Raw genomic sequence first — 461373 nt, 5'->3', positions numbered from 1 at the left:
GAATCTAACCACTATAATGAAATTTTCAGTACGCATGGTGTTATCATGATCATCTTCATGGCAATGCCTTTCGTATTCGGTTTATGGAATGTCGTAGTACCATTACAAATTGGTGCACGCGACGTAGCATTCCCAGTATTAAATAGTATTAGTTTCTGGTTATTCTTCTCTGGTATGGTGTTATTCAACCTATCATTCATTATCGGTGGTTCACCAGCAGCTGGTTGGACTAACTACGCACCACTTGCAGGAGAATTCAGTCCAGGACCTGGTGTTAACTATTACTTAGTAGCCATACAGATATCCGGTATTGGTTCACTGATGACCGGTATTAACTTCTTCGTAACGATACTAAGATGTAAAACACCTACAATGAAATTTATGGAAATGCCAATGTTCACAGTAACAGCATTCATCACAGCATTAATCGTTATCTTGGCATTCCCAGTACTTACAGTTGCGTTAGCATTATTTACAACTGATAGAATATTCGACACTACATTCTTTACAGTTGCAAATGGTGGTATGCCAATGCTCTGGGCAAACTTCTTCTGGGTATGGGGGCACCCTGAGGTTTATATCGTTATCTTGCCGGCATTTGGTATATATTCAGAAATCATACCTACCTTTGCCCGTAAACGTTTATTCGGACACCAAAGCATGGTTTGGGCAACAGCAGGTATCGCATTCTTAAGTTTCTTAGTTTGGGTTCACCATTTCTTCACAATGGGTAATGGTGCTTTAATTAACTCATTCTTCTCAATCACAACAATGTTGATAGGTATACCAACTGGTGTAAAATTATTCAACTGGTTATTCACTTTATATCAAGGTCGAATTACTTTCGAATCACCAATGTTATTCTCATTAGCTTTCATCCCTAACTTCTTATTAGGAGGAGTTACAGGTGTCATGTTAGCGATGGCAGCAGCCGATTACCAATACCACAATACGTACTTCCTAGTGGCACACTTCCACTACACATTAGTAACAGGTGTTGTATTCGCGATGTTAGCTGGTTTAATATTCTGGTATCCTAAGATGACTGGTCATAAGTTAAATGAAACATTAAATAAATGGTGTTTCTGGTTATTTATGATTGGCTTTAACGTTTGTTTCTTACCACAATTCGTATTAGGTCTTGATGGTATGCCACGTCGTTTATACACTTACATGCCTGAAGACGGCTGGTGGTTATTAAACGCAATCTCAACTCTAGGTGCCCTAATGATGGCACTAGGATTTATGTTCTTAGTAGCAAGTATCGTATACAGCTTCTTCAAATCACCACGTGAAGCAACTGGTGATAACTGGGATGGCTTAGGACGTACTTTAGAATGGTCAACTGCTTCAGCAATGCCACCTAAGTACAACTTCGCTATTACTCCAGAATGGAATGACTATGATACTTTTGTTGATATGAAAGAACACGGTAGACATTATTTAGATAATCACAATTACAAAGACATCCACATGCCAAACAATACAATTGTTGGTCTATTGATGGGTATATTCTTCACAATCGGTGGTTTCTTCTTTATCTTTGAAACTATGGTTCCAGCAATTATTTCATTACTTGGTGTCTTTGGTACTATGATTTACCGCAGTTTCCAAATTGATCATGGTTACCATATCCATGCATCAGAAGTTAAAGAAACTGAAGAACGTTTACGTCAAGCACGTATTAAAGAACAGGAGGCTGTAAGACATGAGTCATAATGCAAATACGATAGATTCTCGTTCGCATGAAGGAAATTTAAACAAACTTGGATTTTGGATTTTCCTTACAGCCGAATTCTCACTATTTGGTACGTTATTCGCAACATTAATTACGTTGCAACACGGCGGTGATTACGCAGGCAAATTAACTACCGAATTATTCGAATTACCACTTGTTCTTATAATGACATTCTCATTATTAATTAGTTCTTACACTTGTGGTATTTCAATTTATTACATGCGACAAGAAAAACAAAATTTAATGATGATTTGGATGATCATCACAATCTTACTAGGTGCTGTGTTCGTAGGATTCGAAATTTACGAGTTCGCCCACTATGCCCATGAAGGTGTTAACCCTACTATTGGGTCATTCTGGTCAAGCTTCTTCATCCTATTAGGAACACACGGTGCCCACGTAACATTAGGTATCTTTTGGATTATTTGTTTATTAATTCAAATTGCAATGAGAGGTTTAAATAAAGATAACGCTCCTAAATTATTTATAGTAAGTTTATACTGGCACTTCTTAGATGTTGTTTGGATCTTCATCTTCACAGCCGTATATATGGTAGGGATGGTGTTTAGCGGATGAATACAATAGTAAAACACACAATCGGTTTTATCGCCTCTATTGTTTTAACGATTTTAGCAGTATACGTAACACTGTATACGTCAATGGCACTTAACGCTAAGATTACTATCATCTTTGGTTTTGCTTTCATTCAAGCTGCAGTTCAATTATTAATGTTCATGCACTTAACTGAAGGTAAAGATGGTAACTTACAAGGTTTCAAAGTGTTATTCGCAATTATCATAACGTTAATTACTGTTATTGGTACTTATTGGGTTATGCAAGGCGGACACTCAGGTCACCTTTAATAAAAGACGAACAAACCAAATGCTTTAAGCATTTGGTTTGTTTTTTTATGTATATACATCTTTTTAGACTTACACCTATAAATGATATAGTGGATGTATAAACTTTAATACTATAGGGGGATGAAACGTTGAAACAACCAATCATTATTGATACAGATCCAGGAATTGATGATGCAGCCACATTAAGCATCGCTTTAAATCATCCGAATTTCGACCTAAAAATGATAACAACTGTAAATGGAAATGTAGGTATCGAAAAAACTACAGCAAATGCATTAAAACTTAAAAAGTTTTTTAACAGTGATGTGCCTGTACATCGCGGTGCTTCTCGCCCATTGTTAAACGATTTGTATGATGCAAGTATTGTTCATGGTGAATCAGGTATGGACGGTTATGATTTTCCAGAAATTAATGAAAAAGATTTAGCCTCCTCGCATGCAGTAGAAGCCATGCGTCAAACTATACTTAATTCTGAAGACCCTATTACATTGATTCCTATAGGGCCACTTACAAATATAGCGTTACTATTATCTACTTATCCTGAGGTTAAAGATTATATAAAGGAAGTCATATTAATGGGTGGATCAACTGGCAGAGGAAATGTGACTCCCCTAGCTGAATTTAATATATATTGTGATCCAGAAGCAGCCAAGATTGTGTTTGATTCAGGATTGCCAATTACGATGGTAGGCTTAGATGTTGCTAGAAGTTCAACTTTAAGTCACGATAGTTTAGAAAAACTCAAATCACAAAACGACGCAACACAAATGTTATATAAAATTTTCAAACATTATAAAGGTGATGACTTCGAAAAAGGATTAAACTTATACGACGTTTATACAGTGCTTTATTTATTACATCCGGAAGAATTCGAAGTTGAAGAAGCAGATGTTCAAATTGAAATTTCCGGCGAGTTAACTCGTGGTGCTACAGTTACAGATTTCGCAAGTCATTTCCCTAACTGTTCTGTTGTAAAATCAATTCACCCTCAAACTTTAGAAAAGCTATTTTTCGAAGCACTAGAATATTGCTAAATATTAACTTTAGATATATTTAAACTGAGAAATTTAACAGAAATTAAAATTCTCAATATCAAGTTTTCAAAATGATTTTGACAAAAACTTTAATAAATCTATATAAAAACGAGTCTGAGACAAAATAGGTGTCTCAGACTCGTTGTCAACTTGGCAGTAGATCAGTAGATGTCTGAATTGAAAATGCGCTTATATCAAGCTTTTTCAATCCTAGTCATCTTTGCCGGGGGTGGGACTATGAAATCTTTATTAAAAATTCGATTTCTGTCTTCCTCCCCTTTTTATTGTTATATGAATATTTAATTTTAACTTAGTCAATGGAGACAAGCGTTTCACACATAGTGAATTTTATACAGTCTCAATATATTCTTTCATAAATTGGTCTGTAATTTCATCTATATTTTCTGCTTTTAGTGAAAAATACACTTTTAACTTTGGCTCTGTGCCTGATGGTCGTAATGCAATAAAACCATCATCAAAAATAAATCTAACCAAATTCGTATTTGGTAATGTAAGTGATTCTGTCTCCCCTGTTTCAAGATTTTTAACAGAACCTTTTTGATAGTCTTCTATTTGTTTAACGTCTATACCACAAATTTGAGTTTGTGGTTCATTTCTAAATCTTTCCATGATATTCACTATTTTACTTCGACCAGCTTCACCTTCAAACTCTGGCGCTAATGTACGATTCTCAAATTTACCAATATTTTGATAAATATCATTCATTTCATCTTTAAAGGTAAGACCATTTTTTGCAAGTAAGTTTTTATATTTGATTAATAAAGGCGCAATTTGTATTGCATCCTTATCTCTAGAAATTGGTTTAGCTAAATATCCATGACTTTCTTCAAATGCAAGTAGTAATTGGTCTTTCCCGTCGGATTCTTTTTCCTCAATTTTATCTGAAATAAATTTAAAACCTGTCAACACATTGTTTACTTCTACATCTAATGCATGTGCAAGTCTATCAGCAAGTTCACTTGTTACGATAGATTTCACAATATACAATGGTTTACCTTCATCCACTAGTACTTGGAATCTTAACTTCATCAATAATAATCCAATTTCATTACCGTTAAAATATTTATAATCATTATTGCCATATCTTTCTATAAATCCTAAACGATCGGCATCAGGATCAGTAGCTATGATTAATTGTGCATCTCGTTCTTCTGCTAATTTTAAGCTACGTTCAAATACTGCTTCTTCTTCAGGATTTGCTGCTTTCACTGTTGGGAAGTTTCCATCAGGTTTTGATTGTGTGTCTTCTATTACATATTGATTGAAGTCAAGCTCATCTAAAATTTCAGAAAGTATCGGTAAACTCGTTCCATGTAAACTCGTTAATACCACTTGTGTTTCATTACCTTCAATTGTACCAACTAAATCTTTAACTTCTTGTTTATATTCTTCGATTAAATCCTGATTAATAAATACAATCGCATTTTCATCTACTAATGCATTGAAATTTCCCTTTTCGATCGTTAAAGGCTCTTTGATGTTATTAATATACTCACTCAATGCTTCTGAAGTATCTGGAAGTAATTGGCCACCTTTTTCATTGTAAACTTTTATTCCATTATATTGTTTAGGATTATGACTTGCTGTAATCATTACACCTGCATCAGCTTTTAAATGTTTTACTGCAAATGATAATTCAGGTGTTGATTTATAGCTGTTAGCAAGTATAACTTGAACACCAAAAGTGCCCATTACGCTAGCCATTTCTACACTGAATTCATCAGATAGTAATCTTGTATCATAATATATTACTGCTTTAGGTTCATCAGTTTGTGCCTTTAAATACTTTGCTAATCCTAATGCAACTTTTCGAACTGTGAATGCATTCAAATAGCCTGGTCCTAAACCGATCTTGCTACGTATACCAGCCGTACCAAAACTTAAAATATTTTCGAATCCTTCATGTTGTTCATTTTCTGATTGTTGATCATAAAATGATTTCACTAGACTTTCATCAATCTTGTCCAACCACTGTTGTTTCATAATTATCCTCCTTATATTTTAAGCACAAGGTTTATATATCATCTATATAGATCTTCTCAATTTCAAAGTCATTGCATTCCCCATTATATCGTAAGTTACGCAAGAAATCATTTTATACTAACACCTCGATTAATTAAGATGATTTTCACCTAAATTGAGATATTTATTTGACAAATTTTATTTCTTTATTGATAAATTACTCTATTAGTAATAGAATAATAAGTTATAGCACATTTATACTTTACAATAAATTTACATTCTTAACATTGTATAAAAATTCCAAATCAATCATATATTTAAGGAGCTTCAAACATGAATAAATTTTTTAAATACTTTCTTATATTACTCTCATTAATTCTTGTAGTTGTTCCAATTATCTTTGCTATTACTATACTAAAATCTTCTGAAAAAGCATTTGAAAACTCATATAACCAAGATGATTCTGATCGAACTTCAAATGTAAGAAAATCAAAAATAGATCCTTCTAAGGACCCTTTTACAATTTTATTTTTAGGAATCGATGAAAATAGTGGTAGAGAAGAAAATGGACAGACAACTGAACATTCTAGAAGTGATGCAATGATCCTCTCTACATTTAACGCAGATAAAAATAGAATAAGATTGTTAAGTATTCCAAGAGATACGGTAAGTTATATTCCTAAAGTTGGCTACTATGATAAAATCACACATGCTCATGTATTTGGTGGACCTACTTCCTCAATGGACGCTGTAGAAGCAACATTAAATGTGCCTGTCGATTATTATATAAGAATAAATATGGATGCCTTCGTTGACGCAGTTGATGAACTTGGCGGTATCAAATACGATGTACCTTATAATTTAGATGAACCAAATACGAATGACGATGGCAATATTAAAGTTAAAAAAGGTTACCAAACATTAAATGGTGATCAAGCGCTTGCTGTAGCTCGAACAAGACATCATGATTCAGATCTAAAACGCGGCGAACGTCAAATGGAACTTATTAAAATATTATTCGCCAAAGCACAACAGACAAATTCATTCGATAAATTGGATAACGTCATTAGCATTGTAGGTAAAAATTCTAAACATAACTTTAGTCAGAAAGAAATGGAAGGCTTTGTTTCAACTTACATGCGTCATGATATGGATATAAAAAGTAAACAACTCAAAGGTAAAGATGATTATCTAAAAGGTATTTACTATTACAATCCTTCAATAAAAAGTATCCAAAATACTTCAAATTTATTGCGTAATGATTTAAATCTCCCTAAAATTAGTGATAAAGATGCATTTTTAAATCAACGTGTAACTGATTTTTATGGTACACTCGTGCCACAGACTAAAATTGATAGTAGTTTACTTAAAAAGAATCAGAACGATACTTCTGATGATGAAAATAATAATAACGAAAACGACAATGAATCAAATCAAAATACTAATAATACTCAAACTAACGACAATCAATCTATGGATTCACAAACACAACAATCCACTGGTAATTCAAACTATCAAGAAGGTCAGACACAGCAACAAAATGCAGTTTACTAATTTTCAACTTTAATACTCAAAGTAGAGAGGAGTACGCGACATGTCACGTAAAACATATGAAAAAATTGCTCATATCAATGGTATGTTCAATATTCTGGAACAACAATTAATCCACAGTAAAGACATGGCTCTATTTAGAAATGAATTCTTTTACGTCAACCATGAACATCGTGAAAATTATGAAGCCTTAAGAATTTATTATAAGGATAGTGAACACAATCCAATCGTTGATGGCGCATGTTATATCGTAGCATTACCAGAAATCTTCGATAAAGTCGATGTGTTTGAAGCAGAGTTACCATTTTCTTGGGTTTATGATGAAAATGGTATTACTGAAACGATGAAACAGATTAGTATCCCAATCCAATATTTAGTTGCTGCTGCTTTAGAAGTTACTGATGTGAATATTTTCAAACCATCAGGTTTCACTATGGGAATGAATAATTGGAATATTGCTCAGATGAGAATATTTTGGCAATATTCAGCGATTATTCGTCAAGAAGCTCAATAATTTAATGGACGTTGCCCTATCATAGCTACTATGGTAGGGTTATTTTAATTATATTAAACGAGGTGTTGAAGTATGTTTCAAAAGGTAACAACAAATAAAATGCTGGAAGACGCTTTCGAAGTACGTAAAAAAGTCTTTGTAGAAGAGCAAGGCGTTCCACTAGAAAATGAACTTGATGCACATGATAAAACATCCACTCATTTTATCGGTTATGAGGAAAACATCCCTTTTGCTACAGGACGATTACGTGCTGTAGATGATAAAGCAAAGATCGAAAGAGTCGCAATCACAAAGCAATTTCGTAAATCAGGTAATGGTAAAAAATTAATGAATTTTATCGAACAGTACGCTAAAGATGAAGGTTTCTCTAAAGTAACACTCAATGCCCAATGTCAAGCGCAGAAGTTTTATGAAACTTTAGGATATCAAGCGGAGGGTTCTGTTTTTATGGAAGAAAACATTGAACATATCGTTATGTCCAAAAAATTTTCTTAATATATTACACAATTTACAAATTTTATAAAACAATGACCCCCTAGCGTTTACATAAAATTAATAACATCTATTTAACCTACACCATGTTCAATAATTCACCAACATACCTTAACCGAAAACATTACTTTTTTATTACAAAACGATGAAATCAAACCACGTACGATTTAAACGTATTATAATGACACTAAATTAATTTTGTTAAAGGGGCATTAATTATGACTAATAAAAAGTTTAATTACAAGGTACCGTCAATCTTAGCTTTAACTTTGGCTGGTACTGCGTTATCAACACATCATGCACAAGCATCAGAAAACACTCAAGACCAAACTAAAAATACGAATGTTTTAAATGATGAAAAAACGCTTAACGACAGTCAACAAATTAAATCTGAAGTGAGTAAACCAACAAATAATATTTCAGGGACACAAGCTTACCAAGACCCAACACAAGTCAAAACTTCTGATAGTGACGAGTCAAATTACGATGCTCAGTTAGATGATTTAAATAATGAAAGTGCTCAAACTACTCAAGATCAAACATCTACTACTCAACAAGACAGTAAAGACAACAGCACTCAAGCTTCTGAAGATAGTCAATCTACTGACGGTGATGCGACTTCTTCTAGTGAACAACAAGATGATGTGCAATCTCAATCTAACCAAGATTCTACTGTAGCTGATCAAAACGACAGCGAAGATAACAGCACTCAAGCTTCTGAAGATAGTCAATCTACTGATGGCGATGCGACTTCTTCCAGTGAACAACAAGATGATGTGCAATCTCAATCTAACCAAGATTCTACTGTAGCTGATCAAAACGACAGCGAAGATAACAGCACTCAAGCTTCTGAAGATAGTCAATCTACTGATGGCGATGCGACTTCTTCCAGTGAACAACAAGATGATGTGCAATCTCAATCTAACCAAGATTCTACTGTAGCTGATCAAAACGACAGCGAAGATAACAGCACTCAAGCTTCTGAAGATAGTCAATCTACTGATGGTGATGCGACTTCTTCTAGTGAACAACAAGATGACGTGCAATCTCAATCTAACCAAGATTCTACTGTAGCTGAACAAAGCGACAGCGAAGATAACAGCACTCAAGCTTCTGAAGATAGTCAATCTACTGATGGTGATGCAACTTCTTCTAGCGAACAACAAGCTGACGTACAATCTCAATCTAACCAAGATTCTACTGTAGCTGATCAAAACGACAGCGAAGATAACAGCACTCAAGCTTCTGAAGATAGTCAATCTACTGATGGCGATGCGACTTCTTCTAGTGAACAACAAGATGATGTGCAATCTCAATCTAACCAAGATTCTACTGTAGCTGACCAAAACGACAGCGAAGATAACAGCACTCAAGCTTCTGAAGATAGTCAATCTACTGATGGCGATGCGACTTCTTCTAGTGAACAACAAGATGATGTGCAATCTCAATCTAACCAAGATTCTACTGTAGCTGACCAAAACGACAGCGAAGATAACAGCACTCAAGCTTCTGAAGATAGTCAATCTACTGATGGCGATGCGACTTCTTCCAGCGAACAATTAGCAGAAGCAACATCAGAAAATACACTTGCACGTAAAGTTGCAAATAGTACTGATGATTCAACTCAACAAGAAAGCACGAACTCAAGTGAAGCACCAGTTTTCAAAACATTCGCAGCTTATAGTGCTCCTGAAGCTGGTTCAACAACTGATAGTTCTGAAAACAAAGTTTCAACACGCTCAGCTTCCCTAACTGAAGAAGCTGCGACAACAAGCAGTCTTCCTAAATATACGCCAACAGTAAGTTCAAAAATTAATGATTACATCCGTAAAAATAAATTTGAAGCGCCAAATTACGAGAAAGATATTGCAAGTTATTTACCACGTTACAACTACCGTTACGGTTCTCCAGAAGGTATTGTAATGCATGATACTGCGAATGATAACTCTACAATTACTGGTGAAGTCAACTACATGAAAAACAATTACAATATGGCTTTTGTTCATGCTTACGTCGATGGAAATCGTATAATTGAAACAGCTAATACGGATTACCTTGCTTGGGGCGCTGGCCCAGCTGCAAATGAACGTTTCATCCATGTTGAACTTGTTCATACGCACGATTACGATTCGTTTGCTAGATCTATCAATAACTATGCTGACTATGCAGCAACAAATTTACGTTATTATGGTTTAAAACCTGATAGTGCTGAGTATGATGCAAAAGGTACTGTTTGGACACATAGAGCAGTAAGTAAATATTTAGGCGGTTCAGACCACAGTGACCCTCATGGTTACTTAGCTCAACATGGCTACACTTATGATGAATTATACGACTTAATCAGAGAAAAATACTTAATCCAAACTGGTCAAGTTGCACCATGGGGCGCTTCTTCTTCTGGTAGTACAGACGGCAGCAGTAACGATCAACCTAAAACAGGTGAAGTATCAGTAAATACTACGAATGGAATGGCACGCATTGGTTCTACAAATGATGGATTATATACAACAATTTATGACCATGATGGTAAAGAAACGAGTCGTACAAACCAATCGTTAAAAGTTACAAAATCAGCATCAATTGGTGATGAAAAATTCTACCTTGTATCTGACTACAATAAAGATAGTTTATTAGGTTGGGTCCACCAAAACGATGTAACTTATAAATCAGCAAACAAAGTACAATCAATCGATAAAGCATATAAAATCGAACCTGGTTCAAACGTATACAGCGTACCGTGGGCAACTTCTTCTCAAAAAGTTGGCTCTGTATCTGGATCTTCAACACAAACATTTAATGGAACAAAAATGCAACAAGTTGGTTCAACTAACTATGTATATGGTAAAGTCAATGACCTATCTGGCTGGGTAAGACTAGATAAACTTACAGATTCAAGTTCTGATAGTGATGATACACCATCAACTGAAAATCAATTAACTGTTACACCTTTAACAAATACTCAAGGTATCGTGAATCGTACAAACAATGGTGTGTTCACTTCAGTGTATAATTCAACAGGTACTCAAAAATCTTATGTTAATGGAAATACTTATAAATTAAGTAAGAAAGCTACATTAGGTGATCGTTCTTTCTACTTACTTACTGACAACGCTTCAAGCGATAATATCGGTTGGATGTTAACGGGTGATGTTGCAGTTAAAGTTAACAATGATTTATCTGTAACTGAATTATCAAATACACAAGGTACTGTTAAGAATACTAACAGCGGTGTTTATGGTTCAGTTTATGATAAGACAGGTACTCAAAAATCTTCAGTTAATGGCAACACTTACAAATTAAGCAAGAAAGCTAACTTAGGTGACAAATCTTTCTACCTACTTACTAATAATTCAAACGAAAATATCGGCTGGATGAAAACTGGCGATATCACTGTTAACGAAGCAGCAACTGCTACTAATTCAACGCAATCAGTAAGTCAAATCGGTCAATTAAATACGACTAATTCAGGTATCAGAACAACTGTTTATGACCCACAAGGTAAAGATGCAACAAAATATGCAGGAAAAACGTATACAGTAACAAAGCAACGTACACAAGGTGATAACACTTATGTATTAATTCAAAATGCGCAACAAAATACACCAATTGGTTGGGTAAACAAAAATGATATTAATACTCAAAGTTTAAGTAAACCAACTACTAACAATAACAAATATATTGTAAAATCAACTAATGGCGGTCTTTATGTCATTCCATGGGGAACTACTAAGCAACGCTTAGACGACTTACAAAATCTTGAAGACAATAACTTCAACGCTTCTAAGTCAATTTACGTTGGTAAAGATGAATATGTTTACGGTAATGTAAACAATAAAACTGGTTGGATTGCAGGCAAAGATTTAACTAAAGCTGATGATCAAGATGTAAATCAATCACCTGTTACAGCGAAGAATTTCAGTTATATCATATATAACGAAAATGGTGATTATTACACTGATCCTACTTCTAAAACACCAGCTGGTTCATTAAAAGATTTCTATACAGGTATTTTCACTGTATTTGAACAACAAACTATCAATGGTGTAACTTGGTATCATGGTAAATTAGCTAACGGCCAAGTAGTTTGGATTAAAGCAAGTGATTTACGTAAAGAATTAGTACAATATAATCAATCAGGCTATACATTAGATCAAGCCGTAGCTAAACAAAAAGCACTTTCTGCAAAACCACAAATTCAACGCATTGCTGGTAAATGGGAAGATGCTACTTCAAGTGAAATCAAACAAGCTATGGATACTACAAAATTAGCTAATGATCCAGTTCAAAAATACCAATTCTTACAATTAGATAAAGCCCAAAACATCCCTTCTGAGGATCTAAATAAGTTATTAAAAGGAAAAGGTATTTTAGAGGGGCAAGGTGAAGCGTTTAGTGAAGCTGCTAAACTGAATAATATCAATGAAATTTATTTAATCTCACATGCATTATTAGAAACAGGTAATGGTACTTCAACATTATCTAATGGTGGAGATGTAATTGATAATAAAGTGGTTACAAATGTAACACCTAAATACTATAATATGTTTGGTATAGGTGCGATTGATCGTGATGCAGTTAAAGAAGGCTTTAAAACTGCGAAAAACAATGGTTGGGATACAGTACAGAAAGCAATCGTTGGCGGTGCCAAATTCATTGCCGGTTCTTATATCCACCAAGGTCAAAACACACTTTACAAAATGCGTTGGAATCCATTAAACCCAGGTGTACACCAATACGCTACAGATATTTCTTGGGCTGAGAAAAACGCAACACGCATGAAAACTTTTTACGATTCAATTGGTCAATTAGGTAAATATTTCGATATTTCAACATATAAAAAATAGGATTGAAATTCAAAGAGGTCGGGACTTGATGTCCCGACCTCTTTTTCTATTTTATAAATACATGTTTATGACTTAATCCAGTATTTTTTTATTTACTACTCAAGAGATATACGTCTTCTGATTGTTCAGTTTATATAGTAGCTGATTTAATAATTCAACATCTATAGATGTCATACTTGTACATCTACCCTTTATTAATGTAATCCTTGTTTCATAAATTTGTTCAACTAATCGATTCGCCTTCTCAGTAAGTACTAACTCTTTACATCTTAAATCTGTATTCGATTGTTTACTTTGGATATAGCCTAAATGACACAGCTTCTTCACCCATCTCGACACAATAGATTGCTCTTTATTCAACTGCATCGTCAAATCATATTGTGTTAATATCTTATTGTGATACAAAATTCTTAGCATTTCTATTTGTTCAGAAGTTAAATTTGCACGTTGACCATATCGTTTACTCACTACATTTAAATCATTGCTAATTTGAGTAAGTAATATTTCCAGCTGTGTGTACATGTTGTTCATCTCCATTTATAATTTATCATCAATCCATGCGATTAATTAACAATATTATTTATTAATATTATAAGGTTATTTTTCAACATATACAATATCAATGCAACAATCTGTCTGATTTGTTGCATTTCCCCTATCTTTTATAATAAATTAGAATGAATAAAGGATAATATCGCTGTTTAAAGGAGAAGCTTAATGACGAAATTACAAAACAGGGATTATTTTTTTGATAGTGCAAGAGCTGTACTCATTATGTTAGTCGTCTTTGGACATTTATTGCAACCTTATAAAGATGAAAACATATATCTATCAGTATTATATTTAACAATTTATAGTTTCCATATGCCAGCTTTCTTATTTATTTCTGGTTATTTTGCTAAAAATGCTGGCAAAGAAGGTTATTTAGAGAAAGTATCAAAAAAATTACTAGCCCCTTACTTTATATTTTTTGTATTTTTCTCTATATATTATTACCTAACAGGTAAAGAAGATAAAGTTCAATTGGATCCATTTGATCCTGTCTTTGCGTTATGGTTTTTACTCACCTTGTTTTTCTTTCATATTATATTGGTAATTGTAAAAAACTATAAACCCTATTATGTACTTCCCATAGCCATTATTATTTCATTATTAGCTGGATATTCTCAGGACATCAACAATTACTTAAGTTTTTCACGTACAATCATGTTCTTTCCAGTATTTTATATTGGCTTTCTATTTGATCAACGTTACACGAGCATCTTTAAAGATAAAAGATTAGTAATCATTGCTATAGAGGTACTAATTCTGTTCTATCTTATTTACCTCAATCACCCAATCAACCCAGATTGGTTACTTGGAGATTCTCCATATATGTCATTAGAAGGTAAGCATGATTTATACAGTCCGTTCAAACGTTTATTACTCTACTTCATCATATTTACATCAATGTTTGCATTTTTCGTTTTAATACCAACAGGAAAGTTATTCTTTACTTATATTGGTAGAAGAACAATGCAAGTTTACTTATTACATGGTTTAATCATAGGTGTTTTACGTGGTTTTAAAATATATCCGTTTAAAGAACATATTAGCATATTAACTATAATTTACCTGATTACCGTTACAGCGCTCATTGTATTTGTACTATCTTCTCGGTTCGTAGCAAAATGGACGAACCCAATTATTCATTTGAAATCCCCTGCAAAATTTAAGGAATAATGTAAAATTTACCGAATTGTTTTTATTTTCTTATGTTATGATGGAAATAAAATAATTCGGTATTTTTCTGAGGTGAAAAGATGAAACTTTCATTAAACAATAATTCAAAACATTTAAAAGCACCAAGTATACGTCAATTTTCAAGTCGTATAAAAAATATAGATGACTGTATTAATTTAACTATTGGTCAACCTGACTTTCCAATGCCAGACACTGTAAAAGATGCATACATACAAGCGATAACAGAGGATCAAACACGATATTCTCACAATAAAGGATTATTAGAAACTCGAGATGCAGTAAGTCAGTATTTCGAACATAAATATGGGTTTAAGTATACAAATGAAGAAATTATCATTACGAATGGTGCCAGTGAAGCATTAGATACTGCACTCCGAAGCATCATTGAAGAAGGTGATGAAATATTAATACCAGGCCCGGTATACGCAGGTTATATACCATTAGTTAAGACTTTAGGTGGTACCCCAGTTTATATAGATACTACTACCACGAATTATAAAGTTACACCAGAAGCCATCCAATCACACGTAACACCTAAAACTAAGGCCATCTTACTAAATTACCCAACGAATCCAACAGGTGTCACGTTAAGCTATGAAGAAGTTCATGCCATCACTGAAGTACTTAAAGAGAAAGAAATATTCATTATTAGTGATGAGATTTATGCTGAAAATACATTTTCAAATCAACATACTTCATTTGCCGAGTTTCATGAAATTCGTGACCAGTTATTGCTCATCGGAGGTTTAAGTAAGTCACATTCTGCTACTGGTATTCGTATAGGATTTTTAATTGGACCTGAGTATTTAATTGAAAAATTAACATTTATGCATGCTTATAATTGTATTTGTGCGAATGTTCCTGCACAAATTGCTTGTATTGCTGCTTTAACTCAAGGTCTTGAAGCTCTTCAACACATGAACGAAGCTTATATAGAACGACGTGATTATTTAATTGAACAACTAACATCAATGGGCTTTGAATTAAATGCACAACCAGAAGGTGCATTTTATATTTTCCCTAATATTGAAAAATTTACTTCAGATGATTATGCATTTTGTGTAGATGTATTAGAAAAAGCACATGTAGCGATTGTACCTGGTTCAGCATTTACCGATGTTGGCAAAGGCCATGTTCGAATTTCGTATGCATATGATTTAGCCTCATTAAAAGAAGGAATGCGTAGATTAAGTCAATATTTAAAACTGCATTATAGTTAATACATGTAACAATATCACCAAAACATAAATACCTAGCAATAAGCCCACCAAAGGTTCTTCAAACTTTGATGGGCTTAATTTATATATCGATATTTAGTTTTGAATTTGTTCGTTACCTAAGGGGCTAGGTTGAGTCTCGGTCTCAACACATATACTCCTCCTTACGGTGTCTCGCAAACAATACTCTATTTTTATAAGTTATTACTACAAAAAATATTACATACCACTTTATTTATATCTTATTCCTGATTATATATATTTTTCTTAGCGAAGGTTTTTAAAATTTCATAATAAGCAAGCGAATCTTCTTTATCCATTCCAAATTCATCAACGACATCGTCTGTAATTTGGCTAAAGTGTTCCTTTAATTCGGCACCTTGCTCAGTGAGTTTAATCATCACACGACGCTCATCCTCTTCTGCTCGAATGCGTTGAATGAGCTTCTTCTTTTCTAAGCGTTTCATAATTGGACTAATTGTTCCTGAATCTAAATAGAGTTCTTTGCATAGTGTATTAATATAAATAGGTTTGTCTTTTTCAATATATAATAAAACAATGAAATTAGGAAAACTAATACCATATGCTTTTAGTTTGTTATTATATTGACTGATTACCTCTTTACTCGTTATATAAAACAAATAACTCATTTCTTGCTTCATTTGATTATATGATTGTGCTGTCATATTTCTCCCTCAATCCTTTTATAATAATGTCATTATACATTTTAAATAGTTTCAAATACAATAATAAGTACTAAAAAAATTGTAAAAAGATTAGTTATTTAATTTTATTGAGTCGAACTCACGCTCTATTAAAACAGAGCTATAATTGTTAGGATATTTTTAATCTGAAAATATAACGTATTCAACTTAATTTTAACGCATAATAGAAAAAATTCAACTGATTAAAGTGTTTTTAGCATTAATCTAATTTATATTCATTTAGCATTTTAGATAATTTGCACAAAAAATAAAAAGCTGGGTTATACTTTCCTAGCAAAAAGCCCATCAAAGATCTTCAATCTTTGACGGGCTTTACTTATATATATATCTATAATGAGTATTAAATTTGCTCGCTTACTTAGGATGCTAGGTCGAGCCTTGCTCTTGACACGATTACGGTGTTATACAAATAACCATTACCAACTAGTGGGACGACAAAACCTCTCACAGAAATTTCGATTTCTGTCCCAATCCCTACTTTAACTCTATATTTTATTAAGGGAATTTAGGGAATTGGTCGAAGTCTGGTTGGCGTTTTTCCTTAAATGCGTCTCTACCTTCTTTAGCCTCATCAGTTGTGTAATAAAGTAAAGTAGCGTCGCCTGCCATTTGTTGTAAACCAGCTAAACCATCTGTATCGGCATTCATTGCTGCCTTCAAGAATCTTAAAGCTGTTGGTGAATGAACCATCATTTCTTTACACCATTGAACTGTTTCATCTTCAATTTGGTCTAAAGGCACAACTGTATTTACTAAGCCCATATCTAATGCTTCTTGAGCATTATATTGACGGCATAAATACCAAATTTCACGAGCTTTTTTATGACCTACGATTCTAGCTAAATATCCTGAACCATATCCAGCGTCAAATGAACCTACTTTTGGACCTGTTTGTCCGAAGATCGCATTATCAGCAGCAATTGTTAAGTCACATACTACGTTTAATACGTTTCCGCCACCAATTGCATAACCACGTACCATGGCAACAACTGGTTTTGGTATCACTCGAATTAATCTTTGTAAATCTAATACATTTAAGCGTGGGATTTCATCGTCACCTACATAACCACCGTGTCCACGTTTCTTTTGATCTCCTCCAGAACAAAATGCTTTGTCCCCTTCACCAGTTAAGATAATAACAGAAACACGTTGATCATCACGCGCTCTTGAAAATGCATCTATCATTTCTTGAACTGTTTTTGGAGTGAATGCATTGCGTACTTCTGGACGATTAATCGTCACTTTCGCAATACCTTCAAAAAATTCATATTTGATTTCATCATATTCTTTAAGTGTTTCCCATTGTCTAGTCATTTTGCTCCTCCTTTTGAATAAAACCTAATACTATTTTATCAAATTCTACTTCATCTTCCACGTGAACTGTATGTCCACTATTTAAAACTTCATGAATTTGTACTGTATTAAGTTCTTTTTCCATTTTACTGGCAATATCGATAAATTTTTTATCTAATTCACCTACAATTAAGCATGTTGGAAGTGTAAGTTGGCTTAGTTTTGGCCATAAATTTGGCATTTGTCCGGTACCATAACCTCTTAAAGCTTTAGCAAGTCGTTGCGGTTGTTGGCGCATACGCATATCACGAATGCGTTTCCTCGTTTCTTGTGGTAATTCATATTGTGTATAAAATAAAGGTAACTTCTCCCAATCATTTACAAATATTTCTAACCCTGCGATATCAAGTACTTTCGCTCGTGCATTATCGACTTGCATTCTTTCTTCTCTATCATCTGCTTGAGCAATACCCGGCGATGTACTCTCTAAAATGAGTCCTTTTAACTTATCTGAATATGTGAGGGCGTAATTCAAGGCGACGCGTCCTCCCATGGAATAACCATGTAAAAAGAGTTGATAACTTTCAAATTGTTGTAACGTGTCGTCTAGCTGTTGATTAATGAAATCAAAGCTCCAATCATATTCAAAGTTAGAATTATCCTCACCATGGCCCGGTAAATCAATCGTCACAATATTCATTTGATTTGATAACACGTCAACATGATAATCAAAAGCATGTTGATCGCTAATAAAACCATGTAACATGATTAACAACGTATTTGATTCTTGTTTCGACTCATAAAAATTATAATGTAACATTAATGATATCACTCAACTTTTTGTATAATTTTTGATGTTGCGCATGATTCTCTTCTCTTGAAGTTACGACTTCATAGATATGGGCACCAAAACTTGAAAGCTGTGTTTGTTGAAATGCCGAAATTGATTCGAACCGTTCAAATGTAAAGCCATATAATAACGCTGTATGTTCAAAGTTCAAACCAATTGGTGTTCCAAATAAGCGCTCGAAATAGCTTTCCGCTTCTTGCTTTTGAGGTAGATAGGAGAATATACCTCCTCCATCATTATTTAGTAATACGATATTCAATTGGATATCATGTAGTTTTGACATTAATAAGCCATTCATATCATGATAAAACGCTAAGTCACCAATGAGTAGCGTAGTTGGTTTGTGGACTGCCATACCTAAAGCAGTGGAGGTTACCCCATCTATACCATTCGCGCCACGATTTGCATATACTTTAGCCTGGCAGTCAATCAATAAATTATCAACGTCTCTGATCGGCATACTATTACTTACAAATAATGTATCCGTGTCAGAGAGTTTCTCTAAAAGTGCACGCACATAGGCCGATTCATCTGTAGCATATTTAACGTATTCTTGGATTTCAAGCTTGGCATGATGCTCTAATGATTGCCATTTTTTTAACCATTGTGTACGTTCAGCAGGCTGAACTTCAGTTGCCTGTCTGAAAAAGTCATTTGCAGACATTTCAAAGGATCTGTGCGGTGCAATTGGAAATGCATCTGGCAAATCAGTATTTTGTACTAAAATTTGATAGGCAGGCGTTACTTTCAACCATTGGTTTACCTTTTTAGAAATCACTGGCTTACCAACTCGAATGACATAATCTAATTCGACTTCCATCCCGGCTCTAAACAATAGATCATACGTCGTTATTACATTGGGATGAGATGCTTGTCTTAACTGACTTAATGGATCTGCTAACACAGGGATATCATGCACTGTAGAAAATGTAAGAATTTGGTCAACATCTTGATGTTGCATATCACCAACGATAATCAATCCTTTTTGTTGTTGGATAATCGATGCAATATCATCGATGTTTGTCATTTTTTGATAATGAGGTAGTTTTATTTCATCACTTGTTAACCATTCTACTTTTTCAGTATCAGGAGTTAAAGGCTCTCTAAATGGTAGATTAAAATGAATGGGTCCACGATGAGGTCCAGTAAGAAATTGACTTGCTTTTTGCATTTGAAAATCAATAGTATTAACCATATGGTTATTATTTTCATCCGTATCAACGATTGGGAAGTCAAACTGATATTGTACAAAGTTAGCATACATTTGGTTTTGATTAATAGCTTGAGGTGCGCCAATACCTCTTAATTCATGTGGTCGATCACTCGTTAATACGACTAAAGGTAAATGACTTAACTGACTTTCTGCTATCGCAGGTGTGTAGTTAGCTGCAGCAGTTCCAGATGTACATAAAATAGCGACAGGACGTTCATTCCCTTTCATTAGCCCTAACGCAAAAAATGCTGCACTTCTTTCATCTGGATGAATCCAAGATTTTAAATTTGGATGTGCTTCTATTGCAATCGCTAACGGGGTTGAACGTGAACCTGGACTAATCACTACTTCACGTACCCCATAGGCATAGAGGTGTGATACGAATGTAAAGACTTGTTTAGTTAAAGCTTCTTTATGGTTGGTCATAATTATCGACTCCTAATGCTCTCATCATTGGGATAAATTTCATTGCTGTTTCATTCACTTCGCTATCTGCATCTGAATCACTTACGATACCGCAACCTGCAAATAATGTTGTTCTATTTTTCTTTATCAACATTGATCTTATAGCAACGATAAATTCGCAACTATTGTACATATCTATATAACCTACAGGCGCGCCATAAAGCCCGCGTGTACCAAATTCAAGTTGCTCTATATATTCGACGGCTTCATCTTTAGGATAACCACCTAATGCAGGTGTCGGATGTAAACGATCAAGTAGCCCAATATATGATTTCTTACTTAAGTTACCGTGTATCATTGTATATAAATGATACAAATGATCATTAGCCAAGATTTGAGGACGCTTGTTAAATGACACTTCTTCTACATAAGGCTCAATGTCATTTAAAATACTTTCCACTACAAAACGATGTTCGTTTAAGTTTTTCTCATCTTGTAAAAACTGTTCAATGTTTGCATTATCCAGTTGTTCTTGATGTGTGCGTTTAATCGTACCTGCAACTGCTTTTGTTGATAATACATCCTCATTAACTTCCATCAATTGTTCTGGTGTTTGTGAGAAAAAGACACTATTCTGTGATTCTAAAACAAATAAATAACTATTATGCTCCGCTTGAAGTGCTTGTCTTAAAATAGTAGGAATACTTATATCTTTATCAAACTGAACAATTCTTCTTCTCGCTAATACAATTTTCTTCTTATCATCTAACGTTTCTATGGTTTCTTTAACTAAATCACGCCATTCATCTTTATAGATGTCTTCAATCCGCTTAACATTTCCCATTTCTTGATCAAGCGTTATATCTGTTTGTGATAATTGTCTAATGACATGCTTAAATGATTCAATATCGAATTCGCTCGTTTCAACCGTATAAGTTATAAATGTACAACCATCTTCAATCGTCACTAATACTTCAGGTAACACAAAATGATTTATTCCAAATTCTCGCCATTCATCACCTGATTTATGAGCAGTAAATTGAAAACCACCACAAATTTTAAGGTGATGTTTATCTGATTCTGGATGAATGAGCTCAATATCGTTTCTATATTTTTCCCACTCACGAAAAATAGATTGTTTATTCTCAAAATCATTTTTGAACCTTTTTATTGCATTATAGCCAAAGAATGCAGTTTCGTTGTCATTTTTTTTGAAATAAAAACGGTCGCCCTTATTATCTTCTGTAATATGAAACAGTAACGTTGGGTCTAACTCGAAATTTAATTTCGCTTCTACAGAAACCCAGTTGCGTTTACTTTCATATACCGCTTCGACAATTTCACTTTCCTTGACATCAAAAGTCATCTATTTCACTTCTTTCATTTAACTGATTACGCTCGTTATCCTATTGTATCATTTTTCGATATTGATGTGATAAATATAGCCTATTTCATTATATAATTTTGAAGTGATTTGACCACGTTTTAAACTTCATTTAAAATAAATATGATTATATTATTAAAAAAGGATAAGAGGTAAATAACATATGTCATCTCAATATCAACAATACTCTACAGTCAAGAAATATTGGCAACTCATGAGACCTCACACATTAACTGCTGCAATTGTTCCTGTACTTGTAGGTACTGCAACAGCAAAGATTTTTTTACTTGGTAGTGAAGACCATTTGAAATTAAGTTTATTTGTAGCGATGTTACTCGCATGTTTATTAATACAAGCAGCTACAAATATGTTCAATGAATATTACGATTATAAGAAAGGGTTAGATGACCATACCTCTGTAGGCATAGGTGGCGCCATTGTACGTAATGGGATGAGCCCTAACCTAGTTATGAACCTTGCAATTGCTTTTTATGTGATTGCTGCCCTATTGGGTATCTTCATTGCAAGCCAAAGTTCTTTTTGGTTACTTCCAATCGGGTTACTTTGTATGGCAGTCGGCTATTTATATACAGGAGGTCCTTTCCCAATATCTTGGACACCTTTAGGAGAACTATTCTCAGGCATATTTATGGGAATGTTCATCATACTTATCGCATTCTTTATTCAGACAGGTAATATTCAAAGCTTAGCCGTATGGATTAGCTTACCCATCGTCATTACGATTGGCCTGATTAATATGGCGAATAATATACGTGACCGCGTAAAAGATAAGAAGAGTGGCCGTAAAACATTGCCAATATTATTAGGTAAAAAATTAAGTCTTCTATTCTTAGGATTCATGTACCTAGTGGCTTATTTATTAGTCATTTATATCGCATTCTTTAAAGATGGAGGCTCAATATTTTTCTTACTCGCATTATTATCATTCCCATTCCCGATTAAAGCATTTAACCGGTTTAAGAAGAATGATACCCCTTCATTAATGATGCCAGCTATGGCCGCTACAGGTAAAACCAATACATTCTTTGGTTTTTTATATGCACTAGGTATTTATATTAGTGCCTTACTCGGTAATATTTAATTTATTCTAAAAAAATCACCCCTTCAAAGTACATGTTCATTGACTTTGAAGGGGCTTTATTTATGCTTGGAAAATCATATGATAGTGTGGCAAACCATATAAATCAAACTCGGATTGACTTTCAAATCCTAATTTACGATAAATATGAAGTGCGCCTTTATTATTTACATCACAGTTTAAACTAAACTTTTCACCTTTTTTATGATCCATTATAAAATCCATTAATTGAGTAGCTACACCTTGTCCTCTATACTCAGGAAACGTAACTACTGTTTCAATATAATATTCATCATTGTTAGCCTCACGTTGTGGCATGGGCGTACCAAATTGACGGATATCTTGATCCAAATCTAAATCTAACCATGCTTGTTCTAATGCTTCTTCTTGATCTCCTGAATATGCAATAAGACAACCTGCAATTTTATTGTCAATTTCCTTCACCCAAATGTGACTGTAGTGTTCACGATATTTTACATCGACAATACCTTTTTCTATAGCCTTTAGCAAACGTGACTTTTCAATGTGCTTAACGACATCAACTTCTAACTCGTGCCATATGATATAACAAAGTTCAGCAAGTTGATGACTGTCCTCTGGTCTTGCTTTTCTTATCATAATTTGCACCTCTTTTATATATTTATTATTAATTATAATTCAACTTTTCATAAAATGCTAAAACCACGGTGCATTTTTTGAAATGATAAATTCAGTTAATTGTATTATTTCGCCCTTTCACTTATCATAAAAATAAGTTAGCAAGTTACATGAAAGGATTTTCATTACAATGAAAGTAAGTAAAGTCATTTATGTCGTATTAGCCTTTACACTCGGGTGGATGGGCATTCATAAATTTTATTCTAACCAACTGAAACAAGGCATGTTACATTTAATTTTCTTTTGGACAGGTATTCCTCTCGTTGTTTCAATCATAAGCGGTTTCCTCACATTGTTCTTGCACAAAGCAGATGACGAAGGTTATATCATACTTGAGAAGTAGATTTCGCAATATACTACAAATAATTTAAATAAATACCCTTAATTTGATAAAATTCGGGTAATAATTAGAAAAGTATATTCTATATACGCAACGCTTTAAGGAGGTACAATCATGAAAGAAATTATTCAACGCGTGTTCAGAGCGCTTCTAGTTGGTTATATTGTTAAGGCAATTAGAAATTTAATCAGCAGAGCAACCAATAAATAAAAATATGAAATTGTTTAATCGGGTATAATTATGGTCGATATCAATTTTGAAAAATACTCTATATTATAGAAGGCCAATCAGTATAACTTCACTGATTGGCCTTAGTCTTTTTAATTTTCTTGTTCTTTTTTAAACTGTTTTATTTTCTCTCCGATTTCGTCTCTTACACGTTGAAATTCAGCCCATGGTTGTCCGGCAGGATCATCGAATCCCCAATGCATTTTATTTACATTTGATGGTAAAATTGGGCAGTTCGAATCTGCATCGCTACACAAAGTAATAACATAATCTGCTTTGTTTAATATTTGTTGATCGATTAAATCCGATGTGTGGTCAGATATATCTATGTTGACTTCTTTCATAGCTTGTATTGCATTTGGGTTAACTCCATGTGTTTCAATGCCAGCAGAATACACTTCCCAGTTATCTCCTAATAGTTGTTTCCCCCAACCTTCTGCCATCTGACTTCGACAAGAGTTTCCGGTACAAATAAAGTAAATGATTTTATTATCCAATTGATATGCTCCTTTTTAAAAAATAATAAGTGTTAAATATAATCCCAATAAAGTGATAAAAAGGACCGGAATAGTAATAACAATCCCGGTTTTAAAATATGTGCCCCAAGAAATTTTCATACCTTTTTGTGATAACACATGTAACCAAAGTAAGGTTGCTAAAGAACCTATAGGCGTAATCTTTGGACCGAGATCTGAACCAATGACATTAGCATATATCATGCCTTCTTTTACTATATTTGAAGTGTGCGTGTGTCCAATCGCAATTGCGTCTATCAATACTGTTGGCATATTATTCATTATTGAAGATAAAAATGCTGAAATAAAGCCCATACCCATGACACTACTAAATAATCCATAATGTGAAATATTTGTGAGTACATCTCCGAGCACCGTCGTAATGCCTACATTTTTCAAACCAAAGACGACGAGATACATTCCAATTGAGAAAATCACGATATTCCATGGAGCACCTTTGATGACTTGTTTCGTATGAACTGCATTTGATTTCCTAGCCAAAACGATAAATATTATTGCTATAATACCCGCTATAAATGAAACAGGAATATGAATAAATTCGCTCATGATATAGCCAACAAATAATGCACCTATAACTAACCATGACACATTGAAGAGCTTTTGATCTTTGATTGCTTGTTGTGGAGTTTTAAGATTTGTTGTGTTTACTTTAGCTGGGATTGATTTTCTAAAATATATCCACAACACTACGACACTTGCTATAAATGAAAATAAGTTCGGTATAATCATGCGTGCCAAATATTCAATAAATTCAATGTTAAAATAATCGGCAGAAACTATATTCACTAAATTACTGACTACTAATGGTAACGAAGTCGTATCCGCTATAAATCCACTTGCAATGACAAACGGAAATATGGTCTTTTGGTCAAAACCTAAATGACGAACCATCGCTAATACGATAGGTGTTAGTATTAAAGCTGCACCATCGTTCGCAAAGAAAGCAGCAACGAATGCACCCAATATCATAATATAGATAAACATCTTCAATCCATTTCCTTTAGATGCTGCTACCATATGTAGTGCTGCCCATTCAAAGAATCCTATTTCATCTAATATGAGTGATATGAGAATGACTGCAACAAATGTTAAAGTCGCATTCCATACAATACCTGTAACTTCTATTACATCACTGAAACTAACAATACCAGTAATGATTGCTAATATTGCACCAATTACTGCTGTGATTCCTATATCTAGTCCTTTAGGTTGCCAAATCACAAAGGTTATTGTTAATACAAATATTGCAATCGCTATGCCTGTCATCATGATTGACATTCACCTTTCTCTATTTGATTACAAATACATAAATGATTAGATGTATTGATTAAATCTAAGTTATATTTTACTTCGTTTAACTTCTCGCGATTGAGTTTGTATAATCGCTTATTCCCTTCCTTTCTGGAAGAGACTATTCCGCTATCTACTAACGATTTCATATGATGACTCAAAGTCGGTTGTGAAAATTGAAAATGCTCCAGTAAATCACAAGCGCAAAGTTCTCCACATGAAAGAATATCTATTATTTCCAAACGTTTAGCATCTGCTAAAACCTTTAAAATAAGAGCTATCTCTTGATAAGACATTTAAACGCCTCCTAATTTTTATCACTATATAGATTACCATCTATATATAATATTGTCTATGTAGTTTCGGGTACTCGGTTAAATAATGATTTTTCACAACAACATAATAAATTTCATCGTTAAAATTTATATATATGGGTTTTATTTTTCATGTCTTTATGTATATACTTGAGAAAATGTTATATACAATGATTTTAAATTTTATTTTTCAATTTTGAATATTTTTACTAATAAATAATGATATTCTTATGTTTTAGAATTCAACAATCATTCCATTTTTGCTCGACTGAATTTAGAATCATATTCATTAATTAACTATATGTATTAATCCACACACTTATTTACATTTTTTTAAATTTAATACTAGAGGTGACTGCTATGAGAAAAATCGTACTATCATTTTTTGTAATCGCTATCATTTTAACTGTCGGTTATGGCGTTTTCTATTTTACCCATAGTGAAAAAATCAAGTTTGTCGCTGTTGGTGATAACCTAATCCACCCCGTCGTTTATAATGATGCAAAAACGAACAACAACTTTAACTTTGATAAAATGTATCACCCTATCAAATCATACATAAAAAATAAAGACATTGCTTATATTAATCAAGAATCACCAATGGGAGGAGATGATCGACCCTTCCATGGATTTAAACAGTTTAATACCCCGAGTGCAATTGCTGGATCACTCGTAGATACAGGATTTAATTTAATTAATGGTTCTAATAACCATGCATTAGATCAGGGACTCTCTGGCGTCAATGCACGAATAAAAACTTGGGAGAAATATAAAGATAAAGTTTTGTTTACTGGTACGTTTAATTCACAAGAAGACCGTGACAAAACACACGTATTGAACATCAAGGGTATAAAGGTATCTATGTTAAGTTACACCTTTGGTACGAACGGATTGAAACCAGAAAAGCCGTACTTAGTTAACTATTTAAATAAGCACACAATGAAAAGGGATATTAAACGAGCTAAAAAGCATAGCGACATGGTCATTGTTTCTACACATTGGGGTAATGAAGGTAAACATTTTCCAAATAAAACACAACAAGATTATGCTAAATTTTTAGCTCAACAAAATGTAGATGCTGTGATAGGCACACATCCACATGTCATTCAACCAGTCAAATGGATTCAAGGTAACGGTAAACATAAAACTTTAGTTGCTTACTCTTTAGGCAACTTTTTAAACGGGCAACAAACAGGAACGGAAAGTAATCACCTTGGTGGAAGTGTACAATTCGATATCACTAAGCAAGCAGGTAAAATTAAAATTGATCATGTAAAATGGCGATCAATTGTCAATCACTATGAAATGCCGAACCCATATGATGTTAATAGTAAGAGAAACTTCAAATTATACATGTTAGACGACTATACGAACGAACTTGCAAGAAAGCATGGCGTACAATTCAACAGAGGTGCTCAAATGTCGAAACCTCGCTTAGTAACACTCACGAAAGATATTATAGATGATCAGTTTTTAGATGATTCAAGCTATTAATTGTCTGGTGGCTTTGTTTACATTTTACAACCAAACCCATATACTTATAGTATTGAATACTTTTTAAATTCGTTAATATCAATTTGTTTTCCTAGTTAATGATGAATATTTTATTATGGAGGGATTTTAATGAAAGTTTCGTGGATATTGTTTTGGATTGTTTGTGTACTAGAAATTGCGACATTTGCAATAATTTCGCTATTTTTATGGTTCCGTGAAGTAGATGCAACGGGCGCAACGCAAACTTTTGAGTTAAAATTAATCAACATTGCAGTCATTGCAGCATTCTTCATCATTCCGTTTATCATTCAAATTGTTTGGGCCATTGTTAATATTATGGTTTCAAAAAAGCACGCTCACGCCCAAATATAATCAAATAAGCCCTTGGCAGTCATATTGCCAAGGGCTTTAGTAATTTAGAAAGAGAGTTCTTTCCTGTTGATTATTATAGAATTGGACTTAAATATTCACAATATATCGCGCAAATTATTAAAAATTAAGCGTTAAATATTAATAAAACAACAACTGCAACAATTTGTGCAATCACTGTCGTAACAATACGTCGTGAATATAAATAACTAAATGAAAGGATAACTTGTGCAATAAAAACAAATAATACAATCCATAAATTACCTAAGTAGTAAAATAAAGATGCTGAGCAAATAGCAGTAATTAAAACTGCTATCCAACCAGGTATTTTTAACTTTAATAGTTCCTTTTGTAACACTGTTCTCATATAGAGCTCATGACACGGCACTACTAAGAATAAAGTTACAAACATTTGCCATTTGAAAGCAACGCCTGTTTTCGTTAATAATTTAACGAGTTCAGCATACTTTAACTCTGGTGCAATTGCAGACATAACCAATTGAACAATAATCAGTACTAGTCCTGCTAACAAACCAATACCGATCGAATTCAATAAGCGTTTAGATTCTAAATCTCGCTGATAAAATACATAGCTAATGCCAGCAAACAGCATTATTCCTGTATATAAATTCCAATAAACTTGATGTTCTCCTCTCATAATAAAGAGAATCACATGAAAAACAATAAAACTTACTATAAACCAAATTAATGCTTTTGATATTTTATTCATTAAATTTATCCTTCTTGTTCAACAATTGTGTATCGTTTATGATTGATCACTGTTTTTTCTGGCAAATCTAGTTGATTGAAATTCTCCATAATTGTTAAGTCTACAATTACTGAATTATCATTTATTTTTTCTACACGACCTTTTAAACCGTCATAAAATTCTACAATATTTCCAACTTCTGCAATAGTCATGCTTTATCCTCCCTAGAATTGCTTACTAGAAAACATTATACAAAAAATCTCACAACAAATAAACAAAAAACTATTAATTCTTATTGTTTTAATGGTAATTAAAAGTTTCATATTATGGAAGTATATGATTGGTAATTTTATAAAAAATGTAGGATAACTAGTAGTGAAAGTATTTTAGACGGCAAGGAGTGTTTTCATGAAATTTATTAGTAATAAAGATATCACTGACCCATCATTAAATTTAGCGATGGAAGAATACGTTTTAAAAAACATGCCTAATGATGATAGTTATTTTTTATTTTATGTTAATCGCCCTTCTATTATTGTAGGGAAAAATCAAAATACACATGAAGAAGTAAATAAAAGTTACGTCGAATCACACGGTATTGATGTTATACGCCGCATTTCAGGTGGAGGCGCTGTTTATCACGACACGGGAAACTTGAACTTTAGCTTTATTACTGACGATGATGGTAATAGTTTCCATAACTTCCGAAAGTTTACAGAACCGATTGTACAAGCGTTGAATAGTCTCGGCGTTGACGCAGAGATGAGTGGGAGAAATGACATTCAAGTTGGCAACGCTAAAATTTCAGGAAATGCAATGGTGAAAGTAAAAGAACGTATGTTTAGCCATGGCACATTGATGTTAAGTAGTGATTTAAACGAAGTACAAAACGCTTTAAAAGTGAACCCAGCAAAAATTAAATCAAAAGGAATTAAATCAGTTCGAAGTCGCGTTGCAAACATTGAAGAGTTTTTAAAACAACCACTTAATATTGATACATTTAAAGATATCATTTTAAAAACGATATTCGGTAATGAACAACCTGTTGAAGAATATATACTTTCAGATGAAGATTGGGAAAATATCGAGCAACTCAGCAATGAAAAATATCGAACTTGGGAATGGAATTACGGTAGAAATCCTAAATACAACTTCGAACGTGAAGAAAAATTCGATAAAGGATTTGTGCAAGTAAAATTTGATGTAAAAAAAGGACGTATTGAACACGCTAAAATATTTGGGGATTTCTTTGGTGAAGGTGATGTGACAGAATTGGAAAATGCCTTAATTGGTTCATTACATGAATTTAATCATATAGAAGAAGCGCTTTCTCACTTCGATTTACATCATTATTTTGGTGCAATCGATCGATATGAGCTCATTCGTTTAATGGCTTAATAAAAATAAAAGGTCTATACAGTCAATTAACTCAGTTAACTTCTGTATTAACCTTAAATGTTATCATTCGTATATAAATTATCCAACGAGAAATGCCTCCAACTTTTTATACTCGTTTGTATAACGGTTAAAGTCTTCCTCGTTCTTTCTTTCAAGCGCACGATCGATTAACGATTCCAGTTCATCTTTTCGAACATTTCTTAATGATTCATCAATAATTAACTCAATCCCTAAATCATTAATTGTCGAAACAAATGATTCTACTGTATGATATTTAATATTCGTATTGTGTTTCATACTCAGCACAACCTCTCTATTAATATTTACGAATAGTATACAGGCTTTTAATTTTAAAATCAATGAATTTTCTGACTTTTTCGAAAAAAGATATGAAGAACTTACTTTTACCAAAAATGATTAATCTCAATAATTGCATACTCAAAAATCAAATACTAGTAACCAATAAAATATTTTTATTATAAAAGTTGATTTTTATCATAGCTGCGTATATTATTTAGTTAGCGTCACAATACAAAGGAGGCAACAACAATGAATCAACAATACATTATTAAAAAAGGAGACATGGTGCTCCAGCCATGTAATTTAACCATTGGCCCTTACGCAGGAACATGTATTTACAGGTATCAAGAAGATAATTACACCGTAAAAGACCGTACACATAAAATAATAGAGAGGTCTTGCCGATTTTATGGTAGCAGTTATGTCTTTAAGAAAGAAGATACGATTCGAATTACAGGCATTAATAGTAAGCCCCCTATTTTATTCACTCCACTTTTTCCTACTTATTTTTTCCCTACACACTCTGACAGAAAAGAAGAAAACACTTGGATTAACATTCATTACGTAAGTCATATTAAGCCTATGAAAGAGAAAAAATGTAAAGTGATTTTCGTCGACAAACAATCTATCACAGTAAATATTTCAGCTCACAGTATGCAACATCAATATTTAAATGGCATTTACTATTATTATATGATGGATCGTGCAGCAAAAGTTGCAACTTTTGATCCCGAATCCCCTATTGATTATTCTAAATCTCAGATAAATATCTACGAAGCTTTAGCAAAATACTCATTGTTTGAACAAAAGTAATTGTAGCACTATTACTTAATAGTAAAATCATATATGTGGAGTATTTTGTTAATACAGTGTAAATATTCCACATATTTTTTAACATTAACCCTTGAAAAAATTACTGCAATTGATATAATTATATTTGTGCTTGATAAGAGATACATATTAATCCACAGTAGCTCAGTGGTAGAGCTATCGGCTGTTAACCGATCGGTCGTAGGTTCGAGTCCTACCTGTGGAGCCATATGGAAACGTACTCAAGTTGGCTGAAGAGGCGCCCCTGCTAAGGGTGTAGGTCGCGAGAGCGGCGCGAGGGTTCGAATCCCTCCGTTTCCGTTAATAATAGATACTTAAAGGATAGAACTTCATTGTTCTATCCTTTTTTGTTAAAAAATTGTAAGTAGTTTTAATTTATTATTGAAATGACAAAAAAGCTAAGACAAATACGTCTTAGCTTTTTTATTATATTAATTTGTCAGCATTTGCTATTAAGTTAAAACATTAAATGTTTGTTTGCACTCTATACGATAGTCTTTATCTTTTAGATTATTAGCAATTAATTCTACCATTGTGGTTTCCCCTTTATCGTGTATGATTGCATCTTCTAACAATTGTCGATAATTACGGAAACAGTAGTCTGTCATCGTTACGCGATAAACATAATCTAAATTGATGTTATTTAACGTAACACGTTCGAAAGGTTCGGCATTCATATCAATCGTATAATCGACCCCTTGCCAGAACGTGCATAACGTCTCATCAATAATTGTAGAACTCAATGCTTTATTATGAAAGGTAATATGCGCATAGCTATATTCCAATAGCATTTTAATATGTTTGCCCTTGATGGTTAAATCCATTGGCACATCTGGGGGTGGATAGGCTTCATATAATTCTTTATTAGTTACACTTTCAGACAATCCCTTCTCCCCATTGGTAGGAAGATGTACACATGAAATATCATAATTATATGCTCTATGAATACTATCATGCAATAATTGCGTGAAAGGATGCGGTTGTGTTATCACATCATCTAAACCTTCTATCTTCGTAGACTGAATGTGATCTGTTAACGTCTCATCGCCCCAGTGTTCCACAGCTTTACGATCATAATACGTTAAGTTTAACAACGTTGCGTCTTCTTCATAATTATTTAAATCAATAATGTCTGAATCAACGTGTTCCAATTCATAAGAATTTGTACGCTTTTTAAAATTTATTTTTACGTGAATAAGTTGTTCAGCATTTTGTCCTGCTTGCACATATAACGTTTGATCATCTCTTCCCATAAATGTTTGATGTTGGTGCCCAGTTATGAGCAAATCGATAACACCTAAGGACTGCATAATTTTTTCCGCTTCATTTACATTTTGTTCTCTTTCATCAGTTGATTTATTCAATTGATTTAAGCCACCATGATAAATGACAATGAGAAAGTCAGGTGCTTCAGTTTCATGGATATATCTAATCCAACGTTTTGAAGAGAGTAATGTTTTTTCAATGATGACGTCTTCTTCCATTTCAAAATGTTCACGTTCCATCAAGCCATCAGAAGTTAGACCAACAACTGCAATTTTGACGCCCTCTTTTTCTGTAACTATGTATGGTGTAGAGAAATATGGTTCACGCGTTTGTTGGTATTCAATATTCGCTGATAACCATGGAAATCTTGCTAGGGATACTGACTTTGAGAAAAATGATAAGCCAAATTTAAACTCATTAGGACTTATGCCACTCGCGTCATAATGCATAGCATTCATCAATTTGATCATTGGATGACGTTTATAAGGCGCCACGATGGCATAATAAAATGCCGCCAATGAACCTGCTAAACTACCCCCACTATCTAATAAGATAAGATTTTCATTTTGTTCTCGAACTTGATTGACATATGTACCTGCTCTATAAATATTTGATCCGTTATCACCGTTTAGAAAGTAACTGTGCATATCTGACGTTGCAATGATATCAATATCAATAGTCTCGCTTTTTGTCATATTTACCCTCTCCTCATCACCCACATTTTAACATGTTTTTTTAATATTTTGATACTATGAAAAAATTTAAGTAAGTCCATCTTTGATTTTCAGATAAAAATAACGAGGCAAGGATTTGAGTTATAATCCTTACCTCGTTCAAATTAAGTTAACCTATTTGTATACGTTCTTTCGGATAATGGAATTTATCTGGTTCTTTCCGTCCACCTATCATAATGATAAAACTAATCAAACCGACACGGCCGATAAACATTAATAGCATTAATACTACCTTCGTTAAATCATTACAATCAGATGTAACTCCTACTGATAAGCCACAAGTTCCGAACGCTGACATGACTTCGAATAAAACTTGTGTTAATCCGATACCTTCCTTTTCAGTAACTAAAATAACGACAACACTCGTAAACGTAAGTATAATCGACATAATAAATACAGCAAATGAACGTTGTACATCCGTAATATGAATTTCTCTGTTGAATACTTTGATGTCTGTCTTTTCGGAGTTATTATTGAAATTCAAAATAAATAATATAAGAATCGCAAATGTAGTCGTTCTTATACCACCGCCAACAGAGTTTGGTGAGGAGCCTATAAACATCAATATACTCATAATCAAATTCGTACCATCACCAAAATGACTCACATCGATCGTTTGAAGGCCAGCACTTCTCGTCGTTGAAGATTGGAATAATGCTGAAAACAATGCTTTATGCCAGGACATACCTTGAAAAGCATGATTATGTTCCAATAATAATAGAATAAGCACACCAAAAATAAACAATCCTAAATAAGTGATTGTTGTAATTTTCGCAAACAATGAAAATCTAAAGTTTGTTATTCTATTCAGTATATATGCCTTAGCTTCAAGTAACACTGGAAATCCTATTGAACCTAACACAATTAAGAACATTACGATTGTTTGTACAAAATAATCATTAGCATACGGAATTAAAGATTCTCCGGTTATATCGAGACCACCATTTGTCGTCGCAGAAACAGAGACGAAAACACCTTGAAGAATCGCGTTTTTCAAATCTGGATTATCTCTGTAAAAATAGAAAGTTAATAATGCGGCTCCTACTAACTCAATAATTATAATCGTACGAACAATATCTAATATTAACTTTACCGTTCCACTCATCGTATGTTTATTATTATCTAACATAATGAGTTGACGTTCTCTCATACCTATATGTTTACCCAATACAAGCCATAGCATTGTACCTATTGCCATAACGCCAATGCCGCCGATATTTAAAATAATTAAAATAATAATTTGACCAAAAGTTGAATATGTATCAGCAATCGTCACGGGTGTTAAACCTGTTACACTCACTCCTGACACTGCAACAAACAATGTGTCTATCGGTTTAACATCTACACCAGGTTTATGTACAAAGGGTAAATTAAGTAATAAAAATGCCACAATAATTGCAAATATATAATAGATTGCAATCCCTTGTTGAGGACTTGATTTCTTTAGCAATTGATTAAAAATAGACAATTTCTTTTCACCCCAACATTACTCCAATTTAATTTTTCTCTTTATAACTATTCGATTTTACCATTTTTCATATAATGCTCATTCATGATTTCAATAAAACAATACTTTGTCAGTAGCCTAAGTTAGCATCAACTTGTTTACCATCCAATTTTACTATGACATTATTAATTTGCAAACCTGTAACAGCACTTAATGATTTTTTGACTAACCGATTATGTGATTTTACCGATATTTCCGGGGTACAGTTTGATATATATCATTTATACTATCAATCATAACAATTTTATGCCTGTAATAGGATAATTGACTTTTCGATTTTGTGCAAGCTCTTCATATTAATGATGGTACAACATGCATTTTTGCGACAAAGCTATAACTTAAAAAGGGAGTGGGTCAGATATCTAGTTTTCTAATGGATATTACGTAGTCCCACTAATTGACAAAGAGTCTGAGACATCTATTTTGTCCCAGACTCTTGTACCTAATTCATTCTGTTGTTGACTATTTTTTCTAAATTGTTTATCTGAATTTTTTGTATCATCCGTAGCGTTTTTAATTGTCACTGCAGACGCTTCAGAACCTTCAGTATGATTCATCGCAGTGGTTTGATTTGTATTTATCTCATTATTGTATGCAGTTTCGTGAGCATGTTTATTATGATGTACTGCACCAAATATCGCTTTAATTAATAATAATAGTATGATGACCGCTACAACAATCGCAATTTTCGGCCAATGTTTAGCAAAAAATCCTTGATTATGTTCTTTTGAATTAGCATCAGTGCCTTGCTGATTCTCATTTTCGGTTTCTTTATACGTAGATTGTTTGTTATTAGTTTTAGTGTTAACAGGCGATGAATCTTCGGTAGACTTTTTATGTTCGCTATCTTCATTTAAATTAGCATTTTGCTCTGTTTCACTTTGCGTTTGATTCACCGTATTTAAATTTTTCTGTTTGTCTGAAACACCGTGCACTGACGAGTCATTTGATTGATCATCCACTTTGTGCGTCTCTTCTTTATTTTCGCTTTGGTTTTGATGATCCTTGTCATATGTCGTTTGTTGTGAACGTTTCGCAGCTAAAGCTTGCTGTTGTTGGATTTCTTCTTGAGTCAGCTTTTCAATACGGGCTTTACGTAAATTATCTTTCACGCGTTCTTCGTTATTTTTTGCTAATTGTTCCTCTTTTATTGCTTGTTGTGCTTTTCGTTGTTGTTCTTCTTTTACGCGCTGTTCCCTTTCTTCATTATGAAAGTATTCTCGTCGTTTGCGCTTATATTCATTTTTTGGGATAACGTGTTTTTCATCTTCTTTAGACATAAGTTTTCCCCCTTACTTACAAAAATTCACATCAATTATAATCTAATCATATGAATATTGCTATCTCCCATATTCTACTGCTTAATATAAATTATAATCATTTTTACTCTAAATTACTAATTTATTTTGATATCCGAACAAAATCATTAAAAAAAGACCTAGCTATTATGAACCAATCTCATTGATTGTCATAATTAGCGTAGGTCTCTAACATTCTAGTTTCTACTTTTCACTTTTTACTTTTTTTCTGCTTTCTTATTCTTTCTCGCTGAAGCAATCCAACCGATAATTACGAGAAGAATCATTACACCCCAGAAAATACATTGCCATAATAGTGAATGTGGGAAACTTTCAGGGATAATATGAATGTCTTTATGTGCTAACACCATGACGATTAATTTAATACCTACCCATCCTACGATTGCGAAGGCAGCACCTTCTAAACCTGGGTATTTATTTAATAAATTAACGAACCATGACGCAGCGAAACGCATGATAATTACACCAAGCATACCGCCCACAAACATAACACCAAATTGACCTATGTCCATTCCGCCAAATGGAATTCCAATTTTAGGTAAAGTTTGGGCAATGGCTAATGCTGCCAACATAGAATCAATGGCGAATGCAATATCTGCAAATTCGACTTTAAATACTGTACCCCAGAACTCTTTAGGGCTTGCTTCAGATTCTTCACCATCTTCATTATAGTGATGATCATCATTATCTTGTTGATCATCCTCATCTTTATGTTTGAAGAAATCAAATAGATTTTTACCAGACATATAAAGTAAATAAAGGGCTCCTGCTGCTTGAATCCACCAGAATTGAGCAATAATACTAATAATAAATAAAGAAATGAATCTAAAAATCATAGCTCCTAGCAATCCATAGAACAATGCCTTTTTACGTTGTTTAGGTGGTAAATGTTTAACCATAACTGCCATTACAACAGCATTATCTGCAGCCAATAATCCTTCTAAAAAGAAAAGTACAACTAATACCCATCCATATGATAATAAAATACTCGGATCCATTAGTGACAACTCCTTAAGTTTTTTTACATAAAAATAGAGACCTAGCTAAATATGCATGCACTGCATCCAATCAACGTTGAACAGACATTCATAATTAGCAAAGGTCTCACTCGACAATAAATGTATTGCCCACATTACCGGAAGTGTCTTGCACTTCGTAATGACGATAAAATGACTACATTGTTTACGTATATATAAATTACATACTGTAAATAATAGCTAAGTTACTCCCCTCTGACTATTAAGCCATAGGTATTCTATTTATAAAGTCATTATACATAAATCCAAAAGTTATAACAAACTATATAATTTGATTTCTGGGAACTTTTCTTCGAACCAACGAGTGGCAAATTCGTTTTCAAATAAAAATACAAAATTATCTTTAATATCTTTCACTAAAATTGAACGTGATGAACTCATACTATCTTTAATATCTTCTTCATTTTCTATCCATCTGGCAATTTTTTGGCCAACTGGTTCCATCACAACTTCTACATTATATTCATTCTTTAAACGGTGTTCGAATACTTCAAATTGTAGTTGACCGACTGCACCGATAATAATTTGATTTGTATGAAGTGCTTTATAATATTGAATCGCACCTTCTTGAACTAATTGTTCAATACCTTTATGGAAATGTTTTTGTTTCATCACGTTTTTAGCTGAAACTTTCATAAAGATTTCTGGCGTAAACTGTGGTAATTCTTGGAAACTGAACTTTTGATTACCACCAATTAATGTATCACCGATTTGATAATTTCCTGTATCGTATAAACCGATAATATCACCAGCTACAGCATGGTTGACTGTTTCTTTATCATCAGCCATGAAAGATGTTGAACGTGTGATTTTTTGTTTTTTCTTAGTACGTTGTAACTTCAGGTCCATACCTCTTTCAAATGCACCACTGACTACGCGCATAAAAGCGATTCTATCCCGGTGTTTAGGGTCCATGTTAGCTTGGATTTTAAAAATAAATCCTGAGAAATCTGTATCATATGGACTTACTTCAATATCCTCTACCGTTTGTCGTGCATCAGGCATAGGTGCATTATCTACATACGCATTTAAGAAGTTTTGAACACCGAAATTAGCTAAAGCTGAACCAAAGAATACAGGTGTCAATTCACCTTGTAATAATGCTTCGTTATCGAATGATTCGCCCGCTTCTTCGACTAACATCAATTCTTCAATCGCTTGTTCGAAAGCACTATCGTTTGTTACTTCATGCTCCTCTTCTAATTCGTAATCATCATTTAAATGTAAGATATTTTCTTCATCTCTAAATGGTTCAATTGTACGTGAATCACGATCTATAATACCGAAGAAATTTTGGCCCATACCAACTGGCCAATTCATCGGGTATGTTTCAATATTTAAAGTAGATTCAATTTCATCTAATAATTCAAATGGTTCTTTACCTACTCGGTCCAACTTATTAATAAATGTAAAGATCGGTATACCACGCATCTTACAAACTTTGAAGAGCTTTAATGTTTGAGGCTCGATACCTTTCGCACAGTCAATTACCATGACAGCACTATCGACAGCCATTAACGTACGATACGTATCTTCTGAGAAATCTTCGTGTCCTGGTGTATCTAAAATATTAATTTTATAATGATCATAATCAAATTGCATGACTGAACTTGTAACAGAAATACCACGTTCTTGTTCAACTTTCATCCAGTCACTTGTAGCGAACTTTCCACTTTTCTTCCCTTTAACTGTACCTGCTTCTCTAATCGCACCACCGAAAAGTAATAACTTTTCAGTAAGTGTAGTCTTTCCGGCATCAGGGTGAGAAATAATCGCAAAGGTCTTTCTTGATTCTACTTCTTCCTTAATACTCATTTATAATCTCCTTTAGTCCTCGAATATCCATTGGATGATTGCGTTTGCTATATCGTTTGATAATGATTCATCCAGTAACGTAAACAAGTGTATCACAAGTTCATCTTTGAAATCATCATCACTTAACGATTTATCTACCTCTAATGACCAGTTTAATTCTGGTATTGCAATCAAATACATGTCATTCTCATTATTTAAAGCAATATATACATTACTTGCGATATCATTAATCGACAAAGATTTAATGATCAACTGGTCCACCGCCAAACTTTTCGTAAGCAGCCTCTAAACCGATTAAATCATCTCTATGTGGAACTTTAACGTGACCTGGCATAATTTGATAAGGCTCTCTACCTTTAGATGCGAGCACAACAGTATCGCCTGGTTGCGCAATTTCAATCGCGTGACGAATACCTTCCGCTCTATCTTCAAATTCAACGTATTGATCATGTGTCGCACCTTTAGCTAATTCTGACGTTAATTTCTTTGGATCATCATTAGCTGGATTATCAGGTGTGAAAATAACATAGTCAGCACGACTTGCAACGCGACCCATTTCTGGTGTTTTCGTCATATCACGCTCACCTGCCATACCACATAGGAAAATTAATCTCTGCGTTGCGAAAGGTTTCACAGCATCTATTAATTTATCCATACCATCAGCCGTGTGTGCGTAATCAATAATTAAATCAATTGGTAAAGAAGGATCTAAGACTTCTAAACGACCTTCTACAGGTTCAAGTGTTTCAACCGCATTGATAATATCCTCTAAAGCAATACCCTTACTCCATACCGCAATCATTGCTGCCATTATGTTAGAGACATTAAAACGACCTACATAAGGTGATTTCACTTGATACGTACCTTCTGGTGTATCAAAGTTAAACGTTACTCCTTGTAATGATTCATTTATATCTTTAGCCATAAATTGAGCTTCATTTTCAATGCCATAAGTAAATGTTTCATAAGGTGTCACTGAAGCTAAGTAATCAGAGAAAGCATCATCATTATTTAACACAGCATATTTATCTTTGGATAAATCTTCACCTAATTGACTGAATAGCAATGATTTCGCATGACCATAGGCTTCCATTGTGCCATGAAAATCTAAATGATCTTGTGTTAAATTTGAAAAAATCGCAACATCAAAGTCAACACCACTTAATCTTCCTAATGACAGTCCATGACTAGAAACTTCTAATGTCATTGCTTCAGCTTTTTTAGTTACCGCTTCTTGCATTTTTTTCGTAAGTGAAACGGTCTCTGGTGTCGTATTGGCACCTTTAGTAATCTCTTCATCGATTTGGAATCCATTTGTACCTAAATACGCACTATGTTTGTCTAACTTCCTATATATATGATGTATCATTGTTGCAATCGAAGTCTTACCATTCGTTCCGGTAACACCATATGTAATCATTTGTTGGCTTGGGAAATCAAATAGAAAATTAGCTAGTATACTTGCAACGCGTAACGTGTTAGGAACAACAACCTGAGTCACGTCACCTTCAAGTGATTGCTCTTGGTTCACGACTACAATCTTACTTCCTTTATCAACAACATCCTGACAGAATTTATGACTGTCGACGGTATACCCTTTAGATGCCACAAAAATACTACCAGCCTTCACAGTACGTGAATCAGTAGTGATATCAATCACATCTCTATCTAAAGTACCTATCACTTGTTTTACTTTGATTTTTTCAAACAATGCATTTGCATCCAAAATATATCGCTCCTTTATATCCAGTAGTTCTATTATACACATTTTTATAATGATTTATATGAACAAGATGCTTCATTAAAACACTTATTATTTTAACAGATTACGAATAACATATATCAATCTTTTAAATCTATACCCATTTTATTAAAGGCTCAACAAAAGATTCAGGCGATTATTAATTTGATGTTATGAATTTGTTAAAATTTTCTATATAATTTCTTAAATCGCTCTGAATTAAACACAACTTCCTATATTAATGGTATTGTATAGGTGTAAATAGATATCTTTTCGCATTAAGTATGATTTATTTCAATTCCCTGTATAAAATGATATATTATTTAATAAATGTGTTTTTTCTTTCACTTGGGAAGAAAATGCGTTAAACTATGTACGATATAATTACTCTATTGGAGGGTGGCTTTAATGGTTACTCAAAATAAAAAAATACTGATTATTACTGGATCGTTTGGAAATGGTCATTTACAAGTTACACAAAGTATCGTAAATCAATTTAATGAAATGAAATTAGATAACTTAACAGTGATTGAACATGATTTATTCTTAGAAGCACATCCAATCCTGACATCCCTTACTAAAAAATGGTATATAAATAGCTTTAAATATTTTAGAAATATGTACAAAGCATTTTACTATAGTCGCCCAGATCAGCTGGATAAATGCTTCTATAAATATTATGGAATTAATAAACTCATCAACTTACTGTTAAAGGAAAAGCCTGACCTTATTCTTCTAACGTTCCCAACTCCTGTAATGTCAGTATTAACTGAGCAATTTGATATGAACATTCCAATTGCAACAGTTATGACAGATTATAGAATGCATAAGAATTGGGTAACCCCTTTCTCTCAAAGATATTACGTAGCAACTAAAGATTTGAAACAAGAATTCAAAGATATTGGTATTCCTAGCGAGAGTATTAAAGTAACTGGAATCCCAATCGCAGATAAATTTGAAGAAGAGATTGATAAGACATCTTGGTTGCAGCAAAACAATTTAGATCCTTCTAAACCAACAATTCTTATGTCTGCAGGTGCCTTTGGTGTTTCTAAAGGTTTCGATCAAATGATTAAAGAAATTCTTGCTAGCAGTCCACATTCTCAAGTCGTAATGATTTGTGGTAAGAGTAAAGAATTAAAGCGTACGTTATCAGCGCAATTTAAAGATTATGATAATGTGCTCATATTAGGCTATACTAAACATATGAACGAATGGATGGCATCAAGTCAATTAATGATTACTAAGCCTGGTGGCATCACAATCTCAGAAGCGTTAACACGTCAAATACCAATGATTTTCCTTAACCCAGCACCAGGTCAAGAACTTGAAAATGCAATTTATTTTGAAGAAAAAGGCTATGGACGTATTGCAAATACACCTGAAGAAGCGATTCAACAAGTCTCAAAACTAACACATTCACCAACAAAATTATCATCAATGTCACAAACAATGAGTGAAGCACGCATTCAATATTCTACATACAAATTGTGTAAAGATCTTTTAGATTTATTGAATCATTCATCTCGTTATGAAGATGTGTACGGAAAGGTTCCATTATATGCAAAGCTCTTCGTTAAATAATCAACATATTTCTAAAAACTTCATAATTATGTTAGTCATCTTGTTTCTTATGGAATTTGCGAGAGGCATGTATGTACTAAGCTACTTATCATTATTGCCAACTGCGACTTCTGTTGCAGTTGGTATTACATCTACCGCAATATCTGCACACTTTATTTCGGATGCAGCAACTAATTTTGTCATCGGATTTTTATTAAAACGATACGGATCAAAGTTAGTTCTAACGACAGGATTCCTTCTCGCATTCCTCAGTTTATTTTTAGTTATTTGGTTCCCAACCTCACCGTTCGTATTAATCGCGAGTGCGATTTTATTAGGTATCGCAGTTAGCCCGATTTGGGTGATTATGCTTGCGAGTGTAGATGATGAACATCGCGGTAAACAGATGGGCTATGTTTACTTCTCATGGCTCATCGGTTTAATGGTCGGTATGGTTGGTATGAATCTTATATTTAAATTCCACCCTACACACTTTACTTTTATGATGGCATTAATGGTGTTAGTGGCTTGGATTTTATACTATTTCGTTAAAATTAAACTAACGAATTATAATACGCGACCAGTGAAAGAGCAATTAGGTCAAATTGTTAGCGTAACAAAGCGACATAAGATTCTGTTCCCAGGTATATTACTACAAGGTACAGCGATTACCGCGTTAGTACCTATTTTACCTAAATATGCCAAAGAAGTTGTTCATGTTTCAACTATAGAATACACAGTCGCACTAATACTCGGAGGTATTGGTTGTGGCTTCTCAATGTTATTTTTATCTAAGATTATTGATAACAATAGCAGACAATTCATGCATATTATGATCTTTAGTGGTTTTGTTATTTATACAATCATGATTTTCTTATTCTCAATTATTAATAATATTATTGTTGTGTGGATATTAGCAGCCTTCCTAGGTTTAATGTACGGTTTACTATTACCAGCATGGAATACATTTATGGCTGGCAATATTCATAAAGAGGAACAAGAGGAAACTTGGGGCGTGTTTAATAGTGTTCAAGGTTTCGGATCTATGATTGGTCCTATCGTCGGTGGTATGATTTACGAAGTATCTAAATCATTCGACTTACCATTCTATTTCGCCTCACTCGTTTTCTTATTCTTAACGGTATTCTACGGCATTTATTTCATGAAACAACGCCGAGCTATTCAGAATAAATAACATATAAAAAACGCCACGCATTATCTTATTACAGATAATGCGTGGCGTTTTATGTTGTAGGTAAAGTAAGTATGTTAAATTTCGTAGTTTATGTTAATCACTTAAATCGATATTTTGCTACACTTTGTCTTTACCTCGTTCAATTATGCTAAGTTATAGTTTTCAAGTAGTTGCCACTTTTCTTCTTCTTCATTGAAGTAAACAAGTGATAACTGATCTATTGTTTCTTTATAATCAATACCAGCTAATTTTAATTGACCATAAACATCTTCAAATTCTTGGCTTGTTAAACCTTGTGCAATTGTAAAGTGTGGAACGAATGGGTGATCTGGTTCACCATAGAAGTCACCTTTGTTAAAGTTATTAAATAGTTTTTCTAATGCTTCTGTTTTTGCAACTTTAAAATAAATTACATTTGTGATTGGAGCAAATGTTGAAGCTTTTGTAGCGTGTACATCTACAGCTGAAACACCTTCAACACGTGCTTTAATTTCTTCTTTTACAGACTCTAAATCACTATCTTTGATTTCAAATTGCCCTTTTATTGTGATATGAGGCATAATAATAGCGTAGTGATTATCATAACGCTTACGATATGCATTCACTTCATCTTGAAAATCTTTTGACGGAATTAATGCTAATCCTAAAATCATTTAAATTCCTCCTTTGTTTAACATAACTCTATTATATCAAATTTTCGAAAAATTCGTTACTTTAAACCACATTCTCTTTATGAATTTTCAAAAGAAATGTTTTCAGATAAGAAATATATTAATAAATCATCTAATAGATTTTTCCAATATTTCCATCGATGTCCGCCTTCAAACTCCTCATAATGGTAAGTAATATCTTGACTTTCAATAATTTTGTTGAGTTGTCTATTCGGTGTTAAAAAGTCTGCCCTTTTGCCAGTTGTTGGTAATTCGAAATCCTTTTCGTCTAAACCTACGACATGCCAAATGTTCAATTGTTCCTTAAACTGACATCTATCAATAAGTGTGTCAATGACTTCATCATATTGTGGGCTTAGCATACCGACTTGGCTAAAGACATTTGGATAACAAAGTACTGACATTAACGCAACACTACCTGCAAGGCTATCACCAAAGACAAGTCGACCATTGCCTACTTTGAATGTGGAAAATGTTTTATCTACATATGGTAAGATTTCGTTTGCTAAGGCTTTAACTGTTTGTGGCGTACGCTCGCCTCTTGGATGAAACTCTTCACGTCGTTTTTCAACAGTTTCATAATGAAAACCTACAAATATTGCTCTTTCTATTTTATCTTCATCTCTTAGACGTTCATAAGTTTGATGGATTCTGCCATATCTGAAAAAATCTAGACCATCAAAACAAAAAACGACTTTATGTTTGAATAATTCCGTATAATCTTTCGGTAAATAGATAGATAAAGTAATGTCTCTATCTAAAATTTCGCTTGGAAAATTTATTTTATTTACGATACCTGGTTGAAATTCACTCATCAGCCATGTGCCTCCCTTTGTTGTCTTATTGTAATTGTATCAACTGATTAAAAAATTTAAAATAAAACAGATTCAAACACGGTCTATTGTCATTTTTATGAATTTTGTGGAATAAATTTTCCAATATTAATTATTCCTTCTTTTGTTCTATTCATTTATAAGCTATACTTGAAATTACTAAATCAATTTATTCAGGAGGAACTTTCCAATGCTCAATAAAGTTTGGTTCAGGACAGGCATCGCATTGTTGATCCTATTTTTACTGATCAAATTAATCATGGAAGTCCACAGTGTGTTTACTCCCCTATTGGTTATTATTCAATCAGTATTAATTCCTATGTTACTTAGCGGTTTTTTATTTTATATATGTTTACCGTTTCAAAAGTTATTAGAGAAATATAATATTCCACGGTGGGGTAGTATTAGTATTATCTTCCTCGTGTTAATTATTATTGTAGGGGTAATTATTGGTTTCGTTGGTCCAATGATTGTGAGTCAAATCGAAAACTTAATCTCACAAATTCCATCATTACAAAAAGATATCCAGAAAATGGTTAACTTTGGCTTAGATCAAATGAAACGTCTACCTCCAGATGTCACTGAACGTATTAACAAAATGGTTCAATCTATGAGTAAGACATCAACGAATGTATTGTCTAATTCATTAAGCTATGTTACATCATTTATTTCAACATTATTCTTACTCATCATGGTTCCTTTCTTCTTAATATATATGTTAAAGGATCACGAGAAATTCATTCCATTTATCGCTCGTATTTTTAATGGCGATAGAAAAATCTTTGTAGTTAATCTTTTAAAAGATCTTGATTTCACTTTAAGATCTTATATTCAAGGACAAGTTACAGTCAGCCTTATACTCGGTGTGATTTTATTTATTGGTTATTCAATCGTTGGTTTAAAATACACATTGTTACTCGTACTATTCGCATGTGTAGCAAACATGATTCCATTCTTAGGACCTTGGTTAGCATTCACACCAGCGGCAATCATAGCAATCATTCAAAGTCCTGCAACATTTATTTGGGTATGTGTCATTACTTTAATCGCACAACAATTAGAAGGTAATGTCATCACGCCAAATATTATGGGTAAATCATTAAGTATTCACCCACTAACGATTATCGTAGTTATACTAGCTGCAGGTAACTTAGGTGGCTTTGCTTTAGTACTCGTGGCTGTGCCATTATATGCCACAATCAAAACGATTGTTAAAAATATATTCCAATACAGACAACAAATTATGGAAAAAGCAAGTAGCGACGTTAAAGATTAATACAATATATTGAACGAACAACCCAAATGCGAAACGCATTTGGGTTGTTTTTGTTTTAAATAAAAAACTGGGAGCGGGACAGAAATCGAATTTTCTAATAGAGATTTCGTAGTCCCACCCCGGCAAGGATGACTAGGATTGAAAAAAGCTTGTTCTAAGCGTATTTTCAATTCAGACATCTACTGCCAAGTTGAAAAAGAGTCTGAGACACCTATTTTTGTCTCAGACTCAGTTTATTTTAATAGATTTCATTTCACGATATGGTAACCACTATCTACGTGGATGTTCTCACCTGTAACACCACTTGAAAGCTCGCTTAATAAGTAAGCAGCTGTTTTACCTACTTCTTCTTGGTCTACATTACGTTTAAGTGGTGCACGTTCTTCAATTTCTTTAAGGATTGTGTTGAAGCCTCCAACACCTTTAGCACTTAATGTGCGGATAGGTCCAGCAGAAATTGCATTTACACGAATGTTATCTTCACCTAAATCAGAAGCTAAGTAACGTACATTCGCTTCTAAACTTGCTTTAGCAACACCCATAACGTTGTAGTTTTGAACTGCAAATTCTCCGCCTAAATATGTTGTAGCAACGATGCTACCACCTTCTGACATTAACTTCTTCGCTTCTCTTGCAACAATTGTTAAAGAGAAAGAACTAATGTCTTGAGCTAATAAGAAACCATCACGTGACGTATCTGAAAAACGTCCACGTAAATCTTCCATATTAGCGAACGCGATTGAATGATAAACACCGTCAATTGAGCCAATGTCTTTACCAATTTGTTCGAATCCATTTATTACGTCATCATCACTTTGAACGTCAATTTGGTACATTTTTGGTTCTTTTTGGTTAAGTTGTTCAACTAATTTTTCTAATTCTTTTTTACTACGTTCTTTACGGTAAGTAAATACTAAGTTCGCACCAAATTGATCTAGTACTTTCGCAACACCGAAACCGATACTGCGTTTATTAGCGATACCCATAATGACAAACGTTTTATTTTCTAAATTAAACATGAATGACTTTCTCCTTTTTGTTAATTCATAATATAAACTGGTTCGAAGTTTTAGAGTTGTTTTCCTTATTTCGACGCCAATTCTTTTATCCTCATTTTAACATTGGCTTACCTTGGAAAACAATTTATATTACATATCACAACGATTTCAACGTAAATATGCCAACAAATTTTAAAACATTATAATCATTTTCTCTTTTTTACAGAATACATACGTGAACTTAATAATACAATTCTAATTCGCGTTTTAATTCATCCACATATTCTTTCGAGCCTGTAACGATTAATCTGTCACGATAACGCAATTGCGTGTCTCCATGAGGTACGATAGATTCATTATTTCTAATAATTCGCACGAAGATAATATCTCCATCGAACGGGAAATTTCGTAGTTGAATTTGATCATACTGATGATTTAACATCGCAATTTCATAAAGTGATGTTTCTACGTTACTTAAGATGTTAAGCATATTTGGTGTTTCAATTAAACCTTTGAGTAAAATCTTATTACTCATATAACTACTGAATACTTCGACACCTTGACTTTGTAATGCTTCATCTTCTGATCTAGACTCTAGTCTGCAGATAACACGTTTAACACCGTGCTTTTTAGCCATTAAGGCAACTTTACGGTTGATATCATCATCATTTGTAGAACAAACAACAATATTTCGTGAGAACAGACCTAATCGCTCTAACAAATCCTCTTCGTAGTCTGCGATTTCTATCATTGATATCGCATCTGACAACTTACGTTTATCGCTGAGGTCATTTCTATAATATAGAGAAACTTGGTATAATTGCGAGGATAAGTTTTGCGCAATTGGTATCGTTAGTTGGTTTTTACCAATCATACTCACTTCAATTTGTCGTGCAGCTTCGTCTGGTATAGGGAATAGCTTTTTAAATACCATAGGCACGAATACACATGTGATGACTGCACTTAAAATTAATATACCTGAAACCTCTGACGAAATCGTCTTCAACTGTTCAGCAATTTTCGCTGATGCGATAACTAACGATAACGTCGATGTTAAAAGAAATGCTGAAGCAGTGGTCGTTTTTAAATCGAACCATCTACGTATATAAAAGACTGGAATGAGCTTAGAAATTAAAAATGCTAAGATCAGTATTGGAATAATGATTAATAACGATGGTTCCTTTATTAATTGTGGAATATTTAAATCCACACCTACCATTATGAAAAATATAGGAATGAAGAAACCGTAACCAAATGAATCTAATTTCTCCACCATATCTTCCTCAGGTCCAAGTAACGAAACAATAACACCTGCTAAAAAGGCGCCTAATATGTTTTCAGCACCTACGCCTTCAGCGAGTGCAACTAATAATAAAATCAATGCAAACACGGCACGTATACCAATTTGCGTCGTACCATCCATCAACTTTTTTAAGAAATTGGCTTTTTTAAATTTAACACCAATAAAGTAGAAGATAATTGTAAATACTACAAGAATACCGATTAACCATAACGAAGCGCCACCTTTAGCGTGCATCGCCCCATACGCTGTTAAAAGTATCATTGTAAATAAATCTGCTAATACGGCAACAAGTAATATAAATTGGCCTATTGTCGTACGCATAATATTCATTTCCTTTAAAGTAGGAACGACAACACCTAAAGAAATCGTAGAGATGATAATCACCATTAAGAGTACATCATCAATAAGTCCAAACAGTTTAAACATATATGCTAATATGATTGAAATTATCATGATAAACATAAAGACAATCATAGCAATCTTCAAATGACTTGGTTCTTTTTTCTGTTGTTGCTCGGCAGGTTCATTTTTATCTTTTTTAAAGGCTTTAAAATCAATTTCCAAACCACTTAAAAACATTAAAAATATAAAACCGAGTGTAGATAAGATATTCAGCATCTCATCTCGCTCGACTAATTTTAAAAATGAATCACCGATAATAATACCCATTAAAATTTCTGCAACGACGACTGGCAGAAACGAAATTCTTAATCTATTAACTAAAATGGGCGTCAAAAATGCACAAATAACGACGACCACGAGTGATATAAATTCCATATAACCCCCCCTATGTTAAGTAAGTCATAAATGAAGTTGCTAAACCAAAGTAAATTAGCATACTTACAATATCATTGATAGTCGTAATGAATGGACCACTCGCCACAGCGGGGTCAATATTTAATTTATTCATTACAAGTGGAATCATCGAACCAACTAACGTACCAACAGTCATAGCAATCGTTAAACTTGCGCCAACAATCATTGCTAAAATTGGTTGATGATAAAGTACGATGATAATTAACGATAGTAAAATGGCACAAACTAAACCACTAAAGAAGCCACTACCCGCTTCTCTTAATGCGACTTTAAATTTGCTCTGTTCATCTATTTCACCAGTTGAAATATTACGAACCGATACGGCAAGTGACTGTGTCCCTGAATTTCCGGACATCCCACTGATAATAGGTATAAATGCAGCCAACAATGCAACTTTTGATAAAGTCTCTTCAAAAGAACCTAATATTGTAGCTGTAATCATACCAAGGAATGTAAGAATTATGAGCCAAGGCAAACGTTTAAATGCAGTCTTAAATACTGAGTCATTGGTTGCATCGACATCTGATACACCGGCTAAACGAGAGTAGTCTTCACTTGCCTCTTCATCCATGACGTCTAAAATATCATCGATAGTAATGATACCTAATAAATGATCTTGATAATCTACAACAGGCATGGCAATGAAATCATAATCTCGCATTTTTTGTGCAACATCTTCTTGGTCATCCGCTGCATTAGCCGAAATCACACGTTCGCTCATAATGTCTTCAATATAAGCATCATTTTCTGCAACAATTAAATCACGTAAAGATAAGACCCCTGCTAATTGCTTATCGTCATTTACTGTAAAGATGACATAAATCGTCTCAGCATCAGGTGCTTGATCTTTAACTTGTATCATTGCTTCTCTAACTGGCATCGTTGCCTTTAAAGAGATGTACTCAGTGGTCATAATACCACCGGCTGTATCCTCTTCATAATGTAACAATGCTTTTATTTCTTTAGCATCTTCACGTTTCATTAATGTCAGCAAACTTACTACCTTTTGCTTAGACAAATGATTCATAATATCAACGGAGTTATCATAAGACATGTTCTCCAGAACTTTACTCGCGTAATTTGCATTCATCTTATCAAACAAATCTTCATATTCGTCTTTATCAATTTCTAATTGTTCGAAGAAATCTGCAACTTCTGCTGGAGATAACACTTCATAGATGCGTTGACGAATTTCTTCATCACTGTCTTCAAAATATTCACTTTGCTCATAATTGTGCATTGATAAAAATTCATCACGAAATTGATCAATGTCGTTATCTTTTAATAATTGATCTAGTAATGCTTGATCGTATACTTGTTCATCATCTAATGTAATAGATTCTTTTTCATTGGCCACATTCCCACCTCCATGAATGGTTAAATTATATCATATTAAATATTGATTCTATCGCTTTATAACGATCAACCACTACAATATTTTCATGTGTAATTGGATGTTCAAACTCAACTTGAACACAACGTAACAATTGATGTTTATACTGACTATGTAAACCATTATATAACGAATCGCCTACAAGTGAATGCCCAATATGTTTAAAATGTACACGAATTTGATGTGTCCGACCTGTTAATAAACGGACCTCACATAAACTATATTGGTCTGTGCGATCTAAACATCGAAACATTGTTTTAGCTTGTTTGCCATTTTTGTCTACTCGTCGTTCTATAATACTTGAAAGGGCTCTAGCAATTGGAGCATTGATGATACCTTCTTGTTCAATTTGACCATAACAAATACAATAATAGCGTTTATCTATATTTACTTTTGACATTAAATAGTGTATGAAACCATGTTTTGCGAAGATGACGATACCTGCCGTATTTCTATCAAGCCGTGTAACAATATGAGGGTTGTACACTTGTTCAGTTTGGTTAAAGTATCCGAGTACTTGTTCTACTAAACTATGATGCTTATGTTCACGTGAAGGTGCACAGTTTTGGTTAGGTGGTTTAGATACAATTAATAAATATTGATCTTCATATAATATTTTTAACGAATCCGTATAAGGAATCAGATTTTGACTCGGTACTTCTTTATTAAGATGAATATCTAATTGATCATCTATTTCTAACTGTTTTCGCACTGTTACTGGCTCATTATTTACAAATATAGCGCCATTATTTTTAATGGCGCTTATAGTCTTCTTTGAATAATCATTATTTTGTAAAAATGTTCTTAACAGTATTGGAGATTTAATTTGATATGAAAACTTCATTACTCTCCATCACCACTTGAAATAAATGAATCATGCACCCTTTTCCAAAATGGAAATGGTCTAAATCGAGCAAATCTAATTTTCTCATTAGCAACACGGAATTGAATGGCATTAACATTTTTATGCTTGACACTGACATGATCAATCGTCGTTAAAATAGAATCGTGGTTCACTGGTGTGATTAAACAAGTATGATGTTTTGGTAGCACGAGTGGTGCCCCTACTGTTCTAAATACGCGATTATTAATCGATGCAATTTCTGCCATCTGAATTGCTTCTAATGAAGGATGTATTAAAGCGCCACCTAAAGCTTTGTTATATGCTGTTGAGCCTGAAGGTGTGGATATACACAAACCATCTCCTCTGAAGCGTTCAAATTGGTTGCCACGTATATTGACGTCAACAACTAATGTCGTACCATTTTCAGTTTTCATTGTCGCTTCATTTAAAGCTAAATATCTCGTCTCATAACCATTATTATTATATCTCACAATAATTTCCAACAATGGGTATTCTATCACTTGGAATTCAGAGTTGTTAATTTCTATAATCAATTTTTCAACTTCATGTGGTAACCAATCCGCATAAAATCCTAAATGTCCAGTATGTACCCCGACAAAGGCACATCGTGAAAGCATGTGACTATAGTGATGAAACGCTTGGAGCAACGTGCCATCTCCGCCTACCGATATGACTATTTCAGGATTCTCAGTATCTTCCACCATTTGAAAATCTTTCATGTAACTTATCATCTTATGCTTAAGTGCATTGGATTTTGAATCGCCTTTAGATAAAATCGTATATCGCAAGATGCCACCCCTAGTCATTATTATGCTTCTTAGCACGTTTTTTAGAATAATACTTTTGCGCTTCTTGAATTTCTTCTTTAATTTCTGACATTTCTTCATCAAGTAAGTAAGCCGCTTCAGCAGCACGCTCTAAACGATGTTGTATTTCTGGAGGATAATCTCCATCATATTTATATCGCAATGTGTGTTCGATGGTTGCCCAAAAATTCATCGCTAACGTTCTAATTTGAATTTCAGCTAATATCTTCTTCTCGCCATCTAAAGTTTCAATTGGATACTCGATAATGACATGAAATGAACGATAACCGCTTTGTTTTGTATTACTAATATAATCTCGCTCTTCAATCACTTTAAAATCTTGGCGTTGTCTCAATAAATTAACTACGTTATCAATATCATCAACAAATTGACACATTAAACGTAGACCGGCAATATCATACATTTCTTCATGCAAACGATCAAACGGAATACCACGTTTGTTCGCTTTATCGATAATACTTGTCATTGGTTTCACTCGACCAGTAACAAATTCAATTGGCGATGCATGATCAACAACATCATATTGCTTCCTGAGACCCTTTAATTTAACTTTTAACTCGTCAACTGCCTGTTTATAAGGCGATAAAAATTGATCCCATTGATTCATTGTGCCTCAACTCCACTTCACTCTAGTTCGAATGTCTTTTCAACTGCTGACACAAACTCCTTACCATAATTTGGATTTTCTTCTATACTATCCAATATGTAATTAAATTCTGTATCGAATTGTTTTAATTCTAAATTATCATTTACGATAATCTTTTTACCTTTATTTTCATGAAGCATAGACCACGTTTCTTGCACAAAAATTAAATATGAATATGACTGACCATCATCTAATATATATGCAAAGCTATAATTATCGCTGTCGGCAAGCATTTGACCTGCTTCTTCTAAACCTTCTGTTGATTCCTCTGTATAACATAAAATACTGTCATCAGTAATTTTCATTTCGTTCACATAAATTCGCACGGTTATACCTCCTTATTCCTCATTATTTTAACATAATTTAATTATACATAACACGTGTCAAGGACATATTAAAACCGTTCCACTTTGTATAACAACTATATAATAACCGAACCACATCAATTTAAAATATGTGGTATGTGTTTTAAAATATTATTAAGACTGATATAGAGGAGTGGTACGAAGTGAGTACAAACAATGAAATTGAATTTAAACAATTACTAACTAATAAGGAATATGAAAGTTTCTACAATACATATTTTCAAGGTGAACAACCATTCAAACAAACTAACTTTTACATCGATACACCAGATTTCCAACTCATGTCTAAACTTTGTGCATTACGTATTAGAGTTAAAGATAGTCAATATGAAATGACTTTAAAAACACCTTCAGAAGTCGGACTAATGGAATACAACGAACCAACAGACATTAAACCACAAATAGATGATCAAGTCTCAGCTACTCAACTACCACATTCAATTCGTGAGCAGCTCGACCAATTGCAAATTAACCAAGATAACCTTGTCATCTTGGGCTCATTAACTACCGAACGATTAGAACGTCCTCTTGAAGAAAACTTAATCGTATTAGATAAAAGTACATACTTAGGTTATGAAGACTATGAATTGGAATTCGAAGTAACGGATTACGATAAAGGACTTGAACAATTTAAATCTATTCTTGATCAATTTGATATTGAACACGTTGATCCAGACAATAAAGTAAAAAGATTTTTCGATAGAAAGCAAAAATTAAACAAGAAACCTAACGATAACGGGTAAAGAGTCGAATTACTTCCATATGCTATGATTCGTGTTATATTAGTAATATATTAAATGATACGGTGATAATATGACACAAACACCTTTCGAAATAATCGGACGTGATGCGCTCTATCAAATGATAGATCATTTTTACTATCTCGTAGAAAGAGATGACAGAATCAATCATCTTTTTCCTGGGAATTTTGAAGAAACGAGTAGAAAGCAAAAGCAATTTTTAACACAATTTTTAGGTGGGCCCAACTTATATACAGAAGAACATGGACACTCTATGCTTAAAAGAAGGCACTTAAACTTTACTATTACTAATTATGAACGTGATGCATGGTTAGAAAATATGTATATTGCTATACAACACGCAAATTTCCCTTACGGTGTCGGTGATTATTTATACGAACGATTGCGCATAACAGCAAATCATATGGTGAACTCTGAAATATAATTGTAGGTGAAATAACATGGCTGAAGAATTAAAGTTAATACATGCACAAAGTCGTGAAGATTCAAATCTTTCACCTGTAAGTAAGATAGAAATTTATTCTTTTTTCGACCCATTTAGTAAAGAATGCTTTAAACTATCAGCAATACTTTCTAAATTAAGAATTGAATATAAACAATATGTCAGTATTAGACATATTTTGAACCCTTCGTTACGCGTATTGACGAAATGCCAAGCGCAAAGCACCTCAGACCTCGACAACATTGCCCTATCTTATAAGGCAGCAGAACTACAAGGTCGTTTACGTGCTGAACGATTTATCCATCTCGTACAAAATGAAATTATTCCAAAAAGGGATATTATTACAGAAGCGATGGTCAATAATTGTATCAAAAATGCAGGACTTGATTATGAAGTCTTTAAAGAAGACTTGCATAACAGTAAACTACGCGATAGTTTACAAGTTGACTTGCATATTGCACGCGAAATGGATATTGAAGAAGCACCTACACTTGTATTCTTTAACGAAGATGTGCATGAAGAAGGCTTGAAAGTTGAAGGTTTATATCCGTATCATATTTATACGTATATCATTAATGAATTAATTGGTACTTCTATAGAAAAAGAACTTCCACCCACTTTAGAGCAATATATTCAACAACAACAATTAGTGACAATGGAAGAACTACTAACGATTTATGAATGGCCTGAAAAGTTAATGAATAAGGAATTGAAAAAACTCGCCCTACAACAAAAGGTTGAAAAACTTAAGACACCAGATGGGAAGTTTTGGAAATCTAAAATGAAATAAATTAAAGAAAAAACTGGGAAATAATTGCCAGTAAAAGCCCATCAAAGATTGAAGGATCTTTGATGGGCTTATCTTATATATCAATATTATTTATAAAATTCCTCAAATGCTATATCTAAATTCTGAGAAGCTTTTTGCATTACTTCTTCTTCCGGTAGGATTGCAGTCCCTTCTGCGCGTACTACATAGAATTTATCAAACCCCATTATATTTTCGAACATTTCCTTTAAGTAACGGTATGAAAAATCAAGCGGTGTATAGCGATCATCATTAGTATATATAGATCCACTCGCTTGGAGTAACAGCGCTTTATAATTATCCGTCATTAAACCGACTGATCCCTCTTTCGTATATTTAAATGTTTCTCGAGCAAGCATAATATTATCCATATAGTCTTTCATTTTAGAAGTAATATTAAAGTTATGAAGTGGCGTAACAATTACAATTCGCTGTGCCCCTTTAAACTGTTCCAATAATTTTTTAGATAGTTGTGCTAAATGTTGTTCCTCTGGAGTTAAACTTTGTTTATGACGTTGTTTATCCCAAGTGTTGAGTAATTGTTGTTGTGTTACTTGAGGAATCTCTATATCATATAAGTTTATTATTTCTAATTTATTGTTTGTAAAAACTTTTTGATACTTTTCTATAAACATATTTTCTAACTTAAGTGAGAAAGATTGTTCATTATTAAAATCAGGGTGCGCATTAATAATTAATGTCTTCATCAAATCGACTCCTTTTTTATGATACACTCATTATAAATCGTTAAGGTGTCAGAATAAGTCACCTTTAAAAGGAGAATTTGATGAAAAAATCAGAACGATTAAATCAAGAACTCATTTTTCTGAGTGGCAAAAGTAGTTTTCAGTTAAAAGATTTAATTGAAGAATTTAATATTTCAAAAAGAACCGCAATTAGAGATATTAAAGAACTTGAAAATATGGGGTTAACTATTTATGTCGATCAAGGTCGATATGGTGGATATAAAATTATTAATCAAAATTTATTAACGCCCATTCATTTTAATAACGATGAAATTTTAGCCATATTCTTCGCCTTAAAGTCTTTAAATTCCTTATCAAGTACGCCATTTAACAAAACATACAAACAAATCAGAGAGAAACTTTACGCCACATTACCAAAGTACGCACAAGACAATCTCACAAAAACCCTATCGTTCATCGAATACTATACACCTGATATTATGAATAACTTTAACTATCTATCGGACATTTTATATTCTATTATGTATGAACAGATGATTGAAATCTCATATTCTACTTCTAAATCTAGAAGCTTTCACTTTCAAGTATATGAATTATTTTACAGAAATGGCATTTGGTTTATAGAAGGTTTTGATCTTTCTAATGAAAAATGGGGTATTTTTCGTTGTGATTATATAGCTGCATTAGTGATTAAAGACACTCAGAAAAACTTATTATCGAGAACACAATTAGAAAATTATAAAAAGCAATACGATGAAAGTTATCGAAATATACCGTTTAAATGTCAATTAAATGAGGATGGTGTTGAATCATTCAAGAAAAATCATTACCCAAGCATGCATTTAGAATACATTGATCATATCCCTTTTATCATTGGTTTTTATAATGAGGATGAACTTGAATATATGATTCGATATTTAATTTCGTTAGGACAAAATGTAAAAATCATTTATCCCGCACAACTCAAAACGAACTATTTGAATGCATTAAAAAGCATAATTAGCTCATATGAATAATGAATATGCTTTTATGAAATTTTCAATCAAATATTTCCATTAAATTTAAGTTTCTTGAAGATACTAAAAAATGGCATAAAAAAACGCCGTGTCTGATTACACGGCGCTAAACAAAGGGGATGGGAGAAATTTTTTCACTTCAAACAAAGAGGTATGTTTGTTATGTGATTAATTTCATGTTTACAATATAACACGCTCTTTACACCCTATCAAGCTTTTAAACATAATAAATGCACTTTGTCACAAACTTGTCAAATTGAAAGCGAATTCACTACTGTTAAGCTTTCATAAGTTTTTCAAAAGCATCTAATTTCTCTTCAAATACTTTACAAGCTTGTTCAATTGGTTCTGGTGTTGTCATATCGACACCTGCATTTTTTAAGATTTCAATTGGATAATCTGAACTACCCTTTTTCAAGAATTCATTAATATAGCGTTCTACAGCCGGTTTACCTTCTGTTAAGATCTGTTGACTTAAGCTTTGGGCTGCACTATATCCTGTTGCATATTGGTATACGTAGTAATTCATATAGAAATGAGGAATGCGTGACCATTCTTTGCTGATATTCTCATCAGTTTCAACAGCATCTCCGAAATATTGTTTATTTAATTTAGCATATTCATCATTCATACGTTGTGCAGTAAGTGGTTCTCCCGCTTCTTCAATTTGGTGAATTTTATGTTCAAATTCTGCAAACATTGTCTGTCTAAATAATGTTGCTCTAAAGCGTTCTAATTCTTGATTTAATAATAATAAACGACGGTCATCATCTAAATGTTTGTCCATATAATCACTTAATAATGCTTCATTACAAGTAGATGCAACTTCAGCAACAAAAATTGTATAATCACTTGAATTTGATGGTTGATGCTTTCTACTGAAATAACTATGTGTAGAATGACCAAACTCATGCACTAATGTATAAAGATCGGATACTGTGTTTGACCAGTTAAGTAAGATAAATGGATTTGTTAAGTGCGCACCTGATGAATAACCTCCTGAGCGTTTACCTTTATTTTCATAAACATCGACCCAACGGTTATTAAGCCCTTCTTCAATCACATTCATATATTCTTCGCCCATTGGTTGTAGTGCATTTACCATCCACTCTTTTGCTTCTTCATACGGCATTTCGAAATTAATATCTTTAACCAATGGTGTATATAAGTCATACATTTTCAAATCATCAATACCGAGTAATTCTTTACGTAATTTCGTATATCTATGGAGTAATGGTAAATAATCGTGAACTGTTTTCACAAGATTATCATACACTGTTTCAGGTATATCATTACTATTTAATGCAGCTGCTCTAGCAGTTTCATAGTTGTGCGCTTTTGCACTGAATACATTCTTCTTAACTTCACCTGCTAACGTCGCACTTAAAGTATTATTATAAGTACCATAAGCATTATACAAATTATCGTATGCAGATTTTCTTAATTGGCGATCATCAGACTCTAAACATTTAATAAATGTACCTTGGGTTAATGTGTGCGGGTTCCCCTCACTATCGATGGCATCTTCAAATTCTAAATCTGCATTACTAAACATACCATAAACATTTTCAGGAGTTGATAATGCACCTTGTGCTTCAGTTAATAGTTTCTCTTTGTCTGAACTTAGCACATGTGGGCGTTTTTCATTAATTTGTTTCAAATCAAATGCATAACGTTTCAAATCATCATTAGATTCAATAAATGATTGAATTGTAGATTCATCTATTTGTAAAATTTCTGGTACTAAGAAACTCCAATTTGCACTAAATTTAATGATTAATTGATGTGCACGTGCTTCAAAACCAGTATATTTATCATTTGTTGCATCTTGGTCTTGCTTTAAATGTGCATAAACATAAACCTTTTCGAGTTTAGAACCTAATTCATCTTCTAAAGCGAGTGCTTGATATAATGTTTCTGCGTCATCTCCAAGATGTCCTTGGAATTTTTGTTCTTCACCTAAATGACTTTCTATTTCTTTAAATGCATCTTCGAACGCATCATCATTTTCAAATATAGTAGATAAATCCCATGTATATTGTGGATATTTACGTTCTTGTTCTTCTCTTGTTAATTGTTGACTCATAATCTTTGTAAACCTCCTATTAAACATCATTGATATAATTTTCTCATTTCAACAGTTATTTTGCACGTCATTATGTTTGAATGTGCGATATATTTGAACAAATCGATCCACAATTTTTTGGATAATAATCTCTTTATCGTATGTATTTATGTAATAGCGATTGAAGTTGATTAAACCTTCAAAGACATGTACATCATATTCACGATTGATCAATAAGTTGAGTAATTGTAACTGCCAAAATACTGGATGAGACTTTATAAATATTTGCTCAGGAAAAATATAGCCTACATGTCGGTAAACCCAACGATCTGATAGTTGTAACTGATACATCACACTAAGCGTAGGTTCTAAAACAGAAAATTGTTTTCTACAATTTAAAAGATAACGTTTTATTTCAATTTCGCTTAATTTAAATGTAATCATCGTTTCATAGGAATTTCTTTTTATAGGATCAAACAGTTGTATGAGTTGCGATAAAGGTATGTATTTTCTAAGTGCTAAAAACCGTTTTCCTGATACATACTGTATGTCAGAATAAAGATAAAACCGCTCTCGTATAGTGTCCCATGCAACCAACTCACGTCGAGTTACATCAATAAAGGTCCTTTCAAAATCCGACAACGTTAACGTATGCGTGTGTCCATTATAATGAGGATTTTTAATTATCCAAATGATGTGATAACCCGATTTGAGTAATCCATTCGATCTTTTTACAACATCTTTTATGTTTATTCGAGAAAATTGTATTTCTATCGCAATTGTTCCATTAACAATTAAATCAGGATATTGAAAACACGACGCAACGTAAGGCTCAATATTGACATGATGACCTTGAAGTCTTAACCACTGTGCTAACTGGTACTTTAATTGAAAGTGTTCAACTGTTTCTTGTTTTTGGCAATAAGTAGTGCTACTCACTTTATGTGAAAAATGCGCAACTTTAATAACCCCTCGCTTTAATATCACTTCATTCTGACAATGGGGACAAAAATAACGACTTCGTTCCTTCGCTTGTTGCGCAAAGACAATCTCTCCTGACTGGTTTTTAGCACATAGCATAATCAATCACCTCACTTATATACACGTGAGTACGGTGATGATTACTTTAAATTATCAATACAAATGCGTTCAAACTAAAAAAGAAGGAGTAGGACAGAAATCGAATTTCTAATAAAGATTTCGTAGTCCCACCCCCGCAAGGATGACTAGGATAGAAAAAAGCTTGTTCTAAGTGCATATTCAATTCAGACATCTACTGCCAAATTAATAAAGAGTCTGAGACACCTAATAGTGTCTCAGACTCACGATGAATTCATTATATTAAAAGTAACGACGTACTTGTGCAGCTACATTGTGACTCATAATAATCTTCGCATAATCATTTAGATAAACTTCTGATTTATCACTTGGATGTGCGAATTCTAATAATTGACTGTAATTATCATCAATAACTTCTTGATTTACTGAAGCATCAAAATAAACCGCATAATAGTAAGTGTTATCTAAGCTATATAGTAAATCTTCGTATTCGTCTGTATTTAAATTATTATGATATGCATATTCAATGACTTCTTCTAAATCATTAAATCTCACAATAACAGTATGAGCGTTTGGTTGATTGTGTGTCTCTTGTTCTTCACTTTGGCTGTGGGCTTTCTTTTGTCGTTGACGTTGTTCAAATAGATCTTCTAAGCTATCCTCTTGATTCATTGATTGTGATAATAAATCATTAACTTGATAATCTAATTGGTCATTATCTTCATCAGCCATATTAATTAAATCTTCATTTTTAGATTTAGATATCGTTACTTCTACGCCCTTTTCAAAAGCATGCACTTGTATCCATAATGGACCTTCTACGACGAAATCTTCTTCTTCGTTAATTTCTTCCATCATATTCCAGAAAAATTCTTCGCCACGTTTACGATTAGTCCATAAATCTTCACGTTTAAATCCTCTAACTTCAATGTCACTATATGTTATAAATAATTTAACCGTTGTATCGTCAACACGCTCTATTCTCAAATCATCTCACTCCTTACAGTCGATGAATAGTAATCACTATTTTATTAGACTCTGACTGAAATTACAATTAATTTGTTTGATTAAATTTTACCATTATCTATTTAGTGTTATATGATAACATATTCTATTTTATAAACCAAAGATGTGCGTATGAATTTTATTTTCAAACTATATCATAGAACGTGTTTGTCCGTAAAGCAAATAATCAATATACAAAGACATAAAAAAGCCATAAAGTGACAGGTATGTATCCCTTTATGGCAATCTTGATTATTCAAATTTAGTCAACCATACGTTGCGCTTCTTGCAATTGGAACGTACGAACTTTTCTTGGTAAGAAACGTCTAATTTCGTCTTCGTTATATCCAACTTGTAAACGTTTATTGTCTAAAATAATTGGACGACGTAATAAACCTGGATTATCTTGAATAATTGAATATAAATCTTGAAGAGGTAATGAATCGATATCTACGTTTAGTTTTTGATATGTCTTAGAACGTGTTGAAATGATTTCATCAGTTCCGTCTTCAGTCATTTTTAAAATTTGTTTGATTTCGTCAATTGTTAAGTGTTCAGAAAAAATGTTACGCTCCGTATACGGAATGTCATGTTCTTGTAACCATGCTTTCGCTTTACGGCAAGATGTGCAACTTGGTGAAGTAAATAATGTTACCATACATCTCACTCTCCTATTTTTATGAATTGAATTCATTTGATTTCTAAATTTATGATTAAAAATTTTCAATTGCATTTCCAATTTCTAACCTTACAATCTAAGTATACCCATCCAACATTAAAATTAAATGAGAATCTCTCATATTTTTCCAAAAATCTAAAAATAATTTATTACTCATCCAATCAAGTCAGAATGGCTTTATATACATACTTATAGTCTATCACAACTTACAAATGTTTGAAATACTGTTATAATAAACCCGATGAGAATTGACTAATTAAATATTAAGAAAGTAGGTATTATTCAATGGAAACATTATTTTCAGGAATCCAACCAAGTGGTATTCCGACACTCGGTAATTATGTAGGTGCTTTGAAACAATTTAATGAAATACAAGACGATTATGATTGTTTCTTTTGCATTGTAGACCAACATGCTATTACAGTACCACAAGATCGATTAAAGTTACGTAAACAAATTCGTCAACTTGCCGCTATTTATTTAGCTGCAGGTATAGACCCAGAAAAATCTACTTTATTTATACAATCTGAAGTGCCAGCCCACGCTCAAGCTGGTTGGATGTTAACAACGATTGCATCTATAGGTGAATTAGAACGCATGACACAGTTCAAAGACAAATCGTTAAAGCAAACAGACGGAGTGCCTGCCGGACTACTTACATATCCACCATTAATGGCTGCTGATATCGTTATTTATAATACGAATATTGTCCCTGTTGGTGATGACCAAAAACAACATATGGAATTAACTCGAAATTTAGTTGATCGTTTCAACTCTCGATATAACGATGTATTAGTTAAACCAGAAATACGCGTGCCTAAAGTTGGCGGCCGTGTGATGAGTTTACAAGACCCAACTAAAAAGATGAGTAAGAGTGACGATAACCAGAAAAACTTTATTTCATTATTAGATGAACCAAACAGAGCTGCTAAAAAGATTAAAAGTGCTGTGACCGATTCTGATGGTATTATTAAATTTGATAGAGAAAACAAACCAGGTATTTCTAACTTGTTATCTATTTATGCAAACCTAACTGAGGAAACGACAGATACATTAGAAGAAAAATATAAAGATTCAAACTACGGTGAATTCAAAACAGACTTAGCAGAAATTGTAAAAGAATTCCTTACTGATTTCCAAGAGAAGTATAATAACTTCTACAATTCAGATGAGTTAGACGAAATTTTAGATAACGGAAGAGATAAAGCACAGAAAGCTTCATTTAAAACATTGAAAAAAATGGAAAAAGCGATGGGCTTAGGTCGTAAGAGATAAAATAAAAGGTCACCTCAATCTTTATTGAGGTGACCTTTTATTAATAATTTTACTTTTAATAATATACATAAGATTTGCCTTCTCGCTTCAATTTCGTATTATAGAATATCGCATAAAAAAGTAGAGCAAAGCCAATAATGACTGTAACAACAATGTAAAGTGACATCATCCAAGGTGCAAATATCGTTCCTAATATGAGACTAAAACGGGCTAAAGCTTTAGAGCCATAAAATGAAACCATGCCTACCGTCGCATAAGTACTTCGTTGATCATTGGGTATCATTAAAAATCGCTGTGCATTTTGTATAGGAGAATAAATGAGCTCTCCAATTGTAGCAATTATAGTTACGAGACATAATAACCAAAAAGATGTCGCACTTGTTAATATGCCATATCCCACAGTATATAATACGCCACCAATTAAAAATGCGAGACGTTTTGAGTGATGTTGAATCAATTTGTTAATGGCAAAAGTCATTGTTACAACTACCAATGTGTTTATTATCATAATAATTGAAAACATCCGTACACCATCGATATGAATACCTAAAATATAAAAACTATCAAATTCTTCTTTCAATCGCACAACAACATAGGAATTTAAACTTAGTTCTGCCATAAGTATAAGCATATAACCTAAATTAAATAATAAATAATATTTATCTTTTAGCACTGTCAAATAATTATTGAGTATACGTTTCATTGGTGAACGTGACTCATGGTTTTCAGAGAAGACCTGTTCCACATCATAATATTTATCAAACAAATACCAACTGATGAGCATCGCTACTAAAAAAAGTAAAAAGAGTAAGTGCTTATGCCCTAGATAGAGTAACGCACCTAATAACATCCCAAGTGCTGTACTAATATTAAACATCCAATATTCGAGTTGATAAACATATTCTCTCACTTCCTCATATATCGCATCCATAGTGGCAGCTTCAAATATCGGATTACTCAATGCAAATAGCAATTCAAAAATAAATACGCTGCTACAAAATATAATTAAACCAATACCATTCATATTTACAGTTATCGATAATATGATAAGACATATGGCATATAATGCATGAACGATGTTTACAATTTTCTTTCTGTTGAAATGGTCTCCAATAAATCCTCCTAAAAAGGTAATACCGAAGGTCACAATTATATTCACTATTAAAAAAGTACCAGCAAATATTGCATTTATTTTACTTGTTAAATATAAAGCCATAAATGGGAGAATTGACTGACTTGCAATATTTAAAATAAACTCAGCGATGAGTCTACTTTTTAAGGTTGACGAAAGTGTATTAAACTTTTTCATTTTTGTCCCCCCATTTAAGCAAATATTGTAGTTAATGATGAATTTGAACTCTATTATAGCTTTTTTAAACAGATGACACACCCTATTTTTAAAATTTCCACTTAATAAAGTACATAATTATTTATAAAAATAAAAAACTAGGATACTCAAAAAGTATCCTAGTTAACGCATCTATTTATATATTTATTAATCTTCAAATTTCTTGAATACAAGTACAGCGTTGTGACCACCGAAGCCAAGACTATTACTCATAGCATGTGTGATTGCTACATCTTGGGCTTCGTTTGGAACGATATCAATATCCACCTCTGGGTCTGGTGAATTAGCATGAATCGTTGGAGCTACGCGTTGATCACGGATTGATAATGCTGAGAAGATGGCTTCTATTCCACCTGTAGCTCCGAGTAAGTGTCCAGTCATAGATTTTGTTGAACTTACTTTTAATGATTTTGATGCTTCACCAAATGTGTTTTTAATCGCTTGTACTTCAGTTAAATCTCCAACTGGCGTGCTCGTACCATGCGCATTGAGATATTGTACATCTTTCGCTTCGATACCAGCGTCTTCTAAAGCTGCTTGCATTGCACGTGAGCCACCTTCACCTTCAGGAGCAGGAGCTGTAATATGATAAGCGTCACCTGTTGAGCCATAACCGACAACTTCTGCATAAATTTCTGCGCCACGTTTTTGAGCTGATTCTAATGATTCAAGAACTACAACACCAGCGCCTTCACCCATAACAAAACCATCACGACCTTCTTGAAATGGACGGCAAGCCGTCTCTCTATCTTCATTTGTAGAAAGTGCTTTACTTGCAGTGAATCCTGCAATGGCCATATGTGTAATTGGCGCTTCAGCTCCACCTGTAACCATTGCATCTGCGTCTCCGCGTTGAATGATTTTGAAAGCTTCACCAATTGAGTTTGTACCTGTAGCACATGCTGTAACAGTGGCACCATTTGGTCCTTTAGCACCTAAATCAATAGAAACTTGACCTGTAGCCATATCGGCAATTAACATCGGAACGAAGAATGGGCTAACGCGTCTAGGACCTCTCTTTAATAGTTTATTATGAGCAGTTTCAAATGTTTCCATACCACCGATACCTGAGCCAATCCACACGCCAACATTATTCGCATTGTTGTCATCGATAGTCAATTTAGCGTCATTTACAGCTTCACGGGCAGCAATAACTGCATATTGTGTGAATCGATCCATACGACGTGCTTCTTTTTTATCAATATAATCCTCTACGTCGAAATCTTTCAATTCACCAGCTAATTTAACATTATAATCTGATGTATCGATACGTGTTAAAGTATCAATTCCATTGACACCTTTTAATGCATTATCCCATGAAGTTTTTGCATCATTACCAAGTGGGGATAATGCGCCAACACCTGTAATCACAACTCGTTGTTCTTTGCTCATATTTATACTCCTCCTATTTACCCCATTTTAATGTTACAGCGCCCCATGTGAGACCGCCACCGAAACCTACAAGTACTAAAACATCTTCATCTTTTATTTTACCATTTTCTAATTCCTGAGCGATACTTAAAGGAATTGAAGCTGCTGATGTATTACCGAATCTATCTACTGAAACACTCATTTTTTCTTTAGGAATGCCTAAGCGTTCTCTAGATGATTCCATGATTCGAATGTTTGCTTGGTGTGGAATAAACATATCCACATCTTCTGGTGTTAAGTTTGCTTTTTCTACTGCATTTGTAGATGCTTCACCCATAATTCTAACAGCAAATTTGAATACTTCTCTTCCATTCATAAATATTTTACCGTTATCTGGATTTAAGTATAAGTATTTTCCACCTGAACCATCTGAACCTAATTCATAACTTAGAATTCCTCGACCTTCTGATACTTGTCCAACAACGACTGCGCCTGCACCGTCTCCGAATAGAATTGCAGTCGAGCGATCAGTCATATCTGTAATTTTAGAGAGCTTATCAACTCCGACTACAAGTATATTTTGATAGTCTCCAGATTGGATAAATTGCTTCGCATTGATTAATGAATACATAAAGCCACTACAAGCAGCCAGTTGATCCATAGAGGCAACTTTACCTATACCTAAGCGTTCTTGTAACGAGTTCGCTACAGTTGGGAAAGGATGCTCCCCTGTTGAAGTAGCTACAAGTATCATATCAATCTCTGATGCTTCTATGCCTGCATCTTCAATTGCTCTAACACTTGCCTTATATGCTAAATCAGTTGTGTCTTCATCTTCATTCGCCCAACGACGTTCTTTAATACCAGTCATTTTAGAAATCCATTCATCTGAAGTTTCTAAAAATGATTCAAAATAGGCATTATCTACAATATTTTCAGGTGCATAAGCACCGAAACCTTTAATACCCACATTCATGGTTGTACACCTTCTTAAACTATATTTTTAATACCAGGTATTAATTTAACATAATTTTTCTTTCAATTACAAGAATGTCGATCCTTATGTAGTTGTCTCTTTATAAAAAGAATCTACAGTTACATAATGGCACATTTTTCTTCATCTTAATAGTGTGAAAATGAAATGTAGAATCATAGATAAATGATTGAACTACTTGATTGCTACTATACAAATAGTACTGAGTTATTTATAATGAAGTTATATAAAACTTATTGGAGGCATTACATAATGAGATACCTCGCAGTTCTATTTTGGTCTATTGTTTTAATACAAATGGTCAATTTCGTATTAAATAGTTTACAAGGTGGCGGGACTTTAAATCTAATTACACCACTCATTGTGGCAGTAATATTTACAATTTTTGTAATCTTATTTGATTTAGCCATTAAACCTACTACCAAACATCCAGATAAACAGCAATAGATTCAATATAAATAAAAAAACCATGGTACTTCATCAGTACCATGGTTTTTTGTTATGCATTTTAAGGTTGGTTAACTTCGAATGTTAATCCATCTTCAGATAATCCGACATTAACTGTTGTACCTTCGATTAAGTTTTCTCTAATCATCTTTCTAGCTAATGGAGTTTCTATTTGTCTTTGTACAAATCGTTTTAGTGGACGTGCACCGAATTGTGGTTCGTATGCTTCTTCACCTAACCATTTTTTAGCTTCGTCTGAAACGTTGATAGAGATACGTTGATCCATTAATCGAATATTTAATTCATTAATAATTTTATCGACGATGTGTGACATATCGTTTACAGTTAATGGTTTGAATAATACAATATCATCCATTCTGTTAATAATTTCTGGTTTGAAGTATTGATTTAGACTCGTCATTACAGATTTTTCAGTACTTTCAGTAATAACGCCTGCATCTTTAACATTTTCAAGCAAGATTTGTGAACCAATATTGCTTGTCATGATAATAATTGTGTTTTTGAAATCTACGACTCTACCTTTGGAATCTGTTAAACGACCTTCTTCAAGAATTTGAAGTAATACATTGAATACATCTGAATGTGCTTTCTCTATTTCATCTAATAAAATCACCGAATAAGGGTTACGACGCACAGCCTCTGTTAATTGACCGCCTTCATCATGACCTACATAGCCTGGAGGTGCCCCAATTAATCTAGACACAGAATGTTTCTCCATATATTCACTCATGTCGATACGAATCATATGTTTCTCTGAATCAAATAATGTTGAAGCTAGTGATTTTGCTAATTCTGTTTTACCTACACCAGTAGGACCTAAGAATAAGAAACTACCGATTGGTCTATTAGGATCTTTGATTCCGGCACGCGCTCTTACAACTGCATCCGATACTAAATCTACTGCTTTATCTTGTCCAATTACACGTTCGTGTAAGATATCAGATAGATTTAATAGTTTTTCTCTTTCAGTTTCGACTAATTTAGAAACTGGAATACCTGTCCATGAACTTACGATGTCACCAATCTCTTCATCAGTAACAATTTCTCTAATGATTCGATCTGTGTCTCCATTTTGTTCGTCTTGGAAAGTTGCTTCCATTTCACGTAATTCTTTTTCAATTTGTGGTATTTTTCCATGTTGTAGTTCTGCTGCTTTTTCTAAATTATAGTTCGTTTCAGCTTCTTCTAACGCTTTACGGCTTTCATCTAACTCTGTACGTTTTTCTTGAAGTTTAGAAATTTTACCTTTTTCTTCTTCAACACGTGATTGAATCGCATTTTGTTTTTCTTTTTCATTTGATAATTCTTCCTGTAATTCTTGTAGTCGTTGTTTACTTGCGTTATCTGATTCATTTTTTAATGCAGATTCTTCAATTTCAAGTTGCATTACACGACGATTGACTTGGTCTAACTCAGTTGGGTTAGAACCCATTTCTGTTCGTATTGTCGCACATGCTTGGTCAACAAGGTCGATAGCTTTATCTGGCAAGAATCGATCTGTGATATAGCGGTCAGATAATTCTGCTGCTGCAACTAACGCTCTGTCTTGAATACGTACCCCATGATAAACTTCGTAGCGTTCTTTCAAGCCACGTAATATTGAAATCGTATCTTCTACATCTGGCTCTGAAACGTTAACCTTTTGGAAACGACGTTCTAAGGCAGAATCTTTTTCAATATATTCACGGTATTCGTTTAATGTTGTTGCGCCGATACAATGTAATTCACCACGTGCAAGCATTGGTTTTAGCATGTTGCCAGCATCCATTGCACCTTCTGTTTTACCTGCACCTACGAGCATATGAATCTCATCAATGAATAGTAAGATTCTGCCTTCTGATTCTTTAACCTCTTTCAATACCGCTTTCAAACGCTCTTCAAATTCGCCACGATATTTTGCACCTGCAACAAGTGCACTTAAATCTAACTCAAATATTGTTTTATCAAGTAATGAATCAGGCACGTCTTTACGTACAATTCTTTGAGCAAGCCCTTCTACAATTGCAGTTTTACCTACACCAGGCTCACCGATAAGTACAGGGTTGTTTTTTGTTTTTCTACTTAATATACGAATCGCATTTCTGATTTCTTCATCACGACCAATAACGGGATCCATATTACCTTGACGAACTTCTTCTACAAGGTCACGTCCGTATTTTTCTAATGCTTCATAGTTTGCTTCTGGATTTTGTGAAGTCACGTGATTCCCTCCTCTTATTTTTTTAATAATTTCTTTAATTACTTCATCTTTATTATTTACGAATCTTTTAGTTGTGTCATCTTCTTCCATGGCAGCCAAAGTTAAATGTTCCATCGAAATAAATTCATCTTCATATGCTTTCATATTAGCTTCAGCTTTGTTAAGCAATTGGTTCGCTTTAGGACTAATATATTGGCCATACTGTACATTGTCACCTTGGACAGTTGGATAATTTTTCAATTTCTGATTATAAGCTTCTATCAATTGTTCTGTATCAATATTTGCTCTCTCAAATACACTTTTAAATAAACTTTCATCTTGTTGTAATGCCGCTTTTAAAATGGCTTCTATTTCTACATTTTGGTTTTGATTTTCTTGTGCAATTTCAACAGCTTGTTGTAAAGTGCCTTGCATTGCATAAGTCATTTGATTAATATCCAAATCATTCACCTCACTATGTGTGATAGATCAAAGATTTATTTTTGACTTTGACTTTCTTTGACCTTAATTTAATTATAATACTTACTCATCTATTATTCAACAATTTAAGTTCATAAAACACAAATTTTTTAATATTATTTGTTATTATCATTTCACTCATTTTATAGCATTTAAACTCAATAAAAAATAGACAAACCCTTCTCAAATTATTAAGGGTTTGTCTATTTTCTAATATTATTTTTTATCTTTTAATTGTTTTAATATTTCATCTGATAATGCCTCTACACCTGATTGTTGTAAATGAATACCATCAGATGCAAAGTATTCTGTGTGCCCCTCTGAACGTTTATGCCAATCGACTAATGTGACGTTTTTATGTTTCTTCGCTGCTTGAGCCATAAGCTTATTCACATGGCTTTCGTAGTTACGAGGAACACGTGTATTAACGAGATAAATATCGGCTTTACCAAATTCACCAATTAATTTGTTTAATTGATCTTCATTGAAATCACCATTTGTACCTAATTCTAATATAACTTTATCATCTTTCTTGTTATATTCACCGTACTTACTTTTCGCGTCTGGTAATACATCATATAAATTTCGACCAACTTTACCATCAATTTTGGCTTTCGGTACACGTGTTTTGAAGTTTTCTCCTATATCGACCATTACTGAGTCACCTATTAATAATGGCTTAATTTTTGTATATACCTTAGTATCGCTGTTGCTATCTTTTTGTCCAGTCAATTTCGATACATCAATAGGTAATGGTTGTACAATCTTATTATCTGCCTTTTCAGTATTAAATGTCGTCTTTTTATGTTTCGTTGTATCTTTACCTAAAGAATCAAATGCACCTGCAAAAATGATTAACGTCGGTACTGCAAATATTAATAATACAACTGTACGGATTAACGCTTTCGTTTTGAAACGATTGAACGTAAATGCTTTGAAACCTTGCTTTCTAAACGGTTGTTCAACGTATCTATATGACAGTTCTGCTAAGAGTAACGTTAAAATAATATCTATAAAATAAACATAGAACGGTATTTGACCATCAACAAAATAAGAATGGACAAAACTAATCACTGGAAAATGCCATAAATATAAACTGTATGAACGCTTACCTATATAAACAAATACTGGATTGCCTAAAGCTTTGGCAAAACGTCCTGTAGGATGAACTGCACTTAAAATAATAAATAGAGCTAGTACAGAAATTAAATAAAATCCTCCATTATAAATCCAGTTGCTATTATCATTAACAAAGAAAAATAATAGACATGTACTTAGTAATCCAAATACTCCGATTCCGTCAATTATATGCTTTAATATTGGTGCAGGATTTTTCTTTAATTTAAATGGAGGCCAAATAAACGCAAATAGTACACCTAACAAGATAGTTTGCAAACGTGTATCAGTACCAAAATATACACGTGAGTGTCCAACATTGGGTTGCGAAATAATGACCATTAATAGTAATGAAATCAAAGAAACTATCCAAAATATTAATGCAACATTTCTATATTTCTTTAAAGTAAGTAATAACGTTATCAATATAATAGGAAAGAATATATAAAACTGTTCTTCAATTGCTAATGACCATAAATGTTTTAATGGCATAAATGCAAATTGCTCGAAATAATTTACATCTGATGCAATATACCACCAGTTTGAAACATAAAATATAGCCGCCCAAGCATCGTGTTTAATATCTACAATATGCGCAGGTTTCAATATGAGTGTTGCTAACGTTACAACACTAACTAATACGAGCACTGCTGGTAATAACCTCTTTATACGTCTAATCCAAAAGTTCTTTAAATTAATAATTCCCGTTTGTTCGTATTCCTTCAAGAGTAAACTCGTTATAAGATATCCTGAAATAACAAAAAATGTATCTACACCAAGAAAACCGCCTGTGAGCCATTGTTTATTCAAATGGTAGATAATTATTCCAATAACGGCGATGGCTCTTAATCCATCTAATCCTGGCATATATCTTGAAGGATGTGCCTTGTTCTCACCATAATTTGAATTTTGATTCATGTTCCCCAAACTTTCATTTTTTATATTAATCGTTTAAATTTAATTCATACCATTTATTTATTGTAATATTTTTGTAATATTACTGCAATCTTTTATGTAACGACTCGCTAACTTTTTTAATGATTATTTTTATTTCACATAATAAACAGTATACAAGTAAAATGTTACCTTTTCCAAATAATCGTATAAAAATTAACATATAAAAAACTAGCCTGTTTGAAGTAAAGACTTAGGAAGCAACTTACCACCACATCTTCTGGTCGACAGTTACATTCTCGTACATCTTCCTTCATTCAGGCTAGTCTATATATAATTAAGCAATTATATTAGCCAATACCTAGAGCGATTTTTGCATAGCGAGACATCATCTCTTTACCCCATGGTGGGTTCCATACAATATTTACATCAGTATCTGATATTTCTGGTATTTCAGCTAAAACACTTTTCACTTGGTTAGTAATTTGCGGTCCAAGAGGACAACCCATTGAAGTTAAAGTCATTTCAACCGTACATAATCCGTCATCGTCTACATCGACGTTATATACTAAACCTAAATTTACGATATCGATACCTAATTCAGGGTCAATAACCATTTCTAGTGCATTTAAAATGCTATCTTTTAATCCTTCATCCATTTGTCTCACCTCTCCTTAAAAATATGATAACTACAATATATCAAATATCTTACAAAACGCCAATAAAATGCTATGATATTGATACATTACTGAAAATTCAATAAGGAGCTTTGCATGGAAACTCACTTAATATGTTTAGACCTAGATGGAACACTTTTAAATGATGAAAAGGAAATTTCATCTTATACTAAAAAAATATTAAAACAATTACAATCGCAAGGACACCAACTGATGATTGCTACTGGGCGTCCTTATCGAGCGAGCCAAAAATATTATCATGAATTAAATTTAGATACACCCGTTATAAATTTTAATGGTGCATACGTACACCACCCTAAGAATGATCAATTTGAAACCTTACATGAAGTTCTAGATTTAGAATTATCAAGAAGTATTATTCAATCATTAAATGACTATGGCGTTTCAAATATCATAGCTGAAATACAAGATCGTGTGTTCCTCGATAACTTTGATCAGAAATTATTTGACGGTTTCTCTATGGGTGATCCTAAAATAGAAACAGGTGATTTACTCACAACTTTAACTGAATCACCTACTTCTATTTTAGTAGAAGCTGAAGAAAATATGATACCGCGCATTAAACAAATGTTAACACGTTTCTACGCTGAGAATATTGAGCACAGAAGATGGGGTTCACCATTCCCAGTTATAGAAATTGTTAAAAAAGGTATCAGTAAAGCAACAGGTATCGATTACATCACAGATGAATTAAATATTGACCGAAATCATATCATTGCTTTCGGTGATGAAGATAATGATTTAGAAATGATTAAATACGCGAAACATGGCATTGCAATGGAAAATAGTTTAGACGAAATCAAGCACGTTGCAAACGAAATCACATATTCAAATAATGAAGATGGAATCGGCAGATATTTAAATGATTATTTCAAATTAAATATACCTTATGAAAATCATATCTCGACCCATATTTAATTTATACTTAAGGAGGTATAGATATGAATAAAATTGTTATAGTAGGAGCTGTCGCAGGAGGCGCCACTGTTGCTAGCCAAATAAGAAGATTAGATTCAGAAAGTGAAATCATTGTATTCGAAAAAGATCGTGACATGAGTTTTGCCAATTGTTCATTACCTTATTATCTCGGAAAAGTGGTAGATTCTCGCGATAAAGTTGTCGAAACAACACCTGAAATATTTTTCGATAAAAAACAAATCACTGTTAAAACTCATCATAAAGTAACGAGTATCAATGAAGATGATCAAACTGTAACCGTTCATAACCTTCAACAAGATAAAACATTTGAGGAAAGCTACGATAAACTCATATTAAGCCCAGGTTGTAGCGCAAATACTTTAGGTTTAAATAGCGACATGGCTTTCACGTTAAGAAACCTGGAAGATACAGATGATATTGATGCATATATTGAGCAGCATAACGTTTCAAACGCTTTAATTGTAGGTGCGGGCTATATTAGTTTAGAAGTGCTTGAAAATTTTTATGCACGAGGCATCACACCGACTTTAATTCACCGCTCCACACATATTAATAAACTCATGGATGAAGATTTAAACCAAACGATTATCGATGAATTAGATAAACGTGAAATCAATTATCGATTTAATGAAGAAATCGATAAAGTTGAGGGAAAAAAGGTTTACTTCAAATCTGGAAAAGTCGAAAGCTACGATATGATAATTGAAGGTGTCGGCATTAAACCAAATTCTGATTTCATTGCATCTTCCAGCATACAATTAGACGATCAAGGTTATATACCAGTGAATAATCGTTTCCAAACGAATATACCGAATGTATACGCTTTAGGCGATATCATAAAAGCTTGTTATCGTCATGTAGATCTCGAAGCCCACATCCCACTTGCTTGGGGTGCGCATCGTGCCGCCAGTGTTATTGCTGAACAAATTGCAGGTAATCCAAATATGGTATTCAAAGGATTTTTAGGTGCTAATATAGTTAAATTCTTTGATTATTCTTTAGCGAGCGTAGGTGTTAACCCTCAATTATTAGACCAATTTAATTATGAATATGTAGAAACTACTCAGGGTACACATGCTGGTTATTACCCGGGTAATACTCAAATAACATTACGTGTCTATTTTGATAAGTCTAATCGCCGCATCTTGCGTGCGGCCGCTGTGGGGCAACAAGGCGTAGATAAACGTATTGATATATTATCGATGGCGATGATGAATCAACTTACCATAGATGAACTTACAGAATTTGAAGTTGCATACGCCCCACCTTATAGTAGCCCAAAAGACGTTATTAATATGATTGGTTACAAAGCGCGAAATAAATAATGGTGACATTTATTAAATGTGTATAATGTTATATAAAAAGCCCATCATAAAAAGTTTATGCTTCTTATGATGGGCTTTAATTTATTTATTCATCTCTTATAGGCCGAACATTTGTGTAATTGGGCCTCTTGGTAAAATCGTACCTAAAGTCATTGTAATAAGGATTAACACGATAGTAATCCATAACATCCCATTACTAGGTTGTCCTTTTTTTCTTTTTGCTATTGTCACTTCCATTAAAGCGATAACGCCTACACCGCATAACATTTTAAGTAACAATACGATATGACTACCTGCGTTGTCCATAGTAAATGCTTGAATCCATAACCAAAAACCAGAAATCAGTACTAATACCATAAATAATCTTAGTAACATATGAATTGGTTTGAAGTATGGCGTCGCACCTTGCTTTTCTGAAAAGTTAAAGTAAGTGGCGAAAAATAGTATAATCGCCAACGCCCATGTCATAATATGAATATGTAACATAGTTGGTCCCCCCTACAATTTGAACTAATAAAGTAAAATAAACATGTCTTTGTAGCGTTAGTAAAAACATACAATTGTACATTTAACTCAATATTGTATGTCATATTGTTAATGTAGCAAAACATAAACGATTGCTCCATACACATTCCCATGATACTGAACTGTTAATCATTTTTAAAGATTTTTCTAAAGATATACCTAGCCTTTTCACCAACAATGCAAAAGGTAGATAGTTATTACATGTATTTCAGTATAACTATCTACCTTGTTTATGCGTGATTTAATTTATTTCTCAATATAATTTGTTAATGTACCAATGTTATCGATTGTTACTTTTACTTCATCACCTGGTTGTAGGAATTGTGGTGGTTCCAACCCAGCACCAACGCCTGCCGGTGTACCTGTAGCAATAATATCGCCTGGGTGTAATGCAACGTATTTTGAAATTTCTTCAATTAATTCATCAATTTTAAGAATCATTTCGCTTGTATTGCCATCTTGACGGATTTCATTATTTACCTTCGTTACGATATTTACATTTTCCGGTGTTGGTAATTCATCTTTAGTAACGATGTAAGGTCCAATAGGACATCCACCTGTTAAACTTTTAGAAAGGAATGCTTGATCTTGTGATGATTGCGCCTTACGATCAGTAATATCATTGATGATTGTATAGCCATACACATAATCTAATGCTAAACCTTTAGGTATTTTCTCACCTGATTTACCAATTACTACACCAAGTTCACCTTCGTAATCTAGTTGATCAGTAATATCTTTGTGGTTAGGAATCGTACTATTGTCACCAGTTAATGATGAAGCTGCTTTAGTGAATACATATAAGCGTTCTACTTCATGATTTAACTCGCTTGCATGTTCTTTATAATTACGTCCAAAAGCAATGATGTTATTTGTCGGCGTTACTGGTGGTAAAAATTCAATATCTGAAAATTGTACTTTATAATCTTCTCCTTTACCACTTTCTTCAGCAGCTACAACTGACTTACGTACTTGCTCTTGAAAATCTATCGTTTGATTTTGTTGTAGTCCGTTTAGTAATTGTTTAGGGTGAAATTCTCCTTCTGAAAAATCAGCAAAAACTTTCTTCAAGTCCCAAGCCGCTTCTTCGCGTTTTACTTTCACACCATAAGATGCCTCTCCGTCATGTCTGAATGATAGGAATTTCATTCAATATCAGCTCCTCATCTTTTATTAATATTTATTATAACTTCATCAAGGATGAAATAACAAATAAATACGCATTAAAATTCTTAAAATTCTAACAAATTTGTTAAAGTATGAAATTACTTAAGATAAGTGAATTTTCGCCATATCCATTCAAATGGACCTTTCTTAAATTTCTTCAAATAATAGTAACTCAATATCATTTGAAGTATAAATATTACAATAGCAATCATATAGGACTGATATAGTGCCAAACGGTCATATAAACCGAACCCAAAACCTAAACCGCCGTAAATAAGTGTGAAAATTATACTTTGTGTTAAATAAATTGTGAGACTTAACTTCCCCGGATATTTAAACATTGAAATGAAGCGCACAAAATTACTTTTTTGACATAATATTATAAATAATAATACATAACCTGTTGCAACTAGTGGACCACCAAGCATTGTACTCAAAGTTGACAATGCCTGATTGGCGTAATCTATAGCATATGGCAATTTAACTAAATATCCTATTATGAGAAAGGTACAACCCCACTTCATCGCTTTTCGTTGATTATTTCGTATGTAGTCAATTAAGTTTACCTTTTGAGCAACCATACCTAATAAGACATAAGGCAGAAATTCAAAAAAAGCACCAAACGTCACTAAATCTAAAATGTGCATTGTTTTTTCATAAGTATTTAAAGCAATATTACTCATATAACTTCCATGTTGCTTCGTATTAATAAACTTCGATATAGATGTGCCCGTAAAGTTTGCAGTGTCATAGCGACCATTCAACCAAGTAAAGAGTGATTTTGGTATAGCGATAAGTACTATTTTTACTGTAAATAATACAATCGCTGTAATAAATAAGGCTTTTGGTCTTTTCTTAATTAAAAGTACAGCAATCATCCCAGTAATTGCATAATCAACTAAAATGTCCCCTGAAAATATGAAGTAACCATGGATTAAACCTAATGCTAATAAAAAGGTTAACCGTCTAAATATCACTGGATAGTACCCGTAATCACGTTGCACGCTATGGTCAAACATTATCGCCAGACCATACCCAAATAAAAAGGTAAATATAGGATAAAATGAACTGATAATTAACGTCGTGACAATACGAATAATCAGTTCATCCACCCCATCTACTTTATCAGGTAAAAAAGATTCATCGTATGGAAAACTAAATGGCAAAATATTCATTAATAATATTCCAAATAAGCTCAATCCTCTCAGTGCATCTAACTCAAATACTCTCTTAGATGTTGTCATTTACGTTGCTCCTTTATTAAGATTAATCAATTGAGAGTTGACCAAATTTAAAGAAATAGAGGTATCCTTTTACTTCTTTATTTAATATTGTCTCCAACGTATTTCTATAATATGCCATCTGTATTTTATAACGATCTTTCAATTGTTGACCTATTTCCTCATCTGTCATACTGCGACGTCTATTGAAAGCATCTGTTTTGTAGTCTACAAAGTAATATTCACCGTCACTTACAAAGATTAAATCAATCATACCTTGAATGATTGAAGCATCTTGGTCATCTGGCCTTTTATCTACTTTATTCTGATTAACTACAAATGGAAGTTCACGATAGATTGCATCACTATTTGCAATTTTGCGATATAGCGGACTTTCGATAAAATGCATAATATCATCTATTTGAATATCTTTTTTAGCATCTTCTTTAATAATATTCTTATCAATTAAACGGTCGATGTAATTTAAGAGTTGCTCACGTGTTAAACCATCTTCAGTAAATGGTAAGTGTTGCATTACTGTATGCATCAACGTACCAATCTCATTGGCTCTACGTACTTTTGTATGACTCAAGAAAGCAGGTCGTTCATATGTTCTCGTACCGATACGATATTGACGAACGCGATCATAGTTCGTATCTGTTTGAGCTGTTTCTAATTGTCGTTTCAACTCAGAAACTGATTGTTTAGATGGTTGATGTATAGCAGTTTGATATGGATATCGGAAAGCTAACTGACGTTCGATTTGCATTCTAACTTCTTCGTTACCTGAATTAAATGATTCCATTTCGTTTAATGTATGCGCACGCTCAATCTCACCCACTGATTCAGTTGCGATATCCTCATAAAGATCAATATTTAATTGAACATAAGGTTTCATTGAGGTATCAACCTCATCAATATTCCGTTCAAAACGCAACTCATTGGACAGTTCTGTAGACTGATACTTTGAAAGTATCGGATAAATCATTGAAATTGGACTTTGTGCAGTTAAACGGTAACTCACTGGAAGATGCGTACCTGAAACAGAAACTTGTTCCCAATTTTGTAACTCTTTCTCTGACTTTACACGTCCGATTAAAAAGAGTTGCTCTTTCGCACGTGTTAATGCCACGTAAATTAATCTCATTTCTTCAGAGATCATTTCCTTTTCATTGATAGCTTTATACGTAACTGAAGATAATGATGGGAAAGTTAATTGATGTTCCACATCATAATATTCCATTCCTAGACCATATTGTTGGTTCAAAGTAACCGGTTTATAAAGATCTGCACGACGAAACTTTCTTGATAAACCTGAATAAATGACAAAAGGAAACTCTAAACCTTTACTACTATGAATCGTCATCATACGTACGACATTGTCATTTGGTCCAACGACATTTTCTTCACCAAAATCTTTTCCTCTATCTATCAATTCGTCTATAAATCTTATAAATTGATATAACCCTCGGAAACTAGAATCTTCAAATTCCACTGCTTTATTAAACAATCCATATAAGTTAGCGCGACGGCCTTTCCCACCAGTAATACCACTAAAATATTGAATGACGAAATGGTCATTATAAAATTTATCAATTAATTGATAAACGGCATGTGTTTGACTATATTCTTGATAAAGCTCGATATCTGTTAAAAATGCTTTTAACTTTTCAACGAGATTTTGATCAACATCATCATGTTGAATATAATGTTGAATCGACTGGTAAAAATAATCATCATTCGGACTGATAATTCGAATATTTGAAAGTTCGTCTTCAGTAAACTGATAAATGACTGAACGCATCAACCCGACTAAATATATATCTTGTAACGGATTGTCTATAGTTTTTAAAAATGACAAGATTAACTGTACTTCAGTTTGTTCGAAGTACCCTTCTTTGCTGTTAACATGAAATGGTATATTGTGATCTTTAAACGCTTGTTGAATATTACGTGCTTGGCCGTAAGAACGTTCAAGTATAACGATATCTTTGTATTCAGCTGGACGATATTGCTCAGTTTTAATGTCATAAACTTTATAGTCATTTATAATTTTTTCCACTTGTTGCACAATGTACTCCGCTTCTTGTTCAGAACCTTTTAAATCTGATTGATCATCTTGGATAAGCATATTCAAATGTACATCATGATTTTCCGTATCAAATGGTGCTCCGTAATAGAGTTGTGCTGCAGCATCATATTTTATTTCGCCAACCGCTTCATCCATCATGTGTTTAAATAAATAGTTGGTTGTAGTTAATACCTCTTTCCTGGAACGGAAATTTTGAGATAAATCGATGCGCATACCGTATTCAGAGCCATCAGTTGTAAATCTGTTATATTTTTCAATAAAGAGGCTTGGATCGGCTTGCCTAAACTTATAAATCGATTGTTTTACGTCTCCGACCATAAATAAATTCCCATCAGATTCGGTTCCACGTTTAATACACGTTAGAATTTGTTCTTGCACGCGGTTCGTATCTTGATATTCATCGACGAGTAATTCTTCAAACTGCTTTCTATAAAGGTCTGCTATTTCCGTAGGTTCTCCGTCATCATCCATTAAGATACGTAACGCGAAGTGTTCATAATCTGAGAAATCTAATATGTTACGGCGACGTTTTTTCTGATTAAATTGATTTATTACATCTGATGTGATCTGTGTTAAATATTGTATGCGTGGTGCCAACTGTTGCATATCATTAGTTAAACTTTCCGCATCTCTGGAATAGTAATCTGTTTGTACTTTTGTGACTAAATCTTTGTATTGGTCGTAATATTTTTTAGCATCATCATAGACATCCATCATCATTTCATTCGCTTCTTTGACCTTTTTATTTTTGGCAGGGAAACGTACGATAAATTGATGATCTGCAATAAGTTGTGAATTTAAATATCCATCTTCCATAGCCTGTGCCATAAACTGGCGTTCTGTCTCTATGACTTCTACTTGTTTTTCAACTGATTCTAACATCATAAATAAATCATAACTCTTATTCAGTGCTTCCAATGCAGAGGTCATAAATATAGACGCAATGTCATTTAATAATGTTAGTAATTCTTGTTGCTGCTGTTCATCTTCATATGGATCTGATAAGTGAGCTAACCAGTTTAACGGGTTAGGGTTAGCCACACTAAAGTAATACAGCTCTTTTACAGTGTCGCGCAATAGTTCATCATTACGGTCAGAAGATAAATGTTCCGTTAAATCAATAAAATGCGGGTCTAGTTTGTCATAATGTTGCTCTAATACTTCATCAATTGTTTGCTCGAGTAATAAAATATTTTCCGCTTCACTACTCGTTTTAAAGTTTGGATCTATATCTAATACATCATAATGTTGTTGAATTAATTTCAAACAAAAACTATGTAATGTTGAAATTTGTGCTTGATGAATTTTGATACGTTGATTTTTTAAATGTGTATTCTCTGGTGCTTCCAATGATGCTTCTTGAATGCGTTGATCAACACGATGTTTCATCTCACGTGCACTCGCATTTGTAAACGTCACGACTAATAAGCGATCGACGTCGATCTCATCTTTAATGATACGTTGGATAATACGTTCAACAAGTACTGCAGTCTTTCCTGACCCAGCTGCTGCAGCTACGAGTACATCTTGGCCTTTAGCATAAATACTGCGCCATTGACCATCCGTCCAACGTGTATTTGTCGGCTTTATTGGAATTTGACTCATCATTTACTCACCCTCTTCGCTTTCATCATTTCGCACTGCTTCTAACGGATCAATGGATTCATCTACAACACGATAACGTTTACTATCAATCATCCCGTCCACATGACAAACGGATTTGTAGTTACAAAATTCACACGGTAACTTTTGATCATATTTTAACGGTGCAACTTCTGTATGTCCGTCCATAATATCCGATGCAGTTTTAATAAAATTACGTTTGTTATGCTGGATTAATTTATAAATCGTATCTTCATCAGCAACTTTACTTTGACTTTTTAACCCGCCATCTTTTTTAAGTCCAATCGGAACGATATCAGAAGTATAATTAGGTTCAATTCGCGTATCCACGGCTTCTATAACTGATTCATCATCATTAATTAAACCGCTCAATTTAAATGAATTAATAAACTCTTTGTTACGTTTCTCTTTATCAATTTCACTCCATGCAAGTTTGATACGAGGTTGGTGTACATGGAAGTATAATAATCCACCTGGTTTAGTTTCAGGTGTAAGTCCGAGTCGTTCTTTGTTATTAAGGACGATATCCATATACGTCATCATTTGCATCTGCATGCCATAATACACTTTAGTTAAATCTAACGTGCCACTATATTTTGACGATTTATAATCGATAACATTTACGAAGCTACGACCGTCACGTTGATAAGTATCAATACGATCAATTTGACCGCGGATATTTATTGGTACACCTTGAGAAGTTTTCAGTGTTTCAGCAAGTAATTCTTGGTTATCGCGTGGTTTTCTTCTAAATCCTGCTTCAAAACGCTCTGGCGTAAATTTTGAATAGTTACCTTGATATTTAAGTGCAGTTAGTGTCGTTTCAACGATTGCACCAATTTTCTGTGAAAGATAACGATAGTACGCTGTTGAATTAAGTAAATTAAATTGAACGCCAGGTAAAATATCTGACAGTGCTTCCGCCGTTAATTTATGAATTTGATTCGTATTTAAATTTTTAAAGTCCCCTTGAATTTTATCTGAGATTGCCTTTAATACTCTGTGGAAGATATCACCTAAATCAAAGTTCTCCAATTTATATTTCGTACGTTCATTTAGACGCAGACCATGCGATGCGAAATGTTTAAACGGACATGCTTGATATCCTTCAAAGCGCGATACACTTGCATTTATCGTTGAACCGTATAGTGATTTCGCTTGTTTTTCTGAAAGTTGAACTGTCTCATTATCATAAGTTAATGCAGTTAATAGATAATTAAGTCCTTTGTTGAGTTCATTATTATCACGGATAACTTGATATGTGTCTAACCAAATATCGGCGACAATTTCATCATCTAACCACGACTTTAATGCTTCAAATAAAGAGATTTTTGTCTGGTGCGGATGCTCAATTAACGTTAACGGATGTGCTTGATGATTATATTGAATATTCGTAGCATCTAGATTTGTATATAATGCGCACACTTGGTCTAAAAATGGACTCGGTTCTTTCTCATCACCACTCACGCCCATTAATGAATATGAAAATGTCACTGCTGCTTGACTACGTGTCATCGCAATGTAAAATACGAACGCTTCATCCATTTGCAACACGTCAGAAGTTGGACTCAACTCAATATCTGTTTGTTGTTGGAAATTTTTCTTTTCTTCATCTGTAATTAATCCTGAAGAAGATACTGTTTGTGGCATGACACCATCATTCACACCAACTAGATATACATGTGCTTTATTATCAACTTTGGCTAAATCCATCGTTCCGATGCTCACCTGATCTAACGTTTGAGGAATCATAACGAATTCCAATTGATCCAAACCAATATCTAACAATTCTAAAAATCTAGATTTTTTCATCGATTGATCTTCGAACACAGTTACAACATCATCAAGTGTTTGAATTAAACCATTCCATATTTGATCAATTTCTTCAGCCTTTTGATGATTACCCTCTGCATCGTACGTATCTCTTTCTGTCATTAATTGACTAGGTAATTCAAATGCCTCCATGGATTCATAAAATGCCGTCGCAAAGGATATTGCAGTTGAAGCTTCATTCATTTTACTTTCGAAAATTAATATTTTATCAATAACATTATTTTTCAACTGTACAACACGATTAAATGTTTCGCGTTCTTCGTCTGTCAGTTTATTTCGTTTAATGCCCATAATTCGAAATTGTTCGATATCAAAAAATGAATCATCTAACCAACGCTTACCATATATTCCACGTTCTAATACAAAGTTTTCCAATATATCAATAAGATATTTACTCTCTTTAATAGATTTCGTAAGGACGTTCGTTTTAAATAGTCTCATCATCGGTTCGAAGTTCCAATTTGACTGAATCACTTCAATCATTGACCGAATCATTTCCATAATAGGATGGTGTGTCATAGATTTTTTGACATCGATATTGTATGGAATATCATACTGCTCTAGAATAGATTCCAATAAGAATGCGTATGACTCATCTCGATACAAAATTGCAATATCTTGATACCTTCTATTTTGTTCACGTGTTTCCTTTAATATGCGTCTCGCTATCTCATTTACTTCTTCACGCATCGCTGAAGATTCTAGTATTTCAACACTTTGTTGAGCTGGTATTGTTTGTGGCTGCAACGCATTAAAATTGCTTTCAAGATGTTCCAAATCTTTGTTTTCAAAGCGATACGTTTGGTCAAAATAGGTTTTATTTAATTGAATATTCAAATCTTGTGCAACTGTTTCTAAATGCGTTAACGACTCAGATGGCTTTCTAAATAAACTGAATGGGTCTTTATCACCATCTGTAGTTAATAGTACAGTCACTTTCTTTGCATTCTTTACAAGCCCACGAATCATTTCATATTCAATTGTTGAAAAGTTATGGAAACCATCAATGTAAATTTCACTTTTTTTCAACCATTCTGATTGATCCATCATTTGAATAAATCGTTTTAAACTGTCTTCTGAAGATACGTAATTCCCTTGCATACGTTCTTCTAACTTTTTATATACTAATGCAATATCTTGGAGTTTGTGTTTTGATCGTGTTGGTAATTGATTTTCTGTTATGTATGTTTCTAACGCTTCTGGAGAAACTGAATATTTTTTAAAGTCTTGTATTTGTTCATACAATTTCTCACTAAAACCATAATATTTCACTTGGGATTGATATAAATTCAACTCACTTTGGTGTCGTTGAATAATATCGTAAATCATCATTTCTGTGCCGACTTTAGAAAGTTGCTGTTCTAATATGCCGCCCACTTCTTGAAAAACTCTATGACTTAGACGTTCAAAGTGAAGCACTTCTGTTCTTAAACTGCCATTTAGCGATGAATCATTTACAAACGCTTGTTCAAGTTGAAATGTATTTTGGGTCGGGGCAATTAAAATGATAGGCTCACCTAATGGTTGTTCACGCATTTTTTGTCGAATCTCGTCAATCATCTTTGAAGATTTACCTGTCCCTGCTCTTCCAATATAGGCATTTAATTCCATAACCATCCCACTCCTTTGTTTTCCATTTTAACATATAAAGTGTTACACAATGATAATGATCAACAGCTAATTTCAGCATCCATGCATAAAAAAGCTAGAACATTTTTAACATGTTCTAGCTCTTATAATTCTTTATTTACCGTAATCTGTATCTGGATCAAATCCAAATTTCATACCATTTAATGGCCAATATCTAAACCAAACTTTACCTACAACTTTATCTTTATCAATTAAGCCAAATGAACGGCTGTCTTTGCTGACTTCACGATTATCTCCAAGCACTAGTAATTTGCCTTTAGGAATTTTATTTTTATGTGTTTCTCTATCTATATCTTTTGTTTTAAAGCTTCCAGTAATATAATCATAATGTTTGTGTTTTTCATTATAGTTTAAGTAAGGTTCATCGACTTTCTTACCGTTAACATAAAGTTTGTCTTTTTTATATTCGATTGAATCTCCAGGCGTACCGATAACACGTTTTACGTAATCAGCATTTTTTGTAGCGTGGAACACAATAACGTTACCTTTTTTAATGTCGCCTAGTTTGTAATCAAATAAGTTTACAGCTACGCGTTCTCCGTCTTTCAATGTAGGATCCATTGAATCACCTTTAACTGTATATGACTTTGCAACAAAATTTGTTACTAAAAAAAATATAGCAAGCGCTGCAATTATTGCGACAATCCATTCTATTACTTCTTTTCTCAATTTGTACACCTCATCTATTAAGTTAAAATTAGCCGTGAATTGATCAAATGGATAATACTTTAAACTCACGTTGCCAATCACATCTCGTTTTTTAATCAGTCCGAATGTTCTTGAATCTTTATCATTACCTCGGCGATCATTTAATACAAAATATGTATCGGGTGGTAATATATTGCCTTCGGAGTGTTTCACTTTTCTTAATGATAACGATTCAATTTGTTTGCCATGAGTATAAGGCTCATCAACATATTTATCATCTCGATAAAGTTTACCATGTTTATATTCAACAGATTGACCAGGTTTCCCAATAACTCGGCTTACATGGACTTTGTCACCCTTACGATACAATATAATATCACTATTGCCTAGTAAATTAAAAGTAGTTTTTAGTTTATTTATTATAACACGGTCGTCTTTTTGTAAAGTCGGTTTCATCTGATTATCTTGTATCACAGCACCAGAAATGACAAAGGCTTGTAACATCAGCACAAAAATTAAAGCACATATTAAAGCGATGATATGTTTGATGATGCGTTTCACATAGACACTCTCCTGACGTTTTTTCAACCTTTACACAATAATACAAACTACGGTATTTCATTATAAGTGTAAAAACACCTTATTGGAACCATTTAATATCTTTTTACTTAAAAATCGGTCTCTAGTCCCAGGTAGTTTCGACTATTAAAATTAAAGATTTATAATTTTATTGTGTTATTTATGAATGTTTATATAAAAAACAACCCAATCATCATCGTTTTTGTTAGAATTAGAATATATAAGTAAAATCCAATTACTCATAATAACTTTGATACTTCTTACCTTTGAATAGTAATGACACTTGCCATTGGAATTTATTTTAATTTATCCAACAATTTCTATTTGAATGATGCAATATGTTGAATATTTTTTAATGAAAATCAAGGAGACGATTCAATGAAAAAGTTAGGAGTCATACTTTCGTTTTTAATTTTACTTTCAATCTATGCTCCGCTATATACATTTGCTGGACAATCCCCATACCAAATCGCAGAAAATGAACATATTCATGTAAATAAACAAAATAATCCAAAAAGCGCTCAAGTTACTACCAAAAATGGACAAATTTTATATAACTACAATATTCATAAACAAGTCGATCCTGCTTCAACTACAAAACTTATGACCCTCGCCCTCATTCTTGATGATATCAAACATAAAAAGTTCAATTTTTATGACACAGTTAAAATCGATTTAAGGGAACAAAAAATGTCCCAAATACCTAATTTGACAACTTTCCCTTTAAAAACAGGCCAAACCTTTTCTATACTCCAATTGGTTAAGCAAGCTATGCTTGAATCTAGTAATGCTGCTACTTTAGTACTCGCAGAAGAAATTGATGGAAATTCTTCTCATTTTACAAACCGTATGAACAAAAAAGCGAAACAAATCGGTATGCAAAACACTCATTTTACAAATCCAAGCGGTGCAAACATTAAACTACTCAAACCGTTTGCGCCTAAACAGTATCAAAATCAAACTTATAGTTATACGACTGCCAACGATATGTCATTATTATCACATTATATATTAAACCACTATCCTGAAGCTTTAAAAATCACAAGTCTAAAAAGCGATTTACAATATCACAAGTCTCTACACAATACGAATACATCTCTCCCCTCTTTTCCAGACGGAATGAAAGATGTCGATGGTTTAAAGACTGGAACAAGTGATAATGGATATAATTTAGTATTAACCGCGAAAAGAAATCATTTACGCGTAATTTCTACATTGTTTAATACACAACCTTATCCAAGTGATAAAGCAAAGCATGCACGACAACAAATTTCTAATGGATTAATTAAACATGCTTTTGACCATTATGAATACCGCAAAGTTTTAACTAAAGGTCGACATACAATAAACGGTAAAGTATATAAAGTAAAGCATGACCTATACGATGTCGTTCCTACAAAGTTACATGATTACAGTTTCAAAATTTCAGATGATAACACATTGACTCTCAATTATAAGCGTACATTTTTAAAAGGCGCCCACCCACCTAGTGTTGAAGTTGAACCTGTGATTAATTGGAAACAAATCATTACCTATATATTTATTGCTATATTACTAATATTTATAATCATCATGATATTTGTACTTAAAAATACGTATAAGAAAAAACATAGTTAGCAATGCATGTGCTTTATTTTTAATACAAAGGCCAACCCAAAAGAAATTAATCTTAAGGGTTGGCCTTAATTTTGTACTTATGTCAAAGCTTCTTCAAATGAATTTTTTATAAACGTTCTTCAAGTTCTTGTTTCTTATCTTCAAATCCTGGTTTACCTAATAACGCAAACATATTTTGTTTATATGCTTCAACGCCTGGTTGATTAAATGGATTCACACCGAGTTGGTAACCACTCATAGCACAAGCTAATTCAAAGAAATAAACCAAGTAGCCAAATGTCTCTTCATCTAATTGAGGTACATTTACAACTAAATTAGGCACGCCACCATCAGTATGTGCAAGTAAAGTACCTTCAAATGCTTTCGTATTAACCTCATCAATTGTCTTACCAGCTAAATAATTTAAACCGTCTAGATCATCTGGGTCTGCTTCAATCTTAATATCATGTTTAGGTGTATCTACTTTAACTACTGTTTCAAATAAGAAACGACGCCCTTCCTGAACATATTGTCCTAATGAATGTAAATCAGTAGTGTAGTTAGCGCTTGATGGATAAATACCTTTAAAGTCTTTTCCTTCAGATTCACCAAATAATTGTTTCCACCATTCATTGAAATATTGTAATGATGGTTCGTAGTTAATTAACATTTCTGTCGTATACCCTTTTGTATAAAGAATGTTACGAATTGTCGCATATTGGTAGGCAATGTTTTCTTCTAATTTGTCTGATGATAGTTCCTCACGTGCTTTCGCTGCACCGTTCATGATGGCTTCGATATCAATACCTGCTACTGCAATTGGTAATAATCCTACTGCAGTTAAAACTGAGTAACGGCCGCCGATATCATCAGGTACAATAAATGTTTCGTAACCTTCATTTGTCGCTAATTGTTTTAGCGCACCCTTTTCTTTATCAGTTGTGGCGAAGATGCGTTTTTTAGCTTCTTCTTTTCCGTATTTATTTTCTAATAATTGTTTGAACAGTCTAAATGCAACTGCAGGTTCTGTTGTCGTACCTGATTTAGAAATAACGTTTACAGAAAAATCTTTTCCATCTAAATAATCAACTAATTGTTGAGTATAAGTTGATGATAAATGATTACCGACGAAGACGATTTCTGGATATTCATCACTATTTCTAAATGATGATGTCAACATTTCAATCGCTGCACGCGCCCCTAAATAAGAACCTCCAATACCAATGACTACTAATACTTCAGAATTCTCTTTCACACGTTTAGAAGCTTCTAGAATACGTGAAAATTCGTCTTTGTCATAATCTACAGGTAAATCTAACCAACCTAAGAAATCATTTCCTGCGCCTGTACCTTTATGGATTATATTATGAATCGTAGAAACCACTTCTTGTTGTTGTTGCATTTCATGTTCACCAAAGAACTCTAAAGTCTTACGATAGTCTAATTGAATATGAGTCATGTGAATTGCCTCCCGTGTTTATATTTCAAAACTAATTTTACTAAGTTTAAATTCACTATTCAAACAACTGGCTTTGTACAAAATAAGTTTTCACACAATTGACCCTGAAAACAAATTGTTCACCAAACCTAATATACATATAATATACAATATCCAAACACATTAGAATAGACAAAAACGATTATTCAACTTACTTATAAATTGTTGCCAAAAGATTTTATTTTCTGAAATTTGCATATTTATGTAATTTATTGGTTTTATTCTCCTAACAAATCTGCTATACTCATTTTTAACAAATTAAATTTCAATTAATATATAGAGGTGAAACTTATGAAAGAGAAAATCGTATTAGCATATTCAGGCGGATTAGACACAAGTGTTGCAGTAAAATGGATATTAGATAAAGGTTATGACGTGGTAGCTTGTTGTTTAGACGTCGGCGAAGGAAAAGATTTAGAACTTGTACACCAAAAAGCATTAGATATGGGTGCAGTCGAATGTCATATCATAGATGCTACAGAAGAATTCAGTGAAGACTTCGTAGCCTATGCAATCAAAGGTAACTTAATGTATGAAGGTACTTACCCACTCGTTTCTGCTTTATCCAGACCTCTAATTTCAAAAAAATTAGTAGAGATCGCTGAGAAAACAGATGCAGTAGGTATTGCCCACGGTTGTACAGGTAAAGGTAACGATCAAGTTCGTTTTGAAGTTGCAATAAAAGCTTTAAATCCAAACTTAAAAGTTTTTGCTCCAGTTAGAGAATGGGCTTGGAGTCGTGAAGAAGAAATCGATTATGCATTAAAACATAATATTCCAGTTCCTATTGAACATGATTCACCATACTCAATTGACCAAAATTTATGGGGTAGAAGTAACGAATGTGGCATACTTGAAGATCCTTTCGCAGCACCACCTGCAGATGCATATGATTTAACTCGTGAGTTAGAAGACACACCTGATGAAGCTGAAGAAATCTTACTAACTTTTGAAGAAGGTCTACCTACTTCACTAAACGGACAAACTTATAAACTCAGCGACTTAATTTTAGAATTAAATAAATTAGCTGGAAAACATGGTATAGGAAGAATAGACCATGTTGAAAATAGACTTGTCGGTATTAAATCAAGAGAAGTTTATGAAACACCTGCAGCAGAAGTTATTTTAAAGGGACATAAATCCTTAGAAACCATCACATTGACAAAAGATGTTGCGCATTTCAAACCAGTCATTGAAAAGCAATTTTCTGAGCAAGTCTATAATGGCCTTTGGTATTCACCACTCACAGATAGCTTAAAAACATTTATAAATAGTACGCAAAAATATGTTAGTGGTGAAGTACGCATTAAATTATACAAAGGTAATGCAATTGTTAATGGTAGAAAATCTCCTCACACTTTATATAATGAAAAACTAGCGACATATACAAAAGAAGATGCATTCAATCAAGAATCAGCGGTTGGATTTATCGATATCTTTGGTCTTCCTACTCAAGTGAACGCAATGTTACATGGAGGTTATAACGATGAGCAATAAAGCTTGGGGTGGTAGATTTAGTGAAAAACCCGAAGATTGGGTAGATGAATTTAATGCTTCAGTAGGATTTGATCAAATATTGATTAAATATGATGTTCAAGGAAGTATTGCACATGCGAAAATGTTAGCCAAACAAGATATTATTTCTCAAGCTGATTGTGATGCAATTATCAAAGGATTAACTGAAATACTAAAGGATTACGAAAATGGAAACTTGCCTTTAGATATATCTCTAGAAGATATACATTTAAATATAGAACATGAGTTGATTAAACGTATAGGCGATGCTGGAGGTAGATTGCATACTGGTCGTAGTAGAAATGATCAAATCGCGACGGATATGCATTTATACACAAAAGATGAAGTTAATGAAATAATTTCCCTCATTAACGCTTTCCAACAAACAATCGTTGATATAGCTGAAAAGCACATCGAAACAATTATGCCAGGTTATACGCATTTACAAAGAGCGCAACCAATTTCATTTGCACATCATATATTAACGTATTATTGGATGCTCGATAGAGACAAAACACGTTTCCAAGATAGTTTAAAACGTATCGACATATCCCCTCTTGGAGCAGCAGCATTAAGCGGAACAACTTATCCTATCGATCGTCATACTACGCAAGAATCACTAGAGTTTGCAAATCTATACGAAAATAGCTTAGATGCAGTAAGTGATCGTGATTACATTGTAGAGACACTCCACAATATTAGCTTAACGATGGTACACCTTTCTCGTTTTGCTGAAGAAATTATTTTTTGGTCTTCAGCTGAAGCCAATTTTGTCACGTTATCTGATGCATTTTCAACTGGCTCATCTATTATGCCCCAAAAGAAAAATCCTGACATGGCTGAACTCATTCGAGGTAAAGTGGGGAGAACAACAGGTCATTTAGTAAGTATGCTAACAACATTAAAAGGACTGCCTCTCGCATATAATAAAGATATGCAAGAAGATAAAGAAGGATTATTCGATGCAATCCACACCATTAAAGGCTCACTTCGTATCTTTGATGGTATGATCGCATCGATGACGGTAAACGTAAATCAACTACAAAGTGCTGTTGAACAAGATTTTTCAAACGCAACCGAACTCGCTGATTATCTCGTAAATAAAGGGGTTCCTTTTAGAACAGCACATGAAATCGTAGGTAAACTTGTATTATGGGCTATACAACATAATGTATATTTATTAGATGTCCCACTTACACAATACAAAGATGCCCATGCGAGCATTGAAGCGGATATTTATGAGTATTTAAAACCTGAAAATTGTATAAGTCGTAGAACAAGTTACGGTTCAACAGGACATGATGCCGTAAAAAAACAAATCGAAGTCATCAAACAAAAATTTAAAACTACAAATGAATAATATGGTTAATGCGATACAGAAATAATTTCAAAACTTTTCTGTATCGCATTTTTAGTATTACAGTAAAAATTGAACAAAATTAATCCAATATTTATATTGTTATGGATGAGTTAACATTATTTATTTTAAATAAAGATAGCGTAAATAGTATTCTATTCACTCCTCTTTTTTTGTAATGTGAGAATATAGTAAAAATTTAGGAGTGAACGTATTTATGAAAAAAGCGACAAAATTAATGGTTTCAAGCGTTACTGTATTATCATTATCTTTACTAGGTACTTCTGCTGTATCTCAAGCAAGTACTAACGACAATTCAAACAAAGGTCCAAATGAAAATCGTTATTCTTCAGCATCACAATTAAAATCAAATCCAAACAATGCTAGCCATAAAGAAGCGCATAATTTAACTGGCGAGAAACACACAACTATCGCACACAGAGGCGCAAGTGGTTATGCACCTGAACATACATTCTATTCATATGACAAAAGTCATAACGAATTAGGCGCATCATATATTGAAATTGACTTACAAAGAACGAAAGATGGTCATTTAGTAGCTATGCACGACGAAACAGTGGATAGAACTACAAATGGTACAGGCAGAGTTGACCAATATACATTAGATGAATTAAAAAAATTAGACGCTGGTAGCAAATTCAATGCAACACATCCTGAATATGCTAACGAAAAATACGCTGGTGCAAAAATACCTACTTTAGACGAAATCCTTGAACGTTACGGCCCAAATGCAAACTACTATATCGAAACAAAATCACCAGATGTATATCCAGGTATGGAACAAGATTTACTTAATACATTAAATAGACACAACATGTTAACAAATCAATCACTTAAAAATGGTCACGTAATGATTCAATCATTCTCACAAGCAAGCTTAGAAAAAATGAAGAGATTAAATCCAAGCGTACCTCTTGTGAGATTATTAGATAAAGGTGAATTAACGAGCATGACTCAACAAGACTTCAATACTTTACGTCAAACTGCAATTGGTGTTGGCCCTGAATATACAGATTTAACTGCTCAAAATGTTCAAAACCTTAAAAAAGCAGGGTTCCTCGTTCACCCTTACACTGTAAATACAAAAGCTGATATGGAACGTTTAAATCAATACGGCGTTGATGGTTTATTTACAAACTATGCTGACATGTACGAGCAAGTAAACCAAGAACAATAAACTCAAATACATTTACTATTAATCTATGACATAGACCGTCATATATCATAAACAAAGCCCTACCAAAGATGTTGATTATAAATCTTTGGTAGGGTTTATTTAAATTCTTCAAAATGTATACAAAAGCATTTGGAGACTTTGATTTTATAGTCGAAATGACTATGACGATTTATTCTGTATAACTGATATTAGCAAAATCACAAAAAAGAGTTGGAAACTAGATAAGTTTCCAACTCTTTTTATCTTAAACAAACACTATTAAATATTATGCCCAACCACGGTAACGTGCAGCTTCTGCTGTACGTTTAATACCTACGATGTATGCAGCTAAACGCATATCAATCTTACGGTTTTGTGAAAGTTCATAAATCGTATTAAATGCTGTAGTTAATTTCTCACGTAATTTTTCATTTACTTCTTCTTCAGTCCAATAATAACCTTGGTTATTTTGTACCCATTCGAAGTAAGATACCGTTACGCCACCAGCACTTGCTAATACGTCTGGTACTAATAAGATGCCACGTTCAGTTAAGATACGTGTACCTTCTGGAGTAGTTGGTCCATTTGCTGCTTCAACTACTACATCAGCTTTAATGTCATGTGCATTGTCAGCTGTAATTTGGTTCGCAATGGCAGCTGGCACTAATACATCACAATCAATTTCGAATAATTCTTTATTTGAAATTGTCTCTTCAAATAAGTTTGTAACTGTACCAAAACTATCTCTACGATCTAATAAATAATCAATATCTAACCCTTCTGGGTCATGTAATGCACCATATGCATCTGAAATACCGACTATTTTTGCTCCCATATCGTATAAGAATTTAGCTAAGAAACTACCAGCATTACCGAAACCTTGGATAACGACACGAGCACCTTTAAGCTCTAGGTTTCTTCTTTGAGCAGCTTGTTCAATCGCGATAACTACACCTAACGCAGTTGAACGATCGCGTCCTTGAGAACCACCTAATACTAGTGGTTTACCTGTGATGAATCCTGGTGAGTTGAATTTATCTAATGAACTATACTCATCCATCATCCATGCCATGATTTGTGAGTTAGTAAAAACATCTGGCGCTGGAATATCTTTTGTAGGCCCTACGAATTGAGAGATAGCACGAACATATCCACGTGATAAACGCTCTACCTCATGTATACTCATTTGGCGTGGGTCACAAACGATACCGCCTTTACCGCCACCGTATGGTAAGTCTACGATGCCACATTTCAATGACATCCACATTGATAATGCTTTAACCTCTTCTTCATCTACATCTGGGTGGAATCTTACCCCACCTTTAGTTGGCCCAACAGCATCATTATGCTGTGCACGGTAACCAGTGAACGTCTTAACTGTACCATCATCCATACGTACAGGAATTCTTACTTGAAGGAATCTTAAAGGTTCCTTAACAAGATCATACATACCATCGTCAAATCCCAGTTTGTGCAAAGCTTCTTTAATAATGTGTTGCGTAGAAGTAACTAAACTATTATTCTCAGTCATGATCCTTTTCGCCTCTTTTTCGTTACTAATGTTTTCGCTTTCATGCTAATTGTAACATAAGATAATGCATTTTAAAGTGTTAATAAAACTTATATTACATTTTTTGATAATTATTCAAATACAGCTCTAACTTTATCTAAAGCAAAGTCTAATTCTTCTTTAGAAATGATAAGTGGTGGAGCAAAACGAATTACTGTTTCATGCGTTTCTTTACATAATAGACCTTTTTCCTTAAGTGCTTCACAATATGGTCTTGCATTTTCAGTAAGTTCGATTCCAATGAATAAGCCACGGCCACGTACCTCTTTAATAGCCGGATGGTCTATCTTTTGTAATTCTGATTTGAAATATTCACCAAGCTCTAATGAACGACCTGGTAAATCCTCATCAATGATAACATCTAAAGCAGCATTTGAAACAGCACAAGCTAATGGATTTCCACCAAATGTTGAACCATGTGAACCTGGAGTAAATACGCCTAATACTTCTTTATCTGCTAGTACTACTGAAATTGGTAATACACCGCCACCTAAGGCTTTCCCAAGAATATAAACATCTGGTTTCACGTCATCCCAATCAGTTGCGAATAATTTACCTGAACGACCTAACCCAGCTTGGATTTCATCAGCAATGAAAAGTACATTATGTTCATCACATAACTCTCTGATTTGTTTTAAGTAACCTTCAGGAGGTACGTTAATACCTGCTTCCCCTTGAATTGGTTCGATTAATATAGCTGCAGTATTCTCATTGATACTTTCTTTAACCGCTTCAATATCACCGAAATCTACTTTACGGAAACCATCAAGTAATGGGCCATAACCTCTTTGATACTCCGCTTCTGATGAAAGTGAAACAGGTGCCATAGTACGACCATGGAAGTTACCATTGAATGCAATAATTTCTGCTTTGTTCGGTTCAATGTTTTTAACTTCATATGCCCAACGTCTTGCAGCTTTTAAAGCTGTTTCTACAGCTTCAGCACCAGTATTCATAGGTAGTGCTTTCTCTTTTCCAGAAATTTTACAAATCTTTTCATACCATTCGCCTAAATTATCACTATGGAAAGCACGAGAAACAAGTGTCACTTTGTCAGCTTGATCCTTTAATGCTTGAATAATCTTTGGATGTCTGTGACCTTGGTTAACAGCTGAATATGCTGACAACATATCCATATACTTGTTACCTTCAGGATCTTTAACCCATACCCCTTCGCCTTCTGAAATAACGATAGGAAGTGGTACATAGTTTGAAGCTCCAAAATGATTTGTTAATTCAATGATTTCTTCTGATCTTGTCATGATATCTCCCCTTAGTTTAAATATTAGCGTCTCAAATGCACTTTCAACACTTATCAATAGCATAACTCATTTTACTGTCTAACTGAAACTATATGCTAATTCTAAAAACGCTTTGAATTAGGATTTCAGCTTAATATTTAGAGGCCTTTAATACACCTCTATATTAAGTCATTCAGCGTTATGAAAACCCTTACATATATAATGACATATAACGATATAAATATACAAGTCTATTACATAAAAAATTCAAAATCTTTAAATAACTCTTTATACCAATCTTTTATTAGAATAAAAGAATTATTAGAGCCAATTCATTGGATTAAAATATATACTAAAAACGACTATATATGCTTACAAGCATATATAGTCGTCTCTCATACTCATGAATTATTCTTCTTCATCTGTTCTTGGCAATGGATAGAAACCATTATTGAATTGATCCCATAAATTTGGTGGTAATTGATGTTTGTCTTTTCGCTCTGGATCAAATTTAGAAATAATTTCATCTTCTTTGCCCGCTTGTATTTTTCCAACGAATTCATAGTCTAATAATATTTCTCTACCTAAAGCAATAAAGTCAGCATCTGTATTTTCAATTGCATCAAGAACTTGTTCTGCAGTAAAGATTGAACCGATACCTAGTAATGGCATTTCACCATCTAACCATTGGCTTAATAATTTAATTCGACTTTGATCTTTATATTTTCCTTCGCGAGTTTTTGAATGAATGTCCATAAGTGAAGCGTGAACATAATCTAATGGTTTTTCTTTTAATAATTGAATAAGTGATTCTGTAATCTCCATACTAATACCAGGTTCTTCTGCTTCTTCAGGTGAAAGCCTATAGCCAATGATGAAATCATCATTACCATAGTGACGTGCTGTATTTACAACCTCATCTACTACGAGTGATGGGAATTTAAATTTATCTTTACCCCATTCGTCTGTACGACGATTATAATATGGTGAAACAAATTGGTGTATTAAATAATGATTTGCACCGTGGATTTCCACACCATCAAATCCAGCTTCTATAACACGGCGTGTCGCTTCGCCGAAAGCTTTAATCGTTTCTTCAATTTCTTCCGATGTCATTTCTCTCGCATCGTGTTCTTCTTTTTGTCCGAAACTTTTTAATGAAATTGGGCTTGGACCAGCAACGTCTCCATCTGGTGTTAAATTAGGCAGAGCTTGTACACCACCATGATGTATTTGAACAATGGCTTTTGCTCCATTTTTCTTCATCACTTGGGCAAGTCGTTTTAATCCTCCAATGTCACTATCATGTGCTACAGAAGGTTGTCCTGGGAAAGCTTTTCCTAAATCAGTTACATTACTTGCTGCCGTGATAGCGAGACCTACATCTTGAGAGCGTTGTTCCATATATGCAATCTCATCTTCTGAAGCTGTACCATCATCATTTGATGACACATGCGTTAATGGGGCTAATACAAATCTATTGCGTAACTTAACCTTATTTGGCAACTCCAATTCTTCAAACAATGGGTTAAACTTATCGTTCACGTTACATTCCTCCAAATCAATTGATTGTAATTACTTACTTTCATATTGTATTTAACTAATTCCTATTTTAGTGATACGTTTTATCAAATGAAACTTTTTTGCTTACATTTAAACTCTAATTTTTTAAAGTTATAATATACCTTTATTTGATATAAAAAAATAAGGTTAAGACACAACACATGCCCTAACCTTATTCATTAATTAAGATTCATTATTCATCTTATTTTTTGACTGTTTAATCCAAACCGGTAAGCGTTCTTTTATTGTTTGAAACCCATATTTTTCGGTTTCCTTTATTTCATCTAATATTGATTGTTTTTCTTTCTTACGTTCATAATTTTTAAAATAGTCATTATCTTTTAAAGAAAGATTCAATTTGCCTTCTTTATCAATCGAAATTACTTTCGCTCTAACAATTTGGCCTTCTGATAAAAACTTTTTCAAATTATGGACGTAATCATCCATAATTTCCGAAATATGGATTAATCCTTCAGCATTATCCGGGGTTTCAACAAACGCGCCATACGGTTGAATACCAGTCACACGTACTTTGATATGTTGACCTACATTATAGTGATGATTCAACGTTATAACCCCTTACTTCGTAATACTTAACACTATTATAATAGCACATATTAATTCTCGGCACTAATATTATAAATAATATGGGGTTACCACGCCTTTAAGTTCCAACACTATAAAAAAACAGAATCAACTCCTTCGTTTAATTACACCTCATATTTACAGTGTAGATTAAATTCAAGAATGTTAATCCTGTTATAATTTCCACTTTGCCCCAAGTAATTAAACTTATCATGCTAACACTTAGGACAAAATCATATATTCAACTCTTTACAATAAGTATTGATCACTTAATTCTAGACTTATTCTTCAACTTCAATTTTATCGATAGTAATATCGAAATCGGGTTTATCTTGTGCACCTACTTTAGTCGCTGCGATATCTTCTAATGTAGATTCACCTTCAATAATTTGACCGAAAACAGTATGTTTCTGGTCTAACCATGGCGCGCCGCCTCGTTCACCATAAGCATCAGCAATTTGTTCAGGCCAACCTCCATCTTTCAATTGGCTTAACATTGATTCAGGTACTTCTTTCGCTTGAACGATAAAGAATTGTGATCCATTTGTATTAGGGCCTGCATTGGCCATTGATAAAGCACCATATAAATTGAAAGCTTCTAATGAGAACTCATCTTCAAATGGTCCTCCATAAATACTTTCACCACCCATACCTGTTGCTGTAGGGTCGCCTCCTTGAACCATAAAGTCTTGGATTACTCTGTGAAATGTAATGCCATCATAGTAACCATTCTTTGCATGCGTAACAAAGTTTTCTACTGTTTTTGGTGCGATTTCTGGAAATAGTTTGAATGTCATATCTCCTTTATTTGTGTGCATTACTAATTTAATTTCATTATCTTGTACTTGTTTATTTAATTGAGGATAGTTCGTCATGTTCATTCTCCATTTCATGTTAATATGATAAATGTATTTTAACATAAAAGAATAGAAAGGATGAAATGAATGGAGTTATATAAATTTGCACATAAAACAGGCGTTTACGGTGTAACGATTAAGGAGCAAAATGATGATCAAGTGTTAGTCCAAATCGAACAAGTGATTAAACATCCGAAGCAAGGTGATTTACATAATCCAAAGGAAACAGAAAATGTATTTTTCCATGAACGTAAAGCTTTGAGTCAATATGAAAAGCGTTACACGACAATGGCGCAACTTAAACCATTTAATGTAGAGCAATTACCTTATACCCAATCACTTCAAAATGCGATTACAGAACTTGAAGAAAAATTAAAATCTAAAGATACATTGCACGCTCAAAAATCATTAAACAATTTGCAACAATTGAAACGAGATTATGGTATTCAGTATAAACAAGAATTTGTATAAAAATTGATTTCTTTAACGCGTTTCTTCCTATTTAACAACCTCTTAAATATTGTCAATATGGGGAAGATCGTTGTTTTTCAGATCCGTATAATTCATGTATAATGACGTTATACTCAGTTTTTTTAAAGGAGGATTAAATAATGAGTTTGTTACATTTAGCGGTTCTCTTGCCGTTAATATTTGCACTCATTATTCCATTTGTATATCGATTTCATAAACGAATACATATAGGATGGTTTGTGTTACCAATCCCCGTCGTCTTATTTATATATTTCTTAACTCAAATTTCGACGACGATGTCAGGAGATACCATCTTAAAACAGGCTAAGTGGATGCCTCATTTTGGGATGAATTTTGATTTATATGTAGATGGTTTAGGTTTACTATTCGCACTACTTATTACTGGTATCGGAAGTTTAGTTGTTTTATATTCAATTAGCTATTTAAGTCGACAAGAACAGTTAGGGAACTTTTACTGTTATCTCTTACTATTCATGGGTGCAATGTTAGGTGTTGTTCTATCCGATAATATTATTATTTTATATTTATTTTGGGAGTTAACATCATTTTCAAGTTTCTTATTAATTTCATTTTGGCGTGATAAACAGAAATCAATCTACGGAGCACAAAAGTCAATGCTCGTCACTGTATTTGGTGGCTTGTCATTACTTGGTGGATTGATTTTACTTACAATGTTAGGTGGAAGTACAAGTATACGTACTTTAATTGCACATGCCTCAGAAATACAAATTAGTCCGTTATTTATATTAGCGATGGTATTTGTACTTATAGGTGCAATGACTAAATCTGCTCAGTTTCCATTTTACATATGGTTACCAGATGCGATGGAAGCCCCTACTCCGGTAAGTGCTTATTTACATTCAGCAACTATGGTTAAGGCCGGTCTTTATCTCGTTGCACGAATGACCCCGATTTTTGCAATTTCTCAAGGTTGGATATGGACTGTGACAGCTGTTGGGCTTATCACTCTATTTTGGGGTTCATTAAACGCCACTAAGCAAGAAGATTTAAAGGGGATATTAGCATTCTCAACAGTCTCACAACTCGGAATGATTATGTCGATGTTAGGTATCGGTGCTGTGAGTTATCATTTTGAGGGTGCAGAAAGTAAATTATACGTCGCAGCCTTTACTGCAGCTATTTTCCATCTAATTAACCATGCAACATTCAAAGGTTCATTATTTATGATTACTGGTGCTATCGATCATGCAACAGGTACACGTGACGTTAAGAAATTAGGCGGATTATTAACCATCATGCCAATTTCTTTCACATTAACAATCATTACAACGTTAAGTATGGCTGGGGTACCGCCATTTAATGGTTTCTTATCTAAGGAAAAGTTCTTAGAAAGTATGATTGAAGTTACGCATGCAAATTTATTCAGTCTCAATACACTTGGTTTACTCATACCAATCGTTGCTATCGTTGGTAGTATATTTACATTTGTTTATTCAGTTCGTTTTATCGGCCAAGTATTCTTAGGCAGTCACAAACCAGATGCCTTGCCGAACAAAGCACATGAAGCCTCAAAACTCATGTTAGTTTCACCAATTATATTAGCAGTACTCGTTATTGTATTTGGTTTTGCACCGTCAATTTTATCTAGTTCAATCATTGAACCAGCTGTTAATGCCATAAGTATGAAAGACAATGCACATGCCGAATTTCATATGTTCCATGGATTTACGCCAGCTTTCTTCACTACTTTAGGTATTTATGTAGTAGGTATATTATTAATTTTAAGTTTTGCATATTGGGTGCGTGTGTTAAAAGCGCAACCTACACAACTCACAATAAACTATTGGTACGATAAATTAGGTGAGTGGACACCTCAATTTTCTAAAAAGCTAACTAATAGTTATGTAACTGGGTTTACACGCAATAATTTATTAATTATTTTTGCAGCTTTAATTATACTCACAATCGTTACATTAAGTGTGACCCCTTTCCATATTAACTTTAAAGATGTCAGTGCTGTACGACCATTTGAATTAATTATTGTAGTGTTGATTATTACTGCGACAGCTATGATTATCTTTGCACATTCAAGACTATTCAGCATTATTATGGCAAGTGCTGTAGGTTATGCAGTTGCGATATTCTTTATCTTCTTCGGTGCACCTGATTTAGCATTGACTCAATTTGTCGTTGAAACGATTTCGACAGCACTCTTTTTACTTTGTTTCTATCACCTACCGAATTTAAACAGACATCAAGAGACACAATCATTTAAATGGTTGAATGTAATCATTTCGGTTGGTGTTGGCATAGTAGTAACAGTGATCGGTTTAATCGCATACGGTAATCGACACTTCGGGTCAATTGGTGAATTTTATAAAACGCACGTTTATGATTTAGCACACGGTAAAAACATGGTCAACGTTATTCTTGTTGACTTCAGGGGTACTGATACATTATTCGAGTCCTCTGTGTTAGGTATCGCAGGCTTAGGCGTCTACACGATGATCAAACTTCGTACAAAGAACAAAGCTAACGATCAAGGAGGTAATCACGTTGAAGAGACAGAAAAATAATTTAATCTTTCAATATTCAGCAGTTGTTATCTTCTTTCTTATCGTAATGTTCGGTATATCTTTATTTTTAGCTGGCCATTATACACCAGGCGGCGGTTTCGTCGGTGGTTTGTTGTTATCAAGTGCACTTGTCATTATCGCAGTCGCTTTTGATGTCAAAACGATGCGCAAAATTTACCCATGGGATTTTAAAATTTTAATAGGTATTGGGTTACTATTCTGTTTATTAACGCCAATGGCAAGTTGGTTTTATCATAAGAATTTCTTTACCCATACGCCATTCGAAATCCCATTGTTTATACTAAAACCAGTGCATTTGCATACTGCAATGTTCTTCGATTTAGGTGTTATGTGTGCAGTCATAGGTACAATAATGACAATAATTTTAGCGATTGGAGAGAATGAGTAATGGAAATAGTTATGATTTTTGTTTGTGGTATTCTCACATCAATGAGCGTTTACCTCATTCTTTCTAAAAGTTTGATACGCATCATTATTGGGACTACGATACAAACACATACTGCTAATTTATTCTTAATCACCATGGGAGGATTGAAACAAGGTAAAGTTCCTATCTTTGAAAAAGGAATTAAATCTTATGTCGATCCTATCCCTCAAGCATTAATATTAACAGCAATCGTTATCTCATTTTCTGTAACTGCTTTCTTCTTAGTATTAGCTTTCAGAAGTTATAAAGAATTAGGTACAGATAATGTAGAAAGTATGAAGGGAGTGTTGAATAATGATCGAGAGTAATCTCATTATTTCACTTCTTGCCATACCGATGTTTACAATCATCTTATTAATTTTTATTGGTAAGCGACCAGTGTTGAAACGTTATGTATCATTAATTGGTACAGCAATTACTTTAGTCTTTGCATTTATTAACTTAAATAATGTTTTAAAGGAAGGACCAATCAAATTAGAGCTCGGTTCTTGGGCAGCACCTTATAGTATTGTGTTTGTCATAGATATATTTAGTATTTTACTAGTTATAACGACTTTAATTATCACGCTATTAATTATGCTTTATTCCTATCAATCTGTAGGAATAGAACGCGAAACGTATTATTACTACTTCGCAATACTCTTCATGTTAATTGGTGTAATTGGTGCCTTTATAACTGGCGATATATTTAACTTATTCGTATTCTTTGAAGTATTCTTAATGGCGTCTTATATATTACTCGTCATCGGTGGCACAAAGATTCAGTTAAGTGAAACCATCAAATATGTACTTATAAACGTTACTTCATCTGCATTCTTTGTAATGGCTGTAGCAATTTTATACTCTGTCGTAGGAACGTTAAACTTAGCAGATATAAGTGAGAAACTCAGTCATCTATCAACGAAAGATACAGGAATCGTAAGTATCGTCTTTATCATGTTTATATTTGTGTTCGCAACTAAAGCTGGGGTATTCCCACTTTACATTTGGTTACCAGGTGCTTACTATGCTCCCCCTATTGCAATCATTGCATTTTTCGGAGCTTTATTAACAAAAGTCGGTGTGTATGCCATCGCAAGGACATCAAGTCTTTTCTTTACTGATACATCTAATTTTTCATTCTATACGATACTATTCCTAGCGTTACTTACAATCATCTTCGGGTGCGTAGGTGCGGTAAGTTATTACGATACGAAAAAGATTATTCTATATAATATTATGATTGCAGTTGGTGTCATACTAGTTGGTGTCGCAATGATGAATGAATCAGGTATGATGGGTGCGATTTATTACACATTACATGATATGCTCATAAAGGCAGCACTTTTCTTCTTAGTCGGTATCATTTATAAAATCACAAAATCCTATGATTTACACCAATTTAGTGGATTGATTAAAGCGTATCCTGTACTTGGGTGGACATTCTTTTTCGCTGCTTTAAATTTAGCAGGTATCCCACCATTTAGTGGTTTTTATGGAAAATACTACATTGTACAAGCTACATTTGAAAAAGGATTTTATATTAGTGGCATAATCGTTCTCTTATCTAGTTTAGCGGTTTTATATTCAGTCATCCGTATTTTCTTAAAAGGATTCTTCGGAGAACCTAAAGGCTATCAAGCGAATCAACAAATTAGATATAAAGGCTTGCTCACAGTCGCTATTATATCTGTAATCATTTCTAGTATTTTCGGATTGTCTGCAGATGTGTTAAACCCGATTATCAAAGAAGCTGCGGAAACATTCTACAATCCAACTGTCTATATCGATAGCGTATTGGAGGGAAAATAATATGGCAGTCCAAGTATTCGTAAATATATTACTTTCCGTTTTTTGGTTATTTATTACAGGCAGCTACACTTTGAATAATTTTGTACTCGGGTATTTATTAGGCATCTTACTTGTTTATATACTACGTGGTGTATTACCTGGAAGATTTTACATTATTACAGTTTATAAGATTATTAAACTCGTTTTTGTATTTTTAATTGAACTCGTAAAAGCTAATATTGATGTGATTCGCATCATTATCAAACCGAAGATGGACAATAAGCCAGCATTTTTCACTTATACGACAGACTTAAAACACGATTGGCAAATTGTATTACTATCAAATTTAATTACATTAACACCAGGTACAGTAGTTTTAGGTGTTAGCGATGATCGTACGAAAATTTATATACATTGCTTAGATTTCAGCACAAAAGAAGAAGAAGTTGAAAGTATTAAATCTTCCCTTGAAAAAGTGGTAAGAGAGGTAGGCGAATAAGTATGAATTACAGTATTATTCTCATTATTGCTTTGGTCATCGTTTCGTTATCATTGATTGCAATGCTCGTTCGTGTCATCCTTGGTCCTTCATTAGCGGATCGTGTCGTAGCATTAGATGCTATGGGGATTCAACTTATGGCTATCGTAGCGTTGTTCAGTATTTTTACTGGCACGAAATACATGCTAGTAGCAATTTTATTAATCGGTATTTTAGCCTTTTTAGGAACAGCTGTTTTTGCGAAATATATGGATGAAGGTAAGGTGATACGACATGATAGCAAAGATAGTGATTAGTATTGCACTGATACTCGTGGTCCTCGGATCAATCATTAGTGCATTAGCAGCGATTGGTCTATTGCGTTTAGAAGATGTTTACTCAAGATCTCACGCAGCAGGTAAAGCAGCAACATTAGGATCCATGTTACTCATCTCAGGTGTCTTCTTATTCTTTATCGGTGAGGAAGGCTACGTGAATATGCAATTGTTAATAGGTATTCTATTTATTTTAATTACTGGCCCCCTTTCGAGCCATCTCATCATTAAAGCAGCATATAATTTAAATACACCTTCTTCAAAAAGAACGAAGTACGACGATATTAAAGACGATTTACCAAATACGAAAATATAAAGATGACCCCACATCATACATTATTGATGTGGGGTATTTATTTGTTTAAAAAGGTTAAATTACAATGTAATAAAAAACGCTACAAAGAATGGTTAATGCATCCTTTGTAGCGTTTACTTAATTTATTTTCTTTTCTTAATTGCAATTGTGCCTCTCATCACACTAATTAAACGTTCAGTGTCATCTTTAATTTCGATGTTCCATACTTGAGTGGATTTACCTTCATGTATAATTGTTGCTGTAGCATAAATTGTACCGTCCGTTGTAGAGCTAATATGGTTCGCATTCATTTCTAAACCGAGTGGAATATATTTTTCAGTATCAATTAAATTTGCAGCACCAATCGAACAAGCCGTTTCTCCTAACGCTAGGTTTGCTCCCCCATGCAAATAACCAAACGGTTGTTTTACTGCATCCGAAACTGGCATAGACATGATAACTAAACCATGATTTTCTTTTTCAACTTTCATACCTAATGTTTCTAACATATTAGTCATTACGGACACCCCATTTTAAATAATTACTTCTACATCATTATAATATCATTGCTGCTATCGTTCCAAATATTATTAATGGAACATTATAAAAAATAAAGTTTGGTATACATGTATCTCTAATATGATCATGTTGGCCATCAATATCTAGGCCGGCAGTTGGACCTAATGTAGAATCACTCGCTGGCGACCCTGAATCGCCTAATGCGCTTGCCGTACCAATTAATGCGATTAACGCCATTGTACTTAATCCAAGTTGATCGCCTAGTGGTACAAATAGAGCCGAAATAATAGGTATCGTTGCAAATGAAGAACCAATACCGAGTGTCACGACTAACCCAATGATATACATTAAGATAATACTAAGTAATTTATTATTTCCTGTGATATCACTCAAACCATGCACAAGTTTATTAATGTCTCCTGTTTCGTTCATAACTCCTGCAAAGCCATTTGCCGTTAAAATAACCACGCCAATAAATGACATAATCTTTATACCTTCAATAAATTGATCATCTAGCTCTTTCCATTTATAAGCTCGTGAAATAAAGAAGACGAGCACCCCAGCTAATGCACCAAATATCATTGAATCTGTTAACATTTGTACAACAAAAGTAACGATGATAGCTACAATTGTAACGCCAAGTACATAAGGTTTGAGTTGAGTAATGTTCTCTGCTTTTTCAGTTTTATGCTCTGTATAGCGTCTCGGCTTTCTATAATAATAAAGACCTATCGCTAATCCTACAATATAACCGATGGATGGAATAACCATTGCTTTCCAAACCATACCGATTTCTATTGGGTGATGTGCTTTTTCGAATCCATTTTGAATGATTTGGTGGAATATTTGACCGAAACCAAATGGAATTAATACATACGGCCAACATAACCCGAATCCAATAATTAAAGCAATCTGTCTTCTATCAATTTGTAATTCATTAAATAAGCTAACTAAAGGTGGAATCACAATTGGAATAAAGGCAATATGTACTGGAATTAAATTCTGACTCATGATACTTAAAACAAGTAAAGCTATGACAATAATTATCTTTACTTTCACACGAGAAAGTTTACTATTTTCTGCTTTTATCCCTTTAATAATCTTGTTTACTAAATAGTCTGTAATACCACTATAAGAAATCAATGCTGCGAAACCACCTAATAAGGCGTAACTTAAAGCAACTTCTGCACCATCTACGATATTCTTACCGAATACTGATACAATTTTAGTAATATCCATCCCCGATAATAGTCCACCGACAACTGCACTAATAAATAAACTGATTACAACATTCAATCGACAAAGACATAGTACAATCATCAGTGCTACTGCAATTACTACTGAATTGAACACGCTCCCACCCCCTTTACTTCATTATCGTACTAAAGTATTATAAAAACATACTACCAACTTATAATTGATATGTCAATGTGACTTTTATCAACGTTTTCATACCAAAGCGTTAATATAAAAAGCCAATATATGGGAGTGAGACTGAAATCAAATTTACTAATAAAGCTTTCATAGTCCCACTAGTTGAAAAAAGTCTGAGACAGCTATTTTTTGTCTCAGACTTATGTTACCTCATAAATTGTTAAGTTATTGTTTTCTTAACCAATCCACTATCGTTGCAATCAAGTAACCTGTTGGCCCCTTTGGCCCTAGATGTGTTGCTTTATTAATGGTAGCTGGTCCAGCAATATCAAAATGTAAATGTGGTGTAGCACCTGCAAAATGACTTATAAATGTCGCAGCAAATAATGCTTTACCATGGCCGTTAGTATGATTGACAAGATCTGCGACATCACTTTTTCTAATGAGTTGCTCTTCCGTATCAGTCATAGGTAATTCAAATACGTATTCATTCATAAGTTGAGCTGAAGATAATATTGCGTCTAGTGGGGCTTGTTGGTTGTTTTTAAACACTGCAGCTTTATCTTCTCCTAATGCTGCGACTGCTGCACCTGTAAGCGTAGCGAAATCTAATATCATACTTGGTTGGAATTGATTAGCGTAAAATACTGCATCACCTAATACAAGGCGACCTTCTGCATCTGAATTTAACACTTCAACCGTTTCACCACTTAAAGCAGTAAACACATCATCCGGTTTCATAGCAGCATCATTGATCATATTTTCCGCAGCAGCAATAACCCCGATGATATTCACTTTAAGTTCTAATCGTTGTGCAGCATCTATCATCGCTACAACGTTTGCAGAACCACACATATCATATTTCATTTTCTGCATGCCTACTTTGCTCTTTATAGAATATCCTCCAGAATCATAAGTAACACCTTTACCTACTAAGGCAATTGGTGCCTCATCTTCACTTGCGCCTTGGTACGATAATGTTATTAATCTAGGAGAATGAATTGACCCTTTTCCCACAGCATGAATTAAACCAAAGCCTTCATTTTGTAACGTTTCTCCATCTTTAACATCAACACGAACTTGTGTATCTTTAAAATGATTAATCATACATTCCGCATAATAAGATGGCGTTAAAATATTAGGAGGCATGTAACTAAAATCTTTCGCTAAATTAATTGATGCGCCAATAGACTCTCCCTGCTTGATATCATCATCTATAGCATCGTGTGTAGTTTGAATAGTTAAATTCAATTGATACGGTGCTGCTTTATTGTTTTTATAACTATCAAACTGATAAATAGATTGTACACTTTGACGACCTAGCATCTCTGCTGTATTAGAAGTAGCTATGGCTTGAGATAACATTGTATCAAATAGCAACGTACCTTCATGGATACGTTCTTTTTTTAAAAATTGGAATAAATTCCCAAATACTACAAGTAAGTCACTGACTTTAAGCGACTTTAAATTACCTAATCCAACTGTAATCACTCTTATAGATTGTCCTTTAAGTGGATAATACGTAGACGTCATTTTACCTAAATTACTACTAATGATTTTGTGCTTTTTCAATTCTTCTAATATTTCATTTACTGATTCATTATTGACCGTTACAGAAACAAGTTGATTCAAATGTTCTGGTACCCCTGCTATAATGACTTGATTTTCGAGTTGATCATTTTCTTTAATGTTTAATTGCATAACAAAACCTCACTTCTAAAACAAAATTCAACTTTATATGATAGAACGTTGATTAATAGTAAAAAAAGGCTGAGACATACAATGATGCCTCAGCCCTCGGTATTTCTTAAATATTTGAATTGGATTTAAATTAGAATTTACCTTTTTTGAAAGCTAAGCCCATGCCACCGATTTTGAAGATAGCACGTGTATCGATAACTTTCTTCATGAATGCTGCTTTTTTACCTTGGATGTCTCTACCGTAAACGATACCAACACCATCATTTGCACCTAATGAACATACTGTTCCGCGATCAACGTAATTGAATTCTTGAGTTGGTTGACCTTCTAAAATATTCTTGATGTTTAATGCTGTATGCTCACCTTCTTGCATAGCGATTTGAGCTGTAGTTGGTAATGGACGTTCTTCACCTTCTGGGATGAATGCTGAACAGTCACCAATAACAAAGATGTCTTCGTAACCTTCGATTGATAAATCTTGTTTGTTAACGATACGGCCACGTTTAACGCCTTCGAATGACTCTTCCATTAATTTGCTACCGCGAACACCTGCTGCCCATACAACTGTGTTAGCTTCTAATTGTTGTTCTACATCGTTAACTTTAACTACGAAACCTTTTTCGTTTGCTGCAACGATAGGTGTAGCAATCTTAAACTCAACGCCTTTGCTTTCTAAATAGCTTACTGCGTGGTTAACTAATTCGTCTGAGAATTGAGGTAACATTTTTGGAGCTGCTTCAACACAAGTAATTCTAACTTTGCTTTGTTCAACGCCATATTTGTTACATAATTCAGGAATACGATCTGTTAATTCACCTAGGAATTCGATACCTGTGAATCCTGCGCCACCAACTAAGATTGCTAAATCTTTGTCGTCTTTTTCTTTAGAAGAAGCGTAGTTCGCAAATTTGTCTTCGATGTGACGAGATAATTTACGTGCTGTTAATACGTTTTCAATTTGGAAAGCATAGTCTTTCATGCCTTTGATACCAAATGTTTCGCTTTCGAAACCTAATGAAACTACAAGGATATCAAAATCGAAAATGCCAGCGTCAGTTTCTACTTTCTTAGCATTGCGGTCGATTTTAGTAACTTCTGCTTTTACAAAGTTTACTTTATCTTTGTCTAATACACTTTCAACTGGGTAAAGTACGTCTTCGTAACTCTTAGTACCTGCTGATGCTTCGTGTAACCAAGTTGCTTCATAGTGATAGTCATTTTTATTGATTAAAGAAATTTCCGCTTGGTCTGCTGAAATTTCTTTTTGTAATTTAGTAATAGTTTGTAATCCAGCGTACCCCGCGCCTAGAACTAAAACTTTTTTACGATCTTGAGCCATTTCATTCACCTAAACTTTCATAGTTTTTTTGTTGCTTCAGTCTTTTTCTATACCCTCATTACTCCTATGTAAGTCACAAAAAAGACAATTTTTCATCCAATTCTAATTTTATAGTTTTTAACATTGATTTTCAAGCGCTAGCCCCAGATATTGAAAGGGAATTCTCAATTAAAATAAAAGACTACAACGCCGTCATACTTTATAGCGACGTGTAGCCTTAAAAATCTATATTATTCGCTTAGCAATCTTCTGGAGTGCCTGCGACTTTAGCTGTTCTAAATGAGCTGCCACAACCACAAGATGCAATTGCATTTGGATTATCTATTTGAAATCCTCCGCCCATTAATGATTGTTTGAAATCGATTGTTGTACCTTCTAATACAGGTTTATCTCCTTTATCAACAAGCACTTTTAAACCATGAAATTCTAAGCATTCATCATTGTCTGCAGGTTCATTCTCTGCTGACATACCATAAGTAAGCCCTGTGCAGCCTCCACCTTGTACTTTAAGTTTTAAATAGCCATCTGCCATATCGTTTTTTTCAAGCATATCTTTAACTTCATATGCAGCTGCTTCTGTTACGTTAATTACTGCCATAATCTATTACCTCCTTAGAAAATCCATGTAGATTCTATATGTGCATAAATATTTTGTAATAAGTCATCTGGTGATTCACCTTCAACGATATCACCATTCACCAATGCATACAATTCACTAGAACATAGTCCACAGTTTTGTAAGCAACCATATTCTAAAACATCAACGCCTGGATCATTTTCGAGTTGTTGATATACGTAGTCTCCACCTTTTGCTAAATTTGAGATGCAGAACTCAACTATTGGATTCATAATACACCCTCTCATTAATTAATCAGTTATCCAATTATAACAAAAATAACATCGTACTGACTACAGACTAGCTTAATCGTTTAAATCCATGTTTTATTATGTATATTCCCTCAATACGTATGTTAATCGTCTAAAAAATTTGATATCATGAAAAAGCTATTAATATTTTTTAAATTTAATCTAATTTTCACACAATATGCATTTGTAGTCACTTTTAAAAAAGCATATAATAGAAACAAGTAAGTAGGTTATGAATTTGGTATAATAAAGTAAAATATGACATTACCACATTGCATTTAGTAACTTACAACAACACTTTTTTATTTAATACTACATACGTTATTCAATAATTTAACTGAAGGGGTATCAAAAATGAAAAATTTAGTTCTTTTAGGTGGCGGTTATGGTAATATGCGCATAATGTCACACATTTTACCTAGTGCACTACCTGAAAATTATTCACTCACATTAATTGATCGTATGCCATACCATGGTTTAAAGCCAGAATTTTACGAACTTGCGGCGGGTACTAAATCTGATAAAGATGTTCGTATGAGCTTCCCAGATTCAGATCGTATTAATACTGTTTATGGTGAAATCAATGACATTAATCTCGATGATCAAATCGTATCTGTCGGAGACACAAAGGTAGATTATGATGAATTGGTCATCGGACTTGGTTGCGAAGATAAATACCATAACGTACCTGGAGCAGAAGAGTATACACATAGCATCCAAACGTTATCTAAATCCCGTGAAACATTCCACCATATAAGTGAATTGCCAAATGGTGCCAAAGTCGGTATCGTTGGTGCGGGTCTAAGTGGTATTGAATTAGCAAGTGAGTTACGTGAGAGTCGTGAAGATTTACAAATCTTCCTATACGATCGCGGTGAACGTATCTTAAGTAGATTCCCAGAAAAGCTCAGTACATATGTAGAAAAATGGTTTAAGAAAAATGATGTAACAGTCGTACCAAATTCTGACATCAATCGCGTTGAACCAAACAAAATCTACAATAATGATGTTCCTGAAGAAATGGATCTTATCGTCTGGACTGCAGGTATACAACCAGTTGAAGTCGTAAGAAATTTACCAATCGATATTAGTAAAAGTGGCAGAGTAATATTAAACCAATATCATCAGGTGCCTACATACAAAAACGTCTTTGTCGTTGGTGATTGTGCAGAATTACCTCATGCACCAAGTGCGCAACTTGCAGAATTACAAGGTGATCAAATTGCTGACGTGATGAAATTACAATGGGAAAATAAACCATTACCAGAAAAAATGTCTGAAATTAAAATCCAAGGATTCTTAGGATCTCTTGGTGACAAAAAAGGCTTTGCCTATATTATGGATCGTACTGTAACTGGTCGCCTTGCTTCAATATTAAAATCAGGCGTACTATGGATGTACAAATATCATAACGGTTAAAGTTATTAAAAAGAAAGGCAATGAACGATGGTTCATTGCCTTTCTTTTTTGTGTTGTTAAATTATAAATCGGAATGTTGTTCCATAAATTTTTTAATATCATTTAATTGCACATACCCATCAGAAACATATTCATCATTCATCGTAACTAACGGATAAAATAACTCATCATCTTGGATACGTTCTATAAACTGTTGATCATGATCCGTTAAATTTTCTGTATCGCGCTCAATATCTATATACGTAAATTCAAACTGTACATCCGGATACTTTCTGTTTAATAATGGTTTTAACCAATCATACGTATTCCGTGATGTAGGTGCATTAACACAACTCGCACATATAACGTCCGCGCCATACACAACTACACTTACCTTATCCATATTATTCATCCCTTTAGTTTCAATTATAGATTTTTCTCCACGTATCTATTATAATAGAAAAATAAGTAGAACTTGAAATTATATACTTGAAAGGAGGCATTTCCATGCCAACTGAAAACGCAACGATGTTTGATCAAGTAGCAGAAGTTATAGAGAAATTGCGTCCATTTTTACTACGTGACGGTGGCGATTGCTCACTCGTGGATGTAGAAGATGGTATTGTTAAATTACAACTCCATGGCGCTTGTGGTACATGCCCTAGTTCAACAATTACATTAAAGGCTGGTATCGAACGTGCATTACACGAAGAAGTACCAGGTGTAGTTGAAGTAGAACAGGTATTCTAATAAACTATTTTTCATTTTTAAAATATCATTTATCGGTACGCGATAATGCGACATATATATTTTAAATAGAAAGCCTGAGACAAATCCCATTGTCTCAGGCTTTTAATAATTACAATCATCTTTTATTAATCATCTAACTGGACTGGTGTCTTTGGAGGTTGGTTATTAAGGACTCTTGTAATGTTATCTACACACAATTGAACCATACGATCTCGTGTCGTTACTGAAGCACTACCAATATGAGGTAGGATGACAACATTATCCATCTTTAATAGAGGATGCGACATATCAATTGGTTCTTTACGTAAAACGTCTAAGCCACACCCTGCAATTTCTTTATTTTGAAGTGCATCGATTAATGCCTTTTCATCAACGACGGCTCCTCTACCGATATTGATAAATATCGCGTCACTTTTCATTTTTTCAAATACAGGTTTATCGAATTTATTTCTTGTTTCCTCTGTTAGTGGCGCAGTACAAATAATGAAATCACTATGTTCAATAAGTGTATCAAATGGAACATATAACGCGCCTAGCTTTTCTTCGGCATGTCTATTGCGAGTACGATTATGATACATAACTTGTGTATTAAAGCCTTTGAGTCTTCGCGCAAATGCTTTACCGATATCACCCATGCCGTAAATACCAACTTTTGAATTAAATAAATCCTTTCCAGCAAGTAAATATGGTGCCCAACTTTGCCAATCACCTTGTTGTACATAATGTTCCGCTTCAACGATACGACGTGCGACAGTTAACATTAACGTAAAGCCTAGTTCTGCCGTAGTTTCAGTTAATACTTTCGGTGTGTTCGTTACGACGATACCTCGACTTTGAGCAAGAGACACATCAATATTATCAAAGCCAACAGCCATATTGGCGATGACTTTAAGATTCGGTGCTTGGTCTATCACCGTATCGTCAATCTTTTCACTTAATGTTATAAAGCATGCCGTTGCATCTTTAATACTTTCTAAAAACTGATCTCTTGGCATTGGTTCATAGGCTTCGTCCCACATGTACACTTCATAGCTTTGTTCTAATTGCTCAATAAACTTTTGAGGAATCTTTCTAGTCACAATAACCTTGTCCATATAAACACCCCTATTTTTCTAATTCGTTTATAACTTCATTTAAATCTTTAAAGCTGTAAGTTGGTGCTATATCTTTTTGTTCTATCTCAGATTTTGTAGTAACACCTGTCTGTACATGAATCGTATCGATATTTGCGTTAATACCAGACATAATATCTGTATCATACAAATCTCCGACCATCGCAACATCAGATAAATCCATATTCAATATATCTAAAGCCATGTCCATAATAATCGTTTGTGGTTTACCGATAAAGATGGGTTGTGTGCCTGTTGAAACTGATACGACACTAGTAATTGCACCATTTCCAGGTAAAAAACCTCTCTCTTTAGGTATAGATACATCTTGGTTTGTTGAAATAAATTTCGCACCATTTCTAACGCCTAACGTAGCAGTAGCTAATTTATCATACGTCACTTGTTCGTCTAAACCGATGACTACATAGTCTACGTGCTCATCCTCTTTAAGCACTAACCCTTTATCTGTTAGTGCCTTTGATAAACCTGTACCACCTAACATAAATACAGAAGCACCAGGTGTTAGCTCAGTTATATATTCCGCAGTAGCCAAAGCAGAAGTGATAACTTCCTCTTCTTTTGCTTCAATACCCATCGTTTGTAACTTAGATACTACATCTTTCGGTTCTTTAGTAGAATTATTCGTCACATAAAGATGTGGGATGCGTTGTTGATTTAAATATGAAATAAATTGCTTCGCACCATCTATCGGCTCATCACCTTTATATAATGTGCCATCTAAATCAATTAAATAAGCTTGATATGCTTTCACTCTATATCATTCTCCTTTTTGACCAAAAGCTGTAATCGGTACATTTTCATTGTCTAAAAATTGCACGACCTCTTCAATAAATTGTTGATAATATTGAAGGGCTTCATCAAATAATGGTATTAGTTGTGTCGTATCTAGTTCATCATACTTATGAACAAATTGTTTACGCACATCAACAGTTTGATTGATTTGGGTTTGTGTATCTTTTGATATCACACCTTCAAGTTCCATGATATCAATCACATCTTTATAGTTACCAGGATCCCTTAATATAAAGCCGTCGATAATCATATTACCAATGTCGACGGATGATTCTATCAACATCTGTGCAATTCGTTCAAATGCATAATAATTATCTTTATTTTTTGGATAATCCTTGATGAGTTGTTGTAAATAGTTCAATTTTTTACTAAGTTGTTGTTTATTAACAAAATACATTTGCGTCACTCCTAACACTATTATCTTACCATATCTTTACAGGCTAAATCATTTATGGTTATACTGAAAAGCATGATGAATCTTAGGATTTTCGACCACTTTAATTTAACAGTAAATTAATGGTTCAACCATGATGATAAGGAGCTATTATTATGATAGATATGTTCTTATATGATGATGACGAAACATCACAAGTACAATTTGTCGGTTTCGTCGGTGATCATAGCCGTTATGATCTCATGCTTGTTCAAACAGATCGCCACTTCGGTAAGACCATCGTTCTGAATATGCAAACGAATAAGTTTGGTATTATCGGTACAGATGATTTAGAAGAAGAAGGCTATATCGCCCATATTCTTGGCGTTTCTGAAGAAGAAGGCAATGAAATCACAGAATATTTACAAGAAGTAATTCAATAGTCAAAAAGCTAGGAATGAGATGAAATAACATCGTTCATTCCTAGCTTTTATTTTTTGATCACTTATTAATTATGGGTGCTCATTTTCTTGGATTGTCGGTTTTATCTTTACATCTTGCAGTTTATCCTGCTCCGTCACTACCTCAGTCTCTACTTCCTCAGCATTTTCGCGTTTTAGTTCACGATGGGGTATGCGTTTTACAATAAAGTAAGGACAACCGAAATTACAGTATTCTAGTAAGTAGTCTTGTATAGTAGAAAATCGCTTACTTACCTCTGCTTTCTTATTACTATCTTTGTAAAACCCTTTAAGTCTGAGTTGTTCGTAGCCATAATCACCAACGATAAAATCGTATTTATCTAATATTTCTGAGTAACGGTTCGCAAAATGCGTTTCATCAAAGCACTCTCTATAATCTTCTATCAATTCGAAGTAGAGATTATTTATCTTTATCATATAATTCACCTATTTTAATCCTCTATTTAAACATACCATAGCTTTTTAAGCCTTATTCATCAACTATTTATACTATATCATAATAAAATTTTATCAGTTGAATCGTAATCGTCCAAAGTAATACCTATGTATTTATTGCGAAATAAAGACTTAGTTCATACAAAGCAACACATTTTTATCAGTTGCCTTATAAATTGAACTAAGTCTTCAATTCATTTTATATTTTTATTTCATATTTTGTTCTTTTTGAAGTTGTTCTTCACCCATACGGTGTTTTTCTTTAGCTGCTTCGTTAACTTGTTCGTCTGCATGGTAAGAACTTCTAACTAATGGCCCTGCTTGGCAATGTTTGAAACCTTTGTCCATTGCAATTTTTCTTAATTTACCGAATTCTAATGGTGTGTAGTATTTCTCAACCTTTAAGTGTTTACGTGAAGGTTGTAAATATTGACCAATTGTTAAGATGTCTACATCATTCGCGCGTAAGTCATCCATTGTTTCTAATATTTCTTCATGTGTTTCACCTAGTCCAACCATTAAACTTGATTTTGTAGGGATATCTGGTTGTAATTCTTTAGAACGTCTTAAGAATTCTAAAGTACGATCATACGTAGCACGTGCACGGACTCTAGGTGTTAATCGACGAACAGTTTCAATGTTGTGGTTAAGAATATCAGGTTTAGATGCCATTAACGTTTCTAACGCTTCAAAATCTCCGCCCATATCTGATGGTAAAATCTCGATTGAAGTGTATGGATTACGTTCACGTACTTTACGTACAGTTTCCGCATACACATTTGAACCAGCATCTCTTAAATCATCTCTTGCTACAGCTGTAATAACAACATGCTTCAAGTTCATTAATTCAACTGATTCAGCTACTCTTTCTGGCTCATCTAAGTCTAATTCATTAGGAAGTCCCGTTTTAACAGCACAGAAACGGCAAGCACGTGTACATACCGCACCTAAAATCATAAATGTTGCAGTACGACGTTCACCCCAACATTCGTGTATATTTGGACACTTTGCTTCTTCGCAAACAGTGTGTAAGTTCTTTTCTCTCATCATTTTTTTAAGACCAGTGTAATTCTCGTTAGTATTTAACTTGATCTTCAACCAATCCGGTTTACGTAGAATTTCTTCATTTTTTGTAGCCATATCAGCAAAATCCTCCCGATTTCAAATTTATCCTCATTATAACAAATATAATTTATTTTAAAACGTAAATCGCTTACAAACTATTACGTGAGTAATGCATTTTTAAAAATATCTCGTAAAAATTCTGGCATCAAATATTCTATAGATTGCTCTTTTAACATCGGGAAATAGCGTCCGAATGTATACATATCTACTGTGCCCAATATATATGTTTCATCGTCTTGTATCTCTTCATCCCCAATAAAATATCGCGATTCTGATTCAATTAAACCGATATTATATAAAATATATCCGCCAAAGATATCACCTCTAAATCCTAATCCTTGCGCATGTTCATTTATATATTCTTGCTTTTGACTTTTAATTATAACATCTTTCAATACTTTACCGGAGAGTTTAACACGAACAAGATTAATAGGATGTGGCAACATTTGATGGATATTGTACTCTGTAACTTGATCTGCAATCATATCACGCACAACTAAGCCAGCGTTAATAATTGTACCATCTGCTTGAGTGAATTCGAACACACTTTTAGCTAACATATATGATGCTTGTGAAATAGAATCGGTGTGTCGAGGTAAGTTAACAGGTCTATCAATTACCGGTTCACTCAATAGTCGTTTACTTTCTTCAGCAAAGTGCGTCTCAACATCAGGCAATGTTTCTACAGGATGTATCTTTGCTGTTTTATTTACGACCGTTTTATTTTCAATCTCTAATGTAACTTCTCCTACAAAGTGACCGTATTTTCCGGCTGCAGCCATTAATACACCGTTATTCATTTCTCCATTTTCAAAATAGTGGTGTGTATGACTACCTAATATGAGGTCAATTTCAGGTATTTCTTGGCACAACTTTTCATCGAAGAATATACCAACGTGACTCATCACAATTAGGATGTCGTACTGTCCTTGTTGCGCGTTAACTTCATCTTTTATCGCTTGTAGTGGATCCGTTACGAGCCAATTTAATGCACGATAGAAAGGCGTAAACTGTGCGGTTGCAGCTACAAACAAAATACGAACGCCATCAATTTCTTTAATATATGATGACGAAATATGGTTTGGTAATTGTCCTTGCTCATCAAACACATTGGCACAAGTGATATCAAATTGTGCATCATTATATAGATTGTTTAAAGCTTCATGAGAAATGGTCATGCCTTCATTGTTTCCTATAGTAGCTAAATCACACTGTGCTTTGTTTAATAATTCAACATTTCTTAATCCCATCGTTGCTTCTGTGACGGGAGCGGATAAATCAACATGATCGCCGATATCTAAATAGAGTGAGGGGTGTGTAAGCTTTGGACGTGCTTCGGCTAAATATGCTGAAATCCTAGCATATTCATGGAGATGACTGTGTATATCATTCGTATGAAAAATTGTTAATTTCATCTTGGCATTCCCTCCTCTGATTTATAGCAATGATTTTATAATTAAGTATATACCCATCAGTAACATCATTGTACGTAATAACATCACGACGGTATCAGATTTCACTGATTGATTAATTTTAACGCCAATCTTCGCACCAATATAACTTGAAATGATAAGTACGATAGAGTATAACCATGCCACATGACCAAGTACAATATGACTAGCTGAACTCATGACACTTGAGAAGAAGATCATCATCATACTTGTACCTACAGCTACATGAGGCGGAAATCTAAATACTATAAGCATGAGTGGTGTCATTAATGCGCCACCACCAATTCCGAATAATCCTGTAAGTATACCGATAAAGAACGTTGCCACAAAGGCTACTAAAGGTGGCACACTGTAATGATATGTTTTACCTTCCCCATCGACATATGATTTTCGAAACTTTTCTTTATCAAATACTTTAAATGGTTTAATCTTATGTCTAACCATCAATAAGATTGCCACTAATATAAGAAATATCCCAAAGTATAAATTAAATGACTCAAGTGTTAAATAACGGCTCAATAACGATCCGATTAATGAACCAGGTAACAACCCAAATAGAAAAATAGATCCATTTTTAACATCAACTTGTTTCGTTTTTAAATAACCTAATGTGGAAGAAAGTCCTGTAACTATGAGTATAACAGATGAGGTACCTATCGCTATTTGTGGTGTAATACCCTTTAATAAATGATGGTCTACACCTAAAAATACTAATGTCGGTACGATGATTATGCCACCACCAATACCTACTACGGAACCTATAATCGCTGATAGCCCACCAATTAATATCAATAATAATATTGTTAACATGATATCGCTCCTAGAATAATTTTAACTGTTGCGGGGCCAATCCTTGGTAATCTATACCTAAGATTTGTTGATATGTTTTGGCATTCTGAGCTGCATGACCACCGGAATTATTATTAAACACAACGTATACTTTTTTAGCCTTCTGTTCTAAAATCTTTACTTTATTCGCTAAATCTGTAAGTTCTTGTTTATTGTAATCATAAAGATACCTGACATCGCGCCATGCTTCATCTGTCATATCTTTTTTCGTCCAACCATGTGCATTACGCCCATGATATCGTACAAAAGCGATATTATTAGTTATTCGATTAATAAGCGGTATTGAACCTTGACCCACTTGAGGCTCATCACAAACAGAATGAATAAGGTTCTGTTGTGTTAAGAAAGAGAGTGTTTCTTCTTTAAATTCTTTATTAAACCAAGACTGGTGGCGAAATTCAATACAGACTGGAAAATCCTTTAATTGTTCGCGGACATATCGTATATATGTAATATTTTGCACAGTACAATCAAACCAAGGTGGAAATTGTACTAATACCATTGCCAATTTCTGAGCTTCTTGAAGTGGTTGAATCATGCCGATAAATTGCTCAAATAAAGCCTTGCGAGATTCTGCATAATCTCGGTAATCAGCATGCAAAGTGAGTGCTTGATGTATTTTAACAATAAATTCAAATCGTTGTGGAGTTTCGTTAATCCATTTATTTATATTTCTATCTGGTTGAATTGCATAATAACTTGCATCCAACTCAACGATTGGGAAGTAACTCGCATATGTAATTAATTTGTCTGATTTGCGTTGTAAATCTTCATATAACGAATCGTGATCTCCCCATCCTGTAAGACCAATATTTATCATAGTATCACCAAAACTATGATACCATAGATGTTTTATTAAATTCACTTGTTTCATTTATATTTTCATAACTCAAACAGTCGTAACATGAGTTCTATCCATAGATTGAGTTATGGTAAACTATTCATCATTTTTTTCATTATACCTTTTAAATAAAAAGATAGTGCCACAAATTATAGGTATAAAAGCAGTAGCAATCGTGTAGTAATTTTTATGTTGGATTACACTTGGTAAACAAATGAGTATTATGAGAATACACAGTATTTGAATCATTATCACAATTTTCGTTGATTTATCCATTTTGATCATTACTCCTCTAACTTTAATTTGTATTAGAAAAGAGAGTAGAACAGAAATCGAATTTTCAAATGGTGATTTCGTACTCCCACCTCATCAAGGACGACAGGGATTGAAAAAGCTTAATATGAACGCTTTCTCAATTCATTCATCTACTGCATAGTTGACAAAAAGTCTGAGACATCTATTTTTGCCTCAGACTCTTTTTTACTTATTTTATTAAATCAGATGATTCCTTAATTATATTTTCAACTAATGTCGCAGCTGCTATAGCTCTAGCAAGTCTAGGACTTTGGCCACTCCATAAATGCGTCCATTCTTCCTTTCCTTCTTTAGCTGCTTTTTTTCGAATTGGATTGGTAAGTTGGTTTTGAATTGGATAATCTGGAATTTCATCATTGTATTCGTTCATTTCTTCAATAAAGGCATTTTTAATACCTCTTGCTGGCTTACCACTGAATACTTTAGTTACTACTGTGTCGGTTTCTATACTGTTTTCGATAGCATTTTTATATAAGTTTGAAGCACCGCTTTCATCAGTTGTTAAAAATGCAGTACCTAGTTGAACACCTTGAGCACCTAAGGCCATACTTGCTGTAAGACCTCGACCATCCATAATGCCACCTGAAGCGATAACTGGAATGTTTACATGATCCACTACTTGAGGTACCAACGACATCGTACCTATCATAGGCGTTTGACCATTATCACTCTCTGTAAAAGCACCACGATGGCCACCTGCTTCACTTCCTTGTGCAACAACTACATCCATACCTGCTTGTTCATTAGCGATAGCTTCTTCAACTGAAGTCGCTGTACCAATAACTTTAATGTTTCTCGCTTTAAGTTTTTCAATCACTTCGGCATCCGGGATACCAAATGTAAATGAAACGACCGGTACACCTTTTTCTATAATAATATCAATCGCATCATTAAATTTTTGTTGTTCATCAATGTTTACGACTGGTTCTTCTAAATCAAGTGCACGGCGATATGGTTTTAACCACGCTTGCATTTTCTCAACATTTTCAGGAATGTAGAGTTGTCCTCCCGGTACAAATAAATTTACAGCAAACGGTAAATCTGTGAGTTCTTGAACGGCTGTTATTTCATCTTCTAATTTCTCGGCGGTAAAATATCCAGCACCAATTGTTCCAAGACCTCCACTATTACTAACAGTAGCCACGAGCTCTGGTGTCGTACTACCAGCCATACCTGCTTGGACGATTGGGTATTTAACACCAAATATACGTGTAAACTCAGTAGTTAAATTCATAATCCTCACTTCCTTTCAAAATAAACATTGAAATTGATATTTATCGTTGACTGTGAGATTTCATTTGTTGACGTAACTTATATTCTTCCTCTTTATCCATTTCATCTTCAATTTCCATACCTAACATTTCTTCAATTAAATCTTCGTGCGAAACAATGGCATCAGTGCCACCATATTCATCTAACACAATCGCTAAATGTTTACGTGTGACAGTCATCTTTCTTAAAACCCATTCAGCCTTATTATGTTCATTAACAAACAATGGTTCAGAAATATAATTCATTATTGTATCTGATTGATTCCGGCTCCACGTAAGCAAATATTTCGAATGAAATACACCAATGATATCATCAATATCTTCGCCATATACAGGATAGCGTGTAAATGGATTAGAAGTAACCGTATCGTATGCTTCCTCATACGAAATATCCGAGGGGAAAGCCGTAACGTTAATTCTTGGCGTTGTATCAACATCTGTTATTTTATATTTTTCAAAATCCATAACGCCTTGAATGCGGTTATGTTCAATCTTATTGAATGCACCTTCGCTTTCAGCAATCGTAACAATTTGACGAATTTCTTCTTTAGAAAAACGCTGTTCATCCTTTTGCGCATTTGGTAATACATTCTTCATCGCATTCGTAAATCCATGTACAACTAATGTTAGAGGTGAAAATATAATGATAAATATAGTTAAAGGCCAATACACGAGACGTGAGATGGTATAAGGGTACGTTTCGGCTAGTGCTCTTGGTAATACCTCAAGTAACAGAAGCACCGCTAAAATAGTAATAATTGTTGCCCAAATAATATTAGTATCAGATTTCAATGTTAATATCGTCACTAAAGTAATCAACAAAACATTTGAAATGTTCTTCCCAATTAAAATTGTCGTAATCATTCGACGTGGTTTCGTTAATAATTTAGTAATGTTTTTTGATTTTTTATTTCCTTCTTCAGCTTCGGTTTGAAGTTTCAACCGATTCACTGCTGTTAAGGCTGTTTCACTAATTGAAAAGAAAAAAGAAGCAAATAAAAGTATGATTATCGCTATAATCATATAAGCATAACTCCTTAATTATATTAATTTTGATTACATCAATGTACAATTCCCTTTATCTTACATTATAAACGCTTACCCATCTGTATGCTAATTAACGTATAAACAATAAAAAAGCATGCGATGATGCCATATATAGCGTTATTGTTCTTTTTAATAACACTATTGTTAGCATCACCCATGCTTGTATAAAATATTCAGATGTGAAACATCAATGATATTGATTAACCGATTGAACCTTCCATTTCGATTAAAAATATAATTTATCTAAATCATGAGAATCAGAAACCGTTGTTTTATCGCGGTTTCTTTCTTTTTGTAACACTCTAATTTTTAAGTGCAAAGGTAAAATGGTATCAAAATTGGTATCAAAAAACCACCTAACTTTTTAGGTGGTTTATAGCATATTCGTATAATTTTTCTGTGGTTCTTAATGTTAAATTATCAATTTCACGACTGCCGTTTCTAATTGATGCTAGTGCGTTATGACTAACTCCCGTATCTTTATGGATTTGATAACTTGATAAATCACTATTAATTAACTTTTCAATCATTTTTTTATATTCTGACAAGCTCATCACCCTCATATTTATAACCTAATAAATTCATATGTTTTAAACGCATTAATTTTATTATTTCGGGTAATAACATGATAGTAACCAATATCAATATTAAACTTATTTTTAATTTCATTTGAAATTTACCACCCATCTATTATATAATAACCATGAAAAGAGGGAGGGGCTTACGCCCCTTAGGATTAATCATCTTTCTGATTATCTTTCTTGGCTTTTAGATAATCAAGGTGCCATTTTCTTAGTTGTTTTAAAATATCTGGCGTTTGTCGTATTGTTGCTAATATGATAAACGTCAGTATTTTTATGATGTCGTCCATATTTACCACCTCCTCTCATGGTGGTCTGTAAGGTGTATCTCAACCTTACATATATAATTACATTACACATATGTGTAATAGTCAACACTTTTCTTATATTTTTTATAAAAAAATTACCCACCTAACTTTTTAGGTGGGTTTTAGCATATTCGTATAATATCATTGCTTTTTTAAAAGTTATATTATCAAGTTTAACTTGTCCATTTCGTAATTTTGAAATTAGCGAGCGTTGTAAACCTGTGTCGATTTGAATTTGATTAGCTTTTATATCAGAAGAAAGCAAGCGATTAATTACTTGCTTAATTTCACTTGAATTGATTTGAAACACCTTCTTTCATAAAATCAAACAATGAGAAGAACATTTTTTATTTTTGTTTAAATATTTTTATCAGCTTATTTACATAAATAATTGTAATTATAACGTTGGTTATAATCGTACAAATAGTCAATATTTTAGATTTCTCTTGCATTTTTATCACCCCTATAATATATTATAGGCAAAGGGGCTAAGCCCCTTAGTGCCTATTTGAAAAATTCAACAAGCATGATAACAAGATTTTTAGCGATGTCTGTTATCAGCTGGAACTTTTCAAGTGTAGAAAGTTGGTCTTTATTTCTTTCAGTTCTTCTCATTGTTTGCACCTCCTTTCTACACTTATAATTATACTATTTATGTACCAATATTGCAACATGATATTGTAAGTTTTTCGGCACATTCTTCTAATTTTATGATTTATTTCATAATTTTTTAAGCACAAAAAAAGAGGCCGACCATAAGGCCGACCCCAGTATAATATAGTGTTATTGACAATTTTTTTGTAAAAATACATATCCACGATAATCTATATAGTATGATTATCTGGAAACAAGACATGGTCTGTCTATAGTTATTGTACTACAAATTTTACTTTAATACCACTTAATTGTGCCGAATAAATCTTTTTCATATTTAATTCGCCCTTTTAAATCTGTCATTTTAGTAATCGCACAATATACAAACTCACCATCTTGTTTAAATTTAATCCACCAATAATTATCCTTTTTCGTAATTGAAACAAACTCTACGCTATCATTCTTTTCTAACCATCGATCCCTATTTAATATTTGACCAGCCAAACCAGGTTGTTTACGTACTTTAATTGTTGTACCTGCATTAAACTTGCCTGACCAATCCCATGTTGTTTTAATCGTTTGTGTTTTGGCCACTGTGTTTTTCGTCTTTTCAACTGCTTTTTGTACAACGTTTTTACGTACATTCGGCACCCAGAAGCCAGCACAACCATAATAATTATCGACACGACGTTTAGGTGGTAAATTGGCTTGTCCGTTCAAATTTTGCTCTATAACTGTCTGCGTATTTCTATTTGCTTTTTCCACTATCCAAATGTGGCCATATTGATTAAAAGCAGGAGTTCCAAAAGTTGCTATACCGATTGAACCTTTAGGCGGTACAAAGCTAGGTGTATTTTTATGCCAAGTGAAATAAGGTTCAAGATTGTTATTGACATAATCTCTGGCATTACCCCAAGTTTGTAACTTACCGTCTGAAATAGCTATGATGTAATCTTTAACCACATCCACGCATTGTGCATTAAATCTGCGGTCCACATCAATTGCCCCCTTTTCCATCGGTAAAAATCCAGGTTCACGATATGTGCGTGATTTAACTCGATTAGGACTGTCTACAGTACCGTTTAAATAAGTTTTTAAACGCTTATTAATATAGCTTTGCGTTTTACCAATGGTTGTTTTGGGCTTTGATTTTGTGTCTGGTATTTCTATAGGCTTAACTTTTACATCTTTTTTATAATATTTAGCTACGATTTTATCAAGGTTTGATGTAGCACGTCCATAACCTGCAGCCTGTAACACATTGCCAGGGTCTTGCTTATTAGATTGAATATCTTGATGACCTGGCATCTCTGTCTGATAATGGATGTCATTTTTTTCTGCTAAATAGGCTAAAACTTTTGCGCCGTTTTCAAGTGATTTTTGAGAACGTTTTTTGTCAGTAAAATAACAGATTTCAACGCCAACGGCACCGTCGTTAGCGTCTACGCCATACCATTTATTATCTGTCGTTGCATTATATAAGACGTGCCACGCTTTCTCGTTTAAAGGTACACAGACAATCGCATGTTTATCATCCACAAACACATGAGCACTAGCTGTTTGACTAATATCAATATTGTAGGAATTACGATAGTAATCTACATTGTTTTGTGCTGTTGTGTTTATATTACCTGTGTCATGTGCAACTAAGAATTCAGGTTTTCCTTTACGTAATTTCTGACCACTTCTACGTGTACCTTTTGGCAATAACTGAAATTCAACAGGTACGCCTTTCCAACTTTCTTGACTCATCTATATCACTCCTTATTTTAAATCATTATTTTTTAATAATTGTTCTTGCGCTTTTGCTTTGCCTTTAATTAAATACGTGTTCTTATACACACCATACGCAGCGATAACGAAAGGAATTAACGTTGTTGCGAAATTTTGCCATGCTTCTAATTTTGATGGATCTAAAAACGGAACATCTAAACCGCTTGCTTTCAACGCTAAATATAAAGCACTCAACATCCCACCAATTAAACCAATCCATTGTTTTATTTTATCTGCAGACATTTTTTCACCTCCTTAAAATAAAAAAGCCGACTAACTGAATAGTCGACTTCAAACATTTACGCGTGTGCTTTTTCAGGATCATATTCAACACCTGTTAATTCTTTGTATTTTTCTGGTGTCACGTAACCTGTTTTAACAAATAATGCAAATTGTTCATTTGTATAAAAACCTAATTTATAATAACGGATTCCAATTTCACCCATTCGTTTCACCTTCCAACATTTTTAATGTTAAACTTGCCATTTCATTTTTTAACTGTTCAAATTCCTCTTTCGATTGAATTAATTGCATTGATAATTCTGCTATTTCTCTATCTTTTTTTAGACTTTCATTTTCTGGAGCGTCGGACGGTGGTTGTGATTTCTTCCATTCTTCATAAGGTGTACCAACCCATTCGCCACCGTCAAAATGTATCGGTTGATATAATCCATTAGGTGGTTGAATCTCTGTGTATTGTTCTGTATCGAATATGCCTGTTTTGATTAACTTCGGTGCTCCATCTGATTTATTAAATATTTGTTTATACATTATTTTCCTCCTTAAATATACCAAGTACCTGAAAATTGAACTATATCATCAGTAGACATTGATGTACTTGCATAATATCTCAAACTCCCATCGTTTGTTGGAAATATTAATATATTCTTACTTAAAGTAGAAACTCTTACTGAGAAAACAGGTATATTATTACCTATTATCTCCATTGGTAGTTTACTTAAAGTACCATTAAACCCACTAACATTTGTAATTGCTCCCCTTACGGTTACACTTTTTATTGTACCTATGGTTACAATTCTATAACTAGTTACTTGACCAAAACTGAAATTAGGTTGTGTTGAATTCTGTATATTATTTAAAAGTGTAAGTGGTATCCACCCTGTATCAGAGATATTTACATCACCTTTAGGTCCTTTCAATGCGTCTAATTGTGATTGTGTAAAGTCAGTATATTTAAATGGGTCACCTTTAGGTCCTTTTAAATTATTTAATTGCTCTGTTGTAAAATCAGTGTATTTAAAAGGTTCACCCTTTTCTCCATCTTTACCATTAACACCATCTCTACCATCTTTTCCAGGTGGGCCTTGTGGACCAGTTGGACCAATCGGACCAGTAGCACCTACAGGACCTTGAGCGCCCGTTTGACCTGTTGCACCAGTATCACCTTTAACCCCTTGTAAACCTTGGTCACCTTTTGGACCTTGCTCGCCTTTTGGTCCTTGTGGACCTGTTGCGCCAGTGTCTCCCTTGTCGCCTTTAGGTCCTTGTATACCTTGCTCGCCCTGTATTCCTTGAATACCTTGAGGGCCTTGGAATTGCTCATTATTATTTGAAAGATATGTTTGTAAGTCTGTCGTTAATTCCGTTTTAAATCCGTTATCAAGTAACACCGTTAAATCTTGGCTCATAATACGCTTTACAGTGTCTTCTACAAGGTTTACACTGATTTCTTTTTGTACAGCGTCCTCGATACCACTATCAACAATATTAAAAGCAAAATTTGCAACGTGTACACTTTCGTCTTGTGATTCTAAAAATAATTTACAGTTAACTGTGCCAGCGTGTTTTATAACGTTATCTCTGATGTCATATTGAACGAGCCCAACCTCAGGATTAACCAACTTTAAAGGCTCATCAATAAAGATTGAACCATCTTGTAAAAATAAATCTAATTTAGGTTTAAAGTTTGTTGTTGTTAAATTTACAGGCTGTTTATTCCAATTAATATAGATTCTGATAGATGCGGTTTGTTTATCTTCGGTGTAAAAATTAACGCCTATATTCCCAATTTTTACAGTTTTTTCGTTGATGTTAGTTATGACGTCTTTGGTTTTGTATATGGTCATTTGAACACCCTTTCTATATTAAACTAGGGCCACCCGCTGCCAGCGGATAGCCCTGTTATTGTTTGTATTTATCTCTTAAGAAGTATAAACCTCTTAAGCCTATATCATGATAAAGATTGTAAATTGTTGTAGCTTGGTGCTGCGCCCATCTGACGTCTGTTGCATATTGATGTGTGCCAGGGTGTTGTGGATTCCAGCGCATTCTGTAAAGCGTTTGTTGACCTTTGTCAATGAAATCTTGTCTTACGAACTTAGCGCCGCCGATAATACCCTTAGCGGGCGTTGTCCACCCTCTATTACGTGCTAAGGTGATTGAATAATTAGGGTTCCAGTCGTATGCACCTATACCAAAGTAATTATAAATACCATAGCGACCGCTCGCATAATTAGAACGGCCGTAGCCACTTTCTAGGAACGCGTGAGCAATTAAATAGATTTCATTTAACTGGTACTTTTTACAAGCGTAAGCGAATGCCTCGCCTTGTCCTGATAAGGTACCCTTACCTCGTAAGATTTGGTTGAGTTTGCTAACTGGTACACCTTGATACTTACCTAAGTTCAACATTTGATATTTTTGAACGCTACTATTCCAAATATCAAGAGAGTTCATTGCATTTAATGTCTGTGAGTATGACGCCCTGTACCAACCATTACCGTAGTTAATTTGTGGGTTTACATTTACTTGTATATTGACTGCACGGTTGAATGTGTAATTACTGTAAACTACTGTAACTTTAGGGGTTGTTGAAGTGCTTGAAGAAGTATCACTTTTACTTGTAGATGAATTGATATTGTCCCTATTTTTATTCTTAACTTCAACGTTAATTTTAGAACTTTTACTATTGTCTTTTGTAAGTTCAGCTAATAAAGTATCACGCTTGTTATAAAGCTCTAACAATGCGATACCTACCTTGTCGTACATTTCTTTTTGTGGGATACCTTTCACTACCATATCCCAATCGACATGTTCCCACATCGTACGCCAAATTTTAGGGTCAATATTGATATTGCTACGTTTGATTTCAACTTTCTTCTCTTTCATTCTAAAAACTGCCTCAATCATCGCATGTACTTCATTCAAAATAAAATCGGCTTTACTTGCACTTAAATCTTCACATACTTCAAGCACAATATTATCAGGATCACTAGGTACCTCAAAAACCATACGACGCGGAGCCCATATGTGATTACGATCTACATAAAAATGCGGATATTCTCGAATGCTTTTATATTTTTTTCTATCGTTATATAAATCTTCGACTGAGCTCATCATTTGCGCGTTACGTACTGTAATACCCTTAGGATTGTGTGGACGTTCCTTGCCTGTTGTAATGTAATGATCTATCGTTTTAGGGTATTTTGGTTTGAAATCGACAGCGCTTACTGTGATTTCTTTAACCTCTTTCCAATCTTTTTTGGTTGGTTTCTTTTCATCATCATCTTTAGTTGGTGTATTCGGTTTTGCACTGGTTGCACTCTCGGCTTTATACGGAGGTCTTACGAAATGCGTAACCATACCACCAGGTCCACCGTCGTAAGGGTGTTTGATTCTATAGCAAGCGCTACCCGTTGAGTTAGCAGTGTACCAATTCTGATCAGCCGAATAGAAAAAACTTTTAGTAGATGGACCAAGTACTATCGCTACATGTCCAGGGTTGGAGTTCGCCCACACTGCAAAATCACCAGGTTTAGGTATAAAGTCTCGCGTATTTCTATAAATTTTAAAATCATAACCGCGATAGTTACTTTTTTGTGCCATCGCATTCGCATTACCCCAAGTTATAAAACCCCAGTACCTTTTAAGAATGTAGTTAGGTAAGTCCCAGCATTGTGTAATATTATATTTAACGTCTTTCCCTGTAACCATTTCTGATTACGCTTGTATAACGTCAAATAGCTCTAATAAAAGAGCCTTACGCTTTCACGTAAGACTAGACTATATCATGGTATTATTTTAATTCATCTTTTTTCTTTAAATAGGCATTATAGGCATCTTCTGCAGTATCATAAACTCCAATATAATAAAATTTTTTATCTTTATAATACCTAGTGCGCAGTCCATCAATTGATGGCACTTAGTCGTTGAACCTTCCTCTACTATTACCGTAGAGGCTTGGCTGCTGATTGCCCAATCTTTAATATTTTTTAACTGTCACGCTTATCGTTACCGATTACGTTGTAGTTATTAAAGCTCTAAGGGGTTTCCAGCAATTCACACTATTTTACGGGCGCCAATTTAACGCCCGAACCGACCATCGACATCGGTACCTATACCGTTTTTAATAAGGTAATTACACCAATCGACGACATCACTCGCGCGAGGTTTACCGCTATCAGGTAATCCCATATATCCACCTCCAAAATAAAAAGCCAGTTACACATGTAACTGACTTAAAAAAATATTTTTGCTGCACCAATGGCGGCACTGATAACCCCAAAAATACCGGTTAAAATAATACCAATTATCTGAGCGTTACCTTTTTCTTTTTCATTGATAACACCTTGTACAATAGATAATTTTTCATCATGAGATTGTACTTTATACTTAATATCAAGAAACTCGGAACCAATTTTTTCCATCGTTGTATTTAATTTTTCGCCATTCTTTTCTTGTCGTTCTTGGGAGTCCAACATACGTTGTTGCAGGTCTGTTTGTCTTTCAATTTTGTTATTTAGTTCTGAAAATTTTTCATTGTATTTTATTTCATCATGGTTAAACCTTTCGTATATTTTACCTTTATCACGTTCGTACTCATGCTTTAAAACGAATTTAGTGTCGTCTGTCATAAATTTCGGCACCTCCCATAAAACCTATAGCGCCGCAAACCACTGTAAGTACAGAAAACTGTGCTGTTGATAACCAGTTGATTGAATTATAAATACTTGCACTTGTCATTAAAAAGTACAAGATTGCATTACCTAACCCACCTATGAGCATTAAAGTATTACATACGTTATTTACTTTCTGTCTTGGGATAAACCAAGCACTTGATGCTAAAATTAAGCTTAAAATCATCGCAATAATGCCCCAAACCCAAATAGGCATAATTTCATGTAGTGCTACATAAAACGGACTATCATTTAATACTTTTTCTTGTTCAGCAAACCAAAATAACCCACGGAATAATAAAAAAACGCCTAACCCGAAAACCAGGATAAACGTTTGTAGCTCATTAAAAGATGATTTACGCAAAATAATACACCTTCTTTCATATTAATTTACGTAACTTAGTGCTTTAGCTATTGCATTCGCATAATTTCGGAGGTCGTCGCTCCAATTTATACGACTTTCACGATTTGCACGACTAAAATCATTATTATTAAATAACGCTTTACGTTGCGCAGTAGATAACTCAAGTTGAACACCTGCACCACGTTTATTTTTATTTGTTACATTATCAATATCAACCCCACCTAAGTTTGATGGTGCGATTGTATTTTTAAAACCTGCTGTCGTTAAATATTGGCTAATCAACGTAACAAGTTGCTTATCACTGCCACCTATATAGGTGTTTTTCTCACTATCACCATAGCCGTGAATAGATACCGTGTGGTTCATTTGACTATTTAACGTTAGTAACAAAGGATTATCATAATGCGTTGATGTTACATGCAACTCTGTATTATCTGAGCTTTTTAAACCTTTGAAACTAAAATAATTAGAGTTTGTTATTTCTGCAGTATATTGTGCGAGTTCGGAAGTACCCGCTTCAATTCCACCGCCATGAATCGCTGTAATTAAGTTACTAGATTCACGATAATCTACACTAAACATAAAATCATTACTATCGTTATGCGTTCTTACCAACTCAGTCATAGAATTATATAAATCAGACATTTGTAGAACCTCCATCACTTAAACTGTCGCTCATGCTTACCGATTCGCTTGTACTTTATGATTCACTTTCTGAGGCATTTGCATCAGCATTTTCTAAATCTTCAGCTATAGCCTCCTGGTCGCTACGTGTAGTCACACTGTAACCGCTTGTGATTTCGACCCAGTCGCCCCAACCTGTAGTACTTCCCATCTTATTACGTGTGTACATCTTATGACGGTTATAAGGCATAAATATCACTTTCATATACGTTGAACTTCTCGCAAATACTTGTAAATAACCGTTATTACTATCTTCCTCAGGTGAGTTAATAGGCGCATAAACGTAATACCAACCTGATTTACTAATCCCATTCATTGTATACATGTCTAAGTTGTCAATTCGTGGAATATAACCATTTGCATCAGTTAATTGATAATTTTGTACAGCTAAACCGTTAAATTTTTCTTCAACTTTTTGAGCGATTAACGTATCAATATCAGTAAGTTCTGATTTACTAACAACATCGCTCGTATTTGCTTTTGTGTCGTTTAACGTTTGTATTTGTGCGTTTGTTGCATAAGTTCCCAGTATTTCATTTAACTTAGTAACTGTTACTAGACTATTTTCAGTACCATCAATATTATTATTTAAAGTTCTAATATTTTCATCGACTTCATTTGCTTTATTTGTGATGTTCTGTTGTGTTGCAGTAATGAAGTTTTTAACATCTTGAATCTGTGTATTAATTTCTGCTTTAAAATTTTGTATTTCGGCTTGTAGCATGGCGTCAGTTCGTTCGTCGATGGTGTCGAGTTGTTGCTCAATCTCATTGATGCGCGCGATTTTATTGCGTATTTCAGTTTCTAACTCATCAAACAAACGTATTTCTTTAATTTTGATTGAACCATCAATCTGATTAATTAACGCATCTTTTACATAAAACGTAAATTCATTTAATACCACTGTATCAGGTCGGCCAATAGCCTTAATATATATCTGACCTTTAACGTTGGTATTTGTTGCTGCAAGTAGAAAATTTTCATCTAAGGTTACGCGAATAATGCCGTTCAATGGGTCAATAAATTCAACTTTGACTTTCCCTGTCGTACTACCATTAGATGAAACAAAAAAAGCATAAGTTTCTGTATTTTGTGCACTAATTTCTAACGGGTACTCGTCGCGTTTGACCTGAAAAGTAAGTACGGCCGTATTAACGTCCATATTATAAAAGCTAATACCTTGCCCCGTCACTGGCTTTAGATAAGGTTCATCATGTACGAGTAACTTCGCCTCTTTTTGCATTCCGTCCATTTAAAAACCTCCTTAACGTCTATTAATTTTAATATCGTTTCTAATGTCGTAAGGCGTAGGTTTGTTAGGGTATATTTGTTTAAATGTTTCTTCTTTTTGATTGCCCATTGTTGCCGAAGTGAACATTTGTACTGCGTTATGACTGTGACTCGGTGTAAATTTAACGTTTAAAATCATATTTCTTACTTTAGCAACACCTTCCTTACGCATTACATCAACAGCAGGAAATACCTCATTTGTTCGATGTACGCCAGGTGGTGCAGTCGTTGAATACTGAACGGCTGCGACTGCGTTTATTGGTATCGTGTGTATCCCTTTTGTTAAACGATGTTCGACTTTAAACAATTGACGTCGTCGTGTTTTACCATTTCCAAAGAATGGATTATAGTTTTGAACGATTCCCGGATTTACACCGAACTTTGTGTCGCGATCAACTTCTACTGTGATAGAACCATTTAATTCTACAAAGCCATTAGCCGTTACTTTAAAACGTTGTTGTGTCATCAACATACGCTGGTAACTATCTTTAGCAATCAATGAAAATGGTTCTACGCCCGGTCCATTATAACGACTACTGTAAACAAAAGATTTTACGATAGGCTCGTTTGCTGTACGCCCATCCTCGCGTGATTCTGCTTGTGCTATTTTCAATATGATATTGCCAATAAAGTAAACAGAGCGCCACATTTCAGCAGCACCACGTGGAACGCCTGCACGTCCTTCATAGATTTCAGGAAGGAATGAAGTAATATCTTTTGTGATACCTACCCAGTTACTAAATGATGCTAATGTACTAGAGCCCCAAGTCACATAATCACCTGTGTCTTGCATCTCGTGCATCATTTCAGTTAAATCATTATTTTGTTGATTGCCAAAACGTGGATAAAATAGGCAGTAATCAGATACTTGACTTACAATATTATGACAATCCACATGACCAGTAACATGATCTATATTGCCGAACATATTACGCATGTTCTTAGATTCCGCTTCAGAAAATGCTTTAGAACCTGTACTACCGCCACCAGCTTTACTTGTACCGTATTTCCAGTTGTAGTCAAAGTTTCTATTTAAATCGACATTATTGACGTTCTCACGTTCGCTATTTGCAAAGCCCCAAGGGTTTACAATAGGTACTATAATCATGCGTACATTTTTACGTAAATAAGCAAGTTGTGAGTTTTTATACCATTGGTTTATAACTAAATCCATAAAATGGTAATTAGCGTAAAATGCGCTGTACTCATTACCGTGTATACATGATGTTAATACAATCGTTTTAGTGTAGTTCTCAGGTTCAAATATATAGCGATAAACACCATATTCACCCGATTGGTCTTTTCCTACATATTCCTTACGGCAGTATTGATTATCAACAAATGTGTCATAAGTTGCTTTTAAATTTTCAGTAGGATCATTAGTTGAAGGCATACCATTTACACCCGGTTCAGCACTCGGGATAAATGGCGGAGTGAATAAATAACTGTTATCATCAGCAACATTTAACTCTTTTTGTACTGAATCATCCATTTTGGTTAAATCATGGCGCAATCTTTCAGATAATAACGGATGATTAACACCGTCTAAGCTAGTACGACTATCACGTACTTCTTGTTGACCGTTTCCAATTGTTCCAAGTACTAAATTACGTATCCGTTGACTTTGATAAACTAACTCCTTAGCAACCGTAGTATCAGGTCCAGTTTGTAATTTATATAAAATTTGATGAGCATTGTGACTTGTAACATCACGATTTACATGTTTGTATTGCTCTTCTTCGAGTGCGAATAACATGTCGCGTATTGCCTTATAATTCAATTCGTTTTCATTTACAAACCGATAACCAAATAAGTTACTGAGTTTTGTATATATGGTTTTTCTCATCAATTAACCTCCTTACAGGTTATTTTGTATTTGTTCTAAAGTTTGCTCGATTGTTGCAAGTCGTTTTTTGTCAGTGGATGACATCAACCCTGATGATGAGTCAGTGGCTAGTGGTATAGCTGATTTATTTAACCCTTTACCTGTGATGATTGTTGTAAAATGTGCTCCTCCGTCATCGCTTATCTTTATCCCGTCTTTTTCGAAGGCAACAATCTCATCACCATCTACACCACGCAACCCACGACCGCTTGCATTTAAGGCTTGCGTCGAAGATATAGCATTCTGTGTACTACTTCGTATAGCATCGACCTGTGTCTTTGTACTTTTGAAATTACTTGAAAAACTTGTACCACCTCCAAGACCACCTACAACCTTGGCAGCATCACTAACACGACGCATATACCTATCACGGCGACTAAACTCACCAAGCACTACATCTTGTTTATAAATGCGGTTATTTTCATCGCGCTTAGTTTCAACTTCAACAATACGTACTTTATCGTTAATACCTATAATAGAGTGTTTAACGGGGACAATGTCAGCCACTTTAGGTATTGCCTCTTTAAAGTGTTCACGTAATACAATGAAGTCTAATGTTAGTGATGTTTTAGTAGTTTTTAATAGTCTCGCTTGTAGTTCTCTTTTCATAAGGTCCTGGTCTGTTATTTTTCCATTCATAAGAGGCTCAGCCTCGTATTTACCATATTTCTCAATGTCTGGGTGTTCATATTTCATGATAAGACCCGCTTGCTTGTAACCTTCTTCGTCGGTGTAGTCACCATAACCAACAACGTAATTAGCGTATTCGCCTGTATCTTCTTCGAGTTTCACGCTATTCGCGTTAACCTCGTCGGAAATATAATAGTTGGCTTTCTTTTGGACTTGAGGCGTTAAAACAAACTTATATTTTTCGGTTTTATTATCGAATTCGATATCATATTCAAGTCCGAAATGATCAAGGCCTTTTTTCAGCATTTCCTCAACCGTCGAACCTTCACCAGCATCTTCAAATTTTGACGCTGAGACATCGTGAGTTAATTCAAAATCAAGTCCTGTATTTTCAAAAATCATTTTGAAGTAATTTTCAGCAGTAAAACTACCACTTAAACTATCGTAAATGCGTTTACCTTTAATTAAGTCGGTTGCTTTATCACGACAAGCAATAGTAACAAATTGCTTTTTACCTCGACTTTCGCGGTCTACCATAAACACAACGTAAGGCCGTTTATCTCCAGCGCCCTCAACGTTAGTTATAATCCATTTGCTACCAATCGCACGTATAACATCGTAGTTATATTCATCTTCGAGCATTTCAAACTTAACAATAGTATCTTCGTTTAATTTATTTGTCTGTGTTGTGTTTGTATAAACGGGAATACCACGCCCTCTTGGTGGACTTATCAAAATTGGCAAATTTACCACCTACTTATAATAAAATTTCATATCAAAAACAACCTTTTTTACAACTTGATTGAACTCGAAATCATTCCAGCCATTTTTAAATTTTGGTTGAGCTAAATTACTCTCGTTGTTAATAGGTATACCGTTTCGATACGTTTGAATTCCGTCATATTCGATTTTATCGCCTTTTTTCAGTTCTATATCATCAATCGTCATTAAATCCGAATGAGTTAAATTCCATTGAAATGATTTAGTATCTTTACCTAAAATAATCGTGACTTTTTTATATAAATTAAATTGGTCGTTAGGTACGTCGCCATGATAGTAAACATAAAAACTATTCGTATTGTTAAATGTATATTGTCTTCTGTTATTCAATTCGTTAAATGGAAGTGAAGTATCATAAGCCCAATAAGCACCGTCTAAGTCACGTTCTAAATCGAGGCTAGTTCCAATACTTTCAGCGAAAGGTAACTCAACAGTCTCAAACTCTAAATCAAAAGCGACAATGTCGTCTGTTTTTTGTTCCGGGTTAATAACGCCAGTACATTTAACTTGATACCTTTTACCTGAAACAAGCACTTCATAATTATCAGGAGTATCGTTATATATAGGGTCACCAAATTCATTTATAGGTTGATATTCTTCTTCGGTCGGTTGAATAAAATCATAATTCTGACGACTTTTTCGACGTATCTCACGTACATAATATTGGTCTGTATCAACAACTAAGCTATAAAGTAAATCACGCATTCGAGGAATATCATTCATTTTTGTAACTTTAAAAAAAGCCGGCACCGTAATTTTACGTTTACGGTACTGGCTCGATAATAATAATCTTCCGTTATGATTTTCTTTATCTTCGTAATTGTCATCAATTTCAATACTTTCCACGATAATGTCTTTAACAATGATACCGAATTCACTCAATCGAAAAGGAGTTTCGTTCTTTCTTGTAATTTCTAAATCCATTCATTAACCTCCTTTAAAATGAGTATGTTCCGTCTCTATCAGCGTTTACACCGTTAACAATGGTAGCGATAGCCTCATTGTCGACGTCCATTTCAATCCTTACAACACGTTGGCTAGGTTGTGCGTTTATAGTATGTGTGTGTTCAACTTGCTGATTAACAGACCCCTTAATATTACTTAAGTTTTGTGTAATATCAGGTACTTGTAGCGATGCGTCAAAACCTTTACTAACTGATCTAGCAATAGCTGAAGTGTCACGCACTACATTACGTCCTTCCTTAACTAATCCTATGCGCATTCCAGCCATTGTATAATAACCGATATCTTTAAACACACGAGAAGGTGAATGTATTTTAAGCATGCTTTTTGCAGCTTTTACTGCATTACCTACAACAGATTTTGCAGCACCCATAATTGCGCCAGCCATAGATTTGATTCCGTTAATCATACCTTTAATCATATCGGCACCTGCTCGAACCATGTCACCGATAAAGCTACGCGCTGCATTTACTGCTCTTGAAACACCTTGAGTCACGCTACTTACAACGCGTGACATACCATTCATAACGGCGCTAACCATTCTACTCATGGCAGAAGTGACTGCTGAAATCATACGATTCCAACCATTTACGACAAAGCTGACCGCTCTTGAAACGGCATTCGAGATAAAGCTAACTATGCGAGACCAAGCGCCTGAAATAAAACTAACTATCGCACTCATAATTGATGAGGTTACTGACATTAACGTAGACCAACCAGATGATACGAAACTAACGACTCTGCTAACTACTGAACTAATAAATGAAACAATGCTTGACCAAATAGACGATATTACACTCATAATCGCTGTCATGATAGAAGAAGTTACTGACATTAATGTAGTCCAACCAGCAGAAACAAATGTAATGATAGATTGAACTATCGTAGTTATCGTAGTAACGAGCGTTGTCCATATGGCTGAAGCCACTGAAACAAGCGTAGTCCAAATTGTGGTAGCTACTGTAACAATTCCCTGCCAAATCGTTGCAAGTATCGTACCTAGTGTTGAAATTATCGTTGTGATAGTTGTAACGATTAAGCCCCAAATCGTAGATGCTACGGTTACTAATGTTGTCCAAATCGTGGTTGCAACAGTAACGATACCTTGCCATATGGCTGCTAGAATTGAGCCTAATGTCGAAACAATTGTTGTAATTGTGGTAACAATAAAGCTCCATACAGTACTTGCTACAGAAACTAATGAATTCCAGATTGTTGTAGCTACAGTAACGATGCCTTGCCAAATAGCTGATAAAATTGAGCCTAGCGTACTAATGATTGTAGTAATCGTAGTGACGATGAAGCCCCATATAGTTGACGCGGCACTTACAAGCATGTTCCAGAAATTAACAGCTAACGAAACAATACCTTGCCACACGCTTGATAAGAATGATCCTAAGCCTGTAACAACAGCTTTGATTACATTGACAATAGCATTCCAAACTGTACTAGCTACTGAAACCAATGCTTGCCATACGGTCGACATATTTTGCGAAATAGCATTCCACAAGTTTGATAACCATTCTTTTAGAATGTTGAAAATATTTTTAGCGGCTTCAACAATAGCTTTCCAGATATTTTCAGCCATCGATTTAATCGTTTCCCAGGCGCCCTTCCAATCACCTGATAAAAATTGAATGTAAGCCGTAACAATACCTAGAATAAGCTCCATCGCAACCTTAATTACTAACTTGATAGCCTCCCAGATTACTTTAACTATAGCAATTAAAGTCTGCCAGTTTTGTTTGACAATAGGTGCTATAAGTTTAACCGCAGCCTCAACAACTTTAACGATAGTATCCCAAGCATTTTTAAAAATAGAAACAAGTGGTGCAAGAATTTCGCCAGCTCTTCCAATTAGTTCACCTAAGAAGTCCATAATGGCCTGTATGGCTTGACCTACCGCCTTAGCAATCGCGTTCCAGGCGCTAGTAAGTGCATCTCTGACTACTTCAGAAGAATTCCAAAGTGCAACGAATATACCAATTAAAGCAGCGATAGCAGCAATAACTGCAACTACTGGCCAACTTATTGCACTAAGTGCGCCCATAATTGCACTACCTACACTGGTAACAATGCCTATAATTGCTTCCATGCCACCGAATGCTCCGATTAACTCTATAATAAATCCTATAACTTTCATGATTACTGGACCTATAGATACAAAAAGACCAATTAATGTAGCAATAACGCCCATTATTCCAGCGATAACTGGGTTAGCCTCAGCTAAGCCTGCAATAAATCCAGTAATGGCATCAGCGACTTGTAAAACGACTGAGGCGAATGGTGCCATTGCAGTAGCGACCGCAATAATAATACGTACAATATTACCGATTAAGCTGACTAATCTCGGTCCATTTTCTTGCACATATTGAATGAATTTCTTAAATCCGTCAGATTCAGCAATTTTAGCACTCCAAGCCTCGAATTTTTGTGCCATTTGTGCTAAAGATTTAAATATCGCTTGTGAATTAGGCGCGAAAGCTTTCATTAAGTTAAATATACCTTTGAAAGTACTTGAGAAAATTTTGCCTATTAAAGGTAAATTTGTCTTAACATATTCTATAAACGCTTGAATCGCTTTCTGACCTGCAACACTTTGCGCCCATTTGTTGAATGATTTGCCCATATTAGCAAAACCTTTAGCTATCCAGTCGGCTAATGGTGCGAGTTGTGTAAATATGCTAATTAAACCACTGCCAAATTGACCTGCAGCCGTTAACATATTATTAAATATTGAAACACCTGTCGTTCCCATCATGTGGAAAAACTTTTGCGCTACTTGTGAAGTTTTAGCCCATTTTAGAACGGCAGCGCTTGCCTTTTCCATGCCTTGCGCCACACCTGATAAGAATGGTGTTAAGCCTGATAGTGCAACCTTAGCCGCATTAATACCATTTGCCATAGTATTAAATATTTCGGCTTGATTCGCTTGAATAACACTCTGCCATGCACTTTTAAGACCACTTAAAGCACTTTGATAATTTTGAACTTCTCGCGTTACTGCGAGTGTGCCATTTTGTACCATTTTTAAAGCACTTACTGCCATTGCACCAAAACCTACAACGCCAGCACCAGCTACAGCAAAGGCACTCGCTAAACCAGCAGCGCCACCTGCTAAAACACCTACCGCATTTAATACAGCCATGAGCGCAGGTGCTAATGATGCGATTGCAGGGATTAGTAATAAAATACTTGATAATATAGTACCTCGGAATATACCAGAGAACATTGAACCAAATGAGCTTACACGTCCACCCGCTTGACTAATCGAATTATTAAAATTGCTAAATGCTTGAATGGCTGAACGTATTGCATTTTGAAAAGTATCACTATCAACATCAAGTCGGGTGCGGTGTCTGTTCGGAATTGAGCGGAGTATAGCCTTAAATGCCGATACTTTCGCATTAGCTGCTGCAGAATCAACTTCTAAATTGGCTTTAGCGCGTTGCTTAGAAAAATCATTTAACATCTGTTTAGCCATAATTATTTGTTCTCTTGCACGGTCTGCATCTATCATTAAATCTACATTATATGAATTCGTAGCAATGTCATCTAAACTAGCTTCTAATTTATTTATATGAGCTAATCCTTTTTCTATATCGACATCAGCAATAGTATTTATATCTTTTCCGTCCAAACTATCTATAAAGGTTTGAACTTTTTTGAAATTACTTGAAGCGTCTTTAACATCTGCTTTTACTTCAATTTTAGCTTTTTCTTTATTAAGTTTTTCTAATTCTCCTTCAGCTTTTTCTAATTCTGCTTCAAGTTTATCAATTTCAGCATATATTTGAACTGTCGGATATTTACGCTCTAGGTTGCTCAACTCGGATCGTGATTGGGATATTTTGCCTTCTAACTTTGATATATCAGCGTCTAATTTAGTTTCACTTTTTCTAGTTTTAAAGCTATCTAAATAACCTTTTGCCACCTCACAATTTTGTTTGACACTATCGATGTCTAAAGATAAGTCGGCCTTTGCTTTTTCATCATCAAAAGCTTCTACTTGCTTCTTAGCTATTTCAACAGTCTTTGTCAAACCTGAAGCATCTGCATTTAATTCTGTTTCTTTAACGCTTTCTTGCGTCTTTTTAAAACGTTCAGCCGATTTCTTAGCTATTTCAATCGCACGTTTAAACTTGCTCGTGTTTGCTTCAATCGTTGTACTAATTTTATATTCGTCCATGCACTCACCTCCTTATTATTTTTTGTTGAATTGTTGAATTTGTTTGAGTACGTCTAATGATGGTTTGTTTGCTTCACGTCTTGATTCAGAACCAAATTTCACAGGTTCACCACGATTGAGACGTTTGACATTGTTCTCATAATCTATGATGTCATTTGGACCTTTGAACACGTATTCAACTTCGCCTTTTTTACCGCCGCGCTTTTTTTGTTCAGCCTGTGCGTCTCTTATAGCAAAAGCAAGTTTATACGTTTCAAATTCTTCTTTGAGTTTTTCGTATTCAAGCGAATACATGCGATAATTAAACTCGGTTAATGTCATCATCTCTATTTGATCCAAGTCATATATACCAAATTCACTCATACAAATTACAACAATCCTGTCATAAGTGAGTACGTCATCTACTTCTCTTTTTTGTCTTTTTTCTTCGGTTCTTCTTCCACTTCTGTTGCTTGTTTTACGAGGTTTTGGGTCATAGGTTGCTTTCCCAGTTCCTCGATGACTTCATCGGCAAACGCTTGTAAACCTTGATTTTCTGCAATATCGTTTAGAATTTCATCTAAATCATCTATTGTTGGTGCCTGTTGTTTATAATGACTTGTTGCTGCTAAAATCACACGCCCAATATGTGCAATACTTGCATTTTGTAACATAGGAACAATCATCTCTAAACCATTACCAAAGTTGATACTTTGTCCGTCGTGTTCAATATTTGTACCGTTTGTTCTATCAATTTCGTTAATAAATCTAAATCCAAAAGATAATTTGTATGTTCTACCTTTAAATTTAATTTCCATGTATAAAAACCTCACTTATTGTAATTTAGTCAAAATAAAAAGAGGGGATAACCCCCCTCAAAATTAGACAGTTTCACCTGACGCATTATTTGTTGCAGCACTATCAGCGTCTGAAGGGTCTGGAATGCTTTCTGCTAGACCATCGTCTGCTGGGTCAGATTCTACAGTATCGTGGAATCCGTAAGCTGCTTTATTTGCTTCGATTTCATCAGGTAATGTTGCATATCCGCGTTGTTTCTTAAGGTATACACCATACTCAACTTCAAATTCGGCAATACTATCTGCCTCATTCGTACGTGTAATAGAATTAAAATAACCTTGACGGTATTCAGCTTTATATTTGCCTTCAGAGTTCTTTACGTGCTTATTGATAATCCATAATTCATAAGCTGTAGCGTCCTCAGTCGCGTCTTCTACTTCATCCATTAATGTGTCATCTTGTGTCATGTAGCAAGTTACTGTAACAGTTGACTCTAATGTACCGCCAGAATTAACTGAGCCGTCCATTGTGGCCTCTGTATCGCTATCACGTTCAGTTTCGCGCTCAATTTCAGTCGCATACATCACTTTTTCAGCTTGTACTCTTTCGCCTAATTTACGTAATAGGACAAGCTCATCAGTTCCTTGTTTTATAGCCATAATTTTAACCTCCGTTTTTAGATATAAAAAATAAGCCTTATTCAAGACTTAATGTGATTCGTATTCAATGTTTATAATTGTGTGTGACAATTCTTGATTAGATTCGGTTTCGATTGTTTCATTGACAGTCATTTGAGGTTGAAACAAGTGGTAATGAGGTAACAGCAACTCATCGAGTAGAATGTCTTGCACTTTAGCGAGTAGCATGTCGTTCGTCAGTACCTCTTGCTCAATTCCCCAAATGTGAATCGTTGCGCTAGGTGCGCCCCCGTAGCTATCAAATGTTAAACGACTAATCTTATCGTCTACCGTTTGAATAGCAATAAACGGATAGGGTAGCTCCTGGTTTAAGTCTTTCGTCCTAATCACAGGCACACCTAACGCATTAAATTCACTAAACAAATAATTATATAGTTCTAATTTTGATGATTGCTTAACCATTCAAAGCCCCCTAGTTTATGAGTCTTTCAAGGTCGGCTCTGACCTGTTTTGTGAATTTTTCGTAAACTGGAAACATAAAGGTTTCAGGTTCCATATAACGGGTGCCGTGTTCAAGAAACCCGCTATAATGCGCGTTAGAAGTGATTTCATATTTCAAATGACTTGTTTTTGTGTTTTCAATCATACGAGATAAGTTACCTGTCCAATAACCCTTTTTCATAACTGCTCTAGCACTCTTTTTAGTTTCGATTTGAAATTCTTCGCTGTTTTCCTTTAAAACATTATCCACCTTATCATCAATCGTGTTATTCATTTTAGTAAATCTCTTGATTAAATCGTCCATTGAGGCCATCTAATTAACCTCCTCAATATAATACACCGTATCGTGCATATAAACGATTTTGTCCACGATAAGATATTGACGTTGACCAATATAAGCATGTGTCACTTCGTTTAAAAACTGACCTTGTAAACGTACGATATTAATATCACGTTTTACATCGCCATACTCAAGTGCTGTACGTTGTCGTGACAAAGGACTTAAATTGCAAGGGATGTTCTCATATCGAATACTATTAGTAAGCTCGTATCGGCTTGTTTTAGGGTTGTAAACTTTAGCACCTTGTCGTTCAAATGTGATTCTGTCGCTGTATCTCAATAAAAAACACCTAATCCCTTTTTGTTTTTCGATTCATCTGGGAACAGGCGTTCAATATCATCTAAATATTCGTCGAAATCATTTGCTTGATAGGTGCTACTACGTCCGTCAACACTTTCTGCACTCATACCTTCAGCACCTACACGGTTGTACCTTTTAACTGCAACATCTTCAACAATGTAATTTAGTTTAGTGGGTACTTCTGTGTATTCTGGAGGTAATAAACCAAGTAATCGGCTTTGTGTATTAGAAATGATAACCTCAAGCAATTTATCTTGTTCATTATCTTTAAGTGATAATAATGTCTTAACATTTTCTAATATGCTAGCCATCTACTTCACCAACGCTTTTAGCATTTCAGCTTTCGTATCTTGTTTAGAAACCTCAACCTTATGTTTCTCAGCAATATCTACTAATTCACTTTTTGTAGCATCATCAATCGATTTAATCACAATATACTGCTTATCGTATGGGTTATTACCTAGATAAAGTGCATCAAGTCTATCATCTGCAACATCTTCGATTATGTCGCCTTTTTGATATGACTTTTCAGTCACTTTATCGTTAAATGGATTAACTACTTTATAAACAATTTTAGTCATGAGCCGTGACCTCCTTTAATTAAACAGTTTCAGTTGCTGGTTTTTCTGCTGTTTCACCAGTTGATAATTTTGCGAACGCATTGTCATCTGCAATGTGGAATGCCACATCCATTGTTACACGTAATGCAATAAGTTCTTGTTCAAATAAGTTTACTGGTGAACCGTCTGCGTTTTGTACTGTGGATAACTGACCATCCTCAGAAATCTTGTAGCTCATGTTGTATGGTACGCCGTAGAACATCTTATCGAAGTCACCAGCGAATAAATCGCCTTTCTTAATTTCGTCAGATTTTAAATCTACAACTGGTAGTGAATCTAATGTGTTGCTAGTACGGTCGTAATAACGTTCTTGTGTGTTAATGTCGATCACATCACGTAAAGCTGTACGGTTTTGTGTTTTAGATAAGAAAGCATTAGCCTCTACATCATTCTCAAGTAAAGCATCTTCTAACGCTAATACATTTTCTAAATTAATTGGCCCATTTACAACGTTACCTGATTTAGTTACTGAATCATTAACAGATTGAGCGAATGGATTGTCTACACCTAATAAACCTGCTTCATCAAACTTTTTATAGAATTGTTCAGCGATTTGTGGTTTCATTGCCTCAAAGAAACGTGCATAAGTGTAATTTAAATACTCACGAGATGCGACAATAATTACACCTAATTTATGTGAGCGCATAGACGCTTTAATTAAGCTAGGTTTTGTAGTTTGGATTTTTTGACCTTCACCAACCCAGTACGCTCCGGGTTTATCTGCCCAGTAAGTGAATTCTTTTTCGGATTTTCCGGCCATATCTTCTAATTTACCAAGTTGCATAATTTTAGAGTTTTGTAATACGTCTAATAAAATAGGATCATTGAAGTCGTTTAACAACTCCCCTTCTTTAGCCTCATGCATCATAACATTATCTGGATTAAAATCTTGTGGTGTTACGTTTGCCATAATTTAAACCTCCATTTATTGAATTATTCTGTTTTCTCGAGCAAGCTCCTGAAAACTTTTACTACTCGTTTGCTTACCTGTAAAATTCGTCCCTCTATTTGATGGGGTTGTTTGACGTGTAGCCTCTTTTACTTGCTCTTTGACTGCGTTATCAAATTCAGATTTGATATTTTTTATTGATTCACTAATTTTTTCATTATCATCAAGTAAGATAAGTGATTCTGCAAACACAGAAGGTAAGCCTTTTTCTTTTAAATCAGCCTCAACATCATTTTGTAAATGACGCAGATTAAGCTCTCGTTCACGTGCTTCTAGTTTTTTCTCACGTTCAGTGATTTGTTTTTCACGCTTTTCTTTTTCAGTGAGTTTTGCGTAACTTTCAGCCTCTTTACGTGCTTTTTCTCTCGCATCTTCAAGCTCTTGTTGATGCTTTTTCTCACGCTTTGCAAGTGCTTTGTCTACGGCTTTGCTAACTTGACTATCCACATCTGCTTGTGTATAACTTTGTGGATTACTTTCTTCATCTTGCTGATTACCGCTATCGTTTGCTGACTCATTATATTGTGTATTGTTTTCAGATTCGCCTTCGTCCTCAGCAAAAAATTGTAAATTTAATTTTAAATATTTATCTAAATTCATTATTTTTGTCCTCCCGTCCAGTATTAATACATTTAAAAAACGGCATAAAAAATACGCCCCATACAGTGCGTATAAGCCCCGTACAGTGCGTCTTAGTTTTAATTGGTATATTTAATTGCATTAATCCCGTTCAGTCTGTTTTTAGCCTTTTAACGTCTTGCTAAGGACATGCGGATTATATAAAATCTTTCGGGTCTAAGTGCTTAGGTTCTTTTTTAATTGTTTCTTCTCGAGGTGTGGGGTTCGTTTCATTTAGTATTTTCAGTTGTTTGTGGATACCTTCAAGTGATTTAGCAATATCTTTTAAATATCGATCTGACATATGATTAACCCTTCCTAAATTCAAGCATAAAAATAGCACCTATTAACATTGATTTTGTTAACAAGTGCTTATTTTTTAGATTCTTTTTCTTTTCGTTCTTCTTCTTCTTCTAATTCTTTAATTAGTTTCTCATTTTCTTTTATAAGTTCATCTATATCATATTCTCCGTCAAGTTGCATAAATGGCATTTTCATCATCTCACTTTAAATAATATTTGTCCTAAATGATATAGCATTTTAAGTAATATTTCAATTATATTTGGAGTTATTTGTTTTGGTTTCAATCCTTTTATTATATCATTATAGGCTTTTGCACTTTTTAGCGAATTAAAATCATCAGTTTTATACAAATATTTAACTTGACCTTTGTTAGTTACTATAGTCATTATTTTTAAAGACTTTATACTCAAAAAAGTTTGTATATCAGGAGCAGAAAAACTTGATTGTCCTGGATGATTGTGTAACATAGTTAAACTTTGTTTTTTACTATTTATTAGTAATTGTTGCGCTTTACTACCAGGTTTAAATTCAACGCTTGTTTGATTACCGTATACTTTTTCATACTTACCTGTATCGTTATTCATAATATAAGCAACTTCATTACTATTGTTATTTTCTTTTGCATCTTCTAGCAATTCCTTATGTTTTTCTTGAAGCGTTTTGTTATAAAAAGGTGAATGTCCAGGTATTTCTACTAAAGGTACTTTATCGATCGCTTGATCAGTAATATCTATCTTTTTACCTTCATCTTGTCGCTCAAGTCCAGGTACTTTATCTTCTTTTCGTTGTTCAGTTTTTGGTGTTTCTTCAGGTTCCTCATCTTCAATAAAATCATCAAGTGAATATTTACCTTTATTTTCCTCGAAGAATTTATCACGCCAATCTGTTATAGCAGGACCTGTTGTCGATCTACAAAATGCATGCATTGGAGGCATGTTGACCCCTGGTTTTAAATCTTTTACTTTAATCAGTTTACCGTCCATACCTTTACAAAGTACGGTCGTTTTACTGTCTATTTTTGCCATGTATTCAACATAATCATCTTCATTCATGGTTGCTTGATAATGTAATTTCTGTGCTTCAGATTGTACCCTCGTAGTTTCAGTCAACAACAACCTACGCGCTTCATAATTGCTAACACCAAAACGTCTTGTGAGGTCTTTGACAAATTCGTTAGGGTGACGTCCTCTCAGCATGACATGAGAAACAATTCGCTCAACTTCTTTTTGCGTTTCGCCCATGTTTTTCCACAAACGGGAACTCCACTCTTGACCTTTAAAATCTGAATTAACAATCGCCCTAACCGCGTTAGGTTTCAATCTAACTGTTTTACCAATCACACCTGACTGGCGTTTTGTTTCTCGTTGCGTCGCATCTTCAAGATACTCATTCATTTCTGATTCAAGTAAACCAGTACCATGCGTCATAATTACTTCAATTTGTTTCTTAAGCATGCGTTCACGTGAGACATATTGTTTAGTGTTGTACAAACGTAGTATACGATTAGCCTCTTCACTTTTATCTTTATTTTTAACATATTTTTTAACACGTGCCTCTAAATCTCTGATGTCGGTAGCATCGACTTTTTTCTTGGCATCTTCAATGCTGATACCTTCTTTTTTTGCATACTTTGCATAAAACTTATATATTTCTTTTTCAATTTCGCGTAACATGTCTGATGTTATGTCTTGTACTCGATCAAGGACTTCAGCATCTGATTTTTCTTCTTCCTTCATAATACGCTTGGCACGTTTACGCCAGTATTTTATGTCTTTGCGCCGTTCATCCCGGTACTGCTTACTCTTGGTCATCGTCATCACCTAAAGCATTAGGAGCATAAGCACGTTCATCGGATAATTTAGCCTCTTCCTCGTGTTCCTTTTCAATCTTATCAATCTCTTGTTGAGGGTCGTCAATGAATGAAACAAGCGACATCAGCGTTGACTTACTAAGTTGACCGCCAGCACTTAGGTACATGTCCATTTCTTCCTTAGTAGACTTAGGAAGATTACGCGTAAACGTAAATACAAGGTTATTAAGCTCATCTTTTTGAACTTCCCTGTTAACTCCCATAATCTCACCAACGAGCTTATAACGACGTCTGAGGCCTTTTCTATAAAGCCCTTCTTTAATTGCTGCACGTTGTTCTAAACCAAATAACTTATATTTCATCGCCTGGCCTGATGTAGTACCACTGAAGTTTTCATCTGTCATGTCTGGCGTATTGGTAAACATGTGAATATTTTCATTTATTCTATCCTTATAAGCCTCAACGCCATTTACATCGTATTGCTTGTAAATATATTGCGCGTCAACGTTACCTTCTGACATATTACCAACGTCATTTTCATATTCAGGCGGCTGCAGGTGGAACACATTAGCCTCTTTTTGCATTCTAACTACATCATCATCACCAAGGTCAACATTACCTTTAATGAGTAGCATCGCATCATTTAAATCACTCATATAGTTGGCTGTGTCTGATTGTGCGTTGTCGTATAGGTCAATAAGTGGAATAACCTTTTCGAAATCACCGCGTCGCTTTTCATTGTTCATAAATTCGGTAATGGTTACGCGCCCAAATGAATGTGGTTCTGGTGGCTTACGCTCTTGAAGTTCTAAATTAGTTACTTTATTTGCTAAATAGAAGTACGTAGCGTCTGGTGTGATAACGTCCACATTATAAATGATGTTTTGCTCGTCATCATCACGCTCAGCCTCCCAGTACCTTACTGCGATTAAGCTATTCTGTTCGATTGTATTATCATAAACGACGAATGTATTACGTGCGTCAGATTTATATATCCTAACCTCATCGTCTTGGTTTCTGATTATATATTCGTAAGCACGCCCAAAAATTGACAAATCTAAACCAATTGAACGATTATGACTGTCAATATCATTCAACTCATGTAAGGCGTCTAGCTTGGTTTGTGTTTGCTGTTTATCTGACTGTACTTGAATCGCATGTCCTAAAAAATAACCGTTCACGAAATCAGCAATATATGACGCAAAGTCATGCGCTGCACGATTGTCAGCGAGGTGTTTCTCGCGTCGTCTACGGCTACGCATTAAGTTAAAGTTTAAACCTTCATAATAATCGTTTAACATACGTAATCTTGGTGCTTGTGCCTCAAGGTGATGCATTATAAATCTGCTTATCTGTGGACGGTCATCGAGTAAATCCTCAGTAGTACCTTCATAACTGTAAACCTCTGTAGCATCACGTCGGAATACTGCATCTCTGTGGTGTCTATACTCTAGGTCACGCTCAAAATTGTTTACGTGGCTCATATGTTACCTCCTTATAATCCCATTGCTTTTATGGATTTAATATTCTTTTTAACATTATTGTTACGTGTTTTATTAACATTATAAAAACGCTCTAAACTATAGCGTAATGAATCGATACAGTGATTGTATGTGTCTACTGGTTCATTAGTGTATTCATCTGTGTCTTTATCTTTCTGCCACGTGTAGTTGTCGAACTCTTCTATCGTTTTAAAACAACGTTCATCAATAACGATATCGAATTGCATTAAGAATTGTAAGCCTTGCACAACAGAGCCTTTACCTTTCTTAGTCGGTCTAACTCTGTCTATACCTAGCTTTCTCAATTCTGCGATACTCTTTTGTTCTGCACTGTCTGCTGTTATTTCTTCTTTGCTATAACCAAGTTGTTTAATCACGCTAGCTATCTCGTTATTTAACATACCTTGTTTTACGTATTCTTCAATGATGTATAACTTTTTATTCTTCGTGTCTATCTTGCAATGAATGAATGCACTAGGATCGTTCACGTACCCAAAATCAAGACCGAAGTATGATGGTAAATGCGATAACTCTTGTTTGTTCAGTAATTTCTTTTCATATTTAGGAAACACTAACTTATCTAATGTAGCAAACTCACCTAAAGCGTAAATCTTATAATACGCAGGATTACGTTTCGCTAACATCTCTAAATTATTTCTAGTTATGTCATCTAAGAATTTGTTATCTTTATAACTTGACTGTCTTATCATGACATTTTCCATTTCTTCTCCATGTTCAAAGAAATACTTATAAACCCAGTTCAATTTAGATACCGGGTTAAACATCAAGAATATTTGTTTTTTCATATGCTTTTTCTCCCTTAAACGTAATGTTAATTGTGTGTAATCATTTAGTGTGAACTCAGAAGCCTCTTCCATAACAATGTCTGATATCCCTTTAATAGACTTAATTTTTTCCGGATTGTCTAATCCTTTGAACAGGAATGTTGCGCCATTAGGAAGTACCACTTTGTTATCTGTCTTATTCCATTCGCATAAATCCCATATACCGAAATTGATAAGGCATGCTTTGACATCTTCAAATAAACTATCTTTTATTGTTGACTGAACTTTCCTAAGCCACAAGATACGTCTAGGTATAGGCCACTTCATCAATGCTTTAAGCACAACCTTTTGTATTACGCCATGAGACTTACCACTAGAACCACCACCGTAATGTACTTCTGTAAAATTCTCATAATCAAAAAGCACTTCGAATATATTATGATTGAATACTTTAGCAGGTTTCTCGAAGTTTAATTTAACTTTCGTCATCGTAGTCACCTATCTTGATTTCAAAGTTACGATTAGTGACTTCTTGTTCAACTTTATCTCTATACTTATGAGGTAATCTGTTTTTAAGTGCAAAGATCAATGATGTTGGATTAGCATGTTCATATTTCTTTACCTTAACCACATCCCCAGCATTCGTCACTGTTTCTTCTTCGTAGTAGTAACCAACCGCTCTTTTGTGTAGGGCATTCTCTAATTCATAATCAGATACCTCTTTGCCCTTTTTTATGGTGTCTGAAAAGTCTTGCTTCTCTTTTTTCCATTTGATAAGTGTGTGTTTAGAAACACCTAAATTCTTTGCAATTTGATCATCAGTTAAACCGTCACGTTTCCATCCTTCAACTAATGGTAGTTTAGTTTCGATATCCAACTTTTCATATAATTTTTTTCTAGCCATTTCATCTATCACCTTCTTATGCTAATAGCGTCTCTAAATTTGTGTATAAAAAAAGCACCAATATTTAAAAGGTGCTTTTTTCTTCAATCATTGAATTTTTTGGAATAAAATTCTGCTCATTTCGTATAATGTTTTATTACCTCTATATGTGTGTCCATGCAGCTTAATAGTTTCGTTTATTTCTTCAAATAATAAAAACAAATGATCTAAAGAACTATATTTCCTATATCTAAAATCTGATTCCTGGTTATAAAATGTATAATTAGGCTGAACGTCTTTTATTGTTAATTTTGAAATACCAATTAAATGAGCATGACCATAAATCACTTTACCTAAATCAATAGTATAATTAAAAAATTTATTTCCTTGCGTCAATATACCTATATGCAAACTATCAACTATACCTGCTGGATCTTTAACTAATTTTCTTTTTAATTCACCAGTTTCTTCATCTTCTACTTCTTTTTCTACCAACCTTACATCTCTTTCAAGAAAAAAAGTAAAAATGATATCATTATCACTAAGTTTATGACCTATATCTGCAGTACTATTTGCTATATAATGATATGCGTTTTCGTTATGCTGCTTTTCTTCTAAATCTAGTATTTCAACACTTCTCAAATATGCAATGTTTTGATCTAATAATTCTTGACTCATCGATTCTTTCCCCTTTGTTTATTATTGTAGATATACTAATATTATAACTTTTTATAAGTTTAATTAAAATTAAAAACCTACCCAGTGTGCTACTGGATAGGTCAAAGGAGTAAATATGGTTTGGTGCATTGTTTTTTAGGAGGAAAACAAATGCAAAGAATTACATACGCCGTAAACATTATTTGTTTACACTACCAATATATAACGATTTTAGGTGGACTTATACCCCTTAAAAGTCCGAATTTACAAAATCAATCTTATTAGCAAATTCTCTTAGGTATCTTTCACGTACTCTCAATATGCTAGTTTTAGAGTAATGCATTTCTTCTGCTAACTGTTCCCACGTTTCTAATCCAAGTTTAGGTTCCCAATATTTTAATCGCATTATTTCTTTAACTTCATCATCAGCTTTGTTATATACGTGTTCTACACCTCTGATAATCTTGTCTAAATTAAGATAGTAATCATCATCTAAACATTTCATGGTTTCTCGCTCTATTGGATTAGATGGAATATTTGATTTACCAGCTCCTGGATTTTCTTCTATAGGGTTATCTAATATCTCTAAACGTCTAACCTTCAATCTCATTCGTAACTTTTCAACATTTTTTATATAGCCCTCTAATACTCGCATATCAACTGTGTTCAATTCCACAACTTTGTGATTCATAACCGACAATCAAATCACCTCTTTATTTTTTCGTTTCGCTCTGTAAATAATATACGCAAGTCCTAGCAATGGTATTAATATTGTTATCATTCTTCATAATCCTTTGGTTGATCTACCATATCTTCCGCTTGCATACGACAAATGATTTCGTAAGTGATCTCTTTACTTAGTTCTTCATAGAGTGCAAGTGTTAATAATAGTTTTAGTATTAGTTTCATTTGTCGTCCTCCTTATGTTTAACCTTCTCTATAGTCTGTTATTATTTTAAATATAGTACCGTCTAAATCTTTATCTTTACTCCATTTTTTACTTGTTTGATTAATTCATTCATCTATAATCCTCCTCCAAATCATCTATAAAATGTTTCTGTTTTTCTTTTACTTTACGTTTGATTTTTACCATTCTTCATCTTCTCCTTCTTACGCTCCCTGCGTACTTTGATTAATTCTTCATATGTTATCCATTCTTGACCTGTATATTTAGGTGCTTTACATATCCATGTGAGTTTTACATCTCTGTATAAGTATCTGAACATCTTAGCTTTAAGTTTTGCCGTTTCGGTAGGTCTACCTTTAACATCTATCACTTCGATCAACTCATCATTGAGATATAATGCAAAATCTGCAATATATTCTGCCTTACGTTGCTTACCAAACTTAGGTACAAGCTCGTATCTTGGTTGTATTTCGATACGATCATAGTTAACGCCATTCATCTTACTTTCTAAATGTTGGTAATATTCACACTCTACTTTGCTATCAAATACATGTCCTTTGTACTCAATTTTCTTCGCATTATATTTACTCATGTGCCACCTCTACAAATATTCAAATAGGTTCGTCTGATGACCTTTAGTTAACTTTTCGTTACTGATGAACGTTTCTAATTCTTCATTTGATAAATACCATCGCTTACCTTCGTAGTAAGTTTTGATAATACCGCTTACTCTGTACAAACCAGTTTTGTTATTAGGAATAACTGAAATCATTTTGTTACCCTTACTATCAAACAGATAAAACTTATCTCTTAAAGCCATGTCATACCTCCTAATATTCGACAATAGAGGAGCGTATACGACGTTCTGCAAGTTTTCTATAGTAAGTATCCTCTAATCTCTTTTCGTCGCCCTGTGCGTCGTCTATGAGTTTCTGAGCATATACATCAGAACACTCAAGATTTTGTTTTATTTCTTGTAATGTAATCAAAATTTAAGCCCCCTTGTTCTGTAATCTTGACCGTCCATTTTGATTAGCGTTGTATTACTCATAATTCTGCTAAATATACGTTGCATATCTTTATTTCTAGTCATTTCTTTTTCATCTAGGTTAGTTGTAAATATATTGTGTTTACCTACTCTGCTTTCGACTAACTCGAACATCTTACTTGTTGCAAATTCATTCATGTTGATACCAAAATCATCAAATACCATTAGATCAACATCACTAATAATTTGTGCTAGCTCTTGTTCAGTCATACCATTTCTGTTGTTGTAGGTATTTTTAATTGTGGAAATGAGCTGAGGTACGTTCATATAAAGCACTGTGTAACCTTTTGCCTTAACTTCTTTTACAATACTCATAGATAAATGCGACTTACCTGTACCAAACGATCCCTGAATTAATAGTGATTGCTTATTGTCTAACGTGAAGTTTTGGGCGTACCTTTGACACAAACCTTTAGCGTAATTTAGCTTTTCTGATGTAGGTTGGTAATTCTCAAATGTAACTTGAGCTAAATTGTCGTTTATTATAGATTGTTTAAATATCTTTTCTGCTTTTGACTTGCGTTGTTTCTTTCGATAATTTTCTGTAGATTCTTTGGCTAGTGCAATCATGTCGCAGTCACAACCATCTTTGACCACTTGCCCATTATCAAATTCGTAGTAGTCATATTTACGACCACAATCTTTACAATGTAATTCAAACTCTTGTTTAACTATTTTATTTCTAAAACCTGCTTTTTTAGCTAGGTTCTGGAAAGCCTCCATTTCATCACTCCTTTAGAACGGTAGATTTTCCATATCCAATGGCTGTGCATTTTCAAATGCATTAGCGTATGGGTTATTAGGTTGTGTATTTGATTCTTGGTTAAGGTATCCCTCGAATTTAGTACCGAATAATGTTTCGGGTCTTAGGTACTTACTCATCTTGTTATCGTTTAGCCACTGGTTAGTCATATTGTCAATAACCTTTTTAAAGTCATCTAGCGTAAACCCCTCATTCACTCTTGCTTTAATTAGCGATTGATTCTTTTTAGTAGTTGATCTGAATTGCTTCCCTGTTTGTTTGTTGAGATACTCAATTACTTCTTTGTAAGGATACGTCGTCGGGTTGCCCGACAATATATTATTGTTAGTAATCTCTGTTGTATTCTCTGTAGTAATCTCTGTTAAAGATTGTTGAGTTTCTTTACTATCCATTGTTAAGTTTGTTGACTTTCCATTGTTAAGAAACTTAACAATCCATTGTGAAGTAACTTCACTATCGACTTTATAATGAACTGTAGGCGCACCATTCGCCTTTTTTAAAGCAGTTTCTACAATTCCCATACTTTTCAATTTTTTTATTGAGCGCATTACTTGGTATTTAGATAAATATATTTCGTCTTCCCATTCTTTATAAGATTTATAAAAGTAATCGTCTTTTCTACTTGTTCTATCCGACCAATAAATCAATTGGTTAAGTAATGCAGCAGTTGGATAATCCTCAGTTATTTTTAAGTAGATAGCAGGTATAGGGATAATATTGTTTTGTCCGCTGAATTGAGTGATTATTGAAGAAATGTAATCTCTGTTATTCATTTAACTCACCTCTTAACAGTTATCTTTCTTCTATTGATATAATTTACGTTTTCTACTTCTCTTTCTATAAAACCTAGTTTCTCAAGCTTTTTAATTGATCTTTTAACTGTTGACTCAGAAACTCCATAAAGTTCTGATAACTCTTCATTTGAAATGTCTGTAGAACCTTCAACATTATTCGTCAGTGAATCAAGTTCACATATCAGTATCTTTTCGAAAAAGGTTAAATCTTTTCTAATTCTTACTTCTTTAGTTAAAATGCCTAAACCCACTGCACTTCTTATGATTGTCATTTTATTCTTTCTCCTTTCAACATTTGGTTGAGTCTCTCATCTACATCCACCCAACTGTCATGTAATTTGTATTTCTCGTTGAAACTGTCCATGCCTATTTGATGCTGTTCTCTGTGGTGATTAGGACATAGTGCTAATACTTGATTGCCTATATGATTAATCTTGCGTCTGTTACGTCCTCGTCCTACCGCGTGATAATGTGCAAGTTCTGAATGTGGTTTACCACAAACAATACAATTTCTATTTACTGTGGCTCTATATAAAAATTGCTTATCATTTTTTAACAAATCACTTGTTTTATAGTTAAGTGGAATGTTGTGTATAAAAACCCACTCAATAATTATTTCTATAACTTGTTTAGCTACAGTTCGGCTGCATGTTGCTAGTGATACGCGTTTCTCATAACCGTATATGAACTGAACAAAATCTTGGAACATATACCTCATATATTCTCTGGGTTGCCCTGTATAAGCTTCTATATCGTTCACAAGTGCAAATATCTTTCGACGTTGTTTGCCAGTGATAGAATTAGGGTCTATCACTGAACAATCAACATCTACTGTTTGATTTATATCTAGTAAATCAATAGCTTGATCTGGTATTTCTACATCTGTAACAACTACGTCATACAAACCCTTAGTATTTTGTTTGTATTTTGTGATTTTAGGCATTTACATCAACTTCTCTACTTTAAAAATATTTCCGTGAATGTCTTTCACTTCATTATGACCTTGCCTTAATTTATTACTTATATAGCCGTGACATCGTCCTAAAAATTTACAAGCTCTTGACATGCTTATAAATTCGTATTCAATACCTAAATGATTGATTAACTTTACTTTCATATTGGTGCTCATTAATCCAGTTTCAAATGCATGTCTGTTATTTTCTAAATGATTGCACCATTCAAGATTATTAACATTATTATTTTTAGGATTGCCATCTATATGATTAATACAATTTTTACCGTCAATAGTTGGTATAAAAGCATAAGCTACTAATCTATGGACTAAATAGTGTTTAGGTTTTCCGCCTTTCCATAAAGCAACTCTTACATCTCTGCCATTAGGTGTTTTATTTTTTAAATATCGTTGTTTCCACTTTCTAACACCATGCTTTTTTGTATAAGTTGTTTTATTTTTATGGGTTCTTACATTGCCTTTATTACTAACTTCATATATCCCTTCAAAACCTACAACATCTCTCCAAATTTCTGCCATACTATCACCTCATTAAAATGGGAGCGTCGAATCGTCTAAATCAATCGGACCATTTGCATTAGCGAATGGATTGTTACCATCGTTTACACTAGGTTTGTTAGTTTGTTGTTGATTATTATTATTTTTTTCTGATTCTTTAACTTCATACTTTTCGTAAACTGGTGTACCTTCAAATTTCCAGAAACGTTTTAAAACTGTGTTCCACTTTTCTGTATAGTCGTTGTATTCACGTTTCAATTCAATGTTGATAGGTTTTCCAATAATATCTCGTTCAGTAAAGCTAAATTGACCGTTATTACCTTGCACACCTACTGCTTTTATGAAAGTGAATAACCAGTTTTTTGCAAAGTCATTTGAAGTATCACCATTTGCATAATGAGTGAAATCTCCTTCTTCTTTGTGTGAAAAAGTAATAGCGATTTGTGGGTGTCCATTTTTAGATTCTTTTGATTCAAAGTTTTTAATTTTTACACTGTATTGTCCTGGTTGCATATAATTACCGATTTCTTGTGCACCTTGTAAGTTTAAATTGAAATTCATAATTGATTACCGTCCTTTATTTTTAGTTTCCGTTCCTAATTGCTTCTACTACGTCATTGATACTTGGATTTATAAATACTTTGTTATTAATTGTTATAGAAGGTGAATGTCTGATTTTCGTTTCAAATGTATCTGATGGTTCAGCATTCAATACATAATCTTTTCTTTTAACCCCATCTACTTCATGCTCTAAAACCATCGCTCTAGCCAATACGTCACTTTGTGATGTAATAGCCTTTTTAATTTGTTCTTGCGCTTCAATAGTAATAGTAGGATTTATAGTGCTTCCTTCATCGTCTTTGTCTTTATTAATGCCTTCATGACCAGTAATAACAAAGTGAAATTGATGTTCTTCCTGTTGTTTTGCTAATAATCTATACATACTTACAATTCGTTCAGCTACTTCGCCCCAGTCGTTGAATGTAGGCTTTTTTGATTTGTTTTTCATAACATCTTGCATTGTCATATCGCGTAATTTTTGTATCGTTTCAATTACAACAACATCTATTTGTTGACCTTGATCACGCATTTGTTTCAAAATAGTTGGTAAATATTTAATGACATAAACAAAGTGATCGTAATTTTCTATAGATACATCTGAACCTTCATCAACTACTGTTGTACCATCTTCATTGATATCAATTACAAAAGCATTATTATTTCTAGTAGCAAATGTCGTTTTTCCAGTACCGATTTTTCCGTATACTGCAAACTTATAAAATTTCTTCTTATTCTTGTTTGCTATATTATTGATTTTTAGTTTTTTTAAAATATCTTGCTCTCCACTCATTTATCTCACCCTCAAACTACGTGTTTGTTTCACTTCTACACCAGGAATCTCCTTGCCTTCTTTTAATTCAGCTAATGCATCCTTTTTATTCAATTTAGGTGCTTGTGATATCCAATAATCTTTAGGTATTAGTTTTTCATCTAATACATTTAAACTAGGTGGATTATTTTGAATGTTGTAACTGTTTAATGCAGTTTTAAATTTAGTTTTACCAGTAGATTCCATAGTTTCTTTGAGTGTTTCTTTCAAACGATCAATCCCGTTTTTGTTTGTAGTTTTACGTTGTTGCAACCTTTTAATTTCTTCATCAATAGCAGCGTTGTCACTCTCTAAAGATTTAATCACAGCAACATAACCATCTGCTTTATCTTCAAGCGCGTCATTTATACTTGCTAAAGTGTCATTCAACACTTGTTCATCACCTTGTTCAGCTATTAAGTCATATACTTGTTTATAATCATCTTTCAAATTAAATAATGTACTCATTGACTAATCCTCCTAAAATTGTGTATATTTGACTTGTATATTTTTGTCTTTAATTCTGACTGTTACTTGTTGGCGCAAGTTTCAGTCTTTTTTTGAATCAATAAATTCTTTCATGTCTTTAATTGCTTGTCTGTAACCTTGTACGCATATTTTTTGTTTATCGTCATCAGTATGTTTCGGTATTTCTATGCCATCGTATTTTCCAGATAAGTAATCATTAAAAACACCTTCAACTTTTTCAGTAATTCTTCTATGACCATTTAAAAGTTTGCTAACGTACGCATTAGAAAAGCCTATTAAATAACTAAATTTATTTACACTTAAACCATCTTTTTTCATTTTGTCTCTAACTTTTTCAATTAAATCCATTATCTAGCCCTCCATTCATTTTTTGATAATCAGTCTTTTTTGTATCTAGAAATTCTCTTAAGTCTTTGATTGCTTTGTTGTAACCACTTTTATATGCTTTGTTCATATTTTCGTTTTCGTATTTCGGTGCTTTTATATCATCTCGTTGTCCGTTTAAAAATTCTTTTAATTTATTTCTGGCATTATCAGTAATCCTTCTATATCCGTCTCTGAGCTTAATGTAATATGATCCTGTATGCCCTAATTTGAAACCCATCTCTCTGATTGTTAATCCCTGCTCTTTTCTTCTATTTTCAACTTTTTCTATTAACTCTTTATCAGTCATCTTTACTCCTCCTTTATTTGAAAAAATTCATATTCGAAAAATACAAATGCTGCGATACTGATTAACATTGCGATACCTAATGCAGTTGTGAAGTAGATACCTGCAAATGTAAGTGCTAGTGATAGTACAATCCATGATAGTAATGCGATTAAGAATGATTTGTTCATTTCGATTCCTCCAATGCTTTTAATGTTTCTTGTGAAAAATCTACGTGAGGAAACTTCTCTTGTACCAATTGAATAGGTATCTTTCCTCTTATTGCGATGTATCCTTCTGATTCTAGTTGTTCATTTAATTCTCTAATGATTTTTGACGCAGTTGATTTTGATATTGGCAAAATCTGGCATAACTCTTTTGCGTTAAGATGATTTTTTATCATGATCGGCACTTCCTTTCGTGTATAATTTATTTATCAACCTAAGGAGGTGGATAACTATGTCTGAATTATCTATTGAGCAACGCGCCCATGATTTAGCTTTATTAAAAACTGAAATTTTAGCTAATCAACAAATTGCTGAAACTGGCACTGTTAACATTGAGCTAACGCGCGAATATGCAATTGCTTATGCTGAAGCTAAAGATGCTTTAGAAAAAATTTTTACTAAAGACCAAGATTAACTCTTACTTTTCTTGCATTTTCTTTATTTACAACTCTAGTGAGTATTTCTGGTTTTAAATTTCTCTCAATCTTCATAACCTTCCAAGTCACAACTGCCATTGTGATGAGGAGGGTTGTTTTGTATAAAACGTTCATGCTATGCCTCCTTAATCTGTTTTTTCTATATTTGGTATAATTTGGTTATCTCCTTATAGAAAGGAGGTGTTATTATCAGTTCTAAAATCAAAGGTATGAAAGACTTTGAAAAAGCATTAGACAAAGCAAGTAGATATATTGAAATTCACTGTATAAACTGTGGTAAGGAATACAAAGTGGATTTAAAGAAATCTAAAGCTAAGTGTCCGAAATGAAAATTTCTTAGTCTTTATATGGGGCGACTCTTTAGTTGCCCTATTTGATTTTGTACTTCCATTTAAATTTATTAATCTCATCTAATTTGTTTTCCGTTAATGCTGTTAAACTTTCAAATTCACTCATTACCTCTTTTAATTCCATTTGTTTGTTTTCTGTCATAGCAACTAAACTTTTGAACTCATTAACTAAGCTTTTTAACTCTCTTACGTTTGTATACAATTTGAAATCTTCGCTGCTATTCTTCTTTTTTCTGAACATTCTATTTCCTCCTTTAAGTTGTTTGTTCGAATGTGGGTTATATTTCGATCGATGATGGTCTAATGTCTTTGATAAATTGAATTGCTAAGTCTACATCTTTACGTTTAATGTGATTGTTAGGTGCGTTGCCTTTCATTCCTAGATGTTTTTTAGACTTAACTAATAATTTAGATTTAACTTTTCCTAATTGATGACGATACTCTTCTTTAGCTTTCTTGTTTGCTAATGCTTGTTCATAAACATCTCCGACTAAATATTCATCGATTGTCACTTGGATACCAGCTTTACCTAGAATTTGTTCAGCTTTAGACTTGATAGCAAATTTGATTGCGTCAATGTCTTGTGGCGTTACATATTCGCCTTCGAATTTTTCGTTTAATTCTTCTAATTTCTGATTACTTACTTTTCCTGTTGAAATTAAGTAATCGAGTTTGTCACTAACTAATTGTTCAATAAGTTGGTTCATATCATCTAATGAAGTAATTCCATAAGCACTTGCTAACTCATTATGTTGTCTTTCTACTTTGATGAAATAACCTCTGATTTTTCTTCCTATTTCGCTACGTTGTATCATTGAAATTTCTTTCGCCATATCGAGTGTCATGATATGGTCGAGTTGTTCATAAGTACGTAGTCTTTTTTGACTTTGTACTTTTACACTTTGAATGATATAATCGATATTTTCTTCAAAACCATATAAGTTGTTTGTTCGATTGTGGGTTAAGCGAGTCTTTTTAAGACTTCAAAATCTCCATGTCTTTCAGCAACATCAATTTGATGATCTGTAAGTCTTAAATAATTTTTAGGTAAATCACTTAAAGTCAAACTTTCTGTAAACGCAATAGCAACTTCACATTCCACACGTTTTACTTGATTGTATTTATTAACTTCAAATTTCTTTCTAATAGCTGTGTAAACACCTTTCACAAGATGACCAAACTTTTTAGAATACAACTCTTGAGACACTTCTTCTCCAAAATATTGTTTAGTGAGGTGGTGACCTTTTCTTGTACAAACTGCGTATAATCTATCTGCTTGTGGCCCAGTTAAAGGTACCGTGTTTTTGAAATCTTCAAATTCTTTTTTAATTTCTTTGTATAAAGATAAAAGTTCATTTTTTGTGTGAGCAATATCTGCTTTTGTTTCTCTAATTTCGTTTTTTGTTTCTACAATTTCGTCGTACATTTGTAAAATTGAATTTGCCTGTGTTACCATGTTTTCCATTTGGCTTCTTCTTAATTCCATTACTTGATTAGACATCTATAACATCTCCTTTTTTTAATTGTTTTCTTAATCTGTTTGACATATCTGTTAAATCATCAATGATTTTTTCAATAGGTTTTCTTGCATAATCGTTGTCGATAATATCTTTTGAAAAAGCTAAGTAACAAAGTGGCGCTACTTCTCTAATAACTTTCTCGCTACCTTTGACCAAATCATAAATTTCTTTTTGTGCTTTCAATCTTTGCTGACCATCATTCAATTTCGCATTCATATCATTAATGGCTTTGTTCAGCTCATCATATTTCTGTGATTTCTCACTTACCTCATCTCTGCGTTGTTCCATTTCTTTGATGTCTTTTTCTAACTTCTCATTGCGTTGTTCAATGAGCTTTTGTTGGTGCCTTGATTGGTCAAGTGCATTTTTAGTTTGTTGATAATCCTCAGGCTCCATATACTTCTCAATCACTTCTGGCTCTCTACTCTCTGCATCTTCTAGTTGTTTCTTAGCAATCTCTTCTGAGCGTTGCGCTTGTTCTACTTGAGATTGAAGTTGAGCGTTTTGTTCGTCACGTTGTTTGAGTTTGCGTTCTAATTCTTTGTATTCTTTATGAGTTTTGATGTCGCCGTCTAAAACTTTCTCTTTCAGTTCTGGAATGTGCGATGGTTTAGAAACCTCTAGTTGTAATCTTTTTGGCAACTCTTCGAACGTTTCTAATTGGTCACCGTGCAACTGTTGCACTTCGTTATAAATTTGAATGTAGTTATAAACATTTCTTTGTTTAAAACCTAACGAGCTATACCATTTTTTAAATAAACCACCATTGTTGTAATCACTAAATTCTTGTTGTGCTTCGTAAAATACCTTTCCAACCTCTTTTGCATATCTATGTTTTATTCCATTTAAAATATTTTCTTTTTCAATAATCGATTCTGACAATTTTTGCGGTAAAGAATCGTATTGAAATTCATCAACAGAATATTCCATTTAAAATTTCACCACCTTTTTTAGTTTCTTGTTCAAATAATTCTTTTACTTTTTCGTTTGAAATTCGATAAACCTTGATTCCTTTTTCAAAAAAGAAAAGTTCTTTCATTCTATCTACGATTTGCTGTCTTTCTGTTTGGTGACTAGCTCCGTCTATTTCGATAACTATATGATTTTGAGAATCGTAAAAATCTGCAGTAAATTTTTTAGTACACCATTTCTCTAGACCATTTTTGCCAGTACCAAAAGTAACTTGTCTTTCAAAATTCGGAAACAGTGAGGCAAACATGTTTTCATGTAAAGTGAAATCAAATTTTCCTCGTTTATCAAAAGACTTCAAAGCAATTTTGCTAAGTTGTAATTCGTTCAATCGTTTATGCTCCTTTCTGCTATACTCCTTATAGGAGGTGATATTGTGCTTACTAATGAAGCCGAGTTTGTTTTACTTCAACTTTATCGTTGTTATGAAGACGATATTCAAGATGGTAAAACCAAAAGAGAAGCAAGATATTTTGAAGATGAACATAGTGTTCGTGATAATTACTTTATTGGTATAAATTCAGAAGATTTTCATTTAGCTTTAATGGAACTTTCAAACCGCGGTTATTTAAACACACCGAAAACTACAATGGATGGTTATCCGGAATTTATACTTGAACCATCAGCTATAGCTGAAATGCAAAATCGTTATACAAAGAACCTAAATAAAGTTCTAAAAAGGATTAACGAATTGAAAAAGTTAATTCTTTTTTAGACCCACCACTTCCCAATCATCAGCTAATAAGTCTTCTGCCATTGGTTGCCACAATGGATAGAAGGCTTTTTGTCTTGGATTCACAACTACGTATCCATAACTATTTGTAGGTAAAAGTTCTAAGTTGTCTCCTGGTTTTCTAAATGTTTCAAATTCAGATGAGCGATAAATTGTTTTACCTTTTTCCATAGATAACTTTGTTGCCTCTTGTATATTCATAGCGACCTCCTTTAAGTTGTTTGATGTTCTTTTTCTTTTTCGAAAAGATATTCGATGTCGTACTCTGGAAAATATTTGTTTTTAATAAGTAACGCCTCTCCGAATTTAAAATCAGAAATACCGTTTATCTTATCCGCTACCGTTTGGTATCTGACTTCTAATAAATCAGCTAAATCAACCAGAGATACTTTTTTCTCTTTTCTAATATCGTTGAAGTTTTTCAACATAGTATCCCTCCTAATACGAAAATTCGTATTTATAAATATATTTTTTAGCAATCTTGCCGATTGCTTAACTAAAGTTTATACGAAAATTCGTATCAAGTCAATACTAAAATTCGCATTTTATTTTTAAAATTTTACTTGATATACGATTTTTCGCATGGTATTATATAGGTACAAATTAGAAATGAGGCAAACGAAAATGACTAAAGAAAAAGATTTAAAAAGACTTATGGAATTAAAATCTGGTAGCATAAAAGCTTTTTCAGAAGAAATTGGTTTAGCTTATACAACTGTTAGATCTATTTTAGAAAGAGGAGTATTCAACGCTAAAGTAGAAAATGTCATCAAAATTTGTAAAGGGTTAAACATTAAACCGGAAGAAATTATGGATATTGAACAACCAAAAGTAGAAACCCTACCAGTCAAAAAGATTCCAGTCGTTTCTCAAATATCTGCTGGCTTACCTATCTATAGTGAAGAAAATTTAATTGATTATACTTACATCGCTACTAAAAATTTAAGTGCTGATAAAGAACTGTTCGGCTTAAAAGTATCTGGTGATAGTATGGATAAAGAATTTAAAGATGGCGATGTAGTTATCGTAGAAAAAGATGCAGTAGTAGAAAATGGACAAATCGCAGTCGTTCAAATAAATGGCTACAACGCTACTGTAAAACGTGTGAGATATGAGAAAGATAGAATTATCCTTATTCCTGAAAGTAACAACCCTGCACATTATCCACAAGTTTATTCACAAGATGATGAAGTAAAAATAATTGGTAGGGTTGTGGCAAGTCAGAAATTATTTTAGTAATCGTCCTAGCGACGCTTTAATATAAATTATTTAATTCAGCGATATTATATAGTATTATTAATTCGAGGGTACCGAAATATGGCAACATTACATGATTATGTTAAAATTGATAAATCACGATTTAGTGATATGGTTAAAGCATATTTCTTATGGAAAGAATTAAATAGTTTAATTAAAAACTCACATACTAGAGGAATAAATTTCCCTGAGATTATATCAGAATCACTATTATGCTACGCATTAGATTATAAACTCAATCGTGGTACTGGTGGTGATGCATATGATGAAGGTAATAATAAAGTGATAGAATGTAAAGCCACTTCAAACTTCGATAAAGATACATCATCATTTTCACCAAATGAAGAATTTGATAGATTATATTTTTTAAGATTATATCAAAGAGATGATGAACTCTATATTTATGACACTGAATATGATTCAGAGAAACTTAAATTAGTACAAGTGAGCAAAAAGCAAACATTAGGTGATCAACAAAAACAAGGTAGAAGACCTCGTTTTTCAATTATTAAACAAATTATTGAGAAAGACAATATTCAACCTATTGCAAAAATCGATTTAAGAAAAGAAAAAGTTATTCGTTTAAAGTAAAGGGGTGAGAAGGTACCCTCTTGCCCTTTTATTTGCGGCGAGCTGCGAAAGGATGGTAAATGATGAGTAAATTAAAAATATGTTCTCTGTTTGCTGGAGTTGGTGGTATTGATTTAGCTTTCGAACAAACCGGAAGCTTTGAAACTATTATAGCTAATGAAATAGATGCTAAAGCATCAGAGACATATAAATTAAATTTTAATAATGAATTAATTCAAAAAGATATTAGAGATATAGAACCCGAAAACTTACCTGACTTTGATGTTCTTCTATCAGGCTTTCCTTGTACTTCTTTTTCTATTGCCGGTTACAGAAAAGGATTTGAAGATGAAACATCTGGAGATTTATTTTTTGAAACACTTAAAGTTATAGTAGAAAAACAACCACAAATAGTCTTTCTAGAAAACGTTAAAAACTTAGTTAGTCATGATAAGGGTAATACTTTTAAAGTTATTAGAGAAGCTTTAGAGACAAATGGTTATCATATTAAATACCAAGTGTTAAATGCAAAAGATTACGGAAATATTCCACAAAACAGAGAACGAATTTATATAGTTGGATTTAAAGATATAGAACAATATAAAAACTTCGATTTTCCAAAACCAATAAATTTAAAACAAGGAATAACAGATGTGATTGATTTCTCTAAAAGGGTTGATGATAGTTTTTATTATACTGAAGATAAATATAAGTTCTATAACTTGCTTAAAGAATCTATTGTGAAAAGCGACACTATATATCAATGGAGAAGAAAATATGTGAGAGAGAATAAAAGTAATGTATCTCCCACATTAACAGCAAATATGGGTACTGGAGGTCATAATGTTCCCCTAATACTTTCAAAATATGGTATAAGAAAATTCACGCCTAGAGAATGTTTTGCGTTACAAGGTTTTCCTGAATCATTTAAATTGCCCGATTTAGCCAATTCACATTTATATAAACAAGCAGGTAATTCTGTTGTTGTGCCTGTAGTAAATAGAATTGCGCAAAATATATATAAATCAGTAAATAATGAAGTATGCATATAAAAATGGATAGTCCACCTACCCTTATTATTTTTTACTTTCATTGATTAACAGCGTCCTAGTGACGGATATAAATTAACAGGATAAACACATATGCTGAACTTTATGGAAACATAAAGAAACCACGGATAAAAAACCGTGGTGATAACAATATTGAGTATGATTGGCTCTCCTGCATTTAAGGCGTTTAAAGAAATTGAAAATAGTCGTCCTGAACTTTCTAAAGAATTCGGAATTAATAACTTTAAAGGGGTTGAGGCTATTAATATTCCTTCAGCAGTGAAAGAACAAGCAAGATTCGCACGTAAATTTGCTAAAGATGCCAATATCGGTAATTACATTGCCCTGCTATACAGTAATGTATAGTTTGTATCGGGTGAATTCAAAGGAAGCCTAAGTCTATTGATATGGTGACTTTGAGCCAAGCCTTTTAAGGAAGGTGCAACGCATAGTTTCTGAAATAACGAAACCACGAGCGCCCGATATCCTGTTAAGTTTATTATAACATGAAATTATAGGTATGTATTTTGTTAATAGCTTGAAACTATTAATACCGTTTTTCTAGGGTGCCTAGTACCCTTATTATTTTTTACCTTTTTTGAGGAGGAATGAGAAAAAATGCCAGTATATAAAGATGATAATACAGGAAAATGGTATTTTTCTACCAGATATAAAGACGTTTATGGTAACAATAAACGTAAAATGAAACGTGGTTTCACAACTAAACGTGAAGCAAAAAGTTCTGAGGCTAGCTTTTTAAATGATGTTAACGAAGGTTTTAGCGATTCAAACACATATGATTATATATTTAATCACTATTTAGAACATACTGATTTACGTCCAAAAACAAAGCGACGTAAACAAAACGAATATAAAAAGCATATTCAAGACAAGTTTGGTCACATTAACATGAATAAGATAACTCAAAATCAATGCCAAGAATTCCGTAAGTATTTAATGAATAACATCAAATCAACCAATTCGGCTAGAACTATATGGTCTGGTTTTAAAGTTGTGATTAATTATGCGAATAAATATTTTGGATTACGTAGTGATCCGACTATATCTATTAAGCCAATACCTAGAGTTAAGCCCAAACCTAAATATATGTTACGTGAAGAATTTGACGATAGAATTAATGAAATAGAAGAACAAGACTACAGAGAATTATTCACACTCATGTTTTACACAGGAATGAGAATTGGGGAGGCGATGGCTTTAGTTTGGGAAGATTATAACAAATACAAAAAAGAAATATCCATCAACAAAACGATGGATATTACTAATAGGACTATATACCCTAGAGCTAAAACGGAAAGCTCAGAAGATATAGTACCTTTACCAAAATTCATTAATAATATGTTAGATGAACGCTACCAACGTGAAAAACAAGCTAACAAATATTTTAATGAAAAAAGCTTTTTTGTTTTTGGCGGTCTAGCTCCTAAACATTATAGTCATGTTCACAAGAAATTTCAAAAAGTATTCCCAGAATATAACATACATGTATTAAGACACTCTTACGCGTCTTACCTTGCTAATAATGGCGTTGATATCTTTGTACTGCAATCACTTATGAGACACTCACAAATAACTGAAACAATGGGAACATATAGCCATTTATATACCGAAAAGAAACATGATGCAATTTCTATATTCGATAAGTAAATGGTATCAAAAAGGTATCAAACCATAATACCGTATAGGTAAAATAGCTTGATACCAGTATTTGAAGTTAGCCTATGCTACCTTCCATTTCGAATTTGATTAAACGGTTCATTTCTACCGCATATTCCATTGGAAGTTCTTTTGTGAATGGTTCAATGAAGCCCATTACGATCATTTCTGTAGCTTCTTCTTCAGAAATACCGCGACTCATTAAGTAGAATAATTGTTCTTCTGATACTTTTGAAACTTTCGCTTCGTGTTCTAATGAGATGTTGTCATTGAACACTTCGTTGTAAGGAATAGTATCTGAAGTTGATTCGTTATCTAAGATTAACGTATCACATTCGATATTTGAACGAGCACCTTTCGCTTTACGTCCAAAGTGAACGATACCACGATAAATTACTTTACCGCCATTTTTTGAAATTGATTTAGATACGATTGTTGATGATGTGTTTGGTGCTTTATGAATCATTTTCGCACCCGCATCTTGTACTTGGCCTTTACCTGCAAATGCGATTGATAAGGTACTACCTTTAGCACCTTCGCCCATAAGTACACAGTTTGGATATTTCATTGTTAACTTAGAACCTAAGTTACCGTCAACCCATTCCATATTACCATTCTCATGAACCATTGTACGTTTAGTAACTAAGTTATAAACGTTGTTTGCCCAGTTTTGAATTGTAGTATAACGAACGTGAGCATCTTTGTGTACGATGATTTCTACAACAGCTGAGTGTAATGAGCTTGTTGTGTAAACTGGTGCTGTACAACCTTCAACGTAGTTTACTGATGCGCCTTCGTCCGCAATAATTAATGTACGTTCGAATTGCCCCATGTTTTCAGAGTTGATTCTAAAGTATGCTTGTAAAGGAGTATCTAATTTAACGTTTTTCGGAACGTAGATGAATGAACCACCTGACCATACAGCTGAGTTTAATGCAGCGAATTTATTGTCTGCTGCAGGAACAACTGTTGAGAAATATTCTCTAAATAGGTCTTCATTTTCACGTAAAGCACTGTCAGTATCTTTGAAGATGATACCTTTTTCTTCTAGTTCTTTTTCCATGTTGTGGTATACAACTTCTGATTCATACTGTGCTGATACACCAGCAAGATATTTTTGTTCTGCTTCAGGGATACCTAATTTATCAAATGTACGTTTGATTTCTTCTGGTACTTCATCCCATGAACGTTCAGTATGTTCTGAAGGCTTTACGTAGTATGTGATATCATCGAAGTCTAATTCTGATAAATCTCCACCCCATTGTGGCATTGGCATTTTGTAGAAATGCTTTAATGCTTTAAGTCTATAGTTAAGCATCCACTCTGGTTCTTCTTTCATATTTGAAATTTCACGAACGATATTTTCTGTTAAACCACGTTCTGATCTGAAAATTGAAACATCTTCGTCGTGGAATCCGTATTGATATTCTCCAACATCAGGTGCTTTTTTAGCCATTTCAATCACTCCTTTAATATATTTAAAACACATTTATTTCAAAAGTAGCTAATCACTTTAGTTTCTTAAATTGTTATAGATAGTCTGCCATTTTATCATTGTTGTTACCTTCAGTTTGAATGGAATATTACACAATGTCAATGTTTAGAGACTAATCTTTATTCTGCTTGGTTACCTTCTTTATCAACAGTACCTTTTTCAAGGGCTTTCCAAGCTAATGTTGCACATTTAATTCTCGCTGGGAATTGTGAAACACCTTGTAAAGCTTCGATGTCGCCCATTTCTTCTGTGATTTCATAATCTTCACCAAGCATCATTTTTGTGAATTCTTGGCTCATTTGCATCGCATCAGCTAAAGTATTACCTTTCACCGCTTCAGTCATCATTGATGCACTAGACATTGAAATAGAGCAACCTTCACCGTCAAACTTTGCATCTTTGATTAAGCCATCTTCAATATCAAACGTAAGATGAATACGATCACCACAAGTAGGGTTGTTCATATCAACAGTCATCGAACCATTGTCTAATGTACCTTTATTTCGTGGATTTTTATAATGATCCATAATTACAGAACGATACAATTGATTTAAGTTGTTAAAATTCATAAGAGAAAAACTCCTTCGTTTGTTTCAACGCTTCAACGAATTGGTCGACGTCCTCTTTTGTATTGTATACATAAAAACTTGCTCTTGCAGTTGAAGATTGACCTAACCATTTCATTAATGGTTGCGCACAATGGTGTCCTGCACGAACAGCAACACCTTCAGTATCCACTGCTGTTGCAACGTCATGTGCATGAACATCATCTAAATTGAAAGTGATGACGCCTGCTCTACGATCTTTCGGTGGACCGTAAATGTCTATACCTTCAATTTGTGCCATTTGTTCATAAGCATATTGGGTCAATGTAGACTCATGTTGGTGTATCGCGTCGAAACCAATATTTTCCAAGTATCTGATTGCTTCTGCAAGTCCAATAGCTTGAGCGATTAATGGTGTACCTGCTTCAAATTTGGTTGGAAGATCTGCCCAACTCGCATCGTATTTACTTACGAAATCAATCATGTCTCCACCAAATTCAACAGGTTCCATATTATTGAGTAATTGTCGTTTACCGTATAAGACGCCTATACCTGTTGGGCCTAACATTTTATGACCACTAAAGCTATAGAAGTCCACGTCTAATTCCTGCATATCTAAATCCATATGTGGAGCAGCTTGTGCGCCATCAACACTTATAATTGCGCCATGTTCATGTGCAACTTTAGCAATAGATTGAACATCGTTAATTGTTCCTAGCACATTAGAAACGTGTGCGATAGCAACAATTTTTGTGTTGTCATTAATCGTAGCTTTAACGTCTTCAATGTTTAACTCGCCAGTTTCAGTCATTGGTATAAACTTGAGTTCTGCATTTTTACGTTTAGCTAATTGTTGCCATGGAACAATGTTGGCATGGTGTTCCATCTCTGTCACAACAATTTCATCGCCTTCGTTTACATTTGCATCACCGTAACTATGGGCTACAACATTGATGCTCGCTGTCGTACCACGTGTGAAGATGATTTCTTCGAAGTATTTAGCGTTAATAAAGCTACGTACTGTTTCGCGTGCATTTTCATAACCATCTGTCGCTAACGAACCAAGTGTATGCACACCACGATGCACATTTGAGTTATAGCGTTTGTAATAATCCGCCATCTTTTCAATAACTTGAACTGGTGTTTGACTTGTAGCCGTTGAATCTAAATAAGCCAATCTTTTATTGTTTACCTTTTGGTTAAGAATTGGAAAATCTTTTATAATCTCATTTACATTTAATTCGGTCACAGTATTCACAGACCTTTCTATTTAAGAATCTATATTCAATCTTAAGGTTTGGTTAATAACACATAGTTGGGAAGGTTTACTTAAATAAACTGCAACTACTTTTAACACAAACCTTCTCATGTTTATTGATATGTTCTTAAAATTATTTATTTACTTTCAATTCAATAACTTCGCGTAATTGACGTTTAACGTCTTCAATTGGTAGCTCACGAACAACTGGATCTAAGAAACCATGAATAACTAATCTTTCTGCTTCACGTTGTGAAATACCACGACTCATTAAGTAATATAGTTGCTCAGGGTCAACACGACCTACTGAAGCAGCGTGTCCAGCTTCTACATCATCTTCATCGATTAATAGAATTGGGTTAGCATCACCACGTGCATTTTCAGATAGCATTAATACACGTGATTCTTGGTTAGCCATTGATTTCGTACCACCATGTTTGATTGAGCCGATACCGTTAAATACAGTAGATGCATTTTCACGCATAACGCCGTGTTTTAAAATGTAACCGTTCGTTTCTTTACCGAATTGTACAATTTTCGAAGTAAGGTTAACCTTTTGATCACCTGTACCAACGACAACTGATTTCAATGTACTTTCTGAGCGGTCACCGATTAAGTTTGTTGTATTATCAATGATTTGGCTACCTTCATTCATTAAACCTAATGCCCAACTGATTGTTGCGTCTTCAGCTGTTACACCACGACGGATAATGTGTGCTGTAAATCCTTCATCTAGATAATCTACTGAACCATAATTGATTCGTGAATTAGCACCAGCGTTCACTTCTGAAATGATATTAATTTGGTTGTCATTACCAGCAACTTCTGATAAATAGTTCTCCACGTAAGTCACTTCTGCACTTTTTTCAGTCGCGATAATAACGTGGTTATAGAAGCTTGCATTTTCATCATCGTGTAACACAACGTATTGAATTGGATGTTCTACGACAACATTTTTAGGAACATATACGAAGATACCACCATTGATAAGTGCTGTATGCAACGCTGTTAAACGGTGTTCATCCATTGATACTGTATCTTCATTCATTAAATATTGTTTAACTAAATCAGGATGCTTAACAAGTGCTTCAGAAAGACCTTCTACAATAACCCCATCATTGATTGCTTTGTCTGAAACCTTTGTAAAAGCAAGTGAATTGTTATGTTGTATTACTAAATTTTCTGTATTTTCGACATCAATAATTTCTTTTAATGCGTTTGGGATATCTTCTAATGTATTAAACTCGCTACCTTCTGTGTGTAGTTGTTTAAATGAATCAAAGTCCCATCTATTAATTTTTGTTTTATCTGGTTTTGGCATTTCTAAAGTTTCTGTAATCTTTAAAGCTTCTCTACGAAGTTCTGTCATCCAAGCAGGCTCATTATGGGCTTGTGAATATTCGACAATTTGTGCTTCAGAAATGTTCAAAGTTTCTGTCGTCATACTTTTTTTCCTCCCATTCGATGATTATTTAATAAATTTCATTGATTGTCGGTACAATCTAATGCATTGACTTTACTATTTGAAAGTTGAAGTGAGGCTTATTCTGTCGCACCGTATTCTTCTTTAACCCATTCGTAACCTTCTTCTTCAAGACGTTTCGCTAATTCTGGTCCACCTGAAGTTACGACTTTACCACCGAACATAACGTGTACATGATCTGGCGTGATATAGTTTAATAAACGTTGATAGTGCGTAATGATTAATGAACCGAATGACTCGCCGCGCATTTTGTTGATACCTTTAGATACAACTTTTAACGCATCGATATCTAAACCTGAGTCAATCTCGTCTAAGATTGCGAATTTAGGATCTAACATCATTAATTGAAGAATTTCATTACGTTTTTTCTCACCGCCAGAGAAACCTTCATTTAAGTAACGTTGAGCCATGTTTTGGTCAATGTCTAAGTAGTCCATTTCTTGGTCTAACTTTTTAATGAATTGCATTAAGTTGATTTCATCGCCTTCGTCACGTTTTGCATTGATTGCTGAACGCATGAAATCTGCATTTGTTACACCAGTGATTTCTGATGGATATTGCATAGCTAAGAATAATCCAGCTTTAGCACGTTCATCGACATCTAATTCTAAAATATTAACGCCGTCTAATAATACTTCACCTTTTGTAACTTCGTAGCTAGGGTGACCCATGATAGCTGATGATAATGTTGACTTACCAGTACCGTTTGGTCCCATGATTGCATGTATTTCGCCAGTATTAATTGTTAAATTAACACCCTTTAAAATTTCTTTATCTTCTATAGACACGTGTAGGTCTTTAATTTCTAATGTTGATGGCATACATATTCCCTCCGTAATATATGATATATAATACTTACTAGTTTATAATAATTTTAATTTAACGTCAAAAGACTATAACCTAATTACACCCTCTAATTATAACGTAGTTAAGTTTGAATATAAACCTTTTCAGGCTCTAAATTAAAATAGTTCTTATAATGCAATCATTTTTGTTAAATAAGTCTTTATCATGTTAACTGATAATAGGAGGTGTGTTGTTCTCAATTTCTATTATCACTTTTATCGAAATTTATAGATGTGTAATTAATAAACATATGAAATCTGTTTCTTGCTATTATTACTGTATGAAATCATTTTATGCTATTATCATTAACAACTAAGTCATGAGAGGAGGTTCTTTATTGAAAATTAAATGGTCCAATCTTTGGAGAGGTTTCGCGATGGGTACGTCTGATTTAGTACCCGGTGTGAGCGGAGGAACAATTGCTCTATTGCTAGGAATATATGATGATTTCATAAACTCTATTAGCGGTCTCTTTTCTAAAAACTTTAAGAAAAGCTTAACATTCCTAATTCCTATTGTGATCGGTATGTTATTAGCTATGGGATTATTAAGTAAAGTTATCAATTATTTACTAAGTGAGCACACTGTACCTACGATGTTTTTCTTTGTAGGATTAATTGCTGGAATTATTCCCTTCCTATTAAAAATATCAAAATTCAAACAAACATTTACGATAAAACATTACGTTGTATTATTGATCGGCATTGGTCTTATTGTCTTATTTACTTTATTAAACAATGGTGATAAACATGCGGGAGAAACTTTAACGTTATCTACCGGTTTAGCCATTAAATATTATTTATGTGGAATTTGTGCCTCAAGCGCAATGTTATTACCAGGTATTTCAGGTTCGTTTATGTTGTTAGTATTTGGTGTTTATGGCACAGTGATGTTTGCAGTTTCTGAATTAATTTCATTAAACTTCAAAGCATTACCAATATTAATCATCGTTGGGTTAGGTATTCTAACAGGCTTCTTACTTTCAAGTAAGTTAATCCAATATTGTTTAACACATCACCCATATATCACTTATGCTTTAATTATCGGCTTTGTTGTAGGTTCGCTATTTGCTGTATTTCCTGGTTTACCGACATCGATTTTAACTTGGGTAATTTCAATTATTACACTTATCGTCGGTTTCATTATTAGTTACAAACTCGGTGAAGTCACGCATAAAAACGAAACACTTTAACAAAGTTTTAAATTTAAAAATTTGAGGGAGAGGGACAGAAATCGAATTTTTAATAAAGATTTCGTAGTCCCTCCCCGGCAAGGATGACTAGGATTGAAAAAAGCTTGATATAAGCGTATTTTCAATTCAGACCTCTACTGCCAAGTTGGCAATGAGTCTGAGACATCTATTTGTGTTTCAGACTCATTTTTTTATTTCATTCATTAAAAGTTCAAACAATATATGTTAAAGTTTAAATAAAATATGATATAGGAGTTATGAAATGAATAAACAATAAAACATCGTATTGGATATTCTAATTGTTATTACAATCATAACTACATTGCATGGGGCATCAAACCCATATGATGACATTAAAACTATCATTAATTGTGTTGGTTTTATTTTTATCATATTAATGGCTATCTTTTGTTGGATTTGGACGCGTAGAGATAAGGGGACTAGACTCATTTTTAATAAGGAGTGGATTTTTTTGGAGAAAAAGAATAAACTACTTCCGTTAAATATATCTTTGATTATACATACTATTTTTATAATTACTTCAATCAACACTATTGTGACAAAGTCAAACGTAACAGCTGAATTATTAGCTATAGGTGGCTTAATAGGTTTTACTGCTTTAATGACTGTAACCATCATTGCATTAACACATGAACTCAAGCAAATGTGAGATTAAATACGACAAACAGTAACCCCTTCAATTGAAAATGAAGGGGTTATGTTTATTCTTATTTCGCTGGAACAACTGAACCATCGTATTGTTTTTCAATGTATTCTTTAATTTTTTTCGATTGTAATACATCGACTAAAGCTTTGATTTTCTTATCATCTTTATGTCCTTCTTTAACTGCAATTAAGTTAGCATATGGATTATCTTTCGCTTTTTCGATTGCGATTGAATCTTTTTTAGGATTTAATTTCTGATCAATGGCGAAGTTAGAATTGATAATAACCGCATCGGCTTTTTCTTTTTGGTAAATTTTTGGTAGGTACTCGGCAGATTGCTTATTGTTGAATTTAATATGTTTTTTGTTTTCTTTAATGTCATCGAAAGTTGCGTCTTGGATTTTAACGCCATCTTTCAATTTAATTAATCCTGCGTCAACGAAGAACTTTAAGAAACGCCCTTCTTCAGCTGGGTTGTTAGAAACGTAAACAGTTGCACCTTTTGGTAAATCTTTTAAGTTTTTATATTTTTTTGAGTATACTGCCATAGGCTCTAAATGCACATTACCTGCTGATTCAATTTTGTAGTGCTTGCTTTTCTTATCCTTGTCTAAATATGGTGTATGTTGGAAATAGTTTGCATCTAGTTCACCTTTGTTTAATATCTTGTTCGGCGTCGTATAGTCATTAATTGTTTTGATTTTCAAATCATAGCCTTTATCTTTCAATAACGGCTTAGCTTCCTCTAAAATTTCAGCATGCGGTGCTGGTGATGCCCCAACTGTGATTGACTTATCCTTTTTACCGCCATTTCCACATGCAGCTAATACTAGTACTAAAGCAATAATCGAAGTTAAACTCAATATCTTTTTCATAATAACTCACCCTTTTTATATAAATTTATCTTTTATCTAATTTATTTGTCGCCCAATCACCAACGAATTGAATGACAAATACTAATACTAAAATGAACAACGTCGCAATAAAGATGACATCGTTTTGGTTACGTGTGAAACCTGTCAAATAGGCTAAGTTACCTAAACCACCTGCCCCAATCACACCTGCGATGGCAGTAGAACCTACTAAGGCAATAGCTGTAACAGTAATGCCAGAAATCAAAGCCGGCATCGCCTCAGGTAATAAAACTTTCTTAACCACGGTTGATGTTGTGGCACCCATTGACCACGCTGCTTCAATAACACCTTTATCAATTTCTTTAAAAGCAATTTCCACTAATCTTGCATAAAACGGAGCTGCCCCAATAATTAATGCAGGCAATGCACCCGTTGGACCACTAATCGTTCCTAAAACTAAACTTGTGAATGGTATTAATAGCAATATGAGTATAATGAAAGGAATTGCTCTAAATAAGTTAACTATAAATGATACAACGCTATAAAAAATACGTGCCGCTTTTGATTCACTTTTTGCACTTAAAAATAATAATATGCCTAGAATCAAACCAAATATAAATGCAAATATAGTTGAAATTACGGTCATGTAAATCGTTTCATATGTTGCTACCCAAACTTCGTCCCATTTAACATTAGGCATCGTAAACATTTCTTGAAGGATACCACCCAATGAATCATTCATGTTTTAACACCTCCACAGAAACACATTGATCCGACAAATCACTTTCTAAATTTTCAAATTTTTCAGAATTTAGATTTTGTAAATGTGCGACGAGAAACCCTATTGAACCTTCTTTTGTATGTTTAATATTAGCTTCTAAAATATTTACATTGATGTCATGTGCTTTAGTTATGTATGAAACTAATGGTTTCGTAGTGTTCGTTCCTGAAAAACTAAAGCGAACAATAAAATCATTTTTATCAATTTCAATAAGTTCTGTATTCGTTTTTTCATAATCATCATTTAAATCATCTTTTACAAAGCGTTGAGTGACAGGTTGTCGAGGATTTTCGAACACTTCTTTCACATTACCATGTTCAACCACGCGCCCAGCTTCCATCACAGCGACTTCATCACAGATTCTTCTAATCACGTGCATTTCATGTGTAATAATGACGATGGTTAGGTTACGTTCCCTCTTAATCTTAAGTAATAAATCTAAGATTTCATCAGTTGTTTGTGGATCTAAGGCACTCGTGGCTTCATCACAAAGTAACACGTCTGGTTCATTCGCTAAAGCTCGAGCAATACCGACACGTTGCTTTTGTCCACCTGATAGTTCAGAAGGATAAGCATATTCTTTACCTTTCAATCCAACTACATCTACTAATTGTTTAGCGCGTAGTGCTGCTTCTTTTTTAGAAACACCTGCAATTTCTAATGGAAACATAATATTTTGAACCACTGTACGCGACCAAAGCAAATTGAAATGTTGAAATACCATGCTTAGCTTTTGTCGTTTCTTTCTTAACTGTGCCTTGGATAATTTATTTATCGTTGCGCCATCTATAATAACTTCTCCTGAAGTTGGCGTTTCGAGATTATTTAACAGCCTTATCAAAGTACTCTTTCCTGCACCTGAAAAACCAACGACCCCAAAAATCGTACCTGATTGAATACTTAAATCAACATGATCAACTGCCAAAATGTCTTGATCTTTGGTTCGATATTTTTTGACAATTTGATTTAACTCAATCATTATTACTACCTCCCTATATTTCGACTAATTAAAAAATGCTTTCTCTTTTTATGGAGAAAAAGAGAAAGCATTAAGTCCGCTTCTCTCATCTCCAAAAGTCATTAAGACTTTATGTGAATTGGCACCATTTCTTTTAAAAGACGGTTGCCGGGCTTCGTAGGGCACATCCCTCCACCACTCTTGATAAGAGTTTCATTATTTAATTACCATTAATCCTACCACCATACTAAAGTATAGTCAATAATTATTTTAAATTTTCTAACAAATAGGGAACTGAGCGAAAAGCATAGAATCTTTTTTGCTCTTGTCCTTTTGACATAACCATTAATATAGGGACTGATTGTATTTCGTATTCTTGGCTAAAATCTGGATGTAAATTTAAATCTATCTTTGTTATTGGTAACTTTAAAATGTCATTAGCAATATCTAACATGCGTTCTGACATCTTGCAAGTTCCACAAGTGGGCGTATACCCAAATATTAAATATTTGTCTTTATCTATATGTTCGCGTACATCTACGCGTTGTTGACTTGCGACATTCATGTTAATAAACTTACCCTCTCAGCTATATAATCTAATCGTGCCTTAGCAACCTTTTCTTCGTCACGAACGTCAAAACCATGTTTAGATAAGACCTTTGATAAATACGGTTTTGGACATCTAGCTACTTCGCAATATTGCTTATCGACACGTATATGTTTACTTTCACTTAAATATTTTTTAAACCATTTACGGATTTTTTCACCTTCATCATCTGAATCAACGAGTATATAAACTTGTTTGTCATATAATGATTCAATCATGGCATCCAATTTATCAATACCCATAGTTCCGTTTGTACATATGATATCAATCGGTTGATCTATCACTTGCTTTACACGTTTTTTGTCTGATTTCCCTTCGACAATAATCACTTGGTTTAATATCGTCATGACATCCACCTTCTATAAAGTTGATAATAAATCTACTCTTTAGTTCTTAACAATACAATAAACTTATAAACATCAATTACAAATACGTAAAAATTATTTAATAATCAAGATCATTTTACGTAATTTATCGTCGTAGTCCGTGAGATATAACATATACAAACTCTAATATAGGTTTTTAAAAATAATATATAAAGAAAACTCCAAGATAGTATGTATCATGGAGTTAAATCTTAATATTATTCACCAATCATTTCAGCGTATTGGTCTGCTGATAGTAATGAATCTAATTGACTTTCATCACTTAATTCAACTTTAACCATCCATGCTTTTTCATATGGTGATTCATTTACAAACTCTGGGCTATCTTCAAGTTCGTCATTAACGCTTACTACTTTACCAGAAACTGGTGCGTATAATTCAGAAACTGTTTTGACAGATTCAACGCTACCAAATGTGTCTTCTTCTTTAAGTTCATCGTCTACTTCTGGTAGCTCAACGAATACGATATCACCTAATTCGTTTTGTGCGTATTCTGTAATGCCTATTGTAACTGTTTCTCCATCAACTTTAACCCATTCGTGATCCTTGGAGTATTTTAATTCATTCGGTACTGCCACGAGAATCCCCTCCTAAATAATATTACAAGTTAATAATGCCATATGACTTTATGACATTCAACTATTTACTTAAATCATATGATTACCGTTAATAAGCATCTTAACAATCCTTAGCAACTGTCACAGATCAATTATACATAGGTATAAATGGTGACAATTTATAGCCAAGTTTGTTTATATTCCTCTTCTTTAAAACCTACTGTAACTTTGTCCCCTGATACAGCTAATGGTCTTTTAATGAGCATGCCATTTGATGATAATAAATCAAGTTTCTCATCATCACTTAATGATTTAAGTTTTTCTTTTAAACCGAGTTCACGATATTTTGCACCACGTGTATTAAACAATTTATCTATTTCAATATCTGTACCTTTTAAAATTTCTTTGAACTCACCTTTCGTAGGTGTATGTTGGACGATATCAATCGGTTCAAAGCTAACACCATAGTCTTTTAAAAACTTGGCTGCTTTTTTACAAGTTGTACAATTGGAATATTGGTAAAATTTTATCATAATGCTCAACCTCCTCTAATAACTTATATCTAATATATCAAAAATCGAATGAAAACGCTCTATAAATTAAGCTGAATTTTTTTATTTCCATAAAATGTTAGTTATAATAAAACCAATTAAAAACAGAAAAAGGAGAATTACGATGCAAACTATTAACTCTACAGAGAACTTTAATGAAACTATACAAAGTGACCAACCCGTTATCGTTAAATTCGAAGCAGGCTGGTGCCCAGATTGTAAAGCTATGGACATGTGGATTGATCCAATCAAAGAAAAATATAACGACTATCAATGGTTTACAGTGAATCGCGACGAATTAGAAGATGTAGCTGCTGATAACGAAGTGATGGGTATCCCAAGTTTACTTGTATTCAAAAATGGAGATAAAGTTGCGCACTTACATTCAGCAAATGCAAAATCACCTGAACAAGTTGAATCATTTTTAGAAGAAACTTTTAAATAATATATACTCAACTTTTAAAACTTTAAGGACATTACATTTTAATTTACCCCCATTAGATTTTTAGTTGAAATCTTTTGGAGGGTATTATATTAATCATTCATTTTGTATCATGTATAAAAACGAGTCTGAGACAAAAATAGGTGTCTCAGACTCGTTGTCAAATTGGCAGTAAATGTCTGAATTGTAAATGCGCTTAGAACAAGCTTTTTCAATCCTAGTCATCCTTGCCGGGGTGGGACTAGGAAAACTCTAATAGAAAATACGATTTCTGTCCCACTCCCGTTTTATTCTTATTCTGAAATATTTTTAACAGCTTGTATTCCATCCGACTACTAAAATTTTTGTACGAAATTTTGTTTTTTACGTTTAGGATGAGGCATGTCCACTTCTAAGTCTGTTAAATAAAGAAAACCTACAAGTTTTTCATCTTCAGCTAAATTAAATATCGCACCAATATCCTTGTTGTTGAAAATATATTTTGGTGTCTTCCAACAACTACCTATGCCGGCCTCGTGTAAGAGCAACATTAAGTTTTGAGCAAATGCACCAAAGGCCATATGATTTTCTAAATTATCTTTCACATCAGGTTCTTCTTTTACGATGAGTGCAAGCATACCACCTAAATTCGTAACAGTATCATAATGATCCTTTTGTTTATTTGGTTCGTCTGGAAATGTAATCTTTGTAAGCTGTTTACTCATTTCACCTAATCGATCTTTCGTAATATGAACAATTCGCCATGGTTGTCTCAAACCATGGTTGGGAGCATCTGTCGCATTATCTATTGCTTCATATAAACGATTGTCGTCTATATTCATATCTCTTTTGAAGATTTTGATGCTTCTACGTTGTGCTATCGCTTCTTGTAGTTCCATAACTTAATCTCCCTTTCGTCAAATGATAACTATTTTCAATTATAAATCAGAAAAGGCTACATTTCAAATTACTCATACACTTCAAGTAATTGCTTCAAGCGTTCAACATGTATTTGTCCTGGTGCTTTCGGCTCATCTAAGCAACCATATGAAACGCTTCCACCAAAAAGACCTTGCGCAGTTCTTGAAACGATACCTAAATGTGACATCGCGATACCTATCGCTTTTTGCGGTACATGTTCAGCCGTTATTGCAAGTGCTTCAAGTAGATGAATGACATCAAGTTTATCATTAGGCATCACCGCAACCTTTAAATATGCTGGTGCAAGTTGATGCATTTTAAAGTAAAGGTGTTTAAGTTCTTCTAATGAAGGGGGCTCTTGAAAGTCATGGTAAGATAATACAACTTCGATATCTTTATGATTCGCTTGGGCAATTAATGCTTTTAAAGGGTCGCGGAATTTTGATTTATCAAATTCTACATCTATCATATCCACAGAATCGATTTGAATAATTTCGGTCAATAGTTTCATATATTCATCTTCGTCCAGCTTCCCTGAACCACCTTGTGAAAGTGTTCGGTACGTAACCAATATTTGTTTATTTAATTCTAAAGCGTGGAGTGCCTCTAATGCTTTAATTAATTGTGCCGTAAATGCCTTTTCCCATTGATCTATTCTTAATTCAATGATGTCGAATGATGCTTGAAAAAGAATTAACTGTTCTTTGGTTGTTTGATTTAATAACGATTCAGGTTCAATCGTCACTGCTATTTGTGTATTTGCCATAAAATTAGACTTCCTTTGTAAAAATAGTTCTTCTTACACTTCGATTGGTCTAAGTTTATCAATTTTTCTATAATTAATAAATGCATATGTTCTTTCAGAATGATGATGCTCTGTTTCACTAACGGCTTGAATTTAAATGAAAAACTGAACTGGAATGAAATGATTGGAAAAACGTAAACGTGGGTAATACATATAATGAAGATAAAAGGAGGTTATAAAATGGCAGTAAAATATGAAACTAGTGCAGTAAACACAGGCGGACGTAACGGTCATGTTCATACTGATGATAAAGCAATTGACGTAGCAGTGATTCCTCCAGATCAAGCTGATGCTGAGAAAGGTACTAACCCAGAGCAATTATTTGCAGCTGGTTATGCATCTTGCTTTAATGGTGCGTTTGATTTAATTCTTAAACAAAACAAAGTAAGAGACGCTAAACCAGAAGTAACTTTAACAGTACGTCTTGAAGACGATCCAGATGCTGAAAGTCCAAAATTAAGCGTTTCAATTAATGCAAAAGTAAACAACGTATTATCTCAAGAAGACGCTGAAAAATATTTAGAAGATGCGCATAACTTCTGTCCTTATTCTAAAGCAACACGTGGTAACATCGACGTTGACTTAAACGTTGAAGTTGCAGAATAATAACTAGATGCGTTTATATATAACAAATGGCGAGTGAATGTTTAAGCATTCACTCGCCATATTTTTTTACCTTATGTTTGTTAAATTCACGTTGCACTATCCCCACTCGGGTTAATCATCTTTCTCATTGTAAAATCTTGGCAGAAATAGATTTAATATTAAAAAAGCAATTAACACGAGAATTAATAATGATACAGTAATTGTAATTAAGGACTTCAACAGTTACGCCCCCTTTATATCCAACTCTACATTACCACATTTATGTAACGCAAGACAATATTATTCTAGTTTTCTTATATATAAAAAAATTAAAATATTAAGTTTTCAAAACAATATCATCTTTTTCGAAAAAATTAAACCAAATCAATAATTTCAATTTTATAAATTTTCTGAAATTGATATAATCATATGAATAAGGGGGTTTTTTTATGAATTTAGCAATACTCGGGTTTATTATGATTATTGTATTCATGGCATTGATTATGACACGAAAGATGTCAGCTTTGATTGCTTTAATTGTAATCCCAACTATTTTCGCATTAATTGGAGGTTTCTACTCTGGGCTTGGTAAATATATGCTCGATGGGATAGAAACTGTAGCACCGACAGGCATTATGTTAACATTTGCCATTCTCTATTTCGGTGTCATGATTGACGCAGGTTTATTTGAACCTGTCATTAATCAAATTATTAAAGTTGTTAAAGGGGATCCAGTAAAAATTACTATTGGAACTGTCATCTTAGCTTCAATGGTAGCATTAGATGGTGACGGGACAACAACTTTTATTATCACAGTAACGGCAATGATGCCACTTTATAAAAAGATTGGTATGAGTTTATACACGCTTTCAACGTTAGCGCTATTATCAATTGGCGTAATGAATATGCTGCCTTGGGGAGGACCAACAGCAAGGGCTATTTCTGCTTTACAAGTTTCAACTGAGGATGTATTTATTCCACTCGTTCCAGTGATGGCTGCAGGAATTTTATTTGCATTAATCGTTGCATTTATTTTAGGTAAACGAGCACGTAAAACATTATCATATCAATCTGACATTGAATTAGAAGATGTGAAGAAAGACGAAACGAAAGAAGAATCTTTATTAAAGAGACCAAAGATGATTATTCCAAACGCAATTTTAACGATTTCGCTTATCGTCTGTCTCGTTCTTGAAGTATTACCCATACCTGTTCTATTTATGGTTTGGTTCGGAGTAGCATTATTGATCAACTATCCAAATTTAAGCATCCAAAATTCAGTAGTTAAAAAACACGCTGGCAATGTTTTATCTGTAATCAGTTTAGTGTTTGCATCAGGTATTTTCACAGGAGTAATGGATGGAACAAAGATGGTAGATGAAATGGCAAATACTTTAGTACATATTATTCCAGATGCGATGGGGAGTCATTTCGCAATTATCACTGCAGTACTAAGTGGACCTTTCACATATTTTATGGCAAATGATCCATTTTATTACGGAGTATTACCAATTCTAGCTGAATCTGCACATCAATTTGGAGTGTCCAAAATTGATATGGCTAAAGCGTCTGTACTCGGTCAGCCTTTACACGTGTTAAGTCCTTTATATGCAGCGGGATATTTACTTGTAGGTATGTTAGATATTGAATACGGTCAAAACCAACGTGTCGTAATTAAGTGGGCAATTGGTTCCAGCCTATTTATGATACTTGTCGCATGTATATTAGGCATTATTCCGTGGTAACTCTCAAAATCTATTATGACTATAAATAATAATGATAGAAAAGCTTGGAGAAAAATAAATAAATTAAAGAAGTTAAATTGAAAAGAAAAAGTAGATGATTGGAAGCATGTCACCCACATGTTTCCAATTTTTTAATGGAAATATTGAAAAATAAGGTTCAAACATCTAAAAAAAGGGGAATACATAAATAACGACACGAATCAATGTCAATTATTTCATTAGAATGTATTAATTACACGCCATACATTTCATAATGATTAAATATTTACAGCAAGGCGTTTGTAAAAAAAATATCAAACGCGTTTAACTGTATGACATATATTTTAAGGGGTGTTTATCTATGCAACCACAAAATGAGTGTAACTACATTAACCCATCCAACATTTCACTTGATTGGGAATGCTTTGTATTAAGTAAAAGTGATATGGAACTTGATGGTTTACCTAATGAACTCATAAGTTCCTGGATGGCCCAAAATATAATTGAACCATTTTCAATTATAGATAACGAAATTAATTTTAAAACAGCCGACATCAAAGTCGCATTAGAAAAACAGAATTGGTATTATACGAAATACTAGTGCCTGATTAATGTATTAATTATAAGATACACTAGAACCGTATAAACTCAATGCTCTGTTTGCTGAAGCCAACACTTCACCATCTAGGTAATTGTCATAAAAATAATCGCGCAAGGTATCAAGACAAGTTTCATGTTTAGGAAAACTTTGATTCACCATGATACAATTTGCAAGCTTACCAAGTGGTGTATCATCATCAATAAAGCCAATTACAAAATCATAAAATGTCATTTTTTCAACCTCGATTTTTATAAAATTTAATGAAAATATTTTTATAACTTTGAATGTTAATTGTAATCATATCAAATTTAAATAATTTGTCTATTCCTAAAATATAACTTTAATATTTCGAATTCGAGATATTCCTATTATACCAGTATGTATACTAACTTTGTAAAGATTGTAAAATTTTCGTGACACTAGAAAAATCGTCTCAAAAGTCGACTAAATCATAGGTTATAGACAATAATTACACATCTTTTTTTAATAATTAAGAGCAACTCAGTTCATGTTATTTAATTGAACTCAGTTGCTCTTTGTGCTGAAAATAAATCCGATCAAAGACAAGTCTTCATTAACTTTTAAGTTTTATAGAAAATTAAACAGCGATGTTACCATTTTCATCAGATGGTACGAATAACGTCATAATTGCGCTAATGATTGCGATTAAATGTGGTATAAATGTCCAACAGAATGCTAAATGTAAGAAACCTGAAAGTTTTTTGCCAGCATAAAATTTATGAATGCCGAAACTACCTAAAAATAATGCTAAAACGATGTAAATCACTTTATTTACTTCAGTCATACTTAACTCTCCTTTTTAAGAATCTATTTTTAGTATAACTTAAATACAAATATTTATTAAATAATTGTAACTATACACGAAAATATAAAATAAAATAGTGACTTTTCTTCTAACTTATAGGGAAAAGAAACTTTTCTGCTACTGCTGAAATGGTATAAATGATAAAATAAGGATATTATTTATAGTATTTGGATTGTTTCGAGGAGGTGCGTCAATATGAGCGTTCATTTTATGATCGTATTTTGGTTATCCGTAATATTTTTAGTCAGTGGTATTATCTCTTTAATTATATATAAAGTAAGAAATTCTAGTGAAGCGAAAGAATCTTTGCTCGGCTTAACTGTAATGTTAATCGTTTTCGGAGTCGTGGGTATAGTCTTTTCTCTCGTATTTAGCTAGATTATTATAAATTATAGATATTTCAACACAACTCAGGAGGCATTTACTTTGAAACTAACTTACTTCCCCGATTGGCAAATTGATAATCAAAGTAAGCATGAATTTTCCATTCAAGAAGACCAACATTCTATTTCGATTGTGAGTGCAATTAATGATTTTGCAATGGGCATTTTAAGTGAAGTTACTTTCACCGTTGAAAATAATCAAGTTGTTGCAACACATGTTGAAAATAATAGCAAAGCATTAAAAGTTGAAGTAGATGAACAACATCACAAATTAACAATTGTTGATTTGTAATATTTCAAATGTACCAATAGTATACAAACCGTCGTAAAATGAATGTTTTACGACGGTTTTCTATGTCCCTTCCACTTATGGATAAATTTTTTCAAAGCAACCAACATCCTTATTTCAAACACCATTATTTATTTCGAATTCATTATAATCAAACTGTTGGAAAATAAAATACAAAAAAGTTATCATTAGGATAATACATTATCATTTATTTTATATAATGATGAATGAAATAAAATGTCTATGCGATTGTTTATCTTTATTATATTTGAGTGTTTTGGTTTGTTTTAGAAAAAAGGGTGATGGTATGGAAGTATTGCGTAAAGTATATAAAGACAACGAGCCTGTTTACCACGTTAAAACAGATAAGGGGACCGTTGTAAGAATTAAAGGCTCAGATGAGTTAACTGATAACGAAACAGAAGAGTTATTAACTTTAGTTTCACAAGATATAGATAAAATGAAAAAATAATCAATATACATAAACTCAAAAAATAAAGATTCTATTTAAAATTAAAAGAGACTCGGATAGTGCACATTTTGAATCATGGCGTCTATCCGAATCTCTTTATCCAATTAATTAATGAAATTTTATTGTTCAATTATTTGTATTAAATTACCGCAAGTATCTTTGAAAATAGCATATTTAACACCGCTCATTTCTGAAAGTTCTGTATGAAATTCAACGTCGGCATCTTTTAAATTTTTAACAGTATCTTCTAGATTTTCAACACCAAACATCGTAGCAGGTATTCCTGCTGAAAGTAACCCTTCTTGATAGTTTTTCGCAATCATGCTTTCATTAGGTTCAAGTACTATTTCTACTGGATTGTTTGAATGTGCTTCTTTAACAGTTAACCAAGAAATCCATTTCCTAAATCTTTATCGTGCACTAATTCAAATCCTAATTTTTCAGTATAAAACTTTTTTGCTTTTTCCTGGTCATCTACGAAAATACTCATAGCAATTATTTTCAATTTAATACACTCCCATTACCTTATTTTTATCTATTAAACATCTCACTGTGCGATTCCCTTTCAATATCAAATTAAACTGATATTCTAATTATAAACACGATATATTTTAACCTTGTTTATAAACTACTGTTATAAAATAATCTACACCTTCAACACTATTCGTAACTGTAGGCGTAACGCTCACGACAGAATAATGATGTTGTTTCAATATTTCATCGAGAAATTGATTGACACGTTGATCAAATTCTTCAAAATTTTCTTCATATTGCATATGAAATGTCTTAATTTTCATAATCTCATCCCTTTAATCATACTAATTATTAAATCATGTGTGTATAAATAATTTACCCTAATACACTCATTTCCACACCAGGCCTTTCGCCCTACAATTATTAAGTCTATGCGTATTTCAGTATTTCTTACGACTTCTATTTACAAAACTAGACATCTTACAACTTAATGCATATAATCATATTTAATATACAAAATCAAAACGCTTTCAAATAAAAAGACAATTATTATAACCATAAGTAATCATAATAATCTTAACGATAAATTTATACAATCATTTATCGCACTTAAGTGTAGTACAATATATTTAATCTACTTACGTTATGTTATTACCTGGCATTCAGATATTTCATTTTCCATTGAACAACAGGAGGCTCCAAATTGAATATTTTAGCAATTATTTTTATATTAACCAGCATTATTTTACTTGTTCTCGCATATTTTTCATTCCGTGAAAGTAAACGTGAATTAACTCGAACTACAAACGCAAATGAATATGAAAGTAAAGCGGTTCATACACAATCAAGAAAAGTGCGTATATTCGGTATCATTTTAATTATATTAGCAATTATTTTATTTGTATTTGCACTTACTATGTTATTTTAAATCCCTCTTAATAAAAATTATGAGTCTGAGACAAAAATAAGTGTCTCAGACTCTTTGTCAATTTGGCAGTAGATGTCTGAATTGAAAATGCGCTTAGATTAAGCTTTTTCAATCCTAGTCATTCTTGCCCGGGTGGGACTACGAAACCTTTATTAAAAATTCGATTTCTGTCCCACTCCTCACACATTTCTTTTTATATTAACTTGGTACAGTCATTATGACTAACAACGCAATACCACACACTGCAGCTATCAATAAAGTATATATTCCAGGTTCTAGATTCATTTTTTTGTGACTTTTTATAAGGGCTTTATACATTTCATAACTCATATATATCATTGCACTAATACCAAATACCAAGAATCCGATGGCTAGAAGAGAAGCTGTACTATTAAATAACATTTTATTCCCCCTAGTATTCTATACATTTATATTAACAAAGACACATGGGCAGTGAGCTTACACTTTTGTCACATGGTGAAATATTAAAACTCCCCTCAAATGTCATCTCACACGTACGATAACTTCTAAGGGAAGTTTGATTTTTGCTTAATTATATTTAGGTCTTATAAACCACATTTCGGTATCATAATTATGAACTACCTTATGTGCTACTTCAGTTCGTGTTGCGCCACCGCCGTACCAGTTTTGATCAAGTGACTCAAATTTATAATAATTACCATCTGCATTGCCGTTTGTAACGATTGCCGTGTGTCCAGCACCGTTACCATAGTTATCATTAAATACGACGATGTCCCCTGCCTTAGCTTTAAATTCTGGTGTATTTTTATAAACAGTCGCTTCCCCTGTGAAGTCATTGGCAAATGGTATTTGTTTTGCATAAGCCCCTTTCAAACCATGGTTATATAAATAATCCCATTGTTCATTAACGAGGTCGAAACACTGCCATCCATAAGCGTTATCATAATCCCAACCTTTACCTTCAAGCGTATCAACATGGGTAATTGCTTCATTTTCGGTAGCAGCTGAAACTGTTTCATGAGTTAAAAATATACATATCGAAGTAACAAGTGACATGATTATTAAACGCGATATAACTTTAGACATACATATCCCTTTCAAAAAATATCATTATTAAAGACAAAAACAATTAAGTTGTTTTAAATTACTTCACCTTTAATCCTGGGATAATATATCATAGTCACTTTTCTAAAAGATTACATATAGATGAATGTAATATAACTAAATTTAACTACTTTGTAAAAAACACAATAATCAGAATAACTAAATTTTTAAATTATTCTACAAGTGTAGCTAAAAATTCTACTTCATCATAAACACGTATGTTGTATTCACTTAATAATGCTGATAATACGCCGGGGCCTGCTGTTTTCCCCCCATTAAATTGCCCATTATAAATCGTCCGTGTACCACATGAAGGGCTGTTCGATTTTAAAACTACCGTATCGCACTCAAATGACTGTATTATCTTTAACGTCTGCTTGGCACCTGTTTTAAATGCTTCAGTAACATCTCTACCTGTCACGGTCATCACTTTAGCCTCGTCGTTCCATACATCAAATCCGTCTCCACCTACGATTTCAGACGGTTCTCTTGGAACAGAAAGTCCTCCAAGCAACTCTGGACAAGCAGTAATCGCTTCTCCTTTATCTACGAGGTCTTTCAATCTTTGATCTAATTTATGACCTCCATCATATCGTACCGCTTCTCCTATCAGACAAGCACTAATCAATATCATATCATTTCACACCTTTAAAATAACTACACTTCAATTCCGTACTATTATCAAAGAGAAAACTTTAAAAAGCAATATCAATTGATGTATGTTTAATAATAAATCATTTATGTAAGATATTACGTCTTTCTCTTTTTAAAAAACACGACGGCCACGACAACGATAGCAATGACTTCTAAAATATCAAACGACTTCATTATTGAAGAAGTAACTGAGTGACCTGCCCAAAAAACTCTAATTAAAAATAACAGTATAGAATGCACAATCATAGCAATAATTGTATATTTTAATGATTTATCTAATATTAAATTAAAAATAATTATAAAAAGCACCACAGTCACTGTTAAAAGTAACATAACAATTTCTGCTAATGACATCGTTGGTCTCCTTACTTAAATAAATAGATTTCTACGTTCTCTTTTTATAATAATTTCATATTCTATCTACCTAAACAAGTGCATGCGAATATCTTTCTACGAGGGATTAACACTTTCAAACCCGAACCTTGTAATACATACTCTTTTTTGCACTTTCATTTTTAATTTTGGTAACAAAAAAATTTATATTAGTATATACTGGGTATTATGTTATTATCCTTTAAGAGGTTTTAAATTTTCAATGAATGGTGATTAAAAAATGAGCAAAGTAAATAAACCATTATATTTCTATCTACTCTTATTTCTATCAACGACGATAATAGGAGCATTGTTACTTTATTTACCGTACACCGGTAAAAAACCTATCAATTTTATTGATGCGTTATTTGTAGCTTCGAGTGCATTTACAGTGACTGGCTTATCTCCCGTTGACGTAGGAACCCAATTTAATCTCTTAGGTGAGCTTGTTATTCTCGCCCTGATTCAAATCGGTGGTTTAGGGATTGTAACGGTGACGATGTTGACACTCGTTATTTTAAATAGAAAGATCTCAATAAAAAACAGATTCTTAATTATGGTTACTTGGAATATCGATGAACCGGGTGGCATTATTAAATTAATTAAGCATCTCGCAATTTACAGTATAGTAAGTGAAACAATTGGTGCGCTATGTTTATGTTTAACATTTATTCCTAAATACGGCTTAGGAAAAGGCGTGTTTATTAGTATATTTACATCAATATCTGCGTTTAACAACGCTGGGTTTGCATTATTTAAAGACAATTTAATTCATTTTGCGAATGATCCAGTGGTCATAATTGTTGTTCCGTTGTTAATCATCATGGGCGGTCTCGGTCATTTTGTAATTATAGACTTATTATATTGTAGAAAGTTAAATAAACTATCATTGCATTCAAAGCTTGTACTATCGACAACATCGATTTTGATTGTTTCAGGTATGGTACTCTTTTTCTTACTTGAACAAGCGAATACTTTAAATCACATGGGTATTATTGAAAAGATAGGAAATGCATTCTTACAATCTGTCACAACGCGTACAGCAGGATTTAACACTGTCGATATTGGTAGTATAACGACACCTACTGCCCTGTTATTCATGTTATTGATGTTTATCGGGGGCGCACCATTAAGTGCAGCTGGTGGTGTTAAAGTTACAACTTTCGCGATTATTGTCATATTTGTGCTAAACACTTTAAGAAAAGAACACAGTATTTCATTGTTCAATAAAGAAATATTCGATAAATATATTAAAATGTCTATTGTGATAATCAATATTTCTATCGCATTTATATTTTTCATGACTTTCATTATATCAATGATTAACCCGACGATTTCCTTTATTAAAATACTATTTGAAGTCGTTTCAGCCTTTGGTACAGTAGGATTGTCAATGAACTTAACACCGGAGTATCATGGAATAACTAAATTGTTAATCGTTATTGTGATGTTATGTGGTAAAGTCGGTTTACTCACGATTGCTAGAGCAATTATACCACCAAAAGAACCTAAAAATTATCACTTCCCTAAAGCGCACATACATTTATAACTCATATGTCGTCGCGCTAATCCATTGTTAAAGTATAAAATAAAAGTAGACACAAAGGCGAATCACCTTTGTGCCTACTTTTTTAATGATAAAAAACTCACAACCAATAAAATTGTGCGTCCATCAACCAAATTTTTAATTTTATGAAAGATATTAACGATTATTTTTCTAAAAAATAAATAAAATGCTTTTTAATTATATCAAAGGCCTTTGATATCGAAAGTTAAAATATTAACAAAAATTTTACTTTTATAATCATTTGTTTCACTTTATTATAAAATTACAATTGTTATACTATAATTACCAACCAAGGAAGGAGGTGTTTATTGTGGCTACAAATAATTCAAACAATAATAACAACAACAACAATAATAACAATAGTACAAATAATAACAACTCAAACAATCAAGAACGTACTGGTCAAGTAAAAGATCGTTCTCAAGTTAAAAACCCTCAAAACGATAGCTATGTTAAACGTGATACTGAAACTGGTGAATTCATGCAAGTAAAATCAGATTCAGAACCATTCAAAGGCGTTCGTAAAGAAGACTAATATGTGTGTGGAGCTACTCTATTGCCGTAGAGTGGCTTCTTTTTTGTTGAAAATAGTCTTTTTAGATAACACTAAACGTCACGTTTAACATAGCTTATTTAACATATATAAATATATTTTAAACCTAGAAACGATATTTTGCAAATTCACACAACTTACATACAATTGTGTAGATATCACACCTAGTTTTAACAAAAACTTAAATTTCATAAGTTAAGAGGCTAATATATTTCTCAACGCAAACTGTTAGCTATTATTTTAATTACATTAATATTGAGCATTTTTATGCCAATCGTTGGTTACATTTGCGATATACATATACTCAAATTTGGTTCATTCTTGATGAAAATAATAGATATATTACTCATTATAAGTTTACTGTTTATATGGGTAAAAAGATAAAAAGTAATGATTTTTAAATTAAATTGCCCCTTTACATATAAGAAATTGCTAAATAGTTGTAGCCATTATTCATGTTTGGATGATGGCTTTTTTTATAGGCTCTGTGGCAACAAAAATGAAAAAGCCCACAACCATGCGGGTTGTAGGCTCAATAGTGGAGACGGCGGGATTTGAACCCGCGTCCAGAGGTCCTGATACAGATCTTTCTACGTGTGTAGTCTATCTGTAAGTTTCACATAGTGATAGGAGACAGACAACCAACACTATGCTAGTTTGATTAGTTCTCTTCTAAACAGACTTCAAACGGCAGTGTTTAGCGTATCCTACTAAGGTTGAATCGCGTTAACTGCACATAGGAGATGCAGTTAGGCGATGCAGTGGCTATTACGCAGCTACTGCTAAATTATCGTTTGATTTGTCAGTTAATTTTAACTGTGTGTGTTGATACGGAGACAACCCTCCGACACGCTTAATCAGCTCGGGGGACCCCTGTCGAATCCAAGAACGTCCCCTTAATAAAAATTAACAAGCATTCTCTTAGAAAAAATGCTTATATTAACTGACATTTTTTAGAAAGCATATTCAATATTACCAAAGATTAATATCTTTGGCAATATCTTTCGCTTAATAACGGGCTTTCATCTCTCTGTCCACATCGCGTTTGACTGCTTTTTCTTTCAATGCTTGACGTTTATCGTATTTCTTCTTACCTCTTGCAACGCCAAGTAATACTTTGCAGTTACCATGCTTTAAATATAGTTTTAAAGGAACAATAGAATAACCAATTTCTCTCGTACGGTCGCCAAGTTTTAATATTTCTTTTTTATGAAGTAATAGTTTTCTTGAACGACGTGGATCATGGTTGAACTGGTTACCTTCTTCGTACGGCGCAATGTGCATATTTTGAAGGAAGATTTCACCTTTTGATACTTGTGCGTAACTATCCTTTAAATTTGCGCTACCACGACGAATTGACTTAATTTCAGTTCCTTTCAACGCAATGCCCGCTTCAATCGTATCTTCTATGTTGAAATCATGTCTTGCCTTACGATTTTCAGCTAATGTTCCTGGTGATTTTTTCTTCTTTTTCGGCATTGAGTTTCACCTCTTTGTTGAGTTATTTTTTCTTTTTACGTGCTTTCTTTTTAACCTTTTTATCTTTATAAAATGGTTTATGGTTGGTATTACCTTTTTTATCTTTATTACGTTGGTTTTTACCCTTACGTTGTTTTGATTTCTTTTTACCTTTTCGATCGTCTTTAGACTTATCTAAAGCGTTGCCTCTTGTTTTAGTTTGAATTGTTTTTCCTCTTGCAGGTCTTTGACTGCCACGATCATTTTTCGGTAATGGCATACCTACAATTTGGAAATCAATCATACGCTCATCTACGTCTACATTAACGACTTTAATTTTTACTGGATCCCCAATACGGAATACTTTAGCTTGTCTTTCACCAATCATTGCCATTTGACGTTCATCAAAGTGGTAATAATCGTCAGTTAAGTTTGATACATGAACCATACCTTCAATTGTATTTGGTAATTCAACGAACATACCGAAGTTTGCCACTGAGCTGATAATACCTTCGTATTCTTCACCGATATGTTGTACCATGTATTCTGCTTTTTTCAGTTCATCCGTATCTCTTTCTGCATCAATCGCTCTACGTTCTCTTGTAGAAGTATGATCTGCAATTTCAGGTAACATTTCTTCCCATTTATTAAGGGTTTCATTATCCATGGATTGCTCAATGATATATTTACGGATTAATCTGTGTACGATTAAGTCAGGATATCTACGGATAGGTGATGTGAAATGAGTGTAGAACTCAGCTGATAAACCGAAATGACCTAAGTTTACATCGTCATAACGTGCTTGTTGCATTGAACGAAGCATCATAGTAGAAATCACCATTTGTTCTGGTTGACCTTCAACTTCTTGTTGAATTTTCTGTAATGTCGATGGATGAATGTCTTCACCTGTACCTTTGATCATTAAACCAAAGTTCGTAATAAAGTCGAAGAATTGACGTAATCTTTCTGATTTAGGTTGTTCGTGAACACGGTAAATAAATGGTACTTGTAAGTTGTCAAAGTGTTCAGCGATTGTTTCGTTGGCTGCAAGCATGAATGATTCAATTAGACGTTCACCTTCGCCACGCTGTCTTAATTCGACATCCGTTGGAATACCTTCATCGTTTACTAATACTTTAGCTTCACTAATATCAAAGTCAATTTCACCACGACGTCTTCTCATCGCAATTAAACGATTTGATAAATCTTGTGCTAAATCTAGCATAGGTGTAACGTCTGGATACTTTTGTCGTGTTGCTTCATTTTGATCAGTGATGATTTCGTTTACTTCATCATAAGTCATTCGATGATTAGAATGAATGACACTATCAAAGATGCTATGATTTATAACGTCACCACGCTGGTTAATTTCCATTTGACAACTTAATGTTAAACGGTCGACCTTCGGATTTAGTGAACAAATACCGTTACTTAAACGATGCGGTATCATAGGTATAACGCGATCAACTAAATACACACTCGTGGCACGTTCATACGCTTCTTGATCTAGTGGTGAATCTTCAGTCACATAATAGCTTACATCCGCGATGCTTACTGTTAATTGCGTATTACCATTATCTAGTTTCTTCACACTAATCGCATCATCTAAGTCTTTAGCATCTGCACCATCAATCGTAATTGTTAGTTCATCACGTAAATCTGTGCGTCCTTCAATTTGTTCTGGTTTAATTTCTTCAGGTACTGCTTGAGCATCTTCCAGTACTTTATCTGGGAAGTCAATTTCTATGCCATGTTGATAAATAATAGATAAAATATCTACACCTGGATCATTTTTATGACCAAGTATTGCTGACACATGACCTTCTGGATTATCAGTACCGTCCGCATATTTCGTTATTTGAACTAATACTTTATGTCCATCTACTGCACCTAAGTTTTGACCTTTAGGAACAAAAATATCTTGCATGATACGTTTATCATCCGGCAGAACGAAGCCGAAATGACGCGCCTCGCTATAAGTTCCTACAACCTGTGTCACAGAATGAGTTTCGATGGATTTGACTTCACCTTCAACTTTACCTTTATGTTCACCTTTAGATTTTTGTAATTCAACAAGAACAGTGTCCCCGTCCATTGCTCTGTTTATTTTAGTAGGTGGAATGAAAATATCTTCCATATCATCTTCTTCTGGACGTAAAAATGCAAAGCCTTTTTTGTTTTGGCTTAATTTACCTTTAATTAATTTAGATTGCTTTGATGATTTAGTTTCTTTGCGTTGATATCTATCTGTTTTTGTACGTTCAATCAAACCAGTTTGTTCTAATTCTACTAATATTTTAATTAATTCTCTAAATGAATCAGCACTACTTAAACCGAGCGCATCTTGAAAGTCTGACACTGACATCGGTTCATAATCAGGTTGTTTAATAATTTCTTCTATGGATTGTTTTAAATTCATTTTGTCCCCTCCTTTCTTATTTTCTATCTACTTTATTATTTGGACCAATCTAACGATTCTAAAAATTGGTATACATCTTCAAATACAGTTTCTTTTTCTTTATCAATTGTAATAACATGACCAGAGTTTGCATACCATTTTATATCTTTAATATCTGAATCACTTTCGTTGTATATAATGTTTGCTGAATCAGGATTAATCATATTATCCAATTCCCCTTGGACAACTAATAGTGGATCCATAACTTCATCTACTTGGGATCTAATATCTTTAATTTGGCTTTGCAACTCATGTAATGTAGAAGTAGGTTTAAAGGCAGCCATTTCTTGCTCAATTGTAGACTCATCTTTTCCTTCGTATTTCTTAAAGTTACACGCGTAGTCTAGTACACCTTCAAACATTGCTCCTTCTGTTTTGATATACATAGGAGAACACATGGTTACAATACCCTTTACATCTCTATTTAAGCTTAATTTTAATGCATAACATCCACCTAATGATAATCCGGCCACGACAATTTCTTCATAACCTTGTTCTACGAGAAAATCATACCCATCAAGTGCATCTTTATACCATACATGTGGACTTGATTTTAAAATTTCTTCAGGTGGTTCCGCATGCCCTTCATAATGTGGAGCGTAAGAAGTATAGCCTTTTTTCTGGAGATATCTTCCTAACTGTCTGACATCTGAAGAATTCCCAGTAAAACCATGTAACAATAACACAGCTCGTGGTCCTTCTTCAAAAAAGAATGGTTTTGGTAATTTAATTTGCATCGTTATTCAATCCTTTCGCCTTACAACAACTGTACTTTTATGATAAATGGAAAACTATCTTTTGCTAAACTCACAAATAAAAAAGCCCGACTTTCGAATCGTCGGACCTTATAAACCAAAATAACTTATGCCTACCATTAACAAGAAGAATATAACTGCTAAAACGATCGTCAATCTATGCAAAAATAAATCGATGCCACGTTGTTTTTGTTTACCAAATAACTGCTCGGCACCACCACTTATCGCGCCTGATAATCCATTACTTTTACCTTCTTGGAGTAATACAACAGTTACTAATGCAATACAATCTAATATTAAAAGTATGATGATTAATGTATGCATAAAAATTGTCCTCCATTCATTATATACGAGTGGCATTATACCATACGTGAATTACATTTAGCAAATTACTACTTATTAAATGTACTTTTTCTTTTAATTGAAACAATTAACATATAAATTGCCATAATTATCGATAATAATAAAGCGATGCTCAATGGCAAGATATTCAGTGGCGACTTAACGTCACTAATCGCAACAAATAAAGAACTAATATTTACTAAGTTATACAAGACTTGTGCGACAAATACTGCAAACATGAACCACCATAAGTAAGTATGTTTATTCCATATAGCAATAATGCCGGCTAAATTCGCAAGTACGTACATCACACCTGTGAATTGTAAATTATTTCTTATGAGGCCAATAGCGTTGTCAGTAGGTTTCTGTCCACTATTAGATAACATTTGTTTAACGACATGATCGTCTATTACTACAAATACATGAATCGCATATAATATTGCAATCGCAAGTGAAGTATATGCTAACAAATGCGCCGTTTTCGTAACTCTTGACTTAGTCTGTTCGTCCATATAAGTAAAAAATCCCTTCTATAAATTACAATTCTAATTATATCAGTTCCAATAGGAAATATGAACAATTAAGGTTGATCATTCAGTGTTGAACTTAAAGATACTTTTAAAATAAAAAGCCAGCCAACATCGAAAGACATTGGCTGACGTTACATTAACACTTAAATGTTAGCGTGAACTCATGATTTAAGTTGTTATTATTTAGATAAATTGTAGAATGATTTTAATCCTTCAAATTTACCTGTTTCGTATAATTCATCTTCAATACGTAATAATTGATTGTATTTAGCAATACGATCTGTTCTTGATAATGAACCTGTTTTGATTTGGCCAGCGTTTGTGGCAACTGCGATATCAGCAATTGTAGTATCTTCTGTTTCACCTGAACGGTGTGATACAACTGCAGTGTAGCCAGCTTTTTTAGCCATTTCAATAGCTTCAAATGTTTCTGTAAGTGTACCGATTTGGTTAACTTTGATTAAGATTGAATTACCGATGCCATTTTCAATACCTTTAGATAAGATGGCAGTGTTTGTTACGAATAGGTCGTCACCTACTAATTGTACACGGTCACCGATACGGTCAGTTAATACTTTCCAACCGTCCCAGTCGTTTTCATCCATACCGTCTTCAATTGAAATGATTGGGTATTTGTTTACAAGTTCTTCTAAGTAGTCGACTTGTTGTTCCGCAGTTAATTTAGAACCATTGTCTCCTTCGAATTTAGCGTAGTTATAAACGCCGTCTTCGAAGAATTCTGAAGAAGCACAGTCAAATCCTAAGAATACATCTTTACCTGGTTCTAATCCTACAGCTTTAATTGCTTCTAAAATTGTTTCAACAGCATCTTCTGTACCTTCAAATTTAGGTGCGAAACCACCTTCGTCACCTACTGCTGTTTCTAAACCACGATTTTTAAGGATTGATTTTAAGTTGTGGAAGATTTCTGCTCCCCAACGTAATGATTCACTGAATGATTCAGCACCTACTGGTAAGATCATAAATTCTTGGAATGCAATTGGAGCATCTGAGTGTGAACCACCATTTACAATGTTCATCATTGGAACTGGAAGTTCAGTACCATTGAATCCACCTAAATATTTGTAAAGTGGTTGGCCTAATAAGTCAGCTGCTGCGCGAGCTACTGCGATTGACACACCAAGGATTGCATTTGCACCTAATTTACCTTTGTTTTCAGTACCGTCTAATTGAATCATCATTTTATCGATTGATACTTGTTCTAATACTGAAAATTCACCTTCAACAATTTCTGGTGCGATGATTTCGTTAACATTGTCAACTGCTTTAGTAACACCTTTACCTAAATAACGTGACTTATCACCATCACGTAATTCAACGGCTTCGTGTTCACCAGTTGAGGCACCTGATGGTACTAATGCACGACCAAATGCGCCACTTTCTGTTAATACTTCTACTTCAACTGTTGGGTTACCACGAGAGTCTAAGACTTCGCGTGCGTAAACATCTGTAATAATTGGCATGTTTAAAATCTCCTTTTTAAATGAGTAGTTTAGAAATATGAAATTTCATTTTCATTATAGCCTTTACAACTATAAATACAAAATATTTCACTTATGTTTTGTAGCAATGAAAAGCTTTTATATAAGCCCTCCATTGCTTTGTTTTAAAGAAAGTTATTAATCATTAATTAATGATTCACCTGTCATATCATCAGGTTGATTAACGTTTAATAAGTCTAATAATGTTGGTGCTAAATCACCAAGACGACCTGTTTCACGTAACGTTACGCCTTCTTTAGTAACGATAACTGGAACAGGATTTGTAGTGTGCGTTGTCATTGGCTCATCATCATCTGTTAATACCATGTCTGAGTTACCATGATCAGCTGTAATTACTGCATGACCGCCCATGTCGATGATTTTATCCACGACTTCGCCTAGACATTCATCAACGGCTTCAATTGCTTTTACCGTTGGTTCTAATTTACCACTATGACCTACCATATCTGGATTAGCAAAGTTTAATAAGATTAAATCTAAGTCACCTTTGTCTAATTCTTCTAATAGTGCGTCTTTCACTTCGTAAGCACTCATTTCTGGTTTAAGATCATACGTAGCAACTTTCGGTGAATCAATTAAACGGCGACGTTCTCCTTCGAATTCGTCGTTACGTCCACCACTCATAAAGTAAGTCACATGAGGGAATTTTTCTGTTTCTGCAATACGTAATTGTTTTAAACCTTCATTTTGTGCTACTTCACCGATTGTATTTTTTAAGTCAACTTTTTCAAAGACAACTTCAGCATCGATGTTATCGTTATACTTTGTAAATGTTGTATAGAATAAGTCATTTACGCGTTCTACTTTAAATCCATCAAATGCTTTATCTGTGAAGATCTCTGAAAGTTGTGCCGCGCGGTCAGGACGGAAGTTATAGAAGATGACTGAATCACCATCATTCACACCATTATTTTGACCTTCTACGATAAATGGTTCAACGAATTCGTCAGTAACATCTTTGTCGTAACTAGCTTCGATTCCGGCTTTAGCAGATTCAAATGTTTCTCCATCGAAATTACGAATCGCGTTGTATGCTTTTTCTTCACGATCCCAACGTTTGTCACGATCCATTGCATAATAACGACCTGAAACAGAGGCAAATTGACCTACGCCAATTTCTTTAAATTTCTCTTCTGTTTTTTCTACGTATTTCAATGCTGATTTTTGATCAACATCACGGCCATCTAAGAATGCATGCACATAAACTTTGTCGATGCCTTGTTTTTTAGCTAATTTTAAAATAGCAAATAAGTGTTCATAATGACTGTGTACTCCGCCATCTGATAATAAACCGAATACATGTAAAGCTGAATCGTTATCTTTAACGTGATCCATCGCTTTATTCAACACTTCGTTATCGTAGAAACCTTCATCTTCAATCGCTTTATTGATACGTGTAAGACTTTGATAAACAACACGCCCTGCACCGATGTTCATATGACCTACTTCAGAGTTACCCATTTGGCCTTCTGGAAGTCCAACATCTAAGCCGCTTGCTTCGATTTGAGTTGTTGGATATTTACTATAATAACGATCAAAGTTAGGTTTGTTCGCTTGTTTCACAGCGTTACCATGTTCACTGTCTCTATTTGCGAAACCATCTAAAATGATTAAAGCAGTAGGTTGTTTTGCCATATTACTTAGCACCTTCTAACAATTGAACGAAATCATCTACTTTAAGTGATGCGCCACCAACAAGTGCGCCGTCAATGTCTGATTGAGCCATGTATTCATTGATGTTATGAGGTTTAACACTACCACCATATTGAATACGTGTAGCTTGAGCCACATCATCATTTGCTAAATCAGCAATTGTTTGTCTTACATGTCCGCACATTTCGTTTGCATCTTGTGCGTTAGATGATTTACCAGTACCGATAGCCCAAACAGGTTCATACGCGATGACAACTTGTTTTAGTTGTTCTTCTGATAAACCTTCAACAGCTTTCTTAACTTGATTGCCAACAACTTCGTTAGCTTTACCACTTTCGCGTTCTTCGTCTGTTTCACCTACACAAATAATAGGTGTCATGTCATGGTTGAATACAGCGTGTGCTTTCTTGTTAATTTCTTCATCTGTTTCGTGGAAAATATCACGACGTTCAGAGTGTCCAATAACTACATATTTAACACCTAAATCTGCTAATGCAACTGGAGATGTTTCACCAGTAAATGCACCATTATCTTCATAAAATGCATTTTGAGCACCTATTTGTAGGCCTTCAGCTTTACCGTCATTTACTAAAGTAACAAGTGCATCTAATTGAATAGTTGGTGCACAAATTAATGATTCTACTTCTTTAGTATCTGGTAATACTGGTAATTCATTAATAAAATCTTTCGCTTCTTGAACTGTTTTATTCATTTTCCAGTTACCTGCAATAATTGGTTTTCTCATTATATTACACTCCTATTTATTAGTTTTATATATTCATAAACGAATGATACATATCATTTTTAATATACGTTCGTGTGTAAATTATTTATCTGAAATAGCTTGTACGCCTGGTAATGTTTTACCTTCTAGATATTCTAATGAAGCACCGCCACCAGTTGAAATGTGGCTAAAGTCATCAGCATACCCTAGAGAGATTGCTGCTGCTGCAGAATCGCCGCCACCGATAATTGTGTTAGCGTCTTTTAATTCAGCGATGGCTTCACAAACACCAATTGTTCCTTTTGCAAAGTTGCTGAATTCGAATACACCCATAGGTCCATTCCAAACTACTGTGTGAGCACCTTGAAGTTGTTCTTTGAATAGTTCAACTGTCTTCGGACCAACGTCCATCGCTTCTTGGTCTTCTGGGATTTCATCTACAGATACTTCAGTGATTTCAGCATCATTTGAAAATTCTTTCGCTACTTTACAATCAACTGGTAATACGATTTGATCGCCATGTTGATCTAGTAATTCTTTTGCGAAATCAATTTTATCTTCTTCTAATAGTGATTGGCCAATTTCTTTACCTTGCGCTTTAAAGAATGTGTATGACATGCCTCCACCAATTAATACTTTATCCGCAATTTTTAATAAGTTAGTAATTACGCCGATTTTGTCTGAAACCTTAGCTCCACCAAGTATAGCTACTACTGGTTTTTCAGGATTCTCAACAACACCGCCGATATACTTAATTTCTTTTTCCATTAAGAATCCAGCTACTGTTTCTAAATTAGATGCAATACCTACGTTTGAAGCATGTTCACGGTGAGCTGTTCCGAATGCGTCATTTACAAATACATCTCCAAGAGACGCCCAGTATTTACCTAGTTCAGGATCATTTTTAGATTCTTTTTTACCATCTAGGTCTTCAAAACGTGTATTTTCTACTAATAACACGTCACCTTCATTTAATTCCTTTACTGCTTGCTCAAGTTGTTCGCCACGTGTTTCAGGAACAAATTTAACCTCTTGACCTAATTTGTCAGTAAGTTCTTGAGCTACAGGTTTTAATGTTAATGATTCTTTATCGCTTTCTTCTTTAACTTTACCTAAATGTGAGAATAAAACGACTTTCCCGCCATTTTCAATTAAATGTTTAATTGTAGGCAAAGCTTGAACGATACGGTTATCATCAGTGATTTCTCCGTCTTTCATTGGAACATTGAAATCCGCACGAACAAGAACAGTTTTACCTTTAACTTCTATGTCAGATACAATTTTTTTAGCCATCTAAATTTCCTCCTCTTAATGGAACAATAAAGTAAAATAAGCGGAGAAGCGTTTGTGCTCCCCGCTTACTCCTAAGCTTTTAGTTAAATTTAACACAGCACAATGAGCTTGTTAAATTAATATTTTAATTCAATCTTATTTAGATTGTGATGCTAAGTGATTTAAAGTACGTACTAATTGTGAAGTATATGACATTTCGTTGTCATACCAAGCTGCAACTTTAACTAATTGGCGATCTCCAACTGTCATAACACGTGTTTGAGTAGCGTCAAATAATGAACCGTAAGTCATACCAATTACATCTGATGAAACGATTTCGTCTTCAGTGTAACCGAATGATTCAGTTGAAGCGTTTTTCATTGCTTTGTTTACGTCTTCGATTGTAACGTCTTTTTCTAATACAACAGTTAATTCAGTTAATGAACCAGTTGCAACAGGTACACGTTGCGCACCGCCATCTAATTTACCATCGATTTCAGGGATTACTAAGCCGATTGCTTTAGCAGCACCTGTTGAGTTAGGGATGATGTTTTCTGCTGCAGCACGCGCACGACGTTTGTCGCCTTTACGGTGAGGTGAATCTTGTGTACTTTGGTCACCAGTGTATGCGTGGATTGTTGTCATGAAGCCTTCAACTAAACCAAAGTCATCATTTAATACTTTAGCTACTGGAGCTAATGAATTAGTTGTACATGAAGCACCTGAAACAACTGTTTCTGAACCGTCTAATTGGTCATGGTTTGTGTTATATACGATTGTTTTTAAGTCACCTTTAGCTGGTGCTGAGATTAATACTTTTTTAGCACCTGCTTCGATGTGAGCTTCTGCTTTTTCTTTTTCAGTGAATAAACCAGTACATTCAAGTACTACATCGATGTCTAAGTCTTTCCAAGGTAATTTGCTTGGATCTGGTTCTGAGAATGATTTGATTTCTGAACCATTTACGCGGAAACCATCTGATTCTACTTCAACTTCTCCTGTGAAGCGTCCTTGCATAGTGTCATATTTTAATAGATGCGCTAACATTTCGTCGTCAGTTAAATCGTTAACTGCTACTACGTCGATGCCGTCAACTTTTTGAATTCTTCTGAATGCTAAACGACCGATTCTACCAAAACCATTAATTGCTACTTTTACTGCCATAGATAATAGCCTCCTTTATAATGATATTTAAAAAGTGAAATCACTTTTTATTACTATGATTTACGATAATATTTGCCGCACCTTCATCAGTGATTAACACTGTATTTTTAGGAGCTATTGAAAGATAAGCTTTTATTGCTTCTCCTTTTGACTTACCCCCTGCAACGGCAAAAATAAACTTCTTTGATTCAAGGTCTTCTAATTGAAGTCCAATTGTTCTTGCTTTATGAACAATATTTCCTTGATCATCAAAATAATATCCGAATGCTTCGCCTGAAGCTTTATGATGTTGAAGTTTTTCGATGACTTCGATTGACGATTGACGTCTACGTGCCATCTTCAGCGCATCACCAATTCCATGAACTGTAATATCGGATTCTTTAATCTTACTGAGCGTTTGAATCACAGAAGGTTCCAACATTAACGTATTATAAGTTGATTCATTTACATTATCCGGAACGTATAATGTTGTATAATCGCCACCTGTTTGTTGTGCCATACTTGCGGCAATTGTATTTGCTTGGTAAATCACATTCTCGCCAAGACCACCACGTGCTGGGACGAAAAATACACTATAGGGTTGCCGATGCATAGCATCGCTTAAATATGCCATTGTTGAGCCACCAGTCACTGCAACAACTGCATCTTCGTGTAACACCTCTTCAACGAGCTGTCCACCTTGCGTCGATAGTTCAACTTTAACTGTTTTATCAGAATCAGAATCACCTGGCACAATAAATACATCTTGAATGTTAAATTGCTCTTTAATTGATTGAGCGAGATGATGTTCATCAGAATAACTATTAAAGTAACTTTGCAATTGTCGAATAGTGGATTCACCTTTATCTGTGATTTCCATACCAGTTGGTTTAACCTTTATGAGTGATTGTTCCTTTAACACATCTGTTTCAGAACGTAACACACGCTCAGTTAAATCCATATACTCACTTAAACTTCGTCTCCCCACTGGTTGATATTTTGAGATAGTAGTGAGAATTGAAAAACGTCGATACATTTTTTCAACGAGTTCTGGAACTAGATTCTGTTGAATTTTTATCAAGTCTTTCACTACTATCCTCCTCCTTGTGTAAATAAAGGGTCAAGTTTCAACCACGGATTGACTAATATTGTCCCTGGTGGGACAAAAAAATATAACCTCTACAGTTGCAATCCTACTACTATCGTTATAGAAATGCAAGAGAAAAACTTGCTACAATTTTTTTACCAATACATACTCAGTTTACTTTGTAACTATATTTCATACATTACCCTTTAATTTGAAATTTAATCATAGATGTTTAAAGCCTGATTTAGAGGAAAAGATTATATATAAGAAATTTTAAAACTTAGTCGTATTAATTTTTATATTAAAATAAAAAATTAACGATTACAAAATCTATAAAACATAAACTCAAACGCCTTGTAATTAGAAGGAGGATAGACTATGACTAAAAAAGATGAACCTACTGTAATAGATCCTAATGATCCATCTTATAAAGGATCAGATCACTTTGAAGATGAGAGACATACGTCAGAGCAATTTAGCGAAATGAATGGCACTGGTTTTAGAATAATGGGTTGCGGTCCATTTGGATGTTTTGGCGGTTGTTTAACTAGTATTATACTTTCAATATTACTCACTATTTTATTAAACTTTTTATTCAATCTCCCATTTTAACGTATTAAAAAACTGGCACGTCAGGATGATTTACATTCTGACTGCCAGTTATTTTTTAGTCCTCGTCACTTTGTTCAGAGGATTGTGAACTACTATTTGAGCTAGAATCACTACTTGATGATGGCTCATCACTATTTTGTGATGAGCTTTGGCCACTATTTTGGTTAGATTGTTGTTTGCTTGATTGTTGTTTACTTGATGACTGTTCAGATGATTTTGGTTGTTGCGAAGAAGACTGACTAGTTGATTGTTTAGTTTTTTTTTCCTCTGTCGAAGCTTGTTGTTTCGCACTATTGCCTTCTTGGGATGATTGTTGTTTTGAGTCATCTTCAGCTGTTTTTTCTTTTGTTGAAGGTTCTTGCGTTGAGCGCTCTGTTGTAGAACGTTGCTCTGTTGATTTTTGTTGTGTAGATGGTTTTTCTGAAGTGCGTTTTTCTTGTGTTTTTTCTTCAGTGGATTTTTCTTGTGTACGCTCTTGTGTTGATTTTTCTTCTGTCGTACGTTTTTCACGTGTTGATGGCTCTTGAGTACTACGTTTTTCAGAAGTTTGTTCTTTTGTTGGTTTCTGCTCTGTTGATTTTTCTACTGTTTTACTTGGTTGTTGTTTCTGTTGTGTTTGTTGTGTTTGTTTAGATGAGTCATTATCTTTTTTGTCTTTATCTTTGTCTTTATCTTTGTCTTTATCCTCATCCTTTTTATCGTCTTTTTTCTTATCTTTATCTTTGTTCTCTTCTTGCTTTTGTTCGTTTAAGCGTTCTTTAGCCTTATTAGAATGATCAACGAATGCAAATACTGCAAACACTAAACCACTGATCAATAATAAAACGATAACGCCACTAACAATTTTAGCAAAAGAACTCATTCCACCATTTCGGTTCGACATATGCTCCCCTCACTTCATTTCAATAAATTTATTTCTCAAGTGACATTGTTTCAAAATAACAAAAATATATTCTACACGAATTTTTTTAAACTGCAACAACTTTTAATCTATTATTTTTTAGCCATTAACATGTTACCATGAGTATGTCGCTAATAAAATAGCTACTTCCCTTTTAACTGTTTCAGAAGTACTCAAACCCTGAACAGTATTATTTCTTAAAATAAACACATTTTACACTTTATTAACTATTACAGGAAGTGACCCTTTTAATGACTAATAATAACTACAATCCGCATGATATCTTCAATGAAACAGATAATCACAAGCAAAAAGGATTACGACGTATGATGTCGGAAAACGATGATTATGAATCTCAACCAAAATCGAAGAAACAAATAGTTATTTTATTATTAATAATAGTTACACTTATAATTACTGCTTTAGTTATATCTCAGATCTTTATTCACTAATCTATAACTAACGTTAGTATAAAGAGAAATGGACGACTATGCAAAAAATACACTATTTTTTGAAGTAACATCTAACTCTTCGTAACCACCTTCAGCAATACCCCTTACTTACTCAACTTTCATTTGTAACTTACAAAAGCCTGAAACGTTGTAACGTCTCAGGCTCATTACTAAAGGGAGTTAGATATTTACCTTCGTAAGTATATTATGGGTATACTGAAATAATTAAGAGATGATTAATTTCTATCGAAGGTACTTTAATTATAAATCTATATAACCTCAAATAAAATAGATTTCAACGCAACTTAATGACATATTGATGACTAATTTTTGAACACTATATGTCATTTGCGTATTAAATAAATTGTAGCTACTCACTAACATTCGTATAATAGAATACATAGCGAAGAGGTGATCTATTTGAAAAATTATTTAATTACAGGCGGCACTGGTATGATCGGTTCAGAGTTAATCAATGCCATTGTCCATAGTGAAGCCCATATCACTGTATTAACGAGACAGAATATTCAAACGTCACAATCACAAATAACATATATCAATTGGTCACAGCCAAATTGGGAATCACAAGTTCCAAGTGACATCGACTTTGTAATCAATCTCGCAGGTGCTAGTTTAAATCAACGATGGACACAATCGTATAAACAAGAAATTATGTTAAGTCGACTGAAAGCTACACAAGCTTTATACGACTTATTTAAAGACCGCACACATAAGCCGTCAGTGTTCTTTAATGCGAGTGCTGTCGGGTATTACCCGCCTGATTTATATCGTACCTATACTGAACTAGATCAAACGTTACCTTTTGATTTCTTATCTGAAGTGGTCTATCAATGGGAACGTAAAGCTCGACAGTTTGAGACTTTAGGTACACGCGTCATCATTGGACGATTTGGTATGGTACTCTCAAATCAAGACGGTGCATTACCATTAATGAAACTACCTTATGAATTAAATGTCGGTGGTAAGGTTGGTTCAGGTAGGCAATGGTACTCATGGATTCACATTGATGATGTAGTTCGAGCTATTCTTTTCACAATTAATTCCGATAAAGCTCAGGGTGTATTTAATTTCACAGCGCCTATCATCGAACGTCAAAATATGTTCGGCTATACGATTGCACGTGTGACAGAGCGTCCACATTATACTTGGGTGCCCGCACCATTTCTTAGATTACTACTCGGTGAAATGTCGACAGTCGTATTAGATACTCAAAAAGTAATCCCTAACAAACTTCAAGCGATCAATTTCGAATTTAAATATTCAAACTTAAAATCAGCGTTAGAATCAATATTAAAATAACTAGACAAAAGAGGTGCTAAATGATGAAATATGATGCACTCACGCACATATTATTATTAATTGTAGGCTTGTTACTACTTGCAAATGGTATATTGTCTTTTGATAAAACGATTGCGATGAGCATTGTTTCTATAATCTTCATTATAGTTGGATTAATCATCGTAGCCTTTGGAGGAAAGTTAATTTACGATAATAAATTTTCCAATAGTAAAAGTAAATAAAACGACAATATAAAAAACCTGAGACAATGTATGTCTCAGGCTTTTTATTTCACTAATTATGCTTCAGGTTCCATAACATGGTCTACTAAGCCGTATTCTTTTGCTTCTTCAGCAGATAAGAAGTTGTCACGGTCTGTATCTTTTTCAATTTTTTCTATTGATTGACCTGTACGTTCTGCTAAAATTTTGTTTAATTTAGCACGTGTTTTTAAGATGTGGTTAGCAGCAATTTCGATTTCTGTTGCTTGTCCTTGTGCGCCACCTAATGGTTGGTGAATCATTACTTCAGCATTTGGTAATGCAAAACGTTTACCTTTCGCACCTGCTGAAAGTAGGAATGATCCCATAGACGCTGCCATGCCGATACAAATTGTTTGTACATCTGGTTTGATGTGTTGGATTGTATCGTAAATAGCGAAACCAGCAGTTACGCTACCACCTGGTGAATTTATATAAAGATAAATATCTTTTTCAGCATCTTGAGCTTGTAAGAATAATAATTGTGATACAATTGAGTTTGCTACGTTATCATCAATTTGTGAACCTAACATGATGATACGGTCTTTTAATAAACGTGAGTAAATATCATAAGCACGTTCCCCACGGTTTGTTGTTTCAATTACTGTAGGTATTAAATTCATTATTACTGCCTCCTTAATTCTAACTGATAAATACATTTTAACCTAAAAGTCAAATATGGTCAAAAAATATAACTCCCAGATTTAAAAGTTTTTTATATTTCCATTGACCGACAAAATGATCATTTGTACACTATTACTAATGTCCTTTTATCCCCTCGTAGTGTAATGGATAACACATAAGATTCCGGTTCTTAGAATAGGGGTTCGATTCCCTTCGAGGGGGGTTTTTTATGATAATTTGACTTTATGACTAAATCACAAAATAAGAAATGATTAATATGATGATTGAAATAGCAGTTGTAATGGTGAAAACCGGTGATATGTTGTTGATTAATTTTTTATATTCACTGTCTGGCGCATTTTGCTTTTTGAGGTCAACACATTTTTTCATTACATACAGTGCTTCAATTAATGAAACAATTAATACAACTAATAGTAAAATAAGCATTCATCATGATCCTTTCATCTTGGGAATAAATATGTAAAAAAAGACGGTACGTTTTAACTCAACGTACCGTCTTTACTCTTTCACAATTATTACATTATTGTCAAACTTATAATTCAATAATTTCACCACTGCGGAGTTTATCTGCCATTTCGTTTAACTTTCTTAAACGATGGTTTACCCCAGATTTCGAAATCTTTCCGGTAGACATCATTTCACCTAACTCTTTTAATGAAACGTCTTGATGTTCAACTCTTAACTTCGCAATTTCTCTCAATCTATCAGGTAAGTTATCTAAACCAATTTCTTGATCAATCAGTAAAATGCTTTCAACTTGTTTCATAGCAGCACTTACTGTTTTGTTTAAGTTTGCAGTTTCGCAATTAACTAAACGATTAACTGAATTTCTCATATCACGAACAATACGCACGTCTTCAAATTTCAATAACGCTTGATAACCACCGATTAAACTTAAGAAATCAGAAATTTTTTCAGCTTCTTTTAAATAGGCAATACTGCCCTTCTTACGTTCTAAATGTTTAGCATTCAATCCATAACTATTCATCAATTGCGTTAAACCTTCTGAATGATCTTCATATAATGAGAAAATCTCTAAATGATACGAAGATGTTTCAGGGTTGTTGACTGAACCACCTGCTAAAAAAGCACCTCGTAGATAACTTCGTCTCATTTCATCATCTTGAATCATCGCTTCATCAATCTCATGCGTGAATATACCATTCTTTAAAATGCCTAAATCATTTAGTATTTCACGTGCGCGAGCTTTTATGCGACAGATATAAATATTGTTCTTTTTTAATTTCATTTTCTTTCTTACAAGTAGTTCAACTTCAACTTTAAATACCTTTTTAATTAATGAATAAATTCTACGTGCTGTCGTGGCATTTTCAGTTTGAACATTAATGATAAATTGTTGGTTGGATAAACTGAGTGCACCATTCATTCGGATAAGTGCACTGAGCTCTGCTTTAGCATTGATTTCATCTACTTCGATTCTCGTCAGCTCATTTTTCATATCAGACGCAAAGCTCATCGTATCATCAGGCCCTTCTTTACTAAGCTGAGTGCTTAGATTTATTCATCTGTATTTCTCTTGAATTGGATTGTTGATGTTTCTCTTAACGCAATTTCATAAATCATCTTCGCCAACACTTCGGTATTATGTCTTACATAAATTTCCGATGAAATTTCAATTAAATCTGGATGTGTAAAAACCTTAATACCAAGTCGTTTCATAGCTTCTGAATCGTTTTTAACAGGTGCAGCATTATCTTTTTTATAACGTTCAAGTACATCGTTATTATATGTTTGTGAACCACAAAGTGCATAATCAATACATTTTTCACCAATTTGATTATGAATTGCGTTGACGTGATCTAATACAGTATAGCCATTTGTTTCACCTGGTTGTGTCATAACATTAGACACATACAATTTAGGGGCATCACATTTTAATAATGCTTCTGAAATACCTTTGACACAAAGATTTGAAATCACACTTGTATATAATGAGCCTGGCCCCATAACTATGAGGTCGGCATTTTCTAAAGCCTGTACGGCTTCTTCCATAGGTTCAACATCTTCGGGTTCTAAAAAGACATTTTTTATACGTTTATTTCGTTTAGGAATTTCAGACTCTCCATAAATGACCTCACCATCTTCCATGACAGCATTTAAACGTACACTCGCGTTTGTAGATGGTATGACGCGTCCTTTAATGTTAAGTATTTCGCTTAGCTCTTTCACCGCATGACCAAAGTCATCAGTAATATTTGTCAGAGCCGCAATTAATAAATTTCCTAATGAATGCCCTTCAATTTGATTTTCTTTAAAGCGATATTGGAATAATTGTTCCAATGTCGATTCAGTTTCACTTAATGCAGAAATTACATTTCGTATATCCCCTGGTGCTGGTATATCCATTTCATTTCTTATCTTACCTGTACTACCACCATCGTCTGAAACAGTTACAATCGTCGTAATATCAATTTGATAATCCTTTAAACCTCTTGCTAAAACGGATAAACCTGTACCTCCACCGATGAGGACAAGTTTGATTCTTCTCATAGTATTATTTCACGCCACTTTCTATATGTGCATCACGATGATGAACATAAACATTATAATCAAAGCTCTCTTGTAGTTCTGCCCCAATGCGTTTCGCTAAGGCAACTGATCTATGTTGTCCACCTGTACATCCAATTGCTATGACAAGTTGTGATTTACCTTCCTTCTTATAACCCGGAACCATAAATTTCAACAAGTCCATTAACTTTTCATAAAATATATTCGTTTCTTTCCATTTCATCACATATTTGTATACCGCTTCGTCTTCACCAGTTAATGGCCTTAATTCATCAACGTAGTGCGGATTTGGTAAAAATCTTACGTCGAATACCAAGTCTGCATCTATTTGAATGCCATGTTTAAAACCGAAACTGATGACATTGATATTAAATGTTTGGAAATCACTATCGTTAAAATAGTCACGTATCTGATTACGTAGCGCTTTAGGTTTCATATGTGAAGTATCTATTGTGTAATTCGCAAGACTTTTAATTTCACTCAATAAACTGCGCTCTTCTTCAATTGCATCAATTAATGAACGTTGACCATTATAAGTTAATGGATGTGCTCTTCGTGTTTCCTTATAACGAGAAATAAGCTTATTATTTGTAGCTTCAAGAAACATAATGTCTACAATAACGTCTGTATTACTCTTAATTTGATCAATTTCTTGAATTAACGCTTCAAATAATTCCTTACCACGTAAATCAATAGCAATCGCTACCTTTTGTAAAGATGGATTACCTTGATCCATTAAATCTACAAATTTTCCCAATAAGATTGGAGGTAAATTATCTACGCAAAAATAACCAATGTCTTCTAAACTTTGAATGACTACTGATTTTCCTGCTCCTGATAATCCAGTAACAACCAATAATTCGCTTTTTACTATTTCTTTTTCTTCTCGTTGCATTTTCCCACACCATCCATAGTTATTTTTAACTAGAACAAATCGTCTCGTGCTCTATTGAAAGTCTAAGTCGTTAATATATTTGTACATGATACATGCTATCATATTATATTTTACATTAAAATCTGTGACTATAGTAGTCGTAACATCAAAATAAAAAGACTAGTCACTTCATAGATGAATGAACTAGCCTTTTCACTAATGATCTTATAAACAAGCTAATATAAGCAATTTATCATAATCTGTACTTAAAATAAGAGATGCTTAAATTTACTTTATACTTCTAATTTTTCTTTCAACTGTTCGATATATGCAATTGCACTTTGCGCTGCAATACTACCGTCGCCCGTAGCTGTTACAATTTGACGTAACCCTTTGTCGCGCACATCTCCTGCAGCATAAATACCAGGCACTTTCGTGCTCATATCATCATGTGTTTCGATATACCCAACGTCATTTGTGATGCCTAAATCTGTAAATGGCGCTGTTAATGGTTTCATTCCAATGTAGACGAAAACACCGTCAGCATCTAATTGTTGTTCTGAACCATCTTTCGTTGATTCAAGCGTTACTGAGCCTACTTTACCATCTTTTTCATTGATTGTTTTCAATGTGTGGCTCCAAATAAAATCAATCTTGTCATTTTTAAACGCTCTTTCTTGTAAAATGCTTTGGGCACGTAATTCATCTCTACGGTGAACAATTGTTACGCTATCTGCGAATTTCGTTAAGAAAGTACCTTCTTCGACAGCAGAATCACCGCCGCCAATGACGAATAGCTTTTTCCCTTTAAAGAATGCACCATCGCACACTGCACAATAACTTACGCCACGGCCACCAAGTTCTTCTTCACCAGGTACACCGATTTTTTTATATTCAGCACCAGTTGAAATAATTACTGCACGTGCAGTAATTTCGTTGTTCCCTAAATCAATGACTTTGTAATCAACTTTATCTTCGATAGACTTGATATCTCCGTATTGATACTTTGCACCGAACTTTTTAGCATGTTCAAACATCTTAGTTGAAAGGTCAGGTCCTGTTATCATTTCAAAGCCAGGAAAGTTTTCAACCTCTTCGGTATTGGCCATTTGTCCGCCTGGCATACCACGTTCGATCATAACTGTACTTAAATTTGCACGTGATGCATAAACTGCTGCCGTCATACCAGCAGGTCCAGCACCAATAATAGCCACATCAAAATCCACTTGTTCAGTCATTTTAATAGCCTCCTGTTTTCTAAATCAATATGCGAATTATATATGATAATCAACACATTATAAACCTATATGCTCAACAATACATCTATCATTTTATTCAAACGGTATTGTGAAATATCAAACCATTCTTCAACTTGTCGCTTCGTCACTTTGTGCTCATTATTGCGATAATAATTATATACGAACGCAGCAACATAAGCATCTACAGAGCTCAAATCCAGCTTCTCTGCAATCACTGCTTCTGCTTGATCAATCCACGTGACAAATAATAACGAATCATGCGTTAATGAATCAACCTCATAAAGTTTGACCATTCCTCGGTGGATAAAATCTAGCTTATTTAACTTTAAATCTTGAATCAAATAAGTTAAATAAAGCTTTTCATAATCATTCATCGTTTCCAATACCGACCAGATATCTTCGGTCATAAACACTTCTTTACCTTTTAATTGGTTTAATAGAAATATACCATACAATCTGTAATGGCTATCGTCACTGTGCAATAAAGGTAAAATTCTACTCTCAAAAATAGCTTTACTTTCATCAATCACCCAAGGTGCATAACCGACATTAACTTTAGCAATTTCTTGTAATTTGTTCCAGAAGAATTTACTTTCTTCTATATGGTTTAAATGATAATGATTAAAGCTCAATGCATTATACATTTGTAATGAAAGGAACTTGCCTTTTTTATAAAGCGGTTGCAGTATCTTTTGAGAAGCTTCGTATTGTTTCAAATAACAAAGTACAATACCTAATTTAAACGATTCATCGTCATTCATCGGCATCACTTTGTTTAAAATTTTTAAATAACGCTCATATTTTTCAGTATCATTCGTGTTATAAAGTAATAAAGTATAATGACACAATGCATAGACATCTGTACTGTCTTCGGATAATAACCTTTCGAACATGACTTTCGCACTATCAAAATCATTTAAATATAAATAACACATCGCCAATAAGTTACGTACGATACGATGATCTTGTATTGAAGCATCTTGGCGTAAAATATAATTTTGCGCTTCTTCCAAACGCCCTTGTGAAAATAAAAATTGGAAGATAACCTGCGCGACAAATAACTGACTTTCTATTTTAATATCGTTGTTAGATGAATATGAGACCTCAAACATCTCTTCAAGTTCAGTTTTATAATCTTCATCATCCGTCAATATGACGTAATTCATACCAAATAAAAAAGATTTATTCGGATCATTAAGCGTAATATTTAACTGACTTAATTGGTAATAACTTTCAGGAATCATCGTTCCAGCCGCGATATTTTCATAGAATAAATGCTCAGCTTGGTTACTCATGCCTATGTGGGTCAGAGACTCAGCATATTTAACTTTAATATCAAAATCTTGAGGTGACATATCAAGCACTTTGGCATAATACTCAGCTGCTTTTTTATAGTTTTGTTGCGAAAACTTTTGTTCACCCATTTTTTTATAAAACTGACTGTCTAACGTCATAGGTATAATATTGTTATTGCGTGCCATCCATGCTCACCTCCTCTATTACTTAATTTGCATGGGATTGCCATATGCAAATGCTGAATCAGGAATACTCTTTGAAACAACTGTGCCGGCGCCTACTTTCACATTAGAACCTATTGTAACACCAGGCAATATCGTCACATTGGCACCGATTAAAGTATTGTCACCAATATACACTTCACCTGTGCGATATTCATCCACTAAAAATTCATGCGTTAATATTGTTGTATTATAACCTATAACACAATTTTCTCCAACGTGTATGAGACTGGGATTTAGTATATCAGGTACAACTTTATATGCAAAGGCTGAATGTTGACCTACCTTCATGTTTAAAACGTGGCGATATAACCAATGCTTTATTCGTACATCGGGTAAATATCTACATAACTCGACAATAAATGTATTTTTAAAAACTTTTAACCCGTTAACATATTGGTACATATGCCAGAGCGGGTTTTTAGTCTTAACAACTATCTTTTTTAAGTTTCTCATCTCGTTACTCCTTATTACAGTCCTTTTTCAGGCCAAGTTAAAGCGCCTGCATCTTTATAACGCGGTGCTTTATATCTAACTCTACGAAGAACGATGACAGTAATACCTATGATGATTAAAATAATAGACATTAATTGGGCTATTCTGATTTGTCCAAATAGCATAAGACTATCAGTTCGTAAGCCTTCTACGAAAAATCTGCCTAATGAATACCATATAAGATATAAACAAATCGTATCTCCAACACGTAAGTGCTTTCTGATAAATAATAATATGACAAATCCACAAAAATCCCAAATGGATTCATATAAAAATGTTGGTTGGTAATAATGTCCATCTATGTACATATTCTTAATGATGAAATTCGGAAGATGCATATTTTCTAATACGTGTTTAGAAACTTCACCACCATGTGCTTCGTGGTTCATAAAGTTCCCCCATCTCCCTATACCTTGACCTAGAATTAAACTTGGTGCAATGACATCACCAATTTGTAATGGGTTTAAATTCTTTTTCTTACACATGATTACACCTGTAATAAAGCCACCAATTAAACCGCCATGTATCGCTATACCGCCGCGCCAAATCATCGGAATTTCAATCGGATGTTGCATGTAGTATGGCCATTGGAAGATAACGAAATAAATACGCGCTACAATAAATCCAAAGAACGCACTCCAAAAGATAATATCGACTAATTTCTCTTTGTCATGACCTAAACGGACTAAGCTCGATTGTGCGATGAAATACCCTATGAGAATACCAATTCCGATAATAATGCCGTACCAACGTACTGAAATTGGACCGAGTTGAATCGCAACTGGATCAATATAATTTAAAATCATTTGTTAGTTCTCCTTATTGTGATTTCCATTTCGTAAGATTTCAGCATTTAACCGATCGTTAAATTCTTCTGCAGTATTAATACCCATAATATTTAATCGGTAATTCATGGCAGCTACCTCAATAATCACTGCTACATTACGTCCTGGTCTCACTGGGATTGTCTTTTTCGTGATTTTATTATCTAAAATACGTAATTTCTCTTCATCTAAACCAACACGATCATATAATTTACCTTCGTGCCAATTTTCTAAATGTATATTCAATCGTAATCGTTTTTCAGTCAATATAGAGCCAGCACCAAATAACGTCATAACATTAATAATGCCTAATCCTCTAATTTCTAATAAATGTTCAATCAGTTTAGGTGGTTTACCTATTAATTCATCTTTACTAATTTCACTTATTTCAACATTATCATCTGCAACAAGACGATGCCCTCTTTTAACAAGTTCGAGTGCTGTTTCACTTTTACCGATACCAGAGTCACCCGTAATCAAGACGCCTACACCATAAACATCCACAAGTACACCATGAAGCGATGTTGTACGGGCTAAGTTATGTTCTAAAAACGTCGTCAATCGACTCATCAGTTGCGTCGTTGCAGCAGAAGACTCAAATAAAGGCGTATTGTTTTCCTCGGCAGCTTTAATGAGTTCTGTTGGTGGCTCTAAATCTCGCGTTACAATAATGGCAGGGGTTTCTGGACGACATAACTTTCTCATACGCCCTTTTCGTTCCTCATCAGGTAATAAATTATAAAATGATAATTCCGTTGTACCTAATAATTGAATACGGTCAGATGCATAATGCGAGAAATAACCAGCCATTTCCAAACCAGGTCTTGAAATATCAGTATTTTTAATTGTTTTATTTAATCCTGATTCACCAGTTACGAGTCTTAACTCAAACCGTTCGATCAAGCTCTTTGTTGTTAACATAGGTTCACCTCTATTTATAATTCCCTTTCAAAACTACTTGCTTTCATCATATCAAAAAGCGCTAATAATCCATATTAAAAAGTGTATCAGAGCCGGAGTTATATGCACAATTATATTTATTATAACCTATATTCCAATTTTTAAAGCTAAGGTGCTCCTCCCTATACTAAAGGGTTCAAGTATTAAATATGACATAGTTATTTTAAAGAAGCATCATTTCTCACAAAAAAATAATGATTTCCATCACATTCGATAGAAATCATTATTTTTTATTACCTAGGAAATACTTATTTTCTATTCTATTTATCACGTTCTAATACTAGCTTTAAATATTGTCCTGTATAACTATGAGGAACATCTGCTATAGCTTCAGGCGTTCCAGTGGCAACAAGCGTTCCTCCACCATCGCCACCTTCAGGTCCTAAGTCTATAATATGATCTGCCATTTTAATTACGTCTAAATTATGTTCGATGATGACTACAGTATCACCATTTTCAACGAGTTTATTTAGCACCTTTAATAATCTACTAATATCATCCACATGCAGACCTGTTGTTGGTTCATCAAGTATATAAATTGAGTTACCTGTTGAACGTTTGTGTAATTCCGAAGCGAGTTTCACACGTTGTGCTTCACCACCAGAAAGTGTGGTCGCAGGTTGACCTAATGTCACATAACCTAAACCAACATCAACGAGTGTTTGTAGTTTACGATGAATTTTCGGAACATTTTCAAAGAAATGCGTTGCATCTTCAGCAGTCATTGCTAACACATCAGCGATACTCTTACCTTTATAAGTAACCTCTAATGTTTCACGGTTATAACGTGAGCCGCCACACACTTCACATGGTACATACACATCTGGTAAAAAGTGCATTTCAATTTTAATAATACCGTCACCTTTACATGCTTCACAACGTCCGCCTTTAACGTTAAAGCTGAAACGTCCTTTTGAATAACCTCTCACTTTCGCTTCGTTTGTTTGAGCGAAGATATCTCTAATATTGTCAAAAACGCCAGTATAAGTCGCAGGGTTTGAACGTGGTGTACGACCGATTGGAGACTGATCAATATCAATAATACGCTCAATTTGATCTATGCCTTTGATTTCATCACAATCCCCTGGCTTAACTTTCGATTTATTAATAGCTTTAGCTAATGACTTATATAATATTTCATTTACTAAAGTACTCTTACCAGAGCCTGAGACACCTGTAACTACAGTCATTGTTGAAAGCGGGAAGTCAACATCAATATTTTTAAGGTTATTACTTTTAGCACCTCTGATTTGAATTTGTCTGTCAGTTAATGGACGACGTGCTTCGGGTAATTCGATGCGTTTTTTACCGCTTAAATATTGACCTGTAAGAGATTGTTTATTTTGCATGACTTGTTTCGGCGTACCACTCGCAACGATTTCACCACCGTGATCGCCTGCGCCTGGGCCGACATCGACTAAATAATCAGCTGCACGCATCGTATCGTCATCGTGTTCAACGACAATAAGCGTATTTCCTAAATCACGCATCTCTTTCAACGTATTAATGAGTCGGTCATTGTCTCGTTGATGCAACCCGATAGAAGGCTCATCTAACACGTATAGTACACCGGACAATCTTGAACCAATTTGTGTTGCCAGTCTAATACGTTGTGCTTCACCACCAGATAATGAACCTGAAGCACGATTAAGTGTTAAGTAATCGAGACCTACGTTATTTAAAAACTCAAGACGTGCGATAATTTCATTTAAAATTTGTGTCGCGATTTTACGATCTTGTTCTTTCAGCTCAATATGTTTGTATTGGTGTAATGCATCTTTAATTGAATTCTCTACAATTTCACCGATATTATAACCTGCAACATAAACTGATAAAGCTTCACGACTCAAGCGTTTACCATGACACGTTTCACATGGTAACTGTGTCATATATTTACTCATCATTTCTCTTACTAATTCAGAAGGCGACTCATGATAACGACGACTAATGTTATTTACTACACCTTCGAATTCCATCGTTCTTTTGCGAGTTGTACCGTTACGTTGTTTAAATGTAAATTCAATTTCTTTACCGTTTGAACCGTACAAAATAATATTTTTTTGGCGGTCAGTTAACTTTTTAAACGGTTTGTCCATTTTAATCTTATAAACTTCACAAACTCGTTTTAATAAAGTTGGATAGAAATCAGAACTTGTAGGTTCCCACGGTACGATTGCACCTTCATCTAACGTCTTATTTTTGTCTGGAACGACTAAATCTAAATCTACTTTTAGTTTTTGTCCTAAACCATCACAAGTTGGACAAGCTCCAAACGGGCTGTTGAAACTAAACATACGCGGCTCTAACTCACCAATAGAGAAACCACAAATTGGACAGGCATGATTTTCTGAGAATTTAAGCTCTTCATCTCCAATTACATCAACTATGAGGTTGCCATCAGCTAGGTTAAGTCCAGTTTCAATCGAGTCGGCAAGACGTGTTTCAATGCCATCTTTAACTACAAGTCTATCTACTACAACTTCTATCGTATGATTTTTATTTTTATTTAAATCAGGTACTTCATTGACGTCTGTTATTTCACCATCAACTCTTACACGCACATAACCTTTTTTACTAATGTCATCTAATAATTTCTCATGTGAACCTTTACGATGTGACACTACAGGAGCTAAGAGTTGAATCTTACTACGTTCTTCTAATTGTAAGACACGATCTACCATTTGTTGAACTGTTTGCGATTCGATTTCAATACCGTGATTGGGACATATAGGTTTACCTACACGCGCATATAATAAACGTATATAATCATAAATCTCTGTGACTGTGGCAACCGTCGATCTTGGGTTTTTGCTTGTCGTTTTCTGATCGATTGAAATCGCTGGTGACAAACCTTCTATAGTATCTACATCTGGTTTGTCCATTTGTCCTAGAAATTGACGTGCATATGCACTTAAAGATTCAACATATCTACGTTGCCCTTCAGCGTAAATCGTATCGAATGCTAATGAAGATTTACCTGACCCTGAAAGACCAGTCATGACAATCATTTTGTTCTTCGGTATTTCGATATCAACATTTTTTAAATTATGAGCACGTGCTCCTTTAACTACAATGGATGGTTGTTTCATATTTTTCACCCTTCTGCTTTTAATTCAAATAACATATCTCTAAGCTCTGTTGCCTTTTCGAAATCTAAATCTTTTGCTGCTTGCTTCATTTCTTTTTCTATATTTGCAATTGTTTTTTCGCGTTCTTTCTTCGTCATTTTCTTAGGTAATTCAGTTTGCTCTTGTTCGTTTGTCTCGTCACTCTCTACTGTAGCACTAATCACATCATGAATCTTCTTATTAATCGTCATTGGTGTAATACCATGTTCTTCATTATATGCTTCTTGAATTGAACGACGTCGATTCGTTTCATCAATCGCATATTGCATAGAATCTGTGACTTTATCACCATACATGATAACTTCCCCGCCACTATTACGCGCTGCACGACCAATCGTTTGTACAAGAGAACGTTCTGATCTTAAGAAACCTTCTTTATCAGCATCTAAGATGACGACTAACGATACTTCAGGAATATCTATACCTTCTCTTAATAAGTTAATACCAACGATAACATCATATGTGCCCATTCTTAAATCACGTATAATTTCAATACGTTCAAGTGTTTTTATTTCAGAGTGTAAATAATTGACTTTGATGCCCGCTTCTTTCATATATGTCGTCAAATCTTCACTCATTTTTTTAGTGAGTGTAGTCACTAACACGCGTTCATCACGATCAATACGTGTTTGTATTTCACTTAATAAGTCATCGATTTGATTTTCTGTAGGTCGCACATCAATCTTAGGATCTAATAATCCAGTTGGACGAATAATTTGTTCAACCATTTCATCAGTATGTTCTAACTCATACGGACCAGGTGTAGCAGAAACATATACGAGTTGATTCGTCTTATCTTCAAACTCTTCAAATTTCAATGGTCTATTATCTAAAGCACTTGGTAAACGGAAGCCGTGATCTACTAAGACTTGTTTACGTGCACGGTCACCGTTATACATACCTCTAATTTGAGGTAAAGTCACGTGAGATTCATCAATCATAACTAACCAATCATCACCAAAATAATCAAGTAAAGTATAAGGCGTAGACCCTGTTGGACGTAAAGTTAAATGTACTGAATAATTTTCAATTCCTGAACAAAATCCCATTTCTCGCATCATTTCAAGATCATAATTTGTACGTTGCTCCAAACGTTGTGCTTCAAGTAATTTATTTTCGTTACGTAATTCAGTTAATCGTTCTTCTAATTCATTTTCAATACGTTTAATTGCTAATTTCATCTTTTCATCACGTGTTACGAAGTGAGACGCTGGGAAGATAGCAAAGTGATCTCGTTCGCGCAATACTTCCCCTGTTAGGTAGTTCACTTCTCTAATGCGATCAATTTCATCCCCGAAGAACTCAACTCGGATACACATTTCTTCACGAGATGCCGGGAAGATTTCTACAACATCCCCACGTACACGGAACGTACCACGTCTAAAGTCAATGTCATTTCTTGTATATTGCACATCGACAAGCTTTCTTAACAGTTCACTTCTATCCATTTCCATTCCGACGCGAACACTTACAACTAATTCTTTATATTCTTCTGGATTACCTAAACCATATATACAACTGACACTAGCAATAATAATAACATCGTCACGTTCAAACAGTGCACTTGTCGCTGAGTGTCTCAATTGATCAATTTCGTCATTAATAGAAGCATCTTTCTCTATGAAAGTATCCGTTGAAGGTACATATGCTTCTGGTTGATAATAATCATAATAACTCACAAAGTACTCTACACGATTTTCAGGAAAGAACTCTTTAAACTCGCTATATAACTGACCTGCAAGTGTCTTATTATGAGCGATAATTAGAGTTGGCTTTCCAACGCGTTTAATTACATTACTCATCGTAAATGTCTTACCTGTTCCTGTGGCACCGAGTAATGTTTGGTGACGTTTCCCCTCTTCTACACCCTTAACAATTTCATCAATCGCTTGAGGTTGATCACCTTGGGGTTCAAAGTTAGATTCTAATTTAAATGGATAATGTTCCATAATGATCACGCCTCCTACAAAATTTCGCATTAACGTTCCTATGCGATATCCCACATTAATCCTCTATAATTACTTATACTTTTCGTTTATATTAATTGTTCACGATAAACATTTTAACAGATTTACCACTACAAATACAAACATTTGTTCGTTATTGGTTTTGAGAAAATAAAAAACAAACATAGTTATTCCCATGTTTGTCTTATGCGCGTTAAGTTGTTTCTTATTATGATGTAATATGCTAAATAAATAATGAACTTTCGCACTTATATATTAACTAATCGTCCATTTTTTTGTGTAACTCGAGTTGGTCGATAATTAAATATCCTGCTAATAATGACACTACGTCAATAAAGATAATCCACTGACTATGGAAAAATCCTTTTTCAACTGAAACGCCAATGAGTATTAACGCCAAAATCGTTCCAACCCATTTGTTCCTTGTAACTACACTAAAAGAAACTACAAGAATACAAGGGAAAAATGCAGCAAGTAAATACCAAATCATACATCTCACTCATTTCTTTTATTTAGGATGGCCATTGTCGTTTCTCTTAATTCTGAGCGTGGGATAAAGTTTTCAGTAAGCATTTCCGGAATAATATTTTCAATGAAGTCATTTACAGAGCTCAAATGATCGAATTGCATAATCGTTTCTAATGACATCTCATAAATTTCAAAGAATAGAGGTTCGGGATTTCTTTTTTGTATTTCACCAAATGTTTCATATAATAAATCAATTTTGTCGGCTACTGATAGTATTTGCCCTTCTAAAGAGTCATCTTTTCCCTCTTGCAGACGTTCACGATAAATGGCTTGATATGGTTCTGGAATCTCTTCATTAATAAAATGATTGACCATTTCTTCCTCAACTTGTGAGAAGAGCTTCTTTAACTCGCCACTCGCATATTTTACAGGTGTTTTGATATCACCGGTAAATATTTCGGCAAAGTCATGGTTAAGCGCTTTTTCATATAAACTTTTCCAATCAACTTTATTGCCATGATATTCTTCAACCGTACCTAAATATTGTGCAATCTTCGTGACTTTAAAAGAATGTGCAGCCACGTTATGTTCGAAATATTTAAATTGACCTGGCAACCTAATTAACTTTTCCAAATCGGATAAACGCTTAAAGTATTGATGTACGCCCATGACATCGCCTCCTAAATTATTTAGTGTGATTTTACTTGCTTTTATATTATCATTCAATAATCAAAATGTCTTTCGAATTTAATTATAGAATATTTTAATTTCTATAAGAGGTAAAACTTTCATTAAAAACAATTACGGTTCAGTTATGTGCTAACTCAACTTAATTGTTATTATCCATTTGACTACGTAAGTACGCTTCAATAAACGGACCAATTTCGCCATCCATTACTGCATCAACTTTCGCAGTTTCTTCGTTCGTTCTATGGTCTTTAACCATTGCATACGGATGGAAAACATAAGATCTAATTTGGCTTCCCCAACCAATCTCTTTTTGTTCACCACGAATTTCAGCCATCTCTTGTTCTTGCTCTTCAAGCTTTAATTGATAAAGTTTTGATTTTAAAGTTTTCATTGCGGCTTCTCTGTTTTTAATTTGAGATCTTTCGTTTTGGTTATTTACGACGATACCAGTAGGATGGTGTGTAATTCTTATTGCAGATTCTGTTTTGTTGATGTGTTGTCCACCTGCCCCAGAAGCTCTAAAAGTATCTACCGTAATATCGTCAGAATTCACTTCAATTTCTATTTCCGAATTATTAAATTCTGGAATAACGTCACATGATGCGAATGAAGTATGACGACGCCCTGAAGAATCAAATGGGGAAATTCTCACAAGTCGGTGAACACCTTTTTCAGCTTTCAAATAACCGTAAGCATTATGTCCTTTAACGACGAAAGTTACGCTTTTTACGCCAGCTTCATCCCCAGGTAAATAGTCAGCAATTTCAACTTTAAATCCGCTTTGTTCGCAGTAACGTTGATACATTCTAAGTAACATATTCGTCCAATCTTGCGATTCCGTCCCACCTGCACCTGGGTGTAATTCAATGATTGCATTGTTTGCATCATAAGGGCCGTCTAATAATAGTTGTAATTCAAACTGGTCTAGCTCATCTTTGAAAGCTACCACTGTTTCTTCTAAATCATCTTTCATATCTTCGTCATTTTCTTCAACTAATAATTCTCTCGTTGTAGTCATATCTTCTATATCCGCTTCTAGTTTACGATAAGCATTAACGACTGATTTTAAAGCATTGTTTTTATCAATGATATCTTGAGCTTTGTCTTGATCATCCCAAAATGTTGGGTCTGTCATCATTTCTTCATATTCTTGTATGTTCGTCTCTTTCTCTTCTAAGTCAAAGAGACCCCCTAAGTTGTTCTAACTTCTCTTGATAGCTATCTATATTTCTTTTTATTTCTGATAATTCCATAGTGCATCGCTCCTATTTTCTTAATAAACAATGATTTACTTTTATTTTAATTTGTTTTTGAATGAATACAACTATTTTACAAAAGTTAAGGAACACCTTTCAACTTTACATACTGTTCGAACGTCCGTAGTTTGAAATAAGTAGAGTTGTTTCAGTTTCATCCCTAAAATACGCATGTTTCACTCGATAGCTCTATTAATTCACTATCATTATAAAAATTTAGAGTCTGAGACATAATAGGTGTCTCAGACTCTTTGGCAACTTGACAGTAGATGTCTGAATTGAAAATGCACTTATATCAAGCTTTTTTCAATCCTAGTCATCCTTGCCGGGGTGGGACTACGAAATCATTATAAAAAATCGATTTCTGTCCCACTCCCTTTTTAAAATTTATTAATTATGCACCGTGGCAATTTTTATATTTCTTACCGCTGCCACAAGGACATGGATCATTTCTACCAATATCCTCATCTTTAACATAAGGTTCTGCCTTAGCTTCACCTTCTCCATAGTCGTCTCCGCTCGTTACATGTTCAGCTTTACCAAAGTCAGTAGATTTATCACGTTCAACATCTTCTTCTACAGAAACAACTGATTTCAAGATGTATTTAGATACGTCCTCTTCGATTGTTTGCATCATTGTATCAAATAATTCGTGACCTTCGTTTTGGTAATCTCGAAGCGGATTTTGTTGTCCGTATGAACGTAAGTGTATACCTTGTCTTAACTGATCCATAGTATCAATGTGATCCGTCCAATGATCATCAATAGAACGTAATAAAATCATACGTTCAAACTCATCAAATTGTGAGCCGATTTTTTCTTTTTGATTCTTCAATGCTGTTTCAATTTTAGGCCATACATATTCGAACACATCTTCATTATCTTTACCTTTAAGTTCAGATGGTTTTAATTCACCTTCATGTAAGAATACGTCTTCAACGTAATTAACAAATGGTTCATAGTTTGCATCTTCTTCGTCTTCATTAATATAGTAATAGATACTGCGTTGAAGCGTTGAACGTAACATTGATTCAACTAGATCATTACTTGAGTCGCTGTCTATAATATTATTACGTTCACCATAAATGATTTCACGTTGTTTACGTAACACGTCATCATATTCAAGTACTCGTTTACGTGCATCAAAGTTGTTACCTTCAACACGTTTTTGTGCTGATTCAACCGCACGTGATACCATCTTAGATTCTATAGGCGTCGTATCGTCCATACCTAAACGATTCATCATACTTTGTAGACGTTCTGAACCGAAACGTACCATCAACTCATCTTGTAAAGATAAATAGAATCTACTATCACCTTTGTCACCTTGACGTCCTGAACGACCACGGAGCTGATCATCTATACGTCTAGATTCGTGTCGTTCTGTACCTATAACAGCAAGACCGCCAATTTCTTCTACGCCTTCACCAAGTTTAATATCCGTACCACGACCAGCCATGTTTGTCGCGATGGTTACTGCACCACGTTGACCAGCATCCGCGATGATATCCGCTTCTTTTTCATGGTTCTTCGCGTTAAGTACGTTGTGTCTCACACCATTTTTCTTTAAAAGGTTTGAAATATATTCACTGGTTTCAACTGCAACCGTACCAAGTAAGACCGGTTGACCTTGTTTGTGTTTCTCAATAACTTCGTCCACAACAGCGTCAAATTTACCTTTTTGACTAACATAAATCATATCTGATTTATCGATACGTTGTACGGGTCTATTTGTCGGAATTTGAGTTACTGTCATATTGTAAATATTTCTAAACTCTTCTTCTTCCGTTTTAGCAGTACCTGTCATTCCTGAAAGTTTATTGTACATTCTGAAATAGTTTTGGAATGTAATAGAAGCCATCGTTTTTGATTCGTTTTGAATCTTAACGCCTTCTTTAGCTTCTATCGCTTGGTGTAACCCTTCTGAGAAACGACGACCTGGCATAGTACGACCTGTAAATTGATCGACGATAAGTACTTCACCTTCATGCACCATATAGTCAACATCTTTTTGAAGTGTCACGTGGGCACGTAACGCCGTATTGATATGTGTAATAATATCGACATTTTTAACGTCATAAAGGTTATCAATTTTAAACATACGTTCAGCTTTATCGATACCTTGTTCTGTTAATTGTACAGATTTCGTCTTTTCATCTAAATTATAGTCTTCTTCATTTTTAAGCATTTTTGCAAAGACGTTTGCTTGAGTATATAAAGAAGTCGATTTTTCTGCTTCACCTGAAATAATTAAAGGTGTACGGGCTTCGTCAATTAAAATAGAGTCAACTTCGTCAATGATTGCGTAATGTAATGGTCTCATTACACGCTCTTCAGCATAGTTCACCATATTATCACGTAAGTAATCAAAACCAAGTTCATTGTTAGTACTGTAAGTGATATCACGTGTATATGCTTCACGTTTCTCATTAGTAGACTTACTATTTAAATTGACACCTACTGATAAACCTAGGAATTCGTATAAGCGTGCCATGTCTTCACTTTGACTACTTGCAAGATATTCGTTGACTGTGATGACGTGTACACCACGACCTGCAAGTGCATTTAAATATGTTGGCATCGTCGCTGTTAATGTCTTACCTTCACCGGTTCTCATTTCAGCAATGTCACCGTTCTGAATAGCGATACCACCCATAACTTGTACTCTGAAAGGTACCATGTTATACACACGTTTTGAACTTTCTCGAACAAGTGCAAATGCTTCTGGTAATATTTCATCTAATATTTTATTTTGTTTCTTTACGTCGTCTTCTGCTTGTACTTTTTGTTGCAACGCTTTTGTTTTTTCTCTAATTTCTTCATCTTTTAAAATCGACATATCCTCTTCTAGGGCAAGGACTTTGTCGGCTAACTTACCAAGGCGTTTTATTTCTCTTTTATTGCCATCTGCAATCTTTGATAAAAAACCCATTTTGTTCGCTCCTTTAGCATTTTAACTCTTTGCTTACAACAATTAATCTTATCATTTATATCGTGAAATTTACACTTATTAAGTTCACGGTTAATATTAAGACTCTATTACTAACGTCTATCTCCCATAATTCTTCCGTTAGATATAATCTTATTTAAAATATACATGTTTTGATTACGTATTTCCAAATGTTTGGACCTTAACAACATAATAGGCTAGAAACATATGATTGTTCCTAGCCTATTCTCTGTATTAAGACGTACATTGCATATGAATCACTATTCAGTTGTTTCAATCAATCCATATTTGCCATCTTTTCTTTTATAAACAATGCTTGTACCATCAGTTTCACGATCTGTGAAAATAAAGAAATCATGCCCTAATAAATCCATTTGTAACACCGCTTCTTCTGAGTCCATCGGTTTTAAACTGAAGTTCTTTGAACGGATGATTTCAATATCACTGTCATCATTGTCCTCTTCATCTTGAAGTGATGGGACCTCATTTTCTTCTGGTAATGAAGCAAATGCCTCTTGATCATGACGATTGCGGTTCTTTCTATTGACACGAGTTTTATACTTTCTCACTTGTCTTTCTAATTTACTATTAATTAAATCAATACCTGCATATAAATCATCATGTCTTTCTTCCGCTCTTAAAGTAACATTCTTCAATGGAATTGTTACCTCAATCTTAGTAGAAGAGTTTTGATACGTTTTAACTTTAACGTGCGCAATAGCATTTGGCACATTATTAAAATAGCGTTCTAATTTACCAATTTTTTCCTCAATGTAATTACGAATTGCGTCAGTAATTGTGAGGTTCTCTCCGTGAATTTCAAATCTAAGCATAGTAATCGACTCCTTTAAAACCTCTTTATTGGTAATATTGCTTATCCTTATCATACCACTTAATACTACCGTGCAAAAGTAAATACATCTAATTTTCTGATTTTTCTAACAAATATTTTACACGCAGCATGATGAATCGTCAATCCAGTTGTATAAATATCATCTATGAGTAAAATGTTCTTATCATCTAGATCGATAGAATCGTTAATAAGGTGAAATGGATTCGGTTGTTGTGCTCGAGTAAGCTTATCTAATTCAGATTGCTTTGCCCGTAACTGTGTAGAAAGTAACCGATGATAACGAACACCTAAATGCTCCAACACCATTTCAACTGGATTAAAAGTACGCATTTGATCTCGTTCGATGGGTGAAGGAATAGGTATATTGTAATGATAATCTTGTTTCGGTAACTTTAATTTGTATGCTAATAATTCACTAAGCGCTACATCTTTTAAAAATTTATAGTTATGCAAGATTTCTTTCATAACACCATCATATCGATAATCACAATACAGTTGATCCATTAATTTGAATTTTTGAGCTAAAAACTGACAATCTAAACACTGTGTTTCCTTTATAGCTAATGTCTTTAAGCAAGTTGGACAGCAATTTGTCTTACTTATCCCAATTTCCTTCCATTGTGATTCACATTTACAACAAAGCTTTCGTCTTCTTTTAAAAAGATTTCGTGCGTGCAAAGTTTCATTAATGGCAGAATGACATTGTAAGCATCTATTCACGAACCCACCCCCGTTGAGTAGCAAGACGATTCATTTTCACGATTTCGCGTTTTGCTTTCATCATCTTTAACGTAATCCCTTCATGCAAAAACATAACAGACCCTGTAGGTGCATCGATCTTTCTCCCTACTCGACCAGCGATTTGTACTAGCGCACTGCTTGTGAATGTATGACTATTTAACACTAAGACGTCCAAACAAGCTTTAGTGAAACCACGTTCTAATATTGTAGTCGTAAATAATATTTGAATTGTTCCTTCCCTAAATGCTGCTACTTTGTCAAACCTTAGTGGATCTTCACTATAAACGTAATCCAGGTGTTGGATTTGAGTTTTATATACCTTATACATCTTTAACATTGAGTCTATATGATTGAAAAACACGAGGGTAAATCGTTGTTGGTGAATTTGTATATTGAAGTAGTTCGTTAATGTACGTTGGGGCTTGTTATAATTTACCTTAAAATATTTAAACCGAGGCTCAGGTAGTGGATAGCCATGATAACGTGCTGGAAGTCTAACGATGTGAGATTCTGTCATTTGTTGAACAAGGGACCGAGGCGGCGTGGCTGTCATATACACATGACAATGTTGGGGTTTTGAAGCGGAAGTGATATTTTGCATTAAATTCTCATCCATTGACAATGGAAAGGCATCTACCTCATCTACGACTATGAAATCGAAATGCGCTTTATACCGATATAGTTGATGTACAGTTGAAATAATAAAATGCCCATCATATTGCTGACTTTGACCTTGATAAAGTACATCTATATTCTCTTTCTTGAAAGCTTCTTTAACACGCTTCGCAACTTCTATCACGACGTCTACACGTGGTGAAACTATCGCGACATTATCACCACGTCTCCGTGCATACTGTATACTTTCAAAGATCATTTCAGTCTTCTCAGCACCTGTAACAGCATATAGCAATAATGGCTGATAGTGCTTAAGTGCCTTTAATATATGATTGGATGCAAATTGTTGTTGTTCTGTTAATTCGAAATCAAGTTGATAGTGTGCCAAGGATGGTTGTTGATGCGATTTCGTAATGATGATATCTGAAACGTTATCCATCCTTCCTAAATTGATACAATGTCTGCAATATACGATATGCTGTTTCTGAATCCTTGAATAATACTGATAAAATAGTTGTTGGTTTTGATTATTACACTGCACACAGAACCACTTTTCATCTACTCGGGTCACACCTTTCGATCGTGTGTGTATGATTTCATCAGTCAATGTTGAAATATCTGAAATTAATTTACCGTAATTTTTTATAATACTTTCCTCCAAAAAAAGAGATCAGCAACATCTATTGTTATTAGAAACATTACTTTATTTCTTAATAACGGATGTCATTACTGATCTCTATCTATATATTAATCAAGTCTAATTTTTCTACCAGTGTAACCTAAGCCCATTCCGCCTGAACCTAAATGTGCAGCGACAACTGGACCTAGTTTAGAACGATGTACACGATATTGCGGATAATTTTGTTGTAACTCGTTATACAACCAATCACTATCTTCAGTAATATCACCTTCTACGATATACAACGTTACTTCTTCGTAATCTTTAACGCGTTCTGTAACCTTTTCAATGATTGTTTTTAAAGCACGTTTTTTAGTACGTACCTTTTCCTCTGGGACAATGAGACCGTCTTGGAACTTTAACACGGGTTTCATTTTCAACATAGTACCTATCCATGCTTGTGCTCCTGAAATACGCCCGCTTTTTTGAAGATTTTTCAAATCATCTACCATTAAAATTGCTCCTGATACTTCTCGCATTGATTGTAACTCATTAATAATCGCTTGAGGCTCATAACCTTCTTCAATCATTTCTAAAGCTCGTAAAACGTACCCGCCTTCTATCATTGCAGCTAATTCAGAATCAAATGTGTGGATATTAATACCTTCAACGATATCAGCAGCTTGCGTAGCTGTCTGATAACAACCACTAATACCTGATGACAAGAATATTCCTATAACATCTGTGTAACCTTGATCACGGAAATATTCATAATGTTCAATAAACTCCCCTATTGCAGGTTGACTCGTCGTTGGAATGGACTTTGACGTTTTCATACGTTCATAAAATTCCGAGCTAGAAATTGCCCCATTTTCTGTATAATTATCACCATTATCAAACGTAACACTAAGCGGTGCAATTCTTATATCGTATTTATCTATTAAGTTTTGGGGTAAATAACTTGTTGAATCAGTCAAAACTGCGATTTTCATATATTATCCTCCTCAATTATCCTCACTACTATAATACAGTATAATGAATTAAAAGAAAATTCATATTTTATTTAATATATCAATGTACACAGTGTATAATGAACTACAATGAATCAGTGCGAACGATATCAATCTCATTCAATACTGAATAAAAGAGGTGAACAACAAAATGAGTGAACAATTAATCACAATTAAAGAAGCACATACAATTGAAAATGTTATTAGTAAATCACGTTTTATTGCACATATTAAACCAGTAACAACTGAAGAAGAAGCTAAAGCTTTTATAAATGAAGTCAAAGCTGAATACCGTGATGCCAACCATAATTGTTCAGCATATACAGTTGGAGATCAAATGAACATTCAAAAAGCGAACGACGATGGTGAGCCAAGTGGTACTGCAGGCGTACCGATGTTAGAAGTATTAAAGAAACTAGAAATTCATAACGTATGTGTAGTAGTGACACGTTACTTTGGTGGAATTAAACTAGGTGGTGGCGGTTTAATACGTGCTTATAGTGGTGCTGTACGCGATGTTATTTATGATATAGGACGCGTCGTTTTAAAACCAGCCTTACCAACAACAGTAACAGTATCTTACGATCTATCTGGCAAGTTAGATTATGAATTGGAAGCCACACCTTACTTATTACGTGATAAAGCTTACACAGATAAAGTAAGTTATCAAATCGATGTTGTAGAAACGGATTATGACCAATTTGTTGAATTTTTAAATCGAATCACTTCAGGTAACTACGAACTAAATGCAGATGATACATTACTCCTACCATTCGATATAGAAACTAAATAACAGCACAGGACTTAAAATCCTGTGCTGTTATTTTTATAGTTACTTTTATAATAAAATTTTATCTTTCAATCCGAAACCGAAATAATCCAATTTTCACCCTTAACAGCTGTTTGGGCCGACTCCCGTGGGATTAGCACGTGCCGAAGACTACAGGCTGAGGCTGTGCCCACGGAAAGCGTGCCCAAATACTTGAATACTTAATAACTTTTTCACAATAAAAAAATTATTCTTCATGACCTTTATTTTCGATCAACTTTAATAAAGGTCGATAGTTGTCGTCAATCAAACCTGTAAATTCCACAATCAACTCTATCGTAATCAGGATTAGGATGAACATCATCAGTACACCCCATGGTTGTGATAAATATAAAACGATACTCGAAAGACTAAACAATAAAGCAATCGAATATATTAACACAACCGTTTGTCGATGAGAGTATCCTAATTGTAGTAACTTATGATGTAGATGTGACTTATCTGCTTGCATAATATGCTGACCATTCTTCACACGTCTTACCATCGCAAACAATGTATCGATAAATGGTACTGCTAAAATAACAATTGGGAAGAATAAAGATGCAAAGGTAATATTCTTAAAACCTAATAAAGATAAGAATCCAATAATAAAACCAATTAATAATGCACCACTATCCCCTAAGAAAATTTTAGCCGGGTGAAAATTAAAGCATAGAAAACCTAATAAAGCTCCAATTAGTACACAGCAAATCATAATAATAAAAATATTCGCTTGTAACATTGCTATAAAACCGATTGTCATTAACGCAATCACCGACACACCAGAAGCTAAACCATCTAGCCCATCAATTAAGTTAATTGCATTCGTAATAGCAACAATCCAAATAATTGTAATAGGTACACTGAAAATTCCAAAGTGTATCGTCGGACCCATTGGTAAAGAAATAAAATCAATGGAAACGCCATAAATAACTACAATACTTGCTGCAATAATTTGACCTATTAACTTTAACACTGGTTGTAAATCATAAATATCATCAATTAAACCTACGACATACATAATGAGTCCACCTAATATAAGTGGCTTTACCTCGGTTTCAATAGGATGGCCTAGCCATATACCTATTAAAAATGATAATAATATTACGGTCCCTCCTAAAACTGAAATCGGTTTAGTATGAACCTTTCTAAAATTGGGTTTATCTACAATCCCAAATTTATGTGAAACTTTTATGATTAACGGTGTGATTATTAAACTGACAATCATCGTGTAAATAATTAATAATAATGTATACATCAGTTTCACCTTCAATAAAATAACCTTGATTATTTTGATTTTAATTTTTAGCATTTATTATATAATAATATTAAACGATTGCAAACACATTTCATATCATACTTACTGACCATTTTTAAAATTCAGCTTCGTTCGACATAAACTGTTCTCTCTTTCCTATTCATACTTATTTATAAAAATTAGAAGTAATACGAAAAATTCATCGTTAATTTTTTTATTTAATAATTCAATTGTGTTTTTAGTATAATAAAAAACTATTTTAACATGAAATCATTGTGAATTATAATGAAATTATTTTTGCATTTTGATGACAAATTGTAAGTTTTCACTTACAATAACTAGTGGTTTAATTAAAAGGAGCGTAAAGTAAATGTTTGAAGCAATTATTTATAATATCTCAGTGATGGTTGCTGGAATCTATTTATTTCACAGATTACAGTACTCAGAAAATAAAAAAATGGAATTTTCAAAAGCATATGTATTCGTATTAATGACGGTTCTAGCTTTATTATTATCATCTTATCCTATTTCAATTTTTAACGAATATACGCTTTATCTAACTTTCGTACCTATTTTATTTTTAGGTCGTTATACAAATCTAATTTATACAGTTATATCAGCTTTGATTATTTCTGTAGTCAATTATCTCATAGGTGATTATACATTAATTTCAAGCGTGATCCTTGTAGCTATTGCAATCATCTCTGGAGCCATAGGTCCATTTATCAAACAGACTGATGCCATTGCAATTCAAATACTTAATGCCATTTCGTTATGTATCCTAGCAATATTGTCGCTCATCAGTCCGTATTATGAATTAATGCAAGTGGTCTATCTCATCCCATTATCATTTATCTTAACAGTGACTTCATCAATTACCTTTATCGATAATTGGCATTTCTTTTCACTCGTTAATCGCTATGAAAATGAAGATCGTCTCGATTATTTAACAGGTTTAGGTAATGTTAAAGAATTCGACAGACATTTAAATGAAGTTACAAAAATCGCTGAAGATAATCATGAAAGTTTAGGGTTGTTACTTATTGATATTGACGGTTTCAAAGAAGTTAATGATTCTTACACCCACAATGCCGGTGATGCAGTATTAAGACAGATGGCTCAATTGTTAAAAAATTATGTGCCACAACAATTTAGTATTTATCGTAATGGTGGCGAAGAGTTCTCAATCGTTTTAAATAACTATTCACTTGATCAATGTGTAAAGTTAGGCGAAAGCATTCGAGAAGGTGTTTCCCAATCTACTTTCCACCTACCAAATAATGATGTCATTAAATTATCTGTGTCTATCGGTGTAGGATACATTACGCAAGAAGATCACAAGTCTCAACGTACCGTCTTTAAAATTGCCGATGACATGTTACACATGGCTAAAAATGAAGGTCGAAACAAAGTAATGTTTAACCCAATCGTTAAATTGTAAAATCAAAGTAAGACAATTGAAATAAATACTATCCGAAATTTGCGAAGCCAGTTGATCAAACCAAGATCAACTGGCTTCATTTTTTATTTAAACCCCTATCCTTCACTAGATAAGAGATATTGGATTCATTAATACGTGTTACGATATAATAAAAAATATAACTGACATAAAAATACTATTGCAAGTTATACTCGTACACTGTAAACTTTCAATTGTTCTATAATCAATTTAGGAGGTGGGTCGTCAATGTCTGATTCAATTACTATTATCGATGAAGATAAGGTAATAGATGTTGTTCTCATTGCTGGAAGAATATTACTCGAGAGTGGCGCCGAAACATATCGTGTAGAAGACACAATGAATCGTATCGCCGCAAGTTTTGGTCTAGATGATACATATAGTTTTGTTACTTCGACAGCAATCATCTTCTCATTAAATAATCGTACGAATACACGACTCATTCGAATTCGTGAACGCACAACGGATTTAGAGAAGATCGCATTAACTAATAGTCTCTCACGTAAAATCGCAAATAAAGAACTCGATATCGATGAAGCGAAAACAGAACTCATCCATCTTCATCACGCTTCGTTACAGTTCTCATCTATTTCAAAGTTCTTCGCCGCTGCGATTGCTTGTGGTTTCTTCCTCTTCATGTTTGGTGGTGTGATGCAAGATTTTATCTTTGCAATAATCGCTGGTGCAGGTGCATTCTTAACGTTTGATTTCGTTCAACGTTTCATCCAAATTAAATTCTTCTCCGAATTTATAAGCGCAACTGTCGTTATTACCTTAGCTGTTGGTGCCACTAAATTAGGTTGGGCCCAAGATGCGAATATTATAACCATTGCTGGGGTTATGCCGTTAGTCCCTGGTATCCTCATAACCAATGCAATACGTGATTTAATGGCTGGCGAATTACTTGCTGGTATGTCACGTGGCGTCGAGGCAGCACTTACCGCGTTTGCGATTGGTGCCGGTGTTGCTTTAGTATTATTAATATTTTAAGAAAGGTGCGTACATATGGTCTTTGGTTATTATTTTCTACAGTTTATCGTAAGTTTTTTAGCGACGATGATGTTTTCTGTCATATTTAATGCACCTCGTAAACTATTACTCGCCTGTGGTTTAGTTGGTTCAATGGGATGGATGATTTACAAACTAACCATCGATTTAGAAACGAGTGAAGTCGTGGCAGCATTCTTAGGAAGTTTTATTTTAGCTTTAATGAGTCATATCATGAGTCGACGTTATAAACGACCTGTAATTATTTTCATAGTACCAGGCATCATTCCTCTTGTACCTGGTGGACTTGCTTATGAAGCGACACGTTATCTTGTGAGTAGTCAATATACACACGCTGTGAACACGTTTCTAGAAGTTACCCTTATTTCAGGAGCGATTGCCTTTGGAATCTTATGTGCAGAAATTTGGTATTACCTTTACACGAAAATCAAACAGTATTTTGGCAAATTAAATGGCAAAAGATACAAAAAGTCTTATAATATGAATAATAGAGTGTAAGGGGTGTTATATATGAAAAAAGATTTAATAGAACGATTAACAAGATATGTAAAGATTGATACGCAATCTAATCCTGAATCGACGACTACACCATCAACGGAAAAACAATGGGATTTACTTAATTTATTAGATCAAGAATTAAAGGCATTCGGTCTTGAAACAGAACTAGACGACAATGGTTATTTATTCGCAACATTAGAAAGTAATGTATCACGCCCACTTCCTACAGTTGGTTTCCTGGCACACGTTGATACATCACCGGATTTTAATGCTTCAAATGTAAATCCTCAAATTATCGATAAATATGATGGTGAAACGATTCAACTTGGTGAAACGAACCGTACATTAACACAAGCACAGTTCCCCCTATTAAAAGCAGTTGAAGGTCATACATTAATGGTTACTGATGGCACTTCACTTCTAGGGGCTGATGATAAAGCAGGAATTACTGAAATTATGGAAGCAGTGAAATATTTAACTGAGCATCCTGAAATTGAGCACGGTCGCATTCGTATTGCCTTTACACCGGACGAAGAAATCGGTAAAGGACCACATGCCTTTGATGTCGAGCGTTTCGGTGCTGACTTTGCATATACTATGGATGGAAGCGAATATGGTGAGCTTCAATATGAAAGCTTTAATGCTGCAGAGGCAAAGGTAATATGTCATGGTGTTAACGTTCATCCAGGTTCGGCTAAGAACACACTCGTCAATGCCATTCTTTTAGGTCAACAATTCAATGCACTATTACCGCAAAATGAAGTACCTGAAAGAACTGAAGGCTACGAAGGGTTCTATCACTTAATGCAATTCCAAGGCGATGTAGAACGTGCACAGCTCCAATACATCATTCGCGACCATGATAAAACAAACTTCGAACTACGTAAAAAACGTATGATTGAAATTAAATCAGATATTAATTCACATTATGAAGACGACCCAATCGAAATTGAAATCAATGATCAATACTATAACATGGGAGAAAAAATTGAAGCACAACCCCATGTGATTGAAATTCCTAAACGCGTATTTAAAACTTTAGACATTCCAGCAAACACAGAACCCATTCGTGGTGGTACAGATGGTTCGCAATTATCATATAAAGGATTGCCTACACCAAATATCTTTACAGGTTGTGCGAATTTCCACGGCCCATATGAATATGCTTCTATTGATATTATGGAAAAATCAGTCGAAGTTATTCTTGGTATCGTCAAAGAAATAGCTAAAGATGATACTCTAGCATAGTTCAAAACATAAAACATTAGTCAATCTTATTAAGCCCATCAAAGAGATTAATTATCTAAAATCTTTTTGACGGGCTATTTTGATATCTACGATTTGTATTTTCCTTAGCTGTTGGGACGTGACTTTATCACACCACCTGCTCAATAAATCTTTTTAAAATAACATAGTTAAAATAAAAAACGATGACTTCTATGTACATTTTCATAGAAACCATCGTTTTTAATTTATTCCTGTCTTTCTACAATAAACCCTAGAATTATTTTTGAGGGTCAAACTGTGTCTTTAACAGTTTAATTGCTTGAACCATATAATGTCTGATTTGGATACCCATTTTAAAATCAGTATAGTGTTTTGGCATTTCCATAAAGGTATTAAACATAGACGTTACACCCATTGATTCAAATAAATCAAACTTATCATTTGTCGCACAAATTGCAATTGACGGTTTGTGATGTTTCGTTGCGAGTTCTGCAATGCGAATCGTCGTAGTTTCTAGTAATTGATCTTCCTCATTAACACCTTCACCGAACACAATTAAATCAGCTTGTTCAATCAGTGATTCTAAATGAGTAATTTGATCTACTAATTCATGACTTGTCATAATTTCTGCATTATATAAGCCATTTAAAACTGCGGCAACGCCACCCCCTGCGCCACCTTTTTCAATTGGACCTAACGCAAGTTGCAATTCACTTTTAAATATTTCACTTAAATACCAAATTAAATTGTCTATTTCTGATGCTTTTTCACGATCGAGTCCCAACGCTTCGTATGATTGCATAATTTCACTGTGTTTGCCATATAACTTACTTTCAAAGTCAGTCATGACCTGTAAGCGAACATCTTTTAACTTAGGATGTAAACCACTTGTATCCACTTTACGAATATATTTTAAAACTTTAGCACCTTGTCGAACATCTACTTCTCGTGCTTCATCATCGTAAAATTTCATACCTAACGCTTGCAACATGCCCGCACCTGCATCGAAACTATCCATACCGCCAAGTGAGATTACAATGTGTTTCGCATCCTTCTCTAATGCATCCACAATAATTTCTCCTAAGCCGTAACTTGTACGTTCATTAATCGGTTTATTCCCTTTCATAAACAAATTACTTTCGATTACAGTGGTTTGATCATCTGTAATACCGTATACTGTTTCTACTTGATTCATATCAGCATCGTGCGTTTGAATGCGATACTTTGTACCAGATTGCCATAAAAATACAAAATCCATTAATTCATGACGTCCGTTAAATAGTGGTACTTGTACAATATCCGCTTTATCTAATTGACTGGCTACCGCTTCTTCGGCATAACGGTTTGCTTGGTAACTTGAAATGATACCATTAAATTCATCCATTGCCACTAAAACTTTCATTATGTCACCTCAAATATTTGTTTAAATTACTATAAGCTATAAATTTAATATGGATCGTTCACCTTATCCTAAATCGTTTAGCAAAGTGCCGTTTTAATCCCAAATAACTTTCCTAAACATTGTTACATTTACACTGTATTATACATGGCAAATAAGATTTTTTCACATAATAAAGAAACGCTTGCAATACCCTTCTTTGCTTTCGAGTATAGCAAGCGTCCCTTAATTAGTTTATTTCGTTTATTATTCTTCAGCGTTAGCTAAAGATTTCACATTGATATCTTCGTGATTAGCATGCCATATAGCTTTACCTTTAACAAAGTAAAATGCTTGTGGCGATTCATGTTTGATGTCAGTTTTTTCAGCTATGTAGTCTGACAATTCTCTTTCTTGTTGTACTACTAAATAATAGCCATCCATATCTCTTTCATATAAAAATTTGTTAAATTGATCTATTGCATTTGAAGAAATTGGACATGTTTCGCTATGTTTTAATACGAATACATACTTATTTTCATCAATAACTTGTTCAAACTGGTCAATCGAACTCAGCTTTATAGCCATTCTATTCACCTCTAAAAATATTTAACACACTCACATTTAATAAGTGTGAAATCCCCTCAAAAAAATGTCGTATCACTGCTTACAATTATACACAAATACCTTTTTATTGTTAACCGTTTATTAAAAATCAAGTTCTATTATAGTGCTGTCACAGTATTTTATTCGTATTTAACTTTAATGCTTTGATACTTTTCCTTGAATGACTCGTTGTAATGCTCTAAATCTTCACCATTTTTCAATAATTTGTCTCGATTAATTTTATCAATCTTCTCGCCGTTTGCTATCGTTTCACCGCGTGTTTCATAATAATTTTGTAAACTGTAATACATTTCAATTGCATTTTTACGTGCATTATTTGCATACCCATCTTTTAACTCTAATTTATTTAATTCTCTAATTTGGTCTGTAATTAAAGGCATAATTTCGTCATCGATCGCTTGTTGAGAGCCGTGTGAAACAGAATCACCTAACGTATTTTCAGATTTTGCTTTTAATTTTTTGTTTGTTTCAGCTATTTTATGCTTTAATTTGTTCACTTCATCGCTTTCCCCTGCTGAATTGGCTCTTTTAATATCATCTTCAACAAAGGCTCTATTTTTTTCAAATAGTTTCGTATAATCTAAAATATCTTCATTTGCTTTAATAGATTGATTATATAAATCTACATAAGATTTAACTTCATATATAGCATCTTTTTTTCGATTAACTGTTTTCATATATTCTTTTTTTAATGTCTTCGTATCTTCTGAAGTTGCAGGTAACTTTTCCGCTGATTGTTTATATTCATCAAATTTCTTTATTAATTTTCTATTTACTTTGTTTTGGATATCATTAAACTCTTTTTTATTTTTATCAGTTAATTGCGATTCACTTAAATCGTTTAATCGACCTAATTGTATATCATCAACCGTATTCTGTAATTCTTGGTCTTTTTGCTCAACTTTGGCATATGACTCTTTAAACTTTTTAAAATCAGAGCCATTCCCATTTCCACATGCATTAAGTATGATTGCCACAGAAAATAATAACGTGATATAAACTATTTTTTTCATATCTGCACTCCTTATCAATAAGTATTATACATAAAGTTATTTATATTGGAAATCAAATATGATATATTGTTTCAGAATTTATAGTTGTTAAATTACTATTTGTGTAAGGAGACGTAACATGCACTCAAATATTCAAACTTTTATAACTGAAGATGACGATCAATACTTTGCAACTCAATATAAAACGATACGTCAAGTTCTATTTAATTTACTTGATACGCCCGTGCAAACAACCTTTCACATAGGAGGTACAAAGCATTTTAATTACCCGACCGAACCCATCTTAGATATATTAGTCGGTGTGAATAACCTGCACGATATAACTGCTTTAGACGAAAAACGCTTAAACTATGAAGGCTTTTACCGTTTACATCATCCTTATAAGAAGAAAGTGGTAATGGCAAAATTCAATAATTTAATTGATTTAAGACAAACTGTACGTTTACACATAATTCAAAAGGATTCACCGCTTTACAATGCATACCTAAATACTAATGAAGCACTATCAACAAAGCCCGAATTAGCAGAACAATTCGGACAACAAAAGCAACAAATCACACAACATGTGACGACGATACGTCCATATGAAAATCAAAAACAGCAACTATTTACCAAATTAGCCAAACGCTTAGGCACATAGTAGATAAGACATTTTCAAAATGTATTGACCTGTATTGGGTTTAAATGAATTTTTTATCGGTAATATAAACCATACTATTTAGCATATTTAATGAAACATTGCTATAATAAGACAACGAATTAAATATGAAAGGATGTTCTATAATTGCATAAAGATACGATCTTAAAAGAACTCGAAGCAATTATCCCAAAAGAAATTATAAAAGTTGATGAACCATTAAAACGTTATACATATACAGAAACTGGTGGGAAAGCAGACTTTTATTTATCTCCCACACAACATGAACACGTTCAAGAAATTGTACATTTTGCGTATAAAAACGATTTACCGGTCACATATTTAGGCAATGGTTCAAATATCATCATTAGAGAAGGCGGAATTAGAGGTATTGTTATCAGCTTATTATCACTTGATAAAATAGATGTATCAGATGATGCAATTATTTCAGGTAGCGGTGCAGCAATTATCGACGTTTCGCGCACTGCACGTGATAAAAGTTTAACTGGTCTGGAATTTGCTTGTGGTATTCCTGGCTCAGTCGGTGGTGCTGTCTTCATGAATGCAGGTGCATATGGCGGTGAAATCAAAGACTGTATCGATTATGCTCTTTGCGTGAACCATAAAGGTGAACTTATCACACTGACAAATAATGAACTCGAGTTAGATTATCGTAGCAGTGTCGTTCAAAAAGATGATCTCGTTGTAGTTGAAGCTGCGTTTACGTTAGAACCGGGTAACCAAGAAGAAATTCAATCAAAAATGGATGACCTCACTGAACGTAGAGAAAGTAAACAACCTTTAGAATACCCTTCTTGCGGAAGTGTGTTCCAAAGACCACCAGGCCACTTTGCTGGTAAATTAATTCAAGATTCCGATTTACAAGGTCATCGTATTGGTGGCGTAGAAGTCTCTAAGAAACATGCTGGATTTATGGTAAATGTAGACAAAGGAACTGCGACAAATTATGAAGATTTAATACATCACGTACAAAATGTCGTTAAAGAAAAATTTGACGTAGAGTTACATCCTGAAGTAAGAATCATTGGTCAGCACCCAGACGAATAACTAGGAGCGAAACATTTTGATAAAAATTAATGGCCCAACAGTAGATAACGAAAGTCGATGTATTCATTACCAAACACCTTTAGATATCATTGCAATTAAATTTAAATGTTGTAATAAGTATTATCCTTGCTACAAATGTCATGAAGCTAATGAAGATCATGACATTAAACGTTGGAAACATGAGGAATATGATGAAAAAGCTGTCCTTTGTGGCGTATGTCAATATGAAATGACCATCAATGAATATATGATGGTAGAAGCATGTCCGAAATGTAATGGCCATTTTAATAATCGTTGTAAATTTCACTATCATCATTATTTTTCAGTATAATTCAAGTTATAAAATAAGAAGCGAGACAGAAATCTATTTGAAGTTAATAGATTTCGAAGTCTCGCTTTTTTAATTTATTTGTTCATTTACATAGGATACAAATTTTTCTGCATCACCTTTTTTAATATCTTTCATAGGCATTGGTCCGATTTTAAATTTAAAGTGGATCACATTACCGTCGTAAGTAACTGATTCAATTTCATTGTAAGCAATACTTCGGTAGTAAAATTCTCCATTCATATCGACATTTAGAATCAACCTTTCGTTTGTCGCGATGAATGCACCTTCAAATTCCGTACTACCTTGAATTGAATATTCAATGGTACCGAGAACAGTTGGTCCTTTCTTTTCTGTTGGATATAAATCATTCGGATTGACATTATCCAAAACCATAAATAAACCCCTCCCACGCTGTCTTTTTAACTATTATACATGTTGTAATACCATAAATTAATTTAGTTGCTTAAATTTTTATATCTTCTAATCTTTAAGAAGTCTTCGCTTCGATAATGATTATGAGTATAAAAATAGACCGAGAAGTCATATCGCTTCTCGGTCTAAAAAAATTATTAACTTATTTATCATCAAATACGAAGTCTTCATCACGTAATGCTTCTACATTTAAAGCAAGTGTATAACCATCACCTTTAACTGAGAAGAAATCATGGTTTTTCGTTGAAGTATCCAATGCGTTTTCAATGATTGGATTGAATTCTCTTTCTTCAAAGTAAGGTTCAAAGCCTAAATTAGATAAAGCTTTGTTTCCGTTGTAACGAACATAGTTAAGTACATCGTTCGTTAACCCGATATCATCGTAAAGTGACTGTGTATATGAAACTTCATTTTTATATAAATCATCTAATAATTTATACATTTCTTGATCTGCACGTTGCTTTTCACTTTCAGATAGCTCATTACGTAAACTTTGTGCATCCATACCTGTGAATACACCGTGAATAGATTCGTCTAATAAAATCTTACGAATAATTTCACCAGAAGTTGTCATTTTACCTTGTCCAGCAAGGTACAGTGGATAATAGAAACCTGAATAGAATAAAAATGTTTCTAAAAACACACTTGAAACTCGAGCCATATATTGATCAAAGATTGAAGCTTCTTTTGACCATAATTTGTGATAGTTCTCGATAATTTTATCTGATTTATATTTTAAATGTGGCTCTTCAATTACCCATTTATCTAATAAATAGTTTGTTTCACTTGATGGTAATAATGTCGTGAATATATGAGAATAACTTTTTGCATGAATTTGTTCCATCATAGCCATAAATGAATACACTGCTTTTTTACGTAAATCCGTAGTATGCAGCATGATAAGTGGCATACCATCATCTGCTTGGTGTGTATCTAAACCAGTTAAACCTGCTAATGCTTTTTTGAAAGCATTTTTCTCGGCATCGGATAATGTTTTCCAACTTGCGATATCTTTAGATACTTTAAACTCTGTTTCAACCCACATTTGTGATATATTTTGTCGCCAAAACATATTCGTCATATCTTCTTGCGTATTCCAATTGACTGCTTTCATGATTGAAAATGTCTCCTATTCGGTAAAATTTAGTTAACAATGATAGATGAGGCAAGGCCTTAGCACCCAAGAAGCAGTGCATCATCAACCTTAACCTCATTCAAAAAATCGTTTGGCTCACGGTCAATTTATATTAAATTGCACAGCTTGTGCATTCTTCAACGCTTAATAATTTATTTCTAGTGTAATATAGAGATTTTAATCCTTTATGATGTGCGTAAACATATAATCTTGATAATTCACGAGTTGATATTTCTGAATTAACGTAAAGTATCGTTGAAATGCCTTGGTCCACATGTGTTTGAATTGTTGAAATTAAATCAATCAATTTCATTTGATCAGTGTTGAATGCTGATTTGTAATACCACATTGTTTCTGGTGATAAGAATGGCATTGGATAGAATGTTTCAGCATTACCATAAGTACGACGTTCAATTTGGTCCACTATAGGCATTACTGAGCTTGTTGCATTTTGTACGTATGAAATACTTTGAGTTGGCGCAATCGCTAAACGATATGCGTGGAATAGTCCATGTTCTTCAACCTTTTGTTGCAATGCTTTCCAATCTTCTGCTGTTGGGATATCTAAACCATCAAATAATCTAAGTACTTTTTCATATTGTGGTTCGAATGATTGAGAAGTATAGAACTCGAAATATTTACCGTTTGCATAGTCAGACTTTTCGAATCCTTTATATGTCTCTTTACGTGATTGAGCAATTTCCATAGAACGTTCTATTGAATAATAGTTCATCATCATGAAGAACGTATTTGCAAAATCTTTCGCTTCTTCTGATTCATAACCAATTTTATTTTTAGCTAAGTAACCGTGTAAGTTCATAACGCCTAAACCAACAGAATGTAACTCGCTATTTGCCTTTCTAACACCTGGCGCATTTTTAATATCTGCATCATCACTTACTACAGTTAACGCATCCATACCCGTATGCACTGAATCTCTAAATTTACCAGATTCCATGACATTTACGATATTTAGTGACCCTAAATTACAAGAAATATCACGTTTGATTTCGTCTTCAGTACCATAGTCATTAATGATTGAAGTTTCTTGTAATTGGAAGATTTCAGTACATAAATTACTCATTTTAATTTGACCAATATCTGAATTAGCATGAACTTTGTTCGCATTATCTTTAAACATTAAATATGGATACCCTGACTGTAATTGAGTTTGAGCAATCATATTTAACATTTCACGTGCATCTTTTTTCTTCTTCTCGATATTAGGATTTGCGACAAGTTCGTCATAATATTCATCGATATTAATATCGTCTAAAGTCACGCCATATTCTTTATAGATTGTATGTGGTGCAAACATGTAAAAGTCTTTACCTTCTTTTGCTAAATCAAAGAATTTTGAAGGGACGATAAGACCAGTTGAAATTGTAGATAAACGTAGATCTTCATCGGCGTTAACCTTTTTAGTATCTAAGAATTCTTCAACATCGAAGTGGAAGATATTTAAATAAACTGCCCCAGCACCTGGTCTTTGGCCTAGCTGGTCGGCATAACTGAAACCACCTTCAAGTGATTTAGCAACTGGTAATACGCCTTTTGCTACACCTTTTATACCTTTAATTGCTTCGCCACGTGCACGTAGCTTAGATAAGTTAATCGCAACACCGCCACCAATTTTACTTAATTGCTTAGCAGTCGCATCTATAAAGTTGATTGAGTTTAAACTATCGTCAACTTCAAGTAAGAAACATGAGACAAGTTCGCCTCGGCGTGCACGACCTGCATTTAAAAACGTTGGTGTTGCAGGTTGATATCTTTGTTCAATCATCGCTTTAATAAATTGTTTAGCAGTCGCTTTATGACCATTTGCTAAATATAGTGACACGATAACCACATGTTGATTGTAATCTTCTAATAGTTGTTTTTTATCATTCGTTTTTAACGCATAATCTTTGTAAAATTTGCTCGCTGCCATGTAACTTGCAAATTTAAAATCAATGTTTTTTGCAAAATCAGTAATTTCAATAAGGTCTTCTTCTGAATATTTTTCGAACACATCGAAGTAGAAATTATTGTCCACTAAATAATGAAGACGCTCAATTTCAGAATCAAAGAAAATGGTCTTATCTTTAATCTCTTCCATGTATACAGCTAGCGCTTCTTGATCTTTTTCTAAATCGAAAAAGCCATTCTCTTTACGCTTTGTGACTTCATTGTTCAACTCTATATGATTGTATTGTTTCTCGTCCATAACCTTCATTTATGTGCCCCACCTTATCTATAAATTCGCTAATATCTTCGTTAGTGCCTTGAACTTCAAATTTCATTAATAATGGTACTTGAAAGTCTGCTGCAATAGTTCGGCCGGCTTTCGCAAAATTTTGTCCCCAATTGCGATTGCCACTCGCTGCCACAGCTCTTAACAAATCATGATTTACATCTAAAAATGATTGTACGGGTGGCGGGATTTCACCGAATCCTATCGTACCAGTGACCAATATAAAAGGTTCCTTCACACGTTCAGTACAATTCGCTTGCGTAATTTCTAAAGTGTCAGCTATCTCTGTTCGTTGAATAAATCTACGCACATTTCCTGAAAATGAGTAATACGCGACCTTCATTAGACCACCTACTTCCTAAAATTGTCATGATCTTATTCCAAAATATCTATCGTTCAACTTTACGCAAAATCTAAAAATTACACATTGTGCTTAATTATATTAATTTACACAATATATAGAATTACCATAGATATGTATCAATGAAACAATCTCAAATTATATACCAATTTTCATTAAAATTGTCATATTTAAGCATCGTAATAGTGTCTTTTTAATTAAAATTTGATTTATTATAAATAAATTGACCACAAGCTAAAACACAATATCTTGTGATAAGTTTGGGTCATCAACACTATATTATGTGTTTCATTATACATAACTCTTTCTGAGAATTAAAGACATAAAATTGAACTGGTTTGAAAAGATATTTTTAAAAAATGGCACCGAACCACGTGAATAAGCCTTTTGAAAATTTTTTAAATTTTTATTCCCAACTTCAAGCTAAAATTCTTGCAATTTAAAAAACATTATCTTCTGTTATCAACGAACTGAAATAGAACATTTGTTCGCATTTCCATATTATACTACTTCTGAGTTTATTTCAAGGATATACATATTGTATTTCTATGTGCTACTATAGATACGTTAAATTTTAGAAATTGAGGCGATAGTTGTGAATCCTAAAGTAAAAGGAATTATCGCAATTTTAATTTCCGCGATCGGTTTTAGTTTTATGTCAGTATTTTTTAGACTAGCTGGAGATTTACCCGTCTTTCAAAAATCGCTCGCACGAAATTTAGTTGCGATGTTTATACCGTTGTATTTCATATTCAAATATAAACAACCACTTTTCGGTAAGTTGAGTAGTCAACCTTTATTAATATCCAGATCTGCTTTAGGCCTCATTGGTGTATTATTAAATATTTACGCCATTGACCATATGATTTTAAGTGATGCAGATACATTAATGAAGCTTAACCCATTTTGGACAATTTTACTTAGTTTACTCTTCTTAAATGAAAAAATTCGAAAATACCAACTTATAGCAATGATTGTAGCTATATTAGGTATGTTGTTCGTAGTGAAACCAGAGTTTTCTTCTGCTGTGATTCCAGCACTTGGAGGATTACTTTCAGGAATATTTGCTGCCGGAGCGTATACATGTGTTCGTGCGCTAAGTTCACGTGAGGCACCTTACACAATTGTCTTTTATTTCTCATTCTTTTCTATTATAGCATTGATTCCATTTACGATATTTACATTTGAACCAATGTCATGGATTCAAGTGTTATACCTTATTGGTGCAGGTTTATCTGCAGCAATCGGTCAAATTGGTATTACATTAGCATATAGCTTTGCACCTGCAAAAGATATATCCATCTTCACTTACGCTTCTATTATATTTACAGCAATATTTGGATTTATATTATTTAAAGAATCACCAGATTTATTTGCAATATTAGGCTATATTATCATTATTGGTTCAAGCTATTACATGTTTGAGAAAGCACGACGCCAATCTGCTACCACTGAAAAATAAAGTTAAGGAGAGATTTCAATGTCTGAAGGACGCAATAAAGAACAATTAGAAGATATTACACTATTAGGAAATCAAAATAATAAATATGAATTTGATTACACACCTGAAGTATTAGAATCATTCGATAATAAACACCAAGGTCGTGACTATTTCGTCAAATTTAATTGCCCTGAATTTACATCATTATGCCCTATTACAGGTCAACCTGACTTTGCCACTATATATATTTCATACATTCCTCATATCAAAATGGTAGAATCAAAATCGTTAAAATTATATTTATTTAGTTTTAGAAATCATGGCGACTTCCATGAAGATTGTATGAATATTATTATGAACGACCTAATTGATTTAATGGATCCCCACTACATTGAAGTCTGGGGGAAATTCACTCCACGTGGTGGCATTTCGATTGATCCTTACACGAATTATGGACGCCCTAACACAAAATACGAAAAAATCGCAGAACATCGCTTAATGAACCATGACCTTTACCCAGAAAAAATTGATAATCGATAATCACATTTATCAATAATTTTACTCAGGGTATGGGACAGAAATCGAATTTTCTAAAAGTGATATCGTAGTCCCTCTAATTGCCATTGAGGCTGAGACATTTATTTTTGTCTCGGTCTCTTTTAATTTATTTATTCTAATTTCTGCATAAAATTTCCACTTGTTTTTTCAGAATATTCAGTATAAAATTAATCAAACATACATTGGGGGGAGAAGATGAAACAAGTCACATATACACATGAAGAAATAATGGAAAGTACGCCACGAAAAGGTTTTTTCGGTCATCCAAAGGGTCTGAGTACATTATTCGTAACTGAATTTTGGGAACGTTTTAGTTATTACGGGATGAAAGCCATCTTAATCTACTACTTATATTACAGTGTAGCTCAAGGTGGATTTGGATTGAGCGAAGGCGCTGCGATGCAAATTGTATCAATTTACGGTACTTTAATTTATATGTCTGGAATCATTGGTGGTTGGATTGCCGACCGAATTACCGGCACTCAAAATGCAGTGTTTTATGGTGGATTTTTAATTATGTTAGGTCACATATTACTTTCATTACCTAACAATCTAACATTGGTCATGGTTGCTTTAGCAGTAATCATTGCCGGAACCGGCTTACTCAAACCGAACATTTCAACTACAGTTGGGGAACTATACGATCGCAATGACGTGAAACGAGACAGTGCTTTCACGATTTTTTATATGGGAATTAACTTAGGTAGTTTACTCGCTCCACTTATTACTGGTTACCTTCAGACACGCATAAGCTTCCATGCTGGGTTCTTAGCTGCAGCTATCGGTATGTTTTGTGGTCTCGTTGTTTATATTTTAAAGCGAAAAGTCAACCTTGGTCTTGCAGGACGCAATGTACCTAACCCACTGACAAAGCCAGAAATTAAAAAATTGTCTGTCATCACAGTGGCTGTTGTAATTTTATTTTTACTCTATTTATTAATATTACATTTATTCAATGCATTAACTCTAAGCAATTTTAGTTTGCTTGTGACAATACTGGGAATCGTTCTACCGATTTACATTATCATCAACATGTTAGTGAGCAAAGATGTTAATAGAGAAGAACGTTCAAGAATTATCAGCTATATACCACTATATATTACATCTGTAGCTTTTTGGATGATTCAAGAGCAAGGGTCCACTGTTTTAGCAACCTTTGCAGATAAGAAAACGCAATTAGAAATGTCTAAATTAACGAATGGTGCAATTGACTTTTCAATACCTGCTTCATGGGCACAATCTTTAAATCCGATATTTATTGTCATACTCGCACCTGTTTTTGCAGCTTTATGGGTTAAATTAGGGAAGCATAATCCACCAACAGTACATAAATTTGCTTATGGTGTTATCACGGCTGGATTATCGTATTTAATTATGGTCATCCCATTATTAAGTGGCGTCGAATTAGTTAACCCAATTTGGCTCGTTTTAAGTTTCTTATTAATCACTTTTGGTGAGTTATGTATTTCACCTGTGGGGCTTTCTACGACAACGAAATAAGCACCCGTTACATTTACAGCTCGAATGATGAGCTTATGGATGTTAAGTAACGCTACAGCACAAGGTTTAAACGCACAACTTGTCGTCGTATATGAACACATGAAACAAGCAGATTACTTCTTATATTCAGGTTTATTTGCAGTCGCAATTGGTATCATATTATTAATCATTTCGCCAAAAGTAAAACGTGCGATGAAGGGTATTTATTAATTTTATAAAATAGTTTAAGAGGCTAGGACAAAAATAGATGTCTTAGCCTCTTTGTCTATTAATGGGACTACGACATCTCAATTAAAAGATTCGGTTTCTGTCCCACTCTCTTTTATTTCGTATCAAATTAGTGTAAATCGATTAAATATATAAACAGTTATTATATTTATTAACTAATAACACACTTACTTTCTAAATAAATACAAGTCTGTTATGATAAAAACAATAATATAACAGAATATTCTAAATATTGTTATTTTTAGAATATTGTTGAAATTGAAAATATTTACGAGTAAAATACTTTTTATATCTTTTTTGTTTCATTGAATGGGGAGTGATAAAAATGAACAAGAAAGCAACAACTTACGACGAAGCAGTTCAATCAATACCTCAAAAAGGCTTCTTCGGTCATCCTAAAGGTTTAGGTGTTTTATTTTTTGTAGAGTTTTGGGAAAGGTTTAGTTATTACGGCATGCGTGCCCTATTAATCTTTTATATGTATTTTGCAATAAAAGATGGCGGTCTCGGCATGGATAAAACAACTGCACAATCAGTAATGGCAGTCTACGGTGCATTAATTTACATGACTTCCGTATTAGGTGGTTGGATTGCAGATAGAATTACAGGGACACGATTAGCTACTTTATTAGGTGGCATATTCATTATTATTGGACATATTTTTTTAAGTTTACCATTAGCTACAACAGGTTTATTTATCTCTATGTTCTTTATTATTTTAGGTTCTGGTTTAATGAAACCTAATATTTCAAATATCGTCGGTCGCTTATACCCTGAAAATGACGTACGAATCGATGCAGGCTTTGTTATTTTCTACATGTCTGTCAACATGGGAGCGCTAATTGCACCAATCGTATTAAACCAATTCGTAGGGTCAGGTAAATTCCATGGCGGATTTTTAATCGCAGCGATCGGTATGGGACTCGGCTTAATATGGTACTTTATATTTAATAAACGCAACTTAGGTGAAATTGGTTTACAACCGTCTAACCCGCTTAACCAAAGTGAGAAAAAACGTTACGAACTTATTTTCGCTATTGCAATCATAGTTATCGTAGCTATCTTAGGTATTACAGCAGCAACTCATACATTATCGTTCGACATTATTAGTACAACCGTACTCGTACTCGGCGTCGCTTTACCCATAATTTATTTCACAGTTATGATTCGCAGTAAAGAAGTAACTTCAGATGAACGTTCTCGTGTCGTTGCATTTATTCCATTATTTATTTTAGGTGTTTTATTCTGGTCAATCCAAGAACAAGGATCCAATGTTCTAAATATATACGCACTCGAACAAAGTGATATGAAACTGAATTTATTCGGGTGGACAACAGGTTTTGGAGCAGCGTTATTCCAATCTATTAATCCATTATTCATTGTGTTACTCGCACCAGTAGTGTCTATGGTTTGGGCTAAAATGGCCACTCGCCAACCTAGCCTACCTACGAAATTTGTATTAGGTGCAACATTAGCTGGACTATCATACATATTGATAGCAATTGTAGGTTATGCATCTGGTTCAGCACATATTAGCGTAAACTGGGTCATTCTATCATATATTATTTGTGTTATCGGTGAATTATGTCTCTCACCTACAGGTAATAGTAGTGCTGTAAAACTTGCACCAAAAGCTTTCAACGCACAGATGATGAGTTTATGGTTACTTACGAATGCCACTGCGCAAGCTATTAATGGATCATTAGTTAAATTAATTAAACCATTAGGTCAAACCAACTATTTCTTATTTTTAGGTGCTTTAGCAGTCGTTATAAGTATTATCGTCTTGATGTTTGTACCAAAAATTATAAAAGGTATGCGTGGCATAAAATAATTTTTTCAAACTACTATGAATTTCAAAATAAGTTCATAGTAGTTTTTTTGTACTCATTAAGTTAAAATGTGTATACATAAAAATAAAGTTTTAAGGAAATGGTGAAACTATTGGCAAATCATAAATTTAAACATGGTGTGCTTTTTTATCATGAGCATTCCGGTATAAAGGATATATACAGAGGTTTAGGCGACGTTGCAGCTTCACTTACTACATTTTGTAAACACTTATCTATTCAGCTCAGTGAAAATGAAGGAGACATTATTAAATATTGTGAAGAAATCAAAACACAACAATATAGCGATGATGTCGATATCGTATTTATTTTAGGTGGAGACGGAACAGTAAACGAGTTAATCAACGGCGTCATGCAAAACAATTTAGATGTGCCTATTGGCATTATTCCGGGCGGGACATTTAATGATTTCGTGAAAACTTTGAATCTAAATCCACGTCATAAACCTGCCAGCCAACAATTAATGCAATCAGAATTACAAACTTATGATGTAATGAAGATTAATGATCAATATGCCTTAAACTTTGTTGGTATGGGACTCATCGTGCAAAACGCTGAGAATGTACAAGAAGGAAATAAAGATGTATTTGGGAAATTAAGTTACGTAGGTTCTACAATGAAAACTTTACTTAATCCAGAACACTTTGACTATAAAATAACATTTGATGATAAAGAAGTTGATGGAAATACTTCTATGTTAGTTGTAGCAAATGGTCCTTTCATTGGAGGTAGCCGCATTCCATTAACAGATTTATCTCCAAGCGACGGATATTTAAATACATTTATCTTTAAAGAACAAGGTACAAGTGTACTTAATGATATATTCAAACAACGTGATAGTATGAATTGGAACAAAATGACAGACGGTATACAACACGTCTTATCTAAAAAAATCACTATAGAAACCGATCCCCAACAAAAGGAGGATATGGATGGTGAAATCGCGTTAACAACACCATTAGAAATTGAAGTCATCCCTAATGCAATTCAAATCTTAACGTTACCCGAAGAAAAGTTAGAAAATGATGACTTAAATTGATAAATCCACTGAACAGTAGAAAAGGTAATTTCTATTAATTACGTTGAAACGAAAATTTTATAAAAATAGCCACCCTAAAAGATTAATTCAATCTTTTAGGGTGGCTATTTTCTGTAATCGGACAGAGGTTTTACTTACTACCTAAGAAATAGGCTTCGATTTCTTTCCAATTATTCATACGAATAAAACGATCTTCATTTGCATTATGTGCCGCTGAAAACATAATCGAAGTTCCAGTAAAAATACTTAACTGTTTTGGATTATCATCTATTAAGTAATCAGCTTTAACGATATTCTTTCTACCACAAAAGACAAACTGTTGTGGATCTAAGAAAGGAAAATGCTTTCTTAACCAACTGTATTTATCGTCAAATGAAGTTGGTACATCCATTGCTGCTGTAGCGATGTAAATATCATAGTGTTGCGATAACTTTTCAACCACTTCTTGTGCATCTGGCATTACCGACAATTTATAGAAGAAACCAGGTTCTCTTAATAACCCGTTTAAAATGCCTTCATGTTCCGGCATTGCTTGTCTTAACCTTTGGCCTTCAAACATGTCGTATTGCAAGTTTAACTGTTGTCGTCTATTCACGCCTTCGATTAAAGCACCAATAGTATCTGCAAGCACCTCGTCCATATCTATAGCAATAGATTGTCTTGTCATTAATTATTCTACTCCCTTTTTAATTCAACTTTTCCAAAGGCATAGTTATTAAATAGATTGTCACTTTTAAGTATAGCAAATATATTACTGAAACTAAAATGCATTTCTTTAAATAAACAATTGCCTAAAATATTTTAATTAATCTTACTAGTTTATTAAAATTCAAATGACTGAAGCACTTGAATCATTTTTTCATTCTGTTCAGGGTAACCAATCGTCAGACGAATACCTTGTGGAAAGACACGTGTAATACATCCTACCTTCAACAATGCTTCAAACAATGCTTGAGGTTTATCCGTTTTCACATAAATAAAGTTTGTCTGACTTGGGTAGAAATGTTTACTTTCTTCTAACTCGAAGAATTTCTCTCGTTCTTCTGCATTACGGTTTCGAACTTCTTGAATATAACTTTGATCTTTCAGTGCTGCATGTGCTGCATATTCAGATAAACGCCCAACATTAAATGGCGGACGAATGATATTCCATTTTTCAATAGATTCTTGAGCAGCGACAACATATCCAATGCGCATACCTGCTAGGCCATATGCTTTTGAAAATGTACGTAATAAGAATGCATTCTCGAATTGTTGTTGTAATTTGAGCGTGTCAGGAAAATCTTCAGCAGTCGCATATTCTACATATGCCTCGTCAATTAAAACTGGTATTTGTGCAGGAACACGTTCAAGGAACTGTGTTAATTGATTATGCGTCATATAACATCCCGTTGGATTGTTTGGATTACATAACCATATGAGCTTTGTTTGGTCATCTATAGCTTTTAAAATACCTTCTAAGTCGAAGTGTCCATCAGTCAGAGGTACTTGTTCTACATCAGCCGCTTCTACAATCGCGTTATGATAATACTGTCCAAATGTCATTTCACTCGTCACAATCTTATCACCTGGCGTTAACACCGCACGTGAAATCATTAATATCACTTCATCTAACCCTGCCCCAAATAATATACGTGATGGGTCTACATTTAAATGTTCGCTAATCGCTTGTTTAAGGAGTGGTGAGCCTGTTTCGGGATAAAATTGTAGTTCATCCAAATGATTTTGAATGGCTTCTTTAACGTGCGTCGAAGGGCCATAGACATTTTCATTAGAAGCTAATTTATGTAAATCACCTTCAATCTCATATTTATCTTTCAATGCTCTCGGAGATAAACCAGGTTCATAGGCTGATAATTGTTCGATTTGCTGTTTCATAAAATGACGCCCTCCTTAATTTACTGAATTTTCGAAACTTAGTAATTATTATATACCTTATATTTATACGAAATCAATAGCAATTTATTTACCACTAATTCAAAATAACCTAGTATCAATATTTAATGGACGAGCACCATTAATATCAATACTAGGCATTTAGGTCAATCTATTAAATTGTGCTTCTCTAAATACTTTTTCGCAACTTGATATGGGTCTTTGTTTTTCACTGTTACATCGTAATTCATTTTTTGCATATCTTCATTGGAAATTTTGCCAGCTAATTTATTAAGCGGTGCTTTAATTTCTGGATGTTCTTTTAAATATTTTTCTTTAAACATCGGTGCACCTTGATATGGTGGGAAGACGTGTTTATCATCCTTTAATACGACCATATCGTATTGTTTTAATTCGGCATCCGTTGAATAAGCATCAATTAAATTAATATTTCCTTTTTTAACGGCTTGATAACGTAACTTTGGTTCCATTTTTTTAACGTTTGAAACATCCAAGTGGTACGCTTTTTTCACTGCTGGGAAACCATCTTTTCTATCGTTAAATTCCATAGTGAAACCTGGTTTTAGTTGGTCACTCACTTTTTTCAAATCACTTATCGTTTTAATATGGTGTTTCTTGGCAAAGTCCTTTTTCACTGCTAATGCATACGTATTGTTATATTTCATTGGTTTAAGCATAGTCATGTCGTATTTTTTTTGCAGACTAGATTTAGCTTGCTGATACACTTTATCTGGTTCTGTTGCAAAGTTGAATTTATAGTATAATTTAACAAAAAGGAGAACCCTGTATGAACTATTTCAGATATAAACAATTTAACAAAGATGTTATCACTGTAGCCGTTGGCTACTATCTAAGATATGCATTGAGTTATCGTGATATATCTGAAATATTAAGGGAACGTGGTGTAAACGTTCATCATTCAACGGTCTACCGTTGGGTTCAAGAATATGCCCCACTTTTATATCAAATTTGGAAGAAAAAGCATAAAAAAGCTTATTACAAATGGCGTATTGATGAGACGTACATCAAAATAAAAGGAAAATGGAGCTATTTATATCGTGCCATTGATGCAGAGGGACATACATTAGATATTTGGTTGCGTAAGCAACGAGATAATCATTCAGCATATGCGTTTATCAAACGTCTCATTAAACAATTTGGTAAACCTCAAAAGGTAATTACAGATCAGGCACCTTCAACGAAGGTAGCAATGGCTAAAGTAATTAAAGCTTTTAAACTTAAACCTGACTGTCATTGTACATCGAAATATCTGAATAATCTCATTGAGCAAGATCACCGTCATATTAAAGTAAGAAAGACAAGGTATCAAAGTATCAATACAGCAAAGAATACTTTAAAAGGTATTGAATGTATTTACGCTCTATATAAAAAGAACCGCAGGTCTCTTCAGATCTACGGATTTTCGCCATGCCACGAAATTAGCATCATGCTAGCAAGTTAAGCGAACACTGACATGATAAATTAGTGGTTAGCTATATTTTTTTACTTTGCAACAGAACCCATTTAATTCAATTATTTTATTCTCTTATTATATAAGTAGTTTTATACATATTACACTTATATGCTCATTATATTTTCGCTTTATAAGTTTGAATTGTATCTAAAAACTTCGGACAATAATGCTTCAATTTATAGCTTCCGACCCCATCAATAGAAATCATATCTTGTTTAGATTCCGGTTTTCTTTTTGCAAATTCTTCTATCGTATAATCTGAGAAAATACTTACAGGCGCGATACCTAAATCTTCACTCAATCTTTTACGTACTTGGATGAGTTCATCAAATAACACACGGTCAACACCCTCTACTGTATTGATGCTAACGACTTCTTTAGATTTAGGTTTAAATGGTGTCGTAAATATACTTACTTGATCATTGAGTAATGCTTTGACGGAGGTATCACATGTTAATATTTCATCATGCTCATTAAGATAACCTTTAAATCTTAATTCATCAATTAAGTGACTCAGCTCTGAAGTTGTATAATTTTTCATAATACCATGAGTTGAAAGGGTATTGTAATCACAATAACGAATATAATCCGTTTCTTCGCCACGTAACACTTGGATAATTACACTGTAATTCTCTTGTTGATTCATTCGAGCAATACAACTAATAATCATCTTCGCTTCATGGGTCATATCATATGTCTTATTACCTTGAGTACAATTGCTACATTGTCCACATTCAGTTAATTTTTCGTTAGGTTCAAAATAATGAACTAATGTTGCTTCCAGGCATTTCTTCGTTTTCGTATAGAACATCATCTTTGTGAGCTTTTCGCCCATTTTATCTTTATAATCATCATCAGCTTTAGATGAAGAAATAAAGTATTGATGTAAACCGATGTCACGCTCACTAAATAGTAAAATACATTCACTCTTTAAACCATCACGACCTGCACGACCTGCTTCTTGATAATAAGATTCTAAGTCACCAGGCATATTATAATGTATAACGAAACGTACATTTGATTTATCTATCCCCATACCGAAAGCATTCGTTGCTACAACGACGCGTACTCGATCATAAACAAAATCATTTTGAGCGGCTTCACGTTCTTTATTTGATAAGCCTGCATGGTAAATCGTACTATTCACATCTTGCTCAATTAACGCCTCATGTAGTTCTTCAACTTGCTTTCGCGTTGAGCAATAAATTATGCCGGCTTCTTTATCGTGATGCGTAACGTATTCTAAGACAAACTTTTGTCGTTGGTAGGTAGGGTTAACTTGAAATACAAGATTTGGTCGTTTCGTACTTGTTTTTATTTCGTCTTGTTTATCAATATTTAACCGTGCCATTATATCTCTTTGAACTTCAGCCGTTGCCGTAGCAGTTAAAGCTACAACAGTGAAATCTTGAGGCAAAGCAAAGACCTTATCAATAACTTCTTGATAACTCGGTCTGAAGTCATGCCCCCATTTCGAAATACAATGCGCTTCATCAAATGCTACTAAATGAATAGATATTTGCTGTAATAAATGTACAAAATAACCATTATCAAAACGTTCAGGCGCCACATATAAAAATTGAAGTTCCCCTTGCTTCAATTGTGTTTCTATCGTTTGTTGTTCTTTCTTCGTTAAACTGCTGTTAAGGTAGGCAGCGCGAATACCCGTCGCTTTCAATTGATCGACTTGGTCTTTCATTAATGAAATTAATGGGCTAATAACAATCGTTGTACCACCTAACATTAATCCTGGCACTTGATAACAAATTGATTTACCTCCACCAGTTGGTAGTACGCCTAATACATTTTGATGATTCATCACTTTTGTAATTATTTCTTTTTGGCCTGGACGAAACGTGTCGAAACCAAAATAATGCGATAAAGTCGACTCCATGTTTAAAAATCCCTCATTGTTCTTTTAATTCTTCTAATTCAGTCCATCTCATTATATCATTCTCATATGTTTCGTTAAGTTGTTCTTGTAATTCTGTAAGTTCTTTCACTTTAGCGTAATCAGAACTTGCTTCTAAAATATCATTCTCAACTTGTTTTAATTGTTGCTCTGTTTCATCGATGCGTTCAATAATTGTTTCATATTCTTGTTTTTCTTTATATGTTAAACCTTTTTTCTTCTTTTGTTGTTGTGGTTGACGTACACGTTGTTGCTGTTGTTTTTGTTGTTCTTTCGCACGTTCTTGTTCACTTTTATAACTTTGATAATCTTCAAAGTCACCGATGATACGTTCCATCACACCATCGTGTATATACCAATACTCTTGAGCTACTTTATTTAAGAAATAACGATCGTGACTTACGGTAATGACAGTTCCTCCGAATGAACTAATATAATCTTCCAATATTGTTAAAGTTTCAGTATCTAAATCGTTTGTCGGTTCGTCCAAGAGTAATACATTAGGTTGATGTACGAGTAGTCTTAGTAAATAGAGCCGTTTCTGCTCTCCACCAGAAAGTTTGTAAATCTTCTTTCCATGTGTTGAGCTAGGAAATAGGAAACGCTCAAGTAATTGCGTTATAGAAACTGAAGTACCATCTTTTTCTTTCGCTACTTCACTTTCTTCACGTAAATAATCAATCATTCTAATGTCTCTATCTAGTCTATCCTCGGTCTGCTTAAAATAAGCCACTTTAACAGTTTGACCTATTTTTAAGTTACCTTCAAATGATTGATCTTCCCCACTCAAAATGTTTAATAATGTCGTCTTACCTGCACCGTTCGGTCCCACGATACCAATTTGTTGACCATTTTGAATAATTTGAGTGATGTGTTCGAATAATGTTTTCCCTTGAATACTTTTAGATACATCTTCTAATTCAAATACTTGCTTTCCTAATCGAGAATAAGCCAGGTTTAATGAACCTTTATCCTGTGTTGATTGGTTCTTTACGTCCTGCTCCAATTCAGCAAAGCGGTCTTTTCGAGCTTGTTGTTTTGTAGAACGCGCTTTAACCCCTGCACGCATCCATGCTAATTCTTGTTTATATAAAGAACGTTGTTTCGATTGTTGTTTCTGTTCGATGAGTTCATTTTCAGCACGTTGTGCGATGTAAGCTTCATAATTACCTGGGTAAGTTTTGAGCTTTCCGCGATCAAGTTCAATAATCCGAGTAGACACTTCATTTAAGAAATAACGATCATGGGTAACGAACATTACTGTATGCGGATATTGTTTCACGTAATTAATCAACCAATTAATTGATTCAAAGTCTAAATGGTTTGTCGGCTCATCTAACAACAATAAATCGGGTTGTTCAATCAGTGTCTTTGCTAAACCTACGCGTTTTTTCTGTCCACCAGATAATTCATTCACTTGCTTATTTGTATCTTTAATACCAAGTTTAGATAATATCGTCTTAATTTCTGAGCTGTAATCCCAAGCTTGATGAGCATCCATAGCCTCTTGTGCTTGCATCATCTTGTTGAAATTCTGTTCTGTTTGTGAAGCACTGTACTGATTAACTGCATGTTCATAAGTACGAATAACATCTAGCGTTTTCGTTTCTGAACTTAATACTGCATCAAATACTGTCATATCTTCATGAAATTCTTGTTTTTGAGAAGAATAACGTATGCGATATGAATTGGGATGGTTTATATCAGCGTCAAAGTCAATATCCAATCCGCCGATGACTTTTAATAGAGAGCTTTTACCAGTTCCATTAATGCCCACTAAACCAATCCGTTCACCTTCTGAGATCGATAGATGCAAATCATCAAATATTATTTTGTCGGCATAAGATTTATGTAAATGTTCTATTTTATATGCTTCCATCGTTCAACATCCTTTTTAATATCGAAAATTATATATTTTTCTGGTAAAATTAATTCAGTTCTATGTATTATACACCTTTTTGAAATGAAATGATACAAAGGAGACAGACTTATGTCGGAATTTTTCCAAAATCTACCTCCATATGTACAAGCTTTAATCGCAGGTATTATTACTTGGTTACTGACAGCCTTAGGTGCAGCTGGCGTGTTCATGTTCAGACGCATCAATGACAAGGTTCTCAATTCTATGCAAGGTTTCGCCGCTGGAATTATGATCGCTGCTAGTTTCTGGTCGTTATTACAACCTGCAATCGAATATGGTAAACATTCTGCAATACCATGGCTACCTGCAGCAATTGGATTTTTATTAGGAGGATTATTTATTCGTGGATTAGACTTAGTCATTCCACATATCCACCCTAACACACAAGATTCAAGTCAATATCAAGAAGGTGTAGGCACAAAAAAATTAAACAAAAACACCTTGCTCGTCTTGGCGATTACACTGCATAATGTTCCCGAAGGTTTATCTATTGGTGTCGCTTTCGGTGGAGTGGTGTCAGGTAATGGTCAAGCAACGCTATTAGGTGCTTTAAGTTTAGCCATTGGTATCGGAATTCAAAATATTCCTGAAGGTGCTGCACTCTCTATGCCAATACGTGCAGCAGGTGCTTCCAGATGGAAAGCATTTAACTACGGTCAAGCTTCAGCAATTGTTGAACCAATCTTTGCGACAATAGGTGCAGCGGCTGTTTTAGTTATCACACCTATGTTACCTTACGCACTCGCATTTGCAGCTGGTGCTATGATATTCGTAGTTGTAGAAGAACTTATACCAGACTCACAAGCAAGTAATAATACCGATTTAGCTACTTTAAGCTTGATGGTTGGTTTCACTATTATGATGGTATTAGATGTCGCATTAGGATAAAGATTCATCTATATCGTTCATTAACGAATTATTTAAACCTAAATATTAAAGAGCCACGCAACAGGACCTTTGGAAGGTTTGTTGCGTGGCTCTTTTTTATTATACATTTAAGATTATGTGTTTAATACCTTAGGTATTTAAAAAATTAAAAAAGCGACAGGGCTTTTCGTCCCTGTCACTTTGTCTTTGATTTCCGCTCTTGGCAGTGGTTGCCTGTTCTGAATCTTCGTTTTAATCAAACTCGATTCAGTACTAGTCAACTGTGCCGAGGTGCTACTAGAGTTTTGTTAATAAATTATTTAATAGTAGCACTCTTTATTTCTTTTCTGATCCTTTTGGACCTGTTTTGTATTCATAAGTTGACGGTTGTACTTTTTTGAAGTCTGGATTTTTATAGAATCTGAATAAGTCTCCGTTAAGTACTGAGTCACTCATTTCTAAATCTTTTTCAGTTTGTTCTTTACGTTTTTCAAAGTCTTTAGGTTTCTTCGTCACTGGTTTATTTGTCTTGTTGTCGTAGATTTTACCGTTAACATATTTGTAGTCTTTTGTTACGAAGTCACCATTTCTGAATGGTACTGTATCGTTATGTTCTTTAGAGAATAAATCAGTACCCATCATTAAGTAGTTCTTAGAATCAATACCTAATAAGTGTAATAGTGTTGGCATTACATCGGCTTGGCCACCGTATGTTTCGTTAATGCCACCTTGTTTACCAGGAATCTTCATCCATAAACCAGTACGGTTTAAGTCTGTGAATTTCGCTGGTGTAATATCTTCACCTAATAATTTTTCCATAGCTTTGTTATGGTTTTCAGAAATACCGTAGTGGTCACCGTAGATCATAATTACTGAATCATCATATAAACCTTTTTTCTTAAGTTCAGTGATGAATTGTTCTAATGATTCGTCTAAATATCTAGCTGTTTGAATATATCCATCAACTGTTGAATCACCTGTATTTGGTTTATCAATAGTTGCATCATCTGGTGACAATGTGAATGGATAATGGTTTGTCAATGTAATTAAGTGATTGTAGAACGGTTGTTTTTCTTTTGATAAATAATCCGCTGATTCTTTAAATAACTCTTTATCTTTAAGACCTAAGTTTTCAAGGTTGTTTGGTGACATATCATAGTATGTTGCATCGTAGAATTTATCTACACCAAAGTGTTTATACACTTGGTCTCGGTTCCAGAATGTCTTATAGTCACCGTGCATAACACTAGATGTGTAACCTTGTTTCTGATCTAAAATAGATGGTAATGATTGGAATGTGTTATCCCCTTTTAATGAGAACGCTGAACCTTGTGATAATCCGTATAAACTATTATCCATCGTAAACTCTGAATCTGATGTTTTACCTTGTCCAGTTTGATGGAAGAAGTTAGGGAAGTACGTAAAGTCTTGGTTACCTGAAGAAAGTTTGTTTAAGAATGGTGTCACTTCTTCACCATTTACTTTCTTGTTAATTAAGAAAGTTTGGAAACTTTCTAAGTGAATTTTGATAATGTTTTTCTTCTTAGCTGCACCAAAATATTCTTTATTAGGTTCTGTTCGTTTTTGTTTTGTGTAGTTTAATACTTTTGTTAAATCATCTTCATTAGCAAGTGCTTTTTGTTGTTTGTTCTGTACTGTTTTAACACCATCATAAACTGTGAAGTTAAATGGCCCTAAGTATTTAACTAAATATTTATGGTCAAATGTACGTGTTAATAATTGTGGTCTATCTGATTCAGCGAATGCTAAATTCAGGAAGAATAACGCGATTGATGCTCCCATAATGACTGGTACGAATTTCTTACTGAATACGCGTTTATCTAACCTTTTTTGTCTGAAAATCAATACAAATAGATAAACGATTGAATCTAAGAAATAAACAAAGTCGTACCATTTAAATGATGCACCAACGGCGCCACCCATAGAATCAACGTTCCCTACTTGGTTTAATGTACTAAATGTTAAGAAGTCAGAGAAGAATCTGAAATAAACAACATTGGCATATAGTAAGAAACTAAGTAAGAATCCGCCGATAAACATGAACCAATACGCTTTCTTACCTTTAAAGAATAAGAAAATACTTAAGATTAAAGCAATTAAGCTATATGGATTCATCAGTAATATTAAATTTTGAACTAAACCTTTAACACCTAAAGAAAAATCAACATAATATGCAAAGTACGTCTTCAAAGTAACTGTTATCACAGTCAGTATAAAAAACGCAAAAAGAGTTAACTTCTTTTTGTGTGTACTCATGTTTGTTTCCCCCATTATTAATTTATATAGGTTAGAAAATATCTATCCCTTTTAGAAAATATGTGACAAGTTACGATTAACAAATTCTATTGGCTAATGTTATATACATACATTGGTACGTTAATGACAAAAGGTACATACATTAAGATGTGAAATCCATTGTAAACTTATCAATACACTGTGATAGATTCCTTGAATTTCGCTTACTTTTTCTTTTTTAATCGTCGTTATATATCATAAGTTCTTCTACAAATTGAGAGGTTAAGAACATAATCGCTTAACAAATCGGACCATAACTATTTATTGAATGGGTTGTAGTTTCACCATTAAAATGTGCTTTCATACAACTAAAGTTTATTCTTTAATTAAGTAAGAGATCCATATTTGTACGTTATGTCAAGCCCCTAGTTGTTGTGGCAATATTAATGTCACAACACATACGTTTTACTAATTAATATATTATTTACATTCTTTGTTATCTTGTAATACGAATGTAACAAAACGCACATTACTCAATTAACTAATATAAAGGAAAACTTGGTAAATTTCAAGTAAAAAGTCACTTTTACAAAAATACCTTTTCACATCAGAGTATTGTTAATTGGTTATTAATATATCTTTAAGCAATAAGATGCTTATTTATTGTACGTGAATCTCAAAATAAATTAATCAGACTAGAGACTTATATACGTCAAATAATTTCCAATATCCTATAACCCTATTCATGATAACTTTTTTAAAAATAAAAAAATCAAACCTCATTCTTTACTCTTCTTGAATAAAATAAAGATAATGAGGTTTGATTTCTAATTTGAGTTAAATTTGAGATGCGTTTTCACATTTTAAAGTAAACGCTAACATTGTAAATCCATTGCAAAAAAATACGGTAAAACCCAGGAAAAACTTTAAAATAACTAAATAAAGTTATTATTTTAACATTTCTAATTGCATGCGATATTCTATACCGTGAAACAGTTGGTTTAACCAGTTAGAATATTTAACTAAATTTTTCTCCGCTTCTTCAACGTCAATAAACTGAAATTTTAGCTTAGCGCCTTGTTGCTTTTGACCTAGCTTCGTCAAATGGTAGCTCGCAATCGTTCCAATTTGAGGATAACTACCTAAGGTATAGTGGTCATTCAACAATATAATTGGTGTGCCATTTCTTTTTACTTGGATTGTTCCTTTTTGAACTGATTGGTGTGATGGCATATCATCATAGTAAGCTTTAATTGAAGTACCTTCTAAATACATACCCATACGATTTGCTTTACTTGTCACTTTATATTCTCCAAATGTAAAGCGATGAATGACATCTTTTTTGAAATCTTCAGTACCTTTATTTTTAATTACATGAAATACATCAGACATATAATTAAATGATAAAGCATAACCGTCTATACCCCAGTCAGTTTGACGTTCGTGTTCTAGATTTTCGAACAGTTTAATATGACGTTCTGTATAGCTACGTTTCATGTTCACTTCGTCACCGTTCTTTAATCTACGTCCATGGAAACCGCCGATATTAGAATTAAAATCCGTCGAAGTTGAACCTAACCACGATTCAAGTTCGAAGCCTCCGCCAATCGCAAGATATACTCTCGATGTACGCTTCGTCTCAACAAATCGTAGTACATCACCTTTCTCCATTAAATAGAGTTTGTTAGGTAAAATGGTCATATCTTGTGTTGCAGCTTTAAAGCTACCGCCACTTAAAGCGATTAAAGTAGACTCTGTGAATCGGATGCGTGCCATATTATTTGTCATTTCTAACGTTGCTTCGTGCTTGTCATTTGCTACTAGTCTGTTGGCTATTTCATGAGATAGAAAATCCATTGCCCCGCCCGGGATGACACCATCATGTTCATAGCCTACACGACCGAAGTCTTGGAAGCTCGAAAACAAGCCCGCATCTTCTATTATAATTGACATGGTTTAAAGCCTCCTAAATCGATATCCTCTGCTTTAACTGGTTTAAATACGATATTATCTCCTAGTTTTAAAGTGGTAAAATCCTTCTCTTCAGGTTTAAATAATCGTATAGGTGTATAACCGATAACTAACCAATCTCCATATGTATCAGTCGTCGTTATACCTGTCTTTTTACCTTCAATAATAACTGAACCAGCCGGAATAAAACGCTTATGCTTTCCAGTATGATTGACAAATAATTTCTTGTTCATACCTGTTAAATATGGGAATCCTGGTGTATAACCCATCATTGAGACGAAATATATCTTTTCTGAATGTAACTTTACGAACCGATCAAATGAAATTTTATAGTATGATAATAAATTTTTGATATCAGGCCCTTGTTCGCCACCGTATACTATTGGTATCTCTATAGGGATAATTGTTGTATCTTCATGTTTAATTTCAAACTGGATAGACTGTATCAAAGCTTTCATATATAGAAACGGAGATTGAATATTGTGATGCTTAATCATATCTCTCGCATCGTAACAAATCATCATATCAGATTCTGTTGGCACAATTTCAGTTATAAATGGAAATTTTTTGCTATTTAAATACTTTCTTAACGCTAATAAATCTTCAGTCAGACCTCTAGAAACTTCTTTCTCTATCGAAACGACAATCGCTTGGTCTCCCTGGCTATATATCTTCATTGTTTCACCTCATAATAGTTACTCATGATAAAACACATCTAAACCTTTGACTAGATAATGTATAATTTCATTGACCACAAAATAGATAATGATGAATTGGATGATACAACTTATTGTAACGATTAACTGCACCAAACGAACCCGTTTTTGTTGTAATAGTGGTTTGATCAACCGACGCGTTAAGATAATCATTACAACCATTAACATTAACCATACAACCAACATCATTGATATCACTCATTTTCTAAAATATAATAAAATCATTTATTTCATTACTTGTTATGACATTCATTTTATATATAAATCTTCACGTCGGCAACCTCTCGCAAACTATTTATCAAATACACTTGTATCTCATTTTGCTTATATTTCTCTTTAAAAGAGTCAACATCGTAATCACGTTCATATATGTTACCTTGTTCAATTAAAGCCTGTCGCATACATCCCTTCAACATATCTTTATTATATGTAGGTGTATAGAAATGGTCATGCTCTTTAATTAATATATTACCAATATCAAACTCTAAAATTTTACCATTTGCATCATATAATAAAATGAGATCCGTTAGGTGTTGATGAGATAAATGGGCACGGTTTGTAGTCTTGTTCGTCAAAACCGCTTCAGGTATATTTTTCGGCAACTTTTGTAATTGAGCACTAAATAATGCTTTATCTGGTAAATCTGCTATAACTGAATCAAATTTGCCATTTTGCTTTAAAATTATCTTCACGCGATAAACACCTTTAGGATATTCCTCTGCAATACGATTAAGCAATTGGTTCCATTGTTCAAGGTTAAAGTTTATGTCCAAATTACGACTTGATTGTTGAATACGTTTCGTATGAAACTGAATTCTCTTAAAAATTCCATCTTCTAACCGCATCGTTTCAAATAGATCCATTATATACTCTCCAATATTTTGGTTTTATCTTTAAATTCTTCAACTTCTCTTTCGGGAACCGAATCAATCGTTATACCAGATCCTACACCATAAACGGCTTGTTGATTAACATACTGAATCGTGCGAATCGGTACATTAAAAATTGATTTACCATCCGGTTTCATTAACCCTATTGTCCCACAATAAATACGTCTTGGCACTTGTTCTAACGCTTTAATATATTTCATCGTATTGACTTTAGGTGCGCCAGTAATAGAACCACAAGGGAATAAACCGGTAAGTATTTGCAATAAACTCGTATGAGGCTCAACTTGCCCGGCAACCATACTTGTCATCTGATAGACAGTGGGATAAGATTCAATATTAAACATTTTATAAACATTCACTGTTCCCATTTTAGCTATACGCCCAATATCATTGCGTAATAAATCAACAATCATTACATTTTCTGCTTTGTCTTTTGAAGATGTCTCAAGTTGATTGAAATGCGTTATATCCTCTTCTTTCGTTCTACCTCTAGGCATCGTACCTTTCATCGGTTTACTCACAATCACGTCTACCTCACCTTTAAACGGTCCACGTTGAAAAAATAATTCTGGAGACAATGAAGCTACTTGTAATTCTTCTGTATCTATTAGTGATACGTAATGCCCATGTTGCTTACGTTGTAAAGCTTCATAAAGTTGAGCAATCGGTACATGGATTTTATCAGTTAAGCGCGTCGTATAGTTCACTTGATATGTATTGCCGGTTTTAATATTTTCCTGAACAGTGCGTATATGACGTATCAATTGGTCATTAGACAATTGAAATTCGAAGTTACATTGTTTGTGAAATTTATCTGGAGATGAAGAAGCATCCATTGGCTCAGCCTCTTTAAACGTATAAGCTGCCGCGTACACCTCACCTTCATTCAACTGCATGGTAGCCATTTGCGAATTAAAATATGTCGAAGCTTCGTATGGTAAATATAATACTACAAAATTACCCATCTGCTGTTGACGTTCCGCATATGCAACGACCTCGCCGACTTGTTCTAATTGGTAAGCTATCTTTTTGTCTTCACATTGTGTGAAATGATAGCAATATGACTCATAACGTACCTCATCTAACATATATCGATAATTAAACTCTATTCGCATAACACGCCCTCCACTTGTTCAATAAATAATTGGAATTGTTCTATGCCATAGTCACTTAATATCGACTCTGGATGATATTGAACGCCATATATTGGTCTTGACTGATGTTCAAATGCCATAATGATCCCTTCCTCATTCTTTGCTGTAATCTTCAGTTCACGTGGAAAGGTTTCAGAATCAGCCATTAAAGAATGATAACGCATTACTTTAAACCCTTGTGGTAAACCTTTGAAAATGCCTTCGTTATTATGATGAATGCACGTTGTGTGACCATGTACCGGTTTCTTGTTATGTATAATATCCCCTTTAAAAAAGTATACAAGTTGTTGGAAACCAAGACATACTCCTAGAATAGGCATTCGTTCTGGAATCGTCTCATATATATGTAACATATTGCTATACTCAGACGGAGTTCCAGGACCAGGTGAAATAATTAATGCCTCAGGGGAAAGATTACTTATTAAATCACTATTCACTTCATCAACATCGATTACGCGTAATTCTTTATCAGTTGATCGTTTAATATAATCGACAATGTTATAGGTGAACGAATCTTTGTTATCAATCATTAATATCATTGTGTCACCTCAATAAATTCGTAATTAGTTAGGATTGCTTTATATTATCCCAAAGATTAGCTTGATTTTACAATACAAATATATTATTCTTATCCAAGTAAAATTACATCGTATCAGAGGTTCCTAGCTCACACCCTCTATAAAAAACTAGACACCCAAAAACGTCTATCTTTTTATAGAGATAGACGTTTTTTTAGGCGTCATAGTCATTCACAGGAAAGCTAGAGAGTTTAAATTTGAAGGAGAGTAACAAATATGACGCAACAAAACACATTAAACAACAATAAAGCCATTGTCGTTTTTAGTGGCGGTCAAGATAGTACGACTTGTCTTTTTTGGGCAAAGAAACATTTTGACGAAGTAGAGTTAGTTACATTTGAATATGGACAACGACATGATAGTGAGATAGAAGTTGCAAAGCAAATTGCCAAAGAGCAAAACGTTAAACATCATGTATTAGACATGTCTTTATTATCACAACTCACGCCCAACGCACTAACTCAACATGACATGGATATAGAAGAAAACGATGATGGCGTACCAAATACATTTGTACCAGCAAGAAATTTACTATTCTTATCATTTGCGGGCGCTTTAGCATATCAAACTAACACGAAACATATTATTACAGGTGTATGTGAAACAGATTTTTCAGGCTATCCAGATTGTAGAGATAGCTTTATTAAATCGATGAATGTCACACTTTCACTTTCAATGGATAAAGATTTCGTTATTCATACGCCGCTGATGTGGCTCGACAAGAAAGAAACATGGGCACTCAGTGATGAACTCGGCGTACTAGACTATATTAGATACAATACACTCACTTGTTATAATGGCATCGTGGGTGATGGTTGTGGCACATGTCCAGCCTGCAAATTGAGAGCACGTGGCTTAAATGACTATTTAGAAGAAAAAGGAGTACGATAATATGTTTCAACAGCATTATCCGAGCATAACGCATCCTTACCAATTCGAACTGAACAAAGATTTCAACTTCTCTGCCGCACATTATATCCCCAATGAAGATGCAGGTAAATGTATGCGTACACACGGACACACTTACTTTGTGAATTTGACTATTGCAGGTGATACTTTAGATCATAACGGCTTCTTAGCAAACTTCAGTGAACTTAAAAAGTTGGTACACGGTCAATTCGACCATTATTTACTAAATGATTTGCCACAATTTGAAAATAAGATTCCTTCAACTGAACTCGTGGCACAAACAATATATGAAATGATTCAACAAGATTTAGACCAAAGACCCAACAAACCGCAATGCCTACAAGTATACCTTCGTGAAACACCAACAAGTTATGTCATTTATCGACCAAAGGAGCACAATAATGAGTAAGATTCCCGTATTAGAAATTTTTGGTCCTACAATCCAAGGTGAAGGACGTGTAATTGGACGTAAGACGATGTTCGTCCGAACTGCGGGTTGTGATTATCGTTGTAGTTGGTGTGATTCAAGTTTCACATGGGATGGCAGTGCCAAAGAAGATATCCGTATGATGACAGCTGAAGAAGTTTATGAAAGACTATATGAAATCGCTGGTGACACATTTAATCACGTAACGATTTCAGGAGGTAATCCTGCTTTAATTAAAGGTATCCAGTCCCTTGTTGATTTATTTGAAGAAAAGAATATAAAAACTGCTCTCGAAACACAAGGAAGTAAATTCCAACCGTGGATGCGACAAATAGATGACTTAACAATCAGTCCGAAACCACCAAGCTCTATGATGAAACCTAATTTACCATTATTAGATGAAGTTATCGAAGAATGTGTACCTGAATCATTGAATTTAAAGGTCGTGGTTTTCGATGAAACTGATTATGATTTCGCTAAAATGATACACCATCGTTATCCAGAAATACCATTTTACTTACAAGTGGGCAATCCTTATCTTGAGGATGACCATATCGATTCACATACAGAAAAACTATTATCACTTTATGAATCGTTGATTGATCGAGTAATGCAAAGCAGTGATATGAATAATGTATACGTCTTACCTCAATTGCATACATTACTATGGAGTAATAAAAAAGGGGTCTAGTATCGATACTATAAATATATTTCACTTATTTAGAATGGAGTCTGAGACAAAAAATGTCTCAGACTTTTTTTCAACTAGCTGAGATGTACGAAATCTATTTTAGAAATTTCGCTCCTGTTCCACTCCTATTTTTTATGTTTAAAAGGTATGGGTAATGCTAACACTTCTATTTTTAACAACTTAAAATAACACGAACAATACAAAAACAATAATATTACACATTTCCCTTTCAAAAATTATAAATTATGAGTTGTTATCAAATGAATATCTTTATTTTAATTGATATAATATTGGAATGAAGTACATTGGTTAGGAGAGCATCATGCTACAATTTATTATCATAAACATTGCTGTGGTATTTATCATTTTAGGTTTAGATTTATATCGTCAGAAATTTACACAACTTAAGTTCAGCTCTATTCTTATTGCAATTACTATCAATTCCTTTATCAATCTCTTTTTTGCAGAGAAACAAGATTACATAACTATATGCACCGTAGCTCAATTGTTAATTTGGACCATTTTGCATATTTATATTGATAAAACTATTCATTCAGCAACTATTAACAAACATAAATATATGGCGTTTATTATCTCAATTATTTTTAGTTTATCACTCTTGCTTATTTATGGTACGAGCCAAGATTCCTATTATATGTCAGCGCCCTATTTTTCACCGACGATATTTATGTTAGGCTTTATAATTCTTCTTTATAGCACTTTCAAACCAGAAGAAAAGCAATATTTTAAATTAATCAATCGTATTAAAGCACCATTGTACGTTGGACATACACTTATTATTATCTCGTTTACAGTAATGATTATCTTAACACCTTACTGGTACATATTATTATTTATTCATATCATATTTTTATTATATATATATTGGCAAAAGCTCTTTTCAAAGAAATATTGATTATGTTATAACATTTCGTGGTATATAATGATTATCATATTATTTAAGGAGGTTATACCATGGGTTTTATTCTTATGTTAATCATCGGGGGATTAATTGGTTGGATTGCTGGTGCAATTCTAGGTAAAGATATTCCTGGTGGTATTATTGGTAATATCATTGCAGGTATTATCGGTTCAATCATCGGTTCTAAACTATTTGGTCAATGGGGCTGGGAAATCGGCCGTATTCACGTATTCCCTGCATTAATCGGAACAATTATTTTAGTTGCACTTGTTTCACTTGTGTTCGGATTAATTCACAAGAAAAAATAATGGGACATACGTTTAACTAAATATTATTATGAAAGAGATAGATTCTTTTACTAGAATCTATCTCTTTTTTTCTAATGAAACAAGGAATTAAAAAACAATATATTTTCAGTCCATAACTATCTTAGAACTAAAAAAGCGAGATGCAAACTTCTATATTTAATAGATGCTTGCATCTCGCTCTTATTAAATTATTTATGATTGACTAATTTCTTTTCCTCGACAGGTTGTTGTTTTATTTCATGTTGATAATATTTTTGATTAATATTAGTAATTGAAGTGTGGTAATCTCTTTCTCTTTCATCTCTTGATTGTTGGTATGACTGTTTGTTTAAATTGGATGCTTCAACTATATATTTAGGTCGTTTTTTCACTTCATAATAAATACGTCCGATATATTCACCGATAACACCAATTGAAATTAATTGGATTCCTCCTAACATAAGTATAGCTGCTATAGTAGAGAAGTATCCTGGTGTTTTGACACCGTGTAAAATAATACCAGCTAAAATAAATACTATATATAACAAACTGATAAATGAAACAAACATCCCTAAATAAATCATCATACGTAATGGTTTTGTATTAAATGAAATGAGTCCATCTATACCATAATTTAACAGCTTACCAAATGACCATTTGGAGTCACCATCTTCTCTTTCAACATTTTCATAAGTAAATACTTTCGTATTATAGCCAATCCAAGCATAAAGTCCTTTAGAGAAACGCGTACATTCATCTAAGTCAGTTAAAGAATTTACTGCTCTTTTACTTAATAATCTGAAATCTCCAATACCATCTTCAAGTCTAATATCTTCTACAAAGTAGTTGATTGCTCGATAATAAATTCTTGTTAATAATTTACGAGATTTCTTTTCGCCTGTTCGGTCTCTTTTTGCAATAACTTGATCATATCCATCCATATAACCTTCAATCATTTGAGGAATTAATTCTGGTGGATGTTGCAAATCTGCATCAATCATAACGACTGCATCACAATGGCTACTATGTTGGTAACCTGCAATCATGGCTGACTCTTTCCCGAAATTACGGCTAAATGAAATGAATTTAACGTGTTGGTCTTTATTTGCCACATCTTGTATATAATTAATAGTATTATCGCTACTACCATCATCTATAAATAACAAGTCATAATTGTAGTGGTGTTGTTGGCTGTCTTCTGATAAAATTTCAGTTAATCGTTGATACGTTTTTAATATAACTTCACCTTCGTTATAGCAAGGTATGATTACTCTTAATTGCATTCCTTAACACCTTCATTTTAGTTACTTCTTTATTGCTTTATATTACTTTATCAAGTTACTGCATGATAATGCTATCTATAGCAATTAATTTTACATAATTTTTATATAGCCTTTACATTCTTCAATTAAACTTGTTTCCCAATAAATCGGACTAAGGTCGCAATTAAAATCTTTATTTTGTTAAAAATGCTTTTCAAACTATATTTCACCTTATATATTTAGGAAAATGTACTCGCTTTCCTAGGGCACTGCCTCAGCCTGTAGTCTTCGGCTTGTGCTATTCCCTCAGGAGTCGGTACATTTTCATTTAAAGATCTGTCTTCTATTTATTTTAACTTTTATATTTTTTACCTTGGAAAATGTATTCACTTTCCTAAGGTACTGTCTCTACCTGGAGTCTTCGGTCCGTGCTTTCCTCTCAGGAGTCGGTACATTTTCATTTAAAGATTTATCTTCTATTTATTTTAACTTTTATATTTTTTACCTTGGAAAATGTATTCACTTTCCTAAGGTACTGTCTCTACCTGGAGTCTTCGGCCCGTGCTTTCCTCTCAGGAGTCGGTACTTATTAAGTATTTATATATAATAAAACCGATGATACCTTCTTACGAAGATATCATCGGCTATAAAGCATTGGTACTATATTAAAAATACACTGCTTACTATTTTAATGTGCCTATTCTTACTTCATCCGGGTCTTTACCTTGTCTAGCACCTCTGTCTAAACTATCTATTTCAGCTATATCTGTTAATTCTAAATTAAAATCAAAAATATTATAGTTTTCTTCGATACGTTCTGGTGTTTTAGATTTAGGTATGACAATGCGATTATGCGCAAGATGCCAACGCAATACTATTTGCGCAGGTGTTTTATCATAGCGTTTAGCTAAATCAGTAATTAATGGATCGTCTAATAAGCCTTGATTTCTCATTAATGGCATCCAAGCAGTTACTGCAATATCATGTTTATCACAGAACTTTTGTAGTTTGTACTGGTTAAAGTATGGGTGGAACTCAATTTGATTTACAGCTGGTACGATTTCCGTTTCATCCATCAATTGTTCTAAGTGGTGTTGTTTAAAATTGCACACCCCAATAGCACGTACTTTTCCTTCTTTGTATAATTGCTCCATCGCTTTGTAACTTTCAATAAATAATCCATCTTCTTCACATGGCCAATGAATTAAAAACAAGTCTAAATAATCCGTATCTAAATTATTTAGTGTTTTATTAAAATATTCAATTGTTTGGTCGTAGCCTTGATAATCATTCCATAATTTTGAAGTAATAAATAAGTCATCACGTGAAACATCTGATTTTGATAGTACTTGACCTAAAGCTTGTTCATTATTATAAAAATAAGCAGTATCGAAAGCACGATACCCTACCTCTAAAGCATGCATTACTGCTGTTTCCATTTCTGTTTCAGAGATTTTATAGACACCTAGTCCTACTTTTGGCATTGGATAACCGTTATTTAAATAATATATATCTTCAATCATAGGTAATCCCCTTTCTACATATTTCCTAAAATATATTGATCAAATAAACTTTTTTCACAATTCATATGACTTTCTATGTGAACAGTATTATATCTATTTTAATATGCTCAAAAATAAAAATATACCTTTAAGCTTAGAAACGAAAATAAAAAACTGAGACGTTATTACACGTCTCAGTTTTAGCATTTATATTATTTCGTATAAAACATTTATTAATCGTTTGATTCGTCTTCCTCATCTTCTTCAGGTGTCGGACGCGTATCGTTAAACTCATATTTTAAAATAACATGAATAATTTGATGATTATCTATTTCAGAAATGACCCAACGATCATGTTCAGTATCTACATAGTCATTTTGCTGTAAGTTTGTATTGTGGGCTTGTAGCCAACCACCAATCGTATCAATATCTTCAGAGTCTTCAAATTCAATACCAAACTGTTCGTTTAAGTCGTCGAGTAATACACGTCCATTAATTTGGTATTTATCATCAGATAATTTCACAATATCGTTTACTTCATCGTCATCAAACTCGTCACGGATTTCACCTACTATTTCTTCTAAGATGTCTTCCATTGTTAATATACCGGCTGTACCACCGTATTCATCAATGATTAAACTGATATGCACATGTTCACGTTGCATGCGAATTAATGCATCACTAATCTGTGTCGTTTCAGAAATCATAGGTAAATCGTGAATATAATTGCTTACTTTAATCTGTTTACCTGAAGCATATTCCGTTAAAAATTCTTTAACGTTGATAAAGCCTTTAATATGGTCTTTGTCACCATCTTCAGTAATAGGATAGCGTGTGAATTGGTGTTCTTTAATTGTGTCTAATAATTCATCAACATTAAATGGTTCATTCAACGTAATCATTTGTGTTCGTGGCACCATGATATCTTTAGCATGGCGCTCATCGAAAGAAAAAATATTTTGCATGTAAGCTAACTCGGTTTGGTTAATTTCTCCACCGTTGTAGCTGTTATTTATAATAATCTTTATTTCTTCCTCTGACATTGCATCATTATTTGCATCCGGGTCTACACCAAAAATACGGATAATCAGTCTTGCTGAACCGTTCATTAACCATATTAATGGTTTCATCACGAATCCAAAATAATAAAGTGGTCTAGAATATAATAGTGCTAATCTCTCTGTATGTTGAATTGCTAAAGTCTTCGGTGCTAATTCCCCAAGAACTACGTGTAAGTACGTAACGATGATGAACGCTAGAACAAATGAAATCGTCGTAGTGATAGCTTGAGGTAGATGTAATAATTCGAACAAAGGATGTAATAACTTATCGAAAGTTGGTTCACCTAACCAACCTAATCCTAGAGAAGTTACCGTAATCCCGAGCTGACAGGCAGATAAATAGTAATCCAAGTTCTTCGTCATCTTTTTAACAACTTTGGCATTACCATTTCCTTCTGAAGCTAACTGTTCAATTCTCGTAGATCGAACCTTTACTAAAGCAAATTCCGAGCCAACAAAGACAGTAGTTAACGCTATTAATAGAAAAAATATTACTAAATTTATTATGGTCGCAGTTTCCAATTAATTCCCTATTTCTAGGGATTCACCTCCAAATTTTTGTGTCACAATAGGTGACCGTTCATTATATTGATCGTTATTCCAAGTCATCATTAAAGTTACTAAATCCTTCCCATTGTAACACCTCCCTAAAAATACATATTGATTTTTATTCTACCATATTTAAGACGACTATTCTATATTTCAGAATCTTTTTTATTCAAATTACTAATAAACCGTAAATATACAATTCCATTAATGTTTTAACAATCTAAATGTTAAATTTAACATTAGTATTATTTTGAAAAATGATGCATTTTACCTGACTTAATTGTCAATTGCACATTTATATCATTATCTAGCACAACGATATCTGCATCATTGCCAACTTTTAAACTCCCTTTTCTATCATCTATTTTTAGTGCTTTAGCTTGATTTAAACTCGTAACTCTCCATAAGTTTTCTAATGAATCGCCAGTATAATTGATTAAGTTATTTAAACCGTCATTCATCTTCAATATACTACCAGCCAAGGCACCTGATTCTAACCGTGCTTCAGTGCCTTTAACAATCACATTTTGACCGCCTAAATCATATTCACCTTCAGGCATGCCTTTCGCTCGCATCGCATCTGTAATTAAGAAAAATCGACTATTACCTTTTTGTTTATAAGCAATTTTGACAGCTGCAGGGTGTGAATGCACACCATCAACAATGATCTCTGTATGAAGATCATCGTTCGTCCACGCCGCGCCAAACACGCCTGGCTTTCGATGTTCAAATGGCGTAGCTGCATTGTATAAATGCGTCACATGTCTAGCACCATTTTGTGCCGCTTTATTAGTCTCTTCAAACGTCGCCACACTATGACCGATCGAAAAACGTATTTTATCTTTAAATGATTGTAATAACGCTAAAGCACCTTTGACCTCTGGGGCAAAGGTTATAACTTTGATTTGGTTATTTGCACTTTCTTGAAACTGTTGCAGTTTTTCTACGGTTGGTCTTTGTACATATTTAGGATTTTGAGCTCCTACTTTATGTTCAGAAATAAATGGACCTTCTAAATGGACACCTACTACTTCAGCTGCTTGATATCTATCTTGTTGTGACTGATAATCGGCAATATTTTTTAATGCCGCTTTAATGTTTTGTTCGGATTGAGTCATTGTCGTAGGTACATAACTTGTTGTACCTTCAGACAATAGCGATTCAGATAAATGTTTCAGTCCGTCAAACGACCCATCCATTGCATCTTCTCCATAACCACCGTGAATATGCATGTCAATAAATCCTGGTAAGATGTGTCGCCCTTTCATATCATATGTCTCGAGCTCACCTTCATAGTTACCATTACCTAAACCAGCAATTTTGCCGTTTTTTATAATGACATAACCTTTATCTATTTTTTCTCTTTCTGTATATATACATCCATTGATTAAAACATATTTAGACATTATACTTACCTTCTTTATATGTTAATTTAATTATGTTTATCCTACTTTATCAGTTTATCAAAATTAACCTACATATTATATTCAAATGTTTATGTTAAATATATGACAATAGTTAGAAAATCCACTAAACGTGCTTCATTTTTAGAAAATAAAAAAATAGAGGCTGGGATAAAAAATATCTCAGCCTCTTTGTAAATTAGGTGGGATTACGAAATCTCTATTAGAAAAATTCGATTTCTGCATCATTCTCTATTTTTATAAAGTAAAGTGTTAATTATTACATTATATATTATTCATTCATTGACTTTGAAGCGTCAAGTTCATTATCAGTTACTTTAGGTTTAAGTACACCGTAAATGATTGCTGAAACAATTGAACCAATTACAATTGCTATTAGCGCTGACAAAATATGATCTAAATGGTTAATGTTCGTACCAATAATTACAAAGATACCACCATGAGGCGCTTGTATTGTTGAACCTAATCCAAGTGCAATCGCACCAGCTACACCTGAACCAACCATCATTGAAGGAATCACTCTTAAAGGATCAGCTGCCGCAAATGGAATTGCACCTTCTGTAATAAATGAGAGTCCCATAACATAGTTTGGTAAAATTGATCCTCGTTGCTCTTTCGTGAATTTCTTTTTAAAAATTAACATCGCAGTTGCAATAGCCATTGGAGGTACCATTCCTCCAATCATAGCTGCTGTAATTGGCGCTGCATTACCTTCAGTTAAAGCTGCAGTCGCAAAGACATATGCGGCTTTGTTGAAAGGACCACCCATATCGATTGCCATCATTGCACCGATAACTAATCCTAATAACATGATGTTAGAGCCAGATAAACTATCTAAACCGTTAAGTAATGTATTATTTAACCATGATGCAGGTGGGTTAACGACATAAATCATTAGTAATCCACTAATTAGAACAGAAAATACGGGATAAATTAATGTCGGTTTTAAACCTTCCAATGCTTGTGGTAAATAACTCGCAAGTTTTTTAATACCTTGAGTTAAGTAACCAGCTAAGAAACCAGCTAGAATACCACCAATAAAGCCTGAATCACCATTGGCTGCTAACATACCACCAACTAAACCTGCAGCGAAACCAGGTTTATCCGCGATGCTTCGAGCGATGTAACCCGCAAGCACTGGTATAATAAGTAAGAATGCACTGTTTTTACCGATATTCCATAATTGTTCTGCGAAAGCATTATGTTCAGAGCTTTTTGGATCAAAAGAGTTTGGACCTATAATAAATACAAGTGCCATAATGATACCACCTGCTATTACGAGCGGTAACATATTAGAAACACCATTCATGAGATGTTTATAAATTGTTTTTCCGACACTTTGTTTCTCATTGCTTTCAGTATAGCTGCTTTGGCTATCTCCTTTTGCAACAAATGGTTTACGAGAACGATCTTGTGCCATATTTATTAATGTTTCAGGACGTTTAATACCATCAGCCACTGGCACTTCTACAACATTTTTTCCATCAAATCGATCAGTATCTACATGTACATCAGCTGCTACGATAATTCCTGTAGCACGTGCTATATCTTCATCTGTAAGGTGATTTTTGATACCACCTGAACCGTTTGTTTCGACTTTTATTTTAACGTTCATTTTTTCTGCTTGTTTCTTCAAAGCATCACGTGCCATATATGTGTGCGCAATTCCAGTAGGACAAGCTGTGACAGCCAAAATGTATGGTTCATCTTTATCAGTTTCTTCCGTTGAAGAAGCATTGGTTGTAGCTGAAGCTTGTTGTTCTGCTTCTTCATCTTCAGTTGCCTCATCATCAGCTTTATCAATAATTTGTAATACTTCCTATGGAGATTTAGCATCTAATAATTGTGCGCGAACATGCTCATCCATAAGAATACCTGAGAGTTTCGCCAGTGCATCTAAATGCGTTTGAGCACCACCTTCTGGCGCAGCAATCATAAAGAATAAATGTGCAGGTTGCATATCTAAACTTTGATAATCGATGCCCTCTTTAGATTTACCGAATGCTATCGCTGGTGAATCAACTGCAGCTACTTTGGCATGTGGAATAGCAATCCCTTCACCAATACCTGTTGTACTTTGCGCTTCACGGTTATGAATCGCTTCTTTAAAAGCTTTAACATCGTTAAGTTTTCCTGCATGATTTAACTGATTCCCTAATTCTTCAATAACACCATCTTTATCATTTGCAGATAAATCCATCGCAATGGTTGATTGCGTCAATAATTCTGTAATTCTCATGTTTATACACTCCCATCTAATGCGCTAATTGTAACTTTGTCTTTAACTTCTAATATAGATTGATATGTTGCTAAATCATCGTTAAACGCTGTAGCTGATCCCGAAGCCACTGCTTGTTTAAATGATTCTTCGATTGAAAGACCTGATTCTAAACCTGCAACCATGCCTGCAACTGTGCTGTCTCCTGCACCAACTGTGTTGATCACTTTATCTATAGGCACTTCAGCTTTATAACTATTTTTATGATCAACGTAAATTGCACCTGCACCACCGAGCGTGATTATGACTGACTGTGCACCTTGGTCTATAATTTGTCGAGCATATTTAATCACTTCTTCATCTGATTTAATCGTCGTATCAAACATATCTTCGAGTTCATCTTTGTTCGGTTTAATAAATAAAGGCTGATATTCTAATACAGACTTCACTAAATCTTTTTCCGCATCTACTACTAACTTCGCACCTGTTTCATATGTGATTTGAGCTATTTGTTTATACGCATCATCAGGTATACTCTTTGGGACGCTACCTGAAACAATGACAACATCATGTTCTTTCGTTTTTCTCATTTGATTTAATAATGTTTCAAATTGCTCATGACTAACAGTTGGGCCAGGTGCATTTATTTCTGTTTCAACCTGTGTTTTAAGTTTGACGTTAATCCGTGTATCTTCATCAATATGCACAAAATTCTTTGCAATTGATGCATTTTGTAATGTATCGATAATAAATTGTCCCGGAAACCCACCAACAAAACCTAATGCAGTCGAATGGACATTTAATGTTTTCAATACACGCGATACGTTAATTCCCTTACCTCCTGCGAATTTCTGCGTATCTGTAACGCGATTTAACCTACCCAACTCAAAGTCTTCTGACACCATGATATAGTCTATCGATGGATTAAAAGTAACGGTATAAATCATATTGTTCCCCCCGTAAATTGATATTTTTCAAAATAATCTCGTTGTACTGTTGCAACAGCCTTTTTAGAAGTTACAATTTCTATATCTTCTTGAAGTGAAACTTGGGCAAAATAAACTTTATTGAACTTTGAATAATCTGCTAATATAAATATCTGTGAACCCAACTCAATAGCATGAGTCTTTATAAGGGCTTCTTGTTCATCAGGCGTCGTCAATCCATGCTTTAAATCAATACCATTGATTCCCATAAATACTTTGTCAAAGCGGTAACGATTTAAAGTAGATAGTGCGCTGGCACCAACTGCGGCAAGCGTTGTTGATTTAATTTCTCCACCAATCATCAACGTCTTAATCCCTTGCTTTAATAGTTCTTCTACATGTGTTAAACCATTAGTTACAACGATAATATCTTTCGCAGTAATATAAGGTATCATTTCAAGTGTCGTTGAACCGGCATCTAAATAGACACAATCGTTATCATTTATTTGAAGTGCAGCTAACCTACCTATTTCTTGTTTTTCTCTAATATTTGTACTCCGTTTATCTGCTAAATTAGGTTCAAACACTGTAGTTTGATTCAAAGTTGCACCACCATGCACACGCTTAAGTTTCCCCATCTGTTGTAACTTAGATAAATCACGTCTAACCGTTGAAGCACTACAATGCGTTCTATCTACTAATTCATTCAAAGTTAAAAAGTCTTTCTTCGCTAATTCATTTAAGATTAAACTTTGTCGTTTTTCTGAAATCATCGTTTCACCTCATCTTCAAATTCATTATAATGAATCCGCTTTCATATTTCAATCACTTTTTATCAAAAACAATCATAATCAATCATTTTTCTGACAACTTTTTGAACAAATAAAAAATCACAAAGCGCATATTTATTTACGCCTTGTGATTGAATACTATTAAGTTCTTTAATTTATACTTTTCTATAACGTTTCAAACCAATAATATTTAATAAAGTAAATACTCCAATAAATAACAATAGTACAGCAAGATCTACCCAAATATGGGCGAGCCCCTGACCTTTGATCATTACATCAGTTAGTCCTTCACCACCATATCTTAATGGGAAAGCATAACTAATTGAACTAATCCACTTTGGAATATTATCTAAAGGAATAATACCCGATAAGAACACTTGTGGTATAACAACAATAGGTATAAATTGAATCATTTGAAATTCTGAATTAGCAAATGTTGATACAAATATACCGATAGCTAGAGCCGTTAAAGCAATCAGTATGTTAGTAAGTAACACCCAACCGATACTACCGTGAATATCAATTTTTAATAGGTAAATAGAGTACAGGACGATGATAAGCGTTTGAATGATAGCAAATAAACCATAACCTGCCATATAACCAAAAACGATTTCACTTCTTTTAATTGATGTAGCCAACAATCTCTCTAAAGTTCCATTTGTTCGTTCTCTTAATAATGCAATTCCAGAAATTAAAAATACAAAGAAAAATACGAAAACACCTATTAGAATAGGAAATAACTTATCAAAGTATGTGCTATTTGCATCACCATATAAATAGTGATGTTTTAATTTCATATCCTCTGAGGTATGTTGTTTGTTTTGCTTTAGCTGAGGTGGTAGTTTTTGCATGACATGAGCCATATTTTGCATTTTATCTTTCTGAAGAGTGCTTGCTAATATTTGTTTGGTAGAAACAGTATGGTTAGGATCTTCATTTTTATAAGTAATGTTTAAATGTTTACCGTCTTTTTCTATATAGGCATCTAGGTTATCGTCTTCAATCGTTTCTTTAATAGAATTAGGATGGTTAACTGTTTTCGTATCAACTTTATCTGAAGGAAAAGCATTAACTATTTTATTTGGTACATTTCTATTCACGCCAATTTTCAAATCAGATTCAGTATTTGTATCAAATATAAAATACATTAACGTCAAAACTAAGAGCGGCGCTAAAAACATTAACGCTAATGTTCTTTTATCACGTAACAATTCCTTAATAACTCTTATAAAAACTGCTTTTAACCTCATTGTTCCACCTTCTTTTCAGCTTTAATAAAGACTTCTTCAATGGAATCAACTTCAAATTTAGCTTTGAGTGTCTCAGGTGTGCCCATCGTAAATAACTGACCATCAACAATAAGACCGATATAATCACAACGTTCAGCTTCGCTCATCACATGTGTTGTGACGATGACAGACTTATTGTTGCGCGTAAGATGGTTTAACTGTTTCCAAATATCTTTTCTTAAACTTGGGTCGATACCTACTGTTGGTTCATCTAAAATAATGAGGTCAGGATTAGAAAGTAAAGTGATTGCTAATGAAAGTCGACGTTTCATCCCACCTGAAAATGTAGAAACAATTTGGTCAAGTTCTTGTTCTAAATTAACAAGGTTCATCGTTTCAGATATAGCATTTTTTAATACCTTACCTTTGATTCCTTTTAAATTTCCGAAAAACTCCAAATTTTCGCGAGCTGACAATGATTCATATAACGCATCGCTTTGGCCCATATAACCAATGTCATTTAACACTTTTCGATTAGGGATAGTTTGATTAAATAAAGTGGCTTGCCCACCATCCAGTTTCTCCATACCCATCAGGCATTTAATTGTAGTCGTTTTGCCAGAACCACTTGGTCCAATTAATCCTAATATTTCACCTGAAGATAGTTCAATATTAATGTTATTTAGGACCTGTTTCTTTCCATAATATTTCGTTCCATTTATAAGTTGCGCTACATTTTTTGTCATTTGCATCCCCCTCCTATTAGACACCGTGTTTATTTTCTCTCATAATAAGATTATATAATGATGGATAATTTAAGCAATAGTAAATCTTAATTTAATTAACATATAATTAAATATGTCTAATAATGTTTAGGAGGTAAATTATGGAAAATGAAAACACAACAGATATACGGATTTTAAAAACAAGACGTCGCGTACGTGTAGCTTTAATAAAGTTATTAAAACAAAAAAAGTTTGAAGAAATTGATGTGAAAGATATATGTAATGAGAGCGGAATAAGTAGAGGGACTTTTTATAAACATTTTAAAGATAAATATGATTTAGTTTATCAATATCAATTAGAGATAATGAAAAAAGCAAAACAACATATTAGTCAAATCATCAATAACAACCCAGATCAATTATTTATTCAAATGCTAGAATTTTGGAATAATGAAGCCGAATTACTTCTTCTACTTATTTCAAATAACGGTTCTCCAGATATTCAAAATCAAGTTAAAAAATTACTTCAACGATATATGGAACGTTATACCTTTTCTTTAGTGTTTAAAAATAACTTCACTAATCAAGAAAAACATTATTTCACAATATTTTTAACTAATGCGTTATTCGGCATTATCCAAGAATGGGTAAATCAAGGTCAACAAGAATCTCCTGAAGAATTGGCTTTAATCCTCTCGAAAATCATGCCGTCTTCTTTAATGAAGAAAAGTTATACTTAATAAATAATTTCAATGATTGGTATCTAATTTAATTTAACAAAAACAATACTCCCCTTTTCATTTTTAGCGAAAAGAGGAGTATGATTAACAATTAATCAATATCTAATTTTTTAATAAATGATTTCAATTCATCGCGCATTGACTCATCTTTTAAGGCGAATTCTATCGTCGTTTTAACGAAACCTAACTTTTCGCCAACGTCAAAACGATTTCCATCGAAGTCAAATGCGTATACTTGATCATCTTTATTCAAACGTTCAATAGCATCAGTCAACTGGATTTCGCCACCTGCACCTTTACCTTGTGTAGCAAGGTAATCAAATATTTCTGGTGTTAAAATGTAACGGCCCATAATCGCTAAATTAGAAGGCGCTGTACCTTGTTTTGGTTTTTCAACAAATTGTTTAACCTCATACTTTTTATCTACCTTTTCTAAAGGATCGATAATGCCGTAACGATGCGTTTGGCTTTCATCAACTTCTTGTACACCAATCACTGATTTACCTGTATCCTCGTAAGCCTCAACAAGTTGCTTGATTGCTGGGTTATCAGATTCAACAATATCATCACCTAATAACACTGCAAACGGTTCATCTCCAATAAATTGGCGTGCCGAATAGATAGCGTGTCCTAGGCCTTTTTGTTCTTTTTGACGAACATAGAATATATTCGCTAAATCAGTTGAATATTTTACTTGTTCGAGTAAATCAGTTTTGCCTTTTTCTTGTAAAATCATTTCTAATTCTTTTTGATTATCGAAATGGTCTTCAATTGCGCGTTTATGTTTACCCGTAACTATAATAATATCTTCTATACCAGCCTTGGCCGCTTCTTCAACTATGTATTGAATCGTTGGTTTATCTAATATCGGGAGCATTTCTTTCGGCATTGCTTTAGTCGCTGGTAAAAATCTTGTTCCTAATCCTGCTGCGGGTATAATCGCTTTCTTAATTTGCTTCAAGTTGTTCATCCTTTCCGTTGTCATCTATCATCAAATATACTCGTGAGCATGGTCATCATTGTTGAATACTTTAAAAAGGTTTGCTTACCATTACTTTTATAGTACTCTTCTCAAACCGCTTACTCATCTCACTTTTCTTAATGTAATCATAACATTGATCGGTACAACTTTATAATATTTTTTATGTCAGTTGCATATTATTCAATATCTATGTGAAGTTTACCCATATTTTTCTGTATATAAAATAAAGAGTCTGCGACAAAAATAGGTGTCTCAGACTCTTTATCAATTTGTGGGACTACGAAATCTCTGTTAGAAAATTCGATTTCTGTCCCACTCCCTTTGATACTTATTTAATACACTTAATTTATTGTATGTTGATGATTTACGTTTCCATTTTTATCAATAATAATTTGATATGTTTTTGAACCATTTTTACTTTGATACTTATAACACATACCATCTTTCGATTCTTCAACATTACTCAATGTTGTACTGTTACCTAGTTTATCTGTGGCATGTTTTTGTGCAATGACTTCAGACTCCTGTGGTGAAATGCTAGGTTTATGAGATGGTTTGCCACCTTTAATATTAAATGATTTATCAATAATACGAGCTTCATTGTGGTTGTCTACTAAAACTTTATAATAAGTGTGTGGTTTCAGTCTATTTTTAAAGGTGAAAATATAATAATATTTACCTTGGCATGTACTATCGATACCATAATCATTATATTTATTGTTTGCGTGGTTATCATGGTTAACTGTGGAACGCGCTTTACCTAATGCTTCTGAGAATTGAGGTAATTCAGCTTTACCAATTTCATTAAGCTTCAAATTATGTGTCTCTCTTTCAGCAATTGGTATATAGTGCTTTGCATGATAAGGTTTTTTTTGTTCTTTTCCGTTTTTCACTTTATCGATTAAGTTAAGTGAGGCCTCATGACCGTTATTATCTTTTTCTTTTGCATTTGCTATCTTGCTCATATTGGGCACGTTAGAAATTGTATGATGCACTTTCATTAATGCATTTTCATTTGTAGCTATGATTAAAAGAAAACATAAACAACAGGCTAGAAAGAGGGCTGATACACCTAACATCATATTTTTCCAATTCATATTCATACCCACATTTCTTCAAATAATTTACCTTATAGTAACACAAAACAACCTATTTTCAGTTATATAGATTGCAATTTAAAATAAATGTAATATATGTAATATTGGTATTACTAAATTGAAGTATCATTACAATATTCACTAATATTTATTTCACTTTAAATCGCATTATAAGGTAATTTTTGAAAAGTTATGAGCTTAGTTTTTTTACAACGCTAAATCATCTTTCTTTTCACTTTGTGTTGACGAAAATTTCATTACACATCGGTAATGCGAACAATCTTTTAAATATTATGTTTGCTTCTTTTTATATCTCATTTTCTCAATAAAAATTACACCAATACCTATCATCATAACGATAATCGACATATATAAAGGAAATTCAAAGTTGACATCATACAAACTTCCTGCAACGAGCGGACCAATAAAATTCCCCATACTCGTAAATGTGGAGTTGAGCCCACCCGCGAAACCTTGTCGATTACCTGCAATATTTGAAAAATAATTGGTTATAGCAGGGCGAATCATATCGAACCCAATAAAGACTATGAAACTGATCAACATAATTGTCCAATAATTATTCGCAACAATTAATCCTAATAGTACGAGTGATGAATAGAGTAGCGCTACTACTATAAAGTTAAGTTCCTTTAAATATTTCATAAATTTATCAAAGAAGAATACTTGGCATATCGCACCTAGCACGCCCCCACCAGAAATTGCGATAGATATATCTAACGGAGAATACTTTGCTTTGTCTGCAGTATATAGAGGGAACAACGTTTCAAACGCCGATAATCCAAAAGCTAATACAAGAGTAAGGATTATAGGTGTTACAAATACTTTCCAATCAATTTTAGTTAGCATATCGCTTTGATACTTTGTAAAACCGTCTGTTGAATGTTTTTTTAAACTTTTAAGCATAGTGATTGTCATGATTAACGCAATAAAACCACTGACCCCTGCAATAAAGAACGGTAAACGGTGTGAAAATTCTGCTAAAAATCCACCAATTCCTGGTCCAAGAATAAAACCAGAGTTAATAATGGCTGACATATAGCCAAAATTCTTTGCTTTATCTTTAGCTACTGAAATATCAGCAATCATACCTGTCACACCCGGCATAACCATACCTGCACTAAAACCACCGAGAATTCTTGAAATAATAAGTATTGTAAAAGTATGTCCTACTGCAAATAATATTTCAGAAATGGTAAATAACACGAGGCCTATACAGATTATTAACTTTTTACCTAATTTATCTGCTAAAGTACCACCGAAAGGAGAAATAAGCATTTGAGACATAGCAAATACCGCAACTAATATACCTAGGTCACTACCATTGAGTCCCAAGTCTTTTAAATAAATAGGCAATACTGGAATAACTAATCCAATCCCTAAAAAAACTAAAAATATATTAAAATAAAGTATAATAAACTGTTTTTTCATATGTCTCGCCTCATTTCTCTATATAGTACCTTTTCATACAATTATTTATGTACTAAACTCTTTTGATTTATATTTGAATTTTACGTAAATAAGCTTTATTATAAAATTTCACGTCAAATCAACTTAGAAATTCATACAAACTAATTATACTAACTACTTTATTATGAATTTATATAAAGTCAAAACAATCAAACTTACTTTGATTTACGAATGCAATATTTGTTTATATAATTAACCGATAATGAAAAAAAGTGAACATCAAAAACAACAAAGGAAAGTAGGTTTTGTCATGAAAGCACGCTATATAGCTAGAATCACCTTTGTCTTACTGATGATTATATCTATTTGCTTTAATAGTGTATTTAAATTTCTGACATTAAATTTATTTCTAGCTTATATCCCCTTTGAACTGTGCTTACTCTTGAAACTGTTCAAACCAAAACGAAATATCGAATGGCCATTATTTATAATTTTTATGCTCGTATTTTTATTTATGGTTCCAAACACACTATATATGGTGACCGACTTAATTCATTTAAAGCAATTTAACTTTAACTTTTACCAAGGATTGGAAATTCAAGAATGGGTATACTTTACATTCCTAATTATCTCAGTATTACTCGCACTTTATTTACTAACTATTATGTATTTAGAACTTGAACATTTTACGCACAATCTTTTAATGAATAAATTACTGATATTAGTCATTATGTTTTTAAATGGACTCGGCATTTTTATAGGCAGATTCTTAAGGTTACATTCAGTTTATCTCATTAATGAACCTTTACCAATTATTCAAAAAGTGTTGACTAGCTTGAATTTTGAGTCAATTTCTTTTATCTTATTACTCGTCATTTTACAAATCATTATTTATGCTTTTGCGAAGGGAGTTCGAAGCGTCAATGAGTCCTAATATAATGATTCTTATCGTTGTAATCGTTGTTTTGCAACTGATTATCGGACATTTATTACATGATATAGGTTTTTCATATACACAAAGTATTTTATTGATGTTACTTCCTTTAGGTATTGGATTGTTTTTCCTACAAATCTTATATTATGAAAGAAAGTATCCAGAATGGGATGTACCATTCAAATCAAAGGTTCGTTTAAAATACCTTTATTTATTAACATTATTAGAATACATCGCTTTGTATATTTGTATCTTTAAAATGTAAATCATAATTTCAATTCGAGAAAACGAACCATGTCTAGAACATAAATCCTGAAAAAGCCAGTAAATGAGTTTTACATTCATTTACTGGCTTTTTATTTATAATACTTCATAAGCTTATGATTTAAATAGTTAGAATACTTTATAATCCGATGTCACTTTTCCAAAATTATTGTTGTTTCAACGATTGTTTTACTTCTGTAACAGAATCAGCTGAAACCTTAAGTTGCTCTTGTTCCTCTGTGGATAGTTTCAATTCCACAACGCGTTCTATTCCGTTCTCTCCTAATATCGTAGGCACTCCTAAACAGATGTCCGAATACCCATATTCACCATCTAAATAAGAAATGGTTGGGAGTAATCTTTTTTGATCTTTGAGTATCGCAACTAACATGCTATACACCGCTGAAGCTGGAGCATAATAAGCGGAACCATTGCCTAATAATTCAACAATTTCAGCTCCACCTTTTCGTGTACGAGCAACGATACCTTCAATTTGTGTATCATCTAATAAAGAACGTAAAGGGACTCCATTCACATTTGTAGAATTTACTAATGGCAACATCGTATCTCCATGACCGCCAAGCACGAGGCCTTTAACGTCTTTGACAGAAACACCTAAAGCCTGTGCGATGAACGTTTGGTAACGTGCTGTATCTAATATGCCTGATTGACCTATTACACGAGATTTTGGGAACCCTGATGCTTGTAATACAGAATATGTCATCGCGTCTACTGGATTGGTTAACACTACAATCGTACAGTTAGGCGAATATTTTACGATATTACTTGTAACGTCATGCATGACAGATTCGTTAACTTGAACAAGTTCATCACGACTCATACCTGGTTTACGCGGCACCCCAGCAGTAATGACTACAATGTCTGAGTTCTCAGTATCTTCATAGTTAATTGAACCTTTAATGTCAGCATCAAAACCATAAATAGGGCTACTTTGTAAAATATCTAAAGCTTTACCTTGTACCTGACTTTCATTGTGAGGTCGATCAATCACAACAACATCTGCAAGTTCTTGTTGCGCCACAATAAATGCTAATGTTGCACCCGTATTTCCGCCGCCAATAATAGAAACCTTTTTCTTTGCCATAATATCCCCCTCAATCTAATTTACTTGTTATTTTAATTATAACACTAAAAAGAAAGATATTATGGTAATTCACTTGCTTGATTTCTTTGATTTAATTATTCAATGCAATTAAATTTACTTATCATATTAAAATAAATTATTTCCTTTACCATATAAATAAATTAACGAACCAAAAATAGCTAATGTCATTAACGTTAATATCAAAGTAAGTATCATAATACGTTTGTAATGCTTAAGAAAAGATACAAATAATAATCCTGTATTGTAAAAGAAAAACAGACCAAATAATACCATCATCGTATTAATATCTGGATAAATAATATTCAACAATGCTACAACGAGTGCAAAACCTAAAAATGGTAAGATAATTAAATTACGTGCAAACTTAAACTGCTTTTCACGTAACTTATCGTTATTCTCCGTCATAACAACTCTCCTTCTAAATTTTACTTTATGTCATGCCCTAAAGATGCAGTATAGACGTCGAACCACTCCTGTTGCGTCAACTCAATGTTTAAACCTGAAATCGCTTCATCAATACGTTCTAATCGATGTGTGCCTAAAACTGGCATTATCTTTGCAGGTAATTTGCTCAACCAAGCTATCATAATACTACTGTGTGAAACATCATATTTAACAGCTAAAGATGATATAACTTTCATGATACGTCGCGATTTTTCATCTTTCTCATCAAACAGTTTACCGCCTGCTAAAGGGCTCCATGCCATTATTTTAACATCATCTTTCATCATATGACTTAACACTCCGTTATCAATCGTTTCTAAATGATATGGAGAAATTTCTAACTGGTTTGACGTAATATGCAATTGTTCGGACATCAAACGTTTGTTGAGTAAGTCAAATTGTTCATTATCGAAGTTAGAAACGCCAAATGACTTAATCTTACCTTCGAAAACAAGTGCTTTCACCGTTTCCGTTATTTCTTCTGGATCCATTAACGGTGAAGGTCGGTGAAGTAATAGCGAATCGAGATATTCAATATTCATATTTGATAAAGAGCGTTCAACAGATTGGCGAATATGTTGGGCGCTATGATCATAACGATGACCACGTTCATGATATGGCGTTGACGGTAAAATGATGCCACACTTAGTGATAATCTGTAATTCATTTCTTAAATTCGGAGATAATTTTAATGCATTACCAAAAAGCGTTTCACAATGATATCCTCCGTAAATATCTGCATGATCCATAGTTGTAACGCCACGTTCTACAAGGCTATTAAGGTAATAATTTAATTGTTGGTCCGTCCATTGCCAATCTTTAGCTCTCCAAAATCCTTGTATTAATCTAGAGTAGGATATGTGTTTATTAATTTGCACGCTTTCCAATCAAACCATCGCCTTTTTCTAATAATTGAGATGATTGTATCACAAAATGGCTTAAAACGTCATAAAAACACCTTATATCTATACTGATAACAGAATAAAAATAATGTCTGGCAACGCCTGAATGATTTCATGACCATTTACGACACCACGATAAACTGTTATTATTCAGATCGGTTTACTTATATCGCAACAATATGCAAAAATCTCAAGTTTTTAACCTTTATTTTATATCATTATCTCGAAATCGTAAAATAAAATGATAAATTTCAATTCAACTATATTATTACTTGAAAAATCTCCCGTTAAATTTTACGATAAAAAAGTTGGGGATAACATTTTTTATCTCCACGAATCAGATGATGCCCTTTAATATTTTGAATTTGTCTTTGTGCCCAAATGTGAATAATTAATAAAAATGTGTTTTATTGCACTTTTATGATAAAAATGTTTTAATTATTTTATCATGAAAACGGAAAATTTTTATTTTACCGTTAAAGCAATTACGAACTTTGCACGAGAGTATTAATTATAACTTAGTCAATACGAACAATTTATCTGATACATGTGAATTAAAGCGACTTTAATTATAGATTACGATAACGTTTGAAATATCGTTATAATTGGTTTTCAAATTGAAATAATATATAATTAGGTCTTTACTAGGCCAAAATTGCTACCCCTTTATTTATTTACATCACATATTTTAGTGTGATAAAGTGCAAAAGTGTGTTTGAGGAAGTGTCTAACAACATTAGACGGATTCAATCCGATACACAGAGAGAAAAAACGGATAGAATGTCTGGAGGAGAACTTTATGTCTGAAGAAATAAATTTAAAGGAAGAACTTTGTTTTAGTTTGTACAACGCTCAAAGACAAGTAAATCGCTACTACTCTAATCATGTCTTTAAGAAATACAAACTAACTTACCCACAGTTTTTAGTTTTAACTATTTTGTGGAATGAATCACCAGTTAACGTCAAAAAAGTCGTTACTGAATTAGCATTAGACACAGGTACAGTTTCACCATTGTTAAAAAGAATGGAGCAAATGGAATTAATTAAACGTGAACGTTCAGAGGTTGACCAACGTGAAGTATTCATTCACCTTACTGATAAGAGTGAAGAAATCAGACCAGAACTTGATACTGCGTGCCAAGATGTCGCAGTTGCATCATCTTTAAATAAAAAGGAAACAGCTGAACTCAACCGTTTATTAAACAAAATTATCACAACATTTGCTGAAGGTAACAAAGAATAAAAGCTCTAGTATACTAATAAGGGGCACTATTGATAAATCAATATATTTCGATATAATTAAGCGTTCTAGCGAACTAGAACGCTTGTACTTATATTTAAAAAGAGGTCGAGACAACAATCGTTGCATTTAAGAGGGTCATAACCCCTCCTAGCAAGTCATTATTGTCATGACCTCTTATTTTTTGACATATTTTACAAAATTATTGATTCATTTTCATAACCTCAGATAAATATCCTTGAGATTGTATTAATGTTTTATAACTCCCCGATTCAACAATCTGGCCTTCTGAGATTACAATGATGCGATCAAATTTCGGTAATATTCTTAAGTCATGTGTTGCTACTATAAGTGTTTGAGCGTGCTCTTGAATGAGTGCCATAACATCGTCACTATGATTTATATCTAATGATGTCGTAGGCTCATCAAGTACCCATATCGGAGCATTTCTCAGTAATAACCTCGCTATTCCGATACGTTGAGCCTCTCCACCTGACAATGTCTCTCCTGAAATAGTTACGTCTTTATTTAAAGGAATATGGTCTAATCCTAATTGATTCAACACTTTGCGTATCTTCGCGTCATCTGCTTGAGTAAACAAATTATCTTTAATATTTCCATCAAACAGTTGTTGAGATTGTAGCAACGCATTAATGTTTTGATATTTTGACTCATCACTTATTTTATTAATGTCTCGGTTGTAAAGACGAACCTCTCCTTTTTCAGTTTGATATAAGCCTGACATCATTTGAAGTAACGTTGATTTACCTGAACCAGAAGCACCTATAATCGCCACATGCTCCCCCTTTCTTATACTTAAGTTAATATCTTCTAGTACATATTGTTTTTGATTCCAATATTTAAAATGAATATCTGTTATTTCGAGCACGTGAGCAGAATATGGTTCTGATATATTGCCAATTGTTTCTGTACCTTGTTTAACAGGATGTTGAATGACTTCATTAATGTCTTGTAATGCAGCATCTGTATCAGCTTTATAATAAGCCACGTTACTCATCGGAACGGCTTGTTCAAATATCGTCAACATCATTAACACAATACTCGTTAAATAAACAACATCAAGTTGACCGTCGTGAACTTGAAGAATACCTAAACTAAGCGTCAGTATCAAAGCAACCATCGATACTATATTTAAACTATATTCATATACAATTAAAAATCGTTGTTCTTTTGATTGCGCTTCTTCAAAACGATTCAAGGCTTCTGACAAATGTTGATAATAAGCTTCAGTTTGGTTAAAACGTTCTAACTCTTCGTAACCTTCATGATAATCATAAAATGTCGTTAGAAAATGTTGTTGTTGCTCACTTGAATATTTCTTTAAATGTTGGGCTCTACGTGCACTCAACCATGGTATAACCAACAGTGAAATGAGCATACTCACAGCTATAATGAGCGCATGTACCCACGAGAAAAACAGCATTACAACAATAGAAATCATAGCGGTTAAACCAATTACAATTGGTGGATAATATACGCGTAAGTAGATGTTTTGTAATGCTTCTACACGACTAATCATCTTGTTTATAAGGTCACTTGAGTTGTGTCTTCGATAGACATCAGGAATAACAGGCAATAATTTTTCGAAAAATTGCACTCTCACGTCACGTAACATAGTGAAAGTCGTTCTATGGGATAGCAATCGCTCTATATATCTAGCAATTGCTCGCATAAATCCAAACAACTTCACTGTTACGATAATAATCATTAATGAAAATAACGGCGCGCCTAAAGCACTTTGGGTAATCATATAACCTGACAAGAAGAACATGATTAGTGCGACTAAACAACCTACTACGCCCACAACTATCGCTAATACTAAATCTTTATCTGGATTGAACTTTATACGTGGTTTCATGTAAAATCACCACCTATGTTTGGTTTACGTATTGGTTGATAACTATCGTTAGTGATCGTTTGATTTTGAAGATGAATAACTCTATCTGCGTGTTGAATCGTGTGCGGTCTATGGGCAATCGTAACAATTGTTTGGGTACTGAATTGTTTTGCTATCGCTTGTTGAATTATTGTTTCAGTATGAATATCTAAACCGGTTGCAGGTTCATCAAAGATAATAATATCCGGTTGATCTACTAATATTCTACATAACTCAACTCGACGCATTTGCCCTCCTGATAACATCTCTCCACCTTCTCCAATTTGTGTATCGAGTCCATCTTCTAACATCATAACTTTGTCATATAAATCAACGTATTGAAGTGCTTTTACAATGACAGACTCATCTATTTCACGAAACATCGTAATATTGTTACGTAGAGAGCTAGAAAAAATGTACGGTGACTGACTGAGCACACCCATTTTTATATTTGGAGATTGATACGATATTACACCATTATTAGGACGATATCGACTCGAAATAAGTTGGACTAGCGTCGATTTACCTGCACCACTTTGACCTACGAGCGCTATGTGTTCTCCTTTGAAAATATCTAAATTGATATTTTTTAACACGTAAGACGAGGCAACGTCATATTTAAAGCTCACATCATCCACTTTAATTAACGGAGATTGCTGTTGGTTAAAATGTTTCGACACTTTACTTGATGCTTGTTGCTGATCAATTAATTCAAAAACAACATCACTTGCTCCTTCACTTTGTTTCCCTGTGTGGAATGATTGCCCTAAATCTTTAATCGCATTGTAAAATTCTGGCGCTAATAACATTGCAATAGCAGCCACTTTAAAATCAATGCTATGAAATACGATAAGACCCAATCCTGCTTCTAACGCAACAAGTCCAATACCTAGCATTGTTATAAATTCCAACATTAAACCAGAAAGAAATGCGCTTCTTAATATGCGCATCGTCAAATCCCTAAACGTTGTACTTTCTTGAAATAAATTTTGTTCAGTTTGCTTCGTTTGGTTAAATAATTTCAAAGTTATTAAACCTTTAATTTTATTTAAAAAACGCTGGCTAAACTGGTTTAAATAAGTCATTTTATCTTTGGATTCATCACGTGTTTTTAAACCGAAAATAATATAAAACAATGGAATAAATGGGGCTGTTACCATCATAATTAATGCTGTATTCAAATGAATAAAGCACATTGCAATAATAATAAATAACGGTATCATAACTGATTTAAAGAATTGAGGTAAATAATTATTAAAAAATGGCGACATTCCATCAACACTTTCAGTGATTGTATTCATCTGTACACCTAGTGAAGAAGGTCTCCGTTGTGAAATAATTTGTGTTCTTAGAAGATGTTTCACTTTTCCAGATAACAGGTGGCCTAACAATAAATTGAAGCTATTAAATGTAGCGCGCAATATGAGTACAATAAATGCGACGATACATAATTTCACTATATTTTGATACGAATGGTGTAACGTTTCGTTTAAAATCGTTGCAATCGTAATATTTTGTATTATTACAGATAATGCTAAACAAATACTGGCTATTACCATACTCATTGGATAAATTTTGTATTTTTGTGCTAAATTCATTAATCTTTTCACACATATCACCTGTAATTAATTATAGTCTTTATATATATAATTTAAATATATTAACTCATATTTTGAAATCTCTTTGATTTAGAATTCATAAATCTGTCATACATTTTGTTGTAATATGTTGCCAAAAGCTGATTTTTTCCAAGAATGGTTTTTTGTGGTAATTGCTATTTTTATTATGCTATGATTATGTAATGAAAATGATGAAAATTTCATAAACGAATAATTATAATAGTAACTTTATAAGAAAGTAGGTAAAACATGTTATTGCTTGAAATGATAAAAGGTATCATTCTCGGTATTGTTGAAGGATTAACAGAATTTGCCCCAGTTTCATCAACAGGTCATATGATTCTCGTCGATGACATGTGGTTAAAATCGAAAGAATTTTTAGGTTCACAATCAGCGTTCACTTTTAAAATCGTTATTCAACTCGGCTCTGTATTTGCAGGGGCATGGGTTTTCAGAGAACGTTATTTTGAAATGCTACATATAGGTAAATATAAAGCGCAACCCGCTACTGGATCTAGACAACGTCCTAAACGCTTAAACTTATTACACATTTTAGTAGGTATGATTCCAGCAGGTGTTCTTGGCGTACTTTTTGATGATGTCATTGAAAAATATTTATTCAGTGTCCCAACAGTCATGATTGGTTTATTCATCGGAGCACTTTATATGATTGCTGCTGATATGTATAGTAAGAAAGTGCCAAACCCACGCACAGTGGATGAAATAAATTATGTACAAGCCTTTATTATAGGTTTGTCTCAAGCCATTGCGATGTGGCCAGGTTTCAGTAGATCAGGTTCAACAATTTCTACTGGTGTATTAATGAAGATGTCACATAAATCTGCATCTGATTTCACATTTATCATGGCAGTACCAGTTATGTTAGCAGCAAGTGGTTTATCACTCGTTAAGAATATGGAATATATTCATTTAAACCATATCGGTTTTTACATTCTTGGATTCTTAGCTGCGTTCATCGTAGGATTGATTGCGATCAAAACATTCCTATCACTTATTAGCAGAGTGAAACTAGTACCATTTGCAATTTACCGTATTGTCTTGGTAATTATTATTGCAATATTATATTTCGGTTTCGGCATCGGCCAAGGTATTACAGCTTAATATCAATAACACATACACCCTGCAACTTGTTTGGAGGGTGTTTTATTTAGCTTATTAAGAAGCAAATTTACTTTCATAACAGATGTGATTATCGTTTATTTTCATGTATCATAGGGTAATAAGAATATAGTATATTATGATATGGAGGCAACGTGTATGGACAAAAAGCAATTAATTAAAACAACCGTCAGAGTTTTACCTATATTTTTAGTACCGTTAGTTGTTGAGCGTAAACGTATTAAAGACCACCCTGACGTTAAAAAGGCAAGCGAAAAAACTGTCGATGCATCTAAAGTAGTAGCAGACAAATCAGTACAGTTTAAAGATAAAGTCGTAGAAAAATCTTCAAATACTAAAGATTATGTGGCTGAAAAACGTAATGATAGAAAGCAAAAACGTGAACTCAAGCGTATTGCTAAAGAGCATGACCCTGCTTACATTGAGAAAAAAGGCGAAAAATTAGAAAAAGAAAACCGTAAAGAAGCCAATAAATTAGATAAAATTCTTCAAAAAAATATTGATAAACGCCACAAAGAAGAAGATAAATTAAGAGAAAAAAATAAAAAACAACGCATCAAAGATATGAAAAAATCTAATAAGCATATGAAAGAAGTTGGCTTAACACCTGGTAAACTTGACGATGATACACAAGAAAAAGGTGAACAATTAGAAAAAGAAAATCGTAAAGAAACGAACAAACTCAACAAAAAGCTTCAAAAAAATATCGAAAAGCGCCATAAAAAAGAAGAAAAAGCTCAACAAAAAAACAAAAAATCACGTTTATCTGAATTTAAAAACTTCAAAAATAAAAATTCAAAAAGCGTTGTTAAACAAAACAATGACGACCAAGGTAAATAATTAAAATGACAAACGTAATTATTGACGGAGATGCTTGTCCTGTTGTTGATTCAGTGATTGAATTGACACAAGGCACAGGCATCTCTGTACTTATCATGAGAAGTTTTAGTCATTTTTCAACAAAAATAGACCCATCACATGTTCAAACGATTTATGTCGATGATGGACCTGACGCTGTAGATTACAAAATAGTACAACGCGCACGTACTGAAGATATTGTTATAACCCAAGATTACGGCTTAGCAAGTTTATTATTAAATCAAGTTTATATTGTGATGCACCATAAAGGTGAAATTTACACACCTCAAACTATAGATACTTTATTAGAACAACGTCACGCCAGTGCTCAATTTAGAAAAAGTGGTGGTCATACTAAGGGGCCTTCCCCTTTCACAAAGGAAGACAGAGCTATTTTTGAACAAAAATTTTCTACAATCATTCAAACATTAACTGCATCTGAGGAGGATTAACATTGAAAAGAATCGCTGTATATTGTGGAGCTAGTAAAGGTAAAGACGAAATTTATATGAAAGAAGCGTATCAACTTGGAAAGCAATTAGCTTTAGCCGATTATGAACTCGTATTTGGTGCAGGTTCAGTCGGTATTATGGGTGCGATTCAAGATGGAGTATTAGATCATGGAGGTAAAGCAATCGGCGTGATGCCACGTATGCTAGATGAACGTGAAATTACAAGCACGAAATTAAGCGAATTAATTTTAGTAGATTCCATGCATGAACGTAAACATAAAATGGCTGAACTAGCTGACGCTTTCGTTATGGCCCCAGGTGGTGCAGGTTCCCTAGAAGAATTTTTCGAAATGTATAGTTGGGCACAAATAGGTATCCATCAAAAGCCAATCGCAATTTATAATATTAATCAATTCTTTAACCCATTAAATACACTAATCCAACATATGATAAGCGAAGGATTTATCGATCAAAAATATGAAAATCTTGCACCACTCTGCGATACGACAGAGCAATTATTTGAAGTATTGCAAAACTTTAAACCATTAGGTGTTAGAACATACGATTAACTCAAGCACGAACAAAGCTACTGGAATAAAAACATATTCCAGTAGCTTTTTTATTATATATCCCTGTACGCTTTTAATGTAATAAACTTAAGTCTCTGTAATACCTCACACACTCACTTAAATGATGATGTGGACTCACTTCAGGATCTTTAAAGTGATCATAAATTTTCATCCCAATTTTTTCCATCACTTTTCTCGAAGCAGCATTTGATACAGTCGTAAAAGCATAAAGTTCATTAATCCCCTTTGAACGCGCATATTTTAAGACCGCTTCGGCACCTTCAGTTGCTAGACCATTGCCCCATACTTCTGGTATTAAACGCCAACCAATTTCGTAAAATGGTAACTCTTTAAACGTATATTTCGTTTTCTCCGTTACATAATTTAAACCGATAAAACCTAACCATGCACCTGTTTCTTTTAATTCCACGGCAAACAGACCGATGCCAATTTCCTCAAGTACTTTGGCCATATTTTTCATGTCATTTTTTGAACGTTGATAACTTAACAGACTGGAAAAATGCCTTCTTACTTGTGGGTTCGCATTCATCTCTTGGAATAACTTTAAATCCTCATCTTGCCAGTCTCTTAGTAGTAATCTATCAGTTTCAATATAAACAGTCATCCCATCACACCTCTTACTGGTTATGTAAAATTCTATACAAAAGTAACGCGTTATGAGTAAATCATAGCGCGTTACACTTGTCCGTTATCTTTAAATTAAGATTTTGTCATATAGCTAATTAATTTAACATTTACAGCAATTTCAGTTAAACGGTTTCTTTCACGTTTAGGTGCAGTGAAAGTTGCATCGATAAAATCATGTTGATGATTTAAACGATAAGTAGCTACAAATGTATCTGTATCTGATTCAAAATTAGGCAAATGTGCAACGACACGTTTAATTTCGCCTGTAGAATCTTTGATTTGTCTTCCTGTAATGTTCTCTATTTCTCTACCTAATTCAGGTAATGTTAGTGAACGACCTTCTAACATTCTAAAGTCTTGTTCATGCATAATAGTTACCTCTCTCTCTTTGAAAGCTAATTTAATATTATTGAAAAGTGCTCCAATATTTCATAATAAAATTCACAAGTTTAATATGTTCTCATTTGGAAAATGATTATTATTTGTATCGATACCCTTTAAATTAGTGATTAAAACGCAATCTTCATTTCCTAGGAAATATTATACCATATGGCATAAATTTTATTAAATAACGCTTCAATTTATAAGTTATAAAACACTACATAATTTAATAGTAGATTTTCGTCATCATAACACTTTTACAGCTATTATTATGAGTCAGCATTTACTTCTTTCTCTAGGTCTTTTGATTTTTTCTTTAACTCTTTATTTTCTTTATCTAACTGATCTTTTTGTTTTTTTAACTTTTTATTTTTGTCTTCGTACTTTTTAATATTATTCTTCAAGTCTTCTTTTTCTTGACTCTTACCACACCCGCTTAATACGATTGTCGCAGCTAAGAACAATGTGACATATTTCTTCATTTAGGTACTCCTTTATATAACGATATAATAACTTAATTTTATCATTATTTCCTATCGTCTTCACTATTTATAGTTAAATCTTTAACCATATGCACTTTTTCAATTTTGTAGCCCCTCTCTCTATTCATTTGTTTCATCATTTCATTATTATTTTGGACCGTCGTTTCTATACGTTTTACATTTATAGAAAAAGCCTTCTTTTCGAGAGCGTTCTTAAGACTTGTAGCAATACCTTTACCACGATAATCTTCATCAACATATAACATCTCAATTTTCATTGTGTTCGTTTCTTTTAAAATGCGTCCCCAAATAAATCCAATGATTTGATTACCTTGAACTTCTGCAAACACGATATCCGTTTTATATCGTAAGCCACGAGCAAGAGATTCTTCTCTCAAACCAACAGAAAAATCACTATGTTGGTAATCGTGATATTGTTTATCCAATTGTTGTTCATGTTGTAATGCGATTTGTTTAATAAAATTATGTTGGTCTTCACGAATGCTTTCCATCTGCTACACCTCACAAAATATTAAGTTGATTTATAATACATTTTTCTTCATAATAAGCTTTACCAAAGACTTTACTAAAAGGAATGCAAAATCTAAAATGAAATCTACTGAAGCCCTAATGCGTGAAAATAATGTAAAAGCTTTGAGATTAAACAATACAGATAGAGAAACCTTTGAAAATTATATGACCTATGTACGCGCTGATTTAAGTGTGAACCCACATGATTCTGAAAAGATGCTAAACCGTATTCTAAAGCAACTACTTAAGGCCGATGAAGAAGGCACACTCGCTATGGACTATTTTGATTGTGATCCGAAAGCACATGCAAAAAATGAATTGAAGAAATTACCGAACGAAACGATACAAAATATTTTCAAATATATTTTTAGACATTTCATTTTATTTTTCGGTATTTTTTGTTTTATGAAAGGATTTATAGGTTTTTTCATCGGTGAAAAACGATTATATATCTTTACTTTCTTAGTCACTCTAGTTATCGGCATCTTTATTATCTTTTTATTCGTGTGGATGTTATTCCGAACCATCCAACTACATTGTTTTGGCAAATCCCAATGGGTTTGGATTTTAACATATTGTACTATTTTATTATTACTTGCTGCTATGTTTTATGTCTTTTTCATACCTCAATCTTATCTCGCATTTGGTCCTTATGTTCGAATTGGTAATTGGACATTTATTATATTATCTTTCATTATTATACCAATTGCCTTTTACATTAATCATCACTTTATAGATAGTGATTCAAACACAACACTTTAATCAAAAATATAAAATCAGCTAACCACGATTTATTCGGGTTAGCTGATTTTTGTTAATATATTAATTTACGTTGCGAAACGTCCCTCTTTACGTTCTACTTTTATGCTAATGAATAAAAAGATTAAACCAATAAATGTTAATATCGGTGCAATTAATGTTAGTGATGCTAAAGGTAAATTTGTAACAACAACGCCACCAATAAACGCCCCTAAAGCATTACCTAAATTAAATGCAGATTGATTTAAAGTACTCGCTAATGTAGGTGCATCTTGAGAGATTAATGTACTCTTGAATTGTAATGATGGACTCATACTAAATCCAATTAATCCAAAGAAGAAAATACCTGCTACCATAAGGAATCCATTCATTTGGATAAAGTACAATAAGATAAAGTAAAGTATAAACACAATAAAGATACTTTTAAGTGAACGGTTAAGATCTTTATCCGCAAGCTTACCTCCTACTACATTGCCTAACGTTACCCCTACACCGAAAATAATTAATAGATAAGATATTAGATTTTCATGAACATGAGAAACATCAGTTAATACGGATGAAATATAAGTGAAAAATGCAAATACACTACTAAATCCAAATAATGTCACTGCTAACGTTAGCCATAATTGCTTTTCTTTTAATATTTTTAATTCACTGATAACAGATGATTGCACAGTTTGTTTTTGATTCGGAACAACAAATAAAATACCAAACCAAGCTACAATTCCAATAAAAGCAATAATTACAAAAGTCATCTTCCAACCGAAATTTTGACCAATCAGTGTGCCAAATGGTACACCAAATATATTACTTAAACTTAATCCCATAAACATTAACGCCATTGCACTGGCACGTTTTTCAGGTTTCACCATACTTGCTGCTAAAATAGAACCGATACCAAAGAAAGAACCATGTGCCAATGAAGTAATGATGCGTCCCACCATCATTAATGGATAATTAGGACTTAATGAAACTGCAAAGTTACCCAAAATGAAAATAATCATTAAAGCTAATAAGAGTAACTTTCGATTCCATTTAATTGTCAACATCACTAGTATTGGACCACCTATAGCTACACCTAATGCATAACCCGTAATCAATTGTCCAGCTTGACTCACAGTTACATCAAAATCTCTTGCTACATTAGGTAATAAACCCATAATTACAAATTCTGACATCCCAATTGCAAATGCTCCAATAGCTAGTATCCAAATAGCAAATGGATATTTCATACTACATTCCCTCCTATTTCTTTTTTACATGTGTGAGATTATACTAAAAAATGATTGCAGAATACAAGTATACAAGAACAATTTCTTTTATTTTTTTACAAATTTCTAGAGTATTAATCATTTGTAAGTCGCAATTAATTAAAAGCAATGTACAAAGCGACAATAAAAAACACCCCAAAAGATTGATTTAACCTTTTGAGGCGTCTTTATCATTTAATGAATGACCTAAATGTTTTCTCTATTCGATTCATTTTATGCATAAATGGTATTTAGTTGATAAGTAATGCATCAATAAAGAACCAAACTACCATGATAAACATGATGATGGCTTGTGCAATTGAACTCGCTAAGAATGCTACAATTGAACCATAACTTGCCTTTAAAGCTCTTGATACATCTTGCTGTTGCATGAATTCAACAATAAATACTGCAATAAATGGGAAGATGATAATGCCGAATGGTGGTAATAAGAAACACCCGATAATGACACCGATTAAAGCAGCGTATTCACTCATTTTTGAACCACCAAATTTATTAACGAAATATTTATTCATTAAGAAATCTGCTACTATGATAAATAATGTAAACAATACCATCGAGACGTAGAAGACCCATGATAAATTACCAGTTTGGAATCCAAATTGATAAATCAAGAACCCAATCCATAATACGAGCACTGAAGGAATAATCGGTTTCGTTAGACCTACAAATGCTAAAATAAATGCCACTATAATTAAAATCCACAATATAGCTGCCATTTTTAATTCCTACCTTCTGTTGTAAATTTTTGTTCTTTCGTAAAGAACATGAGTATCATTCCTAAAAATAACGATGAAGCTGAAACAAAGAAAACGTTTCCTAGTCCAACCCATTGTCCCATAATACCACCTAATAAATTCCCACATAACTGACCGATGACCATAGCGTTTGCAAATAATGTGGACGCATAACCAGGGAAATCAGGTAAGATATCTTGGAAGTAGCTAATACCTAGCCCTAATAATATCGCTAAAAATGCAGCTAAAAATAATTGACCGATGACCATCATCATGAAACTATCAAAAACACCAATGCTAAAGAAGAACATGCCTCCTAATAAGCCAGCCACCATCAGTAAGGTGCGCGTCTCAAATTTAGCAGCAATGATTCCTAAGATTACCATAAATGGGACCTCGAGACCTGCACATAAACTTGCTAATATTGATACATAACTCTCAGGTTCCTTTAAATACTTTGTTACGAATAAAGGCATATTTAGTGTATACATCCATTGACCAATATGTAATAAGATAAAAGCGATAAATGGTAAAAATAACCTAATATCTTTAAACATATTAGGTGCTGCAACTTCTACCTGATTCGTGTCAGCAACATTATGTTCAACCTTCACGTCTTTAAAGAAGAAGATTTGGAGTACAAGTGTAAATAAAATAACAGAAACTGTACCACCAAATAATCCTGCATAACCGTTGATTTGCAGTAATAAACTACCTACAAGTGGGCCAAATAAAAATCCAAAAGAAAACATTGACCGGAGTACAGTATTAGCAAATTTAGCTCTATCTCGTGATGTAGATGCATTGATCGCCTCACGCGCCGAAGCATACATTTGAGGCATAGCAGGTGCAAAGCATCCTTGTAATATTGCATAAACTACAATAAATATCCATATTTCATGTATATAAAAATAAATTGAAAAACTCAATGCCCCCATAAATAAGGCGGTAATAATAATTAACTTTCTACTGATTTGATATGTATCTGAAAAACGAGCTACAATCGTATTCATCGTAAATTGACTAATCGCAGCCAACGCGAGTAATAGACCAAATTGTGATGTAGTCATTCCTAAATCATTTGTTGCAAATAATACGAGGTAAGGTACAGTAATCGCAATCCCCATTCCTAATAGCATCATATTTACAACAAATAATTTGTAGTTCTTTATATGTAATAATGCTCGAAACATCTTATTCCCTCTATTCTTTATCAAATATATATCGGGTCAAATAAACCATAATACTTAAAATAATTCGCATCGAAAATCTACATGATTAATTCACGTATTCCATCATTAAATTAATAAATGAATCAACTTGAGGGAGTTGTAACATACTCGCATCATAACTTAAAAAGGTTGATCGAATTAGTGGATTATTTTCTATATCGACACGTTTAAATTCAAATTGATCACGGTCTAAATTTTTCATCATAATTTCAGGTAATATTGTTGCACCGACACCATTTAACAACATTTCCTTACATGTAGCAACTTGATCTACTGTAATCATAGCATGATAATCTTTACCAATGTGATACCCGTACCACTCTTTAATTTGATTGATGTACATTGGATCTGCCTGAAATTCAATAAATGGCATTTTATCAACGCTATCATGTCTATGATCTTTTGGATAAATAAAGTAATGTTCATCATTAAATAAATGGGTATTACTTAGGTTCATTATCTTATTTCCTCGGATAATAATGACGTGGTAATCCTTATGATTCGCTTTAATCTGTTCGCTTGAACCAACTTGAACTTGAATTTCTACATTAGGAAATTGACGCGTATACAAATTGAGCACTTCGGGTAACAGTGTTTGCCCTATCAAAGAAGAACAGCCAATGGAGATTGTACCATTGACTTCACCAATGTGAGCTTGCATTTTATCGAAGAATAAACGTTCACGATTTAACATATCTTTCGCATGTTCAATAATCATGGCACCTTCAGTTGTAGTGATGAGCTGCTTTTTAGTTCGAATAAAAATATCCACACCGAAAGCATGTTCAATAGCTTTTAACCTTTGTGTTACAGCAGGTTGTGAAATATATAAAAATTCTGCCGCTTTTCTTAATGTTTTTGTTTCGTCTAAAGTCGTCAATAAGCGATAATCCTCAATCTTCATATAGTCCTCCTCATTTCAACCACAATTTCGCACACCTTTGAAAGGATTGAAATTGCACACACAAAACATATTCGTAGATGTCTTTATAAGTTACTTCATTTCCTATAAATAAATTTGGGACAGATACAAGATTGATTACAAAGCGACAAATAATGTTTCATACGATACCACATTTTAACTTCTCTCACTTTTGTAATATTTCTATAAAGTTAACTATCCCTCTTAAAAATTAGCAAGCGTTATTTTTTATGCTGCTTTTTATTTTTATACTTTTTAGATTTGTGATGCTTTTGTTTTTGTCTTTGTTTAATCTTATAAAAACAATACATAATTTTTTCTTGTAATGATTCAAAATCTTCATCAATTTTGATCATAATTTGATGTGCAATAATATACGCTTCGTGATATTGTTTTTTCGATATTTGCCCATTGTCTAGTGCACGTTGTAAATCGTCTTCGTCTACCAATTCATACTCTCCGCTCGGTAACACGAGTACATCTAAACATAAATCAATTGTTCGGGCATTGCCACGTTGAGTGACATTTTTAATATTAATGTCAAAATAATATTCTAATGGATTACCTTTGTCATCTAACATCACAGTGATACTATAACGCTTCTTTTCAGGTAATATTTGTAGCCATTGGTAATTGTCATCAGCAACGATTATCTCTTTCCCTGCTACCGTAACTTCCAATGGCTCACGTACCTTTTTCATCGTTACAAGACCAATAATACCTTTATATTTATTATTACTTACTTTCACTTCGGTATATTCTCGATCAATAATGCGACGCCAGTGACGTTTATCAATATACTTTACTTTCACTGCCACCCACTCCTTGTCATTATTATATAAAACTCAATTGTTCATGTCATCCTAAGATGTATAAATATGAAAACAATCTTTATATCCAGAAAATTCAATTATGTACATTGTACTATATTTCATTACATAAAAGTAAATTGACAAACTTTTGGAATTCTGATAACTTTTATTTATATTTTTTCAGAAAATTCAATCAATAAGGTGCGTGAACAAATGACAGTACAAAACAGGCCATTTAGAGCAGATCATGTCGGTAGCTTATTACGACCTGCGCGTTTAAAAGAAGCACGAGATGCTTTTCGACAACATCATATTACACAAGCAGAATTAACTCAGATTGAGGATGAAGAAATTGAACGAATCATTGAAAAACAAATAGAAATAGGATTACATAGTGTGACTGACGGAGAATTTAGAAGAAGTTGGTGGCACTTTGACTTTTTGGAGCATTTAGAAGGTGTAGAAGGCTATTACACAGATCGTGGTTTGCAATTCCAAGGTGTAGAAACACGAAATTATAATGTGAAAATCGTCGATAAAGTTAAATTTAACCCTGACCATCCACACTTTGAACACTTTAAATTCCTCTACGATAAAGTAAATGGACGAGCTACAGCAAAGGTCTCTATCCCAAGTCCTAATCAGCTCTTCCATCCTAATATATTAAATGAAGAAATTTATCCAAACATTGAAGATTATGCATCAGATGTGGCACAAGCTTACCATCAAAGTTTATTAAAATTATACGAAATTGGGGCACGTTATATACAATTAGACGACGTTTATTGGGCGAACCTAACTTCAGGTTCACAATTAACACACGGACGCGATCGCAATGAAGATGAAAAAGAAAAAGCGAGACAACTCGCCTACAAAGTAGTCAACGATGCCATTCGTAATTTACCTGATGACCTTTTAATAACGACGCATATTTGTCGCGGTAACTTTAAATCTACTTGGGCCATCACTGGTGGTTACGAACCAATAGCGCCATATTTATTTAAAGAGCAATTAGGTGGTTTCTTTTTAGAGTATGATGATGACCGTTCAGGTGACTTTGAACCTTTACGTTTCTTCCCAGAACATCAATCAACTGTTGTATTAGGCTTATTCACTTCTAAAAAAGGGCAACTTGAAGATAAAAGTACGATATTAAAACGTCTGAAAGAAGCACAACAATACGTGGATCTTAATCAAATTTGTTTAAGTCCTCAATGTGGCTTTGCTTCAACTGAAGAAGGAAATAATTTAACTGAAGAAGAACAATGGAACAAACTTGCATATATTGTTGAAATTGCTGAAGAGGTTTTTGGAACGACACGATAACAGTTGATTTTATAGTATAAAAAAACCACGATGAGATAGGACAAACTTTAATCTCATCGTGGTTTTCTTTATTAAATATTATCTATTTGGGCTTGTGTTAATGCATAGCGCTTACTTATTTTTGAATGTTGACGATAATTTGCATCAAGCCACTCTTTACTTATCATTTCAAAGCTTTCAAATTCAAATCCAGGTTGACACATACACCCTACTAGAGCATATTCTCCCTTTCCTTCTATTGAAGAAGCAAAAATTGTTCCTTTAGGGACTACATATTGTAAGACATCTCCGGATTCAATATTTGGTCCTATTGATACCTGTTGATATTGACCATCCTCAAAAATCATATGAACGGTCAAACTATCGCCTGAATGGTAATACCAAATTTCATCTGAATCAATACGATGAAAATGCGAAATATCTTCCTGAGTAATTAAAAAGTAAATACTTGTATAGGGTGAACGTTGAATTTTATTGTCATAAGGTGCCTTTATTACTTCTCTGTAATAACCACCTTCGGGATGTGGTTGAAGTTGAAGTTTATGAATCCATTGTTTTATGTCTTCATTCATATTATTTCAAATCCACATTATGAAAGACGTTTTGAACATCTTCAAGATCTTCTAAAGCATCAATTAAACCTTCAAATGTCTCTTGATTGTCAGCTGATAATTCAACATCACTTTGAGGTAACATTTCAAATTCAGCTACTTTGAAATCTTCTACTCCATTTTCTTTCAATGTATCTTGAACTTGAGCAAATTGATCCGGTTCTGCGTATACGATTGTTAAACCATCTTCGTCAATAACATCTCGCACATCTATATCTGCTTCCATTAATAGTTCTAAAGTGTCGTCGGCAGATTTTCCTTCGAAACCAAATACAGCTGTATGGTCAAACATATAGGCAACTGACCCAGAAACACCCATGTTACCACCATTTTTACCGAATGCAGAACGAACATCTGATGCTGTGCGATTCACATTATTTGTCAATGCATCAACGATAATCATTGATCCGTTAGGACCGAAACCTTCATATCTTAAATGATCATAACTTTCTTCGCCGCCGCCCTTAGCTTTTTCAATCGCTCTATCAATAATATGATTAGGGACTGAATAAGTTTTCGCACGTTCTAAAGTTAAACGTAACGTTTGGTTAGATTCTGGGTTAGGTTCCCCAGATTTTGCTGCGACATATATTTCTTTACCGAACTTCGCATAAATTCGGCTCGTATTTTTATCTTTTTGGGCTTTCTTTTCTTTAATGTTATTCCATTTTCTACCCATAATTTCATCTCACTTTCTCGATAACAACTAATCATTACACGCTATATTATACATGATATTTTTATTTCGGTGAAATTGAAAAATCTTATACAATTTCAAAAGTTAAGCAATGTATTCTTCAATTTTATCTATTTTACTTTCTCACTCTGTCCGCTAAATATAATACATCTTTAATGATATTGAGTAAGTTAATGAATAAATTGAAGCCCATTTCTCTTGGTTTAAAATGGCCTCTTTTCATACGGTTAAAGTCATAAATCGTATATAGTAAAAACAGTAATAACCCTACAACCGTAATGATTGTATGGAATATTGAATTATGGATAAATATACCAACTAAACTTGCCACAATGAGTGCTATAAAGGTTACAAACAAGTATTTACCCATACCTGCAGCATTATCTATTAAGAAATAACCAATCAGACCAAATGCTATAAATGCTGCAATAGCTAAAATAACGTTTTTATAAAAAACATCTGTACCTAAACTTTGTAAATAATAAGTGAAAGTCGCGTATGACAATAAACCAATAACTATTGCATAAATGTGAGAAATAATTAAACCATACTTACGTGCACGGTTTACGAAAGTAGTTATCAATACTAATACGAGTAAACCAATTGAAAGTGGTTGTCTCCATTGCATTGGTAAAAATTGTCCTAAATAACAACCAATACCAAAGATAAGCCAATAGTAAATAAAGAATAACCATACTTTGCCATAAGCATTAGACTGAGCTTTTGACTTCTGATGAGTATGTGTTGCATTGTGTGCTGTTTTAGACAATAGTTTTTCCTCCTGTATCGCTTTTTATTTCAAATCTCTAATATGATTGACTAATGATTATTTTATCATAATCTTCCTTATCATTTAGTTCAATTAAAAATACATTTAATGCCCCAAATAGCGATTTTTTTATATTTCATTACCTTTTGAAATATTACAAAATCATAAAGTCAAATAAAAAAGTTTAAAAAATAACACCTCTCAAAACCTTTTATACCAGTAATTCAAACAATTGAAAGAAATATGTTGAAAATATTAACAATGTTACATCTCTATAACAATAAACACAGGCTAAATAAATTTTGTTATTATTGAACGTGAATTTAGATTCAAAAAACATTTACATATATTTGATTCATTTATAACGATAAAATATATAGGAATCAGAGGAGGAGTTCTTTTGAAAAAGTTAGCTTTTGCAGTTACGGCTGCTTCGGGTGCGGCAGCATTTTTAGCCAACCACGAAGCTGATGCATCTACGCAACACACGGTTAAGTCTGGCGAGTCACTTTGGACATTATCACAAAAATATGGTGTTTCTGTTGACGAAATCAAAAAGAATAACGATATCAAAAATAACATGGTGTTCCCGGGACAAGTCATTGAAATCAGTGGTGGTTCATCACAAGAACAAGGTAACAATTCAAACTCAAGCCATTCCGTTCAATCTGAATCATCTAATGGTTCAACACATACAGTAAAAGCTGGTGAGTCTTTAAATATTATCGCGAATAAATATGGCGTATCAGCTCAAGAAATTATTTCAGCAAATAACTTAAACGGTTATTTAATTCACCCTAACCAAACACTAACAATTCCTACAGAAAAAGGAACTGGTGGATCAGGTTCAGGTGGTACTGCATCTCAAACTGGTAACACAAGTACACAATCACATGCCAACGATTCAAACCTTTATACATGGGGACAATGTACTTGGCACGTATTCAACCGTAGAAAAGAAACAGGTCAACCTATCAGTACTTATTGGTGGAACGCTGATCACTGGGCAAACAATGCTGCAGCTGATGGTTACACAGTAAATCATAGAGCAACAGCTGGTTCAATTTTACAAACATATTCAGGCGCTGTTGGTCACGTTGCATACGTAGAACGCGTTAACCCTGATGGTAGTCTTTTAATTTCAGAAATGAACTATAATACACCACCAGGCGTTGTTGACTACCGTACAATCCCAGCTTCACAAGTATCAAGTTATAACTACATTCATTAATAATAGTTTATAAAATAAATCCGAGACATTAATGTATTGGTTTATATTAAAACGATGATTTCTATTGAAACAGTAGGAATCATCGTTTTTTATGTATTAGCCTTTAAATACCTTCACGTTTCTTAATTATTTAATACCTGTAAGTGACTTTGCGCTGTAACTTAACCTTTAGCTCATGGCTTATATCAATATTCCCCTATTCAAGCGTTATAAAGAAATATAATTAACCCAACAAAGAAAATTGAGTTGAAAGCCATGTGTTAAGTTGAATATTAATGAATGATAGATCTAGGACTTTTACAATAAATCTTTCGTATGCAGGTGCATATACAACCATAATAAAAAGAGGTTAAGCCATTTCAGTGACTTAACCTCTTTTTTTTATATTAATACTTACAAAAAAATGTTGATAATTAGGTATGTGATTGCTGCGACAAGTGCAGAGATAGGTAATGTAATAACCCATGTAATAACCATACGTTTTGCTGTATTCCATTTAACACCTTTCACACGGTTAGATGAACCTACACCTAAAATAGCTGAAGAAACAGCGTGTGTAGTTGATAATGGGAAATGTAATGATGATGCAACAAAGATTGTTAATGCTGAAGCTAAATCTGCTGATGCACCATTAGCTGGACGTATTTTCATGATGTTACCACCAACAGTTTTGATGATTTTCCAACCACCTACTGCTGTACCTAGACCCATTGCTGCCGCACAGGCAATTTTAACCCATAATTGAGGTTCTACACTACCTGTTTGTACATGCGCAACGATTAACGCTAATGTAATTATACCCATTGATTTCTGAGCATCGTTTGTACCATGTGAGAATGATTGTAACGCTGCTGTGAAAATTTGGAAAAATCTAAAGTTACGATTCGCTTTGGAAAGGTTAGCGTTTTTAAATATTACTTTAACAAGTGAATAAATGATAAAACCTACGCAAAATGCAATTAATGGTGATAATAATAGAACTATGATAATTTTAGTAAACCCTTGATAATGTAATACTGCAAATGAACCTTGAGATGCAATCGCTGCACCAGCAATAGATCCGATTAATGCGTGTGATGATGAACTTGGTATACCAAAATACCATGTTAATAAGTTCCAAAAAATTGCTGCTATAATTGCTGCTAAAACAACTATCAAACCATTTTCAAGCTTGAATGGATTGACGATATCTTTAGTAATCGTACCAGCGACACCTGTGAAAGTAAGTGCCCCTAAGAAGTTCATAACAGCTGCTAATAATATTGCAAGTCTTGGTGTTAATGCACGTGTAGAAACAGCAGTCGCTACCGCATTAGCAGTATCATGGAACCCGTTGATAAAGTCAAATACAAGTGAAAAAATTACGATAGCTATTGTGATGATCAAAATATATTCCATAACTTAGGACTCCTTAGCTATTTTTCATAATAATTGTTTCAAAGTTATTTGCTACTGTTTGACATCTATCAGCAATTTCTTCTAAACTTTCATAAATATCTTTTATTTTGATTAAAGTCATTGGATCTGTTTCACTGTTAAATATATGTTTGATTGATTGACGTAAAATGCCGTCACAGTTTGTTTCAAATTCTTTAATATTGATTGAATGAATACGCATATGTGATAATTTCTTATCTACGAGTAATCCAACTGCTAATTTCATTTCGCCAACAGCTTTTTGAATATTTTCAACAAATTCAGCCATATATTCGTCTGTATACTCAATTGAATACATTTCGAACATAGCTGATGTTTCTTCCATTGCGTCTAATACATCATCAATGGCATTACACAATGAGAGGATATCCTCACGTTCGATTGGTGTGATAAATGTTTGGTTTAAATCAGAAATCACTTGATGCATTAATTCGTCACCATGTGATTCGTAATTCTTTATGTTATCTGAGTACGCCTTTAAATCTAAATGCGTGTTAAAATCCATCTTACCAAATTCATTTGCTGCTCGATCTAAGTTGAAGACCATTTCTTCGAGTTGCACCATGAACTTATCTTTTTTCTTATTAAACATTCAAAAAATCCTCCATTTACAGCGACTGTTTCCAATCACTTTCAATTTAATTTTAAAAATTTAAAATCTTTAGGATAAAAAATTCAAGGTGAACAATCCAACTTTTCTTGTGAGTAAATATAATTTTTTATGTAAAAGTGAGAACCGTTACTTTGTTACCTCAAAATTGAATTATCCTTAATTGAAAATAGCACAAAATTTACATTTCCACAATTAAATTTACAAATTCTTAACAATAGGTATTAATTGCCTTAATACTTTTATGCATGTCATGGTGTGCCTAATACAAATCCAACAATACATATGCAAGTTACATTCATTTTCTTAACCATCTAAAAACATCGTTACACATTTATTATATGTGTTCAAATGATATAACAATAGTTAAATTATTATGCGCGCCATCTATCAATTTATAAATACATCTTTATTACAGTTTATTTTGTACTTTTCATAAACTTTGTAGTAATCAAATATTATGATAAAAGCACATATGTTTCAGCCCAATTCGTTATCCATATGTGCATTGCCTTCGTTGTTTAGAGCAAAAAATAACCTGAGACATTTCGTTTGTCTCAGGTTATTATTCTTACGTAAATTATACTTATCTCGTACCAGGATTGGATAATCTATTAATGATTTCATTTTGATTTGGAAAGTTGAAGGTAACAGAAGTGCCTTCATTTTCTCTAGAAGCTATTTTTACTGCAATACCTAAGTTGTCTTTGACGGTCTTCACTAAATATAACCCTATACCAGAAGAAGTTGTTTCATTTCGATATCGTGTAGATGTAAATCCTTTGTTATAAATACGTGGTAAATCTTTCGCACTTATGCCTCTACCTTCGTCTTTAATATTTAAAGTAACGTGACCGTCCTCTATAAAGGTCTTTACATAAATCGAACTATTTTCACTATATTTAATCGCATTTGATAATATTTGTCTAATCATCATACGACACCATTTCGTATCTGTATAAACTTGATAATCATCTTTGAAGTCTACTTCAAAGGCGATACCTTTGGATTGGCTAATATTGCGCGTTAATTGTATTTCTTCGATAATTAGCGATTTTAAAGGTACATTTTCAAAATACATATCATTATTTTGAGATTCTAATTTAGTTAAATACAATTGACGATCTAACATTTCATTAATTCGAGACCATTCGAAGAGCAAGGCTTTACGTCTTTCAGGATCTTCTTCCTTTTGTAACATAATATTAAGTGCCGTCACTGGCGTTTTAATATCATGGACGAAATCAGTCAATGAAGCAGAAGTTGCGCTAATTTGTTGTTGTTGTTTTGTAACTAATCTCTTTTGTTTCGTAATTTGATAGAAAAGATAGTTTACCATGAGCTTTTGGAAAGGTGTGTCAGCTAAAGACTTATGTTTCAGTTCCTCGGGTTCTAAATTTTTCTCTAAATGTTTATAAAATTTGATTTCTTTTACGAACGTAAATATAAAGAAGAAAATTGATAATATGAAATTTAATACAATAATATAGATTATACTTCCTAAACTGATATCATAATCTATATATGCCACACCAAGGAAGATTAAATGAATAAAAATAATCCATAAAATCCAGTTTAACCTTGAACCAATAAAGATCATTGCCCATTTATAACTACTCATGTGCCATGTATCCTTTACCGATTTTAGTTTCTATAGCATCTTGCATATCAATTTCTTCTAATTTTTTTCTCATTCGATTCACATTTACAGTTAACGTATTGTCACTGACAAACGCCTCATCATCCCATAAGGCAGTAATGAGCGTATCGCGCGTAACAATTTGGCCTTGTTTCTTTACGAGCATTTCTAAGATAATCATTTCTGTTTTAGATAGAACCACTTGAACATCGTCTTTATTGATACTATCTTTAGATAAATCTAACGTAGCTTCTTGCCAAGTGAGTACACGTTTATCGTCTACACTAAATTGATATACTCGGCGATATATCGCCTGTAACTTTGCAATGAGTATACTCGTATTGAAAGGTTTCTGGACATAATCATCTGCGCCCAATTCCATACTCATCACTTGGTCCATCGGATTATCTCTTGAAGATAAAAATAATATCGGTGTGTTTGAAATGGCTCTGATTTTACGTGTCCAGTAAAATCCGTCAAACTTAGGCAGTTTCACATCCATAATCACGATAGAAGGTTGAAGCGTTTCAAATGTCTCTAGCACCGTACTAAAATCTTCTATGCCATGTACCTCGAAATCCCATTGTTCTAACTCATTACTTAATTCATTGAATAATGTCATATCATCTTCCACTAACAAAATATCCATACCTATCACAACTCCATTATTTGGTATATTTGATTTCTTCGCCTGATTGTATTCGCCCATTATAGTGTTTAATTCGACAATCGATTTCAAATCCACGCATCATTAAATTTTGGAATGGGGATTGCACAAGGTAAAATATTGGCCACGTTAGCTTCGGAATATAATCAAATAAGTGAACCATCACCTTCTGGGAATCTTTCAACTTTCTAAATTCCAATTTCCCTTGCTTTTTAAGGTTAGGTTTTACTAAACTGCCACCGACGAGATGTAGCGTAATGATATCGTCTTCGGTATAGCTTTTATTTAAAATCAATAAAGGTTTATGCTTGTCTTTTAAATATACGATATAATTATTATCTTCGTAATCTGTATGTAAGAGTGTTCCATTTGTGGAATTTAACCAATCGAAGTAATAATTAACTAAATGCTTGAGTGTCCAATTCATAGGTAATTGCATGCTTTGGGCACTACGTACATCGTCATATTTAGAACCTTGAATCTCAACTGATACATGTGGACGAGGCACCGCAGTTTTAGTTGTCTCTACAGTAGCTCCATAAACAGACAAACGCTCAATTGTTTCTAAATCGAAACGCCCTCCACTGATGTAGATAATCTTACTAACACCTTGTTTTACAGCAGCACGACCAAAGTTATCTGCTGCAATTAAGTTTAAATCACGTGCACTCGCATGCGTTAATTTGGCTGAATGTTTCGTTGGATCCAAATAAAATATTGCAATGTCAATATTCTGCATAGCTTCAACAACATGATTGTAGTTGAATATATCTTTCTTCAACCATGTTATATCCTGAATCTCTTCCTCTTTCGGATATTTAGACATCGTATAAAGGTTAGTACCTTCTTTAATCGATTGAATTAACGTCTTACCAATTGAACCTGTCACACCTGATAATAAAATATTTGGTTTCATCGTCAAACTCCCTTATTAAAAACTGAACCACTCCAAAATTATAAAAAAACAAATATGCGAATTATCATAAATTGTGGTACGATTAATTATAAGTACAATAGATTAAGGAGTGGCATAAATGGTTCATCAAATTCGTGAAATTAGTATTAAAGATATAGATGACTTTGTAAATTTATTAACAACTATATATGATGAATCCGATTATTTAATGTATAGCCCTGGTGAATACTCACCTTCTACGACAGACGCTATTAATAATTTAGAGCATTTCATTACTTCACCTACAAATGCAATCTTTGTAGCTGAAAGTAACCAGGAACTGGTAGGTTTTGCTACAGTCACTACTAAAAAATTAGAACGTGTGAAACATGAAGCGCACTTCTCTATGGGTGTTATTAAACGTCATCAATCTCAAGGATTAGGACAATCGTTAATCAACTCTGTTGAAGCTTGGTGTGTTAATCATGAAATTCACCGTATAGAAGTCATCATTGTCCCTGAAAATGCATCTGCATTGGATTTATTTAAATCATCGAATTATCAAATTGAAGGCGAACTTCGAGATAAGTTATATATTAATGGTCAATATTATAACCAATACGTCCTCTCCAAGTTATTATTATAATCTACTTTAATTTTCTATTATATTTCTAACTATTTCCATTCTAATACGAAACAATGAAAAGAGCCAAATAACTACATCGTTATTTGACTCCTTTTTTATTAATATGGATTTAATTCAACATTATTTGGATTATTGCTTGATGTTTTCAACTCAGTTTCTACCCCAGATGCGTTCGTATTTCTACTTAAAAATTTCAGTACATCTTTCATGTTCTGTTGTGATTCAGGTAATTCCATATGAAATTGATATTGATGTTTCAAATGATGTGATCCATCATAGAATAATTTATCCACCGGCACATCTTTAGATTTTAACTTTTTATAAAATGCTGTATTTTGACTATAAAATGGGTCAGCATCCCCTACAGATAAAAATGTTGGTGGATAATCTTTAGTCACTTGATTAATCGTTGACATTTCACTGATATATTTAAATTGTCGCTCCCAATCTCGTACGCCTGTATAACTTTCCATAAAGCGTTGGATGCGTGGAAATTCCGTGGCCTTAACTGTCTTCATATCATAGAAACCACCGAAAAGAATGACTGATTTAATTTGATCTGGTTTAAATTGTTGTTTAAAATTCATTTTATTTCTAAGTGACTTATTTGTCTGGATTGCTGTATATTGACTTGATAATTGTGCACCGGCAGAGTCCCCTCCAAACACGACTTGGTCAAAATCAATCGGTAATTCATGTTTATTTGATTTTATAAACCTAACCGCACGATCAATTTGATTAAGTTGCGTCGGATATTTGTAATCTGGGGCTAAAGCGTAGTTTATATTTACTACGATATAACCTTGTTCAGCAATTTTAGAAAGCAACGGGTTTTTATATTGTTTATCACCTGCAATATAACCTCCCCCGTGCATCCAAAATATGACAGGTAATTTATTATTTTCATCTAGTTCAGTTGGCGTTAATATATCTAATTTACTATTCGGAACGCCTTGACTATATGTGATATTCGTAAACGCTTTAACATTTCTGTTATTTATTTGTACTTTCTCTTTTACCCCTTTAGCATGCTCTCGATCGAAGTGTTGCTTTAAAAATAGGCCGATAACAGCTGCAACAATGAGGAAAATAACTAAAGTGATGACCGTCCATTTATGTTTGTGCTTCATGTGCGCTCGTTCCTTTCTGAAGCATTGTAACATAATTACGAATTACACAATAGTAATAATCTTGAGCTTTTATTTCTTAACTTTAAAAATAAAGAAACTGCACATCTCTATAGTAAAAGCCAACCTAAAAGATTAAATCAATCTTTTTAGGTTGGCTTTGTTTATTAGCGCTTTAATTTAATTTCTAGTTAAATTAAGCAATGTGTTTTTTATTATCATTTTTTCTTAAGTAATACTTAATTAATACTGCTACAACTACGATTAATCCGATAACACCCATTACTGGATATAAGAAGTTGATTAAACCTTTGAATCCTACGAAGCTCAATATAAACCCAACTGCTACCATAATCACAATAAATATATGGTATTTTTTACTGTAAGGTTCTGTAAATCGAGCTGCGAATGAGTACATTAAACCTAAAATCGTATTGTACATAACAGCTAACATAATAATTGATAACGCAATTCCAATCCATGGTTGAATGTGATTAGCAAGTGTCAACATTGGAATTGACGCGTCTTTAACCTTTGGATATTCAGTTTGTAAAGCGAAGTTTATAAGTGCTAATAATACAGTGTATATAATACCACCAAATGCAGCACCTGCACCTGCTACTCTACGTTTTGATGCGTCACCACCAATAGCGACAATCGTACTGAATCCTACTGCAAAGGCTAATCCTCCGTAGTTAATACCTTTCAATATACCTAAAAAGATATTAGGTTGTGGTACTGTTTGGTTTACTTTATTTAATGGAATCGTTCCGTTAAATAAATAGTAAACTGCTATGATGACCACAAAGATAATTAAGAAAGGTGTTACAAGTCCTAGAGCTCTAACAATCTTATCAAAGTCCATTAACAATGTTAGGTAAATTGCAACTGCCATTATTAATGCACCTAACCATGTTGGTAAACCAAAACTTTCTTTAAATGTCGATCCTGCACCGGCAATCATTGTTACGGATATACCGAATAAGAAGAATATCAATAGATAATCGACAATTTTACTAAATAAATCATTAAATAAGTAATTTAAAGTTGATTCGTGGTTTTGGGCATCAAATGCTGTCCCTATCTTAGCAACTTGACGTCCAATAAAACCTAAAATTAAACCAGCTAATAATACACCAATATACGACCATAAGCCAAATGGCGTAAAGAACTGTTTAACTTCTTGTCCTGTTGAAAAGCCAGCACCTACGACGATACCGACATAAGCGAAACCAATTTTTATAGCTTCTTTATTCAACCCCATGTAATAAATAACCTCCTCATAGTTAACACATTGAACAATTATAACGTACTCCTAATTATTTGCAACATAGTTATAATTAAATTTACATTTATAATTTCAAATGACACTCGTTAGAAAACTTTAATAAATATGATATAAAATTCTACACATTTCAAAATTTATAACTATATTTGAGTGATTTAATTGATCAATGCACTTGTTCTATACCACTTCCCACGGTTTTTTAAAGATAAAATAATATAAGTATTGTTACAATATATTAAAAATGTAATAAACCATCCGTATATTATGTAAAATGTAACTATAGTGGTTATGATTCATTTCATATTTTAAATTCAATAAAATTAAAACAAGACGATTCGCTTCTCTAACCGTCTTGTTTTAATATTATTTATTTTTCTAAACAGATTTCAATTATTAGTGAGCATTTTTAATACGATTTAATTCGTTGATATCAACAACGACATTGTCCATACGTTTTGCAGTTTCTTTTAAGACTGTACGTGCTACATTATTTGATGGGTCTAATTTGAGTATTCTTCTAGATATATCAAACGCCTTCTTGTCGCTAATTACAGGCTCAGGTACTGCGTGTAATAGTAACATTTGCAGTAAACTCTTCACTTCTTTGCCGTCAGTTAGTTTTATGGATGATTCAGCATGATAGTAAGCAGAAGTTAATGCACCTTCAATTTCACTTAATGGATATACTAATAATAAGAAGGCTAAGTCATGCATTTCTGCTGTTTCCTCTTCTTTCATCATGTCTAATATACACGTATAAAACATAATGCTTTCCACTTCGTGAGCACTTGAAATATAAGCTTCCTCAAACTCCATAAAATCTGTCTCGGACATTAATCGTTTGACTGACTCAAATTCACCATTTAAGACATGTTTTTTGATTAACTCATGCATGCCAATGTCCTCCTAAGTACCCAGATTTTAATTACATATGATAATTAGTCTTTATTTTATCACATTTCTATATAATCTTCATTCAAATAATGTACTTTCTCAGATATATTTTAAGAAAAAACCAGTCCGTCGCACAACCACAAGCTTTACCCAAATTTTTCATTTAGTTCTTGTTCAACATCATCAATATCTTTTCCAACTGAAAGGTTTACTGCCGCTGTAAAACTGCCTTCAACTATCGGTGCTTTCATCTTTTTAACTTGATGATTCCCTTCATACATTTCTATTGCCATGTCTAAATTCATTTCGGCCGATCCTATATCATAGAAACATAACGCATCATCATCTAGTTCGTTGACAAGTTGCTGTATGTCATCATATGAAGTACCGATACCTTCTTCAGTACCTCCTTGTACAATCACTTCAACATCATTAGCCATTTGATTCAATAAATCTTTAACGCCATTAGCTATGTCCTTACTATGACTGATGATTACTATTTTAGTCATTTTATTCATCTCCTATTAAAGCATTTAATATATAAACGCTACTTTGTGCGCCCGGATCAATGTGACCTTTTGATTCTTCTTTAAAGTACGAAGCTCGACCTTTCGTTGCTTCGATATCTTTGGTTTGGTCAGCAAATGATTGTAAGATTGATTCATTTACCGTCTCACCATTTTTCAAAGCATTATTTGTCCGTTCAATTACATCGAACATTGTCTTTTCGTTAAGTTCAACTTTCCCTCTTTGCGCTACCGCTTCGGAAAATGCATTTACTATTTCACCGAGATTATCGTGGTCAATCTCTTCGGCTACGACTTGAGACATCTTTACAAAGCTAAAACCGTACAACGGCCCTGAAGCTCCACCAATATTTGACATTAAAGTCATGCCAGTCGATTTAAATAAAGCTTGCATTGAACTATCATCAATTTTATCAGGTAAAGCTTTAAAACCACGTACCATGTTTACACCATGATCGCCATCACCAATCGCTCGATCTAAATCTATTAATAATGTTTCTTTCTCTTCAAATATTTTTACTAGACCTAATAATTGTTCTTTAACTTGTGCTACGTTCATTTATCATCACTCCTAGAATAAATACTAATTAAAATAAGGACTTGCAGTTGGAGCAGTCAGTGCTTTACTTAGCGTCTCTTCATAAGGCATTAAGGTAACTGACAAGCCTTGCATATCTAATGAAGTCATAAAGTCACCGACGAACCAATGCCCTACTTCAACATTTTGTTGTTCAAATACTTGTGCAATGTATTTAACGGCTATACTGAGCTCAGACTGCGGGGTGCCGCCCATACCATTCACCATGACGATTAATTTATTAGCGCTCACTTCTTTTTGCAATGCATCAATGAGTTGATCTACAATTTGATCTACAGTTTGAATTTTTGTTCTAGAGATACCTCTTTCTCCATGAATACCTATACCAATTTCCATTTCATCGTCATCAATATCAAAACCATATTGACCTGTAGTTGGCACCATAGGAGCTGTTAAAGCCATACCAATCGATTTGATTTGAGGTAAATAGTGTTCGACACGTGACTGAATTTCATCTAATGTATAACCTTCATCAGCTAAATAGCCAGCAATTTTATGAACAAACACAGTACCAGCTACACCTCTGCGTTTCTCTGTATCAGTAACTGCTATATCATCTTTAACAATGACTGTAGCGACTTTGATATCTTCCATTTCAGCCATTTCTTGTGCCATCTCGAAGTTCATAACATCACCAGCATAATTTTTAACAACGAGAAGGACACCATCACCATTGTCTACTGCTTTGATTGCATTTAATATTTTATCTGGTGTTGGAGAGGTAAAGACTTCCCCACATACAGCAGCATCTAACATGCCTTCAGCTACATACCCTGCATGTGCAGGTTCATGTCCACTACCGCCTCCCGATACAATTGCGACACCTTTATCTTTTTTATTCTTTTTCACGACAATCGTTTCGTCTTTAATTTCTAATTGTGGATTTGCTATTGAAAGACCTTTTAGCATATCGGCTAAAAAGTGTGTTTTCTCATTTATTAGTTTTTTCATTGTAGACGCCTCCTAAATAACCTTCCAACTATAGTATACCCGCACAACAAATGTAAACGCTATCATAAAGCTATAAAAATAATCAGGAGATCAGATGATTATTGGTTAGTTGGACAATGTTATGCATGTTCTCAATAATATCTTAATCTCCTGAAAGTCTTTAAAAATTTTTTATTAAACCGATTTTGTTTTGTACATTAAATATAAGAAATAAGGTGCACCGATAATTGCTACAATAATACCTGCTGGAATACCTGATGGCTGTAATATAACCTTACCTACTGTATCGGATAATACTAATAAAAATGCACCTAACAGAACAGATAGTGGTAAGAATAATTGATGACGTGGACCGACAATTGACTTCGCAATATGTGGTCCCATCAGTCCGATAAAGCCTATTGCTCCTGCAACTGAAACGGCTGTAGAAGATAAAATGACTGCAACAATTAATAACACTATACGTTCTCGTTCTATTTTAACGCCTACACCTTTAGCAATATGTGGGTGTGTATTTAATAAATTAAGCACATTCGATTTAAGTAATAAAAATGGAATGAGAACAATTACCCATGGTAAAAATGCAATCACAAATGACCACTCGTCACCCCATATATTACCTGCATACCAAGAAGCGATAAACTCAGATTGATCTTTATCGAACTTAGACATTAATGTAAGTGACCCACCACTTAACGCTGCAGCCATTCCGACACCAACGAGCACCATACTCGCTGGTGTAATACCGCTTCTTTGATTATAACTAAACGCAAAGATGACTAAAGCCGTTACAATTCCACCTATTGTACTGATAATTGGTAACACATAAATAAAACTATCTGCATTCACTTGGCCAATCATGATAAAGAGTGCGATAAAAAATCCACTACCGGCATTAATACCTAGAATACCAGGTTCAGCTAATGGATTACGTGTAACACTTTGAAGGATGGCGCCACTCATCGCTAATGCTGCTCCAGCTAATATTGTAATAAGCATACGTGGCATTCTAAATTGAAGTAATATGAGGGAATCTGTATATTCACCAAATCCAAATAGTGTTTTAAAGAATGTACCGACAGACATTTTATAATCTCCTGCAGTCATACTCCATGCACATGCTAATAATATTAAAATAACTACAATGGCCATACTTATCCATTGTTTATATTTTAACTTTGGATCTATCATGAGAATCGCCCTCTCTTTTTAACTAAATATAAGAAATAAGGCAATCCTATAAATGAAATCATTGCACCTACAGGGGCTTCGCCTAACAGACGTGCTAACGTATCAGCAACAAGCATGAGTAAACCTCCAACCACAGCTGTTAAAGGAATAACACGTGAATAGTCTGTACCAATTAAATAACGTACTATGTGAGGCACCATTAAACCAATAAAAGCTATTTGCCCGACCATGGCTACAGCGATACCTGCTAAGATCATTGAAATGATTAATGTTACAGCACGTGTTACGGCAACATTTTGCCCTAACCCTTTCGCTAATGTTTCACCTAAATTAAGTATCGTGAGTTGCTTACTCATCGCAACGATGATAACAAGCGAAACGAGAATGATTGGTGTCGCCCAGATCAATTGATTCCATGTCGTACCAGATACCCCGCCCGAACTCCAAAAGTTCAAGTTTTGATTTAATCTAAATAGTAATGCTATACCTTGGCTCAATGCCGTTAATAACGCACTGACAGCTGCACCAGCTAAAATGATTCTCATCGGATTAAAGCCATCACTTCTTGATCTTCCGATGATTAAAACGATGAGCCCACCAATTAATGCGCCTAAAAATCCTGCCAACATCATTACTAAGAACGGTGCGCTTGGATAAAACGCATACGTTAGTGCCAACATAAAAGAAGCCCCCGAGTTCAATCCTATTAAACTCGGGTCAGCTAAACCATTCTTTGTCACGCCTTGAATGACAGCACCAGAAGTAGCTAATGCAACACCAACGAGTATAGCGCCAATATCTCTTGGTACCCTTATTTCACTAATTATATTATGTTGTTGGTTACTTGATTTGTAATTAAAAATGGCATCAAAGATTGTTGAAATATGAACTTTAGCATCACCTAATAAAATAGAGACAATTAATGCTAAAAATAACAGTATGATACTAGTAGAAAATATAATAATGAAACGATGTTTTCCGTGGTCCTTTTCCATAGCTTAATACCTATACTTCCGAATAACTTTTCTTACATAAATCATATGTGACTAGCATCGGTTTACCAGTTCTTGGATCTGTACTAATTTCAACATCGATGTTAAATACTTTTTCAAGGATTTCTTTCGTTAATACCTCTTCTGTATCGCCGCTCGCAATAATGTCGCCATCTTTCATCGTTACGAGATAGTCTGAGAAGCGTACTGCTTGGTTAATATCATGTAATACCATAATGATTGTACAACCTTGTTGTTCATTCAATTGTGTAATTAATTCTAAGATTTCTAATTGATGAGAAATATCTAAATATGTTGTAGGTTCATCTAAAAAGATAATGTCAGTACGTTGGGCAAGTGCCATCGCAATCCACACGCGTTGACGTTGTCCACCACTCAGATCATTAATTGAACGGTGTTTAAATTCAAAAGTTCCTGTCACTGACATGGCCCAATCTATTTCTTTTTTATCTTCTGCAGATAAACGTCCAAATCCTTTTTGATGTGGAAATCGACCATATGACACGAGTTCTCCAACAGTTAGCCCATCTGCAACTTCTGGAGATTGTGGTAAAATCGCGATTTTCTTTGCAATGTCTTTCGTAGACTGTGCATGCAACGATTCCCCGTCAAGATTAATTTCACCATTTTTTATTGGAAGTAATCTCGACATAGCTTTCAGTAAAGTTGATTTCCCACAACCATTCGGTCCAATAATTGAGGTGATCTTCCCATCTGGTATTTGAACATCTAAATTGTTTACGATGTCATTATCACCATAGCCAATTGTTATATTTTCTCCGTTTAATCGACTCATAAATACCCTTCTTCCTTTAGTTCAAAATTCATTTCCCTTAACAACGAATCATCTATGTTTTGTTTATATATTTAAATTAAGTAATTTATCGTCTTTCGTAAATGATAATCATTATCATGGATGTTATTATAACATTTTTGAAATAAATTGACTATCGATTGTTCATAATTAGTTGTTTATCCACCATATAAATAACCCCACACAATGATTTATAATTTAAATCATTGTGTGGGGTTTACTTTTCAATAATACTAATATGGTTCGATTAATGTTCTTCCATTAAGAATCCATTTCCATATACATCACGTACATCGTGAATAACAAGGAAAGCATTTTCGTCTATGCCTTTTATTAATCTTTTCGCTCTTGTAACTTGCGTCTTCGTTATCACGACATAAAGAATATCTTTTTCTTCTTGTGAGAAGTACCCTCTACCTTGGAGTATCGTTAACCCTCTTCCTACTTGTTGATCAATCACATCTGCAATTTCATCAGGTTTACTAGAAATGATTGTAATAGCTTTCTTCGTATTCAAACCTTCTATGACAAAGTCCATTACTTTTGTACCAATGTATAATGAAATAATCGTAACTAATGCACTCGCAATTGGAATAACTGTCATAGAGATGGCAACGACGATTAAATCAAAGAATAGCAATGCATACGGTGTACTTACGTCTAAATATTTTGCAGCGATTTTCGCTAAAATTGTAGTACCCGCAGTAGTTCCTCCGGCAAGCACGATAATTCCAATGCCTAAACCAACACATAAACCACCAAATACAGCATTCACTAAAATATTTCCTGTTTCAATGTGCCAACTACCTGTTAGCTCTAGAAAAAGTGATATCAAAATAGTAGCAACGATTGTAAGATACATACTACGTTTACTCAAATATCTATATCCTACAGCTATAAGTATTGCATTTAGCACAAAGTTCGTAATACCAGGAGATAAGTGAAAGGCATAATATAGTACAATCGCTAAACCGGTCACTCCTCCTTCACCTAAATCAGCGGAAATAATGAATGTATTGACCCCCGCAGCAAAAATAAATGACCCAATAAAAATATAGATTAAATCACGAATTGTTTTATTCACCTTCACTACCCCCTTTATTAAGTTCAGTCATAACAAATGTTAGCAAATATTTCCTATTTCTACAACTTCGCTTACAACAATTTAAAATATTCTGAATTTTCCATTTACTTAAAAGAGTAAATTTGCTATAATAATATGCATCTTCTTAATGAAGAATAAGAAGATATCTCCTTTGTGTTGTTTATAGTCACAAACAAATTTTTTTGCTCGGTATATTGATAGTACCTAGTCCTTGCTATCAATTATACTTTTAATTCATTTCCCGTAAAAACCAAGTGGATGAAGATAGCTCTGTCACTTCATTTACTTGGTATTTTTTTGGATAAAGGGAGTGGAACAGAAATCGAATTTTCTAATAAAGATTTCGTAGTCCCATAAATTGACAAAGAGTCTAAGACAACTATTTTGTCTCAGACTCCTACAATTATTATTCATTAAATTATGTCTATAGTTAAAACGTTAATTTCCTCATACTTACCACGCAAATAAACCTACAAAACCTGCTGTCATCAGTGAAACGAGAATACCAGCAAGTAACATCATCGGTACGTATTTCGCTACAAAGTCAGATGTCTTTTGATCAACAATACCTTTTAATGTGCCGACAATCATACCAATAGTTGAGAAGTTAGCAAATGAAACTAAGAATGTCGTTATAATTGCTCGTCTGTGTGCTGAATATGAATCAATGTGTTTCGATATTTCACCCATGACTACAAATTCGTTCGTTACAATCTTCTTCGACATTTGTTGTGCTACATGCCAAGCTTCATCAAACGGTAAACCTAATAATAATGCAAATGGATACATAAAAGCACCTAATATTTGATCTAGACCAAAGCTACCTTTAATGTGCATTAAATGTGCGATACCACCAGTAATTAAATGGATCAAACGATCGATTAAATCAGATAATGCAACAAAACTAATGACGAAAGCGATGATGATTAATATTAATTTACCTGCATTCAATACTGAATCTCCTAAAAATGAGAAGAACGGTTGACGCTCTATTTCGTTGTTGCGAATACTGTAAATAACATCTTCTTTGTCCTCTAATGAAATTGGATTTAAAATTGAAGCAATGATAATTGCGTTAATAATATTTAATGGAATTGCAGTCAACACTAAATCGCCTGGTACCATCGTTACATAAGCACCAACAATTGCCCCAGATACTGAACTCATTGACATCATTGCTATTGTTAAGACACGCGCTTCATTAATACGCTTTAATTGCTCGTTAGATACTGCTAGAGCTTCGGTGTTACCTAGGAACATCATTTCAATACCGAAGAACGATTCAAACTTAGGCTGACGCGTAACCTTAGCAAGCACCCAACCAATACCACCAATGATTTTAGGTAAAATATTGAAATACATCAAAATATCAAACAATGGGACAACTAATAAAATTGGAAATAAAGCACTTACTGCCATATCCATTTGACCACCAGGCTTAACCCAACTAGAAAATGCAAAACCTGTACCAGCATGTGCTGATTCAATCCCCCACGCAATTGCATTGGCTAAACCGTGTACAGCTGCCTTCCCCCATGGAAAGTAAATTAAAAACCACGCTAACACTAAATTCACTAATACAAGTATACCGACTGAACCCCATTGGATGTTCTTTTTATTTCTTGAACATAAAACTGCTATACCTAGAAACACAAATAACCCAATGATATTAATCAACAAAAACATTCTACACCCACCAATTCATATAAATTCAAGTATGTAATGTGTTCTATCAGAATTCCCAAAAGTACACGATAGTTACATGAATAATCGAGATCATTCACAAACAATTCGTTGAACGCACTACAACTTCTATAATTTACAATAATTATAGCATGACTGTACTTTTGAGAAAATAACATTTTTAAAGTTCGTTTATACATATATTTAATAAAAAAACTCAATGAAAATGTACGGAATTATACATTTCCATTGAGTTAAGATCAATTGATTAAATTAATCTGTTAAGTTTTGTGTTGAAACAAATTGTTGATACTTTTCGTGCGTTTCCATTAAATATTGATGCGTACCTTTACCAGTAACTTTACCGCCATCAATAAATATAATTTGTTGTGCTTTTTTAATCGTTGATAATCTATGTGCGATAACAACAGTCGTACGATCTTCCATTAACACTTCTAACGCATCTTGTATTTTACGCTCACTCTCACTATCTAAATTAGCTGTCGCTTCATCTAGCAGTAAGATATCTGGGTTTTTCACGAAACTGCGTGCGATATCGATACGTTGACGTTGTCCACCTGAAAGTTTCAAGCCACGTTCACCAACAACTGTATCGTACCCCTCATCAAACTCTTGGATAAAGTCATGACAATTCGCAAGTTTTGTATAAAGTATCAATTCTTTATCTGTTACTTCTCTATTAATTCCATAAAGAATATTGTCTCGAATTGTACCGTTCATCAATGAATTTGATTGCATAACATAGCCAATCTTTCTTCTCCAATCAGCTAATGTTAAATCGTATATGGATTTACCACCATATGTAATTTGTCCACGTTCAATTTCGTACATACGTTCAATAATGTTGAATATCGTACTCTTACCTGAACCAGATGGTCCAACAAATGCGGTCACTTTATTCGTTGGAATTTTAAAAGACACATCTGACAGTACAGGCGAATCATCATATTTGAAATCTACTTTATTAAACACTAAACTGCCATCTCGAATATTACGTTGTTTCTGCACATCCAATGGCTCAGTAGGTTCAAGCATGATTTCGAAGATTCGACTACTTGCACCGACAGAACGTCTATAATCCGTAACGAGTGTTGATAAATTAATTAACGGTGCAGACAACTGAATGACATAGAATATCATCGCTATTAATGTACCGGCAGAAATCGCACCAGTTGAAATTTCAATTGCTCCGAATCCTAAAATGATTGCGACCGTTAATAGCATGATTAAACCTGAAATCGGTTGAATAATCGCAGTGATTTTAGCTTGCTTTAAACCGAGATGATAAATTTCTTTCAAGTTTCTATGCGCATTATCTAATTCCAATTGCTCCGTATTTGAAACTTTTACAAGTCGCATTTCTGTTAACACACGACCTAATAAACCACTGAAATTCGCAATTTCTGTTTGCGTATTCATTGATACTTTCTGCATTTTCTTACCGAGTGGCATCATTATCGCTACGAAGATTGGAACTGCCACAAATGTTAGCAACGTCATCTTCCAATCCATTATAAATAGCATGATGAGAGAGCCAATAATTGTTAAGACTGATGGTAATAAGTTTGGTAATTTTTGTGAAATAAAGACATTAATTACTTTCGTATCATCAGTCAAACGACTCATTAACTGACCACTTTCATTTTTATCGAAGAAAGGCATCTTTAAATGGATGATATGTCTCCATAATACAGAACGTATATCATAAATAATCTTCTCACCGATTTTACTTAATAAGTATAATCCTAGACCGCTAAGTACAGCATTAAGTATGAATACTCCGATAAATCCTACAATAAACATCCAATTAATGTTTTCTAATGAGAATTTATCTACCAATTTACCTGTGAAAAATGGTACAACGAGTCCTGTTAAACTGCCTAATGAAGAGATTAAAACTGCGATAATAATCAATCCAACAGGCCATTTCAATCTCTTTAATAAGTAAAATAATGGATTTCCATGTTTCACTGTTCGTTTCATTGTGTCTTTCATTATGAGTTACCTCTTCCAGAAAATATTTTTACTGACTCAATTTTTGCAACTATGATGCACAACTCAAAGTTATATTATGCGCTCAAATCATATTTGCAACAATAAAAAAACAATGTGTATATGTATGCTATAAAGCCATATACACATTTGTAAAAGTTGTAATTATATCTCTAATCAAAAAAATTGGGCAAAATCATCCGAACTATAGAACGCATTATTTAATTTATTATGCGAACAAACAAAATTGATTAAGTCGCACCTGCCACACTTTAAAATCAATGTGACATTATATATGTATAAAAAATTAATGCAGACGATATAATATGCATCTGCTCATTAATATTATTATAACACCTTTAACTCACTAGAATATAGTGAAAGCTTTCTCAAATTATCTTCTTTTGTTAAAAACCAACATTGCTACTATATCATCTCACTAATAAAATGAATAGCGCGACACTATGTGCATATATAAATCTTTCCATTTAAGTTATTTTATAGAAGGAAACCAAAATAAAAAACCTATGTCACTGAACTGATAGTACAGTAACATAGGTTCATAAATTTTCGTCAATGAGTAATTATTTAGCGCCATCTCCGTAAAGTTCTTTCTTAATTTTCGTAGTTGAAATACCTTCCGTACGATTTAAGTAAACCACTTCACATTTATCTTTAAGAAAGTCAAACTCACCTTCCCAATCATGACCCATTACAAATTTATCAATTTCATAACGGTCAACATCTTTTTCTTTTTGACCCCAACCATTTTCTGGGATTACAAGATCGACAAAGCGAATTGACTCTAACATGATTTTACGTTGTTCATAATTGTAATATGATTTTTTATTTTTAATACGGTTAAATTCGTCTGTTGAAAGTGCCACGATTAAATAGTCACCCATTTCACGCGCACGTCTTAACAATTCGATATGGCCATAATGTAACAAATCATACGTTCCATAAGTGATTACACGTTTCATTTGTTTATCTCCTTTACATAAAATTAAACTAAAATTTACATTTTTAAAGATTATAGCACATCGAAATCAAGTTTTCGAATATTCTTATTGATTTATTTTCTCAAATATTTTTTTAAAGTCGTTTCACCTTTATATTTCGCGCGTTTAGGTAAGGCATTAGCTTTAAATAAAACATATTTCGGTCTTCCGATACCGACGCTAATTAATGTACTTCTCCATTGATCATAAAGTGCTTTATTCCAATTTTTTGTGCCTTGTTCAACCACTTTCACTATTCTGAACATAGCGTCACCATCATAGTCAGTCTTCTGCATCTCGTTAATATAATTGATGACCGTGTTCAACGTCGCTTGAGTCAGCTTTTCATGTTCTGTTAGATACGCTTGAATTAAATAGCTCACGATGAGTTCATCCATGCGATAACTATAATATAGTCTTGCCTCTCTTAAATGTAATTGATCCATGACACTTGATCTCACCTTAATCGCATCTTTCATATATGCGTCGAAATGTTGTTGACGATTGTATGTCACTGAATCAATTTGTTCATTATATCCGTAAACGACGTCTGGTAACAATTGAATATCGCGTGCCTTTTTATAAAGTTGCACCATAAATTCATGTTCTTCACAGAATACGATATCTTCATTAAAACGCTCACCGGCAAAACGTGCGTTAAACATTTTCGCACCTGGTCCGATAGATTGCAGTATCGCTGGGCACTGTGAAAAATTAACTTTATCTTCCTTTTGAATATCACGATGTGTAGGAATCGCAGTCCAAGTGCCATATACATCTCTAGCTAACTGACCTAAGACAATATCTACATTTTCATCTGATAAATAATAATCTGCCATATAATCGATGCGACTTGTCAAAAATTCATCATCTGCATCTAAAAACATAAATACGTCACCAGTGATCAATTCTAAACCTTTATTTCTACTTGCAGCTGCACCTTTGTTCGTTTGATTAACAATCACCATGTTTGAATATTCTTTACGTAATTGTTCTAATACTTGTTGACTATTATCTGTTGAACCATCATTGATACAAATAATTTCGTGATCATGCTTCGTGTCGATTGATTTTATTGCTCTTTGAATCGTTTGTGCTGCGTTGTATACGGGAACGATAATTGATATTTTCATGATTTCACCATACCCTCTATATATTTTATAATTTGAGTTAAACTGTTGTCGTTATTGAACTGGTGCCATTCTTTGAAAATAGGTTGTAGTGTATTTTCTTTGTATTTTAGTTTCTGTATCATATCATGTTCATTATACACTTTATAGTGAGAAGGTGTTTGGTAATAAAATCTATTTAATCCTCGTTCAGCTTCATATTGCGCTTCATCATATACGTATAACAATGTTGGTTTATTAAGGTAACTCGCTTCAATTGCGAGAGAACTATAATCACTAATAACAACATCAGCCATAATTAATAGAGATTGTATATCTAGTGAACTATCATTCACATCAGTGATGGCAGGATGTAATTTACTTAATAATGTATAATTAGGCAGTTCTTGTTCGAAGTGCTCCTTATTAATCACGCGATTGCTTTGATGATTTTCACGATATGTTGGTACGTATAAAGCAACCTTCCCTCGAATATTATAGTGTGATTTTAATTCTTGCTGTCTTTGTTTAATATCGATGTTTTTATATTTAACCAGACGTGGTAGACCTAATGTTAAAAATTGATGTTCTTTTGCTCCAAATGATTCCTTAAAGCAAATTGACATCGCTGGACCGCCGATTAAATATTTATCAGTCGCATCATAAACACGTTTATACTGTGCTACTTTTTTTGAGTTTGATAAGTCTACTTGATGATCTGTCAAACCAAAATTTTTCAAGGCGCCTGAAGCATGCCACGTTTGAAGTACTGTCTGGCCAGCTTTTTTATGAAATGCACCTAACATTAAATAGTACGTATCTACAATAATCACTTTCGCTTGGCTTAGGGCTTGAATGTGTTTAAAAACGTATTTATTACCCGCCGTAATGTAAGTAACATCTTCTAAATGCTTAATATATTTTCGTTTCTCTTCTTTACCGATGACCGTTATACGATAGCCTTTTTTATATAAAGCTTCAATTAAAGGCAATACATCTTCAACAAACGTCATCATGACGACTACGTTATCATTTTCAACCTTTTTCTTACTAAATAATATATTTAAGAAATGTATGAACCATAAATACATTTTCTTTATGATTTGTCTCAAATCTTTCACCGTCCACATCACGTATATTTGTGCTTTTTGCAAGTGACTAACTACAATCTGTTACTTTTTATACAAACGCAATTTAAATCCATAATGTATAAGCGTTTATTTATTCCTAAATATAGACTAAGCCTGAGACATATTTTCTATCTCAGGCTATTTTTTCTATCTACTTAATTTAAAACGTTTAAAGCAGGCACTTATTACATAAAGTCTGCAAAGTGATCTCTATAACGCATGTGCATAAAGGCACCAACAACAAACATAAACAAGATAAAACCTACATTATATAATGTTAACTCCCAGTGAGTGATGAAATACCATTCTTTATGCAATACCGCTGCACGATATGCTTCCGCTAGGTAATATATTGGATTAAACTGCATGACTTGCTTTACGATGCCATCTGGCGGAACGATCAAGATAGATGACGCAAAGAATACCATACGCATTAATGCTTGAATCGCTTGTTGAGTATCTCTTACTAGCACACCTAATGTGGAAGTAAATAAGGCGATAGACGTGGTTAATACTAATGCCATTGGTACATAAATTAATAATTGTAATGTATAAATAGATGGATAAAACCCACCAATCATACAGAGAATCATGACAATTGCTAACAATCCAAGATGTCCATAGAACCGACTCATAACAATATAAGTAGGTACAATAGATAACGGGAAATTCATCTTCGAGACTTGATTATACTTAGTGGCTATTGATTTTGTCCCTTCTAAAACGCCCTGGTTGATGAAAAACCACATACTAATACCAACAAGCAACCAATAAATAAATGGCACGCCATCAATTGGACCATTACTTCTAATACCTAATCCGAACACAAACCAATAAACTAATATTTGTAGAGCAGGATTGATCAATTCCCACGCCATTCCTAAGTAGTTATTCGTATTTGAAATCTTTACTTGGAATTGTGCTAACCTTTGAATAAGATAAAAATTTCTAAAATGCTCTTTAAAAACTACCCAAACTGCATTCATTTATATAAACCACACTTTCAATCAATAGACTATCTTTTTGCTAAATAAATACTTTTAATTTCAAAATGCAATGCGCCACTTATTTAAGAGCTTTATATTTTCATTACTTACAAGTATGATGATCATCATATCAATCAAATTTATTTTTATAGTTGATTTTATTTCTCATATTCAGTAAAATTTAAAAACTGTATTTGCTCTATAACTTTAAATTATATTTACCAACTTTACAATAGGTTAATAAATTTAACAACTATTATAATATATAATATAATGGAGCTAACTGTAAATAAGGAAGGTAGAAATATGACTGTATCGGTTAACATTGACCATGTAACAAAAGAATACCGAATTTATCGCAATAACAAAGAGCGTTTAAAGGATGCACTTTTACCCTTTAATAAAAATAAAACATTTTACGCATTAAACGACCTTTCACTTACAGCTTATGAAGGTGATGTTGTAGGTCTCGTAGGAATCAATGGCTCAGGAAAGTCTACCTTAAGTAATATGATAGGCGGTTCATTATCTCCTACGCATGGCAAGATTGAACGTAACGGTGATGTGAGTGTTATTGCTATCAACGCAGGTTTAAATGCCCAGTTAACAGGCATGGAAAACATCGAATTTAAGATGTTATGCATGGGCTTTACGCGTAAAGAAATCAAAAGACTCACACCTGAAGTAGTAGAATTTAGTGAACTCGGTGAATTTATTTATCAACCCGTTAAAAAATATTCTAGTGGTATGCGTGCTAAACTAGGTTTTTCAATCAATATCACTACAAATCCTGACATATTAGTGATTGATGAAGCATTATCTGTTGGTGACCAAACTTTCGCACAAAAATGTTTAGATAAAATTTATGAATATAAAGCACAAGGCAAAACGATTTTCTTCGTCAGCCATAACATGAAACAAGTACGTGAATTCTGTACTAAAATTGCTTGGATTGAAGGCGGCAAATTAAAGCAGTACGGTGAATTAGAAGATGTCTTACCGGAATATGAATCTTTCTTAAAAGGGTTCAAAAAGCGTTCAAAGAAAGAACAAAAGGCATTCCGCAAAAAATTAGATAGTTCTAGATTCGAAGTAAAATAACTCAATAATAAATTAACCACCCTAAACGTGATTTTTACGCTAAGGGTGGTTTTTATATTTCCTAATTTAATATTGTTGATTATCACATTTATAGTTCTTAAACGTGTTTACGCTTAAACATATTTTGTGATTTTAACACACTGAATAAATATTTTGGTATGACAGCCATTCTACCGATACGTTTCCAATCAATTAACAAACGATAAACCCATTCCAAGTTTAATCGTCTCATTAACATAGGTGCACGTTTCTTGGTTCCACTAAAGACTTCAATAGCGCCACCTACACCCATAAATAATGTTTGATTAAATGCATGTTGATGCTTTGCAATCCATTGTTCTTGTTTAGGATAACCCATACCAACAAATACATAATCAGGTTGAAAGTCTTGTATTCTCTTTGCAACAATTTCATCGTCTAATTCAATATAACCATGATGACTTGCGATTTCTATATTTGGATATTGTTGTTCAATATTATGTTGTGCTTGTTGTACAATCGAATCTTCGGCACCTAATAAGAAGACCTTTTGCTGTTTATAGTTGGCAATATCAAGACAACTTTCCATTAATTCGATACCTGGCACACGATCTTTCAGAGGTGTCTTTAAAATTCTGGAAGCTAAGACTACACCGATACCATCAGGAATAACAAAATCCGCTTTATTAATTAATTGCTGATATGATTTATGATGAAATGCATAATAAACAATTTCTGGATTTGCAGTTACGATGAACATATTTTGATGTTGCTGTGTATTGAAAAATTGATTAATGTTATGTTGCATATCAAATAAAGTAACATTATCAAAGCTTACAGATAACACATCAACTTTATTTTTCTCATTGATATGTGTCATAATGATTAACTCCTCACTCGCCCCAGTTGGACGACTACCTTTACATATTATTAACAATCTTAACACAAACATTACCTAGAGAAAATAAGTTAATAAAAAGATACATCTAAAGTCTAAATGCACAGATTATTATTTTGGATTATACTTAATGAATCATTAAGGAGTTAAACTTATATGGGAACATTAAAAAGTGATAAATTGGGGTTTTGCTATGACATTACTGAATAATTTTTTAAATACATCAATACAATTACATATTCTGTGGATCTTGTTTATCGCGCTTGCCTATATTGTGATTCACAATAATCGACTTAAACCCGTGAATCAATTTTTAGATATTTATTTAAATTATATCCCCGTACTTACACATGAGTTTGGGCATATTTTATTTAATAAAATAAGTGGCGGGAAAGCGAAAGATTTAGTAATTGTCGCTTTGCCGAAAGAACGTCAAGCTACTTCTCAACAAGGTTATGCGATTACACAATCTAAAGGACTCCTCGGCCAAGCGATTACGACATTAGGTGGTTATATCATGCCACCATTCATGCTTTATTTAAGCTTTTTAGCTGTGGAATTAAAATATCCGAGTATTTTTATATTTACATATTTAGTGATATTTATTTATTTTCTCGTCCTGACCTCTCGAAAGTTTTTACCCATTATTATCATTATTTTGTTAATCATACTATTATATTTTCTATTACAAAATAACGATCCGATTATCATGACTTATATCGTCCCAATTGTATATCACTTTATCGTAGGCGTATTGCTTGGCGAAGTCCTACAATCATCTTGGACAATTGTGAATCTAACGTTTAATGCTCAATCTATTACTTGGGACGGCAGTACATTAAAGGATTTAACCCACATACCAACTTTTATTTTTAGTATTGTTTGGATAGCGATTAACCTTCTAACCGTATACCATTTATTTGGACATTATTTACCTTGGTAGAATTACTTCAAATGCCTACATATTCACTTCATCACAATATAAAATAAGCCTCTCAAAAGATTTATTAAAATCTTTTGAGAGGCTTTACTCTTCGAATTTTTTAAATACACGTTTTTACTCTTCTTTATTATTCGCTGACCTCTGCATAAACATGTTGCGCATTGTCGTAACTTAACAAAATCGTGTCATCTGCTTTCTTTAAGATAATTACACGATTAGTTTCATCTTTATCTATGATTTTAACGGTTTCATCAATGTAAATGTTTTTACTCGTTAAATAAATGAGTAAATCAGTTTTATCACGGACACGTTTGATTTTTACACTTTCACCAGTCTGGTATTGCAATATATTTGATGTATATAACTCTTTATATTGATGATCTCTTGGAATAATACCACCGTGCGGACATGTCTTAGGGTAATCTAACAATTCATCCAATCGTTCGACAAATAACTTCGAAACTTTATGCTCTAATACCTCTGCCTCTTGATGGACCTCTTCCCAATTATATTTCAATATTTTAATTAAAAATAATTCAATTAATCGGTGGCGTTTAATGATATCTAAGGTGTAAGTCAAACCAGTTTCTGACAACTGAACCCCTTTATAAGGCTTGATGTTAACGTAACCTGATTTTTCCAATCGGTTAATCATCTCACTTACTGAGGGTGGCTTTATATTTAAGTATTGGGACAACGTTTTATTAGAAACAAAGGATTGATCACCATCATGCGTCAAAATAGCTTTCAAATAGTCTTCTTTTTCTTCAGTCAGCATTTTCTCACCTCTTAAATCATTCATCTTATTGTATCACGAAATAACTTGACACGCTAAAAGTTTCTGATATATAATAAAATAAATTAGGTTAACCTAAACTTTTAATTAAGGAGGTCTAAAGTGTTATCTATTAAAAATTTGAATTTAACTTTAGGTGTGAAACACGTCTTACATAACGTCACCTTAAACATTCCTATACAAGGAGAAATTATCGGTGTATTTGGTCCAAATGGTGCAGGAAAATCCTCACTTTTCAAATCTATTATTGGTGAATTTAAATATTCTGGTCAGATTAACTACCAAAATAAACCGATAACCAATCATCTCAAAGCCATTACCTACATACCTCAAAAATCACAAATTGATTTGGACTTTCCAATAGACGTGACAAACGTGATTATTTCTGGATCGTATAAAAATATAGGATGGTTTAAGAAAAAAGGACATGAAACGAAAGATAAGCTCAATGAATTACTCAAAAAGATGGAATTAGAGGATTTGAGACATCGCCAAATTTCTCAGTTAAGTGGTGGTCAGTTACAACGTGTATTAATCGCACGTGCATTAATGAGTGAGAGCGATATCTATTTACTCGACGAACCATTTGTAGGCGTGGATTTTCGTAGCGAACAAATTATAATGACCCAACTCAAACAGTTAAAGGAAGCAGGCAAGTTACTACTCATCGTTCACCACGATTTATCATCTGCTGAAACATATTTCGACCGTATCATTTTGATTAATAAAACGGTAAAGTTTTTTGGAGATAGCAAACAGGCAATGGAACCGGAACAAATCAATAGCGTTTTTCTTTCGGCCAACAAGGAAACGAAAGGAAGTTATGCATAGTGGATTTTTTACAACATTTATTCGATTATAAATTTTTAAATCATGCCTTTATTCTCTCGATTATCGTAGGGATTGTGTGTGGCACAGTTGGTTGTTTAATCATTCTTCGAGGACTGTCGTTAATGGGAGATGCGATGAGTCATGCTGTGTTACCAGGCGTTGCTTTATCTTATTACTTCGCAGTCCCGATGTTTTTCGGAGCGTTAGTAACTGGTATGGTTGCAAGCTTTTTTATCGGTTTTATTACAAAGAACAGTAAAACGAAGCCCGATGCCGCCATTGGTATTAGCTTTACAGCATTTCTAGCTTCAGGCGTCATTTTAATTAGTTTGATAAATAGTACAACAGATTTATACCATATTTTGTTTGGAAACTTATTAGCAGTTACAAACGAAACCTTTTGGTCAACGATTGGCGTAAGTGTTTTTGTCATGGTCCTCATCATCGTATTTTATAGACCACTAATGATTTCAACTTTCGATCCAACTTTCAGTAGACTAAGTGGATTAAAAACAACATTTTTACATTATTTCGTTATGTTGTTACTGTCTCTTGTCACTGTAGCAAGTATACAGACAGTAGGTATTATATTAGTTGTCGCCTTATTAATTACGCCCGCTTCAGCGGCCTTTTTAATCGCGAAACGTTTATCCACGATGATGATCATTTCAAGTTTAATTAGTACGATAAGTGCAATCATCGGTCTTTATTTTAGTTATATATACAATATTCCGAGTGGAGCAACTATCGTATTATGTGCCTTTAGTATATATATCATTATTTTTATTTATAAAAAGTTAACTATTTTAACAAGGAAAGGACAAACAACATGAAAAAACTATTCGTAATTATGCTCTTTACTATGCTCATATTAACTGGGTGTAATACACATAAAAATAACGCATCAGACCACGAAAAGTTAAAAATTGTAACAACGAACTCTATTATTTACGACATGGTAAAAAACATTGGTGGCGATGACGTCGAAGTACATAGCATCGTACCCATTGGTCAAGATCCACACGAATATGAAGTAAAACCAAAAGATATTAAGGCGTTAACTGATGCTGATATTGTGTTTTACAATGGATTAAATTTAGAGTCAGGCAATGGTTGGTTCGATAAAGCATTAGACCAAGCTGGTAAATCTACGAAAGACAATTCAGTCATTCAAGTATCTAAAAAGGTTAAACCACTTTACTTAAATAACGAAAAAGGCAATGCGTCCAAACAAGACCCGCATGCTTGGTTAAGTTTAGAAAATGGCATTAAATATGCTAAAACGATTCAAGAAACACTTATTAAAAAAGATCACAAACACGCAACAACGATTAAAAAACGTAGCCACAACTACATAGACAAATTGGAAACGTTAAACAAGAAGAGTCATCGCTTATTCAAAGATATTCCTAAAAAAGAACGTTCTATGATTACAAGCGAAGGTGCGTTTAAATATTTCTCAAAGCAATATGACATCAACTCGGGTTATATATGGGAAATCAATACAGAAAAGCAAGGGACACCTAACCAAATGAAACAAGCAATTTCATTTGTAAAACAACACAAGCTTAAACATCTTCTTGTTGAAACAAGTGTCGATAAAAAATCAATGAAAAGTTTAAGTGAAGATACGAACAAAGATATTTATGGTGAAGTGTTTACTGACTCCATCGGTCCAAAAGACTCAGATGGTAACTCCTATTACGATATGATGAAACATAACATAGACACGATTCATAAAAGCATGAAATAACGAGCAGGCTATTTTAAGAATTGAGACTTAACCACAGTAATCACCTCAAGTTAAATCTCAATTCTGAATAGTTCCATGCCGTACGTTATCCTCCCCTAGTACGTACGGCATGGCGGTATTCAATAGCCCCAATCAATGAGAGCATTACTATTATATAATAATGTTTTTATAATCTAGTACTGCCTAGGCACAGCTAACTCAGTTTGAAATAAGTTTCATATTCCCTTTTTCGTGTAAGTTAGTAGTTGCCAATAAAAAGGCTGGGAAATATAAGATTTCCCAGCCTTTTTATTTAATCTGTTAAGCGATCTACGATAATCATTTCATCATAGTTAATCGTTTCACGAATTTTCAATGCAGTTGCTTCGCTCACCTTTTCATCTTCAATCATTTGTCCTAAAATACGGCGTTGTTCTCTCAATGCTGTGAGTTTAATTTTCGTTATAGAAGTTTCCTTTTGAGGACTTAAGAAGTTTGAAGGCGTTAAGTTTTCAGAACGAATTAAATAACTATCGCCGACCATACCAATTTCAAGTTTATTATCTTCAGTTGTTTCTTCAACTAGTCGTGTAACCACATCATAGTGTACATGACGCATGACAGCTGAAATTTCTTTTAAATTTTCAATAATTGATAAAGATGATGCAGCATTCACTCTCATGTTGCGTTTCATTCTCTTTCTCAAAATAAGTAATTTCCCTTTTAACTTCAATCTTTGCAATAACGTTGCCTGCTTATAAATTTGTGTTCTTTCAGAATATCGAATGTAGTTATCTAAAATACTAGATGTAATTTTGCCTTCTTCGACTAATTTATTAAGCGTTTGATTTTCCACATCGAAGGCTATCGCTTGTAGTCTTTGAAGCTCTTTCGTGTTTTCATCGTCCTTTTCAACAGTTCTTATGAACGCAAGCTTGTCATGATAGTCTTTTATTACATTACCATATTGGAAACTAGATTCGATTGAAGACATTTGATGTAAATTATCTATCACTTTTTCCAATATATAAATACGTGCTTGTTTAAAGTTCATCCCTTTATCTTCTGGTTCTACGATTGAAGGTGTGACGAGTGGCAATACAAACTGTGCCACGATGAGACTTATCAATACCATACCTGAAGATATGAATAATAAATCATCACGGAAAGTAAATGCTTTTTGATTCGCCAATAAGTGCGGTAAAGTCAATGCAATTGCCAATGAGATTGTTCCATGAACACCACATAGTGACATGATAAAAGCATATTTTCTACGTTTAGGTGGTGTTTCAGTTACAGCCTGATCTTCTTCGTTTTGTGTAATCATTTTTTGGAATGGGCTGACAGGTAAGTAGAAATATGGATAGAGCACTAACACCCATAAGAATCTAAACGCATAAACAGCAAGTGCGATAAGACAAGTGATTATAATTAAAAATAACAAATTCTCTGGTTCATGTTTAATAATACGTCCTACAACTTCAGGTATGAGATAACCTAAGATCGAGAATACAAAGCCATTTAACGCATAACTCAATATATTCCAAGTATGATTGTAACTCATTTGAAGTTGTGTCCTAGATTGGGCAATTCGATCACGTTCAAATCCATGGATGAGTCCTGCAACGACTGCTGCAATAATGCCTGACGCATGAAACATTTCAGCTACAAGATAAGTAACGAAAGGCGTCATTAATTGGATAAAGGTAAACATATTAATATTTTCTATACTTCGGCGTGATAACGTCACTCTGAAACGTACCAATGCCATACCAATAATAAATCCTACGACTAAACCACCTATAGAGGAAATTAGGAATTGTTCAACCGCCTGTCCTATTGAAAATACGCCCGTCACTAATGCGCCGACTGCTATTTTAAAAGAAATAATACCAGCAGCATCATTTAACAGCGATTCACCTTCAAGAATTGTCATAGAACCTTTCGGCAAGACTTTACCTTTAGTGATTGCTTGCACCGCTACCGCATCTGTCGGACAAAGAATAGCTGCTAATGCAAAAGCGGCTGCCATAGGTAAATCAGGCCAAATCCAATGTACAAAGAAACCTACGACAATAACAGTTGTAAATACAAGGCCTAACGCCATCATCAACACAGGTTTAATATACCGTTTCAAATGTACTCTGGATACATCGACACCTTCAACAAATAATAATGGAGCGATTAAAACAACCATAAATAATTCAGAATCGAAGTTAAATTCCACGGGGATAGGTGTAACATAAAGTAACACACCTAGTATAATTTGAATAAAAGCAAGTGGGACTTTAGAAAGGAATATATGTACTAAAGAACTAATAATAACTAAAGCCAAAAATATGAGTAGTGTTTCAAATAGTTGCAAAGTTTCACCTCTTACATCTTATTTTGTGATTGATTATTTGTGGAGGTTGAAACAAATATAAACTGCTGAAGCTAAATGTGTCTCAATCTCTAATTTGTCATTTACTGAATGTTCTGACAACAACTATTTAACTTATATTAAGCACAGGCACCTTATATCATTTTTAACCCATGCTAAATTTCTCAATAAATTAAACATACAATTACACTCGAATTAATTTTACCATTATTTTTGTTATTGATTAAATGTCTTGCTCTATTTTACTTATAATTACATTACTTTTAATTATTTTATATTATTTAAATATATATAGAAAAACCTATTCGCAATCTATTATCTCACAGATTACAAATAGGTTATTACATTTTTATTTTAATCTTCATCAGTTGTTTCAGCATAGTCACGTCTTCGCGCCTCGCGTGCTTCCGCTCTTTTCTTTAATTGTTCAAACGTATTATTTTCATTGGAACTTAATAAAATACTCGTTCCTCTAGGTGCATCACTCTTACGGTACATATAGGCGCCATTTCTATAGGCCGCTCGAGCAATCAAATGGCCTCCCACAGGCGAAGTCAAGTTGATAAATACGAGTGCTAATATTAAACGAACACTGATGTATCCTTGGGAAGAGATAAAGTAAATAATAACGCCAACTAAAGTGAGTAATATGGATAGTGTCGAACTCTTGGTTGAGGCATGACTTCGTAAAAATACATCTTGGAATTTAATCAATCCAATCGCACTAATCAAAGCAATAATACTACCTAAAAACATCATAATCGCTGCGATAAGATTAACGCTTTCGTTTACTGTTGGCATGGAAGACGTGCCCCCCTTCGATAAATCGTGAAATCGATACAGAACTTACAAATGAAATAATAGCAATGAGCAATATTGAATCTAAAAATGTGAAAGTCCCAAATATTATACTTAAAACACCCACGATAGACATGAGCACCGCACTAACCGTATCAAATGCGACGACTCTATCTGAAGTCGTTGGACCTTTAATGATTCTGAATAATGTTAACAACAACGCAATACCGAAAATAACAAGTGAACTGGTAATGAAAAAGTTAATTAATATATCTATCATTCCGTCACCTCCAAAATGAGACTTTCATATTGTTGAATGCTTTTAAGTAATTTCTGTTTCTCTTTTTCCGAAATATCTATGGCATGAATGAAGAATTTCTGCTTTTGCTTTGAGATACGCAACACTGTAGACCCCGGAGTAATAATGATTAAGATCGTTAAAAAAGTGACTTCCCAGTCACTAGTCAGCTTTGTTTCATATGCTACGAGTCCTGGATTGATACGCTTTGTTTTAAATAAAATATAATTAATTGTCGAAATACTTGAAGTAACGAGTTGGTATAAATATACTGCTAAAAATTTTACAGCTACCCATACTTTTTTCAGGTAAAATTGTTGTCCAAAAAAACGATGTAATATATAAATTACGATGACACCGATTAAATATCCTGCAAAGAATGTCGAGGCTTTAAATGCTTCTTCGTCTTGGAATAAGACCCATAATAAAGCAATGACAATATTGAGTAAGACTTGTCTCATTATTTAGCCTCCTTTACAAGATGAGGATTGACTGTTTGTTCATATAAACCATCTTTATAATTTAACTCGGTAGCTTTATTAGTGACGCTTAATAAGACAGGTGCAGCTATTCCGATAAACATAACAGCCGTTAATAATATGCCAAAGAGCACTTTACGATATTTAGGAATAGATAGGTAATCTTTGTGCTCTCCTTTTTCACTATTTCCGAAGTACATGACGAAGAAAATTCGGAACAAACTATACATTGCAATCAGACTCGTTACCACCATCATACCTAACGCGACATAATTTCCATTTTGTATCGCACCTTGGAAAATTAATAATTTCCCAGGAAATCCACTAAACGGAGGAACGCCACCAATTGCAAGAATCATAATTACAAATACTACACCGAAGAATGGCTCTTTCTTCGCCAATCCTTTGAGATGGCGAAAATGACGGTGTCCAGTAACGTAAACTAAGCTACCGATAACAAAGAATAGTAGTGTTTTTACGACAATATCATTCGTTAAATAATAGATTGCCCCGTTCGTCCCAGCGAAAGTATGTGTACCAAGCCCTAATATGATGAATCCTATCGATATAATCACTTGATAGGCAGCTATTTTTTTCATATCAGTGTATGCGAGCACACCAAATGCACCAATAATCATCGTCAAACACGACAAGAAGATCATAAGATTGTGCGTAAGACCTACTTTTTCATCAAAGATTAATGTAAAGAATCGAATCAATGCATAGGCACCTACTTTCGTCATTAACGAAGCGAATAATGCTGCAAGTTCAGTATTTAACACTGCATAGGCTTTCGGTAACCACATAAAGAGGACCAACGCAGCTTTAGCACTAAATGCCACGAGAAAAATCATCGAAATAATGAAAACTGCACTGTTGTCATGCATGTTTCCTATGCGTTGTGCAACTAACGCAAAATTGAGTGTGCCAGTTAACTTATAGAGTAATCCAACCCCAAGTAATAACAACCATGAGCCAATAATATTTAAGACTACGTATATAATTGCTGCACGTAGCTGTTCAACTGATTGGCCTAATGTGATAAGTACGAACGAGGCTAATAACATGACCTCAAACATGACATAAACATTAAATAAATCTGCTGTTAAAAATGAGCCAATCACACCAACTGTTAGGAATAAAATAAAACTTGGTAAATAATAACGGATTGCTCTTTTTTCAGCACGACCAAAGCCATATGACAAGATAAGCGTTACGACAAAGCTCGATGTCGTTACTAATAGTAAACTCAACTCATCACCAACAAATTGAATACCATAAGGTGCTTTCCAACCACCGAAATCTAATACAATCGGTTTATATCTCATAACATGTATTAATAAATATAAGGAAATGAGCGTCGTAAGCGCCATTACACCGATAGATAACACACGTGATAATCTACTTTGAGTTCGGACAAAAGCAAGAATTAATCCACAGACGGCTGGAAGTAACAATGGAAAGATTAATAAATTACTAATCATTCTCTTCACCTCTCAACACGTCAATTTCGTCCTCTTTCGTCACACGATACGTTCTATATACGAGCACAAGTAAAAACGCTGTCATCGCAAAGCCAATGACGATCGCAGTCAGCACGATTGCTTGTAATAATGGATCAACATATGCCGTATTACCAGAACCTATCAATGGTTCATTCATATGCTTATTATATTTCCCCATGCTCATAATGATGAGGTTGCCTGCATGAGTAAAAATAGAAATACCGATAACGATACGGATTAAATTCACTGACAGAACCATGTACGTTCCAATAAATATTAAAAATCCTATAACTAATAACAATAAAATATTCATGAACGACCCCCACTTATCGACAACATCACAGTCACTACTACACCAACAACTGCTAAAACGATGCCCGCTTCAAATAGTGTCACTGTAGTCACATGTACTTCACCTAATATAGGAAAATGAATGTGTGCGTCCGTTTGATAGAGGAATGGTTTACCAAAAAACATTGGTAAAACTGCCGTAACAAATGAAATTAACGAACCAATAATCATTAATATTCTAAAATCCAGCGGCAATGAAACTAATACCTTTTTGACATCAAAGGCCAAGAACATGAGTAAAAACGCTGAACTGAAAATCAATCCGCCAATGAAGCCACCGCCAGGATTATTATGTCCTGCTAAAAACAAATAAAATCCAAACGTTAACAGAATAAAAACGACAATTTTTGTCACGGTTTTTAATACAACGTCATTCTCTTTCATCTTGACCCCTCCTATCTTTAAAGTTAAGTAACGTATAAATACCTAAACCAGCGATAATCAATACTAAGCCTTCAAATAATGTATCCAATGCACGGAAATCACCTAAGATAGCATTAACAATATTTTTACCACCTGTTAATTTATATGCTTGATGATAATAAGTAGAAATTGAAGACATCGCATCACTTTGTTGAGCTATAAATACGAGTGTCACGACCGTGATTGCCATCATTAATGAAACACCAATTTTAATAGCTTCTCGACGTTTATGTACCTTGGATCTTGGCACGTTAGGTAATCTAGAGAAACTGACGATGAATAAAATTGTGGTAATCGTCTCAACAACGAGTTGTGTTAAAGCTAAATCAGGTGCTTTCATTAAAATGAAAAAGATTGTGACACAATAACCAATGATTCCATTTAATATGACCATCGTCAGACGTTGACGTATAAATATTAATGCAATACCAATGATAAATACTACCACCAAGGTAATCACTTCTAACGGGCCAAATCCGCTGACATGTATGAGATGTACTTTAGGCATACCTATTTGAATCATTCCATAAAAAACAATGCCAATAAATATGAGCAACGTAAGAATAATATAATGATTCAATCGGTTATTCATTAACCCCCGTATACTTTTACCAGAATAATGTTCAAACTGTTTAAAAGTATTTAAATACATACTAGAGATAGATTGTTCTGATGTAATTGCGCTATACCTTTTCCAGTTAACTTTAAGTGCACCGAGTATACCGATGAGGATAACAATAACACTTAATAATAATGGTAAATTAAATCCATGCCATTGAGAGACATGCGGTGCGAACTTATCTACCTTCTCTCCAACTGTAATACTTCTTAGCGCTGGTAATACAATAAAATGACCAAACACGTTAGGAACCACAAATATGATTGGAAGTAACAACATCATGATGCCGGAAGGTAAGAGGAATTTAAGTGGTTCATGTACAGGTGTTGGCGCTTGCTCGGGCTTTTCAAAATCACCCCAAAATACCTCTTTAATCATGTATAATGCATAAATTAACGTAAAAATACTCGCTATCACGCCGATTGAAGTAATTATAATGGTCAACACAATATTGAATTGTGGTAATTTGGATGCATGCACGAGTCCATCAAAGAACATTTCTTTACTTAAAAAGCCATTTAAAAACGGTATCCCTGCCATAGATAAAGCCGAAAGTAACATAATGATATGCGTTAGAGGCAAGACCTTTTTCAAACCAGATAATTTACGGATATCTCGTGTTCCTGTTTCATGATCAATAATGCCTACCCCCATGAACAATGCCCCTTTAAATAGTGCATGATTCATCAAATGGAAGATTGCTGCAAATAAGATTAAGCTGTAACTTTGTGCTAATGCACCTGTACTATTTTGTGCAAAACCACTTCCTAACCCGACCATGGAAACAATCATACCTAATTGACTGATAGTAGAAAATGCAAGAATGCCTTTTAAATCATATTGTCGGATTGCATTGATAGCACCGTAAATCATCGTTACGAGACCTACAAAAGTGACCACATAAAAATAAAAGTTACTTAGACCGAGTAACGGTGTCAATCTCAATAATAGGAAGATACCGGCTTTTACCATTGTAGCTGAATGTAAATAAGCACTAACTGGCGTTGGGGCTGCCATTGCTTTAGGTAACCAAACATGAAATGGAAATTGTGCAGATTTAGTAAAGGCACCGATTAATATCATAATAATGATTGGTATGAATAAAGTACTATGTGCAATCTCATCACTATGTTTCAATATTGAAGTAATAGTGAATGTACCGGTAATTGTGTAAATCATAATAAAACCGATAAGCATTGCTAAGCCACCAAACACCGTAATGACGAACGACTGCATGGCGCCAAATTGACTTTTACCCTTACTATACCAATATGAAATGAGTAAAAACGAAGCAACACTCGTTAGTTCCCAGAAGATATATAGAACCACTAAGTTATTTGAAGTTACTATTCCTAACATACTTAACATAAACAGTATTAAATAAATATAAAATCGCGGTAAATGGTCATAATCCTTAGATAAATATTGTGTTGCGTAATAAAATACTGCCACGCCTATTAGCGAGATAAGTAAACTGAAAAATAAACTCAACCCATCTATTCTAAAATCAAGGTTAATATTCAAATTAGACATCCAAGGTATATGCACATTAATATAATGTCCATTTAACACCTTTGGTAACTGTACTAAAAAATAAATAGATGTGATTACTGGTGCTAATAATGCAATGTAACCGCTGAGTCGTTGTAGTTGATCATTTAAACAAGTTACTAATAGCACACACATGATTAGCAACAGCATACAAAATATTACGATTAAACTCATCATCTACCCCCTTCCCTAAAGTTTATAAATTTAATGCAATTGTGGTTTTACTTTTTTGAGTAGAAATGCCAATAAATTTCATCGTTTCGAATGTTGTTTGATGACCTAAATATTTCTGAATAATAGAAATAGAGATACCTGATTGGTATGCATGATATGCAAACGTCTTTCTCAACGTAGTCAATCCAATATGTACCATACCTAACTCAGCCGCAGCTGAATGAATAATGCGGTAAGCTTGTTGTCTAGACAAACAGTTTGCAGTTCGATTTGATTGAAATAACAAACCATCATCTTCTAACTGTTCTACTTTAATATATTGGGATAACTCGTCACGGAGTAAGTCAGGTAACTGGATATAGATATCCGGCGCTTGTTGTTCTACCCAATAAGCCTTTACATCCCCTTCTGAATCTTTAATATCATTTACCTTCATATTTAATAAATCACTGAGTTTCACTCCGGTATGTATTGCAAATTTAAATAATAAATAGTCTCTCGTCGATTTATGTTGTAAAACATCATACATCGCAGTAATTTCTTCAATTTCCCTTATTGGATCAACTTGATTCAACTTCGTCACCTCTTTTTTAATGTTCCTTATTTAAGGATATAATATATTTTAGTAACAATAAAGTATTTAAGCTAAATTTTCAGAAATTTATTTGTCCAATTGCGCTATTTTTTTCGATATATATAAGTGAAAGGAGGGAAATCATCATGAATAATATTAATAAGTTAGAAGTTACTATGTCGCGCAATACAAATGATAAAGACGGCAAACCTGTTACTTATAAACGCCACTTCTCAAACTTAAACACTTCAGCAACGCACGACCAATTAAAGAGTTTTCAAGCTATTATTGAAAAACTAACTGGCGAACGATTCGAAAAACTTGAAGTTATTACTACAGAACAAATTAAATAAGGAGGAAAAATTAATGACACAAACTTTAGAACTTTTATTCAATGATGCTGTTAACAAAACAATTAAGTTACAAATTCCTAAAATTGAACACTTCACGCATGATTCAGTGATTAAAGAGAGCATGAAAGATATGCTTGCTTTAGATATACTACGCCCTAAAACAGGCATTCCGACAGATATCCAATCTGCTCAAATTATAGATAAAACGACGAAAGTATTGTTCTAAACTTTATAATACCCAGTCAATAAAATCAGTAATTCATTTATTTAAATTCATAGAAAATAAACGCCCTAGTAGAGAACGCCTATAATCTCTGCTAGGGCTATTTATGTTTAAGTGGTCTCAATCTCACTGTATCTCCAAAGAATATTTTCTTTTCTCCTAACTTTTCGCACATCGCATATTGGTCAAATACCTCAGTGACTTGAGCTAAGTTTTTATAAGATCTACGCGGGTTAAGCACCTCGATAAATTGATTTTTCACAATACCGATGTCATGACCAGCACCAATGAAAAATATATCTTCATTCAAAAGACGTATGATATTTAATTGCTTCAATATATTTTCTCACTCGTTTCTAATGTGATTATGACTATTTTAAATAATAGTATTTACCATGTATTCCTTTGGCAAATTGGAATTTATTAATTACTAACTTAAAAGTAATCACTAATTATATTTTAATGTATTTTGTGTATTGTGTACATCATTTTTTTATTATGTAATTAAACACATCAAAAAAATCGGTTTAATGGGAAATTATTTTACAATAAACTATAATGATTTTACAACTACATATAAAAGGTGATTCTATGTTTTTACTTTATTGTTTAGGTATCATTGCCGGAATGGTGCTACCTTTTCAAACTTCAATCAATTCACGATTAAGTCTTTATACTAAATCTTCTTTTTATGCGTCGACGATATCTTTTGCTACGGGTACTGTTTTCTTAATTTTTTTAAATTTATGTATTAACCCGCACGTATTTACGCCACATTTTTACGAATCACAATCATTCAATTATTTATGGTTTTGTGGTGGATTATTAGGTGTAATATTCCTGACAGGAAATTTATTACTATTACCTCGGTTAGGCGCTTCGTTAACCGTTGTGATCACTGTTGCCGGACAAATTATTATGGGTATCATCATCGATACGTTTGGTTTCTTTGGTGCTAATGTAGAATCGTTTACATGGTTAAAGGCGCTTGGGATAGTGTTATTACTTTTTGGCATTATTTTAATGAATTATGTGCGAGAGCAAAACACTACATCGGTTCAAAATACAAACACGCGCTTATGGCTAATACTAGGGTTTTGCTTTGGATTTTGTCCTCCAGTACAAACTGCCATTAATAGTGCTTTAGGAAAGCAACTACATTCATCTTTTATGGCTTCACTCGTATCATTTGCTGTCGGGACTATTGCTTTATTTATGTTGACGCTTATCTTTAATCGCAGTTTAAAAATGACAAAACATCATAAACAACAAGGACGTTTAAAACCTGTGTATTTTATAGGTGGTTTGTTAGGTGTAGTATTTGTAACTACAAATATTATTTTAATGCCTCATCTTGGAGCTGCTTTAACAACCATCATTGTTATGCTCGGTCAAATGTTGATGGGACTTATCATTGATCATTTCGGTTTATTAGGCACACATGTAAATAAAGTCACTACAAGAAAAATAATCGGTATCACAGCTATTTTGGTTGGCATAATTATATTACGTTTATTTTAAAAATATTACATTTATTTATTGATAAAATCGTTATAAAGTTGCGACTTGCGAATCAAACACAATAAATATTTATCATTATTATTTTCAAAGAAATCCTTATAAACTTTAGTCTTATTGCAATCACATTTTGCTAGACCCTTCGTAAAATTTATTATTGTAATATTTCTTAAAAGAAAAAGTTGATACACCAAAAGTTTATCAGCAATATTAAATTTATAGTAATTATTTTACGATTAAATTATAATTTTATTAAAACCGTTAATCTGGTGTGATAATGGGTATTATTGTTTATATATTAAAGTTTCATTTTCTGAAATTTAGTGATGCTTTAATTAAATTATATGTAACATATGGATAGATTGTGTACACATCGTAAATATAATTTTTTTGAACGTTTTATTTTCTAGTATTATATTTATTGAATGACAAAAAATTGAAATGGTGTGAAATAAATATATATAAAATTTTGGGTAAGTTAATTATTCAATTTATAGCTTATTCCATTGTTGTGTTGCTTAAACATTTTTTTGTTTACTTTTTATTTTCATTTAGTTATAATTAACTAAATAATAGAGGCTTTAATATATTCATCATGAATATAATTAAGCCATAAATTATTGTAGGTGTTTGAATACCTAAACAATTTAAGCTAGGCAATGATACAAAAATATAATTATTATGTATTCTAAAAGGCTATTTCAAATAGGGAGGAATTTCAATGGCTATTTCAAAAATCAATGATTGCTTTGAATTATTAGCTATGGTTACATATGCTGATAAATTAAAAGGAATTATTAAAAAAGAATTTTCAGTCAGTTTTGAAGAATTTGCAGTATTAACGTATATCAGTGAAAATGAAAGTGAAGAATATTATTTAAAAGATATTATTAATCACTTAAATTACAAACAACCACAAGTTGTAAAAGCTGTTAAAAACTTATCTCAAGAAGATTATTTCGCTAAAAAGCGTAATGAACACGATGAGAGAACAGTATTAATCTTAGTTAATAAAAAGCAACGTAAAAAAATCAATGAACTATTAACACGCGTTAATGACCGAATTAAAGAAGCAAACGACAACAAAGAAGTTTAATTAATATCACATTCACACAACAAATAAAACGTGTGTACCTTATAAATACACTATTCATATTTTATAAACGTATATGCGTCTGGAATATCACGTTCACAGACCGAGAAAAGGCAATTTCTATTGAAAAATATAGAAATTGCCTTTTCTATTTTTATACAATGAAAGTATCTTATTTTAATAATTATTAACTATAAGATTTGGTTAAAGTTTGAACAGGACATATTGAAAGTGAAGCTCGTACAAATTATATAAATAAAATAATACAAAGCCCATTTCAAAGATTGAATGAACCTTTGAGATGGACTTTTTTCAATAATTTACTATACATATTCAAGTATAACATTGAAATATTTTTAAAATTGCAAAAAATTCGCATAAAAGGATGTAAGTATAATAATCAATAACATGTATATTATAAAGACTTAAACCTTGACTATCTTGCTATTCTACAACGCCTTGATTTGTAAATTCTAAGTATTTTTGAATAAAATTTTCAGCTTCTTCAATATGCGGGGCATGTCCCGAATGTTCAAAGGTATATACGGTTAATTCATCCCCTGCTATTGATTCTTGATTGAGATTATCTAAATCAACTAACGGGTCATGTTTTCCATAAATCATAAGTGTTGGTACATTTACTGTTTCAATCACTTCATTTTGACTCAATAATGGAAAATTCATTAATGCTCGCGTTGCAATAGCACTATCTTCTGACGTTTGTCTGCTGTAAATTCTTTGATCCTGTAACCACTTACGGGCTTTAAGTTGTTCTTGATAAATATAAGGGAATAAAATAATCAACGCTTCAGATTTATCAAACCCTTCTATTTCATCTTGGTGGTCGATCATTAATTTATTTAAACCACCCACACTATCAAATAGGTTGGTAGCTACCAATGTTAAAGATAAAACTTTTGTGTCAAATTGATTTGTAAAATGTTTAGCGATTAAGCCACCCATATCATGTCCGACTAAATGTGCCGCTTCGATATTTAATTTTTCCATTAAACTATATAAATCTTTAACATGGTCATTTATATCAAAAGATTCATGCTTCGTTGATTTACCGTGACCACGTACATCATAAATGATGACTTCGAAAATCGTCTTTAATTCGTCTTTCAAACTATAAAATGAAGCCATATTACTATCCAGTCCATGGATTAAAATTAAGGGCACTCCATGGCCTTCACGAATATAAGCAATTTCATTGTCGAAACTTGTTTCAACTTTTTTCATATTGGGTCACCTCCCTTTACTCTGATTTATACCCTCAATGCGTATAGGTTACGCTTGATACAGAAAACTCCTATTATCTTTTTACATAAACGTGCTTTCCCTTGAATTTTATAGTGTCTTTTAAAATAAAAAAGGTCGATTCTAACGTAGAACCGACCTTTTTTATTAAGCATTTCTTGAAGAAATACGAATGGTATAATAAATAATTACGATTAACAGTAGAACCCAAATAACGAGTGAAACAATTTGAGCAATATTTGGGTCACGTACCATTGAATCTATTGTTTTTTGACAGAGTAATAAACCAATACCTGTGAATTCTAACCTTTTAAAATAAACACCCGCAATACTAAGAATAATACCTACAAAAAATACAAATTGGTGTGTAACCATCGTCACGGAGACAATGCCTAAATTTAAGCCAAATGTATGTGCTACTACGAGAATAAAGGCGACAACCGCTATAACGGATGCGATAATCCGTTCAAACCTATTACTATATAAATAATTTTTCCACTGTATGCGGAAATAAATAAATATCGATAATGGTAGAATGATAATTAAATAAAATATGTTTAGACCAGGTGTCGCTTGGAATTCAACGTAATGTTTGTCATATAAGTACGAAATCAATATAAAATTGATAATAAAGAATACGACGGGGTTAATTTGTAACGTGAATAAATTCCTTTGAATTGTCAAAATGATTTCAGCTGGAGATTTTGACCGATATTCAATATAATCCATTTTTCGTTCTTCTGATTTTTTCATGTCTTTCTTTAACTTAACTTTGATATCATCTATTAAATTAGGAGAAAGCCCTTTATGAGTAAAATAATCATTAATATTTTCAATTAATACTTTGTCATTCGCTTTCATAATCGTCTCCTTGTCTACTTCAATTGAAACGTGCGCTTTATATTATGTATATCTTATGTTACTACATCCCACATGTAATTCAATTTAAATTTATTATATCAACTATAATAACAAATAAAATAACCGACAAGTCCTATTTATTTAAACTTGTCGGCTATAATATATTTTAATTTATATCTATAAGCGCTCTATTTTGCAATATCAATGCGATATAATTTAATATCTTTGTCTTGTGGTGATTGTGAACTGAATTGGTATGAAACGTTACCGTCTTGGATGTAGCCAAAGTTACCTGTTACACTGTTATAATTTGAACGTGAAATAACATCGTCACCTAGTTGTTTTTTAACATCTTCGAAAGATGGGCCATTTGTTTTATTATAACTCATAGAAATACGTGTAATATGGCCTTTGTTCTTTTTACCGTCTGCTGTAATTACAAGACGACCGTCTTTTTTATTAAATTCATAAAAGTGTTCATTACCATCAGCACTTTCTGAATAAATTGGTGTGCTATTATGTTTCAATACGCTTTGAATTGAATCACCTAATTTGGCATTTTCTAATGTTGTATCACCATTCTGTAATTGTTCAACATTGTGCATTGTATTACCTGTTGCTGCTGAAGCATTGCCCGCACCTACGCCTGTAACTGCTATACCTGTGACTAAAACAGCCGCTATCATTTTTTTCATAGCACTCTCTCCTTCTCTATATGTAATGCTTTATATCCATTTTACTTTTGTCAGTTATCAATACATCTTTTATATTACAGAAGTGTTACAAATAATGCAAATAATTTAATTTGACTTTAGAAGTGCAAAGTGAAAAATATTGTTACTTACTATAAAAAACAAAGATTCATTGAAATTTTCAACGAGATGTATAGTTATCATTACCCAAAATATAGAACATTATACACATAGAGAAATATTACTAAGGACAAGAATGTATTTATTTTTCTTTCACTAAATTATTTTCCAAAAAATGTTTCACTGATGTTACAAACTTTTCTTTTTCTTCGCTAAATGGATATAGACCTGATTTATCAAATACTACAAATTTCACTTCATTATTAATGTAATCTCCTACTTCTTTAGCTTCTACAACTGTTGTACGTTCACCGTGTTGCCCAGCAATAATTAAAGTTGGTAGATCTAATTGACTTAAATAATCCGTAATACGGTTATCATTAAATGAGGCTTTAACAGCATTTCTTTCTTTTTTCGTTAATAAATCATTTGTCGTAGACATATGTTTAAGTTGTTTTTTAGCTTTACGTTTAGAATAATACAAATGTGAATCTAAGAATTTTTGTTGATCATTTTCATCCCAGTTACGTATTTTTTCCGCATACTTGCGATATAAACGTTCTCCTGGGAACATATCATTAAGTAATGTTGGGTTTATTAAGGTAAGAGATTTCACCATGTCTGGATTACGCGCTGCAATCGTTGCGGCAATTGAAGCACCCATTTCATGCCCGATAAATGAACAATGATCTATATATAAGTAATCAAGTAATTGTTTAATATCTTCAGCATATTCTGCAAAATGAATATAATCCTTTTTATCTGAGTAGCCATGACCTCTTAAATCAACGAGTACGACTTGATATTTATCATTAAATTCGGACTCTATATCATTAAAAATAGTTAAATTATCAAAAGCTGTATGAAGCATTACAATTGCTTCACCTTCACCTGTTGTCCTGTAATTGATTACTGTACCATCGTTCGTAGTAAATAAATCCATTCGCTAACTCTCCTCTTTTGAAATTGGTAATATCGTCAATAGCTCTTCTAATGTGGAAATAGTAAAATCTACTTCCTCAGGTAATGGCTCTATTTCAGCCTCACCTTCTTTGAACCAAACGCTAATCATTCCCATTGCTCTTGCAGGGGCGACATCATTTAAGGCATCATCACCTACATACATTGTTTCTTCAGGTAACGTTCCTAATTGGTCTAACATATCTTCAAAAATCTTTGGATGTGGTTTACGATAACCTACTGTTTCAGACGTTGTTAAATAATTGATAGCATCTTCTACACCTAAAGCGTGCATCCGAAATTGCTTGATTTTCGATTTACCATTTGCGATAACACCAGTTAAGTATTCATGTTTATTTAATTTTTCTAACGTATATAACGTATCATAATATGGAAAAACATAACGATAAAAATGCATTTCAAAATCATTAAACAAATCTTTCCAAGTCAGACGATCCACATGGAAATCTCTAATGATAGCTTTATATACTTCAGGCTTATCGTGGTCTTCGTCATCATCTAACTCGATAAATTTGTTTCTGAAATCAGCTTGTTGAATACGAACGAAGTAATCGTGAAAACGTTCATACTGTTCCTCAATAAATTTATCACGTGATTTTTTTCTATCTAAGAGCGTTCCTTCTAAATCGAAAACAACTGCTTTTACTTTTGTTAAGTCCATTATTCATTACCTCTTCATTTAAACAAAGCGTTCTTAATATAAATTCTTAAATACTCACATCAATATCTAAACTAGCTACGTTGCTCTGTTACCATCATATAAAATAAAACTGGAATGCCTAATAATGCCATTACAATGCTCGCAGGAATTTGTAACGGTTGGAATAAGCTACCGCCTATCCAATCTGCAATTACCATTACAATACCGCCAATGGTCACATTTAAAATCATTTGTTGTGTTAAGTCAAAGCTATTACACTGACGCCGTACAATTTGAGGAATAACCATGCCTATAAACCCTATGATACCTACAAATGCAACAATCACTGCTGTTAAGACTGATGATATCAATAAAACACCATAAGTTACAATAGTCACATTTAAACCTAAAGATTTAGCGCTTAACTCTCCTAATTGTAATAATTTAATACTTGGCATCAACGTTAATAGAATGATGATACTTAAGATAAATACAATACTAATATACACGACTTCGTGATATTCTGCAGAAGAAAAACCACCGAACATATAATTAATAATATTATTTAGCTTTCTTTCATTAAAGATAATTAATACATACAGAAATGCATTGAATAAAGCTCCAACCATAATCCCAGATAAAATCAAAGTTCTCATAGGATAACCTTTAGACATCGCCATAGTAAGCGTAAGCACAAGTATTAATGTAAGCACACTAAACATAATTGAAAATATTGGTAACCAGACAAAAGATAACCCAAATACCACCGCTAGTCCTGAACCAAATGTGGCGCCACTAGATAACCCAAGTGTAAAGCTGTCTGCTAAAGGATTATTTAATAAGGTTTGAAACATATGACCTGCTAGCGTTAAGCCCATCCCTGTTATCATCGCTAGTAAAATTCTAGGCACACGTACTTGTACTAAAATCGGTTCAAATAGATTTTTCTCAATACTAGAAATATCCCACATCAAACTCAAAGCCACCGACATACAAAGTACGATAAAACATATTGAAAAGACGCTTTTGAACTTCATGTTTTCCACACTTTCATTGAATTTTTCAATACTCACTATACTATTACTTGTTAACTTTTTTGAATATTTTATTAGTCAATATAGTGTAATAGAGAAATAAATTTCGATAGTTTTGATGAATCATTCATATAATGGTGATTTAAATTGGAATTAAACTTGATCGCTTGTTCTTCATATAAATGATATGTTTCACCCTCTATATTTATTTTCAATTCACCTTTAGTAACAAATAAAAAAATCATTGATTCTTCGTGGTGCGAATTCGTCACTAAACAACTATTCGGCTGCAACTCTGTTTGGAACATTTCAAAGGGTCTATATTTTTTATATAAAAAATAAGGATATATAGCTGTTGTCTTATCATCGTTGTACATCGGTTGAATCTGGGATTTATCAACAATATCAATATCTTCTTCATTATCAGTAATCAGATTACTAAGTGGTATATTTAATCCGTTTGATATTTTCCATAATACAGTAATTGAAGGGTTGGATTGACCTGACTCGATTTGGTTGAGCATTGTCTTACTCACTTCAGTCATTTCTGATAACTTCTGCAAACTCAAGCCAGCTTGCTTTCTATATTCCGAGATATTGTCCGAAACTATATGTCTAATATCTTTCATCTATTTCCCCACCATTTACAATTTAAGTTAATTTATTATATCATAACACTGGACGTTATAGTTGTACATTCGTACACTAAAATGATCAATTGAGGAGTTTTATATTTATGTCTTTTATTCGTAAACATAAAAAGGCGATTTTATTATTAGGTATTTTACTCATTGGCGCAAATTTACGTGCGCCCATTACTTCAATAGGTGTAGCTATCCCTAATATTAAAATCGATTTACACTTGTCTAATAGTGTAATTAGCTTATTAACAATTATGCCATTATTGGCTTTTGCAATCGCTTCGTTATTTGCAGCAAAAACAGGTAATCGCATCGGGTTAGAGCGAACGATGTTTATTGCACTTATACTGATCGTCATCGGCTTGTTAACACGTACTTTTACCAATACTTATTTCTTACTTATAGGCACCCTTTTAGTTGGCATCGGTAACGCCTATGGGAACGTACTTACACCAGCGATAATCAAAGGACGTTTCCCACGTAGAATAGGCGTCGTAACAGCATTGTATACAGTAGTTATGAATCTATGTGGCGCATTATCTTCATTTATTACGGCACCATTATTACATCAGTGGCACTATAACATTGTGTTAAATTTAGTTATTCTTGTCACATTATTTACGATGTTTGTATGGGTCTTTCAATTAGATAGATACCAACTTAAAGTAAAAGGTGCTGATTCATTACAATTTAACGTATGGAAGTCTACGCTTGCTTGGCAAATCACTTTATTCATTGGCAGCCAATCATTAATATTCTACTCATTCCTAAATTGGTTACCAGAATACTTATCCAGTAAAAAGGTCGACTTAAGTGTATCTGGAACATATTTAACGATTTTACAACTTTGTCTGATTCCAATGACTTTCGTAACTCCAATGATTATTGAAAAAATGAGAAAACAAAACTTAATTATCTTTATATCCGGCCTATTATTTATCATAGGTACATTATTAGTCATGTTTAATATCCATCTTGTACTACTAGGTGTCATCTTCATCGGCGTTGCGAGTGGCATCTCATTCGGTATCTTTAATACTTTCTTCGCAATGAAGACTGAAAGCAGTGTTACTGCAGCTAAATTATCAGGTATGGCCCAAGCGGTTGGCTATTTAATCGCAGCAGTCGGACCTTTATTATTCGGTATATTGCATGAACTTACGCATACATGGTTGTTCTCATTCATCTTACTAATCATAACAGCTTGTATTATTATGACTTACTGTACACGTTCAGGACGAAAACAAACTGTTGAAGGTGAATTAAGATCTAAAGGTCAGCCTACGCAATTATAGTAAATAAAAAAGAGTCGAGCGTCCATATAATTATATTATTGGACGGCCGACTCTTTTTTTATTATGTTTAATTGGTTTTTTCTTCATAAATTGCTTTTTCTAATACTTTCAAACCATCATCGATACGTGGACCGGGACGGGATATTTTATCACCATCGACGGCTTTGATTCGGTTATTTTTAACTGCTTTAACTTGGTTAAATCCTCCACGTCCCTTGACTTCTTTCTGGTATGCTTTTTGTGAAATACCACTTGTAGCTATCATCATATCTGGGTTCTTCTTAATAATATCCTCTTTACTTACCTTTGGCCATCCTTCTAATCCCGCAAAACTATTTTTCACTTTCAATTGCTTTAACATATCATTGAAAAACGTATGTTTACCTGCCGTATAAATTTCAGGTTGTGAAGAAATTTCCATAAATACTTGTTGCGATTTTTGAGAATTAGGAATTGATGATTTTACTTTTTCCACATTATGCTTCGTTTCTCTAACTAGATCATTCGCTACTTTTTCTTTCCCAGTAATTTTACCAATTTGTTTAAATGTATCATAAGTTTCATCTATTGACTGAGCGTCTTTAATATAGACAACTTTAATGCCACTCTTTTTTAACGACTTTAATACATCACCAGCTGTTGATTTTTGAGATTCGTGAGCTAAGATTAAATCCGGTTTAGCTTTCAGTAATGCTTCTTTATTAAGTTTCATGGCATTGAATTTCTTCTTATCTTTAACTTGTTTTGGATAGTCATCGACTGTAGATACACCTACTATTTTTTTGCCTAGACCTAATTCATATAAAATTTCCGTATTACTCGGCATTAAAGAAATAATACGATGATATGGATGCTTATTTGACTCGTGTTGTTCTGTAGATTGCTTGCCACCTGAACTACAAGCAGATAACACTAGCATGAGAATCAGTGTTAAATAAATCAATAAATTTATTTTTTTCATTGGCTTAACTCCTCAAAATAACGTTAAGTTTATCATAGCAAAACCACGCACAATTTTAACTACTATTTAACAAAATATTGATCTAAAAAAGTCATCTTTTCTGTATTTTTTCCGTTAAAGTAGTTTTTTCCAAAGTTATCGAGTAAGGCGTGAAATTCTTTTGCATCTTGATTCGTAAAGTCCGTAGGTAATTCAATATGTTTCTTGAACTTATCATATGTTTCTATTTGGTCGTAACCTAATTTTTCATAAATCCTACGTGTATATTTATCGGGGATAAATTCGATACCGCCAAATACGTACACAAATAATACATCTGCAGTTTCACTTCCAATACCTTTAATCTTCAACAATTCATCTCTCATAGATTTGTGATAATAGTTCGCGATGGCTTCATAATCAAAATCGTGTACATCAAGCCATTTTAGTAATGCATGAATTGTTTTTGCTTTATTTTTATAGAAACCACTTGAACGGATGAGTTGTTGCAATGTTTCTAAATCTAAACGCAATATGTGATGAGGGTCGAGATTCGTAGCCTCCTTCAATGATTGTATCGCATAGGCTGCGTTCCGCCAGTTTGTATTTTGTACTAATATCGCGCCTAACATCATCTCTATTTGTGTTTCGGCTGGCCACCAGCCTTGTGGCCCCATATGTTGATATAATTTTTTATACAGTGACGCTGTATCTAACATATTCCAAAATCCCTTTCTCAAAGTTTCATCATTAAACAAAAAGAACCCACGTACCATGCTGCAACGTTCATTTTATTTAAATCGTTGTATTTGCATTGGCAATGGATTCTTTATCATTGTTGTTTATTCAATTTGGATGTAATGCGATTTTAAATCATTACATTGATTCTGGTGCATTGACACCTACTAAAGCTAATGCATTGTGTAATGTGATTTTCACCGCTTCTACAAGTGCAATTAAAGCTTTTGTTTTCTCAATATCTTCTGTTAATACCTTTTCAGCATTATAAAACTTATGGAAATGAGCCGCTAAATCTTGAATATAGTTCGTAATTCTATGTGGTGCACGTTGTTCGGCAGCATTTTGAATCGTTGGTTCAAATTCAGCTAATTTCTTCATCAATTCAATGGCTTTGTCGTTTGTAATTGGTGAGAAATCAACATCAGCTGATGGCGTGATATCGCGCTCTTCTGCTTGCTTTAAGATAGAGCAAATACGTGCATGTGCATATTGTGCATAGTACACTGGGTTGTCTTGTGATTCTTGTTTCGCTAATTCCATATCAAAGTCAAAGTGCGTATCCGGACTACGCATCGTTAAGAAATAACGTGCCGCATCTACACCAACTTCATCCATGATTTCACGTAAAGTAATCGCATTACCTGTACGTTTACTCATCTTAACTTCTTCACCGTTTTGTAAAAGACGTACCATTTGCATGATTTGAATTTCTAGACGTTCACTATCAACACCGAATGTTTCCATTGAGGCTTTCAAACGGTTAATGTAACCATGATGATCTGCACCAAATAAATTGATTAATGTATCATTTCCACGTTCAATCTTATCGAAGTGATATGCAATATCTGGTAGGAAATACGTATAATTACCGTCGTTTTTAATTAACACGCGATCTTTATCATCTTTAAAGTCCGTTGTACGTAACCAAGTCGCATCATCTTGTTCATACGTATAGCCCAACTCTGTCATCTTATTTAACACTGCTTTGATTTCACCTTTTTCATAAAGTGAAGTTTCACTAAACCAGTTATCAAAGTGTGTATTGAAATCAGATAAATCTTTTCTTAATTTCTCCATTTCATAATTTACACCGAGTTGTCTAAACGTTTTGATGCGCTCCTCTTCAGCTAAATCCTTTAACTCTGGTTGTTTTGCAGCTAAATCGTTAGCGATATTGATGATATCTTTACCATGATAGCCATCTTCAGGCATCGTTACTGATGAATCCCCTAACGCTTCGAAATAACGCGCTTCAATTGAACGTGCAAGGTTTGTAATTTGGTTACCTGCATCATTGATATAATATTCTCTTGTGACTTGATAACCAGCTGCAGTTAAGATGTTTGCTAAAGTATCCCCTACTGCCGCATTTCTCGCATGTCCAATATGTAAATCACCTGTCGGGTTAGCTGATACATATTCAAGTAGTATGCTTTGATCTTTCGATGATTCTGCATAACCAAATTTATCGCCTTTATTAATCGCTTCTGGGATAACAGCTGTTAGATAGTGGTTATCTAAATAAAAGTTTATAAAACCTGGGCCTGCGATATCTACCTTTTCAACATTTGCTTTCGCTGTATTTAAATTGTCAACAATTGCTTGTGCGATTTCACGTGGGTTTTTCTTAGCGATTTTCGTTAAAACCATCGCTATATTTGTTGAATAATCACCATTTTTAGTATCTTTAGGAATCTCAACTTTAATTTCTGGTAAACTCTCTGAATCTGCGAGCTCTGAAGTTAAAATACTATGTTTGATTTCTTCAATTAGTGTTTGTTTCACTTGGTCAATAATATTCATCTTTACAGCGTCTCCTTATAAGTTATTTCATATTGGTAAGTGCCCATTTTCTCTTCATCTTGAATTAAATCATAATGTATTTTAAGTTTTCCACCATTATCATTTAAAAAATGGTTAACACGGTGCGTATGCACTGTTAAAGGAATACGTCCACCGCCGATTTCATATAAAGTGATTGTGTCTTCACCTTCTACAAAGTGAAGATTCATATTGATATCGCCTTTGCGAATGATTTTTATTCCACTTTGTTCAATCTTAACCGTAACGTTAACCGATGCATCTTCAATCTGTTCTTCATAACGAATGAACTCAGCATGGCGTTTTTGCCATGTCCCATGTGTGTTAAATGCAAATTTCTGTTTATCTCCATGTTGCTTAACAACTTGCTTGGTCTCGATACTCACATTGTTTTCCAATGAACGTTTCACCCTGCTCTTTAAATTATTACACATTATTATAGCATATTTATACATTGCAAGACAGGTGTGCATACCTAACAAACTTCGATGGTAAGCCCCCATTTAATTTAAAATAAAAAAGACACTTCTTTATCATTGTATTGAAATAAAAGAAGTGTCTTGCTTATAAAAATGATTCAAATTAAAGTTTTTAACTTTCCTATACTAAAAACTTCATAAACAATTATGATTCTGAAAATGCCTGATGTAATTCTTCTGTTGAATTGTCCCACATTTTAATATCATGTTCTTTTAAGAAATCTTTTAATATCGCTCTATTTTCTGCTCCGATATGATCAACAATAATATGTCGTTTCATTGATTTATCCATCATATTCACATGTTCAGGCATACTCTTATAACCGCGTCGAATAGATTTATTTACTAACATATAACAAGCTGTAACACCAGCGTAGTATGGGCCATTTTCACCACGTTCGGTCGTCACCCAACATAACCAGTATTCCTTGGCTTCGTCACCTTCTACAGTTTCTTTATCTTTAATCCATTTAACGCCTTTTTCAACTTTTGCACGTGCATGCATACCACCAATATCAATAAATGCCTCTTTATTTGCAACATCAATAAAGACTGGCGCAACGTTATCTAAACTAATTGAACCAATATTCGTTCCTTTATGCCCATCAAGTGGATCGTTTTTTATAATATTGAAATTAAATCCTTTATTTTCAGCCATTCATTACACCTCCATCTCTGTTATTTAGACATCTAGTGAATATCTTACGCGTTACCATACTTACTATGTCTTTTAAAAATAAATTTAACAAATATAACCCTAATTTCTCAAATAAATGACGTTTTAGTTTAATTCATTCAAAATACCGAAAATAGCATTACGTACTTGTTCATCTTCAATATTTGAGATGAGTTCTTTAGGATAATACAGTTTATAATCTTTACGATTAATACCAGTGATGCTAGCGATAACTAGCGATTGATTACTAATTTCTCTAATATCTCCGTTACGTCTTAACAAATGTATCGGCTGTCGATTTGATCCCGGACGATCATAATCATACGGTAAATCTGAAAAGCCTTCACTCACAAAGTAATAGTTCGGGTCAATATCTGCTTGGATAAATAAATCAGTCAGTTCTGTAATCGTAATAATCGAACCATCGAATGGCATATATTTAAATAAATCTCTATTAATAAATCGGCGCGATAAATCACTCAATATTTCATCTTCTTCATTAATCCATGATTTTAAATAATACACTACTACCGCTTCGTCTAATTCAACATATTGTTCTATCGTCATAGACTCTTCAAAAAATGGTATAAACTCATGTGGTGGCTTGTTAAATGAATAACCTTCTTGATATAACTGTTTCGCACGTTTTAAGCAGTTGTTTAGTAGTACTTCTCCACCACGACTAACGGGATGGAAGTATACTTGCCAATACATTTGATATCTACTCATGATAAAGTTTTCAACTGCATGCATACCACTTTCTTTGATGAGCACCTCATCCTTTGTCGGTCGCATCAATCTTAAGATACGTTCCATATCAAATTGACCATATGTCACACCAGTAAAGTAAGCATCTCTTTGTAAGTAATCCATTCTATCAGCATCTATCTGTGAAGAAATCATCGAAATCACAAGTTTGTTATCATGCGTCTTGTTAATTACATCGGCAACTTGCTGAGGGAAGTCTTCACTTACACGCTTTAATACTTGATTCACTTCGGTCGGCCCAGTAATAATCGCTTGGGTAAAGGCTTCATGATCCGTATTAAAAATCTTTTCAAAGCTATGAGAAAACGGACCATGCCCTAGATCGTGCAACAGTGCTGCACAAAGTGCTAGCGGTCTATCATCATTATTCCATGCCTTTCGCCCATTAAATGAGTCGTCTATCAATCGGCGTACAATCTCGTAAACACCTAAAGAATGCCCAAAACGACTATGCTCTGCTGTATGGAAAGATAAATATAATGTGCCTACTTGCTTAATTCTTCTAAGACGTTGAAATTCTTTGGTCTTTATTAAATCCCAAATCACTTGATCTTTAACATGGATGTATCGGTGAATAGGATCCTTAAAAACCTTTTCTTCATGTAACTTTTGTGTGGCATATGTTGAAAGTGTCAATTTTGTCCTCCTCATTATGCATGTTAAGCAATAGCTAAGTTAATGATTTACACATCAATGCTAAATCCATAGCTTCGCCATACATTTCATGTTGATATGAACGTATCTTTTCAAAGCCTTTCTTCTCATAAAATGAAACTGCATCACTGTTTTTATTGTCTACCTCTAAATAAACCTTACTGTAATTATCCTTATAATAATCTAAACCTTCCGTTAACAAATCAGAACCATAACCGTGGTGTTGCCATGAAGGTCTTACATAATGGGCTGATAAATAAAGTTCTTTACCATTTATAAAATTAGCGAACCCGATAATTTCATCTTCCTCTTCGATTACTAAAAATAATTGGTCGTCTAATCGTTTCAATAAATGTTGTTCATTGTAAGAAGCTGCTAATAACTCGTTCACAGTCTTTGCAGCATAAATATTTAAATATGTGTTATTCCAAGCCTTTGTTGCGACATCTCTTATACCGACAACATCATCTGCTGTTGCTTTCCTCACTTTATGCATGTTGCTCTCCCCTTACTCACAATAGGTATTAATGACTTTATTATATCATAATTTCAATAGTCAAAATACTTAATCTATTTAAGATAAAATAGTTAGGGTAACGCTACAATTTCAGACATTCATTTAACCTGCAAAATCGCCTAATGTTTCTTGCCATTCTTTCGCGCGTTCTAATGCATAGACATCTTTTTTAATATCTCCAGGCTTTTCCGCTCTGCCTATAATATAACCACTTAAATGCGCATTGATATATTCTAAACTATATTTAAATTGAGAAATGCATGGTTTTGCTTTAATCTTAGGCCAATCGCCACCTACCAATATTAATCTTATATCTTTTTTAGACATTTTTTCTTTAAAATCTTTATAGTTAGGATCCATCAACGTCTCAGACCAATGATCTATAAATGCTTTCATAGAGGCTGAAACACTGTACCAATAAACAGGTGACGCAAAAATGATTGTATCGCTTTCTAATACCTGATCAATTAATGTCTTGTAATCATCATTATAAGTCGTGATTTCTCCATTATCGTGTCTCACATCTCTCACTGGGTCTAACTGATATTGAGTTAAATCAATCCAACGGTATTCATGACCAGCAATTGCTTTCTGAGTTATGTAAGCCGTATTACCATCAGGTCTGCTTCCACCAAATAAAACTGTTATCATCATTTTCACCTTCTTAAGTTTTTAATGATTTATTCATATATTCAAAAATAGTTGTACCTATTTTATCAAATTTCTCTAAATTTAATAGTTTGATACAATTTAAATATATAAAACACTACGAACAAAACTGAAAGTTTATTCGCAGTGCTTTGGCTTAAATGTCTTATTTTAAAGGAAATAATGTCTCAATTTTTTCGATATCTGCATCCGTCAGTTGAACATCTAATGTTTTCAAATTATCTTCTACTTGTTCTGGACGTTTAGCACCAGGAATCACAACATCAAGGGATGGTTTTGTTAAATAGTACGCTAATACGACATGAGCTACTTCCGCATCATGTGCTTTTGCGATTTCTCTTAAACCTTCAATTTTTTTCAAGTTTTCTTTGAATTTATCACCTTGGAATTCTGGATTTTTAGCTCTGATGTCATCAAATGTTGTATTTTCGTTATATTTACCTGCTAATAATCCAGAAACGAGTGGGAAATAAGGCACAAAAGTAATATTGTTTTCCGCAGTATATTCAAAGATAGCTTCGTTTTCTCGGTTTAACAGATTATATTCCATTTGTACTACATCTACGTCACCATTTTTATTCGCTTCTTTCAACTGTTCTAATGAGAAGTTCGATACACCAATTGCTTTAATTTTCCCTTCGTCTTTAAGTTCTTTTAACGCTGCTACTGCCTGATCTTTAGGCGTATCTTTATCTGGGAAATGAATATAATATAAATCGATATAATCAAGTTGCAAACGTTTTAAACTTTTTTCTACTTGATCTTTTAAATATTCAGGTTTATTAGACATTTTAATTTCTTTGTTTTCATCGAAATAATGTGCACCTTTTGTAGCGATAGCAAAATCTTCTCTATCAAAATCTTGAACGGCTTCGCCAACAAGTTCTTCTGAGCGCTCTGGACCATAAATATACGCCGTATCAATTAAGTTCATACCATTGCGTATTGCATTGCGAACTGTTTCTTTACCTTGTTCTTCATCTAAATCGTTATAAAAATTATGTCCACCAACAGCATTGGCTCCCATTGCAATTGGTGTTACTTCAACGTTTGATTTGCCTAATTTCACTTGTTTGACCATCTCGACACAACTCCTTTTCTCTTGTATAACGCTTGTTTAAAACTACTCTTATGAATAAAAGGCTGAGACAAAAATAGTTGTCTTAGACGCTTAGTCAACTAGGTGGGACTACGAAAGCTTTATTAGAAAATTCGATTTCTGCCCCACTCCCAATTAGCCATTTGATATAATATACTACATTAAAAAAATATCATTAATCTATGTAGTATCTAAATAATCTGCTTATTACTATGATGATAAGTACTTTTTATAGCTAGAAGATAAATTGAGGTATGAAGCATAAAGTAAGATTAGATTTTAGTAAAAAGTATTGTAATTAAAAAACCAGTAAATGCATTCATTATTCAACATTTACCGGTTTTATCAAATTTATATTTATTATTTTGCACTTTTACGTCGTGCAATTTTTTCTTTTAACTTTCTATCTTGTTCTTCTTTACGGCGTTTACGTTCTTCGTGTCTTTGTCTTAAACGCTCTTCTTCTTCTGGGTCTCTTGGTTTTTGTAATTGCTTAATGACCTTTTCCATGAGTTCATCTTCAGTAAGTGCAGCTAATGGCCGATTATTAATGAATGCAAATGTTTTACGACGTCCAGGACCACAATATGACTGACAACCAATATCGATTTCTGCATCAGGATCTAATTTCGTTAATTTCTTCTCCAAAGATTTACAGTTCACCCCATGGCAGTCATCGCAAATCATAAATTTATTTTGCAAAGACACCCTCACCTTTCTTTAAAATTCATTCTATTTATATAAAAGCAGTTATCTACAAACAACTTATTTCGAAAAATTTATGTACGTTATTACTTACAACTCTAATTATTTTACTCTCTTTGGGAAAAAATTCAAGTTCAATTTATTGGTTATTACACTTTCTCATTATAAAAATCCCGAATCTAATCGAATAGATTCAGGATTCTTTCCCCGTATTATTGGCCATTATAAATATTAAATTCTAACGGTTTCACTTCGTTAACGCGCCATTCACTATAAATCGCTTGTTTATCAATTGCATTGTGAATAATCGTAATACCACAATCGCCGCCACCTGCACCTGATGTTTTAGCAGCACCGCCATATTTTTCAGCAATAGAACATAACGTCTTTAAATGTGCTGTTTCAATTTCAACAGTGGCTTCTGCATCCATAGATTGAATGATTTCTCTATTTTGGCGAATCATCTGTTGGACACCTTGAATATTGTTTGTCTTAAAGGTATGAATTAATTTTTCTACACATGCATGAGATTGTTCTAAAAATCGACTATAAAATGAGGGATCTGATTTCAAACGTTTTACTTCACTCACTAAATGATGTGATGAGGCTGGAGAACCTGTCCAACCGATCAGTACTTCCATATTTTCTGGAGCTTGTAATGGTTCAATATGTAAACCTGGCCAATTTTTCATAACAACTTCATCTACTGACGTATCTTCAATTTGTTGAGATACCCATTCATGATCAAAGGTGCTATATGCTAACCAACCTGTATAGACGCTAACTGCAATATCTCCACACGAACTCAAACTTTGCAATTTCATATTGGCAATGACTGCTAATTTGTAAATGTAAAGGTTAGATAAATGCATCTCATAAAATTCATTTAATGCTTTAATGACTGAGACTAATACCGCTGCACTTGAACCTAATCCGTACTTATGGCCATTTGCATCATCCAAATTACTATCTATAGTTAAATGGAAATGGGTTAAATCGATGTCGTGCGTTAACGCATACTGTTCAAATACGTTGATTGCAGTAATGACATATTTTAATTGTTTTGCTGAATTTGTATCAGAAACAATGATTTCATCTTCATCACGGTAAAATACAACCGGTTCGTGATGCAATGTTTTCGAATGAATCGTGCCTGTACCTTCTACAGAATCTGCTTTTTCTATAGCGGCAGTTACAAAACGATCAACTGCGATGAGTACTGATTTATAACCAGGTTCTGTTACCGCATATTCACCTGCAATATACAATTTACCCGGTGCTTTTACATGAATCATTTTATCTCTTCCTTATTCAATAATTTCTACACCTGAACGCGTGATATCACTCGATAGAACTTGTGTTTCATCAAATACTTTACATAGTTCTTCCATAACTTGTTGTTGGTGTTCTTTCTTAACTAAAATTTTAACGTTGGGACCTGCATCCATTGTAAAGTAACAAGAAAGATTCTGTGCTCTACATTGTTCAACAATGTCCATAACTTGGTAACTTTCATCGACTAAATAAGAAAATGGTGGTTTAGCACCTAAATTTGTAGCATGCATGCGTAAGCCATTTTCTTCAAATACTTCTCCTAATCGGTCGAAATCTTTAACTTCAATGGCCGCCTTTGCTTCAGTTAAATCAGCATCCACATGATCTAACCAGTATTGATAAAAACGTGACGTCTCGCGTGTATGCGACATACCTGAACGACTTGATACTTTTTTCGATTGATTGTTAATCACTACAAATATCATAGCTAATTCATCTTCCCAATGATTTGTATCTAACGGGAAACTGTATGATGTCTTATCACTATCCCCTTTTTCCCATTCAACAAAACCACCGAAAATACTTCTAGAAGCTGAACCAGAACCACGACGTGCTAAACGGGATAAGTCTTTGTCTGATAGGTTCATTTGTAAAGCTTCATTGCAGGCAGTAGCTAAAGCAGCATAAGCACTTGCAGATGAGGCTAGACCAGCAGCTGTCGGTACGAAATTTTCACTTTCGATATAAGCATACATTGAAGTGTTTGCACGTTCTCGCACAACGTCCATAAAACGGCGTATTTTGGCAGATTCTTTATCATTAACCGCTTCACCATTTAAAATCAATGTATCTTTTTCGTAAGATGCATCAAAAGTTACCTTCGTTTCTGTATAAAAACGCTCTAAAGCAACCGATAAACTGTTATTCATCGGTATAATATATTGTTCATCTGCTTTACCCCAATATTTGATGAGGGCAATATTTGTATGTGCACGTGCTTTGCCACTGTTTACCAACTTTTATCCTCCTAAATATTCAATCCAAGTATGATGCGCACCTAAATCTAGTGCATTCTGTGCAATCTTTTCAGCTATATCAATGCTTGCAGCTAGCATAATCATGCTACCGCCACGTCCACCACCTGTTAACTTACCAGCGATAGCACCTTGGGACATACTTGATTTGATTAGTTTCTCAATTTTTTCATGACTCACAGTTAATGTGCGTAAGTAATCTTGGCACAAATTAAATACTGAAGCTAACTTTAAGAAATTAGAGTGTTCTATTGATTCACTCGCTTCAAATACTAACTTACCAATTTGTTTAATATACTGCTTATATGTGTTGTCATTGTTACATAGTTGATGTACGTCTTCTACAGCTTGTTTCGTAGATCCTCTTACACCCGTATCGATCACAATCATATAACCTTTTAAGGATAAAGGTTTAAGTTGTGTGACACGACCTTTATGGAACCAAACTGGTTTATTGGAAACAATCGTTTGTGTATCAATGCCACTCGGTTTACCATGAGCAATACGTTCTGCCCAGTTCGCTTCTTCGATAAGTTGTGCATCAGTTAAAGGCTTGTTGATATAGTCGAAACTTGCACGTACGAAAGCAACTGCCATGGCTGCACTTGAGCCTAGTCCTCTTGAAGCAGGCAAATTCGTTTCAATCGTTACCTTGATTGGTGTATTGATATGATATTGTTCAATAAAACGATCTATGACTGATTTTAAATGCTCTGGCGCATATATTAATTCACCTTCATATACATCGCTATTCACGTACGATTGACTATTCTGTTCTAATTCATCAATCGACGCTCTCACTATTCCAGTCGTGAAGGGGATTGCAATTGCAGGTTCGCCGAATGTCACTGCATGTTCACCTATTAATATTATTTTTCCATTTGCTTCCCCATATCCGTGTTGTCCCATTTTCCTAATCACCTTAATATATTCATTAAATTTATGGTTTAGACATCATTAATTGATGGGCAGTTCAACAGCTTACATTTTACAATGTCCCGTAAATTGCAGTGTTGGGCTAAAACCATATTTTCTTTTATTTATCGATCGATCTAATTACAATTGGTTGTTAGTGCTCGTAGTTATGTAAAATCTTGATAGATACTGTAGAAGATGTTTTTACCATTTTATATTACCTTACATATGAACATAACTCTATACAACTATAGTAATAGATATTATGAAACACATCTCTTGAAAATTAATACCAGATACTAATAATTTTTAACATGTACATATTATAAAACGCTTTAACATTATATTCAAAAAGTACACTTTATTTCGTATGAAAGTGTAAATAATTATTATTTTAGACTACACTTTGTCTATATTACTTTTTTCAATAATATAATTCAACAATTTATCAAAGAATAAGTAGAATTTTTATTGCCATATAAAAACCCTAAAAAGTCGTTGTTTGGGCTCGTACTTTTTAGGGTTTTTGTCATATTTATTATGTGGTTGATGCCATTGTGACTTATAAAGTTTTACTGAATTTAAATTATAAAATATATGTCAATCTTACTACGCTTCGTTCATTTTTTGATTTAGTTTCGCGTTACGCTCAATCATTTTCTCAAAGTACACTTCATATCTCTCATACTCATTGTCCGTCATAGGATCCATATTGAGTTGCCCGCCTAAATCTTTAATTGCATGTAGTAATTTAAACATGACATCTTGGACAGTTAGAGATTGACCTAACAATGTATTGAGAGAAGCCATACATTCAGGATCGATATCTGGGTATTTAAATTTAGTTTCTTCTCCCTTTAATGCATGTTCATAAAACGTCTTCATCATCGCTGCCCGTTCACTTCCATCACCTTCAACACAAAGGTACACTTGGACAGCTATGCCGCCACGCACGCGTCGTTGAGAAATACCTGCAAATTTCTTACCGTTGATACTTAAGTCAAATTTACCTGGACAATAGGATTGTTCAATTTCATGTGTTTCTATTTCCACATCTTCATCTTCGAACATTTTTGCGACTAATAAATACATGACGGTAAACGCTTCATCTATTGTTGTTTCATTCTTTCCTTTAAAAATCAATGAAATGTTAAGAATACCTTGATCTAATACCACGCCAAGGCCTCCGGAATTTCTGACAATCGCATTATAGCCTTGTTGCTCCGTTAAATAACGGATACCATCTTGCAAGTAAGGTAATCTCGAATCGTGGATACCTAATATGACTGTATGTTGATGTACCCATGTGCGAACTACATTACTAGATAAAGACTTGCCAACACTTTCAGAGAAAGTATCGTCAAACGCGAAAGATTGCATTGGCGCTAACCCTGAAGAATGATCAATGTAACGCCAATTAATATGATTAAAATATTTAGCTGCTAAATCCATAATTACAGTGTTTGAGCTGCAGTAATGATTGATAGATTAAATACGTCTTCAGTTGAGCAACCTCTTGATAAGTCATTAACAGGTGAATTTAACCCTTGTAATACAGGACCTACTGCATCATAACCGCCTAAACGTTGTGCAATTTTGTATCCAATATTTCCAGCTTCTAAACTTGGGAAGATGAATACATTTGCGTTACCTTGAATATCAGCTTCTGGCGCCTTTTTCTTAGCTACTTCTGGGACAATAGCAGCATCAAATTGGAATTCACCATCGATTTGGACATCTTCCAGTTGTTCTGATTTAAGTTTATCTTTAGCAAAGTCGACAGCTTGAGCAACCTTTTCAACGTCATCTGATTTTGCTGAACCTTTAGTTGAGAAGCTGAGCATAACTACGCGTGGATCCATGCCAAAGCTTTTAGCCGTTTTAGCACTTTCAACTGCAACTTCTGCTAAATCCTGTGCTTCTAACTTAGGATTGATGGCACAGTCACCAAAGACATATTGTTCGTCTCCTTTAATCATGAAGAAAACACCTGATGTTTTAGAAACGCCTGGTTTAGTCTTAATAATTTGTAATGCAGGACGTACCGTATCTCCAGTAGAATGTGCTGCACCACTCACGAGGCCTTGTACTTTACCAGTGTAAACGAGCATTGTACCAAAGTAATTGACATCATTTAACATATCTTGTGCTTGTTCTTCGGTTGCTTTACCATTACGACGTTCAACAAATGCATTGACTAATTCTTCTTTTAATTCACTTGTTGCAGGGTTAATGATTTCTAATTGTGAAATATCTAAACCTTTGTCATTCGCTAAAGCTTTAATGCTATCTTCATCACCTAATACAATTGGATTTACGTAATCTGTTTGGTGCAACTCTGTAGCTGCTTTTAACACACGCTCATCTTCACCTTCAGGCAATACAATACTCACTTGTTTACCTGATAGCTTGTCTTTTAATACATCTAATAAAGTCATAGTGCCCTCCTAGAATTTAAAATTATTCCTTTTATCAGTATTATACGTCATATTTTTATATAATGCCATGACACTAATTTGAGAGAGGAACAGAAATCGAATTTTCTAAATAAAGTTTTCGAGTCCCACCTAATTGATAAAGAGGCTGAGACATCTATATTTGTCCCAGCATCCTTTTATGATAAAATTTACGTGTATACAAATGTTAAAGAAGGAGCGATTTAAATGCCACAAGCACCAGAAACTTTAGACGGTTGGTACAGTTTACATTTATTTTATGCTGTTGACTGGACAAGCCTACGTTTAGTACAAGAAGAAGAAAGACAACAACTTGTTGAAGAGTTACAAGCATTTTTAAACAAACACGAAGAAGCACGTACAAACAACGTTGGTGATCACGCCTTTTATAATATTACGGGTCAAAAGGCCGACATTTTACTTTGGGCATTACGTCCTGAAATGAAAGATTTAAACCAGTTTGAGAACGAATTTAACAAATTAAAAATCATGGATTTCTTAATCCCTACTTATTCATTTGTCTCAATTATTGAATTAGGCAATTACCTAGCTGGTAAATCTGATGAAGATCCATATGAAAACCCACACATCAAACCAAGATTGTATCCAGAATTACCACAATCAGAATACATTTGCTTCTATCCAATGGATAAACGTCGTAATGAAACATATAACTGGTATATGTTACCTTTAGAAAAACGCCAAGAACTTATGTATAATCACGGCAAAATCGGTCGTCAGTATGCTGGTAAAATCAAACAATTCATCACTGGTTCAGTCGGTTTCGATGATTATGAATGGGGCGTGACGCTTTTCGCTGACGATCCATTACAATTTAAGAAGATTGTATATGAAATGAGATTCGACGAAACAACAGCACGTTACGGTGACTTCGGTAGTTTCTACGTAGGACACATTCTTAAAAAAGAAGAATTGCAAGGATTTTTCGAACTTTAACGTTAAAACTTTATAATATTAACTAAAGCCACATCCAATGTTTAAACATTGAATGTGGCTTTTTATAAATTGCTTCGTATTTACTTTGGAAATATAAATAGTAGCATTGAATTGTCCGAAACAGAAGGGAGTGGGACAGAAATCGAATTTTTAATAAAGCTTTCGTAGTCCCACCCCGGCAAGGATGACTAGAATTGAAAAAAGCTTGATATAAGCGCATTTCAATTTAGACATCTACTGCCAATTTGACAAAGAGTCTGAGACGCCTATTTTTGTCTCAGACTCTTTAAGTGTGTGTTTGGGAGAACTTTAATCACACTTAAACTTATTAACTGCTACTATCATTGTTACATTGTCGCTACTCAATAAACATATAAAACAGTTAACTACTTATATATTATCCGATATAATATTTTTGAAACATAATTGTCTTGTAAAAAGTGGTGACACTATAAGTTAGATGGTAACTTAAAATAATATGTCTGTCATCTTACTTGTTCAAGGCCATTTCTATGTTTTAAACTGCGTTGTTTTCACCATCATCCATCGATTTTAAAAACAAAGCAGGCACTATAATAATCATTAATATTATTATCGAAATACCGAAGCCTAGATGATAAGCAGTAGCTATATTTAAATTTGATACATGTACATATGTTAAGGCCGCGGAAGTGATCGATGCCATTAAAGCAGATCCAAAACTAGAGCCAATATTTTCAATCATATTAATACCTACACCCGCTTCAGATATGGCTTTAGAGTTCAGTCCGATATAAGCAGAATTAGTTAATGGCAACATAATACCTCCAACAAATAAACCACGTATAAACAATGCAATCACATCAAAAATAATAGGTGTAGATTGCGAGATAAAAATAAACGGCAAAGTCCCAATTACTGAACAACTGACACATATAATAATTACAATTTTCGCACCATATTGGTCAGTTAGACGTCCAATATACGGTCTTGCTATAAGCATACCAATACCTTGCGGCATGAGTAACATCGCTGCTTCTGTTTCATTAAAGCCATTAATTTGTTGAAAGAAAATAGGAAATAAAATCATCGGACCGAGGATAGCAATGTTCGCTAAGAATAGTCCTAAACTAGATAAACCGTAATTTCTCTGTTTAAATAATGTCGTAGGTAACACAGTAGCGTAATTTTTCTTACGATTATAAATTAAATAGATAACAGCTAGTACGATAGCACTCAAAAATGTCACTATTGTTTCAAAATTAGTGAAACTTGCTTTTTTCGAAGCTTCGGTCACGCTTTCTATGAATAACACGCTGATGAGTGATAACAAAATCACGCCTAGGATGTCTAACCTTTTAGAACGATTAATCGGTGAAAACGAAGGCAATTCCTTAACCATGATAGGTACTAACACCAAAGTGATTATGACATTAATAAAGAAAATCCAGTGCCATGAGGCCATATGAACGATGAATCCACCTAACACTGGTCCAAATATAGGACCAAGTATCATCGGCGTGCTCACGATTGCCATAACTCGGCCTAAATATTGTTCTCCTGCAATTTTAACGAGCATCGTCGACATTAAAGTCGTAATAATACCTGCACTAAATCCTTGAATTAGCCGTAATATAATGAACATTTGAATCGTCCAACTCAACCCCAAACCAATTGATACGAGACCAAATAGGGTTGCAGCAAAGATGAAAACCTTTTTACTATTAAATTGGTCCATGAACCAACCTGAAATCGGCACGGCAATCGCCAATGCCAATACATAACCTGTTATGCTCCATTGTACGATGTCCAATGGTACTTTAAATTCTTGGGTCAATTGATTCACTGCGATATTCACCATAGTAGAATCTAACATCGGCGCAATTGCTCCCAAGGCAAGTGCCCATGCTGGTTTCATAATATCGGCAGGAATCTTTGTAGATTGTTGAGACAAAAACAACCCTCCTTTTTGTTTCTCCGTCAACAAAATATAACGTATTTTTGTTTCCTATTCAACAAAAAGAAAGGCGATTAATTATTTTTTTGTGTCCCTTTGCCTTCAATTTCTTCAGTTAAATGTTGATTGTATTTTTCAAAAAACGATAACATTACTTCATACTGTTCATCCGTAACTTGGTCAAATACTTCAGCATCTCTTTCACGAAATTGTTGATGCAAACTTTCATGTTTATCGAAAATAGCTGTCCCTTTATCAGTAAGTTTAAAATAGACTTCTTTTTTATTGTGTTCATCTTGGTAGCGTTGAATCGCATCCTTATCTATTAATTTCTTCGTTAATTTACTTATAGCGCCGCGCGTCATAAACATATTGTAAGATAAGTCACTGACATTCGGTTTTGCATGTCTGCCTATTTCTTGGATACAGTGCACCTCGCCTGACGTATATCCAGCTAACTCTTGTTCCATAATCGGTTTATTTAATAATACGATTTTGTTATAAACCTGTCTGATTTCATTTAATAATTGTTCTTCCTTATCCATAAGTTTCACATCCTTTTCATTGCCTTTAACGTGTTTATCATTATTATGACCAATTTTCCATATATTGAAAAGAAGTTCATTTGTATACCTATACAAAAAGAGTCTGAGACATCTATTTTTGTCCCAGACTCTTCATTTATAATTATTTATTTGACTTCGTACCTTTAACCATTTTATTTACTTCACTTTTAGATTTATTTAAAATCAATTTACTTAACGTGTCGTTGTCCATTTTCTTCAATTTAGGATAACGGATGATAAAGAAGATAAGTCCTATTAAGAACCAACCAGCTAAAGCGATATATGATGGCATTGATAAACCTGCTGGTGAAAATGGCACTAATAATAAAATTAAGAATGCTAATGACATGATTGAACCTATAATTGCAAATGTCTTATATATCGGTGCATATGTCGGACTATTTTTATCATAGCTAAATAATCGAACTGCAGACAAGCAAGTAACTAAATAAGCGATAGACACACCAGAAGAAGACATGTTTACAATCCATGTTAATGCTGTTCGACCTAACCAAGGTGCGATTAGAGTTATAGCTACTAAGAAGATAATCGCAACGTAAGGTGTTTTATATTTTCTGTGGAGTTTACTGAACATTGAAGGCATGATACCTGAACGTCCCATTGAGAAGAGTAGACGGCTTGAGCTCATTAAGAAACCGTTTAGTCCAGTAAAGATTCCCATAATTATCGCAATGGCTAAAATGGCTAAACCGATATATCCGAATGCACTTTGTGTCACGGCACCTGTTAACCAAAGGTCACTCTTGCCGCTTGATTTACTGTGCAACCATCCAGTATAAAGTAACATTAATACGTATGTGAAAGCTGCTGCTAATAAACTATATACTATTAGTTTAAATGTCTTATTTGGTGAAAAATCAAATTCTTCTGCTGTTTGTGGAATATTATCGAATCCTACATACGCCCATGGTGCTATCGCAACGATAGAGATGATTGATAAGAACCAACCCTGTTTTTCACTTTTAAGTGGCTGTAAATTATCCAATGAAAAACCATGACCGAAAAATGAGCCAATGAATAATAATACAATTGTAACTACCATAGCCACACAGAAGTAATATTGTAACGATCCTGAAACACTCGTACCTTTAATGGCAATGAACATAAAGATTATTAATAGTACGGATGCAATAAGAATTTCCGTAATATAGACGTCCCATCCTGCAATGGTGTATAACTTACCATGTTCTAACACGCCCGGCATTAAGAATTTAATCAATAAACTAAATGCGGTTGCGTTCAAGGCTACTACACATATGTAGCCAAACGTTAAAAACCAGGATGAGAAGAAACTGACGTATCTACCAAATCCTAAAAAACTAAATGCGAAAGCGCCACCAGAAACTGGAAAGCGTTCAACTAATGCACCATAACTGACTGCAATGAGTATCATCAATAATGCACCAATAACAATACCTATTGCTGATGCGATTGGACCTGCTTTATGAATCCAATCACCTGGTAGGATAAATGCCCCCCATCCTATACAGGACCCATAGGCAATTGCCCATACAAACTTCTCTGATAGATTTTGTTTTAAATCTCCTCTATCAACTTGCCTTTCATTTTTGCCCATAAAAAAATTCACCTCATGGGTTGTATTATAACCAAAAGGTGAATCCTTAAACAACGTAAATTTTACAATTTAAAGGCAGCGATAACGAGTAATAACCAACTCACGATGAATAACACACCGCCGATTGGAGTAATCGCACCTAATATACGGATTTGAGTTAGTGCTAATACGTATAGTGAACCACTGAAAAATACAATACCAAAGAACATTAACCAACCTGCCCAATTAATATGAATGGGTGTTGTACCGGTAATAATTCCAAGTAGGATTAATCCTAAACCATGATACATTTGATATGTTGTGGCTTTCTCCCAAACATTCATGTATTTATCAGACAGTTTTCCTTCCAAACCGTGTGCACCAAATGCACCTGTTCCTACTGCCATAAGAGCATTGAGCGCTCCTAGAATAATAAAAACTTTCATCATAATATGATTATCCTTTCTCTATTAGAAATCAAAAATTGAATCTCCATTACCTATGCCATCGTCCGTCTTAAGGTTAGACGATGTCGTCATATCTGACGAAGAATGGGATTGAGCTGACTTAGATGGTACTTTCGCCCCCATCGCTTTCAGTTCTGCATCAGAAATACTCTGATTCTTAGAAACTTGCTGTTGTGAGGGTTGTGTAGCTGCTAACTCCGTAGAACTTGGTGTTTCATATAAATCAGTATGTTGTGAACGTTGTCCGCTTTTATCGGTAGCAATCAATTCCGTCAATTTATAAATCGCATACATATGCTTTTCAAATTCTACCTCTGATGTGGACTTATCTGCAGAAACGAGTTCTTGTTCTATTAACTGAATCATTTTCTCTTTTTCCATAGTTATTCCTCACCTTCGCACCAATTTACAGGTGTAATATTGTGTGCCTGTAAGTATTCATTCGTCCTAGAATACGGTTTCGATCCTAAAAAACCTCTATGAGCTGATAACGGACTGGGATGCGACGATTTAATAATATGGTGTTTCGTTTGATCAATTAATTTAATCTTTTGTTGCGCAGGTTTACCCCACAAAATAAACACAACATTATTCAACTGTTCAGAAATGGTCTTAATCACAGCATCCGTAAATACTTCCCATCCGATATTACGATGAGAATGTGCCTCTCCTTGGCGAACGGTAAGCACTGTATTTAATAATAATACACCTTCACGTGCCCAATCTTGCAAATGTGGAGACACGCGACAACACCCGATGTCAGCTTCTAATTCTTTATACATATTTCGTAATGATGGTGGAAACTTCGCGTTAGGTTGTACTGAAAACGCCAAACCATGCGCTTGATTCGGGCCATGATATGGATCTTGACCTAAGATTACGACTTTAATATCTTCAAATGGCGTTAAGTCGAACGCTTGATATATATTCTCCCTATCAGGATAAACGACTTGCGTTGTATATTCCTTTTCCAGAAAATCATGCATCTCTTGGAAATCATGTTGGGAAGTAATTTCGTGAAACACCTCTGACCATTCCATTAAACATCTCTCCTTACTTGAATATATTAACATATACGCACTATCCGTGATTATCTTTTATAATTATGGTAATTTCATTTTATGTATAAAACAAGTACCAAGAGAACGATAAGATTTAGAATAGTCGATAATCGTGGTATGATATAGATAAAAATTTAGTGAGGGAGTGATTTTTCATGGCATTGAAAAAAACACTAACAATCGCCGGTTCAGATACAAGTGCCGGTGCAGGCATGCAAGCAGATTTAAAGACATTCCAAGAATTAGGAACTTATGGCATGGTAGCCTTAACATCCATCGTAACTATGGATCCAAAGACGTGGTCACATGACGTCACACCAATTCCATTTGAAACCTTTAACAAACAATTAGAAACAGCTATTTCTATCCAGCCTGATGCGGTTAAAACAGGTATGCTTGGCACACAAGAAATTATTAAACGTGCCGGAGAAGCCTTCTCGGAGTCTGGCGCAACATACTTTGTTGTCGATCCAGTAATGGTATGTAAAGGGGAAAATGAAGTACTTAACCCGGGAAATACAGATGCGATGATCGAATATTTATTACCAAAAGCAACAATCGTGACGCCTAACTTATTTGAAGCAGGTCAATTATCAAATTTAGGCACGTTGAAATCTATTGATGATATGAAAGAAGCGGCTAAAGTGATACACCAACAAGGCGCGCAACATGTCATCATTAAAGGTGGTAAAGCGTTAGATCAAGAAAAATCATACGACCTTTACTTCGATGGAGAGCAGTACTATCAATTAACTACTGATATGTTCCAACAAAGTTATAATCACGGTGCAGGTTGTACATTTGCAGCTGCAACGACGGCATATTTAGCAAATGGTAAATCACCTAAAGAAGCTGTAGTAGCAGCTAAAGCATTCGTCGCTTCAGCAATAAAAAATGGTTGGAAGATGAACGAATTCGTTGGTCCCGTTGACCATGGTGCATACAATCGTGTAGAACACATCGATGTAGAAGTTACTGAAGTATAGAGTTAAGTTATAACCCGTTCACATCCCATGTGGACGGGATTTTTTGTTGATATAAAAATGCGCATTTTAAAAGAAAAAAAGGATGCTTTAATAACGCTATATTTAAACAAAATATAAACTCCGTCGTAAGTACCATCCAAATTTGATACTACGGCCTCATGTTAAATATTGAAATTTGTATTAATCTATAAAGTGTAGAGAGAGAAAGGAGGTTATAACAACATGATTATCTACAAACAGACCATTGAAAACGGCAACCCAATTTATGAGATTATCACCAAGAGTTTTAAATCAATATCTGTTAAATTCGATGAAAGCTTTAGTAAAAATGAGTTATACAAGTTACTCTCTCTACTTGAAGGTGACGTTGATAATATGAAAAGTTTAAATTATCAATAACACTTTCTATCAATCGAATGAGAAATACAGACGAAAGCTCCAGAGACAAATTCATAAGTTTAAAACCCCTACTAAAAATATATGAAGTTAAGATATGAAATTATAGTAATTTTGTCCCTATTACTATAGTTTCACACATATCCCTATAAACACTCACCCTATAAGATAAGTGACACAGAGTCAGACAAAGTTGTCCCCTTTGCTTAGCTTGGAGAGCATCTCGAAGCAATTCTGACTCCAGTGTCACTCTTTTTGTATGACCTTTACCTTACTCAATATTATTCACCTGTAAATGGATTACGCTAAAAAGCACAGAAAAGATATATAGAGTTATGAATCAGCTAAATAAAGTGTTTATAGATCGCTCATTATAAAGCTTTTTATACATAGTATCGCTACACAATTCAAAGTGATAATCACTGTTAGAAACCCTATATTATTTCCACCTCCTGTATAGATAATCGTTTGGTATTCCTACCCACTATGGTGTTATAATTCAAGTAACAAAGATGTCGTGCAGGTATGCACCACCCCCTCACTATGCCAGTAGTGAGGGGATTTTTTTGGTATGACTAGTCACTATTTATCATTGCGTTTGCGTAGCCAGTTCGCAAATAAACCAACGATACAACCGCTTGTAGATGACAGAACTTGTTTACATTCCGTCACCCTTTTTATTAATAATTTGAAACTTTAGCTTTTCTTGAATATCCGAAACTATAATTTTATCTTTTTCTAAAAATTCTACTTTGAATTCTTCATATACATAAATACTTTCAATGTATTTAATCCTGTATTCAGACCAATTGATATTTAAGTTTATAAAAACGCTTTGCACGATCATTTGACCTGGCACCACTTTCGCATGCACAGGGTTTTTATCATTAACTATAGTAAGGTACCTTTCAACTTCTTCGGGAGTAAAATGCATCATTTTAAATCTCCTCCAAAAACACTTGTGTAATAGAAATACACTTTTCTCTATTTTTATTTATTTCTAATTTAAAGGTATATTTCATAAATTGTCTCACCTTTGATTGATTCAAAAAATACAAATGTGCATGATACCGTTCATTAACATATAAGGTTTGTAGTTGCTGAACTTCTGTTTCTCTCAAGATTAAATTTTTATATCTAAATGGTTGAAACAATTGAAACTCAGGCCATAATTTCGCACAAAATAGTGGTGCAACTTGAGTGAGCGGTTGAATACCAAATAATTGATTATATGCTTTAACTTCTGATGCATCGAATTCAATTTCTAATAACTCATGACCATCTTTCAAATAACGCTGCATTGCCAATACCTCCACCGATGCCCATCGTCGCAATCGTCCGATAGTAGTTTTCCATATAAAATAAACGCGTTACGAGTGCTGCACCACTTGCTCCATATGGATGCCCCGTTGCAAGTGCGCCTCCAAACAAGTTTAATTGCTCATCAGAAATCCCTAATAACTGCTTACTTGCCAAGACTTGTGAGGCAAACGCTTCATTCAATTCCACCGCTTCTATGTCATTTATTGTCAATTGTTGTCTATGTAAAAGTTGTTTAACTGCATTTACTGGACCAATACCTAATATTGTAGGATCAACACCAACCGTTGCACTATCTATAAATCTCATTCCTGTTGTAAATCCAAGACTTTCCGCAGTTTCTCTCTCCATAATGAGAAGTAATACTGCCCCATCATTCTTCATACAACTATTACCAGCTGTCACGGTCCCATCCGTTAATAATGGTTTTAACCGACCGAGTAAAGCAGGCGTCAACCTAGATTTAACACTTTCGTCTTGTTGAAATATAGTTGTTTTTGCCTTTACAGGTATAATTTCTTGGGAAATAATATCTTGCTCATAAGAAGCTATCGTTTTTTGGTGACTCTTCCATGCATATTCATCTTGGGCTTGTCGAGAAATATTATAACGTTGCGCTACATTTTCAGCCGCTTCAATCATCGAAACATCTTGCCCCTCAGGAGCGAATGACGCGCGCTCGAAAAACGCAGGCGTTGGTGCATCATAAACAGATTGGGGCCTCTGAATCTTCCAAGGTGCTCGACTGGTACTTTCTACTCCACCTACGATATAAATCGAACCTGCTTGCGCTTGAATCATACGACAAGCAGTCGTAACTGCATCTAACCCTGAACCACACTGTCTATCTATAGTGACACCAGGGATGGATTTAGACATCCCTGCTTCTAACAATGACTTTCTCGCAATATTGCCGTCATTACCCACAACATTCCCTAAAATAACATCATCCACTTTCGCCATTGCTTCTGGATAATAAGACTGAAAGTGTTGAAATAAAGGTTTAAGCAACATTTCAGGCTCTATGTGTTTCAATGTGCCCCCAAACTTACCGAATGCTGTTCGTTTTGCTGCAACAATCACTGCTTCTTTCATGGCTTATACCTCCCATTTAAATACAAAGACTTCATTTCTGAGCGCGCAATTTTACCACTTGCAGTATAGTTCATACGAGGAACTTGAATTATTTTAGAAGGTATTTGATAACGTGCTAATCGATTTGATAAATACGTTCTTAGCGTTGATTTTGAAAGAGTTTCTGAGGCGGTATACAACATACACGCAATTTCACCAAAGCGATGATGAGGCACCCCCATGACCACTACTTCTTCTATTTCGGGATACGTCATCGCTACCCTTTCAATTACTTGTGGGAACACGTTGCGACCTCCAATTATCATGCGATCATGCTTTCTTCCATGTAGAAATAAATAGCCGTTACAATCGACGGACGCATAATCCCCTGTTTCAATCCAATCAAGTGAATGCATCGATCCACTATCTACGTATCCACTAAATACCATATCACTACACACCTGTAATAACCCTATATGATGTTCATCTTGATGAGATAATTTAACTTCTACATTTGAAAATAACTTCCCAACAGAATGGGTAGGCGCTTGATTATCATAGTTATAACTAATAAAACTCGCTTCTGATGTGCCGAAAAATTCTATCAATACACTCTTTGGAAAGGTATGTCTTACTCTTTCTCTAAAATGGTCATGCAATTTATCACCAGTAGAAAAAATATGATGCGTTTGTGTTAGCTCATCTTTTGTAGCCGTGCACGCTGCGAGCATCGTAGGTACTAAAAACATCGCCACGTTTTGTTGTGCTTGCTCAATATTTTGTAACAAACGTTGGGCATTGAAGTGATGCTGGCCTTCAAAGGTTCTACCACTATATAAAGCATAAACACAAGCATAGAGTGATAACGAATGAGATAAAGGACCAGGAGCCACAATCGTTTCAATTTGATTTAACATCAATGATTCATTCTCTTCAAAAGAAATAATCCACGAATATTCATTTCTATAATAAGCCTTAGGTAAACCTGTTGTACCTGATGTAAATCCAATATGTAATAATCCCTCTATGTCGGATGTAAATTGATTTGTTACGTCCTTATTAATATGTACACGCTGTGTATCATCTACTAAATACGATAAACCGTAATGTCGAATCAATTGATCTTGTTGTTCTCGAGACCAACGATGATCTAATAAACACGGCACACATTCATGCATTAATAATGCTAAATAATATATCATCGTATCCATGGGATGACTTAACGTAAGTCCAACATAAGTTTGTTTAGGAATATGTGCTATGCGATGTTTAATCTGCATTACTCTGTCGTACAATTCTCCATAGTTCAAAGTAGCTTGATCAAATCTAAAAGCACATTGATGAGGGCGTTCTTTTGTATATCGTTTTAATCGATTTAATAATTCCATAATCACACCACTTTTGTTAACTTCGATACAAGTTATCTTAACATTAATTTCTACAATTTGTCTTTTCATCCTATGTGGTAACACGTAACATATTAATCCCAAATAAGCATTATATTGAATCAATTTATGGAAACCATATATTGAATAATCCCATTTTCAACCTTTAAAGTGGAACTTCATCCCAAAAGCAATCAATTTAAAAACAAAAAAGGCATACTCACTAATGAGTATGCCTTGTCTATTGATTAATAAAGATTATTCTAAATTTGCGTGATTACTTTGCATCGTTGTTTCATCGACTTTAAGTGATTTCATTAAGTCTAACACAATACTGTCTAAAAATATTTGTGCAGATTGTTCAAATAAACTACCTAAAGGTTGTGAAGAACCTTCTATGTCATATTTCGTGCCTGCAGGTAATTCAATGACTGCATTTGCTAATTCACCAATAGCCGACTCTGGCTTTGTTGTGAGTAATACAACTTCAGCACCTGCTGATTTCGCTTTATCCGCAAGTAAACGTAAGTGCTCTGTTGAACCAGAACCTGATGCTACGACGAATAAATCATTTTCAGAAATCGATGGTGTTGTTGATTCCCCAACAACATGAGCTTGTTTACCCAATTGGTTTAAACGCATTGCAAAGCTGTTCGCTACGAAACCTGAGCGTCCTTTACCTGCAACAAATACACGTTCACTTTCTACGATACGGTTTAAAAATGTCGTTGCTTCATCACCATTTACATGGGATAATGTTTGTTCTAATTCATCGAGAATTAATCGATAATTTGTAAATTCAGTCATATTATTTACCTTCAATCGCATCTCTGCATTGTTTTGCAGCTGCTACTGGATCGTCAGCATTGGCAATACCGCCACCTACAACAACTAAGTCAGGATCTTCTGCTACGACTTCTTTAATAGTTTCTGGCTTAATGCCTCCGATAACAGCTACTTTAGAGTTATTTATTACTGACTTAACTTGACGTAAGCTTTCTAATGGTGATTCACCTTCTGCTTGTAAATCATAACCTGTATGCACTGCGATATAATCTGCACCTAATTCATCTAATTCTTTCGCACGTTTTTGTAAATCTTGTACAGCAATCATATCTACAAGTAATTCTTTATCATTTTTATGTGCTTCTTCAACTGCTGCTTTGATTGAAGCATCTTCTGCAACACCTAAGATTGTAACTACGTCTGCACCAAATTTAACTGCTTGGCTTACTTCGTAGTCTGCAGCGTCCATGATTTTTAAGTCGGCAAGCACTTTAACACCATCAATGTTATCATTTAAATGTTGTACAGATGGTAAACCTTCATTAATCACAATCGGTGTACCAATTTCTACGATATCTACATAATCTTTCACTTTATTTGCAAGCTCTGCAGCTTCTTCTTTATTTAATAAATCAATTGCTAATTGTAATTCCACTTTAATCATCCTTTCCATTGTTTAAAATGTTCCATAAGTCATGATTAAATATCCCTATTAAATCAATGCTTTTACATTGTTTTCGTACCCTTTTGCATACAATTTAAACGCTAGCCACGTTTAAGGCATCGCCTCATCGTCCACATACACCTCAACATTAGGATGCTCATGTAAGATTGTAGCTGGAACATCAGGATTCACTTTACCCTCTTGTAATCGCATCATTGCTTCTCGTTTAGATTTACCAAAAGCTAATAAAATAATACGTTTCGCTTTAAAGATTGAATTCAATCCCATGGAGATAGCTTGTTTAGGTACTTCAGCTTCATTATCGAAATAACGACTATTCGCTTTAATCGTACTTTCAGTTAAATCTACAACATGTGTTGGACTATCGAAAGGTGTCCCTGGTTCATTGAATCCGATATGACCATTTTCACCAATACCTAATATTTGTATATCTACAGGCCCCTGTTGATTAATTAAACTTTCATAACGTTCCGCTTCTTCTTCTAAATCAGGTGCAACGCCATTGGGTACATGTATTAAATCCTTTGAAAAATGAGGATAAGGATTAAATATAATATCTTGCATATAATGGTGGTAACTTTCTGGATGATCTTGAGACAGACCGACATATTCATCTAAATTGAATGTTTCTATTTGTGACACATCTTGCTTATTTTTTAACAATAACTCTACGAGATAATGATAAACTTCTATCATTGTCCCTCCTGTAGCTAATCCTAATATACTTTTTGGTTGTTCACTGATTTGGTTAAACAGTTCACATGCAACATAAAATGAAGCGTGATCACGAGAACCTAAGTTTGTTATTTTCATAAAAGTACAACCCCCTATGTCATTGAATCAACAAATATATTCACAATCTTCTTAATTATCTAAGTTTCGAACTCACCTTCATTATACGTCTTTAACTATGGAATAAAAGCATTGCGATGAGTACTTTAAAGTCTTATCAATATTTTAAAATTCTTTACAGAAATTGAGCAGAGATATACATTTATTTAACTTTTTCTAGTAAAATAGACAGATAAACATTTCACAATTACATTGTATATAATTTGAGTTAAATAATTAAAATGCCAGTTGACAATCAAAGTGATCGAACTCATCATATATATATTACGATAATTATTATTATTTATTGGGAAGATGTCAGGTTCAAACGAGCAAGGAGGCAACACTTTGGAACAAATAAATGAACAGAAAGTACAAGAAATCCTTTCTTCATACGCAAACCAACCTGTCTACTTACACGTAGAAACGACAAACGGGGCATACGCTGCACACTTTGATCAACGTGTTTTTAATGCAGGTACTTTTTTAAGAAATATCCAAGTCACATACGAACATGCGCAACTTAAAGGTGGAGACAAAGACCCATACAGAGTTGGGCTTAAATTAAAGGATAACGGTTGGACTTATGTTCAAGGGTTAACACATTACGAAATAAACGAGAGAGGCGAATTCCTCTTAGCAGGCTTTAACTACGAAGGTCAACTTGCGGCTGCACTCGAAATTAGCACGCAACCATTTCATGTATAAGGAGGTCGAATAATGGCAGAGGACAGTCAAGTATTAGTTATATTTCCACATCCTGATGATGAAACTTTCTCATCTGCTGGAACATTAGCTAGATATATAGATAACGGCGTACCCGTAACGTATGCTTGTTTAACACTTGGACAAATGGGACGTAACTTAGGCAATCCGCCATTCGCAACACGCGAAACGTTACCTGACATTAGAGAGAAAGAGCTAGAAGACGCAATGGACGCAATTGGCATTACTGACTTACGTAAGATGGGATATCGTGATAAAACGGTAGAATTTGAACCTCACGAAGAAATGGATGCGATGGTGAAATCACTGATTGATGAATTACAGCCATCAGTCATCATTTCATTTTATCCTAAATTCGCAGTACATCCGGATCATGAGGCAACTGCTGAAGCCGTGGTACGCACAGTAGAACGCATGCCTAAAGCAGAACGACCACGCTTACAACTCGTAGCATTTAGCAATGATGCACCTGAAAAACTAGGCGAACCTGACATATTAAATGAAATTGGTGAATACAAAGACGTTAAATTACGTGCATTCGAAGCACATGCATCACAAACAGGTCCATTCTTAAAACAATTAGCAACACCAGATGTCGCTGGAGGCGCACAAAGTTTCTTAGAAGTTGAACCTTATTATATATATAACTTTGAATCTTAAGTGGAGGCAATAGCATGACTGAATTTGATTTATCTACAAGAGCAGGTCGGTGGAAACACTTTGGTTCCGTCGACCCAGTAGAAGGTACGAAACCGACAAATAAAGAGCAGATGACAGATTTACAAAGCACACATAAAAATTTCCTATTTGAAATAGAAGAAGTTGGAATTAAGAACTTAGTTTACCCTGTGCTTGTAGATCGTTTTCAAACTGCAGGAAACTTTAGCTTTTCAACAAGCTTAAACCAAGACGAAAAAGGCATTAACATGAGCCGTATTCTTGAAAGCGTAGAGAAACACTATCATAACGGTATAGAACTCGATTTCAACGCACTTTACCAAATCTTACGTAGCTTACAAGAGAGCATGCAACAAAATGCAGCCGGCCTTGATGTCTCAGCAAAATGGTTCTTTGACCGTTTAAGTCCTGTAACACAAATTAAAGGTGTCGGACATGCAGATGTCACTTATGGTTTAGCAATCGACCAAGATCAAGTGACGCGTAAAGAGGTGACGATTGAAGCGGCTGTTACAACACTTTGTCCATGTTCTAAAGAAATTAGTGAGTATTCTGCGCACAATCAACGCGGTATCGTAACTGTGAAAGCCTATATCGATAAAGATACTGAACTGATGGATAACTTTAAAGAGACGATACTAGATGCGATGGAAGCGAATGCAAGTTCTATCCTCTATCCTATCCTGAAACGTCCAGATGAAAAACGTGTCACTGAACGCGCATATGAAAATCCAAGATTCGTTGAAGACCTTATCCGTTTAATCGCTGCCGACTTAGTAGATTTAGATTGGATCGAAGGTTTCGACATCGAATGTCGTAACGAAGAATCTATTCACCAACATGACGCATTCGCGAAGTTAAAATATAGAAAATAAGCAAGAGGTCGGGACAAAAGCGTTTAGAATTTGAGCAGAACCGTACAAAGAGGCGAAACTGTTCTTTAGTTTAACGAATTGTACGAGTTTCTGTCGAAAATTCTGCTTTTGGTACGCCGTATATCGGTTTCCCAGCGCACAAAGTCAAAATGTCCCAGCCCCCTCACAGATATAACAAACGCCATTGAAACAAGCTGTACGCAGTTCCAATGGCGTTTTTTTAGTTTGACTATTTTATTAAATTAATTAACCCGAATAGATTTTAACAACGCATCATAAAGTTGATCCATTTGTTCATGCTGATGTTTGAGCTTATCTATATTAGCTTCAGCGGCATCACTCGCTTCACCTTCGAATAATTCTTTTAAATTATGGTTTGAACGATTCAACATATTAAACATTTCATCTACTGCTCGATGTTTAGAATCCAATCTAATTTCTTCCTCATCAACCATTTGTTCCGTTTCAGCACGCATGGTTTGCTTTAATTGGTCTAAACGTTCAAATTCTTGTCTTTTTTTCGTTTCCTCTTTCGAATCCACCTTTATCACCCCTTAAAATAAACCAAAACGACCACTCGTTTCGATATCCTTTTCTACAAATTGATCTACAACATAATCTAATTTTTCTGCAAATTCCATGAGATTCTTATGATTGTGTTCCACCTCTTGTTTCGCATCTTCCATTAGACGATGATTGTGGAAACGCCAAGAACCGGCTGAACCACTCTGCGACAGACGCTTCATATAACGTTCTAAATCGCCCGGCGTGATGTATTCATGCGAACCACTTCTGAGCTCAGATTCATACTTATCTAATATACGTTCTGCCTTACGCCCCGTATTTTCTTCAAATTGCTCGAATCCATGCATCACTTCATCATACAAATAACGATGACTACGCAACATTTCAACGAGTTCTCGTACACCCTCAATTAAAATTTTGATTTCTCTACCCGAACCACGGGCGCCTCCTGAACCAATGCTAACAGATGATTTTGTACCGCCATTCCCCAAAACGTTGATGACTTCATTATAGAAAGCATACGCATCATTTTTGGTTTCAGATCCTTCATCTTGTTGAGTTAATTTTTTAAAATATGCCATTGCTCTACTCATGAAAAGCGCATTAGGACTGATACTAAAAAGTGATGTCGACAGCATTTTCTTTAATAAAGTGTTCCTGAACTTTTGACGATCCTGTTTAATTTCTGCATCACTCATTTCGATTGCATTGCCCTCTTTATCAAATTGGTTATATGTATTGATTAAATGTTGCTTAATAAAAGGAAAAAGTGATACTGAATCATCAGCAGTATATGGTGTCTTAACATCTTTGCCAATTCTCGGCTGGAAGAAAGTTAGAGAATTTACGATGTCAAAATCATGACCAATATTTTTTATTTTATCATCGTAAACACCTTGATCAATGTCTTTTTGGACATCTGCTGAAAACGCACCATTTGGATTAGGTGCTGCGAAGGTCGTCGTATTTTCAAAGTCGTATTTCACACCATTATATTGTGCCAGATAGCCACCCAAACTGTGTCCACTGCCATAAAATTTACTATTCGGATATTTCTTTTTTACAGCCGCCGTAAATGCCGCACTTTCATCCATTTGATTTGGAGGTTGGCCCCAATTTTTCGCATTGAAATTTAAGTTGTTATGTATAAATGGTTGATTATTATGTGTTAAATCATTATGGAAATCACTAATTAAATCTGACTTATTATAATTTTATTAATTGTTGTATTCTTTAATTTTTATACTCTTTGTCTATTATAATATTTTTTATGTTATAATCATGATAAATAGGTAATTTTGTATCTGTTTTGAGATCGTTTAGACTCAAAGCGTCTGTTCCAGCGTAGCCTATCACAATTTGACTCGTGTCTGGTTTACCATTCACAACAGGAGCAAACGCATACGCACGCAGCCCATTAGTGGTATTGTCACGTTTTTCGATGACTTGAAAATCACCTTGATTATAGGTTGAAATAGGTTCACCTACTTTAATATCATCATACGAATCATTAGCAATATAATTTTTTGTCTTATCTGTTATTTTCATATAACAAACCACCTTTAATAAATAATTATCAGGAGGACTAAAATTTTGAATAAAAATAAGCTTTTCTTTTTCCTCTTTATTGTGTTTATAATAATAATGTTAATTATTGGAGGAATCTATATCATACATAAAAAACAAAAAGATTGTTATACAAATGCACAAGAAAAAAGGATTGATTTATATTTAAACGAAAATCTAAACGGATATAAAAATCTAACTTTAACCAATACTAAAATATCCCCAATGGGAGCATTTGAAATTGAAGGTTATGTTAACCATGATAAAAAGTTAGATTTTAAGGCTTCAATTTGGAGCGAGGATAATAATCAATTTGAATATTCTATGAGTTTTTCACCTGAGTTAAGCGAAATGCTTAAACAATCTAATTCTTCGAGAAAAAAAGCGAGCGAAATCATCAAAGAAAAACATCTCAACAAAGAAGATTATGAAGCTGATCCACCACTCTTTTTCTAATGTAAAAACCACAATCTATTTTTTAGCATAAAATGGATTGTGGTTTTTACTGGAATTATTTGTATTGAACTTTTATTTCTCAACACAATTTGACTCGTGTCAGGTTTACCATTCACAACAGGAGCAAACTCATACGCACGCAGGCCATTTGTGGTATTGTCACGTTTTTCGATAATTTCGAAATTGCCTTGATTATGAGATGAAATAGATTCCCCAATTTTAATATCATCATACGAATCATCAGTAATATTTTTTGTTTTATCTGTTATTTTCATTCAATAAATTATGCTTATTAAATATTATTAGGAGGCTAAAACATTGAGCAAGTTTAAAAAAATCATTTTTATCTTTATTACAATTATGATATTAACAATTATCGCTGGAGGAATCTATACCTTGCATGAAAACCAAAAAAACGATTATATTAATACCCAGAAAAAAAGAATTGATTTGTTTTTAAATAAGAATATAAAAGGCTATGAAAATCTAACATTAACTACTAACAAAATATCACCAATGGGGGCAATTGAAATTAAAGGTTATGTCAATCATGATAAAAACTTATATTTTAAAGCTACAATTTGGGGCGATGAAAATAACCAATTTGAGAATTCTATGAGATTTTCACCAGATTTAAACAAAATACTTAAACAATCTAATTCTTCGAGAAAAAAAGCGAGCGAAATCATCAAAGAAAAACATCTCAATAAAGAAGATTATGAAGCTGATCCACCATTCATTTTCTAATGTAAAAACCACAATCTATTTCTTAGCAAAAAATGATTTTGTTTATTTACTGAATTTATTTGTATGGACCCTTTATTTCTCAACCTGATGATGAAACTTTCTCATCTACTGGAACTTTAGCTAGATATAAAGATAACGGCGAACCCGTAACGTATGCTTGTTTAACACTCGGACAAATGAGGCGTAACTTAGGCAACCCTCCGTTCGCGACACGTGAATCATTACCCGATATTAGAGAACAAGAGTTAGAAGATGCAATGGATGCAATTGGCATTACTGACTTACGTAAGATGGGTTATCGTGATAAAACTGTAGAATTTGAACCTCATGAAGAAATGGATGCGATGGTTAAATCTTTAATAGATGAATTACAACCATCAGTAATCATCTCGTTCTATCCTAAATTTGCAGTACACCTAGATTATGAGTCAACTGCTGTAGCGGTGGTCCATACGGTAGCACGTATGTCTAAAGCAGAAAGACCACGATTACAACTCGTAGCATTTAGCAACGATGCACCTGAAAAACTAGGTTACCCTGACATATTATAATGAAATTAGTGAATATAAAAACGTCAAATTACATGTATTTTTAGTAGATATAGATTGGATCGAAGGCTTCGACATCGAATGTCGTAACGAAGAATCTATCCACCAACATGACGCATTTGCGAAGTTAAAATATAAAAAATAAGCAAGAGGTCGGGACAAAAGCGTTTAGAATTTGAGCAGAACCGTACAAAGAGGCGAAACTGTTCTTTAGTTTAACGAATTGTACGAGTTTCTGCCGAAAATTCTGCTTTTGGTACGCCGTATATCGGTTTCCCAGCGCACAAAGTCAAAATGTCCTCCCCCCCTCACAGATATAACAAACGCCATTGAAACAAGCTGTACGCTATTCCAATGGCGTTTTTTCTCGATTTAAATAAATTGAGTATATCCACTATACAAATGAAGGATGATTTTTAACCTTTTTCGTCGCTATTTTTAAAAATACTATTCATTACAACACAAATCATGAATAAAATGATAACCACCGTAAAACTATGCGGTAGATTTTCTAAACAAAACCAACTAATATCGAAACCTGCATAATGATTTAGATTTTGAATAAAAAACCTTGTTACAAGTAAAAACGTTAAAATTACTGTCATAACACTTGTTAATTTTTCTATAATTTTTAACATGATTAACTTTGCCCCTTAGCTTTAACTTTCACTTTCCAATACGTAAACATTCTTAAAATATATTCTAAAGGCCCATATCTAAAGTATTTTTGATACCATGATGCTAAAAATATTTGAATGACATATATCCCTATAAATCCTAGAGAAGTATAAATTAGTATATTTTTCCCAAATAAGCCTAAACCGTAACTATATAATACGAGTGTCCCAATAATACTTTGCATAATGTACATTGTTAAAGACATCTTCCCCATATTTTCAAGACCTCTGAAAATTTTAAAAGTGGTGTATTTTTGATATAAATATTTGAATAAACATATATAGCCAAAAGCTAATAGTATTCCGAAAATATTATTTAAACTACCACTCACGCCTTCATTGTCTAGCCATAATATGGATGATTTTAATACTAAACTAATAGGTATTAAATATATAAATAGTTTAGACGACCAAAATGATTTTGCAGTTTTTTCGAACCATTTGTATCTTGAAAGACAAATTCCTAAAGTGAAAATAGGAATTTGTAAAAGTATGGCTCCTATAAAGAATAAACCTACTCCTTTTCCATTTCCTAATTGTTGTTCTAAGTCTTCAAACTTAGGATTTTCAGTCAAATTTTCAACATTTCTTATATCTGCATAACTTCCATTACCAAATATTTCTTTAATGTCATGAATATAATTAATTTTATCTTGAGCACTTATTGAACTCTCTGCTTGTCCAAATATTGACAAACTAAATATCAAGACAATTATAGAAAAACCTATAATCGTAAACCATTTAAAGTATTTCTTATTTAACGATATAAAAGGAATAATCATTAACATTGCAAGACCGTAAGTTGTTAATATATCCCCTTCCCAAATAAATAAGCCATGTAGTAAACCAAGTACGATTAAAAAGAACGCTCTTCTCAATAACTTTAATTTCGGTCTTTTCATTTGTCTCCACTTCATTGATTGATATAATTTATCCATTGAAAAACCAAATAAAATGGCAAATATCGGCATAAAACTGCCTTCAAATACAATCAATATCAAATTAAATACACTTTGATTTGCGGTATCTAAATGAAAATATTCTATGAAGCTATGACCTGATAAGCCAAATTGAAATATTAATAAATTGGCCATAAATATCCCTAACAAACAAAATCCTCTTAGTCCATCTGCGACTTCTATTCTTTTCATCTCTCTCACCTCAATGATGATGTTAGCAATCCAAAATAAAATCACACTTATATTAACCTTAAATGTATCTTAAATTTATAATTTCAGGTAGAAATCATTTAATTAGACATATAAAATTAAAAATAGATTGAGGTGTATAAGATGAATGGAAAAATATTAATAATAGAAGATGATCATGATATACAAACTTTAATAAAAATTGCGTTGTCGAATAAACAATTTGGCAATATTTATACTGCCGATGATATACAAAGTGCAGAAAAGCTATTACGCTCGTATACTTTTAACGTCGTACTACTAGATTTAAACTTAAAGTCGGAGAATGGATATCAACTTGTTAAATATTTAAATAATAATGTAACTAAATTAATTGTTGTGACAGCTAAAGATACTGACCTTGATGTCTATAAAGGATTTGAACATGGTGCAGTAGATTACGTTAAAAAGCCATTTGACCCAATTGAACTAGCATTTAGAGTAGGTGTACACATAGAAAAAAACAATATACATAAAAATGGTAATTTAGTCGTTAATTTTGATACTACCGATGTCTCTTTAAATGGCGAACCGATTAGTTTAACTACGAGAGAATATGATTTACTAGAATATTTTATTGAAAATAAAAATCAAATTCTTACTAAAAATCAAATATACGACCGTGTGTGGGGATATTCAGTAAGCGTGGACGACAATACGTTAATGGTACATATAAGGATGTTACGAAAGAAAATTGAAAATGATGCAAATACGCCCCAATTTATTCAAACAATTCGTGGCAAAGGCTACATTTATAGGAGCTAATCATATGAACAAACGATTTACTTTGAAAATTTTTAAATATATTTTTATATTTTTAACTATAACGTTAATCATCATGAGTATTGGAATTGTTTTGTTTTTTACCAATATAACTAAATTAGTTTATTTAGATTTAAATGAAGTAGACGAGTTTTATACAGACCTAGCAATATCTAAAAAAGGTCATACTTATGATCCAGAAGACAACTTCAAACGTATGCTAAAAGAAAAAAACGCAAAATTATATATTACCGACAATCGAGGAAATACAAAATACCCTAGTAAACATAAAAATATAAAAAAATTAATTGTTAATAACATCAATAATACAAAAGCAATTCCCTTCAGAAACAAAAACACCAACGTTATTATTATTTATCCCAAAAAAGAAAATATTAAATTGAAAAATACAAACGAAATTAATACTAAAAAATTAATAAAGAGTCTGTACATAAATAATTTAAATCCATATCAACATCACATCGTAGACGGGAAACTCAAATATACTAAAAACCCTGCAGCTAGAAAAATTATTTATGGTCAAGATGATGACTTATCCACCGTTGAAAAAAAGACACTCATATTTATATTTGTAGTTATCTTATTGTTATTCTTACTTAACTTTCTATTTGTAATTATTTTCGCAATTATTATTTCCAAACGACTTACTAAACCTTTATTTTTCTATACCGATTGGATTGCAAATTTATCAGCAGGAAAGTTATTTAAACCAAGTTCTAAACATTACAATAAAAGAAGTAAAAAGTTATTCAAAGAACTTAATGATTCAGTAGAAACACTAAATACCCAACTTACTCAAAACAGGATATATCAAAATCAAATTAACTACTATAGAGAAAAATGGTTAAATCAAATTTCTCATGATTTAAAGTCACCTTTAACTTCGATATATGGTTATGCTAGATTACTTTCAATTCAAACAGAAGATGTCCACAAACATTCAGAACTCATCGCAGATAAAGCTTCTTACATGAGTAAACTCATAAGCAGTTTGAACGAAAACTTTAAAAATGAAACTGATCAAATGAAATTGCACAAAGAAAAATTCAATGTGACAAAGACTTTCGATGAACTTATTAGATCAATCCAATATGATAAATTCAAATTAAATAACCATTTACACGATGATGAATTTTACGGAAATAAACTTTATTTCCAAAGAATGTTGATGAATTTAATTGACAATAGTATTGATCATAATAAATTCAACCCCTTCATTGAGGTCACTTTAGAAAATGATGGAGATTTTTTACTTATTGATTATAAAGACGACGGCATTGGACTCAAAGAAGATATTTTTGATCAATTATTCAATTCGAAATATACAACTAAAGAAAATAAACAGAATCATGGTTTAGGAACGATGATTATTAAAGAAGTGATAGATTATCATAATGGGAAATTTAAAATTTTACCAACAGAAAAAGGAGTACATTTTAAAATTTACTTAAAACATGATCATTAGCATTTTAACAGTAAATAATCATCCACTAATACACAAACGTAGTATTAATGACGAGTCTCCTGAGGGAGCAGTGCCAGTCGAAGACCAAGGCTGAGACGGCACCCTAAGAAAGCGAAGTCAGAGAATACGTAGTATTATATATAAAAGAAGCACAAAGATGGCTTGAAATTGAAAATCATCTTTGTGCTATTATTTTGGGTTTATGTTCCATACTTTTTTATTAGTTATTTTCAAAAGTAGTTGTGTAATGTCGTCATGAATTGATTAAATACGGGTGTTTGCATCACATCTTCTCGATGTACGAAATAAATAGGTACTTGTTCAAAAGGACTGGAGAGTTCATAAACATCGAAGTCGTTGTGGTACCCTTCTTTTAATACAGATTTGGGCAGCATTGCAAATCCTAATTCAGCTTGCACGCATCCTAGAATACCATCTAAAGTATTTAAGGTGATGTAGTTATTGACTTGAACTTGATGATAGTCGAGCCAATTTTCACAGTAGCCTCTATAGAAACACCCTTCTACAAAGACGATAATGTTATGCGGTTGATGACTTTCCAATGGGTTACCATAACCTTTAGCTGTAATGACGACTAACGTTTCGTTGTATAAATGTAACGCTGATAAAGATGGGTCGTTGACTTCACCTGATAAAAACGCACCTTCAATCTTCCGATGTCTGATTTGTTGCAATAGTTGTGCCGTCGCATTGGTCGAAATTTGTAGTTGTACATCTGGTTTCTCTTGACGAAACGCACTTAGTACATTAGGTAATACCGTAGCAGCAATAGTTTCAATTGATCCAAAATGAAATGGTGCAGATGTGCCACCTAACAATGTTTGCTCAGCCTCATTTATACGATCTAATATTTGATTCGCATAAGTTAACAATACTTTCCCATCAGGTGTAGGCGTTACTGATTTTTTATCACGGTACAATAATTGAGTTCGGTAATGATCTTCTAGTCTTTTTATCTTAGCAGTGACATTAGACTGTACAAAGTTCAATTCGGTCGCTGCTCTCGTAAAGCTCTGCAATTCAACAACTTTTTTAAAGGCTTTGAGATCTTCAATATTCATTTATATCTCTCCACGTTTCTTTATTTTAAAGCTGATTATACTACAAAATAACCCAATTAATAATACGGCTGTTGCGAAGATTAAAGCAGCATTATAGTTATTCCCTTCACCAATGAGCACACCTGCAATCGACGGCGCAATCATCTGGCCAATACTGTATACAATCGTTAAAGTAGCTACAAGATTCGTCTTACTCGTCGTCTGATACATCAATGTTTGACCCTGAGACATAAAGAGTGTCGTTAAGCCTAAAAAGGTACCCCCAAATAGTAAAGCACTTATAATTAAACTGAGACTATGGTGCGATATAACAGGACATATGACACCGATGATTTGCAGTACAAATGCACTATATATCGCTTTGTTGAACCCATACTTTTCAGCGATAATTGACCACACAACTGTTGAAGGTATCGCTCCGAGACCGACAAACATCCAACTGAGCGCTGCATAATTCGATAGTTCAGGAATGGATTTGACTATAGATACTAAGAAAGTACCTGTAACAATGTAACCTGCACCTTCACAGAAATAAGCAATATAATAAAAGCCTATAAATTTCTTATTTAACGTTGTAGTTGGGGTTTTTATACTTTCACTTTGTTGCTCATGTCCAGAGGACTTACGCGTGTTGTTTTGTTGTATCACTGGATTTTCTTTCATAAATAACACTACACATAGCCCTAACGCGAGCGAAATAACGCCGAGGATAACCCATGTGAGCGACCATGTCTTCGTATTAGTAAATAATAATACAAAAATACTACTCAAGAACAATCCGATTCCGACAGCACTATACAGAAATCCGGATATACTACCTTTTCTTGCTAGCTTTAACGCCTCTAACACAACATTTGAAGCAAGTACAAATACTGTCCCGCTCGTAATCCCCGAAATTAATCGTAGGATATTCCAAATAATATAATCATCAGTTAAACCTGTAGCAATTGTCGTTACGATATTAATGATTAAATAAATCTTTATATCGGTTACTTTACTCTTAAACACGTACCACATAGGAATCATCGCGCCAATGAGATAACCTAAATAGTTAACAGACGCCAGTAAACTCGCCTGTTGGTTCGTCATATTTGTTCCATGTTGCATAAATGGCATCATCGATGTATAAACAAACCTTCCAATTGCCATGACGATTAATAATGCACACATGCCTAATAATAATTGTCGATAAGCATGTTTGACCACAGTCATTCCTCCCTTTTATGTATATAAGTTGAGTATACATCTACATAATCATTAATAAAAATGATTGTTTTTGATATTTAGGATTAATAATAATGATTGATAACACCATGGTCGTTCACTAAAATTTTAGACACGTTGCAATCTATAAATAATTGCACATAAAAAAACCAGTAAATGAATTAATTAAACTCATTTACTGGTTGATTAGTCTAGAATTTATATCCTATTATCCATTAACTAAAACAATCACATTAATTAACATTCAATTTATTTTAAATGTTCATATGGACTATTATTCGCAAATGATACGATTTGATCTACGAATAATTTACAACGTAATTGGAATTCGTTGTTATCAAGATAATATGTGCCGTCCTCTAATTTATTATAATCTGAATCATGTGTTGCAATTTGTGTTGGTACTGCAATACCTAATAATGTACGTACGATTAGACGTAAATGTGATAATGGTTCCGCACTCACGATACCACCACTATTTCCAACTAGACCAACAGGTTTCATTTTGAAATCATCCATTGTTAAATGATCTAAAGCATTTTTCAAAATACCTGAGAATGAACCGTGGTAGTTTGGTGTACCTAATACGAAGAAATCAGCTTCTCTAGCTTTAGATTGTAGTGATTTAACATTATTTAAATAAGCTTCACTTGGTTCTGATGCACCTGAAACATCTAATTGATGAATTGGTGTTTCCGCTAAATCAAAGATATCAACTTCGATATCATGCTCTCCAAAGTGTCCTTTCAAATAATGTGCTAATGCGTTTGTATGTGAGCCTGATTTTGCGCTGCCTACGATGATTAAACCTTTCATTATTACTTCCACCTCATATTATAAATTATTATTTTCTTTTAGTAATTTCATAATTGCTTTACCTACGCCACTTTCTTCATTTGAAGTTGTGACAAACTCGGCCTCTGACTTCACCGCTTCTTCAGCGTTGCCCATTGCTACCGGATGACCTACACGTTCTAACATAGAAACATCATTTAAATTATCGCCAATCGCTACGACATCTTTTAAATCAATCTTTAAACGATCTGCTATCGTTTCTAAAGCGATACCTTTTTGTGCATCAGCATGTGTAATTTCTAAATTACCTCTAGATGAAGAAGATACGGCTAAGTTACTCGCTTCTGATAACTGGACTTTAACACGGTCGATCTTTTCTAAATCACTATCAAATGCCAGAATCTTCATTACAATTTCGCCTGGCGTTTGCTCAATCTTATCGTAATTGTCAACGACCTTTAATGTACCATTATCGATACGTTTCTGGATTCCAGCTTGTATCTTTTCAACATCCGCTTTCTGTCCAGCTCGTTCAGCGATATCAACATATATGTCTAAATCACGTTGAGGGTCTTCCGTATATATTCCAAAGTTTGTATAAACTTGATAATAAATATCTTCAGCTTTCAACGTAGTTGTTACTCTTTTAATTAATTCATGATTTAAATTTGAAGTACTCATGATATTGAATGATTCATCTCTAACTTCAGCGCCATTTAAACAGATATACGGAACTTGCAAATCTGTTTGACTGATTGGTGTATTTGCCTCATAAAAAGCTCTACCCGTAGCAATCACTACAGTAATACCTTGTGATTGTGCAAATTTAATCGCTTGAATATTCTCTTCAGAGACTTCGTGTGCTGCATTGAGTAATGTTCCATCCATATCTGTCGCAATTAGTTTTATCATGCATTTTCCTCATTTCTGATGATTATCCATCATACATTTAACGTTATAATGTAAAGATTAATGATGTTGTAACACAAACTATTTTAACAAATTATCAAACATTTATATTATCGTCTGTTTGTATGATTTTTTTATTTTTTCTCAAGTTTTTAAAAAAGTTAGTGAGTAATTGGCTACATTGTTGTTCTAGTACCCCTGTAGTTACTTCAGCACGATGATTAAATCGTGGTTCAGCAATTAAATTCATTAAACTGCCTGCACAGCCGCCTTTAGGGTCTTCAGCACCATAAACGACACGTGGTATTCTACTCATCACAATCGTACCTGCACACATCGCACATGGTTCCAGTGTGACATATAACGTACATCGTTCTAATCTCCAGCTCCCTATCACTGTAGCAGCTCTTTGAATCGCAATATGTTCAGCGTGAGCAGTTGGGTCTTGTAGTGTTTCACGTAAATTGTGTGCACGTGCAATCACTTCTTCATCTCTAACGATGATGGCACCTATAGGCACCTCACCTATTTGCTCTGCTTTCTTGGCTTCTTCTATTGCAATTTCCATATATTTTTGATCAACCCTCATGTGTCTCACACCTCACATATGATACAATATTGAATGTCTATTTTAACATTGGAGTGTTCAATATGAAAAAAACTTTTATCGCTATCGAAGGCCCAATTGGCGTTGGGAAGTCTTCTTTAACTCATAAACTTAGTCAAACTTATCACTTCTATGAAGAGAATGAAATTATAGATGAAAATCCATTTCTATCAAATTTCTACGACGATATTTCAACTTGGAGTTTTCAAACAGAAATGTTTTTCTTATGTAATCGTTACAAACAATTTCAAGATATTGAACACATCAATTCAGGTGTAGTAAGCGACTATCATATATATAAAAATAAAATCTTCGCTAGTAATACACTATCACAAGATGAATTTGATAAGTTTTCAAGAATTTATAATATACTCACCGAAGATTTAGAAATGCCGAATGTAATTATTTTCCTAGATGCTGATTTAAATGTTTTAAAATCTCGTATCGCCAAGCGTAATCGTAGCTTTGAACACCATATTGAAGACGATTATTTGCTCAATCTAAAGCGTGATTATCAACGATTCTATGAGTCAATGAAATCTTCAGAAACACAAGTTATCCGTATTGATACGACTAATCTGGATTTCGTCAATAATGATGCGGACTATCAACAAATTTTAAATTTAGTAGAACCACTCATTGGAGGTTATAAACATGAATAAATATGGTATCCCTCAAGATGCGATTATTACAGTTGCGGGTACAGTAGGTGTAGGTAAGTCCACGTTGACACGTGCGCTAGCCGAGCGATTGAATTTCCGCACTTCGTTCGAAAATGTAGATCATAACCCTTATTTAGATAAATTTTATCATGACTTTGAACGTTGGAGTTTCCATTTACAAATTTACTTCTTAGCTGAACGCTTTAAAGAACAAAAACGCATGTTTGAATATGGTGGCGGGTTTGTGCAAGATCGCTCAATTTATGAAGATGTCGATATCTTTGCGAAAATGCACCAACTTCAAGGAACGATGAGTGAAGATGATTTCAAAACATACTCAGAATTGTTTAATGCAATGGTCATGACACCTTACTTCCCGAAACCTGATGTATTAATTTATTTGGAATGCGATTACGATGAAGTAATAGAACGTATTAATCAACGTGGTCGTCAAATGGAGATGGAAACAGACCCTGAATATTGGAGGAAATTATATACACGTTACGAAGAATGGATTCGCGATTTCAATGCTTGCCCAGTCGTGCGCGTCAATATCAATGAATATGATCTGCTCGAAGATCCTGATTCATTAGAACCTGTTATAGAAAAAATAAGCCGTATTATTAGTGCGTATCGCAATGTCGATCAACGTTAGACAATCTATGAATAAAAAACCAACGCAAGAGATTAAATCAATCTTTTGCGTTGGTTTTTATATATTCAGATGTTTTACTAATAATATTATAAACCCAAAGCTTTGCTCTTATTATTTAATAATTTTAATAATTTCATTTGCGGTTTCGAAGACATAATCTGCTTTAGTGAACTCTTCTTCTAAGCCTACGCCAGTTAATACAGCTACACTCAAACCAAGATGAGCATTTACACCTGTTTGTATATCATTAGCGGTATCACCAACAATCATGACATCTTGTGGTGCTACATCGTAGTGATGAAATAACGGATTCAATACTTCAGCGTTCGGTTTTTCTACCGCATCCGCTTCTGTAGAAATCACAACATCAAAATAATGTTCAAGTTGTGTTGCTTCTAAAAATTGTTCAACACCTACTTTAGAATCACTCGTCACAATACCTAAACGGTAACCATCCTTTTTCAATGTGTCTAAAGTGTCGGTAATACCTTCAACTAAAATATTTTCAGGAACACGTTGATCCACTAAAGTTTGACTTCGGCGTTGTGCCCACTGCGTTACATCTTGACCTGCAATTTCGCAAAACGCCTTGATCATTTCATCTAATGCACCGGAAGCCATGATTGTTCCCGGTTGAATCTCGCCATCAATCACACCAAGCTGACGGTAAGCACGATCCACGTCATTGATATTTTCTCGATATTCATCCATAAAATCATCGACGAGTTGCAGACCTATCTTCATCCAACTACGGTCAAAATAAATTAATGTACCGTCTTTATCAAATAATATCCATTCCATGTTGCTACATCTCCTACATCATTACATATTTCCTCTTTAATTATATTCACCATTTAAGTTTAATACATTAATTTTTGATTTCCTAGAAATGTGACTAATATAAAATAGGAGCAGGACAGAAATCTAATTTTCTAATTGAGATTTCATTGTCCCACCCCAGTAAAGATGACTAGCGTTGTACGAAACTTGATATAAGCTTTAGCTATCTACTGTCTAGTTGATTAAAAAAGTCTGAGACAGCTCATTTTGCCTCAGACTCAATTGATTATTATTCATATCTTGGTACTACAACTCTCCAGCCTTCTGGATCATCCAATTTACCGCTTTGAATGCCTACGTAGTTGTCGTAAAGTTTTTGCGTAATCTCGCCTGTTTCATTGTTGTTGATAACGATTTCTCTATCTTCGTATTTCAACTTACCGACTGGTGAAATAACTGCGGCAGTACCTGTACCAAATACTTCTGTAAGTTCACCTTTATCGTATGCTTCAAATAGTTCATCAATAGATACGTGGCGTGTTTCAACTTCGTAGCCTAATTTTTGTGCTAATTCAATAACAGTCTTACGTGTAATACCTGGTAAGATACTTCCATTTAATTCAGGTGTAACAATTTTTCCATTTTCAACGAAGAAAATGTTCATGCTACCAACCTCTTCGATATATTTACGTTCAACACCGTCTAACCATAGCACTTGGTCGTAACCTTCTTCTGCTGCATTCGTTTGAGATTTAAGGCTTGCTGCGTAATTTCCTGCAACTTTCGCAAACCCAACGCCTCCACGCACGGCGCGCACATATTCATCTTCTACATAAATCTTCGTAGGTGTTAATGACTCTCCGCCATAATAGTTACCAGAAGGAGATAAAATAATTAACATTTGATATGATTTTGCAGGTCTTACACCTAATACGCCTTCAGTTGCAAAGACAAATGGACGAATATAAAGTGATTGACCATCGCCTTCTGGAACCCAGTCACGTTCGACATCTACAAGTTGTTTAAGTCCTTCTAATAATAATTCTTCATCGACTTTAGGCATTTCTAGTCTTTCTAATGAGTTATTAATACGCTTAAAGTTCTGAGATGGACGGAATAAGTCAACTTCTCCATCATGTTTATATGCTTTCAATCCTTCAAACACTGCTTGTCCGTAATGAAGTGCTTGAGCAGCTGGAGATATTTCGATTGATCCGTATGGCACAATCTTTAAATCATGCCATCCTTTATCGGCATCATATTGAAAACTTAACATATAATCCGTGAAGTGCTCCCCAAATCCTAAATCTTTTGGGTCTGGCTTTTCTTTTAATTGTTGTCGCTCTACAAATTGTATTTTTTCTGACATGATTTATCCTCCCAAAGCTTTCAAAGTTTGTATATTAAATTATATCAATGTGAATAACTTGATTCAATGAATTTTCGAAATATTTAAACTTTAACACAATTATCTAATTGTTTTATATACAATAAATGATGAAGTTATTTCTGTTTAATAGCCTCTAACATAACCTCAGTCATTTTGTTGAGATCATATTTCGGGTCGAATCCCCACTCTGCTCTAGCACAACTTACATCTATACTATTCGGCCAACTATCTGCTATGGCTTGTCTTTGCGGATCAACGTCATAACTTAATTCAAAATCTGGTAAATATTCTTGAATAGATGCTTTAACCATTTCTGGTTCAATACTCATCGCACTTAAATTATAAGCATTACGGTTAATCAATTTCACACCATCTGCTTCCATCAATTGAATGATAGCGTCGATCGCGTCATCCATAAACATCATATCCATATAAGTATCTTGTGCAATATAGCTCGTGTATTTACCTTGGCGTACTGCTTGGAAGTATATATCCACGGCATAATCTGTCGTGCCGCCACCAGGTTCTTTAACATGTGAAATCAGCCCTGGAAATCTAACACTACGCGTATCCACATTAAATTTCTCAAAGTAATATTGGCACAATAATTCACCAGCAACTTTGTTAACGCCATACATTGAAGTCGGTCGTTGGATTGTAACTTGAGGTGTGTTTACTTTTGGAGTAGATGGGCCAAATGCGCCAATTGAGCTTGGAGTAAAGAACTGTAAATCATATTCACGTGCTACTTCTAAAGCATTCATTAAACCACCCATATTTAAATCCCAAGCAAATATCGGGTTCTTTTCTGCTTTCGCCGACAATAAAGCTGCCATATGCATTAAAGTATCAGGCTGAAATGATTCAACTAATTGGTTCATATGTTTTCTATCAGTCACATCTAAAATTTCAAACGGTCCATTTGAAAGTGATGATGCTGGTTCAGGTTCTCTTATGTCCGTAGCCAACACATTGTCATTACCATATAAGGATCTACACTTTAACACAAGTTCAGTACCAATTTGTCCTAAAGCGCCAGTTATCATAATTTTTTTCATTATAAATCTCCCCTTTGTTTACTACAGAAACGTGTTGTGTTCTCTAGATGTACAAATATATTATTATTAACTATATTATAGAACATTATAATTGATTTGTATACTTAGAGTGAACAAAAGCGTAATATCAAGGAGATAAGTATCCTTATTGTGTACTATTTTCCATCTTTGTATTTGATACGATACGGAAAAACAACTCTCATTAAATAAAGTTAATCTGAATAACATTAATGCTTTAAATAATCTACAAATGTCTCAATCGTCGTTAAATTATTACTATCTTTATGCGTCATAGCTACAAAGTGAAGGAAATAATCAAACGGCGCTCCAATTGTTACCATTTCTACCATACCACTTGCGATATAAGGATCGTCTTCTAACATTAACCTTGAGACAATACTTACACCTAATCCCTCAGATATTGTTTTAATTAATACACTCGGATTGTTTGTTTTGAAAACAATTTTTAACGGGCCGTTTTTATCTTCAAAGTTCTTTAAGTTCTCATGATAAAAATTGCGATCATAAAGTACAAAAGGATATGGCTGTATCATTGATAAATCTACATTTTCTCGTAATGATAATTTTGACTTTTTCGGTACAATCAAACGAAAGTCTGTCGAAATATTTAATGGGTAACTCGTTAATGTCTTAGCAAATGTTTCAGATTCACGTTTTCCTATTAATCCAATATCAACTTCATTGTTTTCCATCATTTTAATCACTTTATCTTTATCACTTTCGAACACTTGAACTTCAATATGAGGGAAATCTTTCTTAAAAGCAGATAAAGCTTTAGGAATAATCTTATTAAATAACGTCGGTATCGTCGCAATTTTTAGAGATCCTGTTAGATTACTCTTTAACGAATCGACTTCTTGTAATAACTGTGTACGCGCATCTAAGATATCAATAATATATGGAATAATACGTTGACCAATTTCAGTTGCAAAAGTACCTCTTCTAGATCGCTCGAATAATTGGTACCCTAACTCAAATTCTAAAGCGCGCAAAGACTGGTTCATTGCAGACTGGCTTACATGCATTTTATCAGCCGCTTGAATGATAGATTCCAATTCATATATCTTTTTTACATAGGTAAGTTGTTCAAAATTCATATTTAGCTCCTTTATATAAGCTTTACTTATATTAATATCATTAATCTTAATTATACATAAGTATGCATAATTTATTATAATGAAAATATTCAATAAATGTAGGGGTGATTCTGTTTTATGAATGAAAAGTTATGGACGAAAGATTTTATTACAGTAACACTCGTTAATTTTCTAATGTATTTAATACATTATACTTTAATCGTTACAGTAACGACGTATGCAATTCATACGTATCATGCCTCAGAAAGTATGGGTGGTCTAGCAGCCGGCATCTTTATCATTGGGATGTTATTTGGCCGACTCTTATCCGGTCGATTTATCGATCATCTTAAGCCAAGAAAGGTATTGCTATACGGTATTATATTCTCAATTATTACCGTAGCACTTTATTATACAATTAATAGCTTAACGATCTTAATGTTAGTCCGACTCATTCACGGCTTTGCATTTGGTATATCTTCTACAGCTACAGGTACCATTTCTTCACGTATTGTACCAGAAAAACGTAAAGGTGAAGGTATTGGCTACTATGCACTTAGTGTCACATTAGCTTCAGCTATCGGACCATTTTCAGGTATTATTTTAAGTCAACACTTAGGTTTTAAATCTATCTTTAATGTAAGTTTATTATGCATTGTATTATCACTTATATTAACTTTATTTATTAAAAATCTTCCAAAAACAACTAGTCTACAAAATGCACAACAAAGTCAACCTAAAGGTATTGATGCATTCATTCAACGAGAAGCGCTACCTATCTCTATCGTGGTAGCTTGTGTAGGTATTGCTTATTCAAGTGTACTATCATTCTTGTCAGCTTATACTGAACAAATTAATTTAGCATCAATTTCTAGTTTCTTCTTCGTTGTTTATGCTGTAAGTACTTTTGTTACAAGACCATTTACTGGTAAAATCTACGATAAATTCGACGAAAACAAAGTAATGTATCCAGTGATGATTAGTTTCATCATAGGGTTATGCTTGCTAGGCATGACGCACACAAGCTGGTTATTACTTATTTCAGCAGTATTCATCGGTATAGGTTATGGTACGATTGTTCCTAGTGCACAAGCGATTGCAGTGCAACAATCACCTAAGAAAAATATTGGACTCGCAACTTCAACATTCTTTATGTTTGCTGACTTTGGTGCCGGCATCGGACCATTTGTATTAGGTATTATCATTCCACTCGTAGGCTATAGATTCTTATATATCATTATGGGCATATTAGTACTGGTTTCAATCGGTCTTTACTACCTATTACATGGTAAAAATGTCCCGTATCAACACAATCATTAATCAACAAAAAAGCTGAGGTTTACGTACTAACGTAAACCTCAGCTTTTTGCGTTTATAAATCAAGTTGATTTTTAATTTCGTTTGTTACTTCATCAAAGTTGTAATTTTGTTGGTCAAGTGGTGAACCTTTTTCTACTAACTGCTGTATACTTTTCATATGAAATTGCCATCCTGTAAAATCAGCTGCAATATGTGGAAACTCGTGAGGTAAATGTTCTTCAAGTGTTATTTGAGTTGCACCTTGTATTTCAGCTAATACAAACTTCACAGTACCTTTATCCCACGTGAAACCTACTACCTTGTTTGGCTCGTAATGCGTGATTTCCATTTCTTGTCGAGTATCTTCCATATTAAATACCACTGTGCCACCAACTTCTTGGTCTTTAAATGACAATTGAGGGAACCATTGTTGTATCCCTTCAGTCGTACTTAAATAAGGAAATACCTGATCTGTAGTGGCATCAATATGTTGTATGACATTTTGAGTGATACCTTGTTCGCCCTTCAAATATTTTACTTCCATTACATTTACACTCCTTGATTTCATTATAAGGTTCACATCTACTCTATTAGGTTATTCCTTTTTACAAATTACACAAAACCTCTATAAAGAAATTTAGAAACAAAAATTACTCATTCGTAGATTTAGATTTTTTCATCATAAACCAGTAAATAATGCCAAGTAAGATAAACCACAATGGAGATAGAACTACGCCCATGCGTGTATCAGGTGCAATAAATAAAAGCACTAATACAAAGACAAAGAAGAGTTGTACCACTCTCGCACTATGAATACCTCCTGGTAATTTATAATGGCTTTTTTTATGTTTTTCAGGATTATTCTTAATATATTTAATGTAAGCGTAAACGATAAACATCCATACAGCTACAAGTAAAATCGTTGATATCGCAGTTACATAGAAGAATACTTGCGTTGCGTTTGGTATAAAATAGTTCAGCAACACTGTAATCGATAGCAATAAACAAGTAACTAAAATGGAAATTACCGGTACCCCACGTTTATTTGTTTTCATTAAGTAACGGTTCGTCTGTTTTTTCTCGGATAAGCCATGTAGAATACGACTATTTGCGAAAATACCACTGTTACAAGCAGATGAGGCAGCTGTTAATACAACAAAGTTGATAACGCTTGTAGCAAAAGGAATACCAATAATTCCAAATAGACTAACAAATGGACTATCATTTGGATCGATTGTATTCCAAGGCATAATCGTCATCATTACAGCTAAAGCACCAATATAAAATAATAATATTCTCACTGGAACACTATTAATTGCTTTAGGAATTGTTTTGTGAGGATCTTTCGTTTCCCCAGCTGTAATACCTAGCATTTCTAAGCCAGTAAATGAAAAGACTACCATCTGGAATGACATAAAGAAACCAGATGCCCCATGAGGGAAGAAACCATCATGTGAGACTAGATTACTTAAACTAGTCTTACCATATGGCGTGTGAAATGCAAAGACAATCATCACTATTCCAATCACAATAAGAAAGACGATTGTAATTACTTTAATAATAGAGAACCAAAATTCAAGTTCCCCGAATACTTTCGTACTTGTTAAATTAAGTAACATTAAAATTAATACACACGATAGTGAAGTAATCCAGTTAGGTAAATCAGGTAACCAAAATTCTACATATTTTGCAACAGCGGTGATTTCTGCCATCCCTGAAGTAATCCAAGTTAGCCAATATGTCCACCCTGTCACAAATCCTGCAAATGGCCCTATTTCATCATGCGCAACATCTGCGAAAGTCTTATAACCTGTATTAGACAATAATACTTCGCCCATTGCACGCATAAATATAAATAGGAATAGACCTACAACAGTGTAAGTTAATAAGATCGAAGGCCCAGTAATACTTATAGATTGACCTGCCCCTAAGAAGAGACCTGTACCAATGGAACCACCAATGGCAATGAGTTGAACATGTCTGTTACTCAGCTCTCTGTTTAAACTATTCTGCATCTAATTACTCCCATTCACTTTGTTTTAAAAAGCATTATTAAATGACTAAATAGTGTTTACAACCCCCTTTAATATGTAAACGACTATTTTGCATCATTTGAAAAAACTAAATTAATGCTTTGTTGTATAATATTCTTTTTTTCAGAAAATTACAACTACTTTCAAAGTAAAAATGACTTAATTTCATAAAAATCTGTTGGGAATTTAGTCCAATTTCAATAATTTTTCTTTTCATTTTCTAGCATAGCCTTAAATCAAAAGACACAAATTTTTTTAAAAATCAACTAAAACATAAGTATTTTTTATAATATTAGACTAAAGTTATAAATATTTGTAATCGCAAATTTAATTTTATATAATAAATCCATGCTACAGAGAAACAGAATAAAAGCTTGTAGTGAAAAGGTTGGTAAAGATGGAAAAAGAAAAAAAGAAACAATTATTCAAAAATGTAAAGCCATTTGCGAAAACAAATCATAAAAAAAGTGCTATTCAAATAATGAATACATTATTACCATTAGCGATAATACTCATAGCAAGTTTACTTTTATTTCAAATTCATTGGTCACTTGCAGTTATTAGCAGCATCATCGCTTCAATATTTTTAGTTCGAACATTCATTATATTTCACGATGCATGTCACGGCTCTTATTTGAAAAAGCAATCACATAATAAAATACTTGGTAACATTACAGGTTTCCTTACGTTTTTTCCATATGAAAGATGGCGTAGAGAACATCTTATTCATCATGCCGGGAACGGTAATTTAGAAAAACGAGGAACTGGCGACATTTGGGTAATGACTGTCACTGAATATAGTGAAGCCACTAAGTTCAAACGTTTATGTTATAGAATATATCGTAATCCATTTGTGATGTTTGTCATTGGTCCATTCTTCTTAGTATTTGTATCAAACCGCTTTAACGTGAAAGACGCAAAAATGAAAGAACGTATCAATACATGGGCTAATAACGTGCTATTGTTATTAGTGTACGGTGGCTTATTTTATTTGTTAGGTCCAGCTCAATTTTTAGCTGTATTCTTGCCTATGGTATTCATCTCAGGAATGATGGGTATTTGGTTGTTTTACATCCAGCATACTTTTGAAGATTCTTATTTCGAAGAACCTTCTGAGTGGGACTATGTCAAAGCTGCGATTGATGGCAGTTCATACTATAAACTCCCTAAATTTATGTAATGGGTAACAGGTAACATCGGTTATCATCATGTACACCATTTAAATCCTAGAATTCCTAACTATGAATTAGAGACAACACATGAAAACGTCACACCATTGCAGCATGCAACTACGATTTCAATAGCTGAAAGTCTTAAATCGTTAAAATACAAATTATATGATGAAAGTCGTAAACGTTTTATTACTTTTAAAGAGTATACACGCCAATATAAAGCGACTTATTAAAGCAAATTAAAAAAGAGAGCGGGACAGAAATCTAATTCTCTAATAGAGGTTTCGCAGTCCCGCAAGTTGCCAAAGAGTCTGAGACACCTATTTTGTCTCAGACTCTCTTTTTATTTTTCACATAAACCAATAAAAGTATAATATACGTCCCCTTACCCAAATAAGCGTGTTCCAATTTTCAAAATGTGGTTATTATCGGGTTTTAGTTTTCAGACTTATTTGAAATGTCCGACTATTAACTATATAATTGTTTTCAATAAAGGGGATGATTAAATTATGAAACAAAATATTTACGGTAATGTACCTTGCTTTTTAAATGGAAAAAACTTAACACAATCACAATCGTTAGATACAGATGTGATTGTGTACGGTGTCCCATTTGAAGGTGAAAGCACATGGGGTGACTATACAGGCGTTGAACTTGGCCCTAAGCAAATTAGAGTAAGTTCAGCCCGTTATAGTCAATATTTACCTGAACTTAATCACATAGATATTAGTGAGCATTTATCTTTAGGAGATGTTGGAGACGTTCCTTATATTGCGCATAATAACGAAGAAAGCTATAAAAATATTGAAGCATTTGCCAAAAAACTATGGGAAAGTGAAAAATTCTTAGTCGGTTTCGGCGGAGAACACGGCGTCACATATCCAATTTTAAAAGCACTAACAAATACCGGCAAAAAAGTCGGTATCATACATCTTGATGCACACTATGATAATATGCCTGATTATGAAGGCGAAATATATGCCCGTAATACACCTTTTATGCATTTATATAACACTGAAGGTATACGAAATGAAAGTATTATTCACACAGGTATTCATGGACCACGTAATAAACCAGAAACAGGTCGTTATGCACAAGAAGCTGGTGCAGTAACGCTAACGATTAATGACATTAGAAATGCGAATGATTTAAAACAATACGCACGTGACATTTACAAACAGGCAAGTCAAGATGTCGATGTAGTATATCTGACGATTTGTAGTGATGTATTGGACTTCGCCTTTAACCCTGGTGGCCCGGTGGATGGTAATGGCCTCAGCTCTTATGAATTACTCACGATGATTTATGAATTCGCATCATTAGGTATTTGTGGCATGGACTATGTAGAAGTTTATCCAATGAATGATGCAAACCAAAACTCAGCCCATTTCGTTTCAACTGCGGTATTATACGTCTTAGCTGGTCATGTTGCTTATTTAAATAAAAATCAATAATACGAGGAGTGATTACCATGTTGAAAAACACGAGTAAACTGTTGAAGTCACTTGGACCTGGGATGATTATCACTGCCTCATTTATTGGACCTGGTACCGTTACGACTATGTCTCAAAGTGGAGCCGGTTTCGGTTATAGCTTGTTATGGGCTGTACTATTTTCAATTATTGCAACAATTGTATTACAAGAAATGATTATTCGACTATCGCTCGTTACAAGAGAAGGCTTAGGCGAAGCAATTCAAGATTTATTTGCACATAAAGTCGGCAAACTTATTCTCGTCTGCTTTACGTTGATCGCAGTAACAATTGGCTGCGCCGCTTATATTAGTGGAGACCTAATTGGTACTTCCTTAGGTGCTTCATATTTACTTCATTTACCTGAACACGTCGTAGCCCCTATTATCGGACTAATTATTTTACTCATTGGTTTATTTGGGAACTATCAGATACTCGAAAAAATTATGATCGGTTTAATGGTAGTTATGGGCATTATTTTTATCACTACAATGATTATTATCCGTCCCGATGTTATTGGTATTCTCAAAGGGATTTTTATCCCTTCACTACCCGATGGATCATTGTTAACTGTAATCGCTTTAATCGGAACAACAGTCGTACCTTACAATTTCTTTATTCATTCAACTGCAGTTCATGAACGCTTCGATAGTATTAAGGCGCTACGTTTCGCACGATGGGACACAATCATATCTATTTCAATCGGAGGAATTATCTCAGCAGCAGTACTTATTTCGGCTGCTAGATTAATGCACGGAAAGAAAATCACAAGTGTTATCCAACTTGCTGAACCTCTGAAGCCATTATTAGGAGATGCTGCTCCTATCGCAATAAGTATCGGACTATTTGCTGCAGGTTTATCCTCTGCAATAGCCTCTCCAACTGGTGCTGCTGCGACGATTAGTAGTTTGTTAAAATGGGATAAAGGCATGAACAGCAAAAAATACAAAACCGTATTCGCCTGTATCATATTAATAGGTATGATTACCTCTGCATTAGGATTCGAACCATTGCAAGTACTTCTTGTCGCTCAAGCACTCAATGGCATTATCCTCCCAACGGTAGCTATTTTAATATTTATCATTATAAATAAAAAAGGACTCATGGGTTCTCATGCAAACAATATATGGTTAAATATCATTGGTGGTCTCGTCGTTCTCGTTGTTACATTTCTCGGTATTTATAGTTTAGTAGATGCAATCAATAACTTTATTCATGCATAATCGAAATGAAGTCATTTATCTTAATACAACGATTTGAAGGTTGATACATTAAAAATAGCGTCCCAGATTACATTGGACATTGATGTAATCTGGGACGCTATTGATTTGAAGAGATATTGAACAATGAGGGGGATAAACAACCTGTGTCGTTTCAACTGTTTTGTATGTAATATAAATGTAAAAGCAGAATTAAACAGAGCGATACTAATATTCTGCGACTAACCTAAGATAGTTATAAGACATTAACAATTTAAGATGGTATGAGAACTATATAAGTACTATAGCCTTTTCAATAATAGAGATACCATACAATAGCAGCATTATTTCAATCGTCTCTGAAGTTTATATCATGGCTGCAATGCAATAATGGTTATGATTCGATTCAGAATTGAGAACCCCCTACAAGGTTATTATATTATTTCTTCACCTATGATAAAAATACATAGTTGGAATATATTATATTCGTTTACGGCATGCTTTAAAATGTGGAACTTCCATTATATATTTTTTGGACAGTCGGTCGTGGACCCTTTTAAAAATTCAATTAATTCACGTGTAGCAAAGTTCATATAATTACCTTTCTTCCAAATAACACCTAAATTCCATGAATCATCCGCCCCTTCTAAAGGTATACCAACAAGTTCATCATTTAAAATCTTCACGATACTTTCGGGCAAAACAGTTATACCAATACCATCCATAATCATATTCTCTATAAATGTAATCTGAGACATTTTAGCAATCGTTTTCGGTTCGAAACCTACATTTCTACAACTCTCAAAAAATTGATCTTTCAAATAGTAATCATCGTGAAACATTAAAAAATACTCATCTTTCAAATCTTTCAAATGAACAGCGTTCACGTCCGCATATTTAGAGTCTTTATTTACTACAAGTAACAACTGTTCAGTATATAAAGGTATTGAGTCATAAATATCATCGTTCACTGGTAATGTCGTTATACCAACATCAATTTCATCATTATTTAAAAATTGTTTAATGGCCTTTCCGCCACTTTCAATTACTTCATACGTTACATTAGGATATTTATTATGAAATTGTTTCAAACGTCCCGTAAAAAATCTTACATTCAGTATTGCAGATATCCCTAATCGAATATGCCCACTATCAAGATTCATAACATCTCCCATTTCAGATGTCATATCTTCAATTACTGCTAAAGTTTCCACACATTTTTCATAAAACACTTTCCCTACATCTGTTAAGACGATGTGCTTTTTACTACGATCAAATAACTGGATAGAAAATTCATCTTCTAATAACTTTATATTCTTACTGATTGTTGATTGTGCAATAAATAATTGCTCAGATGCTTGAGTCATGCCTCCACGTTTAACAACCTCGACGAAATACTTCATTTGTTTAAATTCCATGCTTGGCTCCTCACAATACACATTTATTTTTCGCCCGTTTAAAATTTAAATAATAATCTAAAAACAAGCACGTCATTGTATCAATATATTAATATTTTATTTTACAATATAATTACTATTACTAATAATTATAATTACAGCGACTTAATAATACAAATGTTATCAGTCCTTATTTCCAATTAATTTCCAAAAAATAGAACCACTTAACGTTAGGTTTTTAAAAATTTTTAATTATTTTTAAATAGCGTTTTTCGATAAAATTTACTCTGTTTTTAACTGAAAATTTGAATATATATTCTACAAAAAATCACTATAAATATCTAAAAAAATTGTCATTGTTTCTACAAGACTCATTTATTGATTTAAATTTAAATTAAATATACAAATCGCTTTACAATGCGATCCATCTGTGTCCGAGTTTTGAAATCCCTACAAAATCACTATATTATAACTGTGTTGAATAAAGTTGAAAAACATCATTAATTGTCACCTTACTCAATTTGTAAAAATTCTAATTACCGTTTAAATATTAAATAAGCGTGATAAAACTTTTTATTAAATTTTCTGAATATCTTGAATTTAAAATGTTTGAATTCGAGATAAATTGGTTAAAGATTACTGCTCAAATTAAACTGTAGAAATAAAAAAGATAAAATCATCTTAAGCCATGATTGTATTTTCAATAACTATACTTAGAGAGAGAAATTAATAGTTACTCTGAACATATTATACTTAGATTATTTTTTATTTTTACAAATTAATATGTTTGAGCTTAAAATCATTGGGTTATATTATTCATGTATGATCATTTGATAAGGAGGGATTTCGATGGTACACCGTTTCTTAACACTTTTAGGTCAATTCTTCTACGATGAGATTGGTTATTATGGTCAAGATAAACCTTATACAAAATAATTTTATTTTGTAACTAATTACAAAGGAGGCTTTACCATGATTGAAGATATTTATGAAGCTTTCATCGGATTCATCAAAAGAATCGGACTTTAATTTTCAAATTGGAACAACGACAAATTCAATCAGTTTTAATCATATAAATTAAAGTATAAGGGGGCATTTATAATGTTACATCGTTTCTTAACACTTTTCGGTAAATTCTTCAACGACGAAATCGAATATTATGGTCAAGATAAACCTTACACTAAATAATTTAAGCTAATATTAGTATTAAATTAATAAAGGAGGCTTTACCATGATTGAAGATATCTATGAAGCTTTCATCGGATTCATGAAAAGAATCGGACTTTAATTTCTAATTAGAATTTTTTTGGGCAAAAATTCTTAATTATTAGGCTGTATAATTTTTGCGGTTGATGGAACACGGATTCCACCAACCGCCTTTTTGTTTCATGTATAACATAATTTTTAATAAAGGGACTGCATTTGCTTCTCAAAATCTTCGTATGATATTTGATTTCTAGATAATTTAGCTATAAGCATATACATCTTTTCATTTTTCGTATATTTCTTTTTCGTTAACTTAGATTCAATATTCTCTTCCCCATTTAATGGTACATCCACATTACTTCTCTCATTAAACGCTTTATAATAACGCATACCAAACTTACGTTGTGATAATGCATCAATATGGATACCGTCAGGATTTGGCGTTAACGCTTGTGCTGTAACGAAATAACAATTGTCTTTTTGTTGCGCAACTTCTTGAATACATGTATTAATATGTTGAAATTCAGGCGCACTGAGACCGAAACCTTGCTGTCCGAGATAATCTCCTAATAACCCCATCACGAAAGGACACTCTGGCTTATTAAACGTTTCTCTTAAATAATCAATGAGACCTTTCAATTTTTCACTATAAGTCGCATAATTACCGTTTAAACTATCACTTTCACCTTGATGCCACAATATGCCGATAAGATCACTCGATTCCATTGCAAACTGAGTTTCTGCAATTGCATGTCTCGTTAACATTTGATCTTTCGCCCATTCATCAATTGATGTACCTCCATCAGCACAAGGAATGAGCCCAATTGTTTCATTTGGGTGCGCATCTACCCACATTTTAGCGAAAGAGGCTGCTGGACCGATACCAGCAACTGCTCGATCACTATGAATCGGTTCATCCATCATTTGCCAACGACCATTGCGCAGTACAAATATACGTTCATCTATAATTGGTTCCACTTGATTTGTGAACCCTCGACCAGCCATATTAGACTGCCCGATAAGTAACACTGATTTCATATTTTTCTTCCTCCAAACAATCTATTTCATAAAAACTGTTATTGACCTTTACGATTCATTTTGTTGTTTGAACTTTTGATAAAAATAGTTTGCCACTACAATATCAACAATAGCTAAACCTACTGATTTAAATACTGTCTTCTCTTCCTCTGAAGTTCGTCCATCGAGCTGGCCTGAAACGATACGACCTAACTCACCATATAAATCGTCTTTATTAAATTCACCTTCAGAAATAGGCGTCACTAAATCACCAGTTTCCTCTAAAGCTGCTTCAGCCGATTCAACGACAACTTTATCTGCAGATGAAACCACATGTGTCGGTAACTCTTGCATTTCAGGTTTAAACGATCCTACTGCATTCACATGTACACCTGGTTTCAACTCATTATTGAATACTGGTTCTGAGGCATTCGTTGCAGTAACAATCACATCGGCTTGATGAATAGCGTCTTCCACATTTTCAAAAACTTCAACGTCTAAATCTGAATGTTGACTCTGCACTTTCTCTGAAAATTTAACTGCTTTATCATATGTGCGATTAAAGAATTGAATGCGTTTAATATTTCTTTCTGCAAGTACTGCTTCAATTAATCCTTCAGCTTGATCTCCCGTACCAACTACACAAAGTGTTTCAGCATTTTCTTTCGCAAGGTAACGTGTTGCAACGCCTGAAATCGCACCTGTACGAATCTTCGTTAAGTATGAACCTTCTAGAACTGCTAACGTTTCCCCCGTTTCATAATCTGACAAAATGACCGAACCAACAATTGTATTTTTACCAATCTTCGTATTATTCGGTGCCATCGTAACCGTTTTTAGACCAACGATCTTTAGTTCATCAGATAAAGCCGGCATAACAAGATATCGATTATCCTCATTAAATGGCAAAACATAACGCAACGGTGTTTCGGTTTTACCTTCCGAATATGCCTGTAACGATTCTGCTACCGCATCCACAACCTCTTTCATATTTAATAATTCTGCTTGTTTTTGTTCATCTATAAATAACATCATTACACCTCTTTAACTTGAATTTTATCATTTAAAACTTTCAAAAATTTTTCTTTATATTCATAATAGCAATTATATAAATTTCAAATGACGTTCTCCTTCATTATCATATGAATATGAAACAGACACAATGATAATGTTTATGGTAAATATAAAAACCCGACAACATGACGTTGTCGGGTTAAGTTGAAAAATGATGGTGTTATTTTAAATTTAAATTTTTCTTATACGCATTGATAATGGCATCATTATTACCTGGATAGAAATAGTAAATACCATCTTCACCTTTTTTATTTTGTCCTTCTAAAGTGTGACGATTCACTTTATTTTGTGCATTTTTATAATCCGAACGAATACCATTTAGCTCAGTGATACTTAAGTCTGTCTTAACGTTATCGCCTGCTGCATCAAATATACCGTTCATCTTAGGAATAGAACTTGGTTGTAATGCTTTCTTCGCTACCGCTTCAATCACGAGTTGTTGACGTACCTGACGCCCTTCATCGCCACCAGCACCTGGTTCCTTTCTACTGCGCATAAAGTTCATTGCTTCTTTACCATCCATATGATATTTCTTCCCTTTTTTAAAATCATATCCTTTGATAAAGAAAGAAGCATTGCTGACTACATCTACGCCATCTAACTCATCGATGACAGTGGATACGCCGTCCATATTAATTGCGGCATAATGATCAATCGGCACATCCATTAATTTTTCTACTGATTTAACCGCCATGTCTGGCCCGCCATATGCATAAGCATGATTGATCTTATCTTCTTTATGCTTTCCTACAATTTCAGTTCTTGTGTCTCTTGGTACACTAATCATTTCTACTTTTTTATTTTTCTTATTAATTGACATTAAGATGATAGAATCCGAACGCTGACCTTCATTCTGTTGATGTCGCACCTTGTCATCATCAATACCAAACAAAGCTATAGAAATCGGTTCACCCTTTTTCACTTTGCCCTGCCTTAATTCAGAGTGATCTCCACGGTCAAGCGGATTATTAATCGCAGTATTCAAAGCTGTTAACTTGTAGAAAATAAAAGCAGCTACTAATAACACACCAATCGCTAAGATAATGAAGCAAATGAGAATAATCTTTTTAGTTTTGGATTTTTTCTTCATATTGGTGACAGCTCCTTACTTGTCACTATTTAAATCTTTAATTATTTGAATAACTCGATCCTGTTGTTCAGCTTGCATGTCAGAACTTGATGGAAGACAAATACCATTTTCGAATAAAGCTTTTGCATTATCACTATTTAATTTTATGAAGTCATAATTTGAATACAGTGGTTGTAAATGCATTGGTTTCCATACTGGACGAGCTTCGATGTTTTCTTTTTCTAAAGCTTCAATAACATCCTTAGATGAAAAACCAGCTTTTTCAGGATCAATCGTTAATGCAGTAAGCCATCTATTAGATTTAGAATTTGTAATCTCTGGTTGGAATTCGAACCCATTAATATTTCCTAATGATTGTTGATATTTTTCAAAAATGCTACGTCTTATACTCACCCTGTTATCTAAAACTTCCATTTGTCCTCTTCCAATACCTGCAGAGATATTACTTAATCGATAATTATAACCTAATTCACTATGTTCATAATGAATGGCTTTATCTCTAGCTTGAGTTGATAGGAATAATGCGTGATCTCTTGAAACCTTATCATTAGTAACTAACATACCACCGCCACTTGTAGTGATAATCTTATTACCATTAAATGAATAAATGCCGTAGTCACCAAAGCTCCCACTTTTCTTACCGTTATATTCTGAACCTAAAGACTCCGCTGCGTCTTCAATCAACACAACATCATATTGATTACAGATTTCACGAATTTCATTTAATTGAGCTGATTGCCCATATAAATTCACAACTATTACAGCTTTAGGTTTTTGTCCTAATTGTTCATACTTTTCAAAGGCTTTTTTTAATGCTTCTGGAGACATATTCCATGTATCTAGCTCGGAGTCAATAAATACTGGTTGAGCCCCTTGATAGAGAATTGGATTTGACGTAGCGCAAAACGTTAAAGAAGAACAAAATACGATATCGTCTTGACCTACATTACTTTCTATAAGTGCAAGATGTATTGCTGCTGTTCCACTACTCACTGCTAAAGCTTCTCCAACGCCTGTATAACGTTTGATATCATTTTCAAATTCTGTAACATTTTCACCTAATGGAGCTATCCAATTTTTTTCAAAAGCATCTTCTATATATTTTTGTTCATTACCGCCCATATGTGGTCTCGATAAAAATACTCTTTCTTTTTCCACTATATTCACTCCTTTGGTTTGGCAGGTGTACCTATAACTGTTTGTTCTGAAGGTACATCTTCAATTACAGTAGCTCCTGCACCGACAATACTATTACTGCCAATTTTCACTTGAGGTAGTACGTTAGAACCAATTGCGACATGTGCTAATTCACCTACTGTTACACCACCAGCTAAAAGTGCGCCTGGTGAAATGTGGACATAATCCTCAATTACATTGTCATGCTCTACAACTGCTCCTGAATTCACAATTGCATGATTTCCTATACGAGTATCCGCATTTATTACAACGAGGGGCATTACGACTGTACCTCTCCCTATTGAACTAAATGGACTTATAATGGCTGAAGGATGTATAAGCGTAGCGAACTGTTCTATATTCAAACCATATTTCAAAACAATTTTTTCTCTAACATGATTATTACCAATCGCTATAATAAAAAAATGGTCCGATGAATACTTATTAATATTGTTTAAATTATCAAAAAATAAATCATCTTGTTCATAATAAGATTCAATCGCATTATCTAAGTAGCCAACTAACTGATATTCACCTTGAGCTAAAATAATATCCCTAATGACTTTAGAATGACCACCTTTACCAATCATAATAAGTTGTTTCATTAGCTATTACCTTTAAACCTTTCCATTGTGACATGTGCATCTGTACTAATATCTTTTTTCTTTAAAACATTCTCAACTGTTTTGTATAAAATATACATATCTAATTTGAATGATTGGTTTTCAGCGTACCAAACATCTAATTTAAATTTTTGTTCCCAAGTAATTGCATTGCGTCCATTGATTTGCGCCCATCCGGTAATCCCCGGTTTTACGCTGTGCCTTTTTCTCTGTTCTTCATTATATAACGGCAAATATTCCATCAATAAAGGTCTAGGGCCAACTAAACTTAAATCACCTTTAAGCACATTAATAAGTTGAGGCAATTCATCAATACTTGCACTTCTTATTGTACTACCTAGTTTAGTCATCCTTTGTTCATCAGGTAATAATTCACCATATTCATCTTTTTCATCAGTCATCGTACGAAATTTGTATATTTCAAATGGCACTTCGTCTTTACCTGGTCGTGTTTGCCTAAATAACACAGGTTTACCTAATTTTTTAGCAATCAAAATAGAAGATACGACAATAATAGGAGATGTTATCACCAAACCTATTAAGCTAACTGTAAAGTCAAATAATCTTTTAAGCAAAGTTTACACCTCCTCATTTTCTATTACTTTTATTAATTTTGAAGTTAACTTTTCAAAATCAAATTCGTGCGCCGCACTTCTTGCATTTTCACCTTGTTCAAATGATTTTCTTTCATTATTAGACATTTCTATAATAGCATTAGCTATCATATCAGGTGTTTGTTTATCAAGGCACACACCTGCATTAAACCTATCTATTACGCTATAACCTGTTTGATAAGTCTGTAAAATTGGCTTCCCAGCTGCCAAATACTCAAATAATTTATTCTGACTTTGCCCGTATTTATTTAGTTGCGTACTTTTATTATGAAGAATGTTAGCATAGGATTGTTTTAAAATAGAAGGTATATATTTTTTTGGTACACTACCTTTAAACTCAATATTTGTTAAACCTAACTTCTGCACTTTATCTATTAAATATTCTCTTTTGTCACCATTTCCGTAGATTAAAATTTTTATATCTGATTTTTTATACTTGTTTTGTATAAGGTCCGCCGCTTCAACTAAAACCTCTATATTATTCACTTTTCTAATAGATCCTGTATATACGAACGCTTTTATATCATATTCTAGATTTTTATTTACAAAAAAGTTTTGACTATTGTAATCAAAATCACTTAAAACTACACCATTGCTAATATGGTATATTTTATTTTTGTTTATTTTATTAAACCATCCTTTATTTTTGATATAGTCTTTACCACCCTCCCATGTCATTATAATTGCGTCCGCTTTTTGGTAAATTATCTTTTCACATTTGTACATAAGCTTGCTTAGTATATTTTTTTCACTTAATATTCCGTAAGCTACAATACTTTCTGGCCATAAATCTCTAATCTCCACTATACAAGGGATATTTAATTTCTTTGCTATTCTTAACCCAACCATCAAAGTTAATGGGTGGACACTAGAGGCCACAATAATATCCGGTTTCCCATATTTACTCACAAATTCATTAGATAGATTCAATAAATTTTTGCTAAATGTTAATATGTTTATGATTCGTTTATAATTATTTTTTTCGTATAAACTTGATTTCACGAAAATAAATGGTATATCATTTTTTATTTTTCTTATATACTTACCACCGTTCAAACTAATTACATCTTTTGAATTATGACGCGTATTAGCGCAAAAAATACTTACATCATACCCATTATTTTTTAAATTTTGGCTGAACCAATAATGTCTACCGCCTTCATTAAAATAATTATCTGTTGCATAATGATTTAAAATCCATACTTTTTTCATATACAATCTCCCTTTTAAATGCTTAAATTATTTATGATTCTTACTCAATGAAGTCTCAATTACTACACTTAATCCCACAGCTAAAATAAACCATTGTAATAAACCTACTGATAATTGGTTTTGAAATAATGTTATTTCAAAAGATTGATGTACTAAAATACCTACAAAATAACTACCTACTAATCTTGCTATAAAATTATTTCTTAATTTAGTTAACCCATGCCAAATCACAAGAAATAAAAGTATATTTAAAAACAAACCAATGTAGCCTATTTGCATTAATATATTTAAATATAAATTATGCGGCGACTGATCAGTAGCAATTAAATCACTTGCTAAAGTACCAGGCCCATAACCTAAAAATAGCTTTTGATTAATCATTTCTATTAATGGAACCCACAATACATTTCTACCTGACATGATACTTTTACCTGTATGGGTTACCATCCATTGTTCAGCTGAATTAAAAAAGGAAAAGGTAGGTAATATAGGGTAGACAAATACAAACATTAATATAGCTGAAATTAATAAAATAAAGAATATAAATGATAAAATCTGTGATTTACTAATGTACTTCCAAAAAGAGAATATAACTATAGAAACAAAAACACTTAATAAAATTGATCTAGCATCACTTGCTAATATTAATATAAAACTCATAAATAAAATTAAAGAATATAAAAGTTTCTTTTTTGAATATCTAAATCCTAATATCAAAAAAAATGATGAATAAAACATATACGGCCCAATTAAATTTGAATTATTATAGATACTAGCAAACATTCGTGGACATCCAGATATAATCCAAATTATGAAATGAAAAGTAATAAATAAAGTTACAAAGAGGTTAATGAATTTTAATTTTGAATAGTCAAACTTAATACAGGATACAAAAACTAATAAATTAAAGCATGATAACATCTGCAAGGTATTAATTAGGTCTTTCAAATCATACCTATTATTAATTACAGAAAAAAAACACACTACAGTAGAAATTATTATAATAAATAAAATAATAAACTGTAACGGCAAAAAATTCTTTTTGACAAATATAAAGATTAATATTCCTATTGTTGAAACTAATAAAGTCGATATAAGAGATAATAATCCTACTATTTTCAAGGAAGACTCCATTGCATTCATAGAACCTATAAGAATTAGTAGATATAAACAAACGGTTATTAATGTGGATACTTTAATTTCAAATTTTCCAGTTTTTTGGATATTTTCCATTATCATTTCCTCCTTCCTTTAGATATTTAAATTACTAATCCTCGACTTCTAACTTTAATAGAATGAATATTTCAATAATAACTTTTAGAAACATTGAAACTAACTGTGCTAATGCAATTGATAAAAGTGAGTGATTAATTAAAACCAAGAAAATTGATAAAACTATAAAAATCAACAAAATAGAAATATCTAAAACTGATTTTTTTATTATTGAATAGTATTTCAATATAAAACTTCGTACTATACTATCTACGCATACTAACCCAAAAGTAAATACCACTATAAAATAAATACTTTGGATATTATCATAATATTCATCATATAATAATTTAATTATTAATAGTCCTATAAGATAAGAAAGAGAAGATACTATTATAAATATAATTGGTAATAATAATAATAGTTTACGTTTAATTTGCTTATTAATATTATTAGATTTAGCTAAGTAACTTAAAATTACAGTTGACATCATATTAAAAGGAAGGATCATAAGTTTAGTCGGCAGTGTAGCTATATAAAACACTGTAACACTTGAAGCACCCAATAATATGTTTATAAGAAAACGATCTGAATAGTTCATTAAGGAAGCTGAAAAACCAGATAACATTAAAAAATTTAAAGAAGCATAACTAAAATCATTCATATTATACTCGAAAAACCTATTTATATTTATTTTCAATAAAATGTAAATAATTATATTTACTAATAATTCAATAACTATAAATGACAACAATATCTCCGAGATAGTTAATGGATTTATAACCAATACTAAAACATACATTAGGCTTAAAATTAAGTTAATAAAAAGTATAAAAATATAATTTTTATGTACTCGGTACCAAACTATTAGAAACATTCTACTAGTTGTTAATATTACTAAAATTGAAATTAAAAGATAACTTAGAGTATTGAATTTCGTAAAGAATAAAACCACGAAAACCATTAATAAAATCAGTAAACAATAAACTATCATCTTTTTATAAAAAATATAATATGTTTTCACTTCACGAGATTGATCAATATAAATATTTAGTTTTTTTTGATAAAGATTTGTAAAACTGGTAGCTATAGTAACGGTAAAAACATTAAAAATTCCATATAACAATAGAAAAAAACCAAACTCTTTTTGCCCTAAATGACTTTCAAAAATCGGAAATAAAATTATTTGTTGAACAGCCAGAAATAATGCTTGGGACAAAATATTTAAGAAAATATCTTTGAGAAATTTCATGTATATTTCCAATTTTTATTTAAAATATTTATATATATTTTTTGATGATTTCTAGCGTTACTTTCCCAACTAAATGCATTTTTATTTATATTACTGATTTTTACTTGAAGTGAGTTATACTCTTTATAAATTTTTTTGAATTTATCGATAAGCTCCTCGTCATTATTGGGATTCACCGCATAACCCACTCTTCCATTTTCGAAGTAATTATCAAACCCTTCATTTTTTGTATATAGAAGAGGTAAATTTTGAGTTAATGCTTCTAAATATACTAAACCAAACGTTTCATGAAAGGAGACCATAGCAAATATATGCATTGATTTCATAATATTTATTAATTCGTTTTTTGATTTTTTTCCTAAAAAAACTACATTATGGAATCTTTTTAGTTTTTCATAATATTCATTTTCAATCACTTCTCCTATTACATAAATATTTATTTTCTTATTGAAATTTTCATCATTTAAATTTCTAGCTATAAAATCTATATTTTTATTTTTCATTATTCTTCCTATAAAAAGAACGTTAATTTCATCTTTTATCACTTTATTTTCATTATTAGCATTATTAATCCAAAAATCATTAATGCCATTTGGGATTACGATTGACTTTTCAGCAACTTTACTTCTTGTATTTTCATTCTTAAATAATTTAACAAGAAATTTTTCTTTATATGATTCAGAAAGAAAAATTATTTTTTTTGCTTTGTTAATTATATTTTTAGCAACAGGATACAAGTGTTTAAAATATTTTAGATAATAATTAACGTCTGTATTTCTTATAGTAACTACATATGGTCTATTAGAAATGTAAGCCTGATATCCATCTGAAAATAAAGTATGAGCATGTACTATGTCATACTTAGTATAATCAACTTCTAAACTTTTAACCCAATTATTAATTTTTCTTTGTTTTCTAAAATATAAGAATCTATCAGCTTTATTAATTATTTGAGAATTATAAATTTTCGAATTTGTTTCTAATAAATTTGAGTTAAGATGTTTATTATCCGCTTTTTTCCTAGGCATTATTACATCATTGTAAATGTTAAAATATTCTAACCTTCTTAACATCTCACTATATAAAGGTGAATGTAAATAATTACTGTTTATATGCAATATTTTCAAACAGATTCCCTCTTTCTTTTTATAATGACCAGTATTTTCTTTTATCACTAGCATATTGTTTAAATCTATTTTTTAAATCTACAATTATAGCTGAATCTTGATTTAAGCTATTTATAAATGTCTCATCTTCAATATCTTTAAATGCTTTATGATTTACAGCATAGATCAGTACATCAATAGGTTTATCGGATTTAAACTCACTGGTAATTACACCATCAATTTCTCCTTTAAAACTTTTTGCGAACGGGTCTACTATATTTGGTTTAATTCCATAGTCATTTAGTTCTTTTATGACATCTAAGACTTTTGAATTTCTAAAATCTGGTGTATCCTCTTTAAAAGTTAATCCCGCTACAACAATGTTACAGTTAGAAGCTTTATTATTTTTCATCAATTCTTTCACTATATTTTGGGAAACAAATTGCGTCATTTGATTGTTAATCTTTCTTCCTGCTGAAATTATTTGTGAATAATAACCTAAGTTTTCTGCTTGATATATAAAGTAATATGGATCTACCCCAATACAGTGGCCCCCTACTAATCCGGGGTAAAACCCAAGGGCGTTCCATTTTGTATTCATAGCTTCGATAACTTCAAATGTATTGATACCCATCAGATTAAATACTTGTGATAATTCATTCATAAATGCAATATTGATATCTCTTTGGCTATTTTCAACTACTTTAGCACTTTCAGCGACTTTAATTGATGAAGCTTTATGTACGCCAGCTTTTATTACTTTTCCATATATTTGTGATATTACATTTAATGCTTCATCATCAATACCTGAAACTATTTTTATAATATTCTCAACTGTGTTTTTCTTGTCGCCTGGATTAATTCTTTCTGGTGAATAACCAACTTTAAAATCATGAGGTGAATTTAAACCAGAAATTTCCTCGATTAATGGAACGCATATATCTTCTGTTACACCAGGATATACAGTTGATTCATAAATGATATAATCACCTTTATTAACATATTTTGCTACTAGTTTAGTTGCACCTTCCACAGGTTTTAAATCAGGTGTATTATCTTGGTTGATAGGTGTAGGCACTGTTACTATATAAAAATCTGCATCTTTTATCTCTTCCTCTGATGAAGTAAAGTTCAGTGTCGTTTCCTTTAATTTCTCACTACCAATTTCTCCTGTTGGGTCAATATTGTTTTTATATTTTTCAATTTTCTCTGCATCAATATCAAATCCAATAACCTCAAAATGCTTTGCAAATGCAACTGCTAGAGGCATTCCTACATAACCTAATCCAATTACTGCTACTTTTCTATTTAATCCCACAATTATTAGCTCCTTTAAAAACTGTAATATAAAACTATTTATTTACAAACTTAATTAATTGTTCTTTATCAAAATGTTCGCTTAATTCTTCTATAAATTCATATAATTCTGATTTATTTTCGAGACGAACTTTACCAATATATATTTTTTCATATACTTGCTCTGGATGTATTTCATTTTCATTTAATAATTCTTCATATAGCTTTTCTCCAGGTCGTATCCCAGAAAATTCGATTCCAATATCTTCTTCTTTTTTTCCACTCAAACGAATAAGATTTCGAGCTAAATCTACAATTTTGACTGGTTCACCCATATCTAAAACAAATACTTCTCCACCTTGTGCTAAGGCACCTGCTTGTAATACAAGTCTTGAAGCTTCTGGTATAGTCATAAAATAACGCGTCATATCAGGATGGGTTACTGTAACTGGTCCACCCGCTTCTATTTGTTTCTTAAATAAAGGAATTACTGAACCTCTAGAACCTAATACATTACCAAAGCGTACAACGACAAAGTCAGTGCTACCTTCTGGTTCATTTAAACTTTGTATAATCATTTCAGCAACACGCTTTGATGCCCCCATCACATTAGGTGGGTTAACAGCTTTATCAGTTGATATCATTACAAACTTTCGTATTCCTACTTCTTTTGCCGTTTCAGCAATATTCCTTGTACCAATAATATTGTTTCTTACTGCTTCTCTAGGGTTGTATTCCATTAATGGTACGTGTTTATGTGCTGCAGCATGGTAGATTACATATGGTTTAAATTCATTTACCACTTCTTGTAAACGCGTTTTGTTTTGAATATCTGCGATAACTGGGATAACTTCAATCTCTTTACCGTATTTATTAGTTAGCTCATGGTGGATTAAATAAATGCTATTCTCTCCATGACCAAGTAAAATAATTTTATTAGGCTTAAATTTACATACTTGCCTACAGATTTCTGAGCCAATAGAGCCTCCAGCACCCGTTATCATGATTGTTTTATTTGTTAATTCTTTAGAAATCATTGCCATATCTAGTTCAACTGGGTCTCTTCCTAACAAGTCTTCAATTTTCACTTTTTTAAGTTGGTTTACTTCCAATTCTCCCGACATTACATCTTCTATGCTTGGCATTTTAAACATTTCTACGCCATCGATATTACAAATTTCGTTAATTTCTTTTAGCCTATCTGCGCTTAAAGTTGGAATAGCAATAATAATTTTTTTAATTTCATATTTCTTTACAAGCATCGGTATATCATTGATAACACCTTGTACTTTGACACCTTCAGCAATCGCAATACGTTGTTTATTGATATCATCATCTACTGCTAAGACTGGTTCCATTCTCATATTAGGGCTTCTTAACATTTGTCGTATTAGTAAAGATCCACCTTGCCCAGCTCCTACAATAAGCGTTGGCGTTTTTTTTACCGATTTCCCTACAATGTATTTTCGATAAATTCTCCAAAATATCCTTGAACCACCTATGAGTATGAGATGCATCATCCACGTAATGAAATACAATCTAAAAAATGGTGATATTCCTGTAAATATTGGTACGATAACAATCGTGGCAATAATAGAACTAGAAACTGCCCGAACTACTAGCAATAATTCACTTACACTCGCATATTCCCAAGCACGATGATATAAGTTAAATAACGCAGCAAATAAATGGTGAAATACCAAAAGACTGATTGCGGAAAACAATAATACTTTTATTGAATAATTTTCAAAATAGGGTTCTAGAATAAAATATCCTAAAAATACTGAGAAAGTCACTATTAATGAATCGATTAATATTAGTCCCATTAAGCGAACTTTCTTTGAAATCTGTGTCACAAAACATCCCTCATTTATTTATTTCTAAAATATCCCAAACCACTTTTTCTTTTTATAATCTTGAATTGGTCTATATTTAGTGATTTTTTCATTATTTATTAATTTTTTTGCATTTGTTAAATATTCATTTAAATCCCCATGATAATCTTCTAATTTCTTGTTATCGAAGAGTGAATTCATTATAAATGGTCTTTCGTTTGTGCTATGTGCATCTGAAGCAATAAAATGTACCAAGTTATTTTCTATCATTTTGATTGAATTTTGCGTTACTTTTTTACCAAATTGACCTGTCAATGATCCAGAAGTAAGTTGTGCTAAAGCGCCACTGTTGACCAAATCAAAAAGCACATCCAAGTCTTGACTAATAACTTTGTTTCTCTCTGGATGTGCGATGATTGGAATATATCCCATATTTTGTAATGTATAAAAAAGATTTTGTGTATAATGTGGAACTTCATTAGAAGGGAATTCAATTAATAGATATTGCGAATCATTTATTCCGGAAATAGAACCTGTATCAATTTCCTCAATAATACGATCCGTTATTCTTATCTCTTGGCCATGGTATATATTGATATTTATTTTTTCTTCATTGATTAACTCTTTTAAAGTATTGATATTATTTTTTACTGATTGAATATCATTATTAAAACGTGTCGTTAAGTGATGTGGTGTGGCAATAATATCTGTCACGCCTTCGTTCGATGCTTGCTTAAGTAAAGTAATAGCTTCTTCTTTCGATTGAGGCCCATCATCTACATTAATCAAAATATGATTATGTATATCAAACATTGCCCTCATCTCCATAGTAATTGTAATAATTTGAATTCTTTTCTACTTTTGACTTATTAAATACAACACCAATTACTTTTCCAAAAGATTTTTCTAGTAATTCTTTGGCTTTAATGACTTCTTTCTTATCATTTTTTTCACTATCAATGACTAAGATGCAATTTTCTACCAACTGTGCATACAATTGTGCATCAGTCACAGTAGTCACTGGCGGAGTGTCTATTACAATAAAATCGTACTCTGCTAATAAATGTTGAAACAATTCTTCAAATTTTTTTGAACCAATTAATTCAGATGGATTTGGTGGCACTGGACCTGCCGTTAAAACATCTAAATTGTCTACGTGCGTATTTTTTATTGCATCTTTTTTAATTACTTTACCAATAATTAAATTAGAAAGACCGCTTTGGTTTGATAAATTAAACAAATAATGTTGTGTGGGCTTTCTCATATCTCCATCGATTACTAAAGTTTTATAACCTGCTTGGGCGTAAGTAATTGCTAAATTAGCAGAAACTGTACTTTTACCAGATGATGGTTTCTCAGAAGATATCAAAACACTCCCAATCTCTTCATTTGCATTCGAAAACATAATGTTTGAACGAATACCTCTAAATTTCTCACTGACAATAGATTTGGGTTTATTATGCACTATTAATGGTGAAACATTTCGTTTAGATCTAGACATATTTACATTCCCTTCTACTCATATTTCTGTATTGAACCTAATACTGGTATATCTAGTAGTCGTTCAACATCTTCTTCATTTTTAATACGTTTATCAAACAGTGCTTTAAATCCTATGATTAATAGAGCTAATGCTAAACCAATAAATATACCTAACGCTAAATTGATAATTGTTTTAGGCTCTACTTGCTTACTCGTTCCGTCTGCATGAGATAATATAGAAACGTTATCTACACTCATAATTTTGGGAACTTCCTTACTAAACACATTTGCGTAAGCATTCGCTATTTTCTCAGATTCTTTTTTATCTTTACTTGTAATATTGATATTTAATAACTGAGTTTCTGCTTGATTATTTACCGATAACATACTTTCAAGTTCTTTAGATGTGTATTTGTTGTCTAACTTTTCTGATACTTTATTAATAATTCTAGGGCTTTTTACTATTTCCGAGTATGTATTCACTAGTTGTATGTTGCTTTGAACTTCTTGTGCCATCATCTTGGGGTCTTTTTCTTTTTCATTTACGAGTACTTGGGTAGTTGCCTGATATTTATTGTCTATAAAGAAAAATGAAATTATTGCACTGATGAGTAAGAATATTAAAGGTAGTATAATTAATAATTTCAAATTATTCTTTAGCATCTTTAAGATCTTAGTTAAATCCACTGTACTTTCCATGTATACCTCCTGAAAAAAGTTAAATTTAATATTATTAAACCAAATAAATCAGTTTTGTACAAGACTCTTTTTCGCTTTTGAAAATATTTTTTCTTGAATTTACACATACTTAATAATTATATAACCTTGTTGTAATTTACATTTTAGGGCGCAATAATTTTGTAAAACAACAAAAACCCTCTAACCTTCGCAATATCACGAAGGTTAGAGGGTTCTACTCATTTTATAATATTTTATCCATTTTCTATGATAAATCTACGAAATACTGTGCCATCTTCTCTATGATATGACTCAATTTCTTCTCCACCATTGTTCATTATGACAGCGGCTGAAGCGTCATTGCCTTGTTTACACGTTACTAAAACTTCTGTAATTCCAATTCTTGAGGCATAATCTAACGATTTTTTAAGAATTTTTGTACCATAGCCTTTGCCACGATATTTTTTTCGAACGCCATATCCGATATGTCCCACAGCTTTTTTCAAACGGTCATTGAGTTCATGACGTATATTGGCAGCTCCTATGATTTCGTCATCATCAATTAAAAATAGTGTTGTATTATCTACAAAACCATCACTTGATTTACTATCTGCTAAGAAATGAACTAATTGTGAAAAATTATCATATCTCGTAATGTTTGTTATACTTGGCACAATCTTTTCATCATGGTCAATCCATTCGCTGATATAGTTACAATATAGTGGTTCATCTGCCATGGTTAATTCTCTAAATTCCATTTTTGACGCTCCCTTCCGTTACAACATTCAATTTCTGTTTTTACGTTTCATATGAACACTATGATATAAAATTAGCTAACGCTCTCATAATAAGACCTATAAAAATGAAATGCAACCACATTTATTTATTAAAATATTGCATTTTCGACAAAAATATAACGTTCGAAAATTGCGATACTTTATCTTCGAACGTTATGTTATGTTATGTTTTTAATTACTTAATCGTACCGAGTTCTTTTCCAACCTTTTCATATGCCTTCAGAGCTTGATCTAACATTTCTTTAGTATGTGCGGCTGTTGGCATATTTCTCACACGGCCTGTTCCTTTTGGTACTGTAGGGAAGACAATTGATTTAACATAGACGCCTTCTTCCTTTAAACGTTGGCTGAACATTTGTGTTTCCTTTTCATCTCCAATAATGACAGGTGTGATTGGTGATTCTGACTCGCCAATATTAAATCCTAAATCTTTTAATCCAGCCTTTAAGTAATTCCCGTTATCCCATAATTTGTCATGTAATTCAGTTGAATTCATAAGCTTTTTAACGGCTTCAGTAATTGCTTTTGTATCTCCTGGTGCTAATGATGTAGAGAAAAGGAATGGTCTTGATTGTGCCTTCAACCAATCGATGAGTGATTGCGTACCTGCTACATACCCACCAACTACTCCAATTGCTTTAGATAATGTTCCAATTTGAAAATCTATCTTATCTTGTAAACCGAAATGTTTCACCGTACCAGCGCCTTTCCCCATTACGCCAGAACCATGAGCATCATCTACGTACGTAATCAAACCGTATGTTTCAGCAATTTCTACAATTTCAGGTAACTTTGCTACATCACCATCCATACTAAATACGCCATCAGTAATATACATAACTTTGTTAAATTGTCCTGATTCTACAGCCTCTTTCGCTTTTGCTCTTAAATCATCCATATCAGAATGGTTTACGCGAATGATCTTAGCTTTAGATAAGCGACAACCATCAATAATAGAAGCGTGATTCAGTTCATCAGATAAGATTGCATCATGCTTATTCATTACTGCAGAAATTGCAGCCATATTACAGTTAAACCCAGATTGATAGGCAATAGCAGCTTCTGTACCTTTAAATTCAGCAAGTGTTTCTTCTAATTCGTCATGTAAATCAAGTGTTCCATTAATCGATCTTACTGCACCAGCACCTACGCCGTGAGAATCGATTGCTTCTTTAGCAGCTTGCTTTAAATCTTCGTCTGTCGCAAGACCTAAATAGTTGTTAGAAGATAAGTTGATGTATTGCTTACCATTAATCTTTATTTCCGGTCCGTTGGCACCTTCGATTGAATCAATTTCGTTATATAGACCGTTATCTTTTAAATATTGAATGTTGTCATCTAAAAATGAGTGTAGAGATTGAACCATGACACATCCCCCTTTGAATAGTATTAATCACTTTAATCATACCTTATTTTATAATGTTAAGGAAGAATTATTACTTTAGTTGAAAATGCGCGTACTTTGATCTCAATTTCACCTACATAGCCTATAAGTTAAATGATATACTTATTAAAAATAAACAGGAAGGATGGATGATCATGATTGATTGGTTCCAACTTGCGAGTGAAAAAGAGAATAAAATGATACAAATCCGTCGTTACTTACACCAATATCCTGAACTTTCATTTAAAGAACACCACACACATGAATTTATCTTAAGTCACTTGAGTCAATTATCATGTGATATACAAGCTCCTGTAGGTAGAAATGGAATCATTGCTACATTTAAAGGTAGAGGTGACGGACCAACGATTGCCTTGCGTGCTGACTTTGACGCATTACCTATTGAAGAGTTAGCCGATGTGCCTTACAAATCAAAAAATAAAGGAGTCATGCATGCGTGTGGTCATGATGGTCATACTGCAACTTTACTAGGTGTAGCTGATTTAATAGAAGAACATTTAAATTGCTTAAATGGTGATGTGGTGCTTATCTTCCAATATGGAGAAGAACTTATGCCTGGTGGCTCTCAAGAAATGATTGATGCTGGTTGCCTACAAAATGTTGACCGAATTTATGGAAACCACCTATGGAGTGGTTATCCTACTGGTACGATTTATTCTCGACCTGGACCAATGATGGCTTCACCTGATGAATTCCAAATAACAATCAACGGTAGAGGTGGCCATGGGACCAAACCACATGAGACCATAGACCCAATCGTTATATTATCTGAGTTCATTTTAAGTACGCAAAAGCTTGTTTCAAGAACAATAGATCCAGTTAAACAAGCCGTTATTAGTTTCGGTATGATACAAGCAGGTGCAGCTGATAATGTCATACCAGACTCAGCAGTTTGTAAAGGCACAGTCCGAATATTTGATACTGAGGTTCAAGACCACATTATAGAAAAATTAGAGAAATTATTAAAAGGCTTATCTATAGCCAATGATATAACCTATGATTTTGAATATATAAAAGGATATTTACCAGTTAACAATAATGCAAATTGTTATGAAATAGTTAAACAAGCAGCAAATGAAATCAATCTAAGATTTAACGAAGCTGATTTAATGATGGTAGGAGAAGATTTTTCACATTATCAAAAAGTAAGACCAGGTGCGTTCTTTTTAACAGGATGTGGCAATAAGCAGAAAGAGACAGATTACCCTCACCACAGTCCTAAATTTAATATTGATGAGCAAGCGATGAAATACGCCACAAGTGAATTTATGAAAATATTAGAATTAGAAGATGTTATTCATGTGAAAAAAAATAAATGATATGGCAATCTAAAAGTTAAAGAAAATAATAGCAAAAAAAGAGCCTCCCTTTTGGGAGGCTCTTAATATTTCTAGCAAATATAGAGATTATTCGTGGATTTCAGTTACAACGCCTGATCCAACAGTACGTCCACCTTCACGGATTGAGAAACGAGTACCATCTTCGATAGCGATTGGTGAAATTAACTCAACGTTCATTTCAACGTTATCGCCAGGCATAACCATTTCTGTACCTTCTTGTAAGTTAACAACGCCTGTTACGTCTGTAGTACGGAAATAGAATTGTGGGCGGTAGTTAGTGAAGAATGGAGTGTGACGTCCACCTTCGTCTTTAGATAAAACGTAAACTTCCGCTTTGAATTTAGTGTGTGGAGTGATAGTTCCAGGAGCAGCTAAAACTTGACCACGTTGTACATCTTCACGTGCAACACCACGTAATAATGCACCGATGTTGTCACCAGCTTCAGCATAGTCTAATAATTTACGGAACATTTCTACACCAGTAACTGTAGTTTTGCTTGATTCTTCTTGCATACCGATGATTTCGATTTCTTCACCGACTTTGATTTGACCACGTTCAACACGGCCTGTAGCAACAGTACCACGACCAGTGATTGAGAATACGTCCTCAACTGGCATCATGAATGGCTTGTCTGAGTCACGGTCTGGTGTTGGAATGTAATCGTCAACATTTTGCATTAATTCTAAGATTTTTTCTTCGTATTCAGCTTCGCCTTCTAATGCTTTAAGAGCTGAACCTGAGATTACAGGTACATCGTCACCTGGGAAGTCGTATTCGCTTAATAAGTCACGAACTTCCATTTCAACTAATTCTAATAATTCTTCGTCGTCTACCATGTCAACTTTGTTTAAGAATACAACTAATGCTGGTACACCAACGTTACGTGATAATAAGATGTGCTCACGAGTTTGTGGCATTGGGCCGTCAGCAGCTGATACTACTAAGATAGCTCCGTCCATTTGCGCAGCACCAGTGATCATGTTTTTAACATAGTCAGCGTGTCCTGGGCAGTCAACGTGAGCATAGTGACGTTTGTCAGTAGTATACTCGATGTGTGCAGTATTGATTGTAATACCACGTTCTTTTTCTTCTGGAGCGTTGTCGATCATGTCATATGATTGAGCAACTGTGTCTCCGTTTTTCGCTAAAACAGTTGCAATAGCAGCTGTTAAAGTTGTTTTACCATGGTCGACGTGACCGATAGTACCAATATTGGCATGTTCTTTTGAACGATCAAATTTTTCTTTAGCCATTTAAAATCTCTCCTATTCTGTTAGAAAATTATTTTAAAATTATCTCTCATGACAGTTTCTCACCATCATGAGAAAATAATTATTTTTTATTGAATAAAGCAACATATAGTTCCTTTATAATGCATTTTTCCCAAAAAATCAATTGATAAAACTACAAGCAGTATAACACTATACGATTGAAATTAAATAGTGAGCATTGAAAATTCAATACGCTATCTATTTAATTATTCGCTTTGGTTACCACTGTTTTTCTTGATGATTTCATCAGCTACAGATTTTGGAACTTCTGCATAGTGATCGAAGTACATAGTGTAAGTACCGCGACCTTGTGTATTAGAACGTAATGAAGTTGCGTAACCGAACATTTCTGAAAGTGGTACAAAGGCATTAACAACTTGTGCATTACCACGAGGTTCCATACCATCAACACGTCCACGACGAGCTGTTACGTCACCCATGATATCACCCATGTACTCTTCAGGCATTTCGATTGTTACTTTCATCATTGGTTCTAAGATAACTGGATCACATTTTTTAGCAGCTTCTTTAAGTGCTAATGATGCAGCAATTTTGAAGGCCATTTCAGATGAATCGACATCGTGGTATGAACCATCATATAATTTAGCTTTAACATCGATTAATGGATAACCAGCTAATACACCGTTTTCCATTGCATCTTGTAAACCAGATTCAACAGATGGAATGTATTCACGTGGAACTACACCACCAACGATAGCGTTTTCGAATTCGAAACCTGCGCCTGTTTCGTTAGGAGCGAAGGCGATTTTAACGTCACCATATTGTCCACGACCACCTGATTGACGAGCGAATTTACCTTGAACTTCAGCTGGTTGCTTGAATGTTTCACGATATGAAACCATTGGCGCACCAACGTTACATTCAACGTTGAATTCTTTCTTCATACGGTCAACTAAGATGTCTAAGTGAAGTTCACCCATACCACCGATGATAACTTGTCCAGTTTCTTCATCTGTGTGAGCGTGGAATGTTGGGTCTTCTTCTTGTAATTTAACTAAAGCAGCTGTCATTTTGTCTTGGTCTGCTTTAGATTTAGGTTCAACTGATAAGTGGATAACTGGATCAGGGAATTCCATTGATTCCAAGATGATATCGTTCTTCTCACCACATAAAGTATCACCTGTACCAGTATCTTTAAGACCTACCGCAGCAGCGATATCGCCTGAGTATACTGTATTAAGTTCTTCACGTGAGTTTGCGTGCATTTGTAATAAACGACCTACACGTTCACGTTTATCTTTCGTAGAGTTCTTAACGTAAGAACCTGAAGATAACGTACCTGAATAAACACGGAAGAATGTTAATTTACCAACATAAGGGTCAGTCATAACTTTGAATGCTAATGCAGCAAATTCTGCATTATCGTCTGCTTTCGCAATAACTTCCTCTTCAGGATTGTCTGAACGATGACCAACGATTGGTTTAACATCTAATGGTGATGGTAGGTAATCAATTACCGCGTTAAGCATTAATTGAACACCTTTGTTTTTGAATGCTGTACCAACAAGTACTGGGTAGAATTCTACGTCAGTAGTTGCTTTACGGATAGCAGCTTTTAACTCTTCGTTAGAGATTTCTTCGTCACCAAGATATTTTTCCATTAATTCATCGTTAGTTTCAGCAACTGCTTCGATTAATGTTGAACGTGCATCTTCCGCACGCTCTTTATGATCGTCAGGAATTTCGATTTCTTCAATGTCAGTTCCTAAGTCATTTGTATAACGGAAACATTTCATTTCAACTAAGTCGATGATTGCATCGAAATCATCTTCAGAACCAATTGGTAATTGGATAGGTTGTGCATTTGCTTGTAAACGGTCATGAATAGTGCTAACTGAATATTCGAAGTTTGCACCTAATTTGTCCATTTTGTTTACAAATACGATACGAGGTACACCGTATGTTGTAGCTTGACGCCAAACTGTTTCAGTTTGTGGTTCAACGCCTGATTGCGCATCAAGTACAGTTACTGCACCATCAAGTACACGTAATGAACGTTCAACCTCAACTGTGAAGTCTACGTGTCCTGGTGTATCGATGATGTTTACACGGTGGTCATCCCATTGTGCTGTTGTAGCAGCAGATGTAATTGTGATACCACGATCTTGCTCCTGTTCCATCCAGTCCATTTGTGAAGCACCTTCGTGCGTTTCACCAATTTTGTGGATACGTCCAGTATAGTAAAGAATACGTTCAGTCGTAGTTGTTTTACCAGCATCGATATGAGCCATGATACCAATATTACGAGTTCTTTCTAAAGTAAAATCTCTAGCCATGTATTTTTCTCCTTCCAGTATTACTGCGAATAAATACTATAAATATGGCGATGCCCTAAGCATGCACCTGTGATAGTAAACTATCATTACGAAACATACTCAGGGAGAAAGCTTCTATCCTACCAACGATAGTGAGCGAATGCTTTGTTAGCTTCAGCCATTTTGTGAGTGTCCTCACGTTTCTTAACTGCTCCACCAGTGTTGTTAGCTGCATCTAAGATTTCGTTTGCTAAGCGCTCTTCCATAGTTTTTTCACCACGAAGACGTGCATAGTTTACTAACCAACGTAAACCTAAAGTAGTACGACGTTCTGGACGAACCTCTACTGGTACTTGATAGTTAGAACCACCAACACGACGAGCCTTAACTTCTAATACTGGCATGATATTGTCGATAGCTTCTTCGAATACTTCGATTGCTTCACGACCGCTGCGTTCTTGCACGATATCGAAAGCAGAATAAAGAATTCTTTGAGCTGTTCCGCGTTTACCATCTAACATAATTTTGTTAATCAATTTTGTTACTAATTTAGAGTTGTGAATTGGATCTGGTAACACATCTCTTTTTGGTACTGATCCTTTACGAGGCATGATTTAAATCCTCCCTTCCTATTATAATATATTTTTAATTTCTATAGCGAATATTTACGTAATCTTTAAATTAATTTTTAGGTTTTTTAGTTCCGTATAATGAACGACCTTGTCTACGTCCATCTACACCTGAAGTATCAAGTGCACCACGAACAATGTGATAACGCACACCAGGTAAGTCTTTTACTCGTCCACCACGTACAAGTACAACACTGTGTTCTTGTAAGTTGTGTCCGATACCAGGAATGTAAGCATTGATCTCGATGTTGTTTGATAAACGTACACGAGCATATTTACGTAACGCAGAGTTTGGTTTTTTAGGTGTCATTGTACCAACACGCGTACAAACGCCACGTTTTTGTGGAGAATTTAAATCAGTAAATTGTTTCTTTTTACTGTTGAAATTTTTGTTTAATGCTGGTGAATCAGATTTCTTTGATTTGCTTTTTCTTGGTTTACGTACTAATTGATTAATAGTTGGCATGATTTGTGTCCTCCTCTCTTGAATTTATAATCCCACACATCCAGGTGGTTCATTTAAAGGTTAAATAAAATTTAGTAAGATTACTCTTACTAATCTCATTTTAATAATGCAACAATCATTGCATTAACATTAATGCCTGCATATTCTCCTAAAGCCTGTTGACTCTCGAAGTATGTGATAGGCATATTTTGAAGATTGATTTGGCTTAACACGCGAGTCAATAAATAGACTTCAACGTCTTTAGCAATAATCAATGATGCAACTTGGTCTCGTTTCAAAGCTTTAAGCGTTTGTTTAAGACCAACTACAAAATGTTGTTTGTTAAAGCGTGCAACTTTTTCATTAGACAATTACATATCCTCCAAAGTTCTGCTTGCATCAACCTAAATAATAATAACATTTTCTATAGTGTCTGGTCAACTTGTAATTGCACTATTTCTGAAAATTATCTAAAAATCTGATGACTTTATCTAAGTTTTATAACAGTGTCACTTTGGGATACTTTTATAAAAATAGAGTCTGAGACAAAATTGGTGTCTCAGACTCTTTATCAACTTGGCAGTAGATGTCTGAATTGAAAATGCGCTTAGAATAAGCTTTTTTCAATCCTAGTCATCCTTGCCGGGGTGGGACTACGAAATCTCTATTAGAAAATTCGATTTCTGTCCCGCTCCCTTTGATTGTCTAACTAAACCGAATTAAGATTCAGTAGTTTCTGTTTCTTCAACAACTTCTTGTTGTGATAAAGCTTTTTCATAGTTAACATCGCTATATCTTCTCATACCTGTACCGGCTGGAATTAATTTACCGATGATAACATTTTCTTTAAGTCCAAGTAAGTTATCGCGTTTACCTTTAATTGCTGCATCTGTAAGTACTCGAGTTGTTTCTTGGAAGGAAGCAGCAGATAAGAAGCTTTCAGTTTCAAGTGATGCTTTCGTAATACCAAGTAATACTGGTTTCGCAGTCGCTGGACGCTTACGACCTTTGAATGCTTCACGGTTGGCATCAGTAAAGTTATGAATGTCTACAAGTGAACCTGGTAGTAATTTAGTGTCACCAGCTTCGATGATTCTAACTTTACGTAACATTTGTCTAACCATAACTTCAACGTGTTTATCGTCGATTTCAACACCTTGCATACGGTAAACTTTTTGAACTTCTTTTAATAGGTAACTTTCTGTAGCATTTAGACCTGCAACAGATAAATAGTTCTTAGGTTCAATTGAACCTTCTGTTAGAACTTCACCACGGTCAACGCTTTGACCAGTTTCAACTTTCAAGCGTGCTGTACCTGAAGCAAGATATGATCTTGTTTCATTTGCACCTTTAATGACGATTTCTTGTTGACGGTCTTTACCTAGTTTGATGTCGTCTACAACACCTTCAATTTCAGTAATTACTGCTTGACCTTTAGGGTTACGCGCTTCGAAAATCTCTTGGATACGTGGAAGACCTTGTGTGATATCGCTTCCGGCAACCCCACCAGTATGGAATGTACGCATTGTAAGCTGAGTACCTGGTTCACCGATTGATTGAGCGGCGATAGTACCAACAGCTTCACCAACTTCAACTTTTTCACCTGTTGCTAAGTTCTTACCATAGCAACGTTCACATACACCATGACGTGTATTACAAGTGAATGCTGAGCGGATGTACATTTGTTCAAATCCTGCATCAGTAATTTGTTTTGCAATTTCTGGTGTGATTAACTCATCTGGTCTTACTATGATTTCATCAGTTTCTGGGTGACGCATTGTTTCTTTTGCGTAACGCCCCTCGATACGTTCGTTGAATGGTTCGATCATTTCTGTACCTTCTTTGATATCAGATACAAGTAAACCACGGTCAGTACCGCAATCTTCTTCACGAACGATAACGTCTTGAGCAACGTCAACAAGACGACGTGTAAGGTAACCTGAATCGGCTGTCTTAAGTGCTGTATCGGCAAGACCTTTACGCGCACCGTGAGTTGAGATGAAGTATTCTAATACTGTTAAACCTTCACGGAATGATGAAGTGATTGGTAATTCAATGATCTTACCTGATGGTGCTGCCATCAGACCACGCATACCTGCTAATTGAGTGAAGTTTGAAGCGTTACCTCTGGCACCAGAGTCACTCATCATGAAGATTGGGTTTGTCTTACCAAGTGAGCCCATAAGTTCACCTTGGATTTGTTCTTTAGCGTTTGTCCAAATTTCAACAACTGCGTTATAACGCTCGAATTCAGTGATTAAACCACGGTTGAATTGTTTTTGAACACGTTCTACTAATTTTTCTGATTCATCAAGGATATCTTGTTTATCAGGTAAAACAACGATATCTGATACACCAACTGTAATACCAGCTTTAGATGAGAACTTGAATCCTAAGTCTTTCATTCTATCTAACATCATAGAAGTATCTGTAATGCTAAATCTATTGAAGACTTCTGCGATAATGTTACCTAAGAATTTTTTGTTGAATGGTTCAATTAATTCTTTATCTTCAAAGTAACCTTTAAGTCCTTCTTCACCTAATTCAGTAGCAGAAACAAAGTATTTATCTGGTGTTTTATCTTCTAAGTTCGCTTGTGAAGGTTCATTGATATAAGCAAATGAATCAGGAATGATTTCATTGAATATCACTTTACCTACTGATGTCGTTAAGATTTTTTTGTTTTGCTCTTCAGTAAATGTCGGATTGTTGAATGAGCTTGCATGTACACCGATACGTGTGTGTAAGTGCACGTAACCTTTGGCGTATGCTTTTAATACTTCGTTTGTATCGTTGTAAATCGTACCTGTGTTAACAGCATCTGTACGTTCTAAAGTTAAGTAATAGTTACCTAATACCATATCTTGTGATGGTGTAACAACTGGTTTACCATCTTTAGGGTTCAAGATATTTTGTGCAGCAAGCATTAACATACGTGCTTCTGCTTGTGCCTCTTTAGAAAGTGGTACGTGGACGGCCATTTGGTCACCATCAAAGTCGGCGTTGTATGCTGTTGTAACAAGTGGATGTAGACGAATCGCACGACCTTCAACTAACGTAGGTTCAAATGCTTGAATACCTAATCTGTGAAGTGTTGGCGCACGGTTTAATAGTACTGGGTGTTCTTGAATTACATCTTCAAGCACATCCCATACTTCGTCGTCCATACGTTCGATTTTACCTTTAGCATTTTTGATATTTGTAGCAATTTCACGTTGAACTAATTCTTTCATAATAAATGGTTTGAATAGTTCTAACGCCATCTCTTTTGGTAAACCACATTGATACATCTTCAAGTTAGGTCCTACTGCGATAACAGAACGGCCTGAATAGTCAACACGTTTACCAAGTAAGTTTTGACGGAAACGACCTTGCTTACCTTTTAACATATGAGATAACGATTTTAATGGACGGTTACCTGGTCCAGTAACTGGACGGCCACGACGACCATTATCGATAAGCGCATCAACTGCTTCTTGTAACATACGTTTTTCATTTTGAACGATGATGCCAGGAGCACCTAAGTCTAATAAACGTTTTAAACGATTGTTACGGTTAATGACACGACGATATAAATCATTTAAATCACTTGTAGCAAAACGTCCACCATCTAATTGAACCATTGGTCTGATTTCTGGTGGAATAATAGGTAGTACATCTAAAATCATCCACGCTGGATTATTACCAGAATGTCTGAATGATTCTACGACTTCTAAACGTTTAATTGCACGTGTAAGTCTTTGGCCAGTAGCTGACTCTAACTCATCACGTAATGATTTAAGTTCAGTATCTAAATCGATCTCTGCTAGTAAATCTTTAATTCCTTCAGCTCCCATTTTAGCAGTGAACTGACCTGGGAATTTATCATAATATTCTCTGTATTCTGCTTCAGAAAGTAAAGTTTTCTTTTCTAAGCCTGTTGGACCTGGATTTACCACCACGTAAGAAGCGAAATAAATAACCTCTTCTAACGCTCTTGGTGACATATCTAATAATAGACCCATACGACTTGGGATGCCTTTGAAATACCAGATATGTGATATTGGGGCAGCTAATTCAATATGTCCCATTCTTTCACGACGTACTTTTGACTTCGTTACTTCAACACCACATCTGTCACAAACCATGCCTTTATAGCGCACGCGTTTATACTTACCACAACTACATTCCCAGTCTTTTGTAGGTCCGAAAATTCTTTCACAGAATAGACCATCTTTTTCTGGTTTTAAAGTACGATAGTTAATTGTTTCTGGCTTTTTAACTTCACCGAATGACCAAGAACGGATTTTTTCAGGTGAAGCGAGTCCTATTTTCATATAATGGAAATTATTTACATCAATCAAGGAGCCTACCTCCTTCAATTTAGATTAGCTGTGCAAATTGATTGATTACTTTATATCAATAAATGGAACAACCGATATTGAGGTCGGCTAGCATATTTGCTACGCCTGCCCTCAATTCGAATTATTCCTTCAACTTAAATGCGATTAGTCAGTGATTTCTTTCTGAGATTCTGGAGCGTCTTTTTGTTGTAAATCTACTTTGCGTTCAACAACATCTTCATCTTCGTTATCATGCATGTCAATTTCATTGTCATGTTCATCCATAATCTTAACGTCTAATCCTAAACTTTGTAACTCTTTCATCAATACGCGGAATGATTCTGGAACACTTGGTTTAGTGATATTTTCACCTTTAACAATAGATTCGTATGTTTTAACACGACCTACTGTATCATCTGATTTGTAAGTTAAGATTTCTTGAAGTGTGTATGCAGCACCATAAGCTTCTAGTGCCCATACCTCCATCTCACCGAAACGTTGTCCACCGAATTGTGCTTTACCACCAAGTGGTTGTTGTGTAACAAGTGAGTATGGACCAGTTGAACGTGCGTGTAGTTTATCATCTACCATGTGTGCAAGTTTCAACATGTACATAACACCAACAGAAATTCTGTTGTCGAATGGTTCGCCTGTACGACCATCATATAATACAGTCTTACCGTCACGAGCCATGCCTGCTTCTTCAATTGTAGACCAAACATCATCATCACTCGCACCATCAAATACTGGTGATGCAACGTGAATACCCAAGTTCTTAGCAGCCATACCTAAATGTAGCTCTAATACCTGACCGATATTCATACGTGATGGAACCCCTAGTGGGTTTAACATGATATCAATTGGTGTACCATCTGGTAAGTAAGGCATGTCTTCTTCCGGTACTATCTTAGAAATAACACCTTTGTTACCGTGACGTCCACACATTTTATCTCCGACATGAATCTTACGTTTTTGAACGATATAAACACGTACTAATTGGTTTACACCAGGTGATAACGTGTCATCGCCTTCTTCACGGTTGAAGACTTTAACGTCTAGTACAATACCGCCTGCACCATGAGGTACGCGTAATGAAGTATCGCGAACTTCACGTGCTTTTTCACCGAAGATTGCATGTAGTAATCTTTCTTCTGCAGTTAATTCTGTAACACCTTTAGGCGTTACTTTACCAACTAAAATATCTCCATCTTTAACTTCAGCGCCGACATATACAATACCGCGCTCGTCTAAGTTTTTCAGTGCACTATCTGCAACATTTGGAATGTCACGTGTGATTTCTTCAGGTCCTAATTTAGTATCACGTGCTTCTGATTCATATTCTTCAATATGAATTGAAGTGTAAACGTCATCTTTAACAAGACGTTCACTCATGATTACAGCATCCTCGTAGTTGTAACCTTCCCATGTCATGAAACCAACAACTACGTTACGACCTAATGCCATTTCACCTAATTCCATTGAAGGACCGTCAGCTAAGATTTCATTTTTAGTAACAACATCGTCTTTGCTAACGATTGGACGTTGGTTATAACAAGTACCAGTGTTAGAACGTTTGAATTTAGCTAATGGATAACGGTCTAATTCACCTTCGTATTCTTGACCATCTTCTTCGATAATTTGACGTACTAGGATTTCATCAGATTCAACGTGCTCAACGCGACCTTTGTGTCTAGCAACAATTGCTGCACCTGAGTCACGAGCGGCAACGTGTTCCATACCTGTACCTACGAATGGTGATTCTGGGTTCATCAATGGTACCGCTTGACGTTGCATGTTCGCACCCATTAATGCACGGTTTGAGTCATCGTTTTCTAAGAATGGGATACATGCTGTCGCAGCTGATACTACCTGTTTAGGTGATACATCCATGTAGTCCATTTTTTCTTTAGCCATCACTGTGTTGTTACCACGGAAACGACAAACGACTTCATCGTCCATGAAACGACCATTTTCATCTAATACTGAATTGGCTTGGGCAACAACGTAGCTGTCCTCTTCATCAGCTGTAAGGTAATCAATTTGATCAGTGATTGAGTTTGTTTCAATATCAACTTTACGATATGGCGTTTCAATGAAACCAAATTCATTCACGCGTGCATAACTTGATAATGAGTTAATCAAACCAATGTTTGGACCCTCTGGTGTTTCGATTGGACACATACGACCATAGTGAGAGTAGTGTACGTCACGCACTTCCATTTGTGCACGTTCACGTGTTAAACCACCAGGTCCTAACGCTGATAGACGACGTTTATGTGTTAACTCAGCTAATGGATTGGCTTGGTCCATGAATTGTGATAATTGCGAACTACCAAAGAACTCTTTAATAGATGCAATAACTGGACGAATATTAATAAGTTGTTGTGGTGTGATTGAATCTGTATCTTGGATTGACATTCTTTCACGAACAACACGTTCCATTCTTGATAAACCAATTCTGAATTGGTTTTGTAGTAATTCACCTACTGAACGTAAACGACGGTTACCTAAATGGTCAATGTCGTCTGTGAATCCAATGCCACTTAGTAAATTAAAGAAGTATGACATTGATGAAATAATATCTGCTGGGGTAATACATTTCACTTCTGAGTCTGGGAATGCATTACCGATGACTGTAGTTGTACGGCCTTCTTCATCATTTGGTACATAAACTTTAATTGATTGTATTTCAACAGGCTCATCAATGATACTGCCTTCTAATTCGAATACTTCACTGTTTGCATTTGATTCTAGTACGTCTATAATTTCGTCAATCTTTCTACGATCTAAAACAGTACCTTCTTCAGCTACAATTTCACCAGTTTCAGAATTAACAATTGGTTCTGCTAATTTTTGATTGAATAAACGGTGTTTTAAGTGAAGTTTTTTATTTGTTTTATAGCGACCTACACTTGCTAAGTCATAACGTTTTGGATCGAAGAAACGTGAATATAACAAGCTTTTAGCGTTTTCTAATGTAGGTGGTTCGCCAGGGCGTAAGCGTTCATAAATTTCTAATAACGCTTGATCAGTATTTTCAGTACCATCTTTTTCTAACGTATTACGTAGATATTCACTTTCACCAAGTAAATCTACAATTTCTTGATCTGAAGAGAAACCTAATGCTCTAAGTAACACTGTTAATGGTAACTTTCTTGTTCTGTCAATTCGTACGTAAACAACGTCTTTGGCGTCTGTTTCATATTCTAACCAAGCACCACGGTTAGGAATAATCGTTGCATCGAAGTTTGTACGACCATTTTTATCTAATTTCTCATTGAAATAAACGGATGGTGAACGAACTAATTGTGATACGATAACACGTTCAGCACCATTGATTACGAAAGTACCAGTGTCAGTCATTAATGGGAAATCACCCATAAATACTTCTTGTTCTTTGACTTCACCAGTTTCTTTGATAATCAAACGCACTTTCACACGTAAAGGTGCAGCATACGTTGTATCACGATTTTTAGATTCTTCTAAATCATACTTTGGTTCTCCAAGACGATAATCGACAAACTCTAATGAAAGGTTGCCAGTAAAGTCTTCAATCGGTGAAATGTCTCTAAACATTTCTAATAAACCTTCTTCTAAGAACCACTCATAAGATTTAGTTTGGATTTCTATTAAATTTGGTAATTCTAATACCTCTGAAATTCTCGCATAGTTTCTACGTTTACGATGTCTTCCATATTGGACAAATTGACCTGCCAAACAGATTCACCCCTCAAAAATTGCGTGTTTACTTTCATCAAAGCAGCAAATATAATAAGACAAAAAGAAAACGGTAGCACACCTGATGACACCATTTCCTATTTCTTATCTTATATACATTATTATCTTAGAAGTAAAAGTACACACTTATTGAACATAAATTTTTACATTCTATAACTATATCAGAACATAGTGATTTAATCAACCTTTTACACTTCTTAAAATGTAATAGCCTTTACTTTTTTCTAATACTTCGACATTGCTAAATGTTTCTTCCATTTTTTTCTTCGCTGATGGCATACCTTGTTTCTTTTGTATAACAACGTAGAGCATACCTTCATGCTTTAATTTATCAAATGCATCTTCTAGTATGCTATGTACGACTGATTTACCCGCTCTAATAGGCGGATTCGTCACTATGCAATCATAGTATGCATTTGAAACTTGTGATAATCCATCACTTTCTTTAATGGTAACATTTTCGAGTTTGTTCTTTTGCTTATTCGTTTCTGCTAATGATAATGCACGGTGATTTACGTCAACCATGTTTACGTCGTGTTGTGGTGCTACTTTAGCAATCATTAATCCAATTGGACCATATCCACAACCAACATCGATAATATTTTTCGCGGTATCCGACTTATGTTGTTGAAGAAATACGTTAACGAGTAAGTCTGATCCGTAATCGATTTTACCTTTAGAAAACACACCGGCATCTGTCTTTAATGCGATATCATGGTTTTCATATGAATATGTAAAAAGTTCAACATCACTTTTTACATCTGGATCTTTATCATAATAGTGACTCATGACTACACCTCTTTTATTCAACTTAGGTTAATACTATACCCATTTTATAGGATTGGAGTCCATGAATCATACTGAATATAGTTATAGTTTAAACAATATAAAACCCCGTTACATACATAACGGGGTTTTCATTTCTCAAAGATTTCTGATTGTTATATTAAATTAGATGACTTAGACGTCATAGAATTATTTTAATTCTACTGAAGCGCCTACTTCTTCTAATTGTTCTTTAAGTTTTTCAGCTTCGTCTTTAGCAAGAGCTTCTTTGATTACTTTAGGAGCTCCGTCTACTAATTCTTTAGCGTCTTTAAGACCTAAACCAGTTGCTTCTTTAACAGCTTTAACAACTTTGATCTTAGAAGAACCAGCTGAAGTTAATTCTACGTCGAATTCAGTTTTTTCTGCAGCGTCGTCTCCGCCTGCTGCACCTGCTGCTGCTACTGGAGCTGCTGCAGTTACACCAAATTCTTCTTCAATTGCTTTTACTAAATCGTTTAATTCTAATACTGACATTTCTTTAATTGCTTCAATAATTTGTTCTTGATTAGCCATTTTTATTCCTCCATAATTAATATTTTTTAGTTAGTTAAGCGTGATTACTCAGCGCTTTCTTCGTTATTTTCTTTGTCTTCTCCAACAGCTTTAACGGCATATGCGAAGTTACGTACTGGAGCTTGTAATACAGATAATAGCATTGATACAAGTCCTTCGTGTGATGGTAATGTACCAACAGTGTTAACTTCTTCTGCTGAGATTACTGAACCATCCATGATACCAACTTTGATTTCTAATGCTTCGTGTTCTTTAGCGAATCCTGCAAGTACTTTTGCTGGAGCAACAACGTCATCAGTTGAAGTTGCTACTGCTGTAGGACCTACTAAGAATTCATCTAAGCCTTCGATTTCAGCTTTTTCTGCTGCACGACGTACCATAGTGTTTTTGTACACTTTGTATTCAACGCCAGCTTCACGTAATTGTGAACGTAATTCAGTTACTTCAGCAACGCTAAGACCACGGTAGTTAACAATTACTGTAGATACTGAATTTTTAAGTTGATCAGCGATTGTATCAACTTGTTGTTTCTTTGCTTCGATGATTGCAGACATTTAGACACCTCCATAATTTAAGTTTTGGTGCTTTTTATATTGAATGCCACGGTGTGGGTTCATCCAAATAAAAAAGCACTTTCTACCCACGGCAAAAAGTGCTTGAAAGTTTATAATTAATCACGTTCAAGTCAAATTTAGCCTCGGTAGGACATGGTTTAAGTTATTTCTAACTCCTACTGTCTTAGGTAAAATTATTACATACACCAATATATATGGTTATATACTATATGTCAATATAAATTTTCAAGACTAAATTATATTTAGCCTTGAAAATACAGTTTCATTTCTATCTTAGAAAGATGAAACGTCAACTTTTACACCAGGACCCATAGTAGTCGTGATGTTTACTGATCTGAAGTAAATACCTTTTGATGATGAAGGTTTAGCTTTTTCTAATACATCTTGTAAAGCTCTGAAGTTTTCAATAAGTTTATCAGTATCGAATGATGTTTTACCGATTGATGCGTGAACGATACCTGATTTTTCAGCGCGGTATTCTACTTTACCTGCTTTGATTTCTTCAACAGCTTTTTTAACGTCCATTGTAACTGTTCCAGTTTTAGGGTTTGGCATTAAACCTTTAGGTCCTAATACACGACCAAGTTTACCAACTTCGCCCATCATGTCTGGTGTTGCTACAACTACGTCGAAGTCAAACCAACCTTGTTTGATTTTTTCAACGTATTCGCCTTCGCCAACAAAGTCTGCACCTGCTTCTTCAGCTTCAGTAGCTTTGTCACCTTTTGCGAATACTAATACACTTTGTGATTTACCTGTACCGTTTGGAAGCACCATTGCTCCACGGATTTGTTGATCATTTTTACGAGTATCAATGCCTAAACGGAAGGCTACTTCAACAGAAGCGTCAAAGTTTGCGATACTTGTTTCTTTAGCTAGCTCAACTGCTTCTTCAACACTGTAGTATTTTTGGCGGTCGATTTTGCTAGCTGCTTCTTGATATCTTTTGCTTTTTTTAGCCATTTCATGTTCCTCCTTTAGTGGTTTTAGCGGAATTTCCTCCCACGTTTACTTGCTATCACAAGTTAAGAGCAGATGACAGAGAGGTATGGATTGATTTCATATCAGGAATTTTCCTTTAATCAATGACATAAAGCCTCATATTATACGACAATTTTGAATGCTGTCATCATGTTTGTCATTTCTGCCATCTGCTTCGATCTTATTATCTATAGTTTCATTTGCGATTCGTATTATTCTACTGTAATACCCATGCTGCGTGCTGTACCTTCAACGATACGCATAGCTGCTTCTTCGTCAGCAGCGTTTAAGTCTTTCATCTTTTGGTTAGCAATTTCGCGTACTTGATCTTTACTTACTGTAGCAACTTTAGTCTTGTTAGGTTCACCTGAACCTTTTTCAATGCCTGCTGCTTTTTTAAGTAATACTGGCGCAGGTGGTGTCTTAGTAACAAATGTAAATGAACGATCTTCATAAACACTGATTTCTACTGGAATGATTAAACCTGCATCCTCTTGTGTACGTGCGTTGAATTCCTTACAGAATCCCATGATATTCACACCTGCTTGACCTAATGCTGGACCAACTGGTGGTGCTGGGTTCGCTTTACCTGCAGGAATTTGTAATTTAACTACTTTTTCTACTTTTTTAGCCACGATGTGCACCTCCTTGATATCGTGATGTGGTCATAGGACTGAGTTTTGCCCTCCCACTCTTCTACATTTCGTGACGAAATGGAACGCTCTTAAAGCGCGACCACAGTATTATAACATCAAACAAAATTAAAAATCAATAGCCTTTTTGGGAAAACTGAAATGAAGTTCGTGTTTCCATAAAGGTCAATTGCTTTCAATATGCATGATTTTCCTAATGATTATAGTTTTTCAATTTGATCGAATTCTACTTCGACTGGTGTTTCTCTTCCGAACATGTCTACAAGAACTGTGAGTTTAAATTTATCCACATCGATTTCTTGTACTTCTCCAACTTGGTTTGCAAATGGACCTGATTTGATAACAACTTGTTCACCAATATCAATATGTACGTCCACTGTTTTTTCTTTCATGCCCATTTGTTTTAGTATAAAACGCGCTTCTTCTGGAAGTAATGGGTTCGGTTTAGATCCTGCACCTGCTGAGCCAACAAACCCTGTAACACCTGGTGTATTTCTTACAATATACCATGATTGATCAGTCATGATTAGCTCTACTAATACATAACCTGGGAACGTCTTTTTAGTTAAAGTCTTGGCTTTACCTTCTTTAACTTGCGTTTCCTCTTCTTCAGGTATTACAACTCTGAAAATTTGTTCTGTCATATTCATCGTCTCAACACGTTTTTCTAAATTTTTCTTTACTTTATTTTCATAACCAGAATAAGTATGCACAGCATACCAACGTTTTTCGCCAACTTCCTCAGACATGTCGTCACTCCTAACTATTTAATTAATTCTATGATACTTGTAATTCCAAAGTCTAAGACATAGAAGAAAACTAAGAAAAAGATTACCGTAGCCACAACAATAACTGTGTATTTAAATAATTCCTCTTTCGTCGGCCAACTCGTTTTTTCCATTTCTGACTTAACGCCTTTAAAGAAATTCTCTTTTTTAGCCATTAACAAGACCTCCGTATAATTTCATTAATTCTCTATCTGCGAATGCGTACATTAAATCAAGAAAATACAATCAACATTGTGATAGCGTTCGTTGTGCTCATCAGTTTTAAACTATAAATACAGACTTACTTCGATTCTTTATGTAGCGTATGCTCATTACATCTCGAACAATATTTTTTCAATTGAAGTCTTGATGATTGATTGTTATGCTTCGGAACATTGTAATTTCGATTGCCACATTTATCACAGCTTAGTGGTACTTTCTTCATTTAGTCTCACCTTACTCATTATAATACCAATCTACTATACAGAACATTGAAGTTAATTGTCAATTATCATTAATAGTGTGATATGGTCTATTTTTTCATTTTATAGTAATGTCTTCAATCATTTAAAAATCACTTATGATATTTCAAATGATGTTTCATTTTCATTTTACAACGTTGAAGTGCATTGTAAACAACTTTCACTTTAACATTCAATAATTGTGCAATTTTTTGGGGTTTGTAATCCTCCAATGTGTAAGTAATCACTGCCTGTTCCAATTGAGTAAATGAGACAGTTAGTGCTTTAATTTGGTGTCGCATTTCATCGCTTATGACATTATTTTCTAAAATACATTCTGACTTTTTATAATTATAACTCACTACAAAATCATTGACTAACATATCCTGACGATGTAACATCGCCATTTTCTTACGAATGTAATCATTTTTTACCGCTTTCACGATGCGATTAACGTAATGTTCAAATGGCGTAGGTTGCGAAAAGTCAAATTTCTTTAATGCACGAAAGAGTTTCAGTAATATTTCTTGGTATAAATCTTCTCTGTCGTTTGCATGTATTGAATAATTTCTTAAAGCTTGTTTAATCGCCGGCGTAACGGTTTCTATAATTTGTTCAATGTCGAAGTTTGAAACAGTGGTTTGTGAAGTGCAATCTTGGGTGTTATTCTTGGCCATTACTTTGTCCTTTCATCGATGTTAAATCAAGGATACAAAGTTTATTTACCAAAAATCAATGCTTCAAAATGGTGATTATTCGTCTGTACCACGTCTGAGTTTTTCAAATTCTTCTAATATCTCATTTGAAAGTTCTATACGTGTCCGTGGCTTATTTTCATTGAAACCTTCCAGTTTTTTAGAAACAGAATCTTCGCTCTCTTTTAA

General features: G+C 33.7%; 469 protein-coding genes, 3 tRNA genes, 1 other RNA gene, 9 pseudogenes, 1 riboswitch and 1 other annotated feature (2 of these 484 only partly in view). Of the genes and pseudogenes, 130 read left to right on the top strand and 352 right to left on the bottom strand.

Features of this window, described 5'->3' with window-relative positions:
- The 4 genes from qoxB to rihC form a co-directional block, all read left to right on the top strand.
- On the top strand, positions 1-1719 hold the 3' portion of the coding sequence (gene qoxB, locus QQM35_RS06660; protein ID WP_342610287.1) for a cytochrome aa3 quinol oxidase subunit I. The gene continues 270 nt to the left of window position 1, outside the view; 1719 of the gene's 1989 nt are visible here — the last part of the coding sequence; its start codon lies beyond the left edge, outside the window; the stop codon is at positions 1717-1719.
- A complete protein-coding gene (gene qoxC / locus QQM35_RS06655; RefSeq protein WP_251516005.1) occupies positions 1709-2314 on the top strand; it encodes a cytochrome aa3 quinol oxidase subunit III in 606 nt (201 codons plus the stop codon). Before qoxB ends, qoxC begins: the two co-directional genes overlap by 11 nt.
- Positions 2311-2601, top strand: a complete 291-nt coding sequence (gene qoxD, locus QQM35_RS06650; protein WP_251515980.1) for a cytochrome aa3 quinol oxidase subunit IV — start codon at positions 2311-2313, stop codon at positions 2599-2601. Before qoxC ends, qoxD begins: the two co-directional genes overlap by 4 nt.
- Before the next feature lie 128 nt (positions 2602-2729).
- The gene (gene rihC / locus QQM35_RS06645) at positions 2730-3635 is read left to right on the top strand and encodes a ribonucleoside hydrolase RihC (RefSeq protein ID WP_342610286.1); all 906 of its coding nucleotides are present in this window, start codon (positions 2730-2732) and stop codon (positions 3633-3635) included.
- A gap of 348 nt (positions 3636-3983) precedes the next feature.
- Here the strand turns inward: rihC and QQM35_RS06640 are convergent, their stop codons facing one another.
- Positions 3984-5639, bottom strand: coding sequence for a phospho-sugar mutase (locus QQM35_RS06640; RefSeq protein WP_251515922.1), 1656 nt, complete (start codon positions 5637-5639; stop codon positions 3984-3986).
- A gap of 312 nt (positions 5640-5951) precedes the next feature.
- Between QQM35_RS06640 and QQM35_RS06635 the strand changes: the two genes are divergently transcribed.
- From QQM35_RS06635 to QQM35_RS06620, 4 genes are all read left to right on the top strand, one after another.
- The gene (locus QQM35_RS06635) at positions 5952-7172 is read left to right on the top strand and encodes an LCP family protein (RefSeq protein WP_251943172.1); all 1221 of its coding nucleotides are present in this window, start codon (positions 5952-5954) and stop codon (positions 7170-7172) included.
- Between the two features lie 40 nt (positions 7173-7212).
- The gene (locus QQM35_RS06630; protein ID WP_251515916.1) at positions 7213-7683 is read left to right on the top strand and encodes a DUF2538 family protein; all 471 of its coding nucleotides are present in this window, start codon (positions 7213-7215) and stop codon (positions 7681-7683) included.
- A gap of 72 nt (positions 7684-7755) precedes the next feature.
- On the top strand, positions 7756-8178 hold the full coding sequence (locus tag QQM35_RS06625) for a GNAT family N-acetyltransferase (protein ID WP_251515913.1): 423 nt from the start codon (positions 7756-7758) through the stop codon (positions 8176-8178).
- Between the two features lie 215 nt (positions 8179-8393).
- A complete protein-coding gene (locus QQM35_RS06620) occupies positions 8394-13019 on the top strand; it encodes a GW dipeptide domain-containing protein (RefSeq protein ID WP_251943173.1) in 4626 nt (1541 codons plus the stop codon).
- 99 nt (positions 13020-13118) lie between these two features.
- Here the strand turns inward: QQM35_RS06620 and QQM35_RS06615 are convergent, their stop codons facing one another.
- On the bottom strand, positions 13119-13541 hold the full coding sequence (locus QQM35_RS06615) for a MarR family transcriptional regulator (protein WP_251519530.1): 423 nt from the start codon (positions 13539-13541) through the stop codon (positions 13119-13121).
- A gap of 195 nt (positions 13542-13736) precedes the next feature.
- On the opposite strand from QQM35_RS06615, the gene QQM35_RS06610 reads away from it, so the two are divergent.
- The gene (locus QQM35_RS06610) at positions 13737-14741 is read left to right on the top strand and encodes an acyltransferase family protein (protein ID WP_251519521.1); all 1005 of its coding nucleotides are present in this window, start codon (positions 13737-13739) and stop codon (positions 14739-14741) included.
- Positions 14742-14821: 80 nt separating this feature from the next.
- On the top strand, positions 14822-15982 hold the full coding sequence (locus QQM35_RS06605; protein ID WP_342610285.1) for an aminotransferase class I/II-fold pyridoxal phosphate-dependent enzyme: 1161 nt from the start codon (positions 14822-14824) through the stop codon (positions 15980-15982).
- Positions 15983-16221: 239 nt separating this feature from the next.
- On the opposite strand, the gene QQM35_RS06600 is transcribed toward QQM35_RS06605, so the two are convergent.
- The 5 genes from QQM35_RS06600 to QQM35_RS06580 form a co-directional block, all read right to left on the bottom strand.
- Positions 16222-16665, bottom strand: coding sequence for a MarR family winged helix-turn-helix transcriptional regulator (locus tag QQM35_RS06600; protein WP_342610284.1), 444 nt, complete (start codon positions 16663-16665; stop codon positions 16222-16224).
- Between the two features lie 534 nt (positions 16666-17199).
- Positions 17200-18018 carry a 1,4-dihydroxy-2-naphthoyl-CoA synthase gene (gene menB, locus QQM35_RS06595; RefSeq protein WP_251519486.1) on the bottom strand — a complete coding sequence of 273 codons (819 nt, stop codon included), beginning with the start codon at positions 18016-18018 and terminating at the stop codon, positions 17200-17202.
- Positions 18011-18817, bottom strand: coding sequence for a 2-succinyl-6-hydroxy-2,4-cyclohexadiene-1-carboxylate synthase (menH, locus tag QQM35_RS06590; RefSeq protein ID WP_251519484.1), 807 nt, complete (start codon positions 18815-18817; stop codon positions 18011-18013). The genes menB and menH overlap by 8 nt, the downstream gene beginning before the upstream one ends.
- Positions 18804-20486 (bottom strand): 2-succinyl-5-enolpyruvyl-6-hydroxy-3-cyclohexene-1-carboxylic-acid synthase, encoded by a 1683-nt coding sequence (menD, locus tag QQM35_RS06585; RefSeq protein ID WP_251519482.1) that lies wholly within the window; start codon positions 20484-20486, stop codon positions 18804-18806. Before menD ends, menH begins: the two co-directional genes overlap by 14 nt.
- Positions 20473-21831 (bottom strand): isochorismate synthase, encoded by a 1359-nt coding sequence (locus QQM35_RS06580; RefSeq protein WP_251519480.1) that lies wholly within the window; start codon positions 21829-21831, stop codon positions 20473-20475. The genes menD and QQM35_RS06580 overlap by 14 nt, the downstream gene beginning before the upstream one ends.
- Before the next feature lie 181 nt (positions 21832-22012).
- On the opposite strand from QQM35_RS06580, the gene QQM35_RS06575 reads away from it, so the two are divergent.
- Positions 22013-22951 carry a 1,4-dihydroxy-2-naphthoate polyprenyltransferase gene (locus tag QQM35_RS06575; RefSeq protein ID WP_251519477.1) on the top strand — a complete coding sequence of 313 codons (939 nt, stop codon included), beginning with the start codon at positions 22013-22015 and terminating at the stop codon, positions 22949-22951.
- Between the two features lie 60 nt (positions 22952-23011).
- On the opposite strand, the gene QQM35_RS06570 is transcribed toward QQM35_RS06575, so the two are convergent.
- The gene (locus tag QQM35_RS06570; RefSeq protein WP_251519469.1) at positions 23012-23566 is read right to left on the bottom strand and encodes a GNAT family N-acetyltransferase; all 555 of its coding nucleotides are present in this window, start codon (positions 23564-23566) and stop codon (positions 23012-23014) included.
- Positions 23567-23735: 169 nt separating this feature from the next.
- On the opposite strand from QQM35_RS06570, the gene QQM35_RS06565 reads away from it, so the two are divergent.
- A complete protein-coding gene (locus tag QQM35_RS06565) occupies positions 23736-23948 on the top strand; it encodes a TM2 domain-containing protein (protein WP_251519467.1) in 213 nt (70 codons plus the stop codon).
- Between the two features lie 111 nt (positions 23949-24059).
- A complete protein-coding gene (locus tag QQM35_RS06560) occupies positions 24060-24155 on the top strand; it encodes an SAR1012 family small protein (protein WP_251519465.1) in 96 nt (31 codons plus the stop codon).
- A 110-nt stretch (positions 24156-24265) separates the two neighbouring features.
- On the opposite strand, the gene arsC is transcribed toward QQM35_RS06560, so the two are convergent.
- Genes arsC through QQM35_RS06545 form a run of 3 tightly spaced genes read right to left on the bottom strand, consistent with a single transcriptional unit; the run spans position 24266 to position 26295 of the window.
- Entirely contained in the window at positions 24266-24670 is a 405-nt protein-coding gene (gene arsC, locus QQM35_RS06555; protein ID WP_251519463.1) for an arsenate reductase (thioredoxin), read from the bottom strand.
- A gap of 15 nt (positions 24671-24685) precedes the next feature.
- Positions 24686-25975 (bottom strand): arsenite efflux transporter membrane subunit ArsB, encoded by a 1290-nt coding sequence (gene arsB, locus QQM35_RS06550; RefSeq protein WP_251519537.1) that lies wholly within the window; start codon positions 25973-25975, stop codon positions 24686-24688.
- Positions 25975-26295: an ArsR/SmtB family transcription factor gene (locus QQM35_RS06545; protein WP_251519461.1), complete on the bottom strand. Its 321-nt coding sequence runs from the start codon at positions 26293-26295 to the stop codon at positions 25975-25977. Before QQM35_RS06545 ends, arsB begins: the two co-directional genes overlap by 1 nt.
- Positions 26296-26673: 378 nt before the next feature.
- On the opposite strand from QQM35_RS06545, the gene QQM35_RS06540 reads away from it, so the two are divergent.
- On the top strand, positions 26674-27807 hold the full coding sequence (locus QQM35_RS06540; protein ID WP_251519459.1) for a CapA family protein: 1134 nt from the start codon (positions 26674-26676) through the stop codon (positions 27805-27807).
- 129 nt (positions 27808-27936) lie between these two features.
- Positions 27937-28179, top strand: a complete 243-nt coding sequence (locus tag QQM35_RS06535) for a DUF3923 family protein (RefSeq protein ID WP_251519457.1) — start codon at positions 27937-27939, stop codon at positions 28177-28179.
- Between the two features lie 124 nt (positions 28180-28303).
- Here the strand turns inward: QQM35_RS06535 and QQM35_RS06530 are convergent, their stop codons facing one another.
- On the bottom strand, positions 28304-28906 hold the full coding sequence (locus QQM35_RS06530; RefSeq protein ID WP_251519455.1) for a CPBP family glutamic-type intramembrane protease: 603 nt from the start codon (positions 28904-28906) through the stop codon (positions 28304-28306).
- A 5-nt stretch (positions 28907-28911) separates the two neighbouring features.
- A complete protein-coding gene (locus QQM35_RS06525; protein ID WP_251519453.1) occupies positions 28912-29097 on the bottom strand; it encodes a YkvS family protein in 186 nt (61 codons plus the stop codon).
- 196 nt (positions 29098-29293) lie between these two features.
- On the opposite strand from QQM35_RS06525, the gene QQM35_RS06520 reads away from it, so the two are divergent.
- Complete coding sequence (locus QQM35_RS06520) at positions 29294-30283, top strand: lipoate--protein ligase (RefSeq protein WP_251519451.1); 990 nt, start codon at positions 29294-29296, stop codon at positions 30281-30283.
- Positions 30284-30361: 78 nt separating this feature from the next.
- Here the strand turns inward: QQM35_RS06520 and QQM35_RS06515 are convergent, their stop codons facing one another.
- Positions 30362-30580, bottom strand: a complete 219-nt coding sequence (locus QQM35_RS06515; RefSeq protein WP_251519449.1) for an IDEAL domain-containing protein — start codon at positions 30578-30580, stop codon at positions 30362-30364.
- A gap of 252 nt (positions 30581-30832) precedes the next feature.
- Here QQM35_RS06515 and QQM35_RS06510 point away from each other — a divergent pair, with 252 nt between their 5' ends.
- The 3 genes from QQM35_RS06510 to QQM35_RS06500 all read left to right on the top strand — a co-directional run bounded on the left by QQM35_RS06510 (position 30833) and on the right by QQM35_RS06500 (position 31714).
- A complete protein-coding gene (locus QQM35_RS06510; protein ID WP_251519447.1) occupies positions 30833-31396 on the top strand; it encodes a competence protein ComK in 564 nt (187 codons plus the stop codon).
- A gap of 151 nt (positions 31397-31547) precedes the next feature.
- Positions 31548-31622: transfer RNA gene (locus QQM35_RS06505), tRNA-Asn, on the top strand.
- Between the two features lie 3 nt (positions 31623-31625).
- A tRNA-Ser gene (locus tag QQM35_RS06500) sits at positions 31626-31714 on the top strand.
- Between the two features lie 152 nt (positions 31715-31866).
- Here the strand turns inward: QQM35_RS06500 and QQM35_RS06495 are convergent.
- The 7 genes from QQM35_RS06495 to QQM35_RS06465 form a co-directional block, all read right to left on the bottom strand.
- Entirely contained in the window at positions 31867-33375 is a 1509-nt protein-coding gene (locus QQM35_RS06495) for a bifunctional UDP-sugar hydrolase/5'-nucleotidase (protein WP_342610283.1), read from the bottom strand.
- A gap of 148 nt (positions 33376-33523) precedes the next feature.
- Positions 33524-34882: a TrkH family potassium uptake protein gene (locus QQM35_RS06490; RefSeq protein ID WP_251519443.1), complete on the bottom strand. Its 1359-nt coding sequence runs from the start codon at positions 34880-34882 to the stop codon at positions 33524-33526.
- Positions 34883-35301: 419 nt separating this feature from the next.
- Positions 35302-36201 (bottom strand): hypothetical protein, encoded by a 900-nt coding sequence (locus QQM35_RS06485; protein ID WP_251519442.1) that lies wholly within the window; start codon positions 36199-36201, stop codon positions 35302-35304.
- A 236-nt stretch (positions 36202-36437) separates the two neighbouring features.
- On the bottom strand, positions 36438-37238 hold the full coding sequence (locus QQM35_RS06480) for a TerC family protein (RefSeq protein ID WP_342610282.1): 801 nt from the start codon (positions 37236-37238) through the stop codon (positions 36438-36440).
- Positions 37239-37529: 291 nt separating this feature from the next.
- Entirely contained in the window at positions 37530-39092 is a 1563-nt protein-coding gene (locus QQM35_RS06475; protein WP_342610281.1) for a peptide chain release factor 3, read from the bottom strand.
- A 12-nt stretch (positions 39093-39104) separates the two neighbouring features.
- Positions 39105-39353, bottom strand: coding sequence for a YueH family protein (locus QQM35_RS06470; RefSeq protein WP_285813495.1), 249 nt, complete (start codon positions 39351-39353; stop codon positions 39105-39107).
- Positions 39334-40818 (bottom strand): UDP-N-acetylmuramoyl-L-alanyl-D-glutamate--L-lysine ligase, encoded by a 1485-nt coding sequence (locus tag QQM35_RS06465; protein WP_251519438.1) that lies wholly within the window; start codon positions 40816-40818, stop codon positions 39334-39336. The genes QQM35_RS06470 and QQM35_RS06465 overlap by 20 nt, the downstream gene beginning before the upstream one ends.
- A gap of 423 nt (positions 40819-41241) precedes the next feature.
- Between QQM35_RS06465 and QQM35_RS06460 the strand changes: the two genes are divergently transcribed.
- Both QQM35_RS06460 and ltaA read left to right on the top strand, forming a co-directional pair.
- Positions 41242-42417: a diglucosyl diacylglycerol synthase gene (locus QQM35_RS06460; protein WP_251519437.1), complete on the top strand. Its 1176-nt coding sequence runs from the start codon at positions 41242-41244 to the stop codon at positions 42415-42417.
- A complete protein-coding gene (gene ltaA / locus QQM35_RS06455; protein ID WP_251519436.1) occupies positions 42395-43591 on the top strand; it encodes a lipoteichoic acid biosynthesis MFS flippase LtaA in 1197 nt (398 codons plus the stop codon). The genes QQM35_RS06460 and ltaA overlap by 23 nt, the downstream gene beginning before the upstream one ends.
- A gap of 143 nt (positions 43592-43734) precedes the next feature.
- On the opposite strand, the gene QQM35_RS06450 is transcribed toward ltaA, so the two are convergent.
- The gene (locus QQM35_RS06450; RefSeq protein WP_251519435.1) at positions 43735-44244 is read right to left on the bottom strand and encodes a YjcG family protein; all 510 of its coding nucleotides are present in this window, start codon (positions 44242-44244) and stop codon (positions 43735-43737) included.
- Positions 44245-44321: 77 nt separating this feature from the next.
- Positions 44322-45077: an esterase family protein gene (locus tag QQM35_RS06445; RefSeq protein WP_251519433.1), complete on the bottom strand. Its 756-nt coding sequence runs from the start codon at positions 45075-45077 to the stop codon at positions 44322-44324.
- 208 nt (positions 45078-45285) lie between these two features.
- Here QQM35_RS06445 and cozEa point away from each other — a divergent pair, with 208 nt between their 5' ends.
- Positions 45286-46371: a lipoteichoic acid biosynthesis protein CozEa gene (gene cozEa, locus QQM35_RS06440; RefSeq protein ID WP_251519431.1), complete on the top strand. Its 1086-nt coding sequence runs from the start codon at positions 45286-45288 to the stop codon at positions 46369-46371.
- 248 nt (positions 46372-46619) lie between these two features.
- On the opposite strand, the gene fabI is transcribed toward cozEa, so the two are convergent.
- The 7 genes from fabI to QQM35_RS06405 form a co-directional block, all read right to left on the bottom strand.
- Positions 46620-47390: an enoyl-ACP reductase FabI gene (fabI, locus tag QQM35_RS06435; RefSeq protein WP_342610280.1), complete on the bottom strand. Its 771-nt coding sequence runs from the start codon at positions 47388-47390 to the stop codon at positions 46620-46622.
- 220 nt (positions 47391-47610) lie between these two features.
- Entirely contained in the window at positions 47611-49449 is a 1839-nt protein-coding gene (locus QQM35_RS06430; protein ID WP_342610279.1) for a monovalent cation:proton antiporter family protein, read from the bottom strand.
- Between the two features lie 10 nt (positions 49450-49459).
- On the bottom strand, positions 49460-50845 hold the full coding sequence (mgtE, locus tag QQM35_RS06425) for a magnesium transporter (protein WP_251519424.1): 1386 nt from the start codon (positions 50843-50845) through the stop codon (positions 49460-49462).
- Positions 50846-50870: 25 nt separating this feature from the next.
- Positions 50871-51725, bottom strand: a complete 855-nt coding sequence (locus QQM35_RS06420; RefSeq protein WP_251519422.1) for an RluA family pseudouridine synthase — start codon at positions 51723-51725, stop codon at positions 50871-50873.
- The gene (locus QQM35_RS06415; RefSeq protein ID WP_251519420.1) at positions 51725-52534 is read right to left on the bottom strand and encodes an NAD kinase; all 810 of its coding nucleotides are present in this window, start codon (positions 52532-52534) and stop codon (positions 51725-51727) included. Before QQM35_RS06415 ends, QQM35_RS06420 begins: the two co-directional genes overlap by 1 nt.
- A 10-nt stretch (positions 52535-52544) precedes the next feature.
- Entirely contained in the window at positions 52545-53180 is a 636-nt protein-coding gene (locus QQM35_RS06410) for a GTP pyrophosphokinase (RefSeq protein ID WP_251519418.1), read from the bottom strand.
- Between the two features lie 17 nt (positions 53181-53197).
- Positions 53198-53545 carry a hypothetical protein gene (locus QQM35_RS06405; RefSeq protein WP_251519416.1) on the bottom strand — a complete coding sequence of 116 codons (348 nt, stop codon included), beginning with the start codon at positions 53543-53545 and terminating at the stop codon, positions 53198-53200.
- A 182-nt stretch (positions 53546-53727) separates the two neighbouring features.
- On the opposite strand from QQM35_RS06405, the gene QQM35_RS06400 reads away from it, so the two are divergent.
- The 3 genes from QQM35_RS06400 (at position 53728) to yjbH (ending at position 55577) form a co-directional block, all read left to right on the top strand.
- Complete coding sequence (locus QQM35_RS06400) at positions 53728-54327, top strand: CYTH domain-containing protein (protein ID WP_251519414.1); 600 nt, start codon at positions 53728-53730, stop codon at positions 54325-54327.
- 70 nt (positions 54328-54397) lie between these two features.
- Entirely contained in the window at positions 54398-54769 is a 372-nt protein-coding gene (locus QQM35_RS06395) for a truncated hemoglobin YjbI (protein ID WP_251519412.1), read from the top strand.
- A gap of 16 nt (positions 54770-54785) precedes the next feature.
- Positions 54786-55577, top strand: a complete 792-nt coding sequence (yjbH, locus tag QQM35_RS06390; protein ID WP_251519410.1) for a protease adaptor protein YjbH — start codon at positions 54786-54788, stop codon at positions 55575-55577.
- Positions 55578-55663: 86 nt separating this feature from the next.
- Here the strand turns inward: yjbH and QQM35_RS06385 are convergent, their stop codons facing one another.
- The gene (locus tag QQM35_RS06385; RefSeq protein ID WP_251519408.1) at positions 55664-56302 is read right to left on the bottom strand and encodes an FMN-dependent NADH-azoreductase; all 639 of its coding nucleotides are present in this window, start codon (positions 56300-56302) and stop codon (positions 55664-55666) included.
- 80 nt (positions 56303-56382) lie between these two features.
- Between QQM35_RS06385 and QQM35_RS06380 the strand changes: the two genes are divergently transcribed.
- Complete coding sequence (locus tag QQM35_RS06380) at positions 56383-57318, top strand: helix-turn-helix transcriptional regulator (protein ID WP_251519406.1); 936 nt, start codon at positions 56383-56385, stop codon at positions 57316-57318.
- A 277-nt stretch (positions 57319-57595) separates the two neighbouring features.
- Here QQM35_RS06380 and pepF read toward each other — a convergent pair whose 3' ends face one another.
- The 4 genes from pepF to spxA all read right to left on the bottom strand — a co-directional run bounded on the left by pepF (position 57596) and on the right by spxA (position 62105).
- Positions 57596-59404, bottom strand: coding sequence for an oligoendopeptidase F (gene pepF / locus QQM35_RS06375; protein WP_251519404.1), 1809 nt, complete (start codon positions 59402-59404; stop codon positions 57596-57598).
- Between the two features lie 48 nt (positions 59405-59452).
- Positions 59453-60463, bottom strand: coding sequence for a competence protein CoiA (locus QQM35_RS06370; protein WP_342610278.1), 1011 nt, complete (start codon positions 60461-60463; stop codon positions 59453-59455).
- Positions 60464-60724: 261 nt separating this feature from the next.
- On the bottom strand, positions 60725-61429 hold the full coding sequence (mecA, locus tag QQM35_RS06365; protein ID WP_251519400.1) for an adaptor protein MecA: 705 nt from the start codon (positions 61427-61429) through the stop codon (positions 60725-60727).
- Positions 61430-61709: 280 nt separating this feature from the next.
- Complete coding sequence (spxA, locus tag QQM35_RS06360; RefSeq protein WP_000258003.1) at positions 61710-62105, bottom strand: transcriptional regulator SpxA; 396 nt, start codon at positions 62103-62105, stop codon at positions 61710-61712.
- A 306-nt stretch (positions 62106-62411) separates the two neighbouring features.
- On the opposite strand from spxA, the gene trpS reads away from it, so the two are divergent.
- Complete coding sequence (gene trpS / locus QQM35_RS06355) at positions 62412-63401, top strand: tryptophan--tRNA ligase (protein ID WP_251519399.1); 990 nt, start codon at positions 62412-62414, stop codon at positions 63399-63401.
- Between the two features lie 55 nt (positions 63402-63456).
- Here the strand turns inward: trpS and QQM35_RS06350 are convergent, their stop codons facing one another.
- From QQM35_RS06350 to QQM35_RS06340, 3 genes are all read right to left on the bottom strand, one after another.
- On the bottom strand, positions 63457-64710 hold the full coding sequence (locus tag QQM35_RS06350; RefSeq protein ID WP_251519398.1) for an MFS transporter: 1254 nt from the start codon (positions 64708-64710) through the stop codon (positions 63457-63459).
- 186 nt (positions 64711-64896) lie between these two features.
- Complete coding sequence (fabF, locus tag QQM35_RS06345; protein ID WP_251519397.1) at positions 64897-66141, bottom strand: beta-ketoacyl-ACP synthase II; 1245 nt, start codon at positions 66139-66141, stop codon at positions 64897-64899.
- Between the two features lie 13 nt (positions 66142-66154).
- Positions 66155-67096, bottom strand: coding sequence for a beta-ketoacyl-ACP synthase III (locus QQM35_RS06340; protein ID WP_251519396.1), 942 nt, complete (start codon positions 67094-67096; stop codon positions 66155-66157).
- Between the two features lie 270 nt (positions 67097-67366).
- Between QQM35_RS06340 and QQM35_RS06335 the strand changes: the two genes are divergently transcribed.
- On the top strand, positions 67367-67561 hold the full coding sequence (locus tag QQM35_RS06335) for a YjzD family protein (protein WP_251519395.1): 195 nt from the start codon (positions 67367-67369) through the stop codon (positions 67559-67561).
- A 61-nt stretch (positions 67562-67622) separates the two neighbouring features.
- Here the strand turns inward: QQM35_RS06335 and clpB are convergent, their stop codons facing one another.
- The 3 genes from clpB to QQM35_RS06320 form a co-directional block, all read right to left on the bottom strand.
- Entirely contained in the window at positions 67623-70223 is a 2601-nt protein-coding gene (gene clpB / locus QQM35_RS06330) for an ATP-dependent chaperone ClpB (protein WP_251519394.1), read from the bottom strand.
- 234 nt (positions 70224-70457) lie between these two features.
- Positions 70458-72275 (bottom strand): acyltransferase family protein, encoded by a 1818-nt coding sequence (locus tag QQM35_RS06325; protein ID WP_251519393.1) that lies wholly within the window; start codon positions 72273-72275, stop codon positions 70458-70460.
- Between the two features lie 326 nt (positions 72276-72601).
- Positions 72602-72910, bottom strand: coding sequence for a metal-sulfur cluster assembly factor (locus tag QQM35_RS06320; RefSeq protein WP_251519392.1), 309 nt, complete (start codon positions 72908-72910; stop codon positions 72602-72604).
- A 114-nt stretch (positions 72911-73024) separates the two neighbouring features.
- Between QQM35_RS06320 and QQM35_RS06315 the strand changes: the two genes are divergently transcribed.
- Entirely contained in the window at positions 73025-73867 is an 843-nt protein-coding gene (locus QQM35_RS06315; RefSeq protein WP_251519390.1) for a Cof-type HAD-IIB family hydrolase, read from the top strand.
- A 23-nt stretch (positions 73868-73890) separates the two neighbouring features.
- Positions 73891-75213, top strand: coding sequence for a CoA-disulfide reductase (locus tag QQM35_RS06310; protein WP_251519388.1), 1323 nt, complete (start codon positions 73891-73893; stop codon positions 75211-75213).
- Positions 75214-75309: 96 nt separating this feature from the next.
- On the opposite strand, the gene QQM35_RS06305 is transcribed toward QQM35_RS06310, so the two are convergent.
- The 7 genes and pseudogenes from QQM35_RS06305 to lepB (QQM35_RS06275) all read right to left on the bottom strand — a co-directional run.
- Positions 75310-75699: a YisL family protein gene (locus QQM35_RS06305; RefSeq protein WP_251519387.1), complete on the bottom strand. Its 390-nt coding sequence runs from the start codon at positions 75697-75699 to the stop codon at positions 75310-75312.
- A 285-nt stretch (positions 75700-75984) separates the two neighbouring features.
- Positions 75985-76887, bottom strand: coding sequence for a fumarylacetoacetate hydrolase family protein (locus tag QQM35_RS06300; RefSeq protein ID WP_251519386.1), 903 nt, complete (start codon positions 76885-76887; stop codon positions 75985-75987).
- 116 nt (positions 76888-77003) lie between these two features.
- The gene (locus tag QQM35_RS06295) at positions 77004-78149 is read right to left on the bottom strand and encodes a DUF418 domain-containing protein (protein WP_251519385.1); all 1146 of its coding nucleotides are present in this window, start codon (positions 78147-78149) and stop codon (positions 77004-77006) included.
- A 22-nt stretch (positions 78150-78171) separates the two neighbouring features.
- Positions 78172-81825, bottom strand: a complete 3654-nt coding sequence (addA, locus tag QQM35_RS06290) for a helicase-exonuclease AddAB subunit AddA (protein ID WP_251519384.1) — start codon at positions 81823-81825, stop codon at positions 78172-78174.
- Positions 81826-85284 carry a helicase-exonuclease AddAB subunit AddB gene (gene addB, locus QQM35_RS06285; RefSeq protein ID WP_251519383.1) on the bottom strand — a complete coding sequence of 1153 codons (3459 nt, stop codon included), beginning with the start codon at positions 85282-85284 and terminating at the stop codon, positions 81826-81828.
- Between the two features lie 132 nt (positions 85285-85416).
- Positions 85417-85992 (bottom strand): signal peptidase I, encoded by a 576-nt coding sequence (gene lepB, locus QQM35_RS06280; RefSeq protein ID WP_251519535.1) that lies wholly within the window; start codon positions 85990-85992, stop codon positions 85417-85419.
- Between the two features lie 24 nt (positions 85993-86016).
- A pseudogene (gene lepB, locus QQM35_RS06275) lies at positions 86017-86532 on the bottom strand (signal peptidase I); the annotation flags it as partial.
- A gap of 396 nt (positions 86533-86928) precedes the next feature.
- Here lepB (QQM35_RS06275) and QQM35_RS06270 point away from each other — a divergent pair.
- On the top strand, positions 86929-88167 hold the full coding sequence (locus QQM35_RS06270; protein ID WP_251943222.1) for a DUF1958 domain-containing protein: 1239 nt from the start codon (positions 86929-86931) through the stop codon (positions 88165-88167).
- 106 nt (positions 88168-88273) lie between these two features.
- Here QQM35_RS06270 and QQM35_RS06265 read toward each other — a convergent pair whose 3' ends face one another.
- Positions 88274-89605: a glucose-6-phosphate isomerase gene (locus tag QQM35_RS06265; RefSeq protein WP_251519379.1), complete on the bottom strand. Its 1332-nt coding sequence runs from the start codon at positions 89603-89605 to the stop codon at positions 88274-88276.
- A gap of 330 nt (positions 89606-89935) precedes the next feature.
- Here QQM35_RS06265 and QQM35_RS06260 point away from each other — a divergent pair, with 330 nt between their 5' ends.
- The 3 genes from QQM35_RS06260 to QQM35_RS06250 all read left to right on the top strand — a co-directional run bounded on the left by QQM35_RS06260 (position 89936) and on the right by QQM35_RS06250 (position 93714).
- The gene (locus QQM35_RS06260) at positions 89936-91141 is read left to right on the top strand and encodes an argininosuccinate synthase (RefSeq protein WP_251519377.1); all 1206 of its coding nucleotides are present in this window, start codon (positions 89936-89938) and stop codon (positions 91139-91141) included.
- Positions 91131-92519: an argininosuccinate lyase gene (argH, locus tag QQM35_RS06255; protein WP_251943224.1), complete on the top strand. Its 1389-nt coding sequence runs from the start codon at positions 91131-91133 to the stop codon at positions 92517-92519. Before QQM35_RS06260 ends, argH begins: the two co-directional genes overlap by 11 nt.
- A gap of 214 nt (positions 92520-92733) precedes the next feature.
- Positions 92734-93714, top strand: a complete 981-nt coding sequence (locus QQM35_RS06250) for a glycerophosphodiester phosphodiesterase (RefSeq protein ID WP_251519374.1) — start codon at positions 92734-92736, stop codon at positions 93712-93714.
- A gap of 265 nt (positions 93715-93979) precedes the next feature.
- On the opposite strand, the gene QQM35_RS06245 is transcribed toward QQM35_RS06250, so the two are convergent.
- The 5 genes from QQM35_RS06245 to QQM35_RS06225 form a co-directional block, all read right to left on the bottom strand.
- Positions 93980-95224, bottom strand: coding sequence for a Glu/Leu/Phe/Val family dehydrogenase (locus QQM35_RS06245; RefSeq protein WP_251519373.1), 1245 nt, complete (start codon positions 95222-95224; stop codon positions 93980-93982).
- A gap of 110 nt (positions 95225-95334) precedes the next feature.
- A complete protein-coding gene (locus QQM35_RS06240) occupies positions 95335-96525 on the bottom strand; it encodes an ornithine--oxo-acid transaminase (RefSeq protein WP_251519372.1) in 1191 nt (396 codons plus the stop codon).
- 387 nt (positions 96526-96912) lie between these two features.
- On the bottom strand, positions 96913-98049 hold the full coding sequence (locus tag QQM35_RS06235; RefSeq protein ID WP_342610277.1) for an NADH-dependent flavin oxidoreductase: 1137 nt from the start codon (positions 98047-98049) through the stop codon (positions 96913-96915).
- A gap of 201 nt (positions 98050-98250) precedes the next feature.
- Positions 98251-98634 (bottom strand): S1 domain-containing post-transcriptional regulator Ygs, encoded by a 384-nt coding sequence (gene ygs, locus QQM35_RS06230; protein ID WP_251519336.1) that lies wholly within the window; start codon positions 98632-98634, stop codon positions 98251-98253.
- A gap of 299 nt (positions 98635-98933) precedes the next feature.
- The gene (locus QQM35_RS06225; protein WP_251519334.1) at positions 98934-99527 is read right to left on the bottom strand and encodes a peptidylprolyl isomerase; all 594 of its coding nucleotides are present in this window, start codon (positions 99525-99527) and stop codon (positions 98934-98936) included.
- A 69-nt stretch (positions 99528-99596) separates the two neighbouring features.
- Here QQM35_RS06225 and kapB point away from each other — a divergent pair, with 69 nt between their 5' ends.
- From kapB to QQM35_RS06185, 8 genes are all read left to right on the top strand, one after another.
- Positions 99597-99980: a kinase-associated lipoprotein B gene (gene kapB, locus QQM35_RS06220; RefSeq protein ID WP_251519332.1), complete on the top strand. Its 384-nt coding sequence runs from the start codon at positions 99597-99599 to the stop codon at positions 99978-99980.
- A 140-nt stretch (positions 99981-100120) separates the two neighbouring features.
- Positions 100121-102538: a Na+/H+ antiporter subunit A gene (locus tag QQM35_RS06215; RefSeq protein WP_251943229.1), complete on the top strand. Its 2418-nt coding sequence runs from the start codon at positions 100121-100123 to the stop codon at positions 102536-102538.
- Entirely contained in the window at positions 102519-102947 is a 429-nt protein-coding gene (locus QQM35_RS06210; protein ID WP_251519328.1) for a Na(+)/H(+) antiporter subunit B, read from the top strand. The genes QQM35_RS06215 and QQM35_RS06210 overlap by 20 nt, the downstream gene beginning before the upstream one ends.
- Positions 102947-103294 carry a Na+/H+ antiporter Mnh1 subunit C gene (mnhC1, locus tag QQM35_RS06205; protein ID WP_251519326.1) on the top strand — a complete coding sequence of 116 codons (348 nt, stop codon included), beginning with the start codon at positions 102947-102949 and terminating at the stop codon, positions 103292-103294. The genes QQM35_RS06210 and mnhC1 overlap by 1 nt, the downstream gene beginning before the upstream one ends.
- Entirely contained in the window at positions 103281-104777 is a 1497-nt protein-coding gene (locus QQM35_RS06200; protein ID WP_251943231.1) for a Na+/H+ antiporter subunit D, read from the top strand. Before mnhC1 ends, QQM35_RS06200 begins: the two co-directional genes overlap by 14 nt.
- A 1-nt stretch (position 104778) precedes the next feature.
- Positions 104779-105255 (top strand): Na+/H+ antiporter subunit E, encoded by a 477-nt coding sequence (locus tag QQM35_RS06195; protein WP_251519322.1) that lies wholly within the window; start codon positions 104779-104781, stop codon positions 105253-105255.
- Positions 105256-105257: 2 nt separating this feature from the next.
- On the top strand, positions 105258-105551 hold the full coding sequence (locus QQM35_RS06190; RefSeq protein WP_251519320.1) for a Na(+)/H(+) antiporter subunit F1: 294 nt from the start codon (positions 105258-105260) through the stop codon (positions 105549-105551).
- Positions 105529-105885: a Na+/H+ antiporter subunit G1 gene (locus QQM35_RS06185; protein WP_251519318.1), complete on the top strand. Its 357-nt coding sequence runs from the start codon at positions 105529-105531 to the stop codon at positions 105883-105885. The genes QQM35_RS06190 and QQM35_RS06185 overlap by 23 nt, the downstream gene beginning before the upstream one ends.
- 122 nt (positions 105886-106007) lie before the next feature.
- Here the strand turns inward: QQM35_RS06185 and QQM35_RS06180 are convergent, their stop codons facing one another.
- The 6 genes from QQM35_RS06180 to QQM35_RS06155 all read right to left on the bottom strand — a co-directional run bounded on the left by QQM35_RS06180 (position 106008) and on the right by QQM35_RS06155 (position 111646).
- The gene (locus QQM35_RS06180) at positions 106008-106382 is read right to left on the bottom strand and encodes a PaaI family thioesterase (protein ID WP_251519316.1); all 375 of its coding nucleotides are present in this window, start codon (positions 106380-106382) and stop codon (positions 106008-106010) included.
- A gap of 37 nt (positions 106383-106419) precedes the next feature.
- The gene (locus QQM35_RS06175) at positions 106420-107736 is read right to left on the bottom strand and encodes a Na+/H+ antiporter family protein (protein ID WP_251519314.1); all 1317 of its coding nucleotides are present in this window, start codon (positions 107734-107736) and stop codon (positions 106420-106422) included.
- A 246-nt stretch (positions 107737-107982) separates the two neighbouring features.
- Entirely contained in the window at positions 107983-109458 is a 1476-nt protein-coding gene (locus QQM35_RS06170) for a M17 family metallopeptidase (RefSeq protein WP_251519312.1), read from the bottom strand.
- A 130-nt stretch (positions 109459-109588) separates the two neighbouring features.
- A complete protein-coding gene (locus QQM35_RS06165; RefSeq protein ID WP_251519310.1) occupies positions 109589-110797 on the bottom strand; it encodes an NAD(P)/FAD-dependent oxidoreductase in 1209 nt (402 codons plus the stop codon).
- Positions 110798-111035: 238 nt separating this feature from the next.
- Positions 111036-111395, bottom strand: coding sequence for a HesB/IscA family protein (locus QQM35_RS06160; RefSeq protein ID WP_251519308.1), 360 nt, complete (start codon positions 111393-111395; stop codon positions 111036-111038).
- Positions 111396-111409: 14 nt separating this feature from the next.
- Entirely contained in the window at positions 111410-111646 is a 237-nt protein-coding gene (locus QQM35_RS06155; RefSeq protein ID WP_251519306.1) for a YuzB family protein, read from the bottom strand.
- A gap of 372 nt (positions 111647-112018) precedes the next feature.
- Here QQM35_RS06155 and QQM35_RS06150 point away from each other — a divergent pair, with 372 nt between their 5' ends.
- The gene (locus QQM35_RS06150) at positions 112019-113083 is read left to right on the top strand and encodes an NAD(P)/FAD-dependent oxidoreductase (RefSeq protein WP_251519304.1); all 1065 of its coding nucleotides are present in this window, start codon (positions 112019-112021) and stop codon (positions 113081-113083) included.
- Between the two features lie 61 nt (positions 113084-113144).
- Here QQM35_RS06150 and QQM35_RS06145 read toward each other — a convergent pair whose 3' ends face one another.
- Entirely contained in the window at positions 113145-113465 is a 321-nt protein-coding gene (locus QQM35_RS06145) for a YuzD family protein (RefSeq protein ID WP_251519303.1), read from the bottom strand.
- 104 nt (positions 113466-113569) lie between these two features.
- Here QQM35_RS06145 and QQM35_RS06140 point away from each other — a divergent pair, with 104 nt between their 5' ends.
- Positions 113570-113812: a NifU family protein gene (locus tag QQM35_RS06140; protein ID WP_002472275.1), complete on the top strand. Its 243-nt coding sequence runs from the start codon at positions 113570-113572 to the stop codon at positions 113810-113812.
- Between the two features lie 125 nt (positions 113813-113937).
- Here QQM35_RS06140 and QQM35_RS06135 read toward each other — a convergent pair whose 3' ends face one another.
- From QQM35_RS06135 to QQM35_RS06125, 3 genes are read right to left on the bottom strand one after another with little or no spacing between them, the layout of a single operon-like run.
- The gene (locus QQM35_RS06135) at positions 113938-114906 is read right to left on the bottom strand and encodes a 2-hydroxyacid dehydrogenase (protein ID WP_251519301.1); all 969 of its coding nucleotides are present in this window, start codon (positions 114904-114906) and stop codon (positions 113938-113940) included.
- A gap of 10 nt (positions 114907-114916) precedes the next feature.
- The gene (locus QQM35_RS06130; RefSeq protein WP_251519299.1) at positions 114917-115696 is read right to left on the bottom strand and encodes a TIGR01457 family HAD-type hydrolase; all 780 of its coding nucleotides are present in this window, start codon (positions 115694-115696) and stop codon (positions 114917-114919) included.
- Between the two features lie 6 nt (positions 115697-115702).
- Complete coding sequence (locus QQM35_RS06125; protein WP_251519297.1) at positions 115703-116134, bottom strand: DUF86 domain-containing protein; 432 nt, start codon at positions 116132-116134, stop codon at positions 115703-115705.
- A 152-nt stretch (positions 116135-116286) separates the two neighbouring features.
- On the opposite strand from QQM35_RS06125, the gene QQM35_RS06120 reads away from it, so the two are divergent.
- Positions 116287-116553, top strand: a complete 267-nt coding sequence (locus QQM35_RS06120) for a DUF3055 domain-containing protein (RefSeq protein WP_251519295.1) — start codon at positions 116287-116289, stop codon at positions 116551-116553.
- Positions 116554-116622: 69 nt separating this feature from the next.
- Here the strand turns inward: QQM35_RS06120 and QQM35_RS06115 are convergent, their stop codons facing one another.
- From QQM35_RS06115 to QQM35_RS05840, 55 genes are all read right to left on the bottom strand, one after another.
- Complete coding sequence (locus tag QQM35_RS06115) at positions 116623-117009, bottom strand: YutD family protein (RefSeq protein ID WP_251519293.1); 387 nt, start codon at positions 117007-117009, stop codon at positions 116623-116625.
- Positions 117010-117234: 225 nt separating this feature from the next.
- Positions 117235-118167, bottom strand: coding sequence for a lipoyl synthase (gene lipA / locus QQM35_RS06110; RefSeq protein WP_251519291.1), 933 nt, complete (start codon positions 118165-118167; stop codon positions 117235-117237).
- 83 nt (positions 118168-118250) lie between these two features.
- On the bottom strand, positions 118251-119567 hold the full coding sequence (locus QQM35_RS06105) for a bifunctional UDP-sugar hydrolase/5'-nucleotidase (RefSeq protein WP_342610276.1): 1317 nt from the start codon (positions 119565-119567) through the stop codon (positions 118251-118253).
- 21 nt (positions 119568-119588) lie between these two features.
- On the bottom strand, positions 119589-120416 hold the full coding sequence (locus tag QQM35_RS06100) for a sulfite exporter TauE/SafE family protein (protein WP_251519534.1): 828 nt from the start codon (positions 120414-120416) through the stop codon (positions 119589-119591).
- Positions 120417-120423: 7 nt separating this feature from the next.
- Positions 120424-121272, bottom strand: a complete 849-nt coding sequence (locus tag QQM35_RS06095) for a DUF72 domain-containing protein (protein WP_251519533.1) — start codon at positions 121270-121272, stop codon at positions 120424-120426.
- 505 nt (positions 121273-121777) lie between these two features.
- A complete protein-coding gene (locus QQM35_RS06090; protein ID WP_251519288.1) occupies positions 121778-122842 on the bottom strand; it encodes an NAD(P)H-dependent flavin oxidoreductase in 1065 nt (354 codons plus the stop codon).
- A 40-nt stretch (positions 122843-122882) separates the two neighbouring features.
- Positions 122883-123902: a hemolysin family protein gene (locus tag QQM35_RS06085; protein ID WP_251519286.1), complete on the bottom strand. Its 1020-nt coding sequence runs from the start codon at positions 123900-123902 to the stop codon at positions 122883-122885.
- Positions 123903-124282: 380 nt separating this feature from the next.
- The gene (locus QQM35_RS06080) at positions 124283-124474 is read right to left on the bottom strand and encodes a hypothetical protein (RefSeq protein ID WP_342610275.1); all 192 of its coding nucleotides are present in this window, start codon (positions 124472-124474) and stop codon (positions 124283-124285) included.
- 188 nt (positions 124475-124662) lie between these two features.
- Entirely contained in the window at positions 124663-124797 is a 135-nt protein-coding gene (locus QQM35_RS06075) for a hypothetical protein (protein WP_342610274.1), read from the bottom strand.
- A gap of 909 nt (positions 124798-125706) precedes the next feature.
- Entirely contained in the window at positions 125707-127161 is a 1455-nt protein-coding gene (locus tag QQM35_RS06070) for an N-acetylmuramoyl-L-alanine amidase (RefSeq protein ID WP_342610273.1), read from the bottom strand.
- A gap of 12 nt (positions 127162-127173) precedes the next feature.
- The gene (locus QQM35_RS06065; protein ID WP_342610272.1) at positions 127174-127425 is read right to left on the bottom strand and encodes a phage holin; all 252 of its coding nucleotides are present in this window, start codon (positions 127423-127425) and stop codon (positions 127174-127176) included.
- A 56-nt stretch (positions 127426-127481) separates the two neighbouring features.
- On the bottom strand, positions 127482-127628 hold the full coding sequence (locus QQM35_RS06060; protein WP_342610271.1) for an XkdX family protein: 147 nt from the start codon (positions 127626-127628) through the stop codon (positions 127482-127484).
- Complete coding sequence (locus QQM35_RS06055; protein WP_342610270.1) at positions 127621-127953, bottom strand: hypothetical protein; 333 nt, start codon at positions 127951-127953, stop codon at positions 127621-127623. Before QQM35_RS06055 ends, QQM35_RS06060 begins: the two co-directional genes overlap by 8 nt.
- Positions 127954-127964: 11 nt before the next feature.
- Positions 127965-129269: a BppU family phage baseplate upper protein gene (locus QQM35_RS06050; RefSeq protein ID WP_342610269.1), complete on the bottom strand. Its 1305-nt coding sequence runs from the start codon at positions 129267-129269 to the stop codon at positions 127965-127967.
- A gap of 55 nt (positions 129270-129324) precedes the next feature.
- Positions 129325-131136 (bottom strand): glucosaminidase domain-containing protein, encoded by a 1812-nt coding sequence (locus QQM35_RS06045; protein ID WP_342610268.1) that lies wholly within the window; start codon positions 131134-131136, stop codon positions 129325-129327.
- 524 nt (positions 131137-131660) lie between these two features.
- Complete coding sequence (locus QQM35_RS06040) at positions 131661-132056, bottom strand: hypothetical protein (protein ID WP_342610267.1); 396 nt, start codon at positions 132054-132056, stop codon at positions 131661-131663.
- Positions 132040-132462 carry a hypothetical protein gene (locus QQM35_RS06035; RefSeq protein ID WP_342610266.1) on the bottom strand — a complete coding sequence of 141 codons (423 nt, stop codon included), beginning with the start codon at positions 132460-132462 and terminating at the stop codon, positions 132040-132042. The genes QQM35_RS06040 and QQM35_RS06035 overlap by 17 nt, the downstream gene beginning before the upstream one ends.
- Positions 132463-132483: 21 nt before the next feature.
- On the bottom strand, positions 132484-133107 hold the full coding sequence (locus QQM35_RS06030; protein ID WP_342610265.1) for a poly-gamma-glutamate hydrolase family protein: 624 nt from the start codon (positions 133105-133107) through the stop codon (positions 132484-132486).
- 55 nt (positions 133108-133162) lie between these two features.
- The gene (locus QQM35_RS06025) at positions 133163-134398 is read right to left on the bottom strand and encodes a BppU family phage baseplate upper protein (protein WP_342610264.1); all 1236 of its coding nucleotides are present in this window, start codon (positions 134396-134398) and stop codon (positions 133163-133165) included.
- A 12-nt stretch (positions 134399-134410) separates the two neighbouring features.
- On the bottom strand, positions 134411-136282 hold the full coding sequence (locus tag QQM35_RS06020) for a M14 family metallopeptidase (protein WP_342610263.1): 1872 nt from the start codon (positions 136280-136282) through the stop codon (positions 134411-134413).
- Between the two features lie 12 nt (positions 136283-136294).
- Complete coding sequence (locus QQM35_RS06015) at positions 136295-137695, bottom strand: DUF7643 domain-containing protein (protein ID WP_342610262.1); 1401 nt, start codon at positions 137693-137695, stop codon at positions 136295-136297.
- Positions 137696-137704: 9 nt separating this feature from the next.
- Positions 137705-138655: a phage tail domain-containing protein gene (locus QQM35_RS06010; RefSeq protein WP_342610261.1), complete on the bottom strand. Its 951-nt coding sequence runs from the start codon at positions 138653-138655 to the stop codon at positions 137705-137707.
- A gap of 13 nt (positions 138656-138668) precedes the next feature.
- The gene (locus tag QQM35_RS06005; protein WP_342610260.1) at positions 138669-142883 is read right to left on the bottom strand and encodes a phage tail protein; all 4215 of its coding nucleotides are present in this window, start codon (positions 142881-142883) and stop codon (positions 138669-138671) included.
- 15 nt (positions 142884-142898) lie between these two features.
- A complete protein-coding gene (locus tag QQM35_RS06000; protein WP_342610259.1) occupies positions 142899-143246 on the bottom strand; it encodes a hypothetical protein in 348 nt (115 codons plus the stop codon).
- 38 nt (positions 143247-143284) lie between these two features.
- Positions 143285-143680 (bottom strand): tail assembly chaperone, encoded by a 396-nt coding sequence (locus QQM35_RS05995; RefSeq protein WP_342610258.1) that lies wholly within the window; start codon positions 143678-143680, stop codon positions 143285-143287.
- 63 nt (positions 143681-143743) lie between these two features.
- Positions 143744-144319 (bottom strand): phage major tail protein, TP901-1 family, encoded by a 576-nt coding sequence (locus tag QQM35_RS05990; protein ID WP_342610257.1) that lies wholly within the window; start codon positions 144317-144319, stop codon positions 143744-143746.
- Between the two features lie 48 nt (positions 144320-144367).
- A complete protein-coding gene (locus QQM35_RS05985) occupies positions 144368-144760 on the bottom strand; it encodes a hypothetical protein (protein WP_342610256.1) in 393 nt (130 codons plus the stop codon).
- A 10-nt stretch (positions 144761-144770) separates the two neighbouring features.
- Positions 144771-145112: an HK97-gp10 family putative phage morphogenesis protein gene (locus QQM35_RS05980; RefSeq protein WP_342610255.1), complete on the bottom strand. Its 342-nt coding sequence runs from the start codon at positions 145110-145112 to the stop codon at positions 144771-144773.
- Positions 145113-145418: a hypothetical protein gene (locus QQM35_RS05975; RefSeq protein WP_342610254.1), complete on the bottom strand. Its 306-nt coding sequence runs from the start codon at positions 145416-145418 to the stop codon at positions 145113-145115. It abuts the gene before it with no gap.
- Positions 145415-145750, bottom strand: a complete 336-nt coding sequence (locus QQM35_RS05970; RefSeq protein ID WP_342610253.1) for a phage head-tail connector protein — start codon at positions 145748-145750, stop codon at positions 145415-145417. Before QQM35_RS05970 ends, QQM35_RS05975 begins: the two co-directional genes overlap by 4 nt.
- Positions 145751-146020 carry a hypothetical protein gene (locus tag QQM35_RS05965; protein WP_342610252.1) on the bottom strand — a complete coding sequence of 90 codons (270 nt, stop codon included), beginning with the start codon at positions 146018-146020 and terminating at the stop codon, positions 145751-145753.
- A 19-nt stretch (positions 146021-146039) separates the two neighbouring features.
- Positions 146040-146969, bottom strand: coding sequence for a phage major capsid protein (locus QQM35_RS05960; RefSeq protein WP_342610251.1), 930 nt, complete (start codon positions 146967-146969; stop codon positions 146040-146042).
- A 15-nt stretch (positions 146970-146984) separates the two neighbouring features.
- Positions 146985-147608 (bottom strand): DUF4355 domain-containing protein, encoded by a 624-nt coding sequence (locus QQM35_RS05955; RefSeq protein ID WP_342610250.1) that lies wholly within the window; start codon positions 147606-147608, stop codon positions 146985-146987.
- Positions 147609-147783: 175 nt separating this feature from the next.
- Positions 147784-147930 carry a hypothetical protein gene (locus tag QQM35_RS05950; protein ID WP_342610249.1) on the bottom strand — a complete coding sequence of 49 codons (147 nt, stop codon included), beginning with the start codon at positions 147928-147930 and terminating at the stop codon, positions 147784-147786.
- Between the two features lie 193 nt (positions 147931-148123).
- The gene (locus tag QQM35_RS05945; RefSeq protein WP_342610248.1) at positions 148124-149740 is read right to left on the bottom strand and encodes a minor capsid protein; all 1617 of its coding nucleotides are present in this window, start codon (positions 149738-149740) and stop codon (positions 148124-148126) included.
- The gene (locus tag QQM35_RS05940) at positions 149727-151223 is read right to left on the bottom strand and encodes a phage portal protein (protein WP_342610247.1); all 1497 of its coding nucleotides are present in this window, start codon (positions 151221-151223) and stop codon (positions 149727-149729) included. The genes QQM35_RS05945 and QQM35_RS05940 overlap by 14 nt, the downstream gene beginning before the upstream one ends.
- Before the next feature lie 11 nt (positions 151224-151234).
- On the bottom strand, positions 151235-152515 hold the full coding sequence (locus tag QQM35_RS05935; RefSeq protein WP_342610246.1) for a PBSX family phage terminase large subunit: 1281 nt from the start codon (positions 152513-152515) through the stop codon (positions 151235-151237).
- A complete protein-coding gene (locus tag QQM35_RS05930) occupies positions 152502-152930 on the bottom strand; it encodes a helix-turn-helix domain-containing protein (protein ID WP_342610245.1) in 429 nt (142 codons plus the stop codon). Before QQM35_RS05930 ends, QQM35_RS05935 begins: the two co-directional genes overlap by 14 nt.
- A gap of 87 nt (positions 152931-153017) precedes the next feature.
- Entirely contained in the window at positions 153018-153587 is a 570-nt protein-coding gene (locus tag QQM35_RS05925) for a hypothetical protein (RefSeq protein WP_342610244.1), read from the bottom strand.
- 229 nt (positions 153588-153816) lie between these two features.
- On the bottom strand, positions 153817-154221 hold the full coding sequence (locus QQM35_RS05920; protein WP_342610243.1) for a transcriptional regulator: 405 nt from the start codon (positions 154219-154221) through the stop codon (positions 153817-153819).
- Between the two features lie 122 nt (positions 154222-154343).
- Entirely contained in the window at positions 154344-154475 is a 132-nt protein-coding gene (gene rinB, locus QQM35_RS05915; protein ID WP_342610242.1) for a transcriptional activator RinB, read from the bottom strand.
- A gap of 164 nt (positions 154476-154639) precedes the next feature.
- Positions 154640-155065 (bottom strand): DUF1064 domain-containing protein, encoded by a 426-nt coding sequence (locus QQM35_RS05910; protein WP_342610241.1) that lies wholly within the window; start codon positions 155063-155065, stop codon positions 154640-154642.
- 9 nt (positions 155066-155074) lie between these two features.
- Entirely contained in the window at positions 155075-155293 is a 219-nt protein-coding gene (locus tag QQM35_RS05905) for a hypothetical protein (RefSeq protein ID WP_342610240.1), read from the bottom strand.
- Positions 155294-155458: 165 nt separating this feature from the next.
- Entirely contained in the window at positions 155459-156244 is a 786-nt protein-coding gene (locus QQM35_RS05895; RefSeq protein ID WP_342610238.1) for an ATP-binding protein, read from the bottom strand.
- A 12-nt stretch (positions 156245-156256) separates the two neighbouring features.
- Positions 156257-157057 carry a conserved phage C-terminal domain-containing protein gene (locus QQM35_RS05890; protein ID WP_342610237.1) on the bottom strand — a complete coding sequence of 267 codons (801 nt, stop codon included), beginning with the start codon at positions 157055-157057 and terminating at the stop codon, positions 156257-156259.
- Positions 157058-157062: 5 nt separating this feature from the next.
- A complete protein-coding gene (locus tag QQM35_RS05885) occupies positions 157063-157350 on the bottom strand; it encodes a helix-turn-helix domain-containing protein (RefSeq protein ID WP_342610236.1) in 288 nt (95 codons plus the stop codon).
- Positions 157347-158021 (bottom strand): putative HNHc nuclease, encoded by a 675-nt coding sequence (locus tag QQM35_RS05880; protein ID WP_342610235.1) that lies wholly within the window; start codon positions 158019-158021, stop codon positions 157347-157349. The genes QQM35_RS05885 and QQM35_RS05880 overlap by 4 nt, the downstream gene beginning before the upstream one ends.
- Complete coding sequence (locus QQM35_RS05875; RefSeq protein WP_342610234.1) at positions 158022-158570, bottom strand: NUMOD4 domain-containing protein; 549 nt, start codon at positions 158568-158570, stop codon at positions 158022-158024.
- 12 nt (positions 158571-158582) lie between these two features.
- The gene (locus QQM35_RS05870; RefSeq protein WP_342610233.1) at positions 158583-159110 is read right to left on the bottom strand and encodes a DUF669 domain-containing protein; all 528 of its coding nucleotides are present in this window, start codon (positions 159108-159110) and stop codon (positions 158583-158585) included.
- 22 nt (positions 159111-159132) lie between these two features.
- A complete protein-coding gene (locus tag QQM35_RS05865) occupies positions 159133-159900 on the bottom strand; it encodes an ATP-binding protein (protein ID WP_342610232.1) in 768 nt (255 codons plus the stop codon).
- Complete coding sequence (locus tag QQM35_RS05860; RefSeq protein WP_268218105.1) at positions 159901-160386, bottom strand: siphovirus Gp157 family protein; 486 nt, start codon at positions 160384-160386, stop codon at positions 159901-159903. It lies immediately after the preceding gene.
- A gap of 81 nt (positions 160387-160467) precedes the next feature.
- Positions 160468-160755, bottom strand: a complete 288-nt coding sequence (locus QQM35_RS05855; RefSeq protein WP_342610231.1) for a helix-turn-helix transcriptional regulator — start codon at positions 160753-160755, stop codon at positions 160468-160470.
- Complete coding sequence (locus QQM35_RS05850) at positions 160742-161080, bottom strand: XRE family transcriptional regulator (RefSeq protein ID WP_268218107.1); 339 nt, start codon at positions 161078-161080, stop codon at positions 160742-160744. Before QQM35_RS05850 ends, QQM35_RS05855 begins: the two co-directional genes overlap by 14 nt.
- A gap of 2 nt (positions 161081-161082) precedes the next feature.
- Entirely contained in the window at positions 161083-161247 is a 165-nt protein-coding gene (locus tag QQM35_RS05845) for a DUF1270 family protein (protein WP_342610230.1), read from the bottom strand.
- A complete protein-coding gene (locus tag QQM35_RS05840) occupies positions 161244-161459 on the bottom strand; it encodes a MarR family transcriptional regulator (protein ID WP_104681600.1) in 216 nt (71 codons plus the stop codon). Before QQM35_RS05840 ends, QQM35_RS05845 begins: the two co-directional genes overlap by 4 nt.
- A gap of 56 nt (positions 161460-161515) precedes the next feature.
- On the opposite strand from QQM35_RS05840, the gene QQM35_RS05835 reads away from it, so the two are divergent.
- Positions 161516-161698: a hypothetical protein gene (locus tag QQM35_RS05835; protein ID WP_070826813.1), complete on the top strand. Its 183-nt coding sequence runs from the start codon at positions 161516-161518 to the stop codon at positions 161696-161698.
- On the opposite strand, the gene QQM35_RS05830 is transcribed toward QQM35_RS05835, so the two are convergent.
- The 6 genes and pseudogenes from QQM35_RS05830 to QQM35_RS05805 all read right to left on the bottom strand — a co-directional run bounded on the left by QQM35_RS05830 (position 161682) and on the right by QQM35_RS05805 (position 164890).
- Positions 161682-161834, bottom strand: a complete 153-nt coding sequence (locus QQM35_RS05830) for a hypothetical protein (protein ID WP_342610229.1) — start codon at positions 161832-161834, stop codon at positions 161682-161684. The two genes, QQM35_RS05835 and QQM35_RS05830, sit on opposite strands and share 17 nt — an antisense overlap.
- Positions 161835-162089: 255 nt before the next feature.
- Positions 162090-162311, bottom strand: coding sequence for a hypothetical protein (locus tag QQM35_RS05825; protein ID WP_213470934.1), 222 nt, complete (start codon positions 162309-162311; stop codon positions 162090-162092).
- A 37-nt stretch (positions 162312-162348) separates the two neighbouring features.
- Positions 162349-162999 (bottom strand): annotated as a pseudogene (locus QQM35_RS05820) (antA/AntB antirepressor family protein); the annotation flags it as partial.
- Between the two features lie 32 nt (positions 163000-163031).
- Positions 163032-163571: an ORF6C domain-containing protein gene (locus QQM35_RS05815; RefSeq protein WP_053034945.1), complete on the bottom strand. Its 540-nt coding sequence runs from the start codon at positions 163569-163571 to the stop codon at positions 163032-163034.
- Positions 163564-164520, bottom strand: coding sequence for a hypothetical protein (locus tag QQM35_RS05810; RefSeq protein ID WP_342610228.1), 957 nt, complete (start codon positions 164518-164520; stop codon positions 163564-163566). Before QQM35_RS05810 ends, QQM35_RS05815 begins: the two co-directional genes overlap by 8 nt.
- Entirely contained in the window at positions 164504-164890 is a 387-nt protein-coding gene (locus QQM35_RS05805; protein WP_342610227.1) for a DUF559 domain-containing protein, read from the bottom strand. Before QQM35_RS05805 ends, QQM35_RS05810 begins: the two co-directional genes overlap by 17 nt.
- Before the next feature lie 45 nt (positions 164891-164935).
- On the opposite strand from QQM35_RS05805, the gene QQM35_RS05800 reads away from it, so the two are divergent.
- Positions 164936-165274 (top strand): hypothetical protein, encoded by a 339-nt coding sequence (locus tag QQM35_RS05800; RefSeq protein WP_342610226.1) that lies wholly within the window; start codon positions 164936-164938, stop codon positions 165272-165274.
- Here QQM35_RS05800 and QQM35_RS05795 read toward each other — a convergent pair.
- Positions 165260-165493, bottom strand: coding sequence for a Thoeris anti-defense Tad2 family protein (locus QQM35_RS05795; protein ID WP_342610225.1), 234 nt, complete (start codon positions 165491-165493; stop codon positions 165260-165262). The two genes, QQM35_RS05800 and QQM35_RS05795, sit on opposite strands and share 15 nt — an antisense overlap.
- 11 nt (positions 165494-165504) lie before the next feature.
- Positions 165505-165720: an XRE family transcriptional regulator gene (locus QQM35_RS05790; RefSeq protein WP_237628625.1), complete on the bottom strand. Its 216-nt coding sequence runs from the start codon at positions 165718-165720 to the stop codon at positions 165505-165507.
- A 196-nt stretch (positions 165721-165916) separates the two neighbouring features.
- Here QQM35_RS05790 and QQM35_RS05785 point away from each other — a divergent pair, with 196 nt between their 5' ends.
- The 5 genes from QQM35_RS05785 (at position 165917) to QQM35_RS05765 (ending at position 169836) form a co-directional block, all read left to right on the top strand.
- Entirely contained in the window at positions 165917-166528 is a 612-nt protein-coding gene (locus tag QQM35_RS05785) for a LexA family transcriptional regulator (RefSeq protein ID WP_342610224.1), read from the top strand.
- An 81-nt stretch (positions 166529-166609) separates the two neighbouring features.
- Positions 166610-167140 carry a Bsp6I family type II restriction endonuclease gene (locus tag QQM35_RS05780; RefSeq protein WP_145458540.1) on the top strand — a complete coding sequence of 177 codons (531 nt, stop codon included), beginning with the start codon at positions 166610-166612 and terminating at the stop codon, positions 167138-167140.
- Positions 167141-167202: 62 nt separating this feature from the next.
- Positions 167203-168171, top strand: coding sequence for a DNA cytosine methyltransferase (locus tag QQM35_RS05775; protein WP_145458542.1), 969 nt, complete (start codon positions 167203-167205; stop codon positions 168169-168171).
- A gap of 150 nt (positions 168172-168321) precedes the next feature.
- Complete coding sequence (locus QQM35_RS05770; protein ID WP_037549742.1) at positions 168322-168534, top strand: hypothetical protein; 213 nt, start codon at positions 168322-168324, stop codon at positions 168532-168534.
- Between the two features lie 252 nt (positions 168535-168786).
- On the top strand, positions 168787-169836 hold the full coding sequence (locus QQM35_RS05765) for a tyrosine-type recombinase/integrase (RefSeq protein WP_342610223.1): 1050 nt from the start codon (positions 168787-168789) through the stop codon (positions 169834-169836).
- 67 nt (positions 169837-169903) lie between these two features.
- On the opposite strand, the gene sufB is transcribed toward QQM35_RS05765, so the two are convergent.
- From sufB to sufC, 5 genes are all read right to left on the bottom strand, one after another.
- The gene (sufB, locus tag QQM35_RS05760) at positions 169904-171301 is read right to left on the bottom strand and encodes a Fe-S cluster assembly protein SufB (RefSeq protein ID WP_251519281.1); all 1398 of its coding nucleotides are present in this window, start codon (positions 171299-171301) and stop codon (positions 169904-169906) included.
- A gap of 158 nt (positions 171302-171459) precedes the next feature.
- Positions 171460-171909 carry a Fe-S cluster assembly sulfur transfer protein SufU gene (gene sufU / locus QQM35_RS05755; RefSeq protein WP_251519280.1) on the bottom strand — a complete coding sequence of 150 codons (450 nt, stop codon included), beginning with the start codon at positions 171907-171909 and terminating at the stop codon, positions 171460-171462.
- Complete coding sequence (locus QQM35_RS05750) at positions 171899-173134, bottom strand: cysteine desulfurase (RefSeq protein WP_251519279.1); 1236 nt, start codon at positions 173132-173134, stop codon at positions 171899-171901. Before QQM35_RS05750 ends, sufU begins: the two co-directional genes overlap by 11 nt.
- A 142-nt stretch (positions 173135-173276) precedes the next feature.
- Positions 173277-174587 carry a Fe-S cluster assembly protein SufD gene (gene sufD, locus QQM35_RS05745; protein WP_251519278.1) on the bottom strand — a complete coding sequence of 437 codons (1311 nt, stop codon included), beginning with the start codon at positions 174585-174587 and terminating at the stop codon, positions 173277-173279.
- A 98-nt stretch (positions 174588-174685) separates the two neighbouring features.
- Positions 174686-175447, bottom strand: coding sequence for a Fe-S cluster assembly ATPase SufC (sufC, locus tag QQM35_RS05740; RefSeq protein WP_251519277.1), 762 nt, complete (start codon positions 175445-175447; stop codon positions 174686-174688).
- A gap of 401 nt (positions 175448-175848) precedes the next feature.
- On the opposite strand from sufC, the gene QQM35_RS05735 reads away from it, so the two are divergent.
- Entirely contained in the window at positions 175849-176664 is an 816-nt protein-coding gene (locus QQM35_RS05735) for a DUF368 domain-containing protein (RefSeq protein WP_418129352.1), read from the top strand.
- Between the two features lie 472 nt (positions 176665-177136).
- Entirely contained in the window at positions 177137-177334 is a 198-nt protein-coding gene (locus QQM35_RS05730) for a hypothetical protein (protein WP_251519275.1), read from the top strand.
- A gap of 58 nt (positions 177335-177392) precedes the next feature.
- On the opposite strand, the gene QQM35_RS05725 is transcribed toward QQM35_RS05730, so the two are convergent.
- From QQM35_RS05725 to QQM35_RS05695, 7 genes are all read right to left on the bottom strand, one after another.
- Positions 177393-178205: a MetQ/NlpA family ABC transporter substrate-binding protein gene (locus QQM35_RS05725; RefSeq protein WP_251519274.1), complete on the bottom strand. Its 813-nt coding sequence runs from the start codon at positions 178203-178205 to the stop codon at positions 177393-177395.
- A gap of 25 nt (positions 178206-178230) precedes the next feature.
- Positions 178231-178926, bottom strand: a complete 696-nt coding sequence (locus QQM35_RS05720) for a methionine ABC transporter permease (RefSeq protein WP_251519273.1) — start codon at positions 178924-178926, stop codon at positions 178231-178233.
- Complete coding sequence (locus tag QQM35_RS05715) at positions 178919-179944, bottom strand: methionine ABC transporter ATP-binding protein (RefSeq protein WP_342610221.1); 1026 nt, start codon at positions 179942-179944, stop codon at positions 178919-178921. The genes QQM35_RS05720 and QQM35_RS05715 overlap by 8 nt, the downstream gene beginning before the upstream one ends.
- Positions 179945-180026: 82 nt before the next feature.
- A riboswitch (SAM riboswitch) is annotated at positions 180027-180134 on the bottom strand.
- A 54-nt stretch (positions 180135-180188) separates the two neighbouring features.
- The gene (locus tag QQM35_RS05710; RefSeq protein WP_251519271.1) at positions 180189-180488 is read right to left on the bottom strand and encodes a thioredoxin family protein; all 300 of its coding nucleotides are present in this window, start codon (positions 180486-180488) and stop codon (positions 180189-180191) included.
- Positions 180485-180877 carry a toprim domain-containing protein gene (locus QQM35_RS05705; RefSeq protein ID WP_251519270.1) on the bottom strand — a complete coding sequence of 131 codons (393 nt, stop codon included), beginning with the start codon at positions 180875-180877 and terminating at the stop codon, positions 180485-180487. Before QQM35_RS05705 ends, QQM35_RS05710 begins: the two co-directional genes overlap by 4 nt.
- Positions 180878-181113: 236 nt before the next feature.
- Complete coding sequence (gene gcvH, locus QQM35_RS05700) at positions 181114-181494, bottom strand: glycine cleavage system protein GcvH (RefSeq protein WP_251519269.1); 381 nt, start codon at positions 181492-181494, stop codon at positions 181114-181116.
- Positions 181495-181652: 158 nt separating this feature from the next.
- On the bottom strand, positions 181653-182006 hold the full coding sequence (locus QQM35_RS05695; RefSeq protein ID WP_251519268.1) for an arsenate reductase family protein: 354 nt from the start codon (positions 182004-182006) through the stop codon (positions 181653-181655).
- A 142-nt stretch (positions 182007-182148) separates the two neighbouring features.
- On the opposite strand from QQM35_RS05695, the gene QQM35_RS05690 reads away from it, so the two are divergent.
- On the top strand, positions 182149-182469 hold the full coding sequence (locus QQM35_RS05690; RefSeq protein WP_251519267.1) for a thioredoxin family protein: 321 nt from the start codon (positions 182149-182151) through the stop codon (positions 182467-182469).
- Positions 182470-182801: 332 nt separating this feature from the next.
- Here the strand turns inward: QQM35_RS05690 and QQM35_RS05685 are convergent, their stop codons facing one another.
- Together QQM35_RS05685 and aroD are read right to left on the bottom strand one after the other, a co-directional pair.
- Positions 182802-183344, bottom strand: a complete 543-nt coding sequence (locus tag QQM35_RS05685; protein ID WP_251519266.1) for a nitroreductase family protein — start codon at positions 183342-183344, stop codon at positions 182802-182804.
- Between the two features lie 68 nt (positions 183345-183412).
- The gene (gene aroD / locus QQM35_RS05680; protein WP_342610220.1) at positions 183413-184132 is read right to left on the bottom strand and encodes a type I 3-dehydroquinate dehydratase; all 720 of its coding nucleotides are present in this window, start codon (positions 184130-184132) and stop codon (positions 183413-183415) included.
- Positions 184133-184351: 219 nt separating this feature from the next.
- On the opposite strand from aroD, the gene QQM35_RS05675 reads away from it, so the two are divergent.
- From QQM35_RS05675 to QQM35_RS05665, 3 genes are all read left to right on the top strand, one after another.
- On the top strand, positions 184352-184777 hold the full coding sequence (locus QQM35_RS05675) for an organic hydroperoxide resistance protein (protein WP_251519263.1): 426 nt from the start codon (positions 184352-184354) through the stop codon (positions 184775-184777).
- A gap of 428 nt (positions 184778-185205) precedes the next feature.
- Complete coding sequence (locus QQM35_RS05670) at positions 185206-186501, top strand: CitMHS family transporter (RefSeq protein ID WP_251519262.1); 1296 nt, start codon at positions 185206-185208, stop codon at positions 186499-186501.
- Positions 186502-186841: 340 nt separating this feature from the next.
- A complete protein-coding gene (locus QQM35_RS05665; protein ID WP_251519261.1) occupies positions 186842-187081 on the top strand; it encodes a hypothetical protein in 240 nt (79 codons plus the stop codon).
- Between the two features lie 15 nt (positions 187082-187096).
- Here the strand turns inward: QQM35_RS05665 and QQM35_RS05660 are convergent, their stop codons facing one another.
- Together QQM35_RS05660 and QQM35_RS05655 are read right to left on the bottom strand one after the other, a co-directional pair.
- Complete coding sequence (locus tag QQM35_RS05660) at positions 187097-187312, bottom strand: YozE family protein (RefSeq protein WP_342610219.1); 216 nt, start codon at positions 187310-187312, stop codon at positions 187097-187099.
- 367 nt (positions 187313-187679) lie between these two features.
- Positions 187680-187886 (bottom strand): TM2 domain-containing protein, encoded by a 207-nt coding sequence (locus QQM35_RS05655; protein ID WP_251519259.1) that lies wholly within the window; start codon positions 187884-187886, stop codon positions 187680-187682.
- A gap of 216 nt (positions 187887-188102) precedes the next feature.
- Here QQM35_RS05655 and tsaT point away from each other — a divergent pair, with 216 nt between their 5' ends.
- From tsaT to vraX (QQM35_RS05640), 3 genes are all read left to right on the top strand, one after another.
- Positions 188103-188285, top strand: coding sequence for a type II toxin-antitoxin system toxin TsaT (tsaT, locus tag QQM35_RS05650; RefSeq protein WP_251519258.1), 183 nt, complete (start codon positions 188103-188105; stop codon positions 188283-188285).
- Between the two features lie 48 nt (positions 188286-188333).
- Entirely contained in the window at positions 188334-188582 is a 249-nt protein-coding gene (locus QQM35_RS05645) for a hypothetical protein (protein WP_251519257.1), read from the top strand.
- 304 nt (positions 188583-188886) lie between these two features.
- Positions 188887-189051, top strand: a complete 165-nt coding sequence (gene vraX, locus QQM35_RS05640; protein ID WP_251519256.1) for a C1q-binding complement inhibitor VraX — start codon at positions 188887-188889, stop codon at positions 189049-189051.
- Between the two features lie 119 nt (positions 189052-189170).
- On the opposite strand, the pseudogene QQM35_RS05635 reads toward vraX (QQM35_RS05640), so the two are convergent.
- Both QQM35_RS05635 and QQM35_RS05630 read right to left on the bottom strand, forming a co-directional pair.
- Positions 189171-189556: pseudogene (locus tag QQM35_RS05635) on the bottom strand (VOC family protein).
- A gap of 106 nt (positions 189557-189662) precedes the next feature.
- Positions 189663-189848, bottom strand: coding sequence for a hypothetical protein (locus QQM35_RS05630; protein WP_251519254.1), 186 nt, complete (start codon positions 189846-189848; stop codon positions 189663-189665).
- 380 nt (positions 189849-190228) lie between these two features.
- On the opposite strand from QQM35_RS05630, the gene QQM35_RS05625 reads away from it, so the two are divergent.
- Positions 190229-190453, top strand: a complete 225-nt coding sequence (locus QQM35_RS05625; protein ID WP_251519253.1) for a hypothetical protein — start codon at positions 190229-190231, stop codon at positions 190451-190453.
- A gap of 198 nt (positions 190454-190651) precedes the next feature.
- Here QQM35_RS05625 and QQM35_RS05620 read toward each other — a convergent pair whose 3' ends face one another.
- The 4 genes from QQM35_RS05620 to QQM35_RS05605 form a co-directional block, all read right to left on the bottom strand.
- Entirely contained in the window at positions 190652-190855 is a 204-nt protein-coding gene (locus tag QQM35_RS05620) for a hypothetical protein (RefSeq protein WP_251519252.1), read from the bottom strand.
- A gap of 147 nt (positions 190856-191002) precedes the next feature.
- Positions 191003-191521: a CHAP domain-containing protein gene (locus QQM35_RS05615; protein WP_251519251.1), complete on the bottom strand. Its 519-nt coding sequence runs from the start codon at positions 191519-191521 to the stop codon at positions 191003-191005.
- A 190-nt stretch (positions 191522-191711) separates the two neighbouring features.
- A complete protein-coding gene (locus tag QQM35_RS05610) occupies positions 191712-192173 on the bottom strand; it encodes a DUF523 domain-containing protein (RefSeq protein WP_251519250.1) in 462 nt (153 codons plus the stop codon).
- A gap of 116 nt (positions 192174-192289) precedes the next feature.
- Positions 192290-192547, bottom strand: coding sequence for a hypothetical protein (locus tag QQM35_RS05605; protein ID WP_251519248.1), 258 nt, complete (start codon positions 192545-192547; stop codon positions 192290-192292).
- Between the two features lie 259 nt (positions 192548-192806).
- Between QQM35_RS05605 and QQM35_RS05600 the strand changes: the two genes are divergently transcribed.
- Together QQM35_RS05600 and QQM35_RS05595 are read left to right on the top strand one after the other, a co-directional pair.
- Positions 192807-194114: a TrkH family potassium uptake protein gene (locus QQM35_RS05600; protein ID WP_251519247.1), complete on the top strand. Its 1308-nt coding sequence runs from the start codon at positions 192807-192809 to the stop codon at positions 194112-194114.
- 328 nt (positions 194115-194442) lie between these two features.
- Positions 194443-194667: a hypothetical protein gene (locus QQM35_RS05595; protein WP_251519246.1), complete on the top strand. Its 225-nt coding sequence runs from the start codon at positions 194443-194445 to the stop codon at positions 194665-194667.
- 554 nt (positions 194668-195221) lie between these two features.
- Here the strand turns inward: QQM35_RS05595 and ssrA are convergent.
- From ssrA to QQM35_RS05535, 12 genes are all read right to left on the bottom strand, one after another.
- Positions 195222-195581: a transfer-messenger RNA gene (ssrA, locus tag QQM35_RS05590) on the bottom strand.
- 112 nt (positions 195582-195693) lie between these two features.
- Entirely contained in the window at positions 195694-196164 is a 471-nt protein-coding gene (gene smpB, locus QQM35_RS05585; RefSeq protein ID WP_251519245.1) for an SsrA-binding protein SmpB, read from the bottom strand.
- 22 nt (positions 196165-196186) lie between these two features.
- Positions 196187-198562 carry a ribonuclease R gene (gene rnr, locus QQM35_RS05580; protein WP_251519244.1) on the bottom strand — a complete coding sequence of 792 codons (2376 nt, stop codon included), beginning with the start codon at positions 198560-198562 and terminating at the stop codon, positions 196187-196189.
- Positions 198563-198597: 35 nt separating this feature from the next.
- A complete protein-coding gene (locus QQM35_RS05575) occupies positions 198598-199338 on the bottom strand; it encodes an alpha/beta hydrolase (RefSeq protein ID WP_251519243.1) in 741 nt (246 codons plus the stop codon).
- A 108-nt stretch (positions 199339-199446) separates the two neighbouring features.
- On the bottom strand, positions 199447-199680 hold the full coding sequence (gene secG, locus QQM35_RS05570) for a preprotein translocase subunit SecG (RefSeq protein ID WP_251519242.1): 234 nt from the start codon (positions 199678-199680) through the stop codon (positions 199447-199449).
- Between the two features lie 68 nt (positions 199681-199748).
- The gene (locus QQM35_RS05565) at positions 199749-200210 is read right to left on the bottom strand and encodes a hypothetical protein (RefSeq protein WP_251519241.1); all 462 of its coding nucleotides are present in this window, start codon (positions 200208-200210) and stop codon (positions 199749-199751) included.
- A 197-nt stretch (positions 200211-200407) separates the two neighbouring features.
- Entirely contained in the window at positions 200408-201712 is a 1305-nt protein-coding gene (eno, locus tag QQM35_RS05560) for a surface-displayed alpha-enolase (protein WP_251519240.1), read from the bottom strand.
- 156 nt (positions 201713-201868) lie between these two features.
- Positions 201869-203386 (bottom strand): 2,3-bisphosphoglycerate-independent phosphoglycerate mutase, encoded by a 1518-nt coding sequence (gene gpmI, locus QQM35_RS05555; protein WP_251519239.1) that lies wholly within the window; start codon positions 203384-203386, stop codon positions 201869-201871.
- A gap of 1 nt (position 203387) precedes the next feature.
- Positions 203388-204149, bottom strand: a complete 762-nt coding sequence (gene tpiA, locus QQM35_RS05550) for a triose-phosphate isomerase (protein WP_342610218.1) — start codon at positions 204147-204149, stop codon at positions 203388-203390.
- An 81-nt stretch (positions 204150-204230) separates the two neighbouring features.
- Positions 204231-205421, bottom strand: coding sequence for a phosphoglycerate kinase (locus tag QQM35_RS05545; protein WP_251519237.1), 1191 nt, complete (start codon positions 205419-205421; stop codon positions 204231-204233).
- A gap of 135 nt (positions 205422-205556) precedes the next feature.
- Positions 205557-206564 (bottom strand): type I glyceraldehyde-3-phosphate dehydrogenase, encoded by a 1008-nt coding sequence (gene gap, locus QQM35_RS05540; protein WP_342610217.1) that lies wholly within the window; start codon positions 206562-206564, stop codon positions 205557-205559.
- Positions 206565-206604: 40 nt separating this feature from the next.
- A complete protein-coding gene (locus QQM35_RS05535; protein WP_251519235.1) occupies positions 206605-207633 on the bottom strand; it encodes a sugar-binding transcriptional regulator in 1029 nt (342 codons plus the stop codon).
- A 375-nt stretch (positions 207634-208008) separates the two neighbouring features.
- On the opposite strand from QQM35_RS05535, the gene QQM35_RS05530 reads away from it, so the two are divergent.
- Positions 208009-208242, top strand: coding sequence for a hypothetical protein (locus tag QQM35_RS05530; protein WP_251519234.1), 234 nt, complete (start codon positions 208009-208011; stop codon positions 208240-208242).
- A 55-nt stretch (positions 208243-208297) separates the two neighbouring features.
- Here the strand turns inward: QQM35_RS05530 and QQM35_RS05525 are convergent, their stop codons facing one another.
- A complete protein-coding gene (locus tag QQM35_RS05525) occupies positions 208298-209125 on the bottom strand; it encodes a DUF4887 domain-containing protein (RefSeq protein WP_342610216.1) in 828 nt (275 codons plus the stop codon).
- Positions 209126-209394: 269 nt separating this feature from the next.
- Here QQM35_RS05525 and QQM35_RS05520 point away from each other — a divergent pair, with 269 nt between their 5' ends.
- From QQM35_RS05520 to QQM35_RS05510, 3 genes are all read left to right on the top strand, one after another.
- Positions 209395-209595 carry a hypothetical protein gene (locus QQM35_RS05520; protein ID WP_251519232.1) on the top strand — a complete coding sequence of 67 codons (201 nt, stop codon included), beginning with the start codon at positions 209395-209397 and terminating at the stop codon, positions 209593-209595.
- Positions 209596-210015: 420 nt separating this feature from the next.
- A complete protein-coding gene (locus tag QQM35_RS05515; protein WP_251519231.1) occupies positions 210016-210915 on the top strand; it encodes a TIGR01777 family oxidoreductase in 900 nt (299 codons plus the stop codon).
- A 20-nt stretch (positions 210916-210935) separates the two neighbouring features.
- Positions 210936-211136, top strand: coding sequence for a hypothetical protein (locus tag QQM35_RS05510; RefSeq protein ID WP_251519230.1), 201 nt, complete (start codon positions 210936-210938; stop codon positions 211134-211136).
- 56 nt (positions 211137-211192) lie between these two features.
- Here QQM35_RS05510 and clpP read toward each other — a convergent pair whose 3' ends face one another.
- Positions 211193-211777, bottom strand: a complete 585-nt coding sequence (clpP, locus tag QQM35_RS05505) for an ATP-dependent Clp endopeptidase proteolytic subunit ClpP (protein ID WP_251519229.1) — start codon at positions 211775-211777, stop codon at positions 211193-211195.
- 151 nt (positions 211778-211928) lie between these two features.
- On the opposite strand from clpP, the gene QQM35_RS05500 reads away from it, so the two are divergent.
- Positions 211929-212000: transfer RNA gene (locus tag QQM35_RS05500), tRNA-Arg, on the top strand.
- A 27-nt stretch (positions 212001-212027) separates the two neighbouring features.
- Here the strand turns inward: QQM35_RS05500 and QQM35_RS05495 are convergent.
- The 19 genes from QQM35_RS05495 to fakB1 form a co-directional block, all read right to left on the bottom strand.
- Complete coding sequence (locus QQM35_RS05495) at positions 212028-212225, bottom strand: hypothetical protein (protein WP_342610215.1); 198 nt, start codon at positions 212223-212225, stop codon at positions 212028-212030.
- Between the two features lie 106 nt (positions 212226-212331).
- Positions 212332-213276: a DNA-binding protein WhiA gene (gene whiA / locus QQM35_RS05490; RefSeq protein ID WP_251519228.1), complete on the bottom strand. Its 945-nt coding sequence runs from the start codon at positions 213274-213276 to the stop codon at positions 212332-212334.
- Positions 213277-213317: 41 nt separating this feature from the next.
- The gene (locus tag QQM35_RS05485; RefSeq protein ID WP_251519227.1) at positions 213318-214310 is read right to left on the bottom strand and encodes a gluconeogenesis factor YvcK family protein; all 993 of its coding nucleotides are present in this window, start codon (positions 214308-214310) and stop codon (positions 213318-213320) included.
- 4 nt (positions 214311-214314) lie between these two features.
- Positions 214315-215223, bottom strand: a complete 909-nt coding sequence (rapZ, locus tag QQM35_RS05480) for an RNase adapter RapZ (protein ID WP_251519226.1) — start codon at positions 215221-215223, stop codon at positions 214315-214317.
- Between the two features lie 272 nt (positions 215224-215495).
- Positions 215496-216440 carry a thioredoxin-disulfide reductase gene (gene trxB, locus QQM35_RS05475; protein WP_251519225.1) on the bottom strand — a complete coding sequence of 315 codons (945 nt, stop codon included), beginning with the start codon at positions 216438-216440 and terminating at the stop codon, positions 215496-215498.
- A 65-nt stretch (positions 216441-216505) separates the two neighbouring features.
- On the bottom strand, positions 216506-217942 hold the full coding sequence (locus QQM35_RS05470) for a tetratricopeptide repeat protein (RefSeq protein WP_251519223.1): 1437 nt from the start codon (positions 217940-217942) through the stop codon (positions 216506-216508).
- Positions 217943-217960: 18 nt separating this feature from the next.
- The gene (locus QQM35_RS05465; RefSeq protein ID WP_251519221.1) at positions 217961-218434 is read right to left on the bottom strand and encodes an acyltransferase; all 474 of its coding nucleotides are present in this window, start codon (positions 218432-218434) and stop codon (positions 217961-217963) included.
- A gap of 14 nt (positions 218435-218448) precedes the next feature.
- On the bottom strand, positions 218449-219279 hold the full coding sequence (gene lgt, locus QQM35_RS05460) for a prolipoprotein diacylglyceryl transferase (protein WP_251519219.1): 831 nt from the start codon (positions 219277-219279) through the stop codon (positions 218449-218451).
- A gap of 3 nt (positions 219280-219282) precedes the next feature.
- Positions 219283-220218 carry an HPr(Ser) kinase/phosphatase gene (gene hprK / locus QQM35_RS05455; RefSeq protein WP_251519217.1) on the bottom strand — a complete coding sequence of 312 codons (936 nt, stop codon included), beginning with the start codon at positions 220216-220218 and terminating at the stop codon, positions 219283-219285.
- A gap of 299 nt (positions 220219-220517) precedes the next feature.
- On the bottom strand, positions 220518-223346 hold the full coding sequence (gene uvrA / locus QQM35_RS05450) for an excinuclease ABC subunit UvrA (protein ID WP_251519215.1): 2829 nt from the start codon (positions 223344-223346) through the stop codon (positions 220518-220520).
- A gap of 5 nt (positions 223347-223351) precedes the next feature.
- Complete coding sequence (uvrB, locus tag QQM35_RS05445) at positions 223352-225337, bottom strand: excinuclease ABC subunit UvrB (protein WP_251519532.1); 1986 nt, start codon at positions 225335-225337, stop codon at positions 223352-223354.
- Between the two features lie 274 nt (positions 225338-225611).
- Entirely contained in the window at positions 225612-225842 is a 231-nt protein-coding gene (locus QQM35_RS05440; protein ID WP_251943273.1) for a CsbA family protein, read from the bottom strand.
- A gap of 5 nt (positions 225843-225847) precedes the next feature.
- Complete coding sequence (locus tag QQM35_RS05435) at positions 225848-226489, bottom strand: YfbR-like 5'-deoxynucleotidase (protein ID WP_251519210.1); 642 nt, start codon at positions 226487-226489, stop codon at positions 225848-225850.
- A 160-nt stretch (positions 226490-226649) separates the two neighbouring features.
- Positions 226650-227763 (bottom strand): peptide chain release factor 2 gene (gene prfB, locus QQM35_RS05430; RefSeq protein ID WP_251519183.1). Its coding sequence is split into 2 segments (ribosomal slippage): positions 226650-227690 and positions 227692-227763, totalling 1113 coding nucleotides; the frame shifts between segments, so codons are not numbered across the junction.
- A 397-nt stretch (positions 227764-228160) separates the two neighbouring features.
- Complete coding sequence (gene secA, locus QQM35_RS05425) at positions 228161-230698, bottom strand: preprotein translocase subunit SecA (RefSeq protein ID WP_342610578.1); 2538 nt, start codon at positions 230696-230698, stop codon at positions 228161-228163.
- A gap of 278 nt (positions 230699-230976) precedes the next feature.
- On the bottom strand, positions 230977-231549 hold the full coding sequence (gene hpf, locus QQM35_RS05420) for a ribosome hibernation-promoting factor, HPF/YfiA family (protein WP_251943275.1): 573 nt from the start codon (positions 231547-231549) through the stop codon (positions 230977-230979).
- Positions 231550-231614: 65 nt separating this feature from the next.
- A complete protein-coding gene (locus tag QQM35_RS05415; RefSeq protein WP_251519133.1) occupies positions 231615-232289 on the bottom strand; it encodes a ComF family protein in 675 nt (224 codons plus the stop codon).
- Positions 232282-233364, bottom strand: a complete 1083-nt coding sequence (locus QQM35_RS05410) for a DEAD/DEAH box helicase family protein (RefSeq protein ID WP_342610577.1) — start codon at positions 233362-233364, stop codon at positions 232282-232284. The genes QQM35_RS05415 and QQM35_RS05410 overlap by 8 nt, the downstream gene beginning before the upstream one ends.
- A gap of 308 nt (positions 233365-233672) precedes the next feature.
- Positions 233673-234536, bottom strand: coding sequence for a fatty acid kinase binding subunit FakB1 (gene fakB1, locus QQM35_RS05405; protein ID WP_251519128.1), 864 nt, complete (start codon positions 234534-234536; stop codon positions 233673-233675).
- A 169-nt stretch (positions 234537-234705) separates the two neighbouring features.
- Here fakB1 and QQM35_RS05400 point away from each other — a divergent pair, with 169 nt between their 5' ends.
- Positions 234706-235347 (top strand): YigZ family protein, encoded by a 642-nt coding sequence (locus QQM35_RS05400; protein WP_251519125.1) that lies wholly within the window; start codon positions 234706-234708, stop codon positions 235345-235347.
- 223 nt (positions 235348-235570) lie between these two features.
- On the opposite strand, the gene QQM35_RS05395 is transcribed toward QQM35_RS05400, so the two are convergent.
- Positions 235571-236620: a glycosyltransferase family 4 protein gene (locus QQM35_RS05395; RefSeq protein WP_251519122.1), complete on the bottom strand. Its 1050-nt coding sequence runs from the start codon at positions 236618-236620 to the stop codon at positions 235571-235573.
- Between the two features lie 370 nt (positions 236621-236990).
- On the opposite strand from QQM35_RS05395, the gene gdpS reads away from it, so the two are divergent.
- The 4 genes from gdpS (at position 236991) to pepT (ending at position 240833) form a co-directional block, all read left to right on the top strand.
- Positions 236991-238061: a GGDEF domain-containing protein GdpS gene (gene gdpS / locus QQM35_RS05390; RefSeq protein WP_251519121.1), complete on the top strand. Its 1071-nt coding sequence runs from the start codon at positions 236991-236993 to the stop codon at positions 238059-238061.
- A gap of 246 nt (positions 238062-238307) precedes the next feature.
- A complete protein-coding gene (locus QQM35_RS05385; protein WP_251519115.1) occupies positions 238308-239069 on the top strand; it encodes a threonine/serine exporter family protein in 762 nt (253 codons plus the stop codon).
- A 15-nt stretch (positions 239070-239084) separates the two neighbouring features.
- On the top strand, positions 239085-239585 hold the full coding sequence (locus tag QQM35_RS05380; protein WP_251519113.1) for a threonine/serine exporter family protein: 501 nt from the start codon (positions 239085-239087) through the stop codon (positions 239583-239585).
- Between the two features lie 12 nt (positions 239586-239597).
- Complete coding sequence (gene pepT / locus QQM35_RS05375; RefSeq protein ID WP_251519112.1) at positions 239598-240833, top strand: peptidase T; 1236 nt, start codon at positions 239598-239600, stop codon at positions 240831-240833.
- Between the two features lie 256 nt (positions 240834-241089).
- Here pepT and QQM35_RS05370 read toward each other — a convergent pair whose 3' ends face one another.
- The 3 genes from QQM35_RS05370 to QQM35_RS05360 all read right to left on the bottom strand — a co-directional run bounded on the left by QQM35_RS05370 (position 241090) and on the right by QQM35_RS05360 (position 243830).
- Complete coding sequence (locus QQM35_RS05370) at positions 241090-242214, bottom strand: glycerate kinase (RefSeq protein WP_251519111.1); 1125 nt, start codon at positions 242212-242214, stop codon at positions 241090-241092.
- Positions 242215-242457: 243 nt separating this feature from the next.
- Positions 242458-242778, bottom strand: coding sequence for a bacillithiol system redox-active protein YtxJ (gene ytxJ / locus QQM35_RS05365; protein ID WP_251943286.1), 321 nt, complete (start codon positions 242776-242778; stop codon positions 242458-242460).
- Between the two features lie 158 nt (positions 242779-242936).
- Positions 242937-243830, bottom strand: a complete 894-nt coding sequence (locus QQM35_RS05360; protein WP_251519108.1) for an EMYY motif lipoprotein — start codon at positions 243828-243830, stop codon at positions 242937-242939.
- A gap of 118 nt (positions 243831-243948) precedes the next feature.
- On the opposite strand from QQM35_RS05360, the gene QQM35_RS05355 reads away from it, so the two are divergent.
- From QQM35_RS05355 to QQM35_RS05345, 3 genes are all read left to right on the top strand, one after another.
- On the top strand, positions 243949-244470 hold the full coding sequence (locus QQM35_RS05355; RefSeq protein WP_251519106.1) for a GrpB family protein: 522 nt from the start codon (positions 243949-243951) through the stop codon (positions 244468-244470).
- 144 nt (positions 244471-244614) lie between these two features.
- Entirely contained in the window at positions 244615-245535 is a 921-nt protein-coding gene (gene murB, locus QQM35_RS05350) for a UDP-N-acetylmuramate dehydrogenase (RefSeq protein ID WP_251519105.1), read from the top strand.
- Positions 245536-245551: 16 nt separating this feature from the next.
- Positions 245552-245866 carry a CHY zinc finger protein gene (locus tag QQM35_RS05345; protein ID WP_251519104.1) on the top strand — a complete coding sequence of 105 codons (315 nt, stop codon included), beginning with the start codon at positions 245552-245554 and terminating at the stop codon, positions 245864-245866.
- A 69-nt stretch (positions 245867-245935) separates the two neighbouring features.
- On the opposite strand, the gene QQM35_RS05340 is transcribed toward QQM35_RS05345, so the two are convergent.
- The 4 genes from QQM35_RS05340 to nrdI all read right to left on the bottom strand — a co-directional run bounded on the left by QQM35_RS05340 (position 245936) and on the right by nrdI (position 250012).
- The gene (locus QQM35_RS05340) at positions 245936-246259 is read right to left on the bottom strand and encodes a PH domain-containing protein (RefSeq protein ID WP_251943291.1); all 324 of its coding nucleotides are present in this window, start codon (positions 246257-246259) and stop codon (positions 245936-245938) included.
- Positions 246260-246440: 181 nt separating this feature from the next.
- Entirely contained in the window at positions 246441-247412 is a 972-nt protein-coding gene (gene nrdF, locus QQM35_RS05335) for a class 1b ribonucleoside-diphosphate reductase subunit beta (protein ID WP_251519101.1), read from the bottom strand.
- 133 nt (positions 247413-247545) lie between these two features.
- On the bottom strand, positions 247546-249651 hold the full coding sequence (gene nrdE, locus QQM35_RS05330) for a class 1b ribonucleoside-diphosphate reductase subunit alpha (RefSeq protein WP_251519100.1): 2106 nt from the start codon (positions 249649-249651) through the stop codon (positions 247546-247548).
- Positions 249602-250012, bottom strand: a complete 411-nt coding sequence (gene nrdI / locus QQM35_RS05325; RefSeq protein ID WP_251519099.1) for a class Ib ribonucleoside-diphosphate reductase assembly flavoprotein NrdI — start codon at positions 250010-250012, stop codon at positions 249602-249604. The genes nrdE and nrdI overlap by 50 nt, the downstream gene beginning before the upstream one ends.
- 613 nt (positions 250013-250625) lie before the next feature.
- On the opposite strand from nrdI, the gene QQM35_RS05320 reads away from it, so the two are divergent.
- From QQM35_RS05320 to QQM35_RS05300, 5 genes and pseudogenes are all read left to right on the top strand, one after another.
- A complete protein-coding gene (locus tag QQM35_RS05320; RefSeq protein ID WP_251519097.1) occupies positions 250626-251492 on the top strand; it encodes a DMT family transporter in 867 nt (288 codons plus the stop codon).
- A gap of 18 nt (positions 251493-251510) precedes the next feature.
- The gene (gene queF / locus QQM35_RS05315; protein WP_251519095.1) at positions 251511-252011 is read left to right on the top strand and encodes a preQ(1) synthase; all 501 of its coding nucleotides are present in this window, start codon (positions 251511-251513) and stop codon (positions 252009-252011) included.
- Positions 252012-252224: 213 nt separating this feature from the next.
- Positions 252225-253739 (top strand): annotated as a pseudogene (locus QQM35_RS05310) (peptide MFS transporter).
- Between the two features lie 343 nt (positions 253740-254082).
- Complete coding sequence (locus QQM35_RS05305) at positions 254083-255591, top strand: peptide MFS transporter (protein WP_342610576.1); 1509 nt, start codon at positions 254083-254085, stop codon at positions 255589-255591.
- Positions 255592-255701: 110 nt separating this feature from the next.
- Positions 255702-256646 carry a diacylglycerol kinase family protein gene (locus tag QQM35_RS05300; protein ID WP_342610575.1) on the top strand — a complete coding sequence of 315 codons (945 nt, stop codon included), beginning with the start codon at positions 255702-255704 and terminating at the stop codon, positions 256644-256646.
- A 130-nt stretch (positions 256647-256776) separates the two neighbouring features.
- Here the strand turns inward: QQM35_RS05300 and QQM35_RS05295 are convergent, their stop codons facing one another.
- The 3 genes and pseudogenes from QQM35_RS05295 to QQM35_RS05285 form a co-directional block, all read right to left on the bottom strand.
- The gene (locus tag QQM35_RS05295) at positions 256777-257313 is read right to left on the bottom strand and encodes a 5' nucleotidase, NT5C type (RefSeq protein ID WP_251519087.1); all 537 of its coding nucleotides are present in this window, start codon (positions 257311-257313) and stop codon (positions 256777-256779) included.
- A 155-nt stretch (positions 257314-257468) separates the two neighbouring features.
- Entirely contained in the window at positions 257469-258524 is a 1056-nt protein-coding gene (gene hisC, locus QQM35_RS05290; protein WP_251519086.1) for a histidinol-phosphate transaminase, read from the bottom strand.
- A 164-nt stretch (positions 258525-258688) separates the two neighbouring features.
- Positions 258689-259279: pseudogene (locus tag QQM35_RS05285) on the bottom strand (glycine betaine ABC transporter substrate-binding protein); the annotation flags it as partial.
- A gap of 50 nt (positions 259280-259329) precedes the next feature.
- Between QQM35_RS05285 and QQM35_RS05280 the strand changes: the two are divergent.
- Positions 259330-260004 carry an IS6-like element IS257 family transposase gene (locus QQM35_RS05280; protein ID WP_031919200.1) on the top strand — a complete coding sequence of 225 codons (675 nt, stop codon included), beginning with the start codon at positions 259330-259332 and terminating at the stop codon, positions 260002-260004.
- Positions 260005-260131: 127 nt separating this feature from the next.
- On the opposite strand, the gene recQ is transcribed toward QQM35_RS05280, so the two are convergent.
- Positions 260132-261910 (bottom strand): DNA helicase RecQ, encoded by a 1779-nt coding sequence (recQ, locus tag QQM35_RS05275; RefSeq protein WP_342610574.1) that lies wholly within the window; start codon positions 261908-261910, stop codon positions 260132-260134.
- Between the two features lie 13 nt (positions 261911-261923).
- Complete coding sequence (locus tag QQM35_RS05270; RefSeq protein ID WP_251518972.1) at positions 261924-263807, bottom strand: ABC-F family ATP-binding cassette domain-containing protein; 1884 nt, start codon at positions 263805-263807, stop codon at positions 261924-261926.
- A gap of 111 nt (positions 263808-263918) precedes the next feature.
- Here QQM35_RS05270 and QQM35_RS05265 point away from each other — a divergent pair, with 111 nt between their 5' ends.
- On the top strand, positions 263919-264737 hold the full coding sequence (locus QQM35_RS05265; RefSeq protein WP_251943305.1) for a ZIP family metal transporter: 819 nt from the start codon (positions 263919-263921) through the stop codon (positions 264735-264737).
- Between the two features lie 315 nt (positions 264738-265052).
- Here the strand turns inward: QQM35_RS05265 and ltaS are convergent, their stop codons facing one another.
- The 7 genes from ltaS to QQM35_RS05230 all read right to left on the bottom strand — a co-directional run bounded on the left by ltaS (position 265053) and on the right by QQM35_RS05230 (position 272242).
- Positions 265053-266993 (bottom strand): polyglycerol-phosphate lipoteichoic acid synthase LtaS, encoded by a 1941-nt coding sequence (gene ltaS / locus QQM35_RS05260; protein ID WP_251518968.1) that lies wholly within the window; start codon positions 266991-266993, stop codon positions 265053-265055.
- 927 nt (positions 266994-267920) lie between these two features.
- On the bottom strand, positions 267921-268925 hold the full coding sequence (locus QQM35_RS05255; protein WP_251518966.1) for a biotin-dependent carboxyltransferase family protein: 1005 nt from the start codon (positions 268923-268925) through the stop codon (positions 267921-267923).
- Entirely contained in the window at positions 268913-269620 is a 708-nt protein-coding gene (locus QQM35_RS05250) for an allophanate hydrolase subunit 1 (protein ID WP_251518964.1), read from the bottom strand. The genes QQM35_RS05255 and QQM35_RS05250 overlap by 13 nt, the downstream gene beginning before the upstream one ends.
- Before the next feature lie 67 nt (positions 269621-269687).
- A complete protein-coding gene (locus QQM35_RS05245) occupies positions 269688-269834 on the bottom strand; it encodes a hypothetical protein (RefSeq protein ID WP_251518962.1) in 147 nt (48 codons plus the stop codon).
- A 79-nt stretch (positions 269835-269913) separates the two neighbouring features.
- A complete protein-coding gene (locus tag QQM35_RS05240; RefSeq protein WP_251518960.1) occupies positions 269914-270522 on the bottom strand; it encodes an aminotransferase class IV in 609 nt (202 codons plus the stop codon).
- Positions 270522-271664: an anthranilate synthase component I family protein gene (locus QQM35_RS05235; RefSeq protein WP_342610572.1), complete on the bottom strand. Its 1143-nt coding sequence runs from the start codon at positions 271662-271664 to the stop codon at positions 270522-270524. Before QQM35_RS05235 ends, QQM35_RS05240 begins: the two co-directional genes overlap by 1 nt.
- A complete protein-coding gene (locus QQM35_RS05230; RefSeq protein WP_251518949.1) occupies positions 271655-272242 on the bottom strand; it encodes an anthranilate synthase component II in 588 nt (195 codons plus the stop codon). Before QQM35_RS05230 ends, QQM35_RS05235 begins: the two co-directional genes overlap by 10 nt.
- A 255-nt stretch (positions 272243-272497) precedes the next feature.
- Between QQM35_RS05230 and queC the strand changes: the two genes are divergently transcribed.
- From queC to QQM35_RS05205, 5 genes are all read left to right on the top strand, one after another.
- On the top strand, positions 272498-273172 hold the full coding sequence (queC, locus tag QQM35_RS05225) for a 7-cyano-7-deazaguanine synthase QueC (RefSeq protein WP_251518947.1): 675 nt from the start codon (positions 272498-272500) through the stop codon (positions 273170-273172).
- Position 273173: 1 nt separating this feature from the next.
- Complete coding sequence (gene queD, locus QQM35_RS05220; protein WP_251518945.1) at positions 273174-273599, top strand: 6-carboxytetrahydropterin synthase QueD; 426 nt, start codon at positions 273174-273176, stop codon at positions 273597-273599.
- A complete protein-coding gene (queE, locus tag QQM35_RS05215; protein WP_251518943.1) occupies positions 273592-274308 on the top strand; it encodes a 7-carboxy-7-deazaguanine synthase QueE in 717 nt (238 codons plus the stop codon). The genes queD and queE overlap by 8 nt, the downstream gene beginning before the upstream one ends.
- A gap of 322 nt (positions 274309-274630) precedes the next feature.
- A complete protein-coding gene (locus tag QQM35_RS05210) occupies positions 274631-275224 on the top strand; it encodes a hypothetical protein (protein ID WP_251518941.1) in 594 nt (197 codons plus the stop codon).
- Between the two features lie 59 nt (positions 275225-275283).
- Positions 275284-275538, top strand: a complete 255-nt coding sequence (locus QQM35_RS05205) for a GlsB/YeaQ/YmgE family stress response membrane protein (protein ID WP_251518939.1) — start codon at positions 275284-275286, stop codon at positions 275536-275538.
- Between the two features lie 188 nt (positions 275539-275726).
- On the opposite strand, the gene QQM35_RS05200 is transcribed toward QQM35_RS05205, so the two are convergent.
- The 9 genes and pseudogenes from QQM35_RS05200 to QQM35_RS05160 all read right to left on the bottom strand — a co-directional run bounded on the left by QQM35_RS05200 (position 275727) and on the right by QQM35_RS05160 (position 287225).
- A complete protein-coding gene (locus QQM35_RS05200; protein ID WP_251518937.1) occupies positions 275727-276800 on the bottom strand; it encodes a glycosyltransferase family 2 protein in 1074 nt (357 codons plus the stop codon).
- A 662-nt stretch (positions 276801-277462) separates the two neighbouring features.
- On the bottom strand, positions 277463-278302 hold the full coding sequence (locus tag QQM35_RS05195; protein WP_251943312.1) for an aldo/keto reductase: 840 nt from the start codon (positions 278300-278302) through the stop codon (positions 277463-277465).
- A 212-nt stretch (positions 278303-278514) separates the two neighbouring features.
- Positions 278515-279864 (bottom strand): hemolysin family protein, encoded by a 1350-nt coding sequence (locus QQM35_RS05190; RefSeq protein WP_251518933.1) that lies wholly within the window; start codon positions 279862-279864, stop codon positions 278515-278517.
- A gap of 272 nt (positions 279865-280136) precedes the next feature.
- Entirely contained in the window at positions 280137-281297 is a 1161-nt protein-coding gene (gene nagA, locus QQM35_RS05185) for an N-acetylglucosamine-6-phosphate deacetylase (protein WP_251518931.1), read from the bottom strand.
- A gap of 289 nt (positions 281298-281586) precedes the next feature.
- Positions 281587-283554, bottom strand: a pseudogene (locus tag QQM35_RS05180) (PTS fructose transporter subunit IIABC).
- Between the two features lie 2 nt (positions 283555-283556).
- Entirely contained in the window at positions 283557-284480 is a 924-nt protein-coding gene (gene pfkB, locus QQM35_RS05175) for a 1-phosphofructokinase (RefSeq protein WP_251518929.1), read from the bottom strand.
- The gene (locus QQM35_RS05170; protein ID WP_251518927.1) at positions 284477-285232 is read right to left on the bottom strand and encodes a DeoR/GlpR family DNA-binding transcription regulator; all 756 of its coding nucleotides are present in this window, start codon (positions 285230-285232) and stop codon (positions 284477-284479) included. The genes pfkB and QQM35_RS05170 overlap by 4 nt, the downstream gene beginning before the upstream one ends.
- A 173-nt stretch (positions 285233-285405) precedes the next feature.
- Positions 285406-286500 (bottom strand): ABC transporter permease, encoded by a 1095-nt coding sequence (locus QQM35_RS05165; RefSeq protein WP_251943321.1) that lies wholly within the window; start codon positions 286498-286500, stop codon positions 285406-285408.
- Positions 286497-287225 carry an ABC transporter ATP-binding protein gene (locus QQM35_RS05160; protein ID WP_251518923.1) on the bottom strand — a complete coding sequence of 243 codons (729 nt, stop codon included), beginning with the start codon at positions 287223-287225 and terminating at the stop codon, positions 286497-286499. The genes QQM35_RS05165 and QQM35_RS05160 overlap by 4 nt, the downstream gene beginning before the upstream one ends.
- Positions 287226-287365: 140 nt before the next feature.
- Here QQM35_RS05160 and QQM35_RS05155 point away from each other — a divergent pair, with 140 nt between their 5' ends.
- The gene (locus tag QQM35_RS05155) at positions 287366-287944 is read left to right on the top strand and encodes a TetR/AcrR family transcriptional regulator (protein WP_251518921.1); all 579 of its coding nucleotides are present in this window, start codon (positions 287366-287368) and stop codon (positions 287942-287944) included.
- A 91-nt stretch (positions 287945-288035) separates the two neighbouring features.
- Here the strand turns inward: QQM35_RS05155 and galU are convergent, their stop codons facing one another.
- The 3 genes from galU to norA form a co-directional block, all read right to left on the bottom strand.
- Positions 288036-288905, bottom strand: coding sequence for a UTP--glucose-1-phosphate uridylyltransferase GalU (gene galU, locus QQM35_RS05150; protein WP_251518919.1), 870 nt, complete (start codon positions 288903-288905; stop codon positions 288036-288038).
- 362 nt (positions 288906-289267) lie between these two features.
- A complete protein-coding gene (locus tag QQM35_RS05145; RefSeq protein ID WP_251943325.1) occupies positions 289268-290023 on the bottom strand; it encodes a hypothetical protein in 756 nt (251 codons plus the stop codon).
- Positions 290024-290314: 291 nt separating this feature from the next.
- Positions 290315-291472: a multidrug efflux MFS transporter NorA gene (gene norA / locus QQM35_RS05140; protein WP_251518913.1), complete on the bottom strand. Its 1158-nt coding sequence runs from the start codon at positions 291470-291472 to the stop codon at positions 290315-290317.
- 289 nt (positions 291473-291761) lie between these two features.
- Here norA and QQM35_RS05135 point away from each other — a divergent pair, with 289 nt between their 5' ends.
- Both QQM35_RS05135 and QQM35_RS05130 read left to right on the top strand, forming a co-directional pair.
- Positions 291762-292385 carry a DUF1361 domain-containing protein gene (locus QQM35_RS05135; protein WP_251518911.1) on the top strand — a complete coding sequence of 208 codons (624 nt, stop codon included), beginning with the start codon at positions 291762-291764 and terminating at the stop codon, positions 292383-292385.
- Positions 292375-292650, top strand: a complete 276-nt coding sequence (locus tag QQM35_RS05130; RefSeq protein ID WP_251518909.1) for a hypothetical protein — start codon at positions 292375-292377, stop codon at positions 292648-292650. Before QQM35_RS05135 ends, QQM35_RS05130 begins: the two co-directional genes overlap by 11 nt.
- A 165-nt stretch (positions 292651-292815) precedes the next feature.
- On the opposite strand, the gene mdh is transcribed toward QQM35_RS05130, so the two are convergent.
- The 3 genes from mdh to QQM35_RS05115 all read right to left on the bottom strand — a co-directional run bounded on the left by mdh (position 292816) and on the right by QQM35_RS05115 (position 295106).
- Entirely contained in the window at positions 292816-293754 is a 939-nt protein-coding gene (gene mdh / locus QQM35_RS05125) for a malate dehydrogenase (protein ID WP_251518907.1), read from the bottom strand.
- A 126-nt stretch (positions 293755-293880) separates the two neighbouring features.
- The gene (locus tag QQM35_RS05120) at positions 293881-294180 is read right to left on the bottom strand and encodes a hypothetical protein (RefSeq protein WP_342610571.1); all 300 of its coding nucleotides are present in this window, start codon (positions 294178-294180) and stop codon (positions 293881-293883) included.
- Positions 294181-294200: 20 nt separating this feature from the next.
- The gene (locus tag QQM35_RS05115) at positions 294201-295106 is read right to left on the bottom strand and encodes an aldo/keto reductase (RefSeq protein WP_251518903.1); all 906 of its coding nucleotides are present in this window, start codon (positions 295104-295106) and stop codon (positions 294201-294203) included.
- Between the two features lie 814 nt (positions 295107-295920).
- On the opposite strand from QQM35_RS05115, the gene QQM35_RS05110 reads away from it, so the two are divergent.
- Positions 295921-296364: a MarR family winged helix-turn-helix transcriptional regulator gene (locus QQM35_RS05110; RefSeq protein ID WP_251518901.1), complete on the top strand. Its 444-nt coding sequence runs from the start codon at positions 295921-295923 to the stop codon at positions 296362-296364.
- A 199-nt stretch (positions 296365-296563) separates the two neighbouring features.
- Here QQM35_RS05110 and cydC read toward each other — a convergent pair whose 3' ends face one another.
- Positions 296564-298240 carry a thiol reductant ABC exporter subunit CydC gene (gene cydC, locus QQM35_RS05105; protein WP_251943327.1) on the bottom strand — a complete coding sequence of 559 codons (1677 nt, stop codon included), beginning with the start codon at positions 298238-298240 and terminating at the stop codon, positions 296564-296566.
- Complete coding sequence (locus tag QQM35_RS05100) at positions 298237-299868, bottom strand: ABC transporter ATP-binding protein/permease (protein WP_251518897.1); 1632 nt, start codon at positions 299866-299868, stop codon at positions 298237-298239. The genes cydC and QQM35_RS05100 overlap by 4 nt, the downstream gene beginning before the upstream one ends.
- 258 nt (positions 299869-300126) lie before the next feature.
- Between QQM35_RS05100 and QQM35_RS05095 the strand changes: the two genes are divergently transcribed.
- The 4 genes from QQM35_RS05095 (at position 300127) to QQM35_RS05080 (ending at position 302896) form a co-directional block, all read left to right on the top strand.
- Positions 300127-300999, top strand: coding sequence for an undecaprenyl-diphosphate phosphatase (locus QQM35_RS05095; RefSeq protein ID WP_251518895.1), 873 nt, complete (start codon positions 300127-300129; stop codon positions 300997-300999).
- A gap of 156 nt (positions 301000-301155) precedes the next feature.
- Complete coding sequence (locus QQM35_RS05090; protein ID WP_251943332.1) at positions 301156-301857, top strand: hypothetical protein; 702 nt, start codon at positions 301156-301158, stop codon at positions 301855-301857.
- Positions 301858-301862: 5 nt separating this feature from the next.
- Positions 301863-302327, top strand: a complete 465-nt coding sequence (locus QQM35_RS05085) for a YaiI/YqxD family protein (protein WP_251518891.1) — start codon at positions 301863-301865, stop codon at positions 302325-302327.
- Between the two features lie 2 nt (positions 302328-302329).
- Entirely contained in the window at positions 302330-302896 is a 567-nt protein-coding gene (locus QQM35_RS05080; RefSeq protein WP_251518885.1) for a TIGR00730 family Rossman fold protein, read from the top strand.
- Between the two features lie 73 nt (positions 302897-302969).
- On the opposite strand, the gene QQM35_RS05075 is transcribed toward QQM35_RS05080, so the two are convergent.
- From QQM35_RS05075 to QQM35_RS05060, 4 genes are all read right to left on the bottom strand, one after another.
- Positions 302970-303521, bottom strand: a complete 552-nt coding sequence (locus QQM35_RS05075; protein ID WP_342610570.1) for a GNAT family N-acetyltransferase — start codon at positions 303519-303521, stop codon at positions 302970-302972.
- 95 nt (positions 303522-303616) lie between these two features.
- Complete coding sequence (locus QQM35_RS05070) at positions 303617-303913, bottom strand: hypothetical protein (protein WP_251518882.1); 297 nt, start codon at positions 303911-303913, stop codon at positions 303617-303619.
- 281 nt (positions 303914-304194) lie between these two features.
- A complete protein-coding gene (locus QQM35_RS05065) occupies positions 304195-304407 on the bottom strand; it encodes an SA0632 family lipoprotein (RefSeq protein WP_251518880.1) in 213 nt (70 codons plus the stop codon).
- Positions 304408-304451: 44 nt separating this feature from the next.
- On the bottom strand, positions 304452-304919 hold the full coding sequence (locus tag QQM35_RS05060; protein ID WP_251518878.1) for a GNAT family N-acetyltransferase: 468 nt from the start codon (positions 304917-304919) through the stop codon (positions 304452-304454).
- Between the two features lie 97 nt (positions 304920-305016).
- Between QQM35_RS05060 and QQM35_RS05055 the strand changes: the two genes are divergently transcribed.
- Positions 305017-305700 carry a DUF1129 family protein gene (locus QQM35_RS05055; RefSeq protein WP_251518876.1) on the top strand — a complete coding sequence of 228 codons (684 nt, stop codon included), beginning with the start codon at positions 305017-305019 and terminating at the stop codon, positions 305698-305700.
- Positions 305701-305765: 65 nt separating this feature from the next.
- Here the strand turns inward: QQM35_RS05055 and QQM35_RS05050 are convergent, their stop codons facing one another.
- The 5 genes from QQM35_RS05050 to QQM35_RS05030 form a co-directional block, all read right to left on the bottom strand.
- A complete protein-coding gene (locus tag QQM35_RS05050) occupies positions 305766-306929 on the bottom strand; it encodes an MFS transporter (protein WP_342610569.1) in 1164 nt (387 codons plus the stop codon).
- A 269-nt stretch (positions 306930-307198) separates the two neighbouring features.
- Positions 307199-307687, bottom strand: coding sequence for a DUF456 domain-containing protein (locus QQM35_RS05045; protein WP_342610568.1), 489 nt, complete (start codon positions 307685-307687; stop codon positions 307199-307201).
- Positions 307688-307689: 2 nt separating this feature from the next.
- On the bottom strand, positions 307690-308898 hold the full coding sequence (locus QQM35_RS05040) for a sugar efflux transporter (RefSeq protein ID WP_251518872.1): 1209 nt from the start codon (positions 308896-308898) through the stop codon (positions 307690-307692).
- A gap of 85 nt (positions 308899-308983) precedes the next feature.
- Complete coding sequence (locus QQM35_RS05035; protein WP_251518870.1) at positions 308984-309841, bottom strand: LysR family transcriptional regulator; 858 nt, start codon at positions 309839-309841, stop codon at positions 308984-308986.
- 239 nt (positions 309842-310080) lie between these two features.
- Positions 310081-310671, bottom strand: a complete 591-nt coding sequence (locus QQM35_RS05030; RefSeq protein WP_251518868.1) for a DUF402 domain-containing protein — start codon at positions 310669-310671, stop codon at positions 310081-310083.
- A 213-nt stretch (positions 310672-310884) separates the two neighbouring features.
- Here QQM35_RS05030 and QQM35_RS05025 point away from each other — a divergent pair, with 213 nt between their 5' ends.
- Positions 310885-311997: a 5-methyltetrahydropteroyltriglutamate--homocysteine S-methyltransferase gene (locus QQM35_RS05025; RefSeq protein ID WP_251518866.1), complete on the top strand. Its 1113-nt coding sequence runs from the start codon at positions 310885-310887 to the stop codon at positions 311995-311997.
- A 71-nt stretch (positions 311998-312068) separates the two neighbouring features.
- Here the strand turns inward: QQM35_RS05025 and QQM35_RS05020 are convergent, their stop codons facing one another.
- The 3 genes from QQM35_RS05020 to QQM35_RS05010 form a co-directional block, all read right to left on the bottom strand.
- Positions 312069-312569 carry a cupin domain-containing protein gene (locus QQM35_RS05020; protein ID WP_251518864.1) on the bottom strand — a complete coding sequence of 167 codons (501 nt, stop codon included), beginning with the start codon at positions 312567-312569 and terminating at the stop codon, positions 312069-312071.
- A gap of 1 nt (position 312570) precedes the next feature.
- Positions 312571-313287, bottom strand: coding sequence for a YebC/PmpR family DNA-binding transcriptional regulator (locus QQM35_RS05015; protein ID WP_251518862.1), 717 nt, complete (start codon positions 313285-313287; stop codon positions 312571-312573).
- 133 nt (positions 313288-313420) lie between these two features.
- On the bottom strand, positions 313421-314074 hold the full coding sequence (locus QQM35_RS05010) for a Bax inhibitor-1/YccA family protein (protein ID WP_251518860.1): 654 nt from the start codon (positions 314072-314074) through the stop codon (positions 313421-313423).
- 400 nt (positions 314075-314474) lie between these two features.
- Here QQM35_RS05010 and QQM35_RS05005 point away from each other — a divergent pair, with 400 nt between their 5' ends.
- Entirely contained in the window at positions 314475-315305 is an 831-nt protein-coding gene (locus QQM35_RS05005) for a LysM peptidoglycan-binding domain-containing protein (protein ID WP_251518858.1), read from the top strand.
- Between the two features lie 393 nt (positions 315306-315698).
- Here QQM35_RS05005 and QQM35_RS05000 read toward each other — a convergent pair whose 3' ends face one another.
- From QQM35_RS05000 to QQM35_RS04980, 5 genes are all read right to left on the bottom strand, one after another.
- Positions 315699-316703 (bottom strand): inorganic phosphate transporter, encoded by a 1005-nt coding sequence (locus tag QQM35_RS05000; protein ID WP_251518857.1) that lies wholly within the window; start codon positions 316701-316703, stop codon positions 315699-315701.
- Positions 316704-316716: 13 nt separating this feature from the next.
- Positions 316717-317334 carry a DUF47 domain-containing protein gene (locus QQM35_RS04995; protein WP_251518856.1) on the bottom strand — a complete coding sequence of 206 codons (618 nt, stop codon included), beginning with the start codon at positions 317332-317334 and terminating at the stop codon, positions 316717-316719.
- 604 nt (positions 317335-317938) lie between these two features.
- Positions 317939-318973 (bottom strand): sensor histidine kinase, encoded by a 1035-nt coding sequence (locus tag QQM35_RS04990; RefSeq protein ID WP_251518855.1) that lies wholly within the window; start codon positions 318971-318973, stop codon positions 317939-317941.
- Positions 318966-319640 carry a response regulator transcription factor gene (locus QQM35_RS04985; protein ID WP_251518854.1) on the bottom strand — a complete coding sequence of 225 codons (675 nt, stop codon included), beginning with the start codon at positions 319638-319640 and terminating at the stop codon, positions 318966-318968. Before QQM35_RS04985 ends, QQM35_RS04990 begins: the two co-directional genes overlap by 8 nt.
- Before the next feature lie 16 nt (positions 319641-319656).
- Positions 319657-320574 (bottom strand): 3-beta hydroxysteroid dehydrogenase, encoded by a 918-nt coding sequence (locus QQM35_RS04980; RefSeq protein ID WP_251518853.1) that lies wholly within the window; start codon positions 320572-320574, stop codon positions 319657-319659.
- 118 nt (positions 320575-320692) lie between these two features.
- Between QQM35_RS04980 and QQM35_RS04975 the strand changes: the two genes are divergently transcribed.
- Entirely contained in the window at positions 320693-321199 is a 507-nt protein-coding gene (locus QQM35_RS04975; protein ID WP_251518852.1) for a GNAT family N-acetyltransferase, read from the top strand.
- Positions 321200-321297: 98 nt separating this feature from the next.
- Here QQM35_RS04975 and QQM35_RS04970 read toward each other — a convergent pair whose 3' ends face one another.
- The 16 genes from QQM35_RS04970 to QQM35_RS04895 form a co-directional block, all read right to left on the bottom strand.
- Positions 321298-322329 (bottom strand): alpha/beta hydrolase, encoded by a 1032-nt coding sequence (locus QQM35_RS04970; protein ID WP_251518851.1) that lies wholly within the window; start codon positions 322327-322329, stop codon positions 321298-321300.
- A gap of 193 nt (positions 322330-322522) precedes the next feature.
- On the bottom strand, positions 322523-323590 hold the full coding sequence (locus QQM35_RS04965; RefSeq protein ID WP_251518849.1) for a YkvI family membrane protein: 1068 nt from the start codon (positions 323588-323590) through the stop codon (positions 322523-322525).
- 417 nt (positions 323591-324007) lie between these two features.
- Positions 324008-324508 (bottom strand): hypothetical protein, encoded by a 501-nt coding sequence (locus QQM35_RS04960; RefSeq protein ID WP_251518847.1) that lies wholly within the window; start codon positions 324506-324508, stop codon positions 324008-324010.
- Positions 324509-324654: 146 nt separating this feature from the next.
- The gene (gene dhaM, locus QQM35_RS04955) at positions 324655-325017 is read right to left on the bottom strand and encodes a dihydroxyacetone kinase phosphoryl donor subunit DhaM (RefSeq protein WP_251518845.1); all 363 of its coding nucleotides are present in this window, start codon (positions 325015-325017) and stop codon (positions 324655-324657) included.
- A gap of 1 nt (position 325018) precedes the next feature.
- The gene (gene dhaL, locus QQM35_RS04950; protein WP_251518843.1) at positions 325019-325594 is read right to left on the bottom strand and encodes a dihydroxyacetone kinase subunit DhaL; all 576 of its coding nucleotides are present in this window, start codon (positions 325592-325594) and stop codon (positions 325019-325021) included.
- 24 nt (positions 325595-325618) lie between these two features.
- Positions 325619-326584 (bottom strand): dihydroxyacetone kinase subunit DhaK, encoded by a 966-nt coding sequence (dhaK, locus tag QQM35_RS04945; RefSeq protein WP_251518841.1) that lies wholly within the window; start codon positions 326582-326584, stop codon positions 325619-325621.
- 174 nt (positions 326585-326758) lie between these two features.
- Positions 326759-327775 carry a FecCD family ABC transporter permease gene (locus QQM35_RS04940; RefSeq protein ID WP_251518839.1) on the bottom strand — a complete coding sequence of 339 codons (1017 nt, stop codon included), beginning with the start codon at positions 327773-327775 and terminating at the stop codon, positions 326759-326761.
- The gene (locus QQM35_RS04935; protein WP_251518837.1) at positions 327772-328770 is read right to left on the bottom strand and encodes a FecCD family ABC transporter permease; all 999 of its coding nucleotides are present in this window, start codon (positions 328768-328770) and stop codon (positions 327772-327774) included. Before QQM35_RS04935 ends, QQM35_RS04940 begins: the two co-directional genes overlap by 4 nt.
- 10 nt (positions 328771-328780) lie before the next feature.
- Positions 328781-329584, bottom strand: coding sequence for an ABC transporter ATP-binding protein (locus tag QQM35_RS04930; protein WP_251943352.1), 804 nt, complete (start codon positions 329582-329584; stop codon positions 328781-328783).
- Between the two features lie 265 nt (positions 329585-329849).
- On the bottom strand, positions 329850-330686 hold the full coding sequence (locus QQM35_RS04925; protein WP_251518833.1) for a YitT family protein: 837 nt from the start codon (positions 330684-330686) through the stop codon (positions 329850-329852).
- Between the two features lie 474 nt (positions 330687-331160).
- A complete protein-coding gene (locus QQM35_RS04920) occupies positions 331161-332393 on the bottom strand; it encodes a NupC/NupG family nucleoside CNT transporter (protein ID WP_251518831.1) in 1233 nt (410 codons plus the stop codon).
- A gap of 270 nt (positions 332394-332663) precedes the next feature.
- Positions 332664-334382: an ABC transporter ATP-binding protein gene (locus QQM35_RS04915; RefSeq protein ID WP_342610584.1), complete on the bottom strand. Its 1719-nt coding sequence runs from the start codon at positions 334380-334382 to the stop codon at positions 332664-332666.
- Between the two features lie 605 nt (positions 334383-334987).
- Positions 334988-335386: a glycerol-3-phosphate cytidylyltransferase gene (gene tagD, locus QQM35_RS04910; RefSeq protein ID WP_251518829.1), complete on the bottom strand. Its 399-nt coding sequence runs from the start codon at positions 335384-335386 to the stop codon at positions 334988-334990.
- 92 nt (positions 335387-335478) lie between these two features.
- Positions 335479-336537, bottom strand: a complete 1059-nt coding sequence (locus QQM35_RS04905) for a glycosyltransferase family 2 protein (protein ID WP_342610567.1) — start codon at positions 336535-336537, stop codon at positions 335479-335481.
- Positions 336534-337625 carry a teichoic acid glycerol-phosphate primase TarB gene (gene tarB, locus QQM35_RS04900; RefSeq protein ID WP_251518825.1) on the bottom strand — a complete coding sequence of 364 codons (1092 nt, stop codon included), beginning with the start codon at positions 337623-337625 and terminating at the stop codon, positions 336534-336536. Before tarB ends, QQM35_RS04905 begins: the two co-directional genes overlap by 4 nt.
- 203 nt (positions 337626-337828) lie before the next feature.
- A complete protein-coding gene (locus QQM35_RS04895) occupies positions 337829-338629 on the bottom strand; it encodes an ABC transporter permease (protein WP_251518823.1) in 801 nt (266 codons plus the stop codon).
- A 306-nt stretch (positions 338630-338935) separates the two neighbouring features.
- On the opposite strand from QQM35_RS04895, the gene tagH reads away from it, so the two are divergent.
- Entirely contained in the window at positions 338936-339730 is a 795-nt protein-coding gene (gene tagH, locus QQM35_RS04890; RefSeq protein WP_251518821.1) for a teichoic acids export ABC transporter ATP-binding subunit TagH, read from the top strand.
- Positions 339731-339827: 97 nt separating this feature from the next.
- Here tagH and tarA read toward each other — a convergent pair whose 3' ends face one another.
- Positions 339828-340589: an N-acetylglucosaminyldiphosphoundecaprenol N-acetyl-beta-D-mannosaminyltransferase TarA gene (tarA, locus tag QQM35_RS04885; RefSeq protein WP_342610566.1), complete on the bottom strand. Its 762-nt coding sequence runs from the start codon at positions 340587-340589 to the stop codon at positions 339828-339830.
- A 211-nt stretch (positions 340590-340800) separates the two neighbouring features.
- Between tarA and QQM35_RS04880 the strand changes: the two genes are divergently transcribed.
- Entirely contained in the window at positions 340801-341550 is a 750-nt protein-coding gene (locus QQM35_RS04880; RefSeq protein WP_251518817.1) for a M50 family metallopeptidase, read from the top strand.
- Between the two features lie 127 nt (positions 341551-341677).
- Here the strand turns inward: QQM35_RS04880 and QQM35_RS04875 are convergent, their stop codons facing one another.
- Entirely contained in the window at positions 341678-342328 is a 651-nt protein-coding gene (locus QQM35_RS04875; protein ID WP_251943363.1) for a metal-dependent transcriptional regulator, read from the bottom strand.
- A 120-nt stretch (positions 342329-342448) separates the two neighbouring features.
- On the opposite strand from QQM35_RS04875, the gene QQM35_RS04870 reads away from it, so the two are divergent.
- From QQM35_RS04870 to mntC, 3 genes are read left to right on the top strand one after another with little or no spacing between them, the layout of a single operon-like run.
- A complete protein-coding gene (locus tag QQM35_RS04870; RefSeq protein WP_342610565.1) occupies positions 342449-343177 on the top strand; it encodes a metal ABC transporter ATP-binding protein in 729 nt (242 codons plus the stop codon).
- Positions 343177-344010, top strand: coding sequence for a metal ABC transporter permease (locus tag QQM35_RS04865; RefSeq protein WP_418128323.1), 834 nt, complete (start codon positions 343177-343179; stop codon positions 344008-344010). The genes QQM35_RS04870 and QQM35_RS04865 overlap by 1 nt, the downstream gene beginning before the upstream one ends.
- The gene (gene mntC / locus QQM35_RS04860) at positions 344007-344930 is read left to right on the top strand and encodes a manganese ABC transporter substrate-binding lipoprotein MntC (RefSeq protein ID WP_251518812.1); all 924 of its coding nucleotides are present in this window, start codon (positions 344007-344009) and stop codon (positions 344928-344930) included. Before QQM35_RS04865 ends, mntC begins: the two co-directional genes overlap by 4 nt.
- Before the next feature lie 292 nt (positions 344931-345222).
- On the opposite strand, the gene QQM35_RS04855 is transcribed toward mntC, so the two are convergent.
- From QQM35_RS04855 to QQM35_RS04815, 9 genes are all read right to left on the bottom strand, one after another.
- A complete protein-coding gene (locus QQM35_RS04855) occupies positions 345223-347274 on the bottom strand; it encodes a sodium:proton antiporter (protein WP_342610564.1) in 2052 nt (683 codons plus the stop codon).
- A 372-nt stretch (positions 347275-347646) separates the two neighbouring features.
- Positions 347647-348093, bottom strand: coding sequence for a Na+/H+ antiporter subunit G (locus QQM35_RS04850; RefSeq protein ID WP_251518808.1), 447 nt, complete (start codon positions 348091-348093; stop codon positions 347647-347649).
- Positions 348068-348370, bottom strand: coding sequence for a Na+/H+ antiporter Mnh2 subunit F (gene mnhF2, locus QQM35_RS04845; RefSeq protein WP_342610563.1), 303 nt, complete (start codon positions 348368-348370; stop codon positions 348068-348070). The genes QQM35_RS04850 and mnhF2 overlap by 26 nt, the downstream gene beginning before the upstream one ends.
- A complete protein-coding gene (gene mnhE2 / locus QQM35_RS04840; protein WP_251518803.1) occupies positions 348367-348849 on the bottom strand; it encodes a Na+/H+ antiporter Mnh2 subunit E in 483 nt (160 codons plus the stop codon). Before mnhE2 ends, mnhF2 begins: the two co-directional genes overlap by 4 nt.
- Positions 348849-350351 (bottom strand): Na+/H+ antiporter Mnh2 subunit D, encoded by a 1503-nt coding sequence (gene mnhD2, locus QQM35_RS04835; RefSeq protein ID WP_251518801.1) that lies wholly within the window; start codon positions 350349-350351, stop codon positions 348849-348851. The genes mnhE2 and mnhD2 overlap by 1 nt, the downstream gene beginning before the upstream one ends.
- Complete coding sequence (mnhC2, locus tag QQM35_RS04830) at positions 350344-350685, bottom strand: Na+/H+ antiporter Mnh2 subunit C (RefSeq protein ID WP_251518799.1); 342 nt, start codon at positions 350683-350685, stop codon at positions 350344-350346. Before mnhC2 ends, mnhD2 begins: the two co-directional genes overlap by 8 nt.
- On the bottom strand, positions 350682-351107 hold the full coding sequence (gene mnhB2, locus QQM35_RS04825) for a Na+/H+ antiporter Mnh2 subunit B (protein ID WP_251518797.1): 426 nt from the start codon (positions 351105-351107) through the stop codon (positions 350682-350684). The genes mnhC2 and mnhB2 overlap by 4 nt, the downstream gene beginning before the upstream one ends.
- A complete protein-coding gene (locus QQM35_RS04820) occupies positions 351094-353490 on the bottom strand; it encodes a DUF4040 family protein (RefSeq protein ID WP_251943371.1) in 2397 nt (798 codons plus the stop codon). Before QQM35_RS04820 ends, mnhB2 begins: the two co-directional genes overlap by 14 nt.
- A 22-nt stretch (positions 353491-353512) precedes the next feature.
- Positions 353513-354064, bottom strand: a complete 552-nt coding sequence (locus QQM35_RS04815) for a tyrosine-type recombinase/integrase (RefSeq protein WP_251518793.1) — start codon at positions 354062-354064, stop codon at positions 353513-353515.
- Positions 354065-354210: 146 nt separating this feature from the next.
- On the opposite strand from QQM35_RS04815, the gene sroA reads away from it, so the two are divergent.
- Together sroA and QQM35_RS04805 are read left to right on the top strand one after the other, a co-directional pair.
- Positions 354211-354417: a sigS mRNA-stabilizing protein SroA gene (gene sroA, locus QQM35_RS04810; RefSeq protein WP_251518791.1), complete on the top strand. Its 207-nt coding sequence runs from the start codon at positions 354211-354213 to the stop codon at positions 354415-354417.
- Positions 354418-354430: 13 nt separating this feature from the next.
- Entirely contained in the window at positions 354431-354643 is a 213-nt protein-coding gene (locus tag QQM35_RS04805) for a DUF2922 domain-containing protein (protein ID WP_251518789.1), read from the top strand.
- A gap of 97 nt (positions 354644-354740) precedes the next feature.
- Here QQM35_RS04805 and QQM35_RS04800 read toward each other — a convergent pair whose 3' ends face one another.
- Positions 354741-354977 (bottom strand): hypothetical protein, encoded by a 237-nt coding sequence (locus tag QQM35_RS04800; RefSeq protein ID WP_251518787.1) that lies wholly within the window; start codon positions 354975-354977, stop codon positions 354741-354743.
- A 254-nt stretch (positions 354978-355231) separates the two neighbouring features.
- Between QQM35_RS04800 and QQM35_RS04795 the strand changes: the two genes are divergently transcribed.
- Together QQM35_RS04795 and sarA are read left to right on the top strand one after the other, a co-directional pair.
- Positions 355232-356161, top strand: a complete 930-nt coding sequence (locus QQM35_RS04795; RefSeq protein WP_342610562.1) for a DMT family transporter — start codon at positions 355232-355234, stop codon at positions 356159-356161.
- A gap of 718 nt (positions 356162-356879) precedes the next feature.
- Positions 356880-357254, top strand: coding sequence for a global transcriptional regulator SarA (gene sarA / locus QQM35_RS04790; protein WP_251943372.1), 375 nt, complete (start codon positions 356880-356882; stop codon positions 357252-357254).
- A gap of 441 nt (positions 357255-357695) precedes the next feature.
- On the opposite strand, the gene QQM35_RS04785 is transcribed toward sarA, so the two are convergent.
- The 7 genes from QQM35_RS04785 to QQM35_RS04755 form a co-directional block, all read right to left on the bottom strand.
- The gene (locus QQM35_RS04785; protein ID WP_251518782.1) at positions 357696-358493 is read right to left on the bottom strand and encodes an alpha/beta fold hydrolase; all 798 of its coding nucleotides are present in this window, start codon (positions 358491-358493) and stop codon (positions 357696-357698) included.
- 165 nt (positions 358494-358658) lie between these two features.
- A complete protein-coding gene (locus QQM35_RS04780; protein ID WP_251943373.1) occupies positions 358659-359372 on the bottom strand; it encodes a hypothetical protein in 714 nt (237 codons plus the stop codon).
- A gap of 188 nt (positions 359373-359560) precedes the next feature.
- The gene (locus tag QQM35_RS04775; protein ID WP_342610561.1) at positions 359561-360067 is read right to left on the bottom strand and encodes an SA0570 family protein; all 507 of its coding nucleotides are present in this window, start codon (positions 360065-360067) and stop codon (positions 359561-359563) included.
- A 259-nt stretch (positions 360068-360326) separates the two neighbouring features.
- Entirely contained in the window at positions 360327-361127 is an 801-nt protein-coding gene (locus QQM35_RS04770; protein WP_251518778.1) for an alpha/beta fold hydrolase, read from the bottom strand.
- Positions 361128-361130: 3 nt separating this feature from the next.
- Positions 361131-361826 carry an HAD family hydrolase gene (locus QQM35_RS04765; RefSeq protein ID WP_251518777.1) on the bottom strand — a complete coding sequence of 232 codons (696 nt, stop codon included), beginning with the start codon at positions 361824-361826 and terminating at the stop codon, positions 361131-361133.
- A 71-nt stretch (positions 361827-361897) separates the two neighbouring features.
- The gene (locus QQM35_RS04760) at positions 361898-362842 is read right to left on the bottom strand and encodes a FecCD family ABC transporter permease (protein ID WP_251518776.1); all 945 of its coding nucleotides are present in this window, start codon (positions 362840-362842) and stop codon (positions 361898-361900) included.
- A gap of 71 nt (positions 362843-362913) precedes the next feature.
- The gene (locus QQM35_RS04755; RefSeq protein ID WP_251943376.1) at positions 362914-363468 is read right to left on the bottom strand and encodes a helix-turn-helix domain-containing protein; all 555 of its coding nucleotides are present in this window, start codon (positions 363466-363468) and stop codon (positions 362914-362916) included.
- Between the two features lie 107 nt (positions 363469-363575).
- On the opposite strand from QQM35_RS04755, the gene QQM35_RS04750 reads away from it, so the two are divergent.
- Complete coding sequence (locus tag QQM35_RS04750; protein ID WP_251518772.1) at positions 363576-364775, top strand: CynX/NimT family MFS transporter; 1200 nt, start codon at positions 363576-363578, stop codon at positions 364773-364775.
- A 67-nt stretch (positions 364776-364842) separates the two neighbouring features.
- On the opposite strand, the gene QQM35_RS04745 is transcribed toward QQM35_RS04750, so the two are convergent.
- The 15 genes from QQM35_RS04745 to pta all read right to left on the bottom strand — a co-directional run bounded on the left by QQM35_RS04745 (position 364843) and on the right by pta (position 379506).
- Positions 364843-365736: an ABC transporter substrate-binding protein gene (locus tag QQM35_RS04745; protein ID WP_251518770.1), complete on the bottom strand. Its 894-nt coding sequence runs from the start codon at positions 365734-365736 to the stop codon at positions 364843-364845.
- A 62-nt stretch (positions 365737-365798) separates the two neighbouring features.
- A complete protein-coding gene (locus tag QQM35_RS04740; RefSeq protein WP_251943964.1) occupies positions 365799-366434 on the bottom strand; it encodes an endonuclease III domain-containing protein in 636 nt (211 codons plus the stop codon).
- Positions 366435-366591: 157 nt separating this feature from the next.
- Positions 366592-368259 (bottom strand): arginine--tRNA ligase, encoded by a 1668-nt coding sequence (gene argS, locus QQM35_RS04735; protein ID WP_251518768.1) that lies wholly within the window; start codon positions 368257-368259, stop codon positions 366592-366594.
- A 2-nt stretch (positions 368260-368261) separates the two neighbouring features.
- Positions 368262-368675: a DUF1934 domain-containing protein gene (locus tag QQM35_RS04730; protein WP_251943377.1), complete on the bottom strand. Its 414-nt coding sequence runs from the start codon at positions 368673-368675 to the stop codon at positions 368262-368264.
- A gap of 226 nt (positions 368676-368901) precedes the next feature.
- Entirely contained in the window at positions 368902-369414 is a 513-nt protein-coding gene (locus QQM35_RS04725) for a YwhD family protein (RefSeq protein WP_251518746.1), read from the bottom strand.
- Positions 369415-369537: 123 nt separating this feature from the next.
- Complete coding sequence (locus QQM35_RS04720) at positions 369538-370851, bottom strand: HD domain-containing protein (protein WP_251943378.1); 1314 nt, start codon at positions 370849-370851, stop codon at positions 369538-369540.
- Positions 370852-370870: 19 nt separating this feature from the next.
- The gene (locus QQM35_RS04715; RefSeq protein ID WP_342610560.1) at positions 370871-371350 is read right to left on the bottom strand and encodes a GNAT family N-acetyltransferase; all 480 of its coding nucleotides are present in this window, start codon (positions 371348-371350) and stop codon (positions 370871-370873) included.
- Between the two features lie 123 nt (positions 371351-371473).
- Positions 371474-372022 carry a flavodoxin family protein gene (locus QQM35_RS04710; protein WP_251519076.1) on the bottom strand — a complete coding sequence of 183 codons (549 nt, stop codon included), beginning with the start codon at positions 372020-372022 and terminating at the stop codon, positions 371474-371476.
- 163 nt (positions 372023-372185) lie between these two features.
- On the bottom strand, positions 372186-373121 hold the full coding sequence (locus QQM35_RS04705) for an aldo/keto reductase (RefSeq protein ID WP_251518733.1): 936 nt from the start codon (positions 373119-373121) through the stop codon (positions 372186-372188).
- A gap of 378 nt (positions 373122-373499) precedes the next feature.
- On the bottom strand, positions 373500-373841 hold the full coding sequence (locus QQM35_RS04700) for a YuzB family protein (RefSeq protein WP_251518731.1): 342 nt from the start codon (positions 373839-373841) through the stop codon (positions 373500-373502).
- Between the two features lie 215 nt (positions 373842-374056).
- Entirely contained in the window at positions 374057-375139 is a 1083-nt protein-coding gene (locus tag QQM35_RS04695) for a phosphomevalonate kinase (RefSeq protein ID WP_342610559.1), read from the bottom strand.
- A gap of 12 nt (positions 375140-375151) precedes the next feature.
- Positions 375152-376135, bottom strand: a complete 984-nt coding sequence (gene mvaD / locus QQM35_RS04690; RefSeq protein ID WP_251518727.1) for a diphosphomevalonate decarboxylase — start codon at positions 376133-376135, stop codon at positions 375152-375154.
- 3 nt (positions 376136-376138) lie between these two features.
- A complete protein-coding gene (gene mvk / locus QQM35_RS04685) occupies positions 376139-377062 on the bottom strand; it encodes a mevalonate kinase (protein WP_342610558.1) in 924 nt (307 codons plus the stop codon).
- 615 nt (positions 377063-377677) lie between these two features.
- On the bottom strand, positions 377678-378520 hold the full coding sequence (locus QQM35_RS04680) for a lipoate--protein ligase family protein (protein ID WP_251518723.1): 843 nt from the start codon (positions 378518-378520) through the stop codon (positions 377678-377680).
- Positions 378521-378522: 2 nt separating this feature from the next.
- The gene (pta, locus tag QQM35_RS04675) at positions 378523-379506 is read right to left on the bottom strand and encodes a phosphate acetyltransferase (RefSeq protein ID WP_342610557.1); all 984 of its coding nucleotides are present in this window, start codon (positions 379504-379506) and stop codon (positions 378523-378525) included.
- Positions 379507-379731: 225 nt separating this feature from the next.
- Between pta and hemQ the strand changes: the two genes are divergently transcribed.
- Positions 379732-380481 (top strand): hydrogen peroxide-dependent heme synthase, encoded by a 750-nt coding sequence (hemQ, locus tag QQM35_RS04670; RefSeq protein ID WP_251518719.1) that lies wholly within the window; start codon positions 379732-379734, stop codon positions 380479-380481.
- 517 nt (positions 380482-380998) lie between these two features.
- Here the strand turns inward: hemQ and QQM35_RS04665 are convergent.
- The 6 genes from QQM35_RS04665 to QQM35_RS04640 all read right to left on the bottom strand — a co-directional run bounded on the left by QQM35_RS04665 (position 380999) and on the right by QQM35_RS04640 (position 386066).
- A complete protein-coding gene (locus QQM35_RS04665) occupies positions 380999-382378 on the bottom strand; it encodes a DHA2 family efflux MFS transporter permease subunit (protein WP_251519075.1) in 1380 nt (459 codons plus the stop codon).
- Positions 382379-382491: 113 nt separating this feature from the next.
- On the bottom strand, positions 382492-382962 hold the full coding sequence (locus QQM35_RS04660) for a MarR family winged helix-turn-helix transcriptional regulator (protein ID WP_251943384.1): 471 nt from the start codon (positions 382960-382962) through the stop codon (positions 382492-382494).
- 142 nt (positions 382963-383104) lie between these two features.
- Positions 383105-384580: an APC family permease gene (locus tag QQM35_RS04655; protein WP_342610556.1), complete on the bottom strand. Its 1476-nt coding sequence runs from the start codon at positions 384578-384580 to the stop codon at positions 383105-383107.
- Positions 384581-384642: 62 nt separating this feature from the next.
- Positions 384643-385005 (bottom strand): DUF423 domain-containing protein, encoded by a 363-nt coding sequence (locus QQM35_RS04650; protein WP_251519074.1) that lies wholly within the window; start codon positions 385003-385005, stop codon positions 384643-384645.
- 24 nt (positions 385006-385029) lie between these two features.
- On the bottom strand, positions 385030-385407 hold the full coding sequence (locus QQM35_RS04645) for a DUF5327 family protein (RefSeq protein ID WP_342610555.1): 378 nt from the start codon (positions 385405-385407) through the stop codon (positions 385030-385032).
- 2 nt (positions 385408-385409) lie between these two features.
- Positions 385410-386066 (bottom strand): uracil-DNA glycosylase, encoded by a 657-nt coding sequence (locus QQM35_RS04640; RefSeq protein ID WP_251518711.1) that lies wholly within the window; start codon positions 386064-386066, stop codon positions 385410-385412.
- Between the two features lie 176 nt (positions 386067-386242).
- Here QQM35_RS04640 and thiD point away from each other — a divergent pair, with 176 nt between their 5' ends.
- Positions 386243-387073, top strand: coding sequence for a bifunctional hydroxymethylpyrimidine kinase/phosphomethylpyrimidine kinase (gene thiD / locus QQM35_RS04635; RefSeq protein WP_251518709.1), 831 nt, complete (start codon positions 386243-386245; stop codon positions 387071-387073).
- Between the two features lie 222 nt (positions 387074-387295).
- Positions 387296-387472 (top strand): C1q-binding complement inhibitor VraX, encoded by a 177-nt coding sequence (gene vraX, locus QQM35_RS04630; protein WP_251518707.1) that lies wholly within the window; start codon positions 387296-387298, stop codon positions 387470-387472.
- Between the two features lie 579 nt (positions 387473-388051).
- Here the strand turns inward: vraX (QQM35_RS04630) and QQM35_RS04625 are convergent.
- The 8 genes from QQM35_RS04625 to nagB all read right to left on the bottom strand — a co-directional run bounded on the left by QQM35_RS04625 (position 388052) and on the right by nagB (position 393532).
- Positions 388052-388141, bottom strand: a complete 90-nt coding sequence (locus QQM35_RS04625; protein WP_251518705.1) for a type I toxin-antitoxin system Fst family toxin — start codon at positions 388139-388141, stop codon at positions 388052-388054.
- Positions 388128-388406, bottom strand: a complete 279-nt coding sequence (locus tag QQM35_RS04620) for a hypothetical protein (protein ID WP_251518703.1) — start codon at positions 388404-388406, stop codon at positions 388128-388130. Before QQM35_RS04620 ends, QQM35_RS04625 begins: the two co-directional genes overlap by 14 nt.
- A gap of 1 nt (position 388407) precedes the next feature.
- Complete coding sequence (locus QQM35_RS04615; protein WP_251518701.1) at positions 388408-388770, bottom strand: hypothetical protein; 363 nt, start codon at positions 388768-388770, stop codon at positions 388408-388410.
- The gene (locus QQM35_RS04610) at positions 388742-389884 is read right to left on the bottom strand and encodes a thiolase family protein (protein WP_342610554.1); all 1143 of its coding nucleotides are present in this window, start codon (positions 389882-389884) and stop codon (positions 388742-388744) included. The genes QQM35_RS04615 and QQM35_RS04610 overlap by 29 nt, the downstream gene beginning before the upstream one ends.
- Complete coding sequence (locus tag QQM35_RS04605; protein WP_342610553.1) at positions 389881-391251, bottom strand: AMP-binding protein; 1371 nt, start codon at positions 391249-391251, stop codon at positions 389881-389883. Before QQM35_RS04605 ends, QQM35_RS04610 begins: the two co-directional genes overlap by 4 nt.
- Before the next feature lie 255 nt (positions 391252-391506).
- Complete coding sequence (gene hxlB, locus QQM35_RS04600) at positions 391507-392055, bottom strand: 6-phospho-3-hexuloisomerase (protein ID WP_251518694.1); 549 nt, start codon at positions 392053-392055, stop codon at positions 391507-391509.
- Position 392056: 1 nt separating this feature from the next.
- On the bottom strand, positions 392057-392689 hold the full coding sequence (gene hxlA, locus QQM35_RS04595; RefSeq protein ID WP_251943390.1) for a 3-hexulose-6-phosphate synthase: 633 nt from the start codon (positions 392687-392689) through the stop codon (positions 392057-392059).
- A 120-nt stretch (positions 392690-392809) separates the two neighbouring features.
- Entirely contained in the window at positions 392810-393532 is a 723-nt protein-coding gene (nagB, locus tag QQM35_RS04590) for a glucosamine-6-phosphate deaminase (RefSeq protein ID WP_251943392.1), read from the bottom strand.
- A gap of 333 nt (positions 393533-393865) precedes the next feature.
- Here nagB and QQM35_RS04585 point away from each other — a divergent pair, with 333 nt between their 5' ends.
- From QQM35_RS04585 to folE2, 3 genes are read left to right on the top strand one after another with little or no spacing between them, the layout of a single operon-like run.
- On the top strand, positions 393866-394258 hold the full coding sequence (locus QQM35_RS04585; protein WP_251518688.1) for a YojF family protein: 393 nt from the start codon (positions 393866-393868) through the stop codon (positions 394256-394258).
- 12 nt (positions 394259-394270) lie between these two features.
- Positions 394271-394936 (top strand): bacillithiol biosynthesis deacetylase BshB2, encoded by a 666-nt coding sequence (gene bshB2 / locus QQM35_RS04580; protein ID WP_251518686.1) that lies wholly within the window; start codon positions 394271-394273, stop codon positions 394934-394936.
- Positions 394937-394950: 14 nt separating this feature from the next.
- Entirely contained in the window at positions 394951-395829 is an 879-nt protein-coding gene (folE2, locus tag QQM35_RS04575; RefSeq protein ID WP_251518684.1) for a GTP cyclohydrolase FolE2, read from the top strand.
- A gap of 242 nt (positions 395830-396071) precedes the next feature.
- Here the strand turns inward: folE2 and QQM35_RS04570 are convergent, their stop codons facing one another.
- The 3 genes from QQM35_RS04570 to QQM35_RS04560 all read right to left on the bottom strand — a co-directional run bounded on the left by QQM35_RS04570 (position 396072) and on the right by QQM35_RS04560 (position 397902).
- Positions 396072-396371, bottom strand: a complete 300-nt coding sequence (locus tag QQM35_RS04570) for a hypothetical protein (RefSeq protein ID WP_342610552.1) — start codon at positions 396369-396371, stop codon at positions 396072-396074.
- A gap of 12 nt (positions 396372-396383) precedes the next feature.
- Positions 396384-397448: a hypothetical protein gene (locus QQM35_RS04565; protein WP_342610551.1), complete on the bottom strand. Its 1065-nt coding sequence runs from the start codon at positions 397446-397448 to the stop codon at positions 396384-396386.
- A gap of 139 nt (positions 397449-397587) precedes the next feature.
- Positions 397588-397902 (bottom strand): hypothetical protein, encoded by a 315-nt coding sequence (locus tag QQM35_RS04560; RefSeq protein WP_342610550.1) that lies wholly within the window; start codon positions 397900-397902, stop codon positions 397588-397590.
- A 45-nt stretch (positions 397903-397947) separates the two neighbouring features.
- Here QQM35_RS04560 and QQM35_RS04555 point away from each other — a divergent pair, with 45 nt between their 5' ends.
- Positions 397948-398376 (top strand): DUF1433 domain-containing protein, encoded by a 429-nt coding sequence (locus QQM35_RS04555; RefSeq protein ID WP_342610549.1) that lies wholly within the window; start codon positions 397948-397950, stop codon positions 398374-398376.
- Here the strand turns inward: QQM35_RS04555 and QQM35_RS04550 are convergent.
- Positions 398373-398651 carry a hypothetical protein gene (locus tag QQM35_RS04550; protein ID WP_342610548.1) on the bottom strand — a complete coding sequence of 93 codons (279 nt, stop codon included), beginning with the start codon at positions 398649-398651 and terminating at the stop codon, positions 398373-398375. The two genes, QQM35_RS04555 and QQM35_RS04550, sit on opposite strands and share 4 nt — an antisense overlap.
- A gap of 43 nt (positions 398652-398694) precedes the next feature.
- Between QQM35_RS04550 and QQM35_RS04545 the strand changes: the two genes are divergently transcribed.
- The 3 genes and pseudogenes from QQM35_RS04545 to QQM35_RS04535 form a co-directional block, all read left to right on the top strand.
- Positions 398695-399123, top strand: a complete 429-nt coding sequence (locus QQM35_RS04545; RefSeq protein ID WP_342610547.1) for a DUF1433 domain-containing protein — start codon at positions 398695-398697, stop codon at positions 399121-399123.
- A 53-nt stretch (positions 399124-399176) separates the two neighbouring features.
- A pseudogene (gene bshB2 / locus QQM35_RS04540) lies at positions 399177-399714 on the top strand (bacillithiol biosynthesis deacetylase BshB2); the annotation flags it as partial.
- Positions 399715-399816, top strand: a pseudogene (locus QQM35_RS04535) (GTP cyclohydrolase, FolE2/MptA family); the annotation flags it as partial.
- Positions 399817-400087: 271 nt separating this feature from the next.
- On the opposite strand, the gene QQM35_RS04530 reads toward QQM35_RS04535, so the two are convergent.
- Both QQM35_RS04530 and QQM35_RS04525 read right to left on the bottom strand, forming a co-directional pair.
- Positions 400088-400309, bottom strand: coding sequence for a hypothetical protein (locus tag QQM35_RS04530; RefSeq protein WP_251518682.1), 222 nt, complete (start codon positions 400307-400309; stop codon positions 400088-400090).
- Positions 400310-400311: 2 nt separating this feature from the next.
- Entirely contained in the window at positions 400312-401499 is a 1188-nt protein-coding gene (locus QQM35_RS04525) for a DUF418 domain-containing protein (RefSeq protein ID WP_251518680.1), read from the bottom strand.
- A 141-nt stretch (positions 401500-401640) separates the two neighbouring features.
- On the opposite strand from QQM35_RS04525, the gene QQM35_RS04520 reads away from it, so the two are divergent.
- Together QQM35_RS04520 and QQM35_RS04515 are read left to right on the top strand one after the other, a co-directional pair.
- On the top strand, positions 401641-402300 hold the full coding sequence (locus QQM35_RS04520) for a response regulator transcription factor (RefSeq protein ID WP_251518678.1): 660 nt from the start codon (positions 401641-401643) through the stop codon (positions 402298-402300).
- Positions 402301-402304: 4 nt separating this feature from the next.
- Positions 402305-403783, top strand: coding sequence for a sensor histidine kinase (locus QQM35_RS04515; RefSeq protein WP_251518676.1), 1479 nt, complete (start codon positions 402305-402307; stop codon positions 403781-403783).
- Between the two features lie 230 nt (positions 403784-404013).
- Here QQM35_RS04515 and QQM35_RS04510 read toward each other — a convergent pair whose 3' ends face one another.
- The 5 genes from QQM35_RS04510 to tadA form a co-directional block, all read right to left on the bottom strand.
- Positions 404014-404865, bottom strand: coding sequence for a LysR family transcriptional regulator (locus QQM35_RS04510; RefSeq protein ID WP_251518674.1), 852 nt, complete (start codon positions 404863-404865; stop codon positions 404014-404016).
- Entirely contained in the window at positions 404866-406071 is a 1206-nt protein-coding gene (locus tag QQM35_RS04505; RefSeq protein ID WP_425356337.1) for a YbfB/YjiJ family MFS transporter, read from the bottom strand. It abuts the gene before it with no gap.
- A 267-nt stretch (positions 406072-406338) separates the two neighbouring features.
- Positions 406339-406905, bottom strand: coding sequence for an NADPH-dependent FMN reductase (locus QQM35_RS04500; protein WP_251518670.1), 567 nt, complete (start codon positions 406903-406905; stop codon positions 406339-406341).
- An 18-nt stretch (positions 406906-406923) separates the two neighbouring features.
- Entirely contained in the window at positions 406924-407796 is an 873-nt protein-coding gene (locus QQM35_RS04495; protein ID WP_342610545.1) for a Cof-type HAD-IIB family hydrolase, read from the bottom strand.
- Positions 407797-407890: 94 nt separating this feature from the next.
- Entirely contained in the window at positions 407891-408382 is a 492-nt protein-coding gene (gene tadA / locus QQM35_RS04490) for a tRNA adenosine(34) deaminase TadA (protein ID WP_342610544.1), read from the bottom strand.
- A gap of 62 nt (positions 408383-408444) precedes the next feature.
- Here tadA and QQM35_RS04485 point away from each other — a divergent pair, with 62 nt between their 5' ends.
- Positions 408445-409062 carry a deoxynucleoside kinase gene (locus QQM35_RS04485; protein WP_342610543.1) on the top strand — a complete coding sequence of 206 codons (618 nt, stop codon included), beginning with the start codon at positions 408445-408447 and terminating at the stop codon, positions 409060-409062.
- Entirely contained in the window at positions 409055-409717 is a 663-nt protein-coding gene (locus QQM35_RS04480; protein WP_342610542.1) for a deoxynucleoside kinase, read from the top strand. Before QQM35_RS04485 ends, QQM35_RS04480 begins: the two co-directional genes overlap by 8 nt.
- Positions 409718-409828: 111 nt before the next feature.
- Here the strand turns inward: QQM35_RS04480 and QQM35_RS04475 are convergent, their stop codons facing one another.
- From QQM35_RS04475 to QQM35_RS04460, 4 genes are all read right to left on the bottom strand, one after another.
- Entirely contained in the window at positions 409829-410518 is a 690-nt protein-coding gene (locus QQM35_RS04475; RefSeq protein WP_251518660.1) for an HAD family hydrolase, read from the bottom strand.
- A gap of 268 nt (positions 410519-410786) precedes the next feature.
- On the bottom strand, positions 410787-411866 hold the full coding sequence (locus tag QQM35_RS04470; protein ID WP_251518659.1) for a branched-chain amino acid aminotransferase: 1080 nt from the start codon (positions 411864-411866) through the stop codon (positions 410787-410789).
- Positions 411867-412000: 134 nt separating this feature from the next.
- Positions 412001-412945, bottom strand: coding sequence for an NAD-dependent epimerase/dehydratase family protein (locus QQM35_RS04465; RefSeq protein WP_251518658.1), 945 nt, complete (start codon positions 412943-412945; stop codon positions 412001-412003).
- Between the two features lie 227 nt (positions 412946-413172).
- The gene (locus QQM35_RS04460) at positions 413173-414063 is read right to left on the bottom strand and encodes a LysR family transcriptional regulator (RefSeq protein WP_342610541.1); all 891 of its coding nucleotides are present in this window, start codon (positions 414061-414063) and stop codon (positions 413173-413175) included.
- 117 nt (positions 414064-414180) lie between these two features.
- Between QQM35_RS04460 and QQM35_RS04455 the strand changes: the two genes are divergently transcribed.
- The gene (locus QQM35_RS04455) at positions 414181-415362 is read left to right on the top strand and encodes an MFS transporter (protein WP_251518656.1); all 1182 of its coding nucleotides are present in this window, start codon (positions 414181-414183) and stop codon (positions 415360-415362) included.
- Positions 415363-415414: 52 nt separating this feature from the next.
- Here QQM35_RS04455 and QQM35_RS04450 read toward each other — a convergent pair whose 3' ends face one another.
- Positions 415415-415885: an SRPBCC domain-containing protein gene (locus QQM35_RS04450; protein ID WP_251518655.1), complete on the bottom strand. Its 471-nt coding sequence runs from the start codon at positions 415883-415885 to the stop codon at positions 415415-415417.
- A 106-nt stretch (positions 415886-415991) separates the two neighbouring features.
- The gene (locus QQM35_RS04445; RefSeq protein WP_251943404.1) at positions 415992-417356 is read right to left on the bottom strand and encodes an amino acid permease; all 1365 of its coding nucleotides are present in this window, start codon (positions 417354-417356) and stop codon (positions 415992-415994) included.
- Positions 417357-417771: 415 nt separating this feature from the next.
- On the opposite strand from QQM35_RS04445, the pseudogene QQM35_RS04440 reads away from it, so the two are divergent.
- From QQM35_RS04440 to QQM35_RS04430, 3 genes and pseudogenes are all read left to right on the top strand, one after another.
- Positions 417772-418779, top strand: a pseudogene (locus tag QQM35_RS04440) (fatty acid desaturase).
- A gap of 276 nt (positions 418780-419055) precedes the next feature.
- Positions 419056-420000 carry an agmatinase family protein gene (locus QQM35_RS04435; RefSeq protein WP_251943408.1) on the top strand — a complete coding sequence of 315 codons (945 nt, stop codon included), beginning with the start codon at positions 419056-419058 and terminating at the stop codon, positions 419998-420000.
- A 17-nt stretch (positions 420001-420017) separates the two neighbouring features.
- On the top strand, positions 420018-421241 hold the full coding sequence (locus QQM35_RS04430; RefSeq protein ID WP_251518647.1) for an Nramp family divalent metal transporter: 1224 nt from the start codon (positions 420018-420020) through the stop codon (positions 421239-421241).
- A 497-nt stretch (positions 421242-421738) separates the two neighbouring features.
- Here the strand turns inward: QQM35_RS04430 and QQM35_RS04425 are convergent, their stop codons facing one another.
- From QQM35_RS04425 to QQM35_RS04340, 18 genes are all read right to left on the bottom strand, one after another.
- Positions 421739-422635: a LysR substrate-binding domain-containing protein gene (locus tag QQM35_RS04425; protein WP_342610540.1), complete on the bottom strand. Its 897-nt coding sequence runs from the start codon at positions 422633-422635 to the stop codon at positions 421739-421741.
- A gap of 1383 nt (positions 422636-424018) precedes the next feature.
- Positions 424019-424858 (bottom strand): sialate O-acetylesterase, encoded by an 840-nt coding sequence (locus QQM35_RS04420; protein WP_251518643.1) that lies wholly within the window; start codon positions 424856-424858, stop codon positions 424019-424021.
- A 48-nt stretch (positions 424859-424906) separates the two neighbouring features.
- Positions 424907-425869 carry an ornithine cyclodeaminase family protein gene (locus tag QQM35_RS04415; protein WP_251518641.1) on the bottom strand — a complete coding sequence of 321 codons (963 nt, stop codon included), beginning with the start codon at positions 425867-425869 and terminating at the stop codon, positions 424907-424909.
- Between the two features lie 202 nt (positions 425870-426071).
- The gene (locus QQM35_RS04410) at positions 426072-427001 is read right to left on the bottom strand and encodes an LCP family protein (protein ID WP_251943412.1); all 930 of its coding nucleotides are present in this window, start codon (positions 426999-427001) and stop codon (positions 426072-426074) included.
- Between the two features lie 15 nt (positions 427002-427016).
- Positions 427017-428159 carry an aminotransferase class I/II-fold pyridoxal phosphate-dependent enzyme gene (locus QQM35_RS04405; RefSeq protein WP_342610539.1) on the bottom strand — a complete coding sequence of 381 codons (1143 nt, stop codon included), beginning with the start codon at positions 428157-428159 and terminating at the stop codon, positions 427017-427019.
- A 5-nt stretch (positions 428160-428164) separates the two neighbouring features.
- On the bottom strand, positions 428165-428782 hold the full coding sequence (locus tag QQM35_RS04400; RefSeq protein WP_251943414.1) for an acetyltransferase: 618 nt from the start codon (positions 428780-428782) through the stop codon (positions 428165-428167).
- Positions 428782-429375: a sugar transferase gene (locus QQM35_RS04395; protein WP_342610538.1), complete on the bottom strand. Its 594-nt coding sequence runs from the start codon at positions 429373-429375 to the stop codon at positions 428782-428784. The genes QQM35_RS04400 and QQM35_RS04395 overlap by 1 nt, the downstream gene beginning before the upstream one ends.
- A gap of 3 nt (positions 429376-429378) precedes the next feature.
- Positions 429379-430626 (bottom strand): glycosyltransferase family 4 protein, encoded by a 1248-nt coding sequence (locus tag QQM35_RS04390; RefSeq protein ID WP_342610537.1) that lies wholly within the window; start codon positions 430624-430626, stop codon positions 429379-429381.
- Between the two features lie 27 nt (positions 430627-430653).
- Positions 430654-431859 carry an O-antigen ligase family protein gene (locus QQM35_RS04385; protein WP_251943419.1) on the bottom strand — a complete coding sequence of 402 codons (1206 nt, stop codon included), beginning with the start codon at positions 431857-431859 and terminating at the stop codon, positions 430654-430656.
- 34 nt (positions 431860-431893) lie between these two features.
- Positions 431894-433090, bottom strand: a complete 1197-nt coding sequence (locus QQM35_RS04380) for a hypothetical protein (protein WP_342610536.1) — start codon at positions 433088-433090, stop codon at positions 431894-431896.
- Positions 433087-434217 (bottom strand): glycosyltransferase family 4 protein, encoded by a 1131-nt coding sequence (locus tag QQM35_RS04375; protein WP_342610535.1) that lies wholly within the window; start codon positions 434215-434217, stop codon positions 433087-433089. Before QQM35_RS04375 ends, QQM35_RS04380 begins: the two co-directional genes overlap by 4 nt.
- 19 nt (positions 434218-434236) lie before the next feature.
- The gene (locus tag QQM35_RS04370; RefSeq protein ID WP_342610534.1) at positions 434237-435514 is read right to left on the bottom strand and encodes a nucleotide sugar dehydrogenase; all 1278 of its coding nucleotides are present in this window, start codon (positions 435512-435514) and stop codon (positions 434237-434239) included.
- A 34-nt stretch (positions 435515-435548) separates the two neighbouring features.
- Entirely contained in the window at positions 435549-437318 is a 1770-nt protein-coding gene (locus QQM35_RS04365) for a polysaccharide biosynthesis protein (protein ID WP_425356342.1), read from the bottom strand.
- Between the two features lie 54 nt (positions 437319-437372).
- Positions 437373-438140 carry a tyrosine-protein phosphatase gene (locus QQM35_RS04360; protein WP_251943430.1) on the bottom strand — a complete coding sequence of 256 codons (768 nt, stop codon included), beginning with the start codon at positions 438138-438140 and terminating at the stop codon, positions 437373-437375.
- Positions 438133-438828, bottom strand: a complete 696-nt coding sequence (locus tag QQM35_RS04355) for a polysaccharide biosynthesis tyrosine autokinase (RefSeq protein WP_251943433.1) — start codon at positions 438826-438828, stop codon at positions 438133-438135. The genes QQM35_RS04360 and QQM35_RS04355 overlap by 8 nt, the downstream gene beginning before the upstream one ends.
- 14 nt (positions 438829-438842) lie before the next feature.
- Positions 438843-439508, bottom strand: a complete 666-nt coding sequence (locus QQM35_RS04350) for a YveK family protein (protein ID WP_342610532.1) — start codon at positions 439506-439508, stop codon at positions 438843-438845.
- 233 nt (positions 439509-439741) lie between these two features.
- Entirely contained in the window at positions 439742-440245 is a 504-nt protein-coding gene (locus QQM35_RS04345; RefSeq protein WP_342610531.1) for a GNAT family N-acetyltransferase, read from the bottom strand.
- Positions 440246-440459: 214 nt separating this feature from the next.
- A complete protein-coding gene (locus QQM35_RS04340; protein WP_251943438.1) occupies positions 440460-441650 on the bottom strand; it encodes a glycine C-acetyltransferase in 1191 nt (396 codons plus the stop codon).
- Positions 441651-441823: 173 nt separating this feature from the next.
- Here QQM35_RS04340 and QQM35_RS04335 point away from each other — a divergent pair, with 173 nt between their 5' ends.
- On the top strand, positions 441824-443008 hold the full coding sequence (locus QQM35_RS04335) for a M20 family metallopeptidase (protein ID WP_342610529.1): 1185 nt from the start codon (positions 441824-441826) through the stop codon (positions 443006-443008).
- 87 nt (positions 443009-443095) lie between these two features.
- Here QQM35_RS04335 and tuf read toward each other — a convergent pair whose 3' ends face one another.
- The 17 genes from tuf to QQM35_RS04250 form a co-directional block, all read right to left on the bottom strand.
- Positions 443096-444283 (bottom strand): elongation factor Tu, encoded by a 1188-nt coding sequence (gene tuf, locus QQM35_RS04330; protein WP_251518605.1) that lies wholly within the window; start codon positions 444281-444283, stop codon positions 443096-443098.
- Positions 444284-444507: 224 nt separating this feature from the next.
- Positions 444508-446598 carry an elongation factor G gene (gene fusA / locus QQM35_RS04325; RefSeq protein WP_342610528.1) on the bottom strand — a complete coding sequence of 697 codons (2091 nt, stop codon included), beginning with the start codon at positions 446596-446598 and terminating at the stop codon, positions 444508-444510.
- A 119-nt stretch (positions 446599-446717) separates the two neighbouring features.
- The gene (gene rpsG, locus QQM35_RS04320) at positions 446718-447188 is read right to left on the bottom strand and encodes a 30S ribosomal protein S7 (RefSeq protein WP_251518589.1); all 471 of its coding nucleotides are present in this window, start codon (positions 447186-447188) and stop codon (positions 446718-446720) included.
- A 70-nt stretch (positions 447189-447258) separates the two neighbouring features.
- A complete protein-coding gene (gene rpsL, locus QQM35_RS04315) occupies positions 447259-447672 on the bottom strand; it encodes a 30S ribosomal protein S12 (RefSeq protein WP_251943444.1) in 414 nt (137 codons plus the stop codon).
- A 95-nt stretch (positions 447673-447767) separates the two neighbouring features.
- A complete protein-coding gene (locus tag QQM35_RS04310) occupies positions 447768-448022 on the bottom strand; it encodes a ribosomal L7Ae/L30e/S12e/Gadd45 family protein (RefSeq protein ID WP_251518587.1) in 255 nt (84 codons plus the stop codon).
- 348 nt (positions 448023-448370) lie between these two features.
- Positions 448371-451967 (bottom strand): DNA-directed RNA polymerase subunit beta', encoded by a 3597-nt coding sequence (rpoC, locus tag QQM35_RS04305; RefSeq protein ID WP_251943977.1) that lies wholly within the window; start codon positions 451965-451967, stop codon positions 448371-448373.
- A gap of 171 nt (positions 451968-452138) precedes the next feature.
- Positions 452139-455690 (bottom strand): DNA-directed RNA polymerase subunit beta, encoded by a 3552-nt coding sequence (rpoB, locus tag QQM35_RS04300; protein WP_251943446.1) that lies wholly within the window; start codon positions 455688-455690, stop codon positions 452139-452141.
- Positions 455691-455891: 201 nt separating this feature from the next.
- Positions 455892-456500, bottom strand: coding sequence for a class I SAM-dependent methyltransferase (locus QQM35_RS04295; RefSeq protein ID WP_251518583.1), 609 nt, complete (start codon positions 456498-456500; stop codon positions 455892-455894).
- A 186-nt stretch (positions 456501-456686) separates the two neighbouring features.
- Complete coding sequence (gene rplL, locus QQM35_RS04290; RefSeq protein WP_251518582.1) at positions 456687-457052, bottom strand: 50S ribosomal protein L7/L12; 366 nt, start codon at positions 457050-457052, stop codon at positions 456687-456689.
- Positions 457053-457096: 44 nt separating this feature from the next.
- Positions 457097-457606, bottom strand: coding sequence for a 50S ribosomal protein L10 (gene rplJ / locus QQM35_RS04285; protein WP_251518581.1), 510 nt, complete (start codon positions 457604-457606; stop codon positions 457097-457099).
- A gap of 60 nt (positions 457607-457666) precedes the next feature.
- Positions 457667-457813: a sequence feature (ribosomal protein L10 leader region), on the bottom strand.
- Positions 457814-457900: 87 nt separating this feature from the next.
- Positions 457901-458590, bottom strand: coding sequence for a 50S ribosomal protein L1 (rplA, locus tag QQM35_RS04280; protein WP_251518580.1), 690 nt, complete (start codon positions 458588-458590; stop codon positions 457901-457903).
- A gap of 230 nt (positions 458591-458820) precedes the next feature.
- On the bottom strand, positions 458821-459243 hold the full coding sequence (rplK, locus tag QQM35_RS04275) for a 50S ribosomal protein L11 (RefSeq protein ID WP_251518579.1): 423 nt from the start codon (positions 459241-459243) through the stop codon (positions 458821-458823).
- Positions 459244-459461: 218 nt separating this feature from the next.
- On the bottom strand, positions 459462-460010 hold the full coding sequence (nusG, locus tag QQM35_RS04270) for a transcription termination/antitermination protein NusG (protein ID WP_251518578.1): 549 nt from the start codon (positions 460008-460010) through the stop codon (positions 459462-459464).
- A gap of 14 nt (positions 460011-460024) precedes the next feature.
- The gene (secE, locus tag QQM35_RS04265) at positions 460025-460204 is read right to left on the bottom strand and encodes a preprotein translocase subunit SecE (protein ID WP_251518577.1); all 180 of its coding nucleotides are present in this window, start codon (positions 460202-460204) and stop codon (positions 460025-460027) included.
- Between the two features lie 125 nt (positions 460205-460329).
- Positions 460330-460473: a 50S ribosomal protein L33 gene (gene rpmG / locus QQM35_RS04260; RefSeq protein WP_251518575.1), complete on the bottom strand. Its 144-nt coding sequence runs from the start codon at positions 460471-460473 to the stop codon at positions 460330-460332.
- A 129-nt stretch (positions 460474-460602) separates the two neighbouring features.
- Positions 460603-461166 (bottom strand): sigma-70 family RNA polymerase sigma factor, encoded by a 564-nt coding sequence (locus tag QQM35_RS04255; RefSeq protein WP_342610526.1) that lies wholly within the window; start codon positions 461164-461166, stop codon positions 460603-460605.
- Positions 461167-461241: 75 nt separating this feature from the next.
- Positions 461242-461373: the 3' portion of an NYN domain-containing protein gene (locus tag QQM35_RS04250; RefSeq protein WP_251518571.1), read on the bottom strand. Its footprint extends 390 nt past the window's final position; only the last 132 of its 522 coding nucleotides appear in the window; its start codon lies off the right edge, out of view — the gene reads right to left on this strand; it ends in the stop codon at positions 461242-461244.

It is taken from the genome of Staphylococcus hsinchuensis (assembly GCF_038789205.1).
GTDB lineage: Bacteria > Bacillota > Bacilli > Staphylococcales > Staphylococcaceae > Staphylococcus > Staphylococcus hsinchuensis.
Note: the sequence above shows the minus strand (reverse complement) of the source record. Positions and strands in the feature narration are given on the sequence as shown.

What these genes read in the sequence shown, in the direction of transcription:
- QQM35_RS06420 (WP_251519422.1), bottom strand. Translation starts at nt 51,725, where the DNA reads ATGAAGTTTTCATATCAAATTAAATCTCCAATACTGTTAAGAACATTT.
- QQM35_RS04770 (WP_251518778.1), bottom strand. Translation starts at nt 361,127, where the DNA reads ATGGATTTATTTACTACGAACGATGGTACAGTAATCAATTACAGGACA.
- QQM35_RS04760 (WP_251518776.1), bottom strand. Translation starts at nt 362,842, where the DNA reads ATGAAGTTCAAAAGCGTCTTTTCAATATGTTTTATCGTACTTTGTATG.
- QQM35_RS05245 (WP_251518962.1), bottom strand. Translation starts at nt 269,834, where the DNA reads ATGGTTAATGTTAATGGTTGTAATGATTATCTTAACGCGTCGGTTGAT.
- QQM35_RS06180 (WP_251519316.1), bottom strand. Translation starts at nt 106,382, where the DNA reads ATGACTAATATGTTAGAAACATTAGGTATGAAAGTTGAAAAAGAAAAT.
- QQM35_RS05815 (WP_053034945.1), bottom strand. Translation starts at nt 163,571, where the DNA reads ATGTCTAATCAAGTAATGGAATTAAGAAGAAGCCAAATGGAAAACATG.
- QQM35_RS05565 (WP_251519241.1), bottom strand. Translation starts at nt 200,210, where the DNA reads ATGGACGAACAGACTAAGTCAAGAGTTACGAAAACGGCGCATTTGTTA.
- uvrA (WP_251519215.1), bottom strand. Translation starts at nt 223,346, where the DNA reads ATGAAACAACCATCCATTGTAGTTAAAGGAGCACGTGCTCATAATTTA.
- QQM35_RS05070 (WP_251518882.1), bottom strand. Translation starts at nt 303,913, where the DNA reads ATGCATGAACAAGACTTTAGAATGTTAGAAGGTCGTTCACTAACATTA.
- QQM35_RS05795 (WP_342610225.1), bottom strand. Translation starts at nt 165,493, where the DNA reads ATGAATATACAAGAGGCAACAAAGTTATCTATGGAAAAAGGTAAAACA.
- QQM35_RS05250 (WP_251518964.1), bottom strand. Translation starts at nt 269,620, where the DNA reads ATGAAGATATATAGCCAGGGAGACCAAGCGATTGTCGTTTCGATAGAG.
- QQM35_RS05935 (WP_342610246.1), bottom strand. Translation starts at nt 152,515, where the DNA reads ATGACGAAAGTTAAATTAAACTTCGAGAAACCTGCTAAAGTATTCAAT.
- QQM35_RS04895 (WP_251518823.1), bottom strand. Translation starts at nt 338,629, where the DNA reads ATGAATGCAGTTTGGGTAGTTTTTAAAGAGCATTTTAGAAATTTTTAT.
- QQM35_RS05620 (WP_251519252.1), bottom strand. Translation starts at nt 190,855, where the DNA reads ATGTTATTTAATAGTACAGCTTCTCTTCTAGCCATCGGATTCTTGGTA.
- QQM35_RS05880 (WP_342610235.1), bottom strand. Translation starts at nt 158,021, where the DNA reads ATGCCTAAAATCACAAAATACAAACAAAATACTAAGGGTTTGTATGAC.
- trxB (WP_251519225.1), bottom strand. Translation starts at nt 216,440, where the DNA reads ATGACTGAACAAGTGGATTTTGATGTGGCTATTATTGGTGCTGGACCT.
- QQM35_RS06475 (WP_342610281.1), bottom strand. Translation starts at nt 39,092, where the DNA reads ATGAGTATTAAGGAAGAAGTAGAATCAAGAAAGACCTTTGCGATTATT.
- QQM35_RS04385 (WP_251943419.1), bottom strand. Translation starts at nt 431,859, where the DNA reads ATGGAAAATATCCAAAAAACTGGAAAATTTGAAATTAAAGTATCCACA.
- QQM35_RS06050 (WP_342610269.1), bottom strand. Translation starts at nt 129,269, where the DNA reads ATGACCATATACAAAACCAAAGACGTCATAACTAACATCAACGAAAAA.
- QQM35_RS05665 (WP_251519261.1), top strand. Translation starts at nt 186,842, where the DNA reads ATGCAACCACAAAATGAGTGTAACTACATTAACCCATCCAACATTTCA.
- QQM35_RS06320 (WP_251519392.1), bottom strand. Translation starts at nt 72,910, where the DNA reads ATGGATGAAGGATTAAAAGATAGCATTTTAAATGCACTAGAAATGGTT.
- QQM35_RS05990 (WP_342610257.1), bottom strand. Translation starts at nt 144,319, where the DNA reads ATGGCTATAAAACAAGGAACTGATGAGCTTGTCCTATTACGTAAATTA.
- QQM35_RS05630 (WP_251519254.1), bottom strand. Translation starts at nt 189,848, where the DNA reads ATGAAAATTAAGACATTTCATATGCAATATGAAGAAAATTTTGAAGAA.
- QQM35_RS06570 (WP_251519469.1), bottom strand. Translation starts at nt 23,566, where the DNA reads ATGATAAGAAAAGCAAGACCAGAGGACAGTCATCAACTTGCTGAACTT.
- rpsL (WP_251943444.1), bottom strand. Translation starts at nt 447,672, where the DNA reads ATGCCAACTATTAATCAATTAGTACGTAAACCAAGAAAAAGCAAATCA.
- QQM35_RS05050 (WP_342610569.1), bottom strand. Translation starts at nt 306,929, where the DNA reads ATGAAATATCCATTTGCTATTTGGATACTAGCTATTGGAGCATTTGCA.
- QQM35_RS06075 (WP_342610274.1), bottom strand. Translation starts at nt 124,797, where the DNA reads ATGGACGACATCATAAAAATACTGACGTTTATCATATTAGCAACAATA.
- QQM35_RS05230 (WP_251518949.1), bottom strand. Translation starts at nt 272,242, where the DNA reads ATGATATTAATGATTGATAACAAAGATTCGTTCACCTATAACATTGTC.
- QQM35_RS05980 (WP_342610255.1), bottom strand. Translation starts at nt 145,112, where the DNA reads ATGGCCTCAATGGACGATTTAATCAAGAGATTTACTAAAATGAATAAC.
- QQM35_RS05380 (WP_251519113.1), top strand. Translation starts at nt 239,085, where the DNA reads ATGGTCTTTGGTTATTATTTTCTACAGTTTATCGTAAGTTTTTTAGCG.
- tarA (WP_342610566.1), bottom strand. Translation starts at nt 340,589, where the DNA reads ATGACACATATCAATGAGAAAAATAAAGTTGATGTGTTATCTGTAAGC.
- QQM35_RS05255 (WP_251518966.1), bottom strand. Translation starts at nt 268,925, where the DNA reads ATGTCAATTATAATAGAAGATGCGGGCTTGTTTTCGAGCTTCCAAGAC.
- hxlB (WP_251518694.1), bottom strand. Translation starts at nt 392,055, where the DNA reads ATGACTGAATTTACAAATTATCGATTAATTCTCGATGAATTAGAACAA.
- QQM35_RS05890 (WP_342610237.1), bottom strand. Translation starts at nt 157,057, where the DNA reads ATGAATAACAGAGATTACATTTCTTCAATAATCACTCAATTCAGCGGA.
- QQM35_RS04965 (WP_251518849.1), bottom strand. Translation starts at nt 323,590, where the DNA reads ATGGGGTTGAATAAAGAAGCTATAAAAATTGGTTTCGCTTATGTCGGT.
- QQM35_RS05355 (WP_251519106.1), top strand. Translation starts at nt 243,949, where the DNA reads ATGCACTCAAATATTCAAACTTTTATAACTGAAGATGACGATCAATAC.
- whiA (WP_251519228.1), bottom strand. Translation starts at nt 213,276, where the DNA reads ATGAGCTTTGCGTCTGATATGAAAAATGAGCTGACGAGAATCGAAGTA.
- QQM35_RS06340 (WP_251519396.1), bottom strand. Translation starts at nt 67,096, where the DNA reads ATGAATGTGGGTATTAAAGGTTTCGGTGCTTATGCACCTGAAAATATT.
- QQM35_RS04780 (WP_251943373.1), bottom strand. Translation starts at nt 359,372, where the DNA reads ATGAAAGCGAATGACAAAGTATTAATTGAAAATATTAATGATTATTTT.
- QQM35_RS06300 (WP_251519386.1), bottom strand. Translation starts at nt 76,887, where the DNA reads ATGAAATTCCTATCATTCAGACATGACGGAGAGGCATCTTATGGTGTG.
- QQM35_RS04500 (WP_251518670.1), bottom strand. Translation starts at nt 406,905, where the DNA reads ATGAAAGGTTTAATCATCGTAGGCAGCGCAAAATCAGGCTCACATACA.
- dhaL (WP_251518843.1), bottom strand. Translation starts at nt 325,594, where the DNA reads ATGAACGTAGCACAAGTTAAAGAACAATTATTAGGTCTAGTAAAAATA.
- yjbH (WP_251519410.1), top strand. Translation starts at nt 54,786, where the DNA reads ATGGCTGAAGAATTAAAGTTAATACATGCACAAAGTCGTGAAGATTCA.
- cozEa (WP_251519431.1), top strand. Translation starts at nt 45,286, where the DNA reads ATGCTCAATAAAGTTTGGTTCAGGACAGGCATCGCATTGTTGATCCTA.
- QQM35_RS06190 (WP_251519320.1), top strand. Translation starts at nt 105,258, where the DNA reads ATGAATTACAGTATTATTCTCATTATTGCTTTGGTCATCGTTTCGTTA.
- QQM35_RS05265 (WP_251943305.1), top strand. Translation starts at nt 263,919, where the DNA reads ATGTCGGAATTTTTCCAAAATCTACCTCCATATGTACAAGCTTTAATC.
- QQM35_RS05545 (WP_251519237.1), bottom strand. Translation starts at nt 205,421, where the DNA reads ATGGCTAAAAAAATTGTATCTGACATAGAAGTTAAAGGTAAAACTGTT.
- QQM35_RS05095 (WP_251518895.1), top strand. Translation starts at nt 300,127, where the DNA reads ATGTTATTGCTTGAAATGATAAAAGGTATCATTCTCGGTATTGTTGAA.
- mntC (WP_251518812.1), top strand. Translation starts at nt 344,007, where the DNA reads ATGAAAAAACTATTCGTAATTATGCTCTTTACTATGCTCATATTAACT.
- QQM35_RS04880 (WP_251518817.1), top strand. Translation starts at nt 340,801, where the DNA reads ATGACATTACTGAATAATTTTTTAAATACATCAATACAATTACATATT.
- QQM35_RS04340 (WP_251943438.1), bottom strand. Translation starts at nt 441,650, where the DNA reads ATGGTTCAATCTCTACACTCATTTTTAGATGACAACATTCAATATTTA.
- hemQ (WP_251518719.1), top strand. Translation starts at nt 379,732, where the DNA reads ATGCCACAAGCACCAGAAACTTTAGACGGTTGGTACAGTTTACATTTA.
- QQM35_RS06485 (WP_251519442.1), bottom strand. Translation starts at nt 36,201, where the DNA reads ATGTCTAAAGAAGATGAAAAACACGTTATCCCAAAAAATGAATATAAG.
- QQM35_RS06150 (WP_251519304.1), top strand. Translation starts at nt 112,019, where the DNA reads ATGAAAAATTTAGTTCTTTTAGGTGGCGGTTATGGTAATATGCGCATA.
- QQM35_RS05985 (WP_342610256.1), bottom strand. Translation starts at nt 144,760, where the DNA reads ATGGTTAAGCAATCATCAAAATTAGAACTATATAATTATTTGTTTAGT.
- QQM35_RS04400 (WP_251943414.1), bottom strand. Translation starts at nt 428,782, where the DNA reads ATGAAACAACTTATTATGATTGGTAAAGGTGGTCATTCTAAAGTCATT.
- QQM35_RS04335 (WP_342610529.1), top strand. Translation starts at nt 441,824, where the DNA reads ATGATTGATTGGTTCCAACTTGCGAGTGAAAAAGAGAATAAAATGATA.
- sroA (WP_251518791.1), top strand. Translation starts at nt 354,211, where the DNA reads ATGAATAATATTAATAAGTTAGAAGTTACTATGTCGCGCAATACAAAT.
- QQM35_RS05715 (WP_342610221.1), bottom strand. Translation starts at nt 179,944, where the DNA reads ATGATTGAGTTAAATCAAATTGTCAAAAAATATCGAACCAAAGATCAA.
- QQM35_RS04905 (WP_342610567.1), bottom strand. Translation starts at nt 336,537, where the DNA reads ATGAAAATATCAATTATCGTTCCCGTATACAACGCAGCACAAACGATT.
- QQM35_RS04710 (WP_251519076.1), bottom strand. Translation starts at nt 372,022, where the DNA reads ATGATAACAGTTTTATTTGGTGGAAGCAGACCTGATGGTAATACGGCT.
- QQM35_RS05305 (WP_342610576.1), top strand. Translation starts at nt 254,083, where the DNA reads ATGAACAAGAAAGCAACAACTTACGACGAAGCAGTTCAATCAATACCT.
- mnhB2 (WP_251518797.1), bottom strand. Translation starts at nt 351,107, where the DNA reads ATGAAAGAGAATGACGTTGTATTAAAAACCGTGACAAAAATTGTCGTT.
- QQM35_RS06225 (WP_251519334.1), bottom strand. Translation starts at nt 99,527, where the DNA reads ATGACGAACTATCCTCAATTAAATAAACAAGTACAAGATAATGAAATT.
- aroD (WP_342610220.1), bottom strand. Translation starts at nt 184,132, where the DNA reads ATGGCAAATACACAAATAGCAGTGACGATTGAACCTGAATCGTTATTA.
- qoxC (WP_251516005.1), top strand. Translation starts at nt 1,709, where the DNA reads ATGAGTCATAATGCAAATACGATAGATTCTCGTTCGCATGAAGGAAAT.
- QQM35_RS06545 (WP_251519461.1), bottom strand. Translation starts at nt 26,295, where the DNA reads ATGTCTTATCAAGAGATAGCTCTTATTTTAAAGGTTTTAGCAGATGCT.
- QQM35_RS06445 (WP_251519433.1), bottom strand. Translation starts at nt 45,077, where the DNA reads ATGAGTGAATTTCAACCAGGTATCGTAAATAAAATAAATTTTCCAAGC.
- QQM35_RS06530 (WP_251519455.1), bottom strand. Translation starts at nt 28,906, where the DNA reads ATGAATAAAATATCAAAAGCATTAATTTGGTTTATAGTAAGTTTTATT.
- QQM35_RS06620 (WP_251943173.1), top strand. Translation starts at nt 8,394, where the DNA reads ATGACTAATAAAAAGTTTAATTACAAGGTACCGTCAATCTTAGCTTTA.
- QQM35_RS04715 (WP_342610560.1), bottom strand. Translation starts at nt 371,350, where the DNA reads ATGCATAAAGTGAGGAAAGCAACAGCAGATGATGTTGTCGGTATAAGA.
- queC (WP_251518947.1), top strand. Translation starts at nt 272,498, where the DNA reads ATGACGCAACAAAACACATTAAACAACAATAAAGCCATTGTCGTTTTT.
- nrdF (WP_251519101.1), bottom strand. Translation starts at nt 247,412, where the DNA reads ATGAAAGCAGTCAATTGGAATACGCAAGAAGATATGACGAATATGTTT.
- QQM35_RS05685 (WP_251519266.1), bottom strand. Translation starts at nt 183,344, where the DNA reads ATGGAACTACAAGAAGCGATAGCACAACGTAGAAGCATCAAAATCTTC.
- QQM35_RS06270 (WP_251943222.1), top strand. Translation starts at nt 86,929, where the DNA reads ATGAAAAAGTTAGGAGTCATACTTTCGTTTTTAATTTTACTTTCAATC.
- QQM35_RS04975 (WP_251518852.1), top strand. Translation starts at nt 320,693, where the DNA reads ATGGTTCATCAAATTCGTGAAATTAGTATTAAAGATATAGATGACTTT.
- QQM35_RS06070 (WP_342610273.1), bottom strand. Translation starts at nt 127,161, where the DNA reads ATGAGTCAAGAAAGTTGGAAAGGCGTACCTGTTGAATTTCAGTTATTG.
- QQM35_RS05170 (WP_251518927.1), bottom strand. Translation starts at nt 285,232, where the DNA reads ATGATTTCAGAAAAACGACAAAGTTTAATCTTAAATGAATTAGCGAAG.
- QQM35_RS04605 (WP_342610553.1), bottom strand. Translation starts at nt 391,251, where the DNA reads ATGGAATTATTAAATCGATTAAAACGATATACAAAAGAACGCCCTCAT.
- tagD (WP_251518829.1), bottom strand. Translation starts at nt 335,386, where the DNA reads ATGAAACGTGTAATCACTTATGGAACGTATGATTTGTTACATTATGGC.
- QQM35_RS05075 (WP_342610570.1), bottom strand. Translation starts at nt 303,521, where the DNA reads ATGACTGTTTATATTGAAACTGATAGATTACTACTAAGAGACTGGCAA.
- hpf (WP_251943275.1), bottom strand. Translation starts at nt 231,549, where the DNA reads ATGCTTAGATTTGAAATTCACGGAGAGAACCTCACAATTACTGACGCA.
- QQM35_RS06430 (WP_342610279.1), bottom strand. Translation starts at nt 49,449, where the DNA reads ATGGAATTTATATCACTCGTGGTCGTCGTTATTTGTGCATTTTTGACG.
- QQM35_RS05775 (WP_145458542.1), top strand. Translation starts at nt 167,203, where the DNA reads ATGAGTAAATTAAAAATATGTTCTCTGTTTGCTGGAGTTGGTGGTATT.
- mnhD2 (WP_251518801.1), bottom strand. Translation starts at nt 350,351, where the DNA reads ATGATTAGTAATTTATTAATCTTTCCATTGTTACTTCCAGCCGTCTGT.
- QQM35_RS04430 (WP_251518647.1), top strand. Translation starts at nt 420,018, where the DNA reads ATGTTGAAAAACACGAGTAAACTGTTGAAGTCACTTGGACCTGGGATG.
- QQM35_RS04465 (WP_251518658.1), bottom strand. Translation starts at nt 412,945, where the DNA reads ATGAAAAAAATTATGATAACTGGCGCTTTAGGACAAATTGGTACTGAA.
- QQM35_RS06305 (WP_251519387.1), bottom strand. Translation starts at nt 75,699, where the DNA reads ATGTTACATATTCATATTATGACATGGGCGTTGGCGATTATACTATTT.
- addB (WP_251519383.1), bottom strand. Translation starts at nt 85,284, where the DNA reads ATGGAATTAAATGCCTATATTGGAAGAGCAGGGACAGGTAAATCTTCA.
- hisC (WP_251519086.1), bottom strand. Translation starts at nt 258,524, where the DNA reads ATGAAACAGCAAATCGAACAATTATCAGCCTATGAACCTGGTTTATCT.
- QQM35_RS05930 (WP_342610245.1), bottom strand. Translation starts at nt 152,930, where the DNA reads ATGGCTAGAAAAAAATTATATGAAAAGTTGGATATCGAAACTAAACTA.
- QQM35_RS04520 (WP_251518678.1), top strand. Translation starts at nt 401,641, where the DNA reads ATGAATGGAAAAATATTAATAATAGAAGATGATCATGATATACAAACT.
- sarA (WP_251943372.1), top strand. Translation starts at nt 356,880, where the DNA reads ATGGCTATTTCAAAAATCAATGATTGCTTTGAATTATTAGCTATGGTT.
- mnhC2 (WP_251518799.1), bottom strand. Translation starts at nt 350,685, where the DNA reads ATGAATATTTTATTGTTATTAGTTATAGGATTTTTAATATTTATTGGA.
- secG (WP_251519242.1), bottom strand. Translation starts at nt 199,680, where the DNA reads ATGCATACATTAATCATCATACTTTTAATATTAGATTGTATTGCATTA.
- QQM35_RS05825 (WP_213470934.1), bottom strand. Translation starts at nt 162,311, where the DNA reads ATGTTCAGAAAAAAGAAGAATAGCAGCGAAGATTTCAAATTGTATACA.
- QQM35_RS05970 (WP_342610253.1), bottom strand. Translation starts at nt 145,750, where the DNA reads ATGGCTAGCATATTAGAAAATGTTAAGACATTATTATCACTTAAAGAT.
- QQM35_RS05200 (WP_251518937.1), bottom strand. Translation starts at nt 276,800, where the DNA reads ATGCAATTAAGAGTAATCATACCTTGCTATAACGAAGGTGAAGTTATA.
- QQM35_RS05130 (WP_251518909.1), top strand. Translation starts at nt 292,375, where the DNA reads ATGAGTCCTAATATAATGATTCTTATCGTTGTAATCGTTGTTTTGCAA.
- QQM35_RS06085 (WP_251519286.1), bottom strand. Translation starts at nt 123,902, where the DNA reads ATGATTATAGCGATAATCATACTTTTATTTGCTTCTTTTTTCTTTTCA.
- QQM35_RS06410 (WP_251519418.1), bottom strand. Translation starts at nt 53,180, where the DNA reads ATGAATCAATGGGATCAATTTTTATCGCCTTATAAACAGGCAGTTGAC.
- QQM35_RS04425 (WP_342610540.1), bottom strand. Translation starts at nt 422,635, where the DNA reads ATGGAATTTAAACAAATGAAGTATTTCGTCGAGGTTGTTAAACGTGGA.
- QQM35_RS05660 (WP_342610219.1), bottom strand. Translation starts at nt 187,312, where the DNA reads ATGACATTTTATGATTTTGTAATTGGCTTTATTGATGATGATACACCA.
- QQM35_RS05835 (WP_070826813.1), top strand. Translation starts at nt 161,516, where the DNA reads ATGTCTGAATTATCTATTGAGCAACGCGCCCATGATTTAGCTTTATTA.
- QQM35_RS04775 (WP_342610561.1), bottom strand. Translation starts at nt 360,067, where the DNA reads ATGAAAAAAATGATAGCGGCTGTTTTAGTCACAGGTATAGCAGTTACA.
- QQM35_RS06040 (WP_342610267.1), bottom strand. Translation starts at nt 132,056, where the DNA reads ATGACAGACGACACTAAATTCGTTTTAAAGCATGAGTACGAACGTGAT.
- QQM35_RS05950 (WP_342610249.1), bottom strand. Translation starts at nt 147,930, where the DNA reads ATGTCAGATCGATATTTAAAAGATATTGCTAAATCACTTGAAGGTATC.
- QQM35_RS06005 (WP_342610260.1), bottom strand. Translation starts at nt 142,883, where the DNA reads ATGGACGAATATAAAATTAGTACAACGATTGAAGCAAACACGAGCAAG.
- QQM35_RS04765 (WP_251518777.1), bottom strand. Translation starts at nt 361,826, where the DNA reads ATGGACTTAACAAAAGTAAAAGCAGTTGTTTTCGATTTAGAAGGAACG.
- QQM35_RS04380 (WP_342610536.1), bottom strand. Translation starts at nt 433,090, where the DNA reads ATGAAATTTCTCAAAGATATTTTCTTAAATATTTTGTCCCAAGCATTA.
- QQM35_RS06480 (WP_342610282.1), bottom strand. Translation starts at nt 37,238, where the DNA reads ATGGATCCGAGTATTTTATTATCATATGGATGGGTATTAGTTGTACTT.
- rpoC (WP_251943977.1), bottom strand. Translation starts at nt 451,967, where the DNA reads ATGAAAATAGGACTCGCTTCACCTGAAAAAATCCGTTCTTGGTCATTC.
- gap (WP_342610217.1), bottom strand. Translation starts at nt 206,564, where the DNA reads ATGGCAGTAAAAGTAGCAATTAATGGTTTTGGTAGAATCGGTCGTTTA.
- dhaM (WP_251518845.1), bottom strand. Translation starts at nt 325,017, where the DNA reads ATGACTAAAATAGTAATCATCAGTCATAGTAAGGACATAGCTAATGGC.
- gdpS (WP_251519121.1), top strand. Translation starts at nt 236,991, where the DNA reads ATGTTTGAAGCAATTATTTATAATATCTCAGTGATGGTTGCTGGAATC.
- QQM35_RS05195 (WP_251943312.1), bottom strand. Translation starts at nt 278,302, where the DNA reads ATGATTGAAGATATATATTATTTAAATAACGGTTATCCAATGCCAAAA.
- QQM35_RS06025 (WP_342610264.1), bottom strand. Translation starts at nt 134,398, where the DNA reads ATGGACGGAATGCAAAAAGAGGCGAAGTTACTCGTACATGATGAACCT.
- QQM35_RS06155 (WP_251519306.1), bottom strand. Translation starts at nt 111,646, where the DNA reads ATGAATCCAATAGTTGAGTTCTGCATCTCAAATTTAGCAAAAGGTGGA.
- rinB (WP_342610242.1), bottom strand. Translation starts at nt 154,475, where the DNA reads ATGAAACTAATACTAAAACTATTATTAACACTTGCACTCTATGAAGAA.
- nagB (WP_251943392.1), bottom strand. Translation starts at nt 393,532, where the DNA reads ATGAAAATAACAAACTTAGGTTCTCGTGATCACGCTTCATTTTATGTT.
- QQM35_RS04875 (WP_251943363.1), bottom strand. Translation starts at nt 342,328, where the DNA reads ATGCTGACTGAAGAAAAAGAAGACTATTTGAAAGCTATTTTGACGCAT.
- QQM35_RS04365 (WP_425356342.1), bottom strand. Translation starts at nt 437,318, where the DNA reads ATGGGACTAATATTAATCGATTCATTAATAGTGACTTTCTCAGTATTT.
- secE (WP_251518577.1), bottom strand. Translation starts at nt 460,204, where the DNA reads ATGGCTAAAAAAGAGAATTTCTTTAAAGGCGTTAAGTCAGAAATGGAA.
- QQM35_RS06370 (WP_342610278.1), bottom strand. Translation starts at nt 60,463, where the DNA reads ATGCTATGTGCTAAAAACCAGTCAGGAGAGATTGTCTTTGCGCAACAA.
- QQM35_RS06090 (WP_251519288.1), bottom strand. Translation starts at nt 122,842, where the DNA reads ATGAATTTAACTACTGAGTTTACACGTATATTTGGTGTTAAATACCCA.
- QQM35_RS06515 (WP_251519449.1), bottom strand. Translation starts at nt 30,580, where the DNA reads ATGAAACACAATACGAATATTAAATATCATACAGTAGAATCATTTGTT.
- QQM35_RS05435 (WP_251519210.1), bottom strand. Translation starts at nt 226,489, where the DNA reads ATGGGCGTACATCAATACTTTAAGCGTTTATCCGATTTGGAAAAGTTA.
- mnhC1 (WP_251519326.1), top strand. Translation starts at nt 102,947, where the DNA reads ATGGAAATAGTTATGATTTTTGTTTGTGGTATTCTCACATCAATGAGC.
- norA (WP_251518913.1), bottom strand. Translation starts at nt 291,472, where the DNA reads ATGAAAAAACAGTTTATTATACTTTATTTTAATATATTTTTAGTTTTT.
- QQM35_RS04785 (WP_251518782.1), bottom strand. Translation starts at nt 358,493, where the DNA reads ATGAAAAAAGTTGAAACAAGTTTCGACAATGAAATTGCTTATATTCGT.
- QQM35_RS04455 (WP_251518656.1), top strand. Translation starts at nt 414,181, where the DNA reads ATGAATGAAAAGTTATGGACGAAAGATTTTATTACAGTAACACTCGTT.
- QQM35_RS05870 (WP_342610233.1), bottom strand. Translation starts at nt 159,110, where the DNA reads ATGAATTTCAATTTAAACTTACAAGGTGCACAAGAAATCGGTAATTAT.
- QQM35_RS06200 (WP_251943231.1), top strand. Translation starts at nt 103,281, where the DNA reads ATGATCGAGAGTAATCTCATTATTTCACTTCTTGCCATACCGATGTTT.
- QQM35_RS04475 (WP_251518660.1), bottom strand. Translation starts at nt 410,518, where the DNA reads ATGGAATGGATATTATTTGATAAAGACGGTACATTAATTTATTTTGAC.
- mnhF2 (WP_342610563.1), bottom strand. Translation starts at nt 348,370, where the DNA reads ATGATAGATATATTAATTAACTTTTTCATTACCAGTTCACTTGTTATT.
- fusA (WP_342610528.1), bottom strand. Translation starts at nt 446,598, where the DNA reads ATGGCTAGAGATTTTACTTTAGAAAGAACTCGTAATATTGGTATCATG.
- QQM35_RS05000 (WP_251518857.1), bottom strand. Translation starts at nt 316,703, where the DNA reads ATGGAATATATTTTGATCATCACAATAGCTATCGTAATTTTTTCACTT.
- nagA (WP_251518931.1), bottom strand. Translation starts at nt 281,297, where the DNA reads ATGTCTAAATATGTTTTAATCAATGGATGTATATATACAGAAAGAGAA.
- QQM35_RS05485 (WP_251519227.1), bottom strand. Translation starts at nt 214,310, where the DNA reads ATGAGAAGAATCAAACTTGTCCTCATCGGTGGAGGTACAGGTTTATCC.
- QQM35_RS05090 (WP_251943332.1), top strand. Translation starts at nt 301,156, where the DNA reads ATGGACAAAAAGCAATTAATTAAAACAACCGTCAGAGTTTTACCTATA.
- QQM35_RS05205 (WP_251518939.1), top strand. Translation starts at nt 275,284, where the DNA reads ATGGGTTTTATTCTTATGTTAATCATCGGGGGATTAATTGGTTGGATT.
- QQM35_RS05395 (WP_251519122.1), bottom strand. Translation starts at nt 236,620, where the DNA reads ATGTATACATTATTATTAATTATTTACACGATGATTGTCAGTTTAATA.
- QQM35_RS04725 (WP_251518746.1), bottom strand. Translation starts at nt 369,414, where the DNA reads ATGGCTGAAAATAAAGGATTTAATTTCAATATTATAAAAAACGATCCA.
- QQM35_RS04525 (WP_251518680.1), bottom strand. Translation starts at nt 401,499, where the DNA reads ATGAAAAGAATAGAAGTCGCAGATGGACTAAGAGGATTTTGTTTGTTA.
- QQM35_RS04745 (WP_251518770.1), bottom strand. Translation starts at nt 365,736, where the DNA reads ATGAAAAAAATAAATTTATTGATTTATTTAACACTGATTCTCATGCTA.
- QQM35_RS04650 (WP_251519074.1), bottom strand. Translation starts at nt 385,005, where the DNA reads ATGAAAGTTTTTATTATTCTAGGAGCGCTCAATGCTCTTATGGCAGTA.
- QQM35_RS06170 (WP_251519312.1), bottom strand. Translation starts at nt 109,458, where the DNA reads ATGCAATTAAACATTAAAGAAAATGATCAACTCGAAAATCAAGTCATT.
- dhaK (WP_251518841.1), bottom strand. Translation starts at nt 326,584, where the DNA reads ATGAAAAAACTAATAAATGAGAAAACACACTTTTTAGCCGATATGCTA.
- QQM35_RS04515 (WP_251518676.1), top strand. Translation starts at nt 402,305, where the DNA reads ATGAACAAACGATTTACTTTGAAAATTTTTAAATATATTTTTATATTT.
- QQM35_RS06605 (WP_342610285.1), top strand. Translation starts at nt 14,822, where the DNA reads ATGAAACTTTCATTAAACAATAATTCAAAACATTTAAAAGCACCAAGT.
- sufC (WP_251519277.1), bottom strand. Translation starts at nt 175,447, where the DNA reads ATGCCATCAACATTAGAAATTAAAGACCTACACGTGTCTATAGAAGAT.
- ytxJ (WP_251943286.1), bottom strand. Translation starts at nt 242,778, where the DNA reads ATGGCTATAAAGCTGAGTTCGATTGACCAGTTTGAACAAGTTATTGAT.
- QQM35_RS05610 (WP_251519250.1), bottom strand. Translation starts at nt 192,173, where the DNA reads ATGATATTGATTAGTGCTTGTCTGATAGGAGAAGCGGTACGATATGAT.
- QQM35_RS06165 (WP_251519310.1), bottom strand. Translation starts at nt 110,797, where the DNA reads ATGGCTCAAGATCGTAAAAAAGTTTTAGTTCTAGGCGCGGGGTACGCT.
- queF (WP_251519095.1), top strand. Translation starts at nt 251,511, where the DNA reads ATGTCTGAAGGACGCAATAAAGAACAATTAGAAGATATTACACTATTA.
- QQM35_RS04640 (WP_251518711.1), bottom strand. Translation starts at nt 386,066, where the DNA reads ATGGAATGGTCAGAGGTGTTTCACGAAATTACTTCCCAACATGATTTC.
- hprK (WP_251519217.1), bottom strand. Translation starts at nt 220,218, where the DNA reads ATGTTAACAACAAAGAGCTTGATCGAACGGTTTGAGTTAAGACTCGTA.
- tuf (WP_251518605.1), bottom strand. Translation starts at nt 444,283, where the DNA reads ATGGCTAAAGAAAAATTTGATCGTTCAAAAGAACATGCCAATATTGGT.
- QQM35_RS05725 (WP_251519274.1), bottom strand. Translation starts at nt 178,205, where the DNA reads ATGAAAAAGATATTGAGTTTAACTTCGATTATTGCTTTAGTACTAGTA.
- QQM35_RS05510 (WP_251519230.1), top strand. Translation starts at nt 210,936, where the DNA reads ATGATGAAATATGATGCACTCACGCACATATTATTATTAATTGTAGGC.
- QQM35_RS05695 (WP_251519268.1), bottom strand. Translation starts at nt 182,006, where the DNA reads ATGATAAAATTTTACCAATATTCCAATTGTACAACTTGTAAAAAAGCA.
- rplL (WP_251518582.1), bottom strand. Translation starts at nt 457,052, where the DNA reads ATGGCTAATCAAGAACAAATTATTGAAGCAATTAAAGAAATGTCAGTA.
- QQM35_RS04295 (WP_251518583.1), bottom strand. Translation starts at nt 456,500, where the DNA reads ATGAGTCACTATTATGATAAAGATCCAGATGTAAAAAGTGATGTTGAA.
- vraX (WP_251519256.1), top strand. Translation starts at nt 188,887, where the DNA reads ATGGAAGTATTGCGTAAAGTATATAAAGACAACGAGCCTGTTTACCAC.
- QQM35_RS06325 (WP_251519393.1), bottom strand. Translation starts at nt 72,275, where the DNA reads ATGAATCAAAATTCAAATTATGGTGAGAACAAGGCACATCCTTCAAGA.
- secA (WP_342610578.1), bottom strand. Translation starts at nt 230,698, where the DNA reads ATGGGTTTTTTATCAAAGATTGCAGATGGCAATAAAAGAGAAATAAAA.
- QQM35_RS06540 (WP_251519459.1), top strand. Translation starts at nt 26,674, where the DNA reads ATGAGAAAAATCGTACTATCATTTTTTGTAATCGCTATCATTTTAACT.
- argH (WP_251943224.1), top strand. Translation starts at nt 91,131, where the DNA reads ATGAGCAATAAAGCTTGGGGTGGTAGATTTAGTGAAAAACCCGAAGAT.
- QQM35_RS04450 (WP_251518655.1), bottom strand. Translation starts at nt 415,885, where the DNA reads ATGGAAGTAAAATATTTGAAGGGCGAACAAGGTATCACTCAAAATGTC.
- lipA (WP_251519291.1), bottom strand. Translation starts at nt 118,167, where the DNA reads ATGGCTACAAAAAATGAAGAAATTCTACGTAAACCGGATTGGTTGAAG.
- QQM35_RS05145 (WP_251943325.1), bottom strand. Translation starts at nt 290,023, where the DNA reads ATGAATTGGAAAAATATGATGTTAGGTGTATCAGCCCTCTTTCTAGCC.
- QQM35_RS04480 (WP_342610542.1), top strand. Translation starts at nt 409,055, where the DNA reads ATGAATAAATATGGTATCCCTCAAGATGCGATTATTACAGTTGCGGGT.
- arsB (WP_251519537.1), bottom strand. Translation starts at nt 25,975, where the DNA reads ATGACAGGCATAGCGATTGCAATATTTGTATTAACAATAACCTTTGTG.
- QQM35_RS06315 (WP_251519390.1), top strand. Translation starts at nt 73,025, where the DNA reads ATGGAAACTCACTTAATATGTTTAGACCTAGATGGAACACTTTTAAAT.
- QQM35_RS05235 (WP_342610572.1), bottom strand. Translation starts at nt 271,664, where the DNA reads ATGCGAATAGAGTTTAATTATCGATATATGTTAGATGAGGTACGTTAT.
- QQM35_RS05920 (WP_342610243.1), bottom strand. Translation starts at nt 154,221, where the DNA reads ATGCGAGTATTAGAGGGCTATATAAAAAATGTTGAAAAGTTACGAATG.
- QQM35_RS04795 (WP_342610562.1), top strand. Translation starts at nt 355,232, where the DNA reads ATGTTTTTACTTTATTGTTTAGGTATCATTGCCGGAATGGTGCTACCT.
- QQM35_RS06520 (WP_251519451.1), top strand. Translation starts at nt 29,294, where the DNA reads ATGAAATTTATTAGTAATAAAGATATCACTGACCCATCATTAAATTTA.
- QQM35_RS05955 (WP_342610250.1), bottom strand. Translation starts at nt 147,608, where the DNA reads ATGAATTTAGATAAATATTTAAAATTAAATTTACAATTTTTTGCTGAG.
- QQM35_RS04550 (WP_342610548.1), bottom strand. Translation starts at nt 398,651, where the DNA reads ATGAAAATAACAGATAAAACAAAAAATATTACTGATGATTCGTATGAT.
- QQM35_RS04620 (WP_251518703.1), bottom strand. Translation starts at nt 388,406, where the DNA reads ATGATGCATTTTACTCCCGAAGAAGTTGAAAGGTACCTTACTATAGTT.
- QQM35_RS06295 (WP_251519385.1), bottom strand. Translation starts at nt 78,149, where the DNA reads ATGACAACATCTAAGAGAGTATTTGAGTTAGATGCACTGAGAGGATTG.
- QQM35_RS05735 (WP_418129352.1), top strand. Translation starts at nt 175,849, where the DNA reads ATGGGTACGTCTGATTTAGTACCCGGTGTGAGCGGAGGAACAATTGCT.
- QQM35_RS04615 (WP_251518701.1), bottom strand. Translation starts at nt 388,770, where the DNA reads ATGCAGCGTTATTTGAAAGATGGTCATGAGTTATTAGAAATTGAATTC.
- QQM35_RS04980 (WP_251518853.1), bottom strand. Translation starts at nt 320,574, where the DNA reads ATGAAACCAAATATTTTATTATCAGGTGTGACAGGTTCAATTGGTAAG.
- clpP (WP_251519229.1), bottom strand. Translation starts at nt 211,777, where the DNA reads ATGAATTTAATACCTACAGTAATTGAAACAACAAACCGTGGGGAACGT.
- QQM35_RS06610 (WP_251519521.1), top strand. Translation starts at nt 13,737, where the DNA reads ATGACGAAATTACAAAACAGGGATTATTTTTTTGATAGTGCAAGAGCT.
- QQM35_RS05655 (WP_251519259.1), bottom strand. Translation starts at nt 187,886, where the DNA reads ATGACTGAAGTAAATAAAGTGATTTACATCGTTTTAGCATTATTTTTA.
- pepT (WP_251519112.1), top strand. Translation starts at nt 239,598, where the DNA reads ATGAAAAAAGATTTAATAGAACGATTAACAAGATATGTAAAGATTGAT.
- QQM35_RS04345 (WP_342610531.1), bottom strand. Translation starts at nt 440,245, where the DNA reads ATGGAATTTAGAGAATTAACCATGGCAGATGAACCACTATATTGTAAC.
- QQM35_RS06560 (WP_251519465.1), top strand. Translation starts at nt 24,060, where the DNA reads ATGAAAGAAATTATTCAACGCGTGTTCAGAGCGCTTCTAGTTGGTTAT.
- cydC (WP_251943327.1), bottom strand. Translation starts at nt 298,240, where the DNA reads ATGAAACCACGTATAAAGTTCAATCCAGATAAAGATTTAGTATTAGCG.
- QQM35_RS04920 (WP_251518831.1), bottom strand. Translation starts at nt 332,393, where the DNA reads ATGTTTTTGTTGATTAATATCATTGGGTTATTTGTGTTTCTAGGTATA.
- QQM35_RS06245 (WP_251519373.1), bottom strand. Translation starts at nt 95,224, where the DNA reads ATGACTGAGAATAATAGTTTAGTTACTTCTACGCAACACATTATTAAA.
- QQM35_RS06185 (WP_251519318.1), top strand. Translation starts at nt 105,529, where the DNA reads ATGATAGCAAAGATAGTGATTAGTATTGCACTGATACTCGTGGTCCTC.
- ltaS (WP_251518968.1), bottom strand. Translation starts at nt 266,993, where the DNA reads ATGAGTACACACAAAAAGAAGTTAACTCTTTTTGCGTTTTTTATACTG.
- menH (WP_251519484.1), bottom strand. Translation starts at nt 18,817, where the DNA reads ATGTTACATTATAATTTTTATGAGTCGAAACAAGAATCAAATACGTTG.
- QQM35_RS05780 (WP_145458540.1), top strand. Translation starts at nt 166,610, where the DNA reads ATGGCAACATTACATGATTATGTTAAAATTGATAAATCACGATTTAGT.
- fabF (WP_251519397.1), bottom strand. Translation starts at nt 66,141, where the DNA reads ATGAGCAAAGAACAACGAGTTGTGATTACAGGTGTTGGCGCATTATCC.
- QQM35_RS05840 (WP_104681600.1), bottom strand. Translation starts at nt 161,459, where the DNA reads ATGATAAAAAATCATCTTAACGCAAAAGAGTTATGCCAGATTTTGCCA.
- QQM35_RS06565 (WP_251519467.1), top strand. Translation starts at nt 23,736, where the DNA reads ATGAAAGTAAGTAAAGTCATTTATGTCGTATTAGCCTTTACACTCGGG.
- nusG (WP_251518578.1), bottom strand. Translation starts at nt 460,010, where the DNA reads ATGTCTGAGGAAGTTGGCGAAAAACGTTGGTATGCTGTGCATACTTAT.
- QQM35_RS04470 (WP_251518659.1), bottom strand. Translation starts at nt 411,866, where the DNA reads ATGTCAGAAAAAATACAATTTGTAGAGCGACAACAATTAAAAGAAAAG.
- QQM35_RS05280 (WP_031919200.1), top strand. Translation starts at nt 259,330, where the DNA reads ATGAACTATTTCAGATATAAACAATTTAACAAAGATGTTATCACTGTA.
- QQM35_RS05690 (WP_251519267.1), top strand. Translation starts at nt 182,149, where the DNA reads ATGCAAACTATTAACTCTACAGAGAACTTTAATGAAACTATACAAAGT.
- QQM35_RS04495 (WP_342610545.1), bottom strand. Translation starts at nt 407,796, where the DNA reads ATGATAAAACTAATTGCGACAGATATGGATGGAACATTACTCAATGCA.
- QQM35_RS04960 (WP_251518847.1), bottom strand. Translation starts at nt 324,508, where the DNA reads ATGCATGAGTTAATCAAAAAACATGTCTTAAATGGTGAATTTGAGTCA.
- QQM35_RS05790 (WP_237628625.1), bottom strand. Translation starts at nt 165,720, where the DNA reads ATGTTGAAAAACTTCAACGATATTAGAAAAGAGAAAAAAGTATCTCTG.
- mdh (WP_251518907.1), bottom strand. Translation starts at nt 293,754, where the DNA reads ATGGCAAAGAAAAAGGTTTCTATTATTGGCGGCGGAAATACGGGTGCA.
- bshB2 (WP_251518686.1), top strand. Translation starts at nt 394,271, where the DNA reads ATGGCAGAGGACAGTCAAGTATTAGTTATATTTCCACATCCTGATGAT.
- QQM35_RS06615 (WP_251519530.1), bottom strand. Translation starts at nt 13,541, where the DNA reads ATGTACACACAGCTGGAAATATTACTTACTCAAATTAGCAATGATTTA.
- QQM35_RS05705 (WP_251519270.1), bottom strand. Translation starts at nt 180,877, where the DNA reads ATGACGATATTAAACCAAGTGATTATTGTCGAAGGGAAATCAGACAAA.
- QQM35_RS05060 (WP_251518878.1), bottom strand. Translation starts at nt 304,919, where the DNA reads ATGGAAAGCATTCGTGAAGACCAACATAATTTTATTAAACAAATCGCA.
- QQM35_RS04350 (WP_342610532.1), bottom strand. Translation starts at nt 439,508, where the DNA reads ATGGAAAGTACAGTGGATTTAACTAAGATCTTAAAGATGCTAAAGAAT.
- QQM35_RS06030 (WP_342610265.1), bottom strand. Translation starts at nt 133,107, where the DNA reads ATGTCTGATTTATATAATTCTATGACTGAGTTGGTAAGAACGCATAAC.
- QQM35_RS06380 (WP_251519406.1), top strand. Translation starts at nt 56,383, where the DNA reads ATGAAAAAATCAGAACGATTAAATCAAGAACTCATTTTTCTGAGTGGC.
- nrdI (WP_251519099.1), bottom strand. Translation starts at nt 250,012, where the DNA reads ATGAAGGTCGCGTATTACTCATTTTCAGGAAATGTGCGTAGATTTATT.
- ltaA (WP_251519436.1), top strand. Translation starts at nt 42,395, where the DNA reads ATGCAAAGCTCTTCGTTAAATAATCAACATATTTCTAAAAACTTCATA.
- QQM35_RS05965 (WP_342610252.1), bottom strand. Translation starts at nt 146,020, where the DNA reads ATGACTAAAATTGTTTATAAAGTAGTTAATCCATTTAACGATAAAGTG.
- pta (WP_342610557.1), bottom strand. Translation starts at nt 379,506, where the DNA reads ATGACTTTATTAGATGTATTAAAAGACAAGCTATCAGGTAAACAAGTG.
- spxA (WP_000258003.1), bottom strand. Translation starts at nt 62,105, where the DNA reads ATGGTAACATTATTTACTTCACCAAGTTGCACATCTTGCCGTAAAGCG.
- qoxD (WP_251515980.1), top strand. Translation starts at nt 2,311, where the DNA reads ATGAATACAATAGTAAAACACACAATCGGTTTTATCGCCTCTATTGTT.
- nrdE (WP_251519100.1), bottom strand. Translation starts at nt 249,651, where the DNA reads ATGAAGGTTATGGACGAGAAACAATACAATCATATAGAGTTGAACAAT.
- QQM35_RS04695 (WP_342610559.1), bottom strand. Translation starts at nt 375,139, where the DNA reads ATGATTCATGTAAAAGCACCGGGTAAATTGTATATTGCAGGTGAATAT.
- QQM35_RS05925 (WP_342610244.1), bottom strand. Translation starts at nt 153,587, where the DNA reads ATGAGTCAAGAATTATTAGATCAAAACATTGCATATTTGAGAAGTGTT.
- QQM35_RS05895 (WP_342610238.1), bottom strand. Translation starts at nt 156,244, where the DNA reads ATGGAGGCTTTCCAGAACCTAGCTAAAAAAGCAGGTTTTAGAAATAAA.
- folE2 (WP_251518684.1), top strand. Translation starts at nt 394,951, where the DNA reads ATGACTGAATTTGATTTATCTACAAGAGCAGGTCGGTGGAAACACTTT.
- QQM35_RS05720 (WP_251519273.1), bottom strand. Translation starts at nt 178,926, where the DNA reads ATGAATGATTCATTGGGTGGTATCCTTCAAGAAATGTTTACGATGCCT.
- mvk (WP_342610558.1), bottom strand. Translation starts at nt 377,062, where the DNA reads ATGGGACAACACGGATATGGGGAAGCAAATGGAAAAATAATATTAATA.
- QQM35_RS06450 (WP_251519435.1), bottom strand. Translation starts at nt 44,244, where the DNA reads ATGATTTTAGGATTAGCATTAATTCCGTCAAAAGATTTTCAAGATGAA.
- QQM35_RS05135 (WP_251518911.1), top strand. Translation starts at nt 291,762, where the DNA reads ATGAAAGCACGCTATATAGCTAGAATCACCTTTGTCTTACTGATGATT.
- mnhE2 (WP_251518803.1), bottom strand. Translation starts at nt 348,849, where the DNA reads ATGAGACAAGTCTTACTCAATATTGTCATTGCTTTATTATGGGTCTTA.
- QQM35_RS05400 (WP_251519125.1), top strand. Translation starts at nt 234,706, where the DNA reads ATGAGTGAACAATTAATCACAATTAAAGAAGCACATACAATTGAAAAT.
- sufD (WP_251519278.1), bottom strand. Translation starts at nt 174,587, where the DNA reads ATGACGACAGAAACTTTGAACATTTCTGAAGCACAAATTGTCGAATAT.
- trpS (WP_251519399.1), top strand. Translation starts at nt 62,412, where the DNA reads ATGGAAACATTATTTTCAGGAATCCAACCAAGTGGTATTCCGACACTC.
- QQM35_RS05120 (WP_342610571.1), bottom strand. Translation starts at nt 294,180, where the DNA reads ATGACGGAGAATAACGATAAGTTACGTGAAAAGCAGTTTAAGTTTGCA.
- QQM35_RS05910 (WP_342610241.1), bottom strand. Translation starts at nt 155,065, where the DNA reads ATGAGTAAATATAATGCGAAGAAAATTGAGTACAAAGGACATGTATTT.
- QQM35_RS04805 (WP_251518789.1), top strand. Translation starts at nt 354,431, where the DNA reads ATGACACAAACTTTAGAACTTTTATTCAATGATGCTGTTAACAAAACA.
- QQM35_RS06600 (WP_342610284.1), bottom strand. Translation starts at nt 16,665, where the DNA reads ATGACAGCACAATCATATAATCAAATGAAGCAAGAAATGAGTTATTTG.
- thiD (WP_251518709.1), top strand. Translation starts at nt 386,243, where the DNA reads ATGGCATTGAAAAAAACACTAACAATCGCCGGTTCAGATACAAGTGCC.
- QQM35_RS05495 (WP_342610215.1), bottom strand. Translation starts at nt 212,225, where the DNA reads ATGCTTATTTTACTATTAGTTGTATTAATTGTTTCATTAATTGAAGCA.
- QQM35_RS05270 (WP_251518972.1), bottom strand. Translation starts at nt 263,807, where the DNA reads ATGGAAGCATATAAAATAGAACATTTACATAAATCTTATGCCGACAAA.
- QQM35_RS06120 (WP_251519295.1), top strand. Translation starts at nt 116,287, where the DNA reads ATGATAGATATGTTCTTATATGATGATGACGAAACATCACAAGTACAA.
- QQM35_RS05020 (WP_251518864.1), bottom strand. Translation starts at nt 312,569, where the DNA reads ATGAATGAAGACATAAAACAATGGATTCATAAACTTCAACTTCAACCA.
- QQM35_RS04510 (WP_251518674.1), bottom strand. Translation starts at nt 404,865, where the DNA reads ATGAATATTGAAGATCTCAAAGCCTTTAAAAAAGTTGTTGAATTGCAG.
- QQM35_RS05440 (WP_251943273.1), bottom strand. Translation starts at nt 225,842, where the DNA reads ATGATTTGGTATTTACTTGCTGCATTTTTCCCTTGTATTCTTGTAGTT.
- vraX (WP_251518707.1), top strand. Translation starts at nt 387,296, where the DNA reads ATGATTATCTACAAACAGACCATTGAAAACGGCAACCCAATTTATGAG.
- QQM35_RS05295 (WP_251519087.1), bottom strand. Translation starts at nt 257,313, where the DNA reads ATGACAAGACAATCTATTGCTATAGATATGGACGAGGTGCTTGCAGAT.
- QQM35_RS06065 (WP_342610272.1), bottom strand. Translation starts at nt 127,425, where the DNA reads ATGTCTGCAGATAAAATAAAACAATGGATTGGTTTAATTGGTGGGATG.
- rapZ (WP_251519226.1), bottom strand. Translation starts at nt 215,223, where the DNA reads ATGCAACGAGAAGAAAAAGAAATAGTAAAAAGCGAATTATTGGTTGTT.
- QQM35_RS04665 (WP_251519075.1), bottom strand. Translation starts at nt 382,378, where the DNA reads ATGAAACCAGCATGGGCACTTGCCTTGGGAGCAATTGCGCCGATGTTA.
- QQM35_RS05785 (WP_342610224.1), top strand. Translation starts at nt 165,917, where the DNA reads ATGACTAAAGAAAAAGATTTAAAAAGACTTATGGAATTAAAATCTGGT.
- QQM35_RS04720 (WP_251943378.1), bottom strand. Translation starts at nt 370,851, where the DNA reads ATGAGGAGGACAAAATTGACACTTTCAACATATGCCACACAAAAGTTA.
- QQM35_RS06195 (WP_251519322.1), top strand. Translation starts at nt 104,779, where the DNA reads ATGGCAGTCCAAGTATTCGTAAATATATTACTTTCCGTTTTTTGGTTA.
- QQM35_RS06460 (WP_251519437.1), top strand. Translation starts at nt 41,242, where the DNA reads ATGGTTACTCAAAATAAAAAAATACTGATTATTACTGGATCGTTTGGA.
- QQM35_RS04740 (WP_251943964.1), bottom strand. Translation starts at nt 366,434, where the DNA reads ATGTTAGATACAGCGTCACTGTATAAAAAATTATATCAACATATGGGG.
- argS (WP_251518768.1), bottom strand. Translation starts at nt 368,259, where the DNA reads ATGAATATTATTGACCAAGTGAAACAAACACTAATTGAAGAAATCAAA.
- QQM35_RS05905 (WP_342610240.1), bottom strand. Translation starts at nt 155,293, where the DNA reads ATGGCTTTAAGAGATAAGTTTTATCTGTTTGATAGTAAGGGTAACAAA.
- QQM35_RS04705 (WP_251518733.1), bottom strand. Translation starts at nt 373,121, where the DNA reads ATGGTCAAACAAGTGAAATTAGGCAAATCAAACGTTGAAGTAACACCA.
- QQM35_RS05025 (WP_251518866.1), top strand. Translation starts at nt 310,885, where the DNA reads ATGACAGTACAAAACAGGCCATTTAGAGCAGATCATGTCGGTAGCTTA.
- addA (WP_251519384.1), bottom strand. Translation starts at nt 81,825, where the DNA reads ATGATGAGTCAAATTCCAATAAAGCCGACAAATACACGTTGGACGGAT.
- QQM35_RS06240 (WP_251519372.1), bottom strand. Translation starts at nt 96,525, where the DNA reads ATGACAAGATCAGAAGAAATCATTGAATTAACAAATCATTTTGGAGCT.
- fabI (WP_342610280.1), bottom strand. Translation starts at nt 47,390, where the DNA reads ATGTTTAATTTAGAAAATAAAACGTTTGTCATTATGGGTATCGCTAAT.
- QQM35_RS06135 (WP_251519301.1), bottom strand. Translation starts at nt 114,906, where the DNA reads ATGGACAAGGTTATTGTGACTAGAAAGATTCCTCAAAAGTTTATTGAG.
- QQM35_RS06510 (WP_251519447.1), top strand. Translation starts at nt 30,833, where the DNA reads ATGAATCAACAATACATTATTAAAAAAGGAGACATGGTGCTCCAGCCA.
- QQM35_RS04255 (WP_342610526.1), bottom strand. Translation starts at nt 461,166, where the DNA reads ATGGCCAAGAATAACACCCAAGATTGCACTTCACAAACCACTGTTTCA.
- QQM35_RS04565 (WP_342610551.1), bottom strand. Translation starts at nt 397,448, where the DNA reads ATGGATGAAAGTGCGGCATTTACGGCGGCTGTAAAAAAGAAATATCCG.
- QQM35_RS04415 (WP_251518641.1), bottom strand. Translation starts at nt 425,869, where the DNA reads ATGTTATTTATAGATGAACAAAAACAAGCAGAATTATTAAATATGAAA.
- QQM35_RS05995 (WP_342610258.1), bottom strand. Translation starts at nt 143,680, where the DNA reads ATGGAAATTAAATTTAAAGGTAGAACATACAAATTATCTTTTGGATTT.
- QQM35_RS06105 (WP_342610276.1), bottom strand. Translation starts at nt 119,567, where the DNA reads ATGAAATTAACAATTTTTCATACGAATGATATACACAGTCATCTCCAT.
- QQM35_RS05670 (WP_251519262.1), top strand. Translation starts at nt 185,206, where the DNA reads ATGAATTTAGCAATACTCGGGTTTATTATGATTATTGTATTCATGGCA.
- QQM35_RS05765 (WP_342610223.1), top strand. Translation starts at nt 168,787, where the DNA reads ATGCCAGTATATAAAGATGATAATACAGGAAAATGGTATTTTTCTACC.
- QQM35_RS05615 (WP_251519251.1), bottom strand. Translation starts at nt 191,521, where the DNA reads ATGTCTAAAGTTATATCGCGTTTAATAATCATGTCACTTGTTACTTCG.
- rnr (WP_251519244.1), bottom strand. Translation starts at nt 198,562, where the DNA reads ATGAATTTAAAACAATCCATAGAAGAAATTATTAAACAACCTGATTAT.
- tagH (WP_251518821.1), top strand. Translation starts at nt 338,936, where the DNA reads ATGACTGTATCGGTTAACATTGACCATGTAACAAAAGAATACCGAATT.
- QQM35_RS05040 (WP_251518872.1), bottom strand. Translation starts at nt 308,898, where the DNA reads ATGTTTCGAGCATTATTACATATAAAGAACTACAAATTATTTGTTGTA.
- QQM35_RS05210 (WP_251518941.1), top strand. Translation starts at nt 274,631, where the DNA reads ATGCTACAATTTATTATCATAAACATTGCTGTGGTATTTATCATTTTA.
- QQM35_RS04410 (WP_251943412.1), bottom strand. Translation starts at nt 427,001, where the DNA reads ATGAAGAAAAAATCCAAAACTAAAAAGATTATTCTCATTTGCTTCATT.
- QQM35_RS06260 (WP_251519377.1), top strand. Translation starts at nt 89,936, where the DNA reads ATGAAAGAGAAAATCGTATTAGCATATTCAGGCGGATTAGACACAAGT.
- QQM35_RS05360 (WP_251519108.1), bottom strand. Translation starts at nt 243,830, where the DNA reads ATGAAAAAAATAGTTTATATCACGTTATTATTTTCTGTGGCAATCATA.
- QQM35_RS06265 (WP_251519379.1), bottom strand. Translation starts at nt 89,605, where the DNA reads ATGACTCATATTCAATTAGACTATCGTAAGACTTTAGAGTTCTTTGGT.
- QQM35_RS04420 (WP_251518643.1), bottom strand. Translation starts at nt 424,858, where the DNA reads ATGAAATCAGTGTTACTTATCGGGCAGTCTAATATGGCTGGTCGAGGG.
- QQM35_RS06060 (WP_342610271.1), bottom strand. Translation starts at nt 127,628, where the DNA reads ATGGGTGAAATTGGAATCCGTTATTATAAATTAGGTTTTTATACAAAT.
- QQM35_RS05675 (WP_251519263.1), top strand. Translation starts at nt 184,352, where the DNA reads ATGGCAGTAAAATATGAAACTAGTGCAGTAAACACAGGCGGACGTAAC.
- rpmG (WP_251518575.1), bottom strand. Translation starts at nt 460,473, where the DNA reads ATGAAGAAAGTACCACTAAGCTGTGATAAATGTGGCAATCGAAATTAC.
- QQM35_RS05110 (WP_251518901.1), top strand. Translation starts at nt 295,921, where the DNA reads ATGTCTGAAGAAATAAATTTAAAGGAAGAACTTTGTTTTAGTTTGTAC.
- QQM35_RS05605 (WP_251519248.1), bottom strand. Translation starts at nt 192,547, where the DNA reads ATGTCATTAGCAGAAATTGTTATGTTACTTTTAACAGTGACTGTGGTG.
- QQM35_RS06160 (WP_251519308.1), bottom strand. Translation starts at nt 111,395, where the DNA reads ATGGCAGTAATTAACGTAACAGAAGCAGCTGCATATGAAGTTAAAGAT.
- menD (WP_251519482.1), bottom strand. Translation starts at nt 20,486, where the DNA reads ATGACCAACCATAAAGAAGCTTTAACTAAACAAGTCTTTACATTCGTA.
- QQM35_RS06495 (WP_342610283.1), bottom strand. Translation starts at nt 33,375, where the DNA reads ATGACAAAAAGCGAGACTATTGATATTGATATCATTGCAACGTCAGAT.
- QQM35_RS05340 (WP_251943291.1), bottom strand. Translation starts at nt 246,259, where the DNA reads ATGGTTTTGGATAATGTCAATCCGAATGATTTATATCCAACAGAAAAG.
- QQM35_RS06580 (WP_251519480.1), bottom strand. Translation starts at nt 21,831, where the DNA reads ATGACTTTTGATGTCAAGGAAAGTGAAATTGTCGAAGCGGTATATGAA.
- QQM35_RS04610 (WP_342610554.1), bottom strand. Translation starts at nt 389,884, where the DNA reads ATGAAAGAAGCAGTGATTGTTGCAGCAAAACGAACAGCATTCGGTAAG.
- QQM35_RS06575 (WP_251519477.1), top strand. Translation starts at nt 22,013, where the DNA reads ATGTCATCTCAATATCAACAATACTCTACAGTCAAGAAATATTGGCAA.
- QQM35_RS06385 (WP_251519408.1), bottom strand. Translation starts at nt 56,302, where the DNA reads ATGAAGACATTAATTATTAATGCGCACCCTGATTTTAATAATGAACAA.
- QQM35_RS04390 (WP_342610537.1), bottom strand. Translation starts at nt 430,626, where the DNA reads ATGAAAAAAGTATGGATTTTAAATCATTATGCAACAGATAATTATTTT.
- lgt (WP_251519219.1), bottom strand. Translation starts at nt 219,279, where the DNA reads ATGATTTTAAATTATATTGATCCAGTTGCGATTCAACTCGGTCCAATT.
- gpmI (WP_251519239.1), bottom strand. Translation starts at nt 203,386, where the DNA reads ATGGCAAAACAACCTACTGCTTTAATCATTTTAGATGGTTTCGCAAAT.
- tsaT (WP_251519258.1), top strand. Translation starts at nt 188,103, where the DNA reads ATGAGCGTTCATTTTATGATCGTATTTTGGTTATCCGTAATATTTTTA.
- rpsG (WP_251518589.1), bottom strand. Translation starts at nt 447,188, where the DNA reads ATGCCTCGTAAAGGATCAGTACCAAAAAGAGATGTGTTACCAGATCCA.
- QQM35_RS05160 (WP_251518923.1), bottom strand. Translation starts at nt 287,225, where the DNA reads ATGACAAAAAATGTAGCGCAACTTATAAATGGAACGAAATATTATGGA.
- QQM35_RS05575 (WP_251519243.1), bottom strand. Translation starts at nt 199,338, where the DNA reads ATGCAAATTAAATTACCAAAACCATTCTTTTTTGAAGAAGGACCACGA.
- QQM35_RS05055 (WP_251518876.1), top strand. Translation starts at nt 305,017, where the DNA reads ATGAAATCTACTGAAGCCCTAATGCGTGAAAATAATGTAAAAGCTTTG.
- QQM35_RS05855 (WP_342610231.1), bottom strand. Translation starts at nt 160,755, where the DNA reads ATGGATTTAATTGAAAAAGTTAGAGACAAAATGAAAAAAGATGGTTTA.
- QQM35_RS06020 (WP_342610263.1), bottom strand. Translation starts at nt 136,282, where the DNA reads ATGAGAAAAACCATATATACAAAACTCAGTAACTTATTTGGTTATCGG.
- QQM35_RS06045 (WP_342610268.1), bottom strand. Translation starts at nt 131,136, where the DNA reads ATGGTTACAGGGAAAGACGTTAAATATAATATTACACAATGCTGGGAC.
- QQM35_RS04560 (WP_342610550.1), bottom strand. Translation starts at nt 397,902, where the DNA reads ATGAAAATAACAGATAAGACAAAAAATTATATTGCTAATGATTCGTAT.
- QQM35_RS04935 (WP_251518837.1), bottom strand. Translation starts at nt 328,770, where the DNA reads ATGGAAAAGGACCACGGAAAACATCGTTTCATTATTATATTTTCTACT.
- QQM35_RS06145 (WP_251519303.1), bottom strand. Translation starts at nt 113,465, where the DNA reads ATGGATAAGGTAAGTGTAGTTGTGTATGGCGCGGACGTTATATGTGCG.
- eno (WP_251519240.1), bottom strand. Translation starts at nt 201,712, where the DNA reads ATGCCAATTATTACAGATGTTTACGCACGCGAAGTCTTAGACTCTCGT.
- QQM35_RS06350 (WP_251519398.1), bottom strand. Translation starts at nt 64,710, where the DNA reads ATGAAAAAGTTTAATACACTTTCGTCAACCTTAAAAAGTAGACTCATC.
- QQM35_RS04970 (WP_251518851.1), bottom strand. Translation starts at nt 322,329, where the DNA reads ATGAAGCACAAACATAAATGGACGGTCATCACTTTAGTTATTTTCCTC.
- QQM35_RS06635 (WP_251943172.1), top strand. Translation starts at nt 5,952, where the DNA reads ATGAATAAATTTTTTAAATACTTTCTTATATTACTCTCATTAATTCTT.
- fakB1 (WP_251519128.1), bottom strand. Translation starts at nt 234,536, where the DNA reads ATGAAAATCGCAGTTTTGACTGATTCAACAAGTTATTTACCCCAAAAC.
- QQM35_RS04485 (WP_342610543.1), top strand. Translation starts at nt 408,445, where the DNA reads ATGAAAAAAACTTTTATCGCTATCGAAGGCCCAATTGGCGTTGGGAAG.
- QQM35_RS04680 (WP_251518723.1), bottom strand. Translation starts at nt 378,520, where the DNA reads ATGGATTTAGCAGCTAAATATTTTAATCATATTAATTGGCGTTACATT.
- tadA (WP_342610544.1), bottom strand. Translation starts at nt 408,382, where the DNA reads ATGAGGGTTGATCAAAAATATATGGAAATTGCAATAGAAGAAGCCAAG.
- QQM35_RS06140 (WP_002472275.1), top strand. Translation starts at nt 113,570, where the DNA reads ATGCCAACTGAAAACGCAACGATGTTTGATCAAGTAGCAGAAGTTATA.
- QQM35_RS06310 (WP_251519388.1), top strand. Translation starts at nt 73,891, where the DNA reads ATGAATAAAATTGTTATAGTAGGAGCTGTCGCAGGAGGCGCCACTGTT.
- QQM35_RS04940 (WP_251518839.1), bottom strand. Translation starts at nt 327,775, where the DNA reads ATGATAGATCCAAAGTTAAAATATAAACAATGGATAAGTATGGCCATT.
- QQM35_RS04755 (WP_251943376.1), bottom strand. Translation starts at nt 363,468, where the DNA reads ATGAAAGATATTAGACATATAGTTTCGGACAATATCTCGGAATATAGA.
- QQM35_RS04460 (WP_342610541.1), bottom strand. Translation starts at nt 414,063, where the DNA reads ATGAATTTTGAACAACTTACCTATGTAAAAAAGATATATGAATTGGAA.
- QQM35_RS04930 (WP_251943352.1), bottom strand. Translation starts at nt 329,584, where the DNA reads ATGAGTCGATTAAACGGAGAAAATATAACAATTGGCTATGGTGATAAT.
- QQM35_RS06630 (WP_251515916.1), top strand. Translation starts at nt 7,213, where the DNA reads ATGTCACGTAAAACATATGAAAAAATTGCTCATATCAATGGTATGTTC.
- tpiA (WP_342610218.1), bottom strand. Translation starts at nt 204,149, where the DNA reads ATGAGAAAACCAATTATTGCAGGTAACTGGAAAATGAATAAAACAGTT.
- QQM35_RS06640 (WP_251515922.1), bottom strand. Translation starts at nt 5,639, where the DNA reads ATGAAACAACAGTGGTTGGACAAGATTGATGAAAGTCTAGTGAAATCA.
- QQM35_RS05370 (WP_251519111.1), bottom strand. Translation starts at nt 242,214, where the DNA reads ATGAAAGTTTTAGTGGCAATGGATGAATTTAATGGTATCATTTCAAGT.
- rplA (WP_251518580.1), bottom strand. Translation starts at nt 458,590, where the DNA reads ATGGCTAAAAAAAGCAAAAGATATCAAGAAGCAGCTAGCAAAATCGAC.
- smpB (WP_251519245.1), bottom strand. Translation starts at nt 196,164, where the DNA reads ATGCCGAAAAAGAAGAAAAAATCACCAGGAACATTAGCTGAAAATCGT.
- QQM35_RS06335 (WP_251519395.1), top strand. Translation starts at nt 67,367, where the DNA reads ATGAGATACCTCGCAGTTCTATTTTGGTCTATTGTTTTAATACAAATG.
- sufB (WP_251519281.1), bottom strand. Translation starts at nt 171,301, where the DNA reads ATGGCTAAAAAAGCACCTGATGTTGGAGAATATCAATACGGATTCCAC.
- QQM35_RS05240 (WP_251518960.1), bottom strand. Translation starts at nt 270,522, where the DNA reads ATGGATCTATTTGAAACGATGCGGTTAGAAGATGGAATTTTTAAGAGA.
- QQM35_RS04355 (WP_251943433.1), bottom strand. Translation starts at nt 438,828, where the DNA reads ATGTCTAGATCTAAACGAAATGTTTCACCATTAATAGTGCATAATAAA.
- QQM35_RS05940 (WP_342610247.1), bottom strand. Translation starts at nt 151,223, where the DNA reads ATGAGCCACGTAAACAATTTTGAGCGTGACCTAGAGTATAGACACCAC.
- QQM35_RS06535 (WP_251519457.1), top strand. Translation starts at nt 27,937, where the DNA reads ATGAAAGTTTCGTGGATATTGTTTTGGATTGTTTGTGTACTAGAAATT.
- menB (WP_251519486.1), bottom strand. Translation starts at nt 18,018, where the DNA reads ATGACTAGACAATGGGAAACACTTAAAGAATATGATGAAATCAAATAT.
- QQM35_RS05015 (WP_251518862.1), bottom strand. Translation starts at nt 313,287, where the DNA reads ATGGGTAGAAAATGGAATAACATTAAAGAAAAGAAAGCCCAAAAAGAT.
- QQM35_RS05600 (WP_251519247.1), top strand. Translation starts at nt 192,807, where the DNA reads ATGAGCAAAGTAAATAAACCATTATATTTCTATCTACTCTTATTTCTA.
- QQM35_RS05410 (WP_342610577.1), bottom strand. Translation starts at nt 233,364, where the DNA reads ATGGATAACGTTTCAGATATCATCATTACGAAATCGCATCAACAACCA.
- QQM35_RS04585 (WP_251518688.1), top strand. Translation starts at nt 393,866, where the DNA reads ATGTCAGGTTCAAACGAGCAAGGAGGCAACACTTTGGAACAAATAAAT.
- QQM35_RS05385 (WP_251519115.1), top strand. Translation starts at nt 238,308, where the DNA reads ATGTCTGATTCAATTACTATTATCGATGAAGATAAGGTAATAGATGTT.
- QQM35_RS05085 (WP_251518891.1), top strand. Translation starts at nt 301,863, where the DNA reads ATGACAAACGTAATTATTGACGGAGATGCTTGTCCTGTTGTTGATTCA.
- QQM35_RS05530 (WP_251519234.1), top strand. Translation starts at nt 208,009, where the DNA reads ATGACTAAAAAAGATGAACCTACTGTAATAGATCCTAATGATCCATCT.
- pfkB (WP_251518929.1), bottom strand. Translation starts at nt 284,480, where the DNA reads ATGATTTATACCGTTACTTTTAATCCATCGATAGACTATATCATGGTG.
- queD (WP_251518945.1), top strand. Translation starts at nt 273,174, where the DNA reads ATGTTTCAACAGCATTATCCGAGCATAACGCATCCTTACCAATTCGAA.
- QQM35_RS05155 (WP_251518921.1), top strand. Translation starts at nt 287,366, where the DNA reads ATGGAAAATGAAAACACAACAGATATACGGATTTTAAAAACAAGACGT.
- QQM35_RS06115 (WP_251519293.1), bottom strand. Translation starts at nt 117,009, where the DNA reads ATGATAAAGATAAATAATCTCTACTTCGAATTGATAGAAGATTATAGA.
- QQM35_RS04360 (WP_251943430.1), bottom strand. Translation starts at nt 438,140, where the DNA reads ATGTTTGATATACATAATCATATTTTGATTAATGTAGATGATGGGCCT.
- QQM35_RS05830 (WP_342610229.1), bottom strand. Translation starts at nt 161,834, where the DNA reads ATGAACGTTTTATACAAAACAACCCTCCTCATCACAATGGCAGTTGTG.
- QQM35_RS04750 (WP_251518772.1), top strand. Translation starts at nt 363,576, where the DNA reads ATGTCTTTTATTCGTAAACATAAAAAGGCGATTTTATTATTAGGTATT.
- QQM35_RS06125 (WP_251519297.1), bottom strand. Translation starts at nt 116,134, where the DNA reads ATGTATTTTGTTAATAAACAACAACTTAGTAAAAAATTGAACTATTTA.
- QQM35_RS06000 (WP_342610259.1), bottom strand. Translation starts at nt 143,246, where the DNA reads ATGAGTGAATTTGGTATATATGACTTGGATCAAATAGAGATGATGACA.
- QQM35_RS05865 (WP_342610232.1), bottom strand. Translation starts at nt 159,900, where the DNA reads ATGAGTGGAGAGCAAGATATTTTAAAAAAACTAAAAATCAATAATATA.
- QQM35_RS05465 (WP_251519221.1), bottom strand. Translation starts at nt 218,434, where the DNA reads ATGAGAAACTTAAAAAAGATAGTTGTTAAGACTAAAAACCCGCTCTGG.
- QQM35_RS06095 (WP_251519533.1), bottom strand. Translation starts at nt 121,272, where the DNA reads ATGATAAATATTGGTCTTACAGGATGGGGAGATCACGATTCGTTATAT.
- QQM35_RS04655 (WP_342610556.1), bottom strand. Translation starts at nt 384,580, where the DNA reads ATGGGCAAAAATGAAAGGCAAGTTGATAGAGGAGATTTAAAACAAAAT.
- QQM35_RS05875 (WP_342610234.1), bottom strand. Translation starts at nt 158,570, where the DNA reads ATGGCAGAAATTTGGAGAGATGTTGTAGGTTTTGAAGGGATATATGAA.
- QQM35_RS05470 (WP_251519223.1), bottom strand. Translation starts at nt 217,942, where the DNA reads ATGGCACGCAATAACAATATTATACCTATGACGTTAGACAGTCAGTTT.
- QQM35_RS06250 (WP_251519374.1), top strand. Translation starts at nt 92,734, where the DNA reads ATGAAAAAAGCGACAAAATTAATGGTTTCAAGCGTTACTGTATTATCA.
- QQM35_RS06395 (WP_251519412.1), top strand. Translation starts at nt 54,398, where the DNA reads ATGACACAAACACCTTTCGAAATAATCGGACGTGATGCGCTCTATCAA.
- recQ (WP_342610574.1), bottom strand. Translation starts at nt 261,910, where the DNA reads ATGGAGTCGACTTTATCGCATTATTTTGGTTTCGACACGTTTCGTCCA.
- QQM35_RS04990 (WP_251518855.1), bottom strand. Translation starts at nt 318,973, where the DNA reads ATGAGTAGTTATAAATGGGCAATGATCTTTATTGGTTCAAGGTTAAAC.
- QQM35_RS04530 (WP_251518682.1), bottom strand. Translation starts at nt 400,309, where the DNA reads ATGTTAAAAATTATAGAAAAATTAACAAGTGTTATGACAGTAATTTTA.
- QQM35_RS05810 (WP_342610228.1), bottom strand. Translation starts at nt 164,520, where the DNA reads ATGGAATATTCTGTTGATGAATTTCAATACGATTCTTTACCGCAAAAA.
- QQM35_RS05065 (WP_251518880.1), bottom strand. Translation starts at nt 304,407, where the DNA reads ATGAAGAAATATGTCACATTGTTCTTAGCTGCGACAATCGTATTAAGC.
- QQM35_RS06525 (WP_251519453.1), bottom strand. Translation starts at nt 29,097, where the DNA reads ATGACTATTGCAGAAGTTGGAAATATTGTAGAATTTTATGACGGTTTA.
- QQM35_RS05945 (WP_342610248.1), bottom strand. Translation starts at nt 149,740, where the DNA reads ATGACCAAGAGTAAGCAGTACCGGGATGAACGGCGCAAAGACATAAAA.
- QQM35_RS05045 (WP_342610568.1), bottom strand. Translation starts at nt 307,687, where the DNA reads ATGGCAGCTATATTGTGGATTTTAATTATAGTGGCATTTATTTTAGCA.
- kapB (WP_251519332.1), top strand. Translation starts at nt 99,597, where the DNA reads ATGGAGTTATATAAATTTGCACATAAAACAGGCGTTTACGGTGTAACG.
- QQM35_RS05845 (WP_342610230.1), bottom strand. Translation starts at nt 161,247, where the DNA reads ATGAACAAATCATTCTTAATCGCATTACTATCATGGATTGTACTATCA.
- QQM35_RS05960 (WP_342610251.1), bottom strand. Translation starts at nt 146,969, where the DNA reads ATGGCAAACGTAACACCACAAGATTTTAATCCAGATAATGTTATGATG.
- QQM35_RS06625 (WP_251515913.1), top strand. Translation starts at nt 7,756, where the DNA reads ATGTTTCAAAAGGTAACAACAAATAAAATGCTGGAAGACGCTTTCGAA.
- QQM35_RS05860 (WP_268218105.1), bottom strand. Translation starts at nt 160,386, where the DNA reads ATGAGTACATTATTTAATTTGAAAGATGATTATAAACAAGTATATGAC.
- QQM35_RS04435 (WP_251943408.1), top strand. Translation starts at nt 419,056, where the DNA reads ATGAAACAAAATATTTACGGTAATGTACCTTGCTTTTTAAATGGAAAA.
- QQM35_RS04995 (WP_251518856.1), bottom strand. Translation starts at nt 317,334, where the DNA reads ATGTTTAATAAGAAAAAAGATAAGTTCATGGTGCAACTCGAAGAAATG.
- QQM35_RS06010 (WP_342610261.1), bottom strand. Translation starts at nt 138,655, where the DNA reads ATGGATTTAGAAATTACAAGAAAGAACGAAACTCCTTTTCGATTGAGT.
- QQM35_RS05710 (WP_251519271.1), bottom strand. Translation starts at nt 180,488, where the DNA reads ATGAATGTCGCAAGTCAACAACGCGTAGATGTACGCGAACATATAGAT.
- rplJ (WP_251518581.1), bottom strand. Translation starts at nt 457,606, where the DNA reads ATGTCTGCAATCATCGAAGCAAAGAAACAACAAGTTGATACAATCGCT.
- QQM35_RS05850 (WP_268218107.1), bottom strand. Translation starts at nt 161,080, where the DNA reads ATGACTGATAAAGAGTTAATAGAAAAAGTTGAAAATAGAAGAAAAGAG.
- QQM35_RS05035 (WP_251518870.1), bottom strand. Translation starts at nt 309,841, where the DNA reads ATGAAGATTGAGGATTATCGCTTATTGACGACTTTAGACGAAACAAAA.
- QQM35_RS06055 (WP_342610270.1), bottom strand. Translation starts at nt 127,953, where the DNA reads ATGTATAAACAAATATTTAATAAATCAGATGGAGCACCGAAGTTAATC.
- QQM35_RS04645 (WP_342610555.1), bottom strand. Translation starts at nt 385,407, where the DNA reads ATGGAAAAAGAGAAAATGATTCAGTTAATAGAACAAGAACTCGTTTCT.
- QQM35_RS04850 (WP_251518808.1), bottom strand. Translation starts at nt 348,093, where the DNA reads ATGCCAACAGTAAACGAAAGCGTTAATCTTATCGCAGCGATTATGATG.
- sufU (WP_251519280.1), bottom strand. Translation starts at nt 171,909, where the DNA reads ATGAATTTTAACAACTTAAATCAATTGTATCGTTCTGTAATTATGGAT.
- QQM35_RS04660 (WP_251943384.1), bottom strand. Translation starts at nt 382,962, where the DNA reads ATGGATAAGGAAGAACAATTATTAAATGAAATCAGACAGGTTTATAAC.
- QQM35_RS05165 (WP_251943321.1), bottom strand. Translation starts at nt 286,500, where the DNA reads ATGAGGTTAAAAGCAGTTTTTATAAGAGTTATTAAGGAATTGTTACGT.
- QQM35_RS04985 (WP_251518854.1), bottom strand. Translation starts at nt 319,640, where the DNA reads ATGGATATTTTGTTAGTGGAAGATGATATGACATTATTCAATGAATTA.
- QQM35_RS04445 (WP_251943404.1), bottom strand. Translation starts at nt 417,356, where the DNA reads ATGCAGAATAGTTTAAACAGAGAGCTGAGTAACAGACATGTTCAACTC.
- queE (WP_251518943.1), top strand. Translation starts at nt 273,592, where the DNA reads ATGAGTAAGATTCCCGTATTAGAAATTTTTGGTCCTACAATCCAAGGT.
- QQM35_RS05520 (WP_251519232.1), top strand. Translation starts at nt 209,395, where the DNA reads ATGACTAATAATAACTACAATCCGCATGATATCTTCAATGAAACAGAT.
- QQM35_RS06215 (WP_251943229.1), top strand. Translation starts at nt 100,121, where the DNA reads ATGAGTTTGTTACATTTAGCGGTTCTCTTGCCGTTAATATTTGCACTC.
- QQM35_RS04820 (WP_251943371.1), bottom strand. Translation starts at nt 353,490, where the DNA reads ATGAGTTTAATCGTAATATTTTGTATGCTGTTGCTAATCATGTGTGTG.
- QQM35_RS05525 (WP_342610216.1), bottom strand. Translation starts at nt 209,125, where the DNA reads ATGTCGAACCGAAATGGTGGAATGAGTTCTTTTGCTAAAATTGTTAGT.
- QQM35_RS05885 (WP_342610236.1), bottom strand. Translation starts at nt 157,350, where the DNA reads ATGACAATCATAAGAAGTGCAGTGGGTTTAGGCATTTTAACTAAAGAA.
- pepF (WP_251519404.1), bottom strand. Translation starts at nt 59,404, where the DNA reads ATGAGTCAACAATTAACAAGAGAAGAACAAGAACGTAAATATCCACAA.